Origin of the sequence: Streptomyces sp. SCSIO 30461, assembly GCF_037023745.1 — a bacterium.
Classification (GTDB): Bacteria; Actinomycetota; Actinomycetes; order Streptomycetales; family Streptomycetaceae; genus Streptomyces.
This window is the reverse complement of sequence record NZ_CP146101.1, coordinates 977,179-1,435,876: the sequence shown is the minus strand read 5'-3', so window position 1 is coordinate 1,435,876 and position 458,698 is coordinate 977,179. Positions and strand designations below refer to the sequence as shown.

At 69.7% G+C, this 458,698-nt stretch carries 406 protein-coding genes, 2 tRNA genes, 18 pseudogenes and 2 riboswitches (1 of these 428 cut by a window edge); of the genes and pseudogenes, 194 read left to right on the top strand and 232 right to left on the bottom strand.

Annotation, left to right across the window (positions count from 1 at the left end; genetic code table 11):
• The 4 genes from V1460_RS06625 to V1460_RS06610 form a co-directional block, all read right to left on the bottom strand.
• A protein-coding gene (locus V1460_RS06625; protein ID WP_338671414.1) for an IS1182 family transposase crosses the window boundary here: on the bottom strand, positions 1-1,066 show its 5' portion. It extends 515 nt beyond the left edge of the window; the window shows 1,066 of its 1,581 coding nt (coding positions 1-1,066); its start codon is at positions 1,064-1,066; its stop codon lies beyond the left edge, outside the window.
• A gap of 91 nt (positions 1,067-1,157) precedes the next feature.
• Positions 1,158-3,323, bottom strand: coding sequence for a xanthine dehydrogenase family protein molybdopterin-binding subunit (locus tag V1460_RS06620; RefSeq protein WP_338672702.1), 2,166 nt, complete (start codon positions 3,321-3,323; stop codon positions 1,158-1,160).
• Positions 3,320-4,312: a xanthine dehydrogenase family protein subunit M gene (locus tag V1460_RS06615; RefSeq protein WP_338672701.1), complete on the bottom strand. Its 993-nt coding sequence runs from the start codon at positions 4,310-4,312 to the stop codon at positions 3,320-3,322. The genes V1460_RS06620 and V1460_RS06615 overlap by 4 nt, the downstream gene beginning before the upstream one ends.
• Positions 4,309-4,929, bottom strand: a complete 621-nt coding sequence (locus V1460_RS06610; RefSeq protein ID WP_338672699.1) for a 2Fe-2S iron-sulfur cluster-binding protein — start codon at positions 4,927-4,929, stop codon at positions 4,309-4,311. Before V1460_RS06610 ends, V1460_RS06615 begins: the two co-directional genes overlap by 4 nt.
• A gap of 311 nt (positions 4,930-5,240) precedes the next feature.
• Here V1460_RS06610 and V1460_RS06605 point away from each other — a divergent pair, with 311 nt between their 5' ends.
• The gene (locus V1460_RS06605) at positions 5,241-6,185 is read left to right on the top strand and encodes a hypothetical protein (protein WP_338672697.1); all 945 of its coding nucleotides are present in this window, start codon (positions 5,241-5,243) and stop codon (positions 6,183-6,185) included.
• 67 nt (positions 6,186-6,252) lie between these two features.
• Positions 6,253-7,998, top strand: a complete 1,746-nt coding sequence (locus V1460_RS06600; RefSeq protein WP_338672696.1) for a VCBS repeat-containing protein — start codon at positions 6,253-6,255, stop codon at positions 7,996-7,998.
• Here the strand turns inward: V1460_RS06600 and V1460_RS06595 are convergent.
• From V1460_RS06595 to V1460_RS06585, 3 genes and pseudogenes are all read right to left on the bottom strand, one after another.
• A complete protein-coding gene (locus V1460_RS06595) occupies positions 7,933-8,475 on the bottom strand; it encodes a hypothetical protein (RefSeq protein ID WP_338672695.1) in 543 nt (180 codons plus the stop codon). The two genes, V1460_RS06600 and V1460_RS06595, sit on opposite strands and share 66 nt — an antisense overlap.
• 97 nt (positions 8,476-8,572) lie before the next feature.
• A complete protein-coding gene (locus tag V1460_RS06590) occupies positions 8,573-8,806 on the bottom strand; it encodes a hypothetical protein (RefSeq protein WP_338678381.1) in 234 nt (77 codons plus the stop codon).
• A 103-nt stretch (positions 8,807-8,909) separates the two neighbouring features.
• Positions 8,910-9,146, bottom strand: a pseudogene (locus V1460_RS06585) (tetratricopeptide repeat protein); the annotation flags it as partial.
• A gap of 331 nt (positions 9,147-9,477) precedes the next feature.
• On the opposite strand from V1460_RS06585, the gene V1460_RS06580 reads away from it, so the two are divergent.
• Both V1460_RS06580 and V1460_RS06575 read left to right on the top strand, forming a co-directional pair.
• Positions 9,478-10,170, top strand: a complete 693-nt coding sequence (locus V1460_RS06580; protein ID WP_338672693.1) for a class I SAM-dependent methyltransferase — start codon at positions 9,478-9,480, stop codon at positions 10,168-10,170.
• Complete coding sequence (locus V1460_RS06575) at positions 10,167-10,751, top strand: HAD domain-containing protein (RefSeq protein WP_338677928.1); 585 nt, start codon at positions 10,167-10,169, stop codon at positions 10,749-10,751. The genes V1460_RS06580 and V1460_RS06575 overlap by 4 nt, the downstream gene beginning before the upstream one ends.
• A 66-nt stretch (positions 10,752-10,817) precedes the next feature.
• Here V1460_RS06575 and V1460_RS06570 read toward each other — a convergent pair whose 3' ends face one another.
• On the bottom strand, positions 10,818-11,321 hold the full coding sequence (locus tag V1460_RS06570; RefSeq protein ID WP_338672691.1) for a hypothetical protein: 504 nt from the start codon (positions 11,319-11,321) through the stop codon (positions 10,818-10,820).
• Between the two features lie 90 nt (positions 11,322-11,411).
• On the opposite strand from V1460_RS06570, the gene V1460_RS06565 reads away from it, so the two are divergent.
• Entirely contained in the window at positions 11,412-11,945 is a 534-nt protein-coding gene (locus tag V1460_RS06565; protein WP_338672690.1) for an SMI1/KNR4 family protein, read from the top strand.
• Between the two features lie 239 nt (positions 11,946-12,184).
• Entirely contained in the window at positions 12,185-13,534 is a 1,350-nt protein-coding gene (locus tag V1460_RS06560; protein WP_338671528.1) for an ISL3 family transposase, read from the top strand.
• A gap of 154 nt (positions 13,535-13,688) precedes the next feature.
• Here V1460_RS06560 and V1460_RS06555 read toward each other — a convergent pair whose 3' ends face one another.
• Positions 13,689-14,099 (bottom strand): group II intron maturase-specific domain-containing protein, encoded by a 411-nt coding sequence (locus V1460_RS06555; protein ID WP_338672688.1) that lies wholly within the window; start codon positions 14,097-14,099, stop codon positions 13,689-13,691.
• 5 nt (positions 14,100-14,104) lie between these two features.
• Between V1460_RS06555 and V1460_RS06550 the strand changes: the two genes are divergently transcribed.
• A protein-coding gene (locus V1460_RS06550; protein WP_407077412.1) for an IS3 family transposase occupies positions 14,105-15,336 on the top strand; the annotation gives its coding sequence in 2 pieces (ribosomal slippage) (positions 14,105-14,428 and positions 14,431-15,336; 1,230 coding nt in all).
• Here V1460_RS06550 and V1460_RS06545 read toward each other — a convergent pair.
• Both V1460_RS06545 and V1460_RS06540 read right to left on the bottom strand, forming a co-directional pair.
• Positions 15,314-16,129: pseudogene (locus V1460_RS06545) on the bottom strand (reverse transcriptase domain-containing protein). The gene V1460_RS06550 and the pseudogene V1460_RS06545 overlap by 23 nt on opposite strands.
• An 813-nt stretch (positions 16,130-16,942) precedes the next feature.
• Positions 16,943-18,235 carry an ISAs1 family transposase gene (locus V1460_RS06540; RefSeq protein ID WP_338672685.1) on the bottom strand — a complete coding sequence of 431 codons (1,293 nt, stop codon included), beginning with the start codon at positions 18,233-18,235 and terminating at the stop codon, positions 16,943-16,945.
• A 448-nt stretch (positions 18,236-18,683) separates the two neighbouring features.
• Between V1460_RS06540 and V1460_RS06535 the strand changes: the two genes are divergently transcribed.
• Positions 18,684-19,049 (top strand): hypothetical protein, encoded by a 366-nt coding sequence (locus tag V1460_RS06535; RefSeq protein WP_338672684.1) that lies wholly within the window; start codon positions 18,684-18,686, stop codon positions 19,047-19,049.
• 231 nt (positions 19,050-19,280) lie between these two features.
• On the opposite strand, the gene V1460_RS06530 is transcribed toward V1460_RS06535, so the two are convergent.
• Entirely contained in the window at positions 19,281-20,465 is a 1,185-nt protein-coding gene (locus V1460_RS06530; protein WP_338672683.1) for an IS4 family transposase, read from the bottom strand.
• 720 nt (positions 20,466-21,185) lie between these two features.
• On the bottom strand, positions 21,186-22,535 hold the full coding sequence (gene ltrA, locus V1460_RS06525) for a group II intron reverse transcriptase/maturase (RefSeq protein ID WP_338672682.1): 1,350 nt from the start codon (positions 22,533-22,535) through the stop codon (positions 21,186-21,188).
• A gap of 798 nt (positions 22,536-23,333) precedes the next feature.
• Here ltrA and V1460_RS06520 point away from each other — a divergent pair.
• The 3 genes from V1460_RS06520 to V1460_RS06510 are packed head-to-tail and all read left to right on the top strand — an operon-like array spanning position 23,334 to position 25,084.
• Positions 23,334-23,720: a CPCC family cysteine-rich protein gene (locus V1460_RS06520; RefSeq protein WP_338672681.1), complete on the top strand. Its 387-nt coding sequence runs from the start codon at positions 23,334-23,336 to the stop codon at positions 23,718-23,720.
• On the top strand, positions 23,717-24,448 hold the full coding sequence (locus tag V1460_RS06515) for a HEAT repeat domain-containing protein (protein ID WP_338672679.1): 732 nt from the start codon (positions 23,717-23,719) through the stop codon (positions 24,446-24,448). The genes V1460_RS06520 and V1460_RS06515 overlap by 4 nt, the downstream gene beginning before the upstream one ends.
• 3 nt (positions 24,449-24,451) lie before the next feature.
• Positions 24,452-25,084, top strand: coding sequence for a DUF6000 family protein (locus V1460_RS06510; RefSeq protein WP_338672677.1), 633 nt, complete (start codon positions 24,452-24,454; stop codon positions 25,082-25,084).
• 46 nt (positions 25,085-25,130) lie between these two features.
• Here V1460_RS06510 and V1460_RS06505 read toward each other — a convergent pair.
• A pseudogene (locus V1460_RS06505) lies at positions 25,131-25,266 on the bottom strand (DNA mismatch repair protein MutT); the annotation flags it as partial.
• Between the two features lie 161 nt (positions 25,267-25,427).
• Here V1460_RS06505 and V1460_RS06500 point away from each other — a divergent pair.
• Positions 25,428-26,843 (top strand): AAA family ATPase, encoded by a 1,416-nt coding sequence (locus tag V1460_RS06500; RefSeq protein WP_338672676.1) that lies wholly within the window; start codon positions 25,428-25,430, stop codon positions 26,841-26,843.
• On the top strand, positions 26,840-27,472 hold the full coding sequence (locus V1460_RS06495; RefSeq protein ID WP_338672674.1) for a DUF4276 family protein: 633 nt from the start codon (positions 26,840-26,842) through the stop codon (positions 27,470-27,472). The genes V1460_RS06500 and V1460_RS06495 overlap by 4 nt, the downstream gene beginning before the upstream one ends.
• Positions 27,473-27,531: 59 nt before the next feature.
• On the opposite strand, the gene V1460_RS06490 is transcribed toward V1460_RS06495, so the two are convergent.
• Positions 27,532-28,068, bottom strand: a complete 537-nt coding sequence (locus V1460_RS06490; protein ID WP_338672673.1) for an NUDIX domain-containing protein — start codon at positions 28,066-28,068, stop codon at positions 27,532-27,534.
• A gap of 1 nt (position 28,069) precedes the next feature.
• Positions 28,070-29,425, bottom strand: a complete 1,356-nt coding sequence (locus V1460_RS06485) for a tetratricopeptide repeat protein (protein ID WP_338672672.1) — start codon at positions 29,423-29,425, stop codon at positions 28,070-28,072.
• Between the two features lie 223 nt (positions 29,426-29,648).
• Here V1460_RS06485 and V1460_RS06480 point away from each other — a divergent pair, with 223 nt between their 5' ends.
• The 4 genes from V1460_RS06480 to V1460_RS06465 all read left to right on the top strand — a co-directional run bounded on the left by V1460_RS06480 (position 29,649) and on the right by V1460_RS06465 (position 32,657).
• Complete coding sequence (locus V1460_RS06480) at positions 29,649-30,398, top strand: hypothetical protein (protein ID WP_338672671.1); 750 nt, start codon at positions 29,649-29,651, stop codon at positions 30,396-30,398.
• A 76-nt stretch (positions 30,399-30,474) separates the two neighbouring features.
• A complete protein-coding gene (locus V1460_RS06475; RefSeq protein WP_338672670.1) occupies positions 30,475-31,386 on the top strand; it encodes an aminoglycoside phosphotransferase family protein in 912 nt (303 codons plus the stop codon).
• Position 31,387: 1 nt separating this feature from the next.
• Entirely contained in the window at positions 31,388-32,080 is a 693-nt protein-coding gene (locus V1460_RS06470; RefSeq protein WP_338672669.1) for a class I SAM-dependent methyltransferase, read from the top strand.
• A 31-nt stretch (positions 32,081-32,111) separates the two neighbouring features.
• The gene (locus V1460_RS06465) at positions 32,112-32,657 is read left to right on the top strand and encodes an HAD domain-containing protein (protein ID WP_338672668.1); all 546 of its coding nucleotides are present in this window, start codon (positions 32,112-32,114) and stop codon (positions 32,655-32,657) included.
• An 18-nt stretch (positions 32,658-32,675) separates the two neighbouring features.
• Here V1460_RS06465 and V1460_RS06460 read toward each other — a convergent pair.
• Positions 32,676-32,753: pseudogene (locus V1460_RS06460) on the bottom strand (DNA-binding protein); the annotation flags it as partial.
• 121 nt (positions 32,754-32,874) lie between these two features.
• Between V1460_RS06460 and V1460_RS06455 the strand changes: the two are divergent.
• The 6 genes from V1460_RS06455 to V1460_RS06430 all read left to right on the top strand — a co-directional run bounded on the left by V1460_RS06455 (position 32,875) and on the right by V1460_RS06430 (position 39,008).
• Positions 32,875-33,375, top strand: a complete 501-nt coding sequence (locus V1460_RS06455) for a helix-turn-helix transcriptional regulator (RefSeq protein ID WP_338672666.1) — start codon at positions 32,875-32,877, stop codon at positions 33,373-33,375.
• Between the two features lie 24 nt (positions 33,376-33,399).
• Positions 33,400-34,515 carry a site-specific integrase gene (locus V1460_RS06450; RefSeq protein ID WP_338672665.1) on the top strand — a complete coding sequence of 372 codons (1,116 nt, stop codon included), beginning with the start codon at positions 33,400-33,402 and terminating at the stop codon, positions 34,513-34,515.
• 64 nt (positions 34,516-34,579) lie between these two features.
• Positions 34,580-35,701: a tyrosine-type recombinase/integrase gene (locus V1460_RS06445; RefSeq protein ID WP_338672664.1), complete on the top strand. Its 1,122-nt coding sequence runs from the start codon at positions 34,580-34,582 to the stop codon at positions 35,699-35,701.
• Positions 35,701-36,042 (top strand): helix-turn-helix transcriptional regulator, encoded by a 342-nt coding sequence (locus V1460_RS06440; RefSeq protein WP_338672662.1) that lies wholly within the window; start codon positions 35,701-35,703, stop codon positions 36,040-36,042. Before V1460_RS06445 ends, V1460_RS06440 begins: the two co-directional genes overlap by 1 nt.
• Positions 36,039-38,474 (top strand): site-specific integrase, encoded by a 2,436-nt coding sequence (locus V1460_RS06435; protein ID WP_338672661.1) that lies wholly within the window; start codon positions 36,039-36,041, stop codon positions 38,472-38,474. The genes V1460_RS06440 and V1460_RS06435 overlap by 4 nt, the downstream gene beginning before the upstream one ends.
• Positions 38,475-38,483: 9 nt before the next feature.
• Positions 38,484-39,008, top strand: a complete 525-nt coding sequence (locus V1460_RS06430) for a hypothetical protein (protein ID WP_338672660.1) — start codon at positions 38,484-38,486, stop codon at positions 39,006-39,008.
• Between the two features lie 395 nt (positions 39,009-39,403).
• Here V1460_RS06430 and V1460_RS06425 read toward each other — a convergent pair whose 3' ends face one another.
• The 5 genes from V1460_RS06425 to V1460_RS06405 all read right to left on the bottom strand — a co-directional run bounded on the left by V1460_RS06425 (position 39,404) and on the right by V1460_RS06405 (position 42,999).
• On the bottom strand, positions 39,404-40,639 hold the full coding sequence (locus V1460_RS06425; protein ID WP_338672659.1) for a site-specific integrase: 1,236 nt from the start codon (positions 40,637-40,639) through the stop codon (positions 39,404-39,406).
• 39 nt (positions 40,640-40,678) lie between these two features.
• The gene (locus V1460_RS06420) at positions 40,679-40,828 is read right to left on the bottom strand and encodes a helix-turn-helix domain-containing protein (RefSeq protein ID WP_338672658.1); all 150 of its coding nucleotides are present in this window, start codon (positions 40,826-40,828) and stop codon (positions 40,679-40,681) included.
• A 227-nt stretch (positions 40,829-41,055) separates the two neighbouring features.
• Complete coding sequence (locus V1460_RS06415) at positions 41,056-41,367, bottom strand: hypothetical protein (RefSeq protein ID WP_338672657.1); 312 nt, start codon at positions 41,365-41,367, stop codon at positions 41,056-41,058.
• Positions 41,354-42,331 (bottom strand): DNA methyltransferase, encoded by a 978-nt coding sequence (locus tag V1460_RS06410; RefSeq protein WP_338672656.1) that lies wholly within the window; start codon positions 42,329-42,331, stop codon positions 41,354-41,356. Before V1460_RS06410 ends, V1460_RS06415 begins: the two co-directional genes overlap by 14 nt.
• Positions 42,332-42,348: 17 nt before the next feature.
• Entirely contained in the window at positions 42,349-42,999 is a 651-nt protein-coding gene (locus tag V1460_RS06405; protein WP_338672655.1) for a hypothetical protein, read from the bottom strand.
• Positions 43,000-43,456: 457 nt separating this feature from the next.
• On the opposite strand from V1460_RS06405, the gene V1460_RS06400 reads away from it, so the two are divergent.
• The 10 genes from V1460_RS06400 to V1460_RS06355 all read left to right on the top strand — a co-directional run bounded on the left by V1460_RS06400 (position 43,457) and on the right by V1460_RS06355 (position 56,206).
• Entirely contained in the window at positions 43,457-44,242 is a 786-nt protein-coding gene (locus V1460_RS06400) for a hypothetical protein (protein WP_338672654.1), read from the top strand.
• Between the two features lie 345 nt (positions 44,243-44,587).
• On the top strand, positions 44,588-44,962 hold the full coding sequence (locus V1460_RS06395; RefSeq protein WP_338672652.1) for a pilin: 375 nt from the start codon (positions 44,588-44,590) through the stop codon (positions 44,960-44,962).
• 374 nt (positions 44,963-45,336) lie between these two features.
• Complete coding sequence (locus V1460_RS06390; protein ID WP_338672650.1) at positions 45,337-46,914, top strand: hypothetical protein; 1,578 nt, start codon at positions 45,337-45,339, stop codon at positions 46,912-46,914.
• Between the two features lie 7 nt (positions 46,915-46,921).
• Positions 46,922-47,869: a PrgI family protein gene (locus tag V1460_RS06385; RefSeq protein WP_338672648.1), complete on the top strand. Its 948-nt coding sequence runs from the start codon at positions 46,922-46,924 to the stop codon at positions 47,867-47,869.
• A complete protein-coding gene (locus tag V1460_RS06380; RefSeq protein WP_407077411.1) occupies positions 47,866-49,731 on the top strand; it encodes a VirB4 family type IV secretion system protein in 1,866 nt (621 codons plus the stop codon). The genes V1460_RS06385 and V1460_RS06380 overlap by 4 nt, the downstream gene beginning before the upstream one ends.
• A complete protein-coding gene (locus V1460_RS06375) occupies positions 49,728-52,130 on the top strand; it encodes a helicase HerA domain-containing protein (RefSeq protein ID WP_338672647.1) in 2,403 nt (800 codons plus the stop codon). Before V1460_RS06380 ends, V1460_RS06375 begins: the two co-directional genes overlap by 4 nt.
• Positions 52,131-52,172: 42 nt before the next feature.
• Complete coding sequence (locus V1460_RS06370; RefSeq protein ID WP_338672646.1) at positions 52,173-53,162, top strand: replication-relaxation family protein; 990 nt, start codon at positions 52,173-52,175, stop codon at positions 53,160-53,162.
• On the top strand, positions 53,159-54,097 hold the full coding sequence (locus V1460_RS06365) for a bifunctional lytic transglycosylase/C40 family peptidase (RefSeq protein WP_338672645.1): 939 nt from the start codon (positions 53,159-53,161) through the stop codon (positions 54,095-54,097). Before V1460_RS06370 ends, V1460_RS06365 begins: the two co-directional genes overlap by 4 nt.
• Positions 54,094-54,963, top strand: coding sequence for an extensin (locus V1460_RS06360; protein ID WP_338672644.1), 870 nt, complete (start codon positions 54,094-54,096; stop codon positions 54,961-54,963). The genes V1460_RS06365 and V1460_RS06360 overlap by 4 nt, the downstream gene beginning before the upstream one ends.
• A gap of 367 nt (positions 54,964-55,330) precedes the next feature.
• The gene (locus V1460_RS06355) at positions 55,331-56,206 is read left to right on the top strand and encodes a helix-turn-helix domain-containing protein (RefSeq protein WP_338672643.1); all 876 of its coding nucleotides are present in this window, start codon (positions 55,331-55,333) and stop codon (positions 56,204-56,206) included.
• Between the two features lie 135 nt (positions 56,207-56,341).
• Here the strand turns inward: V1460_RS06355 and V1460_RS06350 are convergent, their stop codons facing one another.
• The 10 genes from V1460_RS06350 to V1460_RS06305 form a co-directional block, all read right to left on the bottom strand.
• Entirely contained in the window at positions 56,342-57,760 is a 1,419-nt protein-coding gene (locus V1460_RS06350) for a DUF6177 family protein (RefSeq protein WP_338672642.1), read from the bottom strand.
• Positions 57,757-61,764 (bottom strand): type VII secretion protein EccCa, encoded by a 4,008-nt coding sequence (eccCa, locus tag V1460_RS06345; protein ID WP_338672640.1) that lies wholly within the window; start codon positions 61,762-61,764, stop codon positions 57,757-57,759. Before eccCa ends, V1460_RS06350 begins: the two co-directional genes overlap by 4 nt.
• On the bottom strand, positions 61,761-62,666 hold the full coding sequence (locus V1460_RS06340; protein ID WP_338672638.1) for a type VII secretion protein: 906 nt from the start codon (positions 62,664-62,666) through the stop codon (positions 61,761-61,763). The genes eccCa and V1460_RS06340 overlap by 4 nt, the downstream gene beginning before the upstream one ends.
• Before the next feature lie 429 nt (positions 62,667-63,095).
• Entirely contained in the window at positions 63,096-64,460 is a 1,365-nt protein-coding gene (gene eccD, locus V1460_RS06335) for a type VII secretion integral membrane protein EccD (RefSeq protein ID WP_338677926.1), read from the bottom strand.
• A 22-nt stretch (positions 64,461-64,482) separates the two neighbouring features.
• Positions 64,483-64,746, bottom strand: coding sequence for a hypothetical protein (locus V1460_RS06330; protein ID WP_338672636.1), 264 nt, complete (start codon positions 64,744-64,746; stop codon positions 64,483-64,485).
• Between the two features lie 51 nt (positions 64,747-64,797).
• Positions 64,798-65,661, bottom strand: a complete 864-nt coding sequence (locus V1460_RS06325) for an immunity 49 family protein (protein ID WP_338672634.1) — start codon at positions 65,659-65,661, stop codon at positions 64,798-64,800.
• A complete protein-coding gene (locus tag V1460_RS06320; protein WP_338672633.1) occupies positions 65,658-68,321 on the bottom strand; it encodes a hypothetical protein in 2,664 nt (887 codons plus the stop codon). The genes V1460_RS06325 and V1460_RS06320 overlap by 4 nt, the downstream gene beginning before the upstream one ends.
• On the bottom strand, positions 68,318-68,815 hold the full coding sequence (locus V1460_RS06315; RefSeq protein ID WP_338672632.1) for a DUF6507 family protein: 498 nt from the start codon (positions 68,813-68,815) through the stop codon (positions 68,318-68,320). Before V1460_RS06315 ends, V1460_RS06320 begins: the two co-directional genes overlap by 4 nt.
• 115 nt (positions 68,816-68,930) lie before the next feature.
• Positions 68,931-69,239, bottom strand: coding sequence for a pore-forming ESAT-6 family protein (locus V1460_RS06310; RefSeq protein ID WP_338672631.1), 309 nt, complete (start codon positions 69,237-69,239; stop codon positions 68,931-68,933).
• Positions 69,240-69,258: 19 nt separating this feature from the next.
• Positions 69,259-69,591 (bottom strand): hypothetical protein, encoded by a 333-nt coding sequence (locus V1460_RS06305; RefSeq protein WP_338672630.1) that lies wholly within the window; start codon positions 69,589-69,591, stop codon positions 69,259-69,261.
• A gap of 632 nt (positions 69,592-70,223) precedes the next feature.
• Here V1460_RS06305 and V1460_RS06300 point away from each other — a divergent pair.
• Positions 70,224-70,415: a hypothetical protein gene (locus V1460_RS06300; protein ID WP_338672629.1), complete on the top strand. Its 192-nt coding sequence runs from the start codon at positions 70,224-70,226 to the stop codon at positions 70,413-70,415.
• A gap of 253 nt (positions 70,416-70,668) precedes the next feature.
• On the opposite strand, the pseudogene V1460_RS06295 reads toward V1460_RS06300, so the two are convergent.
• The 6 genes and pseudogenes from V1460_RS06295 to V1460_RS06270 all read right to left on the bottom strand — a co-directional run.
• Positions 70,669-71,027: pseudogene (locus tag V1460_RS06295) on the bottom strand (transposase family protein); the annotation flags it as partial.
• Positions 71,028-71,152: 125 nt separating this feature from the next.
• On the bottom strand, positions 71,153-71,359 hold the full coding sequence (locus V1460_RS06290) for a hypothetical protein (protein ID WP_338672628.1): 207 nt from the start codon (positions 71,357-71,359) through the stop codon (positions 71,153-71,155).
• Between the two features lie 55 nt (positions 71,360-71,414).
• Positions 71,415-72,434 (bottom strand): ISAs1 family transposase, encoded by a 1,020-nt coding sequence (locus V1460_RS06285; RefSeq protein WP_338672627.1) that lies wholly within the window; start codon positions 72,432-72,434, stop codon positions 71,415-71,417.
• Between the two features lie 169 nt (positions 72,435-72,603).
• Positions 72,604-72,951 carry a hypothetical protein gene (locus V1460_RS06280; RefSeq protein WP_338672625.1) on the bottom strand — a complete coding sequence of 116 codons (348 nt, stop codon included), beginning with the start codon at positions 72,949-72,951 and terminating at the stop codon, positions 72,604-72,606.
• 308 nt (positions 72,952-73,259) lie between these two features.
• A complete protein-coding gene (locus V1460_RS06275; protein WP_338672623.1) occupies positions 73,260-73,625 on the bottom strand; it encodes a hypothetical protein in 366 nt (121 codons plus the stop codon).
• On the bottom strand, positions 73,616-75,184 hold the full coding sequence (locus tag V1460_RS06270; protein ID WP_338672622.1) for an RHS repeat-associated core domain-containing protein: 1,569 nt from the start codon (positions 75,182-75,184) through the stop codon (positions 73,616-73,618). The genes V1460_RS06275 and V1460_RS06270 overlap by 10 nt, the downstream gene beginning before the upstream one ends.
• Before the next feature lie 84 nt (positions 75,185-75,268).
• Here V1460_RS06270 and V1460_RS06265 point away from each other — a divergent pair, with 84 nt between their 5' ends.
• Complete coding sequence (locus V1460_RS06265; RefSeq protein WP_338671540.1) at positions 75,269-76,618, top strand: IS110 family transposase; 1,350 nt, start codon at positions 75,269-75,271, stop codon at positions 76,616-76,618.
• 4,005 nt (positions 76,619-80,623) lie between these two features.
• On the opposite strand, the gene V1460_RS06255 is transcribed toward V1460_RS06265, so the two are convergent.
• Entirely contained in the window at positions 80,624-81,724 is a 1,101-nt protein-coding gene (locus V1460_RS06255) for an IS701 family transposase (protein ID WP_338677924.1), read from the bottom strand.
• A 742-nt stretch (positions 81,725-82,466) separates the two neighbouring features.
• On the opposite strand from V1460_RS06255, the gene V1460_RS06250 reads away from it, so the two are divergent.
• On the top strand, positions 82,467-83,027 hold the full coding sequence (locus V1460_RS06250) for a Uma2 family endonuclease (protein ID WP_338672621.1): 561 nt from the start codon (positions 82,467-82,469) through the stop codon (positions 83,025-83,027).
• 86 nt (positions 83,028-83,113) lie between these two features.
• Here V1460_RS06250 and V1460_RS06245 read toward each other — a convergent pair whose 3' ends face one another.
• Complete coding sequence (locus V1460_RS06245; RefSeq protein ID WP_338672619.1) at positions 83,114-83,869, bottom strand: DUF5707 domain-containing protein; 756 nt, start codon at positions 83,867-83,869, stop codon at positions 83,114-83,116.
• Positions 83,870-84,134: 265 nt separating this feature from the next.
• Between V1460_RS06245 and V1460_RS06240 the strand changes: the two genes are divergently transcribed.
• The gene (locus V1460_RS06240; protein WP_338672618.1) at positions 84,135-84,536 is read left to right on the top strand and encodes a hypothetical protein; all 402 of its coding nucleotides are present in this window, start codon (positions 84,135-84,137) and stop codon (positions 84,534-84,536) included.
• 275 nt (positions 84,537-84,811) lie between these two features.
• Here the strand turns inward: V1460_RS06240 and V1460_RS06235 are convergent, their stop codons facing one another.
• Positions 84,812-85,531, bottom strand: a complete 720-nt coding sequence (locus tag V1460_RS06235) for an HAD-IA family hydrolase (protein ID WP_338672617.1) — start codon at positions 85,529-85,531, stop codon at positions 84,812-84,814.
• A 288-nt stretch (positions 85,532-85,819) separates the two neighbouring features.
• Here V1460_RS06235 and V1460_RS06230 point away from each other — a divergent pair, with 288 nt between their 5' ends.
• From V1460_RS06230 to V1460_RS06205, 6 genes and pseudogenes are all read left to right on the top strand, one after another.
• Entirely contained in the window at positions 85,820-86,647 is an 828-nt protein-coding gene (locus V1460_RS06230) for a sugar nucleotide-binding protein (RefSeq protein ID WP_338672615.1), read from the top strand.
• Between the two features lie 286 nt (positions 86,648-86,933).
• Entirely contained in the window at positions 86,934-88,007 is a 1,074-nt protein-coding gene (locus tag V1460_RS06225; protein WP_338672614.1) for a hypothetical protein, read from the top strand.
• Positions 88,008-89,198: 1,191 nt separating this feature from the next.
• Positions 89,199-89,582, top strand: a complete 384-nt coding sequence (locus V1460_RS06220; RefSeq protein ID WP_338672613.1) for a helix-turn-helix domain-containing protein — start codon at positions 89,199-89,201, stop codon at positions 89,580-89,582.
• Between the two features lie 100 nt (positions 89,583-89,682).
• Positions 89,683-91,062, top strand: coding sequence for a DDE-type integrase/transposase/recombinase (locus tag V1460_RS06215; protein WP_338672612.1), 1,380 nt, complete (start codon positions 89,683-89,685; stop codon positions 91,060-91,062).
• Positions 91,059-91,289, top strand: coding sequence for a hypothetical protein (locus tag V1460_RS06210; RefSeq protein WP_338672611.1), 231 nt, complete (start codon positions 91,059-91,061; stop codon positions 91,287-91,289). The genes V1460_RS06215 and V1460_RS06210 overlap by 4 nt, the downstream gene beginning before the upstream one ends.
• Positions 91,290-91,324: 35 nt before the next feature.
• Positions 91,325-92,096: pseudogene (locus V1460_RS06205) on the top strand (ExeA family protein).
• Between the two features lie 118 nt (positions 92,097-92,214).
• Here the strand turns inward: V1460_RS06205 and V1460_RS06200 are convergent.
• The 4 genes from V1460_RS06200 to V1460_RS06185 form a co-directional block, all read right to left on the bottom strand.
• Positions 92,215-92,736, bottom strand: a complete 522-nt coding sequence (locus V1460_RS06200; RefSeq protein ID WP_338672610.1) for a hypothetical protein — start codon at positions 92,734-92,736, stop codon at positions 92,215-92,217.
• Between the two features lie 392 nt (positions 92,737-93,128).
• Positions 93,129-93,851: a DUF317 domain-containing protein gene (locus V1460_RS06195; RefSeq protein WP_338672609.1), complete on the bottom strand. Its 723-nt coding sequence runs from the start codon at positions 93,849-93,851 to the stop codon at positions 93,129-93,131.
• Between the two features lie 77 nt (positions 93,852-93,928).
• Positions 93,929-95,749, bottom strand: a complete 1,821-nt coding sequence (locus V1460_RS06190; RefSeq protein ID WP_338672607.1) for a VWA domain-containing protein — start codon at positions 95,747-95,749, stop codon at positions 93,929-93,931.
• A 74-nt stretch (positions 95,750-95,823) separates the two neighbouring features.
• Positions 95,824-96,906, bottom strand: a complete 1,083-nt coding sequence (locus V1460_RS06185) for an AAA family ATPase (protein WP_407077410.1) — start codon at positions 96,904-96,906, stop codon at positions 95,824-95,826.
• Between V1460_RS06185 and V1460_RS06180 the strand changes: the two genes are divergently transcribed.
• Positions 96,857-97,057 carry a hypothetical protein gene (locus V1460_RS06180; protein WP_338678380.1) on the top strand — a complete coding sequence of 67 codons (201 nt, stop codon included), beginning with the start codon at positions 96,857-96,859 and terminating at the stop codon, positions 97,055-97,057. The two genes, V1460_RS06185 and V1460_RS06180, sit on opposite strands and share 50 nt — an antisense overlap.
• Before the next feature lie 728 nt (positions 97,058-97,785).
• Here V1460_RS06180 and V1460_RS06175 read toward each other — a convergent pair.
• The 13 genes from V1460_RS06175 to V1460_RS06115 form a co-directional block, all read right to left on the bottom strand.
• Positions 97,786-100,596: a BTAD domain-containing putative transcriptional regulator gene (locus tag V1460_RS06175; protein WP_338672606.1), complete on the bottom strand. Its 2,811-nt coding sequence runs from the start codon at positions 100,594-100,596 to the stop codon at positions 97,786-97,788.
• 37 nt (positions 100,597-100,633) lie between these two features.
• Entirely contained in the window at positions 100,634-101,086 is a 453-nt protein-coding gene (locus V1460_RS06170; RefSeq protein WP_338672605.1) for a pilus assembly protein TadG-related protein, read from the bottom strand.
• Positions 101,083-101,463, bottom strand: a complete 381-nt coding sequence (locus tag V1460_RS06165; protein ID WP_338677922.1) for a TadE/TadG family type IV pilus assembly protein — start codon at positions 101,461-101,463, stop codon at positions 101,083-101,085. The genes V1460_RS06170 and V1460_RS06165 overlap by 4 nt, the downstream gene beginning before the upstream one ends.
• A gap of 44 nt (positions 101,464-101,507) precedes the next feature.
• The gene (locus V1460_RS06160; RefSeq protein ID WP_338672604.1) at positions 101,508-101,915 is read right to left on the bottom strand and encodes a TadE/TadG family type IV pilus assembly protein; all 408 of its coding nucleotides are present in this window, start codon (positions 101,913-101,915) and stop codon (positions 101,508-101,510) included.
• Positions 101,916-102,116: a hypothetical protein gene (locus V1460_RS06155; RefSeq protein WP_407077409.1), complete on the bottom strand. Its 201-nt coding sequence runs from the start codon at positions 102,114-102,116 to the stop codon at positions 101,916-101,918.
• Between the two features lie 38 nt (positions 102,117-102,154).
• Positions 102,155-103,057, bottom strand: coding sequence for a type II secretion system F family protein (locus V1460_RS06150; RefSeq protein WP_338672603.1), 903 nt, complete (start codon positions 103,055-103,057; stop codon positions 102,155-102,157).
• Positions 103,054-103,971, bottom strand: coding sequence for a type II secretion system F family protein (locus tag V1460_RS06145; RefSeq protein WP_338672602.1), 918 nt, complete (start codon positions 103,969-103,971; stop codon positions 103,054-103,056). Before V1460_RS06145 ends, V1460_RS06150 begins: the two co-directional genes overlap by 4 nt.
• Positions 103,971-105,320, bottom strand: coding sequence for a CpaF family protein (locus V1460_RS06140; protein ID WP_407077408.1), 1,350 nt, complete (start codon positions 105,318-105,320; stop codon positions 103,971-103,973). The genes V1460_RS06145 and V1460_RS06140 overlap by 1 nt, the downstream gene beginning before the upstream one ends.
• The gene (locus tag V1460_RS06135) at positions 105,317-106,171 is read right to left on the bottom strand and encodes a hypothetical protein (protein WP_338672601.1); all 855 of its coding nucleotides are present in this window, start codon (positions 106,169-106,171) and stop codon (positions 105,317-105,319) included. Before V1460_RS06135 ends, V1460_RS06140 begins: the two co-directional genes overlap by 4 nt.
• A complete protein-coding gene (locus V1460_RS06130; RefSeq protein WP_338672600.1) occupies positions 106,168-106,782 on the bottom strand; it encodes an SAF domain-containing protein in 615 nt (204 codons plus the stop codon). The genes V1460_RS06135 and V1460_RS06130 overlap by 4 nt, the downstream gene beginning before the upstream one ends.
• A gap of 164 nt (positions 106,783-106,946) precedes the next feature.
• Positions 106,947-107,423, bottom strand: coding sequence for a hypothetical protein (locus V1460_RS06125; RefSeq protein ID WP_338672599.1), 477 nt, complete (start codon positions 107,421-107,423; stop codon positions 106,947-106,949).
• A 1,122-nt stretch (positions 107,424-108,545) separates the two neighbouring features.
• Positions 108,546-109,022 (bottom strand): ATP-binding protein, encoded by a 477-nt coding sequence (locus V1460_RS06120; protein WP_338672598.1) that lies wholly within the window; start codon positions 109,020-109,022, stop codon positions 108,546-108,548.
• A gap of 450 nt (positions 109,023-109,472) precedes the next feature.
• The gene (locus V1460_RS06115; protein ID WP_338672597.1) at positions 109,473-109,955 is read right to left on the bottom strand and encodes an ATP-binding protein; all 483 of its coding nucleotides are present in this window, start codon (positions 109,953-109,955) and stop codon (positions 109,473-109,475) included.
• Between the two features lie 325 nt (positions 109,956-110,280).
• Between V1460_RS06115 and V1460_RS06110 the strand changes: the two genes are divergently transcribed.
• Positions 110,281-110,904: a nucleotidyltransferase domain-containing protein gene (locus V1460_RS06110; protein WP_338672596.1), complete on the top strand. Its 624-nt coding sequence runs from the start codon at positions 110,281-110,283 to the stop codon at positions 110,902-110,904.
• Here V1460_RS06110 and V1460_RS06105 read toward each other — a convergent pair.
• Genes V1460_RS06105 through V1460_RS06095 form a run of 3 tightly spaced genes read right to left on the bottom strand, consistent with a single transcriptional unit; the run spans position 110,891 to position 113,850 of the window.
• Positions 110,891-111,349, bottom strand: a complete 459-nt coding sequence (locus V1460_RS06105; RefSeq protein ID WP_338672595.1) for a PCC domain-containing protein — start codon at positions 111,347-111,349, stop codon at positions 110,891-110,893. The two genes, V1460_RS06110 and V1460_RS06105, sit on opposite strands and share 14 nt — an antisense overlap.
• A 27-nt stretch (positions 111,350-111,376) precedes the next feature.
• Positions 111,377-112,378: an asparaginase gene (locus V1460_RS06100; RefSeq protein ID WP_338672594.1), complete on the bottom strand. Its 1,002-nt coding sequence runs from the start codon at positions 112,376-112,378 to the stop codon at positions 111,377-111,379.
• A gap of 59 nt (positions 112,379-112,437) precedes the next feature.
• Positions 112,438-113,850, bottom strand: coding sequence for a helix-turn-helix transcriptional regulator (locus V1460_RS06095; RefSeq protein ID WP_338672593.1), 1,413 nt, complete (start codon positions 113,848-113,850; stop codon positions 112,438-112,440).
• A 305-nt stretch (positions 113,851-114,155) separates the two neighbouring features.
• On the opposite strand from V1460_RS06095, the gene V1460_RS06090 reads away from it, so the two are divergent.
• The 18 genes and pseudogenes from V1460_RS06090 (at position 114,156) to V1460_RS06005 (ending at position 128,237) form a co-directional block, all read left to right on the top strand.
• Positions 114,156-114,914: a hypothetical protein gene (locus V1460_RS06090; protein WP_338672592.1), complete on the top strand. Its 759-nt coding sequence runs from the start codon at positions 114,156-114,158 to the stop codon at positions 114,912-114,914.
• Positions 114,911-115,597, top strand: coding sequence for a dTMP kinase (locus tag V1460_RS06085; protein WP_338672591.1), 687 nt, complete (start codon positions 114,911-114,913; stop codon positions 115,595-115,597). Before V1460_RS06090 ends, V1460_RS06085 begins: the two co-directional genes overlap by 4 nt.
• Positions 115,590-116,459: an isocitrate lyase/phosphoenolpyruvate mutase family protein gene (locus V1460_RS06080; RefSeq protein ID WP_338672590.1), complete on the top strand. Its 870-nt coding sequence runs from the start codon at positions 115,590-115,592 to the stop codon at positions 116,457-116,459. Before V1460_RS06085 ends, V1460_RS06080 begins: the two co-directional genes overlap by 8 nt.
• On the top strand, positions 116,450-116,920 hold the full coding sequence (locus V1460_RS06075) for an NUDIX domain-containing protein (protein ID WP_338672589.1): 471 nt from the start codon (positions 116,450-116,452) through the stop codon (positions 116,918-116,920). The genes V1460_RS06080 and V1460_RS06075 overlap by 10 nt, the downstream gene beginning before the upstream one ends.
• 5 nt (positions 116,921-116,925) lie before the next feature.
• Complete coding sequence (locus V1460_RS06070; protein ID WP_338672588.1) at positions 116,926-117,594, top strand: TylF/MycF/NovP-related O-methyltransferase; 669 nt, start codon at positions 116,926-116,928, stop codon at positions 117,592-117,594.
• Positions 117,591-118,514, top strand: coding sequence for an NAD(P)-dependent oxidoreductase (locus V1460_RS06065; protein WP_338672587.1), 924 nt, complete (start codon positions 117,591-117,593; stop codon positions 118,512-118,514). Before V1460_RS06070 ends, V1460_RS06065 begins: the two co-directional genes overlap by 4 nt.
• Positions 118,511-119,386, top strand: coding sequence for a hypothetical protein (locus V1460_RS06060; RefSeq protein WP_338672586.1), 876 nt, complete (start codon positions 118,511-118,513; stop codon positions 119,384-119,386). Before V1460_RS06065 ends, V1460_RS06060 begins: the two co-directional genes overlap by 4 nt.
• A 31-nt stretch (positions 119,387-119,417) precedes the next feature.
• Complete coding sequence (locus V1460_RS06055) at positions 119,418-120,857, top strand: radical SAM protein (protein WP_338672585.1); 1,440 nt, start codon at positions 119,418-119,420, stop codon at positions 120,855-120,857.
• A 137-nt stretch (positions 120,858-120,994) separates the two neighbouring features.
• The gene (locus V1460_RS06050) at positions 120,995-122,344 is read left to right on the top strand and encodes an IS110 family transposase (protein WP_338671540.1); all 1,350 of its coding nucleotides are present in this window, start codon (positions 120,995-120,997) and stop codon (positions 122,342-122,344) included.
• A gap of 56 nt (positions 122,345-122,400) precedes the next feature.
• On the top strand, positions 122,401-122,976 hold the full coding sequence (locus V1460_RS06045; RefSeq protein WP_338672584.1) for a hypothetical protein: 576 nt from the start codon (positions 122,401-122,403) through the stop codon (positions 122,974-122,976).
• Entirely contained in the window at positions 122,973-123,692 is a 720-nt protein-coding gene (locus V1460_RS06040) for a 2OG-Fe(II) oxygenase (RefSeq protein WP_338672583.1), read from the top strand. Before V1460_RS06045 ends, V1460_RS06040 begins: the two co-directional genes overlap by 4 nt.
• Before the next feature lie 90 nt (positions 123,693-123,782).
• Positions 123,783-123,944: a hypothetical protein gene (locus V1460_RS06035; protein WP_338672582.1), complete on the top strand. Its 162-nt coding sequence runs from the start codon at positions 123,783-123,785 to the stop codon at positions 123,942-123,944.
• Between the two features lie 57 nt (positions 123,945-124,001).
• Complete coding sequence (locus V1460_RS06030) at positions 124,002-124,892, top strand: aKG-HExxH-type peptide beta-hydroxylase (protein WP_338672581.1); 891 nt, start codon at positions 124,002-124,004, stop codon at positions 124,890-124,892.
• A 194-nt stretch (positions 124,893-125,086) separates the two neighbouring features.
• Positions 125,087-125,581: pseudogene (locus tag V1460_RS06025) on the top strand (transposase family protein); the annotation flags it as partial.
• Positions 125,582-125,942: 361 nt separating this feature from the next.
• Entirely contained in the window at positions 125,943-126,344 is a 402-nt protein-coding gene (locus tag V1460_RS06020; protein WP_338672579.1) for a helix-turn-helix domain-containing protein, read from the top strand.
• A 95-nt stretch (positions 126,345-126,439) separates the two neighbouring features.
• On the top strand, positions 126,440-127,792 hold the full coding sequence (locus tag V1460_RS06015; protein ID WP_338672578.1) for a DDE-type integrase/transposase/recombinase: 1,353 nt from the start codon (positions 126,440-126,442) through the stop codon (positions 127,790-127,792).
• Complete coding sequence (locus V1460_RS06010) at positions 127,789-128,040, top strand: hypothetical protein (protein WP_338672577.1); 252 nt, start codon at positions 127,789-127,791, stop codon at positions 128,038-128,040. The genes V1460_RS06015 and V1460_RS06010 overlap by 4 nt, the downstream gene beginning before the upstream one ends.
• Entirely contained in the window at positions 128,037-128,237 is a 201-nt protein-coding gene (locus V1460_RS06005) for a hypothetical protein (protein ID WP_338672576.1), read from the top strand. The genes V1460_RS06010 and V1460_RS06005 overlap by 4 nt, the downstream gene beginning before the upstream one ends.
• On the opposite strand, the gene V1460_RS06000 is transcribed toward V1460_RS06005, so the two are convergent.
• Together V1460_RS06000 and V1460_RS05995 are read right to left on the bottom strand one after the other, a co-directional pair.
• Positions 128,221-128,838 (bottom strand): transposase, encoded by a 618-nt coding sequence (locus tag V1460_RS06000; protein ID WP_338671433.1) that lies wholly within the window; start codon positions 128,836-128,838, stop codon positions 128,221-128,223. The two genes, V1460_RS06005 and V1460_RS06000, sit on opposite strands and share 17 nt — an antisense overlap.
• Positions 128,748-129,290, bottom strand: a complete 543-nt coding sequence (locus V1460_RS05995; protein WP_338672575.1) for a winged helix-turn-helix domain-containing protein — start codon at positions 129,288-129,290, stop codon at positions 128,748-128,750. The genes V1460_RS06000 and V1460_RS05995 overlap by 91 nt, the downstream gene beginning before the upstream one ends.
• On the opposite strand from V1460_RS05995, the gene V1460_RS05990 reads away from it, so the two are divergent.
• Entirely contained in the window at positions 129,249-130,019 is a 771-nt protein-coding gene (locus V1460_RS05990) for an AAA family ATPase (RefSeq protein ID WP_338672574.1), read from the top strand. The genes V1460_RS05995 and V1460_RS05990 overlap by 42 nt on opposite strands.
• Before the next feature lie 360 nt (positions 130,020-130,379).
• Positions 130,380-130,682: pseudogene (locus V1460_RS05985) on the top strand (transposase family protein); the annotation flags it as partial.
• Positions 130,683-130,715: 33 nt separating this feature from the next.
• Here V1460_RS05985 and V1460_RS05980 read toward each other — a convergent pair.
• The 3 genes from V1460_RS05980 to V1460_RS05970 form a co-directional block, all read right to left on the bottom strand.
• Positions 130,716-131,864: a hypothetical protein gene (locus V1460_RS05980; RefSeq protein WP_338672573.1), complete on the bottom strand. Its 1,149-nt coding sequence runs from the start codon at positions 131,862-131,864 to the stop codon at positions 130,716-130,718.
• A gap of 166 nt (positions 131,865-132,030) precedes the next feature.
• A complete protein-coding gene (locus V1460_RS05975) occupies positions 132,031-132,306 on the bottom strand; it encodes a DUF6119 family protein (protein ID WP_338672572.1) in 276 nt (91 codons plus the stop codon).
• On the bottom strand, positions 132,297-132,599 hold the full coding sequence (locus V1460_RS05970) for a DUF6119 family protein (RefSeq protein ID WP_338672571.1): 303 nt from the start codon (positions 132,597-132,599) through the stop codon (positions 132,297-132,299). The genes V1460_RS05975 and V1460_RS05970 overlap by 10 nt, the downstream gene beginning before the upstream one ends.
• A 65-nt stretch (positions 132,600-132,664) precedes the next feature.
• Between V1460_RS05970 and V1460_RS05965 the strand changes: the two genes are divergently transcribed.
• The 3 genes from V1460_RS05965 to V1460_RS05955 are packed head-to-tail and all read left to right on the top strand — an operon-like array spanning position 132,665 to position 134,434.
• Positions 132,665-133,129 (top strand): NUDIX pyrophosphatase, encoded by a 465-nt coding sequence (locus V1460_RS05965; RefSeq protein ID WP_338672570.1) that lies wholly within the window; start codon positions 132,665-132,667, stop codon positions 133,127-133,129.
• A 7-nt stretch (positions 133,130-133,136) separates the two neighbouring features.
• The gene (locus V1460_RS05960) at positions 133,137-133,943 is read left to right on the top strand and encodes a nucleotide sugar dehydrogenase (protein ID WP_338672569.1); all 807 of its coding nucleotides are present in this window, start codon (positions 133,137-133,139) and stop codon (positions 133,941-133,943) included.
• On the top strand, positions 133,916-134,434 hold the full coding sequence (locus tag V1460_RS05955; RefSeq protein WP_338672568.1) for a UDP binding domain-containing protein: 519 nt from the start codon (positions 133,916-133,918) through the stop codon (positions 134,432-134,434). The genes V1460_RS05960 and V1460_RS05955 overlap by 28 nt, the downstream gene beginning before the upstream one ends.
• Before the next feature lie 138 nt (positions 134,435-134,572).
• On the opposite strand, the gene V1460_RS05950 is transcribed toward V1460_RS05955, so the two are convergent.
• Positions 134,573-134,743, bottom strand: a complete 171-nt coding sequence (locus V1460_RS05950) for a type I restriction enzyme endonuclease domain-containing protein (RefSeq protein ID WP_338672567.1) — start codon at positions 134,741-134,743, stop codon at positions 134,573-134,575.
• Here V1460_RS05950 and V1460_RS05945 point away from each other — a divergent pair.
• Complete coding sequence (locus V1460_RS05945; protein ID WP_338678379.1) at positions 134,726-135,157, top strand: hypothetical protein; 432 nt, start codon at positions 134,726-134,728, stop codon at positions 135,155-135,157. The two genes, V1460_RS05950 and V1460_RS05945, sit on opposite strands and share 18 nt — an antisense overlap.
• A pseudogene (locus tag V1460_RS05940) lies at positions 135,085-135,540 on the top strand (transposase family protein); the annotation flags it as partial. The gene V1460_RS05945 and the pseudogene V1460_RS05940, both read left to right, overlap by 73 nt.
• A gap of 346 nt (positions 135,541-135,886) precedes the next feature.
• On the opposite strand, the gene V1460_RS05935 reads toward V1460_RS05940, so the two are convergent.
• The 5 genes and pseudogenes from V1460_RS05935 to V1460_RS05915 form a co-directional block, all read right to left on the bottom strand.
• Complete coding sequence (locus V1460_RS05935; protein WP_338672566.1) at positions 135,887-136,273, bottom strand: TIGR04141 family sporadically distributed protein; 387 nt, start codon at positions 136,271-136,273, stop codon at positions 135,887-135,889.
• A gap of 147 nt (positions 136,274-136,420) precedes the next feature.
• A complete protein-coding gene (locus V1460_RS05930) occupies positions 136,421-136,870 on the bottom strand; it encodes a hypothetical protein (protein ID WP_338672565.1) in 450 nt (149 codons plus the stop codon).
• Positions 136,867-139,347, bottom strand: coding sequence for an AAA family ATPase (locus tag V1460_RS05925; RefSeq protein WP_338672564.1), 2,481 nt, complete (start codon positions 139,345-139,347; stop codon positions 136,867-136,869). The genes V1460_RS05930 and V1460_RS05925 overlap by 4 nt, the downstream gene beginning before the upstream one ends.
• A 195-nt stretch (positions 139,348-139,542) precedes the next feature.
• Positions 139,543-139,973: pseudogene (locus V1460_RS05920) on the bottom strand (ATP-binding protein); the annotation flags it as partial.
• 266 nt (positions 139,974-140,239) lie between these two features.
• Positions 140,240-141,889, bottom strand: a pseudogene (locus tag V1460_RS05915) (ISAzo13 family transposase).
• 483 nt (positions 141,890-142,372) lie between these two features.
• On the opposite strand from V1460_RS05915, the pseudogene V1460_RS05910 reads away from it, so the two are divergent.
• Positions 142,373-142,521, top strand: a pseudogene (locus tag V1460_RS05910) (helix-turn-helix domain-containing protein); the annotation flags it as partial.
• Positions 142,522-142,885: 364 nt separating this feature from the next.
• Here the strand turns inward: V1460_RS05910 and V1460_RS05905 are convergent.
• From V1460_RS05905 to V1460_RS05890, 4 genes are read right to left on the bottom strand one after another with little or no spacing between them, the layout of a single operon-like run.
• Entirely contained in the window at positions 142,886-146,152 is a 3,267-nt protein-coding gene (locus V1460_RS05905) for a type I restriction endonuclease subunit R (RefSeq protein WP_338672563.1), read from the bottom strand.
• Positions 146,149-147,384, bottom strand: a complete 1,236-nt coding sequence (locus V1460_RS05900; protein WP_338672562.1) for a restriction endonuclease subunit S — start codon at positions 147,382-147,384, stop codon at positions 146,149-146,151. Before V1460_RS05900 ends, V1460_RS05905 begins: the two co-directional genes overlap by 4 nt.
• Positions 147,377-149,017 (bottom strand): class I SAM-dependent DNA methyltransferase, encoded by a 1,641-nt coding sequence (locus V1460_RS05895; protein WP_338672561.1) that lies wholly within the window; start codon positions 149,015-149,017, stop codon positions 147,377-147,379. Before V1460_RS05895 ends, V1460_RS05900 begins: the two co-directional genes overlap by 8 nt.
• Positions 149,018-149,040: 23 nt before the next feature.
• The gene (locus V1460_RS05890; RefSeq protein WP_338672559.1) at positions 149,041-151,152 is read right to left on the bottom strand and encodes a hypothetical protein; all 2,112 of its coding nucleotides are present in this window, start codon (positions 151,150-151,152) and stop codon (positions 149,041-149,043) included.
• 370 nt (positions 151,153-151,522) lie between these two features.
• Here V1460_RS05890 and V1460_RS05885 point away from each other — a divergent pair, with 370 nt between their 5' ends.
• Entirely contained in the window at positions 151,523-152,302 is a 780-nt protein-coding gene (locus V1460_RS05885; protein ID WP_338672558.1) for a hypothetical protein, read from the top strand.
• A 653-nt stretch (positions 152,303-152,955) separates the two neighbouring features.
• On the opposite strand, the gene ychF is transcribed toward V1460_RS05885, so the two are convergent.
• Positions 152,956-154,044 (bottom strand): redox-regulated ATPase YchF, encoded by a 1,089-nt coding sequence (gene ychF / locus V1460_RS05880; RefSeq protein WP_338672557.1) that lies wholly within the window; start codon positions 154,042-154,044, stop codon positions 152,956-152,958.
• A 233-nt stretch (positions 154,045-154,277) separates the two neighbouring features.
• Between ychF and V1460_RS05875 the strand changes: the two genes are divergently transcribed.
• Positions 154,278-154,955: a DUF6542 domain-containing protein gene (locus tag V1460_RS05875; protein ID WP_338672556.1), complete on the top strand. Its 678-nt coding sequence runs from the start codon at positions 154,278-154,280 to the stop codon at positions 154,953-154,955.
• Positions 154,956-155,204: 249 nt separating this feature from the next.
• Here V1460_RS05875 and V1460_RS05870 read toward each other — a convergent pair whose 3' ends face one another.
• From V1460_RS05870 to V1460_RS05855, 4 genes are all read right to left on the bottom strand, one after another.
• Positions 155,205-155,996, bottom strand: a complete 792-nt coding sequence (locus tag V1460_RS05870) for an IS630 family transposase (RefSeq protein WP_338672555.1) — start codon at positions 155,994-155,996, stop codon at positions 155,205-155,207.
• A complete protein-coding gene (locus tag V1460_RS05865) occupies positions 155,885-156,325 on the bottom strand; it encodes a helix-turn-helix domain-containing protein (protein WP_198602818.1) in 441 nt (146 codons plus the stop codon). Before V1460_RS05865 ends, V1460_RS05870 begins: the two co-directional genes overlap by 112 nt.
• Before the next feature lie 122 nt (positions 156,326-156,447).
• The gene (ppgK, locus tag V1460_RS05860; RefSeq protein WP_338672554.1) at positions 156,448-157,185 is read right to left on the bottom strand and encodes a polyphosphate--glucose phosphotransferase; all 738 of its coding nucleotides are present in this window, start codon (positions 157,183-157,185) and stop codon (positions 156,448-156,450) included.
• A gap of 30 nt (positions 157,186-157,215) precedes the next feature.
• The gene (locus V1460_RS05855) at positions 157,216-158,205 is read right to left on the bottom strand and encodes a 4-hydroxy-3-methylbut-2-enyl diphosphate reductase (protein ID WP_338672553.1); all 990 of its coding nucleotides are present in this window, start codon (positions 158,203-158,205) and stop codon (positions 157,216-157,218) included.
• A 149-nt stretch (positions 158,206-158,354) separates the two neighbouring features.
• Between V1460_RS05855 and xseA the strand changes: the two genes are divergently transcribed.
• From xseA to V1460_RS05840, 3 genes are all read left to right on the top strand, one after another.
• Entirely contained in the window at positions 158,355-159,569 is a 1,215-nt protein-coding gene (xseA, locus tag V1460_RS05850; RefSeq protein ID WP_338672552.1) for an exodeoxyribonuclease VII large subunit, read from the top strand.
• Between the two features lie 70 nt (positions 159,570-159,639).
• Entirely contained in the window at positions 159,640-159,900 is a 261-nt protein-coding gene (locus V1460_RS05845; protein WP_338677919.1) for an exodeoxyribonuclease VII small subunit, read from the top strand.
• A 141-nt stretch (positions 159,901-160,041) separates the two neighbouring features.
• The gene (locus tag V1460_RS05840; protein WP_338672551.1) at positions 160,042-160,632 is read left to right on the top strand and encodes a malonic semialdehyde reductase; all 591 of its coding nucleotides are present in this window, start codon (positions 160,042-160,044) and stop codon (positions 160,630-160,632) included.
• A gap of 184 nt (positions 160,633-160,816) precedes the next feature.
• Here the strand turns inward: V1460_RS05840 and V1460_RS05835 are convergent, their stop codons facing one another.
• The gene (locus tag V1460_RS05835; RefSeq protein ID WP_407077407.1) at positions 160,817-161,344 is read right to left on the bottom strand and encodes a DUF4245 domain-containing protein; all 528 of its coding nucleotides are present in this window, start codon (positions 161,342-161,344) and stop codon (positions 160,817-160,819) included.
• A 125-nt stretch (positions 161,345-161,469) separates the two neighbouring features.
• On the opposite strand from V1460_RS05835, the gene glpX reads away from it, so the two are divergent.
• A complete protein-coding gene (gene glpX, locus V1460_RS05830) occupies positions 161,470-162,501 on the top strand; it encodes a class II fructose-bisphosphatase (RefSeq protein ID WP_338672550.1) in 1,032 nt (343 codons plus the stop codon).
• Positions 162,502-162,673: 172 nt separating this feature from the next.
• On the opposite strand, the gene V1460_RS05825 is transcribed toward glpX, so the two are convergent.
• Both V1460_RS05825 and V1460_RS05820 read right to left on the bottom strand, forming a co-directional pair.
• Positions 162,674-163,030 (bottom strand): WhiB family transcriptional regulator, encoded by a 357-nt coding sequence (locus V1460_RS05825; RefSeq protein WP_338672549.1) that lies wholly within the window; start codon positions 163,028-163,030, stop codon positions 162,674-162,676.
• Positions 163,031-163,270: 240 nt separating this feature from the next.
• On the bottom strand, positions 163,271-164,029 hold the full coding sequence (locus tag V1460_RS05820; RefSeq protein ID WP_407077406.1) for a DUF1707 domain-containing protein: 759 nt from the start codon (positions 164,027-164,029) through the stop codon (positions 163,271-163,273).
• A gap of 265 nt (positions 164,030-164,294) precedes the next feature.
• Here V1460_RS05820 and V1460_RS05815 point away from each other — a divergent pair, with 265 nt between their 5' ends.
• From V1460_RS05815 to V1460_RS05800, 4 genes are all read left to right on the top strand, one after another.
• Positions 164,295-165,977 carry a fumarate hydratase gene (locus V1460_RS05815; RefSeq protein WP_407077405.1) on the top strand — a complete coding sequence of 561 codons (1,683 nt, stop codon included), beginning with the start codon at positions 164,295-164,297 and terminating at the stop codon, positions 165,975-165,977.
• 55 nt (positions 165,978-166,032) lie between these two features.
• Complete coding sequence (locus V1460_RS05810) at positions 166,033-167,466, top strand: class II fumarate hydratase (protein ID WP_407077595.1); 1,434 nt, start codon at positions 166,033-166,035, stop codon at positions 167,464-167,466.
• A 142-nt stretch (positions 167,467-167,608) separates the two neighbouring features.
• Positions 167,609-168,274 (top strand): DUF402 domain-containing protein, encoded by a 666-nt coding sequence (locus V1460_RS05805; RefSeq protein ID WP_338672546.1) that lies wholly within the window; start codon positions 167,609-167,611, stop codon positions 168,272-168,274.
• A 431-nt stretch (positions 168,275-168,705) separates the two neighbouring features.
• Entirely contained in the window at positions 168,706-170,802 is a 2,097-nt protein-coding gene (locus V1460_RS05800; protein WP_338672544.1) for an ATP-binding SpoIIE family protein phosphatase, read from the top strand.
• 107 nt (positions 170,803-170,909) lie between these two features.
• Here V1460_RS05800 and V1460_RS05795 read toward each other — a convergent pair whose 3' ends face one another.
• The gene (locus V1460_RS05795; protein ID WP_338672543.1) at positions 170,910-173,315 is read right to left on the bottom strand and encodes a transglycosylase domain-containing protein; all 2,406 of its coding nucleotides are present in this window, start codon (positions 173,313-173,315) and stop codon (positions 170,910-170,912) included.
• A gap of 311 nt (positions 173,316-173,626) precedes the next feature.
• Here V1460_RS05795 and V1460_RS05790 point away from each other — a divergent pair, with 311 nt between their 5' ends.
• The 5 genes from V1460_RS05790 (at position 173,627) to V1460_RS05770 (ending at position 178,629) form a co-directional block, all read left to right on the top strand.
• Positions 173,627-174,562 carry an SPFH domain-containing protein gene (locus V1460_RS05790; RefSeq protein WP_338672542.1) on the top strand — a complete coding sequence of 312 codons (936 nt, stop codon included), beginning with the start codon at positions 173,627-173,629 and terminating at the stop codon, positions 174,560-174,562.
• A 155-nt stretch (positions 174,563-174,717) separates the two neighbouring features.
• Positions 174,718-174,915 (top strand): hypothetical protein, encoded by a 198-nt coding sequence (locus V1460_RS05785; protein ID WP_338677916.1) that lies wholly within the window; start codon positions 174,718-174,720, stop codon positions 174,913-174,915.
• A 164-nt stretch (positions 174,916-175,079) separates the two neighbouring features.
• Positions 175,080-175,604 carry a PadR family transcriptional regulator gene (locus tag V1460_RS05780; RefSeq protein ID WP_338672541.1) on the top strand — a complete coding sequence of 175 codons (525 nt, stop codon included), beginning with the start codon at positions 175,080-175,082 and terminating at the stop codon, positions 175,602-175,604.
• Positions 175,601-176,287 (top strand): ABC transporter ATP-binding protein, encoded by a 687-nt coding sequence (locus V1460_RS05775; RefSeq protein ID WP_338672540.1) that lies wholly within the window; start codon positions 175,601-175,603, stop codon positions 176,285-176,287. Before V1460_RS05780 ends, V1460_RS05775 begins: the two co-directional genes overlap by 4 nt.
• Positions 176,284-178,629: an FtsX-like permease family protein gene (locus tag V1460_RS05770; RefSeq protein WP_338672539.1), complete on the top strand. Its 2,346-nt coding sequence runs from the start codon at positions 176,284-176,286 to the stop codon at positions 178,627-178,629. Before V1460_RS05775 ends, V1460_RS05770 begins: the two co-directional genes overlap by 4 nt.
• 17 nt (positions 178,630-178,646) lie before the next feature.
• Here V1460_RS05770 and V1460_RS05765 read toward each other — a convergent pair whose 3' ends face one another.
• Positions 178,647-179,612 (bottom strand): hydrogen peroxide-inducible genes activator, encoded by a 966-nt coding sequence (locus tag V1460_RS05765; protein ID WP_338677915.1) that lies wholly within the window; start codon positions 179,610-179,612, stop codon positions 178,647-178,649.
• A gap of 367 nt (positions 179,613-179,979) precedes the next feature.
• On the opposite strand from V1460_RS05765, the gene V1460_RS05760 reads away from it, so the two are divergent.
• The gene (locus V1460_RS05760; protein WP_338672538.1) at positions 179,980-180,534 is read left to right on the top strand and encodes a peroxiredoxin; all 555 of its coding nucleotides are present in this window, start codon (positions 179,980-179,982) and stop codon (positions 180,532-180,534) included.
• Between the two features lie 2 nt (positions 180,535-180,536).
• Positions 180,537-181,070 carry an alkyl hydroperoxide reductase gene (locus tag V1460_RS05755; protein ID WP_338672537.1) on the top strand — a complete coding sequence of 178 codons (534 nt, stop codon included), beginning with the start codon at positions 180,537-180,539 and terminating at the stop codon, positions 181,068-181,070.
• Between the two features lie 153 nt (positions 181,071-181,223).
• On the opposite strand, the gene V1460_RS05745 is transcribed toward V1460_RS05755, so the two are convergent.
• The 4 genes from V1460_RS05745 to V1460_RS05730 all read right to left on the bottom strand — a co-directional run bounded on the left by V1460_RS05745 (position 181,224) and on the right by V1460_RS05730 (position 186,871).
• Positions 181,224-182,690 (bottom strand): AI-2E family transporter, encoded by a 1,467-nt coding sequence (locus tag V1460_RS05745; RefSeq protein ID WP_338672535.1) that lies wholly within the window; start codon positions 182,688-182,690, stop codon positions 181,224-181,226.
• A gap of 104 nt (positions 182,691-182,794) precedes the next feature.
• Positions 182,795-183,493, bottom strand: coding sequence for a transglycosylase SLT domain-containing protein (locus V1460_RS05740; RefSeq protein WP_338672534.1), 699 nt, complete (start codon positions 183,491-183,493; stop codon positions 182,795-182,797).
• A 433-nt stretch (positions 183,494-183,926) separates the two neighbouring features.
• Positions 183,927-185,249, bottom strand: a complete 1,323-nt coding sequence (locus V1460_RS05735) for a PhoH family protein (RefSeq protein ID WP_338672533.1) — start codon at positions 185,247-185,249, stop codon at positions 183,927-183,929.
• A gap of 860 nt (positions 185,250-186,109) precedes the next feature.
• Positions 186,110-186,871: an isoprenyl transferase gene (locus V1460_RS05730; protein WP_338672532.1), complete on the bottom strand. Its 762-nt coding sequence runs from the start codon at positions 186,869-186,871 to the stop codon at positions 186,110-186,112.
• 176 nt (positions 186,872-187,047) lie between these two features.
• On the opposite strand from V1460_RS05730, the gene mgrA reads away from it, so the two are divergent.
• On the top strand, positions 187,048-188,106 hold the full coding sequence (gene mgrA / locus V1460_RS05725; RefSeq protein WP_338672531.1) for an L-glyceraldehyde 3-phosphate reductase: 1,059 nt from the start codon (positions 187,048-187,050) through the stop codon (positions 188,104-188,106).
• 412 nt (positions 188,107-188,518) lie between these two features.
• On the opposite strand, the gene V1460_RS05720 is transcribed toward mgrA, so the two are convergent.
• Both V1460_RS05720 and V1460_RS05715 read right to left on the bottom strand, forming a co-directional pair.
• The gene (locus V1460_RS05720) at positions 188,519-190,057 is read right to left on the bottom strand and encodes a DUF2079 domain-containing protein (RefSeq protein ID WP_338672530.1); all 1,539 of its coding nucleotides are present in this window, start codon (positions 190,055-190,057) and stop codon (positions 188,519-188,521) included.
• 33 nt (positions 190,058-190,090) lie between these two features.
• On the bottom strand, positions 190,091-190,855 hold the full coding sequence (locus V1460_RS05715) for an A24 family peptidase (protein WP_338672529.1): 765 nt from the start codon (positions 190,853-190,855) through the stop codon (positions 190,091-190,093).
• Positions 190,856-190,892: 37 nt separating this feature from the next.
• Here V1460_RS05715 and V1460_RS05710 point away from each other — a divergent pair, with 37 nt between their 5' ends.
• A complete protein-coding gene (locus V1460_RS05710) occupies positions 190,893-191,270 on the top strand; it encodes a DUF192 domain-containing protein (protein WP_338672528.1) in 378 nt (125 codons plus the stop codon).
• Here the strand turns inward: V1460_RS05710 and V1460_RS05705 are convergent.
• The 16 genes from V1460_RS05705 to V1460_RS05630 all read right to left on the bottom strand — a co-directional run bounded on the left by V1460_RS05705 (position 191,242) and on the right by V1460_RS05630 (position 205,740).
• Positions 191,242-192,384 carry a mannosyltransferase family protein gene (locus tag V1460_RS05705; RefSeq protein ID WP_338672527.1) on the bottom strand — a complete coding sequence of 381 codons (1,143 nt, stop codon included), beginning with the start codon at positions 192,382-192,384 and terminating at the stop codon, positions 191,242-191,244. The two genes, V1460_RS05710 and V1460_RS05705, sit on opposite strands and share 29 nt — an antisense overlap.
• A gap of 77 nt (positions 192,385-192,461) precedes the next feature.
• Positions 192,462-193,067 (bottom strand): OmpA family protein, encoded by a 606-nt coding sequence (locus tag V1460_RS05700; RefSeq protein ID WP_338677914.1) that lies wholly within the window; start codon positions 193,065-193,067, stop codon positions 192,462-192,464.
• Between the two features lie 50 nt (positions 193,068-193,117).
• Positions 193,118-193,648, bottom strand: a complete 531-nt coding sequence (locus V1460_RS05695; protein ID WP_338672525.1) for a hypothetical protein — start codon at positions 193,646-193,648, stop codon at positions 193,118-193,120.
• An 89-nt stretch (positions 193,649-193,737) separates the two neighbouring features.
• Positions 193,738-194,385 (bottom strand): pilus assembly protein TadG-related protein, encoded by a 648-nt coding sequence (locus V1460_RS05690; protein WP_338672523.1) that lies wholly within the window; start codon positions 194,383-194,385, stop codon positions 193,738-193,740.
• Positions 194,382-194,627 carry a hypothetical protein gene (locus V1460_RS05685; RefSeq protein ID WP_338672521.1) on the bottom strand — a complete coding sequence of 82 codons (246 nt, stop codon included), beginning with the start codon at positions 194,625-194,627 and terminating at the stop codon, positions 194,382-194,384. Before V1460_RS05685 ends, V1460_RS05690 begins: the two co-directional genes overlap by 4 nt.
• A gap of 147 nt (positions 194,628-194,774) precedes the next feature.
• Positions 194,775-195,560, bottom strand: coding sequence for a response regulator transcription factor (locus V1460_RS05680; RefSeq protein ID WP_338672520.1), 786 nt, complete (start codon positions 195,558-195,560; stop codon positions 194,775-194,777).
• The gene (locus V1460_RS05675; protein ID WP_338672518.1) at positions 195,485-196,936 is read right to left on the bottom strand and encodes a histidine kinase; all 1,452 of its coding nucleotides are present in this window, start codon (positions 196,934-196,936) and stop codon (positions 195,485-195,487) included. The genes V1460_RS05680 and V1460_RS05675 overlap by 76 nt, the downstream gene beginning before the upstream one ends.
• A gap of 10 nt (positions 196,937-196,946) precedes the next feature.
• Positions 196,947-197,834, bottom strand: coding sequence for a DUF5936 domain-containing protein (locus V1460_RS05670; RefSeq protein ID WP_338677913.1), 888 nt, complete (start codon positions 197,832-197,834; stop codon positions 196,947-196,949).
• A gap of 43 nt (positions 197,835-197,877) precedes the next feature.
• On the bottom strand, positions 197,878-198,822 hold the full coding sequence (locus V1460_RS05665) for a type II secretion system F family protein (protein ID WP_338672516.1): 945 nt from the start codon (positions 198,820-198,822) through the stop codon (positions 197,878-197,880).
• A gap of 10 nt (positions 198,823-198,832) precedes the next feature.
• On the bottom strand, positions 198,833-200,230 hold the full coding sequence (locus tag V1460_RS05660) for a CpaF family protein (protein ID WP_338672515.1): 1,398 nt from the start codon (positions 200,228-200,230) through the stop codon (positions 198,833-198,835).
• A 15-nt stretch (positions 200,231-200,245) separates the two neighbouring features.
• Positions 200,246-200,647: a TadE/TadG family type IV pilus assembly protein gene (locus tag V1460_RS05655; protein ID WP_338672514.1), complete on the bottom strand. Its 402-nt coding sequence runs from the start codon at positions 200,645-200,647 to the stop codon at positions 200,246-200,248.
• A gap of 1 nt (position 200,648) precedes the next feature.
• Positions 200,649-201,137, bottom strand: a complete 489-nt coding sequence (locus V1460_RS05650) for a TadE/TadG family type IV pilus assembly protein (protein WP_338672513.1) — start codon at positions 201,135-201,137, stop codon at positions 200,649-200,651.
• The gene (locus tag V1460_RS05645; RefSeq protein WP_338672511.1) at positions 201,134-202,420 is read right to left on the bottom strand and encodes an AAA family ATPase; all 1,287 of its coding nucleotides are present in this window, start codon (positions 202,418-202,420) and stop codon (positions 201,134-201,136) included. The genes V1460_RS05650 and V1460_RS05645 overlap by 4 nt, the downstream gene beginning before the upstream one ends.
• Before the next feature lie 7 nt (positions 202,421-202,427).
• Positions 202,428-203,144: a Flp pilus assembly protein CpaB gene (gene cpaB, locus V1460_RS05640; RefSeq protein WP_338672510.1), complete on the bottom strand. Its 717-nt coding sequence runs from the start codon at positions 203,142-203,144 to the stop codon at positions 202,428-202,430.
• 82 nt (positions 203,145-203,226) lie between these two features.
• Entirely contained in the window at positions 203,227-204,087 is an 861-nt protein-coding gene (locus V1460_RS05635) for a hypothetical protein (RefSeq protein ID WP_338672508.1), read from the bottom strand.
• 312 nt (positions 204,088-204,399) lie between these two features.
• Positions 204,400-205,740, bottom strand: a complete 1,341-nt coding sequence (locus V1460_RS05630; RefSeq protein ID WP_338672507.1) for an Nramp family divalent metal transporter — start codon at positions 205,738-205,740, stop codon at positions 204,400-204,402.
• A gap of 148 nt (positions 205,741-205,888) precedes the next feature.
• On the opposite strand from V1460_RS05630, the gene V1460_RS05625 reads away from it, so the two are divergent.
• From V1460_RS05625 to V1460_RS05615, 3 genes are all read left to right on the top strand, one after another.
• Positions 205,889-207,262 (top strand): M14 family metallopeptidase, encoded by a 1,374-nt coding sequence (locus tag V1460_RS05625; protein WP_338672506.1) that lies wholly within the window; start codon positions 205,889-205,891, stop codon positions 207,260-207,262.
• 155 nt (positions 207,263-207,417) lie between these two features.
• On the top strand, positions 207,418-208,698 hold the full coding sequence (locus tag V1460_RS05620; protein WP_338672505.1) for an alanine racemase: 1,281 nt from the start codon (positions 207,418-207,420) through the stop codon (positions 208,696-208,698).
• Positions 208,699-208,971: 273 nt separating this feature from the next.
• Positions 208,972-209,481: a DinB family protein gene (locus V1460_RS05615; RefSeq protein ID WP_338677912.1), complete on the top strand. Its 510-nt coding sequence runs from the start codon at positions 208,972-208,974 to the stop codon at positions 209,479-209,481.
• A gap of 138 nt (positions 209,482-209,619) precedes the next feature.
• Here V1460_RS05615 and mptB read toward each other — a convergent pair whose 3' ends face one another.
• A complete protein-coding gene (mptB, locus tag V1460_RS05610; protein ID WP_338677911.1) occupies positions 209,620-211,173 on the bottom strand; it encodes a polyprenol phosphomannose-dependent alpha 1,6 mannosyltransferase MptB in 1,554 nt (517 codons plus the stop codon).
• A gap of 286 nt (positions 211,174-211,459) precedes the next feature.
• On the opposite strand from mptB, the gene V1460_RS05605 reads away from it, so the two are divergent.
• The 5 genes from V1460_RS05605 to V1460_RS05585 all read left to right on the top strand — a co-directional run bounded on the left by V1460_RS05605 (position 211,460) and on the right by V1460_RS05585 (position 217,275).
• Positions 211,460-212,473, top strand: coding sequence for an alpha/beta hydrolase (locus V1460_RS05605; RefSeq protein ID WP_338672503.1), 1,014 nt, complete (start codon positions 211,460-211,462; stop codon positions 212,471-212,473).
• Entirely contained in the window at positions 212,466-213,659 is a 1,194-nt protein-coding gene (locus tag V1460_RS05600; protein WP_338672502.1) for an acyltransferase, read from the top strand. The genes V1460_RS05605 and V1460_RS05600 overlap by 8 nt, the downstream gene beginning before the upstream one ends.
• A gap of 169 nt (positions 213,660-213,828) precedes the next feature.
• Positions 213,829-215,091, top strand: a complete 1,263-nt coding sequence (locus V1460_RS05595) for a sensor histidine kinase (RefSeq protein WP_407077594.1) — start codon at positions 213,829-213,831, stop codon at positions 215,089-215,091.
• Positions 215,088-215,780 (top strand): response regulator transcription factor, encoded by a 693-nt coding sequence (locus V1460_RS05590; protein ID WP_338672500.1) that lies wholly within the window; start codon positions 215,088-215,090, stop codon positions 215,778-215,780. The genes V1460_RS05595 and V1460_RS05590 overlap by 4 nt, the downstream gene beginning before the upstream one ends.
• A gap of 127 nt (positions 215,781-215,907) precedes the next feature.
• Positions 215,908-217,275, top strand: coding sequence for a cytochrome P450 (locus V1460_RS05585; protein ID WP_338672499.1), 1,368 nt, complete (start codon positions 215,908-215,910; stop codon positions 217,273-217,275).
• Positions 217,276-217,506: 231 nt separating this feature from the next.
• On the opposite strand, the gene V1460_RS05580 is transcribed toward V1460_RS05585, so the two are convergent.
• Both V1460_RS05580 and V1460_RS05575 read right to left on the bottom strand, forming a co-directional pair.
• Positions 217,507-218,145, bottom strand: coding sequence for an alpha-ketoglutarate-dependent dioxygenase AlkB (locus V1460_RS05580; protein WP_338672498.1), 639 nt, complete (start codon positions 218,143-218,145; stop codon positions 217,507-217,509).
• Positions 218,146-218,384: 239 nt separating this feature from the next.
• Positions 218,385-219,368: an aldo/keto reductase gene (locus V1460_RS05575; RefSeq protein ID WP_338672496.1), complete on the bottom strand. Its 984-nt coding sequence runs from the start codon at positions 219,366-219,368 to the stop codon at positions 218,385-218,387.
• A 119-nt stretch (positions 219,369-219,487) separates the two neighbouring features.
• Between V1460_RS05575 and V1460_RS05570 the strand changes: the two genes are divergently transcribed.
• The 3 genes from V1460_RS05570 to V1460_RS05560 all read left to right on the top strand — a co-directional run bounded on the left by V1460_RS05570 (position 219,488) and on the right by V1460_RS05560 (position 221,963).
• Positions 219,488-220,081, top strand: a complete 594-nt coding sequence (locus V1460_RS05570) for a TetR family transcriptional regulator (RefSeq protein ID WP_338672494.1) — start codon at positions 219,488-219,490, stop codon at positions 220,079-220,081.
• A 145-nt stretch (positions 220,082-220,226) separates the two neighbouring features.
• Positions 220,227-221,438, top strand: coding sequence for a pyridoxal phosphate-dependent aminotransferase (locus tag V1460_RS05565; protein WP_338672493.1), 1,212 nt, complete (start codon positions 220,227-220,229; stop codon positions 221,436-221,438).
• Between the two features lie 129 nt (positions 221,439-221,567).
• The gene (locus V1460_RS05560; RefSeq protein WP_338672492.1) at positions 221,568-221,963 is read left to right on the top strand and encodes a hypothetical protein; all 396 of its coding nucleotides are present in this window, start codon (positions 221,568-221,570) and stop codon (positions 221,961-221,963) included.
• Between the two features lie 133 nt (positions 221,964-222,096).
• Here V1460_RS05560 and V1460_RS05555 read toward each other — a convergent pair whose 3' ends face one another.
• A complete protein-coding gene (locus tag V1460_RS05555) occupies positions 222,097-223,920 on the bottom strand; it encodes a phosphoenolpyruvate carboxykinase (GTP) (RefSeq protein WP_338672491.1) in 1,824 nt (607 codons plus the stop codon).
• 230 nt (positions 223,921-224,150) lie between these two features.
• Here V1460_RS05555 and V1460_RS05550 point away from each other — a divergent pair, with 230 nt between their 5' ends.
• Positions 224,151-224,843: a hemolysin III family protein gene (locus V1460_RS05550; protein ID WP_338672490.1), complete on the top strand. Its 693-nt coding sequence runs from the start codon at positions 224,151-224,153 to the stop codon at positions 224,841-224,843.
• Between the two features lie 82 nt (positions 224,844-224,925).
• On the opposite strand, the gene V1460_RS05545 is transcribed toward V1460_RS05550, so the two are convergent.
• The 6 genes from V1460_RS05545 to V1460_RS05520 form a co-directional block, all read right to left on the bottom strand.
• Entirely contained in the window at positions 224,926-226,968 is a 2,043-nt protein-coding gene (locus tag V1460_RS05545) for a thioredoxin domain-containing protein (RefSeq protein ID WP_338672489.1), read from the bottom strand.
• A 420-nt stretch (positions 226,969-227,388) separates the two neighbouring features.
• On the bottom strand, positions 227,389-228,714 hold the full coding sequence (locus V1460_RS05540; RefSeq protein WP_338672488.1) for a hemolysin family protein: 1,326 nt from the start codon (positions 228,712-228,714) through the stop codon (positions 227,389-227,391).
• An 87-nt stretch (positions 228,715-228,801) separates the two neighbouring features.
• Positions 228,802-229,194, bottom strand: a complete 393-nt coding sequence (locus tag V1460_RS05535; RefSeq protein ID WP_338672487.1) for a hypothetical protein — start codon at positions 229,192-229,194, stop codon at positions 228,802-228,804.
• Positions 229,195-229,368: 174 nt separating this feature from the next.
• Positions 229,369-229,809 (bottom strand): PRC-barrel domain-containing protein, encoded by a 441-nt coding sequence (locus V1460_RS05530; RefSeq protein WP_338672486.1) that lies wholly within the window; start codon positions 229,807-229,809, stop codon positions 229,369-229,371.
• Entirely contained in the window at positions 229,806-230,360 is a 555-nt protein-coding gene (locus tag V1460_RS05525; protein WP_338672485.1) for a PRC-barrel domain-containing protein, read from the bottom strand. The genes V1460_RS05530 and V1460_RS05525 overlap by 4 nt, the downstream gene beginning before the upstream one ends.
• Entirely contained in the window at positions 230,357-230,500 is a 144-nt protein-coding gene (locus V1460_RS05520) for a hypothetical protein (protein WP_338672484.1), read from the bottom strand. The genes V1460_RS05525 and V1460_RS05520 overlap by 4 nt, the downstream gene beginning before the upstream one ends.
• A gap of 219 nt (positions 230,501-230,719) precedes the next feature.
• On the opposite strand from V1460_RS05520, the gene V1460_RS05515 reads away from it, so the two are divergent.
• Positions 230,720-231,049, top strand: a complete 330-nt coding sequence (locus V1460_RS05515) for a universal stress protein (RefSeq protein ID WP_338677910.1) — start codon at positions 230,720-230,722, stop codon at positions 231,047-231,049.
• A 536-nt stretch (positions 231,050-231,585) separates the two neighbouring features.
• Positions 231,586-231,771: a DUF6381 family protein gene (locus V1460_RS05510; protein WP_338672483.1), complete on the top strand. Its 186-nt coding sequence runs from the start codon at positions 231,586-231,588 to the stop codon at positions 231,769-231,771.
• A 75-nt stretch (positions 231,772-231,846) separates the two neighbouring features.
• Here V1460_RS05510 and V1460_RS05505 read toward each other — a convergent pair whose 3' ends face one another.
• The 4 genes from V1460_RS05505 to V1460_RS05495 form a co-directional block, all read right to left on the bottom strand.
• Complete coding sequence (locus V1460_RS05505) at positions 231,847-232,791, bottom strand: MIP/aquaporin family protein (RefSeq protein ID WP_338672482.1); 945 nt, start codon at positions 232,789-232,791, stop codon at positions 231,847-231,849.
• A 149-nt stretch (positions 232,792-232,940) separates the two neighbouring features.
• The gene (locus V1460_RS36230) at positions 232,941-233,180 is read right to left on the bottom strand and encodes a transposase family protein (RefSeq protein WP_407077404.1); all 240 of its coding nucleotides are present in this window, start codon (positions 233,178-233,180) and stop codon (positions 232,941-232,943) included.
• A gap of 312 nt (positions 233,181-233,492) precedes the next feature.
• Entirely contained in the window at positions 233,493-233,891 is a 399-nt protein-coding gene (locus V1460_RS05500) for an alpha/beta hydrolase (RefSeq protein ID WP_338672481.1), read from the bottom strand.
• A 67-nt stretch (positions 233,892-233,958) separates the two neighbouring features.
• The gene (locus V1460_RS05495) at positions 233,959-234,084 is read right to left on the bottom strand and encodes a hypothetical protein (RefSeq protein WP_338672480.1); all 126 of its coding nucleotides are present in this window, start codon (positions 234,082-234,084) and stop codon (positions 233,959-233,961) included.
• A 129-nt stretch (positions 234,085-234,213) separates the two neighbouring features.
• Between V1460_RS05495 and V1460_RS05490 the strand changes: the two genes are divergently transcribed.
• A complete protein-coding gene (locus V1460_RS05490; protein WP_407077403.1) occupies positions 234,214-236,145 on the top strand; it encodes an MFS transporter in 1,932 nt (643 codons plus the stop codon).
• A gap of 146 nt (positions 236,146-236,291) precedes the next feature.
• Here the strand turns inward: V1460_RS05490 and V1460_RS05480 are convergent, their stop codons facing one another.
• Genes V1460_RS05480 through V1460_RS05470 form a run of 3 tightly spaced genes read right to left on the bottom strand, consistent with a single transcriptional unit; the run spans position 236,292 to position 239,982 of the window.
• Positions 236,292-236,789: a (2Fe-2S)-binding protein gene (locus V1460_RS05480; protein ID WP_338672478.1), complete on the bottom strand. Its 498-nt coding sequence runs from the start codon at positions 236,787-236,789 to the stop codon at positions 236,292-236,294.
• Positions 236,786-237,715: an FAD binding domain-containing protein gene (locus V1460_RS05475; protein ID WP_338672477.1), complete on the bottom strand. Its 930-nt coding sequence runs from the start codon at positions 237,713-237,715 to the stop codon at positions 236,786-236,788. Before V1460_RS05475 ends, V1460_RS05480 begins: the two co-directional genes overlap by 4 nt.
• Positions 237,712-239,982 (bottom strand): xanthine dehydrogenase family protein molybdopterin-binding subunit, encoded by a 2,271-nt coding sequence (locus V1460_RS05470; RefSeq protein WP_338672476.1) that lies wholly within the window; start codon positions 239,980-239,982, stop codon positions 237,712-237,714. Before V1460_RS05470 ends, V1460_RS05475 begins: the two co-directional genes overlap by 4 nt.
• A 507-nt stretch (positions 239,983-240,489) precedes the next feature.
• Between V1460_RS05470 and V1460_RS05465 the strand changes: the two genes are divergently transcribed.
• Positions 240,490-240,708, top strand: a complete 219-nt coding sequence (locus V1460_RS05465) for a hypothetical protein (RefSeq protein WP_338672475.1) — start codon at positions 240,490-240,492, stop codon at positions 240,706-240,708.
• Positions 240,709-240,992: 284 nt separating this feature from the next.
• Here V1460_RS05465 and V1460_RS05460 read toward each other — a convergent pair whose 3' ends face one another.
• Both V1460_RS05460 and V1460_RS05455 read right to left on the bottom strand, forming a co-directional pair.
• A complete protein-coding gene (locus tag V1460_RS05460) occupies positions 240,993-242,471 on the bottom strand; it encodes an FAD-dependent oxidoreductase (RefSeq protein ID WP_338672474.1) in 1,479 nt (492 codons plus the stop codon).
• Between the two features lie 272 nt (positions 242,472-242,743).
• The gene (locus tag V1460_RS05455) at positions 242,744-243,493 is read right to left on the bottom strand and encodes a ferric reductase-like transmembrane domain-containing protein (protein ID WP_338672473.1); all 750 of its coding nucleotides are present in this window, start codon (positions 243,491-243,493) and stop codon (positions 242,744-242,746) included.
• Positions 243,494-244,385: 892 nt separating this feature from the next.
• A riboswitch (cyclic di-AMP (ydaO/yuaA leader) is annotated at positions 244,386-244,593 on the top strand.
• Positions 244,594-244,598: 5 nt separating this feature from the next.
• Between V1460_RS05455 and V1460_RS05450 the strand changes: the two genes are divergently transcribed.
• From V1460_RS05450 to V1460_RS05430, 5 genes are all read left to right on the top strand, one after another.
• The gene (locus V1460_RS05450; RefSeq protein WP_338672472.1) at positions 244,599-245,228 is read left to right on the top strand and encodes a transglycosylase family protein; all 630 of its coding nucleotides are present in this window, start codon (positions 244,599-244,601) and stop codon (positions 245,226-245,228) included.
• 327 nt (positions 245,229-245,555) lie between these two features.
• Complete coding sequence (locus tag V1460_RS05445; RefSeq protein ID WP_338672471.1) at positions 245,556-246,551, top strand: lytic polysaccharide monooxygenase; 996 nt, start codon at positions 245,556-245,558, stop codon at positions 246,549-246,551.
• Positions 246,552-246,873: 322 nt separating this feature from the next.
• Positions 246,874-247,290, top strand: a complete 417-nt coding sequence (locus tag V1460_RS05440) for a hypothetical protein (RefSeq protein WP_338672470.1) — start codon at positions 246,874-246,876, stop codon at positions 247,288-247,290.
• Entirely contained in the window at positions 247,214-247,726 is a 513-nt protein-coding gene (locus V1460_RS05435) for a hypothetical protein (RefSeq protein WP_338672469.1), read from the top strand. Before V1460_RS05440 ends, V1460_RS05435 begins: the two co-directional genes overlap by 77 nt.
• Entirely contained in the window at positions 247,723-248,466 is a 744-nt protein-coding gene (locus tag V1460_RS05430) for a maleylpyruvate isomerase family mycothiol-dependent enzyme (RefSeq protein ID WP_338672468.1), read from the top strand. The genes V1460_RS05435 and V1460_RS05430 overlap by 4 nt, the downstream gene beginning before the upstream one ends.
• A 248-nt stretch (positions 248,467-248,714) precedes the next feature.
• Here V1460_RS05430 and V1460_RS05425 read toward each other — a convergent pair whose 3' ends face one another.
• Entirely contained in the window at positions 248,715-249,851 is a 1,137-nt protein-coding gene (locus V1460_RS05425) for an FAD-dependent monooxygenase (protein WP_338672467.1), read from the bottom strand.
• Positions 249,852-249,966: 115 nt separating this feature from the next.
• Between V1460_RS05425 and V1460_RS05420 the strand changes: the two genes are divergently transcribed.
• A complete protein-coding gene (locus tag V1460_RS05420) occupies positions 249,967-250,548 on the top strand; it encodes a TetR family transcriptional regulator (RefSeq protein WP_338672466.1) in 582 nt (193 codons plus the stop codon).
• Positions 250,549-250,752: 204 nt separating this feature from the next.
• Here V1460_RS05420 and V1460_RS05415 read toward each other — a convergent pair whose 3' ends face one another.
• Together V1460_RS05415 and V1460_RS05410 are read right to left on the bottom strand one after the other, a co-directional pair.
• On the bottom strand, positions 250,753-251,535 hold the full coding sequence (locus V1460_RS05415) for a hypothetical protein (protein ID WP_338672465.1): 783 nt from the start codon (positions 251,533-251,535) through the stop codon (positions 250,753-250,755).
• Positions 251,532-252,179 (bottom strand): TetR family transcriptional regulator, encoded by a 648-nt coding sequence (locus V1460_RS05410; protein WP_338672464.1) that lies wholly within the window; start codon positions 252,177-252,179, stop codon positions 251,532-251,534. Before V1460_RS05410 ends, V1460_RS05415 begins: the two co-directional genes overlap by 4 nt.
• Before the next feature lie 544 nt (positions 252,180-252,723).
• Between V1460_RS05410 and V1460_RS05405 the strand changes: the two genes are divergently transcribed.
• Positions 252,724-253,293: a response regulator transcription factor gene (locus tag V1460_RS05405; RefSeq protein ID WP_338677909.1), complete on the top strand. Its 570-nt coding sequence runs from the start codon at positions 252,724-252,726 to the stop codon at positions 253,291-253,293.
• Between the two features lie 27 nt (positions 253,294-253,320).
• Here V1460_RS05405 and V1460_RS05400 read toward each other — a convergent pair whose 3' ends face one another.
• From V1460_RS05400 to lanKC, 4 genes are all read right to left on the bottom strand, one after another.
• Positions 253,321-255,243 (bottom strand): ATP-binding cassette domain-containing protein, encoded by a 1,923-nt coding sequence (locus tag V1460_RS05400; protein WP_407077402.1) that lies wholly within the window; start codon positions 255,241-255,243, stop codon positions 253,321-253,323.
• Positions 255,240-257,000 (bottom strand): ABC transporter ATP-binding protein, encoded by a 1,761-nt coding sequence (locus tag V1460_RS05395; RefSeq protein WP_338672462.1) that lies wholly within the window; start codon positions 256,998-257,000, stop codon positions 255,240-255,242. The genes V1460_RS05400 and V1460_RS05395 overlap by 4 nt, the downstream gene beginning before the upstream one ends.
• Before the next feature lie 136 nt (positions 257,001-257,136).
• The gene (locus tag V1460_RS05390) at positions 257,137-257,274 is read right to left on the bottom strand and encodes a SapB/AmfS family lanthipeptide (protein WP_338677907.1); all 138 of its coding nucleotides are present in this window, start codon (positions 257,272-257,274) and stop codon (positions 257,137-257,139) included.
• 91 nt (positions 257,275-257,365) lie between these two features.
• Entirely contained in the window at positions 257,366-260,089 is a 2,724-nt protein-coding gene (gene lanKC, locus V1460_RS05385) for a class III lanthionine synthetase LanKC (RefSeq protein ID WP_338672460.1), read from the bottom strand.
• A gap of 529 nt (positions 260,090-260,618) precedes the next feature.
• On the opposite strand from lanKC, the gene V1460_RS05380 reads away from it, so the two are divergent.
• Positions 260,619-264,011: a tetratricopeptide repeat protein gene (locus V1460_RS05380; protein WP_338672458.1), complete on the top strand. Its 3,393-nt coding sequence runs from the start codon at positions 260,619-260,621 to the stop codon at positions 264,009-264,011.
• Between the two features lie 301 nt (positions 264,012-264,312).
• Here the strand turns inward: V1460_RS05380 and V1460_RS05375 are convergent, their stop codons facing one another.
• Positions 264,313-264,558, bottom strand: coding sequence for a hypothetical protein (locus V1460_RS05375; RefSeq protein WP_338672457.1), 246 nt, complete (start codon positions 264,556-264,558; stop codon positions 264,313-264,315).
• The gene (mca, locus tag V1460_RS05370) at positions 264,551-265,432 is read right to left on the bottom strand and encodes a mycothiol conjugate amidase Mca (protein ID WP_338672456.1); all 882 of its coding nucleotides are present in this window, start codon (positions 265,430-265,432) and stop codon (positions 264,551-264,553) included. The genes V1460_RS05375 and mca overlap by 8 nt, the downstream gene beginning before the upstream one ends.
• A 191-nt stretch (positions 265,433-265,623) precedes the next feature.
• Here mca and V1460_RS05365 point away from each other — a divergent pair, with 191 nt between their 5' ends.
• Both V1460_RS05365 and greA read left to right on the top strand, forming a co-directional pair.
• A complete protein-coding gene (locus V1460_RS05365; RefSeq protein ID WP_338672454.1) occupies positions 265,624-266,040 on the top strand; it encodes a DUF4307 domain-containing protein in 417 nt (138 codons plus the stop codon).
• A gap of 168 nt (positions 266,041-266,208) precedes the next feature.
• The gene (gene greA / locus V1460_RS05360) at positions 266,209-266,706 is read left to right on the top strand and encodes a transcription elongation factor GreA (RefSeq protein WP_338672452.1); all 498 of its coding nucleotides are present in this window, start codon (positions 266,209-266,211) and stop codon (positions 266,704-266,706) included.
• Positions 266,707-266,784: 78 nt separating this feature from the next.
• Here the strand turns inward: greA and V1460_RS05355 are convergent, their stop codons facing one another.
• Both V1460_RS05355 and ilvA read right to left on the bottom strand, forming a co-directional pair.
• Entirely contained in the window at positions 266,785-267,558 is a 774-nt protein-coding gene (locus tag V1460_RS05355; protein WP_407077401.1) for an ABC transporter permease, read from the bottom strand.
• A gap of 67 nt (positions 267,559-267,625) precedes the next feature.
• Positions 267,626-268,855, bottom strand: coding sequence for a threonine ammonia-lyase (ilvA, locus tag V1460_RS05350; RefSeq protein WP_338672451.1), 1,230 nt, complete (start codon positions 268,853-268,855; stop codon positions 267,626-267,628).
• 249 nt (positions 268,856-269,104) lie between these two features.
• Between ilvA and V1460_RS05345 the strand changes: the two genes are divergently transcribed.
• The 4 genes from V1460_RS05345 (at position 269,105) to V1460_RS05330 (ending at position 270,860) form a co-directional block, all read left to right on the top strand.
• Positions 269,105-269,617: a MarR family transcriptional regulator gene (locus V1460_RS05345; protein ID WP_338672449.1), complete on the top strand. Its 513-nt coding sequence runs from the start codon at positions 269,105-269,107 to the stop codon at positions 269,615-269,617.
• A 54-nt stretch (positions 269,618-269,671) separates the two neighbouring features.
• Positions 269,672-270,238, top strand: a complete 567-nt coding sequence (locus tag V1460_RS05340) for a sigma factor-like helix-turn-helix DNA-binding protein (protein WP_338672448.1) — start codon at positions 269,672-269,674, stop codon at positions 270,236-270,238.
• Positions 270,235-270,525 (top strand): hypothetical protein, encoded by a 291-nt coding sequence (locus tag V1460_RS05335; protein WP_338672447.1) that lies wholly within the window; start codon positions 270,235-270,237, stop codon positions 270,523-270,525. The genes V1460_RS05340 and V1460_RS05335 overlap by 4 nt, the downstream gene beginning before the upstream one ends.
• A 143-nt stretch (positions 270,526-270,668) precedes the next feature.
• Complete coding sequence (locus tag V1460_RS05330) at positions 270,669-270,860, top strand: DUF1059 domain-containing protein (protein WP_338672446.1); 192 nt, start codon at positions 270,669-270,671, stop codon at positions 270,858-270,860.
• A 119-nt stretch (positions 270,861-270,979) separates the two neighbouring features.
• Here V1460_RS05330 and V1460_RS05325 read toward each other — a convergent pair whose 3' ends face one another.
• Positions 270,980-272,155: a cystathionine gamma-synthase gene (locus tag V1460_RS05325; protein WP_338672445.1), complete on the bottom strand. Its 1,176-nt coding sequence runs from the start codon at positions 272,153-272,155 to the stop codon at positions 270,980-270,982.
• Positions 272,156-272,215: 60 nt separating this feature from the next.
• Between V1460_RS05325 and V1460_RS05320 the strand changes: the two genes are divergently transcribed.
• The 3 genes from V1460_RS05320 to V1460_RS05310 all read left to right on the top strand — a co-directional run bounded on the left by V1460_RS05320 (position 272,216) and on the right by V1460_RS05310 (position 275,215).
• Positions 272,216-273,322, top strand: a complete 1,107-nt coding sequence (locus tag V1460_RS05320; RefSeq protein ID WP_338672444.1) for a hypothetical protein — start codon at positions 272,216-272,218, stop codon at positions 273,320-273,322.
• Positions 273,323-273,446: 124 nt separating this feature from the next.
• Positions 273,447-274,112 (top strand): peptide-methionine (S)-S-oxide reductase MsrA, encoded by a 666-nt coding sequence (gene msrA / locus V1460_RS05315; protein WP_338672443.1) that lies wholly within the window; start codon positions 273,447-273,449, stop codon positions 274,110-274,112.
• 305 nt (positions 274,113-274,417) lie between these two features.
• Complete coding sequence (locus V1460_RS05310; protein WP_338672442.1) at positions 274,418-275,215, top strand: MBL fold metallo-hydrolase; 798 nt, start codon at positions 274,418-274,420, stop codon at positions 275,213-275,215.
• A gap of 22 nt (positions 275,216-275,237) precedes the next feature.
• Here the strand turns inward: V1460_RS05310 and V1460_RS05305 are convergent, their stop codons facing one another.
• Complete coding sequence (locus tag V1460_RS05305) at positions 275,238-275,615, bottom strand: DUF1330 domain-containing protein (RefSeq protein WP_338672441.1); 378 nt, start codon at positions 275,613-275,615, stop codon at positions 275,238-275,240.
• 193 nt (positions 275,616-275,808) lie between these two features.
• Between V1460_RS05305 and V1460_RS05300 the strand changes: the two are divergent.
• Positions 275,809-276,201, top strand: a pseudogene (locus tag V1460_RS05300) (transcriptional regulator); the annotation flags it as partial.
• Between the two features lie 107 nt (positions 276,202-276,308).
• Here V1460_RS05300 and V1460_RS05295 read toward each other — a convergent pair.
• Positions 276,309-277,577: an Ig-like domain-containing protein gene (locus V1460_RS05295; protein WP_338672440.1), complete on the bottom strand. Its 1,269-nt coding sequence runs from the start codon at positions 277,575-277,577 to the stop codon at positions 276,309-276,311.
• Positions 277,578-277,792: 215 nt separating this feature from the next.
• On the bottom strand, positions 277,793-278,113 hold the full coding sequence (locus tag V1460_RS05290; protein WP_338672439.1) for a hypothetical protein: 321 nt from the start codon (positions 278,111-278,113) through the stop codon (positions 277,793-277,795).
• A 119-nt stretch (positions 278,114-278,232) separates the two neighbouring features.
• Between V1460_RS05290 and V1460_RS05285 the strand changes: the two genes are divergently transcribed.
• Positions 278,233-278,568: a hypothetical protein gene (locus tag V1460_RS05285; protein ID WP_338672437.1), complete on the top strand. Its 336-nt coding sequence runs from the start codon at positions 278,233-278,235 to the stop codon at positions 278,566-278,568.
• Between the two features lie 160 nt (positions 278,569-278,728).
• Here V1460_RS05285 and hutH read toward each other — a convergent pair whose 3' ends face one another.
• The 5 genes from hutH to V1460_RS05260 all read right to left on the bottom strand — a co-directional run bounded on the left by hutH (position 278,729) and on the right by V1460_RS05260 (position 285,314).
• On the bottom strand, positions 278,729-280,288 hold the full coding sequence (hutH, locus tag V1460_RS05280; protein ID WP_338677906.1) for a histidine ammonia-lyase: 1,560 nt from the start codon (positions 280,286-280,288) through the stop codon (positions 278,729-278,731).
• A 144-nt stretch (positions 280,289-280,432) separates the two neighbouring features.
• The gene (locus tag V1460_RS05275; protein WP_338672435.1) at positions 280,433-281,575 is read right to left on the bottom strand and encodes a sensor domain-containing diguanylate cyclase; all 1,143 of its coding nucleotides are present in this window, start codon (positions 281,573-281,575) and stop codon (positions 280,433-280,435) included.
• Between the two features lie 102 nt (positions 281,576-281,677).
• Complete coding sequence (locus V1460_RS05270) at positions 281,678-282,472, bottom strand: enoyl-CoA hydratase-related protein (protein ID WP_338672433.1); 795 nt, start codon at positions 282,470-282,472, stop codon at positions 281,678-281,680.
• 472 nt (positions 282,473-282,944) lie between these two features.
• Positions 282,945-284,309 (bottom strand): adenylate/guanylate cyclase domain-containing protein, encoded by a 1,365-nt coding sequence (locus tag V1460_RS05265; RefSeq protein ID WP_338672431.1) that lies wholly within the window; start codon positions 284,307-284,309, stop codon positions 282,945-282,947.
• A 141-nt stretch (positions 284,310-284,450) separates the two neighbouring features.
• Entirely contained in the window at positions 284,451-285,314 is an 864-nt protein-coding gene (locus V1460_RS05260) for a biotin--[acetyl-CoA-carboxylase] ligase (RefSeq protein WP_338672430.1), read from the bottom strand.
• Between the two features lie 355 nt (positions 285,315-285,669).
• Between V1460_RS05260 and V1460_RS05255 the strand changes: the two genes are divergently transcribed.
• The 5 genes from V1460_RS05255 to V1460_RS05235 all read left to right on the top strand — a co-directional run bounded on the left by V1460_RS05255 (position 285,670) and on the right by V1460_RS05235 (position 289,077).
• The gene (locus V1460_RS05255) at positions 285,670-287,265 is read left to right on the top strand and encodes an acyl-CoA carboxylase subunit beta (protein ID WP_338672429.1); all 1,596 of its coding nucleotides are present in this window, start codon (positions 285,670-285,672) and stop codon (positions 287,263-287,265) included.
• Positions 287,266-287,292: 27 nt separating this feature from the next.
• On the top strand, positions 287,293-287,499 hold the full coding sequence (locus V1460_RS05250; protein WP_338672428.1) for an acyl-CoA carboxylase epsilon subunit: 207 nt from the start codon (positions 287,293-287,295) through the stop codon (positions 287,497-287,499).
• Positions 287,500-287,554: 55 nt separating this feature from the next.
• Positions 287,555-288,181: a GNAT family protein gene (locus V1460_RS05245; RefSeq protein ID WP_338672427.1), complete on the top strand. Its 627-nt coding sequence runs from the start codon at positions 287,555-287,557 to the stop codon at positions 288,179-288,181.
• A 48-nt stretch (positions 288,182-288,229) separates the two neighbouring features.
• Positions 288,230-288,358 (top strand): morphogenic membrane protein MmpB, encoded by a 129-nt coding sequence (mmpB, locus tag V1460_RS05240; RefSeq protein WP_338672426.1) that lies wholly within the window; start codon positions 288,230-288,232, stop codon positions 288,356-288,358.
• Positions 288,359-288,459: 101 nt separating this feature from the next.
• On the top strand, positions 288,460-289,077 hold the full coding sequence (locus V1460_RS05235) for a nucleoside triphosphate pyrophosphatase (RefSeq protein WP_338672425.1): 618 nt from the start codon (positions 288,460-288,462) through the stop codon (positions 289,075-289,077).
• Between the two features lie 50 nt (positions 289,078-289,127).
• On the opposite strand, the gene V1460_RS05230 is transcribed toward V1460_RS05235, so the two are convergent.
• Positions 289,128-289,619, bottom strand: coding sequence for a hypothetical protein (locus tag V1460_RS05230; protein WP_338672424.1), 492 nt, complete (start codon positions 289,617-289,619; stop codon positions 289,128-289,130).
• Between the two features lie 467 nt (positions 289,620-290,086).
• Between V1460_RS05230 and V1460_RS05225 the strand changes: the two genes are divergently transcribed.
• Positions 290,087-291,850 carry an acetyl/propionyl/methylcrotonyl-CoA carboxylase subunit alpha gene (locus V1460_RS05225; RefSeq protein ID WP_338672423.1) on the top strand — a complete coding sequence of 588 codons (1,764 nt, stop codon included), beginning with the start codon at positions 290,087-290,089 and terminating at the stop codon, positions 291,848-291,850.
• Between the two features lie 79 nt (positions 291,851-291,929).
• On the top strand, positions 291,930-292,526 hold the full coding sequence (locus V1460_RS05220; protein WP_407077400.1) for a TetR/AcrR family transcriptional regulator: 597 nt from the start codon (positions 291,930-291,932) through the stop codon (positions 292,524-292,526).
• Between the two features lie 129 nt (positions 292,527-292,655).
• Here the strand turns inward: V1460_RS05220 and V1460_RS05215 are convergent, their stop codons facing one another.
• Together V1460_RS05215 and V1460_RS05210 are read right to left on the bottom strand one after the other, a co-directional pair.
• Entirely contained in the window at positions 292,656-293,579 is a 924-nt protein-coding gene (locus V1460_RS05215) for a DeoR/GlpR family DNA-binding transcription regulator (RefSeq protein WP_338672422.1), read from the bottom strand.
• A gap of 178 nt (positions 293,580-293,757) precedes the next feature.
• Positions 293,758-295,266 (bottom strand): annotated as a pseudogene (locus V1460_RS05210) (NAD(P)H-quinone dehydrogenase); the annotation flags it as partial.
• A 126-nt stretch (positions 295,267-295,392) separates the two neighbouring features.
• Between V1460_RS05210 and V1460_RS05205 the strand changes: the two are divergent.
• The 4 genes from V1460_RS05205 (at position 295,393) to V1460_RS05190 (ending at position 300,128) form a co-directional block, all read left to right on the top strand.
• The gene (locus V1460_RS05205) at positions 295,393-295,830 is read left to right on the top strand and encodes a gamma-glutamylcyclotransferase (RefSeq protein WP_338672421.1); all 438 of its coding nucleotides are present in this window, start codon (positions 295,393-295,395) and stop codon (positions 295,828-295,830) included.
• Positions 295,831-296,081: 251 nt separating this feature from the next.
• Positions 296,082-296,891: a purine-nucleoside phosphorylase gene (locus tag V1460_RS05200; protein WP_338672419.1), complete on the top strand. Its 810-nt coding sequence runs from the start codon at positions 296,082-296,084 to the stop codon at positions 296,889-296,891.
• Between the two features lie 228 nt (positions 296,892-297,119).
• On the top strand, positions 297,120-298,784 hold the full coding sequence (locus tag V1460_RS05195) for a phospho-sugar mutase (RefSeq protein ID WP_338672418.1): 1,665 nt from the start codon (positions 297,120-297,122) through the stop codon (positions 298,782-298,784).
• Between the two features lie 141 nt (positions 298,785-298,925).
• Positions 298,926-300,128 (top strand): hypothetical protein, encoded by a 1,203-nt coding sequence (locus tag V1460_RS05190; RefSeq protein WP_338672417.1) that lies wholly within the window; start codon positions 298,926-298,928, stop codon positions 300,126-300,128.
• Positions 300,129-300,251: 123 nt separating this feature from the next.
• Here V1460_RS05190 and V1460_RS05185 read toward each other — a convergent pair whose 3' ends face one another.
• Positions 300,252-300,908 (bottom strand): PH domain-containing protein, encoded by a 657-nt coding sequence (locus V1460_RS05185; RefSeq protein WP_338672415.1) that lies wholly within the window; start codon positions 300,906-300,908, stop codon positions 300,252-300,254.
• Positions 300,909-301,180: 272 nt separating this feature from the next.
• Here V1460_RS05185 and deoC point away from each other — a divergent pair, with 272 nt between their 5' ends.
• The 3 genes from deoC to V1460_RS05170 are packed head-to-tail and all read left to right on the top strand — an operon-like array spanning position 301,181 to position 304,484.
• Positions 301,181-302,128, top strand: coding sequence for a deoxyribose-phosphate aldolase (gene deoC / locus V1460_RS05180; protein ID WP_338672413.1), 948 nt, complete (start codon positions 301,181-301,183; stop codon positions 302,126-302,128).
• A gap of 5 nt (positions 302,129-302,133) precedes the next feature.
• Positions 302,134-303,594, top strand: coding sequence for an aldehyde dehydrogenase family protein (locus V1460_RS05175; RefSeq protein WP_338672412.1), 1,461 nt, complete (start codon positions 302,134-302,136; stop codon positions 303,592-303,594).
• Complete coding sequence (locus tag V1460_RS05170) at positions 303,591-304,484, top strand: aldehyde dehydrogenase family protein (RefSeq protein WP_338672411.1); 894 nt, start codon at positions 303,591-303,593, stop codon at positions 304,482-304,484. Before V1460_RS05175 ends, V1460_RS05170 begins: the two co-directional genes overlap by 4 nt.
• A gap of 166 nt (positions 304,485-304,650) precedes the next feature.
• On the opposite strand, the gene V1460_RS05165 is transcribed toward V1460_RS05170, so the two are convergent.
• Positions 304,651-305,058, bottom strand: coding sequence for a hypothetical protein (locus tag V1460_RS05165; protein WP_338672410.1), 408 nt, complete (start codon positions 305,056-305,058; stop codon positions 304,651-304,653).
• A 51-nt stretch (positions 305,059-305,109) separates the two neighbouring features.
• Here V1460_RS05165 and V1460_RS05160 point away from each other — a divergent pair, with 51 nt between their 5' ends.
• Positions 305,110-305,826 carry a uridine kinase gene (locus tag V1460_RS05160; protein ID WP_338672408.1) on the top strand — a complete coding sequence of 239 codons (717 nt, stop codon included), beginning with the start codon at positions 305,110-305,112 and terminating at the stop codon, positions 305,824-305,826.
• Between the two features lie 233 nt (positions 305,827-306,059).
• On the opposite strand, the gene V1460_RS05155 is transcribed toward V1460_RS05160, so the two are convergent.
• Positions 306,060-306,827, bottom strand: coding sequence for a SigE family RNA polymerase sigma factor (locus V1460_RS05155; RefSeq protein WP_338672407.1), 768 nt, complete (start codon positions 306,825-306,827; stop codon positions 306,060-306,062).
• Positions 306,828-307,046: 219 nt separating this feature from the next.
• Between V1460_RS05155 and afsQ1 the strand changes: the two genes are divergently transcribed.
• The 4 genes from afsQ1 (at position 307,047) to V1460_RS05135 (ending at position 310,735) form a co-directional block, all read left to right on the top strand.
• Positions 307,047-307,724, top strand: a complete 678-nt coding sequence (gene afsQ1 / locus V1460_RS05150) for a two-component system response regulator AfsQ1 (RefSeq protein WP_338672405.1) — start codon at positions 307,047-307,049, stop codon at positions 307,722-307,724.
• Positions 307,622-309,382: an ATP-binding protein gene (locus V1460_RS05145; protein WP_407077399.1), complete on the top strand. Its 1,761-nt coding sequence runs from the start codon at positions 307,622-307,624 to the stop codon at positions 309,380-309,382. The genes afsQ1 and V1460_RS05145 overlap by 103 nt, the downstream gene beginning before the upstream one ends.
• A complete protein-coding gene (locus V1460_RS05140; protein ID WP_338672403.1) occupies positions 309,379-310,065 on the top strand; it encodes a hypothetical protein in 687 nt (228 codons plus the stop codon). The genes V1460_RS05145 and V1460_RS05140 overlap by 4 nt, the downstream gene beginning before the upstream one ends.
• A 121-nt stretch (positions 310,066-310,186) precedes the next feature.
• Entirely contained in the window at positions 310,187-310,735 is a 549-nt protein-coding gene (locus V1460_RS05135; RefSeq protein ID WP_407077398.1) for a VanZ family protein, read from the top strand.
• A gap of 215 nt (positions 310,736-310,950) precedes the next feature.
• Here the strand turns inward: V1460_RS05135 and V1460_RS05130 are convergent, their stop codons facing one another.
• A complete protein-coding gene (locus V1460_RS05130) occupies positions 310,951-312,144 on the bottom strand; it encodes an adenosine deaminase (RefSeq protein ID WP_338672401.1) in 1,194 nt (397 codons plus the stop codon).
• Between the two features lie 286 nt (positions 312,145-312,430).
• Here V1460_RS05130 and V1460_RS05125 point away from each other — a divergent pair, with 286 nt between their 5' ends.
• Positions 312,431-313,156, top strand: a complete 726-nt coding sequence (locus V1460_RS05125) for an alpha/beta hydrolase (RefSeq protein ID WP_338672400.1) — start codon at positions 312,431-312,433, stop codon at positions 313,154-313,156.
• A gap of 60 nt (positions 313,157-313,216) precedes the next feature.
• On the opposite strand, the gene V1460_RS05120 is transcribed toward V1460_RS05125, so the two are convergent.
• Positions 313,217-314,170 (bottom strand): LysR family transcriptional regulator, encoded by a 954-nt coding sequence (locus V1460_RS05120; RefSeq protein WP_338672399.1) that lies wholly within the window; start codon positions 314,168-314,170, stop codon positions 313,217-313,219.
• 62 nt (positions 314,171-314,232) lie between these two features.
• On the opposite strand from V1460_RS05120, the gene V1460_RS05115 reads away from it, so the two are divergent.
• Positions 314,233-315,540 carry an MFS transporter gene (locus tag V1460_RS05115; RefSeq protein WP_338672398.1) on the top strand — a complete coding sequence of 436 codons (1,308 nt, stop codon included), beginning with the start codon at positions 314,233-314,235 and terminating at the stop codon, positions 315,538-315,540.
• A 94-nt stretch (positions 315,541-315,634) separates the two neighbouring features.
• On the top strand, positions 315,635-316,621 hold the full coding sequence (locus tag V1460_RS05110; RefSeq protein ID WP_338672397.1) for a sigma-70 family RNA polymerase sigma factor: 987 nt from the start codon (positions 315,635-315,637) through the stop codon (positions 316,619-316,621).
• Here V1460_RS05110 and V1460_RS05105 read toward each other — a convergent pair.
• The 12 genes from V1460_RS05105 to V1460_RS05050 form a co-directional block, all read right to left on the bottom strand.
• Positions 316,599-316,928, bottom strand: coding sequence for an STAS domain-containing protein (locus tag V1460_RS05105; protein ID WP_338672396.1), 330 nt, complete (start codon positions 316,926-316,928; stop codon positions 316,599-316,601). The two genes, V1460_RS05110 and V1460_RS05105, sit on opposite strands and share 23 nt — an antisense overlap.
• Before the next feature lie 421 nt (positions 316,929-317,349).
• Positions 317,350-318,627 (bottom strand): thymidine phosphorylase, encoded by a 1,278-nt coding sequence (locus tag V1460_RS05100; RefSeq protein ID WP_338672395.1) that lies wholly within the window; start codon positions 318,625-318,627, stop codon positions 317,350-317,352.
• 113 nt (positions 318,628-318,740) lie between these two features.
• Positions 318,741-319,223: a cytidine deaminase gene (locus V1460_RS05095; protein ID WP_338672394.1), complete on the bottom strand. Its 483-nt coding sequence runs from the start codon at positions 319,221-319,223 to the stop codon at positions 318,741-318,743.
• Entirely contained in the window at positions 319,220-320,491 is a 1,272-nt protein-coding gene (locus V1460_RS05090; RefSeq protein WP_338672392.1) for an ABC transporter permease, read from the bottom strand. The genes V1460_RS05095 and V1460_RS05090 overlap by 4 nt, the downstream gene beginning before the upstream one ends.
• A complete protein-coding gene (locus tag V1460_RS05085) occupies positions 320,488-321,597 on the bottom strand; it encodes an ABC transporter permease (protein ID WP_338672391.1) in 1,110 nt (369 codons plus the stop codon). The genes V1460_RS05090 and V1460_RS05085 overlap by 4 nt, the downstream gene beginning before the upstream one ends.
• Positions 321,594-323,162, bottom strand: a complete 1,569-nt coding sequence (locus V1460_RS05080) for an ABC transporter ATP-binding protein (RefSeq protein ID WP_338677904.1) — start codon at positions 323,160-323,162, stop codon at positions 321,594-321,596. Before V1460_RS05080 ends, V1460_RS05085 begins: the two co-directional genes overlap by 4 nt.
• 238 nt (positions 323,163-323,400) lie before the next feature.
• Complete coding sequence (locus V1460_RS05075; RefSeq protein ID WP_338672390.1) at positions 323,401-324,459, bottom strand: BMP family ABC transporter substrate-binding protein; 1,059 nt, start codon at positions 324,457-324,459, stop codon at positions 323,401-323,403.
• Positions 324,460-324,749: 290 nt separating this feature from the next.
• Entirely contained in the window at positions 324,750-325,973 is a 1,224-nt protein-coding gene (locus V1460_RS05070) for an amidohydrolase (protein ID WP_338677903.1), read from the bottom strand.
• A 312-nt stretch (positions 325,974-326,285) separates the two neighbouring features.
• The gene (locus tag V1460_RS05065; protein ID WP_338672389.1) at positions 326,286-327,395 is read right to left on the bottom strand and encodes a hypothetical protein; all 1,110 of its coding nucleotides are present in this window, start codon (positions 327,393-327,395) and stop codon (positions 326,286-326,288) included.
• Positions 327,396-327,400: 5 nt separating this feature from the next.
• Positions 327,401-328,345, bottom strand: coding sequence for an N-acetylneuraminate synthase family protein (locus V1460_RS05060; RefSeq protein WP_338672388.1), 945 nt, complete (start codon positions 328,343-328,345; stop codon positions 327,401-327,403).
• A 10-nt stretch (positions 328,346-328,355) separates the two neighbouring features.
• Positions 328,356-329,684, bottom strand: coding sequence for an acylneuraminate cytidylyltransferase (locus V1460_RS05055; RefSeq protein ID WP_338672387.1), 1,329 nt, complete (start codon positions 329,682-329,684; stop codon positions 328,356-328,358).
• Between the two features lie 35 nt (positions 329,685-329,719).
• Positions 329,720-331,039, bottom strand: a complete 1,320-nt coding sequence (locus V1460_RS05050; protein WP_338672386.1) for a DUF6716 putative glycosyltransferase — start codon at positions 331,037-331,039, stop codon at positions 329,720-329,722.
• 187 nt (positions 331,040-331,226) lie between these two features.
• Here V1460_RS05050 and V1460_RS05045 point away from each other — a divergent pair, with 187 nt between their 5' ends.
• The 3 genes from V1460_RS05045 to V1460_RS05035 all read left to right on the top strand — a co-directional run bounded on the left by V1460_RS05045 (position 331,227) and on the right by V1460_RS05035 (position 333,929).
• Positions 331,227-332,201: a glycosyltransferase family 2 protein gene (locus tag V1460_RS05045; protein WP_338677902.1), complete on the top strand. Its 975-nt coding sequence runs from the start codon at positions 331,227-331,229 to the stop codon at positions 332,199-332,201.
• Positions 332,201-333,586 (top strand): polysialyltransferase family glycosyltransferase, encoded by a 1,386-nt coding sequence (locus tag V1460_RS05040; protein WP_338672385.1) that lies wholly within the window; start codon positions 332,201-332,203, stop codon positions 333,584-333,586. The genes V1460_RS05045 and V1460_RS05040 overlap by 1 nt, the downstream gene beginning before the upstream one ends.
• A 76-nt stretch (positions 333,587-333,662) precedes the next feature.
• Positions 333,663-333,929, top strand: coding sequence for a hypothetical protein (locus tag V1460_RS05035; protein WP_338672384.1), 267 nt, complete (start codon positions 333,663-333,665; stop codon positions 333,927-333,929).
• 181 nt (positions 333,930-334,110) lie between these two features.
• Here V1460_RS05035 and V1460_RS05030 read toward each other — a convergent pair whose 3' ends face one another.
• Positions 334,111-335,745 (bottom strand): methylmalonyl-CoA mutase family protein, encoded by a 1,635-nt coding sequence (locus V1460_RS05030; protein WP_338672383.1) that lies wholly within the window; start codon positions 335,743-335,745, stop codon positions 334,111-334,113.
• A 175-nt stretch (positions 335,746-335,920) separates the two neighbouring features.
• Between V1460_RS05030 and V1460_RS05025 the strand changes: the two genes are divergently transcribed.
• Positions 335,921-336,850: a L,D-transpeptidase family protein gene (locus tag V1460_RS05025; RefSeq protein WP_338672382.1), complete on the top strand. Its 930-nt coding sequence runs from the start codon at positions 335,921-335,923 to the stop codon at positions 336,848-336,850.
• 261 nt (positions 336,851-337,111) lie between these two features.
• On the opposite strand, the gene V1460_RS05020 is transcribed toward V1460_RS05025, so the two are convergent.
• From V1460_RS05020 to V1460_RS05010, 3 genes are all read right to left on the bottom strand, one after another.
• Positions 337,112-338,182 carry a hypothetical protein gene (locus tag V1460_RS05020; protein ID WP_338672381.1) on the bottom strand — a complete coding sequence of 357 codons (1,071 nt, stop codon included), beginning with the start codon at positions 338,180-338,182 and terminating at the stop codon, positions 337,112-337,114.
• A complete protein-coding gene (locus V1460_RS05015; RefSeq protein ID WP_338677901.1) occupies positions 338,182-338,922 on the bottom strand; it encodes an RNA polymerase sigma factor in 741 nt (246 codons plus the stop codon). Before V1460_RS05015 ends, V1460_RS05020 begins: the two co-directional genes overlap by 1 nt.
• 503 nt (positions 338,923-339,425) lie before the next feature.
• Entirely contained in the window at positions 339,426-339,548 is a 123-nt protein-coding gene (locus V1460_RS05010; RefSeq protein WP_338672379.1) for a hypothetical protein, read from the bottom strand.
• A 336-nt stretch (positions 339,549-339,884) separates the two neighbouring features.
• On the opposite strand from V1460_RS05010, the gene V1460_RS05005 reads away from it, so the two are divergent.
• Positions 339,885-340,481 (top strand): DinB family protein, encoded by a 597-nt coding sequence (locus V1460_RS05005; RefSeq protein ID WP_338672377.1) that lies wholly within the window; start codon positions 339,885-339,887, stop codon positions 340,479-340,481.
• Positions 340,482-340,502: 21 nt separating this feature from the next.
• Here the strand turns inward: V1460_RS05005 and V1460_RS05000 are convergent, their stop codons facing one another.
• The 4 genes from V1460_RS05000 to hutU all read right to left on the bottom strand — a co-directional run bounded on the left by V1460_RS05000 (position 340,503) and on the right by hutU (position 345,389).
• Positions 340,503-340,919 (bottom strand): cytidine deaminase, encoded by a 417-nt coding sequence (locus tag V1460_RS05000; protein ID WP_338672376.1) that lies wholly within the window; start codon positions 340,917-340,919, stop codon positions 340,503-340,505.
• A 185-nt stretch (positions 340,920-341,104) separates the two neighbouring features.
• Positions 341,105-342,469 carry a formimidoylglutamate deiminase gene (locus tag V1460_RS04995; protein ID WP_338672375.1) on the bottom strand — a complete coding sequence of 455 codons (1,365 nt, stop codon included), beginning with the start codon at positions 342,467-342,469 and terminating at the stop codon, positions 341,105-341,107.
• Positions 342,460-343,650, bottom strand: a complete 1,191-nt coding sequence (locus V1460_RS04990; protein ID WP_338677900.1) for an allantoate amidohydrolase — start codon at positions 343,648-343,650, stop codon at positions 342,460-342,462. Before V1460_RS04990 ends, V1460_RS04995 begins: the two co-directional genes overlap by 10 nt.
• 17 nt (positions 343,651-343,667) lie before the next feature.
• A complete protein-coding gene (gene hutU, locus V1460_RS04985; protein WP_338672374.1) occupies positions 343,668-345,389 on the bottom strand; it encodes a urocanate hydratase in 1,722 nt (573 codons plus the stop codon).
• A gap of 140 nt (positions 345,390-345,529) precedes the next feature.
• On the opposite strand from hutU, the gene V1460_RS04980 reads away from it, so the two are divergent.
• The 7 genes from V1460_RS04980 (at position 345,530) to V1460_RS04950 (ending at position 351,363) form a co-directional block, all read left to right on the top strand.
• The gene (locus V1460_RS04980; protein ID WP_338672373.1) at positions 345,530-346,951 is read left to right on the top strand and encodes a diaminopimelate decarboxylase; all 1,422 of its coding nucleotides are present in this window, start codon (positions 345,530-345,532) and stop codon (positions 346,949-346,951) included.
• 86 nt (positions 346,952-347,037) lie between these two features.
• Positions 347,038-347,532, top strand: coding sequence for an SRPBCC family protein (locus tag V1460_RS04975; protein ID WP_338672372.1), 495 nt, complete (start codon positions 347,038-347,040; stop codon positions 347,530-347,532).
• 150 nt (positions 347,533-347,682) lie between these two features.
• Positions 347,683-349,086: an APC family permease gene (locus V1460_RS04970; protein ID WP_338672370.1), complete on the top strand. Its 1,404-nt coding sequence runs from the start codon at positions 347,683-347,685 to the stop codon at positions 349,084-349,086.
• A gap of 168 nt (positions 349,087-349,254) precedes the next feature.
• Positions 349,255-349,692, top strand: coding sequence for a hypothetical protein (locus V1460_RS04965; RefSeq protein ID WP_338672368.1), 438 nt, complete (start codon positions 349,255-349,257; stop codon positions 349,690-349,692).
• Positions 349,693-349,703: 11 nt separating this feature from the next.
• Positions 349,704-350,447: a transcriptional regulator gene (locus V1460_RS04960; protein ID WP_338672367.1), complete on the top strand. Its 744-nt coding sequence runs from the start codon at positions 349,704-349,706 to the stop codon at positions 350,445-350,447.
• Between the two features lie 38 nt (positions 350,448-350,485).
• Positions 350,486-350,932 (top strand): roadblock/LC7 domain-containing protein, encoded by a 447-nt coding sequence (locus V1460_RS04955; RefSeq protein ID WP_338672366.1) that lies wholly within the window; start codon positions 350,486-350,488, stop codon positions 350,930-350,932.
• Between the two features lie 56 nt (positions 350,933-350,988).
• Positions 350,989-351,363 (top strand): hypothetical protein, encoded by a 375-nt coding sequence (locus V1460_RS04950; protein ID WP_338672365.1) that lies wholly within the window; start codon positions 350,989-350,991, stop codon positions 351,361-351,363.
• Between the two features lie 41 nt (positions 351,364-351,404).
• Here the strand turns inward: V1460_RS04950 and V1460_RS04945 are convergent, their stop codons facing one another.
• The 3 genes from V1460_RS04945 to V1460_RS04935 form a co-directional block, all read right to left on the bottom strand.
• Positions 351,405-351,977 (bottom strand): hypothetical protein, encoded by a 573-nt coding sequence (locus tag V1460_RS04945; RefSeq protein ID WP_338672364.1) that lies wholly within the window; start codon positions 351,975-351,977, stop codon positions 351,405-351,407.
• 75 nt (positions 351,978-352,052) lie between these two features.
• A complete protein-coding gene (locus V1460_RS04940) occupies positions 352,053-352,895 on the bottom strand; it encodes a MurR/RpiR family transcriptional regulator (RefSeq protein ID WP_338672362.1) in 843 nt (280 codons plus the stop codon).
• Positions 352,896-353,621: 726 nt separating this feature from the next.
• The gene (locus tag V1460_RS04935) at positions 353,622-355,010 is read right to left on the bottom strand and encodes a cystathionine beta-synthase (RefSeq protein ID WP_338672360.1); all 1,389 of its coding nucleotides are present in this window, start codon (positions 355,008-355,010) and stop codon (positions 353,622-353,624) included.
• A gap of 240 nt (positions 355,011-355,250) precedes the next feature.
• Here V1460_RS04935 and V1460_RS04930 point away from each other — a divergent pair, with 240 nt between their 5' ends.
• From V1460_RS04930 to V1460_RS04920, 3 genes are all read left to right on the top strand, one after another.
• The gene (locus V1460_RS04930) at positions 355,251-356,255 is read left to right on the top strand and encodes an SGNH/GDSL hydrolase family protein (RefSeq protein ID WP_338677899.1); all 1,005 of its coding nucleotides are present in this window, start codon (positions 355,251-355,253) and stop codon (positions 356,253-356,255) included.
• Positions 356,256-356,462: 207 nt separating this feature from the next.
• Entirely contained in the window at positions 356,463-357,683 is a 1,221-nt protein-coding gene (locus V1460_RS04925; protein WP_338672359.1) for an acetyl-CoA C-acetyltransferase, read from the top strand.
• A gap of 296 nt (positions 357,684-357,979) precedes the next feature.
• On the top strand, positions 357,980-358,903 hold the full coding sequence (locus tag V1460_RS04920; RefSeq protein ID WP_338677898.1) for a hypothetical protein: 924 nt from the start codon (positions 357,980-357,982) through the stop codon (positions 358,901-358,903).
• Between the two features lie 72 nt (positions 358,904-358,975).
• Here V1460_RS04920 and V1460_RS04915 read toward each other — a convergent pair whose 3' ends face one another.
• Positions 358,976-359,305 (bottom strand): hypothetical protein, encoded by a 330-nt coding sequence (locus V1460_RS04915; protein WP_338672358.1) that lies wholly within the window; start codon positions 359,303-359,305, stop codon positions 358,976-358,978.
• Positions 359,306-359,404: 99 nt separating this feature from the next.
• Here V1460_RS04915 and V1460_RS04910 point away from each other — a divergent pair, with 99 nt between their 5' ends.
• The gene (locus V1460_RS04910) at positions 359,405-359,635 is read left to right on the top strand and encodes a DUF4287 domain-containing protein (protein ID WP_338672357.1); all 231 of its coding nucleotides are present in this window, start codon (positions 359,405-359,407) and stop codon (positions 359,633-359,635) included.
• A gap of 96 nt (positions 359,636-359,731) precedes the next feature.
• Here the strand turns inward: V1460_RS04910 and V1460_RS04905 are convergent, their stop codons facing one another.
• Entirely contained in the window at positions 359,732-360,592 is an 861-nt protein-coding gene (locus V1460_RS04905; protein ID WP_338672356.1) for a Bax inhibitor-1/YccA family protein, read from the bottom strand.
• A gap of 330 nt (positions 360,593-360,922) precedes the next feature.
• On the opposite strand from V1460_RS04905, the gene V1460_RS04900 reads away from it, so the two are divergent.
• On the top strand, positions 360,923-361,771 hold the full coding sequence (locus V1460_RS04900) for a hypothetical protein (RefSeq protein ID WP_338672355.1): 849 nt from the start codon (positions 360,923-360,925) through the stop codon (positions 361,769-361,771).
• 140 nt (positions 361,772-361,911) lie between these two features.
• Here the strand turns inward: V1460_RS04900 and V1460_RS04895 are convergent, their stop codons facing one another.
• Together V1460_RS04895 and V1460_RS04890 are read right to left on the bottom strand one after the other, a co-directional pair.
• Complete coding sequence (locus V1460_RS04895) at positions 361,912-362,157, bottom strand: hypothetical protein (protein WP_338672354.1); 246 nt, start codon at positions 362,155-362,157, stop codon at positions 361,912-361,914.
• 246 nt (positions 362,158-362,403) lie between these two features.
• Positions 362,404-362,488 (bottom strand) — tRNA-Leu (locus V1460_RS04890).
• A gap of 422 nt (positions 362,489-362,910) precedes the next feature.
• Here V1460_RS04890 and V1460_RS04885 point away from each other — a divergent pair.
• Positions 362,911-363,681 (top strand): ABC transporter ATP-binding protein, encoded by a 771-nt coding sequence (locus V1460_RS04885; RefSeq protein WP_338672352.1) that lies wholly within the window; start codon positions 362,911-362,913, stop codon positions 363,679-363,681.
• 130 nt (positions 363,682-363,811) lie between these two features.
• On the top strand, positions 363,812-366,373 hold the full coding sequence (locus V1460_RS04880) for an ABC transporter permease (RefSeq protein WP_338672350.1): 2,562 nt from the start codon (positions 363,812-363,814) through the stop codon (positions 366,371-366,373).
• 391 nt (positions 366,374-366,764) lie between these two features.
• On the opposite strand, the gene V1460_RS04875 is transcribed toward V1460_RS04880, so the two are convergent.
• Both V1460_RS04875 and V1460_RS04870 read right to left on the bottom strand, forming a co-directional pair.
• Complete coding sequence (locus tag V1460_RS04875; protein ID WP_338677897.1) at positions 366,765-368,069, bottom strand: cyclopropane-fatty-acyl-phospholipid synthase family protein; 1,305 nt, start codon at positions 368,067-368,069, stop codon at positions 366,765-366,767.
• Positions 368,070-368,283: 214 nt separating this feature from the next.
• Positions 368,284-369,672 carry an NAD(P)/FAD-dependent oxidoreductase gene (locus tag V1460_RS04870; protein WP_338672348.1) on the bottom strand — a complete coding sequence of 463 codons (1,389 nt, stop codon included), beginning with the start codon at positions 369,670-369,672 and terminating at the stop codon, positions 368,284-368,286.
• Between the two features lie 320 nt (positions 369,673-369,992).
• Here V1460_RS04870 and V1460_RS04865 point away from each other — a divergent pair, with 320 nt between their 5' ends.
• Positions 369,993-370,322, top strand: coding sequence for a type II toxin-antitoxin system RelE/ParE family toxin (locus tag V1460_RS04865; protein ID WP_338672346.1), 330 nt, complete (start codon positions 369,993-369,995; stop codon positions 370,320-370,322).
• Between the two features lie 47 nt (positions 370,323-370,369).
• Here the strand turns inward: V1460_RS04865 and V1460_RS04860 are convergent, their stop codons facing one another.
• The 9 genes from V1460_RS04860 to V1460_RS04820 form a co-directional block, all read right to left on the bottom strand.
• A complete protein-coding gene (locus tag V1460_RS04860; protein ID WP_338672344.1) occupies positions 370,370-371,329 on the bottom strand; it encodes a Ppx/GppA phosphatase family protein in 960 nt (319 codons plus the stop codon).
• The gene (locus tag V1460_RS04855; protein ID WP_338672343.1) at positions 371,326-371,880 is read right to left on the bottom strand and encodes a DUF501 domain-containing protein; all 555 of its coding nucleotides are present in this window, start codon (positions 371,878-371,880) and stop codon (positions 371,326-371,328) included. Before V1460_RS04855 ends, V1460_RS04860 begins: the two co-directional genes overlap by 4 nt.
• A 69-nt stretch (positions 371,881-371,949) precedes the next feature.
• Positions 371,950-372,420 carry a septum formation initiator family protein gene (locus V1460_RS04850; protein ID WP_338672342.1) on the bottom strand — a complete coding sequence of 157 codons (471 nt, stop codon included), beginning with the start codon at positions 372,418-372,420 and terminating at the stop codon, positions 371,950-371,952.
• Positions 372,421-372,574: 154 nt separating this feature from the next.
• Positions 372,575-373,861 carry a phosphopyruvate hydratase gene (eno, locus tag V1460_RS04845; protein ID WP_338672341.1) on the bottom strand — a complete coding sequence of 429 codons (1,287 nt, stop codon included), beginning with the start codon at positions 373,859-373,861 and terminating at the stop codon, positions 372,575-372,577.
• A 373-nt stretch (positions 373,862-374,234) separates the two neighbouring features.
• Positions 374,235-374,897: a transglycosylase family protein gene (locus V1460_RS04840; RefSeq protein WP_338672340.1), complete on the bottom strand. Its 663-nt coding sequence runs from the start codon at positions 374,895-374,897 to the stop codon at positions 374,235-374,237.
• Positions 374,898-374,901: 4 nt separating this feature from the next.
• Positions 374,902-375,119, bottom strand: a riboswitch (cyclic di-AMP (ydaO/yuaA leader).
• 281 nt (positions 375,120-375,400) lie between these two features.
• Positions 375,401-376,327: a transglycosylase family protein gene (locus V1460_RS04835; RefSeq protein WP_338672339.1), complete on the bottom strand. Its 927-nt coding sequence runs from the start codon at positions 376,325-376,327 to the stop codon at positions 375,401-375,403.
• A gap of 198 nt (positions 376,328-376,525) precedes the next feature.
• Entirely contained in the window at positions 376,526-377,797 is a 1,272-nt protein-coding gene (locus tag V1460_RS04830) for a cytochrome P450 (protein ID WP_338672338.1), read from the bottom strand.
• Positions 377,798-378,363: 566 nt separating this feature from the next.
• On the bottom strand, positions 378,364-379,356 hold the full coding sequence (locus tag V1460_RS04825; RefSeq protein ID WP_338672337.1) for a nucleoside triphosphate pyrophosphohydrolase: 993 nt from the start codon (positions 379,354-379,356) through the stop codon (positions 378,364-378,366).
• Between the two features lie 45 nt (positions 379,357-379,401).
• Complete coding sequence (locus V1460_RS04820; RefSeq protein ID WP_338677896.1) at positions 379,402-380,055, bottom strand: SurA N-terminal domain-containing protein; 654 nt, start codon at positions 380,053-380,055, stop codon at positions 379,402-379,404.
• Positions 380,056-380,462: 407 nt separating this feature from the next.
• Here V1460_RS04820 and V1460_RS04815 point away from each other — a divergent pair, with 407 nt between their 5' ends.
• A complete protein-coding gene (locus V1460_RS04815; RefSeq protein WP_338672335.1) occupies positions 380,463-381,347 on the top strand; it encodes a class I SAM-dependent methyltransferase in 885 nt (294 codons plus the stop codon).
• Positions 381,348-381,439: 92 nt separating this feature from the next.
• Here the strand turns inward: V1460_RS04815 and V1460_RS04810 are convergent, their stop codons facing one another.
• The 3 genes from V1460_RS04810 to V1460_RS04800 form a co-directional block, all read right to left on the bottom strand.
• Positions 381,440-383,023, bottom strand: coding sequence for a protein kinase domain-containing protein (locus V1460_RS04810; protein WP_338672333.1), 1,584 nt, complete (start codon positions 383,021-383,023; stop codon positions 381,440-381,442).
• Positions 383,020-383,808: a hypothetical protein gene (locus tag V1460_RS04805; RefSeq protein ID WP_338672332.1), complete on the bottom strand. Its 789-nt coding sequence runs from the start codon at positions 383,806-383,808 to the stop codon at positions 383,020-383,022. The genes V1460_RS04810 and V1460_RS04805 overlap by 4 nt, the downstream gene beginning before the upstream one ends.
• 591 nt (positions 383,809-384,399) lie before the next feature.
• The gene (locus V1460_RS04800) at positions 384,400-386,544 is read right to left on the bottom strand and encodes an N-6 DNA methylase (protein WP_338672330.1); all 2,145 of its coding nucleotides are present in this window, start codon (positions 386,542-386,544) and stop codon (positions 384,400-384,402) included.
• 246 nt (positions 386,545-386,790) lie between these two features.
• Between V1460_RS04800 and V1460_RS04795 the strand changes: the two genes are divergently transcribed.
• Both V1460_RS04795 and V1460_RS04790 read left to right on the top strand, forming a co-directional pair.
• A complete protein-coding gene (locus tag V1460_RS04795) occupies positions 386,791-387,594 on the top strand; it encodes a DUF4190 domain-containing protein (RefSeq protein ID WP_338672329.1) in 804 nt (267 codons plus the stop codon).
• Between the two features lie 57 nt (positions 387,595-387,651).
• Positions 387,652-388,434, top strand: a complete 783-nt coding sequence (locus tag V1460_RS04790) for a hypothetical protein (RefSeq protein WP_338672328.1) — start codon at positions 387,652-387,654, stop codon at positions 388,432-388,434.
• Positions 388,435-388,512: 78 nt separating this feature from the next.
• On the opposite strand, the gene V1460_RS04785 is transcribed toward V1460_RS04790, so the two are convergent.
• On the bottom strand, positions 388,513-389,283 hold the full coding sequence (locus V1460_RS04785; RefSeq protein ID WP_338672326.1) for an N-acetyltransferase: 771 nt from the start codon (positions 389,281-389,283) through the stop codon (positions 388,513-388,515).
• A 169-nt stretch (positions 389,284-389,452) separates the two neighbouring features.
• Between V1460_RS04785 and V1460_RS04780 the strand changes: the two genes are divergently transcribed.
• Positions 389,453-390,439, top strand: a complete 987-nt coding sequence (locus V1460_RS04780) for an NAD-dependent epimerase/dehydratase family protein (RefSeq protein WP_338672324.1) — start codon at positions 389,453-389,455, stop codon at positions 390,437-390,439.
• 65 nt (positions 390,440-390,504) lie between these two features.
• On the opposite strand, the gene V1460_RS04775 is transcribed toward V1460_RS04780, so the two are convergent.
• The 4 genes from V1460_RS04775 to V1460_RS04760 all read right to left on the bottom strand — a co-directional run bounded on the left by V1460_RS04775 (position 390,505) and on the right by V1460_RS04760 (position 398,645).
• Positions 390,505-391,272, bottom strand: coding sequence for an HNH endonuclease family protein (locus tag V1460_RS04775; RefSeq protein ID WP_338672323.1), 768 nt, complete (start codon positions 391,270-391,272; stop codon positions 390,505-390,507).
• A gap of 127 nt (positions 391,273-391,399) precedes the next feature.
• Positions 391,400-394,942 carry a transcription-repair coupling factor gene (mfd, locus tag V1460_RS04770; RefSeq protein WP_338672322.1) on the bottom strand — a complete coding sequence of 1,181 codons (3,543 nt, stop codon included), beginning with the start codon at positions 394,940-394,942 and terminating at the stop codon, positions 391,400-391,402.
• A gap of 323 nt (positions 394,943-395,265) precedes the next feature.
• On the bottom strand, positions 395,266-397,860 hold the full coding sequence (locus V1460_RS04765) for an FtsX-like permease family protein (RefSeq protein WP_338672321.1): 2,595 nt from the start codon (positions 397,858-397,860) through the stop codon (positions 395,266-395,268).
• Positions 397,857-398,645: an ABC transporter ATP-binding protein gene (locus V1460_RS04760; protein WP_338672320.1), complete on the bottom strand. Its 789-nt coding sequence runs from the start codon at positions 398,643-398,645 to the stop codon at positions 397,857-397,859. Before V1460_RS04760 ends, V1460_RS04765 begins: the two co-directional genes overlap by 4 nt.
• 391 nt (positions 398,646-399,036) lie before the next feature.
• Here V1460_RS04760 and V1460_RS04755 point away from each other — a divergent pair, with 391 nt between their 5' ends.
• Together V1460_RS04755 and V1460_RS04750 are read left to right on the top strand one after the other, a co-directional pair.
• Positions 399,037-400,608 carry an MFS transporter gene (locus V1460_RS04755; protein WP_338672319.1) on the top strand — a complete coding sequence of 524 codons (1,572 nt, stop codon included), beginning with the start codon at positions 399,037-399,039 and terminating at the stop codon, positions 400,606-400,608.
• Between the two features lie 122 nt (positions 400,609-400,730).
• Positions 400,731-401,636: pseudogene (locus V1460_RS04750) on the top strand (sodium:solute symporter family transporter); the annotation flags it as partial.
• 185 nt (positions 401,637-401,821) lie between these two features.
• Here V1460_RS04750 and V1460_RS04745 read toward each other — a convergent pair.
• Together V1460_RS04745 and V1460_RS04740 are read right to left on the bottom strand one after the other, a co-directional pair.
• Positions 401,822-404,281 (bottom strand): SUKH-4 family immunity protein, encoded by a 2,460-nt coding sequence (locus tag V1460_RS04745; protein ID WP_338672318.1) that lies wholly within the window; start codon positions 404,279-404,281, stop codon positions 401,822-401,824.
• Positions 404,282-404,288: 7 nt separating this feature from the next.
• Positions 404,289-405,302, bottom strand: a complete 1,014-nt coding sequence (locus V1460_RS04740; protein WP_338677895.1) for an SMI1/KNR4 family protein — start codon at positions 405,300-405,302, stop codon at positions 404,289-404,291.
• Positions 405,303-405,578: 276 nt separating this feature from the next.
• Here V1460_RS04740 and V1460_RS04735 point away from each other — a divergent pair, with 276 nt between their 5' ends.
• Positions 405,579-406,079 carry a YwqJ-related putative deaminase gene (locus V1460_RS04735; protein WP_338672317.1) on the top strand — a complete coding sequence of 167 codons (501 nt, stop codon included), beginning with the start codon at positions 405,579-405,581 and terminating at the stop codon, positions 406,077-406,079.
• 57 nt (positions 406,080-406,136) lie between these two features.
• Positions 406,137-406,625, top strand: coding sequence for an SUKH-3 domain-containing protein (locus V1460_RS04730; protein ID WP_338672316.1), 489 nt, complete (start codon positions 406,137-406,139; stop codon positions 406,623-406,625).
• A gap of 105 nt (positions 406,626-406,730) precedes the next feature.
• On the opposite strand, the gene V1460_RS04725 is transcribed toward V1460_RS04730, so the two are convergent.
• The gene (locus V1460_RS04725; RefSeq protein WP_338672315.1) at positions 406,731-408,074 is read right to left on the bottom strand and encodes a histidine kinase; all 1,344 of its coding nucleotides are present in this window, start codon (positions 408,072-408,074) and stop codon (positions 406,731-406,733) included.
• Positions 408,075-408,228: 154 nt separating this feature from the next.
• Here V1460_RS04725 and V1460_RS04720 point away from each other — a divergent pair.
• The 7 genes and pseudogenes from V1460_RS04720 to V1460_RS04690 all read left to right on the top strand — a co-directional run bounded on the left by V1460_RS04720 (position 408,229) and on the right by V1460_RS04690 (position 413,697).
• Positions 408,229-408,841, top strand: a pseudogene (locus V1460_RS04720) (hypothetical protein).
• Positions 408,842-408,852: 11 nt separating this feature from the next.
• Positions 408,853-408,923, top strand: a tRNA-Gln gene (locus V1460_RS04715).
• 115 nt (positions 408,924-409,038) lie between these two features.
• The gene (gene glmU, locus V1460_RS04710) at positions 409,039-410,487 is read left to right on the top strand and encodes a bifunctional UDP-N-acetylglucosamine diphosphorylase/glucosamine-1-phosphate N-acetyltransferase GlmU (RefSeq protein WP_338672314.1); all 1,449 of its coding nucleotides are present in this window, start codon (positions 409,039-409,041) and stop codon (positions 410,485-410,487) included.
• A gap of 150 nt (positions 410,488-410,637) precedes the next feature.
• Positions 410,638-411,612, top strand: a complete 975-nt coding sequence (locus V1460_RS04705) for a ribose-phosphate diphosphokinase (protein WP_338672313.1) — start codon at positions 410,638-410,640, stop codon at positions 411,610-411,612.
• 200 nt (positions 411,613-411,812) lie between these two features.
• Positions 411,813-412,424 carry a 50S ribosomal protein L25/general stress protein Ctc gene (locus V1460_RS04700; RefSeq protein ID WP_338672312.1) on the top strand — a complete coding sequence of 204 codons (612 nt, stop codon included), beginning with the start codon at positions 411,813-411,815 and terminating at the stop codon, positions 412,422-412,424.
• 89 nt (positions 412,425-412,513) lie between these two features.
• Entirely contained in the window at positions 412,514-413,110 is a 597-nt protein-coding gene (pth, locus tag V1460_RS04695) for an aminoacyl-tRNA hydrolase (protein ID WP_338677893.1), read from the top strand.
• A gap of 140 nt (positions 413,111-413,250) precedes the next feature.
• Positions 413,251-413,697, top strand: coding sequence for a hypothetical protein (locus tag V1460_RS04690; protein WP_338672310.1), 447 nt, complete (start codon positions 413,251-413,253; stop codon positions 413,695-413,697).
• A 145-nt stretch (positions 413,698-413,842) separates the two neighbouring features.
• Here V1460_RS04690 and ppc read toward each other — a convergent pair whose 3' ends face one another.
• Positions 413,843-416,572, bottom strand: coding sequence for a phosphoenolpyruvate carboxylase (ppc, locus tag V1460_RS04685; RefSeq protein WP_338672308.1), 2,730 nt, complete (start codon positions 416,570-416,572; stop codon positions 413,843-413,845).
• A 324-nt stretch (positions 416,573-416,896) separates the two neighbouring features.
• Between ppc and V1460_RS04680 the strand changes: the two genes are divergently transcribed.
• Together V1460_RS04680 and V1460_RS04675 are read left to right on the top strand one after the other, a co-directional pair.
• On the top strand, positions 416,897-417,886 hold the full coding sequence (locus V1460_RS04680; protein ID WP_338672307.1) for a fatty acid desaturase: 990 nt from the start codon (positions 416,897-416,899) through the stop codon (positions 417,884-417,886).
• The gene (locus tag V1460_RS04675) at positions 417,883-418,554 is read left to right on the top strand and encodes a TetR/AcrR family transcriptional regulator (protein ID WP_338672306.1); all 672 of its coding nucleotides are present in this window, start codon (positions 417,883-417,885) and stop codon (positions 418,552-418,554) included. Before V1460_RS04680 ends, V1460_RS04675 begins: the two co-directional genes overlap by 4 nt.
• Positions 418,555-418,719: 165 nt before the next feature.
• On the opposite strand, the gene V1460_RS04670 is transcribed toward V1460_RS04675, so the two are convergent.
• Both V1460_RS04670 and V1460_RS04665 read right to left on the bottom strand, forming a co-directional pair.
• Positions 418,720-419,082: a VOC family protein gene (locus V1460_RS04670; RefSeq protein ID WP_338672305.1), complete on the bottom strand. Its 363-nt coding sequence runs from the start codon at positions 419,080-419,082 to the stop codon at positions 418,720-418,722.
• A gap of 48 nt (positions 419,083-419,130) precedes the next feature.
• Positions 419,131-419,958 (bottom strand): trans-aconitate 2-methyltransferase, encoded by an 828-nt coding sequence (locus tag V1460_RS04665; RefSeq protein ID WP_338672304.1) that lies wholly within the window; start codon positions 419,956-419,958, stop codon positions 419,131-419,133.
• Between the two features lie 130 nt (positions 419,959-420,088).
• On the opposite strand from V1460_RS04665, the gene V1460_RS04660 reads away from it, so the two are divergent.
• Positions 420,089-420,586, top strand: coding sequence for a MarR family transcriptional regulator (locus V1460_RS04660; RefSeq protein ID WP_338672303.1), 498 nt, complete (start codon positions 420,089-420,091; stop codon positions 420,584-420,586).
• Here V1460_RS04660 and V1460_RS04655 read toward each other — a convergent pair.
• Positions 420,545-421,348: a response regulator transcription factor gene (locus V1460_RS04655; protein WP_338677892.1), complete on the bottom strand. Its 804-nt coding sequence runs from the start codon at positions 421,346-421,348 to the stop codon at positions 420,545-420,547. The genes V1460_RS04660 and V1460_RS04655 overlap by 42 nt on opposite strands.
• Positions 421,349-421,786: 438 nt before the next feature.
• Here V1460_RS04655 and V1460_RS04650 point away from each other — a divergent pair, with 438 nt between their 5' ends.
• Positions 421,787-421,927 (top strand): hypothetical protein, encoded by a 141-nt coding sequence (locus tag V1460_RS04650; protein WP_338672302.1) that lies wholly within the window; start codon positions 421,787-421,789, stop codon positions 421,925-421,927.
• 87 nt (positions 421,928-422,014) lie between these two features.
• Here the strand turns inward: V1460_RS04650 and galE are convergent, their stop codons facing one another.
• The 5 genes and pseudogenes from galE to V1460_RS04625 all read right to left on the bottom strand — a co-directional run bounded on the left by galE (position 422,015) and on the right by V1460_RS04625 (position 427,921).
• A complete protein-coding gene (gene galE, locus V1460_RS04645) occupies positions 422,015-422,983 on the bottom strand; it encodes a UDP-glucose 4-epimerase GalE (RefSeq protein WP_338672301.1) in 969 nt (322 codons plus the stop codon).
• Positions 422,980-423,274: pseudogene (locus tag V1460_RS04640) on the bottom strand (galactose-1-phosphate uridylyltransferase); the annotation flags it as partial. The pseudogene V1460_RS04640 and the gene galE, both read right to left, overlap by 4 nt.
• A 54-nt stretch (positions 423,275-423,328) precedes the next feature.
• A complete protein-coding gene (locus tag V1460_RS04635; RefSeq protein WP_338672300.1) occupies positions 423,329-424,012 on the bottom strand; it encodes a response regulator transcription factor in 684 nt (227 codons plus the stop codon).
• A 401-nt stretch (positions 424,013-424,413) separates the two neighbouring features.
• Entirely contained in the window at positions 424,414-426,225 is a 1,812-nt protein-coding gene (locus V1460_RS04630) for an ABC-F family ATP-binding cassette domain-containing protein (RefSeq protein WP_338672299.1), read from the bottom strand.
• A gap of 364 nt (positions 426,226-426,589) precedes the next feature.
• Positions 426,590-427,921 (bottom strand): acyltransferase, encoded by a 1,332-nt coding sequence (locus V1460_RS04625; RefSeq protein ID WP_338672298.1) that lies wholly within the window; start codon positions 427,919-427,921, stop codon positions 426,590-426,592.
• 140 nt (positions 427,922-428,061) lie between these two features.
• Between V1460_RS04625 and V1460_RS04620 the strand changes: the two genes are divergently transcribed.
• Entirely contained in the window at positions 428,062-428,562 is a 501-nt protein-coding gene (locus V1460_RS04620; RefSeq protein WP_338672296.1) for a MarR family winged helix-turn-helix transcriptional regulator, read from the top strand.
• Between the two features lie 267 nt (positions 428,563-428,829).
• Here the strand turns inward: V1460_RS04620 and V1460_RS04615 are convergent, their stop codons facing one another.
• The 6 genes from V1460_RS04615 to rsmI all read right to left on the bottom strand — a co-directional run bounded on the left by V1460_RS04615 (position 428,830) and on the right by rsmI (position 434,560).
• Entirely contained in the window at positions 428,830-429,750 is a 921-nt protein-coding gene (locus V1460_RS04615; protein WP_338677891.1) for a 4-(cytidine 5'-diphospho)-2-C-methyl-D-erythritol kinase, read from the bottom strand.
• Between the two features lie 2 nt (positions 429,751-429,752).
• Positions 429,753-430,619, bottom strand: a complete 867-nt coding sequence (gene rsmA, locus V1460_RS04610; protein ID WP_338672295.1) for a 16S rRNA (adenine(1518)-N(6)/adenine(1519)-N(6))-dimethyltransferase RsmA — start codon at positions 430,617-430,619, stop codon at positions 429,753-429,755.
• Positions 430,616-431,920 (bottom strand): ubiquitin-like domain-containing protein, encoded by a 1,305-nt coding sequence (locus tag V1460_RS04605; protein ID WP_338672293.1) that lies wholly within the window; start codon positions 431,918-431,920, stop codon positions 430,616-430,618. Before V1460_RS04605 ends, rsmA begins: the two co-directional genes overlap by 4 nt.
• A 145-nt stretch (positions 431,921-432,065) precedes the next feature.
• A complete protein-coding gene (locus V1460_RS04600) occupies positions 432,066-432,947 on the bottom strand; it encodes a TatD family hydrolase (RefSeq protein WP_338672292.1) in 882 nt (293 codons plus the stop codon).
• A gap of 95 nt (positions 432,948-433,042) precedes the next feature.
• A complete protein-coding gene (locus V1460_RS04595) occupies positions 433,043-433,498 on the bottom strand; it encodes a hypothetical protein (RefSeq protein WP_338672290.1) in 456 nt (151 codons plus the stop codon).
• Positions 433,499-433,663: 165 nt separating this feature from the next.
• The gene (rsmI, locus tag V1460_RS04590) at positions 433,664-434,560 is read right to left on the bottom strand and encodes a 16S rRNA (cytidine(1402)-2'-O)-methyltransferase (RefSeq protein WP_338677890.1); all 897 of its coding nucleotides are present in this window, start codon (positions 434,558-434,560) and stop codon (positions 433,664-433,666) included.
• Between the two features lie 147 nt (positions 434,561-434,707).
• On the opposite strand from rsmI, the gene V1460_RS04585 reads away from it, so the two are divergent.
• Both V1460_RS04585 and V1460_RS04580 read left to right on the top strand, forming a co-directional pair.
• Positions 434,708-436,438 (top strand): phospholipid carrier-dependent glycosyltransferase, encoded by a 1,731-nt coding sequence (locus V1460_RS04585; protein WP_338672289.1) that lies wholly within the window; start codon positions 434,708-434,710, stop codon positions 436,436-436,438.
• Between the two features lie 488 nt (positions 436,439-436,926).
• The gene (locus V1460_RS04580; RefSeq protein WP_338677889.1) at positions 436,927-438,555 is read left to right on the top strand and encodes a penicillin-binding transpeptidase domain-containing protein; all 1,629 of its coding nucleotides are present in this window, start codon (positions 436,927-436,929) and stop codon (positions 438,553-438,555) included.
• Positions 438,556-438,693: 138 nt separating this feature from the next.
• Here the strand turns inward: V1460_RS04580 and V1460_RS04575 are convergent, their stop codons facing one another.
• From V1460_RS04575 to V1460_RS04560, 4 genes are all read right to left on the bottom strand, one after another.
• A complete protein-coding gene (locus V1460_RS04575; protein ID WP_338672288.1) occupies positions 438,694-439,863 on the bottom strand; it encodes a serine hydrolase domain-containing protein in 1,170 nt (389 codons plus the stop codon).
• A gap of 87 nt (positions 439,864-439,950) precedes the next feature.
• Entirely contained in the window at positions 439,951-440,739 is a 789-nt protein-coding gene (locus V1460_RS04570; protein WP_338672287.1) for an ABC transporter ATP-binding protein, read from the bottom strand.
• A complete protein-coding gene (cbiQ, locus tag V1460_RS04565; RefSeq protein WP_338672286.1) occupies positions 440,736-441,497 on the bottom strand; it encodes a cobalt ECF transporter T component CbiQ in 762 nt (253 codons plus the stop codon). The genes V1460_RS04570 and cbiQ overlap by 4 nt, the downstream gene beginning before the upstream one ends.
• Position 441,498: 1 nt before the next feature.
• Entirely contained in the window at positions 441,499-442,605 is a 1,107-nt protein-coding gene (locus V1460_RS04560; RefSeq protein ID WP_338672285.1) for an energy-coupling factor ABC transporter permease, read from the bottom strand.
• Between the two features lie 193 nt (positions 442,606-442,798).
• Between V1460_RS04560 and V1460_RS04555 the strand changes: the two genes are divergently transcribed.
• Positions 442,799-443,164, top strand: coding sequence for an SsgA family sporulation/cell division regulator (locus V1460_RS04555; protein WP_338672284.1), 366 nt, complete (start codon positions 442,799-442,801; stop codon positions 443,162-443,164).
• 126 nt (positions 443,165-443,290) lie between these two features.
• On the opposite strand, the gene V1460_RS04550 is transcribed toward V1460_RS04555, so the two are convergent.
• Positions 443,291-445,564 (bottom strand): MMPL family transporter, encoded by a 2,274-nt coding sequence (locus V1460_RS04550; RefSeq protein WP_338672282.1) that lies wholly within the window; start codon positions 445,562-445,564, stop codon positions 443,291-443,293.
• Between the two features lie 128 nt (positions 445,565-445,692).
• Entirely contained in the window at positions 445,693-446,286 is a 594-nt protein-coding gene (locus V1460_RS04545; RefSeq protein ID WP_338672281.1) for a TetR/AcrR family transcriptional regulator, read from the bottom strand.
• A 240-nt stretch (positions 446,287-446,526) separates the two neighbouring features.
• Here V1460_RS04545 and V1460_RS04540 point away from each other — a divergent pair, with 240 nt between their 5' ends.
• Positions 446,527-449,922: a S41 family peptidase gene (locus tag V1460_RS04540; RefSeq protein WP_338672280.1), complete on the top strand. Its 3,396-nt coding sequence runs from the start codon at positions 446,527-446,529 to the stop codon at positions 449,920-449,922.
• Positions 449,923-450,179: 257 nt separating this feature from the next.
• Here the strand turns inward: V1460_RS04540 and V1460_RS04535 are convergent, their stop codons facing one another.
• From V1460_RS04535 to V1460_RS04520, 4 genes are all read right to left on the bottom strand, one after another.
• Positions 450,180-450,446, bottom strand: coding sequence for a hypothetical protein (locus V1460_RS04535; protein WP_338672279.1), 267 nt, complete (start codon positions 450,444-450,446; stop codon positions 450,180-450,182).
• A gap of 127 nt (positions 450,447-450,573) precedes the next feature.
• A complete protein-coding gene (locus tag V1460_RS04530; RefSeq protein ID WP_338672278.1) occupies positions 450,574-451,455 on the bottom strand; it encodes an SDR family oxidoreductase in 882 nt (293 codons plus the stop codon).
• The gene (locus V1460_RS04525) at positions 451,452-452,405 is read right to left on the bottom strand and encodes an alpha/beta hydrolase (RefSeq protein ID WP_338672277.1); all 954 of its coding nucleotides are present in this window, start codon (positions 452,403-452,405) and stop codon (positions 451,452-451,454) included. Before V1460_RS04525 ends, V1460_RS04530 begins: the two co-directional genes overlap by 4 nt.
• Entirely contained in the window at positions 452,402-454,063 is a 1,662-nt protein-coding gene (locus V1460_RS04520) for an NAD(P)/FAD-dependent oxidoreductase (protein WP_338672276.1), read from the bottom strand. Before V1460_RS04520 ends, V1460_RS04525 begins: the two co-directional genes overlap by 4 nt.
• A 205-nt stretch (positions 454,064-454,268) precedes the next feature.
• On the opposite strand from V1460_RS04520, the gene V1460_RS04515 reads away from it, so the two are divergent.
• Positions 454,269-454,946 (top strand): MerR family transcriptional regulator, encoded by a 678-nt coding sequence (locus tag V1460_RS04515; protein WP_338677888.1) that lies wholly within the window; start codon positions 454,269-454,271, stop codon positions 454,944-454,946.
• An 86-nt stretch (positions 454,947-455,032) separates the two neighbouring features.
• Here V1460_RS04515 and V1460_RS04510 read toward each other — a convergent pair whose 3' ends face one another.
• Complete coding sequence (locus V1460_RS04510) at positions 455,033-455,893, bottom strand: exodeoxyribonuclease III (protein ID WP_338672275.1); 861 nt, start codon at positions 455,891-455,893, stop codon at positions 455,033-455,035.
• A gap of 18 nt (positions 455,894-455,911) precedes the next feature.
• Here V1460_RS04510 and V1460_RS04505 point away from each other — a divergent pair, with 18 nt between their 5' ends.
• On the top strand, positions 455,912-456,388 hold the full coding sequence (locus tag V1460_RS04505) for a GNAT family N-acetyltransferase (protein WP_338672274.1): 477 nt from the start codon (positions 455,912-455,914) through the stop codon (positions 456,386-456,388).
• Between the two features lie 29 nt (positions 456,389-456,417).
• Positions 456,418-456,540, top strand: a pseudogene (locus V1460_RS04500) (IS5/IS1182 family transposase); the annotation flags it as partial.
• A 222-nt stretch (positions 456,541-456,762) separates the two neighbouring features.
• Here the strand turns inward: V1460_RS04500 and V1460_RS04495 are convergent.
• Positions 456,763-457,500 (bottom strand): response regulator transcription factor, encoded by a 738-nt coding sequence (locus tag V1460_RS04495; protein WP_338672273.1) that lies wholly within the window; start codon positions 457,498-457,500, stop codon positions 456,763-456,765.
• Between the two features lie 917 nt (positions 457,501-458,417).
• Complete coding sequence (locus tag V1460_RS04490; protein WP_338672272.1) at positions 458,418-458,585, bottom strand: hypothetical protein; 168 nt, start codon at positions 458,583-458,585, stop codon at positions 458,418-458,420.
• Positions 458,586-458,698 lie beyond the last annotated feature (113 nt).

Below are 458,698 nucleotides of genomic sequence, written 5' to 3'. Positions count from 1 at the left end.
GTTCGAGGTGGTCGCGCAGGTCGGCGGTGCCGTAGGCGGAGTCGCCGAGCACCTCGCACGGCTCGTCCTCGGCGGCGAGGAGGTCCTCGGCGATCTTCGCCTCGTGGTTCTCGGGGCCGCAGCCCGCGGCGAGGGCGACCTCGGTGAATAAGCCGGTCTCCGGCTCGACGGCGACGTGGCCCTTGAAGCCTTCCTGGTGGCGGGTGCGGTTCTTGTGGATGTGCCTGGCCTCGGGATCGACGGTGGACACCACGCGGTCGCGGACGGTCCCCTGGGTGATGCGCCAGCGCCCGTCGCGCCCGTCGGAGCCCTCGGCGGGCTCCACATCCTGGCCCGCGACCAGCGCCAGCAGGCCGACCGCGTTCGCGGCCCGCTCGCCCAGCTCCTGCTCGGGCAGGCGGCCCAACAGGTTGAGCGCGTCCGTGACCAGCGCGTCCACCAACCCGGCGCGGGCCTGCTCGTCGTCCCAGGCGATCTTCGGCTTGCCCGGGTCGGTGTAGTCGTGAGCGGTGCAATGCCCGGCGGCGACGCGGCCGGCGCCGGGGACCTCGCGGATCACCCGGCGGATCGCCGAGATCAGCTGGGTGACCGTGTCCTGGGTGGCCACCGCGTCGTCGAACACCGTGGAGTCCAGCGCGCGGCGCCGCTTCCCGCGCAGGATGCCGGTGGCGGCCACGACCTCCTTGACCCGGGTGAAGATCCGCCCCGGATCCGAGGACCGCTGCAGGCGGCGCCGGAAGTAGGTCAGCAGCGACGGGTCGAACGCCGTGTCGTTCAGCCCCAGTCCGCACGCCGCCTTCCACCGCAGGTCGCACCGCAGCTCCAGCACGGTCTCCACATCCGAGGTCCCGAACAGGCTCTGCAGCACCACCGCCGTCGCCAGCACCTGCGGCGGCAGGCTCGGCCGCCCGTTGGCCGAGGGGTACATGTCCGCGAACATCTCCGGCGGCAGCAGCCGCTCGCGGTGCTCGGCCAGGAACGCGAACACACTCCCTGCCGGGATCAGCTCCCGGCAGGTCTCCCACACATCCGGCCCGACCGTCTCCCCGGCCCATTCCCCCTGCACACACAGCAGTCTGGCCCCGCGGGGCCACCCGCGGGGCCCAAACCCGAGATTTTCAGTGATCTTCTAGGTGACTGCAGAGGTACGGCCCTCCTCAGCCCGGCCGAGCGGTTCCCCGGCGACGGCAAGCGTGCGGGGCCCCCGCACGGATGACCCGGTCCGGCCTGATGGGCAGGCTCCGGTGACGTACGCCGGTGGCGTGCCAGACCGCGTTGGCGACGGCGGCCGCGGCGCCCACGATCCCGATCTCGCCGATGCCCTTGATGCCGACTGGATCGTCCGGGTCCACGTCGTCGATCCAGTCGGCCTCGACACGGGGCACGTCGGCGTGTGTGGCCACGTGGTAGCCGGCCAGGTCGGCGCCGATGTTGCCCCCCGAGGCACGGTCCCGTACGGCCTCCTCGTGCAGGGCCATGGAGATGCCCCAGATCATGCCGCCCGTGAACTGGCCGCGTGCGGTGAGCGGGTTGACGATCCGGCCCGCCGCGAAGATGCCAAGCATCCTGCGCACGCGCACCTCGCCCGTGGTGACGTCGACGGCTACTTCCGCGAACTGAGCTCCGTAGGAGTGACGTTCGGCGGGAGCGAGGGCTCCGACGGCCCCGGCCGTGTCCGAGCGCACGGTGATGCCCTCCGGCGGGATGTCACCGCTCAGGGCCAGCCGGTCGCGCAGTTCTTCGGCCGAGATTGTGACCGCCCAGGCCCACGAGCGGGTGCCCATGGACCCACCGGCGATCATCGCCGGTCCGAAGTCGCTGTCGCCGATGCGGACCTCGATCCGCTCCGGCGGCACACCCAGGGCGTCCGCGGCGACCATGGTCAGCGCCGTGCGGGCCCCGGTGCCGATGTCGGCCGCCGCGATCCGCACGGTGAAGGTGCCGTCCACGTGAGCGGTCAGCGCGGCCGTGGAGGGTGCCGCGCCGACGAAGAACGAAGCCGCCGCCATGCCGGTGCCCAGCAGCCAGCGGCCCTCGCGGCGCAGGCCCGGACGCGGGTCGCGATCCGCCCAACCGAACCTCCGGGCCCCCTCCTGGTAGCAGGCGGGGAGGCTGCGGCCGGCGAACGGCAGCCCCGAGACCGGTCCCCTGTCGGGTTCGTTGCGCATGCGCAGCTCGATCGGGTCGATTCCGCACTCCTCGGCGAGTTCGTCGAGCGCCGCCTCCAGAGCGAACGAGCCGGGCGCCTCACCCGGGGCACGCATCCAGGTCGGGGTGGGTACGTCGAGCCGTACGACCCTGTTCGCCGTGTGGTGGGCGTCGGCGTCGTACATCACGCGGGCCACATCCGCGCTCGGTTCGATGAACTCGTGCACCGTGGAAGTGACGCTCTGCGAGCGGTGCTCCAGCGCGCGCAGCCTCCCGTCGGAGTCGGCGCCGAGACGAACGCGCTGAGCGGTGGGGCTGCGGTAGCCGGCCAGCGAGAACATCTGACGGCGGGTCAGGACGACCCGTACGGGGCGCTGCAGGACGGTCGCGGCCATGACGGCGGCCACCTGGTGGGCGAGGATGCCCTTACAGCCGAAACCCCCGCCGACGTGCTCGGAGCGCACGTGCACCGATGAGGGGTCGAGCTGGAACAGGTTCGCGAGTTCCCCCGCCACCCAGGTGGTGCCCTGGTTGGAGTCGACGACCTCCAGTCGGCCGTCCTCCCAACGGGCGGTGGCAGCATGCGGTTCCATCGGGTTGTGGTGCTCTTCGGGGGTGGTGTACTCGGCGTCCACCACGACGGCTGAGGCCGCGAGCTCGGCGTCGAGGTCGCCCTTCTCGGTCACGGCCGGCGGCGCATGACCGTCCAGCGGGTAGGCATCGGGGCGTTCAGCGGCGAAGTCGACATCGTGGGGCTCCTGTTCGTAGTGCACGACCAGGGTGTCGGCGGCTTCGCGGGCCTGCTCGGAGGTCTCGGCGACGACCAGTGCCACAGGCCAGCCCAGGTGCGGCACCCGGTCGTGCTGGAAGACGGCGCACGTCGGATCGGGCTTCGACCCCATCAGGCCGATGTAGTCGGTCTCGACACGGGGGGAGTTGCTGTGGTCCAGTACGGCGAGGACGCCAGGCATGGCGAGGACGGGGGCGGAGTCGACGGCCTTCACGCGGCCGCGGGCGATCGTGGAGAGCACGAACCAGCCGTGCGCGAGGTCGGCGAAGGAGATCTCTCCCGCGTAGCGGGCCGCGCCGGTGACCTTGTCCCGGCCCTCGACGCGGGTGCGCGCGGTTCCGACGGAACTCGGCCGAGCGGTTGCGCCGGTCGTGGCGGTGGTCATCGGGCGGTCTTCTCGGCGAGTGCGGTCAGCTCGGCCACCACGAGATTGTGCATCAGGGTCACCTTGTATCCGTTGTGCGGCAGCGGCCGTGCTGCCGCGAGTTCGGCCGTGGCCGCCGCGGCGTAGGTCTCGGCGTCGGCGAGCGCACCGATCAGGACGCGTTCGGCCGCGCGGGCCCGCCACGGCCTGGAGGCGACCGCTCCGAGGGCGAGACGCGCGTCCCGCACGACACCGTCCCGGACGTCGAGCGCGAGGGCGAGCGAACCGATGGCGAACGCGAACGAAGCACGCTCACGCACCTTGCGGTAGCGGGAGTGGGCGGCGACCGGGAGGGGCGGCAGAGTGACGCCGGTGATCAGCGCGCCCGCCGGCAAGGCGGTTTCGCGGTGCGGAGTGTCGCCCACCGGAAGGTAGAACTCCTCCAGGGGCAACTCGCCCGGCCCGTCGGCGGTTTCGAAGTGCACGACAGCGTCGAAGGCAGCCAGTGCGACGCCCATGTCGGACGGGTGCACCGCCACGCAATGGTCGGACGCGCCCAGGATCGCATGGTTGTGGTGTTCGCCCTCGACCGCCGGGCAGCCGCTGCCGGGGACGCGCTTGTTACAGGGGCGAGAGACGTCGGTGAAATAGCCGCAGCGGGTGCGCTGCAGCAGGTTTCCACCGACCGTCGCCATGTTGCGCAGCTGACCGGACGCGCCGGCCAGGACAGCCTGCGTCAGTGCCGGGTACCGTAGCCGGACCTCGGGATGGGCGGCGAGGTCGGAGTTGGTGACGGTGGCGCCGATGCACAGACCGCCCCGGGGGGTCGTTGCGATCTCGTCGAGCGGGAGTCCTCGGATGTCGACGAGCCGGGCGGGGCGTTCCACGCCGGTCTTCATGAGGTCGACGAGGTTGGTGCCACCGCCGAGGAAGCGTGCCCTTGGATCGGCGTCCAGCACCGCGACGGCGTGCGCCACGTCGGTGACCCTCTGGTATCCGAACTCCCTCATGTCACGGCCCTTTTTGCGCTGCTCTCGGGACTGCCGTCCGCCGACGCGCCCAAGTCGGCATGCGTTCCGGAGGGATCGGCGGGTCCGGCGGCGGCACCGGCCGCACGGGCCACCGCCTCGATGATCGAGACGTAGGCACCGCAGCGGCACAGGTTGCCGCTCATCCGCTCGCGGATCTCCTCCGCGGTCAGGGGTACCGCTGCCGCATCGGGCCGGACGTCGTCCGTGACGGCACTCGGCCAGCCGGCCGCGTGCTCCTGGATCACCCCGATCACGGAACAGATCTGGCCGGGGGTGCAGTAGCCGCATTGGAACCCGTCCAGTTCGAGGAAGGCCTGCTGCACAGGGTGCAGCCGCTCGCCGTCGGCGAGTCCCTCGATGGTGGTGATCACGCGTCCTTCGGCCGCTACGGCCAGTTGCAGGCAGGCGACGCTGCGGCGGCCGTCCAGCAGGACGGTACAAGCGCCACATTGCCCCTGGTCGCAGCCCTTCTTGGAGCCGGTCAGGCCGAGGCGCTCACGCAAGGCGTCCAGCAGGGTGGTGCGGTGGTCGACGGGCAGTGTGTAGTTCTCGCCGTTGATCTTCAGGGTGATGACACTGGACGTCGGTAGGGCCATGAGAAGCTTCTTTCGCGTTCCCCGGACTGAGGTGTGGTCCGGCAACCCGTGTTCGGATCCGCGGGATGCGTGGTGCCACCCGGTGGCTCATGGAGGCCGGACGGGCGCGTCACGACAGCGAAGAGGCAGCTCCCGACTGCCGCAGAGCCGTGACCACCACCATAGTAGTGGAAATGGGATAAATTTCCGATATTGGTGAATGGCCGAGCAGGGGGACCGACTGGCGGCCTACCACCGCGTCTGCGGGGTGAAGCCGCCTGAACCGCCCGCACCTCTACGGCGGCGACGGCACGGGCAAGCTCGCTCCGTCCGTGATCGTGGGAAGCGGCGGCTGGAGCGGAGCCCTCATCGCGCACGGCGGTGGCTTCGCCAACCTCACCAGCCCCACCGCCGCACCCGACGGCTACGAGGACATCCTCGTACGACTCAAAGACAACAAGACCTACCTCTACGCCGGCAACGGCCTCGGCGAGCCCGAATACGCCACCCGACGCGAGCTCGCCGCACCCTCCAGCTCCGCAAAGGTCGGCGGCTGGAAGAGCGTCCTGCAGATGATCACCCCAGGTGACATCGACGGACGAACCGACAGCGGCTACAAGGGTGGGAACGACCTGGTCACCATCCAGTGCAAGGCAGATCCCTGCACCGACGCCGACGCCGACCTCTATCTCTACTCCGGGAAGACAGCTGGGGACGGTGCCGCGAACCAGGCGGACCCCTTCGACCTCGGGAAGCCGAAGCGCATCGGCAACGGCTCGCTGTGGCTGAACCGCACGATCCTCGCGATCGGCGACCAGGACGGCGACGGCATCAAGGACCTTCTCGCACGAGATGAGACGACCCGCCAACTCATCATCTTCCCCGGAGAGAAGAGCGCCAGCGGCACGTACAGTATCGACTTCGACCACAAGGCGATCTACGGCAGCGGCGGCTGGAACAAGGGAAACAGGCCCCTTCTGGCCTCCGCCGGCAACGCACAGGGCGTCGTCAGGACCTTCACCGACTCGCTCGACGGCGCACCCACCCAGTACCGCAGCTTCGTCCCCACCACCGGGGAGAGTGCCGGCGACCTGTGGGCCACCACTCCCGCGGACCCCGACCTGGTGATCGACTACGTCACGAGCAGCGGGGCCGCCGACAGCACCACCTGCCCCACCGGGTGCCTGCTCTTCTATCCGGGCGGTACGACAACCCACCGCTCCCCCCGACTGGTCGGAACCGGATACTGGTCCAAGACCATCACCGGGATCTTCTGAACTGCCTGTCTCTCGCACCACGATGTCCCCGGCCCGCGGGCCGGGGACATCCGAGTAGGAGCCTTTCTTGCGTACGAGATTGCGGCGCGCGGCGGCGATAGCCACCGCGGCCGCGTGCATCAGCGGACCACTGGTCCTCGCACCTGCCGCGGCCGCCGACAGCGAGCCGCTCGTCCTGGCCGCGGACGACCAGGTCGCGGCGCCGGGTGCCTCCTGGCTGGCCGAACCCTGGCAAGCATCCGGCCCCTACCGCAGCGGCACCATGGTCTTCGCCCTCTCCACCGAGGCTCTGACCGGGACCATCGCGGCGGACGCGGTCCTCCCCGACACGTTCATCCTGCAGGACAACGACTGCAAGACGCCCCCGGGCACCCACGGCGTCTACACCTGCGAGCGAGGCCCTCTCTCCAAGGGGTACAGGAAGCTCTTCTTCCACCTCGACGACAGCACCCGCAATGTGACGGTGCACTTCGGTTACGCCTGGGTGCCGACCGGTGGGGACGTCTCGGCGGCCGTGCAGTCCGTGCAGAAGTCGGAGAGCTCCCCCGAAGGCGCCACTCACGGCCACGCCCTCCTCAAGGTCGTCACCCCCGCCACGTCCGCCGCCCGCAACACCGTCGCCTTCGACACACCGGCCGTACCGGCAGGACGCTCCGTGCGCCACAAACTACGCGTCCACGCCACCGACCCCGGGAAGATATACACCTACTACCTGCCTTCCGACGGGCAGCCGAACTGGCGCCGCGACGAGGTGGCCATCACCGATGTCACCACCAGCCCCGGTATCTCGTGTGCACGCCAGACCCGCCTGATCTTCGGAGGCGGGAACAACCTCGCCTGCGAGGCGAGCTCAGGCGACCACACCATCGAGTACACCCTGACCGCACCCCCGGGCATGGACACCTGGCGGATCGCCACCCACGTGGTGCACGACATCTACCAGCTCGCCCCCTACGGCAGCGCACTCGACCGCACCTCCACCTTCACCGCCGGCACCGGAACGCTGCACCTGCGCCATCAACTCCTGGCCCGGGACACCTCCGGCAGCCTGTACCGGTTCGCCGGGACCGGAAAGCCCACCACACCGCTCTCCACACGCAGCCTGATCGGCACCGGCTGGCAGACCTACAACCAGATCACCAAGCTGGACCCCGTCAGTGAAGACCTCCGCTACCTGAAGGGAGTCCCGGCCGGTGCGCAGCACGGGCACGGGGACCTCGTCGCCCGGGACGCGAAGGGCACGCTCTGGTACTACCAGCGCCAGTTCACCTTCAAGGCGAAGGAAACCTTCAAGGCCCGTGTCAAGGTCGGCACCGGGTGGAACGCGTACGACACCCTCACCGGGGCCGGCGACGTGAACGGGGACAAGCGGTCCGACCTCCTCGCCCGGGACAAGACCGGCGTGCTCTGGCTCTACAAGGGCACCGGCAAACCGTCGGCCCCCTTCGCCACCCGAGTCAGGGTCGGCGGCGGCTGGCAGGCGTACAACCGGCTGGCCGGTTCGGCCGACCTCACCGGCGACACGCACCCCGACCTCCTCGCCCGGGACAAGACCGGCGTGCTCTGGCTCTACAAGGGCACCGGCAAGCCGTCGGCCCCCTTCGCCACCCGAGTCAGGGTCGGCGGCGGCTGGCAGACCTACGACGCACTGTCCGTCGTCGGCGACCTGACCGACAACGGCAAAGCCGACCTCATCGCCCGCGACGGCTCGGGCGCCCTCTGGCTCTACAAAGGCACCGGCCGGTCCTCAGCCCCACTCGCCACGCGCACGAAGATCGCCACCAGCGGGAAGGGCTACAACAACCTCCTCTGACGTGCGTGCGTGCGCAGCCCCCGCCCGTGTGCGAATTTCAAGGGCCTTGAGCAAGACTCGTCGCTGGCTGCCGCGCTGGCCTGGCCAGGTGACTTCGACATAGATCGCCGGGATCCTATCGAGGATCTTGTACTTCCCTCTGGCAGGCCGCTGCACCCGGTAGCCGGATGCGGCGCCGGCGGCACGTACTTCCTCTGCGGGGAAGCCGGGGCCGAGGAGCGGCATGTCCTGTATGCCGATTCCGAGGGCCAGGCCACGTTGATCGGCGCCGACCTCGTCGAGGCCATCACACTCATCGCCGTACTGCCCTTCTGGCGCGACCTGGCGAAGGGCTTCGCGATCAGCGAGTTCGGCTCGGACCTTCGGGCCGACCACCCGGACTTCGACGCCGAGCGCGACCGCCTTCTGCGCGCCCTCGGGCTTGCCTCTCTCCGAGGAGGAGGCTGCCGCTCGCCTGCTGGCTGTGGCCGCGCGCACGGCCCCGGACTACGTGCCGCGCGTACCGGACGACGATTACCTGCCGTACGAGCTTCTGTTTCCGAGCGGCCCCGCATAGCGAAGCCAGCACTTGACGTCAGTACCGGGCGACGACCTGCCGCAGGTCCGTGCCCAGGAGATCCTCCAGCGCCTGGACGCTAACTGCCGGTAGCGGTAGCTCGCATTCTGGGTCTGTGGCTACGAGGCTGTACCTGGCGAAACCCGCAGCCTCGACGTAGTCGAGGGCGTTCAAGTCCATCGGGGCAGAGCAACAGGGCATAGTCACAGCAAGTGAGTCGAAGTAGCCGTCTGGAAGGGCTGCCGTGTCCATCGCGTTGCCCCACCAGTCTTCGATGTCGGAGCTGCATACGGGGCACCGAACACCGCACCAGTTCTCCCCGGGGTCGATGAAGGCTGTGCCGGGGATGTCCCAATCGTGTGACCGTGCGCCCCGCTCGGCGGGACAGCGCTTCGGCGAGGTACTGGCCTACTCGGCCCGACGGGGCACGGGTGCCGTTCACCCAGTGCGAGATGGCCGACTTGTTGGTCTGGAGGATCTCGCCGTTCTCGGCGGCGATGCGCCGCACGTCTCGGGCGAGGGCCTCGTAGGTGCAGCCGACCGCGTCGATGACGTCGCGCAGACGGGAGTTGGGGACTCTCTGCGCCGCCACGACCGCCTCCGCTTCGGAGCTGTAAACCGCGTATACCGCTTCGACTGCCTTCCACCGTACCCACTGAGCGTGACCACCGGTTCACTTATCAGCAGCCGCCCGGAACGGCGTGACCGTGATCCAGGCTCCCCCTTGGTCCGGGCGGCACCCCGAAGTTCCGTACGCCCACACCGGGCTCGGGCATTCCTGTGCCCGGACCCGGCCCGATCAGAGACGGAGACACGGTGACCACCATCGACACCACGGCCTAACGACCCGGCCACCGACCCCGCCTACATCAAGGCCGTCCGCCGCCACCTCACCGACGTCCTCCACCTCCTGGAGATCTGACGTGCTCGCCCAGGCATCCCCCTGGCACGTCCACGCCCTCCAGCGCACCGCCGCCGGACTCGCCGAACCCCTTTCCGTACCCGCCCGGATGGAGTGGACCACGAGACCCGGCCAAGGCCCTGGAGCCGACGTCCTCGGCCCCGACCTGCGCGGCAAGCGACTCCTGGAACTCGGCTGCGGCCCCGGCCACAACGCCGCCCACCTCGCCACCCGCCACGGAGCCCATATCACCGGCGTCGACCTGGTCGGCCTCCAGGTCCGCCGCGCACGCTCCCACTACGGACGGCTGAACAACCTCACCTTCGTCGCCGGCCACGCCCTGCACTACCTGCACGCCTCAGACGAGCAGTTCGACGCGATCTACTCCGTCTTCGGCGCCGTCGGCCTCGTCGCCCCCGAGCTCCTGCTCCCGGCCATCGCCCAACGCCTCACGCCCGGGCGAGTGCTGGCCTTCTCTGTCCCCCACCCGCAGCGCGGCGGTCGAAGCCCCTCCGGCGACGACCGGCCCCGCCGCGACTTCGTCGCCCTGCCCGACCGCACTCGGCTCCCCATCGCCCGATGGGAGTTCGATACCGACCGTTGGGAGAGGCACCTCAGCCGGGCGGGCTTCTGGCTCACCTCGGCCCAGGAGTTCAACGACCCCCGCATGGGCCACTGGCCCACCACCCTGCTGATCCGCGCCCGCAAGCTCTGACCAGCCATTCGCCCCGGCTTCCCCCGGAGGAACCGACGCGCCCGCCTTACCTGCTCCTCGACATCGACGGCGTCCTCATACCTTTCCCCAACGCGGACGGCTCGACCCCGGCCACCCACACCCGCCACGACGTCGTCCCCACCGGCCGGAGCGCCGACAACCCGGTCACCGTCTGGCTCGACCCTGCCCACGGCCCCATGCTCATGGACGTGATCCGCACCGGCCTGGTCACCCCGGCCTGGTGTACCAGTTGGCGGCAGGACGCCACCGCCCTTGTCGGCCCGCTCCTCGGCCTTCCGACCCTGCCGTACGTCGATCTCCCGCGTCCCCAGATCACCACCAGCCACCCCAACGGCTACCTCTGGAAACGCGACCACGTCGACGCATGGCTGGGCGACGCCCCCGCCGTCTGGATCGACGACGACTTCACCGGCCTCGACCATGAATGGGCGGTGGAACGCACTGCGAAGGGAACGTCGACCCTCCTCATTCAGCCCGACCCGCACCTCGGTCTACAGCCCGAGCACCTGACCGAGGTCACGAGGTGGGTCGCGCAGTTACGCGCAGCCCGCGCCGCCTGACGACTGATGCCCTCGCTGCCACGAGCAGCGAGGGCATCAGGGTGCGCTGCGGGCCCTGCACCAGGGCTACTGCCACAAGTCCGCTCCATCGCGCCCACTCGGGTCCATGGCCAAGAGATCTTCGTGCAGGCCCGAGAGGGCTCGACCAGTCGGGGCGCCGTCTTCGGCTGACTCCATGACGAGCCAGCCGACATCGATGCCCGATACGTTCACTTCACTCCCGGTGTCGAGCTCGTCGAGCGTTGCGAACACTGCCTCATAGGCGACCGCTCGCGCCAGGCGAACGAGATCCTCCTTGTTCGCCCCAGCAGCAAGGAGCCGCTGGGCAACAGGAAGCTGATCGATGGCATCCGGATCGGCCCAACCGCCGATCGGACCGCGCCACAGACTTCGCAGCAGCATGAACCGCGCGAGGTGTGGAAGGTCCTCACAGATCTCCGACTTGGCCCAGTCGCCACCATCGGCCGCGCCGAGTGCTTCGAATCGGGCACGCAGCGACTCCGCTGCCGCCCTTCCACGCGCGTCCAGACTGTTCAACCAAGCCTGCCACTCGTTTGAGGATTCACTCACCGTGACAGCATGCCCCACGCGTACCTCGGCTGGAGATCCGCCAGCACTATCAACAGCTTGGCAACCCAAGCCGATCGCTACTCTGTTCGCATGACCGTGAACGGAGATCGCCAGTTCCCCGCCGCGCTCGCCGCTGCCATGGCAGTCAGGCTCGAGTGCATTGGCGAGGATGGTGTCGACTTCGAACCCTACGAGTCCTTCCTGACCGCCGATGAGACCACTGAGTGGTTCCGCGCGTGGACCGGCAACGGCGAGCTGAACGGCGACGACTTCCGCGTTTTTGGCCAGGACGGCACCGGCGGGAACGCAGCGTTCTGGCTGGTTCGTCCCGGTCGGGAACTGGTGGAGCAGCCCGTTGTCTTTCTGGGCTCCGAAGGAGAGACCGGTATCGTCGCTCGCGACCTCGGTGCCTTCCTGTGGCTGCTGGCCGACGGCTTCGGCCCGTGGGAAGCAGCCACCTCGTACGAGCCCGAGCCCGATTGGGCTCCCCAGGCCAATCGCGACCTGGCGGCTATCGCGGAGCAATTCGCTCCGGACCGCCGAGAGTCGGCAGCGGCGATCATCACCCAGGCCACACGAGAGTTTCCCGACTTCGACGACACCATCATGAAGCTCTGCCGTTGAACCCGACCCGATGCCCCCGCCACGACGTGTGGCGAGGGCATCCGAGCGGCGTCAGCGGTGCCGACTGGGGTCTGTCAAACGGGGTCTTCGAATTTAGTGGGGGGTGCGGCGGTGACGGGCGCGCTCGCCGGTCACGCTGTGTGAGGTGGTTGGGGTGCGGGCGCCCTGGACGCAAGGAGCCCGCGGGCCTTCGTGATCATGGTTGTTGTCTAGGCAACCGATCATGAAACCCCACGGGCTTGAACAGCGACGATACCGGCATCAACGAAGCGGCAACGCGACTTCTGGGGCTGGAGGGGGTGAGTGTGACGCAGGTCAAGGACGACGGGGCGGGCGGTTCGACGGTGTACGTGGTCACGAGCGAGGACTCCGCCCGGGCCTGCCCCTCGTGCGGGGTCTTCGCCACCCGGCTGAAGGACTACCGCACCACCCGGCCCCGGCACCTGCCCTGCGGTGGACGCCCTGTGAGTATCCGGTGGCGCAAGGCACGCTGGTACTGCGCCGAACCCGCGTGCGAGCGCGGCTCGTTCACCGAGGCGATCCACGCGGTGCCCGCCGGGATGCGCACCACCACCGCCCTGCGCCGGGCGGCGGGGGCCGCGGTCTGCGACGGATCCCGCACCGTCGTGCAGGCCGGCCGCGACCTGTCCTTGAGCTGGCCCATCGTGCAGCGATGCTTCGAGGACTACGCCGCGACGGTCCTGCCCGAGACGCCGCCCGCGACCGAGGCGGTCGGGATCGACGAGACCCGGCGGGGCAAGCCGGTCTGGGCCCAGAACCCGGCCACGCAGAAGTGGGAACTGGTCGCGGACGCCTGGCACATCGGCTTCGTCGACGTGATCGGCGGGCAAGGACTGTTCGGGCAGGTCGAAGGCCGCAACGCCACCTCGGTCGCCGACTGGCTCAGCTCCCAGCCCGCATCCTGGCGGGCACAGGTGCGCTACGTCGCCATCGACCTGTGTTCCACCTTCCGCGCCGCCGTCCACCGTGCCCTGCCGCACGCGACCGTGGTCGTCGACTGCTTCCACATCGTGCAACTCGCCCAGCGCCACCTCGCCGACCTGCGCCGACGCCTCACCTGGCGGCAGCACGGCCGCCGGGCCCGCAAGGGCGACGGCATCTACACCGTCCGCAAACTCCTGCGCCGCAACAAAGAAGACCTCACCGAAGACCAACGCCTCCTCCTGAAGACCGAGTTGGAGTACATGGGCACCTACGGCCGGCAGATCCACGCGGCCTGGCAGGCCAAGGAACTCCTGCGCGACCTCCTCGGCCTGGCCGTCAGCCGCACCCACCACGCCCCCGACCGCTCCGCGATCTCCGCCGCCCGCCACCGCTTCTTCACCCACGTCGCCGACCACGCCCACCTGCACGAACTCCTCACCCTCGCCGAGACCATCGAGCAGTGGTGGGACGGCATCGAGACCTACCTGACCACCGGCATCACCAACGCCGCCTCCGAAGGCAACAACCGCCTCATCAAGCTCGAAGCGCGTAACGCCTTCGGCTTCCGCAACCGCGCCAACCAGCGCCTACGCTCACGCTGTGCGACCACCCGCCGGAGCCGACGGCAGGCGCACCCCCACTAAATTCGAAGACCCGTCAAACGAGCGGCTCTGGCCCGTAGTCGGTGGTGACGCCGGGTAGTGGTTAGTAGTCGGGTCGCCCGGGGGAATCTCACCCCTCGGCTCTCACAGAATCCGTGCGTAACAGTCTCCCGTTACACGGCTCTTGCCACTCTGATCACCAGGCCACGGACGCCACTGTGGGCCATCTCCAGTGCGCGAACATGCGGGGGTACCTGTCGGCGATCTCCCACATCTTCTGGAGCGCTTTCCGCAACGCCGCGAGCTTCTTGTATTTCTGACGGAACCACCGCACCAAGTAGGCATTGATGCGCATCAGGAGGGGGTTCAGTGCCGACCGGTAGAACCGACCGAAATACTGCATCCAGCCCCGCACCGCCGGATTGATCCGTCGTGCAAGCTCGACAAAGGAGAGATCGGACCGGGTATGAAGTCGCCAACTACGGACTTCCGCACTGATCCTCTTCAGAGCTTCCTTGCTGATCGCCGGCTCGAACGACGTGGGGACCTGTCCCCGAGTGGTGGACACCTCTGAGCCCGGCCCCGCCAGGGGCCGGGTAGGAGGCATCTTTTATGGTGATGAAGGTCTACTCGCCCGAGTTCAAGGCGGACGCTGTCGCGCTGTACCTGTCGGACCCGAGCCACACCTTCGAGGGCATCGGCAAAGATCTGGGGATCAGCCGCGAGACGCTGCGTAACTGGGTGCGGGCCGAACGGGCCCGCCGCGGCGGGGGCAGCACGACGAGCACGGAGAAGAGCACGGTGGATTCCCCGCCGACGGCCGAGGAGCTTCAGGCCGAGAACGAGGCCCTGCGCCGGGAGCTGGCGGCAGCCCGCAAGGAGATGCAGAAACTCGCCACCGAACGGGACATTCTCCGCAAGGCGACGAAGTTTTTCGCACAAGAGATGACCTGGTGACCAGCCGCTTCCAGTTCATCGAGGACCACCACCGCGCCTGGAGCGTGAAGCGGTTGTGTCACGTGCTGGAGGTCGCCCGCTCCAGCTTCTACAAGTGGCGGGCGGGCCGCCAGGCCCGTGCCGCGCGTGAGCGGGCCGATACCGCGCTCGCGATGCGGATCAGGGCCGTGCACACCGAATGGGACGGCACCTACGGCCGCCCCCGCATCACCGCCGAGCTCCGAGACGAAGGCGAGCCGGTGAACCACAAGCGCGTCGGACGGGTCATGCGGAAGTTCGGCATCGCCGGGCTGCGGCTGCGCAAGCGGCAGGTCACCACGGTGCCCGAGCCGTCCGCCACCCGAGTGCCGGACCTGCTGGGGCGTGACTTCACCGCGAGTGCGCCGAACACCAAGTACGTCGGGGACATCACCTACCTGCCGGTGGGCGACGGCGAGTTCCTGTATCTGGCGACGGTGATCGACTGCTTCTCACGCCGCCTGGTGGGCTGGTCGCTCGCCGACCACATGCGCACCTCGCTCGTCACCGACGCACTCCGGGCCGCCGAAGCGACCCGCGGCAGCCTGGCCGGCGCCGTCTTCCACAGCGATCACGGAGCCCAGTACACGTCCCGCGAATTCGCCCATTTCTGCACAGAGTTGGGAGTGCGGCAGTCCATGGGCGCGATCGGTACGAGCGCGGACAACGCACTCGCCGAGTCGTTCAACGCCGCCCTCAAACGCGAGACGCTCCGTGGCGCCCGCCGCTTCGACGGAGCCCACGACTGCCGCCTGACGGTCTTCCGCTGGACCACCCGCTACAACACCCGGCGACGGCACTCGGCGAACGAACAAAAGGCACCGAACGTCTACGAACAGCAGTCAGCTACCCTGACACTCGCTGCATAACAACACGAACAGGTGTCCACTCCGCGGGGTCAAGGCCCGTGGACCGCCGCCCGTGCTTGTTCCGGCTCTCACGTGCACGAAACGTGTACCCAAGGAAGGTGAACTCCGCCAGCCCGAAGGGCCGTCGGCGCTTTCCGTCCCGGCAATACACGATCTTGTTCTTGTCGGGATGCAGGCGCAGCCCGACCTCCTCCATCCTGTCCATCAGCGAGGCCAGCACTTCGCGGGCCTGACGCTCCGACACGCAGTGCACGACCGCATCGTCGGCGTAACGCTCGAACGTGATACCCGGCCACTTACGGGCGAGCCACATGTCGAACGCATAGTGGAGAAACAGGTTCGCCAGCACGGGCGAAACCGCTGATCCCTGGGGAGTCCCACGATTCCGCTCTTGCAAGGTGCCATCAGGCAGTTGAAGCGGAGCTTGGAGCCACCGCTTCACTTACAGCACTACCCAACGGGCATCGGTGTGCGCTTCCACGGCTTTGACGATGAGGTCCCACCGGACGCTGTCGAAGAACTTCTGGACATCGAGATCGATCACCCAGTCCCTCTTCCAACAACGCTGACGGCAGCGTTCCACCGCATCGAGTGCCGACCGTCCAGGCCGATAGCCGTAGGAATCTTCGTGGAAAACGGGTTCGACCCGTTCCATCAGATGCCTGGCCACAACGGTCTGGGCGATTCTGTCGGCCACCGTGGGCACGCCCAAGATCCTCACGCCGCCTCCGGGGGACGACTTGGGGATCTCCACCGCACGCACCGGCGGAGGGAAGTACGTTCCTGACGACATTCTGTTCCAGATCTTGTAAAGGTTGCCCTTCAGATCCTTCTCGAAGTCCTCAATGGACCGACTGTCCACGCCGGGTGCGCCTCTGTTTGCTTTCACTCCTTCATATGCCTCCCAGACTTCCCGCTTCGAAATCTCAAACGGCTTGCCTGATGACTTCAACGCGTCCATATAGTTCCTCCCGGGATTCCCGGTTGTCTAGATAAACGACGTCACGAATGACCCGGCCCCTTCGCTCCACTCCCATTACAGGAGCTTCATCACTACTACGAACCGGTCCGTCAGCGCGCCCCGCATCGGTACTCGATCCCTTGCGGTGTCCGCCACTTGGAACACTCCCTCTCCCCCACCCGAGAGCGGGGCGTATCGAGGCACGCCTTCTCCTGTTCCATGCGAGAGCGGCAGATCGGGCTCATGTCGTCTACACGCCGGACACCACCTGGCCAGTAAGCGGATAACCGCCAGACTCATCCCGGGGTAAGCTGAAGACCCCAGTTTCGATGTCATCTGTCTGCTTAACGACGCTTCAGCAACGATTCGCTTGCGCTCGTCTTCCCGATCCCTACCTGACGCCTCCTGGGCGCCTTTTCCTCATCGCTCACCACGACAGTCTTTGGCTAACGCAGCATGAGGCAGTTTAGAGCCTCCCTCCGCAGGGCGGCTCTGAAGGGCCACAAATCCTTCATCTCTCGCACAGCATCGATCCCAGAAACCGTCCTACAACCAGCTCCCTTTCACGTTCAGGACACAATCAGCCAACGCAGCTCGGGGTGGTTTGACCAGGGCCCCGGCGAGTGCCTGGATCGTCCGGTTTGATCATGTGATGCCGTAGAGGGCTAGGACGCGGGGGCGCTCGGTGTGGGCTCGTCGTCCGGCGGCGATGTTGACGTAGCCGGCGAGCTTGAGCGCGCTGCGGATCAGGTCGCGGAGGGCAGCGAGTACGGCGGGCGCGTTGTGGGTCCTGACCTGGGACTTGTCCTCGTTGAAGGTGACATCTCGACACCAGTGGACGGTATTTTCCACCGTCCAGTGCCCGCGAGCCCAGGACGCGATCTCGGCTGCGTTCGCTTCCTCGGCGGGCAGGTCGGTGATGGCGTAGACGGTCTCGCTGGACCACTTCTTCGCGCTGTACAGACGGCGACGGCGCTTGATACGCAGGGCCTGGGCCGCGTACGGAAAGAGCAGGCCCGCGACGGTGACGACCTGGACGATCCGCTGCTCGTGGCGGCCGTGCCCTCGCGCGTCGTCGCGGTGGATCACGGGGATGTCCTTCCAGGGCAGGGCATGGAGTTGACGGGCCTGGCCCCGCTGGTTGTTCTTGATGGTCAGCAGGTAGTGGGCGCCGCGTTTGTGCAGGTAGGTGGCGTGGTCACGTTGGGCGTGGAGGGCGTCGGCGGTGACGACGGCCCCGGCGAGGTCGGCGTCGTCGATCTGGTCGAGCAAGGGTTGGAACTCCGGTATTTCGTTGGTCTTCGCGCTGATCTCGCGGGAGGCGAGGGTGGTGCCGTCGCCGTGCCGGACGGCGGAGAGGACGAAGACCCGGCTGCCGTCTGGGCGGCGTGCGCCGCGCAGGCACTTGCCGTCTACTGCGAGGGCCCGGCGTCGGGAGCGCACCGGTTCGGCGAGGACGGCGGACCGGTGCGCGCGGCGCTGTTCGCGTTCGATGCCGCCGTTGGGCATGAGCGGTGTCGGGTGGGGCTGGGCGGACAGCACAGGCCGGAGGTGGCCGTAGCCGGCCGCGCTGATCTCGCCGGGATCCAGACGCCCCAGGACGGTGCGCAGGGTTTTCTCGCTTGGGACCCGGTAGCAGCCGAGGAGCGGGTGGTAGGGCAGGCCGAAGGCGGCCAGTTCCTCGGGGGTGGCACGTCGGCACCACTCCGCTGCCGCGGTGATGGAGTCGTGGCCCGCCGGTGTCATCGCGCAGACCACCAGGGCCAGCAGGGAGGAGAGTCGGTAGCGCACCCCGCAGGCTCCTCGGGGGTCGGTGACCGACTCGAACCCGGCGACCAGGCTGCGGACTTGGTCCCGCACGGCACCTGAGACGAGGGCCTCCAGGCGGGGCGGAGAAGAGAGGGGAGCAGTGACAGGGGATGATGGAGGAACGAACACGGCACCTTCGTGGATCTTGAAGCCTAGAGAACTTCCATGATCCACAGGTGCCGTGTTCACCCGCTTCCGGGGCCCGCCACCGCGATCAACAAACTCAAACCGGGATGAGCCAGGCACACGCCGGGGCCCTGGTGGTTTGACACCTCCCACCGCGGGGCGACGCCGAAGGGCCACAAAGCCTTCATCTTCCGTGCAGCACCACATCAAGCAGGGTCTCTACCTACATCAACCTCACTCTCTGTGTTCGTGGCACACCTCCAGCTGTAGATCGTGATCTTGATTGTTGTTGAGCGGCCTACCACTGATAGTGGCCGGCCCGGGACCGGGCTTGATGGCGGCGTCGCCAGTCAGACCAGCCGAGCCGATGGGAGTCGCTGCACGACACCTTCCGCGTGGCTCACAACCGTAAGGTGCGGAACCGCCGACTTGGGCTGAGCGTCGAAAGGCCATGACTGAAAGAGCTGGACAAATCATCTTCGCCCTCACGCTCGCGGCTGGAGTACTCACGGGCTGTGCCCAGGCCGACGAGGGCGCAGACGCCGTCCGGGCGACACCGTCCGGCCGGACGATTCCCTTCGACCTCTATACGCATTGCGGAATCGACGAGGCCCGTATCGGCTCGACGTACTTCGAAGCGGAGACCCCGCTCTCCGATGGCTCGGGAAACCCGCCCGAGGGGTGGGACAACCCCAGCCAGCGCGGCACGATGACCTTGAAGTCCGAGACGGAGGCCGTCTTTACCGACGATGCCGGGCATGAGGTGAGGTTCCGTGCCCGGCCCGGTGCAAGTGCCTTCAAGCACATCTGCAGTTAGTACCAATGCCGTTGACTTTAGGGATCCGGTGGCGGTTTCACGGCTGGGATGATCTTGACTGCTTGGTGTGACGTCCTGGTCGGCTGTACAGGTTTGGGACGGCCGGGGTTCCAGGCTGGGAACTTGGACATCTTGCGTTTGACCTGGCGTAGGACGGTCCGCAGCCGTCGGGGTGGGTTGATTTCCTGCCACAGCTCGGTGCAGAAGTGGGTGATCTCGGCGGTCAGGTGCTCAGGGGGGAAAAGCGCCGGTCAGCGAAGTGACGCTGCGGCGGGCGGCGCGCAGGGCGGCGGCGAAGGACAGCCGGTCGGGATCGATCGGGGTGGCGTGGTGGAGGGCTGCGGTGTGCATCAGGGACCGCAGTGCGGTGTGAACGGCCAGGTGCGCGTAGATCTCTTGCTCTACCAGGTCGGGGCTCTTGCTGGTCAGCACGTTGCCGGAGCCGATCTGGGTGGTCTTCCATTCGGCCAGGGTGGTCTCCGCTTCCCACCGCTCCGCGTACAGCGCGGCCAGTTCCCGGCCTGGGGCCGCGGTTGGGTCCATGAGCGTGGTGGCGAGTCGGTAGTGCTCGTCCGGGGCGCGGCCGGCATCGTCCAGGACGTACTCGACCACCCGGACGCGCACGTCCTGGACCGGTTGCCTGCTGCGGCCCCGGCCGCCGTGCACGGTGGCGATCCACGAACCGTCCGCGAGGACCTGTTCGGGTGTCAGTTTCCACAGCTTGGGCACCCGCCACAGCAGGTCGGCGCCGGTTGCCGCGAGCTGCTTCCACAGATGCACCCCGGGCAGGCCCCGGTCTGCCAGTACCAGCATCCCCGGCCGCAGGCTGCGGGCGAGCTCGGCCGCCAGGCCCCGTTCACCGGACCGGTAATGCCCGACCTCGGCATCGGTGACCACATGCGTCCCGGACTCGATCAGCGCCACCACCCGGGCCAGTGGGTACCCCGACGGTCCCCCCGTCCGGGCCGCCGGCCGACCCAACGCCTCCTCGTTGGCCGCAGTGTCGGCCACCTCGAGCGTGGTGCCGTCGATCGCCATCAACCGCAGTCCCCGCCAGAACGCCCCCGGCGTCGACTCGTCCGCCACTCCCGGCCCCACCTGTGCCAACAGCTCACGCAACGGGGCGACACCGAGGTTCTTCCGCGCCCGGAAAACCGCTGCCTTGTCCGGGATGCGCCACCCACCCCACCCGCCATCCCGCCGGGCCGGCTCCGCCAGCTTGCGCAGCACCTCCCGGTACGGATCCGGGGAGAACAACGCCTTGCCGAGCATGAAGTACACCATCAGCCGCGCAGGTAACAGCCGGACCCGGGCCTCCCGCGACTCCGTCTTGGACAGGACCACATCCACCAACTCCGGCGGATAAACCGCCGTCAGGTCTCCCAACACCACACGGTCCACCAGCCGAACAGCCACGGACACCACCCCCTGTATCCGTTGAACCACCATCAGCAACCTATGTCAACGACATTGGGCTTAAATCGCAAGCTAAGGCGAATACCCCACAGGCCGCCTCAGCGATGCCTACCTCTGCCGCACCACGCCGCCCCGCGCCGACGCGGCAGCACCCGGTGGCAGAGCAACCATCACCCAACTCGAATGATCGAGCCGGCCCCCGCGCCCCCGTCGGCCGAGAAGCGCGGGGACTCGAAGCCCACGCCATCGCAGACCGCCGTCCATCGCCCGCGCAGGCATCGGCTGCCCGGTCCAACGGTTCAGCCGAACGACGGTTTGGATCACCAACTCACTCCCACCCACGGCCGAATCTCCCTGTCCCCATGTTCCGAGTGCCCCGCCCAGGACTCGAACCTGCGGCCAAGCGCGTCCGCGGGACCGTCATGGCGTCCGGCCGACGCCTGTGCGGACGACGACAGGGCCGTTCGCCCCATCCAGCCCCCAGGGCGCAACGGCCCGAAACGCTCGGCCCACACGGGCATACACGCCGCCCCTCCGAACTGACTCGCCGTTCAGCCGCATCCAGCCGCGATCCAGCCAGCGTGCGGAGAACGACGGATGACGGCAGGTGACGAAGCGTCAGGTAATCCAGCCAAAATCCAGCCGCGGGATCGAGTAGGAGGGACGGGTCGCCCGTCCCTCCTCTCACACCACCGGACATGCGGGCCCGCATCCGGCGGTTCATCGAGCTGATCTCAGCCGTTGCCAGGTCGGCTTGAGCATGTGCAGACCCAGGTCGTCCCAGTAGGAGGTGGGCAGGGCCCGCTGGAGAACGACCGAGCCCGCGATCCGCCAGTACCCCTTGCTGCTGACCGCCCATTCACGGGCGGACCGCTCAGGGATCCCGAGCGCGCGCAGGTTCCGGCGTCTGGCCGCGTAGCGCTTCCATTCCTTCCAGCGGATCTGCCGCATCCTGCGGTGCAACCACTTGTCCAGCTCCTGGAACACCTTGGGGGTGTCCGCGAGCTGGAAGTAGCCCATCCAGCCAGTGGTGAAGCGGTTGATCTTCGCGATGCGTTCATCCATCGCGATACTCCACCGGCGCGAGCTCAGCTCCTTGATCCGCACCTTCCAGCGCGCGAGCGCCTTCGGATCGGCCCGGACTCTGACCTTCCCGCCCCGGACGAAGTAGAAGCCGAACCCCAGCATCGTCATGACGGAAGCTGGGACCACCTTCGACTTGTCCCGGTTGACCTTCAATTTCAGCCGCTGCTCGACCACGGTCGTGACCGAGTCGAGCACTCTGTGGGCGGCTCGTCTGCTCCGCACGAAGACGCGCACGTCGTCGGCGTAACGCACGAACCGATGACCGCGCTTGAACAACTCCCGGTCGAGGTCGTCGAGCATGATGTTCGACAAGACAGGCGAGAGCGGGGAGCCCTGCGGGGTCCCTTCCTCGCTCGGCTGTCTCACGCCGTCCACCATGATCCCGGCGTCCAGATACCGGCGAATCAGCCTCAAGACCTGGCGGTCACCGACCCTGCGCGCGACCCGTGCCATCAGGACATCGTGCTGAACCCGGTCGAAGAACCGGTCCAGATCGAGGTCCACGACCCACCGGTGACCGTCCTCGATGGCCCGCCGCGCGACCCGCACCGCCTGATGGGCGGACCGGCCGGGACGGAACCCGAAGGACGACCCCGAGAACTCCGGGTCGAAAATGGGCACGAGCACTTGCGCGATGGCCTGCTGGATCAAGCGGTCCAGCACCCGCGGCACCCCCAGCATCCGCTCGCCGCCGCCAGGCTTGCCGATGATCACCTGACGGACCGGCGCCGGCCGGTAGGTGCCCGCGTCGAGTTCACCCCGCACAACGGGCCAGTTGACGAGCAGCCACGGGCGAAGTTCCGCCGTGGTCATCCCGTCCACCCCGGGAGCACCCCGGTTCATCTCGACACGGTTGAGCGCCGCGAGCAGGTTCTCCTTCGAGAGCATCCACTCCCAAAGCAAGGACTCCTGATCGCGGTGAACGTCCTCCGTGGAGTGCGCCGACCGGCCACTGCGCTCCGCCGGGGCACTTCCGGAATGCACCGGTCCCTCCCCGGTCGGCACCGCCGAAGCGGTATTACTGCGGTCCACGTGACCGGCACGAGCAACCACCACATCACCCGTTCCACTCGATGTTCGGCCCTTCCCAGCCCGCCGTCCACGCGGCTCATCCCGGCTGGTACTACGGCCTCTGCTGACTTCTGCCCGGTCAGGCAGCACCTCCCGGCACAACCCGTCGGCGCGGCGACATCTTCAGCACAACCGACACCCGGACAGATCTCCCCAGGTAAGAACGATCAATGTCCCCAGATCCCCGCCGCGTCTACGCACTGGCCCTCTTGGCAGTGACGGGCATCGTCGTCCGTAGCCGACTCACCCAGACCAACACGCCTCATACGCGGTTCGTGTTCCTCGGTACCCAGGTCTCGCCTCGGGCTTCCTCCAGACCCCACCTCACGATGACGCCCTTGCCTCCGGCTCGGGGTTAGCACCACCTCTTCCCCCAGGGGACTTCCACCCCCAATCGATCGCCCATGCTGGGCGCACTACGCGAACGGGGTCGACCCGAATCCGGGTCGACCCCGTTTGACCTGGTGGTTTGCTAATTCGCCAGATCCACGGTAATGCGTGGCCTATACATTGAAGCGGAATATCTGCGGTCTGATCCTGACCTGCGGCGGAGCCCCCTCCAGGGCTCTGACCTGGGGTTTCCTCGTTGGCATGCGTTGGCTCCCGACGGCCGTTTACGGGTGTCCTGCGGACTGGCTGCGGACTGCCCGGGTACCCCGGAGGCAGAGAAACCAATAGCACCCCGGCGGGACCTGCAACGAGACTGCACGGGTGAGCGACTCCTACCCCTGCCCGTGCTGCGGGCACCGCGTGCTGGGCGCGATGCCCGGCTCGTACGAGATCTGCCCCGTCTGCTTCTGGGAGGACGACGGGGTCCAGTTCCGCTGGCCGACCATGTCCGGAGGGGCGAACAAGGTCTCCCTGATCGAGGCCCAGCGGAACTACCAGGACTTCGGAGCCTGCGACCAGCAAGGCCGGCGGTACGTCCGCCCGCCGGCGACGGACGAGCCGCTCGACCCCGCCTGGCGCCCCATCGACCTGACACGGGACTCCTTCGAGGACTGGGCGGCCCAGGACCGCGCCCCGTGGCCTGACGACCGTTCGGTGCTCTGCTGGTGGCTGCCCACCTTCTGGCGCCGGGAGCACTCCGCGTCATGACCGCCCACATCAAGACACTCGTCCAGCAGCTCGACGGCAAGGCCGACGAGTCCTACGACGCCCGCGCGGAGCTGATCTGGATCGGCACCGACGCCATACCCGCCATCATCAACGGCCTGCCTTCCCTCGGCGGCTTCGGTCAGCTGACCGCCATCGAGGTCTTCGAGGAGGTGGGCGATCCCTGTTGCGGCCCCGCTCTCATCGGTCTGCTGGGCAGCGACAACCCGACCGTCCGCGAATGGGCGGCCATGGCCCTGGCGAGCCTGGAGATCGACGGCGCCATCGAGCCCCTGCGCCGCGCCTACCGCGCCTGCCTGGAACAGGCGACCCCACCGGACTGGACCGAGTCCGTCGGCATCCGCTGGGCGCTGACCGAACTCGGCGCACGCACCCCCGTCGTCCCACCGCTCACCGCACGCCTACGAGCCGCCACCGCGGACGACGCCCCTGGCTGGCCTTCGACCCACTTCACCGAGATCATCAACGACCTCGCCGACCATGCCCAGGTGATCCTCTACTCCCAGTTCTGGCGCGTGGACGCCAGCGGCACGTACGGCATCTCCGGCACTGGCCTGGACTGGGCACTCGACTGGACCGCGCCCTGGGAGCACCTGGTCGAAGAATCCCGCACCTGGTCCCTGCTGGAAGCCTCCGAAGCCCCCGCCGGCGACAACATCTTCGTCGCCCCCACCTGGATCGACCGTACCGACCTGTACTCGGAAAGGTGACCGATGCCGTTCCAACACCCCGAGGAGGTCGGCTACGGCCACGTGATCGAGCGCTACGCGGCAAGGAAGGACTCGGGCCACGCACGCTACCTCGTCCTGAAAAGCGGTCGATGCCTGCAGCCCGAGTGGCCTCACAGCGAACGTTTCACCCATCACCTCATCGACGACGCGGCCACGATCACCGATGCCGAGCTGGAGGCCCTCCTTGGCTACGAGTGGCGCTCACGCCTCACCGCCGGTTGGTTGATCGGCATAGGCCGACGCGCCGCGTTCCGCGAACGCATCGGAGACCTGCTCCTGGCCAGCGAGTTCTGCTTCTCCGGCAGCGCCTACTGCTTCGCTCTGGCCCGCTTCGGCACCCGCGCGGACGCCGAGATCCTCGCCTCCTACCTGGACCGCTACCTCCCCCGCACCGACCTCCGCTACGACCAACCCGCAGCCCTCGGCGCCCTCCTCCGGCTCGATGCCCACCTTGGCACCCACCATGCAGACCGCTTCACCCAGCCTGACGGTCTCTGGGATCAGTGGGTCAACGCCCTGGCCCACCTCCATGGCCACCCCGCCTACACCCCCGTCGAGCGTCGCCGCTGGATGGACCTCCAATGCGACTTCGCCAACAGCTGGTCGCGCACGTAGTCGGGGTGTAACCCGCTCGCTGGGGGGCCGCCCACCTCTCAGCCCTGTGGGCGGCGAAGACGAGTGTGAGGAAGTCTTTGGGGGGCTTCGACGCCCCAGGCTCCGCGGATGATGCGACCGACTTTCAGGGACTCGGCCTTCACTCTGAGGCCCGTCTCCTCGGAGAGCTCACGGACTGTGGTCCCGGCACGCCCAGGACTGCAGCCGCAGACCAGTCGCGCCGAGGAAGACGGGGTGGCGAGCCGTGGCCAAGCACTGGGAGGGACCACCTACGCACACACAGGATGACGGCTTCCTCGCCAGTAGTCTTGATGGATCCGCTCGGCGAGCCTCCGGAGACAGCATGCTGACCCGCATCGAAGTCCACGGGTTCAAGAACCTTCTGGACCTATCCATCGATTTCGGCCCCTTCACCTGCATCGCAGGGGAGAATGGCACCGGCAAGTCGAATGTTTTCGATGCCATCCAGTTCCTCTCCCTACTCGCCGACCAATCGATGATGGAGGCGGCCCAGGAGGTTCGGGGCGTACACGGCGAGCGTCATGGTGACCCTCGTGACCTGTTCTGGAAGGGCTTCGCGCCTGGCCGTCACCGGATGCGGTTCGCCGCCGAAATGATCGTCCCGACCCACACTCAGGACGACTTCGGCCGAGCCGCCAAGGCCACAACCACGTTTCTGCGATATGAGCTTGAAGTCGGCTACCAGGAGCCGTCCGGCCTGGACCGTTTCGGCCGCCTCACCCTCCTCCACGAGACGCTAAGCCACATCACCAAGGGCAAGGCCGCCCGGCACCTCCTCTTCCCCCATAGTGCGAAGGAGTTCCGCAACAGCGTCATTCAGGGCCACCGCAGCGGCGCCCCTTTCATCTCGACGACGATTGAATCGGGCGAATCGGTCGTCAAAATCCACCAGGACGGTGGCAGCCGGGGTCAGCCCAAGCCAGCCGCAGCGTCCCGGGCTCCCGCAACCGTCGTCTCCACCATCACCAGCAGCGACGACCCGACCATCCTCGCCGCTCGCCGTGAGATGCAGTCCTGGCGACGACTCGCTCTTGAGCCGTCGGCTCTGCGCAGGTCCGATCGGTACGTCGACCCGCAGGTGATGGGCGCCGACGGCTCCCACCTGCCCGCGACGCTCTTCCGTGTCGCCCACGACACTCCGGGTGCGGATGCCAGCCAGGTCTACGCCAGGGTGGCGGGGCGTCTCTCGGACCTGACGGGAATCCATATCCGTGATCTGGATGTCGATCAGGACGAGGTCCGGCAACTCCTCACGGTCAACGTGCGTGAGGTTGCCGGCATTACGCTGCCTGCTCGCAGTCTCTCTGAAGGGACCCTGCGCTTCCTGGCCCTGTGCGTCCTACTCGAGGACGCGTCCGTGCGCGGCCTGATCTGCATGGAGGAGCCCGAGAACGGCATCCATCCTGCCAACCTCAACGCGATGGTCGCCCTTGTCCAAGACCTTGCCGTCGACCCGTCGGAGGCACCTGGCGCGGACAATCCGTTCCGACAGGTGCTGATCAACACACACTCACCAGGGGTCGTGCAACTCGTCAATCGTGACGACCTCTTGTTCGCCGATACCGCGATCCACAAGGCGGAAGACGGCTCCCTGAATCGAGTACTGCGTTTGCGTCCGCTCGCCGAGACATGGCGCGCCACAAAGACAGGCGCCGACTTCGTGACTAAGGCCGACGTCCTGCCGTACCTCACCACACCTGCCGGAGCGCAGCTCACGCTGGACTGGGGGGCCGCGTGACCACTCGTATTCTCTTCATCGGCGAAGGCAGCAGCGACAACGGCCTCGTACGGCACGTCGAATCCATTGCCGCGCGCAAGGGGCTCGACGCCTCGATAACCGTCCCCGACTTCGGTCTGCTTCCGCTGCCGACTGGCCATTCCGTCCGGGACAAGCTGCGGGCAGCCCGTAAGCTCGACGGGTCCTACGACTTGGTAGTGGTGCAACGGGATGCCGACCGGGGTCCCGCCCAGGACCGCAGGGACGAAATCGCGGAGGCAGTGCGCGCCGAGTGGCCCGGCCTCCAGCACGTCGCTGTGGTGCCCGTCCGCATGCTGGAAGCGTGGTTGCTTCTCGATGAGGCATGTCTGCGCCAGGTCGCCGAAAACCCGCGCGGCCGCGTCAGCCTTGATCTCCCCAAGGGCACTGTGGCGGAAAAAGTCGCCGACCCTAAACAGCTCCTCAAGGACTCGCTGGCGCGGGCAAGCGAGTACAAAGGGCGCCGCCTAGCCCAGTTCCAGAAGCGTTTCTCGCAGCACCGGCTGCGCATGCTCGAACTCCTGGATCCCGAGGGGCCGGTGGCTGCACTTCCGTCGTGGCAGCATTTCGTCAAGGACCTCGACGAGGCGTTCGAGTCTCTCAGCCAATGACCCACTCAACTAGGCCATAGGCTCACGCACCTGCCCCTGGACTGGAGCAAGCCCGCGGCTCATGCAGCAGACCAGCCGTCAAGAGAGACCTCCGAGCCATTGTTGAGGTAGTGGTGGAGGGCGCTGGCCGTGGTGTCGACGAAGGCTTCCGGGATGTCGTCGGCGTTGACCCAGCGGACCTGGGAGTGTTTGCGAGGTTCGCGGTTTTCGGGTTCGCCGGTCCAGTCGTGGGCGGCGAAGACAACCGTGAGGAAGCCGTTGGGGGCTTCGACGCCCCAGGCGCCGTGGATGATGTGGGCGACTTTGAGGGATTCGGGCTTCACCTTGAGGCCGGTCTCCTCGTACAGCTCGCGGACTGCGGTTTCGGTGATGGGCTCGCCAGGCTCGCTCTTGCCGACGGGGAGGTCCCACATGCCCTGGGCGAACTTCGCGTTCTCGCTGCGCTGAAGAAGGACGACGCGGTTGGTGGCCTTGTCGTGGACGATGACAGCGGCGACCAGCAGGGTCATCGATTCGAGCGCTGGCTTGAGGGCCTTCGGCTGGTCGTCGGTCTGCTGGGTCACGGTGTTCCCTTCGTCGGCCGGGTTGTTGGGCATGTTAGGCGAGGGCTTCGCGGGCGCGGCGGGCGAGATCGGCGGCGCCGGGGACACGGCGGCGCTGGTAGACCGCGAGCGTGGAGCGGATCGAGGTGATCGCCTTCCGGGTCCGGTCGGAGGTCATGCCCTCCATGAGGACCAGGGCCTGGGTCCAGGCAACTACGGCCTCGTCGGCGCGGGCCTGGGCGGCGAGGCTGTCGCCGAGGTCGGCGTGGGTGAGGGCGTGGACACGCTTGTACATCTCCGGATCCCAACGGGTGAGGGCGTCCCGGTGCTGCTGCTCGGTGCCGATGTGGTCTGCGAGGTCGGTCAAGGTGCGGGCGGTGTGGCTGGCCACGGTGCCCGCGGCGGGGCCACTGACACGGGAGTAGCTGGGCTGGGGGCCGTCGTCTCGTAGGAGGGCATCCTCGGCGGCGAGCAGGGCGCGTGCGGCCGACGGGTTCTCGTCGGTGGCGGCGTAGGCGCGGGCGTGGGTGATGTGGAGGAGCGCCTCGGTCTGGCCGTCAACATGGCCAAGACCTGCGCGGAGGGCGCCTTCGACGAGGTCGACGCAGTGGTGGGGCTGCTTGAGGCTGAGGGCCTGGTGGGCGAGGGCGCGCATCATCCAGGCGGCGTGGCCGTGGGGGTCGGCTTCGCAAGCGAGCTGGTAGCCGACCTGGTAGTAGCGCTGGGCGGCGCCTTCCTGGCCAAGGTCGTGGTGCTTCCATCCTGCGAGGTAGGCGAGTTCGGCGACGGCGCCGAAGGCGGACCGGCGTAAGGCTTCGCTGGGGAAGCGTCCGCGCAGCATGGGGGCGGCTGTGTCGGCGAGGTACGCGGTGACGGTGGTCAGGCCGTGCCCGCCGCCGAGGCGCTCGTCGGCGGCGCTGAAAGCCGCGGTGATCTGCCGTACGACGTCCACGTCCTCCGCGCCGACCAGGGACCTGCCGGTGCGGGCGCGGAGCATGCGGGCGGTGACTTCGTGGTCGTAACCGAGCGGCATGGCGACGCCAGCGGTGGTGAAGGCCGCGATGGCGAGGAAGCGGCGGCGCTCGACGTCGGCGCGGCCCAGGTCGGTGGCGGCGAGGACAGGGTCGGATTCCGCCGGCGCTTCGTCATCGCTGGACTGGAGGCCGATCTCGGTCTGGGTGATCGTGCGCCCCGCTCGGCGGGACAGCGCCTCGGCCAGGTACTGACCCACCCGGCCCGACGCGGCGCGGGTGCCGTTCACCCAGTGCGAGATGGCCGACTTGTTGGTCTGGAGGATCTCGCCGTTCTCGGCCGCGATGCGCCGCACGTCTCTGGCGAGTGCCTCGTAGGTGCAGTCGACCGCCGCGATGACGTCACGCAGACGGGAGTTGGGTTTTCTCGGCGCTGCCACGATCGCCTCCACTCCGGAGCTGTAAACCACGTATACCGCTTCAACTGCCTTCCACCGTACCCACTGAGCGTGACCACCGGTTCACTTATCAGCAGCCGCCCGGAACGGCGTGACCGTGATCCAGGCTCCCCCTTGGTCCGGGCGGCACCCCGAAGTTCCGTACGCCCACACCGGGCTCGGGCATTTCTGTGCCCGGACCCGGCCGATCAGAGACGGAGACACGGTGACCACCATCGACACCACGGCCATCACGGTCGAGCTGCCCGAGGCGTTCGACCCGCGCTGGAGCCGCCTGCCCGGCATCCAGGTCGACGGCCGGCGCATCACGATCGACCCGGTCGAGTACTTCTTCCGCTTCGAGTCGAGCACGTGGCTCGTCGCCGACTGGGAGCTGGTCAAGTCCCAGCTCCTGGAGGTGGACGAGACGACCGAGAGCGCGGTCGAGCAGCTCGCGCTCGACTTCATCAAGCAGCACAGTGAGTCCACGTCCGACGCGGCCCGCGTCGTGGCCACCGCGTACGAGGTGTACGCGTACCTCTTCCGCGAGGAGCACCTGGCCGGCCTCGGCCTGCCGCAGATCACCGCCGGCCACCTGCGGATGCTGCGCGAGGCCGCCACGCTCATGGCGCTCAACAAGGTGGAGCTGGATGGGCACATCTCCAACGTCGGCCCGTGCTGGTTCTTCCCCGCCGCCACCTCCGTCGTCTTCGACTTGGACGACGAGATGGGCGGGATGCTCGACGAGGTCTACCACGGCGGCTGGTTCAACGAGCACCGCCGGACCGAGTCCATCAAGGCCCACGCGGCGCTGGGTGGGCGGCTCGTGCACGGCTGCCAGTCCGTTCCGGACCAGTCCGGTGGCGTGGTCGCGCCCTACGGTGCCTCGATGGCGAACTTCCGCGACGACCTCGCCGCGTTCAAGGCGGGCTGGATCGAGCAGGTCTACGCCCACCGCGTGAACCCCGCCGCATAACCCACCCGATCAGGCTCCGGGGCGGGTCGGCAGCCCTCGCCCGCCCCGGACGCCACCATCTCCCCGGAGCCCTCCTATGTCCACGAATCCCAGCGCCGAACTCCTCGACAACCTGCTCACCGCGACCGGTCAGACCACCGCCGTACAGGAGGAGGTGCGCGTGTGGTCCATGTCCGGCGTCGAGCGCGTGACCTTCCCCGACGGCTCCACGGCCATCTTCAAGTACGCCAAGAAGCCCTTCGACAGCGAGGACCAGGCCCTCCGCTTGGCCCACACTCTCGGCGTGCCCGTCCCCCAGGTCCACGCCTCCGCCGTCCTGAACGGCTGGCTCGGCATGCTCATGGAGGACCTCGGACCGTCCGTCCGCGAGGCCGACGACCTGGACGGCGTCGCCGCAGCCGTGATCCTGCACGGCGCCCGTACGGCTCCACCCTTGCCCGTTCTCGACCAGCAGCGGCTGCGCACGCTCCCGTCCCGGGCGCTTGAGCACCTCGAACGGCTGCGCAAGGCCGACCGGTGGCAGGACGCCGACGACGTCGAGGACGCGCTCGACCGGATCGCCCAGGCCGCCGAGGCCCGCTCGGCCGGAGCGACGCTGGAACCGTTCGGCTGGGTGCACTCCGAGTTCCACCCCACCAGCCTCCACATCGGCGAGCGTGGCTGGCGGCTGCTCGACTTCGCCCGCGCCTTCACCGGCCCCGGACTGCTCGACCTCGCCAGCTGGCACGGAACCATCGATCCCCCGCACCCCGTCCGCCTGCGTGTCTTCCTGGAGCAGTACGTCGCCGCCGGCGGCACCCCCGACGCCCTCGCCCCGCGCGGCGGGCTCACCGCCGAGGACTGGGCCCTGGGCTGGCACCGCATGTGGGCCGTCGAGTGGTTCATGGAGCAGTCCATCCGCTGGATCAACGACCCGGCCGCCGGCCCCGCCTACATCAAGGCCGTCCGCCGCCACCTCACCGACGTCCTCCACCTCCTGGAGATCTGACGTGCTCGCCCAGGCATCCCCCTGGCACGCCCACGCCCTCCAGCGCACCGCCGCCGGACTCGCCGAACCCCTTTCCGTACCCGCCCGGATGGAATGGACCACGAGACCCGGCCAAGGCCCTGGAGCCGACGCCCTCGGCCCCGACCTGCGCGGCAAACGACTCCTGGAACTCGGCTGCGGCCCCGGCCACAACGCCGCCCACCTCGCCACCCGCCACGGCGCCCATATCACCGGCGTCGACCTGGTCGGCCCCCAGGTCCGCCGCGCCCGCTCCCACTACGGACGGCTGAACAACCTCACCTTCGTCGCCGGTCACGCCCTGCACTACCTGCACGCCTCCGACGAGCAGTTCGACGCTATCTACTCCGTCTTCGGCGCCGTCGGCCTCGTCGCCCCCGAGCTCCTGCTCCCGGCAATCGCCCAGCGCCTCATGCCCGGGCGAGTGCTCGCCTTCTCCGTCCCCCACCCCCAGCGCGGAGGCCGAAGCCCCTCCGGCGACGACCGGCCCCGCCGCGACTTCGTCACCCTGCCCGACCGCACACGGCTCCCCATCGCCCGCTGGGATTTCGCCACCGACCGCTGGGAGAGGCACCTCAGCCGGGCTGGCTTCTGGCTCACCGCTGCCCAGGAGTTCCACGACCCCCGCATGGGTCACTGGCCCACCACCCTGCTGATCCGCGCCCGCAAGCTCTGACATCCGCGTTCATCCGGACTATGGAGGACCGATGCGCCCGCCCTACCTGCTCCTCGACATCGACGGCGTCCTCATGCCCTTCCCCGACGAACACGGCTCGACCCCGGCCACCCACGCCCGCCATGACGTCGTCCCTGCCGGCCGCAGCGCCGGCAACCCGGTCACCGTCTGGCTCAACCCCGACCACGGCCGCCTTCTCATGGACGTGATCCGCACCGGCCTGGTTACTCCCATCTGGTGCACCAGCTGGCGCCAGGACGCCACCACCCTCATCGGCCCGCTCCTCGACCTTCCGACCCTGCCGTACGTCGATCTCCCGCGTCCGCAGATCACCACCAGCCACCCCAACGGCTACCTGTGGAAGCGTGACCACGTCGGCACCTGGCTGGGCGGCGCCCCCGCCGTCTGGATCGACGACGACTTCACCGACCTCGACCATGAATGGGCGGTGGAGCGCACTGCGAAGGGAACGGCGACCCTCCTCATTCAGCCCGACCCGCGCCTCGGTCTACAGCCCGAGCACCTGACACAGGTCACGAGGTGGGTAGCGCAGTTACCCACAGCCCGTGCCGCCTGACGACTGATGCCCTCGCTAGATGTGGCGCCAATAGCGGACGGTGCTCTCAGCTGTGCGGTAGCGCTCGGCGACCTCGGCGGTGGTCAGGTATCGCATTCATTCCCATTCGGCTAAGTTGCGATTCGATCTGCATAAAGTTGTACCCGACGATCGCCGGTTAGCCAAATCGGGAAGCCCATGTTTCAATTTGGATAGCAACGGGGATGACGGAGGTGCGATGGCAGGCGACAGGTCTGAGTCCGGCGAGGTGCCGCTGCTCTACAGCGAGGGAAACGTGGCCGCGCGCGTGGCGCTGGAACGCGAGGTCAGAGGGTGGAGCACGACCGAGCTGGCCGAGCGGGTGACAAGAGCCGGCATCAGGATGAACCAGACGGCGGTCTGGCGCATCGAGAACGGCACCCCCCGCCGGCGCATCAACCTCGACGAGGCCCTCGCCTTCTCTCGCGTCTTCGAGCTCCCTCTCGAAGAGCTGATGTCCCCACCCCTGGAGGGGCTCGACATCGACAGCAGACGGCTCGTCCAAGAAGCCGTCGAGGCGTTCTACGAGGCCCGAGACGCACGCGACCGCCTGCACCACGCCGTGGTCGCCATCGCCGACCACCTCAAGGCCCATCCCGACAGCTCGCGGGCCATCCACGAGCAGTGCCTCCGCCTCATGGGCGACGAGCGGGACGCTCGCACCCTCAGCGGCGACATCGAGGACGGCGGCCACTACTGACAACCGACAAGAAGGAGAAGCCACTTGGCCAACATCCAGAAGCGCCCCAACGGCAAATGGCGTGCCCGCTACCGTGACCTCGACGGCAAGGAGCACGCGCGCCACTTCGACCGCAAGATCGACGCCCAGCGATGGATCGACGAGGTCACGGCCAGCCTGGTCACCGGCCAGTACGTCGACCCGCGGTCTGCGAAGAAGCCCTTCAGGGAGTACGCGGAGGAATGGCGGGCCATCCAGCCGCACCGGCCTTCCACGGCCAAGGCCGTGGCCCAGCACCTGCGCTGCTACGTCTACCCGGCCTGGGAGAAGCGGGCGCTCGGCGCCATCAAGCCCGGCGACGTACAGAGCTGGATCACCAGCCTGACCACCACGCACGGGCTGGCCGCCAGCACCTCACGGACGGTCTTCAACACGGTCAACGCCGTCTTCCGGGCGGCCGTCCGTGACCGGATGATCCCCCACAACCCGTGCGCCGAGGCGAAGCTGCCCTCAGTGCCACGGAAGAAGATCGTGCCCCTGGCCGTCGAGCAGGTGCGGACGCTGTCCGAGGAGATCCCCGCCCGATACAAGGGCCTCGTGCTGCTCGGCGCGGCCACCGGGCTCCGCCCAGGCGAGCTCTTCGGCCTCCAGCTCCGGCACGTGGACCTGCTGCACGCGACCGTCTCGGTCGAGCAGCAAATCCAGCAGACAGCCAAACACGGCGTGTACGTCTGCCCGCCCAAGACCGCTCGCTCGCACCGCACGGTCCCGCTCCCCCGCATGGCGGTGGATGCGATGAAGGCCCATCTGCGGGACTTCCCCGCCGATGGGCCCGAGGGCTGGATCTTCACAGCGCCGCAAGGCGGACCCGTGGTCTACACGCACTTCATGGACGGGTCCTGGCGGCCCTCCTGCGCGAAGACCGGCATACCGAAGGGCACCGGACCCCATGCCCTCCGGCACCACTACGCCAGCCTGCTGATCAAGCACGGCGAGTCCGTGAAGACAGTCTCCGAGCGCCTCGGCCACACCAACGCGGCCATGACGCTGAACATCTACACCGACCCTCGGGAATTGCATCAGACGGGCGGGAAGCTGCAGGTCACGAGGTCAGGACAGCGTCCGGCGAGAACTCCATCCTCCTACAACTTGGCCGCCTGAGCTGGGAGTTTGGAGATCAGATCCCATCTGATGCAAGATTTGCCCTCCGGAAGGGAGGGCGGAAGTGGGTCTTCAGCGACGTGCCGACCTGGCTGGGGCGGCTCATCTGGAGCTGGTCTCCGGTGTGGCCCAGTTGCGTCCGCAGGACGCGATGGTCGAGGCGATGCTGCGGGGCTGGCGGGCCCAGCAGGCCGCCCGCGGGCTCCGCGAGGACACAGTCACCCCTCGGGAACGGCTCATACGCCGGTTTCTGGAGTACACCAACGAATACCCGTGGGCCTGGACGCCCGGCCACGTGGATGAGTGGTCGCTGTGGCTGACCAGCGAGAAGCACCTCGCGCCGTCCACGATCCGCAGCTACCAGGGCAGCCTGCGCCTGTTCAGCGAGTTCTTGATCGACGGCCGTTACGGCTGGGCGGCGGCCTGCGAGGACGCCTTCGGCACTCACCCGGTGGCCATCTGCCACGAGTGGAACACCATCGCCCACCTCAACGACTACGAGGGCCGCCCCGAGGCGAGGCCGTTCACTCGCGAGGAGATCCAGCGCTTCCTCGATTACGCCGATGACCAGGTCGAACGGGCGGTACGGGCCAAGCGCAAGGGCGCCCTCGCCGCCTACCGCGACGCCACCCTCTTCAAGGTCATCTACGGGTGGGGGCTGCGCCGGACCGAGACGTCGAAGCTGGATGTGGTCGACTTCGGGAGGAATGCGAAGGCTCCGCAGTTCGGCCGGTACGGCACGCTCAACGTCCGCTACGGCAAGGCGAAGAAGGGCCAGCCGCCGCGGCGCCGGAACGTGCTGTCGGTCATGGACTGGGCGGTGGAGGCGGTCGCCGACTACGTGGAGAACGTACGTCCCCGGTTCGGCTGCGAGGACCACCCCGCGTTGTGGGTGACCGAGCGGGGCGGCCGGGTCAAGCCGGCGGAGATCAACGCCCGGTTCGTCGCCTACCGCGACGGCCTGAAGCTCCCGAGGGAGCTGACCGTCCACTCCGCTCGCCACGCCTACGTCACCCACCTCACGGAGGACGGGGTTGACCGGCGGTTTCTGCAGCAGCAAGTCGGTCACGAGAATGACAGCTCCACCGCTATCTACACCCACGTCAGCGACGACTTCATGAACACCATGCTCCACAAGGCACTTGCTCCCGCACTCGCCTCGATCTCCGCAGACAAGGACCGCTGATGGCCGCGAAGCTCGACTACCAATGGCACCTGCGCAAGGTCATGGCCGACCGCGGGCTCTTCTCCACCACCGACCTGATCCCGCTGCTGGACGAACGCGGCATTACCCTGTCATCCAGCCAGGTCTACCGGCTCGTCGTCGAGCGCCCCGAGCGGCTCAGCCTGAAGATCCTCATGGCCCTGCTCGACATCCTCGACTGCACCATGGACGACCTCATCGAGCCCGTGGCCGCAGCAGGAGCCGGATCAACCGCCCAGACAAAGAAGGCTGTTGGCGCCGAGACCGGTGTCGGTGACCTGCGGCCCAAGCGGGCCCGCATCCGCGGTGTCGAACGGTCGTGACCGCACCCGGGCACCCCGAGCGGGCTCTCTCCGATCCGATCGGGCTGATCGTGGACCTGGTCACGGCCGTCGAACATCGACTGGAGCCTGACCGGATCCGCGCCGTGGTCACCGGCGTCGCGGGCGGCCGCGCGAAGTCACGCCGCCTCGCGGCGCATCTGGCCGAGCATCCCAGCGTGCTGAGCGACGGCCGCTCGCCTGCTCCCAGGGCCGTCGGCGACCTGCTCATCGCCCTGCGTGAGGCCGGAGCCCAAGCGGTCTCGCCGCCGTGTTGCGCCGAATGCAGCAGAGAAATGCGAACCCTCCAGCGCCGCGGCCAGGACTGGTACTGCTGGAACTGCGGACCACAGCCCGAGCCCTGCGCTGCCTGTGGAAACACCCGCCGAGTCGCGTCACGCGACCGGGCCGGGCGGCCACGATGCGGCAAGTGCCCGGACACCGACGGACGCGACCCCATCGCGGTGATCGGCGCCCTGGTCGCCGGACTGGACCCGCAGGCCGGGCAGGAAGTGATCGCTGACGCGGTCCGCCGATCGGCACCCCGCCCTTCCTACCAGCAGAAACTCGCCTGGGCCCTGGAATCCAACCCCGCCCTGCTGACCGGGGACGGCCACCTCGCACCCCACCGCGCGATCCTCCGGTTGCTCGACCTGCTGCACAAGGCCGGCGTCGCCGGGATCGTCCGGCCGTCCTGCCCCGGCTGCCACAGAGTCGTACGCATCGACAAGCCCCTGGATGGACAGCGGGTCTGCCGCACCTGCATCTCCCACTCCCGCGTCGAGGAGTGCTCGGGGTGCGGGGCCCGCCGGGAGCCGGCCACCCGAGACGACCATGGCCGACCGCTGTGTCCGAACTGCCTGGTCAACGACCCGGCGAATCTGGAGACCTGCATCAACTGCGGCCGACGAAAGGTCGTGAACACCCGCACGCCAGACGGTCCGCTCTGCTCAAGCTGCCCTTCCCTGCCCATCGTGACTTGCAGCATCTGCGACGAGGAGAAGCCCTGCGGCACCTCCCGGACCACGGGCCGACCGTGGTGCCCGGACTGTCAGCGCCGTTCAGCCTCGTGCTCGGTCTGCGGAGGCATCGCGTCGATCGTCTCCGGCACCCTCGACCAGCCCCTTTGCGCGGACTGCACCGCCCCTGAGGTCTGGCACACCTGCCCCACCTGCACCGACTCCGACTACCCGCATCCCGGCCAGTGCGCCCGTTGCCTCATCAACCGGCGCCTCAACGAGTTGCTGGGCCATCCGTCCGATGCCCTTCACACCGGCCTCGAAGCCCTCCGGCACAACATCGCCACCACCGAACACCCCACCACTGCCAGGCGGTGGCTAAACAAGCCGTCCGTCGCCCCGGTCCTGGCCGACCTCGCAGCCGGCCGACGAGCCCTGACCCACGGGGCCCTTGACGAACTGCCCGACAGCCCACCCCTCGCCCACCTCCGCCAAGTCCTCGTCGGAGTCGGTGCCCTGCCCGAGCGGGACGAGTACATGGTCCGCCTCGAACGCTTCCTCACCAGCCTCCTCGCATCCCAGCAGGACCCCGAACAACGCAAAGTCCTGCACCGGTACACGATCTGGCACCTGGTCCGGCGGCTTCGCCGACGCAACAACGGCCGCCCACTTACCCCACAGCAGTTCATATCCGCACGTCAACGCACCCACGCGGCCGTCGCCTTCCAGAACTGGCTGACGGCTCACGACCTCACCCTGGAGACCTGTCAGCGGGCCGACCTCGACCGGTGGCTCACCGACGACTTGGCCACCTACCGCCGGACGGCCGGACACTTCATCCGCTGGGCCCGCGCCAACAAGCTCACCACCGTCCACGTCCCCGCCGTCCGCTGGAACGGCCCCACCCAGCCACTCGACGACGAACAGCGCTGGAACGTCGCACGCCGACTCCTGCACGACCACACCCTCAAGCCCGAAGACCGCCTCGCAGGACTGCTTCTCCTCCTCTATGCCCAAGGGCCGTCGGCGATCCACCGGTTGACCACCGAGGACGTCGCGATCAGCGCTCAGGAAGTACGGCTCCACCTCGGCGACGCACCCGTCCAGCTCCCCGAGCCCGTCGCCCAGCTGGCCCGCACCGTCGTCGCGAACCGCAAGGGGCACGCGACCATCGGCGCCCTGGCGCCGTCTCCATGGCTCTTCCCCGGCGGCCAGCCCGGACGGCCGATCAGCACCACACAGCTGACGCAGCGACTGAACAACCTCGGCATCCGCCCCAACCAGGCCCGCAGCACCGCTCTCTTCCAGCTCGCCACCGAGATCCCCGCCGCGATCCTCGCCCGCACCCTCGGCATCCACACCGACGTCGCCGTCGCCTGGCAACGGCTCTCCGCGGGCGACTGGACCACCTACGCCGCCGAAGTCATCCGACGCCCCAGCAACCGAACCTCGCGGCTGGCAGAAGCCACCGAATAGGAGATCCACATGCAGGCTTCCTCGCTCGACGCGGACTGGCTCGTTGTCTGGCAGCACCAGATCACCAAGTCCCTTCAGCGTGTGCTCGGCGCTTTCGAGGACACCTACGGCTACCCGCCTGGTGACAACGAGATCATCCTGGCAAATGCCGACAGCCGATCAGCAGCCGCACAGCTCAAGGAGCACCCCGCAGCCGCACCCACCTTGATCTCCTTCTACGACACGATCTCCGAGGCAGCCCTGCCCGACATCGACAACGGGCACTTCATCCACTCACCCGACCACGTGCTCAACGATCTCGCCGAGTACGGCTCCGTGCACGTTGCAGATCACGTTGCTGGCATCGTGTTCGGAAGCGATGGCGGAGGCAACCTCCTTGCCGTCGACCCGAGTGGGGCGGTCCATCGGTCCACCAGCGCGTCTTGGTTCGACGACTTCGAATTGATCGCCGCCAACCTGATCGACTTCCTCAAACAGCTTCAGCAGGCCGTCGCCGACTTCGCTGACACAGGGCTGCCGCCCGAGCATCGCTGACCTGCCCTGGCCCAGACCCTGCGCTACCACAGAAGCATTCGGACAGTTCCAATACCCGACGTCACCATTACACCTGTGGCCCGACTCCGAGGAGCGGACCCGGGCCGCCGTCGACAAGGCGTACACGGACCAGCCCGCCAACGCCAAGGCACAGGTCGACGAAGCGGCGTAGCCACTCCCCCGCGCGCTGACCGAAGTCAGCACGCTGCGGACTCGGTGCGGACAGCAAAGGCCGCCCAACCCGCTCCGCCGCAGGTCAGACGGCTTTTCGCCGAACGTATTAGACGTTGAAGCGGAACGCCGGGCGCAGGGTTTTGACCTGCGGAAACGCCGGGAAATCGGAGCGCATCCAGCCAGGATCCAGCCGCGGGAAACGGTGGGCCCGAGACCCCGCCTCACACTGGATCCGCGGGGTTGCCGGGGGCCCGCACAGCGCCGGGGCTCGTGACCGGAGGGGCGTCCGGCCGCAGGGCGTTCTGCATGATCATTCGGCAGCGGTCCCATGAAGCGGGGATGAGGTGGCCGTACACGTCGACGGTGGTCTTGATCGAGCGGTGCCCTAGCCAGCGGGATACCTCGTGGATCGGGATGCCGTGGGCCAGGGCTGTGGAGGCGAAGAAGTGCCGCAGACCGTGGGGCGTGTACTTCGGGCTGCCGTCGGGCTTGACGATGCCCGCTTCCTTGAGGGCTTTGCGGAAGTGGTAGGCGTATGTGGTCGCGGTGGGCATGGTGCCTTTACCTCGCTCACGAGGGGCAAAGAAGGTCTCGACGTCACCTGCGGTCACGGTGCCCCACTCGCGCAGATGGACGTTGATCTCGTCGGCGAGGAAGGCGGGGGTGGGGATATCGCGGTACTCGCCCTCGGTGCGGTGCTTGAGCGGGATGAACCGGGTGGCACAGTCATCGCGGTGGGCCTTGGAGCTGACCTGTCGGCGGACCCGGACGAAGCCGTCCCGGTGGCATTCGGCGGAGAAGGCGAGGGTCTCGCTGATGCGCAGGCCGGCACCGGCCTGGAGGTAGATCGTGAGCCGGTACTGGGGGGAGACCTGTTTGGCGATGAGGTCCACCTCATGAAGGGTGGGGATCTCGTCCTCGTCGACCCTGTGGGCTCCGGCGCGAGGCAGCTTGATTCCGTCGGTGGGGTCGTCGGGGCGTCGCTTCTCCTTGATCGCCGCCTTGAAGATGCTGGTCACCATCTTCATACGGTCGCGGACCGTGCTGGGTGCGAGTTTCCGGCTGACGGTGGCCACGAAGGTCTCGACGTCCTTGGCCTGGACGCCGATGACCGTCTTTTCTCCCAGGGCGGGGACGAGGTGGATGCGGAGAAAGCTCTCGTAGTTGCGGTAGGTGCCGTCGGCGATGACCTGGCGGGCCAGCCAGTCGGTGGCGTACTCGTGCAGGGGGATGTCGCCGCGTTTGGGGTCGAGGTAGAAGCCCTCGTACTTGTCGCGGTCCAGGCGTGCGGCGAAAGCCTCGGCCTGCGTCTTCTTCTCGAAGCTCGGCTGGCGTTCGGTCCGTGCGGTGCCGGGTTCGCGGTAGCGGACGGTCCATGGATGACCGCAGCGGTCCTTCGTACAGGGGTAGTTGCTGTTGCGTTTGTCGCTCTTGCAGCGCTGGTAGACGGTGGCCACCGGTCTCTGGTCCTCCTCGCGGGCCGACGTGGACTCGCGTCAGCCGTAGTGCTCGTCGAGATAGCGGGTGATGTCGCGCTCGCGGAACCGCAGGAGGCGTCCGACCTTCTGGGGTTTGATGCCCCACAGGCGGTACTTGTTCCTGACGGTGGCCTTACTGACCCTGAGCCACGCCGCGGCCTCTTCCACGGTCAGCAGCCGATCACTTCTGTCCGGGGTGGAACGTCCACGGTCCGGGGTGGAGCGTGGGCGCCCGCCTCTTCCTTTTCCTTTCCGGGCGACGGTGGTGGGCGGGGTGGGGCTCGGCTGGGTGTCGGTTGCCGGACCGGGCGTGGACCATGGACGCTCCGCCTCGGGCACTACGTCAAGCGGGTCGCCGGGGGTTGTGATCGGGCCGGTGGGTGTGGGGGAAGGTGTCATCGTCCGTCCCCGAGCCAAGTGCCGTACCGCGGGGGCCGGTGGCGAGTCCGGTGCGGGGGCCTGCGGTCGAGAGGTCCTGGCAAAGGAATCCAGCGGTCAGGACACACACCGGGGGCTTGGGACCAGTCGATGGCGCAGACGTCGCCGAGGTTGAGGGTCCGGGGCCAGTAGCGGGTCAGGACGCGGGCCGCGTGCGGGTCGGTCTCCGCGTGCCAGGACACGTGGCCCCCGAGGGCGGCCTGGACTTCGGAGTCCAGGCCGCCGACCTCGGAGAAGAGGCTGCCGATCGGGAGGTCAGCGGCTGTCACATCGGCTCCGGGCGCAGGTGCGGGAGCCGGCCGTAGCCGTGGATTCCTGTGCGCGGGTGGTTCTGACAGTGCAGGTGTCCGCGTTCGGGCAGCGTCGCGTCGTTGCGGTCCCCGACCGATGGTGTCCGGGCCGGGTGAAGACGAGGATGTCCTCGTGCTGGATCACGGCGAGGGGGATGCCCTGGCGGCGGGCCTCGCGGACGTTCTGCATCTGGAAGAACGACGGGCGGGCGATCAGGCGGCTGTCGCGGATGCCTGCGAGGAGAGCGACGCAGCGTTCGGTGGGGGTGAGGCCGGCGGCTTGACCGGCGGCGAGGGCGGCGGAGGGCAGGTCGATGAGTTCCCCGCGTTCGCGCCAGGGGCGGGTGGTGACGACCACGGTGCCGCTGGGGCGCAGGACGAGTCGGCACTGGGTGAGGATCTCGGTGAAGGCTTCCAGGAGCCGGTCGGTGGAGACGTGGGCGAGGTTGGAGGGGTCGTGGCCGTAGCGGTAGTTCTTCTTGGCCACGCCGCGTTCGCCGGTGTCGCGTGTGGAGCGCACTTGGCCGTGCACGGAGTTGCCGTACGGCGGTGAGGTGACGACGAGGTCCACCGTGCCGTGGAGCGTGGCGGGGACGAGTTGGGTGAGTCGGCGGGCGTCACCGCAGTGGACGGCGCCGGTACCGGTGCTGCCTTCGTGGGTGGCGGAGGAGGTGTTGAGGCGGGCGAGGCGGGCCCACCTGGGTTCGTACTCGATGCCGAGGGCGTGGCGGCCGAGATGGATGGCTTCGACGAGGGTGGTGCCGATGCCGCACATCGGGTCGAGGACCAGGTCGCCGGGACGGGTGTAGGTGGAGACGGCGTGGCTGGCGATCTGCGGGAGCATCTTGGCGGGGTGGGCGGTCGAGCCGGGCGCGTAGCGGTCCTTGCGCTGTACGTGCGCGCAGGTGGGGGCGGTGTTCCACACCGAGAGAGGGGAGGGCACAGCGATGTCTCCTTGACCTACGTGTGGCGGATCGCGGACAGGGCGATGAGGTCGCAGTGCGCCACACCGCGGGAGCCGTCTGCGGGGAGGGCGGGTGCCAGGCGGTCGCCGACCGGGCGGCCGTAGACGATCACGATGTGCTGCAGGTAGCGGAAGCCGGCGGTGCGGGCTCCTGCGATCAGCGTGCCGAGGGGGTGGGTGAGGCGTCCGGACTCCCGGCGCTGGCGGGTGGCCATGAGCAGCAGCCCGTGGTCGGGGAGGAGCCGGTGGGCGCGGTGGAAGAAGCCGGGCCAGCCGTCCTCCGGCATGCCGGGCCTGCCGCCGGTGGGCAGGTCGTCGCTGGGGGCGGGGAGGGCGTCGGGGTGGAGTTCGGCCAGGAGGACGGACGGCTTGGCCGGTGCGTCGTCTCCGTCGTCCGGGGTGCTGAAGGGGGTTGCCGGGATGCGAGCGTCCATGCCCGGTGCCGTGTCCCGGATAGCGATCTTGAGGAGCGGGACGGGCCGATGGTCGGGGCGCCCGACGAACTCCGTGCGGATCTTGTCGATGGCCCAGGCGGGCAGCACCGCGCCGGGGATGGGAGCGGCGTTGGGCTCGTCCGAGTCGGGGCACCAGATGGTCGTCGGGAGAGGGTGGGCGGTGCGAGAGCGAGAGGTCGTGGAGTTTGGCATGAGGCTGAGCGGCGCCCGGGAGTAGGGGTCCGACCGTGATCGTGCTGACGTGAGTGATAGGGACTCGGTCCTTGATCTTTGCCATCGCCCGGTGCGTGTTCGATCTCCTGGCCGGTCACCCGCGCGCGATTGGCCTTCCCTTGCTGTGTGTCGCGTTTACGCAGGTCGTCATGGCCGCGAGCCGGTCGCGTGCCATCTGCGAGCCACCACCGAGCCGGTACGGACAGCGCGCATCACGGACTCGGTCCGTATTCGAGGAATTTTGTGTTCGATTCGCTGTGCCCGGCCGAAGGGGTCGTGCCAGGCCATCAGGGGTGGTCCAGGGCTGGGCCATCGCACATGCCGGGCTACTCGACCGGCGGTGACGCGGCAGTGGCGTGCGGATGGGCCGATGGTGACACGGGGGCCTGGGAGGTGTGGCGGCAGAAGTTGTCCACGCCGTCACGGGAGATGCGCCATGCACCACCGCCACCTCGACCACCGCCCCGCCGCCCGTCCGCAGAGCACCCTTCGTTCTCCGCTCGGGGAACTGGATCGGGCGTTCCTCGTTCTCGCCCGCGGCGTGGAGCCGCTCACCTTTCCCGCGTACCTGGTCTGTGACGAACCTGATCGTGCGGCCTGGCCGGTGGATCGGGTGCGCACCCAGCTGGCCCATCCAGCGACTCGCTCCGAGCTGCGGGAGCAGACGTGGGGTGAGGTGGTGCGGCGGGCCCGTGAGCTGGGCGAGCCGTGGGGTGTGGTCGCCGTGGCCATGACTGTTCCGGTGCTCCGGCGGATGCTCGCCCGGCTGGGGCGCCCCACGCACCTGGAGCGTGCCGAGGTCGAGCAGGAGGCCCTGGCCGCCGTCGCCACGGCCCTGCGCACGGTGGACCCGAGGGCGGAGCGTCTGGACAGGGAGCTGTTCAGCGCGGCCGATCGGGCCGTGCACCGACTGGTGTACGCGTCACGCCGCACGGCCGCCCGCGAAACCGTTCACGAGGCGGGGCTGGAGCACCTGCCCGCGGTGTCGCATGGGGATCGTGGCGAGCCGGTGGACGAGCTGACGGTGCTCGCGCGCGCCGTGCAAGCCAATGTGGTGAACGTGACCGAGGCCAGGCTGATCGCCCGTACCCGTCTCGATGGCGAGCCCATGCACCGCTTGGCCGAGGAGCGGGGAGTGAGCGTGCGTCAGCTCTACCGTCACCGCAGCGCCGCCGAGCAGCACCTGGCCGCACACCTGCGGCGTCAGATGAAGGAGCAGTAGGCACCTGATCGGGGGATGTTCGGTGGCGGGGTGTCAATTCCCGTCGCCGGGGTCTCTATTCACCGTGACGGCGGTCCAGTCCGGCTTCGAACCGGGCCGCCCGAACTGGTCCGGGGCAGCGGTCGATGACCCGGACCGGCTGCCGCATGGTGCGGGGTGAGCACGGCCGTCTCGTGCTGACGCCAGAGAAGCCCGTTCCGCCGTTCTCCATAGGGAGGTCGGCGCCTGGGCCCAGGGTTCTGCTCATCCCGCGCCTGCTGTCCCGACGCCTTCGGGCGACCCCGTCATCTGCTCTCTTCTCTCTTCCGTCCTGTCCGGCGGTGTGCCGGATGGAGGTGTGCTGTCATGCTCGCGAGAATCCTTTCGCTGTCGCGGCCTGTGGTCCGGTCGCTCGGCCGCTGGCTCTTGCGGCTTGGGTGCGTCGCGGTCTGTACCGCGGCGGTGCTGCTGGCGGACCCGTCGTACGGGTGGGCGGTTGCGGACATCCCGACCGTCATCACGAATCTGCGGAACTGGATCGTCGGCATGCTCGCGGGACTCGCCACCTTGTCCCTCACCTTCGGTGGACTGCGCTACCTGATGGCCGGAGGTGACCCCGGCGAAGTCGAAGCCGCCAAGCGGGCCTTGAAGGCGGCGGGCATCGGCTACGGCCTGGCGATCCTCGCCCCGGTGATCGTGACCGTGTTGCAGGGCATCGTCGGCGCCGGGGGTGAACAGTGACTCGCGCCATGCGCCTGGTCCGCATGCTGCTCCTCGTGCTCCCGACGGCTCTGACGCTGGTTCCGCTCTCTGCCCCGTCCGCCTCCGCCTACCCGGTAGGCACGGCTGTTTTGGCCCCGGCGGTTCCAGCGCCGGAGCCCGGACCGCGACCGGCACCCGAGCCCGCCCCTTCCGCACCGCGTCCGCAGCCCGGTCCGCGACCGGACCCCGGCCCCGGACCGATACCGGCTCCAGGCCGCCCCGTACCCGAACAGGAGCGGCATCCGTCCCCCGAGCCGACACCGGGGCCGACGCCCCAGGCGTGCGAGGCGGACGGCGACCCTCGGGACTGCGACGCCGAGACGGGCGGCGTCGGTTTCCTCGACATCCCCGGCATGATCGTGAACGCGATCACCTCGTTCCTCGGCATGCTGATCGAGCAGATCATGAAGCCGGTCCGGGAGTTCCTCGCCGACACGTTGCTGGCCACTCCTGATGTCACCGAACACCCCGACATCAAGAAGTTGTGGACTGCGACGCTGGGGATCACCGCCGGGATCTATGTGCTGTTCGTGACTGCGGGCGGCATCACGGTCATGGGTTACGAGACCCTCCAGACCCGCTACGCCCTGAAACAGATCGCCCCGCGTCTGCTGCTGGGGATGGTCGCCGCGGCCACTTCGCTGACCGTGATGGGCAAGGCGATCAGCCTGTCCAACGCCCTCGCTCACACGATCTTGGCTACCGACATGTCGGACGCCGGGCAGGGCATGGTCGAACGCGTCTTGCCTTTCGCGCTGTTCGGTGTGGCGGGTCTGAAGCTGTACCTGCTGATCCTCGCGATCGTGATGATCGCGTTGACCCTCGCGGTACTGATCGGCTTCCTCGTGCGTGTCGCGGTGATGGCGCTGCTCGCCGTTGCCGCGCCCCTGATGCTGGCGTGTCACGCACATCCGCTCACCGACCCCGTCGCCAGGCTGTGGTGGCGGGCTCTGGCCGGGTGTCTGGTCATCCAGGTCGGCCAGTCGGTGACGTTCGTTCTCGCTCTGAAACTGTTCTTCGCCCCGGGCGCCACCACTCTGGGCATTCCGCGGTCCGACCAACTGGGCACGATGCTCGCCGGTGTGGCCCTGTTCTGGGTGCTGTTCAAGATTCCCGGCTGGACCTTGCAGGTCACCCTGCGCGGTACCCCGATCCACAACCCGCACGCCCCCACCGGGGTGCGGATGCTCAAGCACCTGGCGATGTACCGACTCTTGGGGCACTACCTGCCGGGTATGCAGCGGCTCCGCCCGCGCGGAGGACCAAGCGGCGGAGGTGCTGGGGTCCGCCGACGCGGAGGGCCGGGCGGCGGGGGCACCGGGCCAGGCCGCGGCGGGCCCGGTGGTGGAGGCCGTCCGGGACAGGGCAGAGGCGGGTCTGGCGGCGGCCGACCGCCCTCCGCCGGGCCCCGGAGCGGTGGGGGCCTGCTCGCCCTCGGTCGTACCGCCCTGGGCCGTGCCGTCAGCCCGGCAGCGGGCCGGCCCGGATCAGGCCGAGGCAGCTCGGGAGTCGGCGGCACGCATCCGCAGTCCGCTACGGCCGGTGCTTCTGGTGCCGCCCCCAGGCCGGGCCGCGTTCCCCTCCCGGGCGGCCCCGGCTCAGCTCCACTCGCCCGTCTCCCGGGAGGTCCTCGCGCTGTGATCCATCCCGCCCATGCCCGCCGCAGGCAGCAGTTGACCCTGCCCGTCTCCGCTGAACGCCGCCCCGCTCAAACGCCGCGGCCCACCCAGATGTGGCTACCGATCCGCGCCACCCGCGTCCCCTCCCCACCCCAGGCCTCCCGCGGCCTGCCCGCAGCACCGCTGCCGGAATCCCCAACCGCGCTGCCGCGTGCACGCCAGTTGACGCTGCCGATTCCCGCCCGCCGAGTCCGTGTCCGCCCACCGCGCCCCATGCAGCTGCGGCTGCCCCTCGAACCACCCCGGAGGTAGATGCCGTATGCACCAGCCCGATGAGACGGCGGACACGCCGTACGCCACACGCATCCCCGCCGATATCTCACGCCCTGACCGGCTCCTGGGCCCCTTCACCGCCCGTCAGACAGCCATCCTCGCCATCGCGGGGCTCGTGCTGTACGGCGGCTGGTGGGCCACCCGCCCCTTCATCGCACCGCTCGCATACACGGCCCTGGTGATCCCGATCGCCGCAGCGGCAGCCGCACTCGCTCTCGGTCGGCGGGAGGGCATCGGCATGGACCGCTTCCTGCTCGCCGCACTCGCTCACTCCCGCACACCCAAACGCCGTGTGCATGCTCCGGAAGGCGTCCCATCACTGCCCCGTGCCGTTCCCTGCCGCTGGGCAAGGGCCGCCGGGGCTCCCCCGACAGCGATGAACATGCCTTACGGCGGCATCACCGCCGACGGAGTGCTCGACCTGGGAACCGAAGGCAAAGCCGCCTTGGCGACATGCTCCACGGTCAACTTCGAGCTGCGCTCGGCAGCCGAGCAGCATTGTTTGACTGCGGCATTCGCGCGCTGGCTCAACTCCCTGACCGGGCCCATCCAGTTGCTGGTGCGCTGCCACCGCATCGACCTGGCCCCGCTCGCCGACACCCTTCAGCGGGACGCCGCTGCGCTACCGCACCCGGCGCTGGAGCAGGCAGCCCGTGCACACGCCGAGTTTCTCGCCGGCCTCGCCATCGACGGCAACCTTCTCGGCCGGCAGATCGTACTGGTGGCCCGCGAGCAGAACGCATCACACGGCATCCGCCGGGACACCGGTGCAGGCCGGGCGCTCCAACGTCTCGACGAGGCCGCACGTGCCCTGGGCAGCGCCGAGATCACCGTCACGGCCCTGGACGCCGAGCAGAGTGCCGCTCTGGTCGGCGCGGCCTGCAACCCCGACACCCCGCTCTCGCCCGCCGCTCCGGAAAGTGACCTGACATGACCCGACTCCGCTCCGTCCGCCACCGCCCGATGTCCACGACCCCGAGCCTCGACGCCGCCGAACTGCTCGACTCCGTAGGCCCCGAGGCCATCGAGGTACACGCCCGCGCCCTCGCCATCGGCGCGCACCTGGCCACCACGCTCGTCGTCACCGGCTACCCCGCCGAGGTCACTCCCGGCTGGCTCGCGCCGCTGCTGAACTTCCCCGGCCACCTCGATATCGCACTGCACATCGAACCCGTACCCAACCCGGTCGCAGCCGCCGGCCTGAAGAAGCAGCGCGCCCGCCTGGAATCCGGCCGCCGCACCGGCTTCGACAAAGGCCACCTGGACGACCCGGAGATCGAAGCCGCCGCCGCGGACGCCACCGAACTCGCCTACCGCATCGCCCGAGGCGAGGGCAGACTCTTCCAGGTCTCCCTCTACCTGACCGTCCACGCGCCCGACGAGGACACCCTCGCCGAGCAGGCCGCCGCCGTACAAGCGATCGCCGAGTCCCTGCTCATGACACTCGCCCCGACCACGTACCGGGCCCTGCCGGGCTGGCTGGCCACCCTCCCCCTCGGCATCGACACGCTCAAGATCCGCCGCACCTTCGACACCGCCGCACTCGCCGCCTGCTTCCCCTTCACCAGCCCCGACCTGCCGATCACCACCGGCGAGGACGGCACGGCATCCGGGGTGCTGTACGGGCTGAACACGGCCTCCGGCGCGCCGGTGCTGTGGGACCGCTTCGCGCAGGACAACTACAACTCCATCACGCTGGCCCGCTCCGGCTCCGGCAAGTCGTACCTGGCCAAACTGGAGCTGCTTCGACTGCTGTTCACCGGCGTCACCGCCTCGGTCATCGACCCGGAGGACGAGTACGTCCGGCTCGCCGAAACCGTCGGCGGCCACGTCATCGCGCTCGGCGCCGACGGCGTACGCCTCAACCCCTTCGACCTTCCGGCGGCAGGGGACAGCACAGAGGATGTCCTGACGCGGCGCGTTCTGTTCCTGCACACCTTCCTTGCCGTCCTGCTGGGCGCCGACCTGACCGCGGCCGAGAAGGCAGTGCTGGACCGGGCGTTCCTCGCCGCGTACGAACGTACCGGGATCACCACGGACTCCCGCACCTGGCAGCGCACCCCGCCGACCCTCGCCGACCTGGCCACTGTCCTGGCCGAGGACGGCAGCGAGACGGCGAACCATCTCGCAGCCCGGCTCGCTCCCTTCACGACCGGCTCACACGCGCGGCTCTTCAACGGTCACAGCACCACCTCCACCACCGGGCACCTCGTAGTGTTCGCCCTGCGTCAGCTCCCGGAAGAGGTGAAGGCGCCGGCCATGCTGCTCGCGCTGGACACGATCTGGCGACAGGTCACCCATCGCACACCACCCGGACGACACCTTGTCGTGGTCGATGAAGCATGGCTGCTGATGCGCGATGGGGCGGGAGCCAGCTTCCTCTTCCGCATGGCCAAAGCCGCCCGCAAGTACTGGACCGGCCTCGCAGTGATCACCCAGGACGCAGACGACGTGCTCGCCTCCCCGCTCGGGAGGGCCATCGTCTCCAACGCCGCCACCCAGCTCCTGCTCCGCCAGGCCCCGCAGGCCATCGACGTGATCAGCGACAACTTCCACCTCTGCCATGGCGAGCGGGAGTTCCTGCTTTCCGCGACCCGCGGCGAGGCCCTGCTGCTGACCGGCGACCGGCGCCACAAGGTCGCCCTCATCAGCGTCGCGTCGCCCGGCGAACACGAAGTGATCACCACCGACCCTGGTGAACTCGCGGCCCACCAGCATGCGGAGGCGGCTTCCGGCGCCGACGGCCCAGCCGGGGAGGACCCCCTCGGCGCCGATGACGAGGAGTGGGACCTGTGAAGGCATACCTGGTCCACGCCCTGGGTGAGCCTGGCGGGCCGCTCGTGGACTTCCTCACCCACCCCGAGACGCTGGGGCCCGCCGTCCTCCGCGCCGTGGTCGACTGGTGCGCTGCGTCCGCGCCCATCCTGATCCCGGCCGTCCTCGTGTGCACAGTCTGTGGACACTCCGCCCGGCGCCGCCTGCGCCAGCGGCACCAGCAGCGCCTCGCACAAGGCGCCCGCTGTGTGGAGATCCTCGCGCCGCCGACGGTCGCGCCCCGGGGCGGTGAGGTCCTGTGGGCGCAGCTCGCCGGTCTCCTTCGCCCCTGGTGGCGCCGGATCACGACCGGCCAGCCGCATCTCGCCTTCGAGTACGCCTGGTCGCACACGGGGCTGTCCATCCGTCTGTGGTTGCCCGGCGCCGTACCGCTGGGCCTGGTACGCCGTGCAGTGGAAGCCGCTTGGCCCGGTGCCCACACCCGCGTCACCGAGCCTGCGGCCCTCCTCCCGTCCGGCCACGCGGTGACCGCCGGACGGCTGCGTTCGGCTCGTCCCGACGTCCTGCCACTGCGCACCGACCACGCCGCTGACCCGCTCCGAGCGCTGCTCCAAGCGGCCACGGGGATGGGCGAAGAGGAGTCCGCCTGTGTGCAGATCCTCGCCCGGCCCGCCACCGGGACCGCGCTGCGCCGGGCCCGCCGCCAGGCCCGCAGGCTGAAGGCCGGACACTCCCCCGCCCGTCCGGCCGCCCTGGCCGCGTTCCTCCTCCACCGCGCCCAACCCACCTCCACCGGCAAACTGGATCCCGAACACGCCGCTGCCGTAAGGCAGTCAGCCGCGAAACTCTCAGGCGCTCAGTGGCAGTGCGTCCTCACCTACGCCGCCACCTGCTCCGCCACAGCGGAGCGTGCCGAAGATGTGGCACGCGGCCGGGCTCATGCACTCGCGTCCGCCTTCGGCCTGTACGCCGACCGCAACTACCTGGCGCGCACCCGCCTGCGTCACCCCCAGCCGCGGCTGAGCTCCCGGGGCTTCCCGTTCGCGCGCCCGGCGCTGCTGTCGGTTCCCGAACTCGCCGCCCTCGCCCACCTGCCCCTCGATGCGGACGCTCCCGGCGTCCAGCGAGCCGGAGCCCGTTCGGTCCTGCCTCCCCCATCCATCCCCGAACCGGCTCCCGGCATGGGGGTCAAACCGCTGGGCCACTCGGACACCGGCGCTCGCCGCGGCGTCGGCCTCGCCGTCGCCGATGCCCGCCATCATCTGCATGTCATGGGTGCGACCGGCTCCGGAAAGTCCACCCTTATCGCGAACCTCGCCCTGGACGACGTACGGCATCACCGCGGCGTCATCGTCATCGACCCCAAGGGCGACCTGGTCACGGACCTGCTGGATCGGCTCCCGGACACGTGCGCCGACCGTCTCGTGCTGATCGACCCGGACGATCCGCACATCCCGCCCTGCCTGAACGTCCTGGACGGCCCGGACATCGATGTCGTCGTCGACAACATCACCGGCATCTTCCGCCGGATCTTCACCGCGTTCTGGGGACCACGGACCGACGACGTGATGCGCGCCGCCTGCCTGACCCTGCTCAAACACCGAGAACGCACCCGTCAGTTGGTCACCCTCGCCGACGTCCCCCGCCTGCTCGGCGAGTCCGCCTTCCGGCTGCGGATCATCCCCGCGCTCCAGGACCCCGTGCTGCGCGGCTTCTGGGCCTGGTACGAGTCGATGTCCGAACCCTCCCGCGCGGCCGTCGTCGGTCCCGTGATGAACAAGCTGCGGGCCTTCCTCCTACGCGACTTCGCCCGCCGTGCCATCGCCGCCGGACCCTCCACCTTCAACCTCAGCAGCGTGCTCGACGGCGGCATCCTGCTCGCCCGCCTGCCCAAGGGGGCACTCGGCGAGGAAACCGCCCGGCTGCTCGGCTCGTTCATCGTCGCCAGCACCTGGCAGGCCGCCGCCGCCCGCGCCCGTACGCCCGAGCACACCCGGATCGACGCCACCCTGAGCATCGACGAAGCCCACAACTTCCTGACCCTGCCCTACCCGCTGGAGGACATGCTCGCCGAGGCTCGCGGCTACCGCCTGTCCATGCTGTTGGCCCACCAGCACCTCGCGCAGCTCCCGCGCGACCTACGCGAAGGCATCTCCGCCAACGCCCGCAACAAAGTCTTCTTCAGCGCCTCCCCCGAAGACGCGGGCGCGCTGGAGCGCCACACCCTCCCGACCCTGGCCGCGCACGATGTCGCCCACCTCGGCCCCTACCAGGCCGCAGCCCACCTGCTGACCGGCGGCGCGGAGTCCGCCGCCTTCACCCTCACCACCAGCCCGCTGCCGCCTCCGGTGCCTGGCCGGGCCAAGGACCTGCGCGCGGCAGCCAGCGGCCGTGCAAGTCCCCGCACGCCCACCCGCTGAAGCACGCCCTCCCTTCCCCGGCACTCCTGGTGGTGACCTGTCATGCCCGCACTTCCCCGCCCCGCCATCGGCCCCGGCTCCCGCTATACCGCCCGCGCCTCCACCACTCGTCGGCGCCCCGCCCGGCACACCGATGTCGCCGCGCTCTCCCGCGTCCTCACAGCCCGCGACCTGTGGCTGCTGCGAATGCTCCACGAGCACCGGGTCCTCACCACCCACCAGATCGCCAGCCTCGCGTACACCTCCATCCGCTCGGCCCAGCGGCGCCTGCGCACCTTGCACCAGCGCGGCGTCCTCGACTCATTCCGTCCTCTGGTCCAGACCGGATCCGCCCCCGAGCACTACACCCTCGGAGCCTCCGGTGTCGCCGTCCTCGCCTCCCACTCCGGATGCGACCTCGGCGATCTCGGCTGGCGCCCCAGCCACACCGGCCGCATCGCCTACTCGCCGTCGCTGGGCCACGACCTCGGCGTGAACGAACTCCTCATCCGCCTCACCGCCCACGGCCGCACCACCCCGGAAGCCGGGCTGTCGTTCTGGCTGTCCGAGCGGTCCTGCGCCCGCCGCTGGGGCGACATCATCCGCCCCGACGCCTACGCACACTGGTACGAAGGCGAGAAACTGCTGCCGTTCTTCCTCGAATACGACACCGGCAGCCAGCCCCTCGGGCATGTCGAGGCGAAACTCACCGGGTACGCCGCCTTCGCCACACAAGCCGGCCACCGGCCGGCCCTGCTGATCCACACCCGCACCGCCTCGCGCGACCAGGCCCTCCGCCGCCGTCTCGCTCCCCCCGCGCGGACGCTGGGCCTCTTCCTCGCGACCGCGTCCGCGGACTTCACCGCCTCCAGCCCATGGGGTCCCTGGTGGGGCCCCCTTGAGCCCGGGGACACCCGCCGCACCACCCTTACAGGACTCGCCACGCGCTGGTCCCGGCTCGGTCCGGCATCCGAACTGGAACCGAGCGACGCCGACACCGCCCTCACCCTCCCGGTGCCCCCGCTCCCACCCGTATCTGAGGCGGAAGCGTGAGCTCCCTGTTCGCCAAGGCCGTCGGAGGCATCGGCTGCACGATCCTCGCCCTGCCCCTGCTGGCCGTCTTCATCGTCGCCGCGCTGCTGGGCGGACTGTCCTCGGCCGGCGGCACGGCGGCCCCGCCGAGTAGGTATGCACGCACGGACATCCCCGCGCGCATGCTCGCCCTCTATCAGCGCGCCGCCCCTCAGTGCCCTGGCCTGTCCTGGACAGTCCTCGCCGCGATCGGCAAGGTCGAGACCAACCACGCACGCCACCCCACCATGGTGTCCTCGGCGGGAGCGGTGGGGCCGATGCAGTTCCTCCCATCCACCTTCAAGGCGTACGCCTATCCCGTACCGCCTGGCGGCAAGAAGCCACCCACTCCGTGGGACCCGGTCGACGCCGTCTACGCCGCCGCCCGGCTGCTGTGCGCCAACGGTGCGAAGAACGGCAGGAACCTGCGGCGCGCGATCTGGCACTACAACCACGATGACGCCTACGTGAACCAGGTGCTCCGGATCTCCGACGGGTACGCGGCGGCCACTCATGCCCCGGCCGGCGCCGCGGCCGAGGCCGTTTCCTTCGCCCGCGCCCAACTCGGCACCGCCTACGTGTGGGGTGGCAACGGTCCCGCTGACGGCGGCTTCGACTGCTCCGGCCTGACCCAGGCCGCCTACCGTGCGGCAGGCATCCGGATTCCCCGCGTCGCCCAGGCCCAGTACGACGCTGGCCCCCACGTCTCCAGGGGCACGCAACTGGCTCCCGGTGACCTGCTGTTCTTCGGTACCGGGCCCCGCAGCATCACCCATGTCTCGATCTACACCGGAGGCGGCCAGGCCATCGACGCCCCGCGTCCAGGAACTGTCGTACGCGAAAGTCCCGCCCGCGCCGACTCCCCTTCCTTTCAAGGCGCGACACGACCTTCCATGCGAGCAGGGGGCGCCCGATGAAGCAGATCCCAGGCCAAGAGGCAATCGCCCTGCTGCGCACCATGACCCGGGTGCTGTGCGCGGTCGCCGTCCTCGCCCTGGTCTTCACCACGGTCAACGTCACCCGCTTCGCCACCAGCCGGGACGTCCCCCTGCCCATCGCCGTCCTCCTCGACCCCATGATCGGCACCGCGCTCGCCGGCGTCCTGTACGTGGACGCACGCCTGGCCTCCTGGGGGATCCGCCCACCGGCCTGGTCGACCGCTCTGCGATGGGGCGCCGGATGCACCGCAGCGCTCATGAACTCCTGGACAAGCCTGTGGCCCGACGGACAGATCGGCTGGCCCCGAAGGGCCGATCCGGCAGCCGTCCTGCTGCACCTCACCCCCGCCCTGCTCCTGATCGCCCTGACGGAAACGATCGCCGCCTACCGACGGACCGTCACCGAACTCATGGAACGAATCGCCACCACCCAGGCCCTCGGACAACACCCCCTGCCCACGCTCAGCGAACCCCGATCGCCCCAGGTCGGCACCGACCGTCCCGATCCGTCGAGCGGGCTCCCCCCAGACAAAACCGACCACACACCCGTCTGGAACAACGTCCACGCCACCGGCCTTGGCTCAAGCCGACCCCTCGAGACGGTCAGCGACGACACCCCCTGTCACCACGCACTGGCGCCCGCTCCCCCGATCGGCGAGACGGCCACAGACCCCGACGTATGGCCACGCGCGGTAGCCCTGAACACAGTGGCACGCGCTGCTACCGGAAACCCGGTCAGCGTCTGGCGGCTCCGCACCGATCTGCGCATCGGTCCGCGACGTGCCCGCCGGATCCGCGAACGCCTCCTTGCCCGGGACAACGACGCTCCACCCGCCGCCGATTGAACCGCCCACCACCCAATCCATGCCCATCCCGCGACGTGATCGGACCCGCAGCCGGAGGGACCTTCGTACGCCGCTCACCGATCGGCCCATCGCACACGCGCGACGAGTCGTACGACCGCTCTGATCTGCTTCGATCCGCGCGCGAGCGGCGGGCTTGACTTCGCGGCGGAGTGGAGCGTCCATGGTCGTGGCCGAGATACCGGATGGGCCACGGGAATCCGTGAACCCCACCGCGCCACGGTCATGTCCGCCCGGGAAACACGTGATGCGCACGCGCCCGGCGTACGCCTACGGCCCGCACCCGTGCGGGCCGCCCCCGGCCGGGGACCCTCTCCCACCCGAATCCGACGGAGATCGAGGTTCCCTCATGTCCGAAGCCATGACCGCCGAAACACGTGCACTGCGCGCCGTCCCCGGCCCCGAGCCGCTGGGCGGGCTGACGGGCGCACCCGCCGCCGTCTACGCCGAACTGGTCAACCTCGCTGACGGCGACACGGCCACGGCCGCCGGGCTCGCGCTCACCAGCGGCCTGGGCCGCTCCACCACTGGCAAGGCCCTGGTCACCCTGGAAGAACACGGCTTGGCCGTCCGCATCCCCGGCGGCCACGATGGCCCCCGCCGCACCCCCGACCACTGGCGCGCCGCGCCCACACCTGAGACCGGCTTCGAGGCTCCAGGCCATCCGGAAGCCGTAAGCGGCCAGCCGGATAGCGACATCACAGATGTTCCGGACCTGCACAGCCCCGAACCGGACGGCGGCAGCGCAGACCCTGAGCGAGCTGCTGGCGCCGACACCGCATCAGCTACCCCCGCAGCGCCAGACGACGGCAACGCGGATGCAGCCGTCCCGCAGACCGAAGCATCACGGGAATCCGAGCGCGGCGAAGACGGGAGCGGGGGCGACGACACACATCACGCGCAGGACAACGACGCCGCAGCTGCCGATGGCTCCCCCGTCTCGCCGACCGGCCCGGCGCGGTTGACGGCGACATCGGAGGAGGCGAGTGCAGTGCCGGGTGGCAAGAAGCGGCTCGCCCCCGGCGCACTGAGGCAGATGGTCATCGCCCACCTCACAGCGCACCCCGGCGAGGAGTTCACTGCCACGCGCGTCAGCCGTGTGATCGAGAAGTCCTCTGGCGCCATTGCCAACGCTCTGGAGAAGTTGGTCAAGCAGGGCATCGCCGAGCAGGTGAGCGACCGGCCTCGCACCTACCGCCTGACGGCGCCGCAGACCGACGCATAGCCATCGAGACAGCGCAGCCGGGCTGGTTCCCACGACACTTGAGAACCAGCCCGGCTGCTGTTCGAGTCTTCCGCACCGCAGGGGCCGCCTCGCGTGCTTGCGCTGTGCTGGGGACGGGCCTGGTGGCCCGGTCGGTCATCTTGCTTTGAGGTGTCGCAGCAGTGTCTCGAAGTTCTGCCAGGTGTTGGGGTCGGTTCCGTCGCTCAGTGAGTAGTGCACGGCCGGTCGGGGGTGGAGGCCGAGTTGGGTGGGTTTGGTGGTCAGCGGCGGTCGGGTGGCGTATTCGAGGCCGATGTCGTGGATGTCGTCCGCGCCGACGGTGAGGGACACCGGGATGGGTGGGGCTTGCAGGTGGGGTGGCGTGGTGAGGTCGCGTCGGCCGGGGCGGAGGGTGGTCATCAGGCTGACCAGGCCGCCTTCGGCGGCAAGGGTGGCGGCGAGAGGTTCGATGGCGTCCAGGGGCACGCTCTCGTCGGGGCTGTAGCCGAAGGCGAGGGTGGCTTCCTCTTGGATTCCGGCCGTGGTGCTGCGGATGGTGAGGGTGGCGAGGGCGGGCCGGGCGGGGTGGCCGACCGTGGTGAGCCAGGTGGGTCTGGGGGCGCGGTCGCGTGCGAGTTCGGTCAGTTGGCGTGGTGACCAGGGGAGGTTGATGGGTTCGGCGGCGCCCCAGCCGGCCGGGGGCTGTCCGGTGAGGGTCTGCCAGCAGGTTTCGATTGCGCCGCCGAGGGTGAGGTCGGCGTCGGCCGGGTGGCGGGTGCGCAGGGAGAGCAAGAGCTGTTGCTCGCCGTGGGTTGTCGTATCGCCGGTCTTGAAGGCGTCGGCGAGCTGGGCTTCGCCGTCCGGTGTGCGCAGGGGGGTGAAGGAGCCGTTCTGCCAGTGCAGGACGGCACCGGACAGGCCGTCGTAGTAGCCGCACCGCTCGTCGCGGATGATCCAGCGGTTGGGGTGTCCGCCGAGTGCTGTGCGGGTGGGCAGGGTGAGGCGGGTGCCAGGCTGGGTGACGATCTGCAGGGCGAGTTCTGTCTCGGCTGCTCGGCGCAGTACGTCGGTCAGGTGGGTGGTCATGGCGATGATGGGGCGGTCGTCGATGAGGACCGCTGCCTGCTCGGTGAGGACGTCGACGGACAACTGCGCTTCATCGGAGGCCGCGACGGCGGCGGTGGCGGCTTCCTCGGTTAGCTCGACGGCGTCCACGGTTGCCGTGCCGGGCGGCCAGGTAGTACCCCCGCGAAGGGCGTTGAGGCGGCCGGCGATGGAGGCGGCCAGGCGTGCCGCCTCGGGCACGGCGGCGGAGGCGCGGACTTCGGTCCACCACACCGGCGCGTCCGGCAGGGCGGTGTCGCCGCCCAGCAGACGGGCCGTTTCGCCGTGGACGTGGACCAGTATGGGCGCGTCCACCGAGAGCAGGGGGCGCCCGGCGGGGGTGCTCAGATGGACGAGCGCACCGTCGTGGAGGGCCTCGGCTTCGAGGTCGGGGCCGCCCGCGTACAGGCCCATGAGCATCGTCATGGGGTCGGGCATCTTCTCGGTGAGGGCGACGATGGCCTTGGTCATGGTCCCGGCACTTCCTGCGTCTGTGGGGCGAGGGCGGTCTGGATGAGCTGGTGGCGTCGTCCGCGGCGGACCAGGGTGCCGCGGCCGGGCGGCTGTGGGGAGGCGTACAGGCCGGGGAAGAGCTGTCCCTCGGTGCGCTCGCCGGTCATGACCAGGGCGGTGGTACCGGATTCCCGCAGCGTGGTGAGCATGGGTTCGTGCAGGGCACGTGACAGGCCGGCGACGCGGCGGGCGATGACGAAGTGCAGGCCGATGTCCGGGGCGGAGGAGATGTAGGGCAGGAAGGGCCCAAGGGGTTGTTGGCCGGTGGTGGTGAGGATGTCGTAGTCGTCGATGAGGATGACGATGCGCGGCCCGGTGAAGGCGATCGAGAGGTCGGTGAGGGTGTCGTGGTTGACGCTCTCGTCCGGCATGCGCTTGCCCAGTTCGGTGGCGATGCCGGTGGCCAGGGCGTTTGCGAGGTTGGTGTTGTAGGCGTAGCCGCCGCGGTAGGGCTCTGGGACCAGGCCGCGCAAGCCTCGGCGTGGGTCGAAGACGCCGAAGACCAGTTCCTCGTCGGTGTATCGGGCGGTGAGCTGGTCGACGATCAGCTTGAGCAGGTTGGTCTTGCCGCATTCGCTGTCGCCGAGGATCAGCAGGTGCTGGTCGGCGCCGAACAGGTCGAGGTTGACGGGGGCTATGGCGTCCTGGTCGACGCCGATCGGGATGAGCCGTGGTTCGGCTGCCGGGCCGGGGAGTTTGTCGGCGGGCAGTCGGGTGGGCAGGACACGTACCGGGGCGGCGAGGTCGCCGTGCCAGGATGCGCGCACGGACGCCGTCGCCTCTTCCACGGCCGCGGCCAGGTCGCCGGTGGTGGTACGGCCGTCGATGCGGGGCAGGGCCACGTGGGCGAAGAGCTTCTTGTCGGTGAGGATGCGGCCGGGCTCGTCCGGGTGGAGAGTTTCGGAGAGTTTACGGTCGATGGCCGAGTCGCCTGGGTCGTTCAGGCGTAGTTCGACGCGGGTGCCGAACATCGCCTGGGTGGCGATGCGGACGTCGTTCCAGCGGAGCATGCCGGCGACCACGTGGACGCCATAGCCTCCGCCGCGCTTGAGGAGGTCGTTGATGTCGTCCTCGAGATCGGCGAATTCGTCGCGCAGGGCACCGAAACCGTCAATGAGCAGCACGACGTCGGTGGCGGCCAGTTCCGCAAGCCTGCCCTGTGAGCGCAGGTGGCGCAGTTGCTCAGGTGAGTCGATGCCGTGGGTGCGGAAGAGCTCCTCGCGCTCGCCCAGCATGGCGCGGACCTCGGCGACGGTGCGGGCGGCGCGCTCGTGGTCGGCGCGGCCGGCGATGCCGCCCACGTGCGGCAGTTTGGCGAGCGTGGCGAGGCCGCCGCCGGCCAGGTCGAGCCCGTACAGGGCGACATCGCGCGGCGTATGCGTCAGGGCTAGCGAGAGGGCCAGGGTACGCAGGCTGGTGGTCTTGCCGGACTGCGGCCCACCGATGAGCGCTACATGGCCGCCGGAGACCGTCAGATCCAGACTCCACACACTCTGCCGCTGTACGGCCGGATCATCCAGGATGCCAAGTGGGACCTTGAGCGGCCCGGGCCGCTGAGCCAGGTGCAGTCCGCGCGCAGACACATCGAGGGGGCCCGCCACCTGGTCGAGACTGATCACCGTGGAGAGCGGCGGCAGCCAAATCCTCCGCACCGGGCATGCAGCCGCGCACAGTTGGTCGACCATGACGGACATCACGCTGGGGCCTGTCTCCCGCTCCCGCATCACCGGTGCGTCGGAGACGGTCGTCTCGGGGGCGCCGCCGAGGGTGTTGAAGGTCGGATAGGGCCAGGCCAAGGGTTCGTCCTTGGGCTTCTCGCGCAGGGCGGGGCCACGGTAGGCGCCGGAGACATAGCCGGCCTTGAAGCGTTCGTATGTGGAGGTGTCGACCTTGAGATAGCCGAAGCCGGGCAGCGGCGGCAGGCTGAACGCGTCGGTGGTGTCCAGAACCGTGCGCGACTCGTCCGCGGAGAAGGTGCGCAGCCCGAGACGGTAGGACAGGTAGGTCTCCAGGCCCTTGAGCTTGCCGGCCTCGATACGCTGGCTGGACAGCAGCAGATGCACCCCGATCGACCGCCCGATACGGCCGATGGACAGGAACAGGTCGATGAAGTCCGGCTTGGCGGTGAGCAGTTCACCGAACTCGTCAATCACCACGAACAGATGCGGCAAAGGTTCCAGGCCCAGCTCGGGCTTCTGCTCGCGCAAGGCGACGTAGTGGCCGATGTCCGCGACGTCGCCCGCGTCCTTGAGGACCTGCTGGCGGCGCTTGACCTCCCCGGCCAGGCTGGTGTGCACGCGCTCGACCAGACCGGCCTGGTTCTCCAGGTTGGTGATCATTCCGGCGACGTGCGGGAGACGGGTGAAGGGCGCGAAGGTGGCGCCGCCCTTGTAGTCGACCAGCACCAGCGCCAGATCGTGCGGAGCGTGCGTGGCGGTCAGGGCCAGGACCAGGGTGCGCAGCAACTCGCTCTTGCCCGAGCCGGTCGCCCCCACGCACAGCCCGTGCGGGCCCATGCCCAGCTCGGAGGACTCCTTCAAGTCCAGCAGCACGGGCTTGTGATGGTCATCCACACCGATCGGGACACGCAGGAAGTCACGCTCAGCCCGCTGCGCCCACAGCCTCTCCAGGTCCAGAGCAGCCGGATCGTCGATATGCAGCAGACCTGGGAAGTCCACCGGCCCGGAGACAGGGGTGCCGTCCTCAACCGACTCGGCCGACAACCTGAGCGGGGCGAGCATGCGGGCCAGACCTTCCGCGCCGGGGATGCTCACCTCGTCCACGGTGCCGTAAGCCTCCACACCGGCCGGGGAACGCAAGTCCTCCACTCGTACGCGGTCACCGTCGACGGTGATGCGTACCGAGACCTCATCCGGCTCGTGCACCTGCTGCTGAAGCAGGTGCAGCACGGTGACCCCCATGTCGGCCAGCCCCACGGCCGCATCCGGGCGCGGCAGTTCCATCGCCGTGTGGCCGTGCTCGTCGCTGATGACGAGGAGCCGGTCGGTCAGTTTCAGGGCCCGCTGGTCCGACAGCCCGCGACGCACCTCGGCGGCGTAGGAGGCACGACGCTTCAAATCCGCGCCGAGCAGGTCGGCCAACTGATCCATGCTCGGCGCGATCCGCCGCGCAGGGGACGGCCCGTCCAACTGATCCGGATCCAGCACGTGCGGGAGCCACTTCGCCCACTGCCAGTCCTGAATCCTGTCGCCCGCGACGCCGAGGGCCAGGGCGACATCGCCAGGGGCGTGCAGCGCGGCAGTCTGGACCACCAGCGCGCGGGCGACCCGCAGCACGGCCTCCCGGTCCTCGCCGATAATGCTGACGTTCCCCGCCCGGTCCAACGGCACCGCCAACGGGAAATCACTGGTCACGCTGTAGCGGGCGAGCAACGCGCGAGCCTCGTTCAGCATGAACGGATCCGGCGGCGTCAAAACACTCCCGCCACTCTGCCCGATCTCCAACCTCTGCACCGGCACCCGCCCCGTGCCGAGTCGCACCTGGAGGAAGTCCGCGTCCAGACGGCGCCGCTCCCACACCCGCGCCGCATCGCGCACGATGTCGTACAGAGCAGCCGGAGCGGGATTGAGCAACCGGGCTTCCTCACGCCGTTCGCGTTCGGTGCCGCTCAGCTCCTCGCGCATCTCCTCGAGATACTCCAGATACCGCTCCCGCTGAGCACGCCGGGTCCGCTGCGCCTTACCCCGCTGCGAAACAAACAGCGCCACCGCACCCAGCAGGGCAAAGACCAGCACGATCGCCCCGATCGCGGCGAACTGACTGTTACGGATCACGGTCATCATCACGACCGAACCCACCACCCCGGCCATCGGCAGCAGCGCCGTCGCCGGAGTGCCGATCTTCCCCTCGGGCAGGTTAGGCGGCGGCTCGATCGTGCGCGCCACCACGGCAAGGGACGGCCGTGTGGAGCGGGCCGGACGGTGCATGAGCTGCTGGGTCATGGCGTCCTCACCGCGAACCGCAAAGCCTCGGCAGCCAGTTGGACGGCCGCCTGCGACGTGGCCTGCGAAAGCATCGAGTTGACAATCGGGCCGCCCGCGCCCAGATGCCTGTCATAGGGCACGTGCACCACGGACACCCCGGTCTCGCGCAGATATCCCATAGCGGCCTTCACATCGAGACGGATGTGCGGGGAGCTCTCACACAGGGCGACCGCCGTGTGGGCGAGCGTCGGCGCGGGCAGGTGGGCCAGCCAGTCGAGGACCTGCCGGGTTCCGTCGACGCCCTCCGCGGTCGCCGGCACCACGAGCACCCGGGAGTGCGCGGTGCCTATCGCGGTGCGCGCCACCTCTCCGGGCAGCGACTCGCAGTCCACCACCGTCACCCCGAAGTAGCGGCGCAGGGCGAGGCTCACGCTGAGATACGTCGCAACCTCCAGCGGCGGACCGATCCGCCCCTGTCCGGCCGGCAACAACCAGCCCCCGTCCCTCACCGGCACCAGATAGCCAGTCACGTCCGTGAGCAGCATCGACGGCTCAAGGATCCCTGCAAGATCCGTGCACGACCAACGCACCGTCTCCGCGCCAAGACGCACCGGCAGAGTCCCGAGCGCGGCGTCCGCCTCCAGAGCGAGCACCGGGTCATGCCGATAATGGTTGTATGTCCGGGCCAGCAACGCCGAAATGGTCGTCTTGCCCACACCACCGCGGATCGACGTCACCGCGATAACCCGGCCGGTCGTGACCGGCTGCTGCACATCGCGGGCCAACTGCGTCTGCTCGACAACCTCCTGGGACGCGGAGGAGACCAGCTTGCGCAAGGAACGGCCCGTGCGGCGGGCCGCCGACTCACCCTGCACCGGGCGCGACAGAGCACCGGCCAGGCGGGGATCGACCGTGGGCAACGACTCCGGAGTGGGCATCGGGACCCGGGGGTCGCGCGCAGCCGGTCTGGGGGCAGGCGTTGCCGTACGCGGCTGGGGCTGCGCGGCGGGCGAAGTGCGTGGATCGAGTGCCGGTGTTGTGGAGGCAACGCTCTGGCCCGGCTCGTTCGGTCCCGGCTGGACAAACTCTGCCAGAACAGGGACAGGCTGGCCGGCAGGAGGATCAGGGGTCGACGCGGAAGGCACGGGAGTAGCAGGCTGCGGCGCAACGGGCATCACTGCGGGGGCCCCCGCAACTCCGCGCACCAGTCGCACGGTCTGCGTCGGCTCGACAAGCTCGCCGCTCTGCTGCCCGTCATGCTTCAACTCCCGCAGCACATCCTGCTGCCAGTCGCCTCCAGCCATCGCCGTATTCCCCTCCAAGCCCAGCAGGGCCGCACGCTCACCCGATCAGAAACTGTCGAGCAAACGCCCGTACACACCGAACACCCCGATGACCAGCGGGAACAGAGCAATCACGCCCACCGTCTCCAGCAGATCGCCCAACCGGCGCAACCGTACCCGGACATGCTCGGCAGGCTCCACCGCCAACACCACCAACGGCACCACCGCAAAGGCCGTGAGCACCGCGAGCGGACCGATCGCTGCCGCGCCATGCCGCAGCCACACGCTGACGAGCTCGAAAGCCGCCGCGCTCCCTGCCAGCAGGAGCACCACCACCTCGGCGATCAGCGGGAATGCCCGTGCCCGCAAAGTGAGCACCACCGCGGTGATCACAGCCAATGGCACGGTCCACGCGGTGGGCGTCCGCAAGAGGAACACCCCGGCGGCAGCCGAGGACCCGGCAGCGACGATCGTGGCAACAACCAGCCCCCGATGAGTGGCCGTCAGGGCACTGCCCACCTCGTGGCGGCTCACCGAAACCCCGCCCAACCGACGGTCATCGAGCCCCGACAGTCCGGAAGCCATCAACGCCACGCGCGGCAGCACCCCCAGAGCCACCACCGAAACAGCGGCCAGCACGGCCCCCACCCTGGCCTGCTCACCCGCAGTCGAAGCCCCACCCTGCAAAGCCGCCACACCGCCCCAGCACACCGCGAAGGCGGCCACCGCACCGGCACCGATCAGCCCGCCCCGCCCCAGCGGCGAAACCCAGCCCAACAGCAACAGCGCCACCACCACAGCCGCGGCAACCACCGTCAGCCGGGCAACACCCGACCACATCTGCGCATCAGCCAGCGTCCAGGACGCGAGCACGGCCAGCGCCCCACCGGCGACGACCAAAGTGGTGGCCAACCCGCGCCGCCCGGCCCGCCCGCACAGGACACCGCCGACCGCGGTCACAGCGGCCCCTACCAGCAGCACCGTCGCGACGGTCGACAACGCGAACTCACCGCGCGCCAGCACGCCGGCGCCCAGCGCCCACAACACCACGACGGCCCCGGCAGTCACCCGCCGTGCCGCGGGCCGCCAACGCCAGGTCCGCAGACTCAAGTCCTCAGCCACCTCATCAGTGACGTCATGGACCACCGGAGCCGACGGCGCATCCTCCGCCCGCACCAGCCGCAACACCGCGCCATCGGCCACGCCTGCCGAAGCAAGCGTGCTGTCATACGCGAGCGCGGAACCCTCCGCCGTCACCAGGTGCCGACCCGACGGCCGCCCGCCCACCCGGTCATCCAACAACCGCAGAATTTCCGGCAAAAGCCGCCCGATCGGCTCCGTCGAGGGCAGCACCAGATCAATGCGCCGACGCTCACCGACAAGCGTGACCCGGCTCAACCCCGCCCGGCCCGCGACACTCACAACCCCCATAGTCACCACGCGTTCGAACTTATCACCGAGCCGAACGCGAAGAAGCGGGCTGCTGCACACCCGGCCCATAGGACGGCTTCCCGATCAACCGCTCAGAAATGAACGACCAACCCACACATCCCGCACACAAAACGGCCGCAATCACAATCCCGGCAAACACCTTGCCGACCCGCTCATCCACCGACCGCCGTGCCCGCTCACCCCCGAACAGAAACGCGTCCCGCATCCGCCGACGCCGAACCGACACCGACTCCAACAACTGGCTGTCATACTCCTGCGCGCCCACCGCTGGTCTTCACCCCGCTGCATTCGGTCGTAGGGTCAGCGACTCTACGCTTCACGTGGGGAACTCGCCCAGCCAACTGCGGTGGAGCAAGTGAATCGGCAGATACTCGGACTCGACCTCGATGGGAAGTTCGCCGTCATAGGCGAGACACGCGATGGCCAGTGGCTCCAAAGCGATGCTGCCCTCAATGTCCTCGGTGCGCTCTTGGTTGAGAGTCCAATACGCCTTGTGTAGTTTCAGGGCCTCTTCCAGAGCCGGGCTGAACCCCTGCACATCCCTGGTCACGAAGTGATAGAAGAGATTGATCGGCGGATAGAGCACGCCATCCAGGAGATCCCGCGGCGCAATCCGCGCCACTGCGGGGTCAGACGCCTGAAGGGCAGCGGTGAGCTTCTCCACCAGCCCGGGACGCCGCAGCCAGTAAGTCTGCAGGGCGTCGACCCAGTGGTAGATGTACTCATCGTATTGCCCCTCAGGCACACGCAGTCGCTCCAGAGGGATCTCGCACAACTGCGTCATCCGCTCCTGCTCACGGCAGATGACTGCCAACCAGAATGCTGTCAGCCACTCACCCGCACTGGCGGACGCGCTCCGGCCGATGGCTTGAAGAGTCCGCTCTTTTCGGTCGATACGGCACTGAACCGGCCCTTCACTCGAACCCGTTACGGCGAACAGTGCCGATCCCAGCTGCATCGCGGTGACCGCGGCCTCCCACGTCTCGATCTTCGCCGACCTGGGATCGATGACGCAGCGAGCCTGCAATGCGAGAACGCCAGTGTTGAACGTGGAGTCGATCAGGCCGGCCGACACCTCGAGAGTGTCGATCTTCTGGGCCAGGTGCTCGCCTAGCCGTTCCGTGTACCTCTCGGCGTCGGCTCCTGCCGGCAAGCCGTGCCTGGCGATAACTACGGTCACGGAAGGGTCCCCTTGCTGATGTCGAAGCGTCGGTAGAGCAAGCCATTGTACGTGCCGCTGTTCTTCCCGCCCTTGACAACGACATACTCAAGCTTACCCTGCGCCAGAGCAGCCTCCAGAGCCTTCACCGTTTCGAGTTCGCCTCGTTTTTCCATGACGCGAATGATGTCGAGGAAGTATTCCCTGCTCCCCTGGGATACCTGCCTTCCTTTTGGAAGGGTACGACTGCCGAGTTCGGTACCTGGACTGCTCTTGGCCTCGATAACAACGGCTCGACCGTCCTCGTGTAGCCACACCTGATCGAACTGGTCATTTCCGTTCTTCGGGCCGAGCAGCGCCTGCTCCTCGAATCCTGGGTAGTGTTCAGCCATGTAGTGGTGCCTGGCCGCCGCTTCACCGAAGGCTTCTGCCTTGTCGCCCATATGAGTGTGGGCTTCCTTGTACGTGCCCTTGGCCTCCCCCCACAACCCTCCCGATTCGAAGGAGCCTTGGGCCTTGTGCGCCTCTCCCGCTTCCGCCTTCCAATGCTCTGCCAGGTTGTTCCACTGAACGGCGAAGTGCCTGTCTTGTGCCGCGCCGGCCAGGATCTTTCGACGAGCGTCACTCGTGACTGCATCCCCGGAAACGCGGACGTAGTCATCGTCAAGGTAATGAGGCTTCGGAGGAGCTGGGGCATCCTGGGCTCGGATCCGTGTCCCGTCATCCAACTCCCGTGTGAGCTGAGGCGGCGTATACCCGCTCTCGTCGCGCAGTTCTACATCCTTGCGCGTCCCGTCCACCCGGTAATATCGGTCAAAATAGTCGGGGTCGGTGTTGGCTCGGTAGACCTGAATTTCCTCAATTTGTTCAAGCGTCATTGACCCGCGAGGACCATACGGATTGGCGCCATCGTGCATGTGGCTGGGGCGCACAAACGCAGGCTGCTGTGGCGAGGTACTTCCGTCAGGTCCACGATCAGTTGTTTTACCGTCTCCGCCTGCGTCGTTCCCTGCGACTACGTCATCGGCGGGGCGCCCAGAAGTGCCTAGCGCGTCATCGCCGCCATACCCCGGACCATGGAGGCCACCGCCCGAACCGCCCGAGCGGGGTGGTACTCCGTTGCTACCGCTGCCATGCCCAGTCTGTTGTCCGGCGGACGTATCACCGGTTCGCCCTGACGTGAGGTCGCGGGTAGCGCCCACACTCTCGCCGGCAGCTCCTCGGGCGGCTCCCTGCCCGAGGCCGCCTCCGGTGTGGGCGGTGACTTCTCCGACGCGGGTACCCGCGCCTATCAGTGCGGGCTCTCTTGGAGGAACCGGCTCCTGCCCGGCGGCGGCTCGCTGGGTGTGCGATCCCTCGACTGCTGCGGGTGTGTTCTTGTAGAGGGTGCCGTCGGGGTTGAGCCAGTGTCCGCCGGCTTTGGGGGCGTAGATGGTGTTGCCGTCGAAGTCCACGAGTTTCTCGAACTTCTCGGGTGGGAAGGCAGCGGTCTCGGCCCGCGGGGTGGGGGTGTTGTCGAGTCGGTATGCGCCCTCGCCGACCCTCAGGTAGTCACCGTTGTGGAGCATGCGCAAGTTGGCTAGGGCGTCGCCGAGTTTGACCGTGCCGAAGCGCATGCCGGTTCCGGCGATCTGGATGGGGTCGATGAAGCGTGCGGCTTTGCCTGCCGTGGAGATGCCGCGGGCGATGGCGCCGCCTTTGAGGGTGGTGCCGGCTCCGCCGGTGAAGACGGTGGTGATGACGTTGCCGAAGGTGGCGCCGGCGGCGCGGGCGTTGTCCTTGCCCCACTGGTCCCAGGCGACCATGGCCTTCCCGGCCTCTTTCAGGGCGGTGCGGCTCTCGCGCAGGTACTGGGGCATGTACGCGTCCGGCGTGGCCAGATAGGGAAGGGCCATGGGGGTGGTGAGGTGGATCAGGCCGACGGCGATCTTGCCCAGGTTGTCCCAGGCTTGCAGGGCGGCGTCGGAGCCGTCGGCTCCGAAGAGGGTGCCGATTCCGCGGACGGTGCCCACGCCGAAGTCGATGATCAGGCCGTCCCAGACGAAGTGCTTGACCTGGCGGTGGAGCTCGTACCAGTGGATGGACTCATCCAGCCTGTCGCCCCAGGGCAGACCCTCGGCGTTGTTGAGCATGTCGAGGCTGTAGCCGTACTCGTTGTCCGCGCGCGTCTCGTCGCCGTTGTCGGGGACGTAGCGGAAGCAGCTCACCAGTGCGTGGATCTTGTTGGCGCAGGCGATTTCCGCCGCCTGGAAGGCGAAGTAGGCCGCGTTGATCTCGTCGCGGCGCGCATTGTTCTCATCGATCAGCGCGTCGTCGTAGGACCACTCGTCGTCCCCGGCGATGCGGGTCTCGAATTCGGCCGCCTCGCTCTTGAGGCGTTCCAGCTTCTGCACGAGGGGGCGTACTTCGCCGGCGTAGGCGCCAAGAGCGCGGGCTATTGATTCCAACTCGTCGCTGAACTCGTTGGCGCCTGTGGCCACGGGTGTGGTGACGGCGAACAACTGCTCGGCTTCCGGGGCCTGGTAGTACGAGGACAGCCCCCGAAAGGCCGTATCGACGTCGGTGCCGGCCGACCAGATGGACGAGGCGTCACCGCTGATCGCCGAGACGTCTCTCTCCAACTGCTCCAGGCTGCCGGTGAACTCAGGGACCTGGGCCGCGGAGACCGGCTGCTTGCTCACCGCACCCCCCGACGGTCCGCGCCTGGCATGTCGAGCGTCTCGGGTGCCCGCACCACCTCTTCCTGGGCGTTGTTCGCCATCGTGAGGTTGCCGTGCTGGTAGTGGTTGGTGGCCTCGGCGGCACCCTTGACGGCATTGCCGGTGCGTGCGGCCATCGACGACATCGTCGCGATCCGGGCCTCAAGGTAGGCGTTCAACGCCGCACCGACCGGGCCGATCGCCGGGGCGGACACCGCCACCTCGGGACGTTCGGTGCCCGGCACCACGGGGCCGATCATGGGCTGCTTCGTCACGTTGGGCCGCACCGCTCCCGGCACGACCGGACCCGCCGCCGGGTTGTAGTCGCCACCCGCAAGGACGGTGCCCGCAGAGGCCGCGGCACTCGCGAGGTCCTTCATCATCGAGTCGAACGCGCTCTCCAGGCGGCCGGCCGCCTCTCCCGTCGTCGACAGGGTGGCCAGCACACCGACCGGATCAATATCCCACTTCGTCACAAAACGCCCCCGCAGCACCCGCGACGGCACCCGTCAAGCCCGACCGGCGCCGCCTGCTTCCCCGTTGTTTTCCAACCGCCCCGCCGGATCAGCCCTGTCAGCCGGATCCGCTGTGTCAGCCGATGCCGTCGACCGCGGCCTTCGCCCTCGCCAGCGTCGAGCGGGCGGTCTCGTCGTTCTGCTCCAGCGTGGAACGCACCAGCTTGATGATCTCGCGCACCTCGTTGGCCGCCTTGTTCCAGCGGACTTCCTTGCCGTGGTACTCCTCGGAGACCCCGTCGGCCTGGAACTCGGCCATCGCGGCCTTCACCGCGGCATCACGGTCGCCGAGCACCAGCTCCAGGCGGCCCACGATCGCCAGCAGGCTGCCCTGCACTTCGGTCGAAGCGGCGATGTCGTACGAGTTGCGATCCAGGTTAGGCATGTCTGTGGTCCCCCCGGGCCTAGCGCGCGCCGAACCGGGCGGCGTCGAAGTTGGCGGCGCTCATGTGCTGGTTGACGTTGTCGGTCTGCTCCTGCATACCGGTGGTGAAGGACTCGTCCATCCCCGCCTGACCACCCAGGATCGCCTGCAGCGACCCGTTCAACGCCGCCGTGATCTCATCCGAACGGTCCTTGAACGCATCGAACGCGGCCCGGCCGGCCCCGTTGAACTTCCCCTCCAACGGCTGCGCCGCCGCCACCAACTGCTGGATCAAGGCGCCCAGGTCGTCACTGGACGCGACCGTGCTCCTGCCGAGCTGGGACAGGGTCGTCGACCCCATGTCGAACTTCATCCACACACCCCCGTGCGTCAGTCGTGAACCACACCCACCCCCTAACCGTCATGGTCATGCCACAGGCGAGGGTTCGATCATTTGTATCAATCAGGCATTGCAGCCGCAATGCAAATCCAGCCACAAGTGACTTGTCAGCGTCACAGCTTCACCACCACGCGCACTGGCGCAGCCCTCGGAGCAGGACCCCTCGACTGTCGGCCTAGCAGGGGCAGGAAGCCTTCTCCGAGGGCCATGTCCACGCTTTCCAGGTGCTGGGCATACCCAGGGGCCAGGTCCGCTATGACAACCTCACCTCCGCGGTGGCCCGGGTGCTCGGATTCACCCGGGCCCGGGTGTCGGGGGACGAGGTTTTCTCCCCAGCCAGGTACACGCGAACGTGGCCAGCTGCGCGGTCGTCACAGGGCTGGGGCCGCCCGATAGCCAGCCTGCCTCGGGACTGGACGGGCTGTCCAGGGTGGGGCGTTGCCCCATCGCGTAGCGACGCCCGAAGGGCGCCCTTGACTGGCCGGCCTGTCCCGCACCCTGAGAGATCGGGCGGCCCCGGCCTTCCAGCCTGCAGCTGAACCTCTTCGGGCTGGGGACGTATGTCTGTACCTCACTGGCCGCGTTCGGGTGTACGCCGACACCGGGTGGCGACAGACCGCTGGACCGCGTTCCGCTCCCGGGCGAGACTGGACGCCTTCTACTGCCAACCGGGCATCGACGGCGCCCACGAGAAGGGCGGCGTCGAGGGCGAAGTCGGCCGGTTCCGCCGCAACCACCTGGTCCCCGTCCCCGACGTCACCACCCTCGCCGAGCTCAACGCCCGGATCGACGAGTAGGACCGCAGGACGACCAGCGCCGGATCGGCGAGCGCCCGCGCACCGTCAGCGAGCACTTCGCCATCGTAAAACCCCTGCTGCAACCGCTGCCCGAGGACCACTTCGAGACGGGGCGGCTGCTGACCCCGCGGGTGGACTGCTACGCGCAGATCACCGTGCGGCAGGACCACTACTCGATGCCGGTCCGGCTGATCGGGCGCCAGGTCCGGGGCCTGCTTCACGCCACTACCGGAGCGGCACGACCATCATCACAGCCGGAGTAGAACGGCCGATCGGCGGCAATCCGGTCGATCGGCAGCAGGGTCCCGTCCAGCAGCACGAACACCTTCACGGATGCCGTGCGGACCGCCTCGGCGAGAGTGGGGGCGAGGGCGGCCAAGACCCCGACGGCCTCGATGATGTAGCGGTAGGCGGTGGAGATTCTGATGCCGAACCCGGCGCCGAGTTGGGCGTCCGGGTGGCCTTTGCGCAGGTGGGACAACGTGAGCAGGCCTGTCGGCCCGCGCTCAGGTGCCGCCACCGGGTGCCGAGCTCCCGGCGATGCCTGCGCAGCTTGGCGGAGAGGAAGCGGGCAGAGCTGGACACGTCGACGCCGGACGGCAAGACAAGCACACGAAGCCCCTGGCGGAGACGGATTTCTTGGTCGAAAACCCATTCACCAGGGGCTTCACCTGTCTGTCAGCCCAACGGCCCGGCTCGAACGTCAGGTTGGAAAGAGCTCATTGGGCCGAAAGCAGCTACTCGTAGATGCGCGCCGCCATAACCATCTGCCCCACCAGTTCCCAACTGGGCTCGACTGGGGTTTCCACCCCCCTGTTGGCGCACCAGTTCGGCATGGCCTCTAGCCACGCCGCCCACGCCTCAAGGAATGCATCGAGTGATGAGTTTTCCCATTCTTCAGGGTTTCGGTTTAGGTCTAGTCGCGCCTCCTTGAGGAACGCCACAAGGTCCTCCCTGCCACTAATCCGTCGAGTGCCACTCAGCCAACCATCCATTAGCTCATCTAACCCTGATGGTGAGGCCGTCGTTGACCTCGGTGTTCTTGTATTGGCGCTCTCTGGCGACCTCCTCAGGCGTGGCCTGTTCGGCCGTGAGGCTGGTGACCGCGTAGACGGTCTTGATAGTGGTCTTGCCGGTCTTGCGGTCGGTGCGGCGGCGCTTGATCTGGACGGCCTGACGAGCTCCGGGGAAGAGCAGGTTGGTCACGGTGGCGACCTTGATCCGGCGGATCTCCGAGCGGCCGTGGCCGACACCCTTGGTGCGGCCCTGAAGCGGGATGTCCTTCCAGGGAAGGGACTTGAGCTGCCTGTGCAGCTTCTTCTGGTTGCCCTTTGCGATCACGATGTAGTGCGCGTCTCGCCCCAGGAGGTACTCGGCGTGCTCGCGCTGGCTGTGCATTGCGTCGCTGGTGACCACGGCCCCGGCCAGGTCGGCGAGGGTGTCCAGCAGTGGCTGGAAGCAGGTGATTTCGTTGGTCTTCTCGCCGACGTCCAGCTGGGCGAGGACCAGGCCGGTGGTGTGGTCCAGTGCGGCGAGCAGGTGGATCTTCCGGCCCCTGGCCTTGGCCGCGCCGCGAAGGCTCTTGCCGTCCACGGCCAGGCCGCGCAGCCCGGCGGCGCCGGGCTCCTTCGGGCGGCGATCCGCGAGCCAGCGTCCGACCGCTCGGTCCAGGGCGTCGCCGTCGATACGGGCCCGCAGCCGGCGGACCGTTGTCTCGGCGGGCAGGATCCGCCCCGGCAGAAGGGGATCGGGATGGGCGCCGACCTGTTCCAGCACGTGTGGCGGGGCGTCGGCGATCCACTCGCCGACCGCCAGCAACGAGGTCGCTCCGGCCAGAACGGCACACGCGGTGAGCGCGAGCACAGCGGCGAGGCGGTGGCGTACCCCGCGCGGGTCTCGCGGGTCGGGCACTTCAGCCAGCCGCTCCAGCAGGCCCGGGACCTCCTCGGGTACCACTTCGGGATGCTCGCGGAGCTGGTCAAGGGCAGGCGGGATCAGCAATGATTCGTCGGCAGGCACGGTCTTCCACTTGGATCACGGGGCGTCGAGAACTCCATGATCTTGGAAGCCCGTGCCTGTCATGTTCCGAGGGACGGTTGAGCTGGCAGACCGTCACGAACCGGGCGTCACGCGACTACGCCGAAGCCTTGCCCTGGGCGGTGACCGGTGCGGGCCCATTGTTTGAAGGCTATCGGGTCACCTCACCGCTTACCTCAAGAACTCGGGCTCCATGAACATCCAAGGCTGCAGTGACCTGCTTTGCCGCCTCTTCGCTGAATAGCCCGATGGTCACACTGAGGAGGAATCCGGAGGTAGGAGGATGCTGGGCCTCCCGCTGCAGGGCAAATTTATCCCCATTGGGCAACGAGAACGCGAAGCACAACCATTCAGCCAGATCATCCACGGCAATATCGGGGCGCCCCCAACGGCGATACAACGACGAGAGGTCAACTTCGATCAGCGCCAGGTACCGAATGTCCTTCAGGACTAGCTCTTCCTCAGGAATTCGCCGCAGGCCGCAAAAACTCAGCTCCATCGAACCGCTCTACCTCGCCTCTGTGACTACGATCGGGATGGAAGCCCAGTCCTTGCCCCCACTAGTGAACTCTGTGACGCCACCTGACGGCCGGCCCGACCCCGACGAAGACCAGAACGGAGGACACCAGCACCACCCGGGCCCGCGGAACCCGGCGCAGCCGCAGCGACACGCGACGGACCCTGACCTCCCCAAGAAGACAAACCAGGGTAAACCGATCACCTCACGGAAGCCCGGTCATCGCTGACAAATCGAGGCTGATCAAGCTTGCTGAGTGGCAAGCGGAAGCGTTCTGAATCCGGAGGAGGTCACCTCTGCTCTTGTTCGAGCACGGTCTCGATCCGCACGCGGGCGACCGTGCGCGGCCCTTCCAAGACCAGCAGTTTTGCTCCGGGACGCATATGAGGGAGCGCCAACTCAGGTGCGAGGAATCCCACCAGGCAACGCCGGTGATCGTCGTCCAACCACTCGGTCTCCTGCAACAGGATGCTCAGCTGGTCCGCCGAAGCCGGCCAGCCCGGCTGGACCTCCTCCTCGCTGCCCTGGACGAACACCGCCGTGGCCATATAGACGGGCGCGGTCGGCGGGCCCGACCTTCGCCCGCCCTCTTCATGCGTGCGCCAAGTGACCACGCCCTCGGCCACTGGACTCTCGATCTTCTCCATCACGGCCACAGCTCGATTCCGCTCATCTGTTTGTTGATCTGCGCGAGTTGGTCGCCATCGGCGTAGTAGCCGGGGCCGACACCGTCCAACTTACCCGCATGGTGGTGCAACTGGTCAGCCAATGACTTGGGTATCCGCGTGGTGACGGTCAGGCCGTCACCACGGTTGAGCAGCTCGCCCCACCGGTCGGCGTGCCCGCCCTCGGTCGCAAACCACTTCCCCTCCATCTGGCCCTCACCGGTCCCGAACCTGCCCGTCGTGGCAATGGCGTCAAACTCGGTAGCGTCCACATTCCGGAAAATCTGAACCGTGTCCGCAGGACCCTGGTGAACGACTGCGGTTCGTCCCGCAACAGCAGAGCCGGCGCTCGCTCCCGCGCTTCTCGCGGCAGCCCACTCCAATCCTGCGCCTACGAGGTACAGGGCAGCGGTGACGGCTGCTTCTCCGCAGTTCTCCCCGCTGGTGACGCATCGGCCTATAACCTTTACGCCGAATGGATCGTCGCCGACTTCAAGTAGGCCCGCTCTCTGCGCGGTGCCGCAGAATGCCGTGTAGCCGCTACTCGACCCGTTTCGCCCGAAGCATTGATTCTTAGCCCACGACTCTAGGCGGTAGCCGTATGTGTCCTGGGACTTGTAGGCGGCTGCGTAGTTGCTGAGTTCGTTGAACTTAGGCATCCGGATCCCGTCAATCACGGGCTGCCCGTCGTTGGAAGTACTTACTGTGCCGTTGGTCCCGCCACTTCCACCAGAGCCGCCGGCTCCGCTGCTGCCTCCGCAGTTGGCGTAGCAGATGTTTGAGTCTGTCGGTCCTGGTGCTGCTGGGGTGCACGAGTTGCCGTATGCGCTGCAGACTTCGCGAAGGCCGGTGGGGTCACTTTTTGTGACGGGGTTGTTGTTGGCGTAGTTGTAGCCGTTGAGGGACTGGGGTTGGTCCAGGGACAGGATTGGGTCGACGCTGATGAACTGGCCGAGTTTGGTGTCGTATTCGCGGGCGCCGATGTGGGTCAGGCCGGTGGTGGTGTCGATGTCGCCGCCGACGAAGCCTTTCTGGCCGGGCCAGAAGGCGGGTGGTGTGCCGCGTTCAGCGCCGTAGGGGAGTTGCTTGCGGCGGTTGACGGCGAGGTTCGATGCGGTGATGGAGAGGGTGTTGGTGCCGTGGTGGTCGGCGACCAGGAAGCGGACCTGTCCGTCGCTGGAGCGGATTGCGGAGCCGCCGGGCACGCTGTAGTACCGGTTGCCGGCCAGTGTGCCGGTGGACTTGGTCAGGATGAGTTCCTGGCCGCCGGGCAGGTAGAGGGTCGTCTTCGTGGGCTCGCGCTTGAGGAGGCGGGTGCCGTCGGGGTCGTAGAGGAACGACGTGGTGGAGCCGGAAGCGGTTGAGGTGGCGAGCTTGCCCTCGTCGTTCCAGGTCAGCCCTTCTGGTCCCTGTCGGGGAACGCCTTGCCGGCGTGAAAACATGATCGCGGCGCCCGCTCGCCGACTCCGGTTGCTCGTTGGGACACCAAGCCCGTAGGTCAGTCTGGTGCAGGGGCCGCTGCGGGGCCTTGCCTTGTTGCCGTAGAGCACGCCGGTCAGATTTCGTCTTCCCCGTGGCCCCTTGGGGCGGGCGCCGCCTGTACGAACGGAACGAGGGGGAAGGGGCACGCGCCCGTGGCGGAGACGGATGCCGAGGAGAGCGAGCAGGGACCGGAGCTGGTGGAGCGGGTCGCGGCGATCGATATCGCCAAGGCATCCGGGATGGTGTGCACCCGGGTGCCGCACGAGGACAAGCCCGGCCGGAGAGTACAGCGTGTGTGGCACGTGGCCGCGACCAGCGGCGCCATCCTGGATCTCGCGGACCACCTGATATGCCAGGGCGTCACCCGGGTGGTCATGGAAGCGACCTCGACGTACTGGAAGCCGTTCTTCTTTCTCCTGGAGGCGCGGGGGCTTGAATGCTGGCTGGTCAACGCGCGTGACGTGAAGAACGTGCCTGGCCGCCCGAAGACCGACAGGCTCGATGCGGTGTGGCTGGCCAAGCTCGCCGAACGCGGCATGCTCAGAGCCTCGTTCGTGCCGCCAAAGCCGGTGCGGGAGCTGCGGGACCTGACCCGTTCCCGCGCGGTCCTCACCCACGAGCGCACCCGGCACAAGCAGCGCGCGGAGAAGCTCCTGGAGGACGCGCAGATCAAGCTGTCCTCGGTGATCTCCGACATCTTCGGCGTCTCCGGCCGCGCGATGCTCGAGGCGCTGATCGCGGGCGAACGCAGCCCCAGGGCCCTGGCCGACCTGGCACACGGCACCATCAAAGCCAGCCCCCAGGCCCTTCAAGAGGCACTGGCGGGCGGGTTCGAGGAACACCACGCGTTCATGCTGCGGATGCTGCTGGACACCGTCGACTACCTAACCATGCAGATCGACAAGCTCACCGCCCGCATCACCACCCGTCTCACCGAGCTGTCCACGACCCACGACGACAGGGACGGTGACAGGGACGACGACCGGCCCGGTCAGGGCATGCTGATGCCGCTGACCGACGTCGAGCGCCTGGACGAGATCCCCGGGGTGGGACCGGCCACCGCCCAGGTCATCCTCGCCGAGATCGGCACCGACATGAGCGTGTTCCCCACCGCCGACCACCTGGCCTCCTGGGCCCGCCTATCCCCACGCACCTTCCAGTCCGGCCCGAAGAACACCTCCGGACCCGCCGGCAAAGGCAACCCCTGGCTGCGCGGAGCACTCGGCGAAGCCGCCATCTCCGCCGCCCGCACCGACACCTTCCTCGGCGCCCGCTACCGCCGCATCGTCAAACGCCGAGGCCACCTCAAAGCACTGGTCGCCGTCGCCCGCTCCATCCTGGTCACGGTCTGGCACCTCCTGAACGACCCCACCGCCCGCTACCGCGACCTCGGCCCCGACTGGCACACCAAGAACCTCGATCCCGCCCGCAAGACCCGCGACCTCGTCCGCCAGCTCACCGCCCTCGGCCACGACGTCACCCTCACCCCGGCAGGCGCCTGACACACCACCGCACCGCCCCTCAACCCCGTCGGCACAGCCCCAGGGGCCACATCGCCATGCCCGTCGAACCCCCGAGTTTTCCGGTCAGGGATTGGGTGGCGCCGACAGCCGGGTCCTTCGTGACGAGGTTGCCGGTCTTGTCGTAGGCGTACGTGTCCGTACCGGTCGTGCCACCGCTGGCCGCTACGCTGCGGACACCGTGGGCCTGGGCAGCGTTCGCTGTGGTCGGGTAGGTATACGTACGGGTGGTGTCGGCGGAGACGGGGCCTGCCTTGTGCTGGGTCTCGGTGGCCCGCTGGCCGGTGTCGGTGAAGGTCCAGCTCGTCCAGTAGGGGTCGACTGTGCCCAGGGTGCCGGTGCCGGCGCCTGTTGAGGGCTTGGTGGAGCAGCTGCCTGCGGTGGTCCAGGCGTCGATCAGTCGGCGGGCCCAGTCGTAGTCGAAGCACTGGTCGTCTTCGACTGATGCGTCGCTCTGGAGTTCCTTGATCCGGGTGACGTTTCCGGCGTCGTCGTAGGTGTAGCGAATGTCGGAGAGGGTTGACGGTCCGGTGGCCTCACGGTCGACGACCTTGGTGGCCACGCGGCGGGTGGATGCCTCGTAGGTGGAGGTCTGGATGACGCGCTTGCCCAGGTTGCCGAGTTCGGCCTGTGCCGGCTCGCCGAACGGCGTGTACGACGCGCCGCGGAGGTAGACCTGTGAGAGGTCGCCGTCGATGAGGGCAAGCTGGTCCTGGGCTCCGTAGTGGTTGGTGACGGTTTCGGTGGGCAGGATGGTCGCGGCGGCGCTGTTTCCGGTCGTGTACTTGGCTGTGCGCGGGAGGCTGTTAACGGCGGTGCTGGTGGTGGCGACCGTGTAGGTGCCCGCCAGTTCTTCCTCTCCCGTCACGGACGGGATGGTGACCTTGGTGCCGGTGGGCTTGCCTCCGGTGTCGTATCCGGTCACCGCTGTGGTGTAGGCGGCAGCACCGTCGTAGCGGGTGGAGGTGGCCGGCAGTGCCTTGCCGCCGGTGACGGTGTCGTATGTCCACTGGGCGAGCTTCGTGCCGGTGACCGAGTCCTTGCGCAGGCTGGTCTTGCGACCGAGCTCGTCGTAGGTGGTGGCCAGGGCGATGCCGCGGGCGTCCTTGACCGTCTCGACGCGGCCGTCGGCCCCGTAGGTGGTGGTGGCCAGGCCCTTGTCGGGATCCTTGGCGGTGATCTGCCGGCCCCGGAGGTCGTACGTGTACGTCCAGGCGTTCCGGCCGGAGTTGTCGCTTATCTTGGCCAGGCGGCCGGCTGTGTCGAACTCGTAGGTGTGCTTCTCGTACTGGGTGGCCGCAGCGCCGATGACAGGAGTGCGGTCCTTGTAGTCGCGGCGTTCGATCACGCGGTCACGTGCGTCGGTGACGGCGAGCGTCGCCGTGCCACCGTCGGGCGGGACGATTGCCGACCAGTTGGCACCGTAGGTGTTCGTGGTCGACCACTTCGGCGTGTTCAGGGTGAGCAGCGTGCTGACCGTGGTGCGTCCGCGGTTGTCGTACTCGGTCGTGGTGGCGCTGGGGATCTGGTTGTCGGTCGCGACGAACGGCGTCGTCGATACCGGGTCGCTGTTGTAGTACGGCGCGTTGGTGCGGCTGACACGCCCGTGGTCGTCATAGAACGTGTCCGCGACGATGCGGCCGACGACGCCTATGGCATCCGTCTGGGATTGCCGCTGGCGCAGCAGCGAGTCGTACAGAGTGACGGAGGTGCCGGTGGTGCCGTCCTCGTAAAGACTCTTGGTCGTCACGGTGGACTGGTTGGTGGACGACAGCTTGTAGCTGAAGGTGACGTTCGGCTTCTCCGTTGTGGCCCGGCCCTTCGCCCAGCCGGTGATGAGGCGGCCGAGAGAGTCATACGCGGAGGTGGCGGTGCGGCCGTTCGCGTCCGTCACCGTCAGCGCGAGGCTACGCAGGCCGTCGAGCGTGGACGTCGCGGTGTAGCCCTTGGGGTCGGTGACCTTGACGGTCGTCGGCTGAGCGCCGGTGGCCGGGGTGTAGGCGGTCGTGGTGGTCTTGCCGTCCTGGCCCGTGACCTTCAGTGCCCGTCCGTAGGCGTCGTGCGTCGACTGGCCCGTGGTCTCCCAGTCCAGCAGGCCGGAGGCGTCGAGGCCCCAGGCGGCCTCGGTCTTGGTGGCGTTCGCGAGGCCGGCTTTGGGGGAGGCCCCGTATGCCTGTCCGTCGTAGTAGGTGCGGGAAGCGCCTGTGACCTTTGTGTTCGGAGCGGTTGCCGAGCACGGCGCGTGGCTGGTCGTGACGACCTTGGAGGGGTAGGCGATCAGCCAGTTCGTGGTGTCCGGTGTCACGTAGGTGGTCTTGGTGCACTTCGTTTCGACCTTGCCTGCGGCGCCGTCGTCGCCCTCCGTGAGTTGGAGACCGTACGCCGGGTCGTAGGTGCGGGTCGTGGTGTTGCGCCGCCAGGTGGTGCCGTCGTCCAGCAGCGTTTCGCTCAAGGTGGTGGTGGTGCCGGACAGGTGCGCGGTCTTGGCGGGGAGGTCGGGGGCCTCCTCGCTCGGCTTGTCCGGGTCCGTGATGCCCTTGACCTGCTGGGTGGCGGTCGCCTCCGACTCCCAGGGGAGATTGGTCGTCTTCACGACATTCGGGCCGGATACACCCTCGTAGGTGCGGGTTTGCGCGATGCGGCCGGCGAAGTCGAGCCGGTCGGTGACGCCGAAGACCTGACCGCCCATGCCGGTGAAGTACGTGGCGGCGGTCTTGGTCCGGTTCGTGGAGCCGACGCTGGTGTCGACTGACGTGTATCCCTGCCACCGGTTGTAAGTCCGGTGCTTGTCGAGTGTGAACTCGCCATCATCCTTACGCCAGTTGGGTGTGGCGTAGGTGTACGAGGTGGTCTTGGACGGTGAGCCGGTGCCGCCGGTGGTGTCGTCTTCGACGACCTTGGTGACCACGTACTTGTGGAACCAGTCTTTCTCCGGGTCCACGGCCCCATCGCGCGTCCACCACGACGGGTAGCAGCGCTTGGTGTTCTTGCCGGCGGTGGGGAGTGCCGAGGGGGTGCAGTCGGTGGCGCTGTACGTGACGAGCGTCTGGCCGCCGGTCTCGTTGGTGATTTTGGTGATGCGGTACTTGTTCAGCGGAGGTTTGCCGTCCGCCGTGTCGACGCGGTTGGGCATGAGGGTGCCCTCGAACGTCGTGGCGGGAAGGGTGAGGTCAGCGAGGCTGCCTGCGCGGCCGGTGCGCTGGATGGAGTCGAGCCAGAGCGCCCTCTTGGAGGTGTCCCCGGTGGCCGGCCAGGACTGGGCCAGAGTCCAGCTGTCGACCGAAGTGAGTGTGCTGCCGACGAGGGAGTAGGTGTTGATGGACTTCAGACGCTTACTGGACCAGAAGCTCGGGGAAGCCTGGAGGCACTTGGTGCCGCTGGTGCAGAGCAGGTCGACAGGAACGTCCGGACCCCAGTCGTCCTTGTGCTCCTCGTCCAGAGTGCAGCTCTCGGCCGTACAGCGGTTGACGAGACCGAAGGTCACACGGCCGGCGGGGTTGGCCGTGTCGTAGACGTGGCCGTGTCGGAGGCCGTAGTCGATCTGCGTGAGGACACTGTCCCGCGTGTATGCCGCTGGGCTGTCGAACTGCTTGTTCTTGGCGTAGTAGCCGGCGTACTTCGAGTAGTAGTAGGCCATCGCGTTGCCGTGCGGGTCCACGACGTAGTCGAGGTTCCAGCGCCAGCCCTGCTGCACGGCGGAGAAGGCGAAGTCGGCGGCGTGTCCGGGCTCGCCGTCATGGTTGCCGAAGACGGGGACGGTGTTGACGGACTTCGTCTCACGGTCACCGGTGGTCCAGCCGGGCAGGCGGCTCTTACCGAAGAAGTACTGGGTACCGTCGATCGTGGTGACCTTCCAGTACTCGAAGTCCTTGTCACCGGAGCCGTTTTCGGCCGAGTCGTAGAGGCGCTCGACGCGCGAGCCGTCGTCGCCGGAGAGCTTCCATACCTTCTTGCCCGCGTCCCAGACCAGCTCGTGGCTGGAACCGTTCAGCGACAGGGTGGCGTTCTCCGACTTCCAACAGAGGTCGGCGACCTGGTCGGTCGAGGCGTTGTTGGCACCGTTCCCATGGCGATCACGCTCCAGCGGTGCCAGGAGTTCCAGCAGGTGACCTGGCCTTTGTCGAGGTGGCAGATCTCCTTCGCATCCTGGAAGTCGTCCTCCACTCGCCACCTGAGACACACCAGCGATACCAGCCTCGCCAGCGTCACCGGCCCGGGAGCGAAGCAGCGGTAGTAGGACACGGTGCGGGTGTAGCGGTGCCGGCGGGCCAGCAGGATCGAGGTACCCGCGCTGCTGTCGTGTCCCTCGGGGGTGTCGTCGGGGGTGACCTCGATCATCGCCCAGTCGTAGTCGCGTACGCCTTTCTGGCCGGTTCCGGTCCTCATCCGCTGCCAGGCCCGTTTCGGCAGCCGGGCGACGGCCTTGGCCACGCTCAGCCTTGCCGGACCGGTGGTGATCTGGTGATTGGAGCGCACCCCCACGACGTAGCCCAGGCCCAGCTCGCGGCAGGAGGCCCGCAGCTCCCGCCCGCCGTAGACCTCGTCGCCCAGGAAGAACGAGGCGGATATGCCCTGCCGCAGTACGGCGGCGCGGAGCAGGTCTGCCGCGAGCTGCGGCTTGGTGGCGAAGCACAGCTCATCGGGGACGCCGGCCAGTTCGCGGCGTTCGTCGTCCGCGGCCCAGTCCTTGGGGAAGTACAGGCGCCGGCCGACCAAACAGTGCCCGGCGGGCGAGGCGAAGGTGAGGTGCACGGCGACCTGGCACAGATCCACACCGCCGAGGGAGCCCGAGTACTGGCGGGCCGCACCGACCGCGTCGGTCGAGGACTTCGCGTCCCCCGTCTCGTCCGCGATCAGGATGCCGTCACCGTCGTCGAGCAGGGCCACCGCCCAGGCCGCCGTCCGGGCCAGCACCGCTTCCTCGTCCCACACCGCACGGGACAGCAGATGATGCAGGCGGTGCGGGCCCCGCTCACCGATCGCCTCGGCCAGGCTCCAGCAATTGACGTCCCCGAGCTCCATCAGCATGCCCCGCGTCATCCGCGCGAACGTCTCCCGGGTCTCGGACCGGGCGAAACAGTCCGCCACCGAGGCCAACAAGTTCCCGAACGCGCTGTCGTGACCTTCGTGGTCTACCGTGGCCGAAACGGCCGCCTTGCTCTGATACTGCGTCACACCACGCCATGATCGAGGCGGCCGTCCTCACGCCGGCACCCACCCCCATCACCCCGCTGACCAGCCACGACGACCACCAGCACGCCTATCTACAGCTGCCGTAACTGCCCGCGCCACCGAGCGGGACAGCTACCTCTGGGGCCGGGACCACAAGTCGGACTGCAGCCCGGAGACCTGCGGATACGTAGCGATCGAGGACACTCCTGCCTCATAGACCCGATCGCCCACGCCTACGCAGGGTGACCACGTTGCCGGGTTCAGCGCCCTCGATTGCTCATGGAACACCGACACGAGTAGTGCGCATGAGGTGCGGATTCGCGAGTTTCCGCAGGACCCAGTGCTCATCGAATCGCGGACCCTACACGCTGACGAAAGGACTCCAGATTGCCACTGCGACGACCGAGCTGTACGACGGACCAGCCCGCCTTCTGCCGAAGGGAGCCCGTGAGGTTGACAGGATCGGGGGAGATCCCTCGAGCACGCGGGCCGTACGCCTGGAGGGGGAGATCCCTGAGCGCTCGAAGATCGATCCCTTCTGCTCCTTCCGCGTGAAGTCCGCGCCCTATGGGAGTAATGGTTCAGCGAGTTGCGTCACTCTTCCGCCGCATAGGGGACTTCGTTGCCTCGGTCGGTGCTGTCAGGAGATGATAAGGCCGTGAGCGTTGCCCGCAGCCACGTCGGGCCCTGGACGCTGGAAGATGTCCTGTCCCTGCCCAAGGACAGCACCCAGCGCGTCGAGTTGGTCGGAGGGCAGCTGCTCATGGGCCCCGTGCCCGGGCTGCGTCACCAGCGGGCCAGTCGCCAGCTCGCGAACCTCCTGGAGCAGGCCGCTGTGGCCGCTGGCGCCGAGATCGAGATCTTCGCGAGGATCAACGTCATCGTCCCCGATGGGCTGCTTGTACCGGACCTGGTCGTCGTGGACGCCGCAGCCGCCGAGGCAGCGGGCGTGGCGGCGTCCGCGCACGACGTGCTCGTGGTGGTCGAGATCACCTCGCCAGCAACCCGGGTCACCGACCATAAGCTGAAGCCCGCGCTGTACGCGGCGGCCGACATCGAGCACTACTGGCGCATCGAGCTGGAGCCTGCACCGAGTCTGCTGGTCGGCCGCCATCGCGGCGGCTCCTACGCCGACCGCGAGTTCGCAGCTGGCGCCCTTGCCCAGATCGACGAGCCGTTCCCGATCGGCTTCGACCCCACGGTCCTGATTCGCGGGTAGCTCCGGCCGTTCCGCCGACGCTTGCCCGGATGCTTCGCCGTCCACTGCACCGGCTCGTCGTGGAGGTTGCTGTGGTTCGGCCTCGCTTACTGCACGTCGATGAAGTCACCGGCGGCGTTGGCCGCCGGGGTTGTCGAGGTGCCCGCGAAGGAGTAGCGGTAGTACCCGTCAGCCGAGGCTGCCACTGTTGTCTTGAGGGTGCCGGTGCTGCTGGTCGTGACGGTCTTGACCGTGGTGTAAGTCGCGCTCGACTTCGCGCGGAACTGCAGCTTGACAGGCTGGCCCGAGTAGCCCACGTACTGGCGGGTGTCCCAGTTCGCGCGCGAGAGTTTCCCGGTGACCGTGACGGTCTTGCCCTTCTTCACAGGCTCTGGCGCGGCGTTGACGGTGAGCTGGGAGGCACGCTGCACCTTGACTGTGGTGAAGGAGTCGTCCACGGTCTGCACCCGGTTCCTGGAAAAGGCAGAAGGGGAGACGTGCCAGGTGCCCGCGAAAGAGTTGGTTACCTCGTTGACCAATGCCCTGCGATTGGCCATGACCTGGAAACGGATCGTGCAGGTGGTCGTGGTGGAACTGGAAGCCTTGCACTTGAGATCGCCTGCCCTGGCGATCCACCCCTTCGCTTCGCTCTTGGAACCGCCGTACCAGAGCTCAAGCCCTGTCTCGATGACCCCAGAGCGGTCCGAGGCGGTCACTGTTGCGGTGAAATTCGTGGCGGTAGTCGGGCCCACCACGATGTTCTTGCCACCGTTGACGACTACCTTAGTGATCGTCGGGCCTCCGACGGCCTGCGCGCCGGGGGCTGTGAGAGCGCCCAGAGTCAGAACACCGCAGGTCGTCACGGCGGTCGCAGTGACACGTATACGCATGTGTTTCCTCGTGTGGAGAAGAGGGTCAGCGGTGAGGATGCCTTCACGCTGCACCGAGTGAGTTCGGGAGTCTCGTGACTCGCGTGATCAGACGGACGGAGGAGAGGAATGGTTGTACCCCGCGAGAGCCCGGTTCCGGCTTGCCGGGCTTGCCCGTCCGTCGAGGGCGTAGGCCGCCCGCATCGAGGCCGGCGGGCAGAAGTACCGCGGCTTCCTGCGCGTCGGGCAGATCTGCATCATGGACGCCCTCAACGAGAAGCGACTGGTCGCCGAGGGAGACGAACGGCTGCGGCTGCGCGAAGCCCTGGACGCCCTGGAGAACCACCGCCAGGTCGCCGACTGGGTTAGCGAGCTGACCGCGGTGCACATGGCGACCAACCCCCGTGACGGTCACTTCACCGCAGGCGCGCGGCGGTGGCGCCGACGGGCTGAGGCGTTCCCCGAGATCGTGGTGCTGACGCACCTGATCCTCAACCCGCCCACAGCCGCCCCCGATCCCAAGGAGCTCTATCTCGCGACGACCGCCGAGCTGAGCCGACGATTCGCACGGATCTACACCACCCTCGGAACCCAGGACCCCCTCTACCGGAGGTTCTGCCTCTACCGAGACCGCGACTTCCGTAAGAGCCAGATCGCCTGAGAACCCCGGACCGCCGCGTTCTCAAGCGACCTGACATCCCAGCAGGTCAACGGTCATACTGCACGATCTGGTTCGCGGAACGGTTGAGAGGGCGATAAGAGCCAGTTCCCCACGTTTAATGCTGATCCGCTCCACCCGGTGGCGGGCTGCCTGCCGCGGAATCCACGCGGAGGGCCTCGTCGGCGGGCTTCGACCGCTGACTCCCCGCCTTTCTGGAGGGGGTTCTGTCCGGTAAGTCCGCCTGCGGGCTCTCCGACTGGCCACGCAAACCAGGGCTAGTTGGCTCTTATCGCCCTCTGAGGATCCGCAGCACGCGATGCCCACGTGACGTCCCGGCTCCCACTGGACACATACGCGCCGAGTACAGAAGTATCGAGATCCTTGAGGGACTCCAGTACGTGAGTGGCAATCGCAAAGCGCGGATCGCAGCGATCAGCGGTCTCGGGAACGGCCACGACAGTCATCTGGGCTGACACGCCAGCGAGGACGCCGTTGAGCGAGTCCTCGATCACAATGCATTCGTCGGGTGACGCGCCGAGGGCGGCGGCTGCGCGGAGATAGGCGCCCGGGTGGGGCTTGCCGTGTTCGTCGTCTTCGGCCGAAAACACGGCACCGAAAGATCGGTCAAGGCCGGTACTCGCGAGCGCATGCCGAATCACCGACTCCGGCGAAGATGACACGACGGCCATCGCCCTCGATGCACGCGCGCACGTTGAGACGGCGTGTTCGGCACCGGGTTTCAGCGCCACTCCATCCAACCTACGGCACACGGCGGCCACAATCTGCTGCTCGACGTCGTCGGGGTCGGCTTGAATGGTGGCCCGATCGAACCAATAGGCCACCATGTCCCTTTGCCGCAGCCCGCGCGTCGCCACCTGCATCTCCGTTGTGAGGTGCAGGCCAAGCGGACCGAACACTTCACGCTTTGCCGCGTCCCAGATCGGCTCGGAGTCGATCAAAAGGCCGTCTAGGTCGAATAGGACTATCGGTTGCATTGGTTGCTCTTTCGTTGGCGATCACGCGAAGACGAGACGATTCGCTGCCCCACCGTGCTGTGGTCGATGACGATACTCATGAGCCGCCGGCTGGCCCGGCGGCGGGCGTGAACCGTCCCGGGGTGGGCTTGTCGGCCCAGCCCCGGTCGGTTAGCCGCACAACCCAACGGCCCGAGCATGCCTCGCCATGCCGGCATCATGCCTGAACTGCGGAAATGCCCATCAAGCTCGCTACGACAACGGCTTCTTACCAGCGCGTGCGTGGCAGCTCCTCTACCGTGTTGCACCATGACCATCCTGATCATCGGCGGCAGTGGCTTCCTGGGCACTGAGCTGGTCCGCCAGGCGATTGCGGCGGGCCATTCGACGGCTGCGACGTTCGCCACCCGGCCTGGCGGCACTCCGAAGGTCTCGTGGCACGCCCTCGATCTGCGCGACTCCACTCGCATCGAGGCAGTCATGTCCAAGGTGGAGCCTCGCGTGATCGTCAACGCGACGAGCGGGGGGCCCGATTGGACGGTCACGGCCGAGGGGCCGGTCCGCCTGGCGATGACCGCGGCGAAGCGCGGCAGCCGCCTGGTCCATGTATCCAGCGACGCCGTGTTCTCCGGCGCGGACGTGCACTATGACGAGACCCGCCTCCCCGACCCCGTCACCCCCTACGGCGCGGCAAAGGCCGCCGCAGAGACCGGCATCCGCTTCGTGAACCCGGAAGCCGTCGTCGCCCGCACCTCTCTGATCATCGGCGACCAGCGATCGGAACACGTACGCGCGGTGCACGACCTCGCGGCCGGCACCCGCACCGGCGCCTTGTTCACCGATGACATCCGCTGCCCCGTACACGTCGCCGACCTGGCCGCCGCCCTGCTGGAACTCGCGTCCAGCGACCGGGCCGGCGTCCACCACCTGGCAGGAACCGATGCCGTGAGCCGCCATGAACTCGGCACCCGCATCGCCCGGCGTGACGGGCTCGACGCGTCCCGGCTCCCCACCGGCCTGCGGGCCGAGAGCAGTCTTCCCGGAGCACTCGACGTCCGCCTCGACGTCCGCGCCACCCAGGACCGGCTCCGGACAAAGCTCCGCGGCGCCCGCCAGTTCCTTGCCCTGGGGACGTGAACTCATCTCGCCAGCCATGTGATCGTCCACGCTCAGATTCCGGTGGTACTGCGCAGCCCTCGATGAGATGGGCCGGTTCCGGCGCTCCGGGCCCTTCCGCCGCGTGAGCCCCGGTTCCGCGAGAGTCAACTGGACTGAGAACACCGGCCGAGCCAGTTCCCACACCACCTGGCAGCCCTGCAGGTCACGGCGCCACCCGCTGCCAACTCAAATGAGATGGGACATCAACGCTGACGCCAATTGAGGCAGCAGTGGACTGTCGGTGGCTGGTGGCAGGATCACCGGCATGGTTTTCGTACGTACTACTCCGCCGAGGCCCGTCCAGGTGACCGCGGTCTTTCCCGAGCTGGCTCCGTTGGCGCGGCCTGCGGTGCGGCTGCATCCGCGTCCGGGGTCGCCTTCGGTAGGGGACAGCTCGGTCGGGGGGCCGTTGCTGTGGCCGGCAGGGGAGCCGTGGCCGCACTGCGAAGACGCGCACCTGCACGTGGACACCGGATTCCGCGAGTCACCGACCGAAGTGCGGCTCGGAAGACGCTTGCGGTCCCGGTGGCGCCCTGACGGCCGGGCTGCCACGCTCACACCCGAGGAGGAGGCGCTCAAGGAGCGCGATGCCGCGCGGCTCGCCGAGCGGCTCGACGCCGGCCCTCCCTATCCCGCCGAATGCCCTGTCCCGATGTTGCCCGTGGCTCAGCTGTTCCTGCGTGACATACCCCTGTTGCGGCCGCCCGGGAAGGCCGATCTGCTTCAGGTTCTCTGGTGCCCGTACGAGCACGAACCGCATTACAAGCCGTCGACCGCCCTGTTCTGGCGCTCGGCAGCAGAGGTCGGCGACATCCTCGCCACACCACCGGAACCGTACGAGGCGGACTATCCGGGTTACGTGCCAGAGCCGTGCGTGCTGGCGCCAGAAGCGATCACTGAGTACCCCAACAGCCTGGATCTGAGCCCGGAGCTGCAGCTGATGCTGGATGACTGGAGCAGGTGGCAGGCAGCCAGCGCTGGCGTGGACAGCTCCTACGCAGCGTATCCGCGCGAGTTCTACCACGTTCACCTGGGCAACGCACCCGGCTGGAAGGTCGGCGGCTGGCCTCTGTGGGGCCGCACCGACCCGTACCGTCGCTACTGCGCTGTGTGCGAGGTGCAGATGGTCCCGCTGCTGACGATCGCTTCCTTTGAGTGGGGCGGCGGTGAAGGTCGCAGCTGGGCGCCGCAGGAAGACCAGGCCGCCCTGGCTGACTCTCACTACCGGGGCCAGAGCCCCTCGCAGCCGACGCGGGTAGAAGTAGGCAGCACGGACAACATGCAGATCTACGTCTGCCCGACCTCCCCCGAACATCCACACACAGACCTGGTCCAATGAACTGTCGGCCTGTCACACACCCTCCTGTAGACGGGGACAGGAATGCTGCCGAGTCAGGGCGTGTGACGAACCGCTTGCCTCACCGGTGACAACCAGGCTGCTTCGTCCGGTCGAAACCGCAGGTCAACGGAGGCCGATGATGACAACTATCGTGCTTCGGCTCATGTGATCCGGCTACCCGCACAACTCGGTGTGATTGAGCGTTCCAGCTGGCCAGTTGAGCGCATCCGTCGGAGCCGCCCGCCCCCGGTGACCGGATGGTGTCCCGCCGAGTGGTGTAACAGCGGTCTCCGCATAGCCCCTGGTCAAGGCGCGGATCGGGGCGGCCGCGCCCACCCCCTTCGGACGGCATGTCAGCAATAGGGGCCGCGAGCGTCCGCCGCGTTCTTGGTCGCGATGTAGCCCGAGGTCAGCCGGATGAGGTGCGCGGCAGCTGACATCAAAACTGACTGCCCATCAGGCATAGGGTGATCGCGGACGGGCCGATTGTGGCCGCAACCTGCGCTTTGGCGACTTACTCGAGCGGGACCTCGACGGCCTCGCGCCCACAGCAGAGCCGTACCGTGGGTGTGCGGGTCTGCTGTGGGCGCTCCACGCTACGTCCTACGCCGTCACCGGCCCCCACCGGCTCATCCCCAGCTCCCACCCGTAGGTGCGGCCTCCGGCTTCCCGCCCCGCCGGACCGCAAGGCCCGGGAGACTGGATGACGTGTGGATGGGGCTGGAGATGAAGGACGCCAAGGCTGCGCTGGAGGGCGTGATGCCGTGGCTCGCGCCGACGGGGAAGCTGACCGTGTGTAGATAGCCACTCAGCATCGTGATGAACGGGCGGTGTTGTGCCGTTGGTGATGGTGATGGTGGGCAAGTCGGTGCAGGAGGGTTGTTCTTCGGAGCGCTGGGCGGCACCGTGATCATGTCCTGAACATGACCACGGCCCTCCCGCTCGTTTGCCGCGTCCGGGAGGGCCGTGTGAGCGCCAACGGAGGGCGCTTTGATCATGGTAGATGTGACAGCTTCGGTTGTCGAACAGCGCTTGTCGGCAGGCGAGTTGTCGTGCCCGGACTGTGGTGGAGTGCTTGTCCGGTGGGGTTGGGGCCGGTCGCGGAGCCTGCGAGTTCTGGACGGGGTCGTGGTGGTGCGTCCGCGCCGGGCCAGGTGCCGCTCCTGCGAGGCGACGCACATCCTGCTTCCCGTGTCGTCCCTGGTCAGACGGGCGGATGTGGCGGAGGTCATCGGCGCCGGGCTTGAACTCGCGGCGACGGGGTGGGGCTTTCGGCGGATCGCCACGCGGTTGGGCAGGCCGGCCACGACGGTGCGGGGCTGGCTGCGGTGCTGGTCGCGCCGGGCGGGCCGGACCGCGGCGGTGTTCACGTCCCTTCTGGTCGCGCTGGCCGACGATCCGGCCTTGGTGCTGCCGACTCCGGCCGGGACGGCGGTCCGGGACGCGGTGTCCGCGGTGACAGGGTTCGCCCTCGCCGCCGCGGCGAGGCTGGGGATGGTGAAGGTGCCTACCTGGTTGCTGGCGTCGGCGGCCTGTCACGGCCGCCTGCTGTCACCGGGCTGGCCGTCGGCCTGAACCCAGAAACGATCAACACGACCTGGCCCTGACGGAAGCGGTGGGCCCGGTTCCACCCTGGCGGTTGGCATGTCCGCAACCGCTCTGGGAGGGCCGCTGGATGGCGTTGGTCGATGAGGAGGAGCGACAGCGGGCCGAGCGGGCCCACCAGGTCGCTTTGTTCCGTTACCAGTTGATCCGTGAGGCGGCTGACGCTGCCCTGAGCCCGCGGCAGCGCGGGGCGATGGTCCGGGCGATCGCCGCGAAAGTGCACACGGATCCGTTCGGCAAGCCGGTCAAGGTCACGCGGGGGACGGTGGACCGCTGGCTCAGGCTCTGGCGCGAGGGCGGCTTCGACGCTTTGCTGCCGCCGACCCGGCAGGTCACTCCGCGCACGCCGCAGGAGGTGCTGGACCTGGCGGCCGCGCTGAAGCGGGAGAACCCGACCAGGTCGACCGCGCAGGTGGTACGGATTCTGCAGCAGCACCTGGGCTGGGGTCCGTCCTATCGCACGGTCCACCGGCACCTTCAACGGCTAGAGCTGCTGACCCGCCCGGACGGGCAGGCGCCGGAGGCATTCGGCCGGTTCGAGGCCACGCGTCCGAACGAACTCTGGGTCGGCGATGCCCTGCACGGTCCGAAAATCGCAGGTCACAAGGCATACCTGTTCGCGTTCGTCGACGACCACAGCCGGACGGTGGTCGGGCACCGCTGGGGCGGCGCCGAGGACAGCGTCCGCCTGGCGGCGGCTCTTCGGCCGGCGCTGGCCGCCCGCGGCGTCCCCGAAGGCGTCTACGTCGACAACGGCTCCGCTTTCGTGGACTCCGCCCTGCTCAGGGCATGCGCGAGACTCGGGATCAAGCTGATCCACTCGACCCCGGGACGCCCGCAGGGCAGAGGCAAAATCGAACGCTTCTTCCGAACTGTCCGGGAACAGTTCCTCGTCGAGGTCGACACGGAGAAGGTCACCGACCTGCCCACGCTGAACAGGCTCTTCACCGCCTGGGTCGAACAGGTCTATCACCGGCGGGTCCACTCCGAGACCGGGCAGCAGCCGCTGGAACGCTGGCTGGCCGGGGCGCCGTTCCCGACCCCGACCCCGGACGCGCTGCGGGAGGCTTTCCGCTGGTCCGAGCTGCGGAAGGTCGCCAAGACCGCCACCGTCTCGCTCCAGTCCAACACCTACAACGTCGACGCCTCGCTCATCGGCCGGCAGGTCGAGCTGGTCTTCGACCCCTTCGACCTGACCGACATCGACGTCCGCTTCGGCGGCCGCTCGTTCGGCAAGGCGATCCCGCACCTGATCACCCGGCATGCGCACCCCAAGGCCAAGCCCGAGACCCCGGCCGCCGAGCCGCCGGCGCCGACCGGCATCGACTACCTCCGCCTGATCGACACCGAGCGCACGAAGGAGCTCGGGCAGCGGATCAACTACGAGGTGTTCCTGCCCGGCTCCGACCAGCCCGTCGAAGCCGTCGACCTGACCGAGGAAGGCTCGTGACCAGCGGCAATCCGGTCCAGGACCGGCTCGACGAGCTCGACGACCAGGAGGCGTCGGCCCGCCTGCTGCTGGAGCGGACGCTGCGGCTGGCCGGCCGCATGCTCGATCACGAACGGCCCACCGGCCCGGCCCTGCGTCTCGCGGTCCGCTTCCACCGGCGGGCCGAAGGCGCCGCGACCGAACTGGACGACACCATCGCCTACTTGGAGAGGAACAACGGGCGTTGATAGACAAATTGACGGCGCACTGGGGCTTCACGCGCATGCCGTTCGGCAAAGACCTGGCGCCCTCGATGCTGCACCGGCACTCCTCCCACGCGCAGGCCGTCGCCCGAATCACCTGGTGCATCGGCGAACGGGCCCTGGGAGTGATCACCGGAGAGGTCGGCGCGGGCAAGACGGTCGCGGTCAGAGCGTCGCTGTCCCAGCTGGACCACCCCCGCCACAAGGTGATCTACATGGCGAACCCCGCGGTCGGGGTCGCCGGCATCCACCACGCGATCGTCACCGCGCTCGGCGGCGTCCCCCCGACCGCACAAGTCGACGCTGATCCCGCAGGCCACCGACCTGCTGGCCACCGAGAACAACGAACGCGGGCGGGTCCCCATCCTGATCATCGAGGAAGCCCACCTGCTCGACCACGAGCAGCTGGAAGCGATCCGGATGCTGACCAACGACGAGATGGACTCCAGCAGTCCGCTGGCCTGCCTGCTGATCGGCCAGCCGACCCTGCGGCACAAGATCAAGCTCGGCGTCCTGGCCGCCCTCGACCAGCGCATCCAGGTCCGCTACAACATGCCGTCCATGACCAACGAGGAGACCTCCTCCTACCTGGTCCACCACCTCGCACTGGCCGGCCGCACCGACACCCTCTTCACCGACGACGCGACCACGCTGATCCACGACAGTGCCCGCGGCTATCCCCGCGCCGTCAACAACCTCGCCGTCCAGGCCCTGATCTCCGCATACGCCGAGGGCAAGCCCATCGTCGACGAGACCAGCGCCCACAAGCGGCTGATGCTGCTCACCCGGTGAGCACTGGTGTCCTCGGCGGGTGTGACCAGCTCTGGCCACACCCGCCGGCGCGGCCTCGCCGCAGCCGACCCGCTGGGCTGTCCGGTTGCTGAGGGCGTTTGGCGGGCGCTGTGGTTTATCAGTGTCCTGCGCAGCCGTCGTGTCCGCAGCCGCCGCAGGCATCTTCCTGGTTGCAGGCGCACTTGCAGGATTTCGTCCGGTGGCGGTCCGGACGTCCGGGGTTGCCGCTGGTGCGAGGGCTGGGGGGTGTGGGGGTACGGGGTGCGGGGATGCGCACGGTGCGGGGTCGTGCCGGTCGCTCCGGGTTGCTGAGGTCTGCGGCGATGTTCACCAAGCGCAGGCGGTCGACGCGCGGGTGGTGGTCGAGGAGCGTCAGTTGCTGGGGCAGGGTGGGGTCGGTCAGTCCCGTCGTGTGCCATCCAGCGGCTGTGATGAGATGCGCGGCGGCCTCGGCCTCAAGCCATGCGGCGTGGTGGGGCGACACCCGGCCGACCTGCTGGTCGCAGATGTAGTCGGTCGCGCTCCGCAGTAGTCGGGCCATAGGAGGGCACGAGTCATTGTTTGCCTCCAACAGGTTTCGGCTGTAGTCGAGGATCTTGTGGACGAGGACGCGGTGTTCGCCGAGATCAGGTGTGAGCATGCCGTTCAGTCCTTTCTCAAGGTGTCCGGCGGCGGGGCCGAACAGTTGGCGTTTGTGCCGAATCGGCAGGTGGGAGTGGTCTCGTCGGCGGAGGGGCGAGGCCATTGGCGTTGGCCAAGGGCGGTTTGCCGGGTGGTGATGCCGCCGCAGCCGGTTCGGGGCCGTGGTGATCTGGTGCAGTTCCGGGCCGAGGGCGGCAGTCAGCCGTACGCGAGCAGCCCGCGTTGCTCGTCCGGTGGGGCCCGTGGCGGGTGGTGCGGCGTACGCGCGTGGATGCGTGCGCTGCGGCGAGCGGCGCCGTGGCAGGTGTCCCTGTCGTCATTGCGGGACGCGGGCGGTTGGGCGGGTGTGCTGCCCGACCCGGAACGTGCCGGGCAGCACGCCCGGGAGGCTCAGGGGCGGATGACGGTAAAGTTCCCGACCTCCGGACCGGGGCACGCCTGCCGGGGTACGGGTGCGGGGTCGGCGAGCCTGGTGCACAGGGCGCGGATCAGGTGGGTCGGGGTGAGCGGGTGCGCGGTGGCGTACCACAGGGCGGTGTCATCGATGGCGCGCCGGGCAGCCAGCAGCCAGTTCGTGCCGACGTTGCCGCAGATGCTGGGCGGCAGCGGTGTGACCACGACAGTCTGCTGGTCGGGCCCGTACCACACGCACTCATCCTGGGCGAGATCGCGCATCCAGCCCGCCGCGTCCAGCGGCCGAGTGGCCGCTTCGTGCGGCAGCGGTGCGCTCAGGTAGTGGGGCCGACCCTGGTCGGAGAGCTCCTGGGCCGGGTCGGTGAGGGCGGTGGCGAGCGTGGCGATCAGTTCAGGCGGGGTGGCCGGGGCAAAGCGCACCTTCCAGGCGGCAGCTACTCCGGGGGCCCGGCGGGCGGTGAACTCCCAGCTCCAGGAGGCCGGGCATGTGCTCTGGACCGGCGATGTGCGGTTTCGGACCTGGAGGGCTTCCAGCAGCCCGCCCTCCTCGCGACGGCTGAACACGATGGCGTGCTCGTGGGAACCGATCTGCCAGCCGTCAGCCAGCAGCCACATGACCAGGGAGCCGGTAGCGGTGGCGTCCGGGCCCGCCAGGTGGCAGGGGGAGATCAGGTATGGGGGATTGCGTCGTGGGGCCATGTCTGGACTTCCCTTGTTTGCGGTGCGGTTGTTCCGGGGTGCCGTCCCTCGGTCGTGACCCGGGGGCGGCACCGGGGTCAGGGGTTGGTGGTGGCGAGGGCGCGGGTGGCGGCCTTGCCGATCACGGCGGCGGCCTGGGCCGGGTCGGTGAGTTCCAGGAGGGTGGTGCCGGGCAGGGGGCGGGGGTCGGGATCGAAGGCGAGCCACAGCACCGCGCACCCTGCCGCGCGCAGCGCGGTGACGCGTTCGGCGGCGGTGGCGGCTTCGGCGGGGCGGTAGTAGCCGTCGGAGGCGATGACCAGCAGGCGGCCCGCGCCAGGGGTGGTGAGGTCGAGTGCGGCGGTGAGGGCGTCGGTGGCCTCGGCGAGGCTGTGTCCGCCGCCAGCCGCGTCGAACTCGGTCACCGTTGTAGGGGCGCGGCCGGGCATGGTGATCGCGGTCAGGGATCGGCGGTAGGCGATGGTCGCGGTACGCGAGTCCGGGTCGGTGAGCGCGGCGGCCTTGGCGACGATCCAGGCGGCGGAGGCGATCGGTGCGGCGGCGGCCTGCATCGAGCCGGAGACGTCGACCGCGATACCGACCCGCAGTGGTGGGGTGGGGCCTTGGCGGCGCTGGGTGCGGATCCAGGGCTGGGCGGTGGGCATCGCTCCCGCCGCCTTCTGCGCGTCCCTCGCCAGTGCGCCTCGCATGCTCAGGCGTCCGGGCGGGGCCGCCGAGGCGGTGACGGTGATGGTGCGTTCCCGGAAGGCCGCCGCCCGCAGGACCCGCGCGAGCTGCCCCGCTGCCGCCTTCTCCGCCGGGGTGGGCGGCCGGGTCCCGGTCACCGGTGAGGAGAGACGCTGTCCTTTGCCTCGCTGGCTGTCCGGAGTGAAGGGGCGTGCCCCGGGAGCGAAGACCTTCTGGGCGGTCCGGGCGGCCTCGCGTGCGTGGGCGGCCTGGGCGGCCTTCGCCCGGGTGCGGGCGGTGCGGGTGGCTGTGGCGCGGGCCTGGGCCTCGCGCTGGGCGGCCTCGTTGGCAGTGACCCGGGCGGTGGCGTTGCCGATCGCCTCGGCCAGTTCACCGATGTGCCCGCAACGCGCGTCCGGGGCCGGTTCCGGCTTGTCGGGGGCCGCGCCGAGGGCCTGGCACCAGGCGCGGGCGTGTTCCAGCATGCTCTGGGTGTCCTCGTCGGCGGTGGTGTGCGCGGCGGTCCAGATGGTTTGGAGGGTGTCCAGCCGGTGTGGGCCGAGAATGCCGCTGACCGCTTGTTGGACGGGCAGGGTTTCGTCCGGGTCGAGGATTTCGGCGTCGCGTCGGGCGAGGATCAGGGCGGCGGCGAGCCCGGCCTGCCACGCGTCTCCCGGTGTCTGGGCGGTGAAGTCGGCGAGGACCAGGGTGTGGAGGGCGGAGCGAAGGAACGTGCGGTCGGCGGGGCGGCGTGCGAGGTGGGCGCGTTCGGCGCGGGATTCCTCCAGCATCTGGGCCGCCGCGTCCAGGGCGGTGCCGCGCAGCGGTGGCGGGGTGGTCCATCGGCTGTGGGCGGCGTGCGCGGCCTCGTGGGTGAACGCTCCCCAGGCAACCGGGTAGTTGTGTTCGTCTCCGGGCCGGGTGGGGTCGATGGCGGTCGGGTGCAGGGGGGCGAAGAGTGCCCGGTCGATCTCCAGGGCGGCCCGGGCGGGGAAGAAGGACGCCGGGGCGCCGGAGCGGGTCTGTGTCTCGCAAGTGACGATCACGTCCTCGCGTCCGGTCAGTTCGGGCAGGCGCGTGGTCAGGGCGGCGGCGATCCGCAGCCAGTGCCCGGTCTGCGGGCCCGGCCTCGGCTCGTGCGCGGGGCCGCCGTCGTCCTCCCAGCGGGCGTGGGCCAGTTCGGCGTCGGTGGGTGCGGGCGGCGCGAGCAACACGTGAGCGGGTGCGGGCATGGCAGACGGGATCCCTTCCAGGGGTTGGTGGTGGGGGCCGGGCCCGGCACTTGGCCGGACCCGGGCGGGTCGGGTCAGAGCTGGCGGCCCAGGGTCAGGGCGGTGACCGGGCGGCCGATGACTTTGGTGACGATCTCGGCGACCGTGTCCCGGTCCTCCAAGGGGGCGATGCCGACCAGGTTGGCGAAGGCCGCCTCGGTGCCCAGCACGTCGGCGATCTTCTGGAAGGCGATCAGCTCCCGTAGTTGTGGAGCCCATCCGGTGTCGCCTGCCTGCTGGAGGGTGGCGAGGTTGCGGGCGATCCGCACCGCCGTGCGGTCGATGCTCAGGGAGGCGGCCAGGTCGTAGTCGGAGCCCACCTGGATCTGCACGCTGAACCGGGAGGCGAGAGCCTCCGTGAGGACTGCCCCGTGAACACCCGGGTTGTGTCCGGCGATCACATAGAACCCGTCGGCGGCGGTGACTGTCTCGCCCTTGTGGGCCTTGACCTGGATCTGTCTGCGCCCGTCCATCGCCGGATAGAGGGCGGCCAGCACCTTCGGCGAGATCAGGGTGGCATCGTCCAGGAGGAGGGCGCGGCCTTCCTGCATGGCGGTCACCAGCGGTCCGTGAATGAACTGGTAGCCGCCGCCCGCGTCCTGGGTGTACTCCCCGATCAGGTCGCCGACCGTGGTGTCGCCGTCCCCGGCCACCGTGATCAGGTCCGGGAAGGCAGCCTCGATCAGCGAGGTCTTCCCTGTGCCCGGCGGCCCGTACAGCAACACCGCCACCTGCGCCTGACGCAGCCGCCGCAGCGCCTCCACATCCGGCAACTGCGCCAATGCCCTCGGGTGGTAGCGCTGCCCGTTCGGGCGGATGATCGGCTCCGGGCGCCCGCCCGGCGGGGAAGCCGCAGCCGCTGGTGCGGCGGACCGGCGCGGCGCCGTCGGCCCTGGGCTCGGGACGGGCAAAGGCCCCGGGGGGAACTGGGCGGCAGCGGAAGTCGATGCCGTCGCCCGGTACATGCGCGGTTTGGAGCCGCACCGTTCCGCTTCACCCCGAACCGTCAGGGTCTCGCAAGCATTGCCCACCGCCCCGCCGGAATGCCCCAGCATCCCCGACAGCTCCGTGACGCTGTACATGGCCGCCGGGTTCCCCGACAGCACTCGCGCGATCATCGCCCGTAGCTGGCCCGGACGCGCCTTCCCGCCCGGACCCGAGGGTGAACTCACAGCCACTGTCGAGCTATTCGGCGCACGGGACGCGGGTGTCTGCGTGCCGGTCCCCGACGGCTCGGGCATCGGTGCGGCGGTAGCGGTCATCTCATAAAGCCCTTCTCTGCAGACACTGCCAAACCGAATCCGAGAACCCCAGGCCCGTTTTTGGGCGCACTCCACCCGTCATCCGTTTTCGGGCGGAGTTCGTCGAGGGGTTCCCTTTCCCGCATTCTCCGGGAACAATTCAAATATAGCTCGACCCGCACATCACTTAAAGCCGTATTTCGACTTAGGAATGCTGGAATTCTCGCGAATTCACGACCCTATTTCAGGGGAATTCCCGGCGGTACGACGCAAGGCGTCGTCGCCGGTGACCTGGACGACCGATTCCCAGGCGTAGGCGCGGCGCCGACATTTCGGGAAATCGACTGCACGCGCGAATCACGCCACCGGCGCGGCCGCCCTCGGCTGCGCCTGGGTGCCGCCGCGCCTCACAGTGCGGGTGTCAAGCAAGCGTGCATGGCCGAGTGGTTCGAGATAGAGGCATCAATGAGGGGTTGCAGTAGGGCGGCGGATGACGGCAGCGACGTGCTGGTGGGCAGCGGGCGCCGGGGCCGGCTGGTGGTGGATCGGGATGTGTTGCTGCACCGATATACAGTCGCCCTCGCCCGGCCGTGGCTCGCGTGCCGCCTGACCTGCCGGGTTCCCGTTCACTGGGGTGTCGTATCCAAGCGCGCACCCGTAAGTGACGGTGGATACGACACCAGAAACGACGGGGCGAACGCCATCGAGTCACACTCGCCCGAAAAGTGGTGGAGAGGCCCTGCGGGACTTGCCGGTCTACCGCGTCACACCGGCTGGACTCCTGGGCGTGACCAGGGCCTTGGTGACTGGCTCTGGTGCGAGGCCGAGGTCCGCAAGGTGGCGCTCAAGGCGGGTGTACGTGTGCCGGGCTGCGTCGTGGCGCCCTGCGGTCTGGTAGAGGCGGATGGTGTGCTGCGCCAGCCTCTCGTGGTCAGGGTGCAGAGTGCCCAGGTGCTCCAGGAGCGCGAGGGCTTCGGTCCGCTCCTGGGGTGCGGCGTCGGCTCGTTCGGCTTGGCGGGCCAGGCGCAAGGCGGCGTCGGAGGCCTGGGTGGCGAGGTGTTCGCGGATGGCGTCGGCCCACAGGTAGTCGCTGCCTTGCGCGAAGGGTCCTCGGTAGTGGGTCAGAGCGTCACACACGACGGCCAAGGCAGTGTTCTCGTCTCCGTCGCCTGACGTGGACGGCGCGGAGAAGGCTCCCTTCAGGCAGCGGGTGAAGTCGGCGAGGTCGATTTCCACGAGGTCAGGATGGAGTTTATGGAATTCTCCTTGAAGGAGGACAAATTCTTGCGCGGTGATTCCGGTGGCGGCACGTAGGGCTCGCCGGACGGCGCGGCGCAGGTTTTTCAGTGCGTTTTGGTCGCTTCCCGGGGCGAGGTGGAGTTTGTCAGCGATGTCGGAGGCGAGCAGGCCGGTGGGGTGGGCGGCTAGCAGGGCGAGGAATTCATGGACTTCGCTGCGCAGGTTCGTACCGATGGGATCGGGGTTGCCTCGGGCGTAGAGGGTGATGGGTCCAAGGACGTGGAGGCGTACCGGTTTGGTTTGCGTCGGCCGTGACGCCGTATCCACTGAGTACGGCGAGCAGGGTCGGTCGTCGGATTCGGACTCGGACTCGGTCGGCGGTTCGGGGTGCTTGTCGTGCGCGGGCTGGTGGGGGATGGGGAGAATGCGCAGCCGAGGGCGTTGCCCGTGGGCGGTGAGCAGCACGTCCGTCATGTCCTGGCCTGCCTCGGGGCTGAGGTGGAACAGCCGGAGAGGGCTGGGACGGTCTGTGTACGACTGGGGGATGGTGGTGCCGTCTGCGGAAACTTGCCAGCGCGCGGCACCATGCAGAGCGGTACCCAGAGTGAGGACGATCAGGCCGCCGGGACGGCTGCGGGCGGCCAGTGCCTGCATCTGACCGGTGGTTGCGGCGTCCGGCACTGCGAGCAGGAGCAGGGTGCCGGGGCTGCTCCGCTCGGCGGCGTGGGCATGCTCCGCTTCGGTTGCCACGGGCCCGGCCTCGAGTTCGGCCTGGGTTCGGGCGTAAGCGATCAGTCGCTGCTCGGCCGCTCGAATGGCCTGTGTGAGGTCGCTGCTCTGGGTCAGTGCGGTGAACTGCGCCGGAAGGCCGGGTAGGAGTCTGTCGGCCACGTCTTTGGGAACGATCGCTTGAACGTGCGGAGGCTTGGGCCGCTGGCGTTCGGCGGCGGTGAGGATGCCCACCAGCAGGGCTCGGGCAGCGCCTTCGGCACCGGGCCCGACCCAGGCGCAGCCTCCTGGAGTGGCGAGAGCGTCGAGCGGGACCTCGGTGTCGTCCCGAACGCCGATGGTGACTGTGCTCGAGGGCTGGGGTTGCTGCGGCGGGGTGCGGCGGGTGATCAGAGCGTCGGGATCCTGTGGCAGGCGGGGTTGAGTGGCTGCGTGGGCTGCCCGTGCCGCCTTGTCCACCAGTGGGCTCAGGGCGGGTACTTCCGTCTCCTTGTCGGGCTCTCTGAGTCGTCGTTGGTGCCAGAACCAGTAGCGGCGTGCGGCCAGCAGGCCTGCTGCTGTGGTGATACCGATCAGGCTGGCGCTTCCGAGGCTGATCGCAGCCGGGCCTTGCGTTGCGTCCGCCCTGGTGGTGCTGGCACCGCTCGACCGATCGATCTTGGCGGGAGTCGGGGCGCCTGGCTGTGAACGGCCGGTATCAGCGTGCTGGTGAGAGGGTGCTTGAGCCGGTGAGTTCTCGGCGGGTGAGGTCGGGGGCGTGACGGGCGGGGGGTCCGCCGGAGGCGGTGTCGATGGGCGAGCGATGGCTGAGGTGGCGGGGATGGTCAGCTGCCATCCCGGCCTGAGCAGGTCCGGGTCGGTGAGTCGGGCGCCATCGCATTGGGTGCGGTCCTTGTTGAGCGCGTAGATGCGCGGCCAGTTGATCCCGTCACCCAAGTGCGTGTGCGCGATGTCCCAGAGGGAGTCGCCCTCGATGACGGTGTACTCAATGTGCCGGAGGTCCTGTGCCTGCCCGTGCGGTACGGCAGGTGACGAGCTGCTGCCCGGGGGCATGGCCTCAGTGGAGTCCGCGGCGTTTTTGGCCGTGCGAAAGGCGAAGGCGACCGGGACGGGAGCGATCGGGGCTGTTGCCGCGATGTGCGCTCGTAGCTCGCCCGAAGAGGTGGGCTGCTGGGCGCCGGCCGGGTGGGGGCGGCACAGGGTGAGTACGGCGACGACGAGGGTTCCGACGCACAGGGCGGCCATGGAGCCCCGCAGTGACAGTGTGGCCAGATGCTCATGGTGCGCGTGCCGGCTGCGCAGCAGTTGTGGGAGGTGGGTGGTGTACCAGATGGTCTCGCGGATGACGCTGAAGGCGAAGGCGGCCCAGCACAGCCAGCCCGTGACGGCCAGCAGGTCGATCATCAGAGGATCGCTGACCGGTTGGAGGAGCCGTTGGCCGAACTCAGCGAGGGAGGAGACGTGTTCCGGCCAGGGGATGCCTGCGGCCCGCCACAGTACGTAGGGCATCCCTGCCAGGAGGGTGAGCGCAAGGGCCAGGGTGCCGACGGCCGTGACGGCTGCGTTCAGGCGCTGACGCCAAGGGGAATGGGTGATCATTTGCCGCCGTCGCTCTCCTCAGCCAGGTGATCGATTGTCAGGGGGTGAGGCGTTCCGCGCGTGCGGAGCCGGTGGCGTGCACGGTGAGGGTGCGCAGGCCGATGAGCTGCAGTACCTGAGTGCTCTGGTGATGGGTGACGTGCACGGTGACGGCGTCACTCCGGACCGACGCCGTACCTGTGTCCCCGGTCGAAGCGATGTGGGCGCGGGCAGCGGCCGCGGCTCTCTGTTTCAGCAGTCGGACCTGGCTGCCTCTGCGCAGTCGGCCTACGTCCAGTTGCTGTGCACCCACACGGGCGGCTTCTTGAGCTGTATCCAGAGCCTGGGCCTTGGCGGCGAGGGCGAGTCCGCCGTCGACGACGATTCCGGCGAACAGCCACAGCGCCGCGATGACGCCGACGGCGAACGGGGTGAGCTGTCCGCGGTCATCATGGCAGAAGGTCGATCGAAGTCGGCCGGAGGCAGGATGTGCTCGGACGCGTCTGTTCACGGCGTGCTCCTGAAGACGTCGACGACGGAATGCGCCGTGTCGGCGAGGCGTACGCGACCGGGTAGCCCTGTGCGAGTCAGGTCGCCCAGTTCCGCGGTGCACGAGACTTGCGCAGTCACCGTGGCGCCTGGTGCGAGGCCGCGGGTAACCAGGCGGACGCTGGGCCGCGTGCATGAAGCTCCCGCCTCGTTCAGTGCCGCACTCGCCACGCCCTCGGCTTGGGCCCGGGCTTCCTTTTCGGTGCGGGCCAGGGAGGCGGCGCGGGCAGCCTGGTATGCGGCGTCCGCCAAGATCAAGCGTGCATCGGCCAGTCGCCCGAATGCGACCACGACCAGGAGGACGAGCACGAGCAGGGGTGTCACCAGCACCAACTCCATCGCCGCCGAACCCCGCTCGTCTCGCCTGCGGAGTGCCCTGCGGGTCACGGCTGGCCTCCGGTCGCTGTCGTGACCCTCTCGGTGGGCCCGGAAGCTGTGCCCGCGGCATGCAGTGTCAGGCCGGGCACTACCCGGATGACCGGCCCCCTGACCCGCACGGTGGTCCGAGTGGCGGTGCGTTCGACGATCACGGAAGGGCGGATCAGGACTCGGTCGCCCAATGCGGCGAGGCTGCGCCTTGCCTGCGCCCGGCCGTCTGCCGCGGTGCCGTCCTCGACGCGGGCGGCAGCCAGCCCCCGCTCGGCGGCGTACTGAGCGATGTGCCGTGCATGCCAGACGAGAGCGAACTGCACCACCAGCAGCGCGATCAGCAGCAACAGCGGGACGACCAGTACCAATTGCAGGCTCACCGCCCCACGATCACCGCACTGCCGACGTGAAGACGCGGTCATCTAGCCGCCGAGGTCGATGCCGTTGGCCTTGGTCAGCACCTTGCCCACGATGATGCCCACCACCGCCAGGGCCAGGGTGGCCAGCAAGGCCGTGACCACGATGGTCTCGGTGGTGTATCCCGCATCCGAGCGCAGGTGGCGGCGAGCATCGGCAACGTGAGCACGCGCCAGACCGGCGAGGGCGTCGAGGTGGAACATCATGAGTGCTCTTTCTTCGATCTCACGGTGAGGAGGGGCGTTCAGTTCATGGACAGGACATGGGCGAGGGCGGGGTAGCCGATCAGGAGCAGGAAGGCAGCGAACAGGCCGACCACGGGCAGCGACATCCGCTCGGTGGCCGCCTGCGCGGCTCCGTCGGCCTCGGAGATGCGGCGGCGGCGCGTCGCTCGCGCCTTCGCCGCAAGCGATCCGCGGATCTTTGCGCCCTCGCTGCCCGCGAGGTTCAGCGTCGACGCGAGTTCGGCCAGGTCGCTCACGTCCAGTTGCCGTCCGAGCTCGCCCAGGTGACTCCAGGGGCTCGTGCGGGTGAGCTGCGCGATGTGGAGCGCGTGCCGTAGCTTGCTCGCCGCCCACCCGCCCGGCGAGGCGACGGCCTGGGTGAGCGCCTGCTGGATGCCGGCACCGCCGGCGAGCGCGATCACCGTCAGGTCCAGGACGAGGCTGAGCGTGTGGCGCATCTCGCGGCGCCGCCTGGCAGCCTGCTTGCGCACGGTCAGGTCGGGCGCGAAGAACAGCAACACGGCCAAGGACAGCGATCCGGCCGACGGCATCAACCACCCCGCCTCAACCCCGGCGCCCAGACGCAGCAGCAATGCGACGGCCCAGGGGGCGAGGAGTCCGGCTGCCGCACAGACGGCCTTGCCTGCCACCAGGTGGTGGCTCTCATCCGTACCGCACACGGTCAGGTCTGCGCGCAGCGACTCGCTGGGGAAGCCGAGCGCCCGCACCAGCGGTACGGCGCGTAGTCCGAGCCGGGTGCCCCACTCTGTCGCGTCCGTCACCCGTGTGCCTGAAACAGCCGCCGGTACGGGTGTGTTGAGTGCGGTGAGCACGTCCGCGAGAGCGGGCCGGGGTGGGCGCAGCCCGTAGACGAGGGCGGTCGCTCCCGCGCCGAGTAGCGCGCCGAGCAGCGTGACGATCACCGCGCACCGCCCTGTTCGGCACTCGCTTCAATGCGGCCGACCGGGGCTGCCGGAGCGAGACGGACCGGCTCCTCGATACGGCCGACCACGGTCAGGCAGGTGAAGCTCATGGCGAACAGAACACCGACCGCCATGAGAACCGCCTGTCCGGTCAGCGTGTCGAACGGGTCCAGATAGGCCCGGTTGAAGACCACGAGCCCCACCGTCATAGCCAGTGTGGTGATGACCGTGACCCGCACGCCGGTACGCACGCTGGCGCGCCCGGCGTCGATGCGCTGTCGCATCGCAGCCTGTTCGCGCACCGAGTCGGCCAGCTCACCCAGCAGAGGGGCGAGCTGGCTGGCCTGCTGCTCGGCCGCCATCACGAGCGCGGCTACCACCACATCGGCGAGTGGGTCGTCCATCTCGTCGGCGAATGCCCGCAGCGCTGTCGGCAGAGAGCGCCCCGCACGCACGGCGGCGGCCAACTCACGCAACTCCGGCTCGAGTGGCGCCGGGGCGATATCCGCGGTCGTCAGTACCGCCTGCTCCAGACCGGCCGCGGCGGACAGCGTGTCGCGCAGCATCTCGGTCCACAGGGCCAGCGCCTCCATCCGCCGCGTACGCCGCGCCGCCTGCCGGTCTGGGCCCAGCAAGCCGGGCAAGGTGAGCATGGCGACGGGGGTGAGCACGGCCGCCACCGGCCATCTCGTCAATGCTCCGGCCACCGCACCCGCTGTCAGCGCTATCACGACGCGCCGAGTGGTCCAGTCGGCAGGAAGCAGCTCCGCCAGTGCACGCCACAGGCCGGTCCCTTTCTCCCGGGCAGCGTGCCGCATCGTGCCGCGGCAGATGGCCACCAGGCCGCACCCGAACATCGCCCCGCACGCCACCGCTGCCCCCGCCAGCGCACCGGGCCCGAGCCCGGTCGTCATCACGCGGCTCCCCACCGCGGGAAAGCAGCGCGGCGCGGGTCCAGCCCCACCGCGACCAGGCTGTTCAGGGTCTCGCTGCGCGGCGGAGTGGCGGGAACCGCACGCCCGTCGGGGCCGGGCCGGTACACCTCGTTGGAAACGACTTGGGCTCCGTCGGCGTCGATGACTTCTCGCACCGAGTCGATTACGCGGCGACCGTCCTTCGCCCAGCCGAGATGGACCACGAAGTGGACCGCGGAGGCCACCATCAGGTTCGTTGCCTCCAACGACAGCCGTTCGGGCGCCTGGGCCGCGTAGGAGGCGAGTTTGGTGAACACCCCTCGTGAGGTGGAGGCATGAATGGTGGACAGTGAGCCGTCATTGCCCTGGGACATTGCGTTGCACATAGGGATGACCTCCGCTCCGCGGATCTCCCCGACGATGACCCTGTCCGGAGACATGCGCAGCCCCCACCGCACAAGTTCCGCCTGGTCGATACCACCCCGGCCCTCGATGTTCGGCTCCCGGGCCTGCATGGCCACCACGTTCGGGTGCGCCACCGGGTCGGCGTCCAGGCCGAGCTCGAAGGTGTCCTCGATGGTCACCAGCCGCTCGTGCGGCGGGATCTCGTGAGCGAAGGCTCGCAGCACAGTGGTCTTGCCTACGTTGGTCCCGCCGCCGATCACGATGTTCTTGCGTGCACGGACCAGGGCGCGCAGGAAGGCGGCGAGTTGCTCGTCGCACACCTCCAACCGCACCAGCTCCGCCATCGAGGCGGCGGGGAACCGGTGCCGGCGGATCGTCAGCGACACCCTGCCCGTGACAGCCATCACGGCGAAGAGCCTTGATCCGTCGGGAAGTTGTAGATTCAGACGGGGTGCGCCACGGTCGAAGCGCCGTTCTTCGCCGCCGGTACGGGCCGCGAGCGTGCGGACCAGCTCCACCAGTTCTTCGTCCGAAGCAGCCACCGGGCTCTCACGCCGCCACGCACCGGTCTCGTCCTTGACCCACACGTTGTCGCTGCCGTTGACACAGATGTTCTCCAAGCCGGTGTCGGCGAGCAACCGCTCCAGGCTCCCCGTGCCGAACAACGCGTCCCTAACGGTTCGGGTCACCCGCTCCTCAGCCGCGACGTCGATCACCGCCCGCCCCTCGGCCAGAGCCTGACGCCGCTGCGCGCCCAGCTCCTCCGCCAGCAGACGGTCAACTGTGGCCCGTCGCGCGCCCTCGTCCTCTGCCACCAGCCCGGCGTGTTCACGTTCACCCACGTAGGCTGTCAGCCGGGCCGCCACCCGCTGCCGCACCAGATGCGCCAGCTCGCCCTCGCCGCCAGTGGTTTCCGCAATCAAGGACATCAGCTGCTCGCTCACGTTTCGCTCTCCTCGACTTCTCGCACCCGCACCGCAGCTGTCCGGCTTCCACCCGTCAAGAGCTGCTCGCTGTCTTCCAAACCGTGACCGCCGCGCGAGAGATCGGTCGGAATCTCTTTCCGAGGCTCCGCCATCTGACGGGCCAGCAGCCGTGCGGCGCTCATCAGCGGCGAAGGCCGCAGCCTCCTGGTGCCCAGGGCACCCGGTTTCGGGCTGTTCATGGCGGCCACGCTCTTGGTGTCCCAGGGCAGGAAGAACAACCGCGGAATCCCGAGCGTGCCCACGATCTCCTCTGCCGGATACGGGCACGGCCCGACCACAACGAGCGTCACCCGGCCAGCGCCTGCCTCAGTAGCGAAACCACCGGCCGACACATGAGTCAGGGACTCCGCTCCGCCACGGGATACCAGCACCAGTCGGTCGGCCGCCGCCAGCAGGGGCTCGACATCTTCAGTGAGTCGCCCCACATCCAGCAGCACGGTTCCTCGATCGTGGCTGTCCCCCAGCAACACCTGTCGACCGACCCCACCAGCCAGCAGCCGCACGGCTTCGCGGCACGGACCGCGCCCGGGCACGGCGGCCACCACGCGAGTCCGGAAGGGGATCTCATTCACCGCTCCGAGCAGGGACCCTGAATGCGGCTGTCCAGCCGCCGCCGCGACATCGAGCAACGATGGCGTTGCCGGAAGCCCGAAACGGATCATGAGGTCACCGCCGGAGACATCCGCCTCCACCACGACCGGCCGCACCCCGCCATCGGCATCCGAAGGCCACGCGGCAGCGGCTGCCAGCGCCGTCGTCGTCACCCCTGGCGCGCCGGCCACCGAACCGACGACCACCAGCCGCCTCACGGCGCATCACGCCTGTCCGCGGACAACACCACCACACGCGGATGCTCCAACTGGACTGCCCGGCGTGCAGCCGCGGTCTCCACCAAGACCGTCACCACACGCGGTCCACCTGCTGACTCCGATGCCCGCACCCCTGCCACCGTCCCCACCACCGCCGAAGGAACGCTCGCCTGCGCTTCCGCGTCCACCCTGACGTCGGCAGCCCCGGGAAGGAGCGCCACACGCTCACCGCGTACAAGATCCGGTGGTGCTCCACCCACCTCCACCGCGAGCGACACTTGCGAGAATCCGATCGGGGGGAAATCGGCGCTGGGGCCGACATGACCGGGTGCGAGCAACGCACCTGCCACCAATGGAACCCTGGCCCGCCGACCCAATACGCTGCCCCGCTCCGCAACCTGCACCACACCCGTGTCCGCCGCCACCTCGACAGCGCGCAGGTCAGAAGCCTTCAGGACCTGCCCGGCCGACACATCCCGAGCCAGCACCAGAACCTGGTCCCGCTCCCCCACGGCCTGTGCGATGAGTGTGAACCCGACCGCCGAGACCACCACCGCCCCCAGCCCTGCCCACACCCAGCCCAGCCGACGCTGCCGACCGGCTGTCACCACAGGCGGATCCTCCGGACTCGGCTGACGCGCGCCCGGCACCCTGAACCCGCTGCTCTTCAGGGCCGAAGAAGACATGGGGGCACCCACAATTCACCTCACGATCAAGAAGATGCCGGTCATCGACCGGCTCGGTCCCCTTTTGCAGACCGACCGGACAGCTCGCCTCAGCGCGTCACGACGGCCTGGACCTCACCCACCACCAGCTGCCGCTGCGCGGTCATCTCCAGTCCGGGCACGACCCCTCTCTTCCCGCCCCCATTCCACTCGACATCCCACGTCACCTGCACCGACACCGAGTAGGCACCACCCGAGGTCGACGGTGACGCCCGCTGATAGGTGTAACCGCAATCCGGAGAGGGTTCTTTCGGGTCATAGACATCCGAAAACGGAGTTCCCGGCCCCAGGCAAGTCACCTGACCGCCGTCCCCCATCGACCACACCGCATTCCGCGGCCTGGCCGTCGCCGTGACGGTCACGCCCTCCACAGAAGCCGAGGCAACAACCGGTCCCCAGGCAGACTGCTCCACCCACATCCAGGTGGGGACATGGACCACCTGCACGAGATCCTCGGGCGGACTCGTCCGGATCACCGGCTTCGGCAACTTCAGCTGCTTCACCGCTCGCTGGACGACGACTTCCACGGAAACCGGCTGCCCCGGCTTCGGCTTCTTCCCATCCTCGGGGTCAAACCGCGGCAAGATCCCAAGGCCATCACCCAGGTCGTACTCCCACCCACTCGACGCGATCGTCGGAGGCTCCACCGGCCCGCTGGCGCCCCGATTCGGGAGCGCGCGGCGAGGGGACCAGCGCTGCGCCGTGACGGCCGGTCCCCTCTTGACACTCTTTGCCTCCGCTTCGCACGCAGCGGGACCGCAAGTCACCCCGGCACCCGTACTGAACACGTCGTCAGCCCTCACGCCATGCGCAGCGCAGAGCACCGCAGCACAAGCCGTGACCGGCAACAGGAAAGTAGACGGCCTCAGCAACTCCCGACCTGCCCGATGTACAGGTGGTCAACCCGCCAACGGCCGCCTCGCTGGGAGACAGTTGCGTCAATACGGTGATGGCCGCCCGGTACAGCATTCTCCGGCTCACCGTCCGTCGTATGGTGCAGCCAGTGAGTGGCGTCAGCACAGTCTCGGATCACCACCTTTTCCGGGCCGCTGTCCTCCACAGACGGGTTGAGTCGAGGACTCCCCTTGGCAACGACCCCCTTCGCACGGTCCTGTCTCATCATGTAACGCAGGAGCTGCAGCGCCGCACCAGACGCATGCGTTCCCAGTCCGGGATGGCTCGCGTCCGAGGTCTTCGCGGCCACGCCAAGGTCATCCCACATCGCCCGGTAGGCAGCGAGGGCCCCAGCAGCCTCCGTGACGTGAGTACGCGACGGAGCCACATCTCGCGATGCCCCAGGCAGCGGTTGGGCGCCTGATGGGCCCTTCGTGCAGCCCGCCAGCAACAGCCCCGCGACCAACACGCTCGCCTCTGCCAGTACCTCGCCCCGCCGTCGCGCCCTCATGATCCCCCACGTTCCGTCACCCACCACACCCGGGTAACCACTCTGAGCTACTGGATGTGACTGGGTTACCCGGCGTTCCTCCCGCCAACCACGACAGGAGAGTGAATTCCGTCCAGCTCCCGGCTCGTCACTTGCGCCCGCTGCTTGGGTAACCGGCCTCACAAACGAAAGGTGGCGGCCATCGCCCTAATGAGCGACGACCACCACTTTCAAAGAGCTCATCTGCAAGCCCGATAAACTGCCCTCACTGGGTTGATGCCGACACCGCGAACCACGCCGTTTTCGTACGCTCTCCACCCCGGAACCCCCAAAATCCGTTGGAGAGTTCGTGGACGATGTGCAGACCTCGCCCTCGCTCGGACAGCACCGCGCACAGGGCATCCAAACCACCGCCGCGACTTTCGCTATTCGGGGCGTACGGAGCCGCTACCGGGAAGGTGGGAATATCCGGGATCCGCGGATCGTGGTCCTCCACTTCACAGAAGATCTCCTCTGCGATACGACGTAGGCGCATCTCGTAGGGTCCCGTTGCATACCTCGTTGCGTTCGTCACGAGCTCCGAGACTGCCAGTACCGCATCGGTGATCGCCTCGTCGTCGAGACGGAGTTCGACGAGGGCGCAGCGGAGTGCGATACGTGCTTGCGCAGGCGCGTTAGGGGTACTTCTCACCCAACGCCACACCACGTACGGGGTGTCACCCACACCGCGGTGCGCGCTCATCGCAGTCCTCCCCGGGCTGCGTGCCGCCCGCGAAGGACGCGGCGGTGACGGCCACGCCCGGGACGTACACAATCTCGCGTCTCACACAGAGCGTACGGGTAAGCCACCGTCACACATGGCAGCAAAGCCCCAACGGTGAAAATGAGCATTGCCACTACAGAGACCTCCGGGCGATAGCGGTTGAGACACGACCACCACACCGCTACTCACCCAAGAGCGGAATACCCATCTCGTGAATTATTTCAATAACTCTCACCGCGACATGCGACAATCAATGAACGACTTCCAGAGGCTCGTTCGATTCATCGCGAGGTCCGCTTGAAATATTGCTCTAACGAAACCGAGAGCCAACACGCCTTCGGCGGCCCAGGTCGTTGACGCACCTCTACTTCCCGCAATTACGGCATGGATGCCGCTCGTGCGCCGGGTCGCCCTCGGATCCATGGGTCATCAGGTCTGGCTGCTGCGAGTCGCCGTCGGCCCCAAAGCCGCGGCCAATGCGACCCAGGCGGCCTTGGTCCCGCAGTCCGTCACGCGGAACCCCCACTGTCCCTGGGCCAACTCGTTCACGATCCGCAGACCCCGTCCCCGCTCTGAGAGCGGCCCGCTCACTCCCGCAGTCGTGACAACTGTCCACGAGGATGCGGAGGCGAAGTAGAGGTCCGTGGGGAGGAGAGGATCCCCGTCGTGGATCTCGCAGATGTACCTCCCGGCGGCCGAGCGCAGGTGCAGCTCGTATGGACCGCATGCGTGCTCGTGCGCGTTCGCCACAAGCTCCGATACTGCCAGGACTCCGTCATCGATGGCTTCACCGGGCAGACCAAGGTCCTTGAGAACGCGTCGCAGAACCGTGCGTGCTTCACCCGTCGGGTTAGTGGTGTGGTCGCTCCAGCGATATACGAGGCCCAGAGTGGCGGACGGCGCACTGATCATCGGACGGCGAACCTCCTGTGATGACGTCAGTTCCCTTCCCCCGGAGCTCCGATGTGATCGGGTGTGCATGCGGCAGGACATCGCCGGGAGGCGTATCGCCGCAGAAGTCACCCTGTTTTTTATATGCGTACGGACCCGGGAGGATCGTGGCTCCAGCCCCGGCCACGAGGCGGTCGCGAGTCACACATTCAAAGATGGCCGCTGGTGCCCCTGACGCTCATGGGCGTTTATGAGCGCGGGGTGCGCGAGTGGTCGGCTCAGATTGTCGCCCCGCCGTGTCAACGGCCTTCGGCTCCGCCTGCCTGGTCGCTGAGAGCATGGACATGTGAGTGCTGACGTGTTGGGGTGCTGGACGCCGGATCGCCCCGAGGATGTGGCCGCAGTGTTCGCCAAGGCGGACTTCCCATGGTGGATCGCGGGCGGGTACGCGATCGAACTCGCGGTCGGCCGTGAACTGCGCCCGCACGGTGATCTCGACGTCCTGGTCCTGCGCCGCGACCAGGCTCTCGTACGTGATGTCCTAGGTGGCTGGGACCTGCATGTGGCGGACCCGCCCGGCCAAGGCGAGTTGCGACCGTGGCATCCCGGAGAGGTCCTTCCGCCGCCGCTCCACGACATCTGGTGCCGTCGCACGCCGGAGACTCCCTGGGCTATCCAGCTCATGCTGGACGAGGCCGTGGGCGCCCAGTGGGTGTCGCGGCGCCACCCCGCGATCCGGCTCCCGGTCGACCGGCTCGGGCGCACGAGCGAGTCGGGAATCCCGTATCTCGCGCCCGAGGTGCAGCTCTTCTACAAGGCGAAGGCAGCCAGGGACAAGGACGAGACCGACTTCCAAGCGGTGCTGCCGCTCCTTGACGTTCCGGCACGCGCCTGGCTGGCTGACGCGATCAAGATGATCGCGCCCGGCCACCCCTGGATTCGCCAGCTCCTGCCGGTCAGCCGAATGTGAGCAGCGGGACGTCGTAGAGGTCGGGATTGCGAGGCCGGGTCATGCTGGGCGACGTGACCTCCACAATCAGCAGTTCGCTGAGGAACTGGACCTTGGCGCTCAGGAGGTGACTCGTCCTGCCATCGGCCGACTGGGCCTTGAGTCCGGCGGAGACGTGGATGTGCGGGAGTATCCCGCCGGTGGCAGGGTCGTGGGCGAGGGTGCCGGCGCCGAACGCCTCGACGTTGGTGACGTACGTCTTGGCCCAGACCGGTGCGTCCGGATCCGGGAGCTTCTCGCAGGCGCCTACGATCTCGGCCTCCGCGAAGGCTCCGATGAACGAGGGGATGTAGCCCTGCCGTACACCGTTGTCCCGGCAGAAGGTGGACAGCGCCTCAAAGAAGTCCTCCCCGTGGTCGAAGGTGACGCCGAAGGTACGGCCTACGGTCAGCTCGTGAGCACGCATGTGCGGGTGTCTCCTGAAGAGGTGGGGTCAGCTAATGGAGGCGGTGGTGAAGGTCTCGCGGATCGCCGCGCCGTCGGCGCCCTGGGCGAGCAGGGCGTGCAGCAGAAGCCGCGCCTGGTACGGGCCGAGGTCTCCGGCGCCGATGAGTCCTCGTCCGAGGAGGTCCTTCTCGGAGCCGGAGAAGCCGTATGTGTCGGACAGGACAGGTCCGTTGCCGATGCGGGAGGCCAGAACCACGGGGATGCTGGACGCGAGTTTGGTGAGCCCTTCGACGAGACGCTCCGGGACGTGTCCGACGCCGAAGGCCGCGACCACGAGTCCGTCGCAGTTGCCGTCCCACAGGTCGAGCAAGGCGCCGTCGTCGCCGAAGGTGACGGTGTAAAACCCTACGCGCGCCTCGCGAGTGGGGGCGTCGGCCAGCGGTGCGCGGTGGGGCAAGCCGCCCACCAACCTCACGCGGTTCTCCGCGATCCGCGCGATCGGGCCGCTTGCTGGTGAAGTGAAGGCGGCGGGGCTGGTGGTGTGGGACTTGCGTACGGTCCGGGCCGAGTGGATCTCGTCGCCGAGTACGACGAGGCAGCCGGCGCCCCCGAGGGCGGGGGCGGCGGCGGCCAGGACTGCGGCGTGGAGGTTGGCCGGGCCGTCGGCGCCGGGAAGGGTGGGGTTGCGCATCGCGCCGGTAACGACGACCGGCTGTTCGTGGTCGTGGTGGATGTCGAGGAGGAAGGCCGTCTCTTCGATGGTGTCGGTGCCCTGGGTGATGACGACGCCGTCGATGTCTCCGGCCGCCAATTCCGCCGTGATCGCGGCCGACAGTTCGGTGAGGTCCTCGAAGGTCAGGGAGGCGCCGGGCAGACGTCGGAAGTCCCGCACCTTGAGGCCGATGCCGCTCGTGGCCAGGGCGGGTACCGCGGCGAGGAGTTCGTGGGCTGAGAGCGCGGGTACGACGCCCCCGGTGGTGGGATCCGTGGTCATGGCGATCGTGCCGCCGAGGGAGAAGACCGCCACGTTCCTGATCGACTCCGTCATATCCCCTGCTCCCCTGTCCGGACGCCGCCGAGCGCGGCTTCACGAGTGGTTCACGCAGGCTATCGGGTAGGCACCGTCCGGGTGCGCGGAATGATCATCAGCTGCTCGGCCACGAACCGGCAGGCAGCGTCCAGCCCTTCGAGGCCGAGCATCCGGCTGCGCGGCCGTGCGAGCCGTTCCGTACCTACAGCTGAAAGCTGTGCGCAGCGGCGAGCGAGCCATGAGGTGTCGAGGCCGAGGTACTCCGCGGTTGCGACGAGGCGCTGTCCGGCCTGATCGGCCGCCGTGGCCGAGTGGTTGCTGGCGTGGCCGGTCACTTCGGCGAAGGTACGCAGGGTTCCCGGCCGCGCGGTGACCGCGAGGTGGGATTCCCCCTCGGTCCGTACCCATGAGGCGATGACCGCCCGGCGCCCGGGGGAGAGTGCGAAACCGTCGGTGTGAGCGAAGCCTCCGTCGTCGGTCACCCAGGTGCGGATACCGAAGGACTCCATGAGCGCGATGGCGAGGAACAGCAGAACGCGCTCGTATGCGGGCGAGGAGACGACCGCCGTCTCGGGGACGCAGAACCCCCGGCCACCGGCACCGTCTGGTCTTCGGGGTGCCGTTCGTTCGAGGTACTGGTACTTGTGCCGGAAGAACAGCCACGTGGCAGCCTCCTCGCCGCGCTGTTCCCTGGTCCAGAAGACGGGCGAATCGCCCAGGTGGTCGCGGTGGCCCAGGATGTACCGGGCACAGGTCTCCGAACCGATAAGCATCCGGGAGACGTCGGTCAGGGCTTGATCGGCGGCGACCGACGAGCCTGGCAAGGCGGTGAGCGACGCCAGCGCCATGGGCAGTACCCGGTCGTCACCGAGGAGTGCCGCCTCGAATCCCGACACGGCCCACAGGATGCCGTAGGTCAGATCGTCCAGTTCGTACGCGGCGGGGACGTCGACCGGGGCGGAGGCGGCGGTGCGTGCGCCAATCGGTCGGGCGTCGGAGACGAACTGCCGTGTCGTGCCGTCCACGGTGCGATTGGCGACGATCAGCGCGCGCATGGGCATGGTGCGCCAGGCAACCAACTCCGGACGGGAGTCGAGCATCAGGCTGTCCCCGAGGAAGGAGGCCGCGGGAAGAGTCAGCACGGGAAGCGCCGTCGTCGAGATGGACCGGCCGGCGGGTAACAGAAGCTGTCCGGGCCCCTCGGGCAGCACCGCGTACCCCTGGGCTCGGGTGTCCGCAGTTCCGGGCCGGCCCTGTGACTCCGGGACATACGGATCGGCCGTGGGCAGTAGGCCGAGCAGCTCCTCTGGAACTCCGAGGGCGTCGGTCCACTGGACGAACTGGCGTCGGTCACGGATCTGCTTGAGCCCGCGTTCGAGTCTGCTGACCTCGGCTTGGTCGATGTTGACCATCCGTGCCACGCCGGCCTGGGAGAGGCCGGTGTGCTTCCTGAACAGCTTGACGACGTTACCGAGTTCCCAGGCAGCCAAGGCTCGCCGGACCGTCGGATCGCGCCAGAAGGCGGGGTCCGCCCGTCGTGCTGAAGATCCGACCTGACACGAGGCGCATCTGGTACCGGCGTTAAAGCGGCTGAGAAGGGCACCGCAGCGCGTACACCGCCGCTGTCCGCTGTCGACCATGGTCGGCATTCTCCCGCGCCACGCGAACGATCGGGCGCCTTACGCGGACAGAGCTCATAAATGCTCATAAGCGGGAGCCTCCGTGACGGTCATCGTGGAGGACACCACCGATCGGAGCTGCATGCCGCGGCTCCCCAGACGTGAGGATCCGACCTGTGACCTCCTTGAACCTGCCTTCCCGGCCGCCCGGTTCGCCGCCGCTGGCCTATGCCTGGCAGACGCTGGCGGACGGGCTGCTGACACAGCGGCTCCACCTCCATCTCGACGAATGGCGGACCGTCGTCGCCGAGGGGGCGGCACTCCCGGACATGCCCGGCACCGACGTGTTCGCGCTGACCGAGCGCCCGTCTCCGCTGCCGGGGGACTGCGACTCCCTGCTGGCACTGCTGAAGCGGGCCGAGCTGGACTTCTGGTGGGAACTGCCCTGGCGGTACGGATCGGAGCCGCGGGACCGGCGAGGAGTGCTTCAGCGCGCCGCCGACGCCGCCCAGGACGTCCTCGCGGGTCAGTCCGGCGGGACCTGGTCTGAAGCCGTGACCTCCGTCAGCGGTGCCGCCGCTTGGTGGGTGGGCTTCTTCACCGTCATCCGCCACCGCGGGGTGCACCACATCACGCTGGAGCCGCACCCGGACCCGCTCCATGAGCAGGCGCTGACCACCGCGGTGCGCGTCGTCGCCCACGGCATGGTCATGCGGGTGCTGGAGGCAGCGCTGCGTGATTCCGACGACGACCCGGCGCTCCGCGCCGCGTACTGCCGGGCCATCGAGGCCGGCATCCATGTGGAGCCGGAGCTTCCTGGCCTCATCGACGAGTTGGCGGAGCTGCGTCTCGTGGACCTGGTCTCCACGACCGCCCGTTGGCGGGGGCGTTTCACCAAGTACGCCGGTGGCACTGGAGCGGGGCAGGTCGAATGAACCAGCGCTATCCGTTCATCGTCGTCGAGGGACTCGACGGCACCGGGAAGACGACACTACGCAAGGGCCTGTTCCGGCTCTGGGAGGGGCTCTACGGCGTCACCCCGTTGTGCGTGCTCACCACCAACTTCCTCGCCCCCTACCAGGCGGCTGCCATCGTCAGCGGCAAGTACCAGCCGGACGTCGCGAACCGCGACTCCTACCTGTCCGCGATCACAGCGGACAAGCAGGCCACGCTGGAACGCCTCGTGCTCCCCCAGCGGCTGGTCCGCCCCGTGATCGCGGACCGCTGGCTGCTCAGCGAACTGGCCTTCTTCTCCGTCAAGCACAGCATGAAGGTGTCGGAGACGTACGAGGCGCTGGCCACGCGTCTCACCGTGGCACCCGATCTCACGCTCGTCCTGGACCTGGAAACCGACGCCTCGATGAGCCGCGCGCAGGCTAGGCAGGGAGACGCCGTCCGGGCCGACTGGGACGTGCACGACGTCCAGAGCCGAGTTCGCGAGACCTACGAGGCCGTGGTCACGAAGCCCGGTGAGTTTCCGCTCCTTGGCGACGTGGTCCGTCTGGACGCCCGCCGGCCCCGCTCCGAGGTGCTACTCGCTGCCTGGGACGTGCTGCGCGAACGGCAGCTGGTGCCGCCGCTCGCCGCCCGCAGGGAAGGAGGTGAGACCCATGCCTGACGGCACCAAGGGGATGCGTCTGCGCGACGCCCTCGATCACATCCAACGGAACCACCCGCTGCTGGCGATCGGCGCGGTGAACGCGCTCGCCGCGCATGTCGCGGCGGAGGCCGGCTTCGACGCCCTGTGGGTGAGCGGCCTGGAGGTGTCCGCGGCCTCCGGGCTGCCCGACGCCAACGTCCTGGGCCCAAGGGACCTGGCCGACGTTGTCGCCTCGCTCGGCCGTGTCACCGATCTGCCCGTCATCGTGGACATAGACAACGCGGGCGGTTCGGTGCGGACCGCGGAGCGGTTCGCCTACGACCTGCTGCGAACCGGCGCCGCGGCGGTGTGCATCGAGGACAGCGCGTACCCGAAGTGCAACAGCTTCGCGGCCCACCGGGCCCAGGCTCTCGCCGACCGGGACCTGCTGTGCGAACAGGTCGAGCGCGTCCGGAAGGTCGTCGGCGACGACCTCATGGTGGTGGCCCGCACCGAGGCTCTGATCGCCGGTGAGGACCTGGACATGGCGATCAGCAGGGCCGAGGTGTACAGCGCGGCCGGAGCTGACGCGGTGCTCATCCACTCCAAGGACGCGACGGGGGCGGAGGCACGGGCCATCGGACAGGCGTGGAACCACGGTGTTCCGCTGGTGAGCGTGCCGACAGCCTTCCCCGATCTCAGCGCCTCCGAGCTCGGAGAGGCCGGCTTCCGCCTCTGCATCTACGCGAACCAGCTCAGCCGCGCGGCCCTCGCGGGGATGCGCGTCGCTGCCCGCCAGTTCCAGCGCGGAGGGAGTTTCCGCTCCACCGTCGCGGGGTCTCTCGCGGAGGTCGGCGACCTGATGCGTGTCGGGGAGCCGGAGGCGCTGTCATGCGTCTGATACCCGAGCTGCCCCGGATCAGCGTCAGCGTGAAGGCCACGATCGTGCGCGATGGCGCGGTCCTCCTGCTGTCTTACGACGACGAGTCCGGCTTCCACTACAACCTCCCGGGCGGCAAGGCTCAGGTCGGAGAGGACCTGCGCCAGGCTGTGACGCGCAAGGTCGCCCAGGAGACAGGTCTCCAGGTCGTGGCGCGCCGTCTGCTGTGCGTCGTCGAGTACGTCCCCGACTCGTGGAAGGGCGAGTTCGGGGGCGTACAGAAGGTTCAGTTCAACTTCCTCGCCGAGCAGGTGGACGACGCCGAACCGCGTGTGCCGGACCCGCCGGAGCCCGACCAGGTGGGCGTCGAGTGGATTCCGCTGGAACGTCTGGGCGACGTGTACCTGCTGCCCCGGATCAACCGCCCGCTGCTGGCGGCGCTGAGCGGGGAGCTCGCCGACCCCTTCGTGGACAGGTGGTGACCTTCATGGATCCGACGCTGAAGCATCTGCGGGACTGGCTGCTGCGGGAGCACTCCGGGACAGTCAGTGCCGACCGGCTCCGCGTGATCGCGGACGAGCTCGCCGCCCTGACCGCCCGCGGCCTGCCGGGAGCAGTCGTCGAGCTCGGCAGTTACCGGGGCGCCATGGCCCTGTGGGTCCGAAGCGTGCTGGACTCACTAGGCGACCGCGACCGCGAGATCCACGTCTACGACTCCTTCCAGGGCATGCCCGTGCCCGGAGTCGAGGATTCTGACCACCTGGCGGCCGGCGAGCTACGGTCGTCCCCGGACGACGTGCGGACGACGCATGACGCCTGGGGCAGGCCAACACCTGTCATCCATCCAGGTTGGTTCGACGAGACACTTCCCGCGGAACTGCCCGACGCGATCGCGTTCGCCTACCTGGACGGCGACTTCTACGCGTCGACCCTCACAGGGCTCACGCACTGCGTCCCGCGCCTGGTGCCGACGGGCGTGTTGCTGGTCGACGACTACGCGGACACGGTGGTGAATCCGCGGGCCTGGGACGGTCTCCCCGGGGTGAAGCGCGCCTGCGACGGGTACTTCGGCGTGCCGTCGCCCGTGAGCGTCGTCGTCGGCGGCGAGGGTGATCTGGCCTTCGGCCGGTACGAGAAGCCGGAGTCCCTCGGATGAGTTCTGTCCTCGTGGTGCGCGGGGCAGCGGACGCGGGTGCGGTCCGCCGGGAGCTGTCCGGCGTCCTAGTGCACGATCTGCTGGACCTGAACTTGCCTCTGCCGGCCGACACGGCCGTGGTCGTCCTGCGTTCCGGTGTCCGACTCGGCGAGCGGGAGCTCGACGCGCTACCTCGCCTGCGACACGTCGTACGGACCGGCTCCGGCATCGACCACATCGACGTGAGCGCCCTCCAGCGCCGTGGGATCACGCTGCACCGCAACGCCGACGCCGGCGCAGCCGCCGTGGGCGAGTGGGTCCTCGCCTCTGCTCTAGCCCTGGCCCGGCGGATCCCTCTGGGACAGCACGCGCTTCTGCTCGGCCGCCACGAGAAGGAGGCGTGCATGGGAGTGCCGCTCGGCACCCTGGCCGCTGGCGTCTGGGGCGCAGGCCCGGTTGGGCTGGCAGCCGGCCGGGGCCTCGCCCCGCATGTGGCGCGCACAGCCTACGCCGCGTGGCCGTCGAACCCTCCCGGTCTGCGGGAGCTGTCGCAGGCGGCGCTCATGGAGCAGTCGCAGGTACACGTGATCGCTCTGCCGCTGCGGGCCACGACCCGGCAATTCATCGGCGAGGAGTTCCTGACACGAGTGTCTCCGTATCGGCCTCTGCTGATCTGCGCAGGGCGACTGGAGACCCTCGATGTCGCCGCCTGCCTGCAGGCGTTGGCGGACGGCGGACTCTCGGGTCTCGCCTTGGACCCGGTCGAACTGGAGCATCTCCCCCTCCTCGCCGGCTCTACGGCGCCGCTCAACCTCCTGGTCTCGCCCCACATTGGCGCCCAACGGGCGGACGTACGCGGCGCGCTCGACCGATGGGCCATCGATCTCCTCAGGGCAATCACCGCTGACGACAAGACCCTGATCGAAGGAGGCCGCCGGTGAACCCATCGGCACAGCTGCGACGGGAGATCGCTGGCAGAGTCGCCCGGAAGTTGCTCGTCTCCGGCAAGGCTCGCGAGGTCTGGCTGGAGGGGGCCCTCGCCTGCGGCTTCGCCCACGCGGCCAGCGACATCGACCTGCGCGGCATCGTGGACGGCGACCTTCCGGTGTGGGAGTCGCGCGTCGTGGACGGCGTCCGTGTCGACCTCCACGCGACGGCGCCGGAGCGGACGGAGGAACTCCGCTACCTGCTCCGGTCCTTCGACATCCGCCGCGACGACCTCGGATCGTTCCGCCGGGTACGCGCCTCGATGCACGACCTCATGTGCCTGCGTACCGCCCTCTCCTACGGCTCCGAGGGCTGGCGGTCGGTTCTCGACGCCGGAGAGCGCCAAGGCTACCGGCGCTGGGCCATCGCCGACCAAGCCGAGGTCGCGGCGAGTCTCGCCGAGGACCTGACAGGTCTCGTCGAGGACGGCTTGGCCGAACCCGTCCACGTTGTGTGCCGGAAGCTGGAGACCTGCCTCACCGCGCTCGAGTGCGCGGCGGCCGGGCATCCGGTCCTGGGCGAGAAGTGGCTGCCGCTGCTCGCCAGCGCCTCGCGCTCACCGTCGCATGCCCCGATTGGCACGGCCCGCGCGGAGACATGGGAATGGTTCCGCCCGGTTCAGCAGCGCGTGACCAGAGCGCTCCTGAGCTGCTGGCCCATTGACGACCTGGTGCAGGACCCGCCCGATCTGGCCGCGCCTGACGCCGGCTGGCTGCCCCAGCGGTACACCGACGGATGGTTCCTGCGCCGAGGCGACGTCCGCCTCACCGTCACCGGCGGACAGCTCCTCGGGTGGCTGTCTGCGGTCTCCACCGATGGCGCGTAGAAAGCGCCCTTCCTCCTCGGGAGTCCCTCTGATGCCCGTCACCCGCACCTCACCAACCGACCTGGAGAGTGTCTACGCCCCGCTGTCGAGCACCGGGCCGGACACGGCGGTCTCCGTCATCCTGAAGCTCCGCGGAGAGACCTGCGACATCGACTGCCTGTACTGCTTCGAGAAGCGCAAGGAGTCACCGGGCGGCGCCCGCATCAACGCGGCGCAGGTCCACCGCCTCGGCGCGATCTTCTCCGGACGTCCGCTCAGCGTCGAACTCCACGGCGGAGAACCCCTGACCGCTGGCCGAGAACGGGTCGCCGGAATCCTGGACGCACTCGCCGCACACCCGAACGTCATCCGCGTGAGCCTCCAGACCAACGGCCTCCAACTCGACGACACCTGGCTGGACCTGTTCGACCGGCACTACCCGGAGTTGGAGATCGGCATCTCGCTCGACGGCGACGCACTCGGGAACTCCTGGCGCGTCGGCTACGACGGCCGCCCGACGTACCCCCGAGTCGTCGAAGCCCTGAACCTCCTCGGCCGTCGGGACCGCCGAGTCGGCATCATCTGCGCCGTCACCCCGTACGTCCTCGGTCGTGCCTCTGAGGTCATGGAGCATCTGGCCTCCTCCCCCGCCGTGACGACGGTCAACCTGGTGCCGTGCTTCGACGCGACGGTCACCCGGTCGACCGCAGTCGCCGGATCCCGTACGCCGGCCAGCCGCACGCTCCAGCGACGGGCGATCGGCCCCACCGGTCCAGACTGGGCGATCACACCGCAGCAGTACGCCGACTTCGTCCTGGAGACCGCACACCACTGGGTCGCCAGCGGCATGTTCCGCCGTGTCAAGCTGGAGCCCGTCGTCTCAGTCATCCGCCGTCTGAAGGGCTTGCGGCCCCGTTCCTGCCACTTCTCCGACCTGAAGTGCGACCACGTCCTGACTCTCTATCCCGATGACCGCCTGGGGAGTTGCGACGAGTTGCCCTGGCCGCAGGCCGGCCTCGCTTCCCTCGGCGACGTACACACCGAGGCAGACGTCGCTGATGCCCAGGACGGCTCTCCCCTGCTCCGACAGGCACGCTCCCTGGTGACGAGGTGCCTGACCTGCGACTACCGCGATACTTGCGGCGCCGGCTGCCCGGCGGTCCGCCTCCGCTTCGCTGCCGCGGGCGACGAAGACGCTTACTGCGCCCACCGCATGCACCTCATCGACGGCGTCGCCGCCCTGCTCGCCCAGCCGGACCACCCGTCCGGTGCACGCTGTTCCCGGCTGCGCTGGCGGCCCATCCATCCCAACGACATGCACCACGTCGCAGCGTTCCTTGCCCGGTGGGACGACCCCGCCGCCCTCCGCCCACACGCACGCCTTCAGGTCAGCCCTTCTGGTCCCTGTCGGGGAACGCCTTGCCGGCGTGAAAACATGATCGCGGCGCCCGCTCGCCGACTCCGGTTGCTCGTTGGGACACCAAGCCCGTAGGTCAGTCTGGTGCAGGGGCCGCTGCGGGGCCTTGCCTTGTTGCCGTAGAGCACGCCGGTCAGATTTCGTCTTCCCCGTGGCCCCTTGGGGCGGGCGCCGCCTGTACGAACGGAACGAGGGGGAAGGGGCACGCGCCCGTGGCGGAGACGGATGCCGAGGAGAGCGAGCAGGGACCGGAGCTGGTGGAGCGGGTCGCGGCGATCGATATCGCCAAGGCATCCGGGATGGTGTGCACCCGGGTGCCGCACGAGGACAAGCCCGGCCGGAGAGTACAGCGTGTGTGGCACGTGGCCGCGACCAGCGGCGCCATCCTGGATCTCGCGGACCACCTGATATGCCAGGGCGTCACCCGGGTGGTCATGGAAGCGACCTCGACGTACTGGAAGCCGTTCTTCTTTCTCCTGGAGGCGCGGGGGCTTGAATGCTGGCTGGTCAACGCGCGTGACGTGAAGAACGTGCCTGGCCGCCCGAAGACCGACAGGCTCGATGCGGTGTGGCTGGCCAAGCTCGCCGAACGCGGCATGCTCAGAGCCTCGTTCGTGCCGCCAAAGCCGGTGCGGGAGCTGCGGGACCTGACCCGTTCCCGCGCGGTCCTCACCCACGAGCGCACCCGGCACAAGCAGCGCGCGGAGAAGCTCCTGGAGGACGCGCAGATCAAGCTGTCCTCGGTGATCTCCGACATCTTCGGCGTCTCCGGCCGCGCGATGCTCGAGGCGCTGATCGCGGGCGAACGCAGCCCCAGGGCCCTGGCCGACCTGGCACACGGCACCATCAAAGCCAGCCCCCAGGCCCTTCAAGAGGCACTGGCGGGCGGGTTCGAGGAACACCACGCGTTCATGCTGCGGATGCTGCTGGACACCGTCGACTACCTCACCATGCAGATCGACAAGCTCACCGCCCGCATCACCACCCGTCTCACCGAGCTGTCCACGACCCACGACGACAGGGACGGTGACAGGGACGACGACCGGCCCGGTCAGGGCATGCTGATGCCGCTGACCGACGTCGAGCGCCTGGACGAGATCCCCGGGGTGGGACCGGCCACCGCCCAGGTCATCCTCGCCGAGATCGGCACCGACATGAGCGTGTTCCCCACCGCCGACCACCTGGCCTCCTGGGCCCGCCTATCCCCACGCACCTTCCAGTCCGGCCCGAAGAACACCTCCGGACCCGCCGGCAAAGGCAACCCCTGGCTGCGCGGAGCACTCGGCGAAGCCGCCATCTCCGCCGCCCGCACCGACACCTTCCTCGGCGCCCGCTACCGCCGCATCGTCAAACGCCGAGGCCACCTCAAAGCACTGGTCGCCGTCGCCCGCTCCATCCTGGTCACGGTCTGGCACCTCCTGAACGACCCCACCGCCCGCTACCGCGACCTCGGCCCCGACTGGCACACCAAGAACCTCGATCCCGCCCGCAAGACCCGCGACCTCGTCCGCCAGCTCACCGCCCTCGGCCACGACGTCACCCTCACCCCGGCAGGCGCCTGACACACCACCGCACCGCCCCTCAACCCCGTCGGCACAGCCCCAGGGGCCACATCGCCATGCCCGTCGAACCCCCGAGTTTTCCGGTCAGCGCCCACGGCAACATCAACACGGTCGGCCTCCCCGGCGTGCACGAAGCAGACGATCTCGACCCACACCACCCCCAGTGGTCTGAGGGCATCGAGCCCGGCGTCCGCCCTGTCGTCGAAGTACTCACCGCGGGTTGGGGCACGGCCACCTACGACAGCTGCCAGGGCCACGCCTACGACGGCATTCCCGAAGCCGAGCCCCGGTTCCTCTCGGTCGGCGTCCTGCCGCGCGACCGCGCCGAGTACGCACGGACAGCAGCGCGCCTGTGCCGCGCAGCCGGCCGGGCCGAGTCCGCCCTGCCCAGGACGTGCTCGCTGGTCCTCGGCCGCAGCGAGCTCACCTGCCGCACCACCGGCAGGGTGTATCCGACACTCGACCTCCATCTCGCGCCCGCTACCGAGGCCACGTCTACGGAGTACTTCGAGGACCTCGAGCGAGCCGTGAAGGTCCTTACCGAGAGCTTGGCCGAGACGTTCTCCGCGCCGCCGTCCACCGACTGCGGCTGCCCGGCCGACGCCGATCACACCAGCGGGGTCCAGCAGTGATCCACATCGCCGAGACGCTGTCCATCCGTACCGTCGAGGGCTTCCTCACGCCGACCGAGATCGAGCGCCTCAACCGCGTTATGGACGACGCGCTCGGTCCCCTCGGGCGCGACCAGTACGGCACGGCCCGCCGCACCACGATCCACGAGATCCCCGGCCTTTCCCGCGCCCAGGCACAGGAGGTCTACGAACCAGTCGGGCGGGTCGAAATGACCGCAATCCCGTACGAGGCGACCGCCCTCCTCAACCAGGCCCTGAAGCACCACATGGCCGCCGTCACACGCACACTGCCGTCGGTCACCGGCCACCGACCGTGGATCTATCTCGAGTACGCCGCCGGCCAATACATCACCCCGCACGCCGACGGCATCGCCCCCGATCCGCTCGCCCGGCCCCGCCAGATCGCCGCCGCCACGGTCACACTCACCGACACGCACGACACCGGCGGCGCGTTCTACGTCGAGACCTCGGGCAGCGACGCCTCCTGGGCCGCCGACGAGGCGCCGGCCGAGTCGGGCTACGCCCCGGGTATGCGCTTCGTTCATGACGGAACGGACATGTCCTCGCCCTGGTTTCGCGCCATGCCCCGCACCCGATGGAGCGTCACACCCGCTCCCGGAACGCTCGTGGTCTTCGGCAGCCAACTCGTCCACGGCACCGAGCCGGTCCGCACTGGCCGCGTACGCAAGTTCCTCACCCTCTTCGTCTCCGACTAGGGAGTCGCGGCGCCATGACCGGACCTCGAGGCCCGCCCGCACCGGCACTCACCCCAACCCACGGCCCCGATCACGAGGAGAGAGCGAGCAGTGGCAGACGACGAGACGTTCGACGAGTTCCTGGAGGCGGTCGCGTCCCTGCGTGACAGCAACATGGTACGCACGACCGCGCACACCTCCAACGCGGCCACCGAGACCTGGCTCGCCGCCACGGCCGAGCCAAATGACACCAATCCAACCACCACGCCCTGACCGCCACGGGGGCTGGACCAGCCGGGTCCGGCCCCCGTTCCACCCCCTGGAGCCCAGATGAGCATCCTCTCCCCGGAAGCCCTGGTCACCCTCGACGGCATCGCCGACCACCAGCGCGTCCGGACCAGCCGCATCGCCTCCGTACTCGGCAACCGCCTCGGCTCGTCCGCCCTCGACTACGCCGTGGCCCACCACCTACTCGAAGGCGCCGAACAGGCCGCGCGCTCCCGGGACGCTGACCGCCTCGCCTGGTGCCGCAGTACGACGTCGCAAGACCTTACGCACCTGTCCACCGGCTCGCACATCATCCTCAACCCGCGCCCCACGGACCTGCTCCGCTCGGAGATCTCCGAAACCGCCTACTACCTCGTCCGCCCCGACACCAGCCCTGCCCCGTCCGAGGCCCAGACTCTCGTTCGTACCGCTCTTGTGTCCGCCAGCGAACACGGCTTCGGCGCACTGCTCACCCAACACGCCCCCGTCATCTGCCTGCTCAATCACCGCCGCCTCGACGAGACCCTCCACAGCTGGGCACTCACCCGCCTCCCCGGCACCGTCTTCACCGACTACACCGCCCACCCCGAGGTCCTGGCCCGCGACCTGATCCACGAGGCCGCCCACAACTGGCTCAACGACGCCTTGGCCGCGCACGCCGTAAATCTCCCAAGCAACGCCACCTTCTTCTCTCCCTGGCGGGGTACTGACCGTCCCGTCTTCGGCTTCCTCCACGCCTGCTGGGCGTTCTCCCTGATCGTGCTGTACATACGACAGATCCAGCCCGACGCCACAGGCGCTGTCGCCCTCTTCCTGGACGCCTATCTCCGCTGGCAGCAAAGCCAGTTCAACGTTGCCGTAGATTCTTTACCGAACGCGCTCTCGTATGTCTCCTCCGGCGCGCTTCGTGAGTGCATCGGCCGCACCGTCGACGAGGCCATCGGAACCGCATAGAAATTCGCCGAGCGCTCGAACGCCCGTGCGCCTGAGCGCGCTTCTACTCCGCTGCACCAACCGGCGAGCCAGTGAGCCTTTTCCAACCTGGTTGGATGGGTGGGTAGTTGGCTGGAGGGGTGGCGTCCGGACGTGAAGAAGCTCCTGGTAGACGGGTTCACGACCAAGATCGCCTGTCCACCAGGAGCTTCCGCGTGCTTGTCTACCCGTCCGGCGTGGATGTGTCCACCTCGACCCTGCGCTTCCTGTCTGCTCGTCTGCGGGCCCGCCGCCAGGAGCGGGGAACACGCTGGCGCCGGGTGAGCGTGGGGCGTCAGGCCCTGCTCGTCCTCGCGCACCTGCGCTGCGGCCATACCTACGCTCAACTCGCCGTCGGGTTCGGCGTCGGCACCACGACCGCCTACCGGTACATCACCGAGGCCATCGATGTCCTGGCCACTCTCGCACCGACCCTCGCCGAAGCGATGAAGACCGCCTCCACCAAGGCATTCGTGATCCTCGACGGGACGCTGCTGCCGATCGACAGGATCGCCGCCGACCGGCCCTTCTACTCCGGGAAACACAAGAAGCACGGCATGAACGTGCAGGTGATCACCGATCCGGCGGGGCGGCTGCTATGGGCATCGCCCGCACTCCCTGGAGCCGTCCACGACATCAAGGTGTTGATTGCCACTCAGGATGAGCATGGCCGGGGTAGGACGGTGTCATTCCGGTTGAGCATGATGGGCTGATCGTTGCAGGTGGGTTGATCTCCGGGGTGCCGAGGGGCACGGTGACCATGTCTTGATCGGGAAACGGCCCTCCCGTTGTCGTTGGTCGCGAAGCCGGGAGGGCCGTTCGGGTGCGCCCGGAGGCGCTTTGATCACGGTAGAGGCGGACGCCGGTGATGTCGAACGGCGGCTTGTGGCAGGCGAGTTTGAGTGTCCGTCGTGTGGCGGGGTGCTGGCGCCGTGGGGATGGGCCCGGCTGCGGGGGCTGCGCGGGGCGGGTGATGTTCGTCTGGACGTACGGCCGCGCCGCTCCCGGTGCTCGGGTTGTGGGCTGACGCACGTGTTGCTGCCGGTCAGCGGCTTGTCGCGGCGGGCGGATGTGGTCGAGGTGATCGGGGCCGCCCTGGAGATGAAGGCGTCCGGCGCCGGGCACCGCAGGATCGCGGACCTGCTGGGGAGGCCGCGGTCGACGGTGCGGGGGTGGCTGCGCCGGTTCGCTGCCCGGGCGGGGGCGGTGGCCGGGTTCTTCACCTCCCATCTGGTCGCGCTCGCCGATGATCCCTCGGTGGTGCTGCCGGCGCCCGCGGTCTCGGTGTTCGCCGACGCGGTCGCCGCGGTCATCGCCGCCGCGATGGCGGTGCGGGGACGGTTCCCGGTGGTCACCGCGCCGGTTTGGCGGGTGGCCTCGGCTGTGAGCCGTGGCTCGCTGCTGGCGCCTTCCTGGCCGCTGCCGACCAGCTGAAGTCGATCAACACGAGTTGGCCCTGACGGGCTGCGGTGGTGCGGGCCGATGATCGCTCGTTGACATGTCCCGCAGCCTTTTGGAGGTCACCGACGATGGCTCTGGTCGACGAGGAGGAACGCCGGCGGGCCGAGCGGGCCCACCAGGTCGCGCTGTTCCGCTACCAGTTGATCCGCGAGGCGGCCGACCCTGCCCTGAGCCCGTCCCAGCGCGGGGCGATGGTCCGCGAGCTGGCCGCGCGCACGCATACGGACCCGTTCGGCCGGCAGATCACTGTCGGCCGCGGCACCCTGGACCGGTGGCTTCGCAACTGGCGCGAGGGCGGCTTCGACGCCCTGCTGCCGCCGACCAGGCAGGTCACACCGCGAACTCCGGAAGAGGTCCTGGACCTGGCCGCGGCCCTGAAGCGGGAGAACCCGCAGCGCACGACCGCTCAGGTGGTACGCATCCTGACCCAGCATCTGGGCTGGGGCCCGTCCTATCGCACCGTCCACCGCCACCTGGGTCGTCTGGACCTGCTGAACCGCCCGGACGGGCAGGCACCGCCTGCGTTCGGCCGGTTCGAGGCCGACCGCCCCAATGAACTCTGGGTCGGGGACGCCTTGCACGGCCCGAAAATCGCAGGTCGCAAGACGTATCTGTTCGCTTTCGTGGACGATCATTCGAGGGCGGTGGTCGGACACCGCTGGGGCGGTGCCGAGGACAGCGTCCGCCTTGCCGCCGCCCTCCGCCCGGCCCTCGCCGCCCGCGGGGTCCCGGAAGGCGTCTACGTCGACAACGGCTCCGCCTTCGTGGACAAAGCCCTGCTCAGAGCCTGCGCGAGGCTCGGCATCAAGCTGATCCACTCCACCCCGGGCCGCCCCGAAGGACGCGGGAAGATCGAGCGGCTATTTCGAACAGTGCGGGATCAGTTCCTCGTCGAGGTGAACCCGGACGACATCACCGACCTGGCGACGCTGAATCGCCTGTTCACGGCGTGGGTGGAAGGCGTTTATCACCGGGCGGTGCACTCGGAGACCGGGCGGGCGCCAATCGAGCGGTGGCTGGCCGGCTCCCCGTTCCCGCAGCCCACTGCGGCCCAGCTACGGGAGGCTTTCCGCTGGTCCGAGCACCGCACCGTCGCCAAGACCGCGACCGTCTCGCTGCACTCCAACACCTACAACGTCGACGCGGCACTGATCGGCCGGAAGGTCGAGCTGGTCTTCGACCCGTTCGACATGACCGAGATCGAAGTCCGCTTCAACAACCGGCCGTTCGGCCTCGCCGTCCCACACAAGGTCACCCGGCACGCGCACCCCAAGGCCAAGCCGGAGATCCCCGAGGCGCCGCCGGCCCCGTCCACCGGCATCGACTACCTCCGCCTGATCGACACCGCCCGCACGAACGAACTCGGACAGAAGATCAACTACACCGCCCTGCTGCCCGACCAGACCGGCGAGGGCCGGTGACCGGCATCGGCGGCAATCCGGTCCAGGAACGCATCTGGGACCTGGAGGACGCCGAGGCCGCCGCCCGCCGACTGCGGGACAGGGCCCTTGACCTCGCCCTTCGCCAGACCACCGGCCGAGGCGGCCGGCCGCTGTCCGCACTGGCGAAGCGGGCGGTCTTCCTCGCACTGGCCCTGCACCATCGCGCCGAGCAGGCAGCCCGCGACCTCGAAGACTTCATCGACCACCTGGAAGAAGGACCACGTTGATCGACAAGATCCAGGGCTACTACGGGTTCACGGCCATGCCGTTCGGCAAGGACCTGGCCCCCGGGATGCTGCACCGCCATTCCTCGCACGCCCAGGCCGCGGCACGCATCACCTGGTGCATCGGCGAACGCTGCCTCGGCGTGATCACTGAGGTTGAACTCGCGATAGCGGGCGGGGTGGTCATGGCGGTTCGATGAACAGGCCGGTCTCGGCGAGGCAGCCGTCAAGCAGGTGCGGGCGGTACTGGATCTTCTTCAGCTTGCGCTTCATGACGCGGACGAGGTGATCGAGGTTGGCGGCGGCGAAGTTCTCCAGCGACCGTTTGAGCAGCGACCACACTCCCTCGGCCGGGTTGAGGTCGGGAGCGTAGGAGGGCAGCTGGAACACCCTCAGCCACTCTTCGTTCTCCGCGATGAAGTCCGCGAGCTCGCCGGTCAGGTGGACATTCAGGTTGTCCCACACCCACACGATCGGGGTGCCGAGCTGGTGGTGCGCGAGCACGATCAGCTCGCGGTAGTCCCTCCAGGCGAAGCTCTTGCGCTCGCCCTTGCGTCCGCGCCAGACGTGCAGCCGGTAGAAGAAGTGCGGCCGGGCACCGGGCTTGAAGCACACGACGCCGGCCACCGAGGCCCGGCCCCGGTTGCTGCCGCGTACCCGCATCACCGGGGTCTGGCCGCGCGGCGCCCAGGTACGTCCCTTCGGCGGCCTCAGCCCCTGGCCCGCTTCGTCCTCGAAGCAGATGTAGGCGCCCAGGTCCGCCGCGGCACTTTTACCCGCGGCCACACCTCGTCCTTCCATACCTCGACCGCCTCGTCGTCCCGCTCGATCGCCCGGTGAGCGGGCACCTGCGCGGACCATCCGTGCCGCCGCAGCAGTTTCCACACACCCTGCACGGTGTAGCCGACGTGGAACATCCGCCCGATCAGCGTCTTGATCCGCACCAGTGTCCAGCCCTGGCCCTCGTCCCAGCCGTGCGCCAGCGGTCCCCGTGCCAGCTCCCGCTCCAGACGCTCCCACTGCCGGGGCGAGAGCCGCTCCACCGACATCGGCCCCTTGGAGCGCAGGGCGTTCAGGCCGCCCTCGCGCCAGGACCGGCGCCACTTCTCTACCTGCCGCTTGCCGACCCGTAACCCGGCCGCGATCTCAGCGGTCTTCTCACCCCGCCCGAACCGCGCGCCTGCCTCCAACCGCACCCGTTCCCGGGCCTGTTGCCCCTTCGGCGTCAGCCCGCCTCCCTGCGCGTACCTCATGAACACGGCATACCGCAGGGATCACGAACTGTCACGACCAGCCGTCATCGCGAGTTCAACCTCAGCACCGGCGAGGTCGGCGCCGGGAAGACCGTCGCCGTCCGCGCGGCCCTCGACGCCCTCGACCACCCCCGACACACCGTCATCTACCTCCCCAACCCCGCCGTCGGGGTCGCCGGCATCCACCAGGCCATCGTCACCCGCCTCGGCGGCGTCCCCAAACCCCACCGCTCCACCCTGATCCCGCAGGCCGCAGACGCACCGGCCACCGAGCACGCCGAACGCGGCCGCGTCCCCGTCCTGGTCATCGACGAAGCCCACCTCCTCGATCACGAACAGCTCGAGGCCGTGCGGATGCTCACGAACCACGACATGGACTCGACCAGCCCGCTGGCCTGCCTGCTCGTCGGGCAGCCCACCCTGCGCCGCAACATCAAACTCGGCATGCTGGCCGCCCTCGACCAGCGGATCGCGATCCGCTACAACATGCCGCCCATGACCGGCGAGGAGACCACCAGCTACCTCGCCCACCACCTCGCCCTCGCAGGACGCTCCGACACCCTCTTCTCCGACGACGCGATCACCCTCATCCACGACACCGCCCGCGGCTACCCCCGCGCCGTCAACAACCTCGCCGTCCAAGCCCTGCTGTCCGCCTACGCCGACAACAAGTCCATCGTCGACGAATCCTCCGCCCGCGCCGCCGTCGCCGAAGTCACCGAGGAATAACCACCACCGCGACCGGCACCCCGACCATCTCAGAGGGCGATAAGAGCCAACTAGCCCTGGTTTGCGTGGCCAGTCGGAGAGCCCGCAGGCGGACTTACCGGACAGAACCCCCTCCAGAAAGGCGGGGAGTCAGCGGTCGAAGCCCGCCGACGAGGCCCTCCGCGTGGATTCCGCGGCAGGCAGCCCGCCACCGGGTGGAGCGGATCGGCATTAAACGTGGGGAACTGGCTCTTATCGCCCTCTCAGTGACACCGTGACCATCAAATGCCCTGCCGGACGCAGTCCGGCAGGGCATTCTCATCGCCCCACATGCTCACCCTGAGTGGCAACTCCATGCTCATCTTGAATGGCACCCAACACAAGGCCGCGCGAACACACGGCATCATCGACGCCCTGGAGGAAGCCGGCGTGGAGTGCTGCGCCGACAAGGCCTACCGGGGCGCCGGCGACGCCATACGAGTGCCCTACTGGGGTCGCTGGGAGACGCTCTCCGCAGGTCAGCAGGCCGCCAACCGCTCGCACGCGAAGATCCGCGCGCTCGTCGAGCAAGCCATGGCCACCCTCAAGACCTGGCGGCTCCTGCGCAAGCTGCGATGCTCCACCACCCGCATCACCACCCTCGTTCAAGCCGTCCTCACCCTGCACCTGACCAGCTCAAACTGAGGTTGGAAAAGACTCAGTGAACCCTGGCCCTGGTCAGGCAGAGGTTTCCTGACCATCCATGAGGTCCTGGATAGCGGCCAAGATTCCCTCCGTCGCTCCGGGTTCGGCGGCCAGGGCGGTTAGAGAGACTGACGGCCAACCCTTATAGCCCTTCTCCCGTTGCACCACCAGCTTCTTCTCCAGCTCGGAAAGAGTCGGCAACGACTCACCGAACGCGGCCGCCCGGTCGCAGCCGAGGTGGTGGGTGATCGATCCGAAGCTGAAGGCGAGTTCCTCCTTCGCGGGATTGTCATACAGGGATAGCGTCCAGATCGGCACATGCCGACCGGCGACGGGATAGTAGACGGACATGCTCGGGTATTTGGCCGTACCACCCTCCAACCGACCCTTGGCTACAGCGTGATCAAGAAGCGCGGTCGCGATTCGCCTATGTTCCGGGACGAGGCGCGTCCGTATCGCCGCGTCCATCTCGTAACGCGTGGTCCGCTGTGTGGCGAGACGGCTGGATGGGGACTTCGCCACCATGGCGACCTCCCCATGGATGCGGGGGACGAGGACGCGGAGGTCTCCGTCGCCACGGTACTGGGTCAGCTCGACCGCGTACACGTCCGTCTGCCGCATCTGCCGGTTCAGGAACTCGACGATCGTCCTCAGCTCCAGCGGGATCCGGTCCGCAACGAACAACAGCCGCATCCGCCCGGCGGCCAGCCGCTCCTCGACCATTGTCCAGAACTCCACCGGGGAGCGGTCGCCGAGCAAGTCCCCATACGACTCCTCCAGTGGTCGGCCGTCCGCAGCGCAGGTCTCCTCGAAAGAGCGTTGAAGGAGCGCTCCAGGCCAGTGGCGCGCTCCGTTCGCGGCGTAGTCCAGCATCTGCCCCACCACCTCGCGGCGGATGCGTGTATCGCTCGCCCGCTTGACCTCCACCAGCGTCGGTACCCCGTCGGCGTCGACGAAAAGGTGGTCCAGCCAGTACGCCGGACCGGTCTCCGCACTCGTCGGCACCCCCATCTCCCGCGCTACCAGCACCAACCGCAAGGGCTGACCATCGGCCAGCGAGCCGAAATCCAGCACCCTCGGGTGGCGTGCGAGGAGTTCCTGGAACTCCGCCTCAGTCTCGAACGCGGCCGGTTCCAGCGCCTGCAGATCGCTCCCAAGAACGAATACCGACTGATCAGTCACTTGCTACCCCACCCCTGTGCCCCGAGACCGTGGCCAATGATCGTTTCCACATCGATTGATACCGGAAGCCACCGACAACAGCCACACATCGGAGGTGATGGGAATAGCCGCAGCATCCACACGCCGCGTTGCGATGGCGGCGACTACGCCGTCAACCGCCTGATCCCTATCGAGTTGACAGCCGACGGGCTGGAGGCGATGCCGACGACCTCCGCCTGCCCCCACGCTTCGAGCTTCGGGCCGTCTGTACCAGGGTGACCTGCGAGAACAAGAACAGAGTGTCAGAAGCGAGGTCGAAGCCATCCTTCAGAAGGACCGTAGAGACGACCTTGGAAGGCTGGAAGTTCCGCAGCCCGCGCCCCTGCCGGGCAGCTACCACCTCCTCGGCGAACCGTTCCCTCTCCTCTGGGGAGTTCCGCAGAGTTTGTACGGCTACGAGCACCTGGCTGAGAGATGGCTCAGCGCGTCGGAACCTTGGGCGCGCTTCACCGTGACCAGTACATTGTCCGGGCTCAGCAGGTCGCAGATCTCCACGCCGTTCCCGCGGTGCAGCGCGGTCTGCCGCTCTACGCCGACCCGATGAGCCGCGGCCACTCCCCATCCCGGACCGCCTCCGCCGCCACGCGCACCGCCTGCTCCACGCTGATCCGCTACGGGCAGGCAGCCGGTTCCGGAATGCTGCTGGACGACCCCGCAGAACTCGCCGACGTCATACGGGCTGCGAGGAAGATCCATGACGATCGTCGCCTCCTGCTCGAACACCCAGCCCCGACCACACATTGACCAGGGAGATCATCCACATGCCCCGAGCACCCTTCCAGATCCTCGTCGTCCCCTTCCGCCGCTCCGGCGACCAGTTCGAGTTCGCCGTCCTGCGACGCGAGGACATGAACGTATGGCAGGCCGTCGCCGGCGGCGGCGAGGACACCGAGACCCCTGCTCAGGCCGCACAGCGCGAGGCTGGCGAGGAACTCGGCCTCAATCGCCCCGCACCGCTCTACCCGCTGCAGACCACGGCCAGCGTCCCGGCCCGCTTCTTCGCCGACCGCACCCACTGGCCGGCCGGAACCTACGTCATCCCGGAACACTCCTTCGCCGTCGACCTCACCGGAGTCGACGCTGTCATCTCCCATGAGCACACCGCGCTGCAGTGGCTCGGATACGACGCCGCCCTCGACGTCCTGCGCTTCGACAGCAACCGAACGGCGCTCGGCGAGCTCCACGAACGTCTCCTGGCCGCTGACCTCCCTGAACCGGTCAAGTGATCCGCCCATGGCCACCGTTGGACCTGCCGCAACGGCTCCGCACCGCATCGCGATACTCGGCCAGGGGTATATCGGCCTCCCCCTGGCCATCCGGGCCGCGGAGGCCGGTTACCGCGTCGTCGGCTTCGACACCGACGACGTACGGCTGAAATGTCTCCAAGCCGGGCAGTCACCGAGCCCGGACGTCCCCGACTGCGAGCGCACCTCCGCGCTGGAGTATGGCACCTACACCCCGACCGGGGACCAAGCCGACCTGGCTGGGTTCGACATCGCGATCATCGCGGTGCCGACCCCTCTCCGTGACGGCTCCCCCGACCTCTCCGCCGTCGAGCACGCCGCCCGTCTCCTGGCACCGCACCTGCGCCCCGGCTGCACGGTGGTCCTGGAGTCCACCACCTATCCCGGCACCACCGAAGATCTCCTGCGACCCCTGCTGGAGTCCGCCTCCGGTCTGAGCGCTGGAGCCGATTTCCACCTCGGGTACAGCCCCGAACGCATCGACCCCGGAAACCGGACATGGACTCTCCGCAACACCCCCAAGATCGTGTCCGGTGTCGACGCGCCCTCGCTGAAGGCCATCGCCGCCTTCTACCGCGACCTCGTCGACACCGTCGTCGAAGTCACCTCCGTACGCGACGCCCAACTCGCCAAACTCCTGGAGAACACCTTTCGCCAGGTCAACATCGCCCTGGTCAACGAAATCTCCCTCCACGCCCGGCACCTCGGCACCTCGGCACCGACATCCGGACAGCCCTCGACGCCGCCGCCACCAAACCCTTCGGCTTCATGCGCTTCGACCCCGGCCCCGGCGTAGGCGGACACTGCCTCCCGGTCGACCCGGCCTACCTCTCCTGGGAGATCCGCCGACGCACCGGCACCCCCCTGCACCTCGTCGAAACCGCCAACCAGATCAACAACTCCATGCCCACCCACGTCGTACACCGGCTCACGCAAGCCCTCAACACCCGCGGCCTCCCGGTCAACGAGTCACACGTTCTCCTCCTCGGCATCGCCTACAAGCCCGACACCGGCGATACGCGACACTCCCCGGCCATCACGATCGCCCAGAACCTGACTGCCCTCGGCGCACGGATCCGAGTCGTCGACCCGCACGTCAACGAGCCTTTCAGCCTGGATCCCCGCACTGTCCTCCCGCGGCTCACCAAGACCAGCCTGAAAGCAGCCGACGCCGTGGTCCTGTTGACCGACCACACAGCCTTCGGCCTCCCCCTCATCGAACAGCACGCGCCCTACGTCCTGGACTGCCGAGCGCGCCTCAAGGGACCGAACGTTGAGCACCTGTAACCACGCCGCCGCCTGCTCGACGCGAGGCCTCACCTTGCAGGGGCCTCCCGCCTGTGCAGGCTGCTACTGAGTGGTCGGCAGTGTGATGCCGTATGCCACCCGTCACTTGCCCTCGCCACTGACCGGCCGACAGCGATCTCACCACGCCTGCGGGGCCCACTCCCGGGCGAAGGTTTCCATCTGCTTGAGGATAAGCTTGATCACCTCCTCCTTCGACGGATAGTCGAACTTGGCGAGGTCACGACGAATCCGGGCGTGCAGCTTCGCGCGTGCCCCGGTGTGGTCCTTGCCGTGGACGGGACAGTTCACTACGTCGCCGCCTCGGACGAGGATGAGTTCGTCCGGCTCTACGACCTCGCCGCCGATGGACTCCTGGACGAGAAGGCCGGGTATCGCGATTGGATGCGCTCCGTGGCCCTCGCCCCGAACGCGCCCCTGCTGGCCTCGGCCTCCGGCGACCGCGCCGTCACGATCTGGTCCGCTACCGCATGGCAACAGTGGGGCGAAGGCTATTTCGGACGCCGCTGGGCCGACGTCCCGTTCCTCTGGGCGGAGAGCTACTTCTACCGCAAACTCCTTGCCGCGCTCGGCTACTTCACCCCGGGCTCCTGGCAGGGTGTTGATCCATTCGCCCCATTCAAGAACACCGAACCCTGTTGCCGATCGACCGGATCGCGGCGGACCGGCCCTTCTGCTCCGGAAAACACAAGAAACACGGCATGAACGTGCAGGTCATTGCCGATCCGAAGGGCCGCCTCCTATAGGCCTCACCGGCTCTGCCCGGTGCCACCCACGACGTCCGGGCCGCCCGTCAGCACGGCATCATCGACGCACTCGCCCAAGGCGGCATCAAGTGCTGGGCGGACAAGGGATACCGCGGCGCCGAAGGCACGGTCCGCGTCCCGTGCTGGGGCCGCTGGGCGACCCTTTCCGCGGGACAGCAGGCGGTCAACCGGTCCCACGCGAAGATTCGCGCTCTTGTCGAGCAGGCCGTCGCGACCCTGAAATCCTGGCGGCTCCTGCGCAAGCTCCGCTGTTCGACCACCCGCATCACGCACCTCGTCCAAGCCGTCCTCTGCCTGCATCTGACCAGCTCAGACCGATGATGGAAAGCCCTCAGTGTCGTGCCGGCAGACCGGGACCGTCGTTATCACGGCGCGGCGGTCTCGCACAGCTGTACTGGCGCAGTGCGCCTCATGGCAGCCAACAAGCGCTACCGGCCCATGGCAACTTGGAGCCACGCATGAACCATGCTGGGCTTGGTTCGACGGCAACACGGCGTTGGCAACGAGCCCGAGATTGCCCGAAGTCGCCGAGTCGACGCCGCGGTCGAGGCACCGATCGAGATCGCGCCGTGGTCGGGGCCGCGGCCCAGGCTCCGCAACGAGGCGCCGCCCGGAAGCAGGGTGATGTCTGTGCGCCTTCCGCCCGGGGTGTGCGACACCATGTCCCCTATCCTCCCGGGGTCACCAGGTGGGACGCGAAGCCCAGCCAGATGCGGTGGTCCTTCAGCCGGTCGGGCACGAGGCGGAAGCCCTGGTCGTAACCGCTGGCGTACACCTTGCCGTCGACGGCGAGCATCAGCAGTCCGTCCGAGCAGTTGACCGGCAGTGACACCTCGATACCCGTCGTACGGACGATCTCGTCGCACCAGCTCGCGACGGGCTGTTCGAAGCTGCCGGTGGCCAGGACCGCCGGTACACCGAGGTTCTCGGGGACGTCGAGATTTGCGTGGACCCGCTCCAGCTGGTTCGCGTCCAGGGCGTCGAACATCGCGTCGACGGTGGGAGTGACGCCCCTGAGCCGGTACAGGGTTCGCTTGGACGTACGGGTTGCCATGGTGGCGCTCCTTGTGCGGGGCGACGATAACCGCCCTCGTGGTGTCGTTCTCATGTGCTTCTCCTCCTGGCAGCGGCCCTCGCGCCGCAGCGGTTCAGGGCCCGCTTCCCCGTGACCGACCCAGCAGCCGATGTCGCCGGGTCGTGATCAGTGGGCCAACAGCGCGACGATCGCGGTGACTTCGCTGCGCCAGGCGCGTACCTGGCCCTCCGTGGGGCCGATCTCGTACTGGTGGTAGTGACAGCCGAGGCAGAGCTGGCTCCACGCGGCCTTCGCCCGGCGAGCGGTCCCGGCTTCGGCACAGCCGCGGAGCCAGAGGAGTGCGGCCCGCATGGAGCCCTCACGGATCGTGCGGGGCGCGCCGTGCGCGGAGAGACGGGCGGCGACCGCGCTCTCCAGCGCGGCGCGGAGGGCGAAGGCGGCACCGCGGCACCGGCTCGCCACGGTGGCGGTGAGCACGGTCGGCGGGGCGGGTACGGATGCACCGGCCCCCGCGGTGGCGGGCCCGCCCGTGACGGGACCAGTGGTGGCGGGACCGCCACAGTCCTCGATGAGCAGGTCGGCGGTGTCGAGCAACTGACGGATCGTCGCGTTCACTGGGTGGCCTCCTCCGGCTTGCGCACGGTCTGGGCGACGGTTGCGACGTCCCCCACGAACCGAAGGGGGTCCAGCATCGAGGTGCCGGACGGATGCGCGCCCTCCTGGCACTGCCTGATAAGGTCCACCGCCCCGGGACCACACCGTCTGCGCAGCTCGCGGTAGACGTCAGCCGTCCTGGACGGGTCTCCGAAGAGCCCCAAGGCGGCGATGTCCATCAGCTTGACGGCGGCCGTGACGGTCTTCTCCGCCTCGTGCTCGGTCAGTCCGGCGCGGTGCAGACACAGCCACGCGGCCTCGGAGAAGGCGCGTTCGAGGACGGTGCGGCAGAGGCCGGGCAGTACGTGGGTCATGGCGACCGGCGGGAGGTTCGGTGTACGGGCGAGGGCGCGTGCGTCGTCCAGCGCCTGGCCGACCGGATCGGTCACGCGGCGCACGGTCACCGCCGAACGCGCCTCCCGCTCCACCTCCAGGACCGTCACCGGGAGCTCCTGATTGGTGAAGGCCCGCTGGAGCCGCGTGTCGTGGGTGAAGACCACGACCTGACGGGTCTCGCCGAGGTCGTGCAGGACGTTCGCGAGGCCGTGGACCTTCGCCGGGTCCATGGACTGCACGGGGTCGTCGATGATAACGAACCCGAAGGGGCTGTCCGGTGCGGCGGCACGCGGCAGAAAAAGCGACAGTGCGAGGGAGTGCAGCTCGCCCTGGCTCATCACGCCCAGCGCGGCGGCCTCCGTGCCGTCCACGGACACGTCCATCACGAGCTTGCGCACGGCCGCCTTCTCGCCGCCGGTCAGGCGTACGGAACGCAGGTCGACGTTGCTCTGCTGGCGCAGTTCCTCCCAGATCCGCTGCGAATGGTCCTCGAAGGGACGCAGCCGTTCCTCGCGCAGCTCCGCGCACGCCTCCTTGAGCCACTTGCGGGCCGCCCTGACCTGGCGCAGCCGGGGCTTGCCAGCGTGCGCGCCACGGGCCCGGTCGAGCCAAGCGGCGAGGCGGGCGACGCAGCGCCGCCACTGTTCGTCGAGCTTCTCCAGCTCCCGTGCGGCCTCCTCCCGCAGAGCCGCGCAGGCGTCGGCGAGGACAAGCGCGGCGGTCTCGGCGCGGGCGGCGAGCCGCTCGGCTTCGTCGATCACCCGGCAGGCCGCCCACTCCTCCCAGGGGTCGACGAGCGGGGCAGGAAGCCATGCGGGGACCCGCGTGACGAGGTAACGGACGGCGTCCACCGCGTTCCGCAGTTCGGTGCAGGCTTCCTCGGCGGTGGCGGCCTCCCGCCGCAGGGCGGCCACCTGTTCGGCGGCCCGCTCGGCCCATGCCGCGTTGAGCGGCCGGTCGGACCCGCACAGCGGGCAGGTGTCCTCGTCCGGGTGCCGACGGCCGTGCTCCAGGGCCCTGTCCAGCAGTTCGGCGCGCTGGTGAGCATCCTCGGCGCCCGAGGCGCGTACGTCGTCCAGTACGGCGACGGCCTCGCGCAGACGGTCCACAGCCGCGCCGACCGCCTTGAGGTCGGGAGCGGCCAGCTCGACGGTCGCGCGCAGCTCCCTCAGACGGTCGTCGGACGCGTCGGGCAGCCCGGATACGAGGGCGTCCAACCCGTCGAAGTCAGGAGTCCCCGTCCCGCTGACGGCCGCGAGCGCGCGCTCCGCCCGGGGATCGTCCAGCGCGGACAGCGCCTCGACGAGTGCGGGCACCTCCGCCTCAGCCGTCTTGACCGCCGAGTTGAGCGCCTTCTCGACGGCCTGGAGCCGTTCGTCCGCGGCCGTCAGCTCGCCGAGCCCGAGGATGGTGGCGACCGAGTCGTACAGCTCGCTGGGCTTTCCGCTGATGACCTTGTCGAGATCGGAGTACGACAGGAAGGGCCGGTAGTTGTTCAGCGCTGGCTCCCAGCCGGCGTCCTCGAAGGGCCGCCGACCGTGTCCCGGCCGCTTGAACTCGACCTCGGGGGCCGTGACGTCATCGCCCGGCCAGGTGCACGTCAGCGTGGACGGCCGGGTGTCCCCCACGATGGCGAGGCGGACCTCGACCTTCGGCTCGCCCCCGTCGTGCAGGTTGCGCCAGTGCCGGCGCCAAACCTCGCCGCGCTGCCTGTCGAGGCGGGCGGTCCGGCCGGTGAACGCCGTCTCGGCGCCCTCAGCGAAGCTGGACTTGCCCGAACCGTTGCGCCCCACCACCAGGGTCACGCCGGGCTTCGCGCCCAGCGGCAGACGCGCCTTGCGGCCGATTCCGCGAAAGCCGCTGACGCTGATGGACTCGAGGAACACTAGGTGGTCCGCGCGCGGGCCGATGGGCGCGTCCAAGTCGGGTTCCGCTCCGCCCAGCGCCTCGCGAAGCATTTCCTTGGTCGCCTCGGCGAGGGTGGACGCCTCGAGGCGGTCGGCCAGTCGCGAGAGCGTCGAGGAGCCGCCGCTGCTGCTGGAGGATTGCCCGTCCTGCTCGACGTGCTCCGGGGGTTCGATGTGCTCGAGGTGTCCCGCCATGTCGCTCTCCGCCCTTCCGCGGTCCGTTCCGATGGAGAGTCAGCCGGGCGGGAGCGGTGCGCGGGTGGGGTGAGCCTCCGGCTGTGCGCGAGCCCGGCATGACGGGACAGACGTTAGAGACGGAGAGATGCTGCGATCTATGAGCTTGGCGATAACCCGGGTTATCACAAATCTCGGACACAAGTAGGGAATTGACGCCTCGGGAGGTACTTCCGCCCACACAGTCTTGCCCACAGTTGACGAGGCGCCGACCCCCGACGCAGGGCCAGGACGTCCACCAGGAGCCGCCCTCGACCGGACTCACCGTCGAATGCGACGAGGATGGGGCCATCGGCAGCCGCTTAGCGGAGGCGGCATCCGCGATCTCGATACGCACCAGACCCACGGCCGCGTCGAGGGCGAGCCGGAGACCGAAGTCGCGTCCGGGACCCGACCGTGCCGTACGGCGTTCCGGGCGAGATCGCCGACGATGAGGGCGACCGTGCATGACGCGTCAGACGCCGGCGGGTGACCCACTCTTCCGTGAGCCGAACGGCGAAGCGTCTGGCGAGCTGCGCAACTTGGGGTGAGGAGACGAACTGCGCTATGAGTGGGCGTTTGATGTTGATTCGCGATGGGCAATTCAACCCGCTTTGCCTTATTTATCACCAACGCGCATAGTCCGAAATGCCTGGAAGATCTGCACCGGCGGGAACTTTCACCCCATATCCAAACCAGACGGAATCCAATGCCGAGAAGCTGACTAAACGGGCGCCTAGTTCGGCACTCAGGGGCCGTGAAGCCGAACATAAGGTGCGAATCAACCCGAATTCACCAACCGTAGGGGCGACTTAGCGCAACATTCTCTCCCCAAACGCCCTCTGAGAGGGCGATAATAGGGGTCGTCGATGAATTAGTGGGGTGTTTCGCTCTCGCGAGCCGCGGCTGTCGCGTGCATGACGTAGTTGGCGAGGTCGCTGGGGTCGATCAGCCGGGCGGGGATGGGTTCGGAGTGGTGGCCGAGGTCCTCGAGGTGCGGGCGGACCTGCTTGATCAGGCATCTCATCTGGTTCTCCCCGATGCGGAAGAGATAGGAGATCAAGGAACGGGACAGGCCGCGCTGGTCGAGGACGGCGGCCCAGATGATGTTCTCCGTGGTCATCTTGCGGTGCCGGGGCCGCTCCTTGGGCGGCAGGGTGTCCAACCGGTCGCGGACGCCCGCGGTGAGATCGTCGAGGTCGTGGCGCTCGAGGCCGGTCAAGAGGGGGTGGGTGGCCAGGGTCGCGCCGAAGGTGTGCGCGGTGCGGGGGTGGGATCTGGGGCCGGGCGGGTGGAGGGGGACGTCGGGGATGCCGGGCTGGGGCGGGATCGTGTAGTTCCACTCCCCGTGGAAGTCGTCGGGGCGGATCGTGAGGGCGGCTGCGTGCTGTTCGCTGATCTCGATTCCGGTGGGGTAGGTGCCGGTGTCCAGGCGGGCGGTCACGGTCAGCCCGGTGCGGGTGGTGGTCGCCGAGATGAGGTTCAGGACGGTTTCGTAGCTGGTCAGCGGGTGGGCGCGCCAGTTGAGGGAGATGAAGGAGAACAGGCGGTGCTCGACCCGGTTCCACTTCGAAGTCCCGGGAGGCAGGTGGCACACGCTGATCTGAAGGCCGGTCTCGGTGGCGAGAACGGCGAGGTTGGCCTTCCATGCCTTGGCGCGGGAGCTGTTGGAGCCGCCGCCGTCCGCGGTGATCAGCAGTCGTTTCGCGTGCGGGTAGGCGGCCCGTCCCTCCTCGGTCCACCAGCGGCGCAGGCTGGCCACGGCGAATGCGGCGGTGTCGTGATCGGTGCCCACCACGACGAAGCCGGTGTTGCGGGCCAGGTCGTAGATGCCGTACGGGATCGCGGTGCCGGTGGCGTGGGAGGGGAAGTCGTGGTCGAGGACCTTGACCGGAGCGCCGGGCGGGGCCCACTCCCGACCGGGCCGGGCGAACAGCCCGATCTGCTCCTTCTTCTTGGTGTCCACGCTGATCACCGGGTCACCGGCCTTCAGGAAGTCGGCCACCGTGGCGTTGAGGTGCCCGAACTGCGCGTCCCGGTCCGGGTGGTGGCTGCCGGCCAGCACCCGCGCGTTGCCGCGCAGGCTGAACCCGGCCGCCTTCAGCAGGGCCGCGACGGTGTCGCGGCCCACCTTCCTGCCCTGGGCGGCGAGCTCGTCCGCCAGGCGGCGCAACGACTTCGTCGTCCACGTCAGCGGCTTCATCGGGTCGCCCTGTGTACTGTCCTCGACCAGCTCCAGCAGGGCCGGCACCAGGCCCGGGTCCTTGTCCGCCAGGGCCGGACGGCCCGCTCCCGGCCGTCGCACCCGCCTGTCCGGCTCCGCGACGGCGTCGAGTTCGGCCAGGCCCCGGCTGACGCACCCCTTCGAAACCCCCGCAGCCCGCGCCACCGCGGCGATCCCGCCGTGCCCCAGCTGCCGGGCCTCCGCGCCGTACAGGATCCGGCGCTGCCGCTCATTCAGATACGGCGTCACCGCCTCGAGCTTCGCCCGTAACGACCCCGTCGATCCATCAAAGCGCCTCATACCACATCAACGAGCCCAACTACCCCAAGCAACCCACTAATTCATCGACGACCCCTAAGAGCCAGTTCCCCACGTTTGATGTTGATCCGCTCCACCCGGTGGCGGGCTGCCTGCCGCGGAATCCACGCGGAGGGCCTCGTCGGCGGGCTTCGACCGCTGACTCCCCGCCTCTCTGGAGGGGGTTCTGTCCGGTAAGTCCGCCTGCGGGCTCTCCGACTGGCCACGCAAACCAGGGCTAGTTGGCTCTTATCGCCCTCTGAGGGAGGGGAGCTCGCGTGGCTCGCTCTATTCGGTGGTCGTTCCTGCCTGCACGGCCTGTCGGTCAATGTCTGTCGAGCCGAGACATCCCGCGACATACGCGAGTCGTCAGGTCCGCTCAAGAGTCGTCGGGTCGCCCTACGCTCGACAGATGACGCAGCCCTACCCTTCAGTCGGTAAGGAGCGGAAGTGACGCTATGGCCAACGGAATTGACACCAGCGTCGATGGCGGCGCTATTTGGCGCACGGGTGCGCAGGCTCAGTACGGCGGCCGGACTCACCCAGGCCGAGCTCGGTGACAGGTGCATGTGGTGAGCACGCGGATCACACAGATCGAGCGGGCGTCCGGAGCAAAGCCGACGCTGGAGCTAGCTGTATTGACCTGCAGCGTTGTTCACACGGCTGATCGGCAGCTGGCCGCCGAGTGCCGAGTGGCAGCGGTGGTGGTTGCCGCCTGCCGTGAACAGTCAGGCGGGCATTACGGTGGGACACGAAGACCTCCGTGCGGTGCAGTCCTAGACAGCTCCACCACACCGGAGGTCTTCGCCATGATCAAGACCCGTGAGTGTCAACAACGCTCGTGATCAATACAGCTAGCACGTGCGCTGAACACGGTGCTGGAGGCATCGGGCCGTCGAGAAAGGCGGCCCGGCAGCGTATGCCGTGCGACACAACCGTATTGAGCGCACATGGCCCTCACGGGCGGGCGCCGCTGGGGACACCCGCCCATAGATGTCGCTAATTCGCGGCGGGTGCCCAGAGCGCGGCAACGATCTCCATCTGCTTGAGGACCAGGTCGACCGCCTCGCGCTCCTCCTCCGGCGGGTAGTCGAACATCGCGAGGACGCGGCGGATGCGGGTGCGCAGCTTGGCTCGGACGGGCTCGCGGGAGAGCCAGTCGACGGAGAGGTTCTTCTGGATGTCCTTGACGAGGGCGCGTGCGATCTTGGCGAGTGTGTCGTCGCCACCCTCCATCGCCTCGGCCATGTCGCGGTGAGCGACCGCGTCGTAGAACGCCAGCTCGGCGTGGCTGAGCGGCGGGTCAAACTTCTCGCCGCGGCGAGCCTCCGCCGACACCTCCCTCGCGAGGGCGGCTAGTTCGGCGATGACCTGGGCGCTGGTGAGTTGCTGGAGCATGTACCGCTTCATGAGGTCGTCGAGGCGCTTGGAGAAGCTCTCGTTCCGGACGACGTTGTGCTTGGTCACCTCGCGCATCTTCTGCTGGATCAGACGCCGCAGCGCCTCGGTGACCAGGTGCGGGGTCTCGGAGTTCTCCAGCTTCCGCAGCTGCGCCTCGTTGAGGCGGGTGATGTCCAGCCGGCCGATCCCGGCCTCCGCGTACAAGTCGGTGATCTCGTCGGCGTCGACGACCGAGGCCGCCAGGGCTTGGAGGTAGCGCTGGACCTCGGCGCTGAGCGGCTCCCCGCTCGCCTCGCGCTGGGCGGCGTCGAGCTTGATCATCCAGGCCCGGACCTCGCTGAAGAAGGCGATGTCGCGGCGCCAGTCGTCAAGGTCCTTGCAACGCTCGGCGATCTCGCGGCTCATCGAACAGACGCGGTAGAACCGGTCGAGGCGGGCGGCGCTGTCCTTGAAGCGGACGGAGAGCGGCTTGGCGCCGGGTTCGACCTGGTTGCCCGGGTTCTTCGGGTCGCGGAGGAAGTCGGCGGTCAGGCGGAGGGCGCGCTTACGGGAGTCGGGGCGCCCGGTGTGGGCGAGCCACTCTCTCCAATGGCACCCGGCCAGCAGCCCCTTGATGGTCGAGAGCTCGTTCTTAACCTCGGTGATGGCCCGCTCGATGTCCGCGCCGAGGGTCTGGTCCTTCCGGTCCTGGTCCGAGTATTCGCGCAGGGCCTTGGCGAGGTTGTCGGTGAGAGGCGCGTAGCCGACGAGGAGGCCGTCCTGCTTGCCCCGGAACCGGCGGTTGACGCGGGCCAGGGCCTGCATCAGGTTGGCGCCCTGCATGGGGCGGTCCATGTACAGGGTGTGGATGGGCGGCGCGTCGTAACCGGTGAGCAGCATCGAGTGGACGATGAGCAGCTCCAGCTCGTCGTCCGGGTCCTTGGCGCGGGCCTGGACAACCTTCTGCTGGGACGGACGCAGAGCGTGCTTGCGTAGGCGCTCCTCGTCTGAGGGATCGCTGTGGAAGACGATCTTCATAACGCCCTGATCGGCTTCCTTGCCCACCCAGCCCTTCCGTCGCTCGGCCAGCGCATCGAAGAGCGCCACGCAGATGTCCCGGGTCATGCACACGACCATTGCCTTGCCGGGACCACCGAGGTCAGGCTTGACGAGCTCCCGGCGCTCCTCCCAGTGGGCGATGAGATCGTCGGCGAGCTTCGCTATCCGGACGGGCGCCCCATAGACAGTGTTCATCCCCGTGGCGAACTTGATGGCACGGCGGCGCTCGGCGTCGTCCATGCCCTCGGTGAGGGTGTTCGCTTCTTCGTCGAGCTTGCCCGGGTCGACGCCCTTGGGCAGGTCGACCTCTATGATTCGCGGCTCGTGGAACACGCGGACCGTGGCCCCGTCGTCTACGGCGCGCTTCAGGTCGTAGACGTCGATGTACTCGCCGAAGACGGCACGGGTGTCGGCCTCGGCCTTGGAGATCGGCGTACCGGTGAAGGCGAGCAGGGTGGCGTAGGGGAGGGCGTCGCGCAGGTGGCGGGCGTACCCGTCGAGGCTGTCGTAGTGCGAGCGGTGCGCCTCGTCGACGATCACCAGGATGTTGCGGCGCTCGGAGAGGAGCGGGTGGGACTTGCCGGCCGCCTTCTCCTCCTTGCTCAGGCCGAACTTCTGCAGGGTGGTGAAGAGGATCCCGCCGACGGTGCGCCTCTTCAGCTCGACGCGGAGGTCTTCACGAGTGTTGATCTGGTGAGCCTTTGTCTCCAGCAGGCTCTCGCTGTCGAGGAAGGTGTCGTAGAGCTGGTCGTCGAGGTCGTTGCGGTCGGTGATGACGACGATGGTGGGGTTGTTCAGAGCCGGGTGGCGCAGGACGAGCGCCGCCGTCTCCACCATCTCCTCCGACTTGCCCGCGCCCTGTGTGTGCCAGACGACGCCGGCCTGCCCGGTCGAGCGGGACGCCTCGACGACCGCGTTCACCGCCTTGTTCACCGCGAAGTACTGGTGCGGCTTCGCGATGCGCTTGCCGGAGAGGGGCTCGCCCGGCTTGGACGGAGGGAAGTTGACGAAGTTACGGGTGAGGGAGAGGAACCGGTCCTGGGTGAACAGGCCGTGGAGGGCCAGGTTCAACGCGTCGAGGCCGTCGTAGCCGGGCGCGTTGGTGTCGACGCGCTCGCCCTCGTCGTCGACGTTCCAGGGCGCGAAGTGCTCGTACGGTGTGAAGACCGTGCCGTACTTGGCTGTTATGCCGTCGGAGACGAGACAGAGCACGTTGTAGCGGAACGCGATCGGGAACTCCGAGACGTACGTCTGGAGCTGCGCGTGCGCGGACTTGAGGGTCGCGTTCTCATCTGAGGCGCTCTTCAGCTCGACGACGGCGAGGGGCAGGCCGTTGACGTAGAGGACGATGTCGAAGCGACGGTGACTGCCGTCGGTCTCCCGGACAGTGACCTGGTTGACCGCGAGGTAGCTGTTCGCGCCAGGGTCCGTGAAGTCAACGAGCCGGACGGTCGGCGTCTGCTCGGCGCCGAACTCGTCAGTATACGTCAGCCGGATGCCGGTAGTGAGGTGCTCGTGCGCCTGCTGGTTCTCCGGATACGCCTCGCGGGAGGTGGGGTCGGTGGCGATACGGAGGGCCTCGTGGACGGCGGTGGCGGTCAGCTCCGGGTTTAGCCTCTCGATAGCCAGCTGAAGCTCGTCGTGCAGGATCAGGTCATCCCAGTCGCGGCGGTGTCCGGTGCCGGGGGCGAGGTCTTTGCCGGGCTTGGCCTGCCAGGCAAGTTGGGCGAGTTCGTCCAGGGCGAGGTGCTCCCAGGTAGACTCAGTCATTTTGGTGTCGAGGTGAGCGGGGGTGTGAGTGGGCTCGCTGCCGCTTTCGGTGGTCATACGGCCTCCTCCACGATCTTCTCTGCGTCTCGGACGCGGAGCTTGCCGGACATCAGTTGAGGGAGGAGGGTGTCTCGGAGAGCGGCCAAGGACAGAGACTCCCTGAGCGCCTGGTCCGCTCGCTCCTCCAGCGCATCCAGCTTGGGACGCAGTTCCTTCTGGCCAGCAGGGCCTGGCAGGATGAGTTCCAGTTCACCGACTTGGGACCGCCGGAGTTCGGTCTGACCGGTGCTGCCTTCGCCCATCGCCTCGATCTCTGGCTGGGCACGCAGCATGGCAAATCCGGCACAAACGGGGTCGACCTTGTCCTCATTGAAGCGCACGATCGTAATGTGCGAGTCGACAGTCGCCTCCAGATCCAAGGTCCAGCGGGCAACCCGCCCGAGAGTGCCAACACCCGTTGAATTCACTAGCACGTCGTTAAGTTGCAACAGCTTGTGGGCCTTAACCTTCTCCCGGAGAGTCAGGCGGGAGGGGTCAAGGTTCACACGCCCGCCGCGAACGCACTTCTGATTGAGCACCGTGAGTTCATCCGAAGAATCCGTGTACTTCGGAGCGACGCCGCGAGTCAGAGCAGTCGTGAGTGGCTCCACAGCTACTTCAACGGAGTCGTCATCATGAAGCCTCTGGGAATAGAAGGTGAGACCGAGCTCGCGAGCCGTGGTCGCGATGCGCTCGTTGACCGCGATCTTGTCATCCAGCACCCCAAGGGCTTCAGCGATGGCTTTCTGATCGGCGAGCGGGGGACAGGAAATTTCTACCTGGCGAAGCTGGGTAAGGTTGAATCCTGGCACCGAGCTACCGATGGCCATTCCCTGCACCTGAGCCAGGGCCTCTGGGGACGACAGACAATAGTACAGAAACAGCGAATCGACGAGGTTCGGATCCGGTGTAAGCTTCATCTGCTTATTGGAGACGATGTATCGGTCAAATCTGGCGCGATTGTCCACCAATCCAACTTGGCCAATAGTGCCCCAGCATGTGAATACCAGGTCTCCTTGACGGGCCACGCTGCGGGGGAATTCGTCGGCCTTGGATTCATCCACGAAGACGATCTCATCGTCAAGCAACCGGTCCCCGACCTTGAGGCTCAAATTGCTGCCCCGAAGGACAGGCACCCCCTCTTCTCGGAAGAATCTAGAACCAATTGCCGACCCGAAGGGGCCTGTGGCCAAAGAGTTCTTACCGGGGGCGGCGAGATCTTCGATCTTGACGCTACGCCAATCAGCCACCGATCCTCCCCAACTGCTCCCGCACCACCGCATCCAGCCGCGCCGACTCGTGTAGCTGCTCGAACAGCTCCTTTGCCAGTCGCGTGATCCGCTCCTCCACCGGCTCCGCGTCTGGGTCTTCCTCGGCCTCCGCCGCTCCCACGTACCGCCCCGGCGTCAGCACATAGTCGCGCTTCTCGATCTCCTCCAGCGTCGCGCTGTAGCAGTATCCCGGCACGTCCTCGTACGCAAGGCCCTTGTCCTTGGCCGACTTCGTGCCCCGCCACGCGTGATACGTGTCGGAGATCTTCTCCAAGTCCTCCTCTGTGAGGATCCGCTCCGTGCGGTCGACCATTGTGCCCATCGCGCGCGCGTCGATGAACAGCACCCGGCTCCGCCGGTCCTCCAGCGCCTTCGCGCCCTGCGGGGACTTGTCCTTCGTCAGGAACCACAGGCACGCCGGGATCGCTGTCGTACGGAAAAGGTTGCTTGGCAGGGCGATCATGCATGAGACCAGGTCCGCCTCGACCATCGCCGCGCGGATCTCACCCTCGCCCGACTGCTTGGACGACATCGAGCCGTTCGCCAGGACCACGCCCGCGCTGCCTCGGTCGCCCAGCTTGGAGACGATGTGCTGGAGCCAGGCGTAGTTGGCGTTTGACTGGGGCGGGGTGCCGTAACGCCACCGCCTGTCGTCCGACTTCCTCGCCCAGTCCGACATGTTGAACGGCGGGTTGGCCATCACGAAGTCGGCCTTCAGATCCGGCAGCTTGTCTTCCGCGAAGGTGTCCGCCCAGCGGTCGCCCACACCCTTGGGGTCCATGCCGTGGATGGCAAGGTTCATCTTGGCCAGACGCCACGTGCGCTCGTTGGCCTCCTGGCCGTAGACCGCGATGTCGTGAGTGTGGTCCTTGCCGCGCCGCTTCGCGACGAACTTGCCGCTCTGCACGAACATGCCGCCCGAGCCGCACGCCGGGTCGTATACCCGCCCCTCGTACGGCTCCAGCACCTCGACAATCAGGCGGACCACGCTCGCCGGGGTGTAGAACTCGCCGGCCCGCTTGCCCTCTGCGCGGGCGAAGCGCTCCAGGAAGTACTCGTAGGTCTCACCCAGGACGTCCTGCGCGGGGCGGTCGCCATGACCCGTGAAGCGCGCGTCACTGATGAGGTCGACGAGTTCCTTCAGGCGCTTCTGGTCGACGTTGTCGCGGTTGAAGATCTTCGGGAGGACGCCGGTGAGGGGCTTGTTAGTCTTCATCACCTCGTCCATGGCCGTGTCCAGGAGCACGCCGACACCGCCCTCCGCGCTGGCCGCGTTCTCGGAGATGTGGTCCCAGCGGGCAGTCGGGGGCACCCAGAAGACGTTCTTCTCCGTGTACTCGTCCTTCTCCTCAAGGAAGGCCGCCCGGCGGTGCTCGGGGATCTGGGCCAGCTCGGGGTCGGCGGCCAGTTCCTCGCGGCGTTCGGCGAAGGCGTCGGAGACGTACTTCAGGAAGACCAGGCCGAGCACGAACTCCTTGTACTGGGCAGCGTCCATGGAGCCGCGGAGTTTGTCCGCGGCCTTCCACAGGATGTCCTGGATCTCTTTGGTGCTGGAGACACTGAGCAGTTCGCCCTGTCCGGCGGCAGCCGCGGCTCGCTTGCGGGGAGGCATTGTTCCTTCTTCCAACTGATGGGCTACGTGCGGTTGATGAGTGGAGCAAGCGGATCGGCCAGCGTAAGCGTGCCGTCCGCCAAGCCGGCGACCGTCAGGCGCCGGGCCTCGGCGAGAGCGTCGATCTGGGCACGCAGCAGGCGTTCCCGGCGTTCCGTCTCAGCCAGCAGGGCGTCGAAGCGCAACACCTCGTCCGGGTCGAGGTCGGGGAGCTGGTAATCCTCCATGCGGCGGGCGGCCCGCACCGCGCTGGGGCTGCGGGAGGTGCCCCGAGCGGCACCCAGCACGGCCGCCAGAACGCGCGGGGTCAGCGGCCGGGCCGCGTCGGGGTTGACGCGGAGTACGCGGGCCGGGAATGCGACCACCGAGAAGCCGTCATGGTCGACGTACAGGCCGAGGCGGGGCGTGAGGGTGTAGACGACGTCGCCGGGCTCGGTGAGCGCCACCCGGTCGTATCCAGTGGCCAGGACCAGCCGGTCGATGCGGCGCACGCCGACCGGCCATTTGCCCGTGATCTCCTCGGGGCCGAGGACGGCGTGGTGGCCATCCGGGGCGAGGTGCCGGTCATCGACGCGGTGGCCGGGGAGCCGGGTCACCCTGCGTCCGGTGATCAGCTTGCCAAGGGTCGTACGCGGAGGCAGGAGGCCGACCCGGCGCAGTACGCCTCCTCGGTAGGAGCCCTGCTCGCCCTCGTACGCGCGTGCGTCCGCCGTCGCGCGCTCCAGGCGAGCCTCGGCCTCGGCGATCAGGGCTGGGCGTTCGGTGACCTCGTCGGACCAAATCGCGGAGGCGGGCGGCGCGGGCGGGGTCAGCGCGCCGCCGAAGGCCCGATCCAGGTCGGCGACAGGGACCACACGGCCGTAACGCGGGTCATGGCCGTCGAGCGCCCTGAAGCCTTCCGCGCGCCAGAGGAGGACGTCCTCGGCGAGCCGCATGCGCACGTCCGTCGTGAGCTGCTCGGAGCTGATGTCGGCCAGTAACACCTTGCCCTCCGCCTCGGGGACGGGACCGCGGGTGAGCGTCCACAGCGCGGGACGGTACCCGGGGCGGAAAGGCAGGACACCACCGGGGAGCGCGATGACGGACTCGACGACATTGCTGCGCAAAAGGGCTGAGCGGAGCCGAGATGCCTCGGTGTCCTTGAGTGCATCCACGAGCGCGTCGGCCGGGCCAAGGACAATGGCCGTGCAGCCGGGGCGAAGGAGGTCGGCGGCGCGCTCGATCTCCGCCAATGCGGCGAACACGGAACGGTCCTCGCCGGGGCGGTAGGGGAGCTGGGTGACGACGAGGTCCGGGTCCGCGAGGCGCTCCTCCAGGTCGGGGCCGGTCTGGACGTCGAGGTCGAGTTCGCTTACGCCCGCGAGGAGGAGGCGGCGGCAAGTGATGCGGGCCAGCCGTTCGTCGAGATCGGCAGCCAGGACCTTGACGTTTTCGCGGTCCTCCGTGTCGTCAAGGAGCGCGACGAGCAGGTCGCCGGTACTGGCGTGCGGGTCGGCGATAGTGAGGGACTCACCGTGCTCCAGCCGGACACGGATGTCAGTGAGCTGGGTGAGCAGACGGCGCAGCTCCGGGGCGACGGCGTCGGCGGCGAGCGAGTCCAGGCCGAGTCGGGAGCGGGCGGCGAGCAGCCACTCGTATGCGCCGCGCTCGTCGTAGGCGGCCTCTACCAGATCCTCGGCGAGTCGGGCGAGCGGGGCCGCGGTGGCGTCGAGAGAGCGCAGTTCCCGTAGGACGAAATCGTCCTCCGCGTCGATCCGTTCGGCGCGGCGCAGCACGGCGGACCACAAGGCCGATTCCGCTTCGGCGTCGCCCAGAGGGCCGTTTGTGCCGTCGGTCAGCGGTCGGCCCCGGTCGAGTCGGCGCAGGCACAGAAGGCTGCCCAGCGTTTCGACCAGTTGCCACGGCGTGAACCGCTCCCGCAACGCGATGACGCCGAAGAGAGCCAGCTCGGACCGGAGATCCGTCGGGTCGGCGTTGCCCAGGCCGGACGCGATCAACCACTCGGCAACCTGGACACCGTCAAATAGTGGCCTTCCCGAGTTCTCGGACACGGCAGCGGGGAAGTCTCGGTGACGTCGGCGCCAGGTGGACACGACGGGACGCTTCACCCGGGCGAAAGCGGCAATCTCGGTCATCGACACCAAGAGTGGTGCCGGGGCGCGTAGCGTCGTGTCCGGCGAAACAGTAGCCACGGTACGCACCCCCCTGTTCATCTCTCGCCGCATCAGCCCTCTGGCCGTCAGGCTGGCCTTTTCGTCGCTCCCCGGGGCTTCGCCTAGAACCATACGACGATCGCTATCCCGGCGTCTTCTGGTAGTTGATAATGCGGGTTATCAGGCTTGCGGATGTCTTCATGACAATGACCGGGCAACGTGATCCAGGGGCAGTCGTCCCCGTGGCCGAATGACAGCGGACCGGGCAGCCTGAGTCCTTAGCCTGCCTCCTGAGGAATGCGGCAACCGCCAAGAAGCAGGGGGACATGACATGGGTGAGCTGGCCAAAGCGGTGGCTAAGCTTGAAGAGCAGGTCGAGGACGTGCACGAGCTGCGGCAGATCGTGGAGCGTCTCGACATGGAGATCGCGGCGCGCATGGATGAGATCGAGACGATCGGCGGCGCCCTCCTCGATCTTCACGGCGATCTCGACAACCAGATCGCCGAGTACGACTACATGGCTGTCGAACAGTCCCTCGCATCCCTGCGAGGACTGGTGGACATGGAGGAGGTCCTCCCCGCGATCGACGCCGTACTGCTGCTCACCGCCCTGCGCGATGACGGATCCATGCCCGATCTCACTCTTCCGCTGTCGGCGTTCGAGAGGGGTGACTCGGGGGAGCATCCTCGGCTCACACAGGAAGACCTGGACCGCGACTTTGCGGCAGACCTCGCGCGGGCGGACCAGCACTGGGAGGAGATCTGGGGCGACCATGCCTGGGCAGATTCCGACGAACGGGACTCCCGGCGAGCCGGGCATCGCGCCGATGCCGAGCAGGAAGCGATCAAGGACCGAGCCCGCCGGGCGGCGGCCCATGTCGAGGAGCTCGTCGACTACATCGGTGACACGCTGTGGCCCGACCTCGTGGAGGCGGTGGAAGCCGGCGACCGGGGGCGCGCGATCCGGGCGCTGGCGGCTGCGTGCGCGGCGGCACGGGAGGCGGAACCCGCCTACAAGCTGTACGAGGTCAATCTCTCGGTGCAGTACGAGTCGTCGCCGATGTCTCTCGGGGACATGGGCGAGTACCTGAGCGGCTTCGAGACATGGTTGATGTCGCCCCAGGCCGAGTGACCGGCGATAGATGCCGACCTGGACAAAACACATCATCGCCAGGTGGAGTCCTTCTGCGGCGCGCTCTCGTGATGGAAGGTCCGTCTGTCCGCGAGAGGTATCAAGGGCGGGAAAGCCCTCCAAAATCCCGAGTCACCGAGTTCACCAGTGAGACGATCACGCAGACTTCGTTCCAGCAGAGTGGAGCGCGGGGCTCGCCCTACTCCGGCCTACCGCTTCAGTTGCACAGCCGTCTCGATCACCAGATGCCCGCCGCCGCCGAGCGGTTCCGTCCACCCCCATGTTCCGAGTGCCCCGCCCAGGACTCGAACCTGCGGCCAAGCGCGTCCGCGGGACCGTCATGGCGTCCGGCCGACGCCTGTGCGGACGACGACAGGGCCGTTCGCCCCATCCAGCCCCCAGGGCGCAACGGCCCGAAACGCTCGGCCCACACGGGCATACACGCCGCCCCTCCGAACTGACTCGCCGTTCAGCCGCATCCAGCCGCGATCCAGCCAGCGTGCGGAGAACGACGGATGACGGCAGGTGACGAAGCGTCAGGTAATCCAGCCAAAATCCAGCCGCGGGTACGCGAACGGGGTCGACCCGAATCCGGGTCGACCCCGTTTGACCTGGCGGTTTGCTAATTCACCAGATCCACGGTAATGCGTGGCCTATACATTGAAGCGGAACTCCACCACGTCCCCGTCCTGCATCACGTAGTCCTTTCCCTCCATACGCGCCTTGCCCGCCGCGCGGGCGTCGGCGACCGAGCCCGTGGCGACCAGGTCGGCGAAGGAGATCACCTCGGCCTTGATGAAGCCCTTCTGGAAGTCGGTGTGGATCACACCGGCCGCCTCGGGGGCCGTCGCGCCCTTCTTGATGGTCCAGGCGCGGGACTCCTTCGGGCCTGCGGTGAGGTAGGTCTGGAGACCCAGGGTGTCGAAGCCGACGCGGGCGAGGGTGGCGAGGCCCGGCTCTTCGGCGCCGACGGACTGAAGGAGTTCGATCGCGTCCTCCTCGTCCAGCTCCGCGAGGTCCGCCTCCAGCTTCGCGTTGAGGAAGATGGCCTCGGCGGGGGCGACCAGCGCGCGCTGCTCGTTCTTGAAGGTCTCGTCCACGAGCTCGTCCTCGTCCACGTTGAAGACGTAGAGGAACGGCTTGGTGGTGAGCAGGTGCAGGTCGTGCAGGAGCTCCGCCTTCTCGCTGCCCTGGACGATGCCCTGGGAGAAGAGGGTGTCGCCCCGCTCCAGGATCTCCTTGGCCGCCTCGACCGCCGCGACCTTGGGGGCCACGTCCTTCTTGATGCGGGCTTCCTTGGCCAGGCGCGGCAGGACCTTCTCGATGGTCTGGAGGTCGGCGAGGATCAGCTCGGTGTTGATCGTCTCGATGTCGTCCTTGGGCGAGACCTTGCCGTCGACGTGGACGACGTTCTCGTCCTTGAAGGCCCGGATGACCTGGCAGATCGCGTCGGACTCGCGGATGTTCGCCAGGAACTTGTTGCCGAGCCCCTCGCCCTCGCTCGCGCCGCGGACGATCCCGGCGATGTCGACGAAATCGACGGTCGCGGGGAGGATCCGCTGGGAGCTGAAGATCTCGGCGAGCTTGGTGAGACGGGTGTCGGGGACGCCGACCACACCCACGTTGGGCTCGATCGTGGCGAACGGGTAGTTGGCCGCCAGCACGTCGTTCTTGGTCAGGGCGTTGAACAGGGTCGACTTGCCGACATTCGGCAGTCCGACGATTCCGATCGTGAGCGACACGTTGGCGACTTCCTGGGTGAGGACTGGCGGTGGGCCGGGGGCCCGGACCCGGGTGGGCCGATCCACCAGTTTACGGGCGCGTCAGCGGAGCCGACGACGGGAACCGGGGAAGCCCGTCATCGGGGCTCTCGCGTACGAGCGGGGTACGGGTTTGCGTCGAACTCATGGCCAAGGTCACCCAAAGGGCGTGTCTTGTGGCGGAACCCTCATGCGATGAGACCTACGTTTGATCCGTGGAGCACAGGACAGGTCCCTCGCAGCAGCGGCCACGGCCGCAGGCCCCTCTTTCCGGGCAGGGCGCCCTCATCGAGGGCGCCTCGGTGTACCGGGTCACGGCACGGCCGGGCAGCAAGGACCGGCCGGCGCGATCGGGGCATACCGACGGGCCGGGTGGCGGTGGGCAGCCGAAACGGCCCGCCCCACGGCCGGGGCGTCCGGTACCGCCGGTACTCCTCGCGCTGCGCAGGCTGCCGAATCCCCGCCTGACCGGGCTCGGCGCCGGACTCTTCGCCTCGGCCGTCATGCTGCTGATCGGTTCGCTGGACGAGCTGCTGCTCGACGGCTCACCGCTGGTGTACGGCCTGCTCTTCCTGCCGGTCAGCGCTCTGACCGCGCTGTGGGTACGCAAGGCTGACCTGGTCACCGCGCCGATCAGTGTGCCGATCGCGTTCACCGTCGGCGTCATCCCGGTCGCGGGCGGCGTGGGCGGCTACGGGGGCCACATCATGGCCGTGGTGACGGCGCTGGCCGTCAACGCGGGGTGGCTGTACGGCGGCACCCTGGTCGCGGGGGTCATCACGACCGTGCGGAAGGTCCGGCTGATGCGCCGCGCTCCCGCTCGTCGCCCGGCGCCCCGCAAGGCCGACGGCCGCCCGGGGCAGGCACTGCGGCACCCGGACGGCCGACACTAGTGCCGTCAGGCAAGGTTCGCCCCATCGCGATGCGCCGAGAGCTTCGCCTGGGAGGTGCTCCCAGGACGGCGGCTCGAGTAGGCCCACTACGAAGGGGATCGGGCGCCGGGCGATCTATCCCCAGGCCCGGGAGGGCCCGGGGATACCCCACCCCCTCGACCCGGGAGGACCCGGAGCGGGCCCATGCACCGGACGCCGCTCCCTCGCGTGCAAACGTCGTCTGACGCGGCACTAGTAGATTGTCGCGGCTTAGTTTTGCTGTGTGGTTGGGTAGAGGTGGCGTAGTTTCACGCGTGCGTCGTCGGTGGTGAAGTGCCAGTCGACTTGGCGCTGGTTGCTGTTGGTGTGCTGCTGCCAGGCGGCGAGTTCGGTGTTGAGCACGGTGAGGTCGTCGATGCGGCGGTCCAGGCACTGGCGGGTGAGCGCGGAGAGCTCGATCTCGGCGATGTTGAGCCAGGACCCGTGTTTGGGGGTGTGGTGGATTTCCAGGCGCTGGGCCAGCGCGAAGGCTTTCCCCGGGTCGAACGCCTCGTAGAGCGAGGCGGTGGTGTGGGTGTTGAGGTTGTCCATCACCAGCACGACCGTGGCGGCGTCGGGATAGTCCACGGTCAGCAGGTGTTCGACCTGGTGCGCCCAGTCGACCTTGGTCCGGCGGGGCTGGGCATCCACGCGTCGCCATCCGCGCAGCGGTTCAACCCAGCAGAAGATCGAGCAGGTCCCCGAGCGGACGTACTCGTTGTCCTCGCGGCGGTCACGGCCGGGCCGCGGGGGAAGCGGATCGCGGACGTGGCCGAGCAGCTGGTACGGCTTCTCGTCCATGCACACCACCGGACGCGCCGGGTCATAGGGCCGGGCATAGACGGCCAGCACGTCTTCCATCCGGGCCGCGAACTGCGCGTTCGCTCGTGGCGGGATGGTCCAGCACTTCTTCAGGTGAGGACGCAGTTCCGTTTTTTTAAAACCCGGCCGATCGTGGAGTGGTCCAGGTTCGGGATGTCCTCGATCAGCGCCACGTGCCTCTCCAGCAGGCGCAGCGACCACCGGGCATGGCCCTTGGGCGGTGTCGAGCAGGCCAGCGCGATCAGCCTCGCCTCGACCTCACCGGTCACCGGGGAGGGCACCGGGGGGCAGGCGCGTTCCTTCCGGCCGACCGTGGCCCACACATCGCCGCCGGTCTCCGCGTACCGCTTCGAGACCAGCCGGACCGACTCGCACGACACCCCGACCCGGTCCGCGATCACCGCCCGCGGATCGACCTCGCCGACCGACGTATCCAGCGCGAGCAACACCCGCGCCCGTCTGATCATCGACGCGCTGCGGACTCCCGTCGTGGTCACCCGCACCAACGCCTGACGATCCTCAGCACTCAAGGCAACCGGATACTTCTTTTGTGACGACATGGCACCCCCGCCCGGCCGAAGTGAAGCGACGAGGGGAGACTGCCCGACCGTCAACTCCACCAATCAGAGCCATACTTAGGTGCGACAATCTACTAGCGTCGTGCCGCGGCCATCGCCGCGCCCACGATGCCCGCGTTGTTCTGGAGCTGGGCCGGGACGATCTCCGCCCGAACGTGCTTGATGAGCGGCAGGAACTTGTCCGCCTTGCGGCTCACCCCGCCGCCGATGATGAACAACTCAGGCGAGAAGAGCATCTCCAGATGCTCCAGGTACTTCTGGACGCGGCGCGCCCAGTGCTCCCAGCTCAGTTCGTCGTCGTCCTTGACCTTGGTCGACGCGTGCTTCTCCGCCTCATGGCCGTTCAGCTCCAGATGGCCGAGCTCGGTGTTGGGCACGAGGCGCCCGTCGTGGAACAGGGCGCTGCCGATGCCGGTGCCGAAGGTCAGCAGCATCACGACGCCCTTGCGGCCGCTGCCGGCGCCGAAGGTCATCTCGGCGATGCCCGCGGCGTCGGCATCGTTGAGGACGGTGACCGGGAGGCCGAGCTTGTCGCCCAGCAGTTCGCCGCCGTCCGTGTCGATCCAGCTCTTGTCGACGTTGGCGGCCGTTCGAACGACCGAACCGGTGACCACACCCGGGAACGTGATCCCGACCGGGCCCGACCAGCCGAAATGGCGCACTACCTCGGACACGCCGTCGGCCACGCCGTCAGGCGTGGCCGGATGCGGTGTGAGCACCTTGTGGCGCGGCTCCGCGAGGTCGCCGCGCTCCAGGTCCACAGGAGCGCCCTTGATTCCCGATCCGCCGATGTCCACTCCGAAGACGTTCATGGACACAACGTTACGAGGAACTGCTGGCGGTTACTCCTCGACAAGCGAAACGGCCTCGGCGCGGAGGTCGCGGCGCAGTTCCTTGGGAAGGGAGAAGGTGAGGGACTCGTCGGCGGTCTTGACGATCTCCACGTCCTCGTAGCCGCGCTGTGCGAGCCACTCCAGGACCTCCTCGACCAGTACCTCGGGGACCGAAGCTCCGGAGGTGACGCCCACCGTGCCGACGCCGTCCAGCCAGGACTCGTCGATCTCATGGGCGAAGTCGACCAGGTGGGAGGCCTTCGCCCCGGCGGTCAGGGCGACCTCGACCAGGCGCACGGAGTTCGAGGAGTTGCGCGAGCCGACGACGATCACCAGGTCGGCCTGAGCGCTCATCTCCTTGACCGCGATCTGGCGGTTCTGGGTCGCGTAGCAGATGTCGTCGCTCGGCGGGGAGACCAGCAGCGGGAACTTGGTCTTCAGCTTGTCGACCGTTTCCATCGTCTCGTCCACGGAGAGCGTGGTCTGGGAGAGCCAGACGACCTTCGACGGGTCGCGGACCTCGACCTTGTCCACATCGCCCGGGCCGTCGACCAGCGTGATGTGGTCGGGGGCCTCACCGGTGGTGCCGATGACCTCCTCGTGGCCCTCGTGGCCGATGAGGAGGATGTCGAAGTCCTCGTTGGCGTAGCGGATGGCCTCCTTGTGGACCTTGGTCACCAGGGGGCAGGTCGCGTCGATGGTCGCGAGCTTCCGCTCGGCGGCCTCCTCGTGCACGATCGGCGCCACGCCGTGCGCCGAGAACATGACGATCGAGCCTTCGGGCACCTCCGCCGTGGTGTCGACGAAGATCGCGCCCTTCTTCTCCAGGGTCTGTACGACGTACTTGTTGTGGACGATCTCGTGGCGCACGTAGACCGGGGCGCCGTACTGCTCCAGGGCCTTCTCCACGGCGATCACGGCACGGTCCACGCCCGCGCAATAGCCACGAGGTGCGGCGAGCAGGACGCGGCGGGCGTTCGTTGCAGTCATGCGTCCCATCGTAAGGGCGGCCGTCGGAGGGCAACGATCGCCCACAGGGCTGACGGCGGCGCGCGGGCGCCATGTCGGCATCTGCCGTATTTGCCGTGCGGCCCTGTGCGTGCGGCGCCGCCGGAGCGCTGTCGGCGGGTGCCGATACGCTCGCGGGCATGGGTCTCACTACGTCAGCCGAAGCCCCGGTACCCGTCGGTGAGGTGTCGCGGCTCATCGGCGGGTGGATCGACCGGCTCGGTGCCGTTTGGGTGGAGGGTCAGATCACCCAGCTTTCCCGCAGGCCAGGGGCCGGGGTGGTGTTCATGACGCTGCGCGATACCTCGTACGACATCTCGGTGAGCGTCACCTGCTATCGCCAGGTGTTCGACGCCGTCGCCGATGTCGTGTCCGAGGGTGCCCGGGTGGTGCTCTTCGCCAAGCCGGAGTGGTACGCGCCGCGGGGGCAGCTCTCCCTGCGGGCGACGGAGATACGTCCGGTGGGCATGGGCGAGCTGCTCGTACGGCTTGAGCGGCTGAAGCGGACGCTGGGCGCCGAAGGGCTCTTCGACCACGACCGGAAGAAGCCGCTGCCGTTCCTGCCGCAGCTGGTCGGCCTGGTCTGCGGCCGGGCGTCCGCCGCCGAGCGCGACGTACTGGAGAACGCACGGCGGCGCTGGCCCGCCGTGCGCTTCGAGGTGCGCAATGTGGCGGTGCAGGGCGTGCGCGCCGTGTCGCAGGTGGTCCAGGCGGTTCGGGAGCTTGACGCGCTGCCCGACGTGGACGTGATCGTCGTGGCGCGCGGCGGCGGGAGCGTGGAGGATCTACTGCCGTTCTCGGACGAGCAGCTGATCCGGACGGTGGCGGAGTGCCGCACACCGCTGGTATCGGCGATCGGGCACGAACCGGACTCACCGCTGCTCGACCTGGTCGCGGACCTGCGTGCGTCCACACCGACGGACGCGGCGAAGAAGGTCGTACCCGACGTCGGCGAGGAACTGGAGCGGGTGCAGGCGCTGCGGGACCGGGCGCTGCGGATGGTGCGGGGACTCATCGAGCGGGAGGAACGGGGGCTCGCGCACGCTCTCGCCCGGCGTTCGATGGAGCATCCACACCGGATGGTGGAGGAGCGCGAGCATGAGACGGAGGCGCTGGCCGCGAGGAGCCACCGGGTGCTCGGGCATCTGCTGGACCGAGCCGAATCCGAGCTGTCGCACACCCGGGCCAGGGTGCTCGCCTTGTCCCCCGCCGCCACTCTGGAGCGGGGGTATGCGGTGCTCCAGCGTGCGGACGGCGCGGTGGTACGGGCGCCCGGCGAGGTCTCGTCGGACGAGGAACTGCGGGCCAGGGTCTCGGAAGGCGAGTTCACGGTCACTGTCGGACCCCGCACTTAGGGTGGAGCGCATGACGGCGAAGACGGACGAGGGCGCGGGCCTTGGAGTGGACGTGGAGGGGACACCAGGCATGGAGGGCTCGGTCGACGCGGCGGGCTCGGACTCGCCGGGGTACGAGCAGGCGCGCGACGAGCTGATCGAGGTCGTACGCCGGCTGGAGGCGGGGGGCACCACTCTCGAGGAGTCCCTGGCCCTGTGGGAGCGGGGCGAGGAGCTGGCGAAGGTGTGCCGTCGCTGGCTGGAGGGCGCTCGGGCCCGGCTGGACGCCGCCTTGGCGGATCGGCGGCCGGACGGCGCCGACGGGGACGACGAGGACGCCTCGGCGTTCTGAGCCCTCGAACCCGCACGAGATTTAGTTGAAAGTTGTGTGAATAGGCTCACGCGATCCGCGATTTAGTTGAAAGTTAACCCATCTCGGCCGTACGGTCGTCCGCGTACCTGACACCCCCTTGCACACCCGGAAGGTATGCCGATGTCTCTCGTACTCGACGCCGCAGCCCAGGACCTCCTGTTCCGCGAAGCCCGCACCGCCAACACCTTCACCGACGAGCCGGTGACCGAAGAACAGGTGCAGGCCATCTACGACCTGGTGAAATTCGGCCCGACGGCCTTCAACCAGACGCCACTGCGCGTCGTCCTGGTCCGCTCCGCCGAAGCCCGCGCACGCCTGGTGCCTCACATGTCCGAGGGCAACCGGGCCAAGACCGCCGCCGCTCCGCTGGTCGCGATCCTCGCCGCCGACAACGAGTTCCACGAGGAGCTGCCCGCGCTGCTTCCGCACTTCCCGCAGGCCAAGGACATGTTCTTCGCCGAGCGTCCGGCGCGGGAGCGCTCCGCCCTGCTGAACGCGGCGCTCCAGGCCGCCTACTTCATCGTGGGTGTCCGCGCCGCCGGCCTGGCGGCGGGCCCGATGACCGGTGTGGACTTCGCCGGGCTCCAGAAGGAGTTCCTGGACGACGACCACACTCCCCTGATGGTCGTCAACATCGGCAAGCCGGGCGATGGCGCCTGGTTCCCGCGCTCGCCGCGGCTGCCCTTCGACGAGGTCGTCACGACCGTCTGACAGGCCGCACAACGCCCCTCACGGCCATGGCACGAGGCCGCCGACACCCTGACCCGGGTTCGCCGGCGGCCTCCTCGCGCGCCCGCCTGACGCGGGTCGCGCTCCTGCCGTACGTGCGGCGAATGCCCTGCCGTACGCGCGGCGGTCCGCCCGCGCCGTACCCGCCCGGCCAGGTCCGGGCCCGTCAGGGCTTCCCGGTGTCCAGTGCCGCCGCCATCTCGGCGAGCCGCTCGAACGGCGCCGATCCGGTGACCACGGTGATGGAGCCCTTCTCGTCGGTCCGCACCAGCGCGTCGTACTTCGGCCCCTCCCAGCGCTCCCATGCCAGACCGGCGACCTGCTCGGTTCGCTCGGTCTTCTCCGCCCGCTGGGTCACGTCCGGGATGTACCTGCTCGCCGGAGCCGTGGACTGCTCGACGGCGACATAGCGCCCGTCCGGGTCCAGGAACCCGAGGTGCCACTGGTCGCCGCTCTGGCGCTTGTACGAGACCGACGTCGCCTTCCAGCCCTCGGGCAGCCCGATGGGCGCCGCCACCGGGTACGGCGCGGCCCGTCGCGCCGTCAGCAGCTCGACGCGGTAGTCGACCGCCTTGAGCGGATCCGCGCTGTCATCGCTCGGAACGAAGAGATAGACCACGAAAGCAGCCGCCAGCACCACCGCCAGCGACTGGACCATTCCTCGTACCGTCTGCTTGCCTCGCATACCTGCCACGGCACTATGGTCGCATCAAGGTTTAGCGCTCAAACGTGGGGCCCACTGCTCAATTTGTCGACGTACCGATAGAGTCACAGCACCCTCTCTTTTCCGGCCGTCGTCGTACAGGAAGGTGCGCTCCGATGACCGAGCACAATCTCCCGTCCCAGCTGGAGGTCTCCCCCGAGGCCCCCGACCGCAACCTCGCACTCGAACTCGTCCGGGTCACCGAGGCCGCCGCAATGGCCGCCGGCCGCTGGGTCGGCCGGGGCGACAAGAACGGGGCTGACGGCGCGGCCGTGAAGGCCATGCGGACCCTGGTGCACACCGTGTCCATGAACGGGATCGTCGTGATCGGGGAGGGCGAGAAGGACGAGGCCCCGATGCTCTTCAACGGAGAGCGCATCGGCGACGGGACCGGCGCGGAGTGCGACATCGCCGTGGACCCGATCGACGGCACCACCCTGGCGGCCAAGGGCATGCCCAACGCGATCGCCGTGCTCGCCGCCGCGGACCGGGGCACCATGTTCGACCCGTCCGCCGTCTTCTACATGGACAAGCTGGTCACCGGCCCCGAGGCCGCCGACTTCGTCGACATCAACGCCCCGGTCGCGGTGAACATCCGCCGTGTCGCCAAGGCCAAGAACTCCTCCCCCGAGGACGTCACCGTCGTCATCCTCGACCGGCCCCGCCACGAGGGCATCGTCAAGGAGATCCGGGAGACCGGCGCCCGGATCAAGTTCATCTCGGACGGCGACGTCGCGGGCGCGATCATGGCCGTGCGCGACGGCACCGGCGTCGACATGCTGATGGGCATCGGCGGTACGCCGGAGGGCATCATCGCCGCCTGCGCCATCCGGTGCCTCGGCGGCACCATCCAGGGCAAGCTGTGGCCCAAGGACGAAGAGGAGCGGCAGCGCGCCATCGACGCCGGCCATGACCTCGACCGGGTGCTCTACACCAACGACCTGGTCAGTGGCGACAACGTGTTCTTCGTAGCGACGGGTATCACCGACGGCGAGTTGCTGCGCGGTGTGCGCTACCGGGCGGAGACCGCGACCACGCAGTCCCTGGTGATGCGCTCCAAGTCCGGGACGATCCGCCAGATCGACTCCTGGCACCGGCTGTCGAAGCTGCGCGCGTACAGCGCCGTCGACTTCGACCGCGCCCAGTAGAGACGACGCTCAAGGTAGACGTCGCTCAAGAAAAGACGTACGGAACGGGCGTACGGAAAGGGGCGTCCTCATCCGCGGTCCACGCGGTGGGGGCGCCCTTGCCCTTTCCGTTCACGTCCACCCGTATCGCACGAAAGGCACTCGTGCCTGCCCCGGACGGAACGGCACTCGGTCAGGCCACCGAAGAAGCGGGTTTCTTCAGCTCGGTCTCGCGCCGCCTGCGACGGGCCAGCACCACACGGCGCTCGGCCGCGGTGAGGCCGCCCCACACCCCGTAGGGCTCGGGCTGGAGCAGTGCGTGCTCGCGGCACTCCAGCAGGACAGGGCAGCGGGCGCAGACCCGCTTGGCGGCCTCCTCGCGGGAGAGCCGCGCCGCGGTCGGTTCCTTGGACGGTGCGAAGAACAGCCCGGCTTCGTCCCGGCGGCACACGGCCGCCGTATGCCAGGGCGCGTCCTGATCTTCCCGAGCAGAGGTTCGCTGGGGCGGAACGGCGGCTACCTGCATGGGCTGATGCGGCAGTTGCAGCACGGTCTACTCCTGACGACTGACGACGGCTGGGCTGACGGCTTCGCGAGCGATCGAGCGAACGTCAAGCGATCGAGTGGGAGACGATGCAGCAAGGCCTACCCGCTGTACGCGCGCCTATGCACTGAGTTGCGCCGAGATCCGAGTGCGACGCCCGCAGATCCGCACCAGCCGCGCGGGCCCGACGCGCCCGCGCCCGTCGGCGCCGCCGAATCCCGGGTGCCGCCGAATCCCCAGGCGCAGTCAGCGGCCCAGGTGCCCGCGCAGCTTGCCGTGCAGATCGGTGACCCGCTTGCCGCGCTTCGGCTTGGCTTCCACGTTGCCGAACACGGAGTAGCCGTTGACGACCACCACCGGGGCCTGCGGGTCGGTGCCCTCCAGCGCGACCACCTCGAAGTTGCCGAGGATGCCCGTGCCGCCACCGCGCAGCGTGATGTTCTCCGGGACACGCACCTCGACGTTGCCGAAGACCGATGTCGCGTTGACGACCGTCAGCCGCTGCCCGAACATCGCCTCGGTCAGGTCGATCTCGACATTGCCGAAGAACGCGAAGGCGTTGGTCCGCGCGCCCACCCGCCAACGGCCCCGCCGGGTGGCGCTGGAGAACACGGCGACCAGGTTCTCGGCCGGGCCGCTGGGCATACCCGTGCCCGTGCCCTCGTCGTACGCCGTCCACGGTTCGGTGCGGGGCCGCGCCGCCGGCAGGTCCCGCACGATCGGCTCGAGTTCGCCCACGGTCTTGGCGCGGTAGGCCGCGTCGATGCGCTCGGTGTGCTCCTCCGGGTCGAGCCGCCCCTCGGCCAGGGCCTCCCGGAGGATGTCCGCGATCCGGTCGCGGTCGGCGTCCGAGGCGCGGATGGCACCGGCGCCCGCTTTGGCTCCGGCCGTCGCGTCCGCGCCGTTCTCGACGCCATGCGTGCCGGGGCTGCCGCCGGCTGGAACGACAGGCGGCCCGGACTGGACGGGGCCGGAGCCCGCTGATGCACGCTTCTCGAGGTCCACGGAGTCAGGGTAGCGAAACGCGATAGATCGCGACTAGGCCTACCGTTCGGATCAGGCCGTACGAGCGAGCCGGTTCCGGTAACGCGCCCTGCCACGGCTTCCGGGCTCCGGAGGGTCCGGGTCGCGCGGCGCGCCCGCCCCTGCGCGACCGCGCAGCCGACTGAGCCCTACCTCACAAGACCGGACTCGGACAGGCGCCTTACGCTTGTGGGCGCGCGCGCCAACGGAGGCCGCGCCGCAGTCTGCCGAGTGAGGAATGGCCGTCATGCCCAGCCCTGAGTTCCAGTACTCCGATCTGCTCCCGCTGGGAGAGGACACCACGCCGTACCGCCTGGTGACCGCCGAGGGTGTCTCCACTTTCGAGGCGGACGGACGTACGTTCCTCAAGGTCGAGCCCGAGGCGCTGCGCAAGCTGGCCGAAGAGGCGATCCACGACATCCAGCACTATCTGCGTCCGGCGCACCTCGCCCAGCTGCGCAAGATCATCGACGACCCCGAGGCCTCGTCGAACGACAAGTTCGTCGCGCTCGACCTGCTGAAGAACGCCAACATCGCGGCCGCGGGCGTCCTCCCCATGTGCCAGGACACCGGCACGGCGATCGTCATGGGCAAGCGCGGACAGAACGTGTTGACGGAGGGCGGCGACGCGGAGGCGCTCTCGCGCGGCATCTTCGACGCGTACACCAGGCTCAATCTGCGCTACTCGCAGATGGCTCCGCTGACCATGTGGGACGAGAAGAACACCGGCTCGAACCTGCCCGCGCAGATCGAGCTGTACGCGACCGACGGCGGCGCGTACAAGTTCCTCTTCATGGCCAAGGGCGGCGGCTCCGCCAACAAGTCCTTCCTCTACCAGGAGACCAAGGCCGTCCTGAACGAGGCCTCCATGATGAAGTTCCTGGAGGAGAAGATCCGCTCGCTTGGCACCGCCGCCTGCCCGCCGTACCACCTGGCGATCGTGGTCGGCGGCACGTCGGCCGAGTTCGCGCTCAAGACCGCGAAGTACGCCTCCGCGCACTACCTCGACGAGCTGCCGGACGAGGGCTCGGTGCTCGGCCACGGCTTCCGGGACAAGGAGCTGGAGGAGAAGGTCTTCGAGCTGACGCAGAGGATCGGCATCGGCGCGCAGTTCGGCGGCAAGTACTTCTGCCACGACGTCCGGGTGGTACGCCTGCCCCGGCACGGCGCATCCTGCCCGGTCGCGATCGCCGTGTCCTGCTCGGCGGATCGCCAGGCGGTCGCGAAGATCACCGCCGACGGCGTGTTCCTGGAGCAGCTGGAGACGGACCCGGCGCGCTTCCTGCCGGAGACCACCGACGAGCACCTCAGCGAGTCCGCCGAGTCCGCCGACGTGGTCCGGATCGACCTCAACCAGCCGATGGACGAGATCCTCGCCGAGCTGACGAAGTACCCGGTCAAGACCCGCCTCTCGCTTTCCGGCCCGCTGGTCGTGGCGCGTGACATCGCGCACGCCAAGATCAAGGAACGGCTGGACGCGGGCGAGGAGATGCCGCAGTACCTGAAGGACCACCCGGTGTACTACGCGGGCCCGGCCAAGACCCCCGAGGGCTACGCATCCGGCTCCTTCGGCCCGACGACGGCGGGCCGGATGGACTCCTACGTCGAGCAGTTCCAGGCAGCGGGCGGCTCCAAGGTCATGCTGGCCAAGGGCAACCGCAGCAAGCAGGTCACGGACGCCTGCGCGGCGCACGGCGGCTTCTACCTGGGGTCGATCGGCGGCCCTGCGGCCCGGCTCGCCCAGGACTGCATCAAGAAGGTCGAGGTGGTCGAGTACGAGGAGCTCGGCATGGAGGCGGTCTGGAAGATCGAGGTCGAGGACTTCCCCGCGTTCATCGTGGTGGACGACAAGGGTGCGGACTTCTTCCAGAACCCCGCGCCGGCGCCCACCTTCACCAGCATCCCGGTTCGGGGCCCCGGCCTGGGCTGACATCGGGCGACACCTCCGGTGAGCGCTTGCCGGGACCATGGGATCGCGGGAATACATGGTCCTCGGCAAGTGCTCAGCCTGCACAGGAGGTTTGGAGATGTCTGACCAGCGATACCGGATCGAGCACGACTCGATGGGCGAGGTGAAGGTTCCCGCCCACGCCAAGTGGCGGGCGCAGACCCAGCGGGCCGTGGAGAACTTCCCGGTCTCGGGGCAGCGCCTCGAACGCGCCCACATCGAGGCACTCGCCCGGATCAAGGCCGCCGCCGCCAAGGTGAACGCGGAGCTGGGGGTGCTCGACAAGGACATCGCCGAGGCCGTCCAGGACGCGGCGGCCGAGGTGGCCGAAGGGCGGTGGGACGAGCACTTCCCGGTCGATGTGTTCCAGACCGGTTCCGGCACCTCGTCCAACATGAACACGAACGAGGTCCTGGCGACGCTCGCCGGTGAGCGCCTCGGGCGCCCCGTCCACCCGAACGACCACGTCAACGCCTCGCAGTCGTCGAACGACGTATTCCCTTCCTCCATCCACATCGCCGCCACCGCGGCCGTGAGCCGGGACCTCATCCCGGCCCTGGAGCACCTCGCCGCGTCGCTGGAGCGCAAAGCCGCCGCGTTCGCCGGGGTCGTGAAGTCCGGGCGCACCCATCTGATGGACGCGACGCCCGTCACCCTCGGTCAGGAGTTCGGCGGATACGCCGCCCAGATCCGCTACGGCGTCGAACGGCTGCGGGCCTCGCTGCCCAGGCTCGCCGAGCTGCCTCTCGGCGGTACGGCGGTGGGCACCGGCATCAACACCCCGCCCGGATTCTCGGCGGCCGTCATCGCCGAGGTCGCTCGGGCGACCGGGCTGCCGCTGACCGAGGCCCGTGACCACTTCGAGGCACAGGGCGCCCGGGACGGTCTGGTGGAGACCTCGGGACAGCTGCGTACCATCGCCGTCTCACTCACCAAGATCGCCAACGATCTGCGTTGGATGGCGAGCGGTCCGCGGACCGGACTCGCCGAGATCGCGCTGCCCGACCTCCAGCCGGGCTCCTCCATCATGCCGGGCAAGGTCAATCCGGTCATCCCGGAGGCGGTGTTGATGGTGGCGGCGCAGGTGATGGGCAATGACGCGACCGTCGCCATCGCGGGGGCCGCTGGGAACTTCGAGCTGAACGTGATGCTGCCGGTGATCGCCAGGAACGTGCTGGAGTCCGTGCGGCTGCTCGCGAACGCGTCCCGGCTGCTGGCCGACCGCACCGTGGACGGCATCACCGCCGACGAGAAGCGTGCCCGTGAGTACGCCGAGTCCTCGCCCTCGGTGGTCACCCCGCTGAACAAGTACATCGGATACGAGGAGGCGGCGAAGGTCGCCAAGAAGTCACTCGCCGAGCGGAAGACGATCCGTCAGGTGGTGCTGGAGTCCGGGTACGTGGAGCGCGGTGATCTGACGCTGGACCAGCTGGACGAGACACTGGACGTGCTGCGGATGACCCATCCCTGAGGCGCCGGGGGACTGCGCCGGATGACTCCCGCCGCATCCACGGAGCAGCATCCCTGACGCACGCGCGGGGCCGGGCGGCTCCCCACCCGGCCCCGTGACCTGCACCGCAGCGCCCCACGGCCCATGGCTCTAAGATCTGCGCATGACAGGTACGGCAGACTTCCCGCACTGGGCGCCCGGGGACCACATCCTGTGGCGCTACCGCGGCAACTCCTCCGGTGACGTGCACATCTGCCGACCCGTGACGGTGGTCGAGGACACCGACGACCTGCTGGCCGTATGGATGGCGCCGGGCACCGAGTGCGTACGGCCCGTGCTCAGCGATGGCAGCCCGGTCCACCAGGAGCCGCTCGCCACCCGCTACACCGCGCCCCGCACCACGGCCCGCGCGCACTGGTCGGGCATGGGGGTGCTGAAGCTGGCCAGACGGCACGAGCCCTGGTCGGTGTGGCTCTTCTGGGACAGCGGTTGGCGGTTCAAGAACTGGTACGTGAACCTCGAGGAGCCGCGCACCCGGTGGGTGGGCGGGGTCGACTCGGAGGACCACTTCCTCGACATCTCCGTACGCCCCGACCGCAGCTGGCGCTGGCTGGACGAGGACGAGTTCGACCAGGCGCAGCAGTCCGGGCTGATGGACGCCCGGCAGGCGCTGCGGGTGCGGGCGGCCGGGCAGTCGGCCGTCGAGGTCATCCGTTCCTGGGGTCCGCCGTTCTCGGACGGCTGGGAGGACTGGCGGCCCGATCCTGGGTGGCCGATCCCCGAGCTGCCGGCCGACTGGAATCACGCGCCGGACTGCAGGTCGGCATGACGAGGCCGTGAGACCCTTGATGTGCCCCCGGGGTTCAAACGTAGGATCGTCCTCCGCAAGGCCACATCGCAAAGACGCCACAACGCCGCACCACATCGCAGAAAATCGCACAGCCGTCGCACAGCGACCGCACAATGGATCGGCAAGACGAATCGGCAACGACTCAGCACCGCACCGGAACTGACCGCAAGTCACCACGAGGGGGAGCAGACCGTGCTTGATGTGGGCCCGGATCTCCTTCTTTTTGTCGACGCCCCGCCCGGAGTGGGTAGGGGATACATCAAAGGCCCTGGGATGTCGGCGCCCGGGGCCGTGGGGACACCCACAGCGGCACCCGAGACGCCATGGCCCGGCTACCCGACGTGTCCGGCACGATCCGGAGAACCGGCCCTGACCTCGTACCACCGGCCCGGACGGACGGAATCCCACGCGTGACGGAGCATCCCACCTCCCATGAAGGCCGGCAGCCCCTCGCTGCCCGGTCTCAGGAGCGCACCCGGCCACGGCACGAGGCGGGCACGCACCCGGCCACGCCGTCGGGCGGGAACGTGCCCGCCCAGTCGCCGGCACCGGCCGCCGCAGCCACGAGCCCGGCCGCATCGACCCAGCAGGGGGCTGCCTCCGACCAGGCCGCATCGGCGCCCCAGGGGGCATCCACGCCTCAAGCCTCCTCAGCGCCGTCGGCCTCTTCCTCCGCGGCGGCTTCCGCGTCCGCCGTCCCGGGCCAGGCGCCCGCGCAGGGCCCGCTCTCCGCGCCGGGACCGACCGGCGTACCCGCGCCTCCGAGCCCGCCGCAGGACGGGGCCGGTGCCGCCCGGCGCGAGGGCGACCGGCTGCGGTTCGTGGGCGCCGCGACCCGCCGTATCGCACGCGGGATCGACCTGGACGAGATCGTGCTCGGGCTGTGCCGGGCGACCGTGCCGACGTTCTCCGACGCGATCCTGGTCTATCTGCGCGACCCGCTGCCGGTCGGGGACGAGCGGCCGGTCTCACCGTTCGTGCTGCGTCTGCGGCGTACCGACCGGCTGCGTTTAACCGACGAGGACACGGAGAACGCGCTGGTCACCAACACCGTCCAGGTGCCGGTGCTGAATCCGCAGGCCGACCTGCCGGTGGCGGACCTGTGCGAGGTGCAGACCGGTGGGGCGCTCGCCGAGGTGCTGCGGGGTGTGCGGCCCGTCTTCGGGGACTCCGCCGCGGCCCGCGCCGCCCTGCCCGAACTGCTCGGCGACGGCCGGACCCTGCCGACGGGCCATCGCGCGATCCTCGCGCCGCTGCGCGGCAGGCGCCGGGTCACCGGAGCGGCGATCTTCCTTCGTCGGCCCGACCGCCCGGCCTTCGAACCGAACGACCTGCTGGTGGCCGCCCAGCTGGCCACCCACACCGCGCTCGGCATCGACAAGGCGGTGCTGTACGGGCGCGAGGCGTACATCGCCGACGAACTCCAGCGCACCATGCTGCCCGAGGGGCTCCCCCAGCCGACCGGTGTGCGGCTCGCGTCGCGCTATCTCCCGGCGGCCGAGACGGCTCGGGTCGGTGGTGACTGGTACGACGCGATCCCGCTGCCGGGCAGCCGGGTGGCGCTGGTCGTGGGGGATGTGATGGGCCATTCCATGACCTCGGCCGCGATCATGGGCCAGCTGCGCACCACGGCCCAGACCCTCGCGGGTCTCGACCTGCCCCCGCAGGAGGTGCTGCACCACCTGGACGAGCAGGCCCAGCGGCTGGGCACCGACCGCATGGCGACATGTCTGTACGCGGTGTACGACCCGGTCGCACACCGGATCACCATCGCCAACGCGGGCCATCCGCCGCCGATACTGCTCCACCTCGGCGGCCGGGCGGAGGTGCTCCGGGTGCCCCCGGGTGCGCCGATCGGCGTCGGCGGGGTGGATTTCGAGGCGGTCGAGCTGGACGCACCCGCCGGAGCCACGCTGCTGCTCTACACGGACGGTCTCGTCGAGTCCCGGCTGCGGGACGTGTGGACCGGGATCGAGCAGCTCAGGGAACGGCTGGCGGCGACCGCCCAGCTCACAGGCCCCGACCACTCGCCGCCGCTCGAGGCACTCTGCGACGACGTGCTGGACGTGCTGGGTCCCGGCGACCGCGATGACGACATCGCGCTGCTCGCCGCCCGCTTCGACGGGATCGCGCCGAGCGATGTCGCCTACTGGTATCTGGAGCCTGAGGAGCGGGCGCCCGGCCGAGCCCGCAGGCTGGCCCGCAGAGCACTGGCCCGTTGGGGTCTTGAGGAGCTGTCCGACTCGGTGGAGCTGCTGGTCAGCGAGGTGGTCACCAATGCCGTGCGGTACGCGGAGCGGCCGGTGACACTGCGCCTGCTGCGCACGGACGTGCTGCGCTGCGAAGTCGGCGACGACTCACCGCAGTTGCCCCGACAGCGGCGGGCGCGTGACACGGACGAGGGCGGTCGTGGGCTGTTCCTGGTGAACCGGCTGGCCAGACGGTGGGGCGCGACCCGGCTCTCGACCGGCAAGGTGGTGTGGTTCGAGCTGCCGGCACGCTGCTGACGAGGGAACGCGAGGACGGGGGCGGGGCCAGGCGCTGATGCGCCTGGCCCCGCCCCCGTTCGGACTTCCGGACTTCTTCGGCTTCCGGGCTTCGTGTGTGCGGTCCGCTATCCCGACTTCGGCGGCTTGCGGTCACCGGTGCCGGTGCTCGTGCCGTCACCGGCCCCTCCGTCGTCGGTGCCGCCGTTGTCACTACCCGTGTCGGTACCGCCGTTGTCACTACCCGTGTCGGTGCCGCCGTTGTCACTACCCGTGTCGGTGCCGCCGTTGTCGCTTCCGGTGTCGGTGCCGCCGTTGTCACTACCCGTGTCGGTACCGCCGTTGTCACTACCCGTGTCGGTACCGCCGTTGTCACTACCCGTGTCGGTACCACCGTTGTCGCCCGGGTCGCCCGGACGGTCTTTGTCCCGGGGCTTGTCGCCCTTGTCCTTGTCCTTGTTCTTGTCCTTGTCTTCTTCCTTGTCCTTGTCCTTGTCCTTGTCGCTCGGCTCGTCGGACGGCTCGGGATCGTCGACGACCAGGTCAGGGACATCGAGGTCGAACTGCTCGTCGGAGCCCCCGCCGAGGGCGTCGGACGTGTACGCCTGCCAGACCAGCGCCGGTACGCCACCACCGTTGGCGCGGCCCTCGTTGATGGTGTCGGTCAGCGTGACCTGCCCGGTGCCGTCCGGCTTCTCGCCGAAGAGCCCGACAGCGGTGACGAGTTCGGGTGTGTAGCCCACGAACCACGCCGACTTGTTGTTCTCCGACGTACCGGTCTTACCCGCCGCCGCGTAGTCGCCCTGAGCGTTGCGGCCCGAACCGTTCTTGACGACGCCGATCATCGCCTTGGTGACGCTGTCGGCCGCCTCCTGGCTGAGCACCCGCTCCCCGACCCCGTCCTTGACGTGGATCTCGCCGTCCGCCAGTTCCTTGTTCTTCGCGGACTTCACGATCGAGGGCGTGACCTGCCTGCCGTGGTTGTCGAAGGTCGCGTACACCCCCGCCATGTCCCAGGTGGATGCGCCCATGGTGCCCAGGGACATCGCGGGCTGCTCGGGCCAGCCGTCGCCGTCCTGCATCCCCAGAGCGAGCGCCGTCTGCTTGGTCTTCGACGGGCCGACGTCCACGATCATCTGGGCGTAGACCGAGTTCACCGAGCTGTTGGTGGCCTTCTGGACGCTGATGCGGCCGTAGTCCTTATCGTCCTCGTTCTCGGGGGCGAACGGCACGTCACTGCCTTCGACGGGCCGCTTGCTGGTGCCGTCGTAGCGGGTCTGCAGCGTGATCTTCTCGCCGTCCTGGGTCTCGGCCCCGTTCTCCAGCGCTGAGGCGAGCACCACGGGCTTGAAGGTCGACGCGGGCTGGTAGTCGCGGCGGGTGGCGTTGGACAACCAGTGCTGGGTGGCGCCGATTCCGCCGTACATCGCCACGACATGGCCGGTCTTCGGGTCCACGGAGGTCGCTCCCGCCTGCACGGTCGCGTCGAGCTTGTCACTCTTGCGGTCGAGCTTGGCCTCCAACTGCTTGTCGACGGCCTTCTTGAGCGCTTCCTGCTTCTTCTGGTCGATGTTGAGCGTGATGGTCCAGCCACCGGCCTCGATCTGCTCCGGGGTGACCTGGTACCGCTTCTCCAGCTCGGCCTTGGCCGCGGCGACGAGATAGCCGGTCTGGCCCTCCATTCCGGGCGCGGGCTTGGGCTCCTTGGGTACGGGGAACTTCAGGGCTGCCCGCTTGGACGCGTCGAGCCAGTCCATCTCGACCATGTTGTTCAGGACGTAGTTCCAGCGGTTCTGGACCGCCGTCTTGGCCTTCGGGGAGGCGACCGCCCAGTCGAACTGGCTGGGCGCCTGGAGCAACGCGGCGAGATAGGCGGCCTGCTCGACCTTCAGATTCTTGGCGTCCACCCGGTAGTAGGCCTGGGCGGCCGCCTGGATGCCGTAGGCGTTGCGCCCGTAGTAGCTGGTGTTGATGTACCCGGCGAGGATCTCTTCCTTGGTGCTTTCCTGGTCCACCTTGACGGCGATCACCAGCTCCTTGAGCTTGCGGGTGATCGTCTGGTCCTGGGTGAGGTAGTAGTTCTTGACGTACTGCTGGGTGATGGTCGAACCACCCTGCTTGCCCTTGCCGGTGACGGTGTTGAACACACCGCGGGCGATGCCCTTGAGGTCGATGCCGGAGTCGTCGTAGAAGGACTTGTTCTCGGCTGCGACGAAGGTCCGCTGGACTTCCGGGGTGAGGTTCTCCAGCGGGATGATCTCGCGGTTGACCTCACCGGTCCGGGCCAGGACCTTGCCGTCGCTGTACTTGTAGACGTTGCTCTGGAGCCGGGCTTCCTCGTTGGGCGTGGGCACCGGGACCAGCCAGTAGACGATGAGGCACGCCGCCATCGCGGCGAGACAGAGGCCGAGGAAGGTCCCAAGGACCTTCCTCCAGGTGAAGAAGCGGCGTATGCCGCCCTTCTTCACGGCCCCCTTGTTCGTGGCCCGGCGCGCCCCGCGCTGCCGGGCCCGTCGCGCTTCCGCTCGGCCCATCGCCCCGTTGCTCCGCTCTTCCTCGTCGTCAAGCCCGTTCAGCTCGTTCGGCTGGCCCGGCTGGTCCGGTTCGTCTCACTCGTCCGACTCGTGAAGGTCGTCAAGGTCGTCGAGAAAATCAGCTCAGAAAGCTAGCACCGCTCCTCATGACAAAGAGCACGTCATCCGGTCTTTTCCGGACGTGAGAATCAGCACCCGCCTCAATGGAACCGACTCACAAGTGGTGCGCGAGGTTGCCGAGTCAGATAATGTGCAATCACATTGATAGCGAGACCGGGCGCTCCGGCGACCGGGGGAACGGGGGGACGAACATGCCCGCGACCAGCACATCCCTGGCGACGGACGCTCCCGAGATACCCGAGCCGCAGGTACGGGAGTTCACAGCGCACAGCATCGGCGGCGGACTGGCGCTGCCACTCGGACTCGCGGGCCTGGCGCTCGGCGTCGGACTGATCTTCACCGGAGCCGCGGCCACCGGGGGCGGCGCGAAGGCGGCTCTCGTCGTGCTCGGCGTACTCCTCATCACCGCGTCCTTCCTCGCGATGGCCGGGCTGAACATGGTGGCGCCGGGCGAGGCACGGGTGGTGCAGCTCTTCGGGCGCTACCGCGGCACCATCCGCACCGACGGGCTGCGCTGGGTGAACCCGCTGACCTCGCGGGAGAAGATCTCGACCAGGGTCCGCAACCACGAGACCGCGGTCCTCAAGGTCAATGACGCCTACGGCAACCCGATCGAGCTCGCCGCCGTGGTGGTCTGGAAGGTCGAGGACACCGCGCAGGCGCTGTTCGAGGTGGACGACTTCCTGGAGTTCGTCTCCACCCAGACCGAGGCGGCCGTACGGCATATCGCCATCGAGTACCCGTACGACGCTCACAACGAGGACGGGCTCTCGCTGCGCGGCAACGCCGAGGAGATCACCGAGAAGCTCGCGGTCGAACTGCACGCACGGGTGGAGGCCGCGGGCGTGCGCATCATCGAGTCCCGCTTCACGCACCTCGCATACGCCCCCGAGATCGCCTCGGCGATGCTCCAGCGCCAGCAGGCCGGGGCCGTGGTCGCCGCGCGCCGGCAGATCGTGGACGGTGCGGTGGGCATGGTGGAGGCGGCCCTGGCAAGGATCGGCGAGGAGGGCTTCGTGGAACTGGACGAGGAACGGAAGGCGGCCATGGTGTCCAACCTGATGGTGGTGCTCTGCGGGGACCGCGCCGCTCAGCCGGTCCTCAACACGGGCACCCTGTACCAGTGACCGACCCCAGGACGGGGCACGACGGGCCACCGGAGCGCGAGGAATCGGCGCGCAGCGGACCGGACCGCGGCAAGCCGGCGCCCGGTGGGCCCGCACACGGCGAATCCCGGCCCGGGCGGGGCAAGCCCGAGCGCGGCAGGCCTGAGCGCAAGCAGGTGCTGCTGCGTCTCGACCCGGTGGTGTACGAGGCGCTGGCCCGCTGGGCATCCGACGATCTGCGCAGCGCCAACGCGCAGATCGAGTTCCTGCTGCGACGGGCGCTTGCGGAGGCGGGACGGCTGCCGGGCGGGGTCCGGCCGATCCCGCCTCGGGGGCGGCCTCCGAAGTCACGCCCCGAATCGGAACCGTCCTGATTTCAGCGCTGATGAGCGCGCAGGCAGACCACCGCCCTCAAGGCCAGGAGGCGCTGGTTCCGAATCGTGACAATCGCTCCTGACCTGCGGAGACGACGGTCCGACAGCTAACTCTACACAGCGCGTATACACACCATGTATACGTGCTGTGTAGAGTCAGGGGCATGTCCATCGGTCACACGCTCCTCGGGCTCCTGGAGTCCGGTCCACGCCATGGTTACGACCTCAAGCGCACCTTCGACGAGAAGTTCGGCCATGACCGGCCCCTGCACTACGGTCAGGTCTACTCGACGATGTCGCGCCTGCTGAAGAACGGCCTCGTCGAGGTCGACGGCATCGAGGCCGGCGGCGGCCCCGAGCGCAAGCGGTACGCGATCACCGAGGCGGGCATCACCGATGTCGGCCAGTGGCTCGCGACGCCCGAGAAGCCGGAGCCGTACCTCCAGTCGACGCTGTACACCAAGGTCGTCCTCGCGCTGCTCACCGGCCGCGGCGCCGCCGAACTGCTCGACACCCAGCGCTCGGAGCATCTGCGGCTGATGCGCATCCTCACCGACCGCAAACGACGGGGCGATCTCGCCGACCAGCTCATCTGCGACCACGCGCTCTTCCACCTCGAAGCCGATCTGCGCTGGCTGGAACTGACGAGTGCGCGACTCACCCAGCTCGCCAAGGAGGTCGCGGCATGATTCCCGCCGGTTCCCTGCTCACCGCCGACGGCCTGCGTAAGGCGTACGGACCCACACACGCACTCGACGGCGCCGGCTTCTCCATCCACCCGGGCGAAGTCGTCGCCATCATGGGCCCGTCCGGCTCGGGCAAGTCGACCCTGCTGCACTGCCTGGCCGGGATCGTCACACCCGACGAGGGCACCATCACCTACAACGGCCGCGAACTGTCCGCGATGAAGGACGCCGAGCGCAGCGCGCTGCGCCGCAGCGAGTTCGGCTTCGTCTTCCAGTTCGGCCAGTTGGTGCCCGAACTGACCTGCGTCGAGAACGTGGCGCTCCCACTGCGGCTGAACGGCGTCCGGCGCAAGGACGCAGAGCGCACCGCCCTGCAGTGGATGGAGCGCGTCGAGGTCGCCGATCTCGCGGCCAAGCGCCCCGGCGAGGTCTCGGGCGGCCAGGGGCAGCGCGTCGCCGTGGCCCGCTCCCTCGTCACCAGCCCCCGGGTGCTCTTCGCGGACGAGCCGACCGGGGCGCTCGACTCCCTCAACGGCGAACGGGTGATGGAGCTTCTCACCGACGCGGCCCGCTCCGCCAACGCGGCGGTCGTGCTGGTCACCCATGAGGCGCGGGTCGCCGCCTACTCCGACCGCGAGATCGTCGTACGCGACGGCAAGTCCCGGGACATGGAGCGGGCCATATGACCGGCACCGCCCGGACGTCACGGACCTGGCTCCGCGATCTGCTCATGGGCGCGCGGTTCGCCGTCAGCGGCGGCCGGGAGGGCTGGACCCGCACCCTGCTCACCGGGGTCGGCGTCGCTCTCGGTGTGGCGCTCCTTCTGGTCACGACCTCGATCCCGAACGCGATGGCCGCGCGTGACGCCCGCGCCGACGCGCGGGGCGACCAGACCGCACCCACTGCCGACGCCCCCGGACGCGACACCCTGCTCATCGCGGAGGCCGACACCCGCTTCCACAACAGCGAGATCTACGGCAGGCTCCTCAAGCCGGAAGGCCCGGACGCACCGCTGCCTCCCGGGCTCGGCGAGTTCCCCGGTCCCGGCGAGATGGCCGTCTCCCCCGCGCTCGAGACCCTGTTGAAGTCGAAGGCAGGCGCGCTCCTGCGCGAGCGCCTCGACCAGCGGGTCACCGCCGTCATCGGGAACGAGGGCCTGGTCGGCCCAGGCGAACTCGTCTACTACGCGGGTGACAACACCCTGAAGCAGGTGGACGGGAAGGTCCCCAGGGTCACCGGCTTCGACAATTCCGTGGAGCCGGAGCCTCTTGACCCGGTCCTCACCCTGCTCATCCTGCTGGTCTTCGTCGCCCTGCTGATGCCGGTCGCCGTCTTCATCGCCGCAGCCGTGCGCTTCGGCGGTGAACGCCGCGATCGGCGCCTCGCCGCGCTGCGGCTGGTCGGTGCCGATTCCCGGATGACGCACCGGATAGCGGCGGGCGAGGCGCTCGCCGGCTCCCTCATCGGGCTGGCACTGGGCGCCGGACTCTTCGCAGCGGCCCGCCGGTCGGCGGGCTCGATCGACTTGTACCGGCTGAGTGTCTTCCCTTGGGACCTCACCCCCGCACCGTGGTTGGCGGTGCTCGTCGTCCTCGCCGTGCCGGTGGCCGCCGTCGCGGTGACGCTGTTCACCCTGCGCAGTGTGGTGATCGAACCGCTGGGGGTGGTCCGTACGGCGAAACCACCACGGCGGCGGATCGCTCTCCGGCTGGCGCCGCCGGTCGTAGGCCTCGCCCTGCTGTACCCGATGGTCGGACAGGGCAACGAGAACGGCGAGTTCAACCAGTGGCAGGTCATCGGCGGAGTGGTGCTGCTTCTGTTCGGCATCACCGCGCTGCTGCCGTGGCTGGTCGAGACGGCCGTCGCGCGGCTCGCCGGCTCCGGCTCCGTCGCCTGGCAGCTTGCCGTGCGGCGCCTCCAGACGAACAGCGGGGCCGCGGCCCGGCTGGTGAACGGCATCGGCGTCTCCGTCGCCGGCGCGATCGCACTCCAGATGCTGTTCGCGGGCGTCGAGAGCCACTACACCCGGAACACCGGCGCCGACCCCAACCGCGCGGCCATCGACGTCCTGGTTCCGTCATCGACGGGGGCAGCGGCCCGCAGCGATGCCATCGCCCGGCAGATCGGCCAGACCAAGGGAGTGGCCAAGGCGACCTCGATCCTCATGACCGAGGCGGCGCTCACCCCCAAGGATCCCGAGCAGTCAGCCGCTCTGACCGTCGGCAGCTGCGCGGCACTGCGCGAGCTCGCGAAGCTCCCGTCATGCAAGGACGGTGACACCTTCGTCATCAAGGGCGGTCTCGTTCCCGACGACGAGGCACTCGCCTGGCCCGGCAGGAAGCTCTACACGGGCGGCATCTACGGCGACAACGGATCCGGCCCGATCGCCTGGACGCTGCCCGCGTCCACGAAGACGGTGATGAGCCGCAAGGATCCGAGCGGCGTCGCGCGCAGCGGCATCCTCGCCACCCTGGGAGCGGCACCACGGGGCATCGCCACGGACGAGTTCGCGACCATCTACGTGCAGCTGGACCGGTCTGTGCCGGACGCCATCGAGCACGCGCGTACCGCCATCCTCAAAGCCGATCCGATGCTGACGCCGTTCCACATCAAGTCCAGCGTGACGTCCGACCGCTTCGCCTCGATCCGTACCGGACTCTTCGTCGGCGCCGCGTGCGTCCTGCTGCTGATCGGCGCAAGTCTGCTGGTCTCCCAACTGGAGCAACTACGCGAACGCAAGAAGCTGCTGTCGGCGCTGATCGCCTTCGGCACCAAGCGCTCGACGCTGAGCCTGTCCGTGCTGTGGCAGACAGCCGTTCCGGTCATGCTCGGCCTGTTCCTGTCCACGACGGTCGGTGTGACCCTGGGGGTGGTGCTGCTGAAGATGGTCTCGACGCCGGTCGTCATGGACTGGGCGACGATCGGGACGATGACGGGGCTCGGCGCCGGGGTCGTGCTGCTGGTGACGCTGCTCAGCATGCCGCCGCTGCTGCGGATGATGCGGCCCGAGGGGCTGCGCACGGAGTAGGCCGAAAGGTGCCCGGTTCAGTCGCCATCGGACACGACACGCACCGGGAGGTCCGCCAGGGCCTCCCGGAGCGCCACCGCGAACTCCTCGAACTCGCCCTGGCGGGCCGCTCCCGAGCGCATCGCCAGGGCGATCCTGCGGGTGGGCACGGGCTCGGCGAAATACCCGGTGACCAGCCGGTCGTTGCGCCCGGTCTCCACCTGGAGCGCGGTACGCGGCAGCAGCGTCACCCCGAGCCCTCCCGCGACCAGCTGGACCAGCGTGGACAGCCCCGCCGCGGTCGTGGTGACCGGGGCGCCGTCCGCGCCGCGTCCCGCCTCACGGCAGATGTCGAGGGCCTGGTCGCGCAGGCAGTGCCCCTCGTCCAACAGCAGCAGCGGCAGCTCGCGCAGCGCCTGGCGCGGGATGTCCACCCGCCCGCCGAGCCAGTGCTCCTGCGGGGTGACCAGGACGAAATCCTCGTCGAACAACGGGATCTCGGTCACTCCCGCCGCTCCGAGAGGCACGGCGAGCAGCAGCAGGTCGAGCCGTCCGGCGCCGAGTCCGTCCAGCAGGGCGGAGGTCTGCTCCTCGTGTACCTGGAGATCGAGCGCCGGGTAGCGCTCGCGTACCAGCCGCAGGACCGCCGGCAGCAGATAGGGCGCGACCGTCGGTATCACTCCCAGCCGCAGCACTCCGGTGAACGGTGCCCGCGCCGCCTCGGCCTCCTCCATCAGCTCACCGACCGCGGCGAGCACCGCCCTGGTACGCACGGCGAGCCGTTCACCGGCCGGCGACAGCAGCACCTTGCGGGTCGTACGCTCCAGCAACCGGACCCCGAGCGTCTCCTCCAGCGCGGACACGGCGCCGGACAGAGCGGGCTGGCTCATCCCGATCGCGGCGGCGGCGTCCCGGAAGTGCAGATGCCGGGCGACGGCGGCGAAGGCCCGGAGCTGTGCCAGGCTGGGCTGCTTTCCCCGACCCGCCCCGTTCACCCCGTTCACCCCGTTCACCGCCACCGTGTCCCCACTGCCGAGAAGCCCCACGGATTCCTACGGCCATAGGGGCCATTTCCTACCGGGCCATAGGGGCCATACCGAGCGTTGCTGACAAGCACCACCGGAGAGCATCACTGATAGCCGATCCCGATCACAGCGGGCAAGTCTAACGGCAGCCGCGATCAACGCCGTCACCGACCGGCGCCCCGACCGGAAGCCGTCGACCGGCGGCAAAGGGCATTCACCTATCGGCCACAGCTATCAATGCGGTCGGCATCTTCGATTTCCCCCTATTGATCACACCGTGACAGGGTGGGGTTCCGTCCAACCCACACGGAGTCCCCACAAGGGCCTCCTATCGCAAGGAGAGCGCGTGCTCACTGTCGGTGACCAGTTCCCCACCTTCGAACTGACCGCCTGCGTCTCGCTGGAGAGCGGCAAGGAGTTCGAGCAGATCACCCACAAGTCCTACGAGGGCAAGTGGAAGGTGGTCTTCGCGTGGCCCAAGGACTTCACCTTCGTCTGCCCCACCGAGATCGCCGCCTTCGGCAAGCTGAACGACGAGTTCGCCGATCGCGACGCTCAGATCCTCGGCTTCTCCGGCGACTCCGAGTTCGTCCACCACGCCTGGCGCAAGGACCACGCCGACCTGCGTGACCTGCCCTTCCCGATGCTGGCCGACTCCAAGCACGAGCTGATGCGCGACCTCGGCATCGAGGGCGAGGACGGCTTCGCACAGCGTGCCGTGTTCATCGTCGACCCGAACAACGAGATCCAGTTCACGATGGTGACCGCCGGCTCCGTCGGGCGTAACCCCAAGGAGGTCCTGCGGGTCCTCGACGCCCTCCAGACCGACGAGCTCTGCCCGTGCAACTGGACCAAGGGCGAGGACACCCTGGACGCGGTCAAGCTGCTGGCCGGTGAGTGAGCATGGCCCTCGATGAGCTGAAGTCCGCGCTGCCGGACTACGCCAAGGACCTCAAGCTGAACCTCGGCTCGGTCATCGGCAACAGCGAACTGCCGCAGCAGCAGCTCTGGGGCACGGTGCTGGCCTGCGCGATCGCCTCTCGTTCACCGATCGTGCTGCGTGAGCTGGAGCCGGAGGCCAAGGCCAACCTGTCCGCCGACGCCTACACGGCCGCCAAGTCGGCCGCGGCGATCATGGCGATGAACAACGTCTTCTACCGGACCCGGCACCTGCTGTCGGACTCCGAGTACGGGACGATGCGCGCCGGTCTGCGGATGAACGTCATCGGCAACCCTGGCGTCGAGAAGGTCGACTTCGAGCTGTGGTCGCTGGCGGTCTCCGCGATCAACGGCTGCGGCCTGTGCCTCGACTCGCACGAGCAGGTGCTCCGCAAGGCGGGTGTCGAGCGCGACGTCATCCAGGAGGCATTCAAGATCGCCTCGGTGATCCAGGCGGTCGGCACGACGCTGGAGGCCGAAGCCGTCATGGGCGGCTGAGGCTCCACCGCACCACCACTCAGGGCGCCCTTCGCTCGGCTCGTTGGCCTGAGCCGGGCGAGGGCGCTTCGCTGCTGCCCGACTCCATCGGCGCCAAGGTCACCCTTGATGTCACCGAGTTGCTCGAAGCGGGCAGGCGCAAGCCGCGGACGGCTACTTCTGCTCCTCGGGCGGGCGGGTCTGCGGCTGAGCCGAGGGCGACACCGGCGGCAGAGACACCGGCGGCGGAGTAGGCGCCACATCGATCACCGTCGCCCCGTGCGGCCCCGGGCCCGGGTGCACCGGGTATGTCCGGCCGTACGCCCGCAGATAGCCGACCACCGTGTTGGCCACCGCCACCAGGGGCACCGCCACCACCGCTCCCCCGATGCCGGCTGTCAGACCACCGGCGGCGACAGCGAGCACGACGGCCAGCGGATGGACCCGCACCGCCCGTCCGAGGATGAACGGCTGGAGCACATGCCCTTCGATCTGCTGCACGGCCAGCACCACCAGAAGCACCATCAGCGCGGTGAACACGCCCTGGGTGACCAGCGCCACGATGACCGCGAGCGCGCCTGACACGACCGCACCCACCAGCGGGATGAACGAGAACAGGAAGATGAACACCGCGAGCGGCACGGCCAGCGGCACATCGAGGAAGTAGATGCCGAGACCGATGAAGATCGCGTCGATCAGTGCGACCACCACCGTGCCGCGCACATAGGCGGTCAGCGTCCGCCAGGCCCTCGGGCCCGCTCCGGCCACACCGGGCCGCGCCTGGGCGGGCACCAGTTTCAGGGTCCACTGCCAGATGCGCCTCCCGTCGTGGAGCAGGAAGAGCGTGGAGAACATCGCCAGCAGCATCCCGGTGAGGATCTCGACCATCACGCTCACACCCTGGAGCCCGGCGGAGGTGATCTCCTGGGTGTTGGTGCCGATCGTGTCCTGGAGGTTCTGGGCGATGTCGTTGATCTGCTGCTCGGTGACATGGAACGGGCTGTTGAGCAGCCAGTGTTTGAGCTCCTCGATTCCGTCCTTGACCCGGTCGGCGAGGTTGTCCAGGTTGTCCAGCACCTGCCACACGACGAACCAGCCGACCAGGCCCATGACGACGAAGCCGAGGATGGCGGTGACGGCGGTGGCGAGCCCACGCGGCAGGCCCAGCCCTTTGAGGCGGGCCACGGTGGGCTGCAGCAGCGCGGTGATCAGCAGGGCGGCAACAAAGGCCAGCACCACCAGTTGGACGGCGCTGATCACCCGCATCAGCACATAGACCGTGCCGGCGAGCACCAGCAGCCGCCAACCTGCTTCGGCCGCGACCCGCATACCCCAGGGGATGGCGGAGACCGGGTCGGGTCTTGCGGCGACGGCGGGGGCGTATGCGGGAGGCGCCGGCACATGGTCAGCGGGCACGACCGACCGACCGGCGGCCGAATCACCGCTGTCGCCCGGGCCGTCGTGCACGTGCTCGCCAGGACCACCGCGCATGCCGGGGCTCATACCGGTGTCGGCCGACACACCGCTGTCCGGAAGGCCGTCGTCGTCCCGGACGACCGCGGCCCGCCGCTCTTCCAGCCGCTCTCCCCACCGGTTGAGACCGGTGCCGACCCGGCGCAGCCACCCTGGCATTCTCGACATGTCGCTTCCCTCTCCCCCGGGGTCCGCCACGACCGTACACGCACGGAACCCCCCGCCGTAGCACGGCGGGGGGTTCCAGGGCGCGGAGAACTACTCCCGCAGGCCTAGTACCAGTTGTTGGCCTGCCAGAACGACCAGGCGCCGCACGGGCTGCCGTAGCGTTCGTTCATGTAGTTGAGGCCCCACTTGATCTGGGTGGCCGGGTTGGTCTGCCAGTCGGAGTCGACGGAGGCCATCTTGGAGCCCGGATTGGCCTGGACCAGACCATAGGCGTCCGAGCTGGGGTTGTCGGCGCGGTAGTTCCAGCTGGACTCGTGGTCCACGATGTTGCTGAAGCACTGGAACTGGTCGCCCGGGACCATCTGGCGTGCGATCGCCTGGACATCGGAGACGCTGTACGACCCCTGCTGCGGGAAGCTGGAGGCGTCACGGACGTCGGAACGGCTCGCACGCGCCTCGGCTGCCTTCGCCTCGGCCTCGCGCTCCGCCTTCTCGTCAGCGGCCTTCTTCTTCGCCTCGGCGTCCTTGGCGGCCTGGATACGGGCCGCTTCCTCCACCGACTTCTTGGCAGCGGCATCCGCAGCGGCGGCCTGGGCGTCGGCCTGCTGCGACAGGGACGCGACCTGCACCTGGGCCTGCTCGCCTACGGGGATGTCCGCGAGGAGCGTCGCGTCCGCGGCAGAGGCCTCAAAGTCGTTGTCCGCGGCCTGCGGGGTACCCGAGGCCACGCCAACGACGGCGCCGACAGTGGTGACCGCAGTGGCGGATGCCACCGCGAATCCCCGGACCGAAATCCGGCTCACACGGTTTCCTTCCAGCAGCGCCCGCACAGGTGACCTCGCGGACGCAATCGTGCCCCTGGCACTGGCACCCCTACTTGCTAGGCCACGGGGGGCGCGGGCCCGGTGGGCAACTCCCCTGCGAGGAGTGCCGCGTGGTGCTCGGGCGGCATACGGCGAAGTCTGTTGAGTTATGAGGTTCCACATCCCTGAGGATGCAGTTGTGCCGTATGCGGGGCCTGACGGAAGCAAGACTTTGCCGGAAGGCGAGGGCGCAAGGCAATTCCTCGTTACGTGGGATAGGTCACACCCCGTTTGCCCCTTGGGTTTTCCGGAAACGGCCGCACAGCACGACGCCGCCCGACTAAGCTCCTTCGCTTCGCCGGGCGGCGCCAACTCCTTTGACGGACGACCAGGACAGAACCGATCAGTCCCGGTCAGTCCGCATCACAAACCATCAACCCACCCCGTCCTCAAGCATTTCGGTCACCAGGGCGGCGATCTGCGAGCGCTCCGAACGCGTGAGCGTCACATGGGCGAACAGCGGATGCCCCTTCAGCTTCTCCACCACGGCGACGACCCCGTCATAGCGGCCGACGCGCAGATTGTCCCGTTGCGCCACGTCATGAGTGAGGACAACCCTGGAATTCGCCCCGATCCTGGACAGAACGGTCAGCAGGACGTTCCGCTCCAGCGACTGGGCCTCATCGACGATGACGAAGGCGTCGTGCAGCGATCGCCCACGGATATGGGTGAGCGGCAGCACCTCCAGCATCCCCCGCCCCAGCACCTCCTCGATGACCTCGCGGCCCGCCACCGCCGAAAGCGTGTCGAAGACCGCCTGCGCCCACGGGCTCATCTTCTCGGCCTCGGTGCCCGGCAGATAGCCCAGATCCTGCCCGCCGACCGCGTACAGCGGACGGAAGACCATCACCTTCTGGTGCTGTCTGCGCTCCAGCACCGCCTCCAGGCCGGCACACAGGGCGAGTGCGGACTTCCCGGTGCCGGCCCGGCCGCCCATCGAGACGATTCCGACGTCCGGGTCGAGCAGCAGATCGAGGGCGACCCGCTGCTCTGCGCTGCGCCCACGGATACCGAAGGCCTCACGGTCGCCCCGCACCAGGCGGACGTTCCCCTCGGCCGTGACCCGCCCGAGCGCCTTGCCCCGCTCGGACTGGAGCACCAATCCGGTGTGGACGGGCAGCTCGGAGGCCTCGGGGACATGGAGGGTCTCCTCTTCATAGAGGAGGTCCACCTGTTCGGCCGAAAGCGCCAGTTCGGACATTCCGGTCCAGCCGGAGTCCGTGATGGCGAGCTCGGCCCGGTACTCCTCGGCGAGCAGGCCTACGGACGAGGCCTTGATCCGCAGCGGGAGATCCTTGGAGACGACGGTGACGTCGTACCCCTCCGCCTGGAGGTTGCGCGCCACGGCGAGGATCCGGGAGTCGTTGTCACCCAGCCGGTACCCCGCGGGGAGCACACCTGGATCCGAGTGGTTGAGCTCCACTCGGAGGGTGCCCCCCAGGTCGCCCACGGGAATGGGGGCGTCCAGTCTGCCGTGCCGGATCCGGCAGTCGTCCAGCAGGCGCAGTGCCTGCCGGGCGAAGTACCCGAGCTCCGGATGATGCCTTTTGGCCTCCAGCTCGGTGACCACGACGATCGGGAGCACGACCTCGTGCTCGTCGAATCGGGCCATGGCGTGCGGGTCGGCCAGCAGGACGCTGGTGTCGAGAACGTATGTGCGCCTGTCGGGCATGCGGCGCTTAGTGCTGTTCACCACGGAAGGACGTACCCCCTCGGCTGAGATCGGGGTGCGACGACGTCGCGGGTTGGAGGTCTCCCCACCGGAAGCGGGGCGACAGGACCGGTGTCCGGCCGCGATGCACGGGCCGGGCACCGGCCCTCCGTTCCTTCCGTGCTGAACGCACGGTCGTCCTGGCGCAAAGGGCCTCCCGGGCGGGCGGCTCGGCACCACCCGCAGCAGAACGGCATCCGGCCGGTGTCCGGATGTCGACCTGGAAGGGATATTCCCTCGAACGAGCGTGGCCATGCAATGGCATATGACGACGCGTCGATGAACAGGTGATGACCGAGGACGCGGCCGTCCGAGGAACGGCCGCCGGGCGAGCCCGCACCGGGCGCCGCCCGGGAAGGCCGAGCGGCGTGAAGTCACCGCCGCACGAGTGACTGGTGCAACAGCACGCCAAACCGCGCCGAATGCGACATGGCAACCGTCAAGGGTGAGGCGGATTCATCCGTCCGGCGCGCCTCAGGCTCCTCCGGCTGGACGCGTCCGAGCGCGGCGGCTGCTGCGGCTGACCGGATACCCCCGGACGCTGCCAGGCGCGTGGACCGGCGCAACGAACGCGGAAGCCGGAGCCCGCGTAAGGGCTGTCCCGTAATCCCCAGCGGGCGCGCGACGCCAGCTACGGCACTCCCCCTGGCTTCGCCGGGAGGTGCCCCCACGCCGCGTTGTCGAATCGCCCGAATACACCCAGTATGCGAGCGACTCTCCGCCTTGCGATGCACCGCATCTGACGCCGCGCGCTGATCCACTGGGAATTACGGGACAGCCCTTAGGCCGGTCGGGTGCCGTGGCCACGACCGGGTGCCGCGCGACGGTCCGGTGCGAGGCGCCGCTCAGGTGCCGTAGCGCCGGTGGCGTGCCGCGTAGTCGCGCAGCGCGCGCAGGAAGTCGACCTTGCGGAAGGCGGGCCAGAACACTTCGCAGAAGTAGTACTCGGAGTGGGCGCTCTGCCAGAGCATGAACCCCGAGAGTCGCTGCTCACCACTGGTACGGATCACCAGATCGGGGTCGGGCTGGCCGCGGGTGTACAGATGCGAGGCGATGAGGTCCGTGTCCAGGATCTCCGCGAGCTCGTCGAACGTCGTACCCTTGGCCGCGTGCTCGGTCAGCAGCGAGCGGACCGCGTCGGCGATCTCCTGGCGCCCGCCGTAGCCGACGGCGACGTTGACGAGTATCCCCTTGTTCCCGGCGGTCGACTGCTGGGCCTCTTTGAGCACCGCCTGGGTCCGCGCGGGCAGCAGGTCCATGGTGCCGGCGTGGTGGACCCGCCAGCGGCCGTCCGCCGCGAGACCCCGCACCGCGTCCTCGATGATGCCGAGCAACGGGACCAGCTCCTCCTCGGGGCGGTCCAGGTTGTCCGTGGACAGCATCCAGAGGGTGACGACCTCGACGTCGGTCTCGGCGCACCAGCCGAGCATCTCGTGGATCTTGTCCGCACCCGCTTTGTGACCCTGCTCCGTCGTGCCGCCGGACGCCTTGGCCCAGCGGCGGTTGCCGTCCAGGATGACGCCGATGTGCTTGGGCACCTGGGCGTGGTCGAGGCGGCCCTCCACACGGCGCTCGTAGAGCCCGTACACCAGGTCGCGCAGGTTCACTCAGTCCACACCCTCTCGGTTCCGTCCGGGCCGGCACGCACCATCCTCGTGGCTCTCGGCCCGCCGCGCCGCACGCCTCTCGCGTACCGCGGCTGCCCCCGATGCGGTCAGGTTACTTGGCACCGCCCACAGGGGCCCAACCCGGTCTGTCACAAGTCCGTGATAAGCAGAGAAGCGTGAACGTTTCCCCCTACTCCCCCTACTCCCGCTCCTCCTACCGGGCCTCCGAGAGCCGTTACGACGCCATGGAGTACCGCCGCAGCGGCCGCAGCGGACTCAAGCTCCCCGCGATCTCCCTCGGCCTCTGGCACAACTTCGGCGACGACCGCGCGCTCGAACCGCAGCGCGCGATCCTGCGCCGCGCATTCGACCTGGGCGTGACGCACTTCGACCTGGCCAACAACTACGGCCCCCCGCCCGGCTCCGCCGAGCTCAACTTCGGCAAGCTCTTCGCCCAGGACTTCGCCCCATACCGGGACGAGCTGCTTGTATCGACCAAGGCCGGCTATCTGATGCACCCCGGCCCATACGGCGAGTGGGGTTCGCGCAAGTACCTGCTGTCGTCGCTCGACGCCTCGCTGAGCCGAATGGGGCTCGACTACGTCGACATCTTCTACTCGCACCGCTTCGACCCGCACACCCCGCTGGAGGAGACGATGGGCGCGCTGGCGTCCGCCGTCCAGCAGGGCAAGGCGCTGTACGTCGGCGTGTCGTCCTACAGCGCGGAGCAGACCGCGGAGGCGGCCGGGCTACTCAAGGAGATGGGCGTCCCCGCCCTGATCCACCAGCCGTCGTACTCGATGATCAACCGCTGGATCGAGGGCGACAATCTGCTGGACACCCTCGAGGGCGCCGGCATGGGCTGCATCTCCTTCGCGCCGCTCGCCCAAGGTCTGCTCACCGGCAAGTACCTGACCGGCATCCCGGAGGGCTCGCGTGCCTCGCAGGGCAAGTCGCTCGACCCCGGACTGCTCTCCGACGACGTGCTCCGCAGGCTCCACGGACTGAACGGGATCGCCCAGCGCCGCAGTCAGTCCCTGGCCCAGCTGGCGCTTTCGTGGGTACTGCGCGACCCCCGGATGACCTCCGCGCTGATCGGCGCAAGCAGTGTGCGCCAGCTCGAGGAGAACGTGGCCGCGCTGTCCGCGCCGCCGCTGTCCGATGACGAGCTGACGGAGATCGACGCCTTCGCGGTGGACACCGCGGGGACGAACATCTGGGCCGCCCGGAACTGACGAGGCCGGGGAGAAGAGAAAACGGGCCGGTCCGTGGGGGGGATACGGACCGGCCCGAGGGGGGGCTTCCACCATAACCCTTCGTGAGGTTCGGCGCGTGCCACGGCACACCACAACTACTCTCCGAAAACGGCGGACTGCGGTGCGGAGAAGGGCACGCAGGGGGAAGGCGGGGGAAAACGGCCGGTGGCGGGCTCGTGCCACAGTCGGCAACGGGGCGGGGCCGCGACAGCGGCTACTCCCGACGGGGGACCCCGCGCACCGGGCGCCCGGTTGACGCAGCGAGCGGTCACGCGCCGAGCGGTCGTACGCGGCACGGTGCACGGTGCCGTAAGCGGCCGACGCGGACGGCGGTCGTACAGGGCCGACTCGGGGAGGTCGTACACGGCCGCGGCGCAGCGAGCCGGGGAGGTCACACGCGACGGCGCAGCAGCGTGACCCCGTCCCGTTCGGCCACGACCGCGTAGCCGTACGAGCGCTTCGCAGCCTCAAGCTCCGCGAGCTGCTGCTCGATCGGGTAGGGCCAGTGACCCGTCTTGTAGGGCCAGGCCTCCGGGGCCCTGCGGTCATGGATGATCCACTCCGCCGTGGGGCGGGGCAGCCGCTTCTGCTCGTACTCGTAGAGGTGCCCCTCGACCGGCCAGGTCGGGAAGATCACCACCTGGCAGCGCGAAGTGAGCTGGGGCGCCAGACGGTTGGACGCTGCGACCGTGGCCCCGTCCGGGATGCGCCGCAGCAGCGTCTGCGCGGCCTCGATATGAGAGGTGGTGCGCCAGGTGGCCCGCTGGGCCAGCTGAGCGAGAGGGAAGGACGGCAGCATCACCAGCGTCACGGCGATGACCGTCAGCAGCGAGGCACGGAGGTGGCGTGCCGAGAGGGGTTGATTCGGCGCAGCCTCCCGGTAGCGGGCAAGGGCGTCGATCAGCGCCGCGAACACGACGGGCATCAGCACGGCGCTGTAGTGGAAGGCGGTGCCCCAGTGGAAGACGTTGTCCGAGAGCATTCGCCAGCCCAGCGTCGGCACGGCGACCAGCGAGAGCGGGGAGCGCAGGGCGAGGAGCGCGCTCGGCGCGAAGACCAGCACCAGGCTGATGGCCTTGACGTCCGGGCGCAGCACGTCCAGCGGGGCGAACGCGATCGTGGCGAGCAGGGAGCCGTGCGCCTCGGCCAGGTTGGCACCGTGCGCATAGCCACCGCCCGGGTTGAACACCGGGAGCAGCAGCTTGATCTCGACCGCACTACCGAGCAGCCCGGCGGCCGCGGTCAGGATCCCGAGCCTCCGCGGTCCCTTCCAGGCGATGTACCCGCCGACCGCGGCGAGGGTCAGCCCGAGGTCTTCCTTCACCAGCAGCAGCGGCGCGGCCCAGGCGACCGCCTGCCGCCAGCGCCGGTGCCCGAGTGCCTCCAGGGCGAAGGAGAGCAACGGTACGGCGAGCGCCACCTCGTGGAAGTCGAAGGCCGCGGCTGACGCGATGCCCCAGCTCATTCCGTACGCGAAGGCCACGACATGCGCCGCGCGCCGACCGAGGGCACGGCATGCCCAGCGGGCGAGCGGGACGACGGCGACCGCGAGCAGCGCGGACTGTGCGACAAGCAGACAGAGTGGGGACGGCCAGACCCGGTACAGCGGGGCGAGCACGGCGATCAGCGGATGGAAGTGGTCGCCGAGCAGATTGAACCCGTCGCCGCGGAGCGGGACGACAGGCGCACGGAGGTGGGCGTAGCCGCGTACGGCCTGCTCGAAGATGCCCAGGTCATAGCCGGTGGTACGCAGGAGCAGGTGACGGCGTACGGCGACGATCGAATAGAGGACGAACAGCGCCGCCGCCCATCCCCGGCAAAGGAGCGCCCCCGCCGCGCGGCCGGAGTTCCGTGACGGGCGTGCGGCGCGCGCTTCGACCGTCTGGGCATGGACAGGCAGGATCGCCATATTGGCGAAGAATGTCCGCATACGCCCGCATGCTAGAGGCTGGAGCGGCGTCGCCTACGCAGCCAGCACCGCCCCCATGAGGAGACCGACCAGCGTCCCGCCGATCATGCAAGGCCCGAACGGGATCGCCGACCTGCGGCTCGCCCGCCGCAGCAGCACCAGCCCGAAGCCGTACACCGCCCCCAGCAGGAATCCCGCGAAGGCCCCGGCGAACAGCACTTCCCAGCCGTACCAGCCGAGAGCGGTCCCGAGCGGGACCGCGAGCTTCACATCGCCGAAGCCCATGCCCTGCGGATTGACCAGGAACAGCGTGAAGTAGGCCCCGCCGAGTACGAGTCCGCCGAGCAGCGCCGTCGTCCAGGACCCGGCGGCGCCCGGGACCAGCGCCGCGCCACCGAGCAGCATCGCGGCAGCCGCCGCCAGCGGCAGGGTCAGCAGGTCCGGCAGCCGGTGCACTCGGCGGTCGACGAGCGCGAGCAGCACGGCGACGGGCGCGAGCAGCACCCATACGGCGGTCTCGGGCCGCACTCCGGCAGCGGCGGCGAGTCCGGCGCAACCGGCCGCGGTAAGGGCGGGGATGGACACGGAGCCGCGGTAAGCCGCGTCGCCGCGGCGGTCCTCGCCATGACCGGCATCGCACCGGGCCGCACCGAGCCAGCCGCCCGCCACCCCGGTGATCGGATGCCCGGACGGGCAGACGTCCCGCCATGCCTCCCCGGGCTCGACCGCCAGCCGGTACGCGGCGCGCGGCAGCAGGGCCCCAGCCCCGGCCCCCCAGAGCGTGGCGGCGGCGATCACAACGACGTACCCGATGTCCACGCCCCGAGCCTAGGACGTCCGGGTACGGTCGTCGCCCATGGGCGACGGCATCCGGCGTGACGGAAAAGGCGAGTTGACGATCCCGGGCCTGGGCGCACCCGTGGGCCTGGTGATCGCGGCCTCGTACCGCGCACGGACCCGTGGCCTGCTGGGCCGGGACGGTGTCGACGGTGCGATCCTGCTGACCCCGGCCAACAGCGTGCACACCTTCCGGATGCGGTTCACCATCGATGTGGCCTACCTGGACAGGCGGTTCCGGGTACTGGCGGTGCGGACCATGAAGCCGGGGCGGCTGGGAATGCCGAGGCCGCGTGCCCGGCACGTCCTGGAAGCGGAGGCGGGGGCGTTGGAGCGCTGGGGTGTGCGGCCGGGCGTCCGGCTCGGCATCACGGCGGGCCCGAGCCGAGAAGCGTGAAAGCCCCGCACACACCGGATGCCACCGCAAGCACCCCCAGCACGGTCGTCGACCAGCGCGGCCTGATCCTGGCCAATGCGGCGGCCGGAGGCAGCAGCATGGGGAACGCCGGCATGATCAGGCGCGGTCGGGAGCCGAAGTACGCAGCACCGATCAGCGAGATCACCACGATCCCGATCGCGTAGACCAGCACGGGCAGCGGCTGCCGCTGTCTGACGCAGAGCCACACCAACCAACCGAGCAGCCCGAGCGCGGCGATGAGACCGACCCCCGCGAGCGGCGCCGCCCCCGTGAGCTGCTTCCCCACGAACCGGGCGAGCGCGGCCCCGCCGTCGATATTGTTGCCCCAGGCCGCCTGGACCTCGAAGTACGCGGTCGGGCTGCCCTCGCGTACGGCCACGAACACCACATACCCGAGCCACCCCAGCGACGCCAGAACCACTCCCGCCGCCATCCGCCAGGTCAGCGACCCGAAGCCGCCACGTACCAGGCATACGAGCGCGGTGATCCCGATTGCCATGACAAGCGCGGCAGCCGACGGGCGCGTCAGCCCGGCGAACGCGCACAGCGCGCCTGCGGTGATCCAGCGGCCGTTCAGCAGCGCGTACAACGACCAGGCGGCGAACGCTGTGAACACGGTCTCCGTGTACGCCATCGACTGCACGAACGCGGTCGGGTACACCCCCCACAGCACGGCCAGCAGCACCCCCGCCCGGTGCCCCGCGACCTGCGCCCCGACGGCGTAGATCCCCCACGCGGCACCGAACGCGGCGACCCACGCGATCACCAGCCCGGCGGTCGCGGCGTCGAGGAACGGCAGCGCCTCGGAGACACCCCGCTCCAGTGCGGGCAGGAGCGGAAAGAACGCGAGATCGGAATGCACGCTGTGGTCGGGCAGCGTCACCTCGTACCCGTAGCCGTTCTCGGCGATCCGGACATACCAGACTGCGTCCCACCGCCCCTTGAGCCGGTGCAGCCCGTCCTTGCCGGTGGCAGCCGCGGCGATGGCGAGGACCACCATGCCGATCAGCCGGACGGCCGCGTACCCGAGCAGGGCGGGGGCGGCGGGGGCACTGCGCAGGCGGGCGAGCAGGAAACGGGGGTGCTGGGACATGCGGTCGATTATGTACACGAGCCTTCTCGCGCCCTGCCGACCTCCACCGTCTCGGCCTCCCGGGCGCCGCTACCGTTCTACGAGCCTCCCTGACCGCGCGGGAAGGAGACCTCGACCCTTCGGTTCTTCTTGCGGCCTTCCTCGGTGCCGTTGTCCGCGATCGGGTACTGCTCGCCGTACCCGCGGATCTCGAAGGTGACGGCACCGCCCCCGAGCTCCCTGCTCAGCACCCCGTGCACCGCGTTGGCCCGCTGCTTGGAAAGCACGTCCCCGTGCGCGGATGTGCCGAGGTTGTCCGTGAAGCCGAACACACGGACCTTGGCCGCGTTCTGCTTCTTGATCTCGGCGGCGATCGCCACGATACGGGCGTTGGCTGCGGATCCGAGGGCGGCGCTGTCCTTGGCGAAGAGGACCTCGGCCTGTAGGGCGAACTTGACGGTGGCGTTGGTGTCCTCGCGGCGTTCTTCGCCGCCTTGTTCTTCTACGACCTGGACGATGTCAAGGACTCTTGGTTCGCCTAGAGTTGCCCCTTCAGCCATTTTGAGGTCAGGATCTTGCCCGTCGATCCCCACAGGCGGTTCCGCCGAGGCTTCGGTGCCGGGCGGCACACTAGGCTCGTCATCGGCAGTTGCGGGGACGCTACCGAAAGGAAGCGCCGCCACAAGCAGCGCACCGACCACAATTGATGTTCTAACAGGTCGCGTTGACAGGCGAATGCCATCCACAGCTACCCTCACCCGGAAATCTTCAGCGTTGCCACGCCAAACGAAGGTAGCGTGAAGTCAAGCTCAGTGGTTGTCGCAGGGGGCGCAGGGAACTGCATGAATACCGGAGTCGAATCTCCGGCGGCAACAGGGGTGATTGCCGTTGTGCACAGGCAGCGACTATCGGTGTCCCGGAGCACGTAGTAGCGCTTCTTGCCAACCTTGTCCACAAGCATTGCACCTGCGACCGAGTTGGGGTTCTGAGCCACAATCGCACTCTCAGAACCCTCCATCCCTGACATACTGCGCACCTGATCACTCGTGTTCTTGATCTCGCCACTTACCGTGACAAACCCGCCGTAGTCACGTTTGACCTCATTGACGATCATCACGAGGCCCACTTGCCCGGTAATCTCAGCTAGCCGCACAGAGGGAACACCCTTGTCTCCAGCAGCATTACCCGCCTGCGGCGATCGCTCAGCAACGGGCCGGGATGCAGCAGCCGGGTTCTTCGCTGAGGTGCCACCATCGCCACCACATGCAGCAAGCGCGAGAGCCATAGCCACTATTACCAAGGCACTTCTTGCTGCCCGCCGCGCCCTCGCGGTATGCCGCATGTTCATGACCCTTTTCCTTTACTCGCTACTTGTTAATCGTCAATCAAATGCACAACGAAGAGCTCCTTGCTCAACTTCTCCCAGGAGTCCGGTCGCAAAGGGTCAACCGTGAAGACGTCAAGACCATCACATGAGAACTCGATCAGGCCATCCCTTCCATCTTTCTCATCCATAACACCCACAGAGCTGTGAACAACTTCCCACGAGCACCGGAATTCAACTGCGGCACTGGCTTTGGCCGTAGCATGGCGACTCTCGCTTCCAGGAATTACCGAGGAACCCACCGTGTAACGAGTCATAACCTGCACAGTAACGTCGTCTCGAAAGTTCCCATCGCTCCAGTCACAGAGGTCACCCGAGCCGTTCGGAACCAAATCAGCACGGTTGGCGCCAGCCAGGTACTGCGCCTCAGCACATGCGGCTTGGTCGACAGTTTCCTCTTTGAAGAATTGTTCCAAACCGTTCGGCACCAAGAGAGCCGCGAGGAACTTCGATCCCATAGCATTCCTGACAGCCTGAGCAGCCGCGAGAGCAGCGGCGTCTGCCGCCCCCTGCGCCCCATTGCGCACTGCCGACGCTTTACCGACCGCGAAGAATGCAAACGCAAGAAAGAGCAGGCCCGCCACCATCATGATGTAGATGGGGAAGGCCTGCCCACGGTCTCGCGCGTTCTCGATCACTTCCCCGCAGTAATGCTGTTCACCAGACCGGTGATTCGCGTGGTGATCGCCGCGCCAATCCCCGTCGCCACCATCCCACCAATGATCGCCACGACGACCAAGATGATCCCCAAGTACTCGAACGCCGTCTGTCCGCGATCCCCGCTCCCGTAACGCCTCTGGATCCTCACAACGGCGGTGTTCGCCCAGCCACTGACGCGGACCTGCACACGAACAGCGGTCTTCAGCATGGTGTTCGACATCGTGATCCCCTTCGGGTCCGGCCGACGAGATGTCTGCCGACGCGTAAGTCTCTTGGGGAACGTACGCCTGAACCGAGTCCTCCGAACAGGGCCCTGGGACCCATTCCCGGGCCCAAGCCGCGATGCGTCTTCGGGGTGTTCGTCGGGTCATGGCCGTCCGCCTTCCGCCGGAAGGCGTCCTCGGCCGCCACCGCGGCCGGCGGCCGGTGCGGTGCCGAGCCAGTGGGCGATGGCCTTGCTCCGGGTGGTGGTGTTGAGCTTGGCGAAGATGCGGTTGATGTGGTTCTTGACGGTCTTCTCGCTGATGAAGCACGCAGCCGCGATCTGCTGGTTGCTCATCCCGGACGCAATCAGGTCCATGACCTCCACCTCCCGCGAACTCAGCCCGAACCCGGTCCTGTTCGCACAAGGACCCAGTCCTTCTGCCTCATAAGAATGTGCCACAAAAGGTTGCAGTTGCGAAAGACCCTGGCGTGGCTGCGCGGGTTGCCGCACGTGCTGGAGCAGGGCGTTGGCCGCGGTCGTGGTGAAGTGGGCCTGGCCGTTCTTGATGTCGCGCACTGCCTGGACCAGTTGCTCGGGGGTGAACTCGCCATGGACGAGGTAGCCGTCGGCGCCGCGTCTCAGGGCCTCGTGGACGATCTCGGTCTCCCGGCTGTACGTCAGCATCATCACCGGGGCGAGCTCGACCAGATGCGGCAGGGCGGAGATGCCGTCCACGCCCGGCATGCGCACGTCCAGCAGTACGACGTCCGGGCGGTGCCGGAGGGTGGCTTCGCAGGCTTCGCGGCCGTTCGCCGCCTCGGCGACGACGGAGACGTCGTTCCGGTCGGAGAGCAGGGCGCCGATGCCCGCCCTCATGACCGGATTGTCGTCGGCGACCACGACGCGAAGAGGGGTTTGTGCAGGGTGTGCTGAGAAGTCGTCCGGCATCCGGCGGCCTCCTTCCGGGGGGTGCTGCCGGGGGCGATGGCCGACAGGGGCAGTTCCAGGCGGACTTCGGTACCGCTCGCGGCCTGGCCACGGCCGATGCGGAGTCGGGCGCCGATGGACGCGGCGCGTTCCACCATGCCGACAAGTCCGTAGTGGCCGTCGCGTTTGAGTTGGTCGAGTGTGGTGCCCGGGGGCAGCCCCGGGCCGTCGTCGTACACGCTGACCCGCAGGACCTCGCCGTCCACGCACGTCGACACCTCGATACGGGTGGGCTCCGCGTGACGGTGGGCGTTCTCCAGTGCCTCCGAGACCACCGTCAGGAGTTGCCGGGCGACGGCTCGCGGGACCAGGGGCGTCGGCACGGTGCCGAGTCGGTGGAGGGTGATGCGGGCGCCGCCGCGGTGGGCGAAGTGGGTGGCGCATGCGGACAGTTCCGCGCCGATGTCCACCCCGCCCAGCTCCTGGTCCTGGGTCCTGGGCTCGCGGCGCAGGTCGGACAGCAGCTCGCGGGACTCGGCCGCGGCGCGGCGTGCGGCGTGTGCGACCAGTTCGGCCTGGTGTCTGATGGTGCGGGGGTCCGTGCGGTCCGCCGACCTCGCCAGCGCGTCGGCCGCGAGTGCCAGACCGTGCAGTGTCTTGGTGAACGAGTCGTGCATCTCCCGCGCCAGTCGTAGACGCTCCTCCTCCACCGCCTCGTTGGCCGCGAGGCGGGCACGCGTCTCGGTCAGTGCCTGGCTTGCCCCGCCGATCCGCAGCAGCAGGTTCCGCAGGGTGACTCCGACCGCTCCGGCGATCACACAGAACCCGGGGAGGAGCAGAGTGGCGGCGCCGTCGGCTTCCAGCTGCCTGTTGCCTCCGTAGACCAGGAAGATGATCACCGTCTGGAGCGAGGCGAAGACCGCGGCGCCCCGCCATCCGTACACCAGCCCGGCGAGCAGCGGGGTGCACACCGTGACATAGGCGAGTGTGGACTCTGGCGTGCCCGTGATCAGCAGCAACGCCCCGAACACCGCGTCGACGGCGAGCAGCCAGGGGTGGCGCAGGAAGTACGGGCCGAAGCGCTCCCAGTCCCGGAAGAGGACGTACGAGCCCATGAACGTGACCACGATGGCCGCGCCGACCAGCCACTGGGGGAACCCGGGAGCCGCGCCCTCGACGGCGAACGGGGTGGCGATGGCGATCATCGCGAGCCGGAAGCCGAAGACCTGTCGGCAGAGTGCCTGTAGGGCGTTGACCTGGATGCCGGGCGGGGGCAGCCATTCGGGCTCCGCAGCCGCCGATTCCGGGGCCGGTAGCGGCCGGTCCCGTTCCGTCGGCGGCAACGCCGAAACCACGGGCGGATGCGCTGCGGACCGGCGCTTGGGGTGCTGTGCCATAGGTTCCCGATCACTCGCCCGTCAGGAAGCTGAAGTCGACGTCTGCGCCGTACACGAATCCGACCGTCAGCAGGACCAATGTGCCGGGCAGCAGGAACGACGTCACCGCGAAGGTGGCCTTCGGCACCGCCTTCGCCGCCTTCCGGCGGGCGTTCTGGGCGTCGGCACGCCGCATGTCGTTGGCGATCTGGATGAGGGTGTCCACGATCGGTGCACCCAGCTCCTCGCCCTGCTGGAGTGCGGTCACGAACATCCCCACCTGTTCCGAGTCGTTGCGCTTGCGCAGTTCGTCGAACGCCTGCCGCCTGCTGACACCCATGTCCATCTGGCGCAGGGTGATGGACAGTTCGTCCGCCCACGGCCCCTCGTACTTCTCGGCCACCCGCTCCAGCGCCTGCCGGAAGCCGAGGCCGGCGGAGACGACGACGGCCAGCACATCGAGGAAGTCCGGCAGCGTCCGCTCGATGTGCTCCTTGCGGACACGGACCGCGGACCAGATGCCGACCTCGATCCAGAACAGTCCGAAGGCGATCAGCAGCAGCGTGAGCAGGATCTCGCCGCGGATGATCGTCGTGAAGGCTCCGAAGAAGCCGAGCACCCCGTAGACGGCCCGCCGCGCCGCGTACCGGTCTATGGTGAGGCCGCCTGGGTTGCCGGCGAGGTCGATCTGCCGACGTTTCCGGTCGACCGCCCTGGGGCCCATCATCCTCAGCACCAGCGGTGCCCAGCGCATCCCCAGGCGGTCGATTCCGGAACCCACGGCGCTCGTACGGCTTGCGCCGATCTCCAGGGCCACCACGAGGTCTCCGGGAAGCTTGGCGTCGGCGCGGTACATCCGGATGCCGTGAATGGTCCCGTAGACGCCGATGGCGAGGACGGTGGCGAGCACCAGCCCGATGTACGGCATCCCCATGTCCGGTACCTCCTCCCTCACTCGGACTTCACACGTCGATACGGGACAGGCGGCGGATCACGATGAACCCGATCGCGTAGAGCGCCAGCGCGACCACCACGGCACCCTGGCCGATGGCCGCCCCCGTCATCCGGTCCAGCGCCCCCGGCATCACCAGGTTCATCAGAAGCAGTGCCCCCAGACCGAACACCGGAACCGCGTAGGCGGTCACGGTCACCTGGGAAAGCTGCGTCCGGATCTCGCGCCGTGTCTCCTTGCGCTCTTCCAGTGTCTCGGTGAGGTTGCGCAGCGAGCTGACGACCGTGCCACCGGCGCGGTTGGAGAGGACGAGGGTGGTCACCAGGACCACCAGTTCGCGTGAGGGCAGTCGATCGGTCAGCTCGCTGAGTGCGTCGTCCAGGGATTCTCCCACCGCGAGCCGCTGGGCGACGCGGCCCAGCTCCTTGCCCGCCGGGTCCTGGAGCTCCTCGGCTGCCATGGAGATCGCGGTACGCAGCGCGAGGCCGGCCTCGGTGGCGTTGGCCAGGACGCGGGTGAGCTCGGGAAGCTGGTTGATGAAGCGTTCGGTGCGCTTGGCGCGCTGCCAGTTGAGAAAGGTGTTGGTCCCCCAGAGCCCGATCAGCATGGCCACCGGGCCGAAGAACGCGGCCAGTAGGGACGCGGCGACCAGCCACAGGCCGGCCAGTGCGGCGACGGCGTAGACGAAGAACTCGCCTGGTGTGAGATCGAGTCCGGTGGCGGCGAGCTTGAATTCGAGTCTCCTGCCGAGGGCCGTTCCCCGGAGCCTGCGGTCCACGCCCCGGAATCGGCGCTGTCTGCCCGGCACCGCCGGCTCGATCTGCCCGGCGTAGGAGAGGCGGTCCACGAGTGCCGCGCGTTCCGCCCTGCCCTTGGCGTACGTCTGGACGCCCATGACGGCGAGCACGCAGCACAGCAGGGTGCCGCCGATCGTGAGCAGTACGAGGTTGTCCATCGTCGGGTACCTACAGGGCCTCTCGGCTGGCGAGTTGGTTGGGGAACGCGGCGACACCGAAAGCCTGCGGGATGGGCTGGTTGGACATGTAGAGGCGCTCGGCCAGGCGCCGTGGCAGCGGGTGGTGGCAGAACCGGCCGTGGATCCGGCCGTCGGCCCCCATGGGTTGGGCTTCGAACCGGGCGACGGTGACGATGCGGTAGACACCGCGTCCGTAGGCGTCCCGCCCGAGCGGAGCGGTGGGGTCACGGCCGAAGGGGTCCGCGTCCCGTCCGTGGGAGTCGAGGTACGCGATCTCGGTGACCCTGCGGGTGCCGTCCGCGTACCTGGTCAGCTGTACGAGCACGTCGACCGCGCTGGTGATCTGGTCGTGCAGCGCCTCGAAGGGGACCTTGACCTCGGACATCGAGGCCAGGGTCTTCAGCCGCATCAGCGCGTCCTCGGCGCTGTTGGCGTGGACGGTCGCCAGCGAGCCGTTGTGGCCGGTCGACATGGCCTGGAGCATGTCGAGCGACTCGCCGCCGCGTACCTCGCCGACCACGATACGGTCCGGGCGCATCCGGAGCGAGTTGCGTACCAGGTCGCGGATGGTGACGTGGCCCTTGCCCTCGACGTTCGCCGGGCGGGACTCCAGCCGGATCACATGGGACTGCTGGAGCTGCAGTTCGGCCGAGTCCTCGATGGTGATGATGCGCTCGTGGTCGGGGATCAGCCCGGAGAGCGCGTTGAGCAGGGTGGTCTTTCCGGTGCCGGTGGCCCCGGAGACGATGATGTTGAACTTCGCCTGGACCAGTCCGGACAGCAGATACAGCAGGTGCTCGTCGATCGAGCCGAGGCCGATCAGCTCCTGGAGGGTGAAGCTCTGCGGGAAGCGCCGGATGGTGAGGGTGGCTCCGGTCAGGGACAGCGGCGGAATGATCACATTGACGCGCTCCCCGGTGGGCAGTCGGGCGTCCACCATCGGGTTGGCCTCGTCCACACGGCGGTTCACGGTGGAGACGATGCGCTCGATCGTCTGCATCAGCTGCTCGTGGGAGGCGAAGCGCAGCGGAAGCTGCTCGACCCTGCCGCCGCGCTCCACGAAGATCTGGTCAGGGCCGTTCACCATGATCTCGGTGACGGACGCGTCCTCCAGGAGTGGCTCCAGGATGCCGAGTCCGAGTGCCTCGTCCACCACCCGGCGGATCAGCTGCGCGCGTTCGGACGTGGATAGGACCGGGCCTTCACGGCTGATGATGTGGCCCAGCACGCGTTCGAGCCTGGCCCGGCGGTCGGCGGCGGGCAGCGACGACATCTCCGCCAGGTCGATCTCTTCGAGCAGCTTGGTGCGGTACGTGGCGACCAGACGGCCGTCCTCGCGCCCCCCGCCGTTCTCCTCGGGGGCGGTGATGCGTGCCCGCAGGCTCATACGCGTGACTCCTCTTCAGTCCCGGGGCATGGTGGAGCTGCGCTCGGCCGTGCCCCAGTCCACGCCCGGCAGGAGCGACGGGACCTTGATCCGCACGGTGTACGTGACCTGGTCGTCGCCGTAGCTCGACCGCGGGGTCATGTTCCTGGCGACCCAGCCGCTGACGGCGCTTCTGGCGGCCTGGTCCGGGCTGATCTTCGGGTCGTCCACGCTCGCGGCGCGGGCGGCGGCCCGGGCCGCCGTGCCGGCCTGGTTCGCGGTGTAGGCGGCGATACCGAGCTGGATGGCGAGCAGGCCGACGAGCAGCAACAGGGGGAGGAAGCCCAGGTACTCGATGGCGACCTGGCCGCGTTCCCGCTCCGTTCGCTTCCTGATCGCGGACCCGGCTTCGGTCGGGTACCGGCTCATGTCGGGCATGTCAGTGCTCCCTCACGGCGGACGCCTTGCCGGTCACCCGCATCGGGAAGTCGAGTACGCCGGGCACGAGAGCGGGCACCTGGAACACGACGGTCGCCGTGAAAAGGCCCGTTCCGGCGTCGCACCCCGTGTCCTCCATGTTCGCGACCCAGGCGGTGGGGAGGTCCTCCCTCGCCGCCTCCTGGCATGCCCGCTGCCCGGCACCGTCCTCGGACACCGCGCCTGCCCGTGCGGCCTGGTCGGCCGCGTTTCCGGCCAGGCTGTACGTGTAGCCGATCAGGGCGCACTGCCAGAGCACCACCAGCAGCAGAATGATCAGCGGCGTGACGCCCAGGAACTCGATCGCGGTCTGCCCGCGATCCCTGAACCGCCCCTGCAGACGGCCCTGGAACCCTCCCAGCAGCCGTCCCAGCAGACGGCCCTGGCCACGGGCACGGGACCGGCCCCGGAGCCGGTCAGACCTCGGCCACTGACTGCCTAAGCCGGTCATCGGTCAGCGCGCCCCTCCCACTCCCTGGAGTCGCCACGCCTGCGGCGGCCTCCGATCGCCCCCCGGTCGGCCCGGTCGCCTCGGAACTTACCGGTCCGCCCGGCCCCTTCGGGGAGCTTCGCCAGACCCAGTTCTCCGGCCAGGCTCCACAGTGCCTGCTTCACCGTGCTCCTGGCGTCGAGTTCGTGCATACGCCCGGAATCCACCGCCCCCTGGAGCTCCTTGAAGTTCGCCGGGATCGCCGTGCCGGCCACCCTGGTGCCCGTGATCCTCTGGACCAGTGGTGGCTGTATCTCCGTCCCACGGGTGTGACGGTTTACCACGACGACGGTGTCTTCCGCCTTGCGGATCTGGAGCCGGTCCCAGAGCCGTACGGCCCGTTTGGCGCCGCGCACCGCCACCACGTCGGGTGTGGTGACCAACAGTGCGGTATCGGCCATTTCGACGGCCGCCGCGTTCGCGCCGTGCATCTGGCTTCCGCAGTCGATGACGACGACCTCGTAGCGGGAGCGCAGAGCCCTGACGATCTGCCGGGCCGAGCGGTCGGTGACCTCCTCGCCGCGTTCTCCGTCACCGGGGGCCAGCAGCAGGGCCACTCCGGTCGGATGGCTGAACACCGCGTCGGACAGCACCCTCGGGGATATGTCCGAGACCGCGGCCAGGTCGGCGATCGAGCGGCGGAACTGCACATCGAGGTACGACGCGACATCGCCGGTCTGCATGTCCATGTCGGCCAGCGCCACCGTGCGGCCGGAGGCGGCGGCGGCCAGGGCCAGCTGGACCGCAGTGACGGTCGTGCCCACGCCCCCCTTTGCCCCGGTGACCGTGACGACGGTGCCGGCGGGCCCGGTGGGCTCCTCGCCGCCCGCCCCCAGATGCCGGCGTACGCCGACCGACCACTGGGCGGCGGCCTGGACCCGGTGGGCCAGCTCCTCGACGCCGAGCGGCAGCACGGCGAGGCCCCTGGCCCCCGAGTCCATCGCGGCGGAGAACAGGCCGGGGCTCGCGTCGGATGTGATCAGCACGACCCCGACGGCGGGGAAGCGCAGGGCCACCTCGCGCACCAGGTCCAGTGCCGGTACGGGACCGATCCGCTCGTGCACCAGCACGACCTCGGGCAGCTCGTCGAGCGACTCACCCGCGAGTCGCCCCAGGGTGTCGATGAGCTGGGTCGAGTCGGCGACCGGAGCCGACGGTTCGGCGTCGGGCAGCCGGCTCAGCAGTGTGGTGACGGACCTGGCCGCTTCGGGGTCGCCGATGGCTGGGAGGATCCTGGTGGTCATCCCGTCCTCACTTGTCCTTGTCCAGCGTGTACGTGCGGTCGCCAGGGGCGATCGCGGCCCCGCCGCCCTGGCCGATCAGCGCCAGGCGCACGTGCTTGGCGAACGACTCGGCGTATGCCACGCGCTGGGCGTCCATGGTGCTGAGCGCGAAGGTGATCGGTACGGCCTCGGTGGCCTGGTTGCCCCGGTTGTCCCGGTCCGGTTCGAGTGCGGTGAGCCGACCGACGTCGACGACCCTGGCGTTGGACACGATGACCCTTGACTGGTCCGACTGGGCCGTGGTGCCTTCCCGTTCGCCTTCGAAGGTGGCGTAGATGTTGACGCGCGAGTCCGGCTTGATCTTGCCCGCCACCCCTGTCGCCGCGTCGATCATGATGGCGATCTCCTGTTCACCGGGCTGGAGCGCGGGGCGATCCACGATCATGTCGCTCTGGAGCAGCGACCCCTTCTTCAGGCGGGTGACCGCGATCTTCCCGCCGATCTGGGAGAGGTCGGTCACCGCGTTCTCCGAGAGCCAGCGCTCCGGCATGGTGACCTTCGTGAACTGGCTCGGGCTGAGTGCGGTGTAGGGCGGCACGTCCGATGTGATCTCGTAAGCCGCCACCTCGGGTCCGACCTTCGCGTTCACGTCGCTGATCACCGAGAGCACGCCGACGAAGGCACCGAAGGCACACAGGACCGACAGCAGCAGGAGTATGACGCCGCGACGCTGGCGTGAGTTCATGGGCCGGACAACCTCGTTCGCATACGTGGGCCAGAGCGGACAGGGGACGGGCGCGGCAGGCGCGCGCTGGTGCGGTACGTGGTCAGGTCGGGTTCAGCGCCCTCGGGAGGTTCTCGGGCTCGGGCAGGGTCAGGGGGGCGGAGCAGAAGCCGCAGCGGTCGCCGATGAGTTCCAGGGAGCACCAGTGGCAGCGGGCCCGCCGTACGGACGCGACCAGTTGGTAGAGCACGGAGACGTCGGGCAGGAAGGCGGCGAACTCAGCCAGCTTCGGCGTGCCCCACCAGCGGGCCGAGTCCGCGGGCAGCGCCGCTTCCTGGACGCCCTGGACCTGCCAGGCGGGGGCGAGCGTGCCGGTCACCCATTCGGCGGACGCCTGGCCGCCGGCCACGACCAGTTGGGTGGCGAAGTCAGGGCCGCTGAGGACCTCGGCACTCGTGCCGATCCGGTGCAGTCGGGGGTTCGGCCCGGCGAGCACGGCGAACTGCGAGCCGGGCAGCCAGGACTTGGCGTGGGTTCTCAGGCTCACGGGCACCCGGTCGAGGCGGGTGACGGAGTTGAGCACCGCGCCCGCGTAGACGTAGTGGGCGAGCAGCCGCGCTGCGGAGGCGATGACGCCCGCGCTGAAGTCGCAGACCGAAAGCTGGCGTAACTGGCGCACCAGGGCGGCCACGCCGAGTGGCGGCAGATCCGATCTGAGCAGGGCGATACGGTCGCTTTCCAGCATGGCCCGGATGGCGAACATCCGCTGCTCCTGGGCGGTCGACACCGACGCGGGATACACGACGACCACATAGCCGTGCTGCTCCAGCAGCAGATGCATGTCGGCGAGCGCGGTGTCCAGCGGCTGGGCTTCGGGCGCCTGGACGACGGCGGCGGTCGGCGTCTGCTGGTCGGTGGGCGGCAGCACCAGGTCCGCACTGGTCGACGCGATCACAGTCGGCACTCTCAGTCCCCGTCCACTCCGGTCTCCCGGTCTCCAGGACCCGGCGACCGCAGATCGTTCCTGCCCGGTACGGCTGCATCAGCACCTTATCTGCGTCTTACTGGCCCGAAAACCCAACATGAGGAACCCACACGGCATTCGGCCCCACAGTCGACATCAAAGCCGGACAGACGGGGCATCCGGTGATCCGCGTTTTCCCTTCTTGGCCGATTCCGGTCGCGGGATTGGACTCGAAAGGCTGAACGGGGCATGCGTGCCACATGTGACGGCAGGGCAAACACCGCGACCGGCATTTCGGTGTGACGGCCTTGGCTACCAGAGAAGTTCACGCACCTGCTGCACGCACAGCACCACGAACAACAGGCCGGCCACCGCCAGCATGCTGTTGCTCAGCCATCCGTTGCGCCATTCCCGCGGTGTGCGCCCCGAGTTGAGCAGCCACAGCAGGGTCAGCGCCAGGAACGGCATGAACAGCGCGCCGAGCACGCCGTACGCGACCACGAGACCGAACGGCTCGTCCAGCCAGAGCAGGCCCATCGGCGGGAAGGTCAGCCAGAGCATGTATGCCCGGAAGGGCAAGGAGCGTTCACGGCGGCCCTCGGCAACCTCCTCGACCGCGTTCTCCTCGATGCCCCGGCTGCTGCGCAGCAGCCGCTCGGAGAAGTCGGCGAAGAGCAGACTCACCCCGTGCCAGACCCCGACCAGAGCCGAGAAGGAGGTGGCACAGAAACCGATGAGGAAGAGCTTGGCGGTGAAGACCCCGAAGCGCGCCTCCAGGATGTCGCTCAGTCCGAGCAGCCCCTTGTCGCCGCCGCCCTCCAGCGCGAGATGGGAGGCATGCAGCAGCTCGGCGCCGATGATCAGCATGGCGACGACGAAGACCCCGGTGGTGAGGTAGGCGACGCGGTTGTCGAGCCGCATCATCTTCATCCAGGACGCGTCGGTCCAGCCCTTGGAGTTGATCCAGTAGCCGTACGCTGCCATGGTGATGGTGCCGCCTACTCCGCCGATCAGGCCGAGTGTGTAGAAGAACGAGCCGTTCGGCAGCACGGGGACGAGTCCGGCGAACACGGCCGGCAGATCGGGGACGACCCGCACCGCGACGTAGACGACGATGAGGAACTTGATGCCGATGAGTACGGTCATCAGCTTCTCGAAGCGTGCGTAGCGGTTGAACCAGACCAGGGCGAGGCCGATGAGGCCGGCGGCGATGGCGAAGGTCTTGAGTCCGCCGGGCGTCTCGGGAAAGAGCGCGGCGAGCGGAAGGGCCGTGGACGACATGGCCGTGGCGCCGTAGATGAAGCCCCACACGACGACGTAGAAGCCGAAGTAGACCGACGTCCAGGCGCCGAGGCTGCGCCAGCCGTCGAGGATGGTGCGGCCGGTGGCCAGGTGCCAGCGTCCGGTGGCCTCGGCGAGCGAGATCTTGACGAGGCAGCCGGCGACGGCGGCCCACAGCAGTGTGTAGCCGAACTTGCTGCCGGCGATCAGGGTCGCCACGAGGTCACCGGCTCCGACGCCGGTTGCCGCGACAACGATGCCGGGGCCGATATGCTTCCAGCTCGCCTTGCGGGTCCGGTGGGTCCGGGTCCGGGCCGCCGGTGTCCGCGCGCCTTCCGCCTCGGTGTCCTCGGCGCCCTGGGTGCCTGTCATGGTCGAGGTCCCGCCTTTCCCAACTCGTGGGCCGAATGGCCGATTGACCGACCTATCCCCTTGACCGGAGCATGCCACGCCCTCACCATGTGCCCGTCACACCCGCACGTCGCAGAGCAACCCCCACACTCCCTACCCAGGAGCCAGCATGCGACTTCGTATCCGCGGCAGTGGCAGAAGGTCCGCCACACGGTCCGCCGCCTTCGCGACCCTGCTCGCGCTCGCCGTGGCCGCGCCCTTCACCGCCGCCGCCGCCGCCGCTCCCACCCCCTCCCCCGACCGGGACCGCGTCACACCCGTGGCCCTCCAGGAGGAGCAGACCAGGCAGTACGAGATCCACGGCCCGTCCACCGTCGCCGAGCGCACCGCGATCGCCTCCACCGGCGTGTCGATCGACGAGGTCGACGCGCACTCCCTCGTGATCAGCGCCAACGCCGCCCAGGCGAAACGGCTGCGCGGCATCGGCCACAAGCTCGAACTCCTGCCCGCGCCGCCCGTGCGCACCGCCGAGGGCACGACGGCCAAGGCGTTCGACTTCCCGTCATCCGATTCGAAGTACCACAACTACGCCGAGATGAACGCGGAGATCAACCAGCGCATCGCCGCCTACCCGAACATCATGAGCAAGCAGGTGATCGGCAAGTCCTATGAGGGCCGCGACATCATCGCCGTCAAGGTCAGCGACAACGTCGGCACCGACGAGAACGAACCCGAGATCCTCTTCACCCACCACCAGCACGCCCGCGAGCACCTGACCGTCGAGATGGCGCTCTACCTGTTGCGCGAGCTCGGCGAGGACTACGGGACCGACTCCCGGATCACCAACGCGGTCAACGGCCGCGAGATCTGGATCGTGCCGGACCTCAACCCGGACGGCGGCGAGTACGACATCGCCACCGGCCGCTACCGCAGCTGGCGCAAGAACCGGCAACCGAACACCGGTTCGTCGTACGTGGGTACGGACATGAACCGCAACTGGAACTTCAAGTGGGGCTGCTGCGGCGGCTCGTCCGGCTCCACCAGCTCCCAGACCTACCGGGGCAAGACCGCCGAGTCCGCCCCCGAGGTGAAGGTCGTCGCCGACTTCGTACGCTCCCGGGTCGTCGGTGGGAAGCAGCAGATCAAGGCGGGCATCGACTTCCACACGTACAGCGAGCTGGTGCTCTGGCCCTACGGCTACACCACGGCGGACACCGCCGCCGGCCTGACCCAGGACGACCGCGACGCCTTCGCCGCCGTCGGGCGGAAGATGGCGGCGAGCAACGGCTACACACCCGAGCAGTCGAGCGACCTGTACATCACGGACGGGTCGATCGACGACTGGCTGTGGGGCAACCAGAAGATCTTCGGCTACACCTTCGAGATGTACCCGACCAGCATCTTCGGCGGCGGCTTCTACCCGGCCGACGAAGTGATCGAGCGCGAGACCAGCCGAAACCGCGACGCGGTGCTACAGCTCGTGGAGAACGCGGACTGCATGTACCGGTCGATCGGCAAGGAGCAGCAGTACTGCACGAGCTGACGCCGGTGCGCCACAGCGAATGGGGGCCCGGCTGCCGCCGCTGCGGCGACGGCAGCGGCCACGGCGGTCGTAGCCGTGGCCCGGGCGCCCCGTTCGTCCGTCTCTCCTGGTGAACCCGGATACTGGGGCGGCAACCGCACCACCAGGAGGCCCTCATGACCAGCCGCCCCGTCGCCCGCCTCGCGGACGAGCGCGTCGACCACCGGTTCAAGGGGCTGCCCCCGGACGCCGAAGGGCTGACCGTCGGCGAGCTCGCCGCCCAGCGCCGCAATCTGTTCGACGGGGGCTTCACCACCCCCGTGCTGGCGCTGTCCGCCGAGTCCCTGGACCACAACCTCGCTCTCCTGGAGACCTACGCCGAGCGCCACGGCCTCGCCTTCGCCCCGCACGGCAAGACCTCCATGGCACCGCAGCTCTTCGAACGCCAGCTGGAGCACGGCGCGTGGGGCATCACCGCAGCCGTCCCGCACCAGGCACGGGTCTACCGGGCGTACGGCATCCAGCGGATCTTCCTCGCCAATGAGCTGGTGGACGAGGTGGCCCTGCGCTGGTTCGCCGCCGAGCTCGACCGCGACCAGGACTTCGAGCTGGTCTGCTACGCGGACTCGGTGCGCGGCGTCGAGCTGATGGACAAGGCCCTCAGCGCGGCGGGCCACGGCCGCCGCCCGCTGGACGTGGTGATCGAGCTGGCGGCCGGGGACGGGGCCCGTACCGGCGCCCGTACCGAAGCCGACTGCGTGGCCGTCGCCGAGGCCGTCGCAGCAAGCCGCACCCTGCGGCTGGTGGGCGTGGCCGGTTACGAGGGCGAGGTCCCGGACGCGAGCCCCGAGCGGGTGAGCGACTGGCTGGACCGGCTGGTCTCGCTCGCCGCCCTGCTCGACAAGGGCGGTCACTTCGGCGACGCGGAGCAGATCATCGTCAGCGCGGGCGGCAGCGCCTGGTTCGACACGGTGGCGGATGTCCTCAGGCAGCTCCCCGAGCTGTCCCGGCCGGTCCTGAAGCTGCTGCGCTCGGGGGCGTATGTCTCCCACGACTCGGGCCACTACCGGCGCCTCACCCCGTTCAACCGGGTCCCGGCCGAGGGCGCCCTGGAGCCCGCGTTCCGCCTGTGGTCCCAGGTGGTGTCCCGGCCCACCCCGCAGCAGGCGTTCACCAACGCGGGCAAGCGCGACGCCGCCCACGACCTGGATCTGCCCGACGCCCAGGTGGTACGCGACGCCCGCACCGGGGAGGTGCGCCCGGCCGACGGCGTCACCGTCACCGGTCTGTCCGACCAGCACACCTGGCTGCGTACGGAGGATGCGGCGGACCTGGAGGTCGGCGACTGGGTTGGCGTGGGTCTGTCGCACCCGTGTACGTCGTTCGACAAGTGGCAGCTGATTCCGCTGGTCGAGGCGGACGGGACGGTGGTGGACTACATCCGTACGTTCTTCTGACAGGCCCCCGTCCGGGACCCTTTCCGGATCGCCGGTCGGTCCGGTCGGTACGTGTCCCGGGCCGACCGGGCCGACCGGGCCGACCGGGCCGACCGGGCCGACCGGGCCGACCGGGCCGACCGGGCCGACCGGGCCGACCGGGCCGACCGGGCCGACCGGGCCGACCGGGCCGACTGCAGACGGTTGCCCCGGGACACCCGGCGCGCAGACGCAGCGGAAGGCGGCCGGGAAAAAGGTCGCGGTCCGCGCGCCCTCCCGGCCTACAGTGCCGCCATGACCGAAGACGCCCGCCCCAGTCCGCCCCTGCTCGGCAGCGAACGCGAGAGCCTGCGGGGCTATCTCGACTTCCACCGCGCGACGCTCGCGATGAAGTGCGCGGGACTCACCGACGAGGAGCTGCGACGCCAGTCCATGCCGCCATCGACGCTCTCGCTGCTCGGCCTCGTCCGGCATATGGCGGAGGTGGAACGCACCTGGTTCCGCAAGGTCATCGCGGGTGAGGACGTACCGCTCGTCTGGTCACCCGAGGGCGACTACCAGGTGGCGTACGACGCGACGAAGTCGACGCGCGCGGAGGCGTTCACCGCCTGGGAGGCGGAGGTCGAGCACGCGCGCCGTATCGAGCGCGAAGCGGAGTCGCTCGATGTGACCGGGTACCAGGCGCGCTGGGACGAGCAGGTTTCGCTGCGGCTGGTGCTGCTGCATCTGATCCACGAGTACGCACGGCACAACGGCCACGCGGACTTCCTTCGGGAGGGGATCGACGGGTCCGCCGGCTCCTGACACCCGGGGGGGGGAGGTGCGGAAGGGCGGGTCGGCACCCGTCCCCCTGCTCCCGCTCCGGTCCGGGCCTCGGCGGGCGGAGGACGGGTTGCCGCCCTTGGGCCCTGCGTTGATCCTCGACCGGAACGGACATCCCAGTCAATCCTTGAATTGGCTTGGCGCTCTCCAAGCCATGGCTTGGGAGTCGACGGGCTGGTCCTGCTCGGTACGGGGCCGGGGCAGGGGCAGTGCGGGCTGCCCTGCGGCGACCCGATCCCGGCGTCCGGCCCCACGCCGCAGGGCGAGCACCGCGAGCACCGCCGCGAAGGCGCCCAGCACGAAGCCGTACGCGGGAGTGTGGCCGGATGGCTGGGTCTCGTACACCAGGGCCGTGGAGAGCACCATCAACGCGCCGACGAGTCGGCCGCCGCTCCGCACCTGACCGCCCGCCGCCACCGTCGCCGTGCCCCACAGCAGATACCAGGGCTGCACCATCGGTGACAGCGCGACCAGGGCGAGCAGGGACAGACCCAGAGCGGGCACGGGATGCAGCCGGCCCTTGAGGGAACGGACCGCGAGCCAGGCGATCACGGCGAGGGCGGTGGCAAGGCCGAGGGTCTGGATCGCGTTCTTGACCGCCATCGGGTCCGTGTCGGCTGCCAGTCGGGCCAGATGGCCGACCGCCAGGCCGATGTCGCTGGTCAGCGAGAGCGGGGTGTTCACGGACGCGGCGACGCTCTGGGTACGCAGCCAGCCGAAGCCGGTGCCGGCGAGCAGGGTGGCTGCCACAGCGACCGAGGCGGCGATCGCCACCGGGCCGACCAGGGCCCTGGCCACCCGGACGGCGGCCGTCCCACGCCCGCCCCGCACGACGATCACCGCGATGAAGAGCAGGGCGACGGCGGCCGGTGACTTGACCATCATCGCGAGACCGACGACCGCGCTGCCCAGCAGCCACCGGCCGCGCAGTGCGCAGACGACCCCGGCCAGCATCAGGCCGATCATCAGCCCGTCGTTGTGCATTCCGCCGACGACATGCATCAGCAGCAGGGGGTTGAGCGCCGCGAGCCACAGCGCCCGGCTCTCATCCGCACCGCACTCCACAGCCAGCCGACGCACCGACCAGACGATCAGTGCCAGCGCTGCGAGCGCGGGCAGCCGCATGCCCCACACCGCGGGCACCATGGTCCCACCGGTGATCCAGACCACGCCCTTCGCCAGCAGCAGGAAGACGGGGCCGTAGGGTGCCGGCGTATCGGTCCAGTTCCCGCCGACGCTCGCCGCCGCGTCGGCGCCGAGCGAGTCGGGGCCGAGCACCGAAGGCCCGTGCGCGTACACATCGTGGCCTTCCAGGACCATCGCGCCCTGGGCGACATAGCTGTAGACATCGGCGCTGTAGAGCGGGGGTGCCAGCAGCAGCGGCGCGGTCCACCAGACAAGGGTCACGAGGGTCTCGCGCACCCGGTCACCACGGGACGGCCGTTCATCGGCGACCCGTCGCCGGTCCGCCCACCAGGCAACGACCAGCAGAGTGAGACCGGCGTACGCGAGCACGGCGCAGACGAGCACGACGGTCGTCAGGGAACCCCGCTGCTGCCACAGCCCCCATGGGTCATGCGCCGGAAGACTTCCGGCGCCCAGCCCACCCACGGCCATCGCGAGCGACCCGGCCGCACCCAGTCGGCGCGCGCCGCCCGCAGTCCGCATCCACATGAGCAGTCGGCTCTTCCCCACTCTTCCCCGCCCGCTTCCCCGCCCGGTCTTCCCACCCGGCCCGCCGTCCGCCGGTCGCCGGCTGCCGGTCGCCGGACCCGGTTCGGCGCTCGGCCGCGGGCACGGAGCCACGAGGCTACCGCCACCGTCTGCGGCCGTCACACCCGTCATACCTGGGAGCTACCTCGCAGGTGGGCTCCCTGGTGTGACGCGAACCAGGCCGTGCGGTCCATAGCTTCTCCCCCGGACGCAGCCACCCATCCGGCACAAGAGGAGCACATCCACCATGGCAACTCGCCCGCGCAGGCGCCGGTTCGGCCGCACCCTTCTGGCCGCCCTCGTGATGGCATCGGTGGCTGTGCCGCTGTCGGGAGCGGCCCGGCCGTCGGCCGTCCCCGCACCCGTTCCACCCGTACTCGCCCCGATACGCGGGGCGGCAACGCCCGCCGACCTCGCCGAGCGCTACGCCGCCACCCGCGAGGGCATCCGGGCCGCCGAACGCATGGCCGCCGGACACGGTGACCGGCGGCGAGCCGCCGCACTGCGCGCGCTGGCGGCGCCGGATCGGCAGTTCCTCGCCTTCGACGGCCGCGACGGCGGGCGCACGGCCGAGGTCTTCGGGCACCTCTCCACCGCCGAGCGGGTCGCCGTACTGGTACCGGGCTCGGACACCAGCCTCGACACCTACCAGCGCTTCCGGGCAGGTGCCGAGAACCTGCGCGAGGAACTGGGCGAACGGGTGGCAGTGATCGCCTGGCTCGGGTACCGGACACCGGCCACGGTGGGCCCTGAGGTGCTGACCCCGGCCCGCGCCGAGGACGCCGCCCCTCGGCTCGCGTCCTTCGTCTCGGATCTCGGAACCCTCAGACCGACGGCCCGGATCTCGCTGCTCTGCCACTCGTACGGCTCGGTGGTCTGCGGCGTCACCGCGGCCGGCACAACGGCCGCCGCCATGGCGGACGTCTCGGACATCGTGTTCTACGGCAGCCCCGGAGCAGGAGTGGACACCGCCGCGTCGCTGCGCACCGGGGCAACCGTCTGGGCGGGGCGCGGGTCCGGCGACTGGATCGCGTCCGTGCCCCACGTCAGCCTGCGGCTGCCGTTCGCCGACCTGGGCCTGGGCGGAAACGACCCGGTGTCCGACGAGTTCGGCGCCCGGGTGTTCGCGGCCGGGGATGTCGGACACAGCGACTACCTCAAGCCCGGCTCGGTCGCGCTGTCGAGCATCGCCCGGATCGTCGCCGGGCGCACCCCTTCCCAGGGCCGCTCCGAGGCGACCGAGGAGTACAGCCGTGCATGAGCTGGTCCGGCGGATCGAGGCCGCCACCCCCCCGAACCGCGACCGCGCCGTCGACGCTCTGCGGGCCCTCGCCATTCTCGGCGTGGTGCTCGGGCACTGGCTGGTGACCGCGCTGGTCGCGGACAGCGGCACGGTGCGGGCCACCAGCCCCCTGTCGTACATGCCCGAGCTCACACCGGTCTCCTGGCTGTTCCAGACGCTCGCCGTCTTCTTCCTGGTCGGCGGGAAGGTCGGCGCCTCCGGTCATGCGTCGGCACGCGCCCGTGGCGAGAGCTACCGGCGGTGGCTCGCCGCCCGGATGGTCCGGCTGTTCCGGCCGGTGGCCGCCGTCCTGGTGGTGTGGGCCGTGGTGGCGGGCGCGCTGCTGGTGTCCGGCGCCGGTGTGGAAACGGTGCGCACGCTCCTCAAGCTGGTGCTGTCCCCGCTCTGGTTCCTGCTGGTGTTCGCCGCTCTTACGGCGGCCACACCTCTGCTGGCGCGGCTCAACCCGCTGTGGCCGATCGCTGTCGTACTGCACGTGGACCTGCTCCGCTTCGGGCCGCTGTCGGCCGATGAGCGAACCGGCTGGATCAACGTGGCGGCGGGCTGGGCCGTCCCCTACTGCCTGGGTGCGCTCTGGGCCCGCGACGGACTTCCGCGACCCGCGACCCGTTGGACGCTGCTGTTCGGCGGGGCCGCCACCACCGCCCTGCTGATCGTGGTGGCGGGCTATCCGGCCTCCATGGTCGGCGTCCCCGGCGCGGAGGTCTCCAACCTCAACCCGCCGACCCTCGCCGCCGTCAGCTTCGGCCTCGCGCAGTGCGGCGCCGCCCTGCTGCTGCTGGATCCCCTGCGCCGGTTGCTGCGCCGCCCCGCCGCATGGGCCGTGGTGGCGCTGGTGAACCTGTCCGCGATGACCGTCTTCCTGTGGCACCAGACCGCGATGATGGCGGTCACCGCCACCGGTCTGCTCGGTGGCGACCCGCTGCCGGGGCTGCACACCGTCCCGGACGGGGCGGGCTGGGCGTTCGCACGCCTCGCCTGGCTGCCGGTGTTCGCGTCGGCGCTGGCGGCGTGCTGGGCGGCGTTCCGTTCGTACGAGCAGGGGCAGGGCAAGCGGCGGAACCGGCCGCGGACGGGCCGGGAAGGCTCCCGGGTCGTACGCGAACAGCGGACCGCCCGCGGGGTCGTGAGGGGCCGTCCCTAGGATGCGGCTTGTGAGCGAGGGGGACGCGACGAGCCGGGGAGACGCCCAACGCGGGAGCACCGCGAAGGGCAGGGGCGCCACCGAGAGCGGGGGTGCCACCGACAGCTGGGAAGACGCGCACCACGGGGGTCGGCGCAGACGGCCGCTGCCGGCCGCGTCAAGGGCGGCGATGCGCGCCGTTCGCGAGGACCTGTGGACGGTGGCCCGCGCACCGCTGCCCCGCACGGGCTGGCTGGGCTGGCTGCCGCACGTCCATGTGGTGCTGCTCGCCGTGCTGCTGCTGATGCTCAACATGAACGACCTCTCCGGCTCGGCCCCGGTGCCCCTGGTGGGCGTGGTCGCCGCACTCCAGGCAGCGGCACCCGTCCTGGCGCTTTTCCGGCCGGCGCCCGCGTACTGGCTCTCGACCTTCGCGCTCTTCCTGGCCGCGCACTTGCGGTGGAACGGCGGCAGCGACGCGCACTGGCCGTGGACCGCCGGCGCGATCGCGCTGCACACCCTCGTGCTGCTGTTCCTCTCACTGCGGGTCCGCCCCTTCGCCTCGGTGACGGCGCTCGGGACCGCGATGCTGCTGGCGCTGTACCACACCATCCTGATGCCGCCCCCCGCCTACAACGGGGTGCTCACCCCGTGGGTGGTGATCTGCTTCTCGGGCGCCGTGGCCGTCGGCAGCTCGCGCCGCACCCGGAGGGTCGCGCAGGAACGGCTCGTCGAGCAGCAGGTCCTCACCGCCACGGAACGTGCCCGGCGCACCCTGTTGGAGGAACGCAACCGCATCGCCCGCGAGTTGCACGACGTGGTCGCCCACCACATGTCGGTGATCTCCATCCAGGCGCAGGTCGCACCGCGTCTGATCGAGGACCCCCCGGACGCGCTCAAGGAGAACCTCGCCGGTATTCGCGAGAACGCGGTGGAGGCGCTCACCGAACTCCGCCGTGTCCTGGGTGTGCTGCGCGCCGAGGACGCGGAGGCGGACGGCGTACGCCATGCTCCGCAGCCCACTCTCGCCCGGCTGGACGAGCTGGTCGACAATGTGCGCGGTGCCGGGCTCACCGTCACCGCGGAGACCACCGGCAGACGACGGGCGCTGCCTCCCGGGGTCGAGGTGTCCGCGTTCCGTATCGTCCAGGAGGCGTTGAGCAACGCGATGCGGCACGCCGACGGCGCCACGGTCCGAGTCGAACTCCGCTACCGACTGGAGACACTGGCGCTGCGGGTCACCAACACCCCGCCCCCTGCGCCTCGGGCGCAGTCGCCCGGCACGCACACACCGCACGCCGGGCACGGGCTCCTCGGCATGCGCGAGCGCGCCGCGATGCTGGGTGGCGAGCTCGCCGCCGGCGGTACGCCCGACGGCGGCTGGGAAGTGACCGCGATCCTGCCCACCGCTCCTACCATTCCTACCACCGCACCGGCCGAGGACCCCGTATGACGACGCCCCCGCCCCCCATCCGTGTGCTGGTCGCCGACGACCAGATGATGGTCCGCCAGGGCTTCACCATGCTCCTCGGCGGCGAACCGGACATCGAGGTCGTCGGCCAGGCCGTCGACGGTCATGACGCCATCGCGCAGGTCTCCGAACTCGCCCCGGATGTGGTCCTGATGGACATCCGCATGCCCGGACTCGGCGGCATCGAGGCGACCGCGCGCATCACGGCCCCCGCCGACTCCACGGTGAAGGTCCTCGTCCTGACCACCTTCGACCTGGACGAGTACGTGTACGAGGCACTGCGCGCGGGGGCCTCCGGTTTCCTGCTGAAGGACGCCTCCGCCGACGAACTTGCCCATTCGGTCAGGGTGGTGGCGGCAGGCGAGGCGCTGCTCTCCCCTAATCTCACCAAGCGGCTCATCGGCGAGTACTCCCGGGTCACCCGGACGGTCTCGCGCGACCCGGGCAAGGCGCGCGTGGGAGCGCTGACGGAGCGCGAGACCGAGGTGCTGTCCCTGATAGCCCAGGGCCTTTCCAACACCGAGATCGCCGAGCTGCTGGTCGTCGCCGAGCAGACCGTGAAGACCCATGTGGGCAGGATTCTCGCCAAGTCGGGTCTGCGTGACCGCACCCAGGCCGCGGTCTTCGCCTTTGAGACAGGTCTCGTCCGCCCGTCAGGACGCATGACATGATCCGCCGACGGACTCCGACGGAGCGGATTCGGCGGCAGAATCAGAGAAATGGCGGAGAAACCATGAGCGAGCCTCTCATGTGGTCCAAGTCGGCTGACTGGACCGCCTTACCCGAAGGCGTCACGACATGACGGCGGCGGTCGGCAAGATCCCCGGCCCGGCCGGGGTACCCCTGCTGGGATCGCTGTTCGACCTCAAGCGGGACTCCCTGGGCACCTATCTGAGGGCACAACGGGAGCACGGCGACATCGTCAGGTTCACCGCAGGCCCGCCCGGGCTGCGGATGGAGTTGTACGGCGTGTTCTCCGCCGAGGGCGCGCAGCAGGTGCTGGCCACCGACGCGGCCGGCTTCCGCAAGGACAACACCTTCTACCAGGAGGTCCGGGAGTCCTTCGGCAACGGCCTGCTGACCAGCCAGGACCACGACTACCTGCGGCAACGCCGCCTCGTCCAACCGCTGTTCACCCGACGCAGGGTCGACGGATACGCCGGGGCGGTCACGGACGAGACCGCCGCGCTGCTCACCCGGTGGAAGGACGCCCCGGACGGCACCGTCGACGTGGTCGACGAGATGACCGGACTCGCCCTACGCGCGGTCGCCCGCATCCTGTTCGGCACGGATGTCGACGAAGCGGTGCACGTCATCGAGCGCTGCTTCCCGGTGATCGGCAACTACACGTTGCGCCGGGGCTATTCACCGGTCAACCCGCCCCGGTCATGGCCCACGCCCGGCAACCGTGAGGCCGCGTCGGCGACACGGGACCTCTACGAGGTGTGCGACCGGATCATCGAGCAGCGGCGCGCGGAGGGCGAGGCGGCGAAGGGCGACGATCTGCTGACGCTGCTCGCTCAGGCACGCAGCGCCGAGGACGGCAGTCTGGACGCGTCCGAGATCCGCGACCAGGTGCTGATCTTCCTGCTCGCGGGGCACGAGACCACCGCCACCTCACTGGCGTTCGCCCTGCACCTGCTGGCCCTGCACCCCGAACTCCAGGCCCGGGCACGGGAGGAGGCCGTGGAGGTGCTGGCGGGCCGCACACCCGAGGCGTACGACGTCGACGCGCTCCCGTATCTGACGCAGGTGCTGAAGGAGGCCATGCGGCTCTATCCCGCGGCGCCGGTCATCGGACGGCAGGCGGTGTCGGCGATCGAGATCGGAGGGTACGAGATCCCCGCCGGGGCTGATGTGATCGTGGCGCCCTGGGTGACGCACCGCCATCCCCGGTACTGGGACGAGCCCGAACGGTTCGACCCCGGCCGTTTCGCCCCGGGGAGGGAGAAGGAGAGGCCGCGGTACGCCTGGTTCCCGTTCGGGGGCGGACCGCGGGCCTGTATCGGTCAGCACTTCTCGATGCTGGAGTCGGTGCTGGCGCTGTCGATGATCCTGCGTGCCTACGAGTTGGAGGCGGTGGACACGGAGGTGCCCGTCACGGCGGAGATCACACTGCGCGCGACGGGCCCCGCGCGCTGCCGGCTGCGGCCGTCGGACGGCTGACGCAGAGGCTGTGCTGTCGAACGGATCCCGCCGCGCCGTCGCTGCGGCGGGACTCGCCGGCGTCCGCTACTGCGGCGGGACTCGCCGGGCGTCGCGCCTCCGCGGCGCCCGGAACGCACGGGAAGGCGCATACGTCACCGGTCAGCCCGGAGCGCCTCCGGGTCGCCGCCGTTCGACTCGGCAAGCCCGGCGACGAACCCGAAGGCCTGCGGACCCGGAGCCCCGTGGCGCTCAGCTCACCCCGCGCGGCCGGAACTGGACACTGATCCGTGGCCCGACCGCCCGCGCGGTCTTCGGCACCGCGTGCTCCCATGTCCGCTGGCAGGAACCGCCCATGACCACCAGGTCGCCGTGCCCCAGGGCCTTGCGGACCGGGGCATGGCGACCGCTGCGGGATCTCAGCGCGAGGTCGCGCGGGGATCCGACGGAGAGGATGGCGACCATGGTGTCCTGGCGGGAGCCGCGGCCGTTGGTGTCACCGTGCCAGGCGACGCTGTCGCGGCCGTCCCGGTAGTAGCAGAGCCCCGCCGACACGAAGGGCTCGCCGAGTTCGTCGGCGTAGTACGCGGACAGGACGTCCCTGGCCTCGGCGATGACGGGGTGCGGGAGGGACTCCCCGACGGGGTAGTGCGCGAGAAGGCGCGGTACGGCCACCTCGCGGTCGTACATTCGCCAGCGTTCGGCGCGCCAGGGGACACCTGCGAGCAGTTCCTCGAAGAGGGCGTCCGCTCCGGAGAGCCAGCCCGGCAGGGCATCGAGCCAGGCGCCGTCCCCGAGCATCGTACGGCGGACGTCCGTACGACTCAGCGGACCGAGGCGGATCTCGTCGGTCTGATCGAAGAGCGAGCCTTGCAGAGGGACTGCGGCCATGGTTCCAGGATAGCGAGAAACCGAACAGATGAGCTATTCGATATTCGGCCACCCCGACTGCCGGGCCGGCGGCGCCACGCCATCCGCCGCCGCCAAGGGACCCGGCAACGGCACCCGCACTTCGAGTCGGCGCCGCCACGAGCCGACCGGGGACCCGAACCCCAAGCCCCGGGGGCCGGGCCCATGGCCCGGAGGCCGGGGGCCGGACCCATGACCCGGAGGCCGGGGGCCGCGCGACCTCAACCGTCGAGGGTCTGCATGAGGTGGGGCGCGTAGCGGTCACCGGAAGCGACTCCACGCGGCGCCACGGCCTCGATGGCGGCGATGTCATCGGCGGTGAGGTCGACCGCCGTGGCCGCGACGTTCTCCTCCAGGTAGTGGCGACGCTTGGTGCCGGGGATCGGGACCGCGCCCTGACCCAGCACCCAGGCCAGCGCCAGCTGGGACGGAGTGACGGACTTCTCGTCAGCCAGCCGCCTGACCTCGTCGACGACGGCGAGGTTGCGGCCGAAGTTCGCACCCTGGAAACGCGGGTCGCCACGACGGAAGTCGTCGTCCGCGAAGTCCTCGGGTGAGGTGATGGCCCCGGACAGGAAACCCCGGCCGAGCGGCGAGTACGCGACGAGACCGATACCGAGCTCCGCCAGCACCGCCCTGACGCCGTCGCTCTCGATCCCGCGCTCGAACAGCGAGTACTCCGTCTGCACCGCGGTCAGCGGATGGACGGCATGGGCGCGCCGGACGGTCGCGGCCGCGACCTCGCTGACCCCCAGGTAGCGGACCTTGCCGGCCGCGACGAGCTCGGCCATGGCGCCGACGCTCTCCTCGATGGGCACGTTCGGGTCGACTCGGTGCAGGTAGTAGAGGTCGATGTGGTCGGTGCCCAGGCGGCGGAGGGAACCGTCCGCGGCCCGGCGGATGTGGTCGGGCCGCCCGTTGAGCCCCACCAGTGCACCGTCCTCGGTGAACTCGACCCCGGTCTTGGTGGCGATCACCACTCGCTCGCGACGACCGGCGACGGCCTTGCCGACCAGCACTTCGTTGGTGAACGGGCCGTACCCCTCGGCGGTGTCCAGCATGGTGACGCCGAGCTCCAGCGCGCGGTCGATCGTCGCCAGTGACTCGGTGTCGTCGGTCGCGCCGTAGATGGCGCTCATCCCCATGCAGCCGAGCCCTTCGGCTCCGACCACAAGACCCTGGGAACCCAGTGCGTGTTGCTCCATCACTCTGCACATCCTCTGCCGACAGGCGGATCAATCAAGTAACTAACTCGTTAGTTCTACGATGAGGCAGGGCGTCGCCCCTTGTCAATAACTGGATAGTTACCCAGTAGGCTGCCGCTGTGGCACGGGATTCCAGCGCAACCAAGGCACGCCTGCTCGACGCGGCTCTGTCCGAATTCGCCGAGTACGGCATCGCGGGCGCCAGGGTCGACCGCATCGCCGAGACGGCCGGCGCGAACAAGCGCCTGATCTACGTCTACTTCGGCAACAAGGAGCAGCTCTTCGACGTCGTGCTCCAGAAGGCCATGGAGCAGGGCGCCGAGTCGGTTCCGTTCGAGGCCTGCGACCTGCCCGGATACGCCGGGGCGATCTTCGACCATCTCGCGGACCGGCCGGAGCTGATGCGGCTCGTGGCCTGGAAGCAACTGGAACGCCCCGGAACCTCGGCCGCCGGCGCCGAGGCCTACCGTCGCAAGGTCGCGGCCGTGACCGCCGAGCAGGAGGCGGGCCGCCTCGACGCGGGGATCGACCCCGCCGACATCCTCACCCTCGTACTCTCCCTGGCCCAGTCCTGGTTCGCCGCCCCTGGCGGACCAGCCGTCGACGCGGACGGCACCGCGTGGCAGCGCGCACGCCGGGAGCGCTACCGCGCCGCCGTGGTGAGCGCGGTCGCCCGCATCGTCGCCGTCACACCGGCCGGGCCGCGCGCGTGAACGCCGCACCCCTCACCCCGACGGGCGATACCGCGAGCCATGGCGAGCCGTCCGCGCCCCCGCCATCCGCGCCTGAATCCCGACCGCCGCGCGACGTGTCCCAAAACACGGGGCGCGCCGCCCGGGGCCCCCGTAAGCTCACGTCATGCAGGTGATCCAGTCGACCAAACTCGCCAACGTCTGTTACGAGATCCGGGGCCCGGTACTCGAGGAGGCGATGCGGCTGGAGGCTGCCGGACACCGCATCCTCAAGCTGAACACCGGAAATCCGGCGGCGTTCGGCTTCGAGTGCCCCCCGGCGATCCTCGAGGACATCCTGCGCAACGTGGGCGACGCCCATGGCTACGGCGACGCCAAGGGCCTGCTCAGCGCGCGCCGCGCGATCATGAGCCACTACGAGACCAAGGGCGTCCCGCTCTCCGTCGAGGACATCTATCTCGGCAACGGCGTCTCCGAACTGATCCAGATGTCGATGCAGGCGCTGCTCGACGACGGCGACGAGGTGCTCGTACCCGCTCCGGACTATCCGCTGTGGACCGCCTCCGTCTCGCTCTCCGGCGGTACGGCCGTGCACTACCGCTGTGACGAGCAGTCCGACTGGATGCCGGACCTCGCGGACATCGAGCGCAAGATCACCGACCGCACCAAGGCGATCGTGATCATCAACCCGAACAACCCGACCGGGGCCGTCTACGACGACGAGATGCTGCGCGGGCTCACCGAGATCGCCCGGCGCCACCGGTTGGTGGTCTGCTCCGACGAGATCTACGACAAGATCCTCTACGACGGGGTCACACACACACCGACCGCCGCGATCGCGCCCGACCTGATGGTGCTGACCTTCAACGGGATGTCCAAGAACTACCGCGTGGCGGGCTACCGCAGCGGCTGGCTGGCCGTCTGCGGCCCCAAGGCACACGCCTCCTCGTACATCGAGGGCCTGACGATCCTGGCCAATATGCGCCTGTGTGCCAATATGCCGGCGCAGCACGCGGTGGCCGCCGCACTACAGGGGCGGCAGTCGATCGAAGACCTGGTGCTCCCGGGCGGACGACTGCTCGAACAGCGGGACGTGGCGTATGAGCTGCTGACCCGGATTCCCGGGGTGACCTGCGTCAAGCCGAAGGGCGCGCTGTACCTGTTCCCCCGGCTCGACCCGAGCGTCTACAAGGTCAAGGACGACCGGCAGATGGTACTGGACCTGCTGCGCGCCGAGAAGATCATGGTCGTGCACGGGACGGGCTTCAACTGGCACGAGCCCGACCACTTCCGGATCGTGACCCTGCCGAACGCGACGGACCTGGCGGACGCGGTGACCCGGATCGGGACCTTCCTGGACGGCTACAGCCAGCCGTGAGCCCCTGAAGGCGCCGCCGCACCCCGGCGACCGACGGCGCCCTGCGGCAGCATTTTCACGATCGGGCACAACTTTAGACTGAATCCAAGCTAGGATGGCCTCCTGACAGCGCGAGGGAGGCCATCCGCCATGTACGAACCGATCCGCTCCAAGTCCGTTCACTCGATGGCGGACGCCTCCGACACCTGCGACTTCCCGCACCGCAGCCGCGAGGACGAGCTGGACATCCAGCTCGCCGGCCACCTCGCCGCGCTTCTCACCGTCACCGACGAGCTCGGTCTGACGACCGAGGCCGACCGCATCGCCGCCGAGGTCGCCCGGCTGCGCGGCGCCCCGCCGGTGAGGCATGCCGGACCGACCGGCGCCAAGCCCCCGGTCCTGCACGAGCGCGCCCTCGCGCTCGCCGGTCGCGCTCTCGTCGTCGCCGCCTCGCGCGCCGACACGGTCGTCGCGATCCTGTCGGCCGAGCGGATGGACGCCCACACCGCCGCCCTGCGCGACGCGCAACTCGTCGGCGCCCCCTGAACGGCCCCGGTCCGCGTGCCGCAGAGACGCGCGGGCCGGGTGCCACTCTCACCGCTGCTGACGGGTAAAGGCCTGGGCCCGCCCCGTACGCCGTTGTACGGTGCGGGCCCAGGCCTCAGCTCCGAGTGGGGGTTCAGCCCAGTCGGGTGACCAGTGCGCGGTACTCGTCCCACAGTTCCTTCGGTGTGTGGTCACCGAAGGTGTTGAGGTGCTCGGGCACCAGCGCGGCTTCCTCGCGCCAGACGTCGGCATCGACCTTGAGCAGGAAGTCCAGGTCCGACTCGGGCATTTCGAGGCCCTCGGTGTCCAGCGACTCCCTGGTCGGAAGGATGCCGATCGGGGTCTCGACGCCGTCGGCCTTGCCCTCCAGGCGTTCCACGATCCACTTCAGCACACGGCTGTTCTCGCCGAAGCCGGGCCAGACGAACTTGCCGGCGTCGTTCTTGCGGAACCAGTTCACGTAGTAGATCTTCGGCAGCTTCGCCTGGTCGGCGGACTGGCCGACCTTGATCCAGTGGGCCATGTAGTCGCCCATGTTGTAGCCGCAGAACGGCAGCATCGCGAACGGGTCGCGGCGCAGTTCGCCGACCTTGCCCTCGGCGGCCGCGGTCTTCTCGGAGGCCACGTTGGCACCCAGGAACACACCATGCTGCCAGTCGAAGGACTCGGTCACCAGCGGGACGGCGGAGGCGCGGCGGCCACCGAAGAGGATCGCCGAGATCGGCACACCCTTCGGGTCCTCCCACTCGGGCGCGATGATCGGGCACTGCGAGGCGGGGACGGTGAAGCGGGCGTTCGGGTGCGCGGCCGGGGTGTCCGACGCGGGCGTCCAGTCGTTGCCCTTCCAGTCGGTGAGGTGGGCGGGAGTCTCCTCCGTCATACCCTCCCACCAGATGTCGTTGTCGTCGGTGAGCGCCACGTTGGTGAAGACCGCGTTGCCCCACAGGGTCTTCATGGCGTTGGCGTTGGTGTGCTCACCCGTGCCGGGCGCGACGCCGAAGAAGCCCGCCTCGGGGTTGATCGCGTAGAGCAGGCCGTCCTCGCCGAAGCGCATCCAGGCGATGTCGTCGCCGATGGTCTCCACGGTCCAACCCGAGATGGTGGGCTCCAGCATGGCCAGGTTGGTCTTGCCGCAGGCGGACGGGAAGGCGGCGGCGACGTACTTGGGCTCCCCCTGCGGCGGGGTCAGCTTGAGCACGAGCATGTGCTCGGCGAGCCAGCCCTCGTCGCGGGCCATCACCGAGGCGATGCGCAGGGCGTAGCACTTCTTGCCGAGCAGCGCGTTGCCGCCGTAGCCGGAGCCGTACGACCAGATCTCGCGGGACTCCGGGAAGTGCGAGATGTACTTGGTGCTGTTGCACGGCCACGGCACGTCCGCCTCGCCGTCGGCGAGCGGGGCGCCCAGGGTGTGCACCGCCTTGACGAAGAAGCCGTCCTCGCCGAGCTGGTCGAGGACGTCCTGTCCCATGCGAGTCATGGTGCGCATGGAGACCGCGACATAGGCGGAGTCGGTGATCTCGACGCCGAGCGCGGACAGCGGCGAGCCCAGCGGGCCCATGCAGAAGGGGACCACGTACATGGTCCGGCCCTTCATCGAGCCGCGGAAGATCCCCTTCTCACCGGTGAAGATGTCCCGCATCTCGGCGGGGGCCTTCCAGTGGTTCGTCGGGCCCGCGTCCGCCTCCTTCTCGGAGCAGATGAAGGTGCGGTCCTCGACACGGGCGACGTCGGAGGGGTCGGACGCGGCGTAGTAGGAGTTCGGGCGCTTGATCGGGTCCAGCTTGCGGAAGGTGCCCTTGGCGACGAGCTCCTCGCTCAGGCGGTCGTACTCGGCCTCGGACCCGTCGCACCAGACCACCCTGTCCGGCTGCGTGATCGCTGCTATCTCATCGACCCATGCGATGAGTTCCTGGTGGTTGGTGGGGACGGTGCCGGGAGCCGCGTTGTCGCGCGCCACGATTGCTCCTAAGTGAGGGGTCTGAAGTTGGTTGCCCCGTGGGGGCTGCGACCCGGATGCTTCGTAGCCGCTCATCCGGTGCCGACCGCACTCATCTGATCATCCGTGCCGTGTGCGCATATGTCCAGAGGACCTCTCACGTGAGCATGGCCACTCTGTCCATATGAATGTCCGCACACCGAGGGCACTCCGCTCCGTGAGGTTACGGAGGCGTAGGTAGCATTCCGGTCATGACAGCAGCCGCCTCAGCCGCGACCGACGTGACCACCGAGATCGACCACCCGAAGGCACTGAAGCCTCGCCTGCGCGGATGGCTGCACGCCGGGATGTTTCCCGCCGTGATCATCGCGGGCATCGTGCTGACGGCTCTCGCGGACTCGACGCGCGGCCGGATCGCCTGCGGTATCTACACGCTCACCGCCTGTCTGCTCTTCGGTGTGAGCGCCCTCTACCACCGAGGCGACTGGGGCCCGAGGGGCGAGGCCGTACTGCGCCGCCTGGACCACGCGAACATCTTCCTGATCATCGCGGGTACCTATACCCCGCTGACGCTGCTCCTCCTGCCGGACTCCACCGCGCGGGTGCTCCTATGGGCGGTCTGGGCGGCAGCGGTGGCGGGAATCGCCTTCCGGGTGTTCTGGGTGGGCGCCCCTCGCTGGCTGTACACGCCCTGCTACATCGCCATGGGCTGGGCGGCGGTCTTCTTCCTGCCGGACTTCATGCGCAAGGGCGGGGTCGCGGTACTGGTCCTCGTGATCATCGGCGGTCTCCTCTACAGCGTGGGCGGCGTGATCTACGGGATCAAGCGCCCGAACCCGTCCCCGCGCTGGTTCGGCTTCCACGAGGTCTTCCACTCGTTCACACTGGCCGCCTTCGTCGTCCACTACGTGGGCATCTCCCTGGTGGCGTACCAGCACGCCTGATCCCCGCCGCCAGGGGCGGACGGGCGCCACGGAGCACCCCCGGCGAGCCGACCTGATCGTGTTCCCGGACCGCGCCCGCCCCCTACGGCGTCAGCCCCCGCGCCAGCCCCGCCTCGTCCGTCACGGGAGCAGCGCAGACGAAGTGCCGGCAGACATAGGCAGCGGGCCCCCCGCCCACCAGCGGCCGGTCCGCGAGCAGCGGGAACTCCCCACTGTCAGGCTCCCCCGCCGCAACGACCGCGCCAGGTGCGATACCGAGCAGCGCGGCACGGTGCAGAGCGCGCGTCGCGGGGTCGCCCGGAGGTCCGACGACCGCGACCTCACGCGGCCCGTCCAGCAGCGCCTCGGCGGCGGCGAGCCCCCAGCCGATGAAGCGCGGCACCCGCGGGCCCAGCGCCTTGACCACGCCCAACGCCTGCTCGGCGGCGGTGCGATGGGCCTCGGACCCGGTGTGCGCGGCGTACGACAGCAAGGCACCGGCCGCGGCGGTCCAGCCGGATGGCGTGGCGTTGTCCGTGGGGTCCTGCGGGCGCCTGATGAGCCGCTCGGCGTCATCGGCGGTGTCGTACAACTCCCCTTCGGCTCCGGTGAAGCGGTCACGCACCCCGTCCAGCAGCAGTCCCGCGAACTCCAGCCAGACCCCCTCGGCGGTGACGGCCGCCAGCGCGAGGAAGCCCTCGGCGACATCCGCGTAGTCCTCCAGCACACCCGCGTTGGCACCGGCCCGACCGTCCTTCGAGGTCCGGACCAGTCGCCCGCCGGTGTCCAGGTGCAGCCGCACGAGCAGATCGGCCGCCTCTGTGGCCCGCTCGACCAGGTCGGGCCGGTCGAAGTAGCCGCCCACCTCGGCGAGCGCGGCGACCGCCAGCCCGTTCCAGGCCGCGACGATCTTGTCGTCCCGACCCGGCCGCGGTCGTTGCTCACGTGCGGCGAGCAGACGCTGCCGCACGGAGGCGATGCGCGCGGCATCCTCGGCAGGCCCGTCCTGCGGCAACTGGAGCACGGACGCGCCCTCCTCGAAGGTGCCCTCCCGGGTCACCCCGAAGTAGCCCGCCGCGAACGCCGCGTCCTCCGCGCCCAGCACCGCGGTCAGTTGCTCGGGCGTCCAGACGTAGTGCGCTCCTTCGACGTGCCGCGCGCTTTTGTGGTCGACGGCGCTGTCGGCGTCGAGGGCCGATGCGAAGCCGCCTTCGGCCGTGCGCAGCTCCCGCACCATGAAGTCCGCCGTCTCCAGGGCGACCCGACGGGCGGACTCGCTGCCGGTCAGCCGCCACAGGTGGGCGTAGACCCGGCACAGCAGCGCATTGTCGTAGAGCATCTTCTCGAAGTGCGGTACCAAAGGACCACCGACTCTCGGCGTGAGTACGTACCGGTGAAACCCACCTCCCACCTGGTCGTACAGGCTCGAACGGGCCATCGCGCCGCACAGCCCTTCCGCCATCTCCAGCGCGGCCACGGAGCCGGCCCGCGCGTGGTGGCGCAACAGGAACTCGATCACCATCGACGGCGGGAACTTGGTATCTCCCGTGAACCACCCGCTCGCGGGATCGACGTCCCGGGTCAGTTGGAGGAGTGCCAGGGTTTGGGTCTCCTCGGTGGGCGTTCCGGCATCCCCGGTGCTCAGCTGCCGCTCGGCAAGGTCCCTAGTGATCTTCGCGGCGACTTCGCCCACCTCGTCGCGCCGACTCGTCCACGCGCTGTGGACGCCTTCGAGCACCTGCCGGAAGGACGCCATGCCATGGCGGGCCTCGGGCGGGAAGTAGGTGCCGAAGTAGAAGGGCTTCCCGTCCGGTGTCATGAACACGGACATGGGCCAGCCGCCCTGCCCCGTGGCGGCCTGCACGGCCTCCATATAGACGGCGTCCACATCGGGCCGCTCCTCACGGTCCACCTTGACGGACACGAAGTGCTCGTTCATGTACGCGGCGGTGTCGTCGTCCTCGAAGGACTCGTGCGCCATCACGTGACACCAGTGGCATGCGGAGTAGCCGACGCTCAGGAACACGGGGACATCGCGCCGCCGGGCTTCCTCGAACGCGTCCGTCTCCCATGGCCACCAGTCGACCGGATTGTCCGCGTGCTGGAGGAGATAGGGGGACGTGGCCTGCGCGAGTCGGTTGGGCATGCCCCCATCCTTGCGCACCCGCCTATGCCCCACCCATGCGCCACGGGGCAGCGCACAGACGGGGCGGGGGGGTGCTGCCTCAGTGCTCGCGCGGCCGGACCGGCTGACGAGTGGCGGCACCGCGCCACCACCACAGTCCCCGGCAGGCGGGCAGGGAAAGCCCGAAGAACGCCCCGCACCGCGCGCACCACGGCAACCCGTTCTCCGAATCCGTGGGGCACTCGGCATCACACTGGGGGCACTTCGGCACGGGACCTACTTTCAGGCGATCACGTCGTACTCTCCAGCCTTCACAGCGGCCGTCAGGTCCGCCCACCGTGCCGCCGTCATCGTGACGATGTTCGGCCGGCCGCTGTCACGCGTTGCGTGACCGAGCAGAGGGGTCCCGGACGCGGGGACGGCGGTGTCGGATGAGCCTGCCTACGACTGCCCTCCGTCCAGCGACCCACCCCCGGCACGGCGGATGCGGCGGTCGTCGGTCCGCCGGATCCGTACCTCCTCGATGGCCCCGCGCTCGACCACGGTGACGTCGAGGCGCCAATGGCCGACCTTGACGCCCGCACCCGGGTCGGGAAGCCGCCCCAGGTCGTGCAGGATCAGGCCTGCGACGGTGGCGTACGGGGAGGATTCAGGCAGGTCGGAGGGATCGATCCCGAGGTCGGGCAGGTCGTGGACCGGAAAGGCACCTGGTACCAGCCAGGAGCCGTCCGGCTGCGGGGCCACGCTCTGGATGTCGGGGTCGGTCTCGTCGTAGATCTCTCCGACGATCTCTTCCAGCAGGTCTTCGAGGGTGACGATGCCCTCGACCGAGCCGTGTTCGTCGGTGACGAGGGCGAACTGCTGTCTGTCCTCCTGGAAGCGGCGCAGCGCCTGGGTGACCTTCATGAACTCCGTGAATACCGTAGCCGGGCGAGCCAGTTCGCCCACCGGCGTCTCATCATCGCTGATGGTCACGTCCTTGATGTGAACCACCCCGACCACCTCCTCTAGGCCGGCTGCCGCGACGACGGGCGCCCGGGAGTGCCCCGCACGGGCGAGCTCGGTACGGGCCCTGGCCGCCGGCACCTCCGTGGACAGGGTGAACACCGCTCGGCGGGGCACCAGTGCCGCGAGGAGGGTGCGTTCGTGGATCTCCAGGGCGCTGGAGATGATGGTGCGCTGCTCCGGCGTGAGTCCCCGGTGGCTGACCACCATGTCGCGGAGCTCCTCCGGTGTGGGGGGCTGTTTGCCTGCTTTCGGGTCGCCCCCCAGCAGTCTGACCACGAGGTTCGTAGCACGGCTGAGGGCCCAGACGATGGGACGGGACAACGTCGCCAGTGTGTTCAAGGGCGTGGCGGCGATGAGGGACCAGCGCTGTGGAAACTGCATCGCCAGCCGTTTGGGCGCGAGCTCTCCTGCGACCAGGGTGACGAAGGCGAGCAGGGCGGTCACGACAGCCACGGCGAGCGGCGCGGCTGCCTGACCCGCGAAGCCCAGAAGGGGTACGAGCGGCTCCGCGAGGGAGACGGCAGCGGTGGCCGAGGCGAGGAAGCCCGCCAGGGTGATGCCGATCTGGATCGTGGCGAGATAGCGGTTGGGATCGTCCGTCAGCCGAATGAGTCGGGCCGCCGCGGAACCGCCTCTCCGGCGCAGCCTGCGCAGCTGGCTCTCACGCAGGGATACCAAGGCGATCTCGGTTCCCGCGAAGAGAGCGTTGAGGACGATGAGGGCGGCGATGAGCGCGATGTCCCACCAATATCCGTCCACGGCCTCGTTCTCCGCTCCTGCTGTAAGCGGTCAGCATGGCTGCGTTCACCTGCGGCGGCCCCGGACGGGCCGGTCGCGCGGCCGGACTCAGGCGGCCCGCTTCCGCCATCCGGCGGAGGCAAGCCATGATGTCACCCTACTGACATCGGAACCGGTGACCACGCCGACGACCGCACCGTCCGCCACGACCACCGTGCGGTGTGCGGGGCTGCTCTCGGGCGCGGGCAGGGCATCCGTGAGCGGATCGTCGGGGCGCGGGTGGGCACGTCCTCGATCGGCACCATCGCCGCGGCGACGGGCTCGCCGGGCCACGACGGCGTGGCTCAGCTCGTGGGCGAGCGGGGATGGCAGCAACATCACCGCGGCGGCCAGCGCGGTGATCGCGTACTGCCGATCCGGCCGGTCGGGATGGGCGGCGGGCAGCCGGGCCACGAGGAACAGCCCGATCACCACGACGATGACCACGGCGCTCCCGTGCACACCGACTCGTAACCCCAGCGATCCTGCCCAGGGAGAACGTCGGCTTCACGACAGTCACCTTCTCGCCCCGCGTGGTCCAGGCGGGTCATGGTTCCACGCGCTTTGGTCACGCCATCTCTCCCGCCATCACAGTGGGTGAACCTCCTACGCGTTGGCGAACGCGTGGGCACTCCGTCAGTCGGCGCCGACGACCAGCGCGAAGGTGCCCGTGCCGAGGATCTGGTCCCCCCTGATCTCCGCTTCCGTGCTGATCAGTCGACTGATGCGGCCGGTTCTTTCGTCGAAGTCGATGTCGATGACTGTGCCCAGGACCTCGCCGTTCTCGGTCAGCAAGGGTTTGCCGAGGGGCTCACGACTCTTGTGAACCGGGTCCGCGGAATCAACGTCTTTGCCGGCCTGCAGGTTCTCAGCCGAGCGTATGGTGACCGCGTCGTTTCCCATCGCGAGAACGTCGTCCCAGGGCAGGACATGGCCGCCCATGCCTCTGGTCTTGAGCCGGAAGCCCGCGACCCGAGACGGGGAGGCGGCGATGGTGCAGGCGGCAATGGTGCCGACCGTCTCAGCACCGGAGACACTGATCACGCTCCGGCTCCGGACGTCACTGAAGAGCATCATGTCTCCTGAGCGAGTCGATTGCGGAGAGCCTCGACGGCGGCTGGCAGGCTGCCGAGATCCCCGGCAGCGAACTCAGCGGTGGCCCGCGGTACCACGACCATTTCCGCGGAGGCGGCCAGGGTCCCGATCACGGGCAGCAGCAGCCGTCCCTCCTTCGCGCGGGAGTCGACCTCATAGCCGACGACTTGCGCTGTCTCCCCGGCCTCGATGACGACATCCGTGACCCTTCCGAGATCCGTGCCGTCCTCGGTCATCATCCGTGCTCCCAGCACATCGCCCCCGCCCTGACCCACAGCGGCCTCGGCACTGTCGGCGTCCTCTAGAGCGTCCTCGACGCGGATCATCACGGCGTCCGGCCCCAGCGCGTGCACTTCGGACCACGGTAGGACGCGTTTGATCGGACCGGCGAGCACACCCCGGCCGCTGAGCGTGAAACAGCGGACAGTCCCGCGATCGTCGAGCACGATGTCCTTGATCTGAGCGATGTCGTCGCCGCCGAGGGTAACGACAGGCTTCCTGACGATCTCGCTGGCCCGATGGCAACCGGTCATGACAGACCGCCTTTGCTCCGACGGGCTTTTCCGCCAGCGATCACGCCTCCTCTGCGCCGGCGGGCTTGTACGGTCAGCGCCGAGAAGGCGAGCAGGGCGAGCACCGCGAGCGCCAAGACGAGCCAGACCCACCACTCCATGGGAGCCACACCTCCGAGGTCCGGACGAAGATCCGCACGGAACCCTCCCTTCCCGATTCTGCCCGATCACGCGACACCTCGAACACGCGACGGCGCACGGGTTGCCGTGTTCGCAGTCGGCCCGTGTGATGGCGACAGGCCGTGTCAGACCCCGAGCCGTTCCGCGGGGGCCTGGACATTCGAGCGCACGCCGAGCGGCGCCGCCCCGCACACGCCCTGGTGGATGCCGCGCAGCACACGCGCCTGCTGGTGGTCAGCTCCCATGGCCGCACCGGGCTGAAGCGGTTGCTGCTCGGCTCGGTGAGTGGTGAGGTGCTGCACACCGCCACGTGCCCTAGCCGTGGTGCCGACCTGGCGCCCGACGCGATGACCGGTCGGGTCCGCTCGGCGGCGCTGATGCCCGCCAGGGGGACATCCCAGGTGGACGTCACCGTGAATCCGGAAGCGACTGGCCGGGATGAGGCTCCGCGCGTTCGCCCCCCAGCCGTGCATGCCCCATGCTCGTGGGCGGCATCCCCTGCAGAGCTGCTAACGAGCCCCGCTCGTTAGCGGTGGGGCCGACCTCACGCTGCGCACCGGAGCACAGCCAGAAGCACTTTGCGTTGCGTCCCCTCGGCCCCACGGGCCGGGGAAGACCCCATACAGCTGAGGCCGCGCGCTGATCCATCGCGGATTACGGGGCAGCCCTTAACTCGCCACCCGCTTCACCCACTCCCGGCTCAACTCCGAACTTGCTTGGGCCGATGTGCTCGGGCTGGCCTGCATCGGCTTCACCAGCGCCCCTCTCTCCGGCGAACTCGCCTTCCTCAACGGGAAAGTGCGGCATCCTTCGAGGCCGCAGCACTGATTGCCCGCTCGCCTCCGCAGTGGCCACCACGGTAATACCCCGACGCGATAACACCCTCTACCGCCACATCTCCGGCGGGGCGAATACTCCCGGTATCGGATAGAGGGCTCCAAGATAACTTTCCGGCGGGGCGGCGACGAAGCCGATCGCCTTGCCGGCAGTTGTCGGGACGGACTCAACCACGGCGCAATGAGACAATGGACTCAAGGTTCATTGAACCTCAACGAAGGAGGCAGTCATGGGCGCGGCAGGGGACTCCGAGGACAAGGCGGGCCGTAAATTCAACAAGGCCCTACAGCTTGAATCTATGGCAGACCGCGAGACGGATCCGGAAGAGCGTGAAAGGCTTCTCGGTCAGGCGCGAGAGCTCAAAGATCAAGCGAAGCGGGAAAATCGAACAGGCAAGCGCAACGGCAATTCGTGATCACGCTACACCTGACAGTGATCCCCGACAGTTCGGGCAAGATCAAGCGCGATTTCCCGTCTTCTCGCGCGATCACTATTCGTCTGTGCCCTTCTCGGGGCGCGTCCGTCCGATCTCCTGAGGTGTGTGTTGCTGGGCACGCATGTGCAGAACGTCGCCGATGAACAGGTCGTACACCAGTACCCCGATCACTCCGCCAATCAGTGGTCCGACAATCGGGATCCAGAAATAGTTACTGAAGGCCCCCGGCATCGTGCCTGGCATCGCCAGATCCTGCCAACCTGCTGCCCAGGTGAACAGGCGTGGACCCAGGTCACGCGCTGGGTTGATGGCGTAGCCGGCATTGGCGCCGTAGGACATACCGATGGCGGCCACAGCGAATCCGATGACGAGTGGGCCGAGGTTTGCCCTCACAGCGGTGTTGCGCAGGTCGACTACGGCCACGACGAACATCACCAGGAATGCGGTGCCGACAATCTGGTCGAAAAGAGGGCCCCAAATGCCGCCGTGGAAGTACGGGGCTGGGAAGGTACTGAAGATCGAGAAGGTCGCTAGAGTGTGACCGTTCGTCTTCGGGCCCTGCATGGAGGCGTCGAAGCTCTCGATGGCGTCGTGATAGACCCCGTAGACGAGGGCAGCCCCTACAAAGGCACCGAAGATCTGCGATGCCATGTAGGGGAGCACCTTGACCCAGGCGAACTTCCGGCGCACGGCAAAGGCCAGGGTCACGGCGGGGTTGATGTGCGCCCCGCTCACACCGCCAGCCACGTACACGCCGAAGACCACTGCCAGCCCCCAGCCCCACGTGATCAGCAACCAGTCGCCGGCGCCCAGGAAGAACGTGGTGGGTCCCGATGTGCGACCAGAGCCCGGGAGTGCGGCCACGGCCATCGCGACAACGCCGCAGCCGAAGGCGACGAGAACGAACGTCCCCAGGAACTCTGCCAGGCACTCGCCCCCGAGTCCTCCTCGCCGCCTGAACGAAGAGGGTTTGATCAGAGGTGGGATTTCTACGGCCATGGTCACTTCCAGGGGGAGGAAAATGGGCAGTCGTGATCCCCTCCCTCTGCCAGGACTTTAGGCCAACAACCGAAGGAGAGGCTGGGTCGCCACGCACGGAGGCGTCGCTGAAAGTTCGGTGATGAGATCGATCTCGCCGTCGAACCGGCCTATGCCATCGTTGCTGCGCAGCATGACGAAGTCACCAACGAGTTCGAATCGGATGCTTGGTGATGACCCAAAGGCCCGGTGGGTCGCGGATGCCGCATCGCTTCGCCAGGCCGCTTTCGATGGCAGCGGATCGCGCCGGAGACGGTGGAGCGGTCCACCCCGTACATCTGGGCCAGGGCTGCGTGCGGCAGCCCCGGGCGCAGGTGGACCAGGGTGACCAGGATCCGGTCGATGAACACCAGGCGCTTCTTGGGTCCCGCCCCAGCGGCCCGCCGCCGCTTTCCGCCACGCCGTTCACACAGCGCGGACTCCCGGGCGGCTTCCCAGCGCGGAGCGAGTTCGTCGAGCAACTCGCTGCAGTGTGCGCGAGAGATGCCCGACAGGGCAGGATGGGAACAGGCCGCACGGGCCCAGGCAAGCGTCACAACTTGCCCAATCCGCGCGGCCCCTCTCACGTCACGGGCCGACTGTCCCGTCTCAATGGATCTTGCCCTCGACGCAGGCTGTGAGGTGGTCGGTTGGCGGCAGCGTTTCTGCGCGCTTGTCTCACTTCAAGTTCTCAGTTGCTCGGCTTCGAGTGCCGGCGTGCAGAGGAAGGCGCGCACCGTTCGGGCGAACCCGGCGGGGTCGGTCTCGTGAACGGTGTGTCCGGTTGCAAGTTCGGCAAGCTGGGTGTTCGGGCGGCGGGTTGCCATTGCCTTGGCGTGCTCTTCGGTGAGGGTGCCGCTGTGGGTGCCGTGGATGAGGAGGGCGGGACAGTCGGTGGTGAGCCGGTCTTCCCGGTGGTTGCCGTTGACCTGGCCGACGGAGGTGACCATGTCCTGTGGGCGGAAGGCCAGTCCCCAGCCGTCGGGGTATTCGCGGATGGCATCGGTCAGGTAGCGGGCCGAATTGCCGGGTTGTTCGACCAGGGCCGCCGCGACGAAGCTCCGGGGTACGTAGTCGTGCACTACGCCGAGCCGGGCGTCGACCGCAGCGCACCCCCGCCCCAACTCATGGCACCAACGGCGTACAGCCTCACGAGAAATGACCACCTGGCACTGGAGCGCCGACTCCGATACCGCGTGGGAGGCGGAAGTACAGCCGCCCGGAGGGCACGATGATCTCCACCAGGTAGCGGTGGCCCTGTACGACGGCGATCACAGGCCCCTGCCGTGATCAGCCCCAAGCTCAGCTCGCCTGCAGGCTGACGCGACAGCACCAGCACTCTTCGGAGGTCCTAGCATGCCGAGCAGCGAGGCCGAGGGACCTGGGGGAGGACGTCGGGCTGGTGTGCACCGCCTCTCCGTGCGGTTCGAGATCGTCATGGTGCAGCTCGTCGCTGTTCTCGCGGCACTCGACCAGACAAGTGTGTCGACGGCCCTGCCCACGATCGTGGACGACCTAGGGGCGGTGGCGGATCTGCCGTGGGTGGTGACAGGCAGCCTGCTGGCCGTCACCGTCGCAGGCCCGTTCTGGGGCAAGCTCGGCGACATGTACGGCCGGGTGCGGGTCCTCCAGTTCAGCCTCGTGGTCTTTCTGATGGGCTCGTTCCTGTGCGGGGCCGCGCGGGGGATGTCGGAGCTGATCGTCTTCCGGCTGCTGCAGGGAGTGGGAAGCGGCGGCTTGCTGGTGCTGTCACTGGCGCTCATCGGTGATCTCGTGGAACCACGCGACCGGGGGCGCTACCAGGGGATGGTCAGCGGGCTGTACGCCGCTGCCAGCGGTGTCGGCCCTCTGCTGGGAGGAGCACTCGCCCAGTACACCTCATGGCGCTGGCTGTTCTACGTCAACGGGTTGGTATCCGCAGCAGCACTCGGCGCGTTGCTTGTGACGCTGCGTAGCGGCAAGTCCCGTCGCATCGCCCACACCATCGACTACGCGGGCAGCCTCGCCCTCGCCGCTCTCACCTCCCTCGTGGTCCTGGCGATCTCGCTGAGCGCAGACGCCTCGGCCGGAAGATGGAAAGCCTGGCAGGTGATGATGCTGGTCGTGATCGTCGCGCTGCTCGTCGCGCTCTTCGTCTCCGTCGAGCGCCGAGCGGCCGAGCCGGTGATGCCTCTTGGCTTGTTCAGCAACCCTGTCTTCAGCCTGATGGCGCTGATGGCCTTCCTCATCGGCGTCGCCAGGTCCGCCGCGACGACATACCTCCCGGTCTTCCTGCAGTTCATCCGTGACGTCGGTCCGCTGGGCGCAGGGCTCTATCTGCTCCCGACAATCGTCGGGTACACGACCGGGGCCGTGGTGAGCGGGAAGCTGGTCACCCGCACCGGCCGCTGCAAGCCCTACCTGATCATGGGCACCGCGCTGATCACCATCGGCTCACTGGGCATACACCAGTTCACCACCCGCACCGGTGACCCGTGGCTGATCTGTGCCTTCCTCCTTCTCGGCCTCGGCATTGGCATGACGCTGCCCGTCCTCGTCCTGGCTGCGGAGAACGCGGTCGACTACTCGCAGATCGGTGTCACCATCGCCGGCGTCACCTACTTCCGCAGTGCGGGCCAGGTGATCGGCGTGGCAGCCGTCGGCGCCGTGTTCACCATCCGGCTGGGCACTCACATCGCGGAGACGGGCATCGCCCAGCAGGACATCCCCTCCGGCTTCGACCCGGCTACGATCCGGGACAACCCGGCCCTCCTCCACAGCTACACGATGTCCATCACCGAGGCGTTCTTGGGTGCCGTCCTGCTGGGAGCGGTCGTCTTCATCTGCTCCTGGTTGCTCAAGGAACAACCGGTCAAGCCCGCGGTGACGGTTCCCGACGTGAGCCAGACGCTGGGGAGCGCGCCGGTGGAACGGACATCACTGGAGGAGATCGAGCGCAGTCTGTCGGTACTCGGCAGCCGTCAGGCGCAGAGAAGCCTCCACCAGCGGATCGCGCAGGCATCCGGCCTCGGCCTCGCCCCCACGGCGTGCTGGCTCCTGCTGCGGTCGTCCCAGCGGGCTCATGTCGAACCGTCGAGCCTGGCAGCGGGGGGCGTGGTGACAGGTGATGCCATCGAAGCCGCCGTGGAGCAGCTCTGCGACCGCCGACTCGCGGTGATGGAGAACGACCTGCTCGTTCTCACCGACAAGGGCCGTGACACAGCGGTCGAACTCGCGCACGCCTGCCGCCAGGCCCTCGCCGAACTGCTCGGTGACTGGGATCCGGAACAGTACGCCGACCTGGCGAGGCTCCTGACCGATCTCAGCGAGCGGCTGCTGGGCGATGAGCCGCCCTGATTCCGCGGCCGGGCGGTTCTTCCGGAAACCGATCAAGAGGACCCGCGCTGTTCCCCACGTGATCGTCACCGACAAGCTCTGCTCCTACGGCGCTGCTCACCGCGAGGTCCCGATACTCCACCAGCGGATGCGAGACGAGCCTTCGATCAGACACCCCTGTGCCAGGCGGTGGTTCCCTTCTGATCACGGGCCGCGCGCGCGATGGCGCGCCGGATGGGTTCATAGCCGGTACACCGGCAGATGCCGGAGCCGACAACGCCCGCGATGGCCTCCGGGTGGTCTGCGAGGCCGGGATCGGCTTCGAGTGCTCCGGCTGCCGTCATGAGGAAGCCCGGCGTGCAGAATCCGCACTGGAGAGCGTGCTCGGCCGAAAATGCACACTGCAGCGGGTGGGGCTCGCCGTCGGGCCCCGCAAGGCCCTCCACGGTGCGGACCGAGTTGCCGTCGCACTGGACAGCGAGCACCAGACACGAGCGAATCGGCCGACCGTCCATGAGCACGCTGCAGGCCCCGCAGATGCCGTGCTCACACCCGAGGTGCGTACCCGTGAGCGCCAGATCATCGCGCAGGACATCGGCGAGGAGGCGGCGTGGCTCCACGTCGAGGGTATGTTCGGCACCGTTCACGTTGAGTGTGATCTTCATTGGTGTCCTTCTCGCACGGCCAGACGGGCGCGCTGGTCCGCTGCCGCTTCGAGGAGTGTCCTGGCGACCAGGACGGCGACGGCCTGCCGCTTGTACTCCACGTCCGCGTACGGTTCGTCGACTGGTGCGGCGTCCTCCTGGGCAGCGGTGCGACCGGCGTGGGCGAACAGGTGGTCATCGTGGAGTCGGGCCCCCGCCGTGAGCGGGCCGATGTCGGCGCCGACCAGCAACCGCTCGGCGGTGCGGGCCCGTACCGGGTGGTCGGCGGAGTTGGCCAGCCCGATCCGGGCACGACTGATCGCCCCGGCGTTCACCGTGAGGGCCACCGCGACGGCGACCTGGGCGAAGCAGAACTCGGTACGGCGGTGCTCGAGGAAGCCGACGCCGGTGTCCTCGTGAAGCAGCGGGAGGCGTACGGCGGTGATGAGCTCGTCGGGCCGGCGCTCGGTGCGGTGCGGCCCGAGGAAGTAGTCACCGGCCGCGATGGATCGTGTGCCGTCCGGACCGGTCATCTCCACCGTGGACTCCAGGGCGGCGCCGACAGCGCACCATTCCGATGCAGGATGGGCCCAGCCGAAGGAGCCGACCATGGTCCCACGGGAACGAATGGGCGGATGGGCGATGTTGACCACGGCCCGGGACAGTAGTGTGCCCAGCGGGCCCGGTGCGGCTTCGGCCGATTCGAAGGCTGCGTGGCGGACCAGCGCGCCGACGCGCAGTTCGCCGTCCTCGACGCTCAGACCGCCGAGTTCCCGGATGCGGTTGATGTCGACGACAAGGTCCGGCCGGACGCGTTGCAGATGCATCTCCAGGATCAGGCTCTGTCCTCCGGCGAGCACCTGGGCCTTGCGCCCGGTGTCGCCGAGTGCGTCGACGGCCTCGGCGACTGTGCGGGGCGCCACGTAGTCGAAGGGTGCGGGCTTCACCGGACCCCTCCGTCTTCTCCGGGGGCGCGCGCGGCCCGCCAGACCCTGTCCGGCGTGAGTGGTGTCTGCAGCCGCCCGGGCCGGGTGATCTGCAGGGCGTCGGCAACGGCGTTGACGATGGCGGCCGGAACGCCGATGCAGCCGGACTCCCCCGCCCCCTTCGCGCCCAGTTGTGTGCCGGGGTTGGGTGTGCAGGTGCCCTTGACGTCGATGGGTGGTATTTCCGCGAACGTCGGCAGCGGGTAATCCAGGAACCCGTTCGCCAGACACGGAACGCCGGCGTCGTCGAACGTCACGCCTTCGTAGAGAGCCTGGCCGATGCCCTGCACGGCTGATCCGAACGCCTGCCCGTGCACCACCGCGGGGCTGAGGACCACTCCGCAGTCCTCGACGGCCACGAGCCGCAGGACGTTCACGGTGCCCAGATCCGGATCCACCTCCGCCACGGCGACATGCGCGCCGAAGGGGAACGCGGCGCTGGTCTCGTACCGGTCCCCGACTCGCAACGGCCCGGTCGCCTTCACCAGATCGCCCAGGCTCATGGCCGCCGAACCACCGGATGCCTCGTGCACCCTGCCGTTCGCCCACTCGACCTCGTCGACTGGCGATCCCCACGACTCGGCCGCTCGTTCGCGGGCCTCTTGGACGAGGAGGCCCGCCGCGTGCTGGAACATGGCGCCGGTGACCTGTGCCGACCGGCTGGCGAAAGATCCCACTCCTTCTGACTGTTCGCCGGTGTCTGCCTCGATGAGACGGACTTGTGTCTCCGGGACACCGAGGGCCCCGGCGACCAACGCGGGAAAGAGGGTCTCGTGGCTTTGGCCGCTGGACGCCGCACCACACCGCGCGGTGAAGGTGCCGTCCTCGTGGGCCTCGATGCTGCCGAACTCGTGCAGAAGGCCGACTTCACCGCCGGAGCGCTCCACATAGCAGGAGATTCCGATACCCAGCGGCAGTGAGTCCGGGTCGTCGCGGCGGCGGCTCTGCTCCGCACGCCACTTCTCGTAGCCGAGTGTCTCCAGGGCCAGATCAAGAGCCGCGGAGTAGTTCCCGCTGTCGTAGCGGCGGCCCGTCGGCGTCTCGTACGGGAAGGCGTCGGACGGGATGAAGTTGCGCCGTCGCAGCTCGACCGGGTCGATCCCGAGCCGCCTGCCGAGCAGGTCCATCGTGCGCTCGAGCGCGGTCGTCGCCTCGGGGCGTCCGGCGCCGCGGTACGGGTAGGTCACCATGGTGTTGGTGAGCACCGAACGCAGGGTCGCATGAACCTGCGGGGTGGTGTAGGCACCGGTCGCCATGCTCGCTGTGATCATCGGCATGGTGACGCCGAGCTGCGGATAGGCACCGGCATCGGCGTCGATCGTCAACTCGTAGGCCAGCAGCCGACCTTCGGCGTCAGCTGCGAGCCGCACCGTCTGGTCCTGCCCTCTGCCCCGAGTGGCGACGAGCATCGCCTCCGAACGGTCCTCGATCCAGCGGACGGGCCGTCCGAGCCGCACGGCCAGGTAGGCGACGACCACGTATTCGGGGAACATGGCGCTCTTCGACCCGAAGGCGCCTCCGGTGTCCGGGACGACGACCCGAATCCGGTCGGCGGACCAGCCCAGCGACAGGGCCAGCGAACGAGCGAGCCGGTGCGGCGTCTGGTGCCCTGCCCACACCGTCAGCCGGTCCCCTTCGGGTACGGCAAGGATCGTGCGGCATTCCATGGGGCTGGGCAGCAGCAGTTGCTGCCGGTACGCGGCCTCCACCACCACGGCGGCGTCCTGCCAGACGGACGGGTCGACGGGCTTACCCGCCTCGCCCCGCAGGGCGATGTTGCTCAGTCCGTCGAACAAGCGAACAGAGTCGTCCAGCGCTGCCGACGGTGTCACGACGGCGGGCAGAGGATCGATCGTGGCGTTGACCTCCGCGACCCCGTCTTCAGCGCGGTACCGATCCTCTCCGAGGACGACCGCCAGCGCCTCGCCCGGGTAGCGCACCCGGTCCTTCACCAGCGCGGGCCACTCCCGCCCCGCGACGGCATCGTCCGTCGACAGCCGGTCGAACATGGCGACCGGGGGGAGGTACGGCAGATCTGCGGCGGACCAGGCCCCCAGCACGCCCGGCACCTCACGCGCCACGGTGCAGTCCACTGCCCGCAGCAGGCCATGGGCCACCGTGCTCCTCATGAAAGCCGCTTCAAGGCACCCCGGCACATCGATGTCAGCGACGTAGCGGCCCTTTCCGGTGAGCAGCCGCTCGTCCTCGCGCCTTGTCCATTGCGTCACGGCGAACCTCGTCCGTCATCTGTGCAAGAACCGGCCAGGTGAAAGTCGCTGGCCGCGAGCACTGCGAGATTCCCGGCCCACACCACGCGACTCATGCCGACCACCACACTGATGAAAGTCAGCTCCTTCAACGCTACTCGACCTCCATCGCTTCGGCGATGGAAGTCCACGGTCATCGGCTGACCGGTCACATGCGGCGGGGAACTGAATGCGGGATCTGACTCGTCGTCGGGCCGAGGCCGTCCGGGCTGCCGGTGTCGAGGCCGTCGGATAAAGAAGGGGACTGGAGAGCACCGGCTCAAGCTTGCCCCGGCCCGTCGAACGTCGTATGCATCTCGGCCCGGGCACTGGAGCGTTTCGGGCCGGATTCCGCGAACGCGCCATGCTCGGTCGGGGTGCCGGAGTCAAACGCCTTGGATAGCATGGTTTGGCCGCGAATTCCGCACCGGGCCGTAGCTTCCGTCTGGAGCGCTGTCGCCCACTCTCAGAAGCGGGAAGTGACAAGCCATGAGCTATGTCGACGCGAGCCCTTACAGGTGGCCCTTCGACGGCAATACCGCCCCAGACCGGACGGCCCTGTTCTGCATCGACTGGCAGGCCGACTTCTGCGGCCGTGGAGGATACGCGGACAGGATGGGGTACGACATCTCACTGACCCGGGCCGGCAAGTCACTTCGTGATCTGGGACCGATCTCCGGCACCGCGGGTCCATCCACCGCGACCTGAGCCGGACGCCACCACTCCGGTCGGCTCCGCCGACGCGCCCGACACCACACTCGACCTGACAATGCCCTCGGTCGTGTTCGCTGGGGCCTCGCTTGGGGGCATGGGTTTCGCGGTGATCATTACGTGTGCGTAGAGACCCATGGCGACCGTCATGATGACCGATATCACCAGCCAGCGCATGCGAAGACGCGCGGGCAGGCTGAGCACGTGATGCAGCTGTCCGGCGTGGAGCGGCTGCCTGGCTCGGCGTCTGCGTTGGGCACGGGGGGCACGGCGGCGGGCCATCAGGACCTCCCGGCCCTTGCTGGGGTCCGCTGGGCGAGGATACGGCCGATCGAGTCCCTGTGCCGCAGCAGTTCCAGCGGCATGTCGAACGCAACCGCGCCCACGATCTGGTGCCCGCGCGGGGTTGCCCGGGTGTAGCGGGTCACGAACCGCTCCTTGCGCAGCGAGCCTTCGACCACGGTGACGTCGTCTCCCAGCGCGGGCATGCCCACGGCCTGGATCCGGACGTCGTGCTGCTCCGACCAGAAACGCGGTACGGGGGTGAACCAGCCCGCGCTGCCGGGACCGAGCAGGAGCGAGTCGGCGGCGTGCTGCCCCATCTCGACTGCGTGGATGAGGTGCTCGACGCGACGGGGCATGGTGTCGAAGAGTGCGTTGGGCCACCGGGCCACATCCCCGGCGGCGACGATCCACGGCACCGTGCCCCCTTGTACGTCCACCGCGTGGCAGGTCGGACTGCAGAGCACCCCGTCGGACACCTCCAGTCCGCTGTCGCGCAGCCACTCGGTGCGCGGCACGCTGCCAAGGCCGAGAACGACGAAGTCGCACTCGAGGATCTCCCCCGAGTCCAGCCTCAGCGACAGCCCGTCCCCTTCGTCCCGCCACTCGTCGATGCCCGTGCCGAGCCTCAGTTCGACTCCAGCACGCTCCTGGATCGCGCCGACGACCTGTCCGACACGTGGCCCCAGCACACGGCGGAGCAGCGGGGCACTGTGCACCACGAGGGTGACGTCCATCCCCAGCCGACGGGCGGTGCAGGCCAGCTCGCAACCGATGAACCCGCCGCCCACGACGACGACCCGGCGGGCTCTCGCCACCTGCATGGCACGCTGCACCACCGCGGCGTCCTCGAGGGTCCGAATGGTCCGTATGCGATCGCTGAACAGCGGCACTTCGGGTAGCCGCTTGGCGTCCACCCCCGTGGCCAGCACCAGCCCGTCGAACGGCAGGCGCTCGCCGCCCCTGAGCCGAACCGACCTGCCGTGCACATCCAGGCTCACCAGCGGGGTGTCCAGCAGCCACTGCGCATCGACGGCCTCATCAGCAGTAAAGGCCAACTGCTCCGTCTGGAGGCTGCCGGAGAGGTACTGCTTGGAGAGCGGAGGCCTGCTGTAGGGCTTTCGGCGCTCCTCGCCCACGATCACCAGTTCCCCGTCGAAGCCGCGCTCACGCAGCCGGGTCGCTGCGCTGAGGCCGGCGAGACCACCCCCCGCCACGACGATGCGCCGCCGACTCGCGCGGGTGGCGCCGCCGCCCGTACCGTGCGGCGGCCGCGGCTTGTCTTTGGCGGCCCCGCTGATCTCGATGGCCTGCATCGGGCAGCAGCGTGCCGCCTGCCTGGCCCTCGCCGAGGACTCTGCGGGCACGTTTCGCGAGTAGTGCAGCGAGCCGCTCTGCGAGATGCGGAAGACTTCGGGGGCCTCTTGCTGGCAGATGCCGTAGATGTGGCAGCGGCTGTTGTCGACACTGAGCCGCACCGGCGCCGAACCGGGGACAAGCGACGGGGCGGTCGGTCCGGACGCCGGGGCCGGATCCGTGGGTTGCTGCCGTGCAGGCGGGCCCTGCGGCGGCTGGCCGCCGGAGACCACAGACCCGCCGCCGCTCGCCGGGCGGTGGCCGGGCACGGCCTGTGTCGTCCGATTCTTGTGGGGGCGGGGGGTGCCGGCGGACCGCCTGGGCGCTGCGAAGGGGGCGCCTTGGCCGTGAGAGCCGAGGAGGGGTCCGGGCTGGACACCCCGGGCGGGAATCGTCACGGCATAACCTCCGGAGTGATGGTGGTGGTGGGCTCGCGCAATCGGGAGCGCGACGGGAAGACCCTGATCAGGAACGCCAGCAGGCAGGCGGCCGCACCGCCTGCGACCGTGGCCGCGACGAGACCTGGCCGGCGCGGCTCCGGGTGCACCAGGAAGATATGAAGCCATATCAGCAGGAATGCGGCGTAGGCGAGCTGGTGGAACCTGAGCCAGCGGTGGTAGCCGAGCCTGCGCTGCAGCAACACAGAGCAGCCGACCGCGATGCACAGTTCGGTCCCCAGGATTCCGAGCCCCACGGGGATCCTCTGGAGCCCTCCGGCGAACGGCACGATGAGTTCTGTCGGACCCATGCCCCAGACGGGCTGGTAGAGGAAGGTCATTCCGTGCACGACTGCAAAGATCAGTGCGGACAGACCCAGCGTCATATGCGCCCCGTGGATCGTGGCCCGATTGACCCGGTGCTGCATGAACCTCAGCCGCAACACCACGCCGAACACCACGGCGGCCACCATCAGCCCGTAGGCGACGAGCGCCGCCAACCGGGCGATCTCGTGGACGCCGACGTCATACGGAAACCCCTTCTGACGGGCGTCGAGAGGGGAGCCGGGGATCGGGTCGGCGAACGGCGCTGCCGACGCATCCGGCGAGTACACGAGGACCACTGCCAGGATCAACAACAATGCGGCGAGTACGGCAGCCGGCCGAACCGCGCTCCACATGCCGTAGGGGGGTGAGTTACGGGGCATACCTGAAATCCCTGGTAGCGAATTCCTTGATGCAGGAACTGACAATGCACTAGTTCAATGCCTCGGAAGTCCGGGAGTCCCTTGGTCCTCCTTCGGGGAACTCCGAAGCGATAGCGCCCTCCAGCGTCTGAAGCGGCGACCATACACGATCCAACTGTGGGGAAAGACGGTCACGACGTCCTCACGCCGCACCTCCCCCAGGGGGAGGATATGGATCAGATCAGGACAATACAATCGACCTCATCCCCGCAAAGTGCGGTATATGCGACCTATGTCCGTGTGACGTGCCCGGTTCTCGACTCGACCGCAGACCCGGTGTCCGTGATGTTCGCAAAAGACGTTCAGACGGACCCGGATACAGCACAACAGGCTGAGGATTCGCGGCACACCCGCAGATTCAGCATGCCTGCTCAAGGCGCGGCGGCTCGTCCGGAGTGCGGCGCGCATCGCCGCGGAGTCGACACCGGCACGGTTATTCGACGCTCGCACCCGAAGGTGGATCGGATGCGACCGGGGGCGTCGCGGACAGGGATCTGACGAACCTCCGGCGAGGATGTCTTCCGTGTCGCCACGGGCCGATGCGGTAACGCCGACAGAAGGCTCATCGACCCAACAGCGCCGTCCCGAAAAGAAATACGCCAATCCGGCTTCACAGACAGGTTCGCCCTTGTGACATGGATCTCTCCGCAGGCCGGCACGGGCGCTCACGGAACTCCGACAGCCGCCTCCTGACCTGCAGTTCTTGCGATACGCCAAGCAAGCCCGCGCCGTCGGCGTCCGGGGCCGGCACCTTTGATCTCCACGCACGGTGCGCTTAGTGTTTCGCCATTCGCAGCAGCGATCCCCGTCGGAACGGAACGCCGAGTCCTGCCACCGACCGACGGAAGCAAACGACGCGAAAGCGCCGCTGGCAGGAGCGGGGGACCCAAGGTCTTCCGCCGGACCGCCGACCATATGCCGCGTAGCGCCTCAGCAGCGCGTGCGCCGGTCGCGACCGGTCCGGCTCGGGGTGAAGCCGTTGACACCGCACGTCGCGGTCTGGCCGGGCAACTCACGTCCGAACCCGACAGCTAACCTCGCAGGCATCGGTGAGGACATCAACTCCATGGGTAAGCATCGTCGCGTATCGAAGAAGTTCGCCCGATTCGCCACCTTCGTCAGCACCGCCGGTACCGTGGCCGCCCTGCCGCTGATGGCGAGCACCTCAGCCTCTGCCGCTTCGGTCGAAACCTGGGACAAGGTCGCCGAATGCGAGTCAGGCGGCGACTGGTCGATCAACACCGGCAACGGATACTACGGCGGCCTGCAGTTCGCACAGTCCAGTTGGGAGGCCGCAGGCGGCCTGGAGTACGCGGAGCGCGCCGACCTTGCGACAAAGGACCAGCAGATCGCCGTCGCCGAGAATCTGCTCGCCGTTCAGGGTCCCAGCGCTTGGGCCTGTGCCTCGGCCGGTGACCTGACCTCGGACGGCCCAGCCCCTGACATCAACCCGAGCAGTACGGTGGGCGCCTCCGAAGCGCCGTCGTCCGACACCACGGATTCGGCGGACAGCCATGCCCCGGGGGACCCGGGGGAGGAGTCCGTCCCGTCCTCGGCCAACCCCCGGCCGCATACCAAGGCGCGCGGCGAGATCCGTCATGGCTCTGCCGGCTGGCACAGGCTGTCGGGGGCCGACAGGCCCACCGTCAGGGACACCGAACCGATCAACTCCGGACAGCGCTTGCGTCACGGCTGACCGTTGGCCGAACGGTGCGTCATCGGTGAGCCGTTCCATCTGCGGCCGGGTACACCCACCCGAAGCAGGTTGACGGTTTAGGGCGAAAAGGCCCCTCCAGGTGGGGTTGAAGCCCGGCACCCGGCGCAGCGGCGGCCGCTCCTCCGTCCGATGGCCCGCATGTCCCGTCCGGAACGAGCCGGCCCATCTGGACACGCTTCCAGCTCGCTGGTCGCCGGACCGGTTCAGCTCCATCCGGTACCGCTGCCGTTTGCGGCGCCGTGCCACCGGAGCCGAGTTCTGTCCGGCGTCCTTCCCCCAGCCAACACTGCTGAAGGAGTACCCACCATGACCCCTCGCCGCAAAGCGACCGTTGTCGTCGCCCTGGGTATCGCCCCGCTTGCGATGACCGGCCTGACCGCTTCGCCGGCTGCCGCACACGGATCCATGACGGACCCCGTGAGTCGCGTGGCCGCCTGTTACGCCGAGAACCCGGAGAGCCCGGACTCGGACGCGTGCAAGGCGGCGGTCGCCGCGAGCGGCACGCAGGCTTTCTACGACTGGAACGAGGTCAACATCTCCAACGCCGCGGGCAACCACCAGGATCTGATCCCCGACGGTGAGCTGTGCAGCGCGGGCCGGGACAAGTACAAGGGGCTGGACCTGCCGCGTGCCGACTGGCCGGCGTCGAATATCGTCTCGGGCAGCCACACCTTCCGCTACAAGGCGACCGCGCCGCACAAGGGCTCCTTCGAGCTGTACATCACCAAGGACAGCTACGACCCGACGCAGCCGCTGAAATGGTCGGACCTGGAGGAGAAGCCTTTCGCGCAGGCCACCGATCCGGAGCTGGTGGACGGCGACTACGTCATCGACGGGACGGTCCCGGCCAAGTCCGGGCGACATCTGATCTACTCGATATGGCAGCGCTCGGACTCACCGGAGGCCTTCTACACCTGCTCTGACGTGGTGTTCGACGAGGACGACGGAAGCTCCGAACCGACCGCCTCCGAACCGACCGCCTCCGAACCGACCGCCTCCGAACCGACCGCTTCGGCGCCGACCGACGAGCAGATCGAGGCGGGCAGAGGCAGGTCCACGGTGGACCACGGGGGCCATGGCGGTCCCACACCGGACCACCGCCATCACAAGCGGCCGTCCGGCACCCCCACCACCGCGGCGCTGAAGTCCGGCAACTCTCCGGACGCCATGAGCGCCGGTGAGAGCCTCGCTGAGACCGGCGGCAGCGGCTCGACGACCCGGTATGTCGTCGGCGGCGCAGCACTGCTCGCCCTCGGGGCCGCGGTGATCTTCGGTACGGTCCGCCGAAGGGCCGGTCACTGACGGAGCCATCCGAAGCGTGCGGCTGATGACGGCAGCGTGCGGCTGATGACGGCGCCGTTCTCCAGGAACTGTGGTCACGTGATCCGGGCCCCTGGGGCTGATGGGGGACATACGGCCGGGAGCCGACGGGCTCCCGCGGTCACTTGTCGGTCCGTCGGCCGGAGCGGGTCACGTTGACCTCGTGACAGCCGTCGGTCGGGCCGGGCCCGGTGGCGGAGGCGAGCACGCCGACAGCCGCGACTGCGGGGTTGCCCAGTCATGGGATGGCCCCGGGCGCCGGCGACCCGGGGGCGGGTGGCCGGCGCCCGGGGCGTCGTCCGTCATGCGGGTCGGGTCCGTCGGCGCCGAGGCCATCGTCTACTACTCGCTCCGCTTCACCTCGGTCCTCTACCCGGAGGCCGTACCGGCGAACGGCTACGCGAGCCCCGATGAGTACGTCGAGACCTTCCTCGACTTCCTCGACCGGGACATCCGCTGGGCCGCCCAGGGCAACCTGAGCAACCCGGCCAAGGCCGCCGACGACGCCGCCTGGCGCGACATGCGCGGCGGCGTCATCGAGGTGGTCGACTTCGGCGGTCTGCTCGCCTCCTCGCACCGCACCTTCCCCGGCGTCTACACCCCGCACCACAACCGGCTGTGCCAGGGGGGCTTCGGCGGAGGCCATGGAGAAGGTCACCGCGCTCATCAAGAGCGGCCGGGTCGACATCTCGGTCGGCCCCGGTGCCCGCCTCTCGTGTGACGAGGAGCGCGGCCTGTTCCGCGTCGACGGCCCGGCAACCGGCGCCGAGCGGTTCGCCGACGCCCTCGTCGACGCGCGGGTCCACGGCTTCGACGCCGAGCGCGATGTCATGGCCGTCTACCCCCATCTGCTGCGCCGCGGCATCGTCCGGAAGTGGTCCAACCCCGGCGTCGGAGAAGCGGACTTCGTCCCCGGCGGCCTGGACCTCACCCCGGAATTCCACCCGGTCCGGGCGGATGGCAGTGTCGAGCCCCGGATCGCCTTCCTGGGTCCGCCCAGCGAAGGGGTGATGTACCACCAGATCGGCGCTCTCCGGCCCGACAAGGACCACCACGTCATCCGGGACATCCTCTGCTGGATCCACGCGTTCATGCCGCAGGAGCAGGAGTCCCCGGCCGGAGGGAAGACGACGGAACTCGAAAGGGACCCCTCATGAGCACCACCATCGACTACACGGCGTACGAGTACGGCGGCGTCGACGTCCCAGAGCGGCTCAAGGAGATCAGCACCGCGCACGACCGGCTGCGCGCCGCCGCTGCGGAGATCACGGAGGAGGGCGCACGTGAGTCGATCCACCTGCCGGGCTGGACGCGCGGTCACGTCCTCATCCATCTCGCCGACCTGTCACGGGCGTTCGCCCGCCAGGCGCGGTACGCCGCCGAGGGCAGGACGATCGAGGTGTACGACGGCGGGCGGCCCACCCGCGACCGGCGAATCGAGGAGCTGCACGGCCGTCCGGCCGAGTGGCTGCGGGAGCAGCTCGAAGAGGGCCTGACCGCGCTCGATGAGGCGTGGGACGCGCTCGGCCCCGACGGCTGGGAGCTTCCCTGCTCCTACCGGAACTCGCCGCTGTTCGCGACCCAGCTGGCCTGGTGGCGGGAGACCGAGCTGCACACCGTCGACCTCACCGTCGGCTACGGCTCCGACGAGTGGAGCACCGCGCTCTCCTCGCATGTCGTCACCTTCCTCCAGCACCGGCTGCCGCAGGGCGTCGTGCTGAACGCGGAGGACACCGGCGAGGAGTGGTCCACCGCGACCGAGGGTGCGAGCCCGGTCGTGGTCCGCGGCTCGCTGCGCGCGCTGGCCGCCTGGATCTGCGGCCGACCGCACCCGTCCCTGCCCGTCGCGGACGGCGACCCGGCCACGGCGCTCCCCGAGCTGAACGCCTGGCCGTAGACCGTGTCCGGTGGGCCCCGTTCGACGCGGGCCCACCGAACGCGACGCTCGCGGCAGGCCCGGCTCGATGACCGGCCCTGAGGCAGCGCGGCCTCTTCCACCGTCGCTTCCTCTCCCCTCCCCCTCCCCGTGGCCTCCGCGGACCGGCCGTGCCGGGTCCGAAGCGTGGCCCTCGACTGCCGTACCCGCAGGGCGGCGGTCGGTGTGCCGGCCACGGGGTGTCTCGATCCGGTCCCCGGCCGTTCGGTTCAGCGGTAGTCGAGTTCGGCGAGTTCGGTGGCGAGCTTCGTGCGGAATCCGGTGTGGCCGAGCAGCCGCAGCGCGACGTTGCGCAGGCGGCGTGCGGTGGTGTTGCGAGTGGTGGCGATGCGGGTCATCCGGTCGGCGAAGGCGACCACCCGTTCGGCGACCGGACGCCGCTGGGCCTCATAACCGTCGAGGGTGTCGCTGGCGAAGGCGCGACCGAGCGCGTAGCCGTCCTGGATGCCGGTGTTCATGCCCTGGCCGCCTGCGGGGCTGTGCACATGGGCGGCATCGCCCGCGAGGAAGAGTCGCCCGGCCCGGTAGTGGTCGGCGACCCGGTGCTGCAGCCGGAAACGGGAGGACCAGACAAGGCCGGTGATGGCGCCCTGACCGGGGGCGCGTTCGTCCAGCAGCCGCTGGACGAAGGGAAGGTCGGGGTTCTCCGGTGCGTGATCGGCGGTGGCGACGATGCGGTAGCGGCCACCGGGCAGCGGTGCGACGACCAGCAGACCGGCGGGGCCGAAGGTGAGGGAGACCTCCTCAGGGCCCGGCGCCCAGTCCATCACCACATCGGCCAGCACGAACGACTCGGCGTAGGAGCCGCCGGAGAAGCCGATGCCGGAGGCTTCGCGTACGGCGCTGTGCATGCCGTCCGCGCCGACCACGTAATGGGCGCGGAGGGTTTCGCCGCTGGTCATGGTGAGCGTCGCACCGGTGTCGTCCTGGGTGACGCGGGAGACCTCGAAGGGGCGGTGAACGTCGCCCCCCAGGGCACGCAGCCGGTCCAGCAGCACGGCCTCGGTCTCGTACTGCGGAACCATCAGCGTGTACGGGTGGGGTGTGGGCAGCCGGTCGAAGGGAACGGTCATCAGCCGTCGGGCACCGTCGCGGACGGTGAAGCGGGTGAGCCTGACTCCGCGGCTGATCAGTTCGCGGGACGCGCCGAGCTCGTCGAGCACCTCCAGGGTGCGGGCGTGCACCACGGCCGCACGGGAGGTGTTGGCACCCTCGGCCTGCTTGTCCACGAGAACGAAGTCGATACCGGCCGACGCCAGGGTGACGGCGAGCGCCAGGCCGGTGGGACCGGCACCGACCACGGCGACCTCGGTGTGGGAGGGCAGTACGGGAATGCTTGTGTTCATGACGCCTCCGTAAGAGTGCGGGCCAGATGGCCTACAAGCGTTGGCCATCACCTGTTGACTAGAGTGCACCCCTGACGCTTGAGAAGTCAACACATGTTTGCCTACACTCGTAGGCATGATGCAGGACGCTGAGAAGAACGCACCGCCCAGGCGCTCCGACCACACCCGGGCCGCCATCCTGAACGCCGCGCGCCACCGCTTCGCCACCCAGGGCTTCGAACGCACCACCATCCGCGCCGTGGCAGCAGACGCCGAGATCGACCCTTCGATGGTCATGCGCTACTACGGGAGCAAGGCGCAGCTCTTCGACGCCGCCCTCGCCATCGACCTGCGCCTGCCCGACCTCACCGCCGTTCCCGCGGACGACCTGGCCCGCACCCTGGTCCGGCACTTCCTCCACCGCTGGGAGGACGACCCCACCGGCGATGCCCTGCTGCTGTTGCTGCGCTCCGCCGTCACCAACGACCAGGCCGCAACCCGGATGCACGAGATCTTCGCCGCGCAGATCTCCCCCGCCCTGACCGCGGCCCTCGGCCCCGAACGCACCGCCGCCCGCGCCGGCCTGATCTCCGCCCAGCTCCTCGGTCTCGGCCTCACCCGATACCTGCTGCGCCTGCCTGCCGTGACCGTCCTCACCGCGGAACAGATCATCGACACCCTCGCGCCCGCCATCCAGGCCACCCTGGAGCAACGCTGATCACAGGGAACCCGCGCGACGCCGGAGGGTTCCCGCGGGAGCTTCGGCATCGCGACGGGCATGGGGTAGGGCTTCCCGGAGGCCTGGTTCCAGGCGGCGATGGGCGAGCACGGTCCGGTGCCGCGATCGGAGGACCTCGCCGCCTGCGAGCCGCGCCCGGTGTCGTGAACACCGAGCGCGGCCTGACAGCGGCGTGAGAGCGCGTCAGTTCGCTCGGTGCAGCCTGTAGAAGATGGGGCGCGCGGCCACCCGGTTCTCGGTGAAGGTGCGCAGGACGAACTTGCGGAAGCTGGGTTTGAACACGAGCGAGGGCATGACGTCGCTCATCCGGTCCCACCGGCAGTGGTTGACCAGACTGTAGGGGGCCTTCCCCGACTCGGCGGGCCGCAGGACGGTCGAGTTGTCGAGGCCCGTCTCGTCCTGGAACCAGCCTGCGGTGTACTGCCAGGCGTACAGGTTGGTGTCGACGTCGTCCGCCGAGAAGTAGTTGAACAGGAAGACACCTTGCCGTTCGTGGTCGACCCGGTCGATGCGGCGGGCGTTGGACCCGGCGAACACCAGCGAACGTCGAGCGGTCCGGTCGAGCTCGGCTTGCAGCCTGGTGACCGTGGCTGCGCGCAGGACTTCCTCGGCACCGTGGACATCGACGGTCTCGACGAGCAGGACGGCGTCGAAGTCCGCATCCGGCACATCCTGGCCGGGGCCGTGCGAACGCCGGCCGGGCGGGCGGATGAACGCCTCGAACACGTCGGCGCGAGTGACACGCGGGTCGCCCAGCAGTTCGGCCGCCGCCACGTGCATCGCGGCCAGGATCCTCCGACGCCGCCCCCGAGGGAGCACCACGGGAGTGCGCCAGGCTCCGCTGCCGGCACCAATGTGCACGAAGCCGGAGGTCGAGGGCTCGATGAGCCGCGCGCGGGTCCAGCTGGTCTTGATGTCCTTGTCGGCGGCATGTGCCGCCGCGGGGTCGGTGATGCGGTCGGTCATGAGGTCTCCCGGTCCGGGTGGTGGGGTGCGCGGACTGCGCGGTGGAAGAGGGCCACTTGTGCCCGAATGGCGTCAGCGGTGGGTGGCTGGATCGCTGACGGGTGGCGCAGCAGTCCGTCGAGCAGGACGTAGGTGAGCAAGGATCCGATCAGGGCTCGCGCGGCCGGCTCCGTGTCGATGTCGGGGTCGACGAGACCCCGCTCCCTGCCCGCGTTCAGGACCGCCGCCACCTCGCCGATGGCACGGTCCGCCACGGCGGCCTTGAACTGGTCCGCCAGGCCGGGGGTACGCGGTGTCTCGGCGACGACGACCCGGGCGAGCGCGAGGTAGGCCGGCTGCATGAGGTCCGCCACCAGGGCCTGCGCGATGTCGCCCAGCAATGACTCGAACTCTTCGGGAGACGCCGGTTGCGCCGACAGCGCGGGGGTGGCTGCGCGGTCCGGGGCTTGGACGAGCGAGGTCAGGGCCTCGCGCAGCAAGCCGAGCTTGTCGCCGAAATAGCTGTACAGCGTCTCCTTCGACGCCCCGGCGGCTGCGGCGATCTGCGCCATCGACGCCCCTGCGTATCCATGTTCGCTGAAGACGACCCCGGCTGCCCGCAGGATTCGCTGACGCCGCTCGGCGGCCTTGCTGACGTTACCCATAACCGAACCGTACCGTACGGTTCGGTTATGGGTAAAGGCGGCACCCGGTCCCCCACCGTCGCGGCGGTCATCGCCCTGCGGCAGATCCTGCGGGCGCACCGCGCCGACAAGGCTGCCGCCGCCCGGCCGCGACCGGCGATCCGAGGGGGCACCGATGAGCGGCACCGTGACCGACATCGTCCTGGCCCGTGGTTTCGGTGGGGCTCTCCCGGAAAGTGGGGCCGGAGCCGTGATCGCGAGCCGGACGAACGCGCAGGTCGGCGGTGCCGGCCGGTGCCCGGACGGACGAGGGACGCACCGGCCACCACTACGAGGAGCGCTCGTAAACCGCTCACGCGCGAGAGGGCGCGCCTGCGCACGCCCCGGCGCACAGGGTGGGAACCGTGCGCTCCCGTGCCTCCCCAGGACCGACTAGCCGCCTCGCCACGGGGCACCGGTTGTACGACTGAATGACCGGATGTGTGCGGCGCAAAGAAGCTCCGCGCACACGCGACAGGAGGCGACGGGGTTGATACGGGTACTGCTCGTGCACGACACCAGCCTGATGCGGTCGGCACTGACCGCCCTGCTGGGGAGGGAGGGCGACTTCGAGGTCATACCCTCCACCTGGCGCTCCGCGGCCGTACAGGCGCAGTCGCTGCGGCCCCACGTCTGCATCGTGGACGTCGACTGCCCGGGATCGACCATGCTCGGCACGGTGGCCGGACTCGCCCGGCGCATCACCGGGATGGGCGCCGCCCTGCTGGTGCTCGCGACGGGCTCCCGGCCCGGTCTGCTGCGGCGCGCCTTCGACGCGGGCGCACTGGGGTACGTCAGCAAGGACGGTGGCCCCCAGCGACTACTCGAAGGAATCCGGCGTGTCGCTGCGGGGGAACGTTTCATCGACGAGTCACTCGCCTTCGGGTTCCTGCAGGCGGCCGAGATGCCGCTGACCCCGCGCGAGTTGAGCGTGCTGCGGCTGGCCGCCGAGGGCTCGACCGTCGCCGAGATCGCACGCAGCCTGCATCTCTCAGGGGGAACCGTCCGCAACTACATGTCCGCGATCACCCGTAAGACAGGGGCCCGGAACCGCGTGGACGCGATTCGGATCTCGCAGCACGCGGGCTGGGTCTGAGCCTCGGGGCCGGGCGGACGGTGGCGTTCAGTCGTCCGTGGCCCGCCCGGCCCCGAGGCCCGTCCCGGCGTCGCCCCCGGCTTCGGGGCCGGTCTCGCCCTCCCAGTGGCCCACGAGGTCCCGATACAGCTCGGAACGGGCCAGCAGGTCCTCATGGGAGCCCGACACGGCGTGTACGCCGTCCAGGACCAGAACGCGGGAAGCCCTGCGCGCGGAGGTGAGGCGGTGGGCGATCACGATCAGGGTCCCGGGGCGTGCGGCGAAGGCCTGTTCGGCGTTGGCCTCGGCGCCCGGGTCCAGGTGGCAGGTCGCCTCGTCGAGCAGCACCAGCCGGGCGGGCGACAAATACGCCCGGGTCAGTGCGATGAGCTGCCGCTCCCCCTGCGACAGGGCGCCCGGGTCGACGGGCGCGTCAAGGCCACCGAGCCGGTGCACCACGGGTGCGAGGCCGATCGCCGCCGCGGCGGACTCCACGGCCGCGGTCCCGGGGCCCCCGTCCGGGCACAGATACAGCAGGTTCTCGCGCAGGCTGCCCGTGAACACATAGGCCTCCTGCGGTATCAGGACCCGCGTGTGCGCCGCCGTGTACCGGCCGGGTCGCCGTCGCACCGGCGACCCGGCCACCCTCACCTCTCCGCTGTCCGGCACCAGCAGTCCGGCCATCAGCGCGAACAGTGTGGACTTGCCGATACCGCTGGGCCCGACAACGGCCAGGTGCTCACCGGGCTCCACGACGAGATCCAGCGCATCCACGACGGGCCGCGCGCCCGGACCGTACGCGAACGAGACCGACCGCAGTTCCACACGCGGAGCGCGCGCCGGCACCCGTTCCCCGTCCATGTCGTCCGGCTCGGCTGACGGGTGGCCGTCGGGCGCGCTGCGGCTGCCCGTGAGGTGGTCCAGGATCACCAGCAGCCGGGTGCCGGCCGCCCCCAGACCGGTCATCAGCGTGTGCAGGGCGGGCAGCAGCGCCTGCGTCAGATAGGTGAGCGCCCCCAGCAACGCCCCGGCGGTGACTCCCTGGCGGAGCAGCCAGGGGGCGGCGGCCAGCAGCAGCACGATCGGCAGCTGCGCGGACAGCGCGAGCGCGAGCGTGCGGACGGCGGCCCAGCGCGCCAGCGAACGCGCGGCCCGCGTCTGGGCGTCGATCAGCTCATCCGCCGCATCGGCCGTTCGCGCCTCCGCACCGCAGGCGACCACGTCCCGCAGACCCGGCACGATCTCGGCGAAGCGCTGGGCGAGTTGCTCATCGGTGTGCAGGAACTCCCGCTGCCGCGCGGCCATCGGGCCGAGCGCGGCGGTGAACAGCACCAGGCCGACGGCCAGCGGTGGCAGCACCACCAGCAGCAGCGCGGGGGCGAGCGCCAGCATGCCGAGCAGCGCGCCCGCGGCGGTGAACACGAACGACCGCAGGACCAGCACCAGCCCGGCGAACCCGTCCCGGGCCGCCTCCGTCTGGTGCGTCAGCCGGGACACCGCCCTGCGGTCACCGGCCCCGGACGCGAGGCCACTCAGCGCACCGGTGACGACCCGGCGCACCAGCCCGTCCCGCAGCGGTTCCACCAGCTCGGCCAGCCTGTGGAACATCCGGTCCGTGGCCACCCCACCCGCGACGATCGCCACGGCGGCGACCGCCAGCCAGCCGATGCCCACGCCCGGCCGCTCGGCGAGGAACCCGCTGTCCAGTGCCTTGGCAACGCCGTATCCGCCCAGGAAGGTCTGTCCCGACTCCAGCAGCGACCAGCCGGCGAGGCCCAGGAGCACCCGCCGGCGCGGCGCGAGGAACGGAACCGCCCTGCCCAGCACCCGCCGCAGCGCTCCCCTCCCGGTGCTGCGGCGGGTGCTGGGCGGGGCGCTTCGCAGCGGTGCCGCCCCGGCGGCTCCCGGCGGGACGGCCTCCTTCTCGGTCGCCGTCGGCGTCGCCACCGATGCACTCCCCTGCCCCGTCATCGCGCTCCCCGCGGGTGTGAGTCGTCGGGCTTGCCTTCACCGCTCTCCGCCGCGAACACCGCCCGGTATTCCGGCAGCGCCCACAGCGCGGAATGCGGTCCGAGGCCCCTGATCCGGCCGCCGTCGAGCCAGGCCACCAGGTCGGCGCGGGCGGCGGACGACGCCCTGTGGGCGATCACCACCCGGGTACCGGGGCGCACGTCGTGCAGGAGGGCCCGGACGACCTGGCGTTCGGTCACGCTGTCCAGGCTCGATGTGGCGTCGTCCAGCACCAACATCCGGCCGGCGTGGGCGAAGGCCCTTGCCAGGCCGAGACGCTGGGCTTCGCCTCCGGAGAGCGGGGCGTCGCCGAGCGGGGTGGCGTAGCCGGTGGGGAGACGGCGGACGAACGGGTCGGCGCCCGCCGCGCGGGCCGCAGCCGTCACCGTGGGCCCGTCCGGCTCGTACGGGCCGAAGGCCAGCGCTTCGGCCACCGTCGCACCGAACAACGCGGGGCGTTCGAAGGCGTAGCCCACGTCCCTTCGCAGTGCCTGCCGTTCGAGCTCGGCCAGGGGTATGCCGTCCAGCAGTACGACCCCGGCGTCGGGGTCTGCGAGCCGTCCGGCCAGCTCGGCCAGCACCGTCTTGCCGGCGCCGGACCGTCCGACCACGGCGAGCGTGGCGCCACCGGGCACGACCAGATTCACGTTCCTCAGCACCGGGCGCCCCTCACGGGCGACCGTGACCTCCCGGAACTCCAGCCGCCCCGGGCCGTCTTCGGGGAGCTTGCGGGTCCCGTACCGCATGGCGGGCACGGTCAGCAGCTCCGCGGTACGGCGGGCCGCCGCACGGCTGCGCACCAGCGCGCCGAGCTGTCCCACGACCGCGCCGACGCCCGCGGCCAAGGCGGCGTAGCGGAACACGGCGAGCAGCTCGCCCACCGTCAGCTCCCCGGCCGCGAGACGCAGTCCGCCGACCGCGAGCACCGCCGTCTCCAGCAGCGGCACAAGGACCGCCGCACGCGCGACGGCCGTCCCGTACACCCGCCAGACCTGGCGTCCGCGCAGCCCGAGTTCCGGCAGCGGAGTCAGGACCCGGGCACGCTCCCATTCCTGTGTACCGGCCGCCGCGATCGTGCGCGCTCCGCCGAGCGCCTCCACCAGACGGGTGGCGATGTCGCCCTGGACCCGCTGGTAGCGGGACACCGCGTCGGATGTGTCGCGGGTGAAAGCGCGCAGCAGCAGCACCAGCACCGGCGCTCCGGCCAGGAAGGCGACCGCCGTCCATACGTCGATCAGCAGCAGCGCCACCAGGCCGCCGATCGGCAGGGCGAGTGCCGGCAGGGCGGCAGCCGCCGTGGCCGGGGCCACGGCGGCCTCCGTCGCGTTGCCGGTCAGCCGGGTCACCAGATCGCCCGGGGTGAAGCGTGCGGCTCCGCGGGGTCCGGCCGCCAGCAGGTGCCGCAGCGCACGTCCGCGCATCCAGGCCGCAGTGTGGGCGTTGACGGTCCCGGTGAGCAGCGCCGATGCGCTGTCGCTCAGCATGTCGGCGATGATCAGCGCGGCGCAGAGCGCGAGCCACGGCCCGGCGTTCGCGGCGCCGTCGAGCAGCAGGTCGAGTGTGCGTCCCAGTACGGCGGGGAGCGCGATGGCGGCTCCCGCAGAGACCACTCCGGCTGTGGTGACAGCCGCCAGCCGGACCGCGGAGGCACGCGCCGCTCCGGACAGCAACCGTCTGGCGGTTCCGGTGACCTGGCCGGGAGACCGGAGCTGGCTCATGGCTTGCTCGTTCCTGCTCGTCCGGGCGTCTGAACGGTTCCGGTCCCGGGCGGTGAACCGCCCGGGACCGGAGTCGGCATCGTGCGGAGCCGACTCCGCACGATGCCGTGTTGCGGTCGAGATGGACCGGCCGCTACTAGTTGCAGGTGGTGATGCTCAGGCTGCTGTCGCCGCAGAGCAGCAGGCTCGCGCGGCTGCCGCCGCCGGTACCCCCGAACTCCTCGGCGTGCTCGTCCTTGGCGGTCTCCATCGTCTGAAGGTCGAGAAGAGACATGATCGTCTGCCTTTCGTTCGTCATACGGGGACGGTTGGTGTTGCCATGACCCCTGTTGCGCACGCGCTCAGGAGCCGTCTGTGGGGCCGCGTCAGCGGCCGGTGGGGGGCGGCGGCAGGAAGGGCAGCTGGACCGGTGCGTCGTGGAGCGCCGCGCCGAGCGCCAGCAGGCATCCGGCCGTGCCGGTGGCGAGGTCCATGGACAGCCGCATCATCTGCTCGCCGGGGAAGGCGAGATGGCCTTCGAAGGGAACCGCGTGCCAGGCCAGCACGCCGATCTGCCGGGCGATGTCGGTGGGTGAGGTACCGGTGACGGTGCCCGTGTGGGTACCGGGATACGCGCCGGACGCTGCGGTACGGCTCAGGTGCAGCACCATCCCTGCGGCGCCGCGGAACAGGCCCGGCTGGGCGTAGAACTTCGCCTGCGCGGCCTGCACGATCTCACCACGCGCCCGGGTGAAGCGCTCGTCGTCGCCGTGGGCGAGCCAGTCGTCGAGCACCATGCCGATGCCCACGCTGCCGGCGCCGAGGTACGGCATGGTGCGCCAACCCTCGTCCACCTGCAGGGCCCCGCCCGCGGCCCGGACGCAGCGGTCGAGGTCGCGGTTCAGCGCGTCGGATGCGGCGGCGAGCAGGGCGGGGTCGCCGGAGCGTTCGTACAGCCTCAGCTGGAGCAGGGCGGTGCCGCTGCCTCCGTACAGCAGCCCGGCGCGCTGGGCTGCCCTGCCCGAGGCCGCGCCCTCCGCCACGAGGCGGCCGCAGCGCAGCGCGGCGTCGAGCAGCGACTTGTCGCCCGTGGAGGCTCCGATGGCGTCCAGCGCGAGCCCGATTCCGGCGAGTCCGCTGTGCAGATCGGGTGCCATGCCGCTCCAGTCCTGGGCCCTGATGACATCCACGAGCTCCAGCGCCGCCGCGGTATGCCCGAGCCGGTCCAGGGTCCAGGCGATGCCCGCGAGCCCGTCGTAGAACCCGAGCGGAGTGCCCGGGGCCGGTTTGCGTGTCGCACGCAGCAGCCATTCCTCGGCCTCGGGCCACCGACCGCAGCCGGTCTCCACGAGGGCGTGGAGCACTCCCGCAGCCCCGTGGGCGAAGCACGCGCCGCCCACGGGGGACGCGAACTGGGCTATGTCCCCCGGGAAGCAGCGGTCGTCGCGTCCGAAGGTGGCGGAGGCCCGGATGGCCGCGGCCATCGAGTCACGGCTGTCCGGCCAGTCGCCCGGCTCGACGGGGAGATAGCGGGGAGCCGAGTCGGCGCGGGTCGCCGGGGGCGGGGGGGCCGGGAGCGGACCTCCTCGGGTGATCTCGGCGACCGCCTCGTCGAGGAAGCCCCGGTCCACCGGGAAGTGCTCGGCCACGATGTCCGCCAGGTGCGCCGCCTTTCCCCGGTCCACCGCCAGCAGGCTGGTCAGCGGCAGGAAGAGGGCGATCCGCAGGCAGGCGAGGGCATAGCGGTCGACATCCGCGCCCCGGCGGTCGGCCGGTGCCACGAAGCCGGGGTTGGCGATGACCTGTCTGCGTGCCTCAGCGATACCGGCGGCCGCCTCGAAGTCCAGCAGCACCACCGATGACTCGTCGTCGGAGACCATGATGTTGAACAGATGCAGATCGTTGAAGGCCACGCCCCGGGCGTGCACCGCGTCGATGGCTTCGGTCACCAGTCCGTGGATGCGCAGTGCCCAGGCGGTGTATTCGGCGAGTGCCTCCGCGGACGGATCCTGCTCGATCAGCGGGTGCCGCCGGGCGAAGAAGCCGTTGAGCGGGCGCCCCTCGATGAACTCCAGCACCAGGAAGCTGTGGTCGCCCAGCGTGAACCAGTCCAGCACCTCGGGCGTGCAGCCCAGCCCCGCGAGCTGCTCCAGCGCGTCTCTCTCCCGCTCAAGACGGGCCACGGCGTCGGCTCCGTCGGCGGCGAGCCCGGCATGGGGCCGTGCTTCCTTGAGGACGACTCTTCGCCCGGTGCGCTCGTCCCGCCCGGTGTAGACGCCCCCGCCGTTGGAGAAGTGCAAAGCCCGTTCGATGGTGTAGGGGATGGCGGTCGTGGTGGTCGCGGACCGGGCGGCGAGATGCGGCCGGAGGAAGTCGGGGAGCGGCACCCAGGGCGGCAGATGGAACGCCGGCTCCCTGAGGTCCGGTACGAGTCGCCCTTCGGCATCCTCGACGGCGGGGCGCAGCTCTCCCTGCTCGTCGCGGCAGTGCCGCTCGGTGAAGCTGCCGTACCTCAGGTACACGGGCCCGCTGCCCCAGCGCAGATCACTGAGGATGTACGGCCCCGGCTCACCGCCGAGCAGTGCGTCGAGGTCCTCGGCGATGGTGCGGCACTGCGCGTCGTCCGCGGGGTACACGGTGATGAACTTGCCGCTGCCGGCACGGTCGGCGTACTTGGCGTTGCGGGTGTGCAGCAGATAGCGGCTCGGCATGAACTTGAAGGCGATGTCCCTGGGGACGCAGTAGTCCCAGACCTGGGCGAGCACCTTCTCGGCGTTGTCGAGGCAGGCGGATACATGGATCTTCCATCCCTGCGAGGGGAGTTGGGCATCCAGGGGCCGGAAGGCGAGCCAGTCACCGGACTGGTGCCGCTGCCATCCCGCGGGGGCCGCCCGCCGTGCCGCCTCGTACGGTCGGCCGATACCGCCGCCGGTCCGGCCGGTCGCGTTCGTCCGGCCGGTCTCGCCGGGCCGGTCGCCGTCCGCCGCGCCGCCGGCGTGGTTCACGGTGGCCGAGCGGTCCGCGTCGTCCGCGGCGACGGCGGTGAGCCTGTGCGGAGCGTCGTAGAAACGCCGGTCGGCGTCGCAGAAGACCGCGTACCCCTTGTTCATCTCGCTCCTTCGGCCCGGTGGACTGCAATAAAACTGTCATGGGGCGGAGGGCGTCGACAGTCACTGCTGTCATCAAGCACCTGTGAGGAACGCACGAGTAGCTTCCGGTAGCCGCAGCGGAATTCGAAAGGCGCCCGAAATGGCCTGCAAAGAGCGGAGCGGGGAGAGACCCGTGTCTCTCCCCGCTCCCGCTTCCCCGAGATTCACCGTTGTCAGTACGTCATTGGCCTCCTCGGATTCCGCTCGCTCCTTCCGGTTCCCCGGCGTCTCTGGTGCCTCTGCGCTCCCTGATGCCTCCGGCGATCCGCAGCGGCTGAAGGTCCTGCCTACAGGGGGTTCCTTCCTGCTCGGTCCATCCGGCTCTTCGTTCGTTCCGGATATTTCTCCGGTATGGATCAAGTGCCCACCGCAGATCAGGACAAACCTCCTCTTATCGGGTGATGCGTAGGGGTCATGGACTCCCTCGCGCCAACGCGCGTCACGCAGGACACTTGACGTCACAACCGGAATCTCTCGGAGGGGGACCCATATGCGGGACAGCCATCGAGCGGAAGCCGAACGGCTGTTGATACGCGCGGTCGACGAGGAGGTACGCCGCTCGGGTGGGCGCGCCGACCCAGCCGCGCTGCTGGCACGTGGGCGGACAGCGCTGGAGACGATGGCGGCGGAAGCGGCTCGGGAGGAGTACGCCGCCTACGCCGGTGCCGTCGAAGCGGCCGAGGCGAGCCGACAGTCCCTGTCGGCGGGCTTCCGGCGCCGGAACGTCTCGACTCCGCTGCTGGTCACCGCCGTTGGGTCGGTCGCTGCCATCGGCGCGGACATGGCGCTCGGCACCACCACGGGCACGGCCATCGGCGCCGGGGCCGTCGTCGCCGTCGTCGGCGCCGCCACGACCGTGGCCAAGGTGACCGCGTCGCACTGGCCCGCCGCACACCGCAGGGCCGGGGCGCTGGCTCAGCCGGGCGGGGTCGAACAGCTGCGCCTCGCATGGCTGACGGCGCTGGAGGTACGGGGCATCCGCCCGTTCATCGACCAGCAGCGTCTGCTGACGGCATCCGCTGCCAGACAAGGCACCAGGCAAGGCTCCCGGCAGGGCTCCCTCACGGAGAACGGAGCGACGCGGACAGCGGCAGGCGGGGGCGCGGTCGCGAGCATGGCCGCAGCCTCCGGCGCGGCGCGGTCCGGCGGTCCGGTGCTCCGCGGCGGCGACCGCAGCCAGGCGGCCCGCAGACGCAGTGTGCTGGAGCAGTCCTTCGGGCACCTGCCCGCCCCGGACGGGCCGTTCACGGGACGGCGCGAGGCGATCACACGGATCGCCCAGTGGGTGCACGCCGCACGCGCGGCCACGGAGACGAAGCCGACGGTCGTCGTTCTGCACGGCGAACCGGGCTCGGGCCGCACCACACTCGCGGTGCGCGCCGCGCATGAGCTGAAGGACCAGTTCCGCGGCGCGTGCGTGGTCGACCTGCGTGGTGACCCGGCAGGCTCCGAGCAGCCCCTGCCCACCCGCGACGCGCTGCTGCACCTGCTGAACCGGCTGGGCGCCCCGCGCGAGCAGTTGCTGTTCCGGGAGCGGTCGTCGTCTCCCGAGCAGCAGGTACGGCGGCTGAGCGAGTTGTACCACCAGCATCTGACCGGCCTTCCGGTCACCGTCGTACTGGACGACGCGAGCGATCCCGCCCAGATCCGGACGTTGGTGCCGGAACGCTCCGACTCGCTGGTGCTGGTGACGTCCCGTCGGCCCTTCGAGCCGTCCGACCTCGGGGACGAGGACACGGCGTGGGTGCACCGGCTGGCGGTGGAGCCCCTGGACCCGGCGGGTGCCGAGGAGCTGCTGGCATGGTCCACCGGAAAGCCGCAGGAGGCGCGGTCGGGACCGGTGGAAGGGCCGGAAGGGCCGCCGCAGCGGATTCAGGACGAGCCGTACGACACCCAGTCCTGCGATTCGGTGAGGGAGTTGTGCGGCGGGCTGCCGCTCGCGCTGCGTGCGGCCGGATCCTCGCTCGGGACGCGCTCGATGCGGGACCTGGCCGCCGCGCTGTCCGCGTACGGCGGCCCGGCAGGCCCCGTCGAGCGGGCGCTGCGGCTGCGCTACACCGACCAGAGCGAGCAGGCACGCCGGCTGCTGCGGCGGCTGTCGCTTGCGGGGCGTACCTCGCTCGGCGCCGCCGCGGCCGCGGCCCTGCTGGGCACGGACGAGACGGAGGGCCGGCGGCAGTTGTCGGCGCTCGCCAGGGCGGGGCTGCTGGACCATGTACGCGGCGAGCGCTACCGATTGCACGACGCAGTCCGGGCCTTCGCCCACGCACGTCTGCTGGACGAGGAGGAACTGACGGAGCGCACCGCCGCGCAGGAACGGCTGATCATCGGTTACGCGGAGCTCGCGGACTCGGTGATCCGGCTGGTCGACGGCAAGACGTCGACCCGCGCCGACCACTTCGACGGCCACGGCTTCTCCTCGTTGGAGGCGGCGCTGCGCTGGCTGGACGACGAGTCCAGCTTCATCACGGCGGCACTGCGGCACGCGGAGGGCATCGACCAGCAGGCCGTGCTCAACCTGCTCGGCGCTCTGTGCGACTACTGCCTGCTGCGGGGCGACCTCTACCGCCTCGGTGAGATCAGCGAACTGACCCAGGCGGTCGACCAGGGGCTGCTGATCCGCTCGGTCCAGTGGCGTACGGGTATCGCCGCCCGCCAGCTCGGCGAGCTGGACAAGGCACGCACCACCCTGACGTCGGTGGTGGACCTCTACCGCGAGGCGCACCATGACGCCGGCGCGGCCAGGGCCCTGTGCTCGCTCGGTATCACCCTGCACCACCAGGGCAACCTCGGCGAGGCCGCGGCGAAGCTGCGCGAGGCGCTCGAACTCCAGGCGTCCGACTCACTGTCCGCCGACCGTGCCTGGACGCTGCACGCCCTCGCCGCGGTGGAACGGGACCGGGCCGACCTCGCGGAGGCGCTGACCCTGCTGTCCACCGCGCTGGCACTGCACCGGGGCGGCGAATCCCTGCACGGTGAGGCCTGGACCCACTACCAGCGGGGGCAGGTGTACCTGCGGACGGGCGACGTCCCACGGGCCGAGTCGGAGCTGCGGGAGGCCCTCGGGCTCTACGGCCGCACCCAGGACGACCGCGGCGAGGCCTGGGCGCTGACCCAGCTCGCCCGCGCCCGACTGGTGGACGGCGATCCGACGCCCGCCGTCGAGCAGTTGCGGCAGGCGGTGTCCCGGCACCGCGACAACGAGGACGCGCGCGGCGAGGCGTGGACGCTGTACTACCTGGGCCAGTCACTCGAGGAGCAGGGCGACCGCGACCAGGCGGTACGCGAACTGGAGCGGGCCCGCACGATGTTCTCGCGGATGCGCGACGTGTACGGGCTGGCCTGCGCCCGACACCACTCCGGCCGCGCCACCCGCGACCAGCGCGCCGCGCGCACGGGCAACCTACGCAACTCCGGCTTCGCCCGTCAGCTCCTGGTCGACGCGCGCGCCGACTTCCGCCGTATCGGCGTGGCCCACGGCGAGGCGTGGACGTGCCTCGAACTGGCAGTCATCGACGCCGGCAACGACCGGCCGGTCCAGGCCCTCGGCCTCTGCGACGAGGCGATCGCCCTGTTCGCCTCGTGCGGCGACCGCCGCGGCGACGCCTGGGCCCGCTTCCTTCGCGGCACGCTACTCCCGTACGCATCGGCGGGCGGGGTGGAGGTCGGCACGGTCGTCGCCCAGGAGGAGCTGTCCACCCTCCGAACCGAGCTCCGCACCGAACCGCACCCGAGCCGCGACCCGAAGCTGGAGGACTTCCTGGATGCCTTCGCCCTCGTCCTGGAGCGCGGGGTGCGTCTGGAGGAGGGCTGGCAGGCCTGGTCCCTGGGGATGGTGCCGGACCGGCACGCGCGGGAGGTGATGGGCGTACCCACCGGCTGACCGCGAGGGGCGCCCGCGCCCTCGGCACCCGCCCGAGCGCCGCCACCCTGAGGTGGCGGCGCTTCGGGATTCCCGAGCACCCCGGCATTCCCCGAGCACCCAGGCAGTGCGGCGGCCCCGCGGGGCTAGGGCGTGCTGCGAAAGTAGCTCCGTCCGCCCGCAGGGCGGGGCCTGCGGCGTCTGGTGCGTGCGATCGCAAGGCGGAGGATCATCCTCGTACTGGACGTACGTGGATGACTCCGACAACGCAGCGAGCGTGCGTGCCAGGCGTCGCGGGTCAGGAGGGACTTCGCAACACGCACTAATCCTTGGAGCCGCCACCGGGGCCGGCCGCGGCTTCCGAGGCGGTCGCCGACGGCTTGTCGAAGTTCACGCGGCCCAGGTGGCGGTTCATGGACTTCATCAGCATCCACACGCCCACCGCGAGTGCGGCGAAGACGATGAAGCCGAGGACGCCCGGGGTCACCTTGTTCTTGTCCAGCTCCTGCGCCGCGAGCGGGGCGAGGTGCGTCAGGGCGAGGTTTGCGCTAGCACTCATGTCAGGCATTGTCGCGGATGCCCGCGAAGAGGTCGCTCTCGGGGAGGGAGGTATCGACCCAAGACTTGGCGAGCTCGTACTCCTCCGTGGGCCAGATCTCCGTCTGGATCTCCATGGGCACCCGGAACCAGCCGCCCTCCGGGTCGATCTGCGTCGCGTGGGCGATCAGTGCCCTGTCCCGGGTCTCGAAGAAGTCGGCGCACGGGACGTACGTGGTCAGCGTCCGCTCGGCGCGCTGGAACTCCTTCCAGCGCTCCAGCCACTCCCCGTACGGGGACTCCATGCCGCGCGCGATGAGCGCCTCGTGCAGGGCCACCGTCCGCGGACGGTTGAAGCCCTGGTTGTAGTAGAGCTTCTGGGGCTGGAAGGCGTCGCCGTACTCGGACTCCGGGTACTTCTCGGTGTCCGCCGCGCCGTCGAAGGCCACCATGGTGATCTTGTGGGTCATGATGTGGTCGGGGTGCGGGTAGCCGCCGTTCTCGTCATACGTCGTGATGACCTGCGGGCGGAAGGCGCGGATCTTGCGCACCAGCTCACCCGCAGCCTTGTCGACGTCCTCCAGGGCGAAGCAACCGTCCGGCAGCGGAGGCAGCGGGTCGCCCTCCGGAAGGCCGGAGTCGACGAAGCCGAGCCACTCCTGCTTCACACCGAGGATCTCGCGGGCCTCGTCCATCTCCTTGCGACGCACCTCGTGGATGTTCTCCTCGATGTACTTGTCGCCCTGGAGCTTCGGATTGAGGATGGAGCCGCGCTCGCCCCCCGTGCAGGTGACGACCAGCACGTCCACCCCCTCGGACACATACTTGGCCATCGTCGCCGCGCCCTTGCTCGACTCGTCGTCGGGGTGCGCGTGAACGGCCATCAGTCGCAGCTGCTCAGTCAAGACTCGATCCTCGGATCCTCGGTATTGCCTCGAAATTGTCGTGCCCCCCACAACGACCTCGGCACAGGGCGGCAGTCGCAGGCGGATGACGGGCTTCTATAGTGACGGAATCGGGGGGCGGAAAAATTCCGGCTCCTGTGAGATTTTCGTTGATCCACCCGCTGACTCCCGCCGAATCCGGAGGACGATCCATGACCACGGTGCGCCCGCAGGTGCCCGGTGGCCGCTACGGCCGCCCGGCGGACGAGCGCGCGGATCGTGGGCTCAAGATCGTGGGGGCGGTGCTCGGTGTGGGACTGCTCACCATGGTGGGCTGGTTCGGATACGGCTACGTCAGCGGCCAGAAGATCAGCGCCGAGCTGATCAAGTGGGATGTGACCGCGGACGACCGGGTCGAAGTCCATCTCGAAGTCCGGAAGTCCCATGGCACCAGGGGATACTGCACACTGCGTTCCCGTGCCCGCGACGGCAGCGAGGTCGGCCGCAGGGACGTCCGCTTCGACGCCCCGGGTACGCGAATCGACGAGGTGGTCACCGTGCGTACTACGGCAAGGGCGACCAGCGCGGAGCTTACGGGGTGTACGGCCGACAACGGGTCGAAAGACTGAGACTCCGACCCCCGCTCTCCGCTGACCTGCATTGATGCATTCTTGAGGCCTTTTGGTCCTCCCTCTTTCCCTCGCTGATTGTTAGGCTCGTGGTTTCGCCCGCACCTGAAGGCACATGCTTCTGGGTAGGGCGATGCTTTGTATTCCCAGTACCTACGAGGAGCACCTGTGACCCAGACCAGCGAGAACGTCACCTGGCTCACCCAGGAGGCGTACAACCAGCTCAGGGCCGAGCTGGAGTACCTGTCTGGTCCCGCGCGGGTCGAGATCGCCAAGAAGATCGAGGCGGCTCGCGAAGAGGGCGACCTGCGGGAGAACGGCGGGTACCACGCGGCCAAGGAAGAGCAGGGAAAGCAGGAGCTCCGTGTGCGCCAGCTGACCCAGCTCCTTGAGAACGCGAAGGTCGGCGAGGCCCCGGCGGACGACGGCACCGTGGCTCCCGGCATGGTCGTGACCGTCGCCTTCGACGGTGACGAGAGCGACACCGAGACCTTCCTGCTGGCCTCGCGCGAGTACGCGTCCGGCGACATCGCGACGTATTCCCCGCAGTCGCCACTCGGCGCCGGTGTCAACGGCAAGAAGGTCGGCGAGGACGCGGAGTACGAGCTGCCCAACGGCAGGACCGCGATGGTCAGAATCGTCGAGGCCAAGCCGTACCAGAGCTGAGCGACCGCCGCCGCGAGCGCATCGCAAAGGCTCCCCGCGCCCGAGGTAAGGGCGCGGGGAGCCTTTGCGTGCGGTGCCTCAGGCTGTCGCCGAGCGGTACTTGCGCACCGCCAGCGTGCGGAACAGCACCACGATCAGCACCGAGTAGACGATCGAAGCGGACACCGGGTGCTCCATCGGCCAGGCGCCGGACTGCGAGACTCCTGGATTGCCGAACAGCTCGCGGCAGGCCTGCACGGTGGCGCTGAACGGGTTCCAGTCGGCGATCGTCCGGAGCCAGGGGGTCATCTGGCTGGAGTCCACGAACGCGTTCGAGATGAACGTGACCGGGAACAGCCAGATCAGTCCGCCCGAGGTGGCCGCCTCAGGGGTGCGGACCGAGAGACCGATCAACGCGCCGATCCAGGAGAACGCGTAGCCGAGCAGGAGCAGCAGCCCGAAGGCGGCGAGTGCCTTGGGGATGCCGTTGTGGACCCGCCAACCGACCAGCAGGGCCACGATGGTGAGCACCACGAGGGTCAGCGTGGTCTGGACGAGGTCGGCGAGCGTGCGGCCGGTGAGGACCGCGCCACGTGCCATGGGGAGGGAGCGGAAGCGGTCGATCAGGCCCTTGTGCATGTCGTCGGCGATGCCCGCGCCCGCCGTGGCGAAGGTGACGGTCTGGGCGAAGATCCCGGCCATCAGGAACTCGCGGTAGACGGCCGGCGAGGTCGTGCCACCGATGTTCATGGAACCGCCGAACACATAGCTGAACAGCACCACGAACATGATCGGCTGGATCATCCCGAAGATGACCACGGCGAATCGCGCAGGGAATTCCACCTCGGCTACAACGGGCGAGACGCGGCACATCGCGCCCCGCGGGGCGCGTCCTGTGCCAGCCCCACTGCAAGCCCGGCCCGCTTCAGCCCGGCCCGCTTCAGCCCATCACGCGGTAGCCCACGTCACGCAGCGCCCGCTCCACCTCCGCGCAGTGCTCCCTCCCCTTCGTCTCCAGCTGCAGCTCGACCTCGACCTCCGTCAGACCGAGGCGCGGGTCGGTGCGGACATGAGCCACGTCCAGGACGTTCGCGTCCAGGCCGGACAGCACCCCCAGCAGCGACGCCAGCACACCGGGCCGGTCGGCCAACCGCAGCCGGAGCGACAGATAACGGCCCGCCGCCGCCATGCCGTGGCGCAGGATGCGCTGCATCAGCAGAGGGTCGACATTGCCGCCCGAGAGCACCGCCACCACCGGGCCGTGCACGGAGCGCGGCTCGCTCAGCAACGCCGCCACCGTGCTCGCTCCCGCCGGTTCGACCACCAGCTTGGCCCGCTCCAGGCACAGCAGGAGCGCCGATGACAACGCGCCCTCCGAGACCGTGCGCACCTCGTCGACAAGTTCCTCGACGATCGCGAACGGCACATCTCCCGGACAGCCCACCTTGATGCCGTCCGCCATGGTGACGGGCGCCTCGATCGCCACCGGACGCCCCGCCGCCAGCGACGGCGGATACGCCGCCGCGCCCTCGGCCTGCACGCCGATGATCCGCACATCGGGGCGCAGCGCCTTCACCGCGACCGCGATGCCGGCTGCCAGGCCGCCGCCGCCCATGCCGACGATGATCGTCCGCACCTCCGGGCACTGTTCGAGGATCTCAAGGCCCACCGTGCCCTGGCCGGCGATGATGTCGGGATGATCGAACGGGTGGATGAACACGGCGCCCGTGTCCCGCGCGTACTCACGCGCCGCGGCGAGGCTCTCGTCCACGACCTGCCCGCACAGCCGCACGTCGGCGCCGTACTCACGCGTAGCGGCCACCTTCGGCAGCGGGGCGCCCACCGGCATGAAGACGGTCGAGCGCACCCCCAGGAGCGCGGAGGCGAGGGCCACGCCCTGAGCGTGGTTGCCCGCGGATGCCGCGACGACGCCCGCCGCGCGCTCCTCCGGTCGCAGACCCGAGATCCGCACATACGCGCCGCGCAGCTTGAACGATCCGGTCCGCTGAAGGTTCTCGCACTTGAGGTGGACGGGGGCACCTACCAGGTCGGACAGATACCGGCTGCCCTCCATGGGGGTCAGCTTGGCCACGCCGGCGAGCATCTTCTGAGCCCCCCTGACGTCATCGAGGATGAGGGGGTGAGCGGGGCCTGCCACATGGAAGCTCATGACTGCCAGTCTCGCAGTCGACGGGCATCCCGGTCGGCCCGATCACACACCTGTCCACAGGATTCCAGCGGAGCTCCCTGCGGGATTCCGGCGGGACTGCCCGCGAAATCGCGGCACGGCCCCGGTGGCACCGAAGCGGGACTCCGGTGGGATTCCACGGGTTTGCGCAGGGCCGGTACAGTCCCGCCCTCGTCCGCGTACTCTGTCCCCCACCAACCGACCGCCGCCGCACGAGAGAGCCCCGCAGCCATGCCCACATCCCAGGACATGACGACTGATCTCGACCCCGGTCTCCTCGATGCCCTCCAGCACCAGGTGGCCGTCTTCGCACGCCGTGCCGAGCAGACCCGGCTCGGCGGTGTGGGCCAGGCCCGCAACTCGATGGACCGCGCCGCGTATCTGCTGCTCAACCGGCTCGACCAGGAAGGCCCGATGGGCGTCAAGGCGCTCGCGGCCGGGATGGGCATCGACTCGTCCACCGTGACCCGGCAGGTCGCGCCGCTGGTCGACACCGGTCTGGTCAAGCGCACCTCGCACCCCGAGGACGGACGTGCGGTGGTGCTGCAGCTGTCGCCGCGCGGCCACGCCAGGCTGGAGGAGGTCCGCTCCTCACGGCGCGAGCTGATGGCCCAGGTGACGGACGGCTGGTCGGAAGAGGAACGGCAGCAGTTCTGCACGCTGCTCACCCGCTTCAACTCGGCTTTGTCGGCTCGGCAGTCGGGCGGTCCTGTCGTGGAGGCAGAGGAACAGCCGACCTCCTGAACGCCGTGCGTCCAAACCCTTGACCAGAGGCGCCGACTGGCCTGATATGAGCACATGCGTCAGCGGCGGCAGAACCCGCTTCCCGCCCCCGCCCCTACGTATCGGCAGGGGCGGGGCCACGCCCACACCCGCGTCACCTACAGCGCGGGGGACTTCGACGTATTCGTCGCCGGTGCGGCCAGGCGGCTGCTGCACGCCGCGACTCTGCTGACCTGTGAGCGGCCCCCGCACAACCCTGAGGCGCAGCGGCTGCTGGTCGCCGCACTGGCCCACACCTACGCGGACTGGGACCGGCTGCGCGGCGAGGATCCCTACGACCGGACCCGCGCCGCGCTCGTCGCCCGCTTCGCCCGCTCGGCGTGGCGCCACCACTGCGACGCCGGCCTCGGCCCGACGGCCCGGCTCAGCCCCCAGGAGCGGCTGGTCGTCGTGCTCCGGATCTACGAGGGGGTGGCCGAGGAGCAGACCGCGGCCCTGCTCGGCATTCCGGCGGAACGGGTACGGGCGATCTGCGCACGCGCGGTCTCGGTGCTCCGCCACCCCGGCTCACGGGCACACGGAGCCCGTTCATGGTGGTGTCCGCGGACACGTCCGCCGCTCCGCGCGGCGCGTACCTCATGAACGCCTCACACGGCCCCTACGTCTCCTACGGCGAGGAGGGCGGCCCCGGACGCAAGGAGGAGGAGGTCAGGCGGTTGCTGGACACCCCGCCCGCACCGGTGCCGGCCGATCTCACGCCCCGCGCGACGCTGCTCGGCACCCGGCTGATGCACCGCCGGCGCGCCCTGCGGCGGGTCGGCTGGGCGCTGCTGCTGTCCGCCGCGGTGGCCTTCGCCGTCTGGGCGGCGCTGGCCGAGCCCTGGAGCGTGCCGCCCGCCGCGACGACCCCGGAGCTCGACGGCTGGTAGGCGTAGGCGCTGGTGGTCCCAGGCCCAGGCCGGAGGCCGGGGGAGACTCCATACACCTGACGCCGCGCTCTGATCCACCGCGGACTACGGGACAGCCCTTAGGCTGGAAGAGGGGCGCAGCACCCTCAGTCCGGGAGGTCGTCATGACCAGGAAAGTCGCCGACTGCCGCAGATTCCCCAGTGAGACGGACTGCAGCCTCACCATCTCCGGTGAGGAGGAAGAAGTCCTCCGGGCCGCCACCGAGCACGCGGCATCGGTCCACGGCCACGAGAACACCCCGGAGTTGCGTGAGCAGATCCGGGGCATGCTGGAGGACGAGAAGGTCAGTGCCTGACGTTCGGTGTCCGGCATTCCCGCGGCGGTAGGACGTCCAGGGGCGCCCTACCGCCGCGCGCCCTGTCACGGGGCGGTAGGCAGCGGTCATGGGACGGTCGGCGCACGGCCCGGGGAGCGTCAGCCCAGTGCCTGCTCAAGGTCCGCGAGCAGGTCGCCCACCGCCTCGATGCCGACCGAAAGCCGCACCAGGTCAGCCGGCACCTCCAGCAGTGAGCCCGCCACCGACGCGTGCGTCATCCGACCCGGGTGCTCGATCAGCGACTCCACACCGCCCAGGGACTCACCCAGCGTGAACAGCTTCGCGCGGTTGCAGACCTCGACGGCCGCCTCCTCGCCCCCGGCGACCTGGAACGACACCATTCCGCCGAAGTCCTTCATCTGCTTCGCGGCGATCTCGTGACCCGGGTGCTCGGCAAGGCCCGGATAGAACACCCGCGTGACCTTGGCGTGCTGGGTCAGCATCTCGGCGATCCGCTTCGCGTTCTCGCTGTGCCGGTCCATCCGGACCGCCAGGGTCTTGATGCCCCGCAGCACGATCCACGAGTCGAACGGTCCGGCCACCGCGCCCATCGCGTTCTGGTGGTAGGCGAGCTCCTCGCCGAGCGCCTCGTCGGCGGTGACCAGCGCGCCGCCGACGACGTCGGAGTGCCCGCCCATGTACTTGGTCAGCGAGTGGACGACCACATCCGCGCCGAGCGCGAGCGGCTGCTGGAGGTACGGGCTGGCGAAGGTGTTGTCCACGACGAGCTTCGCACCCGCGGCGCGGGCGATGCCCGCGATGTGCGCGATGTCGGTGATCCCGAGCAGCGGGTTCGACGGGGTCTCCACCCAGATGAGCTTCGTACGGTCGGTGAATGCATCACGGACCGCCGCCGGGTCGGAGGTGTCGGCGACCGAGAACTCGACCCCCCACCGCTGGACGACCTTGGCGAACAGCCGGAAGGTGCCACCGTAGGCGTCGTTGGGGATGACCACATGGTCACCGGGCACCAGCAGCGTGCGCAGCAGGCAGTCCTCGGCGGCGAGGCCGGAGGCGAAGGCGAGGCCGCGCCGGCCACCCTCCAGCGCCGCGAGGTTCTCCTCCAGCGCGGTGCGGGTCGGGTTGGCGCTGCGGCTGTACTCATATCCGCCGCGGAGTCCGCCGACCCCGTCCTGCTTGTAGGTGGACACCTGGTAGATGGGAGGCACGACCGCACCGGTCAGCGGGTCGGCGGTGTTGCCCGCGTGGATGGCGAGGGTCTCGAACCCGCGCTCGTGGCCGGACTCGGAATCGCTGCTGAAATGGTCACTCATAGCTCACGAGCGTAGTCCCGGTGCGCGGGCTTCCCCACGCGGTCCGGGACAATGGGCGTTATGGAGATTCTCTGGTTCCTGATCGCGATCCTCATGCTGTTCGCGGTCATAGGTCCGTTCCTGCTGCGCCGTCGTGGCGGCATCCGCCAGGTGGCCCCCGGCTCCCCGGACGCCGCGGACCCGGCCGCGTACGGCTTCGTACGGCAGGAGCAGCTGGATCTGAGGCTGCCGGGGCCCGACGAGGACCTCATGGACGTACTGGATGTCGTCCAGCGCACACAGGACTGGCGTGCCGCGTCGCAGCTGCTCGCGGGCACCCCCAAGGAGGGCGAGCTGCGCTGGCAGCGCGTCCAGGCGTTCGCGGGCGCGGCTTCGCTGGAACTCCAGCAGCAGCCGGGCACCGGGGGCGCCTGGCTGCGCTCGTGGCGCTCCGAGTCGCCCAAGGACGCGGGCGGCGCCGCGGTGCACGCCGAGTTCCTGGTGCAGCAGGCCTGGCGGTCTTCCGGCGGCGTGGGCAGCGACGACTTCAGGATCATCCTGGAGGAGGCGCGCACGGTCTGCGGTGCGGCGGCGCTGCTGGCGCCCGGCGACCCCGTGCCGTACATCATCGAGCTGGCCGCCGCCCGTGGCCTCGGCTATCCCCACGAGCAGTTCGACCAGCTGTGGGCGAAGGTGATCGACCGGGCACCCGCGCACATGGGCGCGCATCTCGCGGCGCTGCACTACTGGTGCGAGAAGTGGCACGGCTCCCGCGAGGAGGCCGACCACTTCGCCACGACGGCGGCCGCCCGGGCACCGCGGGGCTCGCTGCTGGCCGCACTGCCGCTGTTCGCGGTGTACGAGCACATCCCCGAGGTCAATCTCGTCTCCGGCTTCTACGAGAGCGCCGTGGTGACCAAGGCCGTGGACGGCGCACTGCACGCGACGCACTCGGCCGACGCCGACGATCCGGTGCTGCCTCAGGTGCGGCACCTGCTGGTGCTCTTCCTGGTGCGCATGGAGCGCTGGGCCGAGGCGATGCAGCAGCTGGTGCACGTGGACGGGCATGTCGGGGCGCTGCCGTGGACGCACGAGGCGGACCCTGCCGGGCTGTACGCGGTGTACCGGGCACTGGCGGTGGCCGGGTACGAGGCGAACGGCGGCAGTCCGGCGACGCTGCCGCACTGACGGCACGTCCGACACCGACGGCACGTCCGACGTGCGATCCGTCGCGGCCGCCCACGCTGCCGAGGAATGCGGCGGGGGGCTCGTGCGTTCCTCGTACGAGCCCCCCTACACCGAGGAGCCCAGCATGTTTCTGTCCCGCCGCGTCCCCGAGCTGCCCACTCCCGAGCAGGCCCTCCGCGGGCGCGCAACCCCCGCCTTCGACGTCCCGTCCCGCCACACGGTCCTGGGCAACCCGCTCATCGGCCCGTACCCGGCGGGGCTGGAGACCGCGGACTTCGGTCTGGGCTGCTTCTGGGGCGCGGAGCGCAAGTTCTGGCAGATCCCGGGCGTCTACACGACACTGGTCGGCTACCAGGGCGGACACACCGAGCACCCCACCTACGAGGAGGTCTGCTCGGGTCTGACCGGCCACACCGAGGCGGTCCGGGTGGTCTTCGACCCGTCCGTCGTGTCGTACGAGCAGCTGCTGAAGGTCTTCTGGGAGTCCCACGACCCGACCCAGGGCTTCCGCCAGGGCAACGACGTGGGTACGCAGTACCGCTCGGCGATCTACACCCACTCCCCCGCGCAGGCAGCCGCAGCCGAGGCGTCCCGCGCCGCCTACCAGCAGGTCCTGACGGGCTCCGGCTACGGCACCATCAGCACGGAGCTGCTCCCCGCGGAGGGCCGCACCTTCTATCCGGCGGAAGGTCACCACCAGCAGTACCTGGACAAGAACCCGGCCGGGTACTGCGGGATCGGCGGCACGGGCGTCTCGTGCCCGATCGGTCTGGCAGAGACGGAAGGCTGACCGCCGGACGGCGGACGCCCTTGCGAGCCCCTTCCCCGAAGGACTTGAGTCCTAGGGCGTGTTGCGAAAGTCCCTCCTGACCCGCGACGCCACGCCCACCGTCCACCTGCTGCTGCGGGCGATCGACGCCATATCGACAAGCTCTTCCAGGACGCGGGGCAGCGGCTCCAAGCCCCCTCTGCCGACACGGGTGACGCCTGTCCGCCGCCGGTGAGCGGAGCAGGTGCCGACCGCGTGCCCGGGTACACGAAGGGCACCGTGGCGCCGCGGGTGCGCGCCCATCGGCAGGGGCAGACGATGGAGGCATGCACATTCACAAGGTGCGGCCGGACATCACCCTGCTGAGCGACAGCCTGGAGGTGCCGGGGATCGGCTACCTCGCGGTCAACGCGTATGTGCTGTTCGCCGCCGAGCCGGTGGTCGTGGACACCGGGCTCGGGCTGCCGGACCGGGACTTCCCGGAGACGCTGGGGAGCGTCATCGATCCGGCGGATGTGCGGTGGATCTGGTTGACGAACCCGGACCGCGACCACACCGGGGGGCTCTACGCGTTGCTGGCGGCGGCCCCCCGGGCGCGGGTGGTGTGTACGTTCGGGACGGCGGGGCTGCTCGGCTGTGAGCGGCCGATCCCGGTGAAGCAGCTGTATCTGCTGAACCCTGGGCAGTCGCTGGCGGTGGGTGACCGCACGCTCGTCGGCTTCCGGCCTCCGCTCTACCACAATCCGACCACGGTCGGGTTCTTCGACGACCACTCCGGCGCCTGCTTCAGCTCCCACTGCTTCGCCGGGCCGCTGCCGACCGCCGAGCTCGCCGAGGCGGGCGATGTGAGCGAGGTCGACCCGGAGGATCTGGAGGCCGCGCAGTTGCTCTGGGCCACCATCGACAGCCCCTGGGTGCAACTGGTCGACCCGGAGCGGTTCGCGGCCGCCTTCCAGCCGATCCGGGACCGGGACCCCCAGCTGGTGCTCTCCTCCCATCTGCCACCCGCCACGGGGGCCACCGGCGAGATGGTCGACGCTCTGTGCGGGGTCGCGGGGGCGGCACCGTGGAACGCGCCGGACCAAGCGGCGATGGAGTTCCTCCTGACCCGGTTCGACCACTGATCGCGCACTCCGGCATGCGGGCTCACGGCGCCTGCCGGGCCTGGGCGGCCCGCAGCGCGCCCGCCCTCGCCGCCGCGTCGTAGCCCGGCGGGACGCCCTCGATCAGCATCGCATCGCCCGCCATGTGCCGGGTCCGCAGCGGGATGAGCTCCTGGTAGGCCGCCGAGTCGTACCAGCGTCGGGCGGCGTCCATCGAGGGGAAGCCGATGAGGACCAGAGCGGACGGCCACTCTCCTTCCCGGGCCTCGCGCTCCGGCGCGCCGTGTACGAGGAACCGCCCGCCGAAGGGGTCGAGGGTGGCCTGGATGCGCTCGAGGTAGCTGAGGACCTCGTCGTGGAGACGGGCCGGGGGCCGGAGGTTCGCGACGGCGTAGGCGTTGTACGCGTTCACAGTGGTCATGGCCCGATCGTGCCGGTGACGCCCCGTGTGGTCGATTACCTCCGGGGTAATCGACCACACGGGGCAGGCCACGACCACGCGGGGCAGTCGTGCCCGCGCTCAGATCGTGGCGGTGTCGATCACGAAGCGGTAGCGGACATCGCTCGCCGGCACTCGGTCGTAGGCCTCGTTGATCTGGTCGGCGCGGCGCCGGCTCGATCCCGGTGCCCGGGATCTGTACCTGGACTGGCAGTGCAAGGCGGTCGAGGTGGTGAGCGTGCTGCGGCTCTGCGCGGGCTGCTATCCGGACGATCCCCAGCTGTCGGCGCTGATCGGCGAGTTGTCGGTCAAGAGCGATGTTTTCCGCACGCCGTGGGCCGCGCACACCGTGCAGGAGAAGGGGCACGGCACCAAGCGGCTGCGCCACCGACTGGTGGGGGACCTGACCCTGGCGTACGAGACCTTGCGGCTGCCCGACGAGGAGGATCTGCATCCGGTGACGTACCAGGCGGAGCCGGAGTCGACTTCGGCCCAGTCGCTCGGGCTGCTGGCGCAGTGGGGCGTGGACGAGGCGTCGTCGGGTTCGGGCCGCCCGGCGACGCACTGAGGCCGCTCACAGCGGCAGGACATCGCGAAACGGCCGATGGCCTCCCGGATCGGTGGATCCGGGAGGCCATCGGTTGTCGGTGGCGGGAGCGGAGCGAGCGGAGCGGCTCAGACCGCGGAGCCCGCCTTCCAGTCGGCCCAGCCCATGTTCCAGCCGTTGAGGCCGTTGTCCGGCTTGATCGTCTTGTCCTTGGAGTTCTTCACGACCACGACATCACCGATGATCGAGTTGTTGAAGAACCACGCGCCGGCCTGGTTCGGGTCGCCCGCGCCCTTGACGTCGTTCAGGCCGATGCAGCCGTGGCTGGTGTTGACGTTGCCGAAGACACTGTCGTCGCCCCAGTAGTTTCCGTGCACGAAGGTGCCGGACGCAGACAGCCGCATGGCGTGCGGGACGTCCTTGATGTCGTACTCGCCCTTGCCGTCGTCGTCCGTGAACCCGACGGTGGCACCGTTCATCCGGGTCTCCTTGAACTTCTCGGAGATCACCATCTGACCGTTGTAAGTGGGGTTGTCGGGTGAACCGGCGGAGATCGGGATCGTCTTGACCGTCTTGCCGTCCCGGGTGACCGTCATGGTCTTCGTGGCGGCGTCGACGGTGGTGACCTGGTTGCGGCCGATCTTGAAGGTGACCGTCTTCTCCTGTACGCCGTACACGCCCTCGGCGCCCTCGACGCCGTCGAGGTTCAGCTTCAGGGTGACGGTGGAGCCGGCCTGCCAGTACTGGTCGGGTCGGAAGTCGAGCCGCTGGGAGTTGAACCAGTGGCCGACGACCTCCTGACCGCTGCTGGAGCTGACGGTGATGCCGGACTGGACGACCTTGCGGTCCGTGATCGGCTTGTTGAAATTGATCGAGACCGGCATGCCGACACCGACGGTGGAGCCGTCCTCGGGCGTGAACTCGCCGATGAAGCTGTCGTCGGGCGAGACCGTGGTGAAGGAGGCGTTCTCGTGCGCCTCACGGCCCTCGGAGTCCTTGGCCGTGGCCGCGATCTTGTAGGTGGTGGCGCGCTCCAGCTGCCCGTCGGGCTGCCAGCTCTTGCCGTCGGAGGCAAGGGAGCCCTCGACGGTCTTGCCGTCCTTGGTGGTCATGGTGACGGAGGTGAGCGTCCCGTCACTGACGGTGACCTTGGTGTTCTTGTTGATGCTGGCGTCGGTCGCGCCGTTCTTCGGCGAGATGGCTATTCGGGCATCCGACGAGTCCTTCGCCGCCGCCGCGTCGACCTGGTCCTGACCCTGTGAGTTCTTCGAGCCGTCGGCGGCAGCCTTGTCCGCGCTGCTACTGCAGCCGCTGAGCACCAGGACACTGCCGAGCACCACGGACGCTGCCGCGAGGGCCCTGCGCCGCTTGCTGTCCGTCATCACACGCTTCTCCATAGTCGCCGATTCCCTGCCAACGCAATCAAGAAGACCCAAAAGGGGCCGCCCGGTTCCACATCTGAAGAAAGATGTGGGCAACACCACTCACCGACGCGGTTCGTGCCCGCGCCGGTTGCGGCGGGCCGTTGCGGTTTTGCAACGGCCCCCTCCCGGGGGCCGCCGGGCCCACCGGGAGGGGGCCCGGCTTCACGCCTGCCCCACACCGACGCGGGTCACGCGTGCTCATCTTCCTCGTCGCCGTCCCACTCCTGCGCATCGGGGTCGTGATCGACCTGCTCGCAGCTCCACGACGCCTGCGCGAGATCGACCCCCGGCACGTCACTGACGAGGTCGAAGGGGTCCACGAGATAGGCGAGCGCCTCCGCGGAATCCTCTCGCACCGCAGAACGGGCGTGGGTGCGCTCGTCCTCCTGCATGGACTCGTCGGATTCGACCCGCTCAAGGGCGGCGTCGGCGAGGGCTTCCGCTTCCCCGACCTCAAGTACCAATTCGACATGCAAGCGCACATAGCGTGAAGACTCAGAAGTGGTCATACGCGGGAGCGTACGACCCGACGCGGTCGGCACTTTCCCACGACCCGCTGCATTCATTAGCATCGCGGCAGCACCAACGAACGCGGTCAAGTCACCGCTGTCGCAAGGGGAACCCTCACGTGTCCGTCGCTCGCCGCCCGCTGCTCACCGCCACCGCGGCCGGGACCCTGCTCTGTGCGCTGTGGTTCGTCCCCTCGGCGAACGCGACGGCGGAAGCCGAGAGTCGGCAGTCGGCCGGGGCAGCAGCCACACCGCGGTCCGGAGCCTCCGCTTCCGGGCCGGGAGCGGAGTCTGTGGGCACGGTGGCGCAGGGCGAGGCCGACGGCTCGCCGCTGCGGCTCGCCGACACGGGCGCGGTGGACACCACCCCGTACCTCATCGCCGGTACCGCCTTCGTCTGCGTCGGCGCGGGGTTCGTGTCCTTCGCGATGCGGCGTGGTGCGCGCTCCATCTGACGCGCTCCGCGGCCGGGGGCGAAGGCCGCTGCTCCATAGGGGTCGCAGGAACCGCAGCGGGCCGCATACGGCGCAGGTGCCCGGGTGCCGTCCGATCGTCGGACGGCACCCGGGCACCTGGGCGTGATGAGGGACGGCGGTGCCGCCGGCCGCGGCCGGATCAGGCCAGCAGGCCCGTCACCGGCTCGACCGCCGCCACCAGCGCCCCGTCCCTCACGAACGCCTCGGTGGCGGCGAGTTCGGGTGCGAGGAAGCGGTCGGGGCCAGGGCCTTCCACGCCGGCGCCGCGCAGGGCGGTGATCGCCGCGCGGGAGGCGGGGGCGGGGCGCAGGCTGCGGCGCAGCTCGATCGCGCGGGTCGCGGCGTAGAGCTCTATGGCGATGATCCTGGTGAGGTTGTCGATGGCGGTGCGCAGCTTGCGGGCGGCGGACCAGCCCATCGAGACATGGTCCTCCTGCATGGCGGAGGACGGGATGGAGTCGGCGGACGCCGGTACGGCGAGCCGCTTCATCTCGCTGACCAGGGCGGCCTGGGTGTATTGGGCGATCATCAGTCCGGAGTCGACACCGGCGTCATCGGCGAGGAAGGGCGGCAGGCCGTGCGAGCGGTTCTTGTCCAGGAGACGGTCGGTGCGGCGTTCGGCGATGGAGCCGAGGTCGGCTGCCGCGATGGCGAGGAAGTCGAGTACATACGCGACGGGCGCGCCGTGGAAGTTGCCGTTGGACTCGACCCGGCCCTCACCCGTCCCGGTGGCGTCCACCAGTACCACCGGGTTGTCGACAGCGGCGGCGAGTTCACGCTCGGCGACGAGCAGGGCGTGGGCGAGGGTGTCCCGGCCGGCTCCGGCGACCTGGGGCGCGCAGCGTACCGAGTAGGCGTCCTGGACGCGGGGGGCTTCTTCCTCCTGGAAGTGGCCGGTGAGCTCGGAACCCTCCAGCACGGCCCGCATGTTGGCGGCGGCTGCCGCCTGCCCGGGGTGGGGCCGGATGGCGTGAAGCTCGGGGGCGAGGACCTTCGCGGTGCCGAGCAGGGCTTCGAGGCTGAGGGCCGCGGTGATGTCGGCGGAGGTGTAGAGCCGCTTCAGGTCGGCGATGGCCATGACCAGCATGCCGAGCATCCCGTCGGTGCCGTTGAGGAGCGCCAGGCCCTCCTTCTCGTGCAGCTCGACGGGCTTGATGCCGTGCACGGCGAGCAGTTCGCGCGCGGGGCGTACGGTGCCGTCGGGACCCTCCGCGTCACCCTCGCCCATCAGGGCCAGCGCACAGTGCGACAGTGGGGCGAGGTCGCCGGAGCAGCCGAGGGAGCCGTACTCGTGGACGACGGGAGTGATCCCGGCGTTCAGCACGTCGGCCATGGTCTGGGCGACCTCGGGACGCACGCCGGTCCGGCCTGAGGCCACGGTCTTCAGCCGCAGGAACATCAGGGCCCGTACGACCTCGCGTTCGACGCTCGGGCCCATGCCGGCAGCGTGCGAGCGCACGATGTTGCGCTGGAGCTGGGTGCGCAGGTCATGGCCGATGTGGCGGGTGGCGAGGGCGCCGAAGCCGGTGGACACCCCGTAGACGGGCTCGGGCCTCGCGGCCAGCGCGTCGACGACCTGGCGGGCGGCGGCGAGCGCGGTGCGCGCGTCGTCGGTGAGCTCGACGCGCGCGTTTCCGCGGGCGACGGCGATGACATCCTCGACGGTGGTCCCGGACGTCCCCACCGCGACAGTGTGCATATCCATATTCAGCACCCTACGGACTGAATCTGTCTCTGTCACCACCCGTTCCGAAGGGAGGCTCCGCGGCCTTCCTCGCGGTCCTCGGCGCCGTTCTCATCGCCGTTCCGGTCGCGGCCCGCGCCGCCGTTCTCGTCGCGGTCCTCACTGGGGCGCGTCACGGAAGCGGCGCCGGTCCTGCGGGCCGGCCGGAGGCGTATCGGCGAGCGGCAGCACGGTGTCATCACGCCCCGCCACCACCGGACCGCGCGCGCGAGCCGCCTTCGCCCGGTACTGGGCCGCGTCCGCGAGACGGAAGAGCCGGCGGGCCGAGCGCACCGGGCCGATCGGGTCTCCGGTCGACGCGACCCCGCAGGCCACCCCCTCCCCCAGCTTCAGGTCTCCCGCACGCTCGCAGAGCTCCTCGGCCACGCGCACCACGTCGTCCGCCGGATGGCCCATCGTCAGCAGACAGAACTCATCGCCGCCCAGCCGCGCGGCCAGCGCACCCGGCAGCATCGCGCCGCACAGCGAGAGCACCGAGCCGAAGCGTTCGAGCAGCCGGTCCCCCGTGGCGTGGCCGAGCGTGTCGTTGACCCGCTTGAGGCCGTTCAGATCGCAGACGACCAGCGAGACCACGGACCGGTCGACCCGGTACTGCTCGATCGCCGCGTCCAGACGTACGTCCACGGCACGCCTGTTCGCCAGACCGGTCAGGGGGTCGGTGAAGGCGAGCCGGCGCACTTCTTCGAGACGCTCCTGCTGGGCGATCCCAGCGGCGATCACAGAGGCCAGTACGGTCGCGAAGTCGGCGTCGTCCCGGTCGAAGACCGGTCGCTCTACTGCCCTCGCCACATACAACTCGCCCCAGGCGCGCCCGTGCAGCACGATCGGCGCGACCACACAGCAGCCTCGACCGCGCCGGCGGAGCGCGTCGACCCGGTGGTGGCTGTAGCCATGTCCCCCCGGGGCGTCGACCCCGGCCCCCTCCGCCGTCTCGACCCAGGCTCGCGGCGCCCCGCCGCCGGCCCACTGCTCGTGCAGGAACTCGGTGATCTCCGGGAAGCGGTGTACGGGGTAGGTCTCGCCCTCCGGGAACTCGTCCTCGTCCGGTGCCCGGTCCCCCGCGTTGACGAGCACTCTCAGCCGACCCCGGTCACGCTCCCAGACCGACAGAGCGGCGAAGCGCCCGTCCAGCGCCTCGCACGCACCGATGGCCGCCGCCCGCCACGACTCGCGCGGAGTGTGCGCGGCGGCCATCGATTGTGCGAGCGCCACCACGGCTCGCAGCCGCACATCCTCACCCATCACCCCAGCTTAGGGTCCTTCGGACATCAGGGATGATTTCACCCTCCGGGGTGCTCCCAGGTCCGGGGCACTCCCGGATCTGCTCTCACCCCCGGGTCCGGGTCACTCTCCGGGCCACTGCGGCTTGCGCTTCTCGTTGAACGCGGCCACGCCTTCCGCGCGATCCCCGGAGAACGCCACCGAGCGCCACGCCGCGTCCTCGACCTCAAGTCCCGCGCGCAGGTCGAGACCGTGCCCGAGGCGCATCGCACGCTTGGCCGCGCGCAGGCCGACCGGAGAGTTCACAGCGATCCGCGCGGCGAGTTCCAGCGCCGCCCCGCGAGCATCGTCGGCAAGCTCGTCCACGAGACCCAACTCCCGCGCCTCGGCCGCCTCCACACGCCGCGCGGTGAACACCAACTCCGCGGCACGTGCCGTGCCGACCCGGCGCGGCAGCAGCTGCGTACCGCCACCGCCCGGGATCACGCCGACCGACACCTCGGGCAGCCCGACGACGGCGGTCCGATCGGCCACGATGACGTCGCAGGAGAGCGCCAGCTCGAAGCCGCCGCCCAGGGCGAAGCCGTGCACGGCCGCGACGGTCGGCATCGGCAGCTCCAGGACCCCGGTGTAGGCGGCACGGGCGGTGGGCCGCTGCCGCACGAGCTCGGCGTCGGTGAAGGAATTGCGCTCCTTGAGGTCGGCACCGACGCAGAAGGCCCGATCGTTCGACGAGGTCAGCACGGTCACCCGTACCGACGAGTCCGCCGCGAGCGCGTCGCAGGCTTCTCCGATCGAGCGCGCCATGCCGGTGGAGACGGCGTTCATCGCCTTGGGCCGGTCGAGCACCAGCTCCGCGACATGGCCGCCCTCATGGCGGCGTACGACGACGAACTCCCCGAAGCGCTGCTCGGACATGATCAAGGCCTCCCGGCTGACGACGATGTTAACGATGGTTCACCGGGAGGTGATATTAGAGCCTTTCGCTTGAATCAGGCCGGGCCAGGGAGCGAGGTCTCGTGCACGGGGTCTCCGCAAGTTGTCAGGTGGCCCGGGGGCCGAGGCATGGGGCCCCGGGGGGCGAGGCATGGGGTCTCCCCAGGCCCCCCGGGGGCCGAGGCATGGGGTCTCCCCAGGCCCCCCAGGGGCCGAGGCATGGGGTCTCCCCAGGCCCCCTGGGGGCCGAGGGGAAGGATCGCAAGGCGGGGGAGGGAGTCCGGGGTCCCCCGCGTCAGCATGGGTGAGCCATGCCGCCCGGCGACGGGGGCACCTCCCGGGCCCGCAGGGCCAAGGGGAGCGGTATCGGGGTCTCCCCGGCGGAGCCAGGGGGAGCGGTGGCAAGGGGAACGGTGCCAAGGCACGCGAGCCGGCAAGATCCAAACGAAAGACTCTAGGTGCCCCGCCTCGTCAGCAGCCAGGGTTCGACCACTCCGAGTCCACGCACCGGGCGCTGCCACATGGGCTGCATGGCGAAGCGGTACTTGGACGGCGGCACGGGCCCATCGCCCCGCGAGCCATCCGCGGCGTCCGCTGCCCCGTTCCTGCCTTCCTTCTCGGCCATGGCCGCCTCCTCCGCGGCCTTGGCCTCGGAGACCGGCGCGTCGCCGGTTCGGGCCAGCTCCTCCGCGAACGCTCCATCCACCAGGACGGCGTCCCTCGGGGCTATCGAGGTGAGCCTGCTGGCCAGGTTCACCGTCGTGCCGAACACATCGCCCATCCGCGTGGTGACCGTCCCGAAGGCGATTCCGACCCGCAGTGCGGGCATCGTCTCGTCGTTGGCCATCGTCTCCACCAGCCGCATGGCGATCTCCGCCGCGGTGCCCGCGTCATCCGCGGCGTAGAGCACCTCGTCGCCGAGGGTCTTGATCAACCGTCCGCCGTGCGCGGCCACCAGATCGGCACAGGTGGTCTCGAACGACTCCACCAGCTCGCCGAGCTCCTCCTCCTCGAGGCGCCGGGTCAGCCGGGTGAAGCCCACCAGGTCCGCGAAGCCGACCGCGAGCCTGCGGTCCACCATTTCCTCGTCGTCGGCCGCCTGGACGACCCGGCCGGTGGCCGCGGCGAGCTGGCGCCGCCACACATAGACGAGGAACTCCTCAAGCTCCGGAAGCAGCAGCTCGACCAGGGGGTATGTGACCTCGGTGCGGGTCATGCCCGGCTCCGGGGGCTCGGTCAGGCCCTCCAGGAACGAGTCGATCTGCCATTCGGCGAGCCGTGCCGTGGTCTGCCCGGTCGACCGGGCCACCTGCACCGCCATCGGCTCGCTCAGCAGGCCGGCCTCGACCAGGCCGGCCAGTCGCCGCAGAGCGAGCACATCGGCCTCGGTGAGGGCCTTGGCCTGGCCGATGTCGGCGAAACCCATGGCACGCCAGAAGCGGGAGGCGAGGTCCATGGACACGCCCGCGGTCCTGGCGGCCTGGAAGGGCGTGTAGCGGCGGTCGGCGCCGAGGATCAGCTGTTCGAGCCGGATGGCGAGCGGATCCTTGGTGGGCTCGGCCGTGTGGTCGACCTCGTGGTGGGGGGTCGGGTAGACCGAGTCGGACGCCTGCTGCTTGCGCCCGCCGGTACCGCTGCCACTCCCGCCGGAGTCGCCGGACGACCCCCCTGAGGCCCCTGCGGCGCCGGAACCGGCCGCGCCACCGGGACCGGTGGCGCCCGTGGCACCGCTGGGTCCACCAGAACCAGCCGGTCCCGATCCACCGGAAGGCCCGGAAGCGCCCGCGCCGGAACCGGAAGTCGTGTCGTCGACGGTCACCGGCCGCCTCCTGCCCGTTCCCTGCGCACTGCCCTGCCGATCTGTCATGCCGTGCCGGGTCCGCGCACATCGCGAACCCACCGGCGCGCCTCAACGATACGGCAGGTGTGCCCTAGCTCACGTCCGGGTCGCGCACCTCGTTCAGCCGCCCGGACGCAGATGCACGATGTCACCCGCCCCGATGGGGTGGTCCTCACCGTCCGGAGTGGTCACGACCAGGCGTCCGTCCCCGTCTATGGCGACGGCCTCGCCGATCAGAGTGCGGTCCCCGGGCAGTTCGACCCGGACCCGCAGGCCGAGGGTCGAACAGCCGGCCGCGTATGTCTCCTGGAGTCGGGACAGGTGCGGGTCGCCGTTGGACGCCCGCCACTTCCCGTACCAGTCCTCCAGGGAACGCAGCAGTGCCCGCAGCAAGGGGTCGCGGTCGGTCGAGATCGCGTCTGCGAGTGCGAGCGAACCCGCCCCTGGTACCGGCAGCTCTTCCTCACGCAGGGTGACGTTGATGCCGATACCGATCACGACGCCGTCGTTGCCGACGCGCTCGGCGAGGATCCCGCCCGTCTTGCGCTCCTCGCCGCCGACCCGCACCAGCAGATCGTTCGGCCATTTGAGGGCGAAGTCCGCGCCCGCGGCCCTGGCGAGGCCCGTCGCGACGGCGACGCCCGTGAGCAGCGGCAGCCACCCCCAGCGAGCGACGGGCACGTCCGGTTTGAGCAGTACGGAGAGGAAGAGTCCGGAGCGCGCGGGCGCCGTCCAGCTCCGGTCGAGACGGCCGCGGCCCGCGGTCTGCTCCTCTGCGACGAGCACCGCGCCTTCCGCCAGCCCGGCCGCCCGTGCGGCCAGATCGGAATTGGTGGATCCGGTGGAGTCGACGACATCGAGGGAGGTCCACAGCCCACCGGGGCGCAGCAGGGCACGGCGCAGCGCCGCCTCGTTGAGCGGGGGCCGGTCGAGATTCGACCAACGGCCTTCGGATGCGGCGGGAGGGGGAGGGGGAGGGGTCATGGGGCACAGCTTGGCCCGTTCGAGGCCGGGAAGGCCAATGCGAGCCGGTGCGAGCCCCGCCGGTCGGATCGGACCGGAACGAGCCAAAACAAGCCGGAACGAGCCGGAACGAGCCGGAACGAGCCGGAACGACGGTACTTCGCGAGCGAACCGCCCTTCGACCCCCCTGACGAGCGCCATGAGGCGTCACACACCGCCCCCACCACAACGCGTCCCGTCACTCGCGCAAGCTCGGCGCGGTGTGGCAAACGCCGCACTGCGCTGCCGTAGCCGCGCCGATACGCTACGAGCCAGTAGCCCGACACCACCGGGTGTCCCCCAATACCCCCGTGACCAGCCAGGGAGCCGCAGCCCGATGTCCGAGCCGGCAGAGCCTCAAGAGATCGACATCCACACCACCGCTGGCAAGCTCGAAGACTTCCAGCGCCGCGTCCACGAGGCGACCCACGCCGGTTCCGCGCGCGCCGTCGAGAAGCAGCACGCCAAGGGCAAGCTGACGGCTCGCGAGCGAGTCGAACTCCTCCTCGACGAGGGTTCGTTCGTGGAGCTGGACGAGCTCGCGCGGCACCGCTCCACCAACTTCGGCCTGGAGAAGACCCGTCCGTACGGAGACGGTGTCGTCACCGGCTACGGCACGGTGGACGGGCGCCCGGTGGCCGTGTTCTCACAGGACTTCACGGTCTTCGGCGGGGCGCTGGGCGAGGTGTACGGCCAGAAGATCGTCAAGGTGATGGACTTCGCGCTGAAGACCGGCTGCCCGGTGATCGGCATCAACGACTCCGGTGGCGCCCGTATCCAGGAGGGCGTGATGGCCCTCGGCATGTACGGCGAGATCTTCCGCCGCAACACCCACGCCTCCGGTGTGATCCCGCAGATCTCGCTGATCGTCGGCCCCTGCGCGGGCGGCGCGGTGTACTCCCCCGCCATCACGGACTTCACGGTGATGGTCGACCAGACCTCGCACATGTTCATCACCGGCCCGGACGTCATCAAGACGGTCACCGGCGAGGACGTGGGCTTCGAGGAGCTCGGCGGCGCCCGTACGCACAACACCACCTCCGGTGTCGCGCACCACATGTCGGGCGACGAGAAGGAGGCGATCGAGTACGTCAAGTCCCTGCTCTCGTACCTGCCGTCGAACAATCTCTCCGAGCCGCCCGCCTTCCCGGAGGAGGCCGTCCTCGACCTCACCGACGAGGACCGCGAGCTGGACACGCTCATCCCGGACAGCGCCAACCAGCCGTATGACATTCACACCGTCATCGAGCATGTACTGGACGACGGCGACTTCCTGGAGACCCAGGCGATGTTCGCGCCGAACATCGTCACCGGCTTCGGCCGGGTCGAAGGCTTCCCGGTCGGCATCGTGGCCAACCAGCCGATGCAGTTCGCGGGCTGCCTGAACATCGACGCCAGCGAGAAGGCCGCGCGGTTCGTGCGCACCTGCGACGCGTTCAACATCCCGGTGGTGACCTTCGTGGACGTGCCCGGCTTCCTGCCGGGTGTCGACCAGGAGTACAACGGCATCATCCGGCGCGGCGCCAAGCTGATCTACGCCTACGCCGAGGCGACGGTCCCGCTGATCACCGTGATCACGCGGAAGGCTTTCGGCGGCGCGTACGACGTGATGGGCTCGAAGCACCTGGGTGCCGACCTCAACCTGGCCTGGCCGACCGCGCAGATCGCCGTCATGGGCGCGCAGGGCGCGGTGAACATCCTGCACCGCCGCACGATCGCGGCGGCCGGCGACGATGTGGAACAGGTGCGCGCCGAGCTGATCCAGGACTACGAGGACACGCTGCTCAACCCGTACACCGCGGCCGAGCGCGGCTACATCGACGCCGTGATCATGCCGTCCGACACCCGCGCGCAGATCGTCAAGGGTCTGCGTCAGCTGCGGACGAAGCGGGAAAGCCTTCCCCCGAAGAAGCACGGGAACATCCCCCTCTGAGCCCGGCACATCCGGAAAGGAGCCGCTGTGATCAAGGTCGTACGGGGCAACCCCACCCCCGAGGAGCTGGCCGCCGCACTGGCGGTGGTCCAGGCGCGCGCCGCGGCGACGGCTTCGGCCGCACCGGGCGCGCCGAGGGTGCCCGAGGAGTGGTCGGACCCGGCCAGGATCGCCCGGGCGCGGTCCCGGCAGCCGGGACCGCGGGCCTGGACGCGTACCTTCTGGCCCGCCTGAGCACCCGTCCGAAAACCTGACGACGCGGGTCGGGCCGGGCGGACACAATGCGTCCATGACCGACCCCGCACCCGCGCTCGCCGGGCCGAAACCCGACTTCCGTACCAAGCCCACGCTGAGCGGGACGCGGGTGCTGCTCCGCCCGGTCACGGCGGACGACCTGCCCGCGCTGCTGCCGATGTTCGACGACCCGGAGGCTTCCCGGCTCACCGGCAACCACGCGGACGGCGACCGACTCAGCGAGGCGCGGCTGCGGCGGTGGTACGCCACGCGCGGCGACCAGGACGACCGGCTGGACCTCGCCGTGGTCGACCGGGCGACGGGCGTCGTCGTCGGCGAGGTGGTGCTGAACCTGTGGGACCCGGGCAACGAGAGCTGCGGCTTCCGCATCTGCCTCGTGCCCGGGACGTACGGGCAGGGCCTGGGGACCGAGGCGACCCGGCTGATCGTCGGCTACGGGTTCGAGCAGCTGGGGTTGCACCGCGTCTCACTGGAGGTCTACGCGTTCAACCCGCGAGCCCGCCGTGCCTACGAGAAGGTCGGGTTCGTCGCCGAGGGCGTGCTGCGTGACGCCCTGCTGTGGGAGGGCGAGCGGGTGGACGCGACGGTGATGTCGATTCTGGCGCCGGAATGGTCCCGGCACCGCGGGCTACCGGCGGTCGAGTCGCTCTCCGGCAGTTGAGTACGCGTACTCAGGCGCCGGTGCCCGCCGGGGCCGCACGATGGAACCATGCTCTGGTCAGACCCGAAGGACGAACCGCCTCAGGAGCTGCGCGACATGGAGGTGATGATGCGCCGGGCGGGCGTGCTGCTGGCACTGGTGGTGATCATCGGCATGATCGCTGTGGGGCTGCGCTGAGTCCGCTGCGGAACTGAGTCCAAGTGCAGCCTCAGGGCGTTTCGGGGCCTGTCCGCATCCGGATTCCGTTCACGGGACCGCGACACGCCCGGCCCCCTACGATGGCCCGCATGACCGATCAGCAGCGCCGCCGTCTCGTTCTCGCCTCCGCGTCCCCCGCCCGTCTCGGGCTGCTCCGCCATGCGGGACTCGGCCCCGAGGTGCTCGTCAGCGGAGTGGACGAGGACGCACTGACCGCGCCCAACCCCACCGAACTGGCGCTGGTGCTCGCGGAGGCGAAGGCCGCCGCCGTGGCGGACCGGCAGGAAGCCGCCGGTGCCCTGGTCATCGGCTGTGATTCGGTGCTGGACCTGGACGGCGGGGCCCTGGGCAAGCCCGCGGACGCCGAGGAGGCCATCGCCCGTTGGAAGGCCATGCGCGGCCGGGCGGGCGTACTGCGGACCGGGCACTGCGTGATCGACAACGCCACCGGGCGGCGTGCCTCGGCGACGGCGTCCACCACGGTGAATTTCGGCGACCCCACGGACGCCGAGATCGCCGCCTACGTGGCGAGCGGCGAACCGCTGCGGGTCGCGGGCGCGTTCACCCTGGACGGGCGCTCATCACCGTTCGTGGACTCCATCGAGGGCGACTACGGCAATGTCATCGGGCTGTCGCTGCCGCTGCTGCGGCGCCTGCTCGGCGAACTCGGCATCAAGATCACGGACCTCTGGGTCTGAGAAACCGCGACACCGCGCCCGCGTGGGCCCGGAGCGTGTCTGCTCGCGCCTTACGCGGGCGCCGCGTCGCCCGGCGCGGTCGCCGGGCCCTCCGGGGTGCCGGTGGGCGCGTGGTCGGCGGGCTCGTCCGGAGCGCCCGGCGCCCCCGCCCCGTACACCACCAGCGCCAGCACGATCAGCCCCAGCACCGCCATCATGAACGCGAACGCGTGCCAGCCGAGCAGCCCCACGGTCACCGCGCCGATGACCCCGTGCATCACCGCGCAGACGATCAGCAGGACGCGCCCGAAGCGGCCGGGCGCACGGTCCCTGATTCCGGCGATCAGCAGCAGCACCCCGCATGCGGCCAGGAAGAGACCGAAGACCCCGCCCATCACCCAGGTGGCGGTGACCATGTGATCGGGGTCCATGCCGTCGAGCGACATGTTCTGCTTGCCCACGAAGGTGGCCATGATGCCGTTGATGACCACGATGCCGACGGCCTCAAGGAAGAGCACGAGGGCCGCCACGACGGCCACCAGTCTGCGCGCCACGGCGCCCACCCCACAGTTCCCAGCGGTCTGTTACCAGTAGTACGAATGACAGGGCGAACGCTACTAACGGGTAAACCCGCGGACAAGGGCCAGGGCACAGGCAAAGAATCATTCGCCCATTCGTAGGGACTCCACAAAGAATCGAGCCGCGCGGCTTAATCCTTGGTCAGAGACCTAGACCACACAGGAGGGCTACGCTGCACGGCAGGAACCAGGCGTACCGTGGTGCGACAAGGGGTTTCACGGTATGGGTATGTCCCGGATCACCCTCCGTGTGGGCAAGCTCACGAGTGGGAACGGGTCGAAAGCCCGTGTCGGTAGTCCCTAAACTCAGCGTGTTTGAGCGAAGTCTTCGGCGCGGTGACCCGCCGAGCACTCCGGCAGGGAGGATCCCGGGCGGGGTCCGGCCCGCGGCGTAGGTAGCCGCAGACCGGGGGTGGCATCCCCCCGGACCACACAGCAAGGAGGGAGCCATCGTGCGCAAGGTGCTCATCGCCAACCGAGGCGAGATCGCTGTCCGCGTTGCCCGTGCATGCCGGGACGCCGGGATCGCGAGCGTAGCCGTCTACGCCGATCCGGACCGTGACGCACTGCACGTCCGCGCGGCCGACGAGGCGTTCGCCCTGGGCGGTGACACCCCGGCGGCCAGCTATCTGGACATGGGCAAGGTCCTGAAGGCCGCGGCCGATTCGGGCGCCGACGCCATCCACCCCGGATATGGCTTCCTCTCCGAGAACGCCGAGTTCGCCCAGGCCGTCATCGACGCCGGGCTGACCTGGATCGGCCCCCCGCCCGCAGCGATCCGCGACCTCGGCGACAAGGTCGCCGCCCGCCACATCGCGCAGCGCGCCGGCGCCCCGCTGGTCGCCGGCACCCCGGACCCGGTCTCGGGCGCCGACGAGGTCGTGGCGTTCGCCCGGGAGCACGGCCTCCCGATCGCCATCAAGGCCGCCTTCGGCGGCGGCGGGCGCGGCCTGAAGGTCGCCCGCACCCTCGAAGAGGTCCCCGAGCTGTACGACTCCGCCGTGCGCGAGGCCGTGGCCGCCTTCGGCCGCGGCGAGTGCTTCGTCGAGCGCTACCTCGACAAGCCCCGCCACGTCGAGACCCAGTGCCTGGCCGACCAGCACGGCAACGTGGTGGTCGTCTCCACCCGCGACTGCTCCCTCCAGCGCCGCCACCAGAAGCTGGTCGAGGAGGCGCCCGCGCCGTTCCTGACGGACGAGCAGAACGCGGAGCTGTACCGCGCGTCCAAAGCCATCCTCAAGGAAGCCGGTTACGTCGGCGCCGGCACCGTCGAGTTCCTCGTCGGCATGGACGGCACGATCTCCTTCCTCGAGGTCAACACCCGTCTCCAGGTGGAGCACCCGGTCACCGAGGAGGTCACCGGCATCGACCTGGTGCGCGAGATGTTCCGCATCGCAGACGGTGAGGCGCTCGGCTACGACGACCCGAAGCTGCGCGGACACTCCTTCGAGTTCCGTATCAACGGTGAGGACCCGGGCCGCAACTTCCTCCCCGCGCCGGGCACGGTCACCAGTTTCTCCGCGCCGACCGGCCCCGGCGTCCGGCTGGACGCGGGTGTCGAGTCCGGCAGCGTCATCGGACCTGCCTGGGACTCGCTGCTCGCCAAGCTGATCATCACCGGCGCGACCCGCGAGCAGGCCCTCCAGCGCGCGCGGCGCGCGCTGGAGGAGTTCCAGGTCGAGGGGATGGCCACGGCCATCCCGTTCCACCGCGCCGCGGTGGCCGACCCCGCCTTCGCCCCGGAGGGCGGCAAGCCGTTCACCGTCCACACCCGGTGGATCGAGACCGAGTTCGTCAACGAGATCAAGCCGTTCGCGGTCCCGGCTGACGCCGAGGCCGAGGACGAGCCCGGCCGCGAGACCGTCGTGGTCGAGGTCGGCGGCAAGCGCCTCGAAGTCTCGCTGCCGTCTTCGCTGGGCATGACCCTGGCCCGCACCGCCGCCGCGGGCGGCGCCAAGCCGAAGCGCCGTGCGGCCAAGAAGTCCGGCCCGGCCGCGTCCGGTGACACGCTCGCGTCCCCGATGCAGGGCACGATCGTCAAGGTCGCGGTCGAGGAGGGCCAGCAGGTCAACGAGGGCGACCTGGTCGTCGTCCTGGAGGCCATGAAGATGGAGCAGCCGCTGAACGCGCACCGTTCCGGCACCGTCAAGGGCCTTTCCGCGGAGGTGGGCGCGTCGCTCACCTCCGGTGCGGTGATCTGCGAGATCAAGGACTGACATCGCCGGTACGTGTGTGGGCCCAAGCATTCCCGGCGGGGCCCGCACACGTACCGGGCCTTGCGGCATGCTGGGTGCCATGACCACGAGCACCACGGGCACGGCGGCCTCGGGTACGTCGGGCGTCCCGGCCGGGGCCTCCCGGCCGATGCGGGCCGACGCTCGCCGCAACTACGAGCGTCTGCTCGTCGAGGCACGCGCCGCGTTCGCGGAGCACGGTACGGACGCGTCCCTGGAGGACATCGCCCGGCGCGCGGGCGTGGGCATCGGCACTCTCTACCGCCACTTCCCGAATCGCCACGCACTGATGAACGCGGTGTTCCAGGATGCCCTGGCAGCCCTGCTGGAGCGCTCGCGTCAACTGGCGTCGGCTGAGCAGCCGTGCGGGGCGCTGGTGGAGTGGCTGCGCGCCATCATCACTCACACCGGTGAGTACCGGGGGGTGGCGCGGGCCCTGATGTCCGCCTCGCTGTCCCAGTGCAGCGAGCCTCTGTGTGAGGCGGGGGCGGCGCTGCTGGCGCGTGCGCAGGAGGCGGAGGTGGTGCGTGCGGATGTCTCGATCGGCGACCTGATGCAGCTCACCAACGCTATCGCCCTCGCCGCGGAGCAGGCTCCGAACGACCCCGCCCTCCCGGACCGCCTGCTCCGCCTGACCCTCCGCGGCCTCCACCCCTAAGGTGCCGGAGACACCCCTGCCCACCACACGGAGCAGGGAAGCAGGGAGCACCTCGAAACTCCGGGCACCGCTGCGGGGTGCAGGACACCGTGACACCCCGCAGCACGCGCCCCGGCACACAGCAGATGACTACCTTCTACGGAGGTCCGCCACACGGGCGGGCTGCTCCGCCAGGACCGCAGTCCTCAGTGCCGCGCCGGCACCCGCCCCCGGGTGCGTACGCCGCTGGCCCGGCAGGGGCACCTCATGGCGAGGGCGGGCGGCACCACCGCCTGCGCCGGCCACCGCGATCTGGACGCCCTGGTCGGCCAGGGCCTGGAGCTCGGTCGCCGCCCGGTCGTCGTGCGGCGGGGGCTCGTCGGTCACCAGGCGGGTGATCACATCCGTCGGCACGGTCTGGAACATCGTGTCCGTACCGAGCTTGGTGTGGTCCGCGAGTACCACCACCTCCGCCGCCGCCTGCACCAGCGCCCGATCGACGCTCGCCGACAGCATGTTGGACGTGGACAGACCGCGCTCGGCCGTGAGCCCGCTCCCGGAGAGGAAGGCACGTGACACCCGCAGCCCCTGGAGGGACTGCTCCGCCCCACTGCCGACCAGCGCGTAGTTCGAGCCACGCAGGGTGCCTCCGGTCATGACGACCTCGACGCGGTTGGCGTGCGCGAGCGCTTGGGCGACCAGCAGCGAGTTGGTCACCACGGTCAGCCCGGGGACCCGCGCGAGCCGGCGTGCCAGCTCCTGCGTGGTCGTGCCGGCGCCGACCACGATGGCCTCGCCTTCTTCGACCAGGGCCGCGGCGGCGTCGGCGATCGCCGTCTTCTCCGCGGTCGCGAGATGGGATTTCTGCGGGAAGCCGGACTCTCGCGTGAATCCACCCGGCAGCACCGCACCGCCATGCCGGCGGTCGAGGAGTCCTTCTGCCTCAAGCGCGCGCACGTCCCGGCGTACGGTCACTTCGGAGGTCTGGACTACGCGGGCGAGCTCACGGAGCGACACGGCTCCATTGGCGCGCACCATTTCGAGGATCAACTGACGACGTTCTGCAGCGAACACGAAACTGACAGTAACCTGACCGGCCGACACTTTTCAGCGCTTTGCGCCGAATCGGCGAAGTTCCGTACAAGAAGGACCCCGTCATGGTATGACCCCGTCACACCGTGTCAGGAGGTACGCCCCACTTGGCCCGTGAATGCCCGCGATATGCCTGGCCCGCGCTTCGCCGGCGCGTCACCTAGGCCTCTCCGGCCGCCTTGCGCGTGTGCAGCTGCCGTGCGACTTCCGCGATCGAGCCCGAAAGCGAGGGGTACACGGTGAAAGCGTTTGCGATCTGTTCCACCGTCAGATTGTTGTCGACCGCGATCGAGATGGGGTGGATCAGTTCCGAAGCGCGCGGGGCCACGACCACACCGCCGACCACGATCCCGGTGCCGGGACGGCAGAAGATCTTGACGAAACCGTCCCGGATGCCCTGCATCTTCGCGCGAGGATTGCGCAGCAGCGGCAGCTTGACGGCGCGGGCGTCGATCACACCGGCGTCCACATCCGCCTGGGTGTAGCCGACGGTGGCGATCTCCGGGTCGGTGAAGACGTTCGACGAGACCGTCTTGAGGTTCAGCGGGGCGACCGCGTCGCCGAGGAAGTGGTACATCGCGATACGGCCCTGCATCGCGGCGACCGAGGCGAGCGCGAAGACGCCGGTGACGTCCCCGGCCGCGTACACACCGGGCGCGGACGTGCGCGAGACCTTGTCGGTCCAGATGTGCCCGGACTCCTTGAGGCGCACCCCCGCGTCCTCCAGGCCCATTCCCTCGGAGTTGGGGATCGCGCCGACGGCCATCAGGCAGTGCGTGCCCGAGATGACCCGGCCGTCCGCGAGCGTCACCTCCACCCGGTCCCCGACACGCTTGGCCGACTGGGCGCGGGAGCGCGCCATGACGTTCATGCCACGGCGCCGGAACACGTCCTCCAGTACGGCCGCCGCGTCCGGGTCCTCGCCCGGGAGCACGCGGTCGCGGGAGGAGACGAGGGTGACCCTGGACCCCAGCGCCTGGTACGCGCCGGCGAACTCGGCGCCCGTGACACCGGAGCCCACCACGATCAGTTCCTCGGGGAGCTCGGTGAGGTCGTAGACCTGGGTCCAGTTCAGGATGCGCTCACCGTCGGGCTGCGCGTCGGGGATCTCACGCGGGTGACCGCCGGTGGCGATCAGCACCGCGTCGGCCGTGAGGGTCTCCTCGGTGCCGTCCGCCGCCGTGACGATGACCTGACGGGAGCCGTCGGTGGCCTGCCGACCGTTGAGCCTGCCGCGGCCCCGCATGACACGGGCACCCGCCCGGGTGACGGATGCGGTGATGTCGTGGGACTGGGCGAGCGCGAGCCGCTTCACCCGTCGGTTGACCTTGCCGAGGTCGACGCCCACGATCCGGGCCGGCTGCTCGATGTGCGGGGTGTCGTCGGCCACGATGATGCCGAGCTCCTCGTGGGAGGAGTCGAAATTGGTCATCACCTCGGCGGTGGCGATCAGGGTCTTCGAAGGCACGCAGTCGGTGAGCACGGAGGCTCCGCCGAGGCCGTCGCTGTCGACGACGGTCACCTCCGCGCCGAGCTGGGCCGCCACCAGGGCCGCCTCGTATCCGCCGGGTCCGCCGCCGATGATCACGATCCGGGTCACTGGGGTTACGCCTCGCGCTCTCGCTCTGCCGGGTGGTGCCGTCCCACCCATTGTCCCGCACGCTTCAAGGTGCTTCGCGCCGGGTCGCGTTTCGGACGGACCTGGACGGCTTCACACGTCGGAGACCGGGCTCGGCACGTGATGCGGACCGTGGAGACAGGCCAACGGCGCTCCCCCTCCCGTACCCTCGACCTCATGTCGCTCTACGCCGCGTACGCCGGCAACCTCGACGCGCGGCTGATGACCCGCCGCGCCCCGCACTCCCCGCTGCGAGGCACGGGCTGGCTCAGCGGCTGGCGGCTGACGTTCGGCGGCGAGCAGATGGGCTGGGAGGGAGCGCTGGCCACCATCGTGGAGGCGCCCCGCTCCCAGGTCTTCGTCGCGTTGTACGACATCGCGCCGCTGGACGAGGACTCGATGGACCGCTGGGAAGGCGTCGGGCTCGACATATACCGGCGGATGCGAGTGCGCGTGCACACGCTGGACGGCGAGGAAGCGGCCTGGGTGTACGTGCTGAACGGCTACGAGGGCGGGCTGCCGTCGGCGCGCTACCTGGGTGAGATCGCCGACGCCGCGGAGTCGGCAGGGGCGCCGCACGACTACGTGATGGAGCTGCGCAAGCGCCCCTGTTAGGCCGGATCGAACCAGACCGGTCGAGTCGGGCCGAACGAGGCCGAGTCGCACGGACTCGGGCCGGGTCGGGCACTCGGCGGCACGCGGCTCCCCCGCATCGGACCGGATCCGCCGTTCGCGCATGGCGACGTTCATGCGTTCGACGCACGCGGCCCATCGGCGGCTCTTGTCGGAAGCGACGAGAAACCGGCCGGATATCTAGTGAGCATCGTCATCTACGCGCGTAGGGCATCTCGGGCTAGGCTTTGCCTGTGAACGTTTCTGTTACCCCGGATCCCCATGCCGCCGCCTCCGAGGCCGCTGCCCGCCTGCGTGAGCTCACGGGCGCCGAGACCCACGACGTCGCCCTGGTGATGGGCTCCGGCTGGGCGCCGGCCGTCGACGCCCTCGGCGCTCCCGAGACCGAATTCCCGGTCACCGAGCTGCCCGGCTTCCCCCCGCCCGTCGTCGAGGGACACGGCGGCAAGATCCGCTCTTACAAGATCGGCGAGAAGCGCGCGCTGGTCTTCCTCGGCCGCACCCACTACTACGAGGGCCGAGGCGTCGCCGCTGTCGCCCACGGTGTGCGCACCGCCGTCGCGGCGGGCTGCAAGACCGTCGTCCTCACCAACGGCTGCGGCGGTCTGCGTGAGGGCATGCGCCCCGGCCAGCCCGTGCTGATCAGCGACCACATCAATCTGACGGCCGCGTCCCCGATCGTCGGCGCGAACTTCGTGGACCTGACCGACCTGTACTCGCCGCGGCTGCGGGCCCTGTGCAAGGAGGTGGACGCGTCGCTGGAGGAGGGCGTGTACGTCCAGTTCCCCGGCCCGCACTACGAGACCCCGGCCGAGATCAACATGGTCCGTGTGATGGGTGGCGACCTCGTCGGCATGTCCACCGTCCTGGAGGCGATCGCGGCACGCGAGGCCGGCGCCGAGGTGCTCGGCATCTCCCTGGTCACCAATCTGGCCGCGGGCCTGTCGGGCGAGCCCCTCAACCACGAGGAGGTCCTCCAGGCGGGACGCGACTCCGCGGCGCGGATGGGTGAGCTGCTGACGCAGGTCCTCTCCCGTATCTGAGGGCTTCTCCCTGAACACGGCACGGTGCGGGCACCGCGATGTGCCCGCACCGCCGCGGTTCACCGCCCTGGCACGGGATGGGGCGCGGGCTCGGCGGTGCGCTCGCCCGTGGCGGCGTCCGGAGCCTCCGTTCCCGGACCCCCCGCGCGCCCCGATGGCTGGGGCAGGCCCGCCTGAGCGGGTATCCCTGAGCCGTACGCACAACGACATCCAAGAGAGGCACTCACCGTGGCGCAGGACCTGATCGCCAGAGCACAGGCTTGGCTCGCCGAGGACCCCGACGCCGAGACTCGGGACGAGCTCAGCCGCCTGATCGAGGCCGGGGACACCACGGATCTGGAGGCGCGGTTCGCCGGGACGCTCCAGTTCGGGACGGCCGGGCTGCGAGGGGAACTCGGGGCCGGGCCCATGCGGATGAACCGTGCCGTGGTCATCCGGGCCGCCGCCGGGCTCGCCGCCTACCTGAAGGCACAGGGGCACACCGACGGCCTCGTCGTCATCGGCTACGACGCCCGCTACAAGTCGGCTGACTTCGCCCGGGACACCGCCGCAGTGATGATCGGCGCCGGGCTGCGCGCCGCGCTGCTTCCCCGGCCGCTGCCGACACCGGTGCTCGCGTTCGCGATCAGGCACCTGGGAGCCGTCGCCGGTGTCGAGGTGACCGCCAGCCACAACCCGCCGCGCGACAACGGCTACAAGGTCTACCTGGGCGACGGCTCGCAGATCGTGTCGCCCGCCGACGCCGGGATAGCCGAACGGATCGACGCGGTGGGCGGCCTGCACGACGTCCCGCGGCCCGGTTCGGGCTGGGAGACGCTCGGGGACGAGGTCCTCGACGCGTATCTGGCGCGTACGGACGTCGTGCTGACCCCCGCCTCGCCGCGTACCGCCCGTGTGGTCTACACGGCCATGCACGGCGTCGGCACGGACGTGGTGCTGGCGGCCTGGGAGCGTGCCGGTTTCCCCGCGCCGGTGCTGGTGGACGAGCAGGCGGAGCCCGATCCCGCGTTTCCCACCGTCGCGTTCCCGAACCCGGAGGAGCCGGGTGCGATGGACCTGGCCTTCGTCAAGGCGCGGGAGGTCGGGCCCGACATCGTGATCGCCAACGACCCGGACGCCGACCGCTGCGCCGTCGCCGTCCCGGACGACGGTGCCGACGGGGGCTGGCGGATGCTCCGCGGTGACGAGGTGGGCGCGCTGCTGGCCGCGCACCTGGTCCGCAAGGGCGTCCGCGCCGGGGACGCACGGCACACCTTCGCCGAGTCGATCGTGTCGTCCTCGCTGCTCGGCCGGATCGCCGAGGCGGCCGGTCTCGGCTACGAGGAGACCCTGACCGGGTTCAAGTGGATCGCCCGTGTCGAGGGCCTGCGGTACGGCTACGAGGAGGCGCTGGGCTACTGCGTCGACCCCGAGGGCGTACGCGACAAGGACGGCATCACCGCCGCCCTGCTGGTCGCGGAGCTGGCCTCCGAGCTGAAGGCTCAGGGCCGCGGCCTCTCCGACCTGCTGGACGATCTCGCCGTCGCGCACGGACTGCACGCCACCGACCAGCTCTCGGTCCGGGTCGAGGACCTCGGCATCATCGCGGACGCGATGCGCAGACTGCGTGAGCAGCCGCCGGTGCTGCTGGCCGGGTTGCACGTGGTCTCGGCGGAGGACCTCACCAAGGGCACCGCCCAGCTGCCGCCCACGGACGGCCTGCGGTACTACCTGGAGGGCGAGTTCAAGGCCCGGGTGATCGTCCGCCCGAGCGGTACCGAGCCCAAGCTGAAGTGCTATCTGGAGGTCGTGGTCCCGGTCGGCGACGCCCGCGAGCTCTCCGCCGCGCGCGGTCGCGCCGCCGACGTCCTGGGGGCGATCAAGACGGACCTGGCGACTGCCGCCGGTATCTGACGTACGGTCAGAGGCATGAGGGGGCGTCCTCCTGCGGGTGAATCCCGTACGGCAGTTGACGCAGCCGCCCGTGCCCTGCCCCGGCAGTGCGGGTGAAGGTGACCACGGCATCACGCCCGCCGAACCACCGGAGCAGCCGCAGTGCCCCCGACCGCGACAGCGCACCATCGCACCGTCCCCGCCTCCCGCCGCCCACCGGCCACGGGAGGCGGGCGTGCACCGGGTGGCGCGCGGCGGCGGGTCTCACTGGCCTTGCGCAAGGTCGCCCCCGCGCTGCTCGGATACGCGGTGGTCCGACTTTTCGTGCTGCTCGTGCTGGCCCGCTGGAGCCATGTGCAGGGCCGCGGCCTGTGGCCCACACTGGCCACCACCTGGGACTCACGCTGGTACGTGGGCATCGCGGACCACGGCTACCAGCAGGAGCTCGGCACCGCGCTCGACTCCAACAACCTGGCCTTCTTCCCGCTCTACCCCATGCTGATGAAGGCCGTCGCCGCGGTGACGCCCGGCACCCGCGCCTCCGTCGCGCTGGCGATCGCCGTGGCGGCGTCGCTGGTCGCGGCATGGGGCGTCTTCGCGATCGGCGACCTGCTGCACGGGCGGCGCACCGGGACCGTGCTCGCCGTGCTCTGGGCCGCCGGCCCCGTCGGAGTCGTCCAGTGGATGGGCTACACCGAGTCCCTGTTCACCGCCCTCACCGCTTGGGCCCTCTACGCGGGACTCAGAAACCGCTGGCTGTGGGCGGGCTCGCTCGCGACGCTGGCCGGGCTGACCCGGCCGACCGGAATCGCCGTGGCCGCCGCCGTGGCCCTGGCGGGCCTGGTGGCGTACGCGCGCCTCCGGGACCGGCGGGCACTGGCCGGCGTGCTGCTCGCACCCTTGGGGTGGGCCGGGTATGTCGGCTGGGTGGGGCTGCGAGTCGGCCGCTGGGACGGATACTTCGCCGTGCAGAAGCTGTGGCGCAACGAGTGGGACGGCGGCCGGGAGACGCTCCGGCAACTGCGCCGACAACTGGCCGAGGACACGACGCCCACGCTGTTCCTGGTCCTGGTGTCGCTCGTCCTGATCCTGTCCGCCGGCTTGTTCCTGCTCTGCCTGGCGGACCGCCAGCCGCTCCTGCTGCTGGTCTACTCGGGCGTGCTGCTGGCCGTCGTCCTCGGCAGCGGGGGCGTCTACTTCCCCCGGGCGCGGTTCCTCATGCCGGCGTTTCCCCTCCTGCTGCCGATCGCCCTGGCGGTGGCACGGGCCCGGCGTGCCGTCGTGGCCCTGGTGCTGGGAGGTGCGGTGCTCGGGTCGGCTTGGTTCGGCTCGTATCTGCTGCTGGTGTGGTCAGGACCCCCGTGACCCCTTCGGATGCGACCCGCTCGCCCCGGCGGGCTTGGCAGAGCACGGTCGGCTTCGGGCCTCTGTCGCCATCCTCGTCGTGGCCGCCGAGCACGCGGGGCGTGACAGCGCCCCGGCGGGGCGTCAGCCCGTGACCAGCAGCACCACGAGCAGGATCCCGCCCGCCACCGCGGGGGCTATGACCTCATAGGACCAGCGCACTCGGGCATCGCCCTGCGCCCCCGGCAGGGCGGCACAGCGCTCGCTCATCTCGCGCAGGTCCTTGACCGTCTGGTCGGCGGGCGCCATCCGTGATCCGGCGTCGTCGACGTCAGCGGTCACGCGGGTGCGGCCGTGCGGGTCGTCCACCGCGGCCCTGGCCTGCCTGCGGGCCGCTCGCTTGCGCCTGCCCAGCGACACCGGCACCGCCCACAGCTGGTACTTGGCGCCCTGCTGGGTGAAGACCTCGCTCGAATACCCGGATCTGATGTCGGCGACCGATGCCCACGGGAGCGTGATCGTGCGGAACGGGTTCCTGATCCGGAGCCGGTCGTCATTGGCGAACACCGCCGGCCGGAGCGTGAACGAGACGATCAACGGCACGGCGCACAGCAGCGCCGCGAGCGCCAGCCAGGGCGCGCGCCCTGCGCCGTGCAGCAGCGCGTCGCCGCCGATCCAGGCGGCCACCCCGAGCATCAGCGCACCGCAGACCATCGCGGCGGCTGACCGGAAGACGCGATCGGCGTACGCCGGCTCGACGTGCTGCTGCTCGGGGCCCTGGCCTGGGCTGGAGGTCGTCATGCCATCGATTCTGCCTCACCCGTCCAAGCCCCGGGAAAGCCTGTGGACAACTATCCCGACAGCCCGGATCGCGACCCGGGGCCACGGCCCGCGCCCACCGCCCGGGGGAGCAGGGAGGAGACGGCGGAGTACATGGCGGAGAGGACGCCGGAGGAGGCACCGAACAGAGGCCGGACGACAACGAGGAGACGGCGGAGCAGACGGAGGGGGCGTCCCGAATCGACCCGGGACTGTACAGTCGCTACGCGCGTAGATATGCTCCCCTGGTGACCATGCCCACCATTGCACCTGCATTCGCTGACGTGACCTCGTCCGACAGCGCACTGCGCCGCTTCCTGCACGGGCTGCCCGGTGTCGACGCCGTCGGCCTGGAAGCGCGCGCCGCGTCTCTCGGCACCCGCTCCATCAAGACGACGGCCAAGGCGTACGCCATCGACCTGGCCATCTCGATGATCGACCTGACGACGCTGGAAGGCGCGGACACCCCGGGCAAGGTCCGGGCGCTCGCCGCCAAGGCCGTCAACCCCGACCCGACCGACCGCACGACGCCGAAGACGGCCGCCGTCTGCGTCTACCCCGACATGGTGGCCACCGCCAAGGCCGCCATCGGCGGGGCGGACGTCAAGGTCGCGTCGGTCGCCACCGCCTTCCCCGCGGGCCGTGCGGCCCTTGACGTGAAGCTCGCGGACACCCGCGACGCCGTCGCCGCCGGCGCCGACGAGATCGACATGGTGATCGACCGCGGGGCCTTCCTCGCGGGCGACTACATGAAGGTCTTCGAGGAGATCCGGGCGGTCAAGGAGGCCTCGGGCGCCGCCCGCCTGAAGGTCATCTTCGAGACCGGCGAGCTCTCCACGTACGACAACATCCGCCGCGCCTCCTGGCTCGGCATGATGGCGGGTGCCGACTTCATCAAGACCTCCACCGGCAAGGTCGCCGTCAACGCCACCCCGGCGAACACCCTGCTCATGCTGGAAGCCGTCCGCGACTTCCGCGCACAGACGGGCGTGCAGGTGGGTGTGAAGCCCGCCGGAGGCATTCGCACCAGCAAGGACGCGATCAAGTTCCTGGTGCTGGTCAACGAGACCGCCGGTACTGACTGGCTGGACAACCACTGGTTCCGCTTCGGCGCCTCCAGCCTGCTGAACGACCTGCTGATGCAGCGCCAGAAGCTGGCGACCGGCCGTTACTCCGGCCCCGACTACGTGACGGTGGACTGAGCGAGATGACCATGTCCTTTGAATACGCACCCGCTCCCGAATCGCGGTCGGTCGTCGATATCGCGCCCTCGTACGGCCTGTTCATCGACGGCGAGTTCACCGACGCCGCCGGCGGCAAGGTCTTCAAGACGGTCTCCCCGTCCACCGAGGAGGTCCTGTCCGAGGTCGCCCAGGCGGGACCCGAGGACGTCGACCGCGCCGTGAAGGCCGCCCGCAAGGCGTTCGAGAAGTGGTCCGCGCTGCCGGGCTCGGAGCGCGCCAAGTACCTGTTCCGTATCGCCCGGATCATCCAGGAGCGCTCGCGTGAGCTCGCCGTCCTGGAGACCCTCGACAACGGAAAGCCGATCAAGGAGACCCGCGACGCGGACCTGCCGCTGGTCGCCGCGCACTTCTTCTACTACGCGGGCTGGGCCGACAAGCTCGACCACGCGGGCTACGGCCCGAACCCGCGTCCACTCGGGGTGGCCGGCCAGGTCATCCCGTGGAACTTCCCGCTGCTGATGCTGGCCTGGAAGATCGCCCCGGCGCTCGCCACCGGCAACACGGTGGTGCTGAAGCCCGCCGAGACCACGCCGCTGTCAGCGCTGTTCTTCGCGGACATCTGCCGCCAGGCCGGACTGCCGAAGGGCGTCGTCAACATCCTTCCCGGATACGGCGACGCGGGCGCGGCGCTGGTCGAGCACCCGGACGTCGACAAGGTCGCCTTCACCGGCTCCACCGCGGTCGGCAAGGCGATCGCCCGCTCGGTGGCCGGGACGGACAAGAAGGTCACCCTGGAGCTGGGCGGCAAGGGCGCCAACATCGTCTTCGACGACGCCCCCATCGACCAGGCGGTCGAGGGCATCGTCGGCGGCATCTTCTTCAACCAGGGACAGGTGTGCTGCGCGGGTTCCCGGTTGCTGGTCCAGGAGTCGATCCAGGACGAGCTCCTCGACGCACTCAAGCGCCGACTGTCCACGCTGCGCCTCGGCGACCCACTGGACAAGAACACGGACATCGGCGCGATCAACTCGGCTGAGCAGCTGGCCCGGATCACCGCGCTGGCGGAGACCGGCGAGGCAGAGGGCGCCGAGCGCTGGACCGCCCCGTGCGAGCTGCCTTCGTCGGGCTACTGGTTCGCCCCGACGCTGTTCACCAACGTCACCCAGGCCCACACCATCGCCCGCGACGAGATCTTCGGCCCGGTGCTCTCGGTGCTGTCCTTCCGCACCCCGGACGAGGCCGTCGCCAAGGCCAACAACAGCCAGTACGGCCTGTCGGCCGGCATCTGGACGGAGAAGGGCTCCCGCATCCTCGCGGTGGCGAACAAACTCCGCGCCGGTGTGGTCTGGGCCAACACCTTCAACAAGTTCGATCCGACCTCGCCGTTCGGCGGTTACAAGGAGTCGGGCTTCGGCCGCGAGGGCGGCCGACACGGTCTGGAGGCCTACCTCGCCCCGTCGACCCCGAAGGGGGAGCGCGCATGAGCTCCGTTGATTCGCGCCTCAGTGTCTTCAAGACCTACAAGCTGTTCGTCGGGGGCAAGTTCCCCCGCAGCGAGAGCGGACGGGTGTACGAGGTGACCGACTCGAAGGGCAACTGGCTGGCCAACGCGCCGCTGTCGTCCCGCAAGGACGCCCGCGACGCGGTCGTCGCGGCCCGCAAGGCGTTCGGTGCCTGGTCGGGTGCCACCGCGTACAACCGCGGCCAGATCCTCTACCGCATCGCCGAGATGCTGGAGGGCCGCCGCGAGCAGTTCGTGCGCGAGGTGGCCGACGCCGAGGGCCTGTCGAAGTCCAAGGCAGGCGCGGTGGTGGACGCGGCGATCGACCGCTGGGTCTGGTACGCGGGCTGGACCGACAAGATCGGCCAGGTCGTGGGCGGGGCGAACCCGGTCGCGGGTCCCTACTTCAACCTGTCCACTCCTGAGCCGACCGGTGTCGTCACGGTGCTGGCCCCGCAGGAGTCCTCGTTCCTGGGTCTCGTGTCGGTGATCGCCCCGGCGATCACGACGGGCAACACGGTCGTCGTCATCGCCTCCGAGAAGGCCCCGCTGCCCGCGCTGTCCCTCGGCGAGGTGCTGGCCACGTCCGACCTGCCCGGCGGCGTGGTCAACGTGCTCTCCGGCCGCACCGCCGAGATCGCCACCCCGCTCGCCGCGCACCAGGACGTCAACGCGATCGACCTGACCGGAGCCGACGAGCAGCTGGCGAAGGAGTTGGAGGCCGCCGCCGCCGACAACCTCAAGCGGGTGCTCCGCCCGGGCGCAGACGACTGGTCGGCCGACCCGGGTACGCGCCGGATGACGGCGTTCCTGGAGACCAAGACCGTCTGGCACCCCACGGGTTCGCTGGGCGCGTCGGGCTCGTCGTACTGACGGTCCGCTCGACTTCGGTGACGGTCCTATCGGCTCGCTGACGATCCACCCGGGACGGAGCAGAGCCGAGAAGCCGGAGAGCCGCGCCTCCCCTCCGTCCGGGGGAGGCGCGGCTCTCCGTCGTTCTGCCGCGCACGTGTCCGCGCCCGGCGCACCCGGTCCGTGCTCAGCCCCTGCCCAGACCGCCCAGCATCGGGCCCGCCACCGGGACGTCCGGCACATGTCCGAGCGAACCGGTGGCCTGCCGGGTGTCGACGGGCTTGAAATCGGCGATCTGGGTGCCGACGCCGTTGTTCAGCGGGTCCACGGGGGTGTGCGCGAGCGGGTTCAGCGGGACGGACCTGACCGGATTGCCCACGGCCCCGGCCCCCGTCGCCCCGGTCAGTGCTCCCACGGCCGGGGCCGGTTCGAGGTCCGCGACCCGGTACGCCGGGAGCGCCGGAGCCGGCTCCGCGTGCTCAGCCGCCTGGGCCACTCCCGCGCCGCCGCCGATGGCCGCGCCGATCGCGCTGACGGTGACGGTGAGGCCGGCGGCCCTGAGCCTCGGCTGCCGTGGCTTTGCGTGTCGCGCCATGAGATTCCTGACTACTGGAGTAACGGAACGGCCACACACAGTAGTTCTTGTGTGACGCTCGATACCAACTCGACCACCGGGGGATCCCCCACGGGGGTTAATGGTTCACACTGGTGTCCCGTGAGTTCCCAACCCCTTCCGACGCGTGTCGTCCTGCTCTCCGGGCCATCCGGCTCCGGGAAGTCCTCCCTCGCCGAGCGTTCCGGTCTCCCGGTGCTGCGACTCGACGACTTCTACAAGGAAGGGGACGACCCCACGCTGCCGCTGGTCCTGGGCAGCACCGACATCGACTGGGACGACCCCGCTTCCTGGGACGCCGATGCCGCGGTGCGCGCGATCGAGGAACTGTGCCTGACGGGACGGACCACCGTGCCCGTCTACGACATCGCCACCAGCTCGCGCACCGGCTGGGAGACCCTCGCCGTCGAGCGGACCCCGCTGCTCATCGCCGAAGGCGTCTTCGCGGCGGACATCGTGCGCCGCTGCCGTGAACTCGGACTGCTCGCCGACGCGCTGTGCCTGCGCGGGCGTCCTTCCACGACCTTCCGCCGCCGTCTGCTGCGCGATCTGCGTGAGGGCCGCAAGTCGGTGCCGTTCCTGCTGCGCCGCGGCTGGCGGCTGATGCGCGCGGAGAAAGCCATCGTCGCCCGTCAGTGTGCACTCGGGGCCCACCCGTGCGGCAAGGAGGAGGCCATCGGGCGGCTCTCCGCAGCTGCTGTGGGGCGCAACCTCCAGGCGCAGGCCACCCAAGCGGCATCGCGCCCCTGACGCGGCACGCCCTGGTCAGGCGGCTCCCGCGGCGCCGCCGCGGACACGCATGGCCGGCCCGGACGTCTCGTCCTGGCCGGCCGTGGTGTTCCCCGCGCCGCTGAGATCCCCCGTGGTCCCCGCGACTCCCCCGTGCTTCCCCCGTTGAGACCGCCGACGTCCCCCGTCGCGATCCCGGTCCCCCCGTCAAGACACCCCGTATCCCCCGTGGGTGCCTTGCCCCCGTACTGCCCTCAGGCGACCAGCTCGCCGAAGGACTCTTCCTCGTCACGGCCGAAGCTGAGGGCCTCGTCCTCGCGCAGTCGGCGGAGCGACCGCCAGATGCTCGACTTCACCGTGCCGACACTGATGTCGAGGATGTCCGCGATCTCGGGATCGGTGCGGCCCTCGTAGTAGCGGAGCACCAGCATGGTGCGCTGGAGTTCGGGCAGCCGGGCCAGTGCCTGCCACAGCACCGCCCGCAGCTCCGTGCCGCGCATCGCGTCCGTCTCGCCCGCCGTCTCCGGGAGCTCCTCGGTCGGGTACTCGTTGAGCTTGCGGCGGCGCCACGCGCTGATGTGCAGATTGGTCATGGTCCGGCGCAGATAGCCGCCGACCGCCGCCTTGTCGCTGATCCGGTCCCAGGCGCGGTAGGTCGAGAAGAGCGCACTCTGGAGCAGGTCCTCCGCCTCGAACCGGTCGCCGGTCAGGTGGTAGGCCGTCGCGTACAGGGAGGCGCGGCGCTCCTGGACGTACGCGGTGAACGCCGCCTCGGCGTTGTTCACCGCACCCGCCCCTGCCACCCCCGTCGCAGCCGCCCCCGGATGTTCGGCGCCCGCACCCTCCGTGCCGGCGTCCACGATCGCCATGAAGGCCGTGGACGCCGTCGAGGACCTGTGCTGGCGCCCGGCGCCGCGAACGCACCCCCGCCCGTTCACGACGCCGGACTTCTCGGTGCTCCTCACGACGTCGTGCAGACGCGTGACAACTGCGCTCGAAGTGGTGCTGTGCAGTGCGTTCATCCCGTGCCCCCCGTCGGTTGGAGTCCTGGTACCGGCCGCCCTTCCGGCCATGTGCCAATGAGCTTGCCCGGGCACCTTCACGCCGGTGTCCGTCGACTGTCACAGAGCTGTCACAGGGCCCGAACCCGCGACTTCCACACAGCCGGGACACAGGGCCGACTCAGGTACGTGCTGCCCGGCAGTCGAAGTCCGCCACCCGCATGGGCCAGAATGGCCTGTGTGCCATTCCTGTTGCTGATCGAGGACGACGACGCCATCCGCACGGCCCTCGAACTCTCCCTGTCCCGCCAGGGCCACCGTGTGGCCACCGCGGCGACGGGCGAGGACGGCCTGAAGCTGCTGCGCGAGCAGCGGCCGGATCTGATCGTGCTGGACGTGATGCTGCCCGGCATCGACGGATTCGAGGTGTGCCGACGCATCAGGCGCACCGATCAACTGCCGATCATCCTGCTCACCGCGCGCAGCGACGACATCGACGTGGTGGTCGGCCTTGAGTCCGGCGCCGACGACTACGTCGTCAAGCCGGTGCAGGGCCGGGTGCTGGACGCCCGCATCCGTGCCGTGCTGCGGCGCGGGGAGCGCGAGTCGACCGACTCGGCGGCGTTCGGTTCGCTGGTGATCGACCGCTCCGCGATGACGGTCACCAAGAACGGCGAGGACCTCCAGCTCACACCCACCGAGTTGCGTCTGCTGCTCGAGCTGAGCCGCCGCCCCGGGCAGGCGCTGTCACGCCAGCAGTTGCTGCGGCTCGTCTGGGAGCACGACTACCTGGGCGACTCACGGCTCGTTGACGCGTGTGTCCAACGGTTGCGGGCCAAGGTCGAGGACGTGCCGTCCTCGCCGACGCTGATCCGTACCGTACGAGGAGTGGGCTACCGGCTGGATGCCCCTCAGTGACCGATGCAGGTACCCGGGCGGCGGCCCGATCCGCCGACACGGCAGGCGGCAAAGCGAAGAGAGCGATACTCGCGGGACTCGGCTGGACCAGCCTGCGTCTGCGGCTCGTGGTCGTCTTCGGCATGGTCGCGCTGACAGCCGCCGTCTCGGCTTCGGCGATCGCGTACTGGCTCAACCGCGAGGCCGTGCTGACCCGTACGCAGGACTCGGCGCTGAACGACTTCCGGCAGGAGATGCAGAACCGGGCTGCGGCGCTGCCCGTGCGGCCGACGGCGGGCGAGCTCCAGACCACCGCCGAGCAGATGGCGGGCGGCAACGCCGGGTACAGCGTGGTACTGCTCGGGGAGCGCGCCGCCGGCAAGCCGATCACCGGCGCGTCGGATCCGGATGTCTTCACGCTCGACGACGTGCCCGACTCCCTCCGTGACGCGGTGAACGAACGGCAGGCGATCACGGCGGGCAACTCGTACCCCTACCACCTCTTCTGGCTGCGCACCCAGCGCGGCAACACGCCGTATCTGGTGGGCGGTACGCGGATCGTCGGCGGCGGTCCGACCGGCTACATGTTCAAGTCCCTGGAGCAGGAGCGGGCCGATCTCAACTCGCTCGCCTGGTCCCTGGGCATCGCCACCGCGCTCGCGCTCGTCGGCTCGGCCCTGATCGCACAGGCGGCGGCCACCACCGTGCTGCGGCCGGTACGCCGGCTCGGCGAGGCGGCGCAGCGGCTCGGCGAGGGCAAGCTGGACACCCGGTTGCATGTCTCCGGCACCGACGAGCTGGCCGAGTTGTCCCGTACGTTCAACAGCGCGGCGGAGTCACTCGAGAAGAAGGTCGCGGACATGAGTGCCCGCGAGGAGTCCAGCCGCCGCTTCGTCGCCGATATGTCACATGAACTGCGTACCCCGCTCACCGCGCTGACCGCCGTGACGGAGGTGCTGGAGGACGAGCAGGAGAGCCTCGATCCGATGATCGCACCGGCCGTTGCGCTGGTGGTGAGCGAGACCCGGCGGCTGAACGACCTGGTGGAGAACCTCATGGAGGTGACCCGCTTCGACGCCGGCACGGCCCGGCTCGTCCTGGACGACGTGGACGTGGCCGACCAGGTCACCGCCTGCATCGACGCGCGCGCCTGGCTCGACGCGGTCGAACTGGACGCGGAGCGCGGCATCATGGCCCGGCTCGACCCGCGCCGCCTCGATGTCATCCTCGCCAACCTCATCGGCAACGCGCTCAAGCACGGCGGGTCACCCGTTCGGGTGGCGGTGCGTACCGAGACGAGCGAGGAGTCGGGCAAGGACGAGTTGGTGGTCGAGGTGCGGGACCACGGGCCCGGCATCCCCGAGGATGTGCTGCCCCATGTCTTCGACCGCTTCTACAAGGCCAGCGCCTCCCGGCCGCGATCGGAGGGCAGCGGACTCGGTCTCTCGATCGCCATGGAGAACGCCCTGATCCACGACGGCGGCATCAGCGCGGCCAACACCACGGACGGCGACGGCGGTGCGGTGTTCGTGCTGCGGCTGCCGCGCGATGCCTCCGGAATCGCCGAGGGCGGTTGCGGCAGGGAGCGGGACAGCGGAGGCGGCACGGCCGACGGGAACCGCGGGCACGGGGAAATCGGCGGTACCGGAGCACGGGGAGAGGCGGGCGACGCGCGGTGACCGGAAGAACTCGACGGGCGCCGCTGACCCGGCGCGCGGTTCGGGCGCTGGCGACGGCCGCCGTGCTCACCGGGGCGGTCGCGGGCTGCGGCATCAGGACCACCTCCGTGCCCGTGGACGCGGGCGCCGCGCCGTCGCGTATGTCCTGCACCCCGCCGTCTAAGGAGTCGGCCGCGCAGACGCGGCCCGAGACCCTGCCGGTGCGGGTGTACCTGGTGTGTGCGTCGGCGCTTGAGGCCGTGAACCGTACCGTGCCCCTGCACGAGACGGCCGCGGACCCCCGGCTCGCCGTCGCGTCCGCGCTGCTGGACACATTGGAGTCGGAGCCGTCGGCCGACGAGTTGGAGGCCGGGTTCAGCACGAGCGTGCGCGGCCCGCTGACCGTCGAGCAGGGTCGGAGCGGCGACCCGAAGGGCACGCTGCGCCTGAGCCGGGAGCCGGAGGACCTGCCGCCGACTGCGCTGGCACAGATCGTATGCACGTTCGCGGGCAGTGCGGCGGTCGCCGGTGGCGGGCTGCTCCTGGGCGGGCCCGGTGACTACGACCCGCGCGCCTACCGCTGTACGGACGCGACCAAGCAGCGCCCCGAGTCGGTCCTGTCGTCGGCCACTCAGGCCGGTGCCGCGGCTTCGACGGACAGCTCCGCATCGGGTGCTTACGGCCCTTCCGACGAGACGGCCTGACGGACCTGTGCAGGATCACCCGAAGGATGTAGTACAAGACGGAACCGATCCTGCCGGTCGTGTCGTCTTGGGGGTCGTGCAGCGTCAAGGTTCGGGCGGCAGCGCCGCCATCCGCTTCCGCGTGGCGGGAAGCGTACTCCTCCTCTCACATCTGGCACTGGTGGGTTGGCTGACTCTTCGCCCGCTCGACGTGATGTGGGTGACGGCGGCGAATCTGGAGCCGTTCGCCGGGATCAGAGCTGACCTGGCGCTGGGCCCCATCGAGGCGGCGCGCCGGATCGGCGAGGGCCTGATGCTGCTCGCCCCGCTCGGCATACTGCTACCGATGGCGGGCGGCCGGCTCACGGTGTCGCCCTGGGCCTCACTGACCCGTACGGTCGCCTCGGGCGCGCTGCTTTCGCTGGCCATCGAACTGCTCCAGACCGGGGTGCCGGGCCAGGTCGTCGATGTGGACTCGCTGCTGCTGAACACCACGGGCGTGGCCCTGGCCCATCTCGCCGTCGTACCGGCGGGCCGCGCCAGGCTGCGGCGCAGGTGCGGCAGGGCAGGCTCGTCGTCCGGCGCCGGGCGGAGCCACGGGAGGCGCGGGCCGGTACTGCGAGAGAACACCGCCTCCCAGGGGGCGCCGGCGGCGGCCTCGGTGATGCACCGGGTCGGCGCGGCGCGTTAGCGGGAGGCTCGGCAAAGGGCGACAGGGCACGACGACCCCACCCCCGTGCGGGTCGCCGCGCCCTGCGGACGGGACGGCGTCTGCGATGGGCACCTGTCTCCGACAGGGGGCCGCGAACTGCTTTCCGCGCCCCCTCTCCTCGACGCGCCGACCCCCACCGGATGTTTCACCCTTCTTCCGGTGAGCCCGGTGGGGGCGGGGCCGTGCGGGGCCGATCAGCCCTCGACGCGCGAGCTGTCGCCGCTCGCGGCGGCCTCGGTCTGCCGGAACAGCCACTCGGACTTCAGCTCCGCGTAGCCCGGCTTGATCACATCGTTGATCATCGCGAGACGTTCATCGAACGGGATGAACGCGGACTTCATCGCATTGACGGTGAACCACTGAATGTCATCGAGCGTGTAGCCGAACGCCTCCGTGAGCAGCTCGAATTCGCGGCTCATGCTGGTGTTGCTCATCAATCGGTTGTCCGTGTTGACCGTGGTCCTGAACCGCAGCCGCCGCAGCAGCCCGATCGGGTGTTCTTCGTACGAAGCGGCCGCGCCGGTCTGGAGGTTGGAGGTCGGACACAGCTCCAGCGGGATCCGCTTGTCGCGCACGTACGCGGCGAGGCGGCCGAGCTTCACCGTGCCGTCGTCGGCGACCTCGATATCGTCGATGATCCGCACTCCATGGCCGAGCCGATCGGCACCGCACCACTGGAGCGCCTGCCAGATCGACGGCAGGCCGAAAGCCTCACCGGCGTGGATGGTGAAGTGGTTGTTCTCCCGCTTGAGGTACTCGAACGCGTCAAGGTGGCGGGTGGGCGGGAAGCCCGCCTCCGCACCGGCGATGTCGAAGCCGACGACGCCCGAGTCCCGGTAGGTGTTAGCGAGTTCTGCGATCTCCAGGGCGCGTGCCGCATGGCGCATGGCCGTGAGCAGGGCGCCGATGCGGATGCGGTGTCCGTTCGCGCGGGCGAGGCGTTCACCTTCGCGGAAGCCCTCGTTGATGGCTTCGACGACCTGTTCGAGGGTCAGTCCCGCTTCCAGGTGCTGTTCGGGTGCGTAGCGCACCTCCGCGTAGACCACACCGTCCTCGGCGAGGTCCTCCGCGCATTCGGTGGCGACCCGCTTCAGGGCTTCACGGGTCTGCATGACGGCACACGTATGGGCGAACGTCTCCAGGTAGCGTTCCAACGAGCCGGAGTCGGCGGCTTCGTGGAACCAGATGCCGAGCTTGTCGGGTTCAGCCTCGGGCAGCGCGTCATAACCCGCGTCACGCGCGAGCTCGATGATGGTGCCGGGGCGCAGGCCACCGTCGAGGTGGTCGTGGAGGAGCACCTTCGGGGCGCGGCGGATCTGGTCCGCGGTCGGCCTCTCGGGCCCCGGGGCGGTTCCCCGGGATGACACATTCGTGGTCTGGCTCTTCATTTCGGCACTGTATTCCCTACGCGCGTAGAGGGCCGCTACACGAATCACGGGTCGATACGTAACAGTGACCGTGCGGACGGGTGGAGTACACGTGTACTTCTGAGACTGTTCTGCCATGGCACACCACGCACTCCCCCGGTGGTGGGGGCGTTCAGCCGGTACGCAGGCGGGCGCGACGAGCCGTGCGGCGGCGCGAACCCCCCTGGCGCGGACCCCTCTCGCAGCGGGCGCGGGGCGCGGAGGCGGGCCGGCGCACGCGCGGCTGGGGCGGCCGGTCAGGGGCGCGATGTCGAGCCCTGCAGCGGCGGACGGCGCCGTGAGCGGGGTGGTGCTGGTGCTGCCCGACGGCGAGCCCGAGTCGGCCCGCGGCCCCTCGGCGGTATCGCGTGCCGCCGCACTGCCCCTGGCCCGGACGCTGGCGCGAGCGGGTGGACGGGACGGACTCGTGGCCCATGTCGTGCGCTACAGGGGCCGGGGCTGGAACGGTACGGAGGCGCAGCTCGCTCGGGACGCCGTCTGGGCGGCTGACGAGGCGGTGCGGCGCTACGGGGACATCCCGGTCTGCCTGGCGGGACACGGCATGGGCGGCCGGGCCGCGCTGCGTGCCGCAGGGCACTCGGCCGTCAATTCGGTACTGGCACTCGCCCCTTGGCTGCCGCAGGACGACGTCACGGCACCCAGCGAACCGGTGAAGCAGCTCACCGGCCGCCAGGTGCTGATCGTGCACGGCACCAATGACGCCCGGATCGATCCGGAGCTCACCTACCGCCTCGCGGAACGGGCCAAGAAGACCAACCGCGACACCTGCCGCTTCGAGGTCCACTCCGACGGCCACGCCCTGCGCCAGTACCGAGCCGAAGTGCGGGCGCTTGCCACGGATTTCGTACTCGGCGCGTTGTTCTCACGGGCCTTCGCACGTCCGGTGGCCGACGCGCTGGCGGCGCCACCGCCGCTGGGACTGCGGATGCCCCTCGCTGCGGGGTTCGGCAGTCTGCCGCGGCAGCGGCGCTGAGGCCTTCGCGTACTCGGCCACCGCACCGGGCCGGTGCGGACGGACGGTCGCCGACCGCCGTCAGTCGGGCAGCAGCTTGCCCCGCCGCGACAGCAGGAACTTCTTGAAGGCGGCCACCGGGGCGGTGTCCTCGTGTCCGTCGAGCCAGGCGACGCCGATCTCGCGCACCGCGCGCGGGGCCGTGACCGTCAGTTCGACGACCTCGGGACGGGGAACCGCGGGTGGTGGGAGCAGGGCCACGCCCAGCCCGGCGGCGACCAGGCCGCGCAGCGTCTCGGCTTCCTCACCCTCGAAGGCGACACGGGGTTTGAAGCCCGCTTCGGCGCAGAGTGCGTCGGTGATGCGCCGCAGGCCGTAGCCGGGCTCCAGGGTCACGAACGTCTCGTCCGCCGCCTCCGCCAGCCGGATGCGCTTGCGCGACGCCAGCCGGTGCTCGTGGGGGACCACGAGCCGCAGGCGCTGCTCGTCCAGGCGGCGGGAGACGAGATCGGGCGCCTCCGGCACCGGGGATGTCAGGCACAGGTCCAACTCCCCGGCACGCAGGCGCTCGATCATCGCCTCGCCGTAGTTCTGGACGAGGGTGAAACGCACCCGGGGGTGGTCGACGCGAAAGGCACGGATGAGCTCCGGTACCGTCTCGCTGCCCATGGTGTGCAGAAAGCCGAAGGCGACCTTGCCACCGGACGGGTCGGCATCGGCCCGCACCGATTCCGCCGCCCGTTCGACCTCGGCGAGGGCGCGCTCCGCGGCGGTCAGGAAGGTGCGGCCCGCCGGAGTCAGCGACACCGTGCGGCCCTTGCGGGTGAACAGCGCCACACCGAGGTCGTCTTCGAGCCGGACCATGGCGCGCGACAGCGTGGACTGGGGCACGCCGAGCTCCTGTGCGGCCCGGGTCACATGCTCGTGGCGGGCGACTCCCGAGAAGTACGCGAGGCGCGGAGCAAGCAGCAGCCTCATGTCTTCTTCGTAACTGTTCTGCGACACCCGATGCCCTGAGCTGTGTTCATGCACCATGGGAACGATTAAAGCCGTTCCATGCATTGGACGCATCAAAACACCGCGCATACCTTCTACATATGCCTTCCGCCAGTACCGGGGCGCCCACGGCCGTGGGTGCCCTCACCTCGCCGTCCCGTCAGCTCGCCCCGGGTCTGCCCGGCTACCGCCGCATGAGCTTCGCCCTCTTCGCCGCCGGCCTCGCGACCTTCGTCCTCCTCTACTCCACCCAGGCCCTGCTCCCCGCCATCTCCGACGACTTCGGGGTGAGCGCGAGCGCGGCCAGCTGGACGGTCTCCGCGGCCACCGCCGCACTGGCGCTGTGTGTACTGCCGCTGAGCGCGCTGTCCGAGCGCTTCGGACGGGTGCGGCTGATGACGGTCTCCCTGGTGGTCGCCGTCGCCGTCGCCGTACTGGTGCCGCTCGCACCGAACCTCGAATGGCTGATCGCCCTGCGCGCGGTCCAGGGCGCGGCGCTGGCCGGTCTGCCCGCGTCCGCCATGGCCTATCTCGCCGAGGAGGTGCGGCCCAAGGCACTGGTCGCCGCGATCGGCCTGTTCGTGGCGGGCAACAGCATCGGTGGTATGAGCGGCCGTGTCGTCACCGGTTGGACGGCCCAGCTCTGGGGCTGGCGTGCGGCTCTCGCCGCGGTCGCGGTGCTGGCCCTGGTGTGCGCGGTGGCCTTCCGCCTGCTGCTGCCCCGGGCCCGGCACTTCACCCCCGGTTCACTCGACCCTCGCACGCTCGCACGCACCGTACGCGGACATCTGTCCGACCCGCTGCTGATGCGGCTGTACATCATCGGCGCGCTGTTCATGACCGTGTTCGGCGCGGTCTACACGGTGATCGGATACCGGCTGGTCGGCGCCCCCTTCGGTCTCCCCCAGGGCATCGTCGGCTCCATATTCCTGGTGTACCTGGTCGGTACGGTCTCCTCCGCCGCGGCGGGCAGGCTGGTCGGCCGCCTCGGTCGGCGCGGCGCGCTGTACCTCGCGGTCGGGACCACCGCGGCGGGGCTGCTGCTCTCGCTCGCCGACTCACTGGCCGCCGTGCTCACCGGTCTGGTGCTGATCACCGCGGGGTTCTTCGCGGGCCACGCCGTCGCCTCCTCATCGGTGAGCCGCACGGCGAAGACCGGCCGCGCCCAGGCCTCCGCGCTGTACCAGTCGGCGTACTACCTCGGCAGCAGCGCGGGCGGCACGCTGGGCGCGATCGCCTTCCACTCCGCCGGCTGGGCCGGCACGGTGCTGCTCGGGCTGCTGGCCGTGCTCGGCGTCGTGTCGGTCACGCTGTACGGGTCGTACGCGGCCCGGGTCGCGCAGCAGCGCGAGCAGCGGGAATGCCGGCGCGCGGGCGAGCTCACCGTGTTCGCCGAGATCCGTTCGTAGACACGGCAAACCGCGCGATCGCCCCGTTGTCAGACCCCTCCGGTAGCGTCCCGAGGGCGTGAACGGTTGGGTGACCGGCGACAGGGGTGGACCGATGACACAGGATCTCGACTCCCGGCTTGAGGGACACCGGACGGAGCTGACCGGCTACTGCTACCGCATGCTGGGCTCCGCGTTCGAGGCGGAGGACGCCGTCCAGGACACGATGGTGCGCGCCTGGAAGAGCCTGGAGAAGTTCGAGGGCAGATCGTCCCTGCGCTCATGGCTGTACCGGATCGCGACCAACGTGTGCCTGGACATGCTGAGCGCGGCCAATCGCCGGGCCCGCCCGATGGACCTGTCCGCTCCGACCCCGGTCGCCCAGGCGCGGCTTCATGCCCGCCCTGAACTCACCTGGCTGGAACCGGTGCCGGACTCGCGGGTGCTCGCATCGACGGCCGACCCGGCGGACCGGACCGTCGAGCGGGATTCGATCCGGCTCGCCTTCGTCGCGACGCTCCAGCACCTGCCGCCCAAACAGCGTGCCGTGCTCATCCTGCGCGAGGTGCTGGCTTGGAAGGCGGCTGAGGTCGCGGAGCTGCTGGGCACCTCGGTCGCCTCGGTGAACAGCGCCCTCCAGCGTGCCCGCTCCACCCTCACCGAGCAGGCGCCCAAGGAGTCCGACCGGGCCGATCCGCTGGACGAGAGGCAGCAGCGGCTGCTGGAGCGCTATGTGACGGCTTTCGAGGGCTACGACATGAAGGCGCTGACCGCGCTGCTGCACGAGGACGCCACCATGTCCATGCCGCCGTACGACCTGTGGCTGCGCGGTCACGACGACATCGCCGGCTGGATGCTGGGCGTCGGCGAGGTCTGCCGCGGCTCCCGTCTGCTGCCGACCGTGGCGAACGGCTCTCCCGCCTTCGCGCAGTACCACCCGAGCCACTCCGGCGGGACCGGCGACGGGTACGAGCCCTGGGCGCTGATCCTCCTGGAGGTCAGGGACGGGAAGGTCGGCGCAATGGACTTCTTCCTGGACACCAAGCGCTGGTTCCCGCTGTTCGGGCTGCCCGAGCGGCTCAGCGCGGCGGCGGAGGACTGAGGCCGCCCCAGCCATCCGGGTCTGCCTCGCCGAGCCCGACCAGCTCCAGCAGCCCGAGCAGCTCGGGCCCGGCGTTCCGCAGCCGGAATCCCCTCCCGAGGCGCCGGGCGGTGAGCCGAAGCCGCGCGATGGCGTCGATCGCGGTCAGGTCGGCCACGGTGAGCCGCGCGGCGTCGCAGACGACCACCTCCCCCGGCCCTGCCGGGGTCACGAAGGCGGCCCGCAGCCGGGCGCAGAGCAGGGGCACGTCGGACGGGATGATCCGGCCGGTGAGTTCCAGTACGAGGGGCTGGGCGCTGCTGTCCACACGGGTTCTGACCGGGAGGAGGACGACAGCTCATCGGCGGGACCGGATAGGGAGCCGTCAGCTGACCGGAAAGTCGCCGGTGTCGACGTCGGATCGAATGGGGCGGGGAGCTGGATGTCCTCGCCGTACTTCATCGAGTCGAGCACGCGGTACAGCCCGTTCCTCGGCTCCCCGCAGAGCGTCGCGGCGGGGCGGCCGGAGCGCCATCTGCCGGATGCGCCCGTCTCCTCCCGGATCCGGACGACGTCGTCCCACTCGTGGCCCTGAGCCGTCGGGGGGCCCGACAGCGAGTGCACTCGACGGCGGTCCCCCTCAATCGGTGCGTCACCGATCCCGGTAGGCCGAACGGGACCGGTGGGGGTCCACCGGTCCCGTTCACCCGTAAGGGCCAAAGGCGTATGCCGAGCGCACCCGCCTCGGATCAGGCGATACGGTCCAGCACGATCGGGTTCGCGGTGAACCGAGTGTCCGACGCGGCGATGTCGAACGAGCCTTCCAGGGACTCCAGGGCGTAAGCGAACTTCTCCGGGGTGTCCGTGTGCAGCGTCATCAGGCGCTGCCCCGCGGTCACCGGCTCGCCGGGCTTGGCGTGCATCTCGATACCCGCGCCCGCCTGGACCGGGTCCTCCTTGCGGGCACGGCCGGCGCCCAGACGCCAGGCGGCGACGCCGATGCCGTACGCGTCGAGGCGGGTGAGGACGCCCGACGACGGAGCCGTGATCACATGCTGCTCGCGGGCGACCGGCAGGGTGGCGTCCGGGTCACCGCCCTGGGCGGCGATCATGCGGCGCCAGACGTCCATCGCGGAACCGTCCGTGAGCGCCTTCGCCGGGTCGGCGTCCTTGATCCCGGCCGCGTCCAGCATCTCCTGGGCGAGTGCCACGGTGAGGTCGATGACGTCCTGGGGACCGCCTCCCGCGAGCACCTCGACGGACTCGCGGACCTCAAGGGCGTTGCCCGCGGTGAGGCCGAGCGGCGTGGACATGTCGGTGAGCAGGGCGACGGTCTTGACCCCGTGGTCGGTACCGAGGCCGACCATCGTGGAGGCGAGCTCGCGCGCGTTCTCGATGGTCTTCATGAAGGCGCCGGAGCCGACCTTGACGTCCAGCACCAGGGAGCCGGTGCCCTCGGCGATCTTCTTCGACATGATCGAGGAGGCGATCAGCGGGATGGCCTCGACGGTGCCGGTGACATCGCGCAGCGCGTAGAGCTTCTTGTCGGCCGGGGCGAGGCCGTCACCGGCCGCGCAGATGACCGCGCCGGTGGTGTCGAGCACGTCGAGCATCTCCTCGTTGGAGAGCAGTGCACGCCAGCCGGGGATGGACTCCAGCTTGTCCAGGGTGCCGCCGGTGTGACCGAGACCGCGGCCGGACAACTGCGGTACGGCCGCGCCGCAGGCGGCGACCAGCGGGGCGAGCGGCAGCGTGATCTTGTCGCCGACGCCGCCGGTGGAGTGCTTGTCGGCCGTCGGGCGGGACAGCGAGGAGAAGTCCATGCGCTCGCCGGACGCGATCATCGCGGCGGTCCAGCGGGCGATCTCGGCCCGGTTCATACCGTTGAGCAGGATCGCCATGGCCAGCGCCGACATCTGCTCATCGGCGACCTCGCCCCGGGTGTACGCGTCGATGACCCAGTCGATCTGCTCGGGGCTGAGCTCGCCGCGGTCGCGCTTGGTGCGGATGACGGAGATGGCGTCCATGTGCTGAGGGGTCCTTCCGGTCGAACCAGGTGGTGCGAGGGGTGGTACGCAAGGGTGGTACGAAGAGCGAGTGCCGCGGCCCCTCCGCCTGGGGGAGCGGAGGGGCCGCTGGTCTAGCCGAGCTTCCCAGGGCCGAGTTGTTCGGGCCCGAAGGCCAGAGGCAGCATCTCGGCCAGCGTGAGAACGCCCGTGGCGGTCTCCAGCAGCAGACCGGGCCCGCCGAACTCGTACAGCAGCTGACGGCAGCGACCGCACGGCATCAGTACATCGCCGTTGCCGTCCACACAGGTGAAGTGGGTGAGCCGGCCGCCGCCAGTGGTCTGGAGCTGCGAGACCAGGCCGCACTCGGCGCAGAGGCCGAGCCCGTACGAGGCGTTCTCGACGTTGCACCCGACGACCGTGCGGCCGTCGTCGACCCGGGCCGCGGCCCCGACCGGGAAACCCGAGTAGGGGGCGTAGGCACGGGACATCACGTCCCGTGCCAGCTCCCGCAGGGCCTCCCAGTCGAAGGCGTCGGCCGCGTCGCGGCTCTCGGCAACGTGGCCATCGACGCCGTGGCTTCCGGCGCCGGGACCTTGGGCGGACGCGGACGTCACTTGCCCTGGCCCTTCTTGTAGGGCATTCCGTTCGCCTTGGGCATCCGTAGCCGTTGTGCCGACAGCGCCAGCACCAGCAGCGTGGTGACATAGGGCGCCGCGTCCACGAACTGGCTCGGCAGCGCGCTGGTCAGCGAGTACCAGGCGAACATCAGAGCGGAGACGCCGAGGCAGATCGCGGCCTGCCAGTGCTTCTTCTTGTAGAGCTGCCAGGCGAAGGCCAGCACCAGCAGGATGGCCAGCAGCAGGAGCATGGCGTGGACGTTCTCCGCGCCACCACGCAGCTTGAGGCTGTCGGTGAAGCCGAAGAGCCCGGCGCCCAGCGCCATTCCGCCAGGCATCCAGTTGCCGAAGATCATCGCGGCGAGACCGATGTAGCCGCGGCCGCCGGTCTGGCCCTCCTGGTAGATGCCCGTCGAGACGATCGCGAGGAAGGCGCCGCCGAGTCCGGCCATTCCGCCGGAGATGATCACGGCGATGTACTTGTACTTGTAGACGTTGACGCCGAGTGACTCGGCGGCGACGGGGTTCTCACCGCAGGACCGCAGCCGCAGTCCGAAGCCGGTGCGCCACAGGATCCACCAGGTCGCGGGGATCAGCAGCAGTGCGACGACGGTCAGCACGGACAGGTGGGTGACCAGACCGCCGAGCACACCGGCGAGGTCGGACACGAAGAACCAGTGCTTGGCCTGGACGTCGGCCAGCCCTTCGGAGAGCCCTGGGATGGTGATCTCGGGCAGTTGCTCGATACGCGGGGACTGCTTGGAGGAGCCGCCCGGGACCTCGGCGAAGGTGAACTCGGAGATGTAGCGGGTGACACCGACGGCGAGGATGTTGATGGCCACACCGGACACGATGTGGTTGACGTTGAACGTCACCGTCATGATCGCGTGCAGCAGACCGCCGATGGCGCCTCCGACGATGCCCAGCAGGACACCGGTCCACGGACCCCACTGATAGCCGGCCCAGGCGCCGAACCAGGTGCCGAGGATCATCATGCCCTCAAGGCCGATGTTGACCACACCGGCCCGCTCGGCCCACAGGCCGCCGAGGCCGGCGAGGCCGATGGGCACGGCGAGCTGGAGGGCACCGGAGACCTGGCCGACCGAGGTGAGGTCGTTGGCGCCGCTGATCACCCGGACCAGCGAGAACAGCGCCAGACCGCCTGCGATGATCAGCATGATCACGGGCAGGGACAGCTTCCGGCTTCCGCCGTTCTTCTTCGGCGCGATGGCCGCGGCCGAAACGGTGTTCGTGGACTCGCTCATGCCGCGGCCCCTTCCTTCTTCATGCGGGCCTGCGCGGCAAGCTCCTCGCCGACCTTCTGCTGCTGGCGGCGGAGCCCGTACTGGCGGACGAGTTCGTACGAGACGACGACGGCGATCACGATGAGACCCTGCATGATCATCGCGATCTCCTTCGGGTAGCCCTCAAGGCCGAGGCCCTCCGCCGTCTTCTCCAGGAAGGCGATCAGCAGGGCGGCGAAGAAGATCCCGACGGGGCTGTTGCGGCCCAGCAGGGCGATGGTGATGGCGGTGAAGCCGACACCGACCGGGAAGCTCAGGCTGTAGGTGTGGGTCTGGCCCAGCAGCATCGGCATGCCCGCAAGACCCGCGACCGCGCCGGAGATCAGCATCGCGGTCATGACCATCTTCTTGGCGTTCACACCGCTCGCCTGGGCGGCGGACTGGCTGGCGCCGGTGGCGCGCAGGTCGAAGCCGAAGCGCGTGCGGGCGAGCACGAACCAGTAGACGACGCCGAGCGCGAAGGCGATGAACGTGAAGCCGTAGACCGTGCCGCCTTCGAGCTCAAGACCGGGGAACCAGGCGGACTCGGCGATCATGCCGGTGGTGAGGTCGTTGGAGCCCTTCTCCTGCACACCGAAGTTGGCCGGCAGGATCATCCAGGCGATGAGGCTGGTCGCGATGGCGTTCAGCATGATCGTGGAGACGACCTCGCTGACCCCGCGGGTGGTCTTGAGGATGCCCGCGATACCGGCCCAGAGCGCGCCGACGAGCATCGCGACGATCACGATCAGCAGGATGTGCAGCGGACCCGGCAGGTCCACCGCGGCACCGACGACGGCGGCGAGCATGACCGCGAGGCGGTACTGGCCGTCGACGCCGATGTTGAAGAGGTTCATCCGGAAGCCGATGGCGACGGCGAGCGCGGCGAGGTAGTAGATGCCGGTCTGGTTGAGTACCAGCACCTGCACATCGGTGTACTCGATCTGCTCCAGCATCAGCGCGTACGGCTGGAAGGGGTCGAGGCCGGAGACGACCAGCACCACCGTGGTCAGCAGGAAGGCGACGACCAGGGCGAGCGCCGGGCCGGCGATGCCCAGGAGCAGCCGGTCCTTGTCGAACTTCTTCATCGGCCCTCACCGTTCTCGTCGTGCTCAAGGTGGCCGGCGGCAGCGCCGGTCATGGCCGAGCCCAGCTCCTCCGGAGTGATCGTGGCGGGGTCGGCGTCCGCGACAAGGCGGCCGCGGTACATCACCCGCAGGGTGTCGGAGAGCCCGATGAGCTCATCCAGGTCGGCGGAGATCAGCAGCACCGCCAGGCCCTCACGGCGGGCCTCCCTGATCTGGTCCCAGATCTGCGCCTGAGCGCCGACGTCCACACCGCGCGTGGGGTGGGCGGCGATGAGCAGCTTGGGGTGGTGACTCATCTCGCGGCCGACGATCAGCTTCTGCTGGTTTCCGCCGGACAACGAGGCCGCGGTGACCTCGATACCGGGCGTGCGCACGTCGTAGTCGCGCACGATCCGCTCGGTGTCCTTGCGCACGGCCTTGAGGTCGAGCACGCCCCGCTTGCTGTTGGGGCGTTCGGTCACATGGCCGAGGATACGGTTCTCCCAGAGCGGGGACTCCAGCAGCAGACCGTGCCGGTGGCGGTCCTCGGGGATGTAGCCGATGCCGTCCTCGCGGCGCTTACGCGTCGCCACGTGCGAGATGTCGGCGCCGTCGAGGGTGATCACACCGCCGTCCGGGTCGCGCATGCCCATCAGGGCCTCGATCAGCTCGGTCTGACCGTTGCCCTCCACACCGGCGATGCCCATGACCTCGCCCTTGTGGATGGTGAAGTCGATACCGCCGAGGACCTCGCGGACGACGCCCTCGGGGTCGGTCTCGGCCAGCCGCAGCCCGTTCACCTTGAGCATCGGCACATCGGTGACCGTGGACTCGCGGGTCTCAGGCGAGGGCAGCTGGCTGCCGACCATCAGTTCCGCGAGCTGCTTGGGCGTGGTGGTGCGCGGGTCGGCGGTGCCGACCGTCGTGCCACGGCGGATGACGGTGATGTCGTCGGCGACGGACAGCACCTCGCCCAGCTTGTGCGAGATGAAGATGACGGTCAGGCCCTCGGCCTTGAGCTCGCGCAGGTTGTCGAAGAGCGCGTCGACCTCCTGCGGGACGAGCACGGCGGTCGGCTCGTCGAGGATCAGGGTGCGGGCACCCCGGAAGAGGACCTTCAGGATCTCCACGCGCTGGCGCTCGGCGACGCCCAGCTGCTCGACCAGGACGTCGGGACGGACGTTCAGCCCGTACGCGTCGGAGATCTCCTTGATCTTCTTACGAGCCTTGGCGCCGATGCCGTAGAGCCTCTCGCCGCCGAGGACGACGTTCTCCAGCACGGTGAGGTTGTCGGCCAGCATGAAGTGCTGGTGCACCATGCCGATGCCGACCGCGATGGCGTCGGCGGGGCTGTGGAAGCTCGCCCGGGTGCCGTCGATGGTGATCGTGCCCTCGTCCGGCTTCTGCATGCCGTAGAGGATCTTCATCAGGGTCGACTTGCCGGCACCGTTCTCACCGACGAGGGCGTGCACGGTGCCCTTGCGGATGGTGATGTCGATGTCGTGGTTGGCGACAACGCCGGGGAAGCGCTTGGTGATGCCGCGCAGTTCTACAGCCGGCGGCGTTGACGGACTGGACGCGTTGATGACGCACTCTCCTTGGCGAGAGAGGGAGCGGGCAGGGCAAGGAGGCTGTCGCGAGCAGGGGGGTGGAGCGAAATTATCGCGCCGGAGAGTGTTCTACGCGCGTAGCAGTACCAAAGAGCAAAAAGCCTTGGCCAGAACCTGGTCCGGGGTCCGGAGAGTGCCGATTTCGGCACTCTCCGAACCCGCGGCCCCGGTTCCAACCGCCAGGTCCGGTCCGGACCTGAGTCAGAGCCGCACCTTACGGAGCGAGCTTGACGTCGATCTTACCGGCGATGATGTCGGCCTTGGCCTTCTCGACCGCGGCGGTGACGTCGCTCATCTTGGTGTAGGCCGGGTTCGAGTCGGCCAGGCCCACGCCGTCCTTGTCGAGGCCGTAGCGGACCTCGCCGGACTGCGGCTTGCCGTCCTTGACCGACTTGATCAGGTTGTAGACCGCGCCGGAGACATCCTTGGTCACCGAGGTGAGGATGAAGTCCTTGTACGCGGACAGACCGGCCTGGTTGTACTGGTCCGAGTCGACGCCGATGGCCCACTTCTTCGCCTTGGCGGCGGCCTCGATCGAGCCCGAGCCGGCGAGACCGGCGGCGGCGTAGATCACGTCGGCGCCCGCGTCGATCTGGCCCTCGGCAGCGGCCTTGCCCAGGTCGGGCTTGGAGAAGCCACCGAAGTCCGGCGGCTGCGTCAGGTACTGGACCTTGACGTTGACGTCCTTGTTGGTGTCCTTGACGCCCTGGGCGAAGCCCGCCTCGAACTTCTTGATCAGCGGGGTCTCGACACCACCGATGAAGCCGACGGTCTTGGACTTGGTGACCTTGGCGGCGGCGACGCCGGCCAGGTAGGAGCCCTGCTCCTCGTTGAAGACCAGGTTGGCGATGTTCTTGCCGGTCTTCGACGTGTCGTCGATCAGGCCGAAGGTGGTGTTCGGGAACTTCGGGGCGACCTCGGCGATGGCCGTGGCGTACGCGAAGCCGACACCGATGACCGGGTTGTTGCCGGCGCGGGCCAGCGCGGTGAGGCGCTGCACCTTGTCCGGGTCGCCCTCGCCCTCGCTGGGCTCGGCCTCGGTGCCCTTGACACCCAGGTCCTTCTCGGCCTTGGCGAGGCCCGCGTAGGCGGCGTCGTTGAACGACTGGTCGCCGCGGCCACCGATGTCGTAGGCGAGCGCGGCCTTGACGGTCTTGTTGCCGTCGCTGTCCGAAGCGGTGTCGGACGACTTCTTGCCGCCACACGCGGTGGCGGACAGTGCGAGAGCCGCGGACGCTATGCCCACGGTGGCGATCCTGGTGATCCGGCGCACTGGGAGGCTCCTTCTAAACCTGACCGAAAGCGCCACTTCCGGCGCTGGTTTTCCGCGATCGTAACGCGCGTAGATGTCAGGTAAAGGTGTGTTCGACAGCCGTTATCGGATCGTCGCGTAGGACGAACCGCAGATGAACTGTCCGATTACCAACGGTGTCCAAAATGGGGGCGGGATTACGAACAGTGCGGGCTCCATGCGGCAGTCGGGAGCCTGTGTGACTCCCGTGACAGGCCTTGTGGCGAACGGCCCTGCGGCCCTTGCCGCGGACGGCCCTGCCGACAGGCCGGTCACGACCGCCGTGCGTCGAGCAAGGCGGCCGCTGTGAAGAGTTCCACACCCGCACGGATCGCCTCCTCGTCCACATCGAAGTCCCCCCTGTGCAGGTCCAGCCTCGCAGCGGACCCCGGCGGGCGCACCCCGAGCCGGGCCATCGCGCCCGGCACATGCTCCAGATACCAGGAGAAGTCCTCGCCGCCGAGGCTCTGCTCGGTATCCTCGATCGCCAGGACACCCCGGCGTGCGGCATGGGCGTCGTGCAGCAGCTCGGTCACCACCGGGTCGTTGACCACCGGGGGGACCCCGCGGATGTAGTTGATCTGCGACTTGGCCCGGTGCAGCGTGGCCACCTCGTCGATCGCCGCGTGCACCAGGTCGGGCGCGTCCCGCCAGGCGTGCAGGTCCAGGCAGCGCACGGTACCGGCCAGCTCGGCGTGCTGCGGGATGACGTTGCAGGCGTGGCCGGACTCGATACGGCCCCAGGTCAGGGCGAGTCCGGCGCGGGCGTCCACCCTGCGGGCGAGCACCGCGGGGACCTCGGTGACGACCTTCGCCGCCGCCGTGACCAGATCCGTGGTGAGGTGCGGACGAGCGGTGTGGCCACCCGGTCCGTCAAGACTGACTTCCAGCCGGTCGCAGGCGGAGGTGATGGGTCCGGCACGCAGCCCGATCCGGCCCGCGTCGACCCGGGGGTCACAGTGCACCGCGATGATCCGGCCGACCCCGTCGAGCACCCCGGACTCGATCGCATCGGCGGCGCCTCCGGGCAGCACTTCCTCGGCGGGCTGGAACAGCAGCCTCACGGGGTGCGGCAGCAGGCCCTGCCGGCCGAGTTCGGCGAGCACGAGGCCTGCTCCGAGCACGGCGGTCGTGTGCACGTCGTGACCGCATGCGTGGGCGCGGTCCGGGACGGTCGAGCGGTACGGGACGCCGACCTTGGTGTCCGGGATGGGCAGGGCGTCGATGTCGGCGCGCAGCGCCAGCATGGGCCGGGCACCGTCCCAGGTGCCGACGTCGCAGATGAGCCCGGTGCCGCTCGCCAGCACCTGGGGCCGCAGTCCCGCCGCCTCCAGCCGCGCCTTGATGGCACCGGTGGTACGGAACTCCTGGTTTCCGAGCTCCGGGTGCATGTGCAGGTCCCGGCGGAAGTGGATCAGCTCCGTGCGCAGGGCGTCGGGCAGTGCGCCGGGCAGCTGGACTGCGCCGGTCAGGTCGGCATCAGGGTCGCGGGACATCAACTGGCTCACCCGTTGAAGGGTAGGCCCCTTCGCCTCCCAACTAACTCGAGATCAACAAAAGTTCAGCCTATAGGGGAAAGAAAACACGCCTGACGACGCATAGCCGCCGCCCCGTGTGGGTAAGCTCACGCGATTCGGCACCTTCCTGCCCACGATGCGGACACCATGCGCGGCGGCAGGCACTCCACACACGGCTTGACCGGTCCGGCGCACGGCGCCGCCCGCCGTGCCGGTCTGCTTGCATCCCCGGGGCCGCCCGTCACTGCGCGGGTCTGCTCCCGTCCCCGGGCGGTGCCCGCCGTGCCGCGTCTACCTCCGTCCCCGGGCGGTGCCCGTGACCGCCGCGAGAAAGCCCTGGGCACGCGGGGACGCGGTGTCGCTGAGCCACTCGGGGGCGATGTCGCACGCCATGATCGTGACTTCCGTACCGGCGAGGGCCAGCGGCAGGGTGTGCAGGACGGTGGAGGGGAAGGTCAGGACCGTACGGCCGATCGGGCCGCGCCGCGCGATCAGCTCCAGCGGCAGATCCGGGCGCATGATCTCCATGCCTGTTCGGGCGGCGAGTCGGCGCAGCTTCTCGGTGCTCTCACGGCGATGGGCGAAATAGCGGGTGGCGCCGTGCCGCGCCGCGAGGGAGGCGACGGCCCGTTCGTACTGCTCCGGGTCGACCACACCCGTCTCCACCAATGAGGTACCGACCAGGTCGGCGCCCCTGGTCAGCCGCGGCGGGCCGAAGCGGTCCCGGGTCCACGCGTAGGTGTTCGGTCGCGTCCTGATGCCGTCGGGCGGGTCGACGGGCATCGAGCTGAAGACCTCGACCTCGTGTGCGGCGGAAGGCGAGAGCCTGCGGCGCGCGGCGGCGGAGACCGGCGCGAGCACCAGTTCCCGGACCGACATCCGCCTGCGGCTGTGCCAGCGCACCAGGCGCTCGCCCCTGGCCACCTGGGCGACGTACTGCAGGGTGGCCGTGCCGTCGTCCACGACCGTCAGTTCCTTCGTGCCCACCAGGGCCAGCAGCAGCTGCACATAGCGCGAGAAGGGATCGCCCACGACGACCCGCTGTGCTCCGCGCAGCAGCGGCACCAGCTCACGGACCGTCCGCAGGGTCACCGCCGCTCCGCCGCGGGCCTCCTGCCAGTGGACGGTGAAGCCCTCGTCGCGGGCGAGCTCGGCCATGCGGCGCAGCTGACCGCGCGACATGGGGTCGGTGGGCGACAGCACGACCACGGTGATCCCGCGTGGCGTGGCGGCCCCTCCACCGCTTACGGACCCGGCATCTGAGGCCCTTCGGCCGTCCACGCGTCCGGCGCTTCCGGTCGGCTGCGAGGGAATGCGGTCCAGCAGCCCGGACGTCCTGGTGTGGGCCCACTCCAGGACGTTCAGGAGCTGGACCGGGCTCTCGACGAGGGCGACGTCCATGGGCGTCAGACCGCGACCGTCTCGAGCTGCGGTACCCGCTCGTCGGCGGTCCGCTCCGCATCGGCGACGACGCCCGTGACCCGGCGGAGCTTCCTCATCGGGGCGAGCTCGGAGTCATACACCTTCTTGACCCCGTCGCCGAGAGCCGCCTCGATGGTGCGGATGTCGCGGACCAGGCGCTGGAGTCCGCCGGGTTCGACCGACGCGGCCTGGTCGGAACCCCACATGGCGCGGTCCAGGGTGATGTGCCGCTCGACGAACGCGGCGCCGAGGGCGACGGCGGCCAGCGTGGTCTGGAGGCCGGTCTCATGGCCGGAGTAGCCGACCGGGACGTTCGGGTACTCCCGCATCAGGGTGTTGATCACCCGCAGGTTGAGCTCTTCGGCCTTGGCCGGGTAGGTGGAAGTGGCGTGGCAGAGCAGGACGTTGTCGCTGCCGAGCACCTCGACGGCGTGCCGGATCTGCTTCGGGGTCGACATTCCGGTGGAGAGGACGACCGTCTTGCCGGTGGCGCGCAGGGCGCGCAGCAGCTCGTCGTCCGTGAGCGAGGCGGAGGCGACCTTGTGGGCCGGGACGTCGAACTTCTCCAGGAAGGCGACGGCCTCGGTGTCCCACGGGGAGGCGAACCAGTCGATACCGCGCTTCGCACAGTGCTCGGCGATGGCGCGGTACTCGTCCTCGCCGAACTCGACGCGGTGCCGGTAGTCGATGTACGTCATCCGGCCCCAGGGCGTGTCGCGCTCGATGTCCCACTGGTCGCGCGGGGTGCAGATCTCCGGAGTGCGCTTCTGGAACTTGACCGCGTCACAGCCGGCGTCCGCGGCGGCGTCGACGAGCGCGAACGCGTTCTCCAGGTCGCCGTTGTGGTTGATGCCGATCTCGCCGGTGACGTAGACGGGGTGGCCGGGGCCGGCGAGCCTGCCGCCGAGGGCGCGCGAGCGGAGGTTCATGTGGGGTTCCTTACGGTTCGGGGTGCTGGGCGCGGGGGTGGGTGGAGGAGCGGGCAGGAGTCGATGAAGCGGAAGGGGAAGGGGAGCCGGGTGTGGTGGTGAGGTTGGGGCCGAGCAGCCAGGCGGCGATCTCACGGATCGCACCGGCTCCACCCGGCGTCGCGGTGACGGCACGGGCCGCGGCGCGTACGGAGTCATGCGCGCTCGCGACGGCCACGGGCCAGCCGACAAGACCGAAGCAGGACAGGTCATTGACGTCGTTCCCGACGTAGAGGACCCGCTCGGGCACGACCGACTGCTCCTCGCACCACTCCTTGAGCGCCAGGTCCTTGGTGTCGATGCCGTGCAGCACCGGGATGCCCAGCTTCCGGGCGCGGGCGGCGACCACGGGGTTCCGCTCCGTGGAGAGGACCAGCAGCTTGAGTCCCGCTCGGCGCAGTGCGGCTATGCCGAGCCCGTCGCCCCTGTGCACGGCGACGAGTTCACGTCCGTCCGCGTCGATCAGTACGCGGTCGTCGGTCTGGGTGCCGTCGAAGTCCAGAACCACCGCGTCGATGTCCCCGCAGGTCGGCAGCAAAACGGGGTCCAGCAGCGGGGCGAGCGCGCGGGCGCGCTCCAGCTCATGCGAGTCGTCGATCTCCAGCGCCCGGGCGGGGTCGGTCTCGACCAGCGCGGTCCGCCCGAAGAAGCGGTGGCCGTGGGTGCGGAATCCGGCGGCGTCCATGGCGTACGCGGCGCCGGTCTCCAGGAAGTCATCGGGACGGTCCTGGCGGCGCGGGCGGTGGGACTTGTCGTGGTTGACGCCCACACCACCCGCATCGGACACGGCCCCCGTCCCGGAACCGGCTTCCGCATCGGACACGGCCCCCGTCCCCGACCGGACCGCCCGACGCCAGACGAAGCCGTGGAACGGCGCGACGGTGACGGCGGTGTCAGCGCCGCCCTCGATCACCGCCGCCGCGACCCCGTCCACGTCCTCGCTGGTCACGAAGGGGCTGGTGCACTGGACCAGCAGCACCGCGCCGACCGGGCCGCCGTGGACCGCTTCATGCGCGTCCATCGCGTGCAGCACGGCTGACTCGCTGGTGGCGGTGTCCCCCGCGATGGCTCGCGGGCGGCACACGACCTCGGCCCCTGCCGCACGCACCGCGTCCGCGATCCCGGGGTCGTCGGTGGACACCACGACATGGGTGACCAGCCGCGCCCCGAGGCAGGCACGTACCGCACGGGCCACCAGCGGGACACCGCCCACCCTGGCCAGGTTCTTCCCCGGGACGCCCTTGGACCCGCCCCGGGCGGGGATCACGGCGAGCACGGTCGTGTCGGACGGCGATGGCATGGCGGATGGCTCCTTCGGCCGGGCCTTCAGGGGGTTCACAGCGCGCCCATTCGGCGGATGACGGGGGCGACGCGCTGCACGCCGTGGCGGTACGCGCCGCGGGCCACCCCCCGTACCGCGTCACGCACCAGGCGGCGGAACCCGGTGGGTTCGGTCGCCTGCGCCGCGCCGGACAGCGGGGTGCCGTCGGGGGCGAGACGGTGCCGGGCGAGGATGCCGGGCAGATAGCCGGGGGCGGTGGCCGTCGTGTAGTAGGGGGCTGTCGGGGGGAGTTCGGGGCGGGCGAGCAGTTCGGCCACCCGTGCCCGTGCCGCGTCGAAGGCGGTCCCATAGGTGCCGTCGGCCGCGACCCCCTGCCGAGCCAGCCACCGCTCGTCGGGTTCCGGCCGGTGTCCGGCGTCGAGCGCGTCCCAGGAGGTGAGGAGCCCGGAGCCGAGGAAGTGGTGGTTGCCGTGCGCCTCGCGGACTCCGAAGTCGCTGAGGATCGCCGTCGGGATACGGCGGTGCAGGGCTTCGAGAGCGGCCGTGGACGACACGGTGACGAGCAGGTCGGTCCGGTCGAGGACTTCGCCCATGTTCCCGTACACCAGGCGGACGTTGGGCGGCAGCCCGCCGCCGGGAAGCTTGTCCACCAGCTTCTGGTAGGGGAGTTCCTCCAGGTGCGTGGTGTGCTCGCCGGGCCGGGAGCGCAGCTTCAGCAGCACCTCGCGGTGCGGGTGGCGGCGAGCGTGCTCGGTGAGCCTGCGCAACAGGTACATGCGTTCCGCGCGGGTCTCGGGCACGGACGGCTGGGCCGCGAAGACCACGGTGTCGCGGCCTTCTTCGGCCGCGTACGGGGCTCCGCCGAGGAACGGCAGCGCAGCCTCGGTCACGGCGGACACGTCGGCGCCGGCACCCTCGTATACCCCGCGGAAGCGCTCCGCGTCATACCGGGAGTTGGCGAGGACGACATCCGCCCCGTGCCGCAGCAGCAGTCCGTCTGCGAGCTTCTCGTAGACCACCCCCACATAGCCGGTGACCAGTACGGGCCTGCGGGTCAGCCGCAGTGCGCCCAGCCCGTGCAGCATCGCCTGCACGCCGCCCCCGACGAGGGCGAGGACGACCAGGTCGTATCCCTCGTCGCGTACGGCGCGCAGGAACTCGGCACCGGTGACCTCGCGCAGGGCGTCCGCGTCGACACCGACCTCGGCGAGCTGGCGGGCGGTGGGCGTGGCCCGGCCGCGCAGCAGGAGTCCGGTGAGCGCGACGTCGTTCCCGGTGAGACGGCGCGCGGTGAGCGCTCCCCACTTCCACCGGGTGTCGGAGTCGGCGAGCACAACGACGCGCAGCGCTTCGCTGCTGGTACGTGATGGCACGCCGAGGACGTTAGAAAGGCATTTCGCTCGGCGGCCCAACTGGGCAGCAACAAATGGTTAACAGCGGGTCGACTGATCGGGAAGAGGCCCGGGACTCTCGCCGGTTAACAATTCCGCCGTGCTTCGTTCACTCGATGTCCGCCCCCGGGTCAGGGTGAACGGCGGACCGGCCTCTAGGGTCGGGCGAGTGGTCAAGCTCTCCGTCATCGTGCCGTTCTACAACGTGCTGCCGTATGCGCCCGACACCCTCAGAAGCCTGCTCGCGAACACGCGCGAGGACTTCGAATTCCTTCTCGTGGACGACTGCTCCACGGACGGCACCCGGGACCTTCTGGAACGCGCGGAGCGCGAGCTGCCCGGGGCTGTGGTGATCGGGCACACGAGCAACGCCGGTCTCGCCACGGCCCGCAACAGCGGGCTCGACGCGGCGCGCGGCGAGTTCCTCACCTTCCTCGACGGGGACGATTGGCTGGCACCCGGCCATCTCGCGGACCTGGTCGCCGCGATCGAGGAGCTCGGTACCGAATTCGTCCGCACCGACCATGTGCTCTGCACCGGCCGGGACCGCAAGGTGGCCCGGGCGCCGATCGCCCACAGGAACGAGGTGCTGCGGCCACGCGAGGCCATCCTGCCGGCCGACCGCACCACGTCCGTCGACTATCCGGTGGCCTGGGCCGGGGTGTACCGGCGCACGCTGCTGGACCGGGGGTTGCTGCATTTCACGGACGGCCTCCGGACGGCCGAGGACCGGCCGTGGATCTGGCGCCTGCACCGGGAGGCGGAATCCTTCGCGGCGGTGAGTCTGCTGGGGATCTTCTACCGGCGCGGGATCGCCTCGTCACTCACGCAGATCGGCGATATGCGGCAGCTCGATTTCATCAAGGCATTCGACCAGGTGATCGACGAAACAGCAAAAGATCCGGATGCCGAACTGTTGTTGCCGAAAGCCGTGCGCACCTACTGTGCGATCATTTCCCACCATCTGGGGTCGACCGAGAGGTACGAGCCTGCCGTGGCCAGGAAATTGCGGGCTATGAGCGCGGCGGCGCTGGGCAGGATGCCCCAGGACATTCTGCGGGAGGCCCTGGGCTCGATGGACGCGGAACGGGCGGCACGGATCCGCCGTGTGCGCCGGGGGCTGTTCGCCGGGGCGGTGGCCTGATGCCGACCACACAGCTCTTCTACGCCTCCACGCTCTACGGAGTCGCGACCCTCGCGGCGGCGCTCGACAGCGGCTGCTTCCCGCCCGCCGACCGCCGTCTGCTGCTGGTCAGCAACAACGCCGACGTTCCGGAGACCACTCCTGCCCTGAACGAGGCGCCGGGCTTCGAGCGGATCCGGAGCCGCTTCGACGGGGTGCTGTCCTGGAACGAGGCCATCGCCCCGCTCCACCCCGGCGGCTGGGCGCCCCGCCCGGAGGACATCCCGATATGGGAGCGGCAGCTGAGGCTGCTGTGGGGGCTCGGCGATGACCGTGTCGAGCTCGCCGTGGAATCGATCCAGGTCAACCCGGCGCTGGCGCTGGCTCAGCTCTTCCCCGACGCGCGGCTCGATGTGTACGCGGACGGGCTGATGAGCTACGGCCCGACCCGCAACAAGATCGACCCGCTGGTCGGCGGGCGGGTGCGGCGGCTGCTGCACCTGGATCTGGTTCCGGGCCTCGCACCGCTGCTGCTGGCGGAGTTCGGCGCGCGGCCCGAGCTGGTACCGGTGGAGGCGTTCACCAAGGTGGTCGGCGAACTCGCCGCGGATGCGGACGGGGCCACGGGGACACAGGGGCTCGCGGGTACGGACGGCACGCACGGGTCCGAGGCCCCGGCGCTGCTGCTCGGCCAGTATCTGGCGGCGCTGGGGATCCTCACCCCCGCCGAAGAGGAGGAGCTGCACCTGCGCATGGTCCGGGGCGCGGTCGCCATCGGCCACCGCCGCCTCGTCTTCAAGCCGCACCCCGTGGCGCCCTCGACATGGTCCCGCGCACTGGTACGGGAAGCGGAACTGCTCGGTGCGGAACTGACCGTGCTGGCGGAGCCGTGCCTGGCCGAGGCGCTCTACCAGCGGCTGAAGCCCGCGCTGGTGGTGGGCTGCTTCTCCACCGGGCTGCTCACGGCGAGCACGTTCCACGGCATCCCGGTCGCGCGCGTCGGCACCGAGCTGCTGCTCACCCGGCTGTCCCCCTACCAGAACAGCAACCGGGTGCCCGTCACGCTCGTCGACGCACTGGTACCCGATCTGGAGCAGGGCGCGGCAGGCAGTCCGGCGCCGGCGGACGAGGAGCTGGCCGGGCTGGTCCAGGCGGTCGGCTTCGCCATGCAGCCGCAGATCAGGCCCGATCTCCGGGCGGCCGCCGAACGCTATCTGTCGGATCATCCGTACCCGGACACCCTGCGCTACTTCACCCGCCGCCGCCTCACGGCGCTGGGCCTGCCGGGCGGCATCCCGGTACCACGCCATGCGGTGGTGCGCCGGATGGCGCGCAGGGTGCGGGCGAACGGGATTCTGCGCATGGCGGTGCGCAAGGCGCGCTCGGTGAGACGCGCTCTGTCCTGAGCGCGCTTCCCCTCCCCGTCCGCCGCCGCCCGGACGGCACCCGGCTGTTCGACGCTTCCGCGGACCGCGCTTCACCGTGGTCGCGGCGGGTACGGACGCACTGCTGTCCGACACCCAGGAGTCGCCCGGCACCGTCCGCACCCTGCGGAGCGCGCCGGATGAACCGCACGAGGTGTACGAGGCGTACGGCCATGGCCTCTTCCTGGGTCCGCCCGGACGGCCGCATCGGTTGCGCGGGCAAGGACATGACAGGGACTCCGGGGCTACCTGGCGAGGATCCCTGGCGTCGGCGCCGACAGGCGATGACCAGTGCCCTGGCGGGGCGCTGTACGAAGCCGAGTGAAAGCCGCGGAAACCAGGTCCGTCCGGGTGTCACGCGGGGACGACGGACGACCGTCAGGCGCTGCTGAGCGTCAGCTTCGCCGCGAACCCGAGGAACAGCACCCCGGCCGCCGACGTGGCTCCCGCCGAGAGTCGCCTGCGTCGCCGGAACGCGGACGCCAGGTGCGTGCCGCTGAATCACCTCAGAACGTGTCGCTCGGCACATATGTCCCCCACACCCCTCGCAGCCCGTCGCACACCTCCCCCACCGTCGCCCGCGCCCGTAGAGCCTCCTTCATCGGGTAGAGCACATTCGCGCCGCCCGCCGCCGCCTTCCTCAGCCCGGCGAGCGCCGACTCGACCTCGGCCCCGTCCCGCTCGGCGCGCAGCCGCGCCAGCCGCTCCACCTGCTGCGCCTCGATCGCGGGGTCGACACGCAACGGCTCGTAGGGCTCCTCCTGGTCCAGGGTGAAGCGGTTGACCCCGACCACCACCCGCTCGCCGCTGTCGGTCTCCTGGGCGATGCGGTAGGCGTTGCGTTCGATCTCGCTCTTCTGGAAGCCGTGCTCGATCGCGGCTTGCGCACCGCCGAGATCCTCGACCCTCTCCATCAGCTCCAACACCGCCGCCTCGACGTCGTCGGTCATCTTCTCCACGGCGTAGGAGCCGGCGAACGGGTCCACCGTCGCCGTCACGTCCGTCTCGTACGCGAGCACCTGCTGGGTGCGCAGCGCCAGCCGCGCGGAAGTGGCCGTGGGGAGGGCGATGGCCTCGTCGAAGGAGTTGGTGTGCAGTGACTGCGTCCCGCCCAGCACGGCCGCGAGCCCCTGGACGGCGACCCGCACCAGGTTGACCTCGGGCTGCTGGGCGGTGAGCTGGACGCCCGCCGTCTGGGTGTGGAAGCGCAGCATCATCGACTTCGGATCGCGCGCTCCGAACTCGTCCCGCATCACCCGTGCCCAGATGCGCCGCGCCGCACGGAATTTCGCGACCTCCTCCAGCAGGGTCGTACGCGCCACGAAGAAGAAGGAGAGCCTGGGGGCGAAGTCGTCGACGGCCATCCCCGCCGCCACCGCCGTTCGGACGTACTCGATGCCGTCCGCGAGGGTGAAGGCGATCTCCTGCACGGGCGAGGCCCCGGCCTCCGCCATGTGGTAGCCGGAGATCGAGATCGTGTTCCACCTGGGGATCTCGGCCTTGCAGTACCGGAAGATGTCGGCGATCAGACGCAGCGAGGGCTTGGGCGGGAAGATGTACGTACCGCGGGCGATGTACTCCTTGAGCACGTCGTTCTGGATGGTGCCGGTGAGCCGGTCGGCCGCCGCGCCCTGCTCCTCGGCGACGAGTTGGTAGAGCAGCAGCAGCACGGCTGCCGGGGCGTTGATCGTCATCGATGTGGACACCTGGTCGAGCGGAATCCCGTCGAACAGCACCCGCATGTCATCGATCGAGTCGATGGCCACTCCGACCTTGCCGACCTCTCCGTGGGCGAGCGGCGCGTCGCTGTCGTAGCCCATCTGGGTCGGCAGGTCGAAGGCCACGGACAGGCCCGTCGTCCCGTGGGCGATGAGCTCGCGGTAGCGGGCGTTGGACTCGACGGCGGTGCCGAAGCCCGCGTACTGCCGCATCGTCCAGGGCCGACCGGTGTACATCGACGGGTAGACCCCGCGCGTGAACGGGTACGCGCCCGGCTCCCCCAGCCGCTCGGCGGCGTCCCAGCCGACCGAGTCGCCCGCGCCGCCCGTGCCTTCCGTGCCGGATCCGCCGGCCGCGCCGTACAGCGCCTCGGGTCCGTACACCGGCTGGATGGGCAGACCCGACTCCGACTCGCGCGCCATGTGCCGTGCCTCCCGCTGGAACTGGTGCCAAAGGTGCTAAAGGTACTGAACGCGTCGTTCCGCGCTGCTGCTGTGCCTGCTCGGTCAGCTTCCTCACAGGATGCTCCCCCGGCAGCAACCAAGCACGGCAGGAAAGCATCCCTATTGGCACACACGTCCGTCCCGGGGGGCTCCTATGCGTCGTCACACGCCTGTCCTGAAGAGAACCGTTCTCACGAGAAGCGCGCCCGCTCGCGCCGCGATCGGCCGTACCGCGCTGGCAGCGGTCGCCATCGCCCTCGCCGCGGGCTGCACCGCCCCGTCACCGGGCGACGCCAAGTCACCGGCCCGACCCTCCTCAGCCGCTACGCCGTCGAAAGCCCCGGGCGCTTCGGCCGATACGGTCACGGACGGCACGCCGAGCACGCTCCCGCCGTCAGGCTCGGCTTCCGGCTCACCGTCCGGCACACCGTCCGGCACATCGGACAAGCCGGGCGGGGTGCTGATGCGTGAGGGCACGGAGAACGAGCAGGTACGGGAGCTCCAGGCGCGGCTGCGCCAGATCGGTCACTTCCACCGCTCCCCGACCGCCTTCTACGGTTCGATGACCTCGAAGGCCGTCGGCACCTTCCAGAAGAAGAACGGCCTGCCCGAGACCGGCACGGTCGACGGTGCCACCTGGAGGACGCTCACCGGCGCCAGCCGGAAGCCGACCGCGGACGAACTGCGCCCGTCCACCACCAACGAACTGGACAAGCCCGACTCACGCTGCCTGAAGGGCCGCGTGCTGTGCATCAGCAAGGAGAGCCGGACGCTCGCCTGGATGATCGACGGCAAAGTGGTCGCGGCGATGGACGTGCGCTTCGGCTCGGAGAACACCCCGACCCGTGAGGGCACGTTCAACGTGGGCTGGAAGGCCAAGGAGTGGACGTCCACGATCTACCACACGTCGATGCCGTACGCGATGTTCTTCAGCGGCGGCCAGGCGGTGCACTACTCGGCGGACTTCGCGGCCCGCGGCTACAACGGCGCGTCGCACGGCTGCGTCAACGTCCGGGACAAGAAGAAGCTCGCTCAGGTATTCGACCAGGTCCAGAAGGGCGACAAGGTCGTCGTCCACTGGTGACCGTGTGCCGGTGCTTCGCCGAGGCCGGAGTGTCGAAGGTCGATGAGAGAGGGCGCGGGCGGGACCGGGGGAACGTGTCCCGCCCGCGCCATGTGCGCTGAGCCGTAGGTACGGGGGGAACCCCGGCTCGTGCGCTGCCGATGACCAGTCGGCTCACTTACAACTGCGCCGCACTGCCGAAAAACGTCACACTTGGCCGAAAGTTTTTTCCAGGATTCAGATAAGCGCAGGTCAGCTGGCATGCGAAAGCATGCGGCAGCCTCAGAAGACGCTGATCTCGGCTGACAGTGAGAGCGCGATCTCGGGGACGGCGGTCAGGGAGTGCGCCCCCTGGGTGACGCCGCCGTCGATCCAGCCCTTGCCGGAGTCGCCGCCGCGGTCGTCGTTCCCACCGCGGCCGTCGCCGTCACTGTCGCCGTCGGCGGAACCGCTGCCGGAGCTGTCGCTCCCGGAGTTCCCGTTGCCCGAGTCGCCGGTCCCGGCGTCGAGCACACGGTCGCAGAAGTGCGTGACCCGGTCCGCTCCCTTGGCCAGCGACTCAAGCTGACGCTTGCTCTCGTCGTCGAGCTGCCCGCTGCGGTAGTCACGGCAGGCATCGAGCGTCTCGGCATACCACTCGCTGCGGCTGCCCCCGTCGTTGCCCCAGCCCCAGGAAGGGTCGCCGCCCTTCTTGTCGCCGCGGCCGCGGTCGTCCGGGCTTGCCGTGCCGCCGCCGTCGGCGCCGCCCGTGGGCTCTTCACCACCCGGGGCCGACGGTATGACCGCGCCGCCCTCACCGGGCGTGGGACCGTCCGGCGGCGAGGTGTCGGCGCCGGCCGTCACCGAACCGGACTCCTCCGGTTCAGGTGAAACCGGTGCGGAAACGGTTGATTCAGGCACAGGGGTGTGCTCGTCACCGAAGGGACCGGGCAGCGCACCCACACCGGCGGCCACGGCGACACCGCCCACGGCGAAGCCGGCCAGCGATGCGGCCAGCCCCCAGCGCACCGGCCGCCCCCAGCGCCCCCGGCGACGGCGGGACACGGCTCCGACGGACGCCACCGACGTCACACAGGCGCCGGACTCCACGCCTCCGAGCCGCACAGCCGTCGGCAGCAGTTCGTCCGCGCCGCCGTCGCGCACCTTCCGGAAGGCGGCCAGCGCCTCTTCCTCACCGCGCAGCGGCATGGGGTCGTTTGCCGCTTCCGGCAGACGGGCAGCATCCAGAGCAGCAGCGAGTCGCCGCGCCTCATCCTGGCTACGCGCGTCAACGCCGAACGGCTCGACCGGCTCACCGCGCAGCAGTCGCTCCGCGGCCTCCAGGTCGAGCCATGGGTAGCGCTCGTCGGCCATCACATGTCCTTCTGCGTCCGCAGACGCGAATGCGTCACACCCGCGGAGCGCGCCACTCCGCGCCGGGGGCGTCGCTGCGGGGGTACGGCGCCGAGTTCGGCGCTCTTTCCAAGACTCACGGAACCGCGCCTTCCACCGCTCGGCTGACCGCCGTGAGATCCGTCACCCGAGCCCTCGTCGGCGGCGTCACCGGGATCGCGGAGCAGCTCGGCCAGACGCTTCAGCCCCCGGTGCGCAGCGGTGCGGACGGCCCCCGGACGCTTCCCGAGCGTCTCCGCGGCCGACTTCGCGTCAAGACCCATGACCACCCGCAGCACCACGGCCTCGGCCTGGTCCTGCGGCAACTGGGAGATCAGCTCCATCGCGCGCCCGGTGGCGAGCGCCTCCATGGCCTCGTCGGCGGTGTCGGACTCGGCGGGCCGCCCGGTGAGTTCGGTCTCGTCGCCCCCGACGGCCGGCCGCCGCCCCCGCATACGTATGTGGTCCAGCGCCCGGTTCCGCGCGATCCGCGCGGCCCAGCCGCGGAAGCGGTCCGCGTCCCCGCTGAACCGCTCCAGGTCCCGGGCTATCTGCAACCAGGACTCGGACGCGACGTCCTCGGCGTCCGCTTCGCCGACCAGTGTGCGTATGTAACCGAGCAGCCGCGGTTGCACCGTGCGGTACACAGTCCGGAATGCCTCTTCACTTCCGTCCTGAGCCGCGAGCACCGCGGCAGTCAGCTCCGCGTCGTCCCCCAGCACTCCCACTACCCGTTCGTCATCGCGGCTGGTCACCGCCATCGCACACGCCTTCGCGCTGAAGCACGCTACGCGGCTACCGCTGCGTACGTCCACGTCTTGTACAACTTGCAACATTCTGCTGGTCAGGTGTGTGACAGAAAACGCACCCCTGGCGCTGAACGGAGTACGGGGCCGTACGCGGCCTCCAGGACGACGACCGGGGCCTCTCCTGTGGGGGGTGGCGGCCCCGGTCGTCCTCCCTCCTTCCCCGGGACCCCGACCAGGCTGAACGCCAGGCGCGGACAACGCTGCGGCCGACCGCCTGGCCGACCCGGTCCCGGCTCTCATCCGATTGCAGTTGCCGAGCGCGATCAGCGGCAGGCGGCCGGAGGTGTCCGCGGAGCTCGGCAGATCCACGCCGAGGGACGGCAGAGTGATCCCGCGCTCGGCGAGCGCGGCACGGAGCTGCTCGTACACTCGTCGGCTCCGGTGTCGTCGTTCATGCGGGGGTACGCGGCTTCTGTTCAGGCGACGGAGTGGGTGAGAGTGCCGGTGTAGGTGACGGCTACCGCTGCCGTGCCACCGCGTCTCCCGCTCCTGGTGACCAGTGCCGTGACTGTCGGCAGCACCCGCCGAGTGAGTCTCATCGGCTCCGAACCACCATCAGCCGCCACGCCGTTTGACGCAAAGAGCGTCGAAACCGCGACGACAGCCCAGGTGTGTGCCATGATGATCAGACGCCCGGATACCGCATCCCCCGTCGGTATCCGGGCTCTTCCATGCGCCGTCAGATTCTGGTGAGCACATCGTCCAGCTGATGGCGTAGTCGTAGTTGGCGTCGCGCTTCTGGTCCGCGACCTTCGTGTCGCCCGGGGCAAGCGCTGAGGATATCCCCGAGTCCGGACGGTCGCCACCGGCAACCGAGGTGACGCGCGACGATATTCGCTGGTCGGCCCTGCTGAACGCACCCGAGAATTGCCCGCATGAACTCAGACTCGACGTCAGCCGAGCACGCCGACGAAGCGGCGGCGGCGTTGACCCGCTGGACACCCGCCACCGTGCACACCGACATGTGGGTCGACCCGGACGACGATCCGCGGGCGTCCGGCACCGAGACGGTCGACGAACGCAGCACGCTGCTCGACGGGCTGCGCCACTTCCGCCTCACCGTGGAGATGAAGTGCGCGGGGTTGGACGCCGAGCAGATGGCTCGGCGCTCCGTACCTCCGTCGACGATGTCCCTGCTCGGACTGGTGCGTCATATGGCCGAGGACGAGCGGCACTTCCGCCGGATGGCGGGGCAGGACCTGCCCAGGATCTACCGAAGCGCCGAGGACCGCGACGGCGACTGGACCGGCGCGGTGGCCGACCCCGAGGTCGTGGCGGACGCCTGGCGTCAGTGGCGGGCCGAGGCGGAACTCACCGACCGGTTCATCGCCGGCTTCGCCGACCTCGGCGCGCGACCCGCCGGTGACGTGCAACTCCGTGACATTCTGGTGGCGCAGATCGGGGAGTACGCGCGGCACTGCGGCCACGCCGACCTCCTGCGTGAGCGGATCGACGGCCGCGTAGGCCAGTAGCAGTTGCCCTCCGGACAGGGCCTACGCGTCCTCGAGTCGGTGGTCGGCCCACACATAGCTCTCCGGCAGCAAGTCGGTGATGCGGACGGTTCGGGTGCGCTCACCGTTGCCGACGATGACCTTGACGGCCGGGAAGTAGTCGAGAAGGACTTGCCGGCACCGGCCGCACGGAGGGACGATCCCGCGGTTCCTGTCGCCCACGGCGACGATCACGTCCAGTTCGTAGGCTCCCTGTGCCGCTGCCGCACCGATGAGGACCAGCTCGGCACAGGGCCCGCCGGTGAAGTGGTAGGCATTGACCGCAGTGATGATCCGGCCGTCCTGGGCACGGGCAGCGGCGGCCATGGTGTGGTTGTCGCCCCGGCAGCGCGTGCGGGCGATACGGGTCGCGGCTTGGATGAGCTCGTGATCGGTCGCTTCGTGGTGCTGCGTGGTCATGTGGTTCGTTCCTCCGGCTCCGCGGGCAGGACACGAAGCTGACCGGGAGCGCGGGGGTTCCGCAAGCCGAATTCGGTCGCTGTGCCTCGCCGATGCCCCGACCTGGCCTCGTCCACGTGTATGAGCGGAACAGGTCGGCGATCACCGTCCGCGCGGTCCTCCCACTCAAACCCCGGCCTGAAGTCTCAGCCCCGCAGCGCCCCGATCGTCTCAGCCAGTGCCGAGGCCACATCCGGGACCAGGGTGTGCACCCCGTCCCGCACCACTTGTCGGCCGGCGACCACGGTGTGCCGGACATCGGCCGCCGTCGCCGCGAAGACCGCGGTCTCGGCGCCGAGCCTGGGCAGCGGGCCCGCGGTGCGTACCGAGTCCAGCGCGATGGTGGTGAAGTCGGCGAGGGCGCCCGCCTCAAGGGAGCCCGCGCCGTCCCAGCCGAGAGCCGCGTGCCCGTCGGCGGTGGCGGCTCGCAGCAGGGCCGCCGCTGTCCAGTGGCCGCGGGTGCGCGAGCGCAGGCGTTCGTTGAGCTCCATCGCCCGTGCCTCTTCGAGCAGGTCGATCACGGCGTGGCTGTCACTGCCCAGGGACAGCGGGCTGCCCGCCCGGCCCAGGTCGACGGCGGGGCCGATACCGTCGGCCAGGTCCCGCTCGGTGGTCGGGCACATGCAGGTACCGGTGCCGGTGGAGCCGAGCAGACTGATGTCGTCGTCCGTCAGATGCGTGTTGTGGACGCCGGTCGTGCGCGGACCGAGCACGCCGTTGTCGGCGAGCAGCCGGGTCGGGGTGCAGCCGTGGGCGGCGGCACAGGCGTCGTTCTCCGCCGTCTGCTCGGAGAGATGGACATGCAGCGGCGCGCCCCTTTCGGCGGCCCAGTCGGCGACCGTCGACAGCTGGGCGGCGGGGACGGCCCGTACGGAGTGGATCGCGGCACCGATCCGCACCAGTTCGCCGTCCTTGAGCTGCGAGACCCGCGCTGCCCAGGCGTCGGCCGTGCCGTCGGAGAAACGCAGCTGGTGCCGGTCGGGGGCCGCGCCGAAACCCGCGGACAGATACGCGGTGTCGAGCAGCGTGATCCGGATACCCGCGTCGGCCGCCGCCGCGACCAGCGCCTCCCCCATCGCGTTCGGGTCGGCGTAGGGAGCCCCACCGGGGGCGTGGTGCACATAGTGGAACTCACCGACGGCGGTGATCCCGGCGAGCGCCATCTCGGCGTACACGGCGCGCGCCAGCGCGTGGTACGAGTCGGGGGTCAGCCGCGAGGCGACCTGGTACATGAACTCGCGCCAGGTCCAGAAGGTGCCCGAGCCGACCTGGACAAGCCCGCGCAGAGCCCGGTGGAAAGCGTGGGAGTGGGCGTTGGCGAGGCCGGGAAGGGTCAGACCGCGCAGCACCACGGCCCCGGATGGCGGGGTCGTGATCCCGGTCGTGACGGCCTTGATCCTGCCGTCGGACACTTCAAGGGCCACGCCCGGTTCGACGTTGGCGTCGAGCCAGGCGTGCTCCAGCCAGTACGTTGCCGCTGACGTTGTCGCGGCCGTAGCCGTCACCTGCACGCGAGCCCCTCCAGTACGTCGGCGAGTGCGAGGACCCCGGCGACGCAGTCGTCCTCGGCCGCGTGCTCGGCCGGGGAGTGCGAGATGCCCGTCGGGTTCCGCACGAACAGCATGGCGGTCGGAATGGCGCCGGACAGGATTCCGGCGTCGTGTCCCGCGCCGGTACCCAGCAGCGGGGCCCGGCCGTCGAGCAGCGCGCCGATCTCGTCGCGCAGGGCGTGGCCGAACTCGACCACCGGTGTGAACGACTCGCGCACCACGGCGAGGTCCACGCCGTCGCGCTGGGCTCGGTCCTTCGCGGCCTGTTCGACGGCGGCGACGACCGTGTCCAGGGTGGCCTGGTCGGGGGCGCGGGAGTCGAGCCAGCCCCGGACGAGGGAGGGGATGGCGTTGACGCCGTTGGGCTCGACGGCGACCTTGCCGAAGGTGGCGACGGCGCCGGCGAGTTCGGCTTCGCGGCGGGCGGCGAGCACGGTCTCGGCGTAGCTGAGCATGGGGTCGCGGCGGTCCGCGAGCCGGGTGGTGCCCGCGTGGTTGGCCTCGCCCCTGAAGTCGAAGCGCCAGCGGCCGTGCGGCCAGATGGCGCTGGCGATACCGACCGGGTCGCCCGACAGGTCCAGGGCACGGCCCTGTTCGACATGGAGCTCGACGAACGCGCCGATCCTGGAGAGGCGTTCGAGGTCGGGCCCGATGGCCTCCGGGTCGTATCCGGCCGCTTCCATGGCCTGCGGCAGCGACACCCCGTCGCCGTCGCGCAGCTCGTACGCCCGCTCCTTGGTGAGCTGCCCGGCGGTGAGCCGCGAACCGACGCAGGCGAGTCCGAAGCGGGCACCTTCCTCGTCGCCGAAGTTGCTGACGGCGAACGGCTTGGTGAACTCGGCGCCCCTGCGGCGCAGTTCGTCGAACGCGGCGAAGGCGGAGACCACCCCGAGCGGGCCGTCGAAGGCGCCCCCGTCGGGGACCGAGTCCAGATGGGACCCGGTCACGACGGCGTCACCGGCGGCGGGATCACCGTGCCAGGCCCACTGGTTGCCGTTGCGGTCGATCTCGTGGACCAGCCCGCGCGCCTCGGCCTGCTCCCGGAACCACACCCGGCATTCGGCGTCGGCGCCGGTCCAGGCGTAGCGGCGGTAGCCGCGGGTCTCCGGCTCGCGCCCGATCGGTGCGAGCCGGGTCCACATCTCGTGAAAGGACTCGGTCACGCGTCCGCCCGGGTCGAGCCGTCCCACACCGAACCTTCGGGCGCCGAGTCCTCGCGCATCGGGACACGCACGCCCTTGTCGTCGGCGACCGACTCCGCGATGTCGTAGCCGGCGTCGACATGGCGGATGACGCCCATGCCCGGGTCGTTGGTGAGCACCCTGCGGATCTTCTCGCCGCCCAGCTCGGTGCCGTCCGCGACCGTGACCTGCCCGGCGTGGATGGAGCGGCCCATACCGACCCCGCCGCCGTGGTGGATGGACACCCAGGAGGCACCGGACGCCACGTTCACCATGGCGTTCAGCAGCGGCCAGTCGGCGATCGCGTCGGAGCCGTCGAGCATGGCCTCGGTCTCGCGGTACGGGGAGGCCACGGAGCCGCAGTCCAGGTGGTCTCGGCCGATGGCGAGCGGGGCGGCCAGCTCGCCACTGGCGACCATGTCGTTGAAGCGCTCGCCCGCACGGTCCCGCTCGCCGTAGCCGAGCCAGCAGATGCGGGCGGGCAAGCCCTGGAAGTGGACACGCTCGCCGGCCATCTTGATCCAGCGGGCCAGGGACTCGTTTTCCGGGAACAGGTCGAGGATCGCCTTGTCGGTCTTGGCGATGTCGGACGCCTCGCCCGAGAGCGCGGCCCAGCGGAACGGGCCCTTGCCCTCGCAGAACAGCGGCCGGATGTAGGCGGGCACGAAGCCGGGGAAGGCGAAGGCGCGGTCGTATCCGGCCAGTTGCGCCTCGCCGCGGATGGAGTTGCCGTAGTCGAAGACCTCGGCTCCCGCGTCCATGAAGCCGACCATGGCCTCGACGTGCCGGGCCATCGACTCACGGGCGCGGGTGGTGAAGCCCGCCGGGTCCTTGGCCGCGTTGGACGCCATGTCGTCGAAGTCGATCCCGACGGGGAGGTAGGCGAGCGGGTCGTGGGCGGAGGTCTGGTCGGTGACGATGTCGATCGGGGCGTTCATCGCGAGCAGCTGCGGCACCAGTTCGGCCGCGTTGCCGAGCACGCCGATGGACAGCGGACGGCGGGCGTCGCGAGCCTCGGTGGCAAGCCGGAGCGCGTGGTCGAGCGAGTCGGCCTTCACGTCCAGGTAGCGGTGCTCGATACGCCGCTCGATGGCGCGCGGGTCGCAGTCGATGCAGATGGCGACGCCGTCGTTCATGGTGACGGCGAGCGGCTGGGCGCCGCCCATGCCGCCGAGTCCCGCGGTGAGGGTGATGGTCCCGGCGAGGGTGCCGCCGACCCCTTTGCCCGTTGAATGCAGCTTCGCGGCGACGGCGGAGAAGGTCTCGTAGGTGCCCTGGAGGATGCCCTGGGTGCCGATGTAGATCCAGGAGCCGGCCGTCATCTGGCCGTACATGGTCAGACCGAGGGCTTCGAGGCGGCGGAACTCCTCCCAGTTCGCCCAGTCACCGACCAGGTTGGAGTTGGCGATGAGCACACGGGGCGCCCACTCGTGTGTCTGCATCACACCGACCGGACGACCGGACTGGACCAGCATGGTCTCGTCCTGTTTCAGAGTCCTCAGCGTGCGCACCATGGCGTCGAAGGAGCGCCAGTCGCGGGCCGCCTTGCCGGTGCCGCCGTAGACGACGAGCTTGTCGGGGTGCTCGGCGACCTCGGGGTCGAGGTTGTTCTGGAGCATGCGCAGCGCGGCTTCCTGCTGCCACCCGAGGGCGTTCAGTTCCGTACCACGCGGCGCCCGTACGGGGCAGGGTCCAGACATGCCGAGGCCTCCTCGCGACTTTCACTCTTCTGTCTTCACTGCGCTTCTATGCGCCTATTCATATAGTCGCGCGCTGAATAATTCCAGTCAACCACTGCGCACCGCTGCGCGGGACGCCGGACGGTGTTTGGCTGGACTCCATGACGCCAGACCGTCGCGATCAGGCCGTACGGGCAGCCATGGCGCAGGGACTGCTCGGCCCCGACGCCGAGCCGGTCATCGCCCTGGTGGACATCGCCGGGATCCGGGCCGGGGCGGCATCGCTGCGCGCCGCGTTCGAGCAGGTCACCGACGCCCCGGTGTTGCATGCCTTCGCGGTGAAGGCGGCGCCGCTGGTGGGCGTGCTGCGGCTGCTGGGAAGCGAAGGGCTCGGCGCCGAGGTCGCGAGCCCAGGGGAGCTGGCCCTGGCCCGGGCCGCCGGGATCCCGGCGAGCAGGATCGTGCTGGACTCCCCCGCCAAGACGCCCGGGGAGCTGCGCACGGCCCTGGATCTCGGTATCGCCGTCAACACCGACAACGCCCAGGAGCTCGACCGCATCGACGCGATGATCGGTGCCGCCGGGGAAGGCGGGGCGGCCAGGGCGCCCGGCGGCTCGGACGGGTCAGGCAGGTCGGCCGGGGCGGCGGGCGGGTCCGCCGGGGCCGCAGCCCCGCCTTCGCCGGCGTCGACGCTCGGCCTGCGGGTGAACGCGCAGATCGGGGCCGGCGCGATCGGAGCGCTCTCGACCGCGACGGCAACCTCGAAGTTCGGCGTCGGACTGCGCGACGAAGGGGCACGCGAATGGATCGTCCGCGCGTTCCTTGACCGGCCGTGGCTGACCCGGCTGCACACCCACTCCGGCTCACAGGGTCTGCCGCTCGAACTGATGGCCGCGGGCGTACGGACCGTCTACGAACTCGCGGAGGAGATCAACGCCGCCGCGGGACGGCAGCAGGTCGACACCCTGGACATCGGCGGCGGTCTCCCCGTCGACTTCACGTCCGACGAGGAGACACCCGGCTTCGCCGACTACACACGGGTGCTGGAGCGCGAGGTCCCCGGGTTGTTCGACGGGCGGTACGGGCTGGTCACCGAGTTCGGCCGGGCACTCACCGCCAAACACGGGCTGGTGCTCGCCCGGGTCGAGTACGCGAAGCGGACCGGGAACCGGCCCATCGCACTGACCCACGCGGGCGTGCAGGTGGCGACCAGGACCGTGTACGCACCGGGTGCGTGGCCGGTGCGGATCGCCGCGTACGACGCCGATGGGCGCCCGAGGACGGGGCCCGACGTGGTACAGGACATCGCGGGACCGGCGTGCTTCGCGGGCGACCTGCTCGCCGAGGCACGGGGACTGCCGCTGCTGGAGCAGGGCGACGTGGTGGCGGCGCTGGACACCGGCGCGTACTACTTCACCAGCCACTACGCGTACAACAGCCTGGTGCGCCCGGCGGTGTACGGCTTCCGGGCGGCGGCGGGGGGGCGCGACGGCGACGTCGAGTTCAGCCTCGTACGCGATTCGCAGACCATGGAGGAGATCGTGGCGGAGTCCGGCGGCGCGCACCCTGACGCGCTGTTGTAGGGCGGGGCCGACTGCCGTTGGCTCCGGTTTCGCCCCCCGGCTCCGACGGGGAGCGGTTGTCAGACCCTGGTGCTTCCATGAGAGCCATGACCACGAAAAGCGTCTCCGTGGAGCAGCGGATCGCCGCGCCCGCCGCTCACGTCTGGGAGGCCATGACCGACCTGCGGGGAATGGACCGCGTGCTCAGCGGCGTGGAGAGGGTCGAGGTCCTCACCGATGGGCCCTTCCGAGAGGGCACACGGTGGCGGGAGACCCGGCGGATGCTGGGCAAGGAAGCCACCGAGGAGATGTATGTGACGGCGAGCGAGCCGCCCGGGCGCTATGTGGTGGAGGCCGACTCCCAGGGCGCGCACTACGTCTCGGAGTTCACCCTCCAGCCGCTCGGGCCCGAGACCACCGTGGTGCGGATGACGTTCAGCGCGGTGCCGCCGGGCGGTGCCATGGGTCTGCTCGCCAAGGTGCTCGGCGGTCTGGGCGCGCGTGCTGTGCGCAAGGCGATCGCCAGGGACCTCGCCGATATCGCCGCGGCCGTGGAGGGTCGCCGGAGCGGTGAAGGGGAAGGCGGCAGCGGCGCGGGCTGACGCTTCCACCCCGTGTCCCCCGTAAGGCTCATCCGCCCCACTGCCGGGAATCACCGCGCGAAAGCCGGGCAGGAAAGCTCGGTACGCACCGAGAGCGGCGCGTACCGAGCGCGGTACGCGCACCGGGACGGGACCACGGGAAGGGATCCGATGGCCGCATCCGCCTCCATGGAGGCATCGGAAGAGCAGCAGCCCTCACTCAAGCGGGCCATCGGCCCCAAGCTGCTGATCCTCTTCGTGATCGGCGACATCCTGGGCACCGGTATCTACGCCACGACAGGCAAGGTCGCGGGCAAGGTCGGCGGGGCGCTGTGGCTGCCGTTCCTGATCGGCTTCGCGGTCGCCATCATGACCGCGGCCTCGTACGTCGAGCTCGTCGGCAAGTACCCGAAGGCAGCCGGTGCCGCCCTCTACACCCAGCGGGCGTTCAGGCTCCCCTTCCTCACCTTCATCATCGCCTTCATGGTGATGTGCTCGGGCCTGTCGTCGGCGAGCGCGGCGGCCCGCGCCTTCAGCGGGGACTACTTCCGGGAGTTCACCGCCGCCATCCCGCCCACCCTCATCGCGATCCTGTTCATCCTCGCCCTGGCGGCGCTGGCGCTGCGCGGCGTGTCGGAGTCGGTGAAGACCAATGTGGTGCTGACCCTCGTGGAGCTGACGGGCCTGGCGGTGGTCCTCGCGATCGGCGTGTGGGCGGTGCTGACCGGCGTCGGGGAGCCGTCGCGGCTGGGTGAGTTCGAGTCGTCGGACGGCACGGGCTTCGCCCTGATGACGAGCGTGCTCGGAGCCACGGCCCTGGGCTTCTTCGCCTTCGTCGGCTTCGAGGACTCGGTCAACATGGCCGAGGAGACCAAGGACCCGGTGCGCACCTTCCCTCGTGCGATCTTCACCGGTGTCGCGGTGACAGGCACGATCTACGTGCTGGTCGCGCTTGTGTCCTCGCTGCTGGTCGACTACCGGGTGCTGGAGACCTCGTCCGGACCGCTGCTGGAGGTGGTCAAGGCCGGGGGCGTCGCCTTCCCCCCGAAGCTCTTCGCGCTGATCGCGCTGTTCGCGGTCACCAACTCCGCGCTGATCAACATCATGATGGCCTCGCGGCTCTGCTACGGCCTGGCGAACGAGAAGGTACTGCCGCCCGCCATGGGCAAGGTCCTGCCCAGGCGCCGCACCCCGGTCACGGGCATCGTCTTCGTCACGGCGATCGCGATCGGCCTGGTGTCGACGGGCGAGATCGAGGGGCTGGGCGACACCACGGCGTTTCTGCTGCTGTGCGTGTTCGCGGTGGTGAATGTGGCGGTCCTCGTCCTGCGCAAAGACCCGGTGGACCACGACCACTTCCGTACGCCGACAGTCCTGCCGGTGATCGGGGCGATCACCTCGGTGATCCTGGCCAGCCCGCTCTCGGACCGGGCCTCCGACGTCTACATCCGGGCCGGGGTGCTGATCGGTATCGGCATCCTGCTGTGGATCGTCAACAAGCTGTGGATGAAGTACCGGCACGAGCCGATGGTGAAGCGCGGCAGCGCAGGCGCGGACACCGGCAGCAGCAGCTGATTCGCGGGGATCCGCGAATCCCGGGCGGCGGACCCTAGCGGATGCGGGGCATGTTCCGACGGAAAATGCCAGAAGTTTCAGGGGGCTCCACTCCGTTGCGTAACCTCCCGACTACGGACGTTCGAACGTCCTAGCCGTTGCGCACACGTGCTGGAGGGGGATTTCCGCGTGCCCGGAATCGACGAGTGTCTGCTCCACGCCATGCGGCTGCCCGGAGTACGCGGCGCAGCCCTTGTCGACTGGACCAGCGGACTCGCCCTCGGCACGGTGGGGGACGCGGCGGGCGCCGATCATGAGACGGCCGCCACCGAGACCGCCGAGCTGGCTCGGATGGCTGCGGAACACCCTACCTTCGCCCCCGCGGCCGACGAGGAGACAGCGGCACGTGAAGGCTCGGGCGCCCCCTCTGGTTCCGGTTCCGGGAAGACACCACCGATCGAAGACCTCGTCGTCACCACCCGTACGTGCTATCACGTCCTGCGTTTTGTGGAGACCAGCTTTGACAGCAGTGTTCTGCTGCATCTGTGGCTTGACCGGGTCGAGGGCAATCTCGCCCTGGCGCGGCTGCGGATGCGGGATCTGACCGAGCGGCTGGTGCTGGAGTGACCGTATCTCCGATGCTGCTGAGACTTGCCTCGGAGCGGGCGACCGGTGCGCTGTTACGCGACCGGGGCACGCTCTACCTCGTCGACGGTCAGGTGGTGCACGCCGAAAGCCCCGTCGCACCGGGGATCGAGGTCCTGCTGACCGCCGCGGGACGGCTGCGCGCCGACGGCTGGACGGAAGCCCTGCGCGAGGCCGGGGCACTCGGCAGGGTGGGCCGTTACCTGGTCGACACCGGCCGGCTCTCCGGCGGCGAATTGGAGATCTGCCATCTGGAGGCGCTGTACGACGCGGCGTTCTTCGCCCTCGCGCCGAGCAACACCCCGTCCCGCTTCCGCTACGGAGTCGCCCATTGGATAGGTCCGGTGCGGCCGGTGCCCGCGGCGGCCGTGGAACGGGAGACCGCGAGACGCCGGGCGCTGCTCGACCGGTTGTGGGCCCACCCGGAAACGGACACCGCGCCGGTGGTACGCACCAGACGGCCACCGAGCATCCGCGCCGCCCCGAGACAGCGCGCCGTGCTCGAACTGGCGGACGGCGTACGGACCCCGGCCGATATCGCCAGGGCTCTCGGCCGCCCCGCCTTCCACACTCTGATCGACGTCCGGCGGCTGGCCGCGGCCGGTCTGGTCGAAACCCCCGGCAGCTCAGCCCCCGCTCTACCGCCCCCCGATGTCGCCCGCGCCATGGAGATGTCCGCGGATCCCGACATCGCTTTGCTCCGCAGACTCCGTGACGCCTTGGAGGCAACGCTGTGATGCGCACGCTGAGGCAGCGCGCCGAGAGGAGACAGCTGATGACCGCGAGCCCCGGAGTCGTTGACGAACTCAACCGGCTGCGAGGCCGGTTGCCCCAGCTCACCGGCGCCCTCGCGGCCAGCGTGGACGGTCTGGTGCTGGCCCGGGACACCCCGGACGCGGAGGCGGAGACCGTCGCCGCGCTCACGGCGGCTGCCCTGGGCGTATCGGTACGCCTGACCGAGGCCACCGGCCAGGGCGGCTTCCGGGAGCTGCTGATCCGGGGCGAGCGCGGCTATGTCGCGACGTACGCGGCCGGTTCCGCGGCGGTGCTCACCGTCACCGCGGAGCCGCGCGTCAACGTCGGGCGGCTGCATCTGGAAGCCCGCAGGACCGGAGCCCGCATAGGCGAGCTCGTCGACGGCGCGCTCGACCGCCTCGACTCCGGTTCCAGCTCGTCTTCCCATTCCCACGCCAACCCCCCGAACACCGCACACGTCAGATGAGCAGATCGGGCCCATCGCAACGATCGGACCCGTCGACAACGAAAGGCATCACCACCATGGCCAACACCGAAACGTGCCTCAAGGAAGCGATGACCGTCATCGAGGGGTGCGTCGGCGTCGCCCTCGTCGACTACACCAGCGGGATGGCGCTCGGCACGCTGGGAGGGGGCAAGCACCTCGATCTCAACGTGGCCGCGGCCGGTAACACCGATGTGGTGCGAGCCAAGCTGCGCGCCATGGAGATGCTGGGTCTCCAGGACGAGATCGAGGACATCCTCATCAGCCTGGGCACGCAGTACCACCTGATCCGGCTGCTCAAGGCACGCGGCGGAAACGGGCTGTTCCTCTACCTGGCGCTGGACAACAAGCGCGCCAACCTGGCGATGGCCCGCCATCAGCTGCGGAAGATCGAGGCAGAGCTGGAGGTCTGACCACGAGTCGGCCGCGCCACCGCCGCACCAGGCGATCCGGATCAGCGACGCCGCGCCCCCCCGGGCGCGGCGTCGCCGGCTGCCGGACCGGTGGTCCGGTATCCCTCGACACGCGGCCCGGCGGGCCTCCCCCTGGGCACCCACTCGACGGGCACCCACCACAGCACGTCCGCCGCATGCTCACGTCGGCCGATGAGACCCGCCTTCAGCCACAGCCCGGCACCGGCACCGGCCAGCAGCAATCCGCCCGCGGCCGGTACGGCGAGGGCGCTCGCGGTCGCCAGGACCCAGGCGAGCAGCAGCCACCAGCGGTAGGACCGCCGCCTCCCGCGTACGGTCACGGCCCGGTCCTGGAGGAAGTCGCCCCGGGCTGCGCGTACCGCTCCGGCTTCCAGGTCGCGATAGCGGGCTCGGCGTACCGCCGCCACGACGGCGGCGGCGACGAGGAAGAGCGCGGCTCCGGCGTAGAGCCCGATTCGGCGCCCGGTCAGCCCGGGAAGGAACAGGCCGATACCCGCCGCGGTGAACCCGAGCCACATCATCGGGGCGGCACCCGCCCTTACGAGCACCGCCACCCGCGCCAGCGTCCGACCGCCTCCACGTCCCACGTCCATGCCCTCCTCATGTCGTCCCGGCCGGACATTAGCCGCCGTAGATGAGGGCGGTCTGAGAAACGGCGGCCTTGGCGCTCAGTCGGCGAACAACCCGCGCTCGGCCGCCCGCGCGTCGAACTCCTCAAGCCGCGCCTGTGCTTCCGGCAAACCGTCGCACATCGCCTCCAGCAGTACCCGCCCCAGCAGCATCGGTGCACAGGCGGTGTCGAAGGCGAGGCCGGTGCCGACCGCCGCCGGAATCAGCAGATCGCTATGGGCCGCCACCGGCGCGAATGCGGAGTCGGCGACCGTGACGACGGTCAGACCGCGGGAACGAGCGTGGTCGAGTGCCTCGATGACCTCCCGGGGATGACGCGGGAGCGCGAAGCACAGCAGCGCGCTCGCGCCCGCGCGCCGGGCCGCGTCGATACGGTCGGCGACCATCGAGCCGCCCTCGTCGATGAGCCGTACGTCCGGGTGCACCTTGGCGGCGAAGTACGCGAAGCCACGCGCCTGCGACGAGGCGGCCCGCAGCCCCAGCACCGGCAGCGCCCGGGACGCGGCGAGCAGCCTCCCGGCCCGCTCGACGAGCGCCGGGTCGGCAAGCATCTCGGCGAGGCGCCGCAGGTTCTCGATCTCCGCGTGCACGGCCTGCTGGTACTCGTTGAACTCGGTTTCACCCGTGCCCGGTTCGGCGACCGGCGCGACCTCACGCAGATGGCGGCGAAGCGCCGGGTAGCCGTCGAATCCGAGCGCGACGGCGAAGCGGGTCACGGACGGCTGGCTGACCCCGGCGAGCTCGGCCAGCTCCACGCTGGACAGAAAGGCCACATCCCCCGAATGCCGCACCATGCAGTGGGCGATACGGCGCTGTGTGGGTGTGAGCCGCTGCCCTTCGAAGAGCTGCTGCAACCGTGCGGCAGGGCTGGTGTCGCTCATGCCGTCCCCCTATCTCAGCCTCAGCCTGGTCGGCAGTCTCAGCGCACCGATCGCCCATTCAGTCCACCGGAACTCTGCATAAGCGTATACAGGCAGAGCGGGGCGAGCGAGTTCGCCGGTCGGCGGACCGGCATCCGGCACGTACGCGGGGTCGGCCTGGGAGTCGTCGTCCCAGTCGGTCGCCGGCGCCGCCGGCAGCGGCGACGTGCGTGACGCCGCACGGGCGGCGGACGCGGTCCTGGAGATCCCGCTCCGGGCATCCGGAGCGGTGGTGGCGGGTCCACGCGGCCTCCCGCCGGCCCATGACGTCGAGCGCGGGAGCGTCCCGGCCGTCGGCGGAGGCGGCCAGGGCAGCCCCCGAAGGCGAAGCCGGGCCGAGCCACGGCTATAGGCCGGGGGCAGCGCCTGCCAGACCTTCGCATCGGCGCACGAGGCCATGGGTGGCGAGTCCGGCGCTGGGCGGCACCGGCTTCGCGTCGCCGGTTCGGGCCCGCACCGGGTTCGTGAAAGCGGTACGAGCGCGACACGTCGGCGCAGCATGCGCTTAACACACGTCCGCCACAGTGGTGAGTGTCGCGTCAAGGATCTCCGGAGCGGCTCCCGGACCTCCCTGGACGCCCGGCACGTTCCCGGCCCTGACCCGGGAGCGCGCCCCTCGCGGGGACCGCCGTCGTCCCGCCCCCCGATTCAGGGGGTGCGGCGGTCCCCGCGCTCACGTCCGCGGGACTACTTGGCGCCTTCCCCGGCGAGGAACGACAGCAGGTCCTGCCTGCTGACCACGCCGGTGGGCTTGCCCTCGACCAGCACGATCGCCGCATCGGCCGTACCGAGCACGGCCATCAGGTCGCTGACCGGCTCACCGGAGCCGACCTGCGGCAGCGGGGCGCTCATGTGCTTCTCCAGCGGGTCGTGCAGCGACGCCCGCTGGGTGAACAGCGCGTCCAGCAGCTCCCGCTCCACGACCGAGCCGATCACCTCGGCGGCCATCACGTCCGGGTGGCCGGCGCCCGGCTTGACGATCGGCATCTGGGAGACGCCGTACTCCCGCAGGACCTCGATGGCCTGGCCGACCGTCTCCTCCGGGTGCATGTGCACGAGCGACGGCAGCCCGCCGTCCTTGCGCTCCAGCACGGCGCCGACCAGCGGCTCGTCGCCGGCCTGCTCCAGGAAGCCGTAGTCGTTCATCCACTCGTCGTTGAAGATCTTCGACAGATAGCCGCGCCCGCTGTCCGGGAGCAGCACGACCACGACGTCGTCCGGGCCGAGGCCCTCGGCCACACGCAGCGCCGCGACGACGGCCATCCCGCAGGAGCCGCCGACCAGCAGGCCCTCCTCCTTGGCGAGGCGGCGGGTCATCTGGAAGGCGTCCTTGTCGGACACGGCGACGATCTCGTCGGTGACATCGGCGTCGTAGGCGGTGGGCCAGAAGTCCTCACCGACGCCCTCGATCAAGTAGGGGCGACCCGAGCCGCCCGAGTACACGGAACCCTCGGGGTCGGCGCCGACGATGCGGACCTTGCCCTCGCTGATCTCCTTCAGATAGCGGCCGGTGCCGGAAATGGTGCCTCCGGTACCCACACCCGCGACGAAATGGGTGATTTTCCCCTCAGTCTGTTCCCACAGTTCGGGACCGGTCGTCTCGTAGTGCGAACGCGGGTTGTTCGGGTTGGAGTACTGGTCCGGCTTCCAGGCGCCGGGCGTCTCCTGGACCAGCCGGTCGGACACGTTGTAGTACGAGTCCGGGTGCTCCGGGTCGACGGCCGTCGGGCAGACCACGACCTCGGCACCATAGGCGCGCAGCACGTTGATCTTGTCCGTGGACACCTTGTCAGGGCAGACGAAGATGCACTTGTAGCCCTTCTGCTGAGCCACGATGGCAAGCCCGACACCGGTGTTGCCGCTGGTGGGCTCGACGATCGTGCCACCCGGCTTGAGCTCTCCGCTCTGCTCGGCGGCTTCGATCATGCGCAGGGCGATGCGGTCCTTCACCGAACCGCCGGGGTTGAAGTACTCAACCTTGGCGAGCACCGTCGCCTGAATGCCCGCTGTCACGCTGTTCAGCTTCACCAGCGGGGTATTGCCAACCAGACTGATCATCGAGTCGTGGAATTGCACCTGTATGTCTCCGGGATCTCCGTAGTGGTTCCGCCAGCGTATGCCGTATCCGGGTGAGATTGGGCGCCGGTCGTTACGGGGCAGTTAGCTCTTGAGTGACACGACGTGGACACGAGTGCGATGCCGTAGACGGGCAAGGTACGAGGACGGCGGACGCGCGGCAGGGCCCACGGCGGACGCACGGCAGGACGACAGCACGTTCGGCAGCACGGCTACGTGGAGGTGGCGGGGACTGTGTCGATGGCGAGGGTGGCGCGGCGTATCGCGGCGGGTGCCGCGTACGGCGGCGGAGGGATCGGACTGCTCGGAGCCGCGGCGGTGGGACTGCTGCTGGCCGAGGTGCAGCTGGCGAAGCGGTCGGTGAGCGGCGGCACGGCGCCGATGCCGCCGGCCCCGGACGGGATGTACGGCACGGTGTACGCCCCGGAGGCACCGGCGCGGTTCGTGGTGCTGGGCGATTCCACGGCGGTCGGCCAGGGGGTGCGCCGCGCCGGGCAGACCCCGGGGGCGCTGCTGGCCTCCGGGCTCGCCGCGGTGGCCGAACGCCCGGTGGAGCTGCGGGTCGTGGCGGAGTGCGGGGCCAGGTCGGACGATCTGTCGCGGCAGGTGAGTCTCGCGCTGCAGGACGCGGCGCGAGTCCCTGATGTGTGCGTGATCATGATCGGCGCGAACGACGTGACCCACCGCGTACCGCCGACCGAGTCGGTGCGCTGCCTGGCGGCGGCGGTGCGGCGACTGCGCACGGCCGGCGCGGAGGTGGTGGTGGGCACCTGCCCTGACCTCGGCACCATCGAGCCGGTGTACCAGCCGCTGCGGTTCCTGGCCCGCCGGGTCTCCCGGCAGCTCGCCGCGGCACAGACCATCGTGGCCGTGGGGCAGGGCGGGCGGACGGTGTCCCTCGGGGACCTGCTCGGCCCCGAGTTCGCGGCGAACCCCCGTGAGCTCTTCGGCCCCGACAACTACCACCCGTCCGCCGAGGGGTACGCGACGGCGGCGATGGCGGTACTGCCGACGCTCTGCGCTGCGCTCGGGCTGTGGCCCGACGCGGACCTCCTGGACGTGGGCCGGCACGAGGGGATGCTGCCGGTCGCCGAGGCGGCGGCGGAAGCGGCGCGGGAGGCGGGCACGGAGGTCGCCGGGGTGCGTGGCCCCTGGGTGCTGCTCAAGCACCGCAGGCGGCGCCGGCTGCCGCCCCCGGTCGAGGCGGAAGCCACGGCCGCTTCGGAGGTGCACCGGGGTGCCTAGGGGCGGGTCCGCCGGGGGCTCGTCCAAGGGAGGGACCGGCAGGGCGGGGCGGGTCCGGCGAGGCTCGCCTACGGCGATGGACCGGCCCGCCCGCGTAAGCGAGCGCTTAGAAAAGAGGTCCTCATCACACGGCCCCCGCAGTGACCCGAGCGCTACGCAGGGGTAATTTCCCAGTCAGCCCCTCTGTCGCACTTCTCTGGAGCCGTGATGCCCGAAGCCGTGATCGTCTCTGCCGCCCGCTCCCCCATCGGCCGGGCCTTCAAGGGCTCCCTGAAGGACCTGCGGCCGGACGACCTGACCGCGACCATCGTGCAGGCCGCGCTGGCCAAGGTGCCCGAGCTGGACCCGAAGGACATCGACGACCTGATGCTCGGCTGCGGCCTGCCCGGCGGCGAGCAGGGGTACAACCTGGGCCGCATCGTGGCCGTGCAGATGGGGATGGACCACCTCCCGGGCTGCACCGTCACCCGCTACTGCTCGTCCTCCCTCCAGACCTCCCGCATGGCGCTGCACGCCATCAAGGCGGGCGAGGGCGACGTCTTCATCTCCGCCGGTGTCGAGATGGTGTCCCGCTCCGTGAAGGGCACGTCCGACGGCCTGCCAGACACGCACAACCCGCTGTTCGCCGAGGCCGAGGCCCGCACCGCGGCCGTCGCCGTGAGCGAGGGCTCGACCTGGCACGACCCGCGCGAGGACGGCCTGATCCCGGACGCCTACATCTCCATGGGGCAGACCGCCGAGAACCTGGCCCGCCTCAAAGGCGTCACCCGCCAGGACATGGACGAATTCGGCGTACGGTCCCAGAACCTCGCCGAGCAGGCCATCAAGAACGGCTTCTGGGAGCGCGAGATCACCCCGGTGACGCTTCCCGACGGCACGGTCGTCAGCAAGGACGACGGCCCGCGCGCCGGGGTCACCCTGGAGGGCGTCCAGGGCCTGAAGCCGGTGTTCCGCCCCGACGGCCTGGTGACGGCCGGCAACTGCTGCCCGCTCAACGACGGCGCCGCGGCTCTTGTGATCATGTCCGACACCAAGGCGCGGGAGTTGGGCCTGACCCCGCTGGCCCGGATCGTCTCCACCGGCGTCTCGGGGCTCTCCCCCGAGATCATGGGTTACGGGCCGGTCGAGGCGTCGAAGCAGGCGCTGCGGCGCGCCGGGCTGACCATCGGCGACATCGACCTGGTCGAGATCAACGAGGCGTTCGCGGCCCAGGTCATCCCGTCCTACCGGGACCTGGACATCCCGCTGGACAAGCTGAACGTCAACGGCGGGGCGATCGCCGTCGGCCACCCCTTCGGCATGACCGGCGCCCGGATCACCGGCACCCTGATCAACGGCCTGCAGTTCCACGACAAGCAGTTCGGTCTGGAGACCATGTGCGTCGGCGGTGGACAGGGCATGGCCATGGTCATCGAGCGCCTGAGCTGATGCGGACGGACCTGCCGTCGACCCCGGGAATCCCGGGACAACGGCGCTGACCGGGCCCGCCGCGTCCCGTCCGTGACCCAATCTCCCCCAGGGTGTGACTTATCTCCTGGGGGAGATTGATTTGACCAGGTCAGGAGGGAGCCAGAGGTAATCATCCCGCGTGAATCCCGCCCGATCCCTATCACGAGCTGTCCATTTCGTGATGTATTGCACTGACACGAGACATCAGCGCACGACAAGCTGATGTAGTAAGTCGATCCGGAGTCCTCTGAACCGGGAGTACGTCAGTGAGCGCCATGTCCCTCGCCCTCATGCTGACCGCGGCCACCGCCACGGCCGCGGGCGTCGCTGCCCTGCACGCCGCTCACGGGCTGCGCAAGCAGGTCACGGCCCTGCGTACGGAGCTGTCCGCCCTGCACTACCTCGCTCCCGGTCCGCTCACCCCCGCGGTACCCGGGGCACGCACCGCGCCCGCCGAAGAGATACGCGCCGCCGTCACCGAGGCGCTGGCCGAGGAGCGCGAGCGCGAACTGGCCGAAGCACGTGCCTTCTGGGCCGCGCAGGAGGCACGCGAAGCCGCCGACGCCCCGACGACACTGCTCGGCGGGTCCGGTGGCACCTCCGGAGACGGCGAGCCGCCGCTCTTCATCCCGCGCCAGGCCGACTTCGCGGGGCTTGAGGCGATGGGCCTCGAAGCCATGCGACTCGATGAGGCGGTGTACGCGGCAGAGGCGGCGGAGGCGGCCGAGGCCGCGGGCGGCACCGTCGACGCGGTCGACGCGCCGGACGGAACCGGTGACTTCTCCGAGCTCAGCGAACCTCCTGCCGAGTTCGCCGAGGACTCCCCCGAACTCGCCGCCGCCCGCCGCAGGCACCCCTCCCACCCGGACTTCGTACCGGTCCGGACCCCGGTGGTCACCGACCACGAACGAACCGTGGCCCGCCTGGAGGAGCTCGCCGAGGCCGGTACCGCGCTCACCGATGTACGCCCGGGGCCGCTCGGCACCCTCGACGTCTATGTCTTCGCCGACGGCACGACGCTCTGCATCACCCCCGGCCACCGTGAGACGGCCGAGCGTCTCGCCGATGCGCTGCGCAGCGGACAGGCCCCCGTACTGCTGGGCGGCTCCGGCGTGTCCGGGGCCTATGCGCTGACCTTCTCGTGCGGCTCGGGCGAGAGCGTCTATGTCCTCGCGGACCGCGTCATCGCATCCCTCTGAAGCGCGGCTCCCGCCTCCGCCACCCCTGCTCCCGCTCCCGCGGGCAGCACCGGCGGAGCACCGAAGCGGCTCCTACAGCAGGGCACGGAGGCGCTCCCCCGCCTCCGCCACGAATTCCACGGCCTCGTCGAGTTCCCGCGTCGAGGCCGCCGTCATGCGCAAGGACTCAGCCAAATCCGTCCCTGCCACCGCGAGTTGGTCGGCGACGGCGAAGACCCCCGCATCGGGCATGGTCATCGGCTCCTCGCCCGGAGACTCGACCCGCTGCGCCCGCCGGGCCAACTCCCTGGCCAGAGCCAGGCCCTCGGCCGCCGCCCCGCGCTGCAAACGGCTCTGCGGAGCAACCCGAAGCCGGTCGGCGATCCGCTCCACGGCGGTGGTCAGAGGTGTCGTATCAAGCACGACGCGACCCTATGCGCCGGTGCAGCACCATTGCCAATGGACGAACACTCAGGCACGGTGACGTGAAGGACCACACGCGCAAAGCGCACGGAGGCGCCGATGTCCCAAGTCTTCTCCGAAGAGACCCATCGCAATCTGCTCTCCCGCATCCCCCACTGCACCGGTCGTGAAGTGGCCGACTGGCTCCGCACCGTGGAGGAAGGCCCCGCTCTCTTCCGGTTCGAGGAGAAGGTCAGCTGGCTGCGCGGCGAGCACAATCTCGCCTACGGCCACGCGAAGGCGATCATCCACGAGTACGACCTGAGGCGTGCGGCCCGCAGGCTGCTGTAGCCCCGCACCACCGACCAGCGACCCCAACGCGAGGGGCCCGCCCGGCTCTCCAGCCGGGCGGGCCCCTCGTTCACTCCTGCCTGAAGGTCAGGCGCGTCAGTCGTCGCCCTGGAGGATCGACAGCAGCCGCAGCATCTCCAGGTAGATCCACACCAGGGTCATGGTGAGGCCGAAGGCCGCCAGCCAGGACTCCTCTCGGGGAGCGCCGTAGGTGATGCCGTCCTCGACCTGCTTGAAGTCCAGAGCGAGGAAGCAGGCGCCCAGGATGATGCCGATGACGCCGAACAGGATGCCGAGGCCACCGCTGCGGAAGCCCAGGCCGTCACCGCCGCCGAAGACGGCGAACAGCAGGTTGACCGCCATCAGCAGCATGAAGCCGAGCGCCGCCGCCATCACGAAGCCGTAGAAGCGGCGCGTGACGCGGATCCAGCGCATCTTGTAGGCGATCAGCACGCCGGCGAAGACCGCCATCGTGCCGAGCACCGCCTGCATGACCACGCCGTCCGCGATGTACGTGGACACGGCGCTGGAGATCACACCGAGGAAGACGCCCTCGAACGCGGCGTAGGCGAGGATCAGCGCGGGCGACGCCTTGCGCTTGAAGGACTGGACGAGCGCCAGCACGAAGGCGACCAGCGCGGCGCCGATCCCGATGCCGTACGACTTGCCGAGGTTCGCCTGGTCGACGGGCAGCAACACCCACGACAGGATCGCGGTGAGCACGACGGTGCCGAGCGTCATGGCGGTACGCGCCACGACGTCGTCCACCGTCATCACACCGGTGCGGGGGGGTGCCTGCGGCGGGGCGCCCAGCTGGGCGTCCGCCGGTGCGTAGGGGTTGGTGGCGTACGGGTTTCCGGCGACGGGGCCCCCGGCCTGCGGCGCGGCGTTGAAGCCCGCGTAGCCGTTGTCGCGGCTGAACCCCCGTCGCGAGAAGACCGGGTTGCTGCTCCTCATCTCACTCCTTCATGGCCGCCGTGCGCGGCCTTGGCACAAGAGTAATGCGCGGGCAAAGAGATCCGCCTAGTGCTGAAGGAGGATCTTTCCTTGATCGTGACAAGCCGGTCACTCCCGGCGCCCGCCTCGCCCCACCGTATCGGCCATGCGTTCGACTCACGCAATGGCCCCGCCCCGCGCGTCCCGATCGAACGATCACCTGACCAGAGCACGGTACGGCGCGGCAACCACGGAACCGTGGTGGTGGGCGATGGGATGTGCCTCGCAGGCCACCCGCATACGCACGCGTCCGCGGGAGTCGTGGCCCCGCGCACAGAAAGGAAGCTCACCATGAGCAGCAGCACCCGGCGCCTCCGCGCCGCCGTCGTCCTGGCGACCGCGGCCGGACTGGCCGGTCCGATCCTTGCCATGGCACCCGCCGCCGAGGCCTCGACCAAGCCGCGTCCGAGGCCCAACTACCCGAAGCCGCAGCCGAAGCCGCCCACACCGGTCCAGGTGCCCCACGGGCTTGAGGAGTTCGCCGAGGACGGGACCTTCACCGTGCCCAGCGGTGTGCGTTCGATCTTCGTCCAGGCGTGGGGCGCCGGCGGCGGCGCGGGCGGCGGCGGCGGTGGCGGCGGTGGCGAGGCCAACACCGGGGGTGGTGGCGGCGGCGGTGGCGGCGCCGGCGGCGGCTTCGTCTGGTGCGCGGTGTCGGTCAAGCCCGGACAGACGTACACGGTCGACATCGGGGACGGCGGCACCGGCGGCACCGGCGGCGGCGCCGGCGTCAATGTTGCGGGCGACAACGGCGACTCCGGAAGCGCAGGCACCGGGACGACCTTCGGCAACGGCAACGTGCTGGTGAACGCTGCTGGTGGTGGCGGCGGTGGCGGCGGTGGCGGCGGCGCCGCCACCGACGGCGCGGGTGGCAGCGGCGGTGCCGGCGGCAACGCGGCGTGCACCGGCTCCAGCGTCGTCCGGATCGGCGACGACGGCGACGCGGGCACCCCGGGCATCAGCGGTGTAGGCGGTCCGGGCGGCGCAGGCGGGGACACCGCCGACGGCATCGTCGACCCGCCCCTCGACGCCGGTGAGGGCGGCAACGGCGGCGGTGGCGGCGACGCCGGTGGCGTGGCCGGCGAGGCCGGTGTCGAGGGCGACGACGGCGGCGCGGGATACGCCGTCGTGTGGTGGTAGCCCCACCCGCGCACGGCTGCTGAGGCATCCCTCAGGGTCGGCCCGTCCACGGCGACGGGCCGGCCCTCCCCCTTCGTCCGGCCCCCCGTTCATCCGGCCGTCGCGCGCAGCCGCTCGGCCGCGACGGCTTCGGCGAAGCGCTACAGCGCCTCCGGATGCTCCGCGAGGAACAGATTCGGCTCGACGAGCTCCAGCTCCATGACGACCGGGCTCCTGCGCTCGCCCAGCGCCAGGTTCACCCGCGGATACAGCGGCGGCGCCGCGGACAGGGCCGCCGCCAGAGCCGCCGCGACGACGACCTCCTCGTCGGTCGGCTGGTACGGGACGAGGCCGGGGTGCGGGACCCGGTCGCTGTCGATCACTCCGGACTCGGTGAGCACCGGCACTTGTCGCTGTTCCAGCGCACCACCGGCGCGACACCGCTCGTCACGATCGCGACCGTGGCAGCGCCCACGAGACCATCCAATCCGGTCGACTCCCGCGTGCCGGGTGGGGTGATGGTGCGGTGCGAAGGTACCGGCCGACCGACCGCACGCCTTCGGCAGCACTCGGGGGCGGAAGCCGGTCGCACACGGAGGCGGCGCCTGGCGGCACCGGTCTGCCATGACGCAGGTCGCACGCCCGGTTGCACATGGTGCCCGGAGCCGGACTTGAACCGGCACGGCCCGAAGGCCAGCGAGGTTTAAGCTCGCCGTGTCTGCATTCCACCATCCGGGCTCTGCGCGCAGCCCCGCGCTAGCGCTTGAGCCTATCGGGACAGCTCCCCCGAACAGCGGTACGCCGACTCGATGTTGTCTGATTTTATGGGCGCCTGATGGGGTGTCAGTGCCCGTATTCGGCAGTTTGCGCTAGCCGTCACCCGGCATATGACCGCCGATCACCCCCACCGCAAAAATGACGGAAAGTCGCCGTACGACTGCGCTCGGGCAGCGCCCGAGCCGCCGGGACGCGGCTGTGGATGCGGCCCCCGGTGTGACGCTCAGGGGCACCGTCATACCCGAGGACTACTGCGGGGATGTCGTGTCAGACCCAAGAGGGCCCCAGGAACGGGCATCGGGACGGACGATCCGGCGCGGTGGTACACAGCACGATGGGGTGGTCCTCGAAGAGCATCATGAACGTGACAGGAGAGTCGTCTCGTGACCACCACCCCCACCGCCTCCCGGGCCACCGCGGTGGCCGCCCGCGCCTTGGATCTGTCCAAGGTCTACGGAGAGGGCGAGACCCAGGTGGTCGCTCTCGACCGGGTCACCGTGGACTTCGGGCAGGGCGAGTTCACCGCGATCATGGGGCCCTCGGGTTCCGGTAAGTCCACCTTGATGCACTGCGTGGCCGGGCTCGACAGCTTCAGCGGCGGGTCCGCGCGCATCGGTGAGACCGAGCTCGGTTCGCTCAAGGACAAGCAGCTCACCCAGTTGCGCAGGGACAAGATCGGCTTCATCTTCCAGGCGTTCAACCTGCTGCCGACCCTGACCGCGCTGGAGAACATCACGCTGCCGATGGACATCGCCGGGCGCAAGCCGGACAAGCAGTGGCTCCGGCAGGTCATCGACCTGATCGGACTGTCCGGACGGCTCCACCACCGTCCCGCCCAACTCTCCGGTGGGCAGCAGCAGCGTGTCGCGGTCGCCCGCGCCCTCGCCTCCCGGCCCGAGATCATCTTCGGTGACGAGCCGACCGGCAACCTGGACTCGCGGTCCGGCGCCGAGGTGCTGGGCTTTCTGCGCAACTCGGTTCGGGAGCTGGGGCAGACGGTGGTCATGGTGACCCACGACCCCGTCGCCGCCTCCTACGCGGACCGCGTGATCTTCCTCGCCGACGGCCGGATCGTGGACGAGATGCTCGCGCCGACCGCGGACGGCGTGCTCGACCGGATGAAGGCCTTCGACGCCAAGGGCCGCACCAGCTGACCCCGTTGACCAGCCGACCGCGTTGACCGGCCGACCCGCCGCCCGTCGACCGCCGATCCGCGATCGGCCAGTCCGATGCTCCGTATCCCAGCCGCGTTTTCCGGCCCTCACCACAGGACTTACCACCACCATGTTCCGTACCGCCTTGCGCAATGTGCTCGCGCACAAGGCCAGGCTGCTGATGACCGTGCTCGCCGTGATGCTCGGCGTGGCCTTCGTCTCCGGCACCCTGGTCTTCGCCGACACGCTCTCCAACGCCTGGAGGAGCCAGTCGGCCAAGAGCTACGACAACGTCGCCGTGGCCGTCACGTCGTACGCCGGCCCGAACGATGCCGAAAAATCCGGCATCTCCCAGAAGAACCTCGACAAGATCGGCGGGCTGGACGGCGTCGCCGCCGCATACGGCCGTGTCAGCGGTTTCGCCGGTGTCGCCGGCCCCGACGGCGAACTCATCGGTGTCGGCTGGTCCAACAAGGGCTCCAACTTCGCCCCCGGCAAGGACGGCGAAGACCCCGCCTACACCTTCACCGACGGCTCCGGCCCGGTGAAGGACAGTCAGATCGCGCTCGACAAGGACTCCGCCGACAAAGCCGCGTTCAAGGTCGGCGACAAGGTGCGCGTCGCAACCAACGGGCCGGCGAAGGACTACACCCTCAGTGGGGTCTTCACCACCGAGGACGGGGCGGTGAACGCCGGCGGCAGCCTCGTGCTCTTCGACACCGGGCTCGCACAGAAGCAGTACCTCAAGCCCGGCTACTTCTCCGAGGTCACCATCACCGCAGCTCCGGGTGCCGACGACGCGGCGATCCTGGCCTCCGTCACACCGCTGCTGCCGGAGGCGGTCGAGGCCAGCACCGGCCAGGACCTCGCCCGGAAGCAGGCGGAGCTGATCGAGCAGAACACGGACGTCCTGAAGCAGATCCTGCTCGGCTTCGCCGGCATCGCCCTCTTCGTCGGCATCTTCCTGATCTCCAACACCTTCACGATGCTGGTCGCCCAGCGCACCAAGGAGATCGCGCTGATGCGTGCCGTCGGCGCCTCCCGCAAGCAGATCACCCGCTCAGTGCTGCTGGAGGCCGCCCTGGTCGGTCTCATCGCCTCCGCGATCGGATTCCTCATCGGGATCGGCCTGGCCGTCGGACTGCGCTCCGGGATGGCCGCCTTCGAGATGAAGGTGCCGGCCGGACCGCTGGTCATCGGGATGTCCCCGGTGATCGCCGCGCTCTCCGTCGGTGTCCTGGTCACCATGTTCGCCGCCTGGCTGCCCGGCCGCCGGGCCGCCAAGATCCCGCCGGTTGCGGCGATGAACAGCGTCCACGCCGTGGCCACCACCAAGTCCCTGGTGCTGCGCAACTCCATCGGCTCCGTCCTCACCGCGGCAGGCACCGGCCTCATCCTGTGGGGCGCTACGGCCGAGGGCAGCACCGGCCGGATGCTGATAGCCGGGGGCGCGTTCCTCGCCCTGCTCGGTGTGATCGTCCTGATCCCGATGCTGTCCAGGCCCGTCATCGCGCTTGTACGACCGCTGCTCGTCGGTGCCTTCGGGGTGTCCGGCAAGCTCGCCGGGCAGAACGCGGTCCGCAACCCGCGCCGCACCGGCGCCACCGCCTCGGCGCTGGCGATCGGGCTCACCCTGGTGACCGGTCTCTCGGTGCTGGGCGTCACGCTCGGAACCGCCGTCGCGAAGACGACCACGGACAACATCAAGGCCGACTACATGGTGGTGATGGCCGGCGGCGGCGGAGGCATGGACCTGTCCGCGCTGAGAGCGCTGGAGAAGGCCCCGGGCGTCGCGGCGGTCTCGCCCGAGCAGGACTTCCCCTTCCAGCTCGGAAAGGCCGGAACCACCGGAACCACCGAGAACGCCGACTACGAGCTGGCGACGGGAGTCACGCCTGACGCTCTCGAGAAGGTCCTCAACGTCCAGGTCGTCAACGGCAGCCTCGCCGCCCTCGCACAGGGCCAGGTCGCGATCCCCGAGGACACGGCCGAGGAGCGGGGCTGGAAGGTCGGCGACAGCTTCCCGGTCGTCTACGGCGACAACAAGACGAGCACACTCACGGTCGGCGCGGTCTACCGGAGCAGCGAGTTCCTCTCCGGCGTCCTCATCGACACGAAGATCGTGAACGCCCACGAGGCCAAGCCGTACCTGCCGAACATCTTCGTGAAGACGGACGGCGGAGCGTCCGCCGCGAACGAGAAGGCCCTGATCGACGCGCTGGGCGGCAACCCCGCGATCAAGGTGATGGACCAGAAGGAGATACGCGACGCCTTCGGCGGCGAGATCAACATCCTGCTGAACATCCTCTACGGTCTGCTGGCGATGGCGCTGATCATCGCGGTGCTGGGAGTGGTCAACACGCTGGCGATGTCCGTGTTCGAGCGCCAGCAGGAGATCGGTATGCTGCGCGCGATCGGCCTCGACCGCCGCAGGGTCAAGCGGATGGTCCGTCTGGAGGCCGTGGTCATCTCGCTCTTCGGCGCGACGGTCGGCATCGTCCTGGGCGCGTTCCTCGGCTGGGCGATCGGCGCGACCTTCGCGGACAAGATCCCGGGCTACGAGCTGGTGCTTCCCTGGGACCGGATCGGGATCTTCCTGGCGCTCGCCGGACTCGTCGGTGTGCTGGCCTCGCTGTGGCCGGCCCGCAGCGCCGCGCGGCTGAACATGCTGAACGCCATCAAGGCCGAGTAGCCGCACCCGCGGACACACGAGGGCCGGGCCATCCGCCACCGGATGGCCCGGCCCTCGTGTGTCCGGGTCGTCCCCCGGCCGTGGACCGCGCGGACCGCCCGGGCAGGGACCCAGTGCCGCGTCGGGCGTGGTTCGTCCCGTCGCGGCTCCCCCGGAGATTCGCCTGGGAGGTTCCCCCAGGACGGCGACTCGCGGGGTTGCCGGATCGAACGAGTAGGGGCCACCAGGAAGGGGCGATCCGGCGGCTGGAGACCCCACCCCCTCGGCCCCGAAGAACCCGAGAAGCCCCCCTCAGCCCCGGAGGGCCCGGGGAGACCCCCGACCCCTGAAGGGCCCGGGATCCATGTACCGGGCGCCGCTCCTTCACGGGCAAACCCTGCCTGACCCGGCGCTAGGAAATCTCCGGGGTCTCGGTCCACTCGCGGGCCCGCAGCGGAAGCCCGGCGGCTCCCCCCTCCGGGGTCCGCACCGCCAGGATCTGGTTGACCCCGATCTTGTTGTGCTCGAACGCCAGCGCGGACGCGGCCATGTACAGCCGCCAGATTCGGGCACGGCCGGGCGAGGTGAGCCGTACCGCGTCCGGCCAGGCGGACTCCAGATTGGCCACCCAGACCCGCAGGGTGCGGGTGTAGTGCTCGCGGATGGACTCGACGTCCCGGGCCTCGAAACCGGCCCCCTCCAGGATCGACAGCGTACTGCCGAGCGGTGCCAGCTCCCCGTCAGGGAAGACGTAGGCATCGATGAAGTCATCCACTCGGTATGCCGCTTCGCCCTTCGCGTCCTTCTCGGGACGGCGGGCGATCTGATGGTTCAGCAGCCGCCCCCCGGGCTTCAGCAGTCCGTACAGCACATCCGCGTACTCCCGGTACAGGGCGGAGCCGACATGTTCGGCCATGCCGATCGACGAGATCGCGTCATAGGGGCCGTCCTTGACGTCACGGTAGTCCTGGACGCGGATCTCGACCCGGTCGGTCAGCCCCTCCTGGGCGACCCGCTTGCGGGCGTACGCGGCCTGCTCCCGCGAGAGCGTCACTCCGGTGACCTCGACTCCGTGCTCCCTGGCCGCGTGGATCGCCATCGAGCCCCAGCCGCAGCCCACGTCCAGCAGCCGCAGACCTTCCCTCAGCCTCAGCTTGCGGCAGATCAGGTCGAGTTTGTCCCGCTGCGCCTCCTCAAGGGTGCCGCCGTCGCGCCAGTAGGCGCACGAGTAGACCATCGACGGGCCGAGCACCTGCTCGTAGAAGTCGTTGCCCACGTCGTAGTGGTGGCTGATCGCCTGCCGGTCGCGGCTTCTGGTGTGCAGCGGGCCGCTGCGCCGGCGCACCTCCTCGGCGGGCGGGGGCACCGGCAGCCACGCCCTGGGCCCGGCCAGCCGCCACAGCTCACGGCCGGCGGCGGCCAGCCGTGTGTCGCGCGGCAGCCGGTCCGGGCGGTCCCAGACCAGCCCGGACAGCCGGTCGAGTGCCTCGTACAGATCCCCTTCGATGTCGATCTCGCCTGCCACCCAACCGCGGACCAGGCCCATTTCGCCGGGTTTCCAGATGAGTCTGCGCAGGGCGCGCGGGTGCCGGAGCACGAGCACAGGGGCATCGGTCGGGCCTGCCTCGCTTCCGTCCCAGGCACGGATGCGGACCGGGGGCGGCGCCCCCAGCAGGTTCTCGGCAAGAGCGGTGAGCCGCGGAGCGGCATCGGCCATGGCGCACACCTCCGTGATGCGGTTTCCGGAAATGCCCAACACCACGTAAACACCGTCGGCGTGTTGGCGCAGTCCCCTGAGCGTGCAAATGGACGGCATTTCGGCCATCGGCGGCGAGAGAAGCCGAGGGAACGCCGAAGGGGCCGCCCGCACCACGGATGGCGGACGGCCCCTTCGGGGTCGTGCAAACGTTCAGCCCGAAGGTGTCAGGACGTCAGGACGCCTTGGCCTTCTGCGGCGCCGGGGCAGCGGCGGCGGCCGGAGCGGGGGCCGGCTTGGCGGCCTCGTAGAACTCCTCGCGAGGAGTCTCGATGGCGCCCAGCGAGACGACCTCGCGCTTGAGGAACATGGCGAGCGTCCAGTCGGCGAAGATCCGGATCTTGCGGTTCCAGGTCGGCATCGCCAGACCGTGGTAGCCACGGTGCATGTACCAGGCGAGACGGCCCTTGAGCTTGATCTGCATCTTGCCCATGACGATCATCGCGACGCCCTTGTGCAGGCCGAGACCGGCGACCGCACCCTTGTTGGCGTGGCTGTACTCCTTCTGCGGGAAGCCCCGCATAGCGGAGATGACGTTGTCGCCGAGCACCTTCGCCTGCCGCAGCGCGTGCTGGGCGTTCGGCGGGCACCAGGCGTTCTCGACTCCGGCCTTCCGCGAGGCGAGGTCCGGAACCTGGGCGTTGTCGCCCGCGGCCCAGATGTAGTCCGTGCCCTGCACCTGGAGGGTCGGCGCGGCGTCCACGTGGCCGCGCGGGCCGAGCGGCAGGCCGAAGCGGGCCAGCGCCGGGTTCGGCTTCACACCGGCCGTCCACACGATGGTGTTGGAGTCGGCCTCCAGGCCGTTCTTCAGCACCACGTGGCCGTCGACGCAGGAGTCCATGGAGGTGTTGAGGTAGATCTCGATACCGCGGCTCTCAAGGTGCTCCTTGCCGTACTTGCCGAGCTTGGGCCCGACCTCGGGAAGGATCTTGTCGGCGGCGTCGACCAGGATGAAGCGCATGTCCTCGCGCTTGATGCTCCGGTAGTACTTCACCGCGTCACGGGCCAGGTCCTCGACCTCACCGATGGTCTCGGCACCGGCGAAGCCGCCGCCCACGAAGACGAACGTCAACGCCTTGCGGCGGACGTCCTCGTCCGTGGTGGAGTCGGCCTTGTCGAGCTGCTCGAGGACGTGGTTGCGCAGGCCTATGGCCTCCTCGACGCCCTTCATACCGATGCCCTGCTCCGCGAGCCCGGGTATCGGGAAGGTCCGGGAGACCGCGCCGAGCGCGATGACCAGGTAGTCGAACGGCAGCTCGTAGGCCTCGCCCACGAGCGGCGAGACCGTGGCGACCTTGCGGTCCTGGTCGATGGTGGTGACCCGGCCGGTGAGTACCTCGGCCTTGGGCAGCACGCGTCGCAGCGGGACGACGACATGCCGCGGCGAGATGCTGCCGGCGGCGGCTTCGGGGAGGAAGGGCTGGTACGTCATGTACGACCGCGGGTCGACGACCGTGACGGTCGCCTCCCCGTACCGCATCTTCTTCAGAATGCGACGAGCTGCGTACAGGCCTACGTACCCACCGCCTACTACGAGGATCCTGGGACGCTCCGTGGTGCTCATGCCATCGAGTATCCACCCCCCGTGATGGGGTCGCTCGTGAGCCCCTTCACAAGCATCCATCGCCCCTCTGCTACACTCCGCGGCCCACGTGACGGAGGTCATGACGGGGTTGGGGAACCCCCGGGTACCGCAGACCGTTACCCGACCCTTCTGAGCTGCGGCCACGACTTCCGGGCGGGATGGAAGGCAGCCTTCCCTTCCATGATCGACCGGGTTTGCCGACATGCCGGACCGCGGGCGGGCGCGCCCAGTTGGGCAGAAAAACAGGCCCACAGGGCGACTGACGGGCACTTTCTACGGTCGGGTAGAGCCAATTCCTTGTGAAGAACTTCACGAAGCTTTTCTCGTGCCGTTTCAACACAGCGGCCCGGCGGCGGCTGGGCGGCATCGACCGGACCGCCGGGCTGCGGATCCCCGCCACTCACCGCGTCGGCAAGGACGCCGACGTCGAGCAACTCACCGGGCCGTCCGGCCTGCACCGGGTCCGGGTGGGCAGCCACCGGCTCGCCCGTCAGGTCCTGGGCGGCGTCCTCGTCGTCCTCGGCGTCCTCGGCGTCCTCGGCGTCCTCGGCGTCCTCGGCGTCCTCGGCGTCCTCGGCGTCCTCGTCGTCAAGGTCGGCGACCGGCCTGAGGTCCACCGCGACATCTGAATCCGGCACGGCGATGGGCTCCGGTCGGCCGACCGGAGCCCGGTCGTTCAGCGATTCGACGGCTCAGAACGCCGCTTGTCGGCCTCGGCCTCTTCCGCGGCCCTGATCGCGATGCCGTCCAGGATGTCGTGTTCGCTCACCACGACCTCGTCCATGCCCGTGCGCTCCATGATCGCCAACAGGACGAGCGCCCCCGCGGTGATGACATCCACCCGCCCGGGGTGGATCACCGGATTCGCGGCGCGCTCGTCGTGGGTGGCGGCGAGCAGCCACCGGGTCACTTCGGCGACCTGGGCGCGGGAGATCCGGGAGTGGTGGACGGCCGCGGAGTCGTATTCCTTGAGCCCGAGCGCGATCGCCGCGACGGTGGTGACCGAGCCGGCCAGACCCACCAGCGTCCGCGCCTCGCGGATCGGCACCGTCTGCTCGGCGAGGTCCAGCGCCGCCTCGACGTCGGCGCGTATGGCAGCGGCCTCGGCCGCCGCCACGGGGTCCTCGCGGACATGGCGTTCGGTCAGCCGTACGCAGCCGATGTCCACGGAACGGGCGGCCTCGACATGGGCGTGGCCGACCACGAACTCGGTCGAGCCGCCGCCGATGTCCACGACCAGGCGCGCCTCGTGGCCCGGCAGTTCCCTGGTGGCCCCGACGAAGGAGAACTCGGCCTCCTGGTCACCGCTGATCACCTCCGGCTCAACGCCGAGGATGTCCACGACGCCGCGTACGAAGTCCTCGCGGTTCTCGGCGTCACGCGAGGCGGAGGTGGCCATGAAGCGCACCGTGTGCGCGCCCAGCGCCTTGATGACCTCCGCGTACTCACGGCAGGCGGCGAAGGTGCGCTCCAGCGCCTCGGGAGCGAGCCGTCCGGTGCGGTCGACGCCCTGGCCCAGGCGCACGATGGTCATCCGACGGTCGAGTTCGACCAGGTCGCCGGTCTCCGGGTCCGCGTCGGCGACGAGCAGCCGGATGGAGTTGGTGCCGCAGTCGACGGCGGCGACGCGGGTCACGCGGACTCCCCGGGGGCCTCGTCGCCGCTCTTCTCCGCGCACGGGGTGACGCACGGGCCCTTCGCCCACCACTCGGGGAGCATGGCGATCGCCTCGTCGCCGAGCGGGTTCACCCCGGGGCCGGCCGCCAGGGAGTGCCCGACCAGCACATGCAGGCACTTCACCCGGTCCGGCATACCGCCCGCGCTGGGGAAGCCCTTCAGTTCCTCGATGGCGTCCCGGCGCGCGATGTAGTCCTCGTGCGCGGCGCGGTACGCGGCGGCCAGCTCCGGATCGGTGGCCAGACGCTCCGACATCCCCTTCATCACGCCGTTCGCCTCCAGCGTGCCGATCGCCGAGGCCGCACGCGGGCAGGTCAGGTAGTAGAGCGTCGGGAACGGCGTACCGTCCTCGAGCCGCGGGGCCGTCTCGACCACGTCGGGGTTTCCGCAGGGGCAGCGGTGCGCGATGGCGCGCAGACCGCGCGGGGGGCGGCCGAGCTGCTCCCGGAACGCGGCGATGTCCGCCTCGGTGGGCGGGGTGTGCTCGGTGGGCGGCGGAGGCGTGTCCATGGCTGAGTCTGTCTCTTCGCTCTTCGTTGTTCGTGCGACTGGCGTCGCCGGTCGTGGTCGGTTGTCGTACTAGCGTCCCGTGTCGGCGCGGTCGACGTCGTCCCAGACGTTCGAGTACCAGGGTCGCCCGACGCCGTTCTCCTCCGCGCGCGGTTGCTGTCCCGCCCTGGGGTCGATCATGGTGTAGCCGGTCTCGCCCGGCATGACCATGTGCAGATGCTCGCGCGCCAGCCGCTTGACGTAAGCGTCGTCCTGGAGCCGCGCCTTCTCGTCCCTCAGCCGTTCCACCCGCTCGCGGGCCTCGTCGGCGAGCCGCTGCTGCTCGGCGATCTCGTTGCGCTGCGACACGTACTGCCGCGTCGGATAGGCGAGCGCGACGATCATCGAGCAGACCACCAGTGCGAGGAAGGCCGCGCGCCCGGTGAGCCGGGAGCGGCGTGCCTGGCGGCGGGTCTGCGAGCGGTAGACCCGGGCGGCGGTCTGCTCGCCGAGCAGCCGCAGCCGGGTCGCGGTGGAAAACCGGTCCCGGTCCCGGGCCATGCGTGCCCCTCCCCGTTCGATGCGGTCCGTACATGCCGACGTCCCCGCACACGGTACGTGACCGGGTGCGGGGACGTGCGGAACGGACGTGCGCCAGAGCCGGCGGCCCGTCCGATGACCGCCGTCCGACGGCCATCGGACGGCTCTCGGACCGTCAGCCCTTGAAGCGCGGGAAGGCGCTGCGACCGGCGTACACCGCGGCGTCGTCGAGGATCTCCTCGATACGCAGCAGCTGGTTGTACTTGGCGACGCGCTCCGAGCGGGCCGGCGCGCCCGTCTTGATCTGGCCGCAGTTGGTGGCCACAGCCAGGTCGGCGATGGTGACGTCCTCGGTCTCACCGGAGCGGTGGGACATCATGCACTTGAAGCCGTTGCGCTGGGCGAGCTCGACTGCGTCCAGGGTCTCGGTCAGCGAACCGATCTGGTTGACCTTGACCAGCAGGGCGTTGGCGGTGCCCTCCTCGATACCCCGGGCGAGACGCTCCGGGTTGGTGACGAACAGGTCGTCGCCGACCAGCTGCACCTTGGTGCCGAGCTTGTCGGTGATCACCTTCCAGCCCGCCCAGTCGTCCTCGAACAGCGGGTCCTCGATGGACACGAGCGGGTACGCGGAGACGAGCTCCTCGTAGTACTCGGTCATCTCGGCGGCGGAGCGCTCCTTGCCCTCGAAGAGGTACTTGCCGTCCTTGTAGAACTCGGAGGCGGCGACGTCGAGCGCGAGGGCGACGTCCCTGCCGGGCGCGTACCCGGCCTGCTTGATGGCCTCGATGATCAGGTCGAGTGCCTCGCGGTTGGAGTCCAGGTTCGGGGCGAAGCCGCCCTCGTCACCGAGACCGGTGGACAGACCGCGCTCCTTCAGCACCTTCTTCAGGGTGTGGTAGACCTCGGTGCCCCAGCGCAGCGCCTCGGAGAAGGACTCCGCGCCGATCGGGGCGATCATGAACTCCTGGATGTCCACGTTGGAGTCGGCGTGCGAGCCGCCGTTCAGGATGTTCATCATCGGCACCGGCAGCAGGTGCGCGTTCGGGCCGCCCAGGTAGCGGAAGAGCGGGAGGTCGGAGGCCTCGGAGGCGGCGTGCGCAACGGCCAGCGAGACGCCGAGAATGGCGTTGGCGCCGAGCGATCCCTTGTTGTCGGTTGCGTCGAGGTCGAACATCGCCTGGTCGATCAGGCGCTGCTCGGTCGCGTCGTATCCGACCAGCTCCGGGCCGATCTGCTCCAGCACGGCGAGGACGGCCTTCTCGACGCCCTTGCCCATGTAGCGGTTCTGGTCTCCGTCACGGAGCTCAATGGCCTCGAACGCACCGGTGGAGGCACCGGAGGGCACGGCAGCACGGCCGGTGCTGCCATCGTCGAGGCCGACCTCGACCTCGACCGTGGGGTTGCCTCGGGAGTCCAGGATTTCCCGGGCTACGACGACGTCGATGGACGGCACGAGCATCTCCTTCTGGGATGTGTCGCTAGGAGTGACGCCGCTGCCGCAGCGTCGGTGCAGGGTCGCTTTGGCCTTGCGGCATGAGCCTAACCGGACCGGGGGCCACGCTCGGCCGGGGCCCGACCCGTGGGACGAAAAAGGGTGTGAAACCAGCAGAAACCCCGGCCCTGGGCGCACCTCCCGTATCCGCGGCGCTACGGGGGAAGGGAAGCGCACGGAGACGGCGGGGGTGAGGCGCGCCGGGCCGGGGTTGCCTGGGGGGCGGGGATGCCGCGGAGGTGTTCCCTCGCGGCACCCCCGGTGGGGGGATCCCTGGGCGGGGGCCCTGAGCGGAAGGGCCCCGGGGTTCTGTCGGCCGGGCCGTCCAGCCGCGACCGGGTCAGCTCAGGTGCAGCAGCTGACCGGGGTGGATCACATCGGCGTTGTCGATGATGTCCTTGTTGAGCTCGAACAGCTTCTTCCAGCCGCCCTTGACCTTCTCCGCCTCGGCGATCTTGCTGAGAGTGTCGCCGGGCTTCACCTTGTACTCGCCGTCACCCTTCCTGACAGGGGCGGCGGAACGCTCGGAGCGGGTGGTCGGAGCCTCGGCGCGCTCAGGGGCTGCGGGCTTCGCGGCTTCCTTCGCGGCGGGCTTCGGAGCCTCGGCGGTACCACCGCCGTACGGGGTGCTGGACAGGTTCACACCGCAATTCGGCCAGGCACCCTTGCCCTGACCTGCCAGGACCTTCTCGGCGATCTGTATCTGCTCGCTCTTGCTGGCCTGGTCGGCGGTGGCGGCGAAGGCGGTGCCGCCGTAGGCGGCCCACGTGGAGGCCGAGAACTGGAGGCCGCCGTAGTAGCCGTTGCCGGTGTTGATCGACCAGTTGCCGCCGGACTCGCACTGGGCGACGGCGTCCCACTCGGAGGCGGTCGCCGCCGATGCGGTCCCCGAGATCATGAGCGGCGCGGCGATGGCGGCACCGGTGACACCGGCGGCGTAGGCGGCGATACGGGTGGTGCGGACGGACGGGCGACGACGCTTGCCCTTGCCGGAAAGCAGCATGAAGTGATCCCCTCACCGACGCCTGCGAGGTGAGCTGTCGGGTTCGGGCCGATGGGGTGCCATCCGTCCGTCGGATCGGGTGTCCGACGGCACCGGAAGGCGAGCTGCCCGGCCGCGCGGTCTTGCGTCGCGCGGCTTCACCCCAAGCCGCTCCGAGCCCTCATCGGGCCGGCGCGGCACTTACCTTGGGTCCCCCGCTCCTGCCTACGGCGCTTGAACGCGACGGTTGTTCCCTTCGACCGACGGCAGGATTCGGCGTGACGGTCGACGGGGCCCGCGATGGCGAGCGGTCAGACCGTAAACACACGCCTCCCCGATGTTCAAAGGAGGAACATCGGGGAGAAATCACCCATACCTGACGACGCCTGATGTCCGTTTTCGCAGGTGAGAGGGTGGATGGCCCCACTTAGCGGCCATCCGGGGCCAGTTGACCGGAAGAGACTCATGTCTCACTTTCACAGAAGAGGACATAAGCACCCCAATCCCTACTCCGCCTAGTCCAACTACTCCCGCTCCAAACCGAGATCGAGGCTCTGTCCGGGCAGGATGAGGTCGGCGTCGGTCCCGACGACCTCGCGATTCCCGTCGAAGAGGGCGGGCCAGCCGCCGGGCACCTGATGAGCGTCCGCAATCGAGGAGAGACTGTCACCGGCACGGACGGTGTACGCACCCGTCGCACCGACGCCGTCCCGTGTCGATGTGTCACCTCGCGAGGCATGACGACCGGAATCACTCTCATCGCCCGAATTGCCCGTCTCGCCTGCTTCGTCTTCTTCGGTTGCTTCGGTTGCTTCGGCCACTTCGCCTTCGTCGGCGGCTTCGCCGCGATGCCTGCCGGTGCCGTCACCCGCACCCTGGGCGGAGTCAGCGGACCCGTCCGCGCCCTCACCGCCACCATCGGGCACGCCTCCCGACGGGGACTGCGCGGATTCCGAGGCCCCCGCGGAAGCGTCGGGCGAGCCGGAGTCCGAGCCCGTGGCGGGATCCACGGAGGCCGAGTCCGGGGCCGCGGGCTCCGGAATGACGGCGTCCGCACCATCGCCGAACGTCGGCGGGTCCACCTCACCGCCGGACCCCAAGGTCCGGTCCAGGTCACCCGGATCGACCTCGGGCGCGGTGTCGGTCATGACGAGCCCGGTGACCACGGCGCAGCTCTCCCAAGCCGCCGAGCCCTCCGCCGCCAGCAGCTTCTCCGCGACCGCGATCTGCTGCGATCGGCTCGCCAGATCGGGCCTGGGCGCGTAGGCCGTACCGCCGTGCTGCTCCCAGTCCTGCTGCGAGAGCTGAAGCCCCCCGTAGTAGCCGTTGCCGTAGTCGGCACTCCACACGCCTCCGCTCTCGCAGTTCGCGACCCGGTCCCAGGTGCCGGCGTCGGTGGCGGAGGCCGCACCCGCACCGAGCAGCGGGATGGCGATGGCCGATCCCGTCACCCCTGCCGCGACGATGAGGGCGGGGGCCTGACGAGGGCGCCGGTGTCGACCATTCCCGGAGAGCATGCAGGGGCCTTTCGTGTGACGACAAGGAACCCAGGGGTCCCTGGTAGTTGACGGTGAACCTAACGGCACCCGAACGAGTGTCACAAGTCGATGCAGGGGAGATCACGTGAAAGTCACGTTACTGACGAGACGTCAGCTTTCCGGCGGGGTGAACTCAACGGGCAAAGTACGCAATCCGCGCATGATCAGACCGCCACGCCAACGCAGATCCGAGGAATCCACCGCAAGTCGCAAGTCGGGCAATCGCGTCAGCAGGGTCGCCAGCGCGGTCTGCCCCTCCAGTCGTGCGAGGGGCGCGCCGAGGCAGTAGTGGACGCCGTGCCCGTACCCGAGGTGCTGGTTGTCACGCCTGGCCAGGTCGAGCACATCGGGCTCGGGGAACCGGTCCGGGTCGCGGTCGGCGGCGGCGAGTACGACGAGCACCGGGTCCCCCGCCGCGATCCGCTGCCCTCCGATGCTCAGCGGCTCGGTCGCGAACCGCCAGGTGGCGAGCTCCACCGGACCGTCGAAGCGCAGGAGTTCCTCGACGCCGGTGGCGAGCAGCGCGGTGTCCCCATCGGCGAGGGAGGCCTGGAGCCGTGCACGCTGCTCATGGTGGCGCAGCAACGCGTACACACCATTGCCGATGAGGTTGACGGTCGTCTCGAACCCGGCGAAAAGAAGGATGAAGGCCATCGCGGCGGCCTCGTTCTCGGTGAGGTGCTCCCCATGGTCGGATGCCTTGATGAGCCCCGAGATGAGGTCGTCACCGGGAGCCTCGCGCTTGCGGTGGATCAGCTCGGCCAGATAGCCCCGCATCTTCTTGACCGAACGCGCGACACCGCCGCGCGGCCCGCCGCCGTGCCGGATCATCATCCCCGCCCAGTCCCGGAAGTCGTCCTGGTCCTCGCGTGGGACACCGAGCAGATCGCAGATGGCGTAGATCGGCAGCGGAAACGCGAACTCGTGGATCAGGTCGGCGCTCCCGCGCTCCGCGAACCCGTCGATCAGTCGGTCCGTCAGCTCCTGCACGCGCGGGGCGAACTCGGCCACCCGGCGCGGAGTGAACGCCTTCGAGACCAGTCTGCGCAGCCGGGTGTGGTCCGGCGGATCGATGTTCAGCAGATGCGTCATCAGTTCCGCTTTGCGCTCTCCGGGGATCCCGGTCTTCCCCTTGGCGTGCGCGGGCTCGTCATGATGCGCCGGGTTCTTGCTGAGCCGCTGGTCCGCGAGCGCCTGCCGAGCGTCCGCGTACCGGGTCACCAGCCAGGCCTCGACTCCGCTGGGCAGCCGGGTCCTGTGCACCGGCGCATGCTCGCGCAGCCAGGCGTAGGCCGGGTAGGGGTCGGTGGCGAACTCCCAGGTGAAGAGTTCGGGAGCGGCGGCAGGCTCGGGGCCGGCGGGAGACTGGTGCTGGTCATGCATGGGGCGACGTTAACCCGCGTGAGGTCCTTCACCTGTTCGACTGACCTCGTGGCCTTCCGGCTGGGTAAGGGCTGTCCCGTAGTCCGCGGTGGATCAGAGCGCGGCGTCAGGTGTACGGGGTCTCCCCCGGCCCCTGGGGCCGAGGCGTATGGGGCCTCCCCCGGCCCCTGGAGCCGAGGCGTATGGGGCCTCCCCCGGCCCCTGGAGCCGAGGCGTATGGGGCCTCCCCCGGCCCCTGGGGCCGAGGCGTATGGGGCCTCCCCCGGCCCCTGGGGCCGAGGCGTATGGGGCCTCCCCCGGCCCCTGGGGCCGAGGCGTATGGGGTCTCCCCCGGCCCCTGGGGCCGAGGGGACGCAACGCAAGGCGGAGGGTCGCCCTCATACCGGGTGTATTCGGGCGATTCGACGGCGCAGCATGGGGGCACCTCCCGGCGAAGCCAGGGGGAGTGCCGTAGCTGTCGTCGCGCGCCCGCCGGGGACTACGGGACAGCCCTTAGCCTGGCCGCAAGCACCAGGCTCCGTCGCATGGGAGCCCTGATGAGTGCCGGCAGCCGAAGACCGGCGGCGTCAGGACCCCTTCTCCGCCGCGAGGATCGCGTCCCGGTAGGCCCGGGCCGCGGCGCGCAGGGCCGCCTCAGGGTCATGACCGGCGGCCTCGGCACGCACGGCCAGGGCCAGCAGCTCGTAGCCGATCCCGCTGTCCCGGCCTTCCTCGGTGTCCCCGGTGGGCGGCGTCACATCCAGCCCGGCCGTACGGACCCGTGAGGCCAGCTTCGCCGCCAGGGCCAGACCGGGCTGACCGAGCGGAATGCCGTCCGTCACCGATTCACGCTGCTTCTCCACCGCCTTGGTGCGCAGCCAGTGGGCCTTGACCTCCTCCGGGGTCTCGGCCTGCGCGTCACCGAAGATATGCGGGTGGCGGCGGATCAGCTTGTCGATGATCACCGCGGCCACGTCGTCGATCGAGAACGGCTCCGTCTCGTCCTCCTGCGCGATGCGCGCGTGGAAGACCACCTGGAGCAGTACGTCGCCGAGTTCCTCGCGCAGTTCGACGCGGTTGCCGTCCTCGATGGCCTCGACGAGTTCGTACGCCTCCTCGATGCCGTACTTGGCCAGGCCCTCGTGGGTCTGCTGCGAGGACCAGGGGCAGTCGCGCCGGATGCGGTCCATGACCTGGACGAGGTCGAGCAGCCGGGCACCGGGGAGATCGTACGAGCCCGGCAGCAGTTCCAGGTCGGGCATCTGGAAGCGGCCCGAACCCGCCATCCTGGCCAGGCCATCGGTGAGGCCCCGGTCGCCCTCGCCGGAGGCCAGGACCACGACGGTCCTGGCCCCGGCGCAGTCGTCCACCAACTCCTGGGCGGTCGGAGCCGCGATCTCGATGTCGACGCCCGCTTCCCGCAGGTACGGGAGCTGCGGGTGGTCGTTGTCGACGCACAGCACACGGTCCGCCGTGCGCAACGTCTGCCACGCGGGCCAGGACAGCAGTCCGGGTGCGACCCGGTGGCTTGCGGTGAGCAGGACGATACGGCCGGGCTCGACGAGGGCTTCAGCGTTCACGCCCCGACCTTACGCCGGGCCCGCCGGCCACCGCGGCGCCAGGGTTCAGGCACCGACCTGGACGGCGTCCGGCTCTTTGGTGACCTGGGTGATCCACGGGGCCTTGTAGTCCCCGAGCTGGATCTTCGTATCGTCCCAGGCGCCGTAACGCGGATTGACGTCGATGTCGAGTTCCTGCGACGCCTTGGTCAGCGCGGCTCCCACCTTCTGCTGCCCCTGCGGGGTGCCGAGGTCGGCGCCCATGGCCGCGGCAAGCTTGGTGAGCAGCACGTCCTCCTGTACGGCCCCGTCGATCTGGTCCGGCGCGAGTCCGCGCTGCTGGAGCAGCATGTCCGCGAGCTGCTTCTCGCCACCGGACTGCCGCACGGCGGCGGCGCGGGCGTCCTGGACCTCCTTGCGCGACACGGTCACTCCGGCGTCCGCCGCGGCCTTGTCCAGCACCCGGCCGAAGATCATCCCGTGCAGCTTGGCGCGGCTCAACTGTCCGGTGTTGCTGATCTGCTGCGCGGCGTCGGGAGCCTTCGCCTGGGCCGTCCGCGTCTCCTCCACCTGCGTCTGGAGCGCTGACACCTCGATTCGCTCACCCCCGACGACGGCCGCGGCCCCCGGATGCGCCTCGTTGCCGCAGGCGGCGAGCAGGGGACCCGCTGCGACAAGCGCGGCGGAGAGGGCGAGCGCGGTGCGACGACGGCGGTGCAAAGGGGCCTCCCGGCGTGCGGTGGTGATTGTGACGCGGTGCACAAAGACCTTGCGGTGATCGATGGTAGGCAGTCCGCGTGGCTGGGGCCACCACTTCGGCGCCGTTCATTCGGTTCAACCGCTCAACGACCCGGGACAGCCTCAGGGTGCGTGGCGGCACTTCGAGAACACGCGGACGGCGGCCGCCCGAAGTCGCTGCCGCCGCCGGACCGTCATCTGCGTGCGGGTCTCCCTGCTCATGCCGTCGCCGCCGCCGTGCGCGGGGGCGCGCGGGGGCGCGCGGTCGGACCTCCTGACCTTCTCGCATACACGAACAACTGGGCTTCGGCGCCAGGACACCAAGATTTCACCCGTACAGCACTCATCGGTAGTCATGTGAGTACGCACTGCAGCGTACGCTCCGGGCCATGCCCTCCCTCCTGAGCAACCGGCTGGCCAAGCGGGTGCTGCGCCCAGCGTTCTCCCTTGTGGAGCAGCGCCTGGAGCGCGCCACGAACGCCCTCCAGGCGGACCTCGACGCTCTGCACCACGAGGTCGCCGATCTGCGCCGACAGAGTTACGGGCTCGCGCTGCTGCTCGACCACGCAGGGCGGGACGACCACCGGATGCCCACGGCGACGCTACTGGACACACTCGTGCGCGAGGTCGTCACGGTGACCGGCGCGTCCGCCGAACACGCGCGCCGGGACCTGACGGTGGCCTACCGGACGGTGGTCGCGCTGGAGGCGCTCGGCGTCGGGCGGATGCCCGGTTCGGCGTCCGATGTGTGCGGAAAGCTGGCGGCTGTACCGCTGCTCACCCCGCCGAACGGCGAGGTGCTGGAGATCGGCACCGGACACGGCCTGCTCGCGGCGGCACTGCTGCGTATGCTGCACCGCGCGGGCACCGAAGCGCGGCTGACCGTCGTGGATCCGCTGGAGGGCGGTGGCGAACCCCTGGTGCGCGAGGACGTCGTACGCGCCAACCTCGCCCTGTGTGGCAACCGCCAGGGCACGGAGGCCCGCATCCTGCGGGGCACTTCCGGCGACCCCGAGGTGCGCGGCACCGTCTCCGACCGGGGCTACGGAGTGGTCGTCGTCGCAGGTGACCCGTCCGCGCAGACGGCTCTCGCGGATCTGGAATGGGCCGAGGAACTCGCGGCCGACGGCGCGGTCATCGTCCTTGACGGTCATGGCGACATCGCCCGCCCAGGCGTTCGCGAGGCCTTGGCGAAGGGCCTCGCGAACGGTTCACGACTGAGGCTGCTGGGGCAGATCGGCGCGACGGCGTTCCTGCGCGCCTCGCGGATCTGACAACCCACCGGGTATTCGGCCGAAAGCCCTGGGGCGCGGGGTGGTCCACCGTCTGCCCTGTGTCTCATCCCCCGGGCCTCATCCCCCGTGTCTCATCCCCCGGGCCTGAACTGCCGCTGCCGGTCCAAGGACCGCCGCAGACTGACCGCCTGCGGATGACCGGTGCCGTAGATCCGCTCGATGTCGTAGAGCAGGTTCTGCAGGTGCTGGTACCCGGCCGCGTGGTCGCCCATCGCCAGCATGAGGTCTCCGATGCGGTGCCGGATGTCGAAGCCGCGGGCGTGGTCGGCGCCGGGAGCGTGCGGGTTCCCGTAGAGCGGCAGCAGCGCGCGGTACTCGGTGATCGCGGCCGCGGCCTCGCCCATCTGCTCCAGGCACTGCGCCGCGTCATAGCGGTACTGGAGGGTCTGCCGGTCGGCCTGGCCCGCCTCCGCCGCCCGGTCATCGGCGAGGCGGCGCAGTTCGGGCAGGGCTCGGCGGTACTGGCCGTCGTCCATCAGCGTCGTGGCGTACTGCTTGCGCAGGATCCTGACGACCGGTGAGTGCTCACCGTGCTCCGTCGCGGCGGCCGGGAGGATGCCGCCGAGTATGTCCACGGCCCGGGTGATGCTGCCCTCGCCGAGCAGGCGTTTGACCTCGTCCACGGCCGCGGCGACATCCGGGCGCTCCGCGGCGGGCGCCGTCCCGGAGACCTGTGACGGAGCCGCGGCGGGGCTGCTCGCGCGGTCGGGCCAGGGGGCGTGCGGGCGCACGAAGGGACGGGTCGGGTCGAGCGGGCCGCCTCCAGCGCTCTGGCCGGTGCCGTGCCCGCGTGCCGGGAAGGCTCCCGGGCCGCGCCCCGCACCGGGCAGCAGCGGAGCGAGTTGCGCGTAGACCTCCTGGGCACCGGACGGGCGGTGCAGCGGATCCTTCGACAGCAGCCGCAGTACCAGCGCCTCCAGTTGCTCGGGCACTTCGGGCCGCAGCTGGCGTACCGGAAGCGGCGGCTCGTACAGGTGCCGATGCAGCACACCGAGGGCGGTCGAACCCGCGAAGGGGACGTTGCCGCTCAGCAGTTCGTGCAGCAGCACCCCGAGCGCGTACAGGTCGGTGTACGGGCCGACGGCCCCGCCCATCGCCTGCTCGGGCGCCATGTAGGCGGGGCTGCCGATCGGGGAGCCGGTGTGCGTGAGCCGGGTGGTGTCGGTGTCGAGTACGGAGGCGACGCCGAGGTCGAGCACGGTGACCGTGCCGTCGGGCTTCACCATCACGTTGCGCGGCTTCAGGTCGCGGTGCACGATCGGCACGGCGTGCACCGCGCCGAGCACGGAGCACAGCTGCGCGGCGATCGACACGGCCCATTCCCAGGGATACGGGTCCTGCTCCGCCAGGTGGTCCGCGAGGTCCGCGCCCTCCACGTACTGCATCACCAGGAAGAGGTCGTTCCCGTCGCTGCCCGCGTCATGCACCGTGACCAGTCCGGGGTGGGTGACCTGGGCGGTGACCCGGCACTCCCGGACGAAGCGGCGGCGCATCTCGTCGGCGGCGGTCGCGGCGGCCATCATGTCGGGGCGGAGCAGCTTCACGGCGACCCGGCGGTCGAGCCGCTGGTCGTAGCCGGTCCAGACCTGGCCCATGCCGCCCTGGCCTATGACGGTGGACAGCTCGTAACGCCCGGCGATGACGCGTCCGTTCACCGGCCGCCCTCTCGCTGGTCCTTGTCACGGCGCAGGAGGTCGCTGAGCTCGTCGAGCTCGGCGCGCACCTGGTCGATACGGGCGTTGTTGTGGCCCCCGTCCGCCTGCTGCTGCACAGGTGGGACGAACGGGGTGGGTGGCACGGTCGGCCGGGTCGCCGATGTGGGCTGGGTCGTCGATGTGGGCTGGGTCGTCGATGTGGGCTGGGTCGTCGATGTGGGCTGGGTCGTCGATGTGGGCTGGGTGTACGGCTGCCGCACGGGCTGAGCGTACGGATTCTGCGTCTGGTGGCCCGGCACGGTCTGGCTCGTCGGGCCCATGGGGTGCTGCACGGCCTGGGTCGCCGGGGAGGCGTGCGGATAGCCGTAGCCGGTCGTCTGGGGCCCCGGCGGTGGATACCCGGCGGACGACGCGCCCGGCGGTTGTGGGCGCCGGTCGAAGTGGCGGATCTCGGAGACGAGGTAGTAGCTGACGACCCCGACCGTCGCCAGGAACAGCCAGGAGACGATGACCATCGCGGCGCCGTCACTCATCGGCGCGTTCTCGTCATCCGGGACGGCGACACCGGCGAACACGAAGATGCCGATGGTGGACGCGGCCACGCCCCCGAACGCCCACCAGTGCTGGCGCCGAGTGGTGAGCAGGGCCAGCCGGAGCATCGAGGCCCAGGCGAGGAAGCCACAGCTGAGCAGCGTCAGTGCCACGAAGACCACCCGCAGGGCGACCCGCCCGCCGTTGTCGGCGCGGACTGGCGGTGGCGGTGGCACGTAGCCATGGCCGTGCATTGCTGCTCCTGACGGGTGCGAGGTCACCTGGAAGGCACCTGGGAGTGAACGGGACGGACGGCGAAACGAACAAGGACTTGAGCGTATACACCGACGACGACAGCCCGCCCTGGGTTGCGCATAACGGTTGTTGAACTGCTCACGCCAGCCTAAGGGCTGTCCCGTAATCCCCGGCGGGCGCGCGACGACAGCTACGGCACTCCCCCTGTCTTCGCCGGGAGGTGCCCCCACGCTGCGTTGTCGAATCGCCCGAATACACCCAGTATGCGGGCGACCCTCCGCCTTGCGTTGCGTCCCCTCGGCCCCAGGGGCCGGGGGAGACCCCATACGCCTCGGCCCCAAGGGCCGGGGGAGACCCCATACGCCTCGGCCCCAAGGGCCGGGGGAGACCCCATACGCCTCGGCCCCAAGGGCCGGGGGAGGCCCCATACGCCTCGGCCCCAAGGGCCGGGGGAGACCCCATACGCCTCGGCCCCAAGGGCCGGGGGAGACCCCATACGCCTCGGCCCCAGGGGCCGGGGGAGACCCCATACACCTGACGCCGCGCTCTGATCCACCGCGGATTACGGGACAGCCCTTAGTCCGAGCCGGTCACGCCTCCACAGTGCCGTCCGTCAGCCCGTCGTACAGCCCCCGTACCAGCTGCTCGCCGAGCCTGCCCGCGAGGCGCAGCGCGTCCTCGAACGAAGCGAGAGCCCGGAAGCGGTCGCCGTACCGCCATTGGTCGGCCAGCGGCAGCCGGGGCAGTTGGAGGCGGCGCACGTCGAGCCTGGTCGCGGTGGACGCGTAGCTGCTGGCCTGGCGGTTGTTCGTGGTGCCGCGCAGGAAGCCGGCGAGGAACCACGGGTCGAGTGCCGCCGGGTCGGGGCGCAGCAGCTGGAGGTTGCGGCCGAGGGCGGCCCCGGCCGTGGCCGCGTCGATGACACGGGCCGCCGAGCCTCCGCCCAGTACGGGCACCACGACGTCACCGGCCGCGACGAGTACGGGTTCCACCGGCTCGTCGCCGGGGCCGGACGGTTCCGGGAGGCTGCCGGATGGCGCGGTGCCCGCCAGCACGTCGTGCTCGGTGAGGACGGGGGGCGCGCCCGGGCCTGTGCTGGTGCCCGTACCTCCCGAACGCAGTTCGAGGGCGCCCGCGCGGGCGAGCTCACCCACGGTGGTGCCGGTCCAGCGGCCCGGTACTGCCGCGGCCGGCTCGGCGGGCGGTGGGGTGAGCTCGCCGGTGCGCCTGAGGGTGTCGGTCAGCCGTTCTCGTACGTCGGCGAGTTCGGCGGCACTGCCACCGGCGGCCGGGGGCGGGAGGTGGCGGGCCGGCGCCAGGTCCACATCGTCGTCGAGAAGTGCGATGACCGGGACGGAACGGCTGACCCCGGGGCGTTCGTCGACGGTGCCTTCGTGGTCGAACGGCAGCCACGCGTCGAGTACCGCACCCTGCACGGCCGTCCAGTCGATCCGGTCGCGTCCGCCTCCTCCCGCGACCCCGGCCTGCTCGGCTGTGTCGACCAGGAGCAGTTCGGGTGCGGGGCGTTCGGCGGCCTCCGGACGGCGCAGCACCCACAGATGCAGCGGGATGCCGTACGGCGGCGCCGCACCGGCGGGCAGGGCGACGACGGCGCGCAGCGCGCCACGGCGCAGCAGGTCGGCGCGAACGCGACGGCCGGAGCGGCGGGACGCTGCGGCGGGCGGCATCAGCAGGACCGCGATGCCACCGGGCCGCAGCCGGGCGAGCGCGTGCTGCACCCAGGCCAGCTCGGACTCTGTGCGGGCCGGAAAGCCGTACTCCCAGCGCGGGTCGTAGGCCAGTTCCTCGTGTCCCCAGTTGCGTTCGTTGAACGGCGGGTGGCAGAGCACGGCGTCGGCGGCGAGCTGCGGGAAGGCGTCGGCGCGCAGCGAGTCGCCGGTGCGCACATGGACATCGGCGGCGGACTGGAGCGCGAGGCGGAGCGCGGCGAGCGCGGCGAGGTCCGGGTCGGCCTCCTGTGCGTAGACGGCCGTGGGCTGCCCCCCGAACTGACCGGCCTGAACCGGCTGGACTGCCTGAACCGGCTGCCCCGTCCGACTCGACTGGTCGGGCCGGGCGCCGGCGCGCAACAGCGCGCCGGTGCCGCAGGCGGGGTCGAGCAGGGTGGCGGCGGGCCCCGCGATGGCGGCCATCAGGGCGGCAGGGCCGGGGGGAGTAAGCGTGTACTGGCGAGGGTTGGCGTCAAGGTGCCGACCGATGAGGAACTCGTACGCCTGGTGCGTGCCCCGTTCCGCCGCCAGCTCGGCCGCACCGCGCAGCAGGGGGACGGAGCGGAGCAGGTCGGGGACGCCCGGAGTCGGCACGGCGCGCGCGTCCGGCGGCCCGAGTCGCGGAGTCAGCACCGCTTCCAGGGCCGTGGGCAGCATGACGGCCATGCGCTCGTCCGAGACCGCGGCGAGCTCCAGCCAGGCGGTGGGCCGCTCCCTTACGAGCAGCAGGGCGCAGCCGACGTGGGCGAGGGCGGTCACGGCGCCGTCGGGGTGGGCGGAGAGCTGCTGCCAGACCCTCTCGTGCAGCGGCACTTCGGCGAGTTTGCCCTGGGCGCGCAGCCAGCCCTCGACGTCGGCGAGCGCGAACGACGGGCTGGTGTCGGTCCCGCCGACCGGCTTGGGGAAATCGGCGTGCCGGCGCCTCCAGTTGCTCACCGCGGCCCGTCCCACACCGGCGAGCCGGGCGATTCCCGCGGCGGTCACCTCTGCTGCGCTGTCCGGCACGTGGCGGCCCCCTGCTCTCGGATCTCGGCACTGATGTGACCTCCGAGCATACCCATCCACACGGAACACCTCCATTCACACCGTGAGCCGATCTGAGCATCGTGAACCATGTTGACTCGGTTCACAGGCTCTGCTCTCATTAACCCGTCGCCGCAAGGAGTCATCGGGCGGCACCGCTGACACCTCCCGCTCCCATCGGCGTCCCACCGCGACGACGCTCGTCCCTACAGTCCTGGAGGACACCCCATGTCCCAGTACACGCAGCACCCCCAGCAGTACCCCCAGCAGGGCGCTCCCGCCCCGGCTCCGGTCGCAGCCCGCAACGGCCTCGGCACTGCCGCGCTGGTCCTCGGGATCGTCGGCGTGCTCGCCGGTCTGCCGATGTTCCTGTTCTGGCTGGCCGGAACCCTGGGCCTGATCGGGCTGATCCTCGGCATCACCGGACGCGGTCGTGCGAAGCGCGGCGAAGCCACGAACAAGGGGGCAGCCACGACCGGTGTCGTCCTCGGAGCAGTGGCCCTGGCCCTGTCGCTGGTGGGCGCGGTGGTGACCTTCGCGGTGGTGAGCGAAACGGTGGACGAGATCAGCAAGTCCGCTTCGGGCAGTTCCGCGCCGAAGGCGAAGGGCGCCGACGGCGCGGCAGGCGAGGAAGCGACCGGCGAGACCCTGGCGGCGGGCGACTCCGCCGTGTACGACGACAACCTGACCATCACCGTGTCCGGTCCCAAGCCCTACTCCGCGAGTGAGTACGCCGTCGGCCACACCAAGGGCAACAAGGCCTACCAGGTCACCGTCGTCATCGAGAACGCCGGCAAGGAGAAGTTCGACGCCTCGCTGGTGACCGCCGATGCCCGTGCCGGAAAGAACGGCGTCAACGCCGAGCAGATCTTCGACGGCAAGGTCGGCGCGCCCTTCGGCGGGACCGTGCTGCCCGGCAAGAAGGCCACTGCCACCTGGGCCTTCGACACCCCGGCCGCCGCAGGGAACCTGACCATCGAGATCAGCCCCGGCCTCGACCACGACGACGTGATCTGGGACCTGAAGCTCTGAGTCTTCCTTCTCCTCCATCACCGCCAGTCCCCCCGCAGCACCTCACGGAGAAGCACCATGCCCACCACCCACGCGCCCGCCCGCCTGAAGCGCACCGGAGCCGCGCTCCTCACGACGACGCTCACGGCGGCCGCGCTGACCCTCACCGCCTGCCTCCCGTCCGGCGCCGAAGGCAAGACCCGCGCCGGCGCATCGGCGGAGAAGCCGGGCCCGTATGCCGGGCTGTCCGGCGCCGAGCTACTGAACAAGTCCTTCAAGGCCACCAAGCGCGCCAAGTCCCTGACACTCCAGGTCGACACCAGGACCGCGGACGGACCGGAGAAGGCATACCTGTCCGTCAGCGCCAAGGGTGACTGCACGGGAACGGTCTCCCTGGGCACCGCGGGCACCACGGAGTTCATCAGGACCGGCGGGACCGTCTACATGCGCTTCGACGAGGTGATGCTCCGCGAGCAGGTCAAGGGCATGTCGGATGAGGAGACCGAGGCCGTGATGCGGACCCTGCGGGGCAAGTGGGTGGAGTACGACGCGGACGCCGATGACGCCAGGGACCTGGTGGAGCTCTGCGACCTGGACAGCCATCTCGGCGCGCTCGTGCCCGATGACAACGTCGCGCGGAGGGCGGGCGAATCGACCGTGAACGGCACTCCGACAGTGGTCGTCACCGAGCAGGACGGCCGGGAGAAGTACACCGTGCACGTGTCCGCCAAGGGCATCCCGTTCCTGGCTCGGATCGAGACGACCGGCGGCGATGATCCCGGCACGATCACCTTCTCGCAGTTCGACGAGCCGGTCGTGGCGCGGAAGCCCGCGGCGAAGGACATCGCCGACATCGATTAGCCCGCGCCACGGGGAAACGGGCAAGCCGGGGAGGCCGCACCACGGGGGGCGGCCCTCCCCGGCTTCTCGGCGGACCGGTCAGAGCCGGTGCCGCACCCACACATTCGGCTCGACGTAGACCGCGTGCCCGTGTTCGAGGGAGCAGCGCACGGGCACCAGCCCACCCGGCACCCGCACCGGCCCGTCCGTGTCGAACGGCAGCCCGGTCCACGTACGCCACTGCTCCAGCGAGCCCGCCACCGTCATGGAGGCGGGGGCGACCGCATCGATGGCCCCGCCCGCGCGTACATGGACGCGCAGCCACGGGTCGTGCGGCAGACCGTCCCGCTCACGGGTCCGGAAGGCGTACTCGGACATCGGCACCTCCGGCTCCAGGTGCTTGGCGTTCGGCCGTACCGGTGCGACCAATTCAGCGAAGCCGCGCGCCCGTGCGTTGTCCCGCAGCGCGGCGACCATGCGCCCGGATATCCCCCGCCCCAGCATCCCGGTGGTCACGGTGATCTCGATCGCGCTGACCGTGTCCGGCTTCCGCCCGTGCCGGAGATCCGAGAACGCCCACAGCAGCGCCTGGTCCCACCCGGTCGCCGGAAGCTCCCGCCGCCCCTCCATGTCCAGGACGAACGGCACGCTGAACCCCCGTGCCACCACGGCACCTTCGGGGTCGGTCGCCACGATCACGTACTCGGGCAGCTCGGTGAGGATCCGGCCCATGTACCCCCATCCCACGTGGTCGTGCAGGATGAACTCGGGCCAGTCCTCGGCCATACCCCACACCGCACCGCGTAGTTCCGGACGCTCGGCCAGCGTGGTGACGGTCAGTTCGGGTGCGGAATCCTGCGGCGTGGTCATGCCAGGAGACTAACCGCGAAGGAGCGCACCGCCCCAGCGGTTTTCGCAGGCGCCCATCCGCCGGGCGATCCACACCACACCGGCAGACGGCGGTCGCACGCCGCACCCGTCGAGTCCGCTGTCCGCGAAGCCGCTTGGTTCCCGTGGTGGGCGGTGGTTGGGTGGCGCGATGGAGATCTTGGTGCTGGGCGGGACCGCGTGGGTGGGCAGGGAGCTGTCGCGGCAGGCGATCAAGCGTGGACACCAGGTGACCTGCCTGGCGCGCGGCGCGAGCGGGGAAGCCGCGGACGGCGCACGGCTGGTGGCGGGTGACCGGCGCGATCCGTCGGTGTACGGACCGCTGCTGGACCGCACATGGGACGCCGTAGTCGAAGTGTCATGGCAGCCGGGTTTCGTGCGCGAGGCTCTGGACGCGCTGCGCGGCAGGGCCAGGCACTGGGTCTATGTGTCGTCCGTCAGTGCCTACGCCTCCCACGCGGCACCGGATGCCGACGAGTCCGCGCCCCTGCTGGCACCGACCGAACTGCGTGACGTGGACCGCACGCTGTACGGCGAGGCGAAGGCCGCGTGCGAACAGGCGGCGACGGCCGTCGTCGGCGACCGTCTCCTGATCGCGCGCGCCGGACTCATCGGGGGTCCGGGCGATCACAGCGGACGTTCGGGCTATTGGGTGGCCCGCGCGGCACGGGAGCCGCAGGGGCCCATGCTGGTTCCCGGCACACCGGACATGCCTACGCAGGTGATCGATGTCCGGGATCTCGCCGCCTGGCTGCTCGACGCGGGGGAGAAGTGCACCACCGGCATCTACGACGCGGTCGGCCCCGAGGTTCCGTTCGCTGAGTGGCTCGCCCTGTCCCGCACCGTCGGCGGGCACACCGGCTCGGTGGTCGCCGCCGATTCAGCGTGGCTGCTCGGCCAAGGCGTGGCCGGTTACATGGGGTCCGAATCGCTGCCGATGTGGCTGGTCGAGCCGGGCTGGGAGGGCTTCTCGGCCCGGAGCGGGGCAGCGGCACGGGCGGCGGGGCTACGGCACCGGCCCAGGGTCGCGCTGCTCGCGGACACGCTGGAGTGGGAACGCGCACAGGGCCTGGACCGGGTGCGGCGCGCCGGTCTCAGTGCCGGGCGGGAGCGGGAACTGCTCGAAGCCCTCGGCTGATGCCACCGGATCGCGTCGAGGGCAACGGGGGGCCGGTCGCGTGCCGGTCGGTGCCCCGTGCGCTGTCAGCCTGCGCACTCCCGTAGCATCGCCGCCCTGTCCGATCCGGTGACCGGCATCTCGTACTTGACGGCGACCTGAGCGAACCGCACCGCGTAGGCGCACCTGATCTGCTTGTTCGGCGGCAGCCAGGACGCGGGGCCCGAGTCGCCCTTGGCCGAGTTGGCGCGGCCCTGGACCGGGATCAGATTGAGCGCGTCGTTGGCGAACCGCTCACGCTTGCTCTCCGGCCAGCGCGACGAGCCCATCTGCCAGCTGTACGACAGCGGCACCACATGGTCTATCTGCACCTCGGCGGCCTTCTGCTTGCGCCACTCGATGGTCATTCCGGTGTACGGGTCGTACAGGGTCATCGACACGACCACGCAGTCGGAGCCGGAGCGGAACCGTACGTCGCCTCCATGGAGTCTCAGCAAGTCGTTGCGCGTGTCACAGCCGTTCCGCGCCAGCGGCACCCCGTCCACCGCGTCCTTCCAGGCGGAGCCGAACTCGTCGCGGTCATAACCCGTCTTGGAGCCGCGCCCCTTGACGGCCAGTCCCGCGATGAGTTCCCGTGCCGCGGCCCGTTGTGCGGACCCCGCCAGGGGCGCGAGTCCGGGTTTGGTGCCGTCGGGGTTCGCCAGCGGGCTCACGCCTCGGGCATACGACCCCTGCGGTGCCGAACCGCGGTCCGGAGCGTCGGCCTGTCCGAGTACGTCGCAGCCGGAGACGTACGGGATCACGGCGACCGGCAGAAGCGCCAGAACCGGGCCAATGATGCGTGACCTGCTCATGCCGACGAAGCATAGGGGCTCCTGGGCCCCGGGCCCGGCCGCCGTCCGGCGGGGCGGTCCGGCGGGGCGGTCCGGCGCCACCGGGGCTGAGGCCCCGGCGGCCGCCGCACCCATCGACCCCGATGCGCTACGACCCCAGGATCGTGGTCAGGAACTCACCCGTCCACGCCAGGAGTTCCCGGCCCACCACGGGTTTCCCGCCGATCTTGCCCGTCGTCGGGCGCGGCACCAGCACCTGCTGCACCGCCGGCTTGATGACCGTACGCGGATAGAGACGCTTCAGCCGCAGCTCCTGCGACTCGCGCAACTCCACCGGCGCGAAGCGGATGTTCGACCCCTGGAGCACGATCTCACCCACTCCGCAGGCCCTCGACAGCATCCGCAGCCCGGCGACCAGCAGCAGGTTCTCCACCGGCTCGGGCAGCTTGCCGTAGCGGTCGGTGAGCTCCTCACGTACCGCCTTGATGTCCTCCTCCGAGTCGGCGGACGCGATCGCCCGATACGCCTGGAGACGCAGCCGCTCACCGGGCGCGTAGTCGTGCGGGACATGCGCGTCGACCGGCAGCTCGATCTTGACCTCCAGCGGCGGCTCCTCCTGCGCCTCCCCGGACTCCAGCGACTTGCGGTAGTCGGCGACCGCCTCGCCCACCATCCGCACGTACAGGTCGAAGCCGACACCGGCGATATGGCCGGACTGCTCACCGCCGAGCAGATTGCCCGCGCCGCGGATCTCCAGGTCCTTCATCGCCACATACATGCCCGCACCCATCTCGGTGTGCTGGGCGATGGTCGCCAGACGCTCGTGTGCGGTCTCCGTGAGCGGCTTCTCCGGCGGGTAGAGGAAGTAGGCATAGCCTCGCTCGCGGCCACGCCCCACCCGGCCGCGCAGCTGGTGCAGCTGTGAGAGGCCGAAGTTGTCGCCGCGCTCCACGATCAGGGTGTTTGCGTTGGAGATGTCGATACCGGACTCGACGATCGTGGTCGACACCAGCACGTCGTACTTCTTCTCCCAGAAATCCACGACGACCTGCTCCAGGGTGCTCTCGCCCATCTGCCCGTGCGCGGTGGCGATCCGCGCCTCCGGGACGATGTCGCGGAGCCTCGCCGCGGCCCGGTCGATCGACTCGACCCTGTTGTGGATGTAGAAGACCTGTCCCTCGCGCAGCAGTTCACGGCGGATCGCCGCACCGATCTGCTTCTCCTCGTACGGGCCGACGAAGGTCAGCACCGGGTGCCGCTCCTCCGGCGGGGTGGTGATGGTGGACATCTCGCGGATGCCCGTGACCGCCATCTCCAGGGTGCGCGGGATCGGTGTCGCGGACATCGTCAGCACATCGACGTTGGCCCGCAGCTTCTTCAACTGCTCCTTGTGCTCGACGCCGAAGCGCTGCTCCTCGTCCACGATGACCAAGCCCAGGTCCTTGAACTTGGTCTCGGACGAGAACAGGCGGTGGGTACCGATGACGATGTCGACCGAGCCGTCCTTCAGCCCCTCCAGGGTCGCCTTCGCCTCCGCGTCCGACTGGAAACGGGACAACGCCCGGGTGACCACGGGGAACTGCGAGTACCGCTCGCTGAAGGTCCCGAAGTGCTGCTGCACCAGCAGGGTGGTGGGCACGAGCACGGCGACCTGCTTGCCGTCCTGGACCGCCTTGAACGCGGCCCGCACCGCGATCTCGGTCTTTCCGTATCCGACGTCTCCGCAGATCAGCCGGTCCATCGGGACCGACTTCTCCATGTCCTCCTTCACCTCGGCGATGGTGGACAGCTGATCGGGGGTCTCGGCGTAGGGGAACGCGTCCTCCAGCTCGCGCTGCCAGGGCGTGTCAGGGCCGAAGGTGTGGCCGGGCGCTGCCATCCGGGCGCTGTACAGCTTGATCAGGTCGGCGGCGATCTCCTTGACCGCCTTCTTGGCGCGCGCCTTGGTCTTGGTCCAGTCGGCTCCGCCGAGCCGGTGCAGTGTCGGCGCCTCGCCACCCACGTACTTGGTGACCTGCTCCAGCTGGTCGGTCGGGATGTAGAGCCGGTCACCGGGCTGGCCGCGCTTCGCCGGCGCGTACTCGACCAGCAGGTACTCGCGCGTCGCGCCCTGTACGGTGCGCTGCACCATCTCCAGGTAGCGGCCGACACCGTGCTGCTCGTGCACGATGTAGTCGCCCACTTCGAGAGTCAGCGGGTCGATCTGCTTGCGGCGGCGGGTCGGCATCCGGGCGCCGTCCCTGCCGGCGGCCTTCTGGCCGGACAGGTCGGTCTCGGTCAGCACGGCCAGCCTGAGCGCGGGATCGACGAAGCCGTAGTCGATGGAGCCGCAGGCCACATGCACGACCGACGGGGAGATCTCCTTCAGGTCGGCGTCCAGCCGGGCCGCGATCCCCTCCCCGCCGAGCACCTCCGCGGTGCGGCTTGCGGGTCCGTGCGCCTCCGTCACGAACACGGTGCGCCAACCGTCCGCGAGCCAGCCCTTGGTGTCGGCGAGTGCGCGGGCGGTGTCACCGCGGTACGTCTCCGGTGCGTGCATCCCCAGCTTCAAGGTGTCGGCATCGCCGAGGTGCAGCTCCTCGTCGGCGGCGAACGGCGAAACCGACCACCACATCATCCCGAGCTCACGGGCCCGGTCCCGGACATCCGCGATCCCCCACAGCGAGGCCGCCCCCAGGTCGATCGGCGCCTCGCCGCCGCCCGCCGTCGCCGCCCAGGACGCCTGAAGGAACTCCTGCGAGGTCGCCACCAGGTCCGCCGCCCGCGTACGGACCCGCTCCGGGTCGCACACCACGGTCATCGCGCCTGCGGGTAGGACGTCGAGCAGTAGCTCCATGTCGTCCACCAGGGCAGGGGCCAGCGACTCCATGCCCTCGACCGCGATGCCCTCGGCGATCTTCCCGAGCAGCTCGCCGAGCTCCGGATGAGCCTCGGCGAGCGCGGCGGCCCGCTCCCGTACGGCGTCGGTCAGCAGCAGCTCACGGCACGGCGGCGCCCACAGCCCGTGCTCGGCGACCTCAAGGGAGCGCTGGTCGGCCACCTTGAAGTAGCGGATCTCCTCGACGTCGTCGCCCCAGAACTCGATCCGCAGCGGGTGTTCCTCGGTGGGCGGGAACACATCGAGGATGCCGCCGCGCACCGCGAACTCGCCGCGCTTCTCGACCAGCTCCACCCGCGAGTACGCGGCGGCGGCCAGCCCTTCCACGACCTCGTTCAGATCCGCGGTCCGCCCGGACCGCAGCGCCACCGGCTCCAGGTCCCCGAGCCCCTTGACCTGCGGCTGAAGCACGGACCTCACGGGCGCGACAACCACGCTCACCGGGCCGGCTGCCGGGTCGTCCGCGGACGGGTGGGCGAGGCGGCGCAGCACCGCGAGACGTCGGCCGACGGTGTCGGAGCGGGGCGAGAGCCGCTCGTGCGGCAGGGTCTCCCAGGACGGGTACTCGGCCACGGTGTCCGGGTCGAGCAGCGAGCGCAGCGCAGCGGCCAGGTCCTCGGCCTCCCGGCCGGTCGCCGTCACCGCCAGTACCGGCCGCCCGGCCTCGCGTGCCAGGGCGGCCACCGCGAAGGGCCGGACCGCCGGGGGGCCGACCAGGTCGACATGGCGGCGGTTACCGTCCGTGGCGGCCTTGATCGCCTCGGCGAGCGCCGGGTCACGTACCACGGCGTCGAGCAGACCGTGCAAGCTCATGGAGGAGGTTCCGTCCGGGATCCGACAACACGAATGACCCGACGCCTTCGAAATCCCCCTGTCGTGGACGGCGGTCGGTCACGCACCGCGGTCCCGGACAAGGGGGCGGGCCGGGGGTCTCCAGGGTAAACCGCCGGGATACGCGGTGCGCGGCCAACGGGCACAGTGCCGGCGATCTCCGCGCCGTGTCTCCGGCGGTCCCGGCCGCCGGACACCGCCCACGCCCCGGAGCGGGATCAAGCGCCCATGCCCCGGCCCGGTGGGCGCGCGGCAGGGCGACGCTCACCGGGCCGGGGCGGCCACCCGTCACCGGGCGATCCGTGCTACTCCGTGGCGATTGCGTTCAGCACGTTCATCCTGCCTGCCCGGAACGCGGGGACCAGCGCCGCGAACAGACCCACGAACGCGGATCCCACGAACACCCCCGCGATCGTCGGCCAGGGGATCTCCAGCACACCCAGCCCCTCCAGGGCCAGCAGCTTCTGGGCCGCCGTGCCCCAGCCCATGCCGAGGCCGAGACCGAGCAGCGCGCCGAACAGTGCGATGACCACCGACTCCAGGCGGATCATGCGGCGCAGCTGGCGGCGCGAGAGGCCGATGGCCCGCATCAGCCCGATCTCCCGGGTCCGTTCCACCACCGACAGCGCAAGGGTGTTGACCACGCCCAGAACCGCGACGATGATCGCGAGCGCGAGCAGGCCGTAAACGATGTTCAACAACTGACCGACCTGGTCCTTCAGATCCTGCTTGTAGTCGGTCTGGTCCTTCACCTGGTACGTCGGGTACTCGGCGAGCGACTTCTTGAGCGCCGCGTACGCCTCCTTCTCCTTGCCCTCCTGCGCGGTGGCGAACATCAGCACGTTCTGCGGCATCCGGTCGGCGGGCAGATAGCGGGCCACCGTGGTGATGTTGACGTACATCGAGCCCTTGTCGACGCTGGTGTCGTCCGAGGTGATCGCCGCGACCTTCAGCCTCGCCTCCCCGCCCCCCGTGAAGCGCACCGTCAGCGTGTCACCGACCCGGACGCCGTGGTCCTCGGCATAGCCCTCGGAGACCGACATGGCGTCCTTGCCGTAGGCCGCCGCCAGGTCGCCCGCAGTCGTCTCACGGCGCAGGTCCTGGGCATAGGTCGGGTCGGCGGCGACCAGCGTCTGCTTCTCCGGCTTGCCCTTCCCCCCGCTTCCGCCGGGGGCGGTCAGCTCCGCCTCGACCACCTTGTAGTCGGTGACGTGCTCGATGCCCGGCACCTTCTTCAACGCCTGCTCGGCCTGCGGCACCATCGGCTGGAAGTTGTCCGACTGGATGATGAAGTCCGCGCCGACCGTTCGGTCCAGCTCGTCCGTCGCGGAGGCCACCATCGAGGAGCCTACGACCGACAGGCAGGCGACCAGCGCCAGGCCGATCATCAGCGCGGCGCCAGTGGCCCCGGTACGCCGCGGGTTGCGCAGCGCGTTGCGCTCGGCCATCCGCCCGACCGGGCCGAACGCCCGCAGCACCACCACGCTGATGACCCGGACCACCCCGCTCGCGAGCAGCGGTCCGACCACCACGAAACCGACCAGGCTGAGCACCACGCCCAGGCCCAGCCACATGGATCCCTCGCTCGCCTTCGCGGCCCGCGTGGCGGTCCACAGCAGCAGGCCGCCGGCGCCCGTGAGGACCAGCCCGATGACACCCCGCACCAGTCCGGCGCGGCCGTCGGCCGGCGTACCGGCGTCCCGGAGCGCGGCCATCGGGGAGACCTTGCCCGCCCGGCGCGCCGGGATGTAGGCGGCCAGGACCGTGACGACGGTCCCGAGGACCAGCCCGATCACCGGGGTCGTCCACTTGACGGTGAGGTCCTGCGTCGAAAGGTTCATACCCGTCGCCGACATCAGCTCCATCAGCCCGACGGCCAGCCCGACCCCGGCCGCGACACCCGCGACCGATCCGAACACACCGAGCAGCAGCGCCTCGATCAGCACCGAGCGGTTGACCTGCCTTCGGCTCGACCCGATGGCCCGCATCAGCCCGATCTCCCGGGTGCGCTGGGCGACCAGCATCGAGAAGGTGTTGACGATCAGGAAGATCCCGACGAGGACGGCGATCCCGGCGAAGCCGAGCATCGCGTACTTCATGACGTCGAGGAACTCGCCGACGTCCTCACGGCCCTGGTCGGCCGCCTCCTGCTGGGTCCGCAGGGTGTACGGGGCCGTGTCGCCGACAGCCGCGGCCACGTGCTTCTTCAGCTGCTCATGGTCGGTGCCGGGCTTCGCGGTGACCTCGATCTGGGTGTATGCGCCGGTCCTGCCGAGCAGTTGGCGCTGAGCCGTCGCCGTGTCGAAGTAGACGACGGCCGCACCCGGGTTGGTCACCTTGAACGAGGCGATACCGGAGATGTGCGCGGTGAGGTCACCGGTCGCGGCGATGGTGCGAAGCTCGTCGCCGAGCTTCAGACCGTGCTTGTCGGCGGTGTCCGCGTCGACCATCACCTCCGTGGGCCCGCGCGGCTCGCGCCCCGAGCTGATCTCCATGGAGCGCAGCTCGCCGGGCGTCCAGTTGACGGCGATGGTGGGTGCGCCATTGCTGGATCCCATGTTCTTGTCGTCCGCGTCGACGACGGTCACGCTCAGGGAGATGACCTTGCCCTCGGCGGACCGCACCCCGTCGGCCTTCTCCACCTGCGCCAGCAGGGCGGCGGGCAGGGACTCCGGCTTCCCTGTCGGCGGGGCCTCATCGTCGCCCGCCGCACTCTTCGGGCTGACGGTGACATCGGCGGCGGAGACAGCGAACAGCTTGTCGAAGGTGGTGTTCATGGTGTCGGAGAACACGAGTGTGCCCGACACGAACGCCACCGACAGCAGGACGGCGATGGCGGACAGCGCCATCCGCCCCTTGTGCGCGAAGAAGTTGCGCAGCGAGGTCTTCAGCACGGTCACGACGTACGCCCCCGGGCATCGAAGTCCTTCATGCGGTCGAGGACCTGGTCGGCCGTCGGGTTGAACATCTCGTCCACGATCCGGCCGTCGGCCAGATACAGCACACGGTCGGCGTAGGAGGCCGCCACCGGGTCGTGGGTGACCATGACGATGGTCTGGCCCAGCTCGTCGACGGACCTGCGCAGGAAGCCCAGCACCTCGGCACCGGCCCGCGAGTCCAGGTTCCCGGTCGGCTCGTCGCCGAAGATGATCTCGGGGCGGGCCGCGAGGGCACGTGCGACGGCCACTCGCTGCTGCTGTCCGCCGGAGAGCTGGTTGGGCCGGTGCTTCAGCCGCCCCGCGAGCCCCACCGTCTCCACCACGCGGTTGAGCCAAGCGGTATCGGGCTTTCGCCCCGCGACGTCCATGGGAAGCGTGATGTTCTCGATGGCGTTGAGCGTCGGCAGCAGGTTGAACGCCTGGAAGATGAAGCCGATCCGGTCCCGACGAAGTTGCGTGAGCTTCTTGTCCTTGAGTCGGGTGATCTCGGTGTCATCGACGTGGATCTCGCCCGATGTCACCGTGTCCAGACCCGCCAGGCAGTGCATCAGGGTGGACTTGCCGGAACCGGACGGGCCCATGATCGCGGTGAACTGCCCGCGCATGATGTCCACATCGACGTGGTCGAGCGCGACGACCCTGGTCTCCCCGGAACCGTACGCCTTGACGACCTGCCGCGCTCGTGCGGCGACGACCGTCCGTCCTCCCGTGCCCCCGTGTGCGGGGACGGTCACAGCCGTTGTCACAGTATGTCTCCTGTTCAGGTGTTCAGGTGTTCAGGTGCCCCGGTCTCGGTGTCCGGTGGAAGTCTCGGGTACGGCGAGGTGCCGGCGCGCTGGTGCACGGCACCGTCTTCGGCCGGGGGTATTCCCCACCCCCTACACCCTGGAGACCCCGCGCCCCTCGGATCCGGCTGATAAGAGCGGCGTAAGCACGCCGTAGGAACAAGGTAGGGAACTGACCCCGCGTCCCTCCTCCTTCAGCAGGACGAACCGACCCTGGCGGCAAGTCAGGAGCAACCCCTAGGGGTTCGGGTCCCGAACCGGCGGACTACCCGCAGAGCCTGACCCCTCCCGCCGCGTGAGGTGCAAGTGGGAAGCTGCTCCGGGGAGATACATGCATAGGGAAGGGACTTCGATGAGCGGAGGACACACCGGCGCGAGGGACGCCGCCCGCAAGACCGGCTCCACGGCATCGGGCACCACCCGGCGCGGCGCCGTCGCCGCCGCACTGATGCTGGGCATGGCGCTCGCCGCGCTCGACGGCACCGTGGTCTCCACCGCCGTCCCGCAGATCGTCGGCGAACTGGGCGACTTCGCCTTGTTCTCCTGGCTGTTCTCCGGCTATCTGCTCGCCGCCACGGTGACCATTCCCGTCTACGGAAAGCTCGCCGACACCTTCGGCCGCAAGCCCGTGCTGATCACCGGCATCGTCGTCTTCCTGGCCGGCTCACTGCTGTGCGCCGCCGCCTGGAGCATGACCTCGCTCATCGCCTTCCGTGTCGTCCAGGGCCTCGGCGGCGGGGCACTCCAGGGCACCGTGCAGACGATCGCCGCCGACCTCTACCCGCTGGACCAACGCCCCCGGATCCAGGCGAAGCTCTCCACCGTCTGGGCGGTGTCCGCCGTCGCCGGACCCGTGATCGGCGGGCTGCTCACCGCATACACCGACTGGCGCTGGATCTTCCTGATCAACCTGCCGGTCGGGGCTCTCGCCCTGTGGCTGGTCGCCCGCCACCTACGCGAACCGTCCCGGACGGGCGCCGGGACCGGAGGCGCTCGGGCGCGAGGGAGCAGGCCCCGGCTGGACTGGCCGGGCGCACTCGCCGTCTTCGTCACCGGCAGCCTGCTGCTGACCGCACTCGTCCAGGGCGGAACCGCCTGGCCCTGGCTCTCCGCACCCTCCCTCACGCTGCTCGCGTGCAGCGCCGCCGGAGTCGCAGCCACCGTGCTCATCGAACGCCGGGCCACCGAACCCGTGCTCCCCGGTTGGGTGTGGCGGCGGCGCACCATCGCCGCGGTGAACCTGGCCATGGGGGCTCTGGGGCTGCTGATGGTCGCGCCCACCGTCTTCCTGCCGACCTACGCCCAGTCGGTGCTGGGGCTCGGCCCCATCGCGGCCGGCTTCGTCCTGTCCGTGATGACCCTGAGCTGGCCGGTCAGCGCCGCCTACGCCAACCGCCTCTACACCCGCATCGGCTTCCGCAACACCGCGATCACCGGTATCGGGGCGGCCCTGCTGATCGTGCTGGCGTTTCCGCTGCTACTGCCCTACCCGGGACGGGCATGGCAGCCCGCACTCGTGATGCTGCTGCTCGGCGCGGCGCTCGGGATCTTCCAACTGCCACTGATCGTCGGGGTCCAGTCCACCGTGCCCTGGGCGGAGCGCGGCACGGCGACCGCGTCCGTGCTGTTCTGCCGCCAGGTGGGACAGAGCGTCGGGGCAGCCCTGTTCGGCGCGCTCGCCAACTCCGTCCTGGCGTCCCGTGTCGGCGGCGGCTCGGGCGACAAGGGCGGCGACCTGGACAGCGTCGCCCGCTCCCTGGCGGACGGCCGTCCCGGCGCGGTGGAGCATCTGCGGCAGGCGGTGGACACGGCGGTGGACTACGTCTTCCTGGGCGCCGCAGGCGCCGCCGCGCTCGCCCTGCTCGTACTGGTGCTGCTGGCCCCGCGCAAATTCCCGGTGCTCACAGACGCACACGACGGCTGACGGGCCGCCGGGACCCGCACAGCGCATACGCACCCCACACAACGGATCGCCCGGCACCGCGTCGACCCGCTCGCCGCCGCCATCAGGGACAAGGCCGCGCAGGCCGCGGGAGGTGCGCACGCATGACCAGCTTCGGCTCAGACGCCCAGACCATGTCGTTCGTCGCGTTCGTCGCCGTTGTCACCGTCACTCTGCTGCTGTGCGTGATGACCGGCCCCGACCGGGACGACCTCGGCGGGTTCTACACCGGCTACCGCTCCCTCAGCCCCGTGCAGAGCGGACTCGCCATCGCCGGCGACTACATCTCCGCGTCCACGGTGCTCGCCACCATCGGAGTGATCGCCCTCACCGGCTACGACGGGCTGACCCTCGCCCTCAGCACCGTGCTCTCCCTGGTGCTGATGATGTTCCTGCTCGCCGGACCACTTCGGAACGCGGGCCGCTTCACCATGGGCGACGTCTTCACCCGCCGCACCCCCGGGCCCGCCGTACGGATCACCGCGAGCGCCGTCACTCTCGCCGCGCTGCTCCCGCTGGTGGTCTTCCAGCTCGCGGGCGCCGGAGACCTGCTCGCCTTCGTCCTGGGCTTCCACTCGGACGGCTTCAAGACCGGGTCCATCGTCTGCCTCGGCATCCTGATGATCGCGTATGCGGCGATCGGCGGGATGAAGGGCACCGCGTTCATCCAGATCGTCAAGACCGTCGTCCTGCTCGGCGCCGCCACCGCGATCGCCGCACTCGTGCTCGACCGCTTCGACTTCAGCCTGCCCGCGCTGCTCGACGCGGCAGCCAAGGGCAGCGGTGCCGGAGACGCCTACCTCACCTCCGGGCTCCAGTTCGACGGCGGACTCGACATGATCAGCGCACAGCTGACCGTCGTACTCGGCGCGGCGGTACTGCCGCACATCACCATGCGTATGTCCATCGCCCGCAGCGCCACCGCCGTACGCCGCTCCATGTCGTGGGCCGTGTCCACCGTCGTCGTCACCTGCCTGCTGATCGCCGTGATCGGCTTCGGGGCCGCCGCACGACGACGTCAGACGACGAAGGGCGCCCGATCCGCGCGATGCGGTTCGGACGCCCTTCGTCCGTGCACGTCAGCACGTCAGCACGTCAGCACGTCAGCACGTCAGGACGGCACGCCGTCAGACCCCCATCCGGCCATGTACCCGGACAGCCTTGTTCTCGGGCGGCCATGCCTACGGGCAGCCACTCAGATCAGTCCGTCCCACATCTGTTCCAGCAGCACGGACCACCAGCTCTCCGGCGACGACAGCGCCGCCGGATCGAGCGCGGCGAGCTGCGCCTGGAAGTCGACCGTCCAGCGGCCCGCCTGCGCCGGATCAAGCCCGAACCGCAGCCGCCACATCCGGCCCAGCATCGCCAGACAGCGAGTGAACTCGGGCAGACCGCTGTTCACGAACTGCGGGGCCACCGGCTGACCGCCGGGACCCGCCTCCACCGGAACCGCGACGATGTGCGCGGTGCCGTACTGGACGCAGATCGCCTTGCCGAAATCGGTACCGACCACCAGATACGAGGCGGCGTCCGACGCAGGCCGCACCTGGCGCTGCTGGGCCAGCTCAGCCAGCGTCGGCACCACCGGCTGAGCCGGCTGCGCCCAGAAGAACGGCCCGAAGTCCGCCGGCAGACCCGCCCACACCAGAGTGCGCGCCACCAGATCCGGCACGCCCTGGCGGGAAACCGCCCGCTGGTCGAACCGGCAGACGCCCTGCGGGCCGAACGTCCCCGCCAGTTCCTGCGCGATCCCCTCCGGCGGCAGCGGGGGAGCCGGCTGCACCGGCGGCAGCGGCGCACGCACCGGCACCGGGCGCGCCGGACCGTCCGCGACCTGGTGCAGCTCGCCTTGGTGGGTGAGCAGCTGCCGCATCCCGCCCTGGCGGCTCGCATGGTCCCTGCCATACGAGGCGATGCTGGTGATCCGCGCCTGCGGCCAGGTCTCCCGGATCATCCGGGCGCAGTAGCCACCGGGCAGCTCACAGGACTCCAGCTCGGTGTGCAGTTCGAGCACTTGGTCGTTGGGCACGTTCATGGCGCGCAGCTCGTGGTAGATCTGCCACTCCGGGTGCGGAGTACCCGGCGCGGAGCGGCGGATCAGCTGCTGCTCGGATCCGTCGGGCGCACGGTAGCGCAGCACGGCCTGGTAGCCGGGGCCGACGGTCGGCAGACCGGCCGGAGGCTGCTGCGGATACCCGTACGCGGCGGGGGGCTGGGGCTGCGGATACGGGGGCGGTGCGGGAGCCGGAGCCATGGGCGGCGGGCCCTGCACCGGGTACGGACTCGGGTTCGGGCCCGGGTTCGGGTTCGGGTTCGCCAGTACCGTCGCCTCGTGGTGGACGCCGCCGGGCGGAGTACCGGGAACGGACGGCGTGGCAGGAGGCCCCGGAGGCTGGGGCACGCCAGGACCGCCGTGCACCGGGTTCGGACTCGGGTTGGCCAGCATCGTCGCCGCGTGGTGCACACCTGGCGGAGTACCGGGAGCACCCGGCGGTCCGGGCGGTCCGGGCGGTCCGGGCGGTCCGGGCGGTCCGGGCGGCTGAGCCGACCGCGGGCCATCCGGCACCTGCCGCGGCACCATCTGCGTCGGAACGTAACCGTCGTCGACGGGAGCCCCGGGCGGCGGCCCCCCCGGGGCGGCGACCGGCCGCGCACCGGGCATGCCGGGAGGAGCCGGTGGCGGAGGCGTCATCTCCCCGCCGCGCGCGGTACGCGTACCGCGCGGCGGGAGCACGGCCTTGCTGGTGGCGGCGTCGGCGATATCGCCGGCGGCCCGGGTGGCAGGCGCCCCGGACGCGGGCGGCTGGTCCACGGGCTCACCCGGCCGGCCCGGCTGGTCCCTCAGGGGCTGAGCACCCTGCCGCCCCGGCACGTCGTACGCAGGGGTCACCGCGGTCGGCGGCAGCCCGCTGCCACCGGACATCAACGCGGTCGGCAGATCCGCGCCGACCGAAGGCGGCGGTACGTCATCGTCATCGGAACCCGACAACGGCGGAGCGAACACCGTCTCGGGCAACGGCACCGACCCGTCGGTGCCGTCAGCGGCCTCACCGGGGCGGGAACTCGTATCCGTCCCCGCCCAAGGAGTCGCATCGGCAGTCGAGGCGGGCACGGGAGCCGGTACCGGTCCGGGAGCCGGTGCGGGCGGCACCCGGTCCGACCCGGTCGGCTCCAGGTCCGCACCCCCCGCCACCGGCGGCGCCTGCGCGGGGTCGCCCGCACCGCCGCCGCCACTGCCGGAAGCCGCCGACGTCCCATCGGCATCACTCCGCTGATCCGGGATGCCCAGACTGTGCGCCGCTTCCTGAAGCCACTCGGGCGGACTCAGCATGAACGACGTCTGGTTCAGATCGATACGCTCAGGCGAAGCGGCAGCCGGAGGCTCCTCACCCCGCGGAACGCCGTACTCCTCCTCGTAGCGCCGGATCACCTCGCCCACCGGCAGGCCGGGCCACAGCGTGGCCTCCCCGCTGTCGCGGGCGATCACCAGCCGCTGCCGACCGCCGTCCGACGTCGGGCCATCGGCGCGGTCCTCCGCCCATACCACGAAGCCCAGTTCGAACTCCCTGACGCGTACCTCGCGGTGCAGCTGGGCGGACACGTCGCCGTTGACCCACTCCTCAGCGCGCTCCTGCGCCTGCGCGAACGTCACCATCCGGCTGTCACCCCTCCACCGCGACCGGGACCGCGCGCGCGAAGCCGCCGTCCACCATCAGGTTCGCCACCGTCTCCAACTCCGGCGGACTACCCGCCAGACGCGACAGGAAGGCGTCGAAATCCTCGCCACAGGGCAGCAGCAGCCGCTCCACCCGCTCGTTCACCGACAAACCGTCCTGGTCACGGGCATCGTCATACGCGCAAAACCACACCGAACCCGACGCGCTACCGCGGACCTTCACCGCCAGCAGACCACCCTGCACAAATGCGACACCCAGGTAGTCCTTCGTCAAATGGTCCCTCAGGCACTTGTTCACATACACCAGGTCATTGACCGCGGCCTCGTCGCGCACCGTGAAGAACGGCTGGTCGATCAGCAGCCCAAGGCTCACATCCAGCCCGACGCCCACCGGAGCACAGCCACCCGCCGCCTTCAGGAAGGACCGGTACGCGCCGGGGAGGCGATAGCCCAAGTCCTCCTCCGCACCGGCCATCTGCTGCTCGGACACGGAGACCGACGCCTTCGGCAGCCCGAAATGGACCGGCCTGAACTCCTGCAACGGGCGCGTACCCCGCTTGTCATGGTCGACCGCGGCCGTCGCGACACCACCGTGATGCCTCAGCAGCGCCTTCACCTCGACCGGCACCAGCTCAAGCCGGCGACCGTCCGCCACGTGATGCCACGTCCAGCCATGCGGCGTCGTCACCGCCGGAATCGTGTCCCACAACTCGTGCCCGGAGGCCGCGAGCGCCGCATTCGCCGACACATAGTCCGTGAGCCGCAGTTCATCGACCCCGAAACCCTCAGGCGGATCGGCGACCTCCGCGGCAGCACGCGCGAAAGGTGAGAAATCCGGATAACCACGCTCATCCACCCGCACCCCCGAGGGGTAGCGGGCAGCCCTCACCGGATCCGGGAAGTGCACGACCTGCCCGGCGTAGGCAGAGTTCGGCGGCTCGGCGTGTCCACCGGCCCGGGGATTGGGAGTGACCCCCAGCCCTTGCCGACCTGTCGTCATGGCGGTTGCCCCCTGCTGAATCTGGCTGATTGACCACAGCCTATGCGGTGATACGACAGGTGCCACCGCCACCGCCCCGCCACCCCGAGCCCTCCACTCACTCCGTGACACCCCGCCAGCGCAACGTGACCCGCAGCCGGATTCACCGCGACACGACCACACGTTTCCACCACCCCGCTTCCACACGGCACGTCCCATTTGGCAGGCTGTCCCTTCAACTCGGGGGCGTGCACAGCGACGGCGGGCGTCGCGGCACGGGAGGGACGAAGACGCACCATGCACACGGCGCCATCAGGAACGACAACCGGTGACCCACGGCTCAACTGGAGCCACTCACACGACTCCGCGCACATCCCGATCCCGCGCTTCAGACGCGACGGCATACTCCCCACCGTCGCGGCAGCCCTCTCCGTCCGCGGCGAGACCCTCACTTGCACCGCGGGCAGAGCCGACCAGCCACCCACTCTCCACCCCCTGGTACAGGACTTCATCGACACCCTCACCAGCGGCCAGCGGGAACGCTTCACCGGACGCTGCCCCGAGGCGATCCTGCTCTCCCGCCACCTCGCCGCCGCCGAGACCACGCGCTCCAGACGCGCCCAGCGCAAACCCCTCACCCACAGCGAAGCCCGGCGCTCCCTCAAACAAGCGAAGATCACCGCTCGCCGCATACGCGAGGACGGCGACCCTCTCCACGGCAGCTACGCGGCCCCCTGCCGCTCCTGTGCGGCGATGCTCGACCATTTCGGCGTACGGACCGTCGAACCGGCCCAGTAGCCCCCACAGTCAGAAGCAGAACCAGCAGGAGCAGGACGAGGACGGCAGACCCGGATCGTGACCGAGCACAACAGCACCCGCTTCCCCATATCCGTCGACGCCGCCCTGCGCCAAGCCGGCTGGCAACCCGGACGCTGGGACATCAAGCAAGCCGAGCACTGGGCCGACGCGCTACGCGACCACCAACCCCCAGCCGGCCACCGCCACAGCGTCTTCCCCGCCGCTGTCGAAGCCTGGGCCGAATTCGGCGCCCTCCACATCACCCCGCCCGGACGGGGCCGCCAGATCGCACCCACCACCATCCGCTTCGACCCACTCGCCGGACTCCACCTCGCCCGCACCCTCGGCGACCTCGGCCGCGCCCTCGACACGCGACTCGCGCCACTCGGCGAGGAAGGCGATGCGCAAGCCGTACTCGCCATCGACACCGAAGGGCGCGTCTACAGCCTCGACCACACCGGCGACTGGTACCTCGGCCCCACCGTCGACCACGCGCTCGGCACCCTGGTCACCGGAACCCAGCCGACCCGGCTCACCGCCCCCTGACCACCGGTACCGAGCCCCAGCCGACCCACCGACCGCCACTCGCCGCCGCAGGAACGCCACACCGCCCCTCGCCCCCAGGCTCAGGCCCAAACCCAGGCCGAGCCATCACGCCGAAGGCAACACCGCCGACACCCGGAAACCACCCGCGTCCGTAGGCCCCGACAGGAACACCCCGCCCAAGGCCGACACCCGCTCCCGCATCCCGACCAGACCGTTGCCGCCACTCGGCAGACCGGCATCAGCCACACCACACTCCGACGGGCCGTTCTCCACCTGCATCGCGATCTCTCCCACACGATGCGCCACCCGCACCCACGTGCGCGCCCCCGCCGCATGCTTGTGGACGTTCGTCAAAGCCTCCTGCACCACCCGGTACGCCGTCTGCTCCACCACCGCGCGATACGGACGCCCCACCTCGCCCTGCACCACCAGCTCCACAGCCATCCCCGCCAACCGGGACTGCTCCACCAACGGCTCCAGATCCGCCAGCGAAGGACCCTCCGCCGCCGCCACAGCAGCCGCAGCGGCCGCCTCCCGCACCGCGGCCAGCGGCACCGGCGGCGCCGCGACCGCACGCCCCACAGCCGCCGGACGCCCACCGGCCACACCACCGGCGCCGCCCGCGTCATCCGCACGCAGCACGCCCAGCATCTCCCGCAACTCCGTCAACGCCTGCCGGCCCATATCCCCCACCAGCGCCGCGTTCCGCACCGCCTTCTGCGGATCCTTCAGAGCCACCGCCTGCAACGCCGCCGCATGCACCACCATCAGACTCACGCGATGCGCCACCACGTCGTGCATCTCACGCGCGATCCGCGTCCGCTCCTCCGTACGCGCCCACTGAGCCTGCTGCTCCGCACGATCCGCCAGCAACGACAGCTCCTGCTCAAGACTGACCGCCCGCTCCCGCAGACTCTCCATCAGCCGGCGCCGCGCCCCCACATACAGCCCCAAGAGCAACGGCGGCGCCGTCAGCCCCACCGACATGACAAGCGACACCAGCGGCACGTACCAGAACCCCGGATCGAAATCCGCCCCCACGTCCTGCCGAGTCCGCACAAACGTCACGATCAACGTCCCCAGCAGGGACATCCCCGACAAGGCGACGATGATCCGCCGCGGCGCCTCGGACGCGGCGAGCGTGTACAGCCCGACGATGGCCATCACGAAGCCCATCTCCGCGGGCGTGATCGCGATCGAAACCAGCACCACACTCGCCGGCCACCGCCGCCGCAACACCAGCACCGACCCGGCGACCAACCCGAAGAGCACCCCGAGCGGCACCGCAAGCCCTGCCGCCTGCGCGAAGCGCACCCCCTCCAGCGCACACTCCGCAGCGGACACGAGCCCCAGGCCCACATCCAGCACCGCACTGCGCCGTCTCCCCCACCACAGCCAGGACCGGGCACTGGTGCCCGCCGAGTCCTGGTGTGCCCCCGTTGTGGTCATGCCTCACAGACTACGGAAAGCCCGCACCGAATTTCCGTGACTCCAACAGCACACAATGCAATCGAACAAGGTCACAACAACACACATCCGCTCGAACCGCTGAATCGATTACATCTTCGACCCGAAATCCCGCAGTCCGCCGGAACCTGGCCCCATGACAACCGCGAACGGCAAATACGCGGACCTCGAGGGACTACGCGCCCAGGCCATCGCACTGCGCCGCGAGGGCCTCAGCCTTCGCCAGATCCGCGACCGACTCCACATCGACAACAACGACATCCTCAACAGACTCGTCAAAGGCGAACCGCCCCCCGACTGGGCCAAACGCCCCAACGCCAAGGACGACCTGCGCGACAAGGCACGCGAGCTGCGCCGCCAGGGCATGACCTGCGACCAGATCCAGGAGCGACTCGGCTGCCCGAAGAGCTCGATCTCCCTGTGGGTGAGGGACCTGCCGAAACCGGTACCGCGCTACACCGACGAGGAGCGGCTCGCCTTGATGCAGGCCGGACTCGCCCATCTGCGTACCGCCCAGGACGAGGCACGCCAGGAGACCAAGCGCGAAGCCCGCAATGACGTCGGCACGATGACCGACCGCGAACTGTTCCTGGCCGGAAACGCGACGCAAGAACACCGGAGCCGCCTACCACGGCTGCCTCACCGTCTACGTGAAGGACAGCGCCACGCTCTACCGTCGCACAGAAGGGGCTTGGTACGGCATAGTGGGGGCTGGCAAGCCGGAGTCCGATCAAGGAATTCGGACATAAGGCGTTAACCATCCCAGGTCGTCTAATGGCAGGACAAATGGTTTTGGTCCATTGAATGAGGGTTCGATTCCTTCCCTGGGAGCGCCAGACAATGAGGGCGGGTCCTGACCTCTTCGGTCAGGACCCGCCCTCATTTCACCCCTGAAACCCCCCGGTATCCTTCGGGTGTCCACCACCTGAAGCCGAAGGGCATTCCCGTGAGCGCCAACCGCCCGGCAGCCGTCGTCGTCCTCGCAGCGGGTGAGGGCACCCGCATGAAGTCGAAGACCCCCAAGGTCCTCCATGACATCGCCGGGCGTTCGCTCGTCGGGCATGTCGTCTCCGCCGCCCGCGAGCTGGACCCGCAGGATCTCGTCGTCGTGGTCGGCCACGCGAGCGAGCAGGTCAAGGAGCACCTGTCGGCGCATTTCCCGGGTACGCGGACGGCCTACCAGGCGGAGCAGAACGGCACCGGCCACGCGGTGCGGATGGCGCTCGGTGAGTTGGGGCACGCACCCCAGGGGACCGTGGTGGTCGTCTGCGGTGACACTCCACTGCTGTCCGGTGAGACGCTCGGCGCGCTGGTCGCGACGCATGCCGCGGACGGCAATGCGGTGACGGTGCTGTCCGCCGAGGTGCCGGATGCCACCGGGTACGGCCGGATCGTACGTGACGCCGCGTCGGGTGCGGTGACGGCGATCGTGGAGCACAAGGACGCGAGTGACGCGGAGCGCGCGATCCTGGAGATCAATTCCGGGGTGTTCGCGTTCGACGGCCAGTTGCTGGCGGACGCGCTGGGCAAGGTGCGTACGGACAATGTGCAGGGCGAGGAGTACCTCACCGATGTGCTGGGCATTCTTCGTGAGGCGGGGCACCGGGTGGGTGCGTCGGTGGCGGGTGATCACCGGGAGATCCTGGGGATCAACAACCGTCTGCAGTTGACTGAGGCTCGTGGGCTGCTGAATCGGCGGCTGCTGGAGCGGGCGATGCTGGCGGGTGTGACGGTGGTCGATCCGTCGTCGGTGCTGGTGGACGTCTCGGTGACGTTCGAGCCTGACGCGGTGGTTCATCCGGGTACGCAGCTTCTGGGTGCCACGCATATCTGTGGGGATGCCGAGGTGGGTCCGAACACCCGGTTGAGGGACACGACGGTGGGCAGCGGCGCACGCGTGGACAACACGGTGGCGGAGTCGGCTGTGATCGGTGAGGGCGCGTCGGTGGGGCCGTTCGCGTATCTGCGTCCGGGTACGCGCTTGGGTGTGCGGGCGAAGGCCGGTACGTATGTGGAGATGAAGAACGCGTCGATCGGCGAGGGGACGAAGGTTCCGCATCTGTCGTACGTGGGTGATGCGACGATCGGCGATTTCACGAACATCGGCGCGGCGAGTGTGTTCGTGAACTACGACGGCGAGTCGAAGCATCACACGACGATCGGTTCACATTGCAAGACGGGTTCGGACAACATGTTTGTTGCCCCTGTCACAGTGGGGGACGGTGCGTACACCGCCGCCGGCTCGGTGATCACCAAGGATGTGCCCCCGGGTTCGCTGGCCGTGGCCCGTGGCCAGCAGCGGAATATCGAGGGTTGGGTCGCCCGCAAGCGGCCCGGGAGCGCTGCAGCGCAGGCGGCTGCCGAGGCGGGCCGTCAGTTCAGCGACGAAGGCTGACCGGAAACAGGCGCGCCGTTCTCGGCGTACCGTGATACGTGCATGTAGGGGGCCTGGGGATGCCCCTTGGGTGCACACCCCCTGGCTGGCTCGCCGTTTGCAGGGACGGGCGGATCAGCACCAGAGCGACACGGCTGAGGAGACAGTGCTGTGACCGGGATCAAGACGACCGGCGAGAAGAAGATGATGCTCTTCTCCGGCCGCGCCCACCCCGAGCTGGCGGAGGAGGTTGCGCACCAGTTGGGTGTGGGCCTGGTGCCGACCCGGGCGTTCGATTTCGCCAATGGTGAGATCTACGTCCGTTTTCAGGAGTCGGCGCGTGGAGCGGATTGCTTTCTGATCCAGAGCCACACGGCTCCCATCAACAAGTGGATCATGGAGCAGTTGATCATGATCGATGCTCTGAAGCGGGCTTCGGCCCGGAGCATCACCGTGATCGTCCCGTTCTACGGCTACGCCCGTCAGGACAAGAAGCACCGGGGTCGTGAGCCGATCTCGGCACGGCTCGTGGCGGATCTGATGAAGACGGCGGGTGCGGACCGGATTCTCGCGATCGATCTGCACACGGACCAGATCCAGGGCTTCTTCGACGGCCCGGTGGACCATCTGTTCGCACTGCCGCTGCTGGCGGACTACGTGGGCGCGAAGGTCGACCGCTCGAAGCTGACGGTCGTGTCTCCGGACGCGGGCCGGGTGCGGGTGGCAGACCGTTGGTGCGACCGTCTGGACGCTCCGCTGGCGATCGTGCACAAGCGGCGCGACAAGGACGTGGCGAATCAGGTGACGGTCCATGAGGTGGTCGGCAATGTCGAGGGCCGGGTGTGCGTGCTGGTCGACGACATGATCGACACGGGTGGCACGATCTGTGCGGCTGCTGACGCGCTGTTCGCACACGGCGCCGAGGACGTGATCGTGACGGCGACGCACGGTGTGCTGTCGGGTCCGGCCGCCGACCGGCTGAAGAACTCGAAGGTGAGCGAGTTCGTGTTCACGAACACGCTGCCGGATCCGGGCAATCTGGAGCTGGACAAGATCACGGTGCTGTCGATCGCTCCGACGATCGCGAGTGCCGTGCGTGAGGTGTTCGAGGACGGTTCGGTGACGAGCCTCTTCGAGGAGCAGTAAGGACCGAGGGGTCACTGCGCTAGATCGATTTCCGGGGCGGCCTCCCCGCCGAGTAGACTGCACAGGTTGCTCGGCGAGGGAGGCCGTACTCGTACGCCTGTAGGCGTATGTACGGCGGTCCGTTATCGACGCGCTCTTCGTAGCAGGCCAGTCGTGGCCGGGTGACTGTTCCGTTTCGTCACCGCTTACGAGGAGTGCATATGTCCGAGGTGAAGATCACCGCCGAGGTCCGCAGCGAGTTCGGCAAGGGCGCTGCCCGCCGCATCCGTCGCGAGGACAAGGTCCCCGGCGTTCTGTACGGCCACGGTTCGGACCCGATCCACGTCACGCTGCCGGGTCACGAGCTGCTGATGGCGCTGCGTACCCCGAACGTCCTGCTGGCGCTGGACATCGAGGGCAAGAAGGAGCTGGCGATCCCGAAGGCCGCGCAGCGTGACCCGCTGAAGGGCTTCCTGGAGCACGTCGACCTGCTGCTGGTGAAGCGCGGCGAGAAGGTCACCGTCGAGGTGCCGGTGCACGCCGAGGGCGAGCTGGCTCCGGGTGGCAACCTGCTGGAGCACGTGCTGAACGCGCTGCCGGTCGAGGCCGAGGCGACCCACATCCCCGAGTCGTTCACGGTGTCCGTCGAGGGCCTGGAGGCCGGTGCCTCCGTCGTGGCGAAGGATGTCGAGCTGCCCAAGGGTGTCACCCTGGCCGTCGACGAGGACGCTGTGGTCCTTCAGGTTCTGGCCGCGCAGGCGGAGGAGCCGGCTGCCGAGGGCGAGGAGGCCGCGGAGGCCGAGGCCGCTCCCGCTGAGGGCGCCGAGGGCTGAGCGGGCCCTGTTCCCTGCTTTTTTCTGTCACCGCCCCCCGTGCCGTCCGGCGCGGGGGGCGGTGCCGCTATGAAGGAGACATGCAGCAGATGACGACGGACGCGGCGGCTCCCTGGCTGGTCGTCGGGCTCGGCAATCCCGGGCCGGACTACGCGGGCAACCGCCACAATGTGGGGTTCATGGTGGCCGATCTGCTCGCCGAGCGGATGGGCGGGAAGTTCAAGCGGGCGACGAAGGCTCAGGCGCAGGTGCTGGAGGGACGGATCGGTCCTCCGGGTCCGGCGAACCGCCGGGTGATCCTGGCGAAGCCGATGTCGTACATGAACCTGTCGGGCGGCCCGGTGGCGGCGCTGCGGGACTTCTACAAGATCCCGGTGGACCACATCGTGGCCGTGCACGACGAGCTGGACATCGACTTCGGGGTGCTGCGGCTGAAGCTCGGTGGTGGGGACAACGGCCACAACGGGCTGAAGTCGATGACGAAGGCGATGGGCGCCGACTACCACCGGGTGCGGTTCGGTATCGGGCGTCCGCCGGGACGGATGCAGGTGGCGGACTTCGTGCTGAAGGATTTCTCGTCGACCGAGCGGAAGGAGCTGGGCTACTTCGTGGACCGGGCGGCGGACTCGGTGGAGTGTCTGGTGTCGGAGGGCCTGGAGCGGGCGCAGGGCACGTACAACTCCTGACAAGCGACTCATAGCACCGGCCGGAGGTTGACCTGGTGCGGGCGGGTACCGAAGGATCGCGCTCCATGGAGCGGAAGTCGTCCCGGAAGCCGGCGTCTCGGAGGCGTAAGCAGGAGCGGAGGCGTAGGCCGTCCGGCCGGATGGTGGAGCATGGCCGCCGTGCCGCCACGGTGCTGGTGGCGGTGCTGCTGCTGGCCGCCGGGGTGTGGTCGTCGTGGGGTACGGCGCAGCATGTGGTGCTGTCCAAGGGGCGTGAGCACGGCACGCTGACGGTGGTGCGGTGTGGTGCGGAGACGTGCACGGGGCCGTTCGATCCGGAGGGGTCTCCGGGGGCGCTTGACGGTATGACGATCGACCGGTCGGTGGCGGTGGCCAGGGGCGACCGGCTCGATGTGGTGGTGAAGCCGGGCACGGATGAGGTCGTGCGTGCCGGCTGGCCGGGGGCACTGCACGCGTGGGTCCCGCTGGGCGGAGCGCTGCTGTTGGCGGCGCTGGTGATCGGGGGCGGGCTGCGGTTGACGCGGGTCGCCTGGGGGGCTGCGGCGGCCGGTGGGGCACTGCTGCTGGGGGCATTCTTCGCGCTCTGATCGAGTGGCACTCCGATCGAGTCGCGCTCCGATGCCGTCGCACCGTGATCGAACGAGCGTCTGATCGAGCACGTCTGATCGAGCCGCATACGTGAGGCGGGGGTCCGGTCGTCCGGACCCCCGCCTCACGTATGCGGTAGGGGTGTCAGCCGGTGTTGCGCAGTCCGGCGGCGACTCCGTTGACGGTGAGCAGCAGGGCTCGTGACAGCAGCGGGTCGGCTTCCTCGCCGGATTGGGCTGCTGCCCGCTGGCGGGCGAGCAGGGAGACCTGGAGGTAGGAGATCGGGTCGAGGTAGGCGTCGCGGATGGCGAAGGTCTGCTGGAGTGCCGGGTTGGAGTCGAGGAGTCGCTTGCCGCCGGTGATCCGCAGAACCTCCTGGACGGTGAGGGTGTGCTCGGCCTCGATGGTGGCGAAGACGTGCTTGAGGTGTTCGGGCACGAGGGTGTCGACGTAGTGCCGGGCGATGCGCAGGTCGGTCTTGGCGAGGGTCATCTCGACGTTGGAGATGAAGTTGCGGAAGAAATGCCACTTCTCGTACATCTCTTCGAGTACGGAGTCGAGTCCGGCGTCCCGCATCGCCTTGAGTCCGGCACCGACGCCGTACCAGCCGGGAACGATCTGCCGTGACTGGGTCCAACCGAACACCCAGGGGATCGCCCGAAGCCCGTCGAGCCCCGCGCCGCTGTCGGGGCGGCGTGAGGGGCGCGAACCGAGGTGGAGCTCGGCGAGCTGGTCGACGGGGGTCGCGGCGAAGAAGTACGCGGGCAGGTCCGGGTCTTCCACGAGACGCCGATAGGCGGTGTGGGCGGCGTCGGACGCGGTGTCCATCGCGGCGTCCCAGCGGGCGAGGGCCTCGTCGGGCTGGCGCGGGGCGGTGTGCAGGGCGGAGGCCTGGAGGGTTGCGGCCACCGTCAGCTCCAGGTTCTCCCTGGCCAGCGAGGGGATGAGGTACTTGTCGGAGATGACCTCGCCCTGTTCGGTGACCTTGATCTCGCCTTCGAGGGTGCCCCAGGGCTGGGCGAGGATGGCCTCGTGGGTGGGGCCGCCGCCGCGCCCGACGGTGCCGCCGCGGCCGTGGAAGAGCCGCAGCCGCACCCCGTAGCGGTGGGCGACGTCACGCAGTCGGCGCTGGGCGCGGTGGATCTCCCACTGGGAGGTGGTGATACCGCCGAACTTGGACGAGTCCGAGTAGCCGAGCATGACCTCCTGGACGTCACCGCGCAAGGCCACGAGCCGCCGGTAGGACGGGTCGGCGAGCATGCCGTCGAGGATGACGTCGGCGGCCTTCAGCTCGTCGGTCGTCTCCAGCAGCGGCACGATGCCGATCTTCGCCCACCCCGCGTGCAGGTCGATCAGCCCGGCTTCACGGGCGAGCACGGCGGCGGCGAACACATCGTCGGCGCCCTGGCACATGGAGATGATGTACGACTCGACGACCTCGGGCCCGAAGCGCTCGAAGGCTTCCTTGACGGCGTGGAACACACCAAGGGTCTTGGCGCCTGCGGCGTCCAGGGGCGCCGGGGTGGGGGCGAGCGGGCGACGGGAGCGCAGCTCCTTGGCGAGCAGCTTCTGCCGGTAGTCGCGCGGCATGTCGGCGTAGCGCCAGGTCTCCTCGCCGAGCCGATCGAAGAGCTGGCCGAGTGCGTGGTGGTGGGCGTCCGCGTGCTCGCGCACGTCCATCGTGGCGAGCTGGAGCCCGAAGGCGGCGATGGTGCGGATGGTGCGGTCGAGATGGCCGTCGGCGAACAGGCCGCCGCGGTGGGCGCGCAGCGAGGTCTGGATGAGCTCCAGGTCGTGCAGCAGTGCCGCGCTGCCGAGGTAGTCGCGGCCGGGTTCGTGGGCACGGCCCTCGGCGAGGCGCTTACGGGTGTTGACGATCTTCTGCCTGATGCAGGTGGCCTTGAGGCGGTAGGGCTCTTCGGCGTTCAGCCGCTTGTAACGGGGGCTGATCTCAGGGAGGCGCTCCAGGTCGGTCTGGAGGGATTCGAGTAGTTCCTCGGTGGCCCCGGTGTAGCGGATGGAGTTCGACAGCAGGGCGCGCAGCTGGTCGACGCTTTCGAGTGCGTCGGTGATGCCGTGCTCATGCTGGAGGATCAGTACGTCACGGGTGACGTCGGGGGTGACGTTGGGGTTGCCGTCGCGGTCGCCGCCGATCCAGGTGCCGAAGGTGAGCGGGCGGGTGCCGGGCGGCAGCTCGACGCCGACGCGCTCGAGTTCGGCGGCGAGGTCCTCGAGTACGTCGCCGACGGCGCCCGCGTGGAGTTCGTCCAGGTAGTAGATGGCGTTGCGGGCCTCGTCGGCGGGCTCGGGGCGGACTACGCGGAGCTCGTCGGTCTGCCAGACGAGGTCGATGTTCTCGGCGAGCCGCAGGTCGTGGCGGCGCCGGTCGGCTGCGATGACCGGTGTTTCGAGGAGCTCGGCGATGCGCCGGAGCTTGTTGAGTACGGACCGGCGGGCGGCTTCGGTGGGATGGGCCGTGAACACGGGCCGTACGTTCAGGTTGCGCACCGTCTCGCGCAGATGCCGGGGGTCGGCGTCCTTGAGCATGTCGGCCGTGCGGGACAGCAGTCCGCCTTCGGCGGCGCGCCGTTCACGCAGCTCACGACCCCGGTGCACCTGCTCGGTGACATTCGCCAGGTGGAAGTAGGTGGAGAACGCCCGTACGAGCTTGGCGGCGGTCTCCAGGTCGGTGTCGCCGAGCAGCGCGGCCGCTGCCTCGCCGTCCGTACGGGTGAGGGCGCGGACCCGCTCGACGAGGTCCAGGAGGTCCGGGCCCTCCTGGCGTACGAGGGTCTCGCCGAGCAGATCGCCCAGTCGGCGGATGTCCGAGCGCAGTTCGGCGCTGGCGTTCGAGGTGTTGTCGGCACTGCTCACAGGTGCGGCTCCTTGCAGTGTTTGAGCACGTCTGGAGGGGTTTCCGGAGTCTTGCGGACCGCGCTGTCCGACGGGGACCAGGATAGGTGGCCGTTCTCCAGTCGTTGTCCAGGGCCCTCTTGCCGCGAGGCTGCACGCTGCCATACTTACGACGCCGTAGGTTACGGAACCGTAGACCGACACGGACAGCCACAGACGGCCGCAGACAGCCACAGAAGTCACGGACGGCCCAGAAGACAGCAGACGGTCGCATACGGCTCACGGAAGGCCGCGGCCGGTCACAGCCACGAACCATTCGCACATCTCACCCGCCAGGGGACCCCCATGACCACAAGCCCCGATGTGATCGACGACGCCCGGAAACCCGACGAAGAAGGTGACCACGCGCTCCCACTCGCCACTCTCGGCGGCGACAAGAAGCGCTCGGTCGAGCAGATCGCCCTGCTGGCGTTCATCACCGTGCCGTTCCTCGCCCTCCTCGCGGCGGTGCCGCTGGCCTGGGGCTGGGGGGTGAGCTGGCTGGATCTGGGCCTGATGGTGGCGATGTACTACATCAGCTGCCACGGCATCACGATCGGCTTCCACCGCTACTTCACCCATGGCTCCTTCAAGGCCAAGCGCCCGCTGCGGATCGTGCTCGCCGTGATGGGTTCGCTGGCCGTGGAGGGCCCGCTGGTGCGCTGGGTGGCCGACCACCGCAAGCATCACCGGTTCTCGGACGCCGAGGGTGACCCGCACTCGCCGTGGCGCTACGGGGAGACGGTCCCGGCGCTGATGAAGGGCCTGTGGTGGGCCCATATCGGTTGGATGTTCGACCAGGAGCAGACGTCGCAGCAGAAGTACGCCCCCGACCTGATCAAAGACCCGGCGCTGCGGGCGGTGTCCCGCCAGTTCGCGCTCTGGACCATGGTGTCGCTGGCGATCCCGCCGCTGGTCGGCGGTCTGGTGACGATGTCGTGGTGGGGCGCGTTCACCGCGTTCTTCTGGGGCTCGCTGGTACGCGTGGCGCTGCTGCACCATGTCACCTGGTCGATCAACTCGATCTGCCACGCGGTGGGCAAGCGGCCGTTCAAGTCCCGTGACCGCTCGGGCAACGTGTGGTGGCTGGCGGTGCTGTCCTGCGGCGAGTCATGGCACAACCTGCACCACGCCGACCCGACGAGTGCCCGGCACGGTGTGATGCGCGGCCAGATCGACTCCAGCGCCCGGCTGATCCGCTGGTTCGAGCTGGCGGGCTGGGCCTACGACGTGCGCTGGCCGAGCGCGGACCGGATCGACGCCCGGCGGCAGAAGCGGCCCGCGAAGACGGCATGATTGACGACGTGGCGATTGACGGCGGTAGCAGCAGCGACAGGCCCCGGCGAGTACGCAGGGTGCGGATGACGGGGGCGGAGCGACGCCAGCAACTGCTCGACATCGGCCGGGCGCTGTTCGCCGAGCGGGGCTTCGAGGGCACGTCGGTGGAGGAGATCGCGGCGAAGGCCGGGGTCTCCAAGCCGGTGGTGTACGAGCACTTCGGCGGCAAGGAAGGCCTGTACGCGGTGGTGGTGGACCGCGAGATGCGCCAGCTCCTGGACATGGTGACCGGGGCGCTCACCGCGGGGCATCCGCGCGAACTGCTGGAGCAGGCGGCGTTCGCGCTGCTCGACTACATCGAGACGTACACCGACGGATTCCGCATCCTCGTGCGTGATTCGCCGGTCGCCCAGTCGACCGGCACCTTCGCCTCGCTGATCAGCGATATCGCCACGCAGGTCGAGGACATCCTGGGCATGGAGTTCAAGAACCGCGGCTTCGACCAGAAGCTGGCGCCGCTGTACGCCCAGGCCCTGGTGGGGATGGTGGCGCTGACCGGCCAGTGGTGGCTGGATGTGCGCAAGCCCAAGAAGGCGGAGGTCGCGGCGCATCTGGTGAACCTGGCCTGGCACGGTCTGGACGGGCTTGAGCAGAAGCCGCGGCTGATAGGGCACCGCAAGAGCTGAGCCCCTCTCAGAGGCTGGGCGCGGACGCCACTGCGGCACAAGCGACACCGCGACGCCGCCCTGCGGAGGCGTTCGAGCACCGTTCACCCGATCGGGGAGCGGGCGTCGTCACGGTCCCCGGTGCCCTCGGCCGAGGGCGGCCCGCCGGCCGAGGGCACCGGGCCGTCAGGCCAGCGGCTCCAGGAACTCCAGGCGGTTGCCCACCGGGTCCTCCGAGTAGAAGCGGCGGTGGCCGGGGAGGTTCTCGTCCCAGACGACCTCGGCTCCGCGGGATGCGAGGCGGTCGGCATATGCCTCTATCCCGGTGACACGCAGGCCGGGGTGGGCTTTGCGGGCCGGGTGGAAGTCCTGCTCGATACCGAGGTGCAGCACGACGCCTCCCGCCTGGAACCAGCAACCGCCGCGTGCGGCCAGCACCGGTGGCTTCGGGATCTCGGTCATCCCGAGGACATCCGCGTAGTAGGCGCGCAGCTCCTCCTCGCTGCCGGTGGGTGCGGCGAGCTGGACGTGGTCGACGGCGGTCAGCATGGGTCCCCCCGAGTATCGGCTTCGGTGTCGGTGACCAAGGGCCGTCCCTCAGACGGCCTTGCGGGCCACCGCGAAGATCCTCCGGAACGGGAACACCGTGCCATGCGGACCTGGCGGGTAGGCCTTGCGGAGCAGATCGCGGTACTGGTCGAGGAATTCGGCCGCCGCCTGCGGGTCCCCGTCGAGTGCGGTGAGGACCGGCCGCAGAGCCGTGCCCTTCACCCAGTCCAGTACGGGGTCCTCGCCGCCGAGCAGCTGGGAGTACGTGGTCTCCCAGACATCGGTCTCGCAGCCGAGGTCGGCGAGCCGCAGCAGGTAGTCGGCGGGCTCCAGGACATGGACGAAGCGGCGGCCGTGGTCGCCGAGGCGGTCGCGCCACCGGGCCGATTCACACAGTTCGCCGAGCAGGGCGTGACTGGGCGAGGTGAAGTTCCCAGGGACCTGGAAGGCGAAGGTGCCGCCGGGTGCGAGGCCGTCGATCCAGGCGGCGAAGGAGCCGGGGTGGCCGGGCACCCACTGCAGGGCGGCGTTGGAGACGATCAGGTCGTAGGGCTCGTCGGGGATCCAGCGCGCGGCGTCGGCGAGGCGGAAGTCGATCGAGCCACCGCCGGGGGTCGGACCCGCGTGTTCCTTCTCGGCACGGGCGAGCATCTCCGGGGAGAGGTCGAGTCCCGTGATGCGGGCGTCGGGCCAGCGGTCGGCGAGCAGGACGGTGACATTGCCCGGTCCGCAGCCGATGTCCGCGATGCGGGCGGGACGGCCGTCCGGACCGTGCGGCGGGTCGGGGATACGGGCGAGGAGATCAAGGAACGGGCGGGTGCGGTGCCCGGAATGTCGGAGGTACTGCTGAGGATCCCAGGTTGGTACGGAATGCATGTTCGAGCCCCCTTGCTGGAACGAAGCAGCCAAACGGAACGAGGTTCGGCCCGACCATGCCCCATAGTCCACCCGACTATATCTTGACGTCAAGAGACTTCATGTCGAGGGACCATCTACACTGATCGTCATGGAGGACGAGGTCGATCGACTGGTTGCTGCTTGGCGCCGCGAGCGCCCCGACCTCGACGTGGAACCGCTCGAGGTGCTCAGCCGTATCTCCAGGCTGGCCCGCCATCTCGACCGTGCGCGCCGACTGGCGTTCTCCGAGCACAGCCTGGAGCCCTGGGAATTCGACGTACTGACGTCACTGCGGCGTGCGGGCGCCCCCTACCAGCTCTCCCCGGGCCAGCTGCTGACACAGACCCTGGTGACCTCCGGCACGATGACCAACCGGATCGACCGCCTCACGAAGAAGGGCCTTGTCGAACGGCTGCCCGACCCGAGCGACCGGCGCGGCGTGCTTGTCCGACTCACCCCCGAGGGGCGGGACCGCGCCGATCAGGCGCTGGCCGGACTGCTGGATCAGGAGCGGGCGATCCTGGCCGAGCTGTCCCGGACACAGCGCGGCGAACTGGCGGCACTGCTACGCCAGCTGACCGCCCCGTTCGACAACGTCCCCGGCTAGACCGGCCGGACCCAGTTCCACCGGTCCGACACCGGCTCGACGGGCCAGCGCGACGGCGGCCAGAGTGGAGTGCACCCCCAGCTTTCCCAGCACGTTCTGCATATGCGTGCGAACCGTGTGCGGAGACAGGAAGAGCCGCTCCGCGACGGCCTTGCGGCCGAGGCCCGCGACCATGCAGCGCAGCACCTCGCGTTCACGCGGAGTCAGCGACTCCACCAACTGCTCGCTCTCCGTGCGGTGCTTGCGTGCGGCGGTGAGCTCCCTCAGCACAGCGGTGAGCAGCGCGGGAGGCAGATGGGTTTCCTCGCGGAGCACGCCCCGGATCACCGTGAGCAGCCGCTGCAACGAGCAGTCCTTGGCCAGCCAGCCCGACGCCCCGGCCTGCAACGCGAGCGCCGCCCGGCGCGGGTCGTCCTTCTCCGCGAGCACGATGGAACGCACTGCCGGACGGGCCGAGCGGACCGCGGCGACGAGGGATATGCCGTCCACGAAACCGCCGTCGCCGTTGTCCGGCACGGCGCGGGCGACGACCGGCGCGGCCGGGGCCGCGGCAGCCGCTGCGGCGGCGACGCCGAGGTCCGCGTCCACGAGCATCACATCGAATCTGCGCCCGTCGGCCGCCGCGCGGTCCATACAGCGCAGTGCGGCCGGGCCGCTTCCGGCCGCCGCCACCTCCACGTCCGGCTCGGCCGCGAGTGCCGCGGCCAGCGACTCGGCGAAGATCCGGTGGTCGTCCACCACCAGGACCCGAATTCGAACCACGACACCCCCAAGCTGCATATTTCCGGAGTATTCCGGCACACTTCAACGAGCCCTGCCGCGCTCGTACGGCGCCCGGAAGGAGTGCTGTGCCCGCCCCGACAGCCGTCGCCGCGCTTCTGACTTGACTACCCCGCCCGGAGCGGCGTACCCGGCCGTCTCGCCCCCTGATCAGCACCGGTCCCCACCAGTGCTGTGCTTCAGAGTAAGGCTGGGGACGGGAAGCGGAAGCACATTGACAGAACTGTTTGGCCAGCGCGTTCACCGTGTGTCAGGTGTTTCGTTCTGAGACAGAAGTAGACAGGGATTGGCACGTTTCGCGGTCATATCGCGCTGACATGACGCCCTGCCATAGGCCGCTGTCACCGGGCGCGGCAGACAGCAGCGGTTGCCACGGGAGGCGCCGGGCACGCGCACCCAGCGCCCGGGCCCCCGGTCATCATGGAACTGGCCGCGCTGCCGGACCCGCCCCGACGGCTTGCAGTCGGCAGCCAGTCCTTCGATCACGTCCTGGAGATGAACCAGGCCCGAACGGACCTCCACCAGTCCTGGGAGCACCTCAGCCGGATCGCACCCGGCTGACCGGGGCCGGCCCGCCATGGCATTCCGCGGTCCCTCCGTTCGCTCTCCAGGTGCCGGCCCGCCATCGCTGAGGCATCACCCGTGAACTCAGCCGCGCGCCGCGGCCCTGGCCTGTGCGAACTCCCAGGCGTCGGCGACGATCCCGGCGAGGTCGGCCCTCGACGGACTCCAGCCGAGCCGTTCACGGGCCGCGTCGGCGGAGGCGACGAGTACGGCCGGGTCGCCCGGTCGGCGGGCGGCAACCACCTCGGGCACCGGATGTCCGGTGACCTTGCGGACCGTCTCGACGACCTCACGGACGGAGAATCCGTTGCCGTTGCCGAGGTTGCAGATGAGGTGCTCACCGGTGGCGATCCGGTCCATGGCGAGCAGATGCGCCTCCGCCAGATCGGCGACATGGATGTAGTCCCGTACGCAGGTGCCGTCGGGCGTCGGGTAGTCGTCGCCGTAGACGGAGATCGCCGCACGGGTGCCGAGTGCCACTTGGAGGACCAGCGGAATCAGATGCGACTCGGGGTCGTGGCGCTCACCGCAGTCACCGTACGCGCCAGCCACGTTGAAGTAGCGAAGCGAGGCTGCGCCGAGCCCGTACGCGGCGCAGTGGCCGCTGATCATCTGGTCGACGGCCAGCTTGCTCGCGCCGTAGGGGTTGGTGGGGGCGGTCGGGTCGGTCTCGGTGATCGGGGTCGACACCGGCTCGCCGTAGGTGGCGGCGGTGGACGAGAACACCAGCTTGTCCACCCCCGCCGAGCGCATCGCGGCCAGCAGGGCCATGGTCCCGCCGACGTTGTTCGTCCAGTACTTCTCGGGGTCCGCGACCGACTCGCCGACCTGGGAGTACGCGGCGAAGTGGAACACTCCCTCGAAGCCGGGGCGCAGCAGCCGGGCGGCGTCCTGGACCCGGCCTTCGATGAAGTCGGCGCCATCCGGCACGCCCGCGCGGAAGCCGGTGGACAGGTCGTCGAGCACCGTCACCCGGTGGCCCGCCTCCAGCAGGTGTGCCACCACGACACCGCCCACATAGCCGGCCCCGCCCGTCACCAGATAGTCGCTCATGTGGTCGTCGCCACCTCTCGCAGTCGCTCGGCCGCGGCCTCGGGCCGCACATCGTTCGTGAACACGCTCGTGCCGGACTCCGACCCGGCGAGGTACTTCAGTTTGCCGGGCGGGCGACGGACGGTGCCGGATTCAGGGCGAAGTCACCACGCCGCTCGTCGTCGAACGGCGCCTGGTGCCACGCGGCGACATAGGGCGTCGGCGGCTCGTCGGGGCCGACGGTCCGGTCGAAGCGCAGGAGAAGGGTCCCAGACGGATCTGTGGGGACTCTATGCGTGCGCCGTCGCTGAGCGCCGAAGCCCAGGAGCGCTGTTCCGGGGTGGAGGGGCACTCACGGCTCACGGCTCAGTCGGCCTGGCGGGGCACTTCCGGCGCACGGTCCAGCAGACCCGTGCGGGCCGCGAGTGCTGCCGCCTCCAGCCTGGAACCGACGCCGAGCTTCATCAGCACGCGCTGGACATGCGTGCGCGCGGTGCTGGGAGCTATGCCCATGCCTGCGGCGATCAGCCGCGTGTCCTCACCCTCTGCCACCCGGACGAGCACCTCCACCTCGCGCGGGGTGAGCATCCGCAGCAGCCGCTGCCCTTCGTCGTCCGGCTGGACCGCCGGGTTCAGCAGTTCGGCGAAGGCTCCCTGAAGCAGCTGCGGCGCCACCGCCGTCTCCCCCGCGCGGGCCTTCATCATGGCGCGCTCGACGCCTTCGATGCGCTCGTCATGGCGTACGTATCCCGACGCACCGGCCGCGAACGCCGCGGCTATCCCGCGCGGGGACGGTACGGGCCCCAGCACCACCACCGCGACCTGCGGGCGCTCCCGCTTGATCCGCGCGATCGGGTCGAAGACCCCCGGCTCGGCGGGTGTCCCCGTGCCCAGCAGGCACACCTCCGGTGCCCTGCTCACCACCAGCTCGGCCGCTCCCGCCGTGGGCGCCGCCGCAGCGAGCACCCGGTGCCCGCGCAGTTTCAACGCCGATGCGAGCGCCTCCGCGAGCAGTCGGTGGTCATCGACCACCATGAGCCGCACACCCATTCGAGCAAACCCCCCAATACCCCTGGAGTCGGCCCCCCGGCCACCCAGCCCTGTTGACCCGGCAAGCTACACGCTTGTTCGACGTTGTGCGCCCGTTACCTGCCAGAAGCCCCCCAGATTGCCGAATTCTTCGCCAAAACGGCCCGGCGCCGCGATCTAATGGATCAGGGCGCCGGACTCGTTCGAGCAACGCGTTCCGCTGGCGCGTTCACGGCGCCTTTCGCGGCGGTGGAGGCAGTGGTGGCGCCAGTGGTGGGGCGCGGACGAGGCACCGGTGACTCGACCGCGGCCCCGCGCCGGGGGTCGCGGCGAGGTACTCGGCACGGTCGGCGCTCAAAGGCACCGACAGCAGGGCGCGCTGCCCAGGCCCCGGCTCCGCTCACCGGTCCCGCCGCCTGGACTCAGGAGTCCTCGGCGAGCTCCAGCCAGCGCATCTCCAGCTCCTCGCGCTCCACCACCAGTCCACGCAGTCTCGCGTCGAGTTCCGCCACCTTCGCGAAGTCGGTCGCGTTCTCGGCGATCTGCGCGTGCAGCTTCGCCTCGCTCTCGGAGAGCTTGTCCAACTGCCGCTCGATCTTCTGGAGTTCCTTCTTCGCAGCGCGCAGCTCCGCGGCGGACTTCTCGGGAGCGGCCGGACTTCCCGCCGCCGGGGCGACCGGGGCGGGGACGGCGGCTTCGATCATCCTCTGGCGCCGCTCCAGGTACTCCTCGATGCCCCGCGGCAGCATCCGCAGCGAGGCGTCGCCGAGCAGCGCGTACACCTGGTCGGTCGTACGCTCCACGAAGAAGCGGTCGTGCGAGATCACGATCATCGAGCCGGGCCAGCCGTCGAGAACGTCCTCGAGCTGGGTCAGGGTCTCGATGTCCAGGTCGTTGGTGGGCTCGTCCAGGAAGAGCACGTTCGGCTCGTCCATCAGCAGCCGCAGCAGCTGGAGCCTCCGCCGCTCACCACCCGAGAGATCGCCGACCGGGGTCCACTGCTTGTCCTTGGAGAAGCCGAACTGCTCGCACAGCTGTCCGGCCGTCATCTCCCGCCCCTTACCGAGATCGACGCGGTCCCGCACCTGCTGCACGGCCTCCAGCACGCGCAGGGCGGGATCGAGTTCGGCGACCTCCTGCGACAGGTAGGCCAACTTCACGGTCTTGCCGCTGACGATCCGCCCCGCGCTGGGCTGCACCTCGCCCTCGCTGCGGGCGGCCTCCGCCATGGCCCGCAGCAGCGAGGTCTTCCCTGCGCCGTTGACGCCGACCAGCCCGATCCGGTCACCCGGGCCGAGCTGCCAGGTCAGATGCTTCAGCAGCACCTTGGGACCGGCCTGGACGGTCACGTTCTCCAGGTCGAAGACGGTCCTTCCGAGCCGGGTGGTGGCGAACTTCATCAGCTCGGACGTGTCGCGCGGCGGCGGCACGTCCTTGATCAGTTCGTTGGCCGCCTCGACCCGGAACCGGGGCTTCGACGTACGCGCCGGCGCCCCCCGCCGCAGCCAGGCCAGCTCCTTGCGGACCAGGTTCTGCCGCTTGACCTCCTCGGTGGCGGCGATCCGCTCGCGCTCGGCGCGGGCGAAGACATAGTCGGAGTAGCCGCCCTCGTACTCGTACACCGTGCCCCGCTGCACGTCCCACATACGAGTGCAGACCTGGTCGAGGAACCACCGGTCGTGGGTGACGCACACCAGCGCGGAGCGTCGCGCCTGGAGGTGGCGGGCGAGCCAGGCGATGCCCTCCACGTCGAGGTGGTTGGTGGGCTCGTCCAGCACGATCAGGTCCGGCTCGCCGATCAGCAGCTTGGCCAGCGCGATCCGCCGCCGCTCCCCACCCGAGAGCGGCGCGATGACGGTGTCGAGACCCTGCGGGAACCCGGGGAGGTCGAGCCCGCCGAACAGTCCGGTGAGCACGTCCCTGATCTTGGCGTTCCCGGCCCACTCGTGGTCGGCGAGGTCACCGATGACCTCGTGCCTGATGGTGGCGCCCGGGTCGAGGGAGTCGTGCTGCGTCAGCACTCCGAGCCGCAGCCCACCGCTGTGGGTGACCCGACCGGTGTCGGTCTCCTCCAGCTTGGCGAGCATCCGGATCAGGGTGGTCTTCCCGTCTCCGTTGCGCCCGACGACACCGATACGGTCCCCCTCGGACACGCCGAGCGACACTCCGTCGAGCAGGGCACGGGTGCCGTACACCTTGCTGGCTGCCTCGACATTGACCAGGTTGACGGCCATTTCTCTCCTGACAGGGGGATCGATCGACCTCCCAGCCTAGTCGCCGACGGACGAGCGACGGCCGCTCGGGGCCGGTACGCGAACGCCGGTGCGGCAAGCCGGCGACAGGGCTCGGGGACGGCCCCGCAGCCCATGGCCGTACGGGCCGTCCCGGGCCGGCGGCGAGGGCGCTCGCCCTGAGCCGCTCACCGTGACGGCGTGGGGCCGGAGCCCTGACCGGTGCTCGCCGTGCCGTGTGAATTCACCGCGCACGACAAAGCGGTCCGTGTTTCAAGCGTTTCGCCGGGACCGGACGTCGTTGCCCGATGCGGGGCCGTGTCGCCCTCGGCCGCGGTACGTCACCGACGTCCGCGTACGACGGGGCTCACCGCTCCGTGCGCCGCGTCCCGAACCCCGGCCGCTCCACCAGCAGCCACCCTCCCAGCGCCATCGCCACCGCCACCGGGGCCGTCACCGGGAAGGCGATCAGCATGGCCGAGCGACCTTCCAGCAGGCCCCCGAAGCCGACCATGGACAGTCCGAGCACGCCGAGCAGGCAGCAGGTGATGCCGAGGGCCGCCAGCGGGCCGGAGCCGGGGCCGGCCGGGGTGGCAGGCGGGGAGAGCGGGGAGGGGCGCTCGAAGGTGCGGAAGGCGGCGACCAGCAGCGCCGTGAGGACCGCCGCGGCGACGACACGCAGCGGGGCCTGGGCCCACCAGGCCGCCGTGGCCGGGGCGGGGAGGGAGGTGCCGGTGGCGAGGAGAACGCCGTAGACGCCGAGCATGGCGGTGAGGTGCCACAGGAACGCGGTCATCGCGATGCCGTTCGCGGCGACGACCGTACGCCAGACACGGGAGCGGGCCACCAGGCGCGTGCCGGGGGCGCGCAGCAGTTCCACCGCACCGACCAGCCAGAGGCCGTGGCACAACAGGGCGAGGGTGGGCGGGGCCATGTTGGAGACCTCCTCCCCCGGCATGCCGACCATGGACAGCGGATACGGGCCGAGGGCGACCAGCGCGACGGCTCCGGTGAGGCCGCCGAGCGCCAGGGCGGCGGGGAAACGCAGGCGCCCGTCGGCGCGGAGGAAGCCGAGTTGGTGGACGGCGAGCCAGACGAAGGCGAAGTTCAGGAACTCCACGTATGCGACACCGAAGGCGAACCGCAGTACGTCCACCGCGACCGCGCCGCCCGCGAGCGCACCGAACGCGGCCCAGCCGTGGCGCTCGTGGAGCTTCAGCAGCGGCGGGGTGCAGGCGGCCATGGCCAGATAGACGCCGATGAACCACAGGGGCTGGGTGACCAGCCGCAGCGTGACCTCGGTGAGTCCGCCCCCGCCGCCCAGGAATTGGATGGTCAGCGCCGCGGCGCCCCATACCGCGATGAACACCATCGTGGGCCGCAGCAGCCGCCGCAGCCGGGCGCGCAGGAAGAGCGCGTACACGGATCCCTCCGGCCGGCGGCGGCTCAGCGAGCGGTAGGAGAGCGCGTGCGAGAAGCCTCCGACGAAGAAGAAGACCGGCATGATCTGCAGGGCCCAGGTGAGCGGTTGCAGTTGCGGGACGACGGCGAGGAGGTTGCCGACACCGTCGGCGGTCACCGCGGCCATCAGCCAGTGGCCGAGCACGACCGTGCCGAGCGAGGCGACCCTCAGCAGGTCTACGTAGCGGTCCCTGGTGTCCGGGGTGGCTTCGGCGAGCTCACGAACGCTTGATCCCATGCAGCCAGGTTCACGGGGTGCGGTATGCGGGCGACAGCGTTCTCGTACTCAAATCACCTGTGAGTACTCGTAGTACCAGGCCGTGGCTGAATGTCGCGTTCCGATGGTTCGGCGCGCCGGAGGAATGTAGCGTCGCGATCATGGAATCACTGACTGGATCCACCACCGACCAGGCGCCGGCCAACCCGGCCGCCACCGATGGCATGTTGGCCGCTCAGCCGGTCGGGTACTGGTGCGGCCTGACCCAAACGGCCGTCACCCGACATCTGCGTGACGCCATGGCCAGGATCGACGTCACGCAGCCGCAGTACTGGGTACTCAACCGCGTGAACGGCGGTCCCCCGGCGCCGAGCCGTGAGGAGGTCGTCGCGCAGCTGACGCACCTTGCCGACGGACCGCACGAGATCGCCAGGGTCGTCGACCAGTTGCTCCACCGCGAATGGCTGCGGATCGACGACGGGCAGCGTCTGCACCTCACGGATGCCGGGGAAGCCGCCAGAGTACGGCTCCGTGAGCTGGCGACCGAGGTGCGTGCCGTGGTCCACCAGGGCATCACCGACGAGGAGTACGTGGCCGCACTCAAGGTGCTGCGCAGGATGGTGGCCAATGTCGAGGGCAACGAGACTCCCGGCGCGCTCTGATTTCGCGATCTTGTGACGGACCCGGCTGGGAACGGGGGCACCCCGTGGTCATCGGTTGGTGCGGACAAACGAAGATCGTTCGGCGCACCCACGGCTCACGGCATCGAGCCGATCTCCTTGCCCGTCCCGGAAATCCGTCACCTGCCTGCCGCCGTCTCCGGCCCACCGGCCATGACCGCCCAGGCTGCTGCACCGGTCAACCCGGCGCAGACGCCGCCAGGCAACAGCCCGACACAGCCACTACCGACGACGGTCCTGCCGGATAGATCACGAAACCGCACCGGAGTACTGGATCACCGTCGCGCCCCGAGCGGGTGCACCGGTGGCCCTGGCCGTACGGCAGCTGCCCGAGGCCAGCAGGGCCTCGGCGATTCCCGCCGCCGCGTCCGCGTCCTTCGCGAGGAACGCCGTGGTGGGGCCGGATCCGGAAACCAGCGCGGCCAGCGCCCCGGCAGCAGTACCCGCCGCCAACGTGTCCGCGAGCGAGGGGCGCAGCGAGAGCGCCGCCGGCTGGAGGTCGTTCACCAGCGAGCCCGCCAGGGCGCTCGTGTCGCCGGTGCGCAGGGCTTCGAGCAGTTGCGACGAGGCGACCGGGGCGGGGACGGCCACATCCGCGTTCAGGCGGTCGAACTCCCGGTACACGGCGGGCGTCGACAGGCCGCCGTAGGCGACCGCGAACACCCAGTGGAAGTCCCCGCCGACCGGCAGTACGGTGAGCCGCTCGCCGCGGCCGGTGCCCAGCGCCGCGCCGCCGACCAGGCTGAACGGCACATCACTGCCGAGCTCGGCGCAGATGTCGAGCAGCGCGGACTGCGGGGACTCCAGGCCCCAGAGCGTGTCGCAGGCCAGCAGCGCGCCCGCCCCGTCGGCGCTGCCGCCCGCCATACCGCCCGCGACGGGGATGTCCTTGGCGATGTGGATGTGCACGTTCGGCTCGATACCGTGCCGGGCGGCGAGCAATTCGGCGGCGCGGGCGGCGAGGTTCCCGCGGTCGAGGGGGACCTGGTCGGCGTCCGCGCCCGTGCAGCTGATGGTCAGGCTGTCGGCCGGGGTGACCGTGACCTCGTCGTAGAGACCGACGGCCAGGAAGACATTGGCCAGGTCGTGATAGCCGTCGGGGCGGGCCCCGCCCACCGCCAGTTGGACGTTGACCTTGGCCGGTACCCGTACGGTGACGCCCGCGCTCAGCCTCACATCGCCCCCTTGTGCTCCGCGATACGGGCGAATTCTTCCACCGTCAGCGACTCGCCCCGCGCCTGCGGGGAGATCCCGGCCGCGACCAGTGCGGCCTCGGCGGCCGCTGGGGAGCCCGCCCAGCCGGCGAGCGCCGCCCGCAGGGTCTTGCGGCGCTGTGCGAAGGCCGCGTCGACCACGGCGAACACCTCGGCCTTGGAAGCGGTCGTCCTCACCGGCTCGGTGCGCCTGACCAGGGAGACGAGCCCGGAGTCGACGTTGGGCGCGGGCCAGAAGACATTGCGGCCGATCGCCCCGGCCCGCTTGACCTCGGCGTACCAGTTGGCCTTCACCGAAGGCACGCCGTACACCTTGTTGCCGGGCCGGGCGGCGAGCCGGTCGGCGACCTCCGCCTGCACCATCACCAGCGTGCGCTCGATGGTCGGGAAGCGGTCCAGCATGTGCAGCAGCACCGGTACGGCCACGTTGTACGGGAGGTTCGCGACGAGCGCGGTCGGCGGCGGTCCCGGCAGCTCCTGCACGTGCATGGCGTCGCAGTGGACCAGCGCGAAGCGGTCCTCGCGCTCCGGCATCCGGGCGGCGATCGTCGTGGGGAGCGCGGCGGCCAGCACATCGTCGATCTCGACGGCCGTCACCCGGTCCGCCGCCTCCAGCAGTGCGAGGGTCAGCGAGCCGAGTCCGGGGCCCACCTCCACCACCACGTCGTCGGGGCGCACCTCGGCGGTGCGGACGATCCTGCGAACGGTGTTGGCGTCGATGACGAAGTTCTGGCCGCGCTGCTTGGTGGGGCGTACGCCAAGCGCTGCGGCCAGTTCTCGGATGTCGGCGGGGCCGAGGAGGGCATCGGGGTCGGTGGTGCTCACCGGTACAGCCTACGGCCGCAGTGCGGCCACGGATTCGCCCCCCGCTGCGAATAGAGCTTCTTGGCCCGGTACGTCTGCTCCGCCGCCGGGGCGTCCTGGGGCCGTCCGCGGCCGCCCATCGAGCGCCAGGTGCGCTTGTCGAACTGGTAGAGCCCGCCGTATGTGCCGGACGGATCGACAGCCCCCGGCCGACCACCGGACTCACAGGCGGCGAGACCGTTCCAGTCGAGGCCCTCGGCACCCTTGGTGCCCCCGGTACCGGCGGCCACCTCGGTGACGCCGGCGCTCCCGGCGCCGCCGGCCCAGCCGCCTCCCTCGTGGACGCGCCACGGCCTGGTGCCGACCCTGACACGTTCGGCGCGCGGCTCCCGCACCAGCTTTTCCGCGATCTTGCGCGGCCGGCCGTCGCGTACGCCGTTGACGGTGCGCACGGCGAAGGTGGTGCGGCGCACACCGTGCCGTCCGCGCTGTTCGACACGTTCGGTGCCGGATGCCAGCTCGGGGTCCTCGACCCGGACCGTGGGGTACGGGACGTGCTCCTCACGGGCCTCCTCGCCCGTGGTGATCCGCAGGACGGTGATGGTCTGGCCGTCGCGCGGGAAGCTGCCGGGGGCCAGGGATGTGGTGTCCTGGCCGTTCAGGCGGATCCCGGCCGCATCGACGACCTCCCGGACGGTGGCGGCGTTGGTACGGACCGTGTGGGAGCGGCCGTCGGCGCGTACGGTGATCTCCCGCTCGGTACGTACGTCGAGGCGTAGACCGTCGCGTGAGATCGGCAGCGAACGGGACACGGACAGGTACGCGCCTTCGGCCCGCACCCCGAGTTGGTCCAGCGCGTCCTCGACCGTGTGGGCCGTGGTCCACACCGCGCGGCGCCGGCCGTCGATGCTGAGGGTGACGGGGCGGCCGTAGCGCACCACGATCTCGTCCCCGTCGGCCAGGGACGTGCTGGGCGCGGGCGCCACGATGTCGTGCTCACCGAAGGCCACACCCTCTTCGGCGAGCAGCTCCGCCACATCGCCTGCGAAGGTGTGCAGGCGGTGCGGCACGCCGTCGACGCTGAGCAGGACGGCCTTGTCGGCGGCGACGAAGGTGGAGGTACCGCCGGCGAGTACCGCGATCACGAGGGCTTGCGGCACGAGACGGCGCAGGCTCAAGGAGTGCCGGGGACGGCCGCCGCGCGCCCTGCGGCGCCAGGCGGCACAGCGTTCACCGGCGCGGGCGCCGCCCGTCCCCGAGTCGGGTTCGATGGCGGCGCAGGCGCCGGCCGCGGTGCGGTGACTGCCCTGCGAAGTGCTCACGACGCCGGGACCCTAGCCGAGGTCGGTCGCTCTCCCAAGCAACCCGGCTACGCGGTGTCGCGGCGTTCGCGGCGTTTCGGGCACCCCTCGAGGGTGCGCGTCCGGCCCCGCTCGGTAGCCGAATCGGCGGCCGCTCGGCAGTCGCTCAGTAGCCGAGAGCGCGGGCCGTGTTGACTGCGATGGCTTCCGCCATGGCGTCCTCGCCGATGCCGCGTACCACCGCCATCGCACGTAGCGTGACCGGGATCAGATAAGGCGCGTTGGGCCGCCCGCGATAGGGCGCGGGGGTCAGATAGGGAGCGTCGGTCTCCACGAGCACGAGCTCCAGCGGGGCGACGGCGAGCGCGTCGCGGAGCGGCTGGGCGTTCTTGAACGTGACGTTGCCGGCGAACGACATGTAGTAGCCGGCGCCGGCGCAGATCCGGGCCATGTCGGCATCACCCGAATAGCAGTGGAACACGGTCCGTTCGGGGGCGCCTTCCTCGGCGAGGATGCGCAACACGTCGTCGTGTGCGTCCCGGTCGTGGATGACGAGAGCTTTTCCGTGCCGTTTGGCGATCTCGATATGGGCGCGGAACGAAGCCTCTTGTGCGGCGATGCCTTCGGGGCCGGTGCGGAAATAGTCAAGTCCCGTCTCACCGACGGCCCGTACGTGGTCGAGCCCGGCGAGCCGGTCGATCTCGGCGAGTGCCTCGTCGAGCGCGGAAGCCCCGCCCGCCTCCCGCGCACCCTGCCACGGCCGGCTCTCCCCGGAGTCCCCGAGCACGATGCGCGGCGCCTCGTTGGGGTGCAGCGCGACGGAGGCATGCACGTTCTCGTACGTGGCCGCCGTCTCCGCCGCCCAGCGGGAGCCCTTGATGTCGCAACCCACCTGCACCACGGTCGTCACGCCGACCGACGCCGCCTTCGCGAGCCCCTCCTCGACGGTGCCGCTCTGCATGTCCAGATGGGTGTGCGAGTCGGCGACCGGCACCCGCAGGGGTGCCGGAAGCGGTGGAGGGGTGCCGTTGTCGTTCCGGGGGCTCATGACCGCGATCCTATGGCGTCCCGGTGACAGACCCACGGGACCGGGTGGCGGCCCCGCCAGGCCCGGTGACGGCTCCGAACCGCCTGGGCCCGGGGCTACTTGTCGGCCTCGGTGCGGCGGGAGGAGCGGAACAGGGCGGCCAGCCGCCTGCGCTTGACGGGCCTGGGCTCACGGGCGGACCCTGCGGGCCGCGCGGCGGCGGGTTCGGCGGCTTGCCGCGCCGGGCTCCCGGACGAGGCGTAGACCGCGGGCAGCGGGCCCGCGATACCGGGTGCGACGGGGTAGTGGTAATGCTCGTTCATGGGGTCAACGACCGACGAGACCTTTCCCGCCCGCATGATGCGCACGGTGTGGCCCTCGCAGTTGCGGCAGGTGGGCCGGTTGAGCGGCGAGGGGACGTGTATGCCGTCTGCCGTATAGATGATGAAGTCGTTTCCCGAGGCGTCCGTGTGGTGCTCTATCTCGTACGCCTGCTCCCAGCCGTAACCACAGCGCATACAGGCGAAGGCATAGGCTTCGTGCACGATCCGGCTACCCGTGATGTCGCTCATGTGAGCTCCTCTCCACCGGACCAGTGGACGCCCTTTTCGGCGGGAGCGCATCAGCGCCGGTCGAATGATGGAAGGAAAGAGAGGGAGTTTTAGCCTTCCCATGCCAGAAAGACCCGTCGCACGGTCTGTGCTTTGCCTTTCAGGTTAGTCTCTTTACCTTTCCCGTCACCTTCGCGGACCGTCCTTCGCCGCGTTCTTCGTCACGGCCTTCGCCGCGTTCTTCGCTGCCACCACGGCGTCGAACACCTCCCGCTTGGGCAGTCCCGCGTCGGCGGCGACGGCGGCGATCGCCTCCTTGCGGCGCTCCCCCGCCTCCTCGCGCACCCGTACCCTGCGTACCAGCTCGTCTGCGTCCAGCTCGGCGGGCCCGGTCTCCGGGGCGCCGGCGACGACGACCGTGATCTCGCCTCGGACACCCTCGGCCGCCCAGGCCGCAAGCTCGCCGAGCCCGCCCCGCTTGACCTCCTCGTACGTCTTGGTCAGCTCCCGGCACACGGCGGCTCTGCGCTCCCCGCCGAACACCTCAGCCATCGCGGTGAGTGTGTCGTCCAGCCTGTGCGGCGCCTCGAAGTAGACGAGTGTGCGCCGTTCGTCCGCGACCTCGCGCAACCGGCCGATGCGTTCACCGGCCTTGCGCGGCAGGAAGCCCTCGAAGCAGAAGCGGTCCACCGGCAGTCCGGACAGCGCCAGCGCCGTGAGCACGGCGGACGGACCGGGCACGGCGGTGACCTTGATGTCCTTCTCGACCGCCGCGGCGACCAGCCGGTAGCCGGGGTCGGACACCGACGGCATGCCGGCGTCGGTCACCAGCAGCACCCGCGCCCCACCCTCCAGGGCCTCCACCAGCTCGGGCGTACGGGCGGACTCGTTGCCCTCGAAGTACGACACGACCCGGCCGCGGGTCTGCACACCGAGCGCCTGGGTGAGTCTGCGCAGCCGTCGGGTGTCCTCAGCGGCGACCACATCGGCGGCCTCCAGCTCCGCCGCCAGCCGCGGCGGAGCGTCCATGACCTCGCCGATGGGTGTCCCCGCGAGTACGAGCGTCCCCGCCGAAGCGCCCACCGGCGTGCCCGCTGCCGCGCCCGCCGTCGTTCCAGTCACCGATCCGGTCCCAGTTCCAGTCACAGCCCCATCCTCGCAGGACGGCGCACCCCGCCCCGAGCCGCGTGCGCCGCCCGCGCGCACAGACGCGTTCCCTACGATGGCGCGGTGACCAGCACTGCCCCCAGGGCCCGGCCGGAAAAGGAAGCCGTGGAACAACCGACACAGCCACACTCCTGGCTGCAGCGCCTGTACGGATTCGGTTACGCGCCGCGGCCCGTCATCGGACTCCGGGACCGTCTTGTGCCGCCGTACACCCGGCAGTCCAGGCAGCTGTGGGCACTGCTCGGTATCCACCCCGACGCGGTACCGACCATCGAGCGGGTCACGGCATGGGCCGGACCTCTGCTGGTGGCGCTGGTGGCCGGGGTGCTGCGGTTCTGGCAGTTGGGCAGTCCGAAAGCGGTGATATTCGACGAGACGTACTACGCGAAGGACGCCTGGGCCCTGGTCAACCAGGGTTACGAGGCCTCCTGGCCGAAGGACGTCGACAAGTCGATCCTGGCGAACCCCGACGCGGTGTCCGTTCCGGTGGAGCCCGGCTATGTGGTGCATCCGCCGGTCGGCAAGTGGGCCATCGGTCTGGGCGAGCAACTGTTCGGCTTCACCCCGTTCGGCTGGCGATTCATGGTGGCATTGCTCGGCACGCTGTCGGTGCTGATGCTCTGCCGGATCGGGCGGCGACTGCTGCGCTCGACATTCCTGGGTTGTCTGGCGGGGACGTTGCTCGCCGTGGACGGGCTGCACTTCGTGATGAGCCGGGCGGCGCTGCTCGACCTCGTGCTGATGTTCTTCGTCCTGGCGGCCTTCGGCTGCCTCCTCATCGACCGCGACCGCACGCGTGCCCGACTGGCCGCCGCGCTGCCGGTGGACGAAGAGGGAGTGCTGCGCCCCGACAGCAAGGTCGCCGGGTGCCTGCGGTTCGGCTGGCGCCCCTTGCGTCTCACCGCCGGGCTGATGCTCGGCCTGGCCTGCGCCACCAAGTGGAACGGCCTCTACTTCCTGGCCGCCTTCGGCCTGCTTACGGTTCTGTGGGACGCGGGTGCCCGCCGCACGGCGGGCGCGATGCGGCCGTATGCGGCGGTGCTGCGCCGCGATGTGATCCCGGCCTTCGTGTCGACGATCCCGGTCGCGATCGTGACGTATCTGGCCACCTGGACGGGCTGGATCGCCACCGACAAGGGCTACTTTCGCGACTGGGCGCGGACGGACGGCGCCGGCGGGTCCTGGACCTGGCTGCCCGACTGGCTGCGGAGCCTGTGGCACTACGAGAACGTGGTGTTCGAGTTCCACGTCAGCCTCACCTCCGGGCACACATACCAGTCCAACCCCTGGAGCTGGATCGTCCTGGGCCGCCCGGTCTCCTACTTCTACGAGGACCCGGCCCCGGGCCAGGACGGCTGTCCGGCGGACGCGGCCGAGAAGTGCGCCCGCGAGGTGCTGGCGATCGGCACCCCGCTGCTGTGGTGGGCGGCCTGCTTCGCGCTGGCGTACGTGCTGTGGCGCTGGTTGTTCCGCCGAGACTGGCGGGCCGGCGGGATCCTGTGCGGGGTGGCGGCGGGCTGGCTGCCGTGGTTCCTGTATCAGGAGCGCACCATCTTCCTCTTCTACGCGGTCGTCTTCGTGCCGTTCCTGTGCCTGGCGCTGGCGATGATGATCGGCGCGATCATCGGGCCGCCGGGCTCGGACGAACGGCGTAGGACGGTCGGCGCGGTGGGGGCGGGGGTGCTGGTCCTGCTCATCATCTGGAACTTCATCTACTTCTGGCCCATCTACACCGGGCAGTCGATCCCGATGGACGAGTGGCGCAACAGGATGTGGATGGACACCTGGGTCTGAGTGGCACTCCGGGGGCGGCGCGGCTTGGGCCGTGCCGCCCTTCCCATGGCCATGAGGTGACTCACAGTTTCATCGTGGCCCTCGTGGACAACTGTCCCTTTTCTTACGGTCCGCCCATCGGGGATCGTGAGACTCCGCTTCACCGTGCACGCGATGATGCGGGCAGCGGAGGACGCCGCCGAGACCGAGGCAGACCAGGCCGCCGTGGAGACTCAGTCCAGGCCGGACAAGGCCACCACCGACGAGGAGACGGCCGCGGACGCCTCGAGTCGAGAGTCGGGGCGGTGTGAACGGCCCCGACTCTTCGCTCGTCCTGCGGGGAGCCGTGGCGACGGCTCAGCCCCACTCGTTCTCCTGTTCCGGTCCGGTAACGACCGTCCCTGTTGCCCCGTGGGCAACTTATGGTGAGTCCGACCACTTGAACGCGTTCACATCATGGCCGGGTGGCCACCTTTGACCCGGTGGTCGCCGCGGGGAGGGACCAGGCAGTGCGCAGTGGAGCGAAAGTCGCCATCGTCGGCGCGGTGTTCGCCGTCTTCACGGCGGGGGTGTCATACGGCGCCTACAGCTTTCTGACGGACGAGGGGGACGGCGGTGACGGGGCGGCGGGGACGCGGTCCGCGTCGGAGCGCGGCGGCCCGCCCGATGGCGAGGAGATCCGGAAGACCGCTGAGGAGTTCCTCGGGGCATGGGCACGTGGCGACGCGGAGGCGGCCGCCGATCTGACCAACAACGCGGCCGAGGCGCAGCCCGCGCTCGCCGGGTACGGCGACGACGCGCACATCGGCGAGGTGAAGCTGACACCGGGCCGGCCGGTGGGCGCGAAGGTGCCGTTCACCGTGAGTGCGGTGGTCTCGTACGAGGGGCACAGCAAGCCGCTGGCGTACGAGTCGTCGCTGACCGTCGTACGCGGACTGACCACGGGCAGGCCGCTGGTGGACTGGCAGCCGGGGGTGCTGCACCCGCAGCTGCGCAAGGGGGAGTCGCTGCGGACCGGGACGGCGGCCGAGCCGCAGATCAAGGCCGTCGACCGCAAGGGCAGGGAGCTGACGGCGGAGAAGTACCCCTCGCTCGGACCGGTTCTGGAGGAGCTGCGCAAGCGCTACGGCGACAAGACGGGCGGCAAGGCGGGCGTCGAGCTGGTCATCGAGGGCGGCCAGGCGGAAGCCCCGGACCGTACGCTGCTCACGCTGGTCGAGGGCAAGCCCGGCGAACTGCCGACCACGCTCGACGCCGACGTGCAGGCGGCGGCCGAGAAGGCCGTGATGCGGTACGGCAATTCCTCGGTGGTGGCGCTCCAGCCGAGCACCGGGCAGGTGCGGGCGGTCGCCAACAACCGCGACGGGCGCTGGAACGCGGCCTTCCTGGGCAAGCAGGCACCCGGTTCGACCATGAAGATCGCCACGGCGGCCATGCTGATCGAGAGGGGTGTCGTCAACGCCGACGGCATCGGCCAGTGCGAGCCGAACGCCACCTACTACGGCGTGCCCTTCCACAACCTCGGCAACATGAGCATCAAGGGGAAGTCCTTCGCCTGGAGCTTCGCCAAGTCCTGCAACACCGCCTTCATCAAACTGATCGACGAGGTGGACGACGACGCCGCGCTGGCGAAGGAGGCACGTGAGGTGTTCGGCATCGGGCTCGAATGGCAGACCGGCATCCCGTCCGTCGACGGAAGCGTGCCGGAACAGACCCAGGGTGAGGCCGCGGCCCAGTACATCGGACAGGGCACCGTCCAGATGAACCCCCTGAACATGGCGTCCATCACCGCGACGGCGAAGACCGGCACCTTCAGACAACCCATCATCGTGCCGCTGGACCTCGACGGCCGGGAACGGGCCACCGCCGCACGCGGCCTGCCCGGCTCCGTGACCCGGCAACTGCGCGAGATGATGCGGCTGACCGCGACCAGCGGTACCGCAGCGAGCGCGATGGCGCGGGTCGACGGGGACAAGGGCGCCAAGACCGGTTCGGCCGAGGTGGGCGGGAACACCACGTCCGACAGCTGGTTCACCGCCTACGCCGACGACCTCGCGGCCGCGGCGGTCGTCGACTCCGGCGGCCACGGCAGCGACGCCGCGGGACCACTGGTGGCGGAGGTGTTGAACTCCGACTGAACGCCGACCGAGCACCGGACGAGCACCCTCCTGAGCGCGAACCGAGCCGGATCCCCGGTGCGTGGCCCGTACCGCCGACAGTCGGCGTGCGCGCCGTGAGCGCTTCGGAGCCCCGCGCCGTCGCACGGACCACGACGGTCACAGCGCCGTGCGCACCGCCCGCATCAGCGCCTGGGCTCGCGGGTCCGCGGTGACGCCCTTGCGCATGCCGTTGGTGACATAGCCGAAGGCGACACCCGACTCGGGGTCGGCGAAGCCCAGCGAGCCGCCGCGGCCCGGGTGTCCGAAGGAGCCGGGTCCGAGCAGCGGGGACGCCGGGCCGTGCAGCATGAAACCGAGCCCGAATCGGGTGCCGACGACAAGGACCCGATCGGGGCCCGCCGACTCCTCGGTGCGGGCGAGGGTGAGGGTCGCAGGGGCGAACAGGCGGCGTTGGCCGTCGCCGTCCACGGCGCCGATGGTGGCCGCGTAGAAGCGCGCGAGGCCGCGGGCCGTGGAGATACCGGCCGATGCGGGGAGTTCGGCGGCGCGGTAGCGGGGGTCGTTCTCGTCGGGCAGCGGGTCGATCGCGCCGAAGGCGCGCCGGGTCAGCGACTGCGGGTCGCTGTAGGCGTCGGCGACGGAGCGCTTGGGCCGCAGCTGCAGACCGCCCCCCGCCGCCGTCGGCGGTTCGTCGACTCGGCCGATCCGGCCCACGCGGTGCGCCTCACAGGCGGGCAGACCCACCCAGAAGTCCAGGTCGAGCGGGTGGGCTATCTCCTCGGCGATCCAGCGGCCGATGGTGCGGCCGGTGACCCTGCGGACGAGTTCGGAGAGCAGCCAGCTGTAGGTCTGGGCGTGGTAGCCGTGGTCCGTGCCGGGCTCCCAGGCCGGCGGCTGTGCGGCCACCGCGAGCGCCCCGGACGTACCGTCGACGGCCTCGGCGGCGGTGACCGGACGGTCGAGCACGGGCACTCCGGCGCGGTGCGCCAGCAGGTGCCGTACGAGCGCCCGGTCTTTGCCCGCGGCCTTGAACTCCGGCCAGTACGTGCCCACCGGGGCGTCCAGGTCCAGCTGACCGCGCTGGTGCAGCAGCAGCGGTACGGAGGCGGCGACGCCCTTGGTCGCCGAACGCACCACCTGGGCGGTGTCCACGGCCCACGGGGCGGTGCCGTCCACATCGCGGGTGCCGCCCCACAGGTCCACGACCTTGCGGCCGTCCCGGTAGACGGCGACGGCCGCCCCACGCTCACCGCGCTGCTCGAAGTTGCGCACGAATGCGTCCCGGACCGGCTCGAAACCGTCGGCCACCGTGCCCTGGACGTCCACGTGCCACGCTCCCCGTCGTTCCGGCGTACTTCGAGCTTCCGGGCTCCATGGTGCAACGGGATCGGCCGGAAACCGATTCGGGGCCGGTTACGCCCCTGCCGGGACAGACCTCGGGTCGAAGCCGAACGGCAGCTCGAGCCGGTGCGCCCGCATCAGGTCCGGGTCGCCGAGCAGGTCCCGGGTCGTGCCGTCCGCCACGATCACCCCGTCGCTGAGGATCACCGAACGCGGGCACAGCTCCAGGGCGTACGGCAGATCGTGGGTGACCATCAGCACGGTGACGTCCAGCGAGCGCAGGATGTCGGCGAGCTCGCGGCGCGACGCCGGGTCGAGGTTGGACGAAGGTTCGTCCAGGACCAGGATCTCCGGCTCCATGGCGAGCACGGTGGCCACGGCGACCCGGCGGCGCTGGCCGAACGAGAGGTGGTGCGGCGGTCGGTCGATGTGCTCGGTCATGCCGACCCGGTCGAGCGCGACCCGCACCCGCGCTTCGAGCTCCGCGCCGCGCAGTCCCGCCGCCGCCGGGCCGAAGGCCACGTCCTCCCTCACCGTGGGCATGAACAGCTGGTCGTCCGGGTCCTGGAACACGATGCCCACCTTGCGGCGGATCTCGGCCATGTGCTGCTTGCCGACCGGCAGCCCGGCCACGCTGACGCTGCCCACGCCACCGCCGAGTATGCCGTTGAGGTGGAGGACCAGGGTCGTCTTGCCCGCACCGTTCGGCCCGAGCAGGGCGACCCGCTCACCGCCGGCGACGGCCAGGTCGACACCGAACAGCGCTTGGTGGCCGTCGGGGTACGCGTACGCGAGTCCGCGCACCTCAAGGGACGGAGAGGTCGCCGGGGGCGTGGGCCGGGGGTCGGACGGGGAGGTCATAGGGTCCACCCAAGCAGACAGACCGCGAGTGCCGCGCACGGGAGTGCGGCGGCGTACGCCCACTGCGTACGGGATGCCGTCACTTCGTGGATCACCGGCATGGTGCCCCGGTAGCCGCGGCTCAGCATGGCCAGGTGTACCCGCTCGCCCCGCTCGTAGGAGCGGATGAACAACGCTCCCGCGGTTTTGGCGAGCACGCCCCAGTGGCGCACACCTCGCGCCTCGAAGCCGCGGGAGCGGCGGGCGATGGACATCCGCCGCAGCTCGTCCGTGATGACATCGCCGTAGCGGATCATGAACGAGGCGATCTGCACCATCAGCGGCGGCAGCCTGAGGCGCTGGAGCCCGAGGAGCAGCGAGCGCAGCTCGGTGGTGGAGGCGAGCAGCACGGAGGTGGCGACGCCGAGGGTCGCCTTGGCCAGGATGTTCCAGGCGCCCCACAGTCCGGGCTCGGAGAGCGTGATCCCGAGCACCTCGGCGCGTTCGCCCGGCACCACGAACGGCATGAGCAGGGCGAACGCGACGAACGGGAGCTCGACCAGCAGCCTGCGCGGCATCAGGCCTGCGGGGATACGGGCCACGGCCGTGACCGCGGCGAGCAGCACGGCGTACAGGGCGAAGGCCCAGACCGCCTCGCGCGGGGTGGAGACCACCACGATCACGAAGCCGAGTGCCGCTGCGATCTTGCAATGCGGGGGCAGCCGGTGCACCGGCGAGTCCCCGTGCCGGTACAGCCTGTGGCTGTGCCCCGCACCCATGTCAGACGGATTCCTTCCGCACCGGAGCGGTCCCGGCGGCGCCGACCGGGGCCTCGGACCCGTCCTTGCGGCGGCGCTTGACCGCCCAGACCAGCCCGGTGCCGACCGCCGCCGTGGCCCCGACGCCGATGGTGCCGGCCAGACCGCCGGACAGCCGCATGTTCTCGACGTCCTTGATCCCGTAGTCGGCCAGCGGGAAGTCGGCCGCCACGTGCTCCTCGACGTTCTTGTCGATGCCCTTGTCGGCGGCGACCTTCTCCAGACCATCCGGGTTGGCCGAGGCGTAGAAGGAGACGAAACCGGCCAGGACGAGCGAGGTGAGCAGGCCCGCGATCCAGACCGGGCGTGCGGAGGCGGCGGGGCTCGCAGGCGTGGCCGAAGCCGGGGCGGCGTCCACCAACTCTCCGCCGACCCGCAGCTTGAGCGGGCTGGACAGCCCGCGGGCGCCGTAGACGAGGTCGGGGCGCACGGCGAGCACGGCGCCGACGGTCGCGGCCGTGATCAGGGCCTCGCCGACGCCGATCAGCACATGGACGCCGACCATGGCGGTCATGACGGTGCCGACCGGGACGTCGGTGGTGCCGCCGATCGCGTAGACCAGGGTGAAGGCGGCGGCTGAGGCCGGCACGGAGACCAGCGCGGCGACGAACGAGGCAGCGGTCACCGAGCTGCGCCGCTTCGGCAGCACCTTGAGCAGTCCCCGGAAGAGCGTGTAGGCGACGACGACCGTGACAACGCCCATGATCGTGATGTTGACGCCGAGCGCGCTGAGACCGCCGTCGGCGAACAGGACTCCCTGGAGCAGCAGGACGACGGACATGCAGACGATGCCCGTATAGGGGCCGACGAGTATCGCCGCGAGCGCGCCGCCCAGGAGATGTCCGCTGGTGCCGGCCGCGACCGGGAAGTTCAGCATCTGCACGGCGAAGATGAAGGCGGCGACGAGGCCGGCGAGCGGGGCGGTGCGGTCCGCTCCGAGGTCGGAGCCGGGGTTCATGGCGTCGAGTTCCCGGCGCGCGCCGCGCAGGCTGACGGCGACGGCGCCTGCGGCGACGACTCCGGCTGCCGCCGAGGCGGGGAGGTCGATGAATCCGTCGGGGACATGCATGGCGGGCTCCGCTTTCGGGACTGGACTCGGATGGGTTCCGGCCGTCCTGACCGGGCAACCGTCCGATAATGCTCCCTATTGCGAGCTCATTGCAAGAGCGCCAGATCCACAGGAGCGGATGACATGCCGAGGTTTCAGGGGGAAAATATAGGAAATTAAATGACAAACAATGTCACTTGTGAGGAGCCGACCGATGTCTTCGGTAGTCGAGCCCCCCTCCGTCGAAGAGCACGCGAAAGCCCGGATAGTCAACGACGCCCCCCACTTCCGGTCAGTCCCCGTGGCACTCCGCTATGACGGCGCACATGATCCCGACGCCGTCCATGTCGTCTTCCCCAGCGGCAGCGACTGGACCTTCCGCCGCGATCTGCTGGAGAGCGGGCTGCGCGCCCCCGCCCGGCGCGGAGATGTGGCGGTCTGGCCCTGCGGCCGGGCGCAGGTGGTGGTCGAACTGCACTCCCCCGACGGGGTCGCGGTGATCCAGTTCGACTCACGGCCCCTGATGCGTTTTCTGCGCCTGACGCATGCGAAGGTGGCCGCTCCCGTCAGCGGATCGTGACGGAGGCGGCCACCTTCTGTGTGTCCACTCGCGGCCACTCGTGTCTACTCGGCCCTGCTCAGGCGGGCGTAGACCGGTGTGGGCGTGCGTCGACCTGTTCGAGCGGGCGTAGGGGCGTAGGCCCGTTCAGGCCCGGACGAGTTCGCGCTCGTCCTCGTTGCGGTCGCCGTCGGTGCCCTGCTTGCCGGCCATCGCCTGCAGCCGCTCGCCCTCCACGTCCACGCTCGGCAGGGCCTTGTCCAGCCAGCTCGGCAGCCACCAGGCCTTGCCACCCAGCAGGGCCAGTACGGCAGGCACGATCGCCATCCGCACGATGAACGCGTCGAACAGGACGGCGATGGCCAGACCGAAGCCGATCATCTTCACCATCTGTTCGGTCGAGCCGATGAAACCGGCGAACACCGCGATCATGATCACCGCGGCCGCGGTCACGACCCGCGCGCCGTGCCGGAAACCGGTGACGATGGCCTGGCCGGGCCGCTCCCCGTGGACATACGCCTCACGCATACGCGTGACCAGGAAGACCTCGTAGTCCATCGCGAGTCCGAAGACCACCCCGACCATGAAGATCGGCATCATCGACATCACAGGACCGGTCTGCTCGACACCGAACAGCGAGCCGAGCCAGCCCCACTGGAAGACCGCGACGACCGCACCGAGCGCGGCGACCACGGAGAGCAGGAAGCCGAGCGCCGCCTTGAGGGGCACCAGGATGGACCGGAACACCACCATCAGCAGCAGGAAGGCGAGGCCCACGACGAGCGCGAGGTAGGGCACCAGCGCATCGTTCATCCGCTGCGAGAAGTCGATGTTCATCGCGGTGGCACCGGTGACCTGGACGTTGTCGCCGCTGGTGTCCCGGATGGTGCGGACGAGTTCCTCGGTCTCGGCCGAGCTCGGCCGGTTCTTCGGGATGACCGTGATCATCGCGGTGTCGCCGGCCTTGTTGTACGTGGCCGGGGTGACGACGGCAGCGACCCCGTCGAGCTTGGAGATCTTCTCGGCGGTGCTGTCCGCCTCCGCCTTGTCCCCGTCGACGACCACGAGCAGCGGACCGTTGAAGCCGGGGCCGAAGCCGTCGGAGAGCAGGTCGTACGCCTTGCGCTGGGTGGTGCTGGTGGGCTGGGAGCCGTCGTCCGGCAGACCGAGTTCGAGCGAGGCTGCGGGCACGGCGATGGCGCCGAGGCCCACGACGCCCACGAGGAGCACGGCGATGGGGTGCCGCAGCACGAACCTGGCCCAACGGGTGCCCATGTTGGGCTTCTCGGCTGCGTGCTTGTGCCCGTGCTTGTCGGCCTTGCCGTGTTCGAGGCGTCCGCCGTGCTCGCCGTGCGCGTCGGCCTCGCCGTGCCCGTCGAAGGCAGCGGCAGCGGCGGCCTTGCGCGCCTTGCGGCCGACCACCCGCTTGCCCGCGAAGCCGAGCAGTGCCGGTATCAGGGTGAGCGCGATGAGTACGGCGATCACGACCGTGCCGGCCGCGGCGAAGCCCATCTTGCTGAGCATCGGGATGTTGACGACGGCCAGTCCGACCAATGCGATGACGACGGTGAGTCCGGCGAAGACGACCGCGGATCCGGCCGTACCGGTCGCCCGGCCGGCCGCCTCCTCGTGGTCGCGGCCCTCGGCCAGTTCGGCGCGGTAGCGGGACACGATGAACAGCGCGTAGTCGATACCGACTGCCAGGCCGATCATCGTCGCCAGGGTGGCGGTGGTGGAGCCCAGGTCGAGTACGCCGGACAGGGCGGTGATGGTGGACACCCCGATGCCGACGCCTATCAGCGCGGTGAGCAGCGGGAGTCCGGCGGCGATCAGTGCACCGAAGGTGATGACCAGCACGACCGCGGCGATGGCGACACCGATGACCTCGCTGGCGCCGGTCTCGGGCGCAGCCTGGAGCGCGTCGCCGCCGATCTCGACGGTGAGCCCGGCCTCCTTGGCCTGCTCAGTGGCCTCGGTCAGCGCCTCACGGTCCTTCTCGTCCAGCTCCATTCCGCTGACCTTGTAGGACACCTGCGTGTAGACGACGGTGCGGTCCTGGCTGATCGCCTTGACCTGGTACGGGTCCACGACGTCGGCGACCTGGTCGGAACTGGTCCTCAGGTCCGCGACGACCTTCTTGACCTCGGCCTTGTTGGCCTTGTCGGTCATCTTCCCGCCCTCGGGCGCCTTGAAGACGACCCGTGCGGTCGCCCCGTCGGCACTCGTTCCGGGGAAGCGCTCGTCGATGAGGTCGAAGGCCTTCTGGGCTTCCGTACCCGGCATGGAGAAGGAGCTGGAGGTGGCGGCGGGCGCGGTGGACGCGGCGAAGCCGGCGAGCGCGAGCAGTGCCGCCCAGGCAAGTGCGACGAATATGCGGCGCCTGAAGGCGAACCGCCCGAGTTTGTAAAGGAACGTGGCCACGAGTACGGACTCCCGGTCAGGTCGTTGGAACAGCGGATGGGCAAGCGGAGATGACCAACCGACGACGTGAGCGGTGACGCGTCAGGTGGGACTTTGTGGGTGGAGACGGATGCGGTGGATCAGGTGGATCAGTCGTCCTGGGCGGGGAGACCCAGGGCGGGCAGCACCACGGCGTCCAGGTAGCTGAACAGGAAAGCCGGAGTCATCGGCTCGTCCTGGATCAGCGGATGGGCGACGAAGGCACCGACGAGCATGTGGGGGAGGAACTTCAGCGCGGGGTTGTCCGCGGAGATCTCCCCACGGTCGATGGCCCGTTGCAGCATTCCGTGGAGCCCGGTGATCTCGGGCTCGATGAACAGTTCACGCATCGCCTGGAGCAGGTCGTCGTTCTCGTGGACCGCCCGCGCGAGGCCGCGCATCAGCGCGGTGTCCCGCTCCATCTGGCAGTCGTCGGAGAGCATGGCCATGGCATGGAAGTCCCCGCGCAGACTGCCGGTGTCGATCACGGAGATGTCGGCCGGCTTGCTGTTGCGCAGTGACATGGCCACCAGCTCGGGCTTGCTCCCCCACTGACGGTAGAGGGTGGCCTTGCTGGATCGGGTACGGGCGGCCACGGCGTCCATGGTCAGGGCGTCGTAGCCGACCTCGCACAGGAGGTCGAGCACCGCGCTGTACAGCTCAGCCGCGCGCTCCGGCGTGAGCCTGGTGCGTGCCGTTGCCATGCGGACCTCCCGAACGAAACCGTTTCGTACAGTACGAAGATATCCCGGCCCTGAGCGAAACGAAACCGTTTCGTACGTGTCCTCGACCACACCACATGCCACGGCCCCGCCGAGGCTCCGACCACACCCCGGCCGCGCCCCAGCCCAGAGACCGGCCACGCATCCATGCTCTCGGGGATTGCCGTAACACGCCCCCTCCCACGAGTTGCCGGGCCCCGTACACCCGGAAAGCATTGGGGGGTGAGCGAAGACCTCGCGTACCTCCGTTACCCGCATCTGCACGCCGACTTGCTGTGCTTCGCGGCCGAGGACGACCTATGGATCGCCCCCCTGACCCCGGAGGGCGTACGCCCGGATCGCGCATGGCGGCTCACGGTGGACCGGACCAGGGTCGGCCACCCGCGTTTCTCGGCGGACGGCAGCCGGATCGCGTACACGACCTGGCGCAGCCTCGACCCCGAGATCCACCTGGTGCCGGTGGACGGCGGGCCGGGACAGCGGCTGACCTACTGGGGCTCCACCGACACACGGGTGTGCGGCTGGGACCCCGACGGAAACATCCTCGCGGTCTCCTCGCACGGCCAGCCGTTCTCGTACTTCTCCTGGGCCTACAAGGTCCCCACGGACGGCGACCCCGGAAAGCGGCTGCCCTGGGGGCCGGTCTCCGACATCGCGGTCGCCGACGTGGACGAATCCCACCGCACCCTGCTGCTCACCGGGAAGCCCCCGCACGAGCCCGCCTCGTGGAAGCGCTACCGCGGCGGGGCGATGGGGCGGCTGTATCTGCACGGCGAGCGGCTGCTGCCGGACATCGGCGGCCATCTGGACTCCTGCATGTTCGTGGCCGGCCGGATCGCCTTCCTCTCCGACCACGAGGGCGTCGGCAACGTCTACTCCTGCCTCCCCGACGGCACGGACCTGCGCCGCCACACCGACCATGACGCCTTCTACGCCCGGCACGCGTCGAGCGACGGGCAGCGCATCGTGTACCAGTGCGCGGGCGAGCTCTGGATCGTCGAGGACCTGGCCGCAGGCACCGAACCCCGCAGGCTCGAGGTGCGCCTCGGCGGGCCGCGAGCCGGGCGCCGGCCGTACCAGGTCCCGGCAGCGAGTCATGTCTCGGCGGTCGCGGTGGACACCACCGGCCGGGCCAGCGCGGTCTCGGTGCGCGGCAGCCTGTACTGGCTGACCCACCGCGACGGACCGGCGCGGACCATCACGGACACTCCGGGAGTACGGGTGCGTCTGCCGGAGATGCTGGGCAACGGCGCACAGATCGCGTACGTGACCGACGCGGAGGGTGAGGACGCGATCGAGATCGCGGACCTGCCGCGAGCGAGTGGGGACCGTCCTCCTCGGCGGCTGGCCTCGGGCAAGGTCGGCCGGGTGCTGGAGATGAAGTCGGATCCGGCCGGTGAGCGGCTGGCGATCGCCTCGCATGACGGCCGGCTGCTGCTGCTCGATGTGACGGGGGACACGGATGCCTCCGGCGCGAGTGCCGGGCGGGCGGACGCGGGCACCACCGGCGGCGGCGAAGGCGACGGGGGTGGCGACGGGTCCGAGGGCGCCGGTGCCGGCAGCGACGCCGGGAACGGCGACACCGGCACCGGGAACGGCGACACCCGGCTCACCGAAGTCGTCCGCTCCGGCAACGGCCCGGTCCGGGACCTCGCCTTCTCCCCCCACGGCAACTGGCTGACCTGGTCGCACCCCGGCATCGGCCGGACCCTGCGCCAGATCAAGATGGCTCGGACGGACGGCGGCAGCCCCCGCGCGATCGTGGACGTCACCAACGGCCGCTTCGAGGACGAGAATCCGGTCTTCACCCGGGACGGCCGCTATCTGGCCTTCCTCTCCTGGCGCGGCTTCGACCCGGTGTACGACGTGCACACCGGCGACCTGTCCTTCCCGCTGGGCTGCCGCCCGTATCTGGTCCCACTCTCGTCGGCGACCCCATCACCGTTCGCCCTGCTGCCGGACGGCCGCCCCGCCGCGGGCGGCCTGGACCCTGACGACACCGACACCGGCGAGGGCGCGGCGATCGTGGAGGTGGAGGGCCTGGAAAGCCGGGTGACCCCGTTCCCGGTGTCGGCGTCCAAGTACTCGGCACTGTGTCCGGTCAGCGGTGGCGGTCTGGTCTGGCTGCGCTGGCCGATCTCCGGGGCACTGGGTGAGACGTTCGCCAATCCGGCCGACCCGTCGACCCGTCCGACACTCGAGTACTTCGACATCCCGAAGGCCCGCCGGACCGAACTGGTCGCGCATCTGGACGGGTTCGCGGTCAGCGGCGACGGGACCCGGCTGGTGGTGATGGACGACGGCGATCTACGCGCCGCGCCCGCCACCGAGCCGGGCGACGGGGACTCGACCGTCTACATCGACTTGCGGCGCATCCTGCACGACGTGGACCCGACCGCCGAGTGGTGTGGCGCGTACGAGGAGGCCGGGCGGCTGATCCGGGCGTACTTCTGGGACCCGGCGATGTGCGGGATCGACTGGGCCGGAGTCCTCGACCAGTACCGTCCGCTGGTCGAACGGGTCTCGTCACCCGACGAGTTCGCCGACCTGATGCGTGAGGTCCTGGGCGAACTGGGCACCTCGCACGCGTACGTGACTGCCGCCCGCCGCAACGAGGGGCCGCAGCACTACCAGCGCGCGATGGGCCTGCTCGGCGCCAACCTCGTACGACGGGAGGAAGGTTGGGCGGTCGGCCGGATCCTGCCCGGCGACTCGTCCGACTCCAAGGCCCGCTCCCCGCTGGCCGGTACGGGCATCCGCGAGGGATCCGTGCTCACCCACGTCGACGGTCGCCCGGTGGATCCGGTGACCGGGCCCTTCCCGCTGCTGGCTGCTGCGGGCGGCACCACGGTGGAGCTGACCTTCCAGCCCCCCGGCGGCGAGGGTATTCCGCGCCGGGTCGCGATCGTGCCCCTGGTGGACGATCGCCCGCTGCGCTATCAGGACTGGGTGGCCAAACGCCGCGCGGTGGTCCGCGAGGTGAGCGGCGGCCTGTGCGGCTATCTGCACATCCCCGACATGGGTGGCTCGGGCTGGGCCCAGTTCAACCGCGACGTGAGGATGGAGGTGTCCCGCCCGGCGCTGATCGTGGACGTCCGGGGCAACGCGGGAGGCCACATCAGCGAGTTGGTGGTGGAGAAGCTGATCCGACCCGTCCTGGGTTGGGACCTGACCCGGAACGCCCAGCCCGTCTCGTACACCTCGACCGCCCCGCTCGGCCCGGTCGTGGCCCTCGCCGACGAGGCCACGTCGTCCGACGGCGACATGATCACCGCCGCCTTCAAACTGCTGGGTCTTGGCCCCGTGGTGGGCCAGCGCACCTGGGGCGGCGTCGTGGGCATGACCGGCCGCCACCGCCTCGGGGACGGCACGGTGATCACGGTCCCGATGAACGCGGCCTGGTTCGACGCATACGGCTGGGGCGTCGAGAACCACGGCGTCGAACCGGACATCTTCGCCGAACGCCCCCCGCTCGACTGGGCCGAGGGCCGGCGCACCGACCTGGACACAGCGGTCCGGGTAGCCATCGACCGCCTCAACGAACACCCGGCGGCGACCCCTCCCCGCTACGACGACCTGCCGGACCTGCGGCGCCCGAAGCTACCGCCGCGCGGCTGACCGCCGACCGCCGCCGCCGGGCTCTCCGCCGTCCCTCGGCGCGCCCCGGCGTGCCCCGGCATGAAGGCACGAGCACGCCCCGGGCCAGGTCGGTCCCCTCGTGGCCTCAGGGGAACCGGTCGCCGGAGGCCGGTTCAGCGGCGGTCCGGGCGCGGCAACCCGCGAGAACGCCAAGAGGGCGCACCCCGTGCACTGGGTGCGCCCTTCGCGTCAGCCTCGAACTACCTCACCGCGAACCGCGGTACACGCGCCCGGTGTCAGGCGTCGTGGTCCCGGGGGATGCGGTGCCGCGCCTCGTGCGCCTCGTGCGCCTCGTGCGCCTCGTGCTCCGGGCGACGGCCCTGGCCGCCCGTCTCGCGGGGCATCTGCTTCGACCGGGCCTGCTGCTGCGGGGAGCGCTGCTCGTGGCGCTGCGGCGACTGGGGCCGCTGCGGCTCCGAGGGCCTGCCCTTGCTGCCCGGCTTCTGCTTGCCCTGGTCGGCGAGCTTCGCCGCCTTGTCCTTGAACTGGTCCTGAATACCCATCTGGTTCACTCCTAGAAGGGTCTGAGGGGTGAGGGGGCTCCTGAGGAACCGCCCGGCCGAGGGAGCCCTTGCGGGGGCGCCCCGGCCTCGACCAGCCTGGCACGCACGGACACTCTACGCATTTCGATCAGTCACGCTGTGTGCGTTCCTGCTCGTCAGCGGCACCGCCCGCGCCCACGAGGCCCTTGCCCACCCCTGCGAGCCGTGGCGCGAAGCGCTTCATGTCCCGCTGTCCGGCGACCGCGACCAGACCCGGCAGATGGCCGCGTACGGACTGCATGCCCCGCAGCCACCACTGCCCGTACACATGCGCCGAGCGGCGCTCGATACCCGCGACCAGCCGGTCCACGGCCGGACCGAGCGGATAGGTGCGGTTCGACGGCCAGGGCAGTCGCTGCCTCAACTCCCGCATCACCTCCTCCTGGTCGGTCCCGCGCACCATGTCCGTGTCGGTCCAGGAGAGATACGCGACCCCGATCCCGACGCCCCGGTAGCCGACCTCCCCCCGCAGGCTGTGCGCGAACGCCTCGACCCCCGCCTTGGACGCGCAGTACGCCGTCATCATCGGCGCCGGAGTGATGGCGGCGAGGGAGGCGATCTGGAGAAAGTAACCGCGGCTCTCCAGCAGCACCGGCAGGAAGGCGCGGCAGGTGACCGCGCTGCCGATCAGATTGACCTCGATGACCCGGCGCCATGCGGCGGGGTCGGACTCGGCGAACGGCCCGCCCGACGCCACACCCGCGTTGGCGACGACGATGTCGACCTTCCCGAACCGCTCTTTGACCTCCCGGGCGACTCGGGCCATGGCCGCCTCGTCGGTGACGTCGGCGTGCCAGTAGTCGGCGTCGGTGTGCAGCCGGGCCGCGACATCCTTGAGGGCGTCCGGTTCCAGGCCGACGAGTGCGACCCTGGCGCCGCGCGCCGACAGCTTGCGGGCGAGCATCTCGCCGACTCCGCGCGCCGCTCCGGTGACGACGGCGACCTGACCTTCGAGAGCGACCCTGCTCATACCGCCTGCTCCTCTGCCTTCGGGGATATGTCCGAGCGCCCGTCCAGGTACACGTCCGCGAGTGACCTGATCAGGCCGTTCACCGCTTCCGGCGCCTCCACGGGCGTCATATGGCCCATACCCGGGAGTTCGGTCACGTCCACGCACCGCGGCAGGGCTTCGGCGATCGCGCGGGTGTGGACGACGGGCGTGAGCCGGTCGGCGGTGCCGACGAGCACGGCGGTCGGCACGCTCAGCTGCCCGACGCTCGCGTCGAGGTCGAGTTCCTCCAACACCCCCACCGCCCAGCCCACCCGGGTCCCTCGCGGGCAGGCGTGCACGATGCGGGCGCACTCGGCGACCCGCTCGGGAGCGGTGGCGGGGCCCATGGTCGCGTACCGCAGGACCCGCTTGGAGAGCGGGGTGACGGGGCCCAGCGGCGCGGACGAGCCGAGGATCGAGGTGGTCAGCCGGGTGCGTATCCGGCCGGGGCGCATGGGGACCACCAGCGCCTCGTCCACCAGCCGTGAGCTGCCGGTGCTGCACAGCAGGGCCGCAGCCGCGTGCTCGGCGAACTTGGGCCGCCCGGCCGCCGCCATGATCGCCATCCCGCCCATGGAGTGCCCGGCGAGCACCGCCTTGGTGCCCGGTGCGAGCGCGGTGGCGAGCACCGCCTCCAGGTCGTCCGCGAGAGCCTCGGTGCTGTGGCCGTCGCGTGCGACGGCGGGGCTTCGGCCATGGCCGCGCTGGTCGTAGGCGATCACGCGGTGATCGCCGGCGAGGTCCCGTATCTGAGCCGCCCAGAAGTGGGTGGAGCAGGTCCAGCCGTGGGCGAGGACGACGGCGGGTGCGTCCTCGGGCCCGTGGAGCTCCACATGGATGCGCGAGCCGTCGGCGGAGACGGCGGTCAGCTCACGGACGGCGACGGGCGGGGCCGCGGCCGGGCCCGTGCGCTTCATCAGACGACTCACTGCGTCTCCTCGGCGGTCTGGTCATCGGTGGTCGGGTCATCGGTGGTCGGGTCATCGGTGGCCGCGGCGGGGGCGGCCTCGGTCGCGGCGGCCGTCGCGGCGGTGGTGCCTGCGAGCGTCGCGGCGGCCGTTCCGGCGGGCTCGTGAGGCGTACGGGGCGGGCGGATCACCTCGTACTCGGCGAGGTCCACCTCCTTGGTCTCGCGCCGGAACTCCCCTGTCGTGCCCGGCCAGACGGTGGTGTTGCGGCCGCTCGCATCGAGGTACCAGCTGGTGCAGCCGCCGGTGTTCCAGACGGTGCGCCGCATACGCGTCTGCACCCGACGGTTCCAGGCGCCGACGGCGGACGGGCGGGCGGCGAGGGCCACCCGGCCGCCGAGTACGTTCAACTGGCGCAGGTAGTCGGCCATGTAGTTCAGCTGGGACTCGATCATCAGGATCATCGAGCTGTTGCCGAGTCCGGTGTTGGGACCGATGATCGTCATCCAGTTGGGGAAGCCCGCAGCGGTCGCGCCGCGCAGCGACTCCATTCCGCTCTTCCACGAGTCGGCGAGGGTGATGCCATCGGCGCCCACGACCCGTTCGGCGATCGGCATGTCGGTGACATGGAATCCGGTGCCGAAGATGATCGCGTCGACCTCGGCCTCCGTACCGTCGGCTGCGACGACGGTACTGCCGCGCACCTCGGCCAGCCCCGAGGCGACGACGTCCACATTGGGTCGGACGAGCGCCGGATAGTAGTCACTGGACAGCAGGATCCGCTTGCAGCCGATCCGGTAGGAGGGGGTCAGCTTGGCCCGCAGCTCAGGGTCCTTGATGGCCGCCGCCATATTGGCCTTGGCGAGCGACTCGATCAGACCGAGCTGGTCGGGCCGCTTGGTGAAAGCACTGACCTGCAACTCCCTGATGCCCCACAGCAGTCCGCGGCGTACCGCCCGAGTGACCGGCAACCGGCGGTGCAGCAGTTGCTCCACCGCGGTGATCCGCCGGTCCATCCGGCGCATCACCCACGGCGGGGTGCGCTGGAACAGGGTGAGCCGGCCGACCTGCGGCTGGATCGCCGGGACGATCTGGATCGCGGACGCCCCGGTGCCGACCATCGCGACGCGCTTTCCACGCAGGTCGTAGTCGTGGTCCCAGCGGGCGGAGTGGAAGACCCTGCCGGGAAACCCCGCGAGCCCCGGGATCTCGGGCGTCTTGGGGTCGGACAGCGGCCCGGTGGCCGATACCACCACATCGGCCGTCAGCGTGCCCGCATTGGTCTCGATCTCCCAGCGCAGGGCGTCGCCGTCCCAGCGCATCGTCGTCACCTCGTGGCGGAACCGGATGTGCGGGCGGAGCCGGAAGGTGTCGGTGACATGCTCCAGGTACGCGCGGATGTGCTCCTGGCCTGAGAAGGTGCGCGGCCAGTCGGGATTGGGGGCGAACGAGAACGAGTACAGGTGGGAGGGCACGTCGCAGGCGCAGCCGGGATAGCTGTTGTCCCGCCAGGTGCCGCCGACCGAGCCGGCTCGTTCCAGGACCACGAAGTCGGTGATCCCCTCCCGGCGCAGCCGGACCGCCGCGCCGAGGCCGCCGAATCCGGATCCGATCACCGCCACACGTACGTGCTCGTGCCGCTGCTCACCCCGGACGCGCTCGTGCCGCTGTTCGCCCATGCCGCCGCCCCTCCCGTCCCGTCGTCCCACAGACGCCCACCGAACCCGCCAGCAATCACTGGCATGGTGGGGAGAGTAGAGCCTCCGCATACCCGGCGGTAGAGGGCGGACCGAACAAGTTACCGCCGGTACAACATACGCTTGTCGACGTGACGGACGAGCAGCGCGAGGATAGCGAGAGCCGCGGATGACCCGCGAATACCGCATGGCGGAGCTGGCCAAGGAGGCCGGCATCACGGTGCGCACCCTTCGTTTCTACCGCGAGCGAGGACTGATACCGCCGCCTCGCAGAGAGGGCCGGATCGCCTGGTACGACGACCACCATCTGGCCCGGCTCCGCACCATCGCAGCCCTGCTGGAACGGGGCCACACGCTGAGCGGCATCGCCGATCTCGCCGCGGCCTTCGACAGCGGCAGGGACGTGGGCGAGGTGCTCGGCCTCGGCGAACCCACCGAGGAGACCCCGGTACGGCTCACCCCGGAAGCCCTCGCCGACTACTTCGAGGGCGGGGAGGTCACCTCGGAGAACCTCGCCGCCGCGCTCGACCTCGGTTATCTGGCCACCGACGGCGAGGAGATCATCCACATCAGCCGCCGGCTGCTCGACGTCTCATCGGCCCTGGTGAAGGAGGGGGTGCCGCTCGCCGCGGTGCTCGCCGCCGGGCGTGAGGTACGCATCCACGCGGAGGCACTTGCCGCGCTGTTCACCGCCCTGCTGCGGACCCACACCACCGGAGGCGACATCGCCCGGCTGCGACCGCTGGCGAAGAGCGTCGTGGAGGCGGAGCTGTCGATGGCGCTGGACCGGCGACTGCGCGAGGACCCGTCCACTGCCGATTCGCCCGGCGACCCGGCCGCCGAGGAGCCCGTCGGCGGCCACTGAGGCGGGCCAGGCCTGGTACACCCCCGCGCCCCGGCCGGCCAAGGGGCGCCGGAGCGGACCGCTACACCTCGAAGACCAGCGGACCGCTACACCTCGAAGACCGCTGTCACCGGCGCGTGGTCGCTCCAGCGCTCGGCGTGACTGGCCGCCCGCTCCACGTACGCCTTGACGCACTTTCCGGCCAGGCGGGGCGTGCCCACGAGCAGGTCGATGCGCCAGCCGGTGTCGTTGTCGAAGGCGCGACCCCGGTAGGACCACCAGGAGTACGGACCCTCCTGCTCCGGGTGCATCGCGCGGACGACGTCCACATAGCCGGCGCCGTCGGAGCCGTCACCGTAGACACGGCCGAGCCAGTCGCGCTCCTCGGGGAGGAAGCCGGAGTTCTTCTTGTTGCCCTTCCAGTTCTTGAGGTCGGCCTCCTGGTGGGCGATGTTCCAGTCGCCGCAGACCAGCACGTCCCGGCCGTCGAACGCCGCCCGCTCCTTCAATGCCTGCAGATAGGGCAGGAATTCGGCCATGAAGCGGTACTTCTCTTCCTGCCGCTCGGTGCCCACCTCCCCCGACGGAAGGTAGAGGCTGGCCACGGTGACGCCGGGGAGGTCGACCTCCACATACCTGCCGGTGCCGTCGAACTCCTCGCTACCGAATCCGGCGCGTACGGCTTCCGACTTCCGCCGCGAGTAGACGGCGACACCGGCGCGCCCCTTGGCGGTGGAGGGCACATGGGTCACATGCCAGCCCTCGGGCTCACGTACCTCGTCGGGAAGCTGGTGCGCCTCGGCGCGCACTTCCTGGAGACATACGACGTCGGCCGAAGTGCCCGCGAGCCATTCGGCGAAGCCCTTCTTGGCGGCGGCGCGCAGACCATTCACGTTTACGGAGGTGACTGTGAGCACCAGGGCACGATACCGGCACACTGGGCGTGGTCCGCAACCCTCCCGCCACATAGAAGTACGATGTTTAGCATGATTATACACCGTGTTCGTTTCGATCACCCCGACGCCGTCCGGCTCAACGACGAGGTCCAGGCCGAGTACCACCTGCGCTACGGCGACGGCGGCGACGCCACGGCCCTCGACGCCGCCGACTTCGACCCACCGCTGGGCGCGTACTTGATCGCCTACGACGAGCACGACCACCCGGTGGCCACCGGCTCCTGGCGCAGCCAGGACCTCAACAAGGAGGGCAACGAGGACGGCGACGCCGAACTCAAGCGCATGTTCGTCGTCGAGACGATGCGCGGCCGGGGGCTCGCCCGCCGCATCCTCGCCGCTCTGGAGGAGGACGCCCGCGCGGCTGGCCGCGTCCGCATGGTCCTGGAGACCGGCACGAAGCAGCCGGAGGCCATCGCCCTGTACACCTCTAGCGGTTACGAGCCCTGCGCCAAGTTCGGCCACTACCGCCACGACGAGGAGAGCCTCTGCTACGCGAAGCAACTGTAGAGCGCGACGAAGCCCCGATCGGCCGCTGCCCGCCGTTCGGGGTTCCCGAGTCGGCGGCAGACCGGATCATCGACCGTCTCGGGCCGATGCCCGCTCTCCAGCCGCGCCAGCGGTTTCGCGCGGACACCGTGCTCATAGTGGACGGCACGGTGCGCCACATGGCGCTTGATGACCGGGCGGGGCCTGTCCTGGCCCACGGTGATGAAAGCCTTCCGCACCGCCGGGCAGGTAGTGACAGCTGCGGCCCTCGAACCGGTCGAGATGCTCGGGATCGACGAGACCCGCCGGGGCCGCATGCAGTGGCGCCAGAACCCGGAGGCCGGGCGATGGCAGCCGGTGGCGGACCGCTACGGCAAGCCGGAAAGGGCTCAGTGTCACTTGGCGGACTTGATCAGATAGCCGACTCCGCGCCAGGTGTGTATCAACGGATCGCGCCCGGTGTCGATCTTCTGCCGCAGCTGGGAGATGTAGAGAGCTACGATGTTGGTCTGACCGTAAAAGTCGTATAACCACACTCTGTTGAGGATCTCTGCCTTGCTGAGTGCGCGCCCCGGGTTGAGCATCAGGAAGCGCAGCAGTTTGAACTCGGTGTTGGTGAGGTGGATGCTCTCTCCGGCTCGCGAGACTTCACGGCTGTCCTCATCCAGGGTGAGGTCATCGACGACGAGTACGGAGCCGGACCGCCTGGCTGCGTCACTGCAGCGGCGGACGAGCCCGCGCAGCCGGACCACGACTTCTTCGAGGCTGAACGGCTTGGTGACGTAGTCGTCGGCGCCGGCGATCAGCGCGGCGATGCAGTCCTCGACCGCGCCCTTCGAGGTCAGGAACAGGATCGGCGCGTCCGGCAGCTCTCGCCGTAAGCGCTCCAGAACCGTGAGGCCGTCCATGTCGGGCAGCATCGTCTCCAGGACGACGGCGTCGGGCCGGAACTCCCGGGCGGCCCGGATGGCACCGTGCCCGTCGCCCGCACTCCGAGTGCGCCAGCCTTCGTCACGAAGAGCCGCGCTCAGCAATTCGGTGATCGACTGATCAACGTCAACCACCAGTACGCGGACGAGGTTCTCGTCCGGCTCCAGCACCTTGTTGCGCCCCAAAGGCAAACTTGCATTCATGACGGACACTGTGTCGGCGTCCCCTGATCTGAGCGGCCCCCCTCGCAAATCGGTGACGAGTACAGGCCAATTCTGTGACATTGACACGGCAGCTGCAAGCCTTGGTCGTTCACGTGTCTGTGCAGGTCAGCACTGTCAACTTGGTTGCGGTTGGCCTGTGGGGTTGACTGTTCGGGTCGGTCGGGGAGGGCATGACGTGAGGCCGGGTCGGTGTCGCACAAGGGGGTTCCGGTTCCCAACAGGGGTCATCTCCCTCGAATTTCGACGTTCTGACCGGCTGACATATCAGGAATTCGCCGGCTGCGCCCCCACACTTCCTGGACGGCGCGGATTTTCTGCATCCGTGGGCTGACCGGGGCCGGTACCCATGCATCGGACGGCGGTGATCATTCGGCGGAGCCTGGCGGGCATCTCCGACACCGACGGCTCACGCTCTGACGTGTGCCAGGGGGCCTTCGGGGTTCGCGTGGCGCCTCTCCGGCTGCTCTGGAGGTACTGACAGACCTGGTGACGGTGTCCGCGTTGGCTGGTACTCCGGAGGCATGCGGTACTCAGATGGGGGCGGGCTGGCCGCCGAGCAGCGCAAGCGCCGCGAAGAGGTACGGATGCGGGCTGTCGGCCTCGATCGCGTCCCGCGAGGTGGTGCAAGCGATCACGCGCTCCGCCCTCCGGTACCCGGCTCGCGACAATCTCCCCGTCGGCGCGTCACGCGAAGTGGCCCGGTCAGACGCCGGGCGCGCCCAGTTGGTCGTAGTGCCCAGCGTGACCTGCGAGTTCCGGTCCGTTGATCGGCTGCACCACCCGGCGGGACGCCATCGTGCCGGCACTCGTCCGGGTGCGGAAACAACACCGCGAATCTCACGGCGAGTCACCCGCCAGCGGGATGCCGGCGGGGAGGATCGCATCGACAGTGCCGGTCACCGGTGGTTCCCCGTGCTGCCGGGGGTCCCGCCGGACTCGTTGCCGTGCGAGCGGGCCAGGGCAACCTGGTCGCGGGCGGCGGCCGCTAGCTGGGCAGCGTTTTCCTGGTGCTTGCGGTAGTCCTCGGCCGCCTGGGCCTGCAGTTGCTGAACGGTGTTGGTCACAGGGCCTCTCCCGCCCCACGAGCAGGTTGTCCGCCCCGCGGCCCTGGGCGTCGTCTCCTGTCCGATGTCATCGTCCACAGCCGCCGTGGGGAGGAGGCGGTGACGCATTCGGA

Excerpts from the sequence above, each read along its gene's own strand:
- V1460_RS05650 (WP_338672513.1), bottom strand. The coding sequence starts at position 201,137 with ATGACCGGCTTAGGCAGTCAGTGGCCGAGGTCTGACCGGCTCCGGGGC.
- V1460_RS05770 (WP_338672539.1), top strand. The coding sequence starts at position 176,284 with ATGACCGGCACCGCCCGGACGTCACGGACCTGGCTCCGCGATCTGCTC.
- V1460_RS06240 (WP_338672618.1), top strand. The coding sequence starts at position 84,135 with ATGGACGCCCTCAACGAGAAGCGACTGGTCGCCGAGGGAGACGAACGG.
- V1460_RS04905 (WP_338672356.1), bottom strand. The coding sequence starts at position 360,592 with ATGAGGAGCAGCAACCCGGTCTTCTCGCGACGGGGGTTCAGCCGCGAC.
- galE (WP_338672301.1), bottom strand. The coding sequence starts at position 422,983 with ATGAGCGACTATCTGGTGACGGGCGGGGCCGGCTATGTGGGCGGTGTC.
- V1460_RS05185 (WP_338672415.1), bottom strand. The coding sequence starts at position 300,908 with ATGACGACCTCCAGCCCAGGCCAGGGCCCCGAGCAGCAGCACGTCGAG.
- V1460_RS04665 (WP_338672304.1), bottom strand. The coding sequence starts at position 419,958 with ATGCATTCCGTACCAACCTGGGATCCTCAGCAGTACCTCCGACATTCC.
- V1460_RS04910 (WP_338672357.1), top strand. The coding sequence starts at position 359,405 with ATGTCCCAAGTCTTCTCCGAAGAGACCCATCGCAATCTGCTCTCCCGC.
- V1460_RS05010 (WP_338672379.1), bottom strand. The coding sequence starts at position 339,548 with ATGAGACTCACTCGGCGGGTGCTGCCGACAGTCACGGCACTGGTCACC.
- xseA (WP_338672552.1), top strand. The coding sequence starts at position 158,355 with ATGGGTCTCACTACGTCAGCCGAAGCCCCGGTACCCGTCGGTGAGGTG.
- V1460_RS05895 (WP_338672561.1), bottom strand. The coding sequence starts at position 149,017 with ATGCCTCCCCGCAAGCGAGCCGCGGCTGCCGCCGGACAGGGCGAACTG.
- V1460_RS04980 (WP_338672373.1), top strand. The coding sequence starts at position 345,530 with ATGACGCCAGACCGTCGCGATCAGGCCGTACGGGCAGCCATGGCGCAG.
- V1460_RS06100 (WP_338672594.1), bottom strand. The coding sequence starts at position 112,378 with ATGACGGAGTCGATCAGGAACGTGGCGGTCTTCTCCCTCGGCGGCACG.
- V1460_RS05525 (WP_338672485.1), bottom strand. The coding sequence starts at position 230,360 with ATGACCGGTTGCCATCGGGCCAGCGAGATCGTCAGGAAGCCTGTCGTT.
- V1460_RS05560 (WP_338672492.1), top strand. The coding sequence starts at position 221,568 with ATGTACGAACCGATCCGCTCCAAGTCCGTTCACTCGATGGCGGACGCC.
- V1460_RS05400 (WP_407077402.1), bottom strand. The coding sequence starts at position 255,243 with ATGACGGGGCAGGGGAGTGCATCGGTGGCGACGCCGACGGCGACCGAG.
- V1460_RS04780 (WP_338672324.1), top strand. The coding sequence starts at position 389,453 with ATGGAGATCTTGGTGCTGGGCGGGACCGCGTGGGTGGGCAGGGAGCTG.
- V1460_RS05320 (WP_338672444.1), top strand. The coding sequence starts at position 272,216 with ATGGAGATTCTCTGGTTCCTGATCGCGATCCTCATGCTGTTCGCGGTC.
- V1460_RS05710 (WP_338672528.1), top strand. The coding sequence starts at position 190,893 with ATGGGCGACGGCATCCGGCGTGACGGAAAAGGCGAGTTGACGATCCCG.
- V1460_RS06065 (WP_338672587.1), top strand. The coding sequence starts at position 117,591 with ATGAGTTCTGTCCTCGTGGTGCGCGGGGCAGCGGACGCGGGTGCGGTC.
- hutU (WP_338672374.1), bottom strand. The coding sequence starts at position 345,389 with ATGTCTGGACCCTGCCCCGTACGGGCGCCGCGTGGTACGGAACTGAAC.
- V1460_RS04880 (WP_338672350.1), top strand. The coding sequence starts at position 363,812 with ATGTTCCGTACCGCCTTGCGCAATGTGCTCGCGCACAAGGCCAGGCTG.
- V1460_RS04635 (WP_338672300.1), bottom strand. The coding sequence starts at position 424,012 with ATGGGTGTGCGGCTCATGGTGGTCGATGACCACCGACTGCTCGCGGAG.
- V1460_RS05995 (WP_338672575.1), bottom strand. The coding sequence starts at position 129,290 with ATGAGGTACGCGCAGGGAGGCGGGCTGACGCCGAAGGGGCAACAGGCC.
- V1460_RS05065 (WP_338672389.1), bottom strand. The coding sequence starts at position 327,395 with ATGGACGTCGCCCTCGTCGAGAGCCCGGTCCAGCTCCTGAACGTCCTG.
- V1460_RS05905 (WP_338672563.1), bottom strand. The coding sequence starts at position 146,152 with ATGACCACCGAAAGCGGCAGCGAGCCCACTCACACCCCCGCTCACCTC.
- V1460_RS05115 (WP_338672398.1), top strand. The coding sequence starts at position 314,233 with ATGCCTTCCGCCAGTACCGGGGCGCCCACGGCCGTGGGTGCCCTCACC.
- V1460_RS06055 (WP_338672585.1), top strand. The coding sequence starts at position 119,418 with ATGCCCGTCACCCGCACCTCACCAACCGACCTGGAGAGTGTCTACGCC.
- V1460_RS04680 (WP_338672307.1), top strand. The coding sequence starts at position 416,897 with ATGACCACAAGCCCCGATGTGATCGACGACGCCCGGAAACCCGACGAA.
- V1460_RS05625 (WP_338672506.1), top strand. The coding sequence starts at position 205,889 with ATGCGACTTCGTATCCGCGGCAGTGGCAGAAGGTCCGCCACACGGTCC.
- V1460_RS05810 (WP_407077595.1), top strand. The coding sequence starts at position 166,033 with ATGGTCCTCGGCAAGTGCTCAGCCTGCACAGGAGGTTTGGAGATGTCT.
- V1460_RS06475 (WP_338672670.1), top strand. The coding sequence starts at position 30,475 with ATGTCCACGAATCCCAGCGCCGAACTCCTCGACAACCTGCTCACCGCG.
- lanKC (WP_338672460.1), bottom strand. The coding sequence starts at position 260,089 with ATGAACAAGGGGTACGCGGTCTTCTGCGACGCCGACCGGCGTTTCTAC.
- V1460_RS04870 (WP_338672348.1), bottom strand. The coding sequence starts at position 369,672 with ATGAGCACCACGGAGCGTCCCAGGATCCTCGTAGTAGGCGGTGGGTAC.
- deoC (WP_338672413.1), top strand. The coding sequence starts at position 301,181 with ATGCCCACCATTGCACCTGCATTCGCTGACGTGACCTCGTCCGACAGC.
- V1460_RS06430 (WP_338672660.1), top strand. The coding sequence starts at position 38,484 with ATGCAGGCTTCCTCGCTCGACGCGGACTGGCTCGTTGTCTGGCAGCAC.
- V1460_RS05290 (WP_338672439.1), bottom strand. The coding sequence starts at position 278,113 with ATGACCACTTCTGAGTCTTCACGCTATGTGCGCTTGCATGTCGAATTG.
- V1460_RS05970 (WP_338672571.1), bottom strand. The coding sequence starts at position 132,599 with ATGGATCTTCCTCGCAGCCCGTATGACGTCGGCGAGTTCTGCGGGGTC.
- V1460_RS04875 (WP_338677897.1), bottom strand. The coding sequence starts at position 368,069 with ATGGCCGATGCCGCTCCGCGGCTCACCGCTCTTGCCGAGAACCTGCTG.
- V1460_RS06160 (WP_338672604.1), bottom strand. The coding sequence starts at position 101,915 with ATGACCGCGTCTTCACGTCGGCAGTGCGGTGATCGTGGGGCGGTGAGC.
- V1460_RS05775 (WP_338672540.1), top strand. The coding sequence starts at position 175,601 with ATGATTCCCGCCGGTTCCCTGCTCACCGCCGACGGCCTGCGTAAGGCG.
- V1460_RS04505 (WP_338672274.1), top strand. The coding sequence starts at position 455,912 with ATGATTATACACCGTGTTCGTTTCGATCACCCCGACGCCGTCCGGCTC.
- V1460_RS06360 (WP_338672644.1), top strand. The coding sequence starts at position 54,094 with ATGAAGCAGATCCCAGGCCAAGAGGCAATCGCCCTGCTGCGCACCATG.
- V1460_RS04955 (WP_338672366.1), top strand. The coding sequence starts at position 350,486 with ATGACCGCGAGCCCCGGAGTCGTTGACGAACTCAACCGGCTGCGAGGC.
- V1460_RS05705 (WP_338672527.1), bottom strand. The coding sequence starts at position 192,384 with ATGTCCCAGCACCCCCGTTTCCTGCTCGCCCGCCTGCGCAGTGCCCCC.
- V1460_RS05755 (WP_338672537.1), top strand. The coding sequence starts at position 180,537 with ATGGCCCTCGATGAGCTGAAGTCCGCGCTGCCGGACTACGCCAAGGAC.
- V1460_RS05605 (WP_338672503.1), top strand. The coding sequence starts at position 211,460 with ATGGCAACTCGCCCGCGCAGGCGCCGGTTCGGCCGCACCCTTCTGGCC.
- V1460_RS05815 (WP_407077405.1), top strand. The coding sequence starts at position 164,295 with ATGCCCAGCCCTGAGTTCCAGTACTCCGATCTGCTCCCGCTGGGAGAG.
- V1460_RS05340 (WP_338672448.1), top strand. The coding sequence starts at position 269,672 with ATGCGTCAGCGGCGGCAGAACCCGCTTCCCGCCCCCGCCCCTACGTAT.
- V1460_RS04975 (WP_338672372.1), top strand. The coding sequence starts at position 347,038 with ATGACCACGAAAAGCGTCTCCGTGGAGCAGCGGATCGCCGCGCCCGCC.
- V1460_RS05415 (WP_338672465.1), bottom strand. The coding sequence starts at position 251,535 with ATGACCGACCGCATCACCGACCCCGCGGCGGCACATGCCGCCGACAAG.
- V1460_RS05390 (WP_338677907.1), bottom strand. The coding sequence starts at position 257,274 with ATGTCTCTTCTCGACCTTCAGACGATGGAGACCGCCAAGGACGAGCAC.
- V1460_RS04600 (WP_338672292.1), bottom strand. The coding sequence starts at position 432,947 with ATGAGCCCCCGGAACGACAACGGCACCCCTCCACCGCTTCCGGCACCC.
- V1460_RS06535 (WP_338672684.1), top strand. The coding sequence starts at position 18,684 with ATGACTGAAAGAGCTGGACAAATCATCTTCGCCCTCACGCTCGCGGCT.
- V1460_RS05260 (WP_338672430.1), bottom strand. The coding sequence starts at position 285,314 with ATGACCCCTCCCCCTCCCCCTCCCGCCGCATCCGAAGGCCGTTGGTCG.
- V1460_RS05695 (WP_338672525.1), bottom strand. The coding sequence starts at position 193,648 with ATGGCTCTCGCGCTTGCTGCATGTGGTGGCGATGGTGGCACCTCAGCG.
- V1460_RS06565 (WP_338672690.1), top strand. The coding sequence starts at position 11,412 with ATGACCGTGAACGGAGATCGCCAGTTCCCCGCCGCGCTCGCCGCTGCC.
- V1460_RS05365 (WP_338672454.1), top strand. The coding sequence starts at position 265,624 with ATGACCACGGTGCGCCCGCAGGTGCCCGGTGGCCGCTACGGCCGCCCG.
- V1460_RS06115 (WP_338672597.1), bottom strand. The coding sequence starts at position 109,955 with ATGATCAGTGCGCCGTCCGCCACTCTGGGCCTCGTATATCGCTGGAGC.
- V1460_RS04900 (WP_338672355.1), top strand. The coding sequence starts at position 360,923 with ATGAGCAGCAGCACCCGGCGCCTCCGCGCCGCCGTCGTCCTGGCGACC.
- V1460_RS05615 (WP_338677912.1), top strand. The coding sequence starts at position 208,972 with ATGACCGAAGACGCCCGCCCCAGTCCGCCCCTGCTCGGCAGCGAACGC.
- V1460_RS04515 (WP_338677888.1), top strand. The coding sequence starts at position 454,269 with ATGGCGGAGCTGGCCAAGGAGGCCGGCATCACGGTGCGCACCCTTCGT.
- V1460_RS04960 (WP_338672367.1), top strand. The coding sequence starts at position 349,704 with ATGCTGCTGAGACTTGCCTCGGAGCGGGCGACCGGTGCGCTGTTACGC.
- V1460_RS05680 (WP_338672520.1), bottom strand. The coding sequence starts at position 195,560 with ATGCCGGACGACTTCTCAGCACACCCTGCACAAACCCCTCTTCGCGTC.
- V1460_RS05845 (WP_338677919.1), top strand. The coding sequence starts at position 159,640 with ATGGAGGGCTCGGTCGACGCGGCGGGCTCGGACTCGCCGGGGTACGAG.
- V1460_RS04920 (WP_338677898.1), top strand. The coding sequence starts at position 357,980 with ATGTCCCTCGCCCTCATGCTGACCGCGGCCACCGCCACGGCCGCGGGC.
- V1460_RS04970 (WP_338672370.1), top strand. The coding sequence starts at position 347,683 with ATGGCCGCATCCGCCTCCATGGAGGCATCGGAAGAGCAGCAGCCCTCA.
- V1460_RS06175 (WP_338672606.1), bottom strand. The coding sequence starts at position 100,596 with ATGATCACCCATTCCCCTTGGCGTCAGCGCCTGAACGCAGCCGTCACG.
- V1460_RS05890 (WP_338672559.1), bottom strand. The coding sequence starts at position 151,152 with ATGACCGAGATTGCCGCTTTCGCCCGGGTGAAGCGTCCCGTCGTGTCC.
- V1460_RS05165 (WP_338672410.1), bottom strand. The coding sequence starts at position 305,058 with ATGGCGCGACACGCAAAGCCACGGCAGCCGAGGCTCAGGGCCGCCGGC.
- V1460_RS05435 (WP_338672469.1), top strand. The coding sequence starts at position 247,214 with ATGGAGAAGGTCACCGCGCTCATCAAGAGCGGCCGGGTCGACATCTCG.
- V1460_RS06555 (WP_338672688.1), bottom strand. The coding sequence starts at position 14,099 with ATGCCTCCTACCCGGCCCCTGGCGGGGCCGGGCTCAGAGGTGTCCACC.
- V1460_RS06465 (WP_338672668.1), top strand. The coding sequence starts at position 32,112 with ATGCGCCCGCCCTACCTGCTCCTCGACATCGACGGCGTCCTCATGCCC.
- eno (WP_338672341.1), bottom strand. The coding sequence starts at position 373,861 with ATGCTCGTGCCGTCCATCGACGTCGTCGTAGCCCGGGAAATCCTGGAC.
- V1460_RS06105 (WP_338672595.1), bottom strand. The coding sequence starts at position 111,349 with ATGCGTGCTCACGAGCTGACCGTAGGCCGTACCTTCGGCGTCACCTTC.
- V1460_RS06145 (WP_338672602.1), bottom strand. The coding sequence starts at position 103,971 with ATGACGACCGGGCTCGGGCCCGGTGCGCTGGCGGGGGCAGCGGTGGCG.
- V1460_RS06395 (WP_338672652.1), top strand. The coding sequence starts at position 44,588 with ATGCTCGCGAGAATCCTTTCGCTGTCGCGGCCTGTGGTCCGGTCGCTC.
- V1460_RS04840 (WP_338672340.1), bottom strand. The coding sequence starts at position 374,897 with ATGCTGCTTTCCGGCAAGGGCAAGCGTCGTCGCCCGTCCGTCCGCACC.
- V1460_RS05405 (WP_338677909.1), top strand. The coding sequence starts at position 252,724 with ATGCGGTCGGCACTGACCGCCCTGCTGGGGAGGGAGGGCGACTTCGAG.
- V1460_RS05330 (WP_338672446.1), top strand. The coding sequence starts at position 270,669 with ATGACCAGGAAAGTCGCCGACTGCCGCAGATTCCCCAGTGAGACGGAC.
- V1460_RS04785 (WP_338672326.1), bottom strand. The coding sequence starts at position 389,283 with ATGACCACGCCGCAGGATTCCGCACCCGAACTGACCGTCACCACGCTG.
- V1460_RS06310 (WP_338672631.1), bottom strand. The coding sequence starts at position 69,239 with ATGCCTAACCTGGATCGCAACTCGTACGACATCGCCGCTTCGACCGAA.
- pth (WP_338677893.1), top strand. The coding sequence starts at position 412,514 with ATGACGACGGACGCGGCGGCTCCCTGGCTGGTCGTCGGGCTCGGCAAT.
- V1460_RS06390 (WP_338672650.1), top strand. The coding sequence starts at position 45,337 with ATGATCGTGAACGCGATCACCTCGTTCCTCGGCATGCTGATCGAGCAG.
- V1460_RS05020 (WP_338672381.1), bottom strand. The coding sequence starts at position 338,182 with ATGGCCGACGAGCGCTACCCATGGCTCGACCTGGAGGCCGCGGAGCGA.
- V1460_RS04805 (WP_338672332.1), bottom strand. The coding sequence starts at position 383,808 with ATGCACGGCCATGGCTACGTGCCACCGCCACCGCCAGTCCGCGCCGAC.
- V1460_RS05575 (WP_338672496.1), bottom strand. The coding sequence starts at position 219,368 with ATGGAGCAACACGCACTGGGTTCCCAGGGTCTTGTGGTCGGAGCCGAA.
- V1460_RS06225 (WP_338672614.1), top strand. The coding sequence starts at position 86,934 with ATGGTTTTCGTACGTACTACTCCGCCGAGGCCCGTCCAGGTGACCGCG.
- V1460_RS04745 (WP_338672318.1), bottom strand. The coding sequence starts at position 404,281 with ATGGTGACGTTCGCGCAGGCGCAGGAGCGCGCTGAGGAGTGGGTCAAC.
- V1460_RS05660 (WP_338672515.1), bottom strand. The coding sequence starts at position 200,230 with ATGAGCCTGCGGGCACGCATCACCGCCCCCGAGGAGAACGGCGGGGGG.
- V1460_RS06030 (WP_338672581.1), top strand. The coding sequence starts at position 124,002 with ATGAGCATCCTCTCCCCGGAAGCCCTGGTCACCCTCGACGGCATCGCC.
- V1460_RS05955 (WP_338672568.1), top strand. The coding sequence starts at position 133,916 with ATGCGCTTCGACCCCGGCCCCGGCGTAGGCGGACACTGCCTCCCGGTC.
- V1460_RS04530 (WP_338672278.1), bottom strand. The coding sequence starts at position 451,455 with ATGAGCAGGGTCGCTCTCGAAGGTCAGGTCGCCGTCGTCACCGGAGCG.
- V1460_RS06070 (WP_338672588.1), top strand. The coding sequence starts at position 116,926 with ATGGATCCGACGCTGAAGCATCTGCGGGACTGGCTGCTGCGGGAGCAC.
- V1460_RS05480 (WP_338672478.1), bottom strand. The coding sequence starts at position 236,789 with ATGAAGATCACACTCAACGTGAACGGTGCCGAACATACCCTCGACGTG.
- V1460_RS06515 (WP_338672679.1), top strand. The coding sequence starts at position 23,717 with ATGACCGCCCACATCAAGACACTCGTCCAGCAGCTCGACGGCAAGGCC.
- V1460_RS06165 (WP_338677922.1), bottom strand. The coding sequence starts at position 101,463 with ATGGAGTTGGTGCTGGTGACACCCCTGCTCGTGCTCGTCCTCCTGGTC.
- V1460_RS05055 (WP_338672387.1), bottom strand. The coding sequence starts at position 329,684 with ATGCCATCGCCGTCCGACACGACCGTGCTCGCCGTGATCCCCGCCCGG.
- V1460_RS04560 (WP_338672285.1), bottom strand. The coding sequence starts at position 442,605 with ATGCATGTCCCCGACGGATTCATCGACCTCCCCGCCTCGGCGGCAGCC.
- V1460_RS04595 (WP_338672290.1), bottom strand. The coding sequence starts at position 433,498 with ATGAGCGACATCACGGGTAGCCGGATCGTGCACGAAGCCTATGCCTTC.
- V1460_RS04830 (WP_338672338.1), bottom strand. The coding sequence starts at position 377,797 with ATGCATGACCAGCACCAGTCTCCCGCCGGCCCCGAGCCTGCCGCCGCT.
- glpX (WP_338672550.1), top strand. The coding sequence starts at position 161,470 with ATGACCGAGCACAATCTCCCGTCCCAGCTGGAGGTCTCCCCCGAGGCC.
- V1460_RS05420 (WP_338672466.1), top strand. The coding sequence starts at position 249,967 with ATGATGCAGGACGCTGAGAAGAACGCACCGCCCAGGCGCTCCGACCAC.
- V1460_RS05545 (WP_338672489.1), bottom strand. The coding sequence starts at position 226,968 with ATGCCCAACCGACTCGCGCAGGCCACGTCCCCCTATCTCCTCCAGCAC.
- V1460_RS05245 (WP_338672427.1), top strand. The coding sequence starts at position 287,555 with ATGACCGACCCCGCACCCGCGCTCGCCGGGCCGAAACCCGACTTCCGT.
- eccD (WP_338677926.1), bottom strand. The coding sequence starts at position 64,460 with ATGGGGGTTGTGAGTGTCGCGGGCCGGGCGGGGTTGAGCCGGGTCACG.
- V1460_RS04555 (WP_338672284.1), top strand. The coding sequence starts at position 442,799 with ATGTCTTCGGTAGTCGAGCCCCCCTCCGTCGAAGAGCACGCGAAAGCC.
- V1460_RS05855 (WP_338672553.1), bottom strand. The coding sequence starts at position 158,205 with ATGGGACGCATGACTGCAACGAACGCCCGCCGCGTCCTGCTCGCCGCA.
- V1460_RS04850 (WP_338672342.1), bottom strand. The coding sequence starts at position 372,420 with ATGGCCCGGGACCGGGACCGGTTTTCCACCGCGACCCGGCTGCGGCTG.
- V1460_RS04725 (WP_338672315.1), bottom strand. The coding sequence starts at position 408,074 with ATGACCACAACGGGGGCACACCAGGACTCGGCGGGCACCAGTGCCCGG.
- msrA (WP_338672443.1), top strand. The coding sequence starts at position 273,447 with ATGTTTCTGTCCCGCCGCGTCCCCGAGCTGCCCACTCCCGAGCAGGCC.
- V1460_RS05025 (WP_338672382.1), top strand. The coding sequence starts at position 335,921 with ATGCGTCGTCACACGCCTGTCCTGAAGAGAACCGTTCTCACGAGAAGC.
- V1460_RS05455 (WP_338672473.1), bottom strand. The coding sequence starts at position 243,493 with ATGCCCCGTAACTCACCCCCCTACGGCATGTGGAGCGCGGTTCGGCCG.
- V1460_RS05595 (WP_407077594.1), top strand. The coding sequence starts at position 213,829 with ATGCGCGCCGTTCGCGAGGACCTGTGGACGGTGGCCCGCGCACCGCTG.
- V1460_RS05685 (WP_338672521.1), bottom strand. The coding sequence starts at position 194,627 with ATGTCGAACACCATGCTGAAGACCGCTGTTCGTGTGCAGGTCCGCGTC.
- V1460_RS05790 (WP_338672542.1), top strand. The coding sequence starts at position 173,627 with ATGCCCGCGACCAGCACATCCCTGGCGACGGACGCTCCCGAGATACCC.
- V1460_RS05565 (WP_338672493.1), top strand. The coding sequence starts at position 220,227 with ATGCAGGTGATCCAGTCGACCAAACTCGCCAACGTCTGTTACGAGATC.
- V1460_RS05380 (WP_338672458.1), top strand. The coding sequence starts at position 260,619 with ATGCGGGACAGCCATCGAGCGGAAGCCGAACGGCTGTTGATACGCGCG.
- V1460_RS04675 (WP_338672306.1), top strand. The coding sequence starts at position 417,883 with ATGATTGACGACGTGGCGATTGACGGCGGTAGCAGCAGCGACAGGCCC.
- V1460_RS06045 (WP_338672584.1), top strand. The coding sequence starts at position 122,401 with ATGCCCGTCGAACCCCCGAGTTTTCCGGTCAGCGCCCACGGCAACATC.
- V1460_RS05170 (WP_338672411.1), top strand. The coding sequence starts at position 303,591 with ATGAGCTCCGTTGATTCGCGCCTCAGTGTCTTCAAGACCTACAAGCTG.
- V1460_RS05130 (WP_338672401.1), bottom strand. The coding sequence starts at position 312,144 with ATGAAGAGCCAGACCACGAATGTGTCATCCCGGGGAACCGCCCCGGGG.
- V1460_RS06085 (WP_338672591.1), top strand. The coding sequence starts at position 114,911 with ATGAACCAGCGCTATCCGTTCATCGTCGTCGAGGGACTCGACGGCACC.
- V1460_RS04990 (WP_338677900.1), bottom strand. The coding sequence starts at position 343,650 with ATGTGGACCCGGCTCGCACCGATCGGGCGCGAGCCGGAGACCCGCGGC.
- V1460_RS06120 (WP_338672598.1), bottom strand. The coding sequence starts at position 109,022 with ATGAGCGCGCACCGCGGTGTGGGTGACACCCCGTACGTGGTGTGGCGT.
- V1460_RS06350 (WP_338672642.1), bottom strand. The coding sequence starts at position 57,760 with ATGACCAAGGCCATCGTCGCCCTCACCGAGAAGATGCCCGACCCCATG.
- V1460_RS05205 (WP_338672421.1), top strand. The coding sequence starts at position 295,393 with ATGTCGCTCTACGCCGCGTACGCCGGCAACCTCGACGCGCGGCTGATG.
- V1460_RS05175 (WP_338672412.1), top strand. The coding sequence starts at position 302,134 with ATGACCATGTCCTTTGAATACGCACCCGCTCCCGAATCGCGGTCGGTC.
- V1460_RS05445 (WP_338672471.1), top strand. The coding sequence starts at position 245,556 with ATGACCCCTCGCCGCAAAGCGACCGTTGTCGTCGCCCTGGGTATCGCC.
- V1460_RS06620 (WP_338672702.1), bottom strand. The coding sequence starts at position 3,323 with ATGACCACCGCCACGACCGGCGCAACCGCTCGGCCGAGTTCCGTCGGA.
- V1460_RS05295 (WP_338672440.1), bottom strand. The coding sequence starts at position 277,577 with ATGGAGAAGCGTGTGATGACGGACAGCAAGCGGCGCAGGGCCCTCGCG.
- V1460_RS06400 (WP_338672654.1), top strand. The coding sequence starts at position 43,457 with ATGCACCACCGCCACCTCGACCACCGCCCCGCCGCCCGTCCGCAGAGC.
- V1460_RS06190 (WP_338672607.1), bottom strand. The coding sequence starts at position 95,749 with ATGCCCGCACCCGCTCACGTGTTGCTCGCGCCGCCCGCACCCACCGAC.
- V1460_RS05110 (WP_338672397.1), top strand. The coding sequence starts at position 315,635 with ATGACACAGGATCTCGACTCCCGGCTTGAGGGACACCGGACGGAGCTG.
- V1460_RS05355 (WP_407077401.1), bottom strand. The coding sequence starts at position 267,558 with ATGTGCCGCGTCTCGCCCGTTGTAGCCGAGGTGGAATTCCCTGCGCGA.
- V1460_RS04945 (WP_338672364.1), bottom strand. The coding sequence starts at position 351,977 with ATGGACGTGGGACGTGGAGGCGGTCGGACGCTGGCGCGGGTGGCGGTG.
- V1460_RS05425 (WP_338672467.1), bottom strand. The coding sequence starts at position 249,851 with ATGAACACAAGCATTCCCGTACTGCCCTCCCACACCGAGGTCGCCGTG.
- V1460_RS05155 (WP_338672407.1), bottom strand. The coding sequence starts at position 306,827 with ATGAACGCACTGCACAGCACCACTTCGAGCGCAGTTGTCACGCGTCTG.
- V1460_RS04630 (WP_338672299.1), bottom strand. The coding sequence starts at position 426,225 with ATGGCCGTCAACCTGGTCAATGTCGAGGCAGCCAGCAAGGTGTACGGC.
- V1460_RS05530 (WP_338672486.1), bottom strand. The coding sequence starts at position 229,809 with ATGATGCTCTTCAGTGACGTCCGGAGCCGGAGCGTGATCAGTGTCTCC.
- V1460_RS05345 (WP_338672449.1), top strand. The coding sequence starts at position 269,105 with ATGCCCACATCCCAGGACATGACGACTGATCTCGACCCCGGTCTCCTC.
- V1460_RS04855 (WP_338672343.1), bottom strand. The coding sequence starts at position 371,880 with ATGGACACGCCTCCGCCGCCCACCGAGCACACCCCGCCCACCGAGGCG.
- mptB (WP_338677911.1), bottom strand. The coding sequence starts at position 211,173 with ATGTGGATGCGGACTGCGGGCGGCGCGCGCCGACTGGGTGCGGCCGGG.
- eccCa (WP_338672640.1), bottom strand. The coding sequence starts at position 61,764 with ATGACCCAGCAGCTCATGCACCGTCCGGCCCGCTCCACACGGCCGTCC.
- V1460_RS04545 (WP_338672281.1), bottom strand. The coding sequence starts at position 446,286 with ATGGCAACGGCACGCACCAGGCTCACGCCGGAGCGCGCGGCTGAGCTG.
- V1460_RS06590 (WP_338678381.1), bottom strand. The coding sequence starts at position 8,806 with ATGGACACGGCAGCCCTTCCAGACGGCTACTTCGACTCACTTGCTGTG.
- V1460_RS05935 (WP_338672566.1), bottom strand. The coding sequence starts at position 136,273 with ATGGCAACCCGTACGTCCAAGCGAACCCTGTACCGGCTCAGGGGCGTC.
- V1460_RS04950 (WP_338672365.1), top strand. The coding sequence starts at position 350,989 with ATGGCCAACACCGAAACGTGCCTCAAGGAAGCGATGACCGTCATCGAG.
- V1460_RS05125 (WP_338672400.1), top strand. The coding sequence starts at position 312,431 with ATGTCGAGCCCTGCAGCGGCGGACGGCGCCGTGAGCGGGGTGGTGCTG.
- V1460_RS04735 (WP_338672317.1), top strand. The coding sequence starts at position 405,579 with ATGCACACGGCGCCATCAGGAACGACAACCGGTGACCCACGGCTCAAC.
- hutH (WP_338677906.1), bottom strand. The coding sequence starts at position 280,288 with ATGCACACTGTCGCGGTGGGGACGTCCGGGACCACCGTCGAGGATGTC.
- V1460_RS04620 (WP_338672296.1), top strand. The coding sequence starts at position 428,062 with ATGGAATCACTGACTGGATCCACCACCGACCAGGCGCCGGCCAACCCG.
- V1460_RS04650 (WP_338672302.1), top strand. The coding sequence starts at position 421,787 with ATGGAACTGGCCGCGCTGCCGGACCCGCCCCGACGGCTTGCAGTCGGC.
- V1460_RS05305 (WP_338672441.1), bottom strand. The coding sequence starts at position 275,615 with ATGACCACTGTGAACGCGTACAACGCCTACGCCGTCGCGAACCTCCGG.
- V1460_RS05070 (WP_338677903.1), bottom strand. The coding sequence starts at position 325,973 with ATGTCCCGCGACCCTGATGCCGACCTGACCGGCGCAGTCCAGCTGCCC.
- V1460_RS06440 (WP_338672662.1), top strand. The coding sequence starts at position 35,701 with ATGGCCGCGAAGCTCGACTACCAATGGCACCTGCGCAAGGTCATGGCC.
- V1460_RS04790 (WP_338672328.1), top strand. The coding sequence starts at position 387,652 with ATGCCCACCACCCACGCGCCCGCCCGCCTGAAGCGCACCGGAGCCGCG.
- V1460_RS04755 (WP_338672319.1), top strand. The coding sequence starts at position 399,037 with ATGAGCGGAGGACACACCGGCGCGAGGGACGCCGCCCGCAAGACCGGC.
- V1460_RS05925 (WP_338672564.1), bottom strand. The coding sequence starts at position 139,347 with ATGGCGGGACACCTCGAGCACATCGAACCCCCGGAGCACGTCGAGCAG.
- V1460_RS05465 (WP_338672475.1), top strand. The coding sequence starts at position 240,490 with ATGAGCTATGTCGACGCGAGCCCTTACAGGTGGCCCTTCGACGGCAAT.
- V1460_RS05375 (WP_338672457.1), bottom strand. The coding sequence starts at position 264,558 with ATGCCTGACATGAGTGCTAGCGCAAACCTCGCCCTGACGCACCTCGCC.
- V1460_RS05580 (WP_338672498.1), bottom strand. The coding sequence starts at position 218,145 with ATGGCCGCAGTCCCTCTGCAAGGCTCGCTCTTCGATCAGACCGACGAG.
- V1460_RS05965 (WP_338672570.1), top strand. The coding sequence starts at position 132,665 with ATGCCCCGAGCACCCTTCCAGATCCTCGTCGTCCCCTTCCGCCGCTCC.
- V1460_RS05590 (WP_338672500.1), top strand. The coding sequence starts at position 215,088 with ATGACGACGCCCCCGCCCCCCATCCGTGTGCTGGTCGCCGACGACCAG.
- V1460_RS05745 (WP_338672535.1), bottom strand. The coding sequence starts at position 182,690 with ATGTCGAGAATGCCAGGGTGGCTGCGCCGGGTCGGCACCGGTCTCAAC.
- V1460_RS05795 (WP_338672543.1), bottom strand. The coding sequence starts at position 173,315 with ATGGGCCGAGCGGAAGCGCGACGGGCCCGGCAGCGCGGGGCGCGCCGG.
- V1460_RS06230 (WP_338672615.1), top strand. The coding sequence starts at position 85,820 with ATGACCATCCTGATCATCGGCGGCAGTGGCTTCCTGGGCACTGAGCTG.
- V1460_RS04570 (WP_338672287.1), bottom strand. The coding sequence starts at position 440,739 with ATGACCTCCCCGTCCGACCCCCGGCCCACGCCCCCGGCGACCTCTCCG.
- V1460_RS04510 (WP_338672275.1), bottom strand. The coding sequence starts at position 455,893 with ATGTGGCGGGAGGGTTGCGGACCACGCCCAGTGTGCCGGTATCGTGCC.
- V1460_RS04740 (WP_338677895.1), bottom strand. The coding sequence starts at position 405,302 with ATGACGACAGGTCGGCAAGGGCTGGGGGTCACTCCCAATCCCCGGGCC.
- V1460_RS06155 (WP_407077409.1), bottom strand. The coding sequence starts at position 102,116 with ATGATGTTCCACCTCGACGCCCTCGCCGGTCTGGCGCGTGCTCACGTT.
- V1460_RS05325 (WP_338672445.1), bottom strand. The coding sequence starts at position 272,155 with ATGAGTGACCATTTCAGCAGCGATTCCGAGTCCGGCCACGAGCGCGGG.
- V1460_RS05675 (WP_338672518.1), bottom strand. The coding sequence starts at position 196,936 with ATGGCACAGCACCCCAAGCGCCGGTCCGCAGCGCATCCGCCCGTGGTT.
- V1460_RS05085 (WP_338672391.1), bottom strand. The coding sequence starts at position 321,597 with ATGAAGAAGTTCGACAAGGACCGGCTGCTCCTGGGCATCGCCGGCCCG.
- V1460_RS05335 (WP_338672447.1), top strand. The coding sequence starts at position 270,235 with ATGAACGCCTCACACGGCCCCTACGTCTCCTACGGCGAGGAGGGCGGC.
- V1460_RS05655 (WP_338672514.1), bottom strand. The coding sequence starts at position 200,647 with ATGCCCGACATGAGCCGGTACCCGACCGAAGCCGGGTCCGCGATCAGG.
- mmpB (WP_338672426.1), top strand. The coding sequence starts at position 288,230 with ATGCTCTGGTCAGACCCGAAGGACGAACCGCCTCAGGAGCTGCGCGAC.
- V1460_RS05120 (WP_338672399.1), bottom strand. The coding sequence starts at position 314,170 with ATGGTGCATGAACACAGCTCAGGGCATCGGGTGTCGCAGAACAGTTAC.
- V1460_RS06455 (WP_338672666.1), top strand. The coding sequence starts at position 32,875 with ATGGCAGGCGACAGGTCTGAGTCCGGCGAGGTGCCGCTGCTCTACAGC.
- cbiQ (WP_338672286.1), bottom strand. The coding sequence starts at position 441,497 with ATGGGTGCGGGGCACAGCCACAGGCTGTACCGGCACGGGGACTCGCCG.
- V1460_RS04625 (WP_338672298.1), bottom strand. The coding sequence starts at position 427,921 with ATGGGATCAAGCGTTCGTGAGCTCGCCGAAGCCACCCCGGACACCAGG.
- V1460_RS05410 (WP_338672464.1), bottom strand. The coding sequence starts at position 252,179 with ATGGGTAACGTCAGCAAGGCCGCCGAGCGGCGTCAGCGAATCCTGCGG.
- V1460_RS05060 (WP_338672388.1), bottom strand. The coding sequence starts at position 328,345 with ATGAACCTCCGCTCGCGCGCCCTCGGCGGCAGGCTCGCCGGCCCCGGC.
- V1460_RS04775 (WP_338672323.1), bottom strand. The coding sequence starts at position 391,272 with ATGAGCAGGTCACGCATCATTGGCCCGGTTCTGGCGCTTCTGCCGGTC.
- V1460_RS06185 (WP_407077410.1), bottom strand. The coding sequence starts at position 96,906 with ATGATCGCGCGAGTGCTGTCGGGGAACCCGGCGGCCATGTACAGCGTC.
- V1460_RS05805 (WP_338672546.1), top strand. The coding sequence starts at position 167,609 with ATGACAGGTACGGCAGACTTCCCGCACTGGGCGCCCGGGGACCACATC.
- V1460_RS05720 (WP_338672530.1), bottom strand. The coding sequence starts at position 190,057 with ATGCGGACATTCTTCGCCAATATGGCGATCCTGCCTGTCCATGCCCAG.
- V1460_RS04660 (WP_338672303.1), top strand. The coding sequence starts at position 420,089 with ATGGAGGACGAGGTCGATCGACTGGTTGCTGCTTGGCGCCGCGAGCGC.
- V1460_RS05550 (WP_338672490.1), top strand. The coding sequence starts at position 224,151 with ATGACAGCAGCCGCCTCAGCCGCGACCGACGTGACCACCGAGATCGAC.
- V1460_RS05630 (WP_338672507.1), bottom strand. The coding sequence starts at position 205,740 with ATGACAGGCACCCAGGGCGCCGAGGACACCGAGGCGGAAGGCGCGCGG.
- V1460_RS06280 (WP_338672625.1), bottom strand. The coding sequence starts at position 72,951 with ATGGAGCTGAGTTTTTGCGGCCTGCGGCGAATTCCTGAGGAAGAGCTA.
- V1460_RS06355 (WP_338672643.1), top strand. The coding sequence starts at position 55,331 with ATGTCCGAAGCCATGACCGCCGAAACACGTGCACTGCGCGCCGTCCCC.
- V1460_RS05255 (WP_338672429.1), top strand. The coding sequence starts at position 285,670 with ATGTCCGAGCCGGCAGAGCCTCAAGAGATCGACATCCACACCACCGCT.
- V1460_RS06075 (WP_338672589.1), top strand. The coding sequence starts at position 116,450 with ATGCGTCTGATACCCGAGCTGCCCCGGATCAGCGTCAGCGTGAAGGCC.
- V1460_RS05440 (WP_338672470.1), top strand. The coding sequence starts at position 246,874 with ATGCGGGTCGGGTCCGTCGGCGCCGAGGCCATCGTCTACTACTCGCTC.
- V1460_RS06380 (WP_407077411.1), top strand. The coding sequence starts at position 47,866 with ATGACCCGACTCCGCTCCGTCCGCCACCGCCCGATGTCCACGACCCCG.
- V1460_RS06510 (WP_338672677.1), top strand. The coding sequence starts at position 24,452 with ATGCCGTTCCAACACCCCGAGGAGGTCGGCTACGGCCACGTGATCGAG.
- V1460_RS06015 (WP_338672578.1), top strand. The coding sequence starts at position 126,440 with ATGGCTCTGGTCGACGAGGAGGAACGCCGGCGGGCCGAGCGGGCCCAC.
- V1460_RS05960 (WP_338672569.1), top strand. The coding sequence starts at position 133,137 with ATGGCCACCGTTGGACCTGCCGCAACGGCTCCGCACCGCATCGCGATA.
- V1460_RS05275 (WP_338672435.1), bottom strand. The coding sequence starts at position 281,575 with ATGGGTGAGGATGTGCGGCTGCGAGCCGTGGTGGCGCTCGCACAATCG.
- V1460_RS04930 (WP_338677899.1), top strand. The coding sequence starts at position 355,251 with ATGGCGAGGGTGGCGCGGCGTATCGCGGCGGGTGCCGCGTACGGCGGC.
- V1460_RS05395 (WP_338672462.1), bottom strand. The coding sequence starts at position 257,000 with ATGAGCCAGCTCCGGTCTCCCGGCCAGGTCACCGGAACCGCCAGACGG.
- V1460_RS04670 (WP_338672305.1), bottom strand. The coding sequence starts at position 419,082 with ATGCTGACCGCCGTCGACCACGTCCAGCTCGCCGCACCCACCGGCAGC.
- V1460_RS05235 (WP_338672425.1), top strand. The coding sequence starts at position 288,460 with ATGGCCCGCATGACCGATCAGCAGCGCCGCCGTCTCGTTCTCGCCTCC.
- mfd (WP_338672322.1), bottom strand. The coding sequence starts at position 394,942 with ATGAGCTTGCACGGTCTGCTCGACGCCGTGGTACGTGACCCGGCGCTC.
- V1460_RS06195 (WP_338672609.1), bottom strand. The coding sequence starts at position 93,851 with ATGGCCCCACGACGCAATCCCCCATACCTGATCTCCCCCTGCCACCTG.
- V1460_RS05220 (WP_407077400.1), top strand. The coding sequence starts at position 291,930 with ATGACCACGAGCACCACGGGCACGGCGGCCTCGGGTACGTCGGGCGTC.
- V1460_RS05430 (WP_338672468.1), top strand. The coding sequence starts at position 247,723 with ATGAGCACCACCATCGACTACACGGCGTACGAGTACGGCGGCGTCGAC.
- V1460_RS05840 (WP_338672551.1), top strand. The coding sequence starts at position 160,042 with ATGTCTCTCGTACTCGACGCCGCAGCCCAGGACCTCCTGTTCCGCGAA.
- V1460_RS06235 (WP_338672617.1), bottom strand. The coding sequence starts at position 85,531 with ATGCAACCGATAGTCCTATTCGACCTAGACGGCCTTTTGATCGACTCC.
- V1460_RS06200 (WP_338672610.1), bottom strand. The coding sequence starts at position 92,736 with ATGCTCACACCTGATCTCGGCGAACACCGCGTCCTCGTCCACAAGATC.
- V1460_RS06615 (WP_338672701.1), bottom strand. The coding sequence starts at position 4,312 with ATGAGGGAGTTCGGATACCAGAGGGTCACCGACGTGGCGCACGCCGTC.
- V1460_RS04520 (WP_338672276.1), bottom strand. The coding sequence starts at position 454,063 with ATGGGCGAACAGCGGCACGAGCGCGTCCGGGGTGAGCAGCGGCACGAG.
- V1460_RS06405 (WP_338672655.1), bottom strand. The coding sequence starts at position 42,999 with ATGCCAAACTCCACGACCTCTCGCTCTCGCACCGCCCACCCTCTCCCG.
- V1460_RS05665 (WP_338672516.1), bottom strand. The coding sequence starts at position 198,822 with ATGGACAACCTCGTACTGCTCACGATCGGCGGCACCCTGCTGTGCTGC.
- V1460_RS04940 (WP_338672362.1), bottom strand. The coding sequence starts at position 352,895 with ATGAGCGACACCAGCCCTGCCGCACGGTTGCAGCAGCTCTTCGAAGGG.
- V1460_RS05520 (WP_338672484.1), bottom strand. The coding sequence starts at position 230,500 with ATGGAGTGGTGGGTCTGGCTCGTCTTGGCGCTCGCGGTGCTCGCCCTG.
- V1460_RS05030 (WP_338672383.1), bottom strand. The coding sequence starts at position 335,745 with ATGGCGCGCGAGTCGGAGTCGGGTCTGCCCATCCAGCCGGTGTACGGA.
- V1460_RS04925 (WP_338672359.1), top strand. The coding sequence starts at position 356,463 with ATGCCCGAAGCCGTGATCGTCTCTGCCGCCCGCTCCCCCATCGGCCGG.
- V1460_RS05620 (WP_338672505.1), top strand. The coding sequence starts at position 207,418 with ATGACCAGCCGCCCCGTCGCCCGCCTCGCGGACGAGCGCGTCGACCAC.
- V1460_RS06000 (WP_338671433.1), bottom strand. The coding sequence starts at position 128,838 with ATGGAAGGACGAGGTGTGGCCGCGGGTAAAAGTGCCGCGGCGGACCTG.
- V1460_RS04700 (WP_338672312.1), top strand. The coding sequence starts at position 411,813 with ATGTCCGAGGTGAAGATCACCGCCGAGGTCCGCAGCGAGTTCGGCAAG.
- V1460_RS05450 (WP_338672472.1), top strand. The coding sequence starts at position 244,599 with ATGGGTAAGCATCGTCGCGTATCGAAGAAGTTCGCCCGATTCGCCACC.
- V1460_RS06385 (WP_338672648.1), top strand. The coding sequence starts at position 46,922 with ATGCACCAGCCCGATGAGACGGCGGACACGCCGTACGCCACACGCATC.
- V1460_RS05270 (WP_338672433.1), bottom strand. The coding sequence starts at position 282,472 with ATGTCCGAGCAGCGCTTCGGGGAGTTCGTCGTCGTACGCCGCCATGAG.
- V1460_RS04535 (WP_338672279.1), bottom strand. The coding sequence starts at position 450,446 with ATGGGTATTCAGGACCAGTTCAAGGACAAGGCGGCGAAGCTCGCCGAC.
- V1460_RS04690 (WP_338672310.1), top strand. The coding sequence starts at position 413,251 with ATGGTGGAGCATGGCCGCCGTGCCGCCACGGTGCTGGTGGCGGTGCTG.
- V1460_RS04795 (WP_338672329.1), top strand. The coding sequence starts at position 386,791 with ATGTCCCAGTACACGCAGCACCCCCAGCAGTACCCCCAGCAGGGCGCT.
- V1460_RS05000 (WP_338672376.1), bottom strand. The coding sequence starts at position 340,919 with ATGACCACGCAGCACCACGAAGCGACCGATCACGAGCTCATCCAAGCC.
- V1460_RS06610 (WP_338672699.1), bottom strand. The coding sequence starts at position 4,929 with ATGGCCCTACCGACGTCCAGTGTCATCACCCTGAAGATCAACGGCGAG.
- V1460_RS04815 (WP_338672335.1), top strand. The coding sequence starts at position 380,463 with ATGCCCTCCCTCCTGAGCAACCGGCTGGCCAAGCGGGTGCTGCGCCCA.
- V1460_RS06370 (WP_338672646.1), top strand. The coding sequence starts at position 52,173 with ATGCCCGCACTTCCCCGCCCCGCCATCGGCCCCGGCTCCCGCTATACC.
- V1460_RS06490 (WP_338672673.1), bottom strand. The coding sequence starts at position 28,068 with ATGCCCAACAACCCGGCCGACGAAGGGAACACCGTGACCCAGCAGACC.
- V1460_RS05100 (WP_338672395.1), bottom strand. The coding sequence starts at position 318,627 with ATGGACGCCATCTCCGTCATCCGCACCAAGCGCGACCGCGGCGAGCTC.
- ilvA (WP_338672451.1), bottom strand. The coding sequence starts at position 268,855 with ATGAGCTTCCATGTGGCAGGCCCCGCTCACCCCCTCATCCTCGATGAC.
- V1460_RS06215 (WP_338672612.1), top strand. The coding sequence starts at position 89,683 with ATGGCGTTGGTCGATGAGGAGGAGCGACAGCGGGCCGAGCGGGCCCAC.
- V1460_RS05040 (WP_338672385.1), top strand. The coding sequence starts at position 332,201 with ATGCCGACCACACAGCTCTTCTACGCCTCCACGCTCTACGGAGTCGCG.
- V1460_RS04495 (WP_338672273.1), bottom strand. The coding sequence starts at position 457,500 with ATGAATGCAAGTTTGCCTTTGGGGCGCAACAAGGTGCTGGAGCCGGAC.
- V1460_RS05505 (WP_338672482.1), bottom strand. The coding sequence starts at position 232,791 with ATGGCCGTAGAAATCCCACCTCTGATCAAACCCTCTTCGTTCAGGCGG.
- cpaB (WP_338672510.1), bottom strand. The coding sequence starts at position 203,144 with ATGAACTCACGCCAGCGTCGCGGCGTCATACTCCTGCTGCTGTCGGTC.
- V1460_RS06080 (WP_338672590.1), top strand. The coding sequence starts at position 115,590 with ATGCCTGACGGCACCAAGGGGATGCGTCTGCGCGACGCCCTCGATCAC.
- V1460_RS06500 (WP_338672676.1), top strand. The coding sequence starts at position 25,428 with ATGCTGACCCGCATCGAAGTCCACGGGTTCAAGAACCTTCTGGACCTA.
- V1460_RS05090 (WP_338672392.1), bottom strand. The coding sequence starts at position 320,491 with ATGAGCGAGTCCACGAACACCGTTTCGGCCGCGGCCATCGCGCCGAAG.
- V1460_RS06305 (WP_338672630.1), bottom strand. The coding sequence starts at position 69,591 with ATGAAGTTCGACATGGGGTCGACGACCCTGTCCCAGCTCGGCAGGAGC.
- V1460_RS05005 (WP_338672377.1), top strand. The coding sequence starts at position 339,885 with ATGAACTCAGACTCGACGTCAGCCGAGCACGCCGACGAAGCGGCGGCG.
- ppgK (WP_338672554.1), bottom strand. The coding sequence starts at position 157,185 with ATGAACGTCTTCGGAGTGGACATCGGCGGATCGGGAATCAAGGGCGCT.
- V1460_RS05310 (WP_338672442.1), top strand. The coding sequence starts at position 274,418 with ATGCACATTCACAAGGTGCGGCCGGACATCACCCTGCTGAGCGACAGC.
- V1460_RS05585 (WP_338672499.1), top strand. The coding sequence starts at position 215,908 with ATGACGGCGGCGGTCGGCAAGATCCCCGGCCCGGCCGGGGTACCCCTG.
- V1460_RS05780 (WP_338672541.1), top strand. The coding sequence starts at position 175,080 with ATGTCCATCGGTCACACGCTCCTCGGGCTCCTGGAGTCCGGTCCACGC.
- V1460_RS05510 (WP_338672483.1), top strand. The coding sequence starts at position 231,586 with ATGGGCGCGGCAGGGGACTCCGAGGACAAGGCGGGCCGTAAATTCAAC.
- V1460_RS05645 (WP_338672511.1), bottom strand. The coding sequence starts at position 202,420 with ATGACCACCAGGATCCTCCCAGCCATCGGCGACCCCGAAGCGGCCAGG.